General features: G+C 29.2%; 470 protein-coding genes, 4 pseudogenes, 9 riboswitches and 5 other annotated features (2 of these 488 running past the window's edge). Of the genes and pseudogenes, 392 read left to right on the top strand and 82 right to left on the bottom strand.

The annotated features are described in order from the left end of the window. Positions 1-184 carry the final stretch of an isoleucine--tRNA ligase gene (gene ileS / locus BS62_RS00270; protein ID WP_496489232.1) on the top strand. 2,927 nt of this gene lie to the left of the window's left edge, so only the last 184 of its 3,111 coding nucleotides appear in the window; its start codon lies off the left edge, out of view; it ends in the stop codon at positions 182-184. A 106-nt stretch (positions 185-290) separates the two neighbouring features. Continuing rightward, positions 291-989 (top strand): 5'-methylthioadenosine/adenosylhomocysteine nucleosidase, encoded by a 699-nt coding sequence (locus BS62_RS00275; RefSeq protein ID WP_496489233.1) that lies wholly within the window; start codon positions 291-293, stop codon positions 987-989. 36 nt (positions 990-1,025) lie between these two features. On the opposite strand, the gene BS62_RS00280 is transcribed toward BS62_RS00275, so the two are convergent. Continuing rightward, positions 1,026-1,550: a VanZ family protein gene (locus tag BS62_RS00280; protein WP_496489234.1), complete on the bottom strand. Its 525-nt coding sequence runs from the start codon at positions 1,548-1,550 to the stop codon at positions 1,026-1,028. A gap of 151 nt (positions 1,551-1,701) precedes the next feature. Here BS62_RS00280 and trpS point away from each other — a divergent pair, with 151 nt between their 5' ends. From trpS to BS62_RS00315, 7 genes are all read left to right on the top strand, one after another. Continuing rightward, on the top strand, positions 1,702-2,706 hold the full coding sequence (gene trpS, locus BS62_RS00285; RefSeq protein WP_496489235.1) for a tryptophan--tRNA ligase: 1,005 nt from the start codon (positions 1,702-1,704) through the stop codon (positions 2,704-2,706). Positions 2,707-2,813: 107 nt separating this feature from the next. After that, a complete protein-coding gene (locus BS62_RS00290) occupies positions 2,814-3,224 on the top strand; it encodes a DUF5665 domain-containing protein (protein WP_496489236.1) in 411 nt (136 codons plus the stop codon). A 13-nt stretch (positions 3,225-3,237) separates the two neighbouring features. Next, on the top strand, positions 3,238-3,765 hold the full coding sequence (locus BS62_RS00295) for a TraR/DksA C4-type zinc finger protein (RefSeq protein ID WP_496489237.1): 528 nt from the start codon (positions 3,238-3,240) through the stop codon (positions 3,763-3,765). Between the two features lie 79 nt (positions 3,766-3,844). Then, positions 3,845-4,291, top strand: coding sequence for a signal peptidase II (gene lspA / locus BS62_RS00300; protein WP_496489238.1), 447 nt, complete (start codon positions 3,845-3,847; stop codon positions 4,289-4,291). A gap of 7 nt (positions 4,292-4,298) precedes the next feature. Beyond that, complete coding sequence (locus BS62_RS00305) at positions 4,299-5,210, top strand: RluA family pseudouridine synthase (protein ID WP_496489239.1); 912 nt, start codon at positions 4,299-4,301, stop codon at positions 5,208-5,210. A gap of 183 nt (positions 5,211-5,393) precedes the next feature. Then, the gene (gene pyrR / locus BS62_RS00310) at positions 5,394-5,936 is read left to right on the top strand and encodes a bifunctional pyr operon transcriptional regulator/uracil phosphoribosyltransferase PyrR (RefSeq protein WP_496489240.1); all 543 of its coding nucleotides are present in this window, start codon (positions 5,394-5,396) and stop codon (positions 5,934-5,936) included. An 83-nt stretch (positions 5,937-6,019) separates the two neighbouring features. Beyond that, positions 6,020-7,255 (top strand): uracil-xanthine permease family protein, encoded by a 1,236-nt coding sequence (locus tag BS62_RS00315; protein WP_496489241.1) that lies wholly within the window; start codon positions 6,020-6,022, stop codon positions 7,253-7,255. A gap of 119 nt (positions 7,256-7,374) precedes the next feature. Here the strand turns inward: BS62_RS00315 and BS62_RS00320 are convergent, their stop codons facing one another. Then, a complete protein-coding gene (locus BS62_RS00320) occupies positions 7,375-9,162 on the bottom strand; it encodes an Rqc2 family fibronectin-binding protein (RefSeq protein WP_496489242.1) in 1,788 nt (595 codons plus the stop codon). Positions 9,163-9,356: 194 nt separating this feature from the next. On the opposite strand from BS62_RS00320, the gene dapF reads away from it, so the two are divergent. From dapF to BS62_RS00410, 18 genes are all read left to right on the top strand, one after another. Continuing rightward, positions 9,357-10,190, top strand: a complete 834-nt coding sequence (gene dapF, locus BS62_RS00325) for a diaminopimelate epimerase (RefSeq protein ID WP_496489243.1) — start codon at positions 9,357-9,359, stop codon at positions 10,188-10,190. A 2-nt stretch (positions 10,191-10,192) separates the two neighbouring features. After that, positions 10,193-11,074: a YicC/YloC family endoribonuclease gene (locus BS62_RS00330; RefSeq protein WP_496489244.1), complete on the top strand. Its 882-nt coding sequence runs from the start codon at positions 10,193-10,195 to the stop codon at positions 11,072-11,074. 13 nt (positions 11,075-11,087) lie between these two features. Next, entirely contained in the window at positions 11,088-11,351 is a 264-nt protein-coding gene (remA, locus tag BS62_RS00335) for an extracellular matrix/biofilm regulator RemA (protein ID WP_496489245.1), read from the top strand. A gap of 14 nt (positions 11,352-11,365) precedes the next feature. Beyond that, the gene (gmk, locus tag BS62_RS00340) at positions 11,366-11,980 is read left to right on the top strand and encodes a guanylate kinase (RefSeq protein WP_496489246.1); all 615 of its coding nucleotides are present in this window, start codon (positions 11,366-11,368) and stop codon (positions 11,978-11,980) included. Position 11,981: 1 nt separating this feature from the next. Further along, positions 11,982-12,260 (top strand): DNA-directed RNA polymerase subunit omega, encoded by a 279-nt coding sequence (gene rpoZ / locus BS62_RS00345; RefSeq protein ID WP_496489247.1) that lies wholly within the window; start codon positions 11,982-11,984, stop codon positions 12,258-12,260. A gap of 1 nt (position 12,261) precedes the next feature. After that, positions 12,262-13,461, top strand: a complete 1,200-nt coding sequence (gene coaBC, locus BS62_RS00350) for a bifunctional phosphopantothenoylcysteine decarboxylase/phosphopantothenate--cysteine ligase CoaBC (protein WP_496489248.1) — start codon at positions 12,262-12,264, stop codon at positions 13,459-13,461. A gap of 54 nt (positions 13,462-13,515) precedes the next feature. Beyond that, complete coding sequence (gene priA / locus BS62_RS00355) at positions 13,516-15,984, top strand: primosomal protein N' (RefSeq protein WP_496489249.1); 2,469 nt, start codon at positions 13,516-13,518, stop codon at positions 15,982-15,984. A gap of 15 nt (positions 15,985-15,999) precedes the next feature. Further along, positions 16,000-16,443, top strand: coding sequence for a peptide deformylase (def, locus tag BS62_RS00360; protein WP_496489250.1), 444 nt, complete (start codon positions 16,000-16,002; stop codon positions 16,441-16,443). Positions 16,444-16,534: 91 nt separating this feature from the next. Next, positions 16,535-17,467 (top strand): methionyl-tRNA formyltransferase, encoded by a 933-nt coding sequence (gene fmt / locus BS62_RS00365; protein WP_496489251.1) that lies wholly within the window; start codon positions 16,535-16,537, stop codon positions 17,465-17,467. 2 nt (positions 17,468-17,469) lie between these two features. After that, positions 17,470-18,207, top strand: a complete 738-nt coding sequence (locus BS62_RS00370; protein WP_496489252.1) for a DUF116 domain-containing protein — start codon at positions 17,470-17,472, stop codon at positions 18,205-18,207. Positions 18,208-18,209: 2 nt separating this feature from the next. After that, on the top strand, positions 18,210-18,908 hold the full coding sequence (locus BS62_RS00375; protein ID WP_496489253.1) for a zinc metallopeptidase: 699 nt from the start codon (positions 18,210-18,212) through the stop codon (positions 18,906-18,908). A 56-nt stretch (positions 18,909-18,964) separates the two neighbouring features. Continuing rightward, complete coding sequence (gene rsmB, locus BS62_RS00380) at positions 18,965-20,290, top strand: 16S rRNA (cytosine(967)-C(5))-methyltransferase RsmB (RefSeq protein ID WP_496489254.1); 1,326 nt, start codon at positions 18,965-18,967, stop codon at positions 20,288-20,290. A gap of 8 nt (positions 20,291-20,298) precedes the next feature. Beyond that, a complete protein-coding gene (rlmN, locus tag BS62_RS00385) occupies positions 20,299-21,339 on the top strand; it encodes a dual-specificity RNA methyltransferase RlmN (protein ID WP_496489255.1) in 1,041 nt (346 codons plus the stop codon). Between the two features lie 20 nt (positions 21,340-21,359). Beyond that, the gene (locus BS62_RS00390) at positions 21,360-22,106 is read left to right on the top strand and encodes a Stp1/IreP family PP2C-type Ser/Thr phosphatase (RefSeq protein ID WP_496489256.1); all 747 of its coding nucleotides are present in this window, start codon (positions 21,360-21,362) and stop codon (positions 22,104-22,106) included. A gap of 16 nt (positions 22,107-22,122) precedes the next feature. Beyond that, positions 22,123-23,907, top strand: a complete 1,785-nt coding sequence (gene pknB, locus BS62_RS00395) for a Stk1 family PASTA domain-containing Ser/Thr kinase (RefSeq protein WP_496489257.1) — start codon at positions 22,123-22,125, stop codon at positions 23,905-23,907. A 110-nt stretch (positions 23,908-24,017) separates the two neighbouring features. Further along, on the top strand, positions 24,018-24,905 hold the full coding sequence (rsgA, locus tag BS62_RS00400; protein ID WP_496489258.1) for a ribosome small subunit-dependent GTPase A: 888 nt from the start codon (positions 24,018-24,020) through the stop codon (positions 24,903-24,905). 3 nt (positions 24,906-24,908) lie between these two features. Further along, on the top strand, positions 24,909-25,562 hold the full coding sequence (gene rpe / locus BS62_RS00405) for a ribulose-phosphate 3-epimerase (protein WP_496489259.1): 654 nt from the start codon (positions 24,909-24,911) through the stop codon (positions 25,560-25,562). Between the two features lie 12 nt (positions 25,563-25,574). Continuing rightward, positions 25,575-26,222 carry a thiamine diphosphokinase gene (locus BS62_RS00410; protein WP_496489260.1) on the top strand — a complete coding sequence of 216 codons (648 nt, stop codon included), beginning with the start codon at positions 25,575-25,577 and terminating at the stop codon, positions 26,220-26,222. 504 nt (positions 26,223-26,726) lie between these two features. Here the strand turns inward: BS62_RS00410 and rpmB are convergent. After that, a complete protein-coding gene (gene rpmB, locus BS62_RS00415) occupies positions 26,727-26,915 on the bottom strand; it encodes a 50S ribosomal protein L28 (protein WP_490140213.1) in 189 nt (62 codons plus the stop codon). Positions 26,916-27,106: 191 nt separating this feature from the next. Here rpmB and BS62_RS00420 point away from each other — a divergent pair, with 191 nt between their 5' ends. From BS62_RS00420 to BS62_RS00445, 6 genes are all read left to right on the top strand, one after another. Then, a complete protein-coding gene (locus BS62_RS00420; RefSeq protein ID WP_496489261.1) occupies positions 27,107-27,463 on the top strand; it encodes an Asp23/Gls24 family envelope stress response protein in 357 nt (118 codons plus the stop codon). 13 nt (positions 27,464-27,476) lie between these two features. Then, positions 27,477-29,078: a DAK2 domain-containing protein gene (locus tag BS62_RS00425; protein WP_496489262.1), complete on the top strand. Its 1,602-nt coding sequence runs from the start codon at positions 27,477-27,479 to the stop codon at positions 29,076-29,078. A 183-nt stretch (positions 29,079-29,261) separates the two neighbouring features. Next, positions 29,262-31,319 (top strand): ATP-dependent DNA helicase RecG, encoded by a 2,058-nt coding sequence (gene recG / locus BS62_RS00430; protein WP_496489263.1) that lies wholly within the window; start codon positions 29,262-29,264, stop codon positions 31,317-31,319. Between the two features lie 41 nt (positions 31,320-31,360). Further along, a complete protein-coding gene (gene rsmD, locus BS62_RS00435) occupies positions 31,361-31,915 on the top strand; it encodes a 16S rRNA (guanine(966)-N(2))-methyltransferase RsmD (protein WP_496489264.1) in 555 nt (184 codons plus the stop codon). 2 nt (positions 31,916-31,917) lie between these two features. Further along, on the top strand, positions 31,918-32,418 hold the full coding sequence (coaD, locus tag BS62_RS00440) for a pantetheine-phosphate adenylyltransferase (protein ID WP_496489265.1): 501 nt from the start codon (positions 31,918-31,920) through the stop codon (positions 32,416-32,418). A 3-nt stretch (positions 32,419-32,421) separates the two neighbouring features. After that, positions 32,422-32,943, top strand: a complete 522-nt coding sequence (locus BS62_RS00445) for a hypothetical protein (protein ID WP_496489266.1) — start codon at positions 32,422-32,424, stop codon at positions 32,941-32,943. Here the strand turns inward: BS62_RS00445 and ylbJ are convergent, their stop codons facing one another. Continuing rightward, positions 32,944-34,134, bottom strand: a complete 1,191-nt coding sequence (gene ylbJ, locus BS62_RS00450) for a sporulation integral membrane protein YlbJ (RefSeq protein WP_496489267.1) — start codon at positions 34,132-34,134, stop codon at positions 32,944-32,946. Between the two features lie 125 nt (positions 34,135-34,259). On the opposite strand from ylbJ, the gene BS62_RS00455 reads away from it, so the two are divergent. From BS62_RS00455 to BS62_RS00475, 5 genes are all read left to right on the top strand, one after another. Continuing rightward, entirely contained in the window at positions 34,260-34,964 is a 705-nt protein-coding gene (locus tag BS62_RS00455) for a FadR/GntR family transcriptional regulator (RefSeq protein WP_496489268.1), read from the top strand. A gap of 365 nt (positions 34,965-35,329) precedes the next feature. Beyond that, positions 35,330-36,895 carry an L-lactate permease gene (locus BS62_RS00460; RefSeq protein ID WP_496489269.1) on the top strand — a complete coding sequence of 522 codons (1,566 nt, stop codon included), beginning with the start codon at positions 35,330-35,332 and terminating at the stop codon, positions 36,893-36,895. Positions 36,896-36,907: 12 nt separating this feature from the next. Next, positions 36,908-37,696 (top strand): electron transfer flavoprotein subunit beta/FixA family protein, encoded by a 789-nt coding sequence (locus BS62_RS00465; protein WP_496489270.1) that lies wholly within the window; start codon positions 36,908-36,910, stop codon positions 37,694-37,696. 12 nt (positions 37,697-37,708) lie between these two features. Further along, entirely contained in the window at positions 37,709-38,917 is a 1,209-nt protein-coding gene (locus BS62_RS00470) for an electron transfer flavoprotein subunit alpha/FixB family protein (RefSeq protein WP_496489271.1), read from the top strand. Positions 38,918-38,928: 11 nt separating this feature from the next. Next, entirely contained in the window at positions 38,929-40,320 is a 1,392-nt protein-coding gene (locus BS62_RS00475; protein WP_496489272.1) for an FAD-binding oxidoreductase, read from the top strand. A 56-nt stretch (positions 40,321-40,376) separates the two neighbouring features. On the opposite strand, the gene BS62_RS00480 is transcribed toward BS62_RS00475, so the two are convergent. Beyond that, on the bottom strand, positions 40,377-41,645 hold the full coding sequence (locus BS62_RS00480; protein ID WP_496489273.1) for a nucleotidyltransferase: 1,269 nt from the start codon (positions 41,643-41,645) through the stop codon (positions 40,377-40,379). A 274-nt stretch (positions 41,646-41,919) separates the two neighbouring features. Here BS62_RS00480 and BS62_RS00485 point away from each other — a divergent pair, with 274 nt between their 5' ends. From BS62_RS00485 to fabF, 11 genes are all read left to right on the top strand, one after another. Next, entirely contained in the window at positions 41,920-43,119 is a 1,200-nt protein-coding gene (locus BS62_RS00485) for an acetate/propionate family kinase (RefSeq protein WP_496489274.1), read from the top strand. A gap of 145 nt (positions 43,120-43,264) precedes the next feature. Further along, positions 43,265-43,792: a YceD family protein gene (locus tag BS62_RS00490; RefSeq protein WP_496489275.1), complete on the top strand. Its 528-nt coding sequence runs from the start codon at positions 43,265-43,267 to the stop codon at positions 43,790-43,792. A gap of 13 nt (positions 43,793-43,805) precedes the next feature. After that, positions 43,806-43,982, top strand: coding sequence for a 50S ribosomal protein L32 (gene rpmF, locus BS62_RS00495; RefSeq protein ID WP_490140196.1), 177 nt, complete (start codon positions 43,806-43,808; stop codon positions 43,980-43,982). Positions 43,983-44,196: 214 nt separating this feature from the next. Continuing rightward, positions 44,197-44,754: a transcription factor FapR gene (gene fapR, locus BS62_RS00500; protein ID WP_496489276.1), complete on the top strand. Its 558-nt coding sequence runs from the start codon at positions 44,197-44,199 to the stop codon at positions 44,752-44,754. 11 nt (positions 44,755-44,765) lie between these two features. Then, the gene (plsX, locus tag BS62_RS00505; protein ID WP_496489277.1) at positions 44,766-45,770 is read left to right on the top strand and encodes a phosphate acyltransferase PlsX; all 1,005 of its coding nucleotides are present in this window, start codon (positions 44,766-44,768) and stop codon (positions 45,768-45,770) included. A gap of 56 nt (positions 45,771-45,826) precedes the next feature. After that, the gene (locus tag BS62_RS00510; RefSeq protein WP_496489278.1) at positions 45,827-46,810 is read left to right on the top strand and encodes a beta-ketoacyl-ACP synthase III; all 984 of its coding nucleotides are present in this window, start codon (positions 45,827-45,829) and stop codon (positions 46,808-46,810) included. A 13-nt stretch (positions 46,811-46,823) separates the two neighbouring features. Then, positions 46,824-47,756, top strand: coding sequence for an enoyl-[acyl-carrier-protein] reductase FabK (fabK, locus tag BS62_RS00515; RefSeq protein ID WP_496489279.1), 933 nt, complete (start codon positions 46,824-46,826; stop codon positions 47,754-47,756). A 14-nt stretch (positions 47,757-47,770) separates the two neighbouring features. After that, the gene (gene fabD / locus BS62_RS00520) at positions 47,771-48,727 is read left to right on the top strand and encodes an ACP S-malonyltransferase (protein WP_496489280.1); all 957 of its coding nucleotides are present in this window, start codon (positions 47,771-47,773) and stop codon (positions 48,725-48,727) included. 1 nt (position 48,728) lies between these two features. Next, positions 48,729-49,472: a 3-oxoacyl-[acyl-carrier-protein] reductase gene (fabG, locus tag BS62_RS00525; protein WP_496489281.1), complete on the top strand. Its 744-nt coding sequence runs from the start codon at positions 48,729-48,731 to the stop codon at positions 49,470-49,472. A gap of 71 nt (positions 49,473-49,543) precedes the next feature. Next, positions 49,544-49,771, top strand: a complete 228-nt coding sequence (gene acpP, locus BS62_RS00530) for an acyl carrier protein (RefSeq protein ID WP_496489791.1) — start codon at positions 49,544-49,546, stop codon at positions 49,769-49,771. Between the two features lie 23 nt (positions 49,772-49,794). Then, entirely contained in the window at positions 49,795-51,036 is a 1,242-nt protein-coding gene (fabF, locus tag BS62_RS00535; protein ID WP_496489282.1) for a beta-ketoacyl-ACP synthase II, read from the top strand. Positions 51,037-51,073: 37 nt separating this feature from the next. Here fabF and BS62_RS00540 read toward each other — a convergent pair whose 3' ends face one another. After that, entirely contained in the window at positions 51,074-51,523 is a 450-nt protein-coding gene (locus tag BS62_RS00540) for a DUF5348 domain-containing protein (RefSeq protein ID WP_496489283.1), read from the bottom strand. A gap of 160 nt (positions 51,524-51,683) precedes the next feature. On the opposite strand from BS62_RS00540, the gene spoIIIAA reads away from it, so the two are divergent. The 71 genes from spoIIIAA (at position 51,684) to BS62_RS00895 (ending at position 121,182) form a co-directional block, all read left to right on the top strand. Then, positions 51,684-52,652 (top strand): stage III sporulation protein AA, encoded by a 969-nt coding sequence (gene spoIIIAA, locus BS62_RS00545; protein ID WP_496489284.1) that lies wholly within the window; start codon positions 51,684-51,686, stop codon positions 52,650-52,652. Further along, the gene (locus tag BS62_RS00550; RefSeq protein ID WP_496489285.1) at positions 52,642-53,163 is read left to right on the top strand and encodes a stage III sporulation protein AB; all 522 of its coding nucleotides are present in this window, start codon (positions 52,642-52,644) and stop codon (positions 53,161-53,163) included. The genes spoIIIAA and BS62_RS00550 overlap by 11 nt, the downstream gene beginning before the upstream one ends. An 11-nt stretch (positions 53,164-53,174) precedes the next feature. Continuing rightward, positions 53,175-53,372: a stage III sporulation protein AC gene (gene spoIIIAC / locus BS62_RS00555; RefSeq protein WP_490140185.1), complete on the top strand. Its 198-nt coding sequence runs from the start codon at positions 53,175-53,177 to the stop codon at positions 53,370-53,372. A 24-nt stretch (positions 53,373-53,396) separates the two neighbouring features. Next, on the top strand, positions 53,397-53,774 hold the full coding sequence (gene spoIIIAD / locus BS62_RS00560) for a stage III sporulation protein AD (protein ID WP_496489792.1): 378 nt from the start codon (positions 53,397-53,399) through the stop codon (positions 53,772-53,774). A gap of 15 nt (positions 53,775-53,789) precedes the next feature. Continuing rightward, positions 53,790-54,959: a stage III sporulation protein AE gene (gene spoIIIAE, locus BS62_RS00565; protein WP_496489286.1), complete on the top strand. Its 1,170-nt coding sequence runs from the start codon at positions 53,790-53,792 to the stop codon at positions 54,957-54,959. Positions 54,960-54,972: 13 nt separating this feature from the next. Next, positions 54,973-55,533, top strand: coding sequence for a stage III sporulation protein AF (locus tag BS62_RS00570; RefSeq protein ID WP_496489287.1), 561 nt, complete (start codon positions 54,973-54,975; stop codon positions 55,531-55,533). A 14-nt stretch (positions 55,534-55,547) separates the two neighbouring features. Then, entirely contained in the window at positions 55,548-56,096 is a 549-nt protein-coding gene (locus BS62_RS00575) for a SpoIIIAG-related protein (RefSeq protein ID WP_496489288.1), read from the top strand. Between the two features lie 106 nt (positions 56,097-56,202). Continuing rightward, complete coding sequence (locus tag BS62_RS00580; RefSeq protein WP_496489289.1) at positions 56,203-56,868, top strand: SpoIIIAH-like family protein; 666 nt, start codon at positions 56,203-56,205, stop codon at positions 56,866-56,868. A gap of 124 nt (positions 56,869-56,992) precedes the next feature. Beyond that, complete coding sequence (locus tag BS62_RS00585) at positions 56,993-57,340, top strand: Asp23/Gls24 family envelope stress response protein (protein ID WP_490140417.1); 348 nt, start codon at positions 56,993-56,995, stop codon at positions 57,338-57,340. A gap of 85 nt (positions 57,341-57,425) precedes the next feature. Beyond that, complete coding sequence (gene nusB / locus BS62_RS00590; RefSeq protein WP_496489290.1) at positions 57,426-57,947, top strand: transcription antitermination factor NusB; 522 nt, start codon at positions 57,426-57,428, stop codon at positions 57,945-57,947. Next, entirely contained in the window at positions 57,925-58,893 is a 969-nt protein-coding gene (locus tag BS62_RS00595) for an O-sialoglycoprotein endopeptidase (protein ID WP_496489291.1), read from the top strand. The genes nusB and BS62_RS00595 overlap by 23 nt, the downstream gene beginning before the upstream one ends. A gap of 2 nt (positions 58,894-58,895) precedes the next feature. Further along, entirely contained in the window at positions 58,896-60,101 is a 1,206-nt protein-coding gene (xseA, locus tag BS62_RS00600; protein ID WP_496489292.1) for an exodeoxyribonuclease VII large subunit, read from the top strand. Between the two features lie 4 nt (positions 60,102-60,105). After that, complete coding sequence (xseB, locus tag BS62_RS00605; protein WP_496489293.1) at positions 60,106-60,321, top strand: exodeoxyribonuclease VII small subunit; 216 nt, start codon at positions 60,106-60,108, stop codon at positions 60,319-60,321. Between the two features lie 2 nt (positions 60,322-60,323). Then, positions 60,324-61,211 carry a polyprenyl synthetase family protein gene (locus BS62_RS00610; RefSeq protein WP_496489294.1) on the top strand — a complete coding sequence of 296 codons (888 nt, stop codon included), beginning with the start codon at positions 60,324-60,326 and terminating at the stop codon, positions 61,209-61,211. 8 nt (positions 61,212-61,219) lie between these two features. Beyond that, positions 61,220-61,663 carry a divergent PAP2 family protein gene (locus BS62_RS00615; protein ID WP_496489295.1) on the top strand — a complete coding sequence of 148 codons (444 nt, stop codon included), beginning with the start codon at positions 61,220-61,222 and terminating at the stop codon, positions 61,661-61,663. A 141-nt stretch (positions 61,664-61,804) separates the two neighbouring features. After that, positions 61,805-63,667 (top strand): 1-deoxy-D-xylulose-5-phosphate synthase, encoded by a 1,863-nt coding sequence (dxs, locus tag BS62_RS00620; RefSeq protein ID WP_496489296.1) that lies wholly within the window; start codon positions 61,805-61,807, stop codon positions 63,665-63,667. A gap of 14 nt (positions 63,668-63,681) precedes the next feature. Beyond that, the gene (locus BS62_RS00625; RefSeq protein WP_496489297.1) at positions 63,682-64,491 is read left to right on the top strand and encodes a TlyA family RNA methyltransferase; all 810 of its coding nucleotides are present in this window, start codon (positions 63,682-63,684) and stop codon (positions 64,489-64,491) included. A 17-nt stretch (positions 64,492-64,508) separates the two neighbouring features. Beyond that, positions 64,509-66,194 (top strand): DNA repair protein RecN, encoded by a 1,686-nt coding sequence (recN, locus tag BS62_RS00630; protein WP_496489298.1) that lies wholly within the window; start codon positions 64,509-64,511, stop codon positions 66,192-66,194. A 161-nt stretch (positions 66,195-66,355) separates the two neighbouring features. Next, positions 66,356-67,372: a SpoIVB peptidase gene (gene spoIVB, locus BS62_RS00635; protein WP_496489299.1), complete on the top strand. Its 1,017-nt coding sequence runs from the start codon at positions 66,356-66,358 to the stop codon at positions 67,370-67,372. Between the two features lie 141 nt (positions 67,373-67,513). After that, a complete protein-coding gene (spo0A, locus tag BS62_RS00640; RefSeq protein ID WP_496489300.1) occupies positions 67,514-68,326 on the top strand; it encodes a sporulation transcription factor Spo0A in 813 nt (270 codons plus the stop codon). 97 nt (positions 68,327-68,423) lie between these two features. Then, positions 68,424-69,644: a CCA tRNA nucleotidyltransferase gene (locus BS62_RS00645; protein WP_496489301.1), complete on the top strand. Its 1,221-nt coding sequence runs from the start codon at positions 68,424-68,426 to the stop codon at positions 69,642-69,644. A 117-nt stretch (positions 69,645-69,761) separates the two neighbouring features. Continuing rightward, entirely contained in the window at positions 69,762-70,880 is a 1,119-nt protein-coding gene (gene steA, locus BS62_RS00650; RefSeq protein WP_496489302.1) for a putative cytokinetic ring protein SteA, read from the top strand. A gap of 14 nt (positions 70,881-70,894) precedes the next feature. After that, positions 70,895-71,764 carry a copper transporter gene (locus BS62_RS00655; RefSeq protein ID WP_496489303.1) on the top strand — a complete coding sequence of 290 codons (870 nt, stop codon included), beginning with the start codon at positions 70,895-70,897 and terminating at the stop codon, positions 71,762-71,764. 14 nt (positions 71,765-71,778) lie between these two features. Next, on the top strand, positions 71,779-72,471 hold the full coding sequence (locus BS62_RS00660; RefSeq protein WP_496489304.1) for a glycosyltransferase family 2 protein: 693 nt from the start codon (positions 71,779-71,781) through the stop codon (positions 72,469-72,471). Between the two features lie 63 nt (positions 72,472-72,534). Beyond that, entirely contained in the window at positions 72,535-73,299 is a 765-nt protein-coding gene (locus BS62_RS00665) for a glycosyl transferase (protein ID WP_496489793.1), read from the top strand. A 4-nt stretch (positions 73,300-73,303) separates the two neighbouring features. After that, positions 73,304-74,371: a DUF3866 family protein gene (locus BS62_RS00670; protein WP_496489305.1), complete on the top strand. Its 1,068-nt coding sequence runs from the start codon at positions 73,304-73,306 to the stop codon at positions 74,369-74,371. Between the two features lies 1 nt (position 74,372). Continuing rightward, positions 74,373-74,903, top strand: coding sequence for an NUDIX hydrolase (locus BS62_RS00675; protein ID WP_496489306.1), 531 nt, complete (start codon positions 74,373-74,375; stop codon positions 74,901-74,903). Positions 74,904-74,968: 65 nt separating this feature from the next. Continuing rightward, the gene (locus BS62_RS00680) at positions 74,969-75,571 is read left to right on the top strand and encodes a stage II sporulation protein M (protein WP_496489307.1); all 603 of its coding nucleotides are present in this window, start codon (positions 74,969-74,971) and stop codon (positions 75,569-75,571) included. A gap of 14 nt (positions 75,572-75,585) precedes the next feature. After that, complete coding sequence (locus BS62_RS00685) at positions 75,586-76,464, top strand: tyrosine-type recombinase/integrase (protein ID WP_496489308.1); 879 nt, start codon at positions 75,586-75,588, stop codon at positions 76,462-76,464. Between the two features lie 22 nt (positions 76,465-76,486). After that, on the top strand, positions 76,487-77,659 hold the full coding sequence (locus BS62_RS00690) for a phosphopentomutase (protein ID WP_496489309.1): 1,173 nt from the start codon (positions 76,487-76,489) through the stop codon (positions 77,657-77,659). A 13-nt stretch (positions 77,660-77,672) separates the two neighbouring features. Continuing rightward, complete coding sequence (locus BS62_RS00695; protein WP_496489310.1) at positions 77,673-78,494, top strand: purine-nucleoside phosphorylase; 822 nt, start codon at positions 77,673-77,675, stop codon at positions 78,492-78,494. Between the two features lie 66 nt (positions 78,495-78,560). Continuing rightward, on the top strand, positions 78,561-79,385 hold the full coding sequence (locus tag BS62_RS00700) for a purine-nucleoside phosphorylase (protein WP_496489311.1): 825 nt from the start codon (positions 78,561-78,563) through the stop codon (positions 79,383-79,385). 2 nt (positions 79,386-79,387) lie between these two features. Further along, a complete protein-coding gene (locus BS62_RS00705; RefSeq protein ID WP_496489312.1) occupies positions 79,388-80,713 on the top strand; it encodes a pyrimidine-nucleoside phosphorylase in 1,326 nt (441 codons plus the stop codon). Between the two features lie 202 nt (positions 80,714-80,915). After that, positions 80,916-81,959 carry an endolytic transglycosylase MltG gene (gene mltG, locus BS62_RS00710; protein WP_496489313.1) on the top strand — a complete coding sequence of 348 codons (1,044 nt, stop codon included), beginning with the start codon at positions 80,916-80,918 and terminating at the stop codon, positions 81,957-81,959. A 62-nt stretch (positions 81,960-82,021) separates the two neighbouring features. Next, complete coding sequence (locus BS62_RS00715; protein ID WP_496489314.1) at positions 82,022-82,690, top strand: O-methyltransferase; 669 nt, start codon at positions 82,022-82,024, stop codon at positions 82,688-82,690. Continuing rightward, the gene (locus tag BS62_RS00720; protein WP_496489315.1) at positions 82,683-83,918 is read left to right on the top strand and encodes a peptidase U32 family protein; all 1,236 of its coding nucleotides are present in this window, start codon (positions 82,683-82,685) and stop codon (positions 83,916-83,918) included. Before BS62_RS00715 ends, BS62_RS00720 begins: the two co-directional genes overlap by 8 nt. Continuing rightward, on the top strand, positions 83,908-84,543 hold the full coding sequence (udk, locus tag BS62_RS00725) for a uridine kinase (protein WP_496489316.1): 636 nt from the start codon (positions 83,908-83,910) through the stop codon (positions 84,541-84,543). Before BS62_RS00720 ends, udk begins: the two co-directional genes overlap by 11 nt. A 62-nt stretch (positions 84,544-84,605) precedes the next feature. Beyond that, complete coding sequence (locus tag BS62_RS00730) at positions 84,606-86,243, top strand: peptidoglycan D,D-transpeptidase FtsI family protein (protein ID WP_496489317.1); 1,638 nt, start codon at positions 84,606-84,608, stop codon at positions 86,241-86,243. 81 nt (positions 86,244-86,324) lie between these two features. Further along, positions 86,325-86,984: an RNA polymerase sporulation sigma factor SigK gene (gene sigK, locus BS62_RS00735; RefSeq protein WP_496489318.1), complete on the top strand. Its 660-nt coding sequence runs from the start codon at positions 86,325-86,327 to the stop codon at positions 86,982-86,984. Positions 86,985-87,106: 122 nt separating this feature from the next. Further along, positions 87,107-89,920 (top strand): ATP-binding protein, encoded by a 2,814-nt coding sequence (locus tag BS62_RS00740; protein ID WP_496489319.1) that lies wholly within the window; start codon positions 87,107-87,109, stop codon positions 89,918-89,920. A gap of 18 nt (positions 89,921-89,938) precedes the next feature. Continuing rightward, complete coding sequence (locus tag BS62_RS00745; RefSeq protein ID WP_496489320.1) at positions 89,939-92,662, top strand: ATP-binding protein; 2,724 nt, start codon at positions 89,939-89,941, stop codon at positions 92,660-92,662. Positions 92,663-92,687: 25 nt separating this feature from the next. Continuing rightward, positions 92,688-95,279 (top strand): sensor histidine kinase, encoded by a 2,592-nt coding sequence (locus BS62_RS00750; protein WP_496489321.1) that lies wholly within the window; start codon positions 92,688-92,690, stop codon positions 95,277-95,279. A 12-nt stretch (positions 95,280-95,291) separates the two neighbouring features. Next, positions 95,292-95,933: a nitroreductase family protein gene (locus BS62_RS00755; protein ID WP_496489322.1), complete on the top strand. Its 642-nt coding sequence runs from the start codon at positions 95,292-95,294 to the stop codon at positions 95,931-95,933. A 149-nt stretch (positions 95,934-96,082) separates the two neighbouring features. Next, a complete protein-coding gene (gene aroE / locus BS62_RS00760) occupies positions 96,083-96,928 on the top strand; it encodes a shikimate dehydrogenase (RefSeq protein ID WP_496489323.1) in 846 nt (281 codons plus the stop codon). Between the two features lie 4 nt (positions 96,929-96,932). Beyond that, positions 96,933-97,280, top strand: a complete 348-nt coding sequence (locus BS62_RS00765; protein ID WP_496489324.1) for a hypothetical protein — start codon at positions 96,933-96,935, stop codon at positions 97,278-97,280. Continuing rightward, on the top strand, positions 97,277-97,771 hold the full coding sequence (locus BS62_RS00770; RefSeq protein WP_496489325.1) for a hypothetical protein: 495 nt from the start codon (positions 97,277-97,279) through the stop codon (positions 97,769-97,771). Before BS62_RS00765 ends, BS62_RS00770 begins: the two co-directional genes overlap by 4 nt. Before the next feature lie 20 nt (positions 97,772-97,791). Continuing rightward, entirely contained in the window at positions 97,792-98,211 is a 420-nt protein-coding gene (locus tag BS62_RS00775; RefSeq protein ID WP_496489326.1) for a hypothetical protein, read from the top strand. Further along, a complete protein-coding gene (locus tag BS62_RS00780) occupies positions 98,204-98,710 on the top strand; it encodes a hypothetical protein (RefSeq protein WP_496489327.1) in 507 nt (168 codons plus the stop codon). The genes BS62_RS00775 and BS62_RS00780 overlap by 8 nt, the downstream gene beginning before the upstream one ends. 4 nt (positions 98,711-98,714) lie before the next feature. Then, positions 98,715-99,224, top strand: a complete 510-nt coding sequence (locus BS62_RS00785; protein WP_496489328.1) for a shikimate kinase — start codon at positions 98,715-98,717, stop codon at positions 99,222-99,224. Between the two features lie 68 nt (positions 99,225-99,292). Next, a complete protein-coding gene (locus tag BS62_RS00790) occupies positions 99,293-100,363 on the top strand; it encodes a M24 family metallopeptidase (protein WP_496489329.1) in 1,071 nt (356 codons plus the stop codon). Positions 100,364-100,405: 42 nt separating this feature from the next. Beyond that, positions 100,406-100,963, top strand: a complete 558-nt coding sequence (gene efp, locus BS62_RS00795) for an elongation factor P (RefSeq protein WP_496489330.1) — start codon at positions 100,406-100,408, stop codon at positions 100,961-100,963. 113 nt (positions 100,964-101,076) lie between these two features. Continuing rightward, positions 101,077-101,484 carry a CD1247 N-terminal domain-containing protein gene (locus BS62_RS00800; RefSeq protein WP_496489331.1) on the top strand — a complete coding sequence of 136 codons (408 nt, stop codon included), beginning with the start codon at positions 101,077-101,079 and terminating at the stop codon, positions 101,482-101,484. A gap of 139 nt (positions 101,485-101,623) precedes the next feature. Next, positions 101,624-102,325, top strand: a complete 702-nt coding sequence (gene rnc, locus BS62_RS00805) for a ribonuclease III (RefSeq protein ID WP_496489332.1) — start codon at positions 101,624-101,626, stop codon at positions 102,323-102,325. 1 nt (position 102,326) lies between these two features. Next, entirely contained in the window at positions 102,327-103,397 is a 1,071-nt protein-coding gene (locus BS62_RS00810) for an elongator complex protein 3 (protein ID WP_496489333.1), read from the top strand. 26 nt (positions 103,398-103,423) lie between these two features. Then, on the top strand, positions 103,424-106,981 hold the full coding sequence (gene smc / locus BS62_RS00815; protein WP_496489334.1) for a chromosome segregation protein SMC: 3,558 nt from the start codon (positions 103,424-103,426) through the stop codon (positions 106,979-106,981). An 11-nt stretch (positions 106,982-106,992) separates the two neighbouring features. Then, entirely contained in the window at positions 106,993-108,189 is a 1,197-nt protein-coding gene (gene ftsY / locus BS62_RS00820; RefSeq protein ID WP_496489335.1) for a signal recognition particle-docking protein FtsY, read from the top strand. A gap of 104 nt (positions 108,190-108,293) precedes the next feature. After that, positions 108,294-108,662, top strand: coding sequence for a YlxM family DNA-binding protein (gene ylxM, locus BS62_RS00825; protein WP_496489336.1), 369 nt, complete (start codon positions 108,294-108,296; stop codon positions 108,660-108,662). Continuing rightward, positions 108,659-110,008 (top strand): signal recognition particle protein, encoded by a 1,350-nt coding sequence (ffh, locus tag BS62_RS00830; protein ID WP_496489337.1) that lies wholly within the window; start codon positions 108,659-108,661, stop codon positions 110,006-110,008. The genes ylxM and ffh overlap by 4 nt, the downstream gene beginning before the upstream one ends. A 31-nt stretch (positions 110,009-110,039) precedes the next feature. Next, on the top strand, positions 110,040-110,312 hold the full coding sequence (rpsP, locus tag BS62_RS00835) for a 30S ribosomal protein S16 (protein ID WP_496489338.1): 273 nt from the start codon (positions 110,040-110,042) through the stop codon (positions 110,310-110,312). 22 nt (positions 110,313-110,334) lie between these two features. Further along, positions 110,335-110,562, top strand: a complete 228-nt coding sequence (locus BS62_RS00840) for a KH domain-containing protein (protein ID WP_496489339.1) — start codon at positions 110,335-110,337, stop codon at positions 110,560-110,562. A gap of 90 nt (positions 110,563-110,652) precedes the next feature. Next, on the top strand, positions 110,653-111,168 hold the full coding sequence (rimM, locus tag BS62_RS00845; RefSeq protein WP_496489340.1) for a ribosome maturation factor RimM: 516 nt from the start codon (positions 110,653-110,655) through the stop codon (positions 111,166-111,168). 22 nt (positions 111,169-111,190) lie between these two features. Then, positions 111,191-111,925: a tRNA (guanosine(37)-N1)-methyltransferase TrmD gene (gene trmD, locus BS62_RS00850; RefSeq protein WP_496489341.1), complete on the top strand. Its 735-nt coding sequence runs from the start codon at positions 111,191-111,193 to the stop codon at positions 111,923-111,925. Positions 111,926-112,021: 96 nt separating this feature from the next. Further along, positions 112,022-112,366 carry a 50S ribosomal protein L19 gene (gene rplS, locus BS62_RS00855; RefSeq protein ID WP_496489342.1) on the top strand — a complete coding sequence of 115 codons (345 nt, stop codon included), beginning with the start codon at positions 112,022-112,024 and terminating at the stop codon, positions 112,364-112,366. A 164-nt stretch (positions 112,367-112,530) separates the two neighbouring features. Further along, positions 112,531-113,442: a ribosome biogenesis GTPase YlqF gene (gene ylqF / locus BS62_RS00860; RefSeq protein WP_496489343.1), complete on the top strand. Its 912-nt coding sequence runs from the start codon at positions 112,531-112,533 to the stop codon at positions 113,440-113,442. Between the two features lie 138 nt (positions 113,443-113,580). Further along, a complete protein-coding gene (locus BS62_RS00865) occupies positions 113,581-113,772 on the top strand; it encodes a hypothetical protein (protein WP_496489344.1) in 192 nt (63 codons plus the stop codon). 205 nt (positions 113,773-113,977) lie between these two features. Continuing rightward, positions 113,978-115,255, top strand: coding sequence for a branched-chain amino acid transport system II carrier protein (gene brnQ, locus BS62_RS00870; RefSeq protein ID WP_496489345.1), 1,278 nt, complete (start codon positions 113,978-113,980; stop codon positions 115,253-115,255). Between the two features lie 178 nt (positions 115,256-115,433). Beyond that, positions 115,434-116,711 carry a branched-chain amino acid transport system II carrier protein gene (gene brnQ, locus BS62_RS00875; RefSeq protein WP_496489346.1) on the top strand — a complete coding sequence of 426 codons (1,278 nt, stop codon included), beginning with the start codon at positions 115,434-115,436 and terminating at the stop codon, positions 116,709-116,711. 257 nt (positions 116,712-116,968) lie between these two features. Next, positions 116,969-118,261, top strand: coding sequence for a branched-chain amino acid transport system II carrier protein (gene brnQ / locus BS62_RS00880; RefSeq protein ID WP_496489347.1), 1,293 nt, complete (start codon positions 116,969-116,971; stop codon positions 118,259-118,261). A gap of 113 nt (positions 118,262-118,374) precedes the next feature. Continuing rightward, a complete protein-coding gene (locus BS62_RS00885) occupies positions 118,375-120,501 on the top strand; it encodes an adenosylcobalamin-dependent ribonucleoside-diphosphate reductase (RefSeq protein WP_496489348.1) in 2,127 nt (708 codons plus the stop codon). Between the two features lie 76 nt (positions 120,502-120,577). Next, on the top strand, positions 120,578-120,796 hold the full coding sequence (locus tag BS62_RS00890) for a DUF1413 domain-containing protein (protein ID WP_496489349.1): 219 nt from the start codon (positions 120,578-120,580) through the stop codon (positions 120,794-120,796). A 221-nt stretch (positions 120,797-121,017) separates the two neighbouring features. Further along, entirely contained in the window at positions 121,018-121,182 is a 165-nt protein-coding gene (locus tag BS62_RS00895) for a hypothetical protein (RefSeq protein WP_496489350.1), read from the top strand. A gap of 77 nt (positions 121,183-121,259) precedes the next feature. On the opposite strand, the gene lplA is transcribed toward BS62_RS00895, so the two are convergent. After that, positions 121,260-122,240, bottom strand: coding sequence for a lipoate--protein ligase (lplA, locus tag BS62_RS00900; RefSeq protein ID WP_496489351.1), 981 nt, complete (start codon positions 122,238-122,240; stop codon positions 121,260-121,262). 201 nt (positions 122,241-122,441) lie between these two features. Continuing rightward, positions 122,442-122,540, top strand: a riboswitch (glycine riboswitch). Between the two features lie 3 nt (positions 122,541-122,543). Then, a riboswitch (glycine riboswitch) is annotated at positions 122,544-122,624 on the top strand. Positions 122,625-122,687: 63 nt separating this feature from the next. Between lplA and gcvT the strand changes: the two genes are divergently transcribed. Genes gcvT through gcvPB form a run of 4 tightly spaced genes read left to right on the top strand, consistent with a single transcriptional unit; the run spans position 122,688 to position 127,024 of the window. Continuing rightward, positions 122,688-123,794: a glycine cleavage system aminomethyltransferase GcvT gene (gene gcvT / locus BS62_RS00905; RefSeq protein WP_496489352.1), complete on the top strand. Its 1,107-nt coding sequence runs from the start codon at positions 122,688-122,690 to the stop codon at positions 123,792-123,794. Positions 123,795-123,850: 56 nt separating this feature from the next. Continuing rightward, a complete protein-coding gene (gene gcvH, locus BS62_RS00910; protein WP_496489353.1) occupies positions 123,851-124,234 on the top strand; it encodes a glycine cleavage system protein GcvH in 384 nt (127 codons plus the stop codon). Position 124,235: 1 nt separating this feature from the next. Continuing rightward, positions 124,236-125,579: an aminomethyl-transferring glycine dehydrogenase subunit GcvPA gene (gcvPA, locus tag BS62_RS00915; protein ID WP_496489354.1), complete on the top strand. Its 1,344-nt coding sequence runs from the start codon at positions 124,236-124,238 to the stop codon at positions 125,577-125,579. Next, positions 125,576-127,024, top strand: coding sequence for an aminomethyl-transferring glycine dehydrogenase subunit GcvPB (gene gcvPB, locus BS62_RS00920; protein WP_496489355.1), 1,449 nt, complete (start codon positions 125,576-125,578; stop codon positions 127,022-127,024). Before gcvPA ends, gcvPB begins: the two co-directional genes overlap by 4 nt. Before the next feature lie 43 nt (positions 127,025-127,067). Here the strand turns inward: gcvPB and BS62_RS00925 are convergent, their stop codons facing one another. Beyond that, complete coding sequence (locus tag BS62_RS00925; RefSeq protein WP_496489356.1) at positions 127,068-127,691, bottom strand: TetR/AcrR family transcriptional regulator; 624 nt, start codon at positions 127,689-127,691, stop codon at positions 127,068-127,070. Between the two features lie 315 nt (positions 127,692-128,006). Here BS62_RS00925 and BS62_RS00930 point away from each other — a divergent pair, with 315 nt between their 5' ends. From BS62_RS00930 to BS62_RS01015, 18 genes are all read left to right on the top strand, one after another. Next, on the top strand, positions 128,007-132,284 hold the full coding sequence (locus tag BS62_RS00930; RefSeq protein WP_496489794.1) for an acyl-CoA dehydratase activase-related protein: 4,278 nt from the start codon (positions 128,007-128,009) through the stop codon (positions 132,282-132,284). A 169-nt stretch (positions 132,285-132,453) separates the two neighbouring features. Then, positions 132,454-132,765: a hypothetical protein gene (locus tag BS62_RS00935; RefSeq protein ID WP_496489357.1), complete on the top strand. Its 312-nt coding sequence runs from the start codon at positions 132,454-132,456 to the stop codon at positions 132,763-132,765. Between the two features lie 86 nt (positions 132,766-132,851). Next, positions 132,852-133,622 carry a ribonuclease HII gene (gene rnhB, locus BS62_RS00940; RefSeq protein ID WP_496489358.1) on the top strand — a complete coding sequence of 257 codons (771 nt, stop codon included), beginning with the start codon at positions 132,852-132,854 and terminating at the stop codon, positions 133,620-133,622. 219 nt (positions 133,623-133,841) lie between these two features. Further along, positions 133,842-134,195 (top strand): YraN family protein, encoded by a 354-nt coding sequence (locus BS62_RS00945; protein WP_496489359.1) that lies wholly within the window; start codon positions 133,842-133,844, stop codon positions 134,193-134,195. Positions 134,196-134,204: 9 nt separating this feature from the next. Further along, a complete protein-coding gene (locus tag BS62_RS00950) occupies positions 134,205-135,731 on the top strand; it encodes a YifB family Mg chelatase-like AAA ATPase (protein WP_496489360.1) in 1,527 nt (508 codons plus the stop codon). Positions 135,732-135,807: 76 nt separating this feature from the next. After that, the gene (locus BS62_RS00955; RefSeq protein ID WP_496489361.1) at positions 135,808-136,833 is read left to right on the top strand and encodes a polysaccharide deacetylase family protein; all 1,026 of its coding nucleotides are present in this window, start codon (positions 135,808-135,810) and stop codon (positions 136,831-136,833) included. A gap of 129 nt (positions 136,834-136,962) precedes the next feature. Continuing rightward, positions 136,963-138,060 (top strand): DNA-processing protein DprA, encoded by a 1,098-nt coding sequence (dprA, locus tag BS62_RS00960; protein WP_496489362.1) that lies wholly within the window; start codon positions 136,963-136,965, stop codon positions 138,058-138,060. Positions 138,061-138,093: 33 nt separating this feature from the next. Continuing rightward, a complete protein-coding gene (gene topA / locus BS62_RS00965) occupies positions 138,094-140,172 on the top strand; it encodes a type I DNA topoisomerase (protein WP_496489363.1) in 2,079 nt (692 codons plus the stop codon). Between the two features lie 151 nt (positions 140,173-140,323). Further along, positions 140,324-141,109 (top strand): GTP-sensing pleiotropic transcriptional regulator CodY, encoded by a 786-nt coding sequence (gene codY, locus BS62_RS00970; protein WP_496489364.1) that lies wholly within the window; start codon positions 140,324-140,326, stop codon positions 141,107-141,109. Positions 141,110-141,205: 96 nt separating this feature from the next. Beyond that, positions 141,206-142,468, top strand: a complete 1,263-nt coding sequence (locus tag BS62_RS00975; RefSeq protein WP_496489365.1) for a replication-associated recombination protein A — start codon at positions 141,206-141,208, stop codon at positions 142,466-142,468. 107 nt (positions 142,469-142,575) lie between these two features. Further along, on the top strand, positions 142,576-143,346 hold the full coding sequence (locus tag BS62_RS00980; RefSeq protein WP_496489366.1) for a GNAT family N-acetyltransferase: 771 nt from the start codon (positions 142,576-142,578) through the stop codon (positions 143,344-143,346). 100 nt (positions 143,347-143,446) lie between these two features. After that, positions 143,447-143,584, top strand: a complete 138-nt coding sequence (locus BS62_RS00985; RefSeq protein WP_496489367.1) for a hypothetical protein — start codon at positions 143,447-143,449, stop codon at positions 143,582-143,584. Then, positions 143,574-144,392 carry an ROK family protein gene (locus tag BS62_RS00990; protein ID WP_496489368.1) on the top strand — a complete coding sequence of 273 codons (819 nt, stop codon included), beginning with the start codon at positions 143,574-143,576 and terminating at the stop codon, positions 144,390-144,392. The genes BS62_RS00985 and BS62_RS00990 overlap by 11 nt, the downstream gene beginning before the upstream one ends. 155 nt (positions 144,393-144,547) lie before the next feature. After that, entirely contained in the window at positions 144,548-144,991 is a 444-nt protein-coding gene (locus BS62_RS00995) for an RrF2 family transcriptional regulator (protein WP_496489369.1), read from the top strand. 21 nt (positions 144,992-145,012) lie between these two features. Then, the gene (gene nifS / locus BS62_RS01000; RefSeq protein ID WP_496489370.1) at positions 145,013-146,200 is read left to right on the top strand and encodes a cysteine desulfurase NifS; all 1,188 of its coding nucleotides are present in this window, start codon (positions 145,013-145,015) and stop codon (positions 146,198-146,200) included. Positions 146,201-146,215: 15 nt separating this feature from the next. Next, a complete protein-coding gene (gene nifU, locus BS62_RS01005; RefSeq protein WP_496489371.1) occupies positions 146,216-146,662 on the top strand; it encodes a Fe-S cluster assembly scaffold protein NifU in 447 nt (148 codons plus the stop codon). A 49-nt stretch (positions 146,663-146,711) separates the two neighbouring features. Beyond that, a complete protein-coding gene (gene mnmA / locus BS62_RS01010; protein WP_496489372.1) occupies positions 146,712-147,797 on the top strand; it encodes a tRNA 2-thiouridine(34) synthase MnmA in 1,086 nt (361 codons plus the stop codon). A gap of 77 nt (positions 147,798-147,874) precedes the next feature. Beyond that, the gene (locus BS62_RS01015; RefSeq protein ID WP_496489373.1) at positions 147,875-148,009 is read left to right on the top strand and encodes a hypothetical protein; all 135 of its coding nucleotides are present in this window, start codon (positions 147,875-147,877) and stop codon (positions 148,007-148,009) included. 94 nt (positions 148,010-148,103) lie between these two features. Here BS62_RS01015 and BS62_RS01020 read toward each other — a convergent pair whose 3' ends face one another. Beyond that, complete coding sequence (locus BS62_RS01020; RefSeq protein ID WP_496489374.1) at positions 148,104-148,523, bottom strand: hypothetical protein; 420 nt, start codon at positions 148,521-148,523, stop codon at positions 148,104-148,106. Between the two features lie 153 nt (positions 148,524-148,676). Further along, positions 148,677-148,898: a binding site (T-box leader), on the top strand. A gap of 74 nt (positions 148,899-148,972) precedes the next feature. Between BS62_RS01020 and alaS the strand changes: the two genes are divergently transcribed. The 8 genes from alaS to BS62_RS01060 all read left to right on the top strand — a co-directional run bounded on the left by alaS (position 148,973) and on the right by BS62_RS01060 (position 157,750). Then, positions 148,973-151,618, top strand: coding sequence for an alanine--tRNA ligase (alaS, locus tag BS62_RS01025; RefSeq protein WP_496489375.1), 2,646 nt, complete (start codon positions 148,973-148,975; stop codon positions 151,616-151,618). Between the two features lie 52 nt (positions 151,619-151,670). Next, positions 151,671-151,928: an IreB family regulatory phosphoprotein gene (locus tag BS62_RS01030; protein ID WP_496489376.1), complete on the top strand. Its 258-nt coding sequence runs from the start codon at positions 151,671-151,673 to the stop codon at positions 151,926-151,928. Between the two features lie 10 nt (positions 151,929-151,938). Then, complete coding sequence (locus tag BS62_RS01035) at positions 151,939-154,104, top strand: hypothetical protein (RefSeq protein ID WP_496489377.1); 2,166 nt, start codon at positions 151,939-151,941, stop codon at positions 154,102-154,104. Positions 154,105-154,176: 72 nt separating this feature from the next. After that, the gene (locus tag BS62_RS01040; protein ID WP_496489378.1) at positions 154,177-155,127 is read left to right on the top strand and encodes an aldo/keto reductase; all 951 of its coding nucleotides are present in this window, start codon (positions 154,177-154,179) and stop codon (positions 155,125-155,127) included. 9 nt (positions 155,128-155,136) lie between these two features. Beyond that, positions 155,137-155,562: a Holliday junction resolvase RuvX gene (gene ruvX, locus BS62_RS01045; RefSeq protein WP_496489795.1), complete on the top strand. Its 426-nt coding sequence runs from the start codon at positions 155,137-155,139 to the stop codon at positions 155,560-155,562. Positions 155,563-155,689: 127 nt separating this feature from the next. Then, positions 155,690-155,971: a DUF1292 domain-containing protein gene (locus BS62_RS01050; protein WP_496489379.1), complete on the top strand. Its 282-nt coding sequence runs from the start codon at positions 155,690-155,692 to the stop codon at positions 155,969-155,971. 140 nt (positions 155,972-156,111) lie between these two features. After that, complete coding sequence (locus BS62_RS01055) at positions 156,112-157,200, top strand: LCP family protein (RefSeq protein ID WP_496489380.1); 1,089 nt, start codon at positions 156,112-156,114, stop codon at positions 157,198-157,200. 106 nt (positions 157,201-157,306) lie between these two features. Further along, the gene (locus BS62_RS01060) at positions 157,307-157,750 is read left to right on the top strand and encodes a Fur family transcriptional regulator (RefSeq protein WP_496489381.1); all 444 of its coding nucleotides are present in this window, start codon (positions 157,307-157,309) and stop codon (positions 157,748-157,750) included. Between the two features lie 41 nt (positions 157,751-157,791). On the opposite strand, the gene BS62_RS01065 is transcribed toward BS62_RS01060, so the two are convergent. Next, positions 157,792-158,532 carry a metal-dependent hydrolase gene (locus BS62_RS01065; RefSeq protein ID WP_496489382.1) on the bottom strand — a complete coding sequence of 247 codons (741 nt, stop codon included), beginning with the start codon at positions 158,530-158,532 and terminating at the stop codon, positions 157,792-157,794. Positions 158,533-158,739: 207 nt separating this feature from the next. Here BS62_RS01065 and BS62_RS01070 point away from each other — a divergent pair, with 207 nt between their 5' ends. The 8 genes from BS62_RS01070 (at position 158,740) to scpB (ending at position 165,964) form a co-directional block, all read left to right on the top strand. Continuing rightward, complete coding sequence (locus tag BS62_RS01070; RefSeq protein ID WP_496489383.1) at positions 158,740-160,416, top strand: ribonuclease J; 1,677 nt, start codon at positions 158,740-158,742, stop codon at positions 160,414-160,416. 96 nt (positions 160,417-160,512) lie between these two features. Continuing rightward, positions 160,513-160,848, top strand: coding sequence for a YlbF/YmcA family competence regulator (locus BS62_RS01075; RefSeq protein WP_496489384.1), 336 nt, complete (start codon positions 160,513-160,515; stop codon positions 160,846-160,848). A 26-nt stretch (positions 160,849-160,874) separates the two neighbouring features. Continuing rightward, entirely contained in the window at positions 160,875-161,360 is a 486-nt protein-coding gene (locus BS62_RS01080) for a QueT transporter family protein (protein ID WP_496489385.1), read from the top strand. Positions 161,361-161,478: 118 nt separating this feature from the next. Next, the gene (locus tag BS62_RS01085; RefSeq protein WP_496489386.1) at positions 161,479-162,660 is read left to right on the top strand and encodes a CapA family protein; all 1,182 of its coding nucleotides are present in this window, start codon (positions 161,479-161,481) and stop codon (positions 162,658-162,660) included. Between the two features lie 75 nt (positions 162,661-162,735). Continuing rightward, positions 162,736-163,884, top strand: coding sequence for a D-alanyl-D-alanine carboxypeptidase family protein (locus BS62_RS01090; protein ID WP_496489387.1), 1,149 nt, complete (start codon positions 162,736-162,738; stop codon positions 163,882-163,884). 177 nt (positions 163,885-164,061) lie between these two features. Further along, positions 164,062-164,661, top strand: a complete 600-nt coding sequence (locus BS62_RS01095; protein WP_496489388.1) for a site-2 protease family protein — start codon at positions 164,062-164,064, stop codon at positions 164,659-164,661. Between the two features lie 23 nt (positions 164,662-164,684). After that, positions 164,685-165,401 carry a segregation and condensation protein A gene (locus BS62_RS01100; RefSeq protein WP_496489389.1) on the top strand — a complete coding sequence of 239 codons (717 nt, stop codon included), beginning with the start codon at positions 164,685-164,687 and terminating at the stop codon, positions 165,399-165,401. Positions 165,402-165,406: 5 nt separating this feature from the next. After that, positions 165,407-165,964: an SMC-Scp complex subunit ScpB gene (gene scpB / locus BS62_RS01105; protein ID WP_496489390.1), complete on the top strand. Its 558-nt coding sequence runs from the start codon at positions 165,407-165,409 to the stop codon at positions 165,962-165,964. A gap of 16 nt (positions 165,965-165,980) precedes the next feature. Here the strand turns inward: scpB and BS62_RS01110 are convergent, their stop codons facing one another. Continuing rightward, positions 165,981-166,520, bottom strand: coding sequence for a helix-turn-helix domain-containing protein (locus tag BS62_RS01110; RefSeq protein ID WP_496489391.1), 540 nt, complete (start codon positions 166,518-166,520; stop codon positions 165,981-165,983). Between the two features lie 190 nt (positions 166,521-166,710). On the opposite strand from BS62_RS01110, the gene BS62_RS01115 reads away from it, so the two are divergent. The 8 genes from BS62_RS01115 to BS62_RS01150 all read left to right on the top strand — a co-directional run bounded on the left by BS62_RS01115 (position 166,711) and on the right by BS62_RS01150 (position 173,631). Beyond that, entirely contained in the window at positions 166,711-167,370 is a 660-nt protein-coding gene (locus BS62_RS01115) for a hypothetical protein (protein ID WP_496489392.1), read from the top strand. Continuing rightward, complete coding sequence (gene ytfJ, locus BS62_RS01120) at positions 167,321-167,782, top strand: GerW family sporulation protein (RefSeq protein ID WP_496489393.1); 462 nt, start codon at positions 167,321-167,323, stop codon at positions 167,780-167,782. Before BS62_RS01115 ends, ytfJ begins: the two co-directional genes overlap by 50 nt. A 173-nt stretch (positions 167,783-167,955) precedes the next feature. Further along, positions 167,956-168,402: a MarR family winged helix-turn-helix transcriptional regulator gene (locus BS62_RS01125; protein ID WP_496489394.1), complete on the top strand. Its 447-nt coding sequence runs from the start codon at positions 167,956-167,958 to the stop codon at positions 168,400-168,402. A gap of 86 nt (positions 168,403-168,488) precedes the next feature. Continuing rightward, positions 168,489-169,850 (top strand): MATE family efflux transporter, encoded by a 1,362-nt coding sequence (locus BS62_RS01130; RefSeq protein ID WP_496489395.1) that lies wholly within the window; start codon positions 168,489-168,491, stop codon positions 169,848-169,850. A 131-nt stretch (positions 169,851-169,981) separates the two neighbouring features. Further along, the gene (locus BS62_RS01135) at positions 169,982-171,454 is read left to right on the top strand and encodes a leucyl aminopeptidase (protein ID WP_496489396.1); all 1,473 of its coding nucleotides are present in this window, start codon (positions 169,982-169,984) and stop codon (positions 171,452-171,454) included. Between the two features lie 111 nt (positions 171,455-171,565). After that, positions 171,566-172,249: a TIGR04282 family arsenosugar biosynthesis glycosyltransferase gene (locus BS62_RS01140; RefSeq protein ID WP_496489397.1), complete on the top strand. Its 684-nt coding sequence runs from the start codon at positions 171,566-171,568 to the stop codon at positions 172,247-172,249. A 64-nt stretch (positions 172,250-172,313) separates the two neighbouring features. Continuing rightward, entirely contained in the window at positions 172,314-172,967 is a 654-nt protein-coding gene (locus BS62_RS01145) for a hypothetical protein (protein WP_496489398.1), read from the top strand. Between the two features lie 19 nt (positions 172,968-172,986). Next, on the top strand, positions 172,987-173,631 hold the full coding sequence (locus tag BS62_RS01150; protein ID WP_496489399.1) for a hypothetical protein: 645 nt from the start codon (positions 172,987-172,989) through the stop codon (positions 173,629-173,631). A gap of 23 nt (positions 173,632-173,654) precedes the next feature. On the opposite strand, the gene BS62_RS01155 is transcribed toward BS62_RS01150, so the two are convergent. Then, positions 173,655-174,359 (bottom strand): TMEM164-related integral membrane acyltransferase, encoded by a 705-nt coding sequence (locus BS62_RS01155; protein WP_496489400.1) that lies wholly within the window; start codon positions 174,357-174,359, stop codon positions 173,655-173,657. A gap of 213 nt (positions 174,360-174,572) precedes the next feature. Between BS62_RS01155 and BS62_RS01160 the strand changes: the two genes are divergently transcribed. The 7 genes from BS62_RS01160 (at position 174,573) to eam (ending at position 181,973) form a co-directional block, all read left to right on the top strand. After that, on the top strand, positions 174,573-174,869 hold the full coding sequence (locus tag BS62_RS01160) for a hypothetical protein (RefSeq protein WP_496489401.1): 297 nt from the start codon (positions 174,573-174,575) through the stop codon (positions 174,867-174,869). A 256-nt stretch (positions 174,870-175,125) separates the two neighbouring features. Continuing rightward, on the top strand, positions 175,126-176,085 hold the full coding sequence (locus BS62_RS01165; RefSeq protein ID WP_496489402.1) for a sulfide/dihydroorotate dehydrogenase-like FAD/NAD-binding protein: 960 nt from the start codon (positions 175,126-175,128) through the stop codon (positions 176,083-176,085). Beyond that, complete coding sequence (locus BS62_RS01170) at positions 176,085-177,368, top strand: FAD-dependent oxidoreductase (RefSeq protein WP_496489403.1); 1,284 nt, start codon at positions 176,085-176,087, stop codon at positions 177,366-177,368. Before BS62_RS01165 ends, BS62_RS01170 begins: the two co-directional genes overlap by 1 nt. A gap of 223 nt (positions 177,369-177,591) precedes the next feature. Further along, positions 177,592-178,983, top strand: a complete 1,392-nt coding sequence (locus BS62_RS01175; protein WP_496489404.1) for a [FeFe] hydrogenase, group A — start codon at positions 177,592-177,594, stop codon at positions 178,981-178,983. A gap of 251 nt (positions 178,984-179,234) precedes the next feature. Further along, a complete protein-coding gene (locus tag BS62_RS01180) occupies positions 179,235-179,699 on the top strand; it encodes an acyl-CoA thioesterase (protein WP_496489405.1) in 465 nt (154 codons plus the stop codon). A gap of 5 nt (positions 179,700-179,704) precedes the next feature. Next, positions 179,705-180,568 (top strand): pentapeptide repeat-containing protein, encoded by an 864-nt coding sequence (locus BS62_RS01185; protein ID WP_496489406.1) that lies wholly within the window; start codon positions 179,705-179,707, stop codon positions 180,566-180,568. 190 nt (positions 180,569-180,758) lie between these two features. After that, entirely contained in the window at positions 180,759-181,973 is a 1,215-nt protein-coding gene (gene eam, locus BS62_RS01190; RefSeq protein ID WP_496489407.1) for a glutamate 2,3-aminomutase, read from the top strand. A gap of 65 nt (positions 181,974-182,038) precedes the next feature. Here eam and BS62_RS01195 read toward each other — a convergent pair whose 3' ends face one another. Continuing rightward, positions 182,039-183,364: a nucleobase:cation symporter-2 family protein gene (locus BS62_RS01195; RefSeq protein WP_496489408.1), complete on the bottom strand. Its 1,326-nt coding sequence runs from the start codon at positions 183,362-183,364 to the stop codon at positions 182,039-182,041. Between the two features lie 140 nt (positions 183,365-183,504). Continuing rightward, complete coding sequence (locus tag BS62_RS01200; RefSeq protein ID WP_496489409.1) at positions 183,505-184,197, bottom strand: cyclase family protein; 693 nt, start codon at positions 184,195-184,197, stop codon at positions 183,505-183,507. A 269-nt stretch (positions 184,198-184,466) separates the two neighbouring features. On the opposite strand from BS62_RS01200, the gene ftcD reads away from it, so the two are divergent. From ftcD to BS62_RS01310, 22 genes are all read left to right on the top strand, one after another. After that, positions 184,467-185,414, top strand: a complete 948-nt coding sequence (gene ftcD, locus BS62_RS01205) for a glutamate formimidoyltransferase (RefSeq protein WP_496489410.1) — start codon at positions 184,467-184,469, stop codon at positions 185,412-185,414. A 19-nt stretch (positions 185,415-185,433) separates the two neighbouring features. Next, positions 185,434-186,981, top strand: a complete 1,548-nt coding sequence (gene allB / locus BS62_RS01210; protein WP_496489411.1) for an allantoinase AllB — start codon at positions 185,434-185,436, stop codon at positions 186,979-186,981. A gap of 36 nt (positions 186,982-187,017) precedes the next feature. After that, entirely contained in the window at positions 187,018-187,629 is a 612-nt protein-coding gene (locus tag BS62_RS01215) for a cysteine hydrolase family protein (protein WP_496489412.1), read from the top strand. 79 nt (positions 187,630-187,708) lie between these two features. Then, complete coding sequence (locus BS62_RS01220) at positions 187,709-188,263, top strand: UbiX family flavin prenyltransferase (protein ID WP_496489413.1); 555 nt, start codon at positions 187,709-187,711, stop codon at positions 188,261-188,263. Positions 188,264-188,268: 5 nt separating this feature from the next. Next, positions 188,269-189,615 (top strand): UbiD family decarboxylase, encoded by a 1,347-nt coding sequence (locus tag BS62_RS01225; RefSeq protein WP_496489414.1) that lies wholly within the window; start codon positions 188,269-188,271, stop codon positions 189,613-189,615. A 14-nt stretch (positions 189,616-189,629) separates the two neighbouring features. Further along, positions 189,630-189,893, top strand: coding sequence for a BMC domain-containing protein (locus tag BS62_RS01230; RefSeq protein ID WP_496489415.1), 264 nt, complete (start codon positions 189,630-189,632; stop codon positions 189,891-189,893). Between the two features lie 20 nt (positions 189,894-189,913). Further along, positions 189,914-190,222 (top strand): hypothetical protein, encoded by a 309-nt coding sequence (locus BS62_RS01235; RefSeq protein WP_496489416.1) that lies wholly within the window; start codon positions 189,914-189,916, stop codon positions 190,220-190,222. An 11-nt stretch (positions 190,223-190,233) separates the two neighbouring features. Further along, positions 190,234-190,590: a BMC domain-containing protein gene (locus BS62_RS01240; protein ID WP_496489417.1), complete on the top strand. Its 357-nt coding sequence runs from the start codon at positions 190,234-190,236 to the stop codon at positions 190,588-190,590. Position 190,591: 1 nt separating this feature from the next. After that, positions 190,592-190,870: a BMC domain-containing protein gene (locus BS62_RS01245; protein ID WP_490140413.1), complete on the top strand. Its 279-nt coding sequence runs from the start codon at positions 190,592-190,594 to the stop codon at positions 190,868-190,870. A 21-nt stretch (positions 190,871-190,891) separates the two neighbouring features. Next, the gene (locus BS62_RS01250) at positions 190,892-191,290 is read left to right on the top strand and encodes a hypothetical protein (RefSeq protein WP_496489418.1); all 399 of its coding nucleotides are present in this window, start codon (positions 190,892-190,894) and stop codon (positions 191,288-191,290) included. A 12-nt stretch (positions 191,291-191,302) separates the two neighbouring features. Next, positions 191,303-191,575 carry a EutN/CcmL family microcompartment protein gene (locus BS62_RS01255; protein ID WP_496489419.1) on the top strand — a complete coding sequence of 91 codons (273 nt, stop codon included), beginning with the start codon at positions 191,303-191,305 and terminating at the stop codon, positions 191,573-191,575. 2 nt (positions 191,576-191,577) lie between these two features. Continuing rightward, entirely contained in the window at positions 191,578-193,392 is a 1,815-nt protein-coding gene (gene ade / locus BS62_RS01260) for an adenine deaminase (protein ID WP_496489420.1), read from the top strand. 47 nt (positions 193,393-193,439) lie between these two features. Then, on the top strand, positions 193,440-193,907 hold the full coding sequence (locus tag BS62_RS01265) for a nucleoside deaminase (protein ID WP_496489421.1): 468 nt from the start codon (positions 193,440-193,442) through the stop codon (positions 193,905-193,907). Between the two features lie 353 nt (positions 193,908-194,260). Beyond that, complete coding sequence (locus BS62_RS01270; protein WP_496489422.1) at positions 194,261-195,595, top strand: APC family permease; 1,335 nt, start codon at positions 194,261-194,263, stop codon at positions 195,593-195,595. Positions 195,596-195,879: 284 nt separating this feature from the next. Beyond that, positions 195,880-197,253 (top strand): APC family permease, encoded by a 1,374-nt coding sequence (locus BS62_RS01275; RefSeq protein WP_496489423.1) that lies wholly within the window; start codon positions 195,880-195,882, stop codon positions 197,251-197,253. A 178-nt stretch (positions 197,254-197,431) separates the two neighbouring features. Next, positions 197,432-198,265, top strand: a complete 834-nt coding sequence (locus tag BS62_RS01280; RefSeq protein WP_496489424.1) for a thermonuclease family protein — start codon at positions 197,432-197,434, stop codon at positions 198,263-198,265. Between the two features lie 234 nt (positions 198,266-198,499). Continuing rightward, positions 198,500-198,748: a MafI family immunity protein gene (locus BS62_RS01285; RefSeq protein ID WP_496489425.1), complete on the top strand. Its 249-nt coding sequence runs from the start codon at positions 198,500-198,502 to the stop codon at positions 198,746-198,748. Between the two features lie 141 nt (positions 198,749-198,889). Then, entirely contained in the window at positions 198,890-200,656 is a 1,767-nt protein-coding gene (locus BS62_RS01290) for a DUF4153 domain-containing protein (protein ID WP_496489426.1), read from the top strand. A gap of 326 nt (positions 200,657-200,982) precedes the next feature. Beyond that, positions 200,983-201,084: riboswitch (purine riboswitch) on the top strand. Positions 201,085-201,282: 198 nt separating this feature from the next. Beyond that, positions 201,283-202,614, top strand: coding sequence for a uracil-xanthine permease family protein (locus BS62_RS01295; protein ID WP_496489427.1), 1,332 nt, complete (start codon positions 201,283-201,285; stop codon positions 202,612-202,614). A gap of 30 nt (positions 202,615-202,644) precedes the next feature. Beyond that, positions 202,645-203,442, top strand: coding sequence for an FAD binding domain-containing protein (locus BS62_RS01300; RefSeq protein ID WP_496489428.1), 798 nt, complete (start codon positions 202,645-202,647; stop codon positions 203,440-203,442). Continuing rightward, entirely contained in the window at positions 203,433-203,882 is a 450-nt protein-coding gene (locus BS62_RS01305) for a (2Fe-2S)-binding protein (RefSeq protein WP_496489429.1), read from the top strand. The genes BS62_RS01300 and BS62_RS01305 overlap by 10 nt, the downstream gene beginning before the upstream one ends. Positions 203,883-203,884: 2 nt before the next feature. After that, on the top strand, positions 203,885-206,197 hold the full coding sequence (locus tag BS62_RS01310) for a xanthine dehydrogenase family protein molybdopterin-binding subunit (protein WP_496489430.1): 2,313 nt from the start codon (positions 203,885-203,887) through the stop codon (positions 206,195-206,197). 50 nt (positions 206,198-206,247) lie between these two features. Here the strand turns inward: BS62_RS01310 and BS62_RS01315 are convergent, their stop codons facing one another. Both BS62_RS01315 and BS62_RS01320 read right to left on the bottom strand, forming a co-directional pair. Continuing rightward, positions 206,248-207,318: a peptidoglycan-binding protein gene (locus BS62_RS01315; RefSeq protein ID WP_496489431.1), complete on the bottom strand. Its 1,071-nt coding sequence runs from the start codon at positions 207,316-207,318 to the stop codon at positions 206,248-206,250. A 214-nt stretch (positions 207,319-207,532) separates the two neighbouring features. Further along, positions 207,533-207,703, bottom strand: coding sequence for a hypothetical protein (locus tag BS62_RS01320; RefSeq protein WP_496489432.1), 171 nt, complete (start codon positions 207,701-207,703; stop codon positions 207,533-207,535). Positions 207,704-207,895: 192 nt separating this feature from the next. Between BS62_RS01320 and BS62_RS01325 the strand changes: the two are divergent. Together BS62_RS01325 and BS62_RS01330 are read left to right on the top strand one after the other, a co-directional pair. Next, positions 207,896-210,373: pseudogene (locus tag BS62_RS01325) on the top strand (heavy metal translocating P-type ATPase). Between the two features lie 17 nt (positions 210,374-210,390). After that, complete coding sequence (locus tag BS62_RS01330; RefSeq protein ID WP_496489433.1) at positions 210,391-211,035, top strand: hypothetical protein; 645 nt, start codon at positions 210,391-210,393, stop codon at positions 211,033-211,035. A 39-nt stretch (positions 211,036-211,074) separates the two neighbouring features. Here BS62_RS01330 and BS62_RS01335 read toward each other — a convergent pair whose 3' ends face one another. Beyond that, a complete protein-coding gene (locus BS62_RS01335) occupies positions 211,075-211,437 on the bottom strand; it encodes a hypothetical protein (RefSeq protein ID WP_496489434.1) in 363 nt (120 codons plus the stop codon). Between the two features lie 55 nt (positions 211,438-211,492). Here BS62_RS01335 and BS62_RS01340 point away from each other — a divergent pair, with 55 nt between their 5' ends. The 4 genes from BS62_RS01340 (at position 211,493) to BS62_RS01355 (ending at position 215,267) form a co-directional block, all read left to right on the top strand. Further along, complete coding sequence (locus BS62_RS01340) at positions 211,493-211,879, top strand: (deoxy)nucleoside triphosphate pyrophosphohydrolase (protein WP_496489435.1); 387 nt, start codon at positions 211,493-211,495, stop codon at positions 211,877-211,879. 167 nt (positions 211,880-212,046) lie between these two features. Further along, positions 212,047-212,748, top strand: coding sequence for an ATP-binding cassette domain-containing protein (locus BS62_RS01345; RefSeq protein WP_496489436.1), 702 nt, complete (start codon positions 212,047-212,049; stop codon positions 212,746-212,748). Positions 212,749-212,897: 149 nt separating this feature from the next. Next, on the top strand, positions 212,898-213,614 hold the full coding sequence (locus BS62_RS01350; RefSeq protein WP_496489437.1) for a DUF434 domain-containing protein: 717 nt from the start codon (positions 212,898-212,900) through the stop codon (positions 213,612-213,614). A 102-nt stretch (positions 213,615-213,716) separates the two neighbouring features. Then, positions 213,717-213,828, top strand: a riboswitch (SAM riboswitch). A gap of 107 nt (positions 213,829-213,935) precedes the next feature. After that, on the top strand, positions 213,936-215,267 hold the full coding sequence (locus BS62_RS01355) for a Na+/H+ antiporter NhaC family protein (protein WP_496489438.1): 1,332 nt from the start codon (positions 213,936-213,938) through the stop codon (positions 215,265-215,267). Between the two features lie 120 nt (positions 215,268-215,387). Here BS62_RS01355 and BS62_RS01360 read toward each other — a convergent pair whose 3' ends face one another. Then, positions 215,388-215,858: a hypothetical protein gene (locus BS62_RS01360; protein WP_496489439.1), complete on the bottom strand. Its 471-nt coding sequence runs from the start codon at positions 215,856-215,858 to the stop codon at positions 215,388-215,390. A 179-nt stretch (positions 215,859-216,037) separates the two neighbouring features. Between BS62_RS01360 and BS62_RS01365 the strand changes: the two genes are divergently transcribed. Next, positions 216,038-216,409: a NifB/NifX family molybdenum-iron cluster-binding protein gene (locus BS62_RS01365; protein WP_496489440.1), complete on the top strand. Its 372-nt coding sequence runs from the start codon at positions 216,038-216,040 to the stop codon at positions 216,407-216,409. A 107-nt stretch (positions 216,410-216,516) separates the two neighbouring features. On the opposite strand, the gene BS62_RS01370 is transcribed toward BS62_RS01365, so the two are convergent. After that, positions 216,517-216,975, bottom strand: a complete 459-nt coding sequence (locus BS62_RS01370; protein ID WP_496489441.1) for a hypothetical protein — start codon at positions 216,973-216,975, stop codon at positions 216,517-216,519. 150 nt (positions 216,976-217,125) lie between these two features. Continuing rightward, positions 217,126-217,317 carry a hypothetical protein gene (locus tag BS62_RS01375; RefSeq protein WP_496489442.1) on the bottom strand — a complete coding sequence of 64 codons (192 nt, stop codon included), beginning with the start codon at positions 217,315-217,317 and terminating at the stop codon, positions 217,126-217,128. 134 nt (positions 217,318-217,451) lie between these two features. Then, positions 217,452-217,712, top strand: a binding site (T-box leader). A 58-nt stretch (positions 217,713-217,770) separates the two neighbouring features. Between BS62_RS01375 and hisS the strand changes: the two genes are divergently transcribed. The 3 genes from hisS (at position 217,771) to BS62_RS01390 (ending at position 219,871) form a co-directional block, all read left to right on the top strand. Further along, complete coding sequence (hisS, locus tag BS62_RS01380; RefSeq protein WP_496489443.1) at positions 217,771-219,087, top strand: histidine--tRNA ligase; 1,317 nt, start codon at positions 217,771-217,773, stop codon at positions 219,085-219,087. A gap of 66 nt (positions 219,088-219,153) precedes the next feature. Then, entirely contained in the window at positions 219,154-219,462 is a 309-nt protein-coding gene (locus tag BS62_RS01385; protein WP_496489444.1) for a hypothetical protein, read from the top strand. Between the two features lie 106 nt (positions 219,463-219,568). Next, the gene (locus BS62_RS01390) at positions 219,569-219,871 is read left to right on the top strand and encodes a hypothetical protein (protein ID WP_496489445.1); all 303 of its coding nucleotides are present in this window, start codon (positions 219,569-219,571) and stop codon (positions 219,869-219,871) included. 54 nt (positions 219,872-219,925) lie between these two features. Here the strand turns inward: BS62_RS01390 and BS62_RS01395 are convergent, their stop codons facing one another. Continuing rightward, positions 219,926-220,669, bottom strand: coding sequence for a hypothetical protein (locus BS62_RS01395; protein ID WP_496489446.1), 744 nt, complete (start codon positions 220,667-220,669; stop codon positions 219,926-219,928). Position 220,670: 1 nt separating this feature from the next. After that, entirely contained in the window at positions 220,671-221,192 is a 522-nt protein-coding gene (locus BS62_RS01400; RefSeq protein WP_496489447.1) for an RNA polymerase sigma factor, read from the bottom strand. Positions 221,193-221,420: 228 nt separating this feature from the next. Here BS62_RS01400 and BS62_RS01405 point away from each other — a divergent pair, with 228 nt between their 5' ends. The 4 genes from BS62_RS01405 to BS62_RS01420 all read left to right on the top strand — a co-directional run bounded on the left by BS62_RS01405 (position 221,421) and on the right by BS62_RS01420 (position 226,097). Next, on the top strand, positions 221,421-222,119 hold the full coding sequence (locus BS62_RS01405) for a response regulator transcription factor (RefSeq protein ID WP_496489448.1): 699 nt from the start codon (positions 221,421-221,423) through the stop codon (positions 222,117-222,119). Continuing rightward, positions 222,091-224,265 (top strand): HAMP domain-containing sensor histidine kinase, encoded by a 2,175-nt coding sequence (locus BS62_RS01410; RefSeq protein WP_496489449.1) that lies wholly within the window; start codon positions 222,091-222,093, stop codon positions 224,263-224,265. Before BS62_RS01405 ends, BS62_RS01410 begins: the two co-directional genes overlap by 29 nt. 22 nt (positions 224,266-224,287) lie before the next feature. Next, positions 224,288-225,448 carry a M20 family metallopeptidase gene (locus tag BS62_RS01415; protein WP_496489450.1) on the top strand — a complete coding sequence of 387 codons (1,161 nt, stop codon included), beginning with the start codon at positions 224,288-224,290 and terminating at the stop codon, positions 225,446-225,448. A 217-nt stretch (positions 225,449-225,665) separates the two neighbouring features. Further along, positions 225,666-226,097, top strand: a complete 432-nt coding sequence (locus BS62_RS01420) for an OsmC family protein (protein WP_496489451.1) — start codon at positions 225,666-225,668, stop codon at positions 226,095-226,097. A gap of 68 nt (positions 226,098-226,165) precedes the next feature. Here the strand turns inward: BS62_RS01420 and BS62_RS01425 are convergent, their stop codons facing one another. Beyond that, the gene (locus BS62_RS01425) at positions 226,166-227,035 is read right to left on the bottom strand and encodes a DMT family transporter (protein WP_496489452.1); all 870 of its coding nucleotides are present in this window, start codon (positions 227,033-227,035) and stop codon (positions 226,166-226,168) included. 159 nt (positions 227,036-227,194) lie between these two features. Between BS62_RS01425 and BS62_RS01430 the strand changes: the two genes are divergently transcribed. The 7 genes from BS62_RS01430 to BS62_RS01460 all read left to right on the top strand — a co-directional run bounded on the left by BS62_RS01430 (position 227,195) and on the right by BS62_RS01460 (position 237,891). Next, positions 227,195-228,868, top strand: coding sequence for a MutS-related protein (locus tag BS62_RS01430; RefSeq protein WP_496489453.1), 1,674 nt, complete (start codon positions 227,195-227,197; stop codon positions 228,866-228,868). A gap of 150 nt (positions 228,869-229,018) precedes the next feature. Then, entirely contained in the window at positions 229,019-231,163 is a 2,145-nt protein-coding gene (gene recQ, locus BS62_RS01435; RefSeq protein WP_496489454.1) for a DNA helicase RecQ, read from the top strand. Positions 231,164-231,513: 350 nt separating this feature from the next. Beyond that, positions 231,514-232,275 (top strand): DeoR/GlpR family DNA-binding transcription regulator, encoded by a 762-nt coding sequence (locus BS62_RS01440; RefSeq protein WP_496489455.1) that lies wholly within the window; start codon positions 231,514-231,516, stop codon positions 232,273-232,275. Positions 232,276-232,290: 15 nt separating this feature from the next. Next, positions 232,291-233,607, top strand: coding sequence for a four-carbon acid sugar kinase family protein (locus BS62_RS01445; protein WP_496489456.1), 1,317 nt, complete (start codon positions 232,291-232,293; stop codon positions 233,605-233,607). 28 nt (positions 233,608-233,635) lie between these two features. Next, positions 233,636-234,643 (top strand): 4-hydroxythreonine-4-phosphate dehydrogenase PdxA, encoded by a 1,008-nt coding sequence (gene pdxA / locus BS62_RS01450; RefSeq protein ID WP_496489457.1) that lies wholly within the window; start codon positions 233,636-233,638, stop codon positions 234,641-234,643. A gap of 22 nt (positions 234,644-234,665) precedes the next feature. Continuing rightward, positions 234,666-236,048 carry a GntP family permease gene (locus tag BS62_RS01455; protein ID WP_496489458.1) on the top strand — a complete coding sequence of 461 codons (1,383 nt, stop codon included), beginning with the start codon at positions 234,666-234,668 and terminating at the stop codon, positions 236,046-236,048. A gap of 151 nt (positions 236,049-236,199) precedes the next feature. Then, entirely contained in the window at positions 236,200-237,891 is a 1,692-nt protein-coding gene (locus BS62_RS01460; protein WP_496489459.1) for an EAL domain-containing protein, read from the top strand. A 38-nt stretch (positions 237,892-237,929) separates the two neighbouring features. On the opposite strand, the gene BS62_RS01465 is transcribed toward BS62_RS01460, so the two are convergent. Further along, positions 237,930-238,787, bottom strand: coding sequence for a L,D-transpeptidase family protein (locus tag BS62_RS01465; protein WP_496489460.1), 858 nt, complete (start codon positions 238,785-238,787; stop codon positions 237,930-237,932). 219 nt (positions 238,788-239,006) lie between these two features. Between BS62_RS01465 and zupT the strand changes: the two genes are divergently transcribed. The 4 genes from zupT (at position 239,007) to BS62_RS01485 (ending at position 242,295) form a co-directional block, all read left to right on the top strand. After that, a complete protein-coding gene (gene zupT / locus BS62_RS01470) occupies positions 239,007-239,828 on the top strand; it encodes a zinc transporter ZupT (protein ID WP_496489461.1) in 822 nt (273 codons plus the stop codon). Positions 239,829-239,916: 88 nt separating this feature from the next. Continuing rightward, on the top strand, positions 239,917-240,231 hold the full coding sequence (trxA, locus tag BS62_RS01475; protein ID WP_496489462.1) for a thioredoxin: 315 nt from the start codon (positions 239,917-239,919) through the stop codon (positions 240,229-240,231). A gap of 142 nt (positions 240,232-240,373) precedes the next feature. Beyond that, positions 240,374-240,829 carry a DUF441 domain-containing protein gene (locus tag BS62_RS01480; protein WP_496489463.1) on the top strand — a complete coding sequence of 152 codons (456 nt, stop codon included), beginning with the start codon at positions 240,374-240,376 and terminating at the stop codon, positions 240,827-240,829. A 131-nt stretch (positions 240,830-240,960) separates the two neighbouring features. Next, on the top strand, positions 240,961-242,295 hold the full coding sequence (locus BS62_RS01485; RefSeq protein WP_496489464.1) for a CoA-disulfide reductase: 1,335 nt from the start codon (positions 240,961-240,963) through the stop codon (positions 242,293-242,295). A 19-nt stretch (positions 242,296-242,314) separates the two neighbouring features. On the opposite strand, the gene BS62_RS01490 is transcribed toward BS62_RS01485, so the two are convergent. Continuing rightward, positions 242,315-243,508, bottom strand: a complete 1,194-nt coding sequence (locus tag BS62_RS01490; RefSeq protein ID WP_496489465.1) for a Na+/H+ antiporter NhaC family protein — start codon at positions 243,506-243,508, stop codon at positions 242,315-242,317. Between the two features lie 301 nt (positions 243,509-243,809). Here BS62_RS01490 and BS62_RS01495 point away from each other — a divergent pair, with 301 nt between their 5' ends. After that, positions 243,810-244,001: a hypothetical protein gene (locus BS62_RS01495; protein ID WP_496489466.1), complete on the top strand. Its 192-nt coding sequence runs from the start codon at positions 243,810-243,812 to the stop codon at positions 243,999-244,001. Between the two features lie 62 nt (positions 244,002-244,063). On the opposite strand, the gene BS62_RS01500 is transcribed toward BS62_RS01495, so the two are convergent. The 4 genes from BS62_RS01500 to BS62_RS01515 form a co-directional block, all read right to left on the bottom strand. Then, positions 244,064-244,930 (bottom strand): YitT family protein, encoded by an 867-nt coding sequence (locus tag BS62_RS01500; RefSeq protein WP_496489467.1) that lies wholly within the window; start codon positions 244,928-244,930, stop codon positions 244,064-244,066. Positions 244,931-245,079: 149 nt separating this feature from the next. Next, positions 245,080-246,255 (bottom strand): sensor histidine kinase, encoded by a 1,176-nt coding sequence (locus BS62_RS01505; RefSeq protein WP_496489468.1) that lies wholly within the window; start codon positions 246,253-246,255, stop codon positions 245,080-245,082. Further along, positions 246,248-246,928 (bottom strand): response regulator transcription factor, encoded by a 681-nt coding sequence (locus tag BS62_RS01510; protein WP_496489469.1) that lies wholly within the window; start codon positions 246,926-246,928, stop codon positions 246,248-246,250. Before BS62_RS01510 ends, BS62_RS01505 begins: the two co-directional genes overlap by 8 nt. Before the next feature lie 115 nt (positions 246,929-247,043). Continuing rightward, the gene (locus BS62_RS01515; RefSeq protein ID WP_496489470.1) at positions 247,044-247,502 is read right to left on the bottom strand and encodes a DUF4342 domain-containing protein; all 459 of its coding nucleotides are present in this window, start codon (positions 247,500-247,502) and stop codon (positions 247,044-247,046) included. Between the two features lie 171 nt (positions 247,503-247,673). Here BS62_RS01515 and BS62_RS01520 point away from each other — a divergent pair, with 171 nt between their 5' ends. Further along, positions 247,674-248,219: a phosphatase PAP2 family protein gene (locus tag BS62_RS01520; protein ID WP_496489471.1), complete on the top strand. Its 546-nt coding sequence runs from the start codon at positions 247,674-247,676 to the stop codon at positions 248,217-248,219. A 129-nt stretch (positions 248,220-248,348) separates the two neighbouring features. On the opposite strand, the gene BS62_RS01525 is transcribed toward BS62_RS01520, so the two are convergent. Both BS62_RS01525 and BS62_RS01530 read right to left on the bottom strand, forming a co-directional pair. After that, entirely contained in the window at positions 248,349-249,026 is a 678-nt protein-coding gene (locus BS62_RS01525) for a manganese catalase family protein (RefSeq protein ID WP_496489472.1), read from the bottom strand. 85 nt (positions 249,027-249,111) lie between these two features. Continuing rightward, a complete protein-coding gene (locus tag BS62_RS01530; protein WP_496489473.1) occupies positions 249,112-249,951 on the bottom strand; it encodes a CvfB family protein in 840 nt (279 codons plus the stop codon). 133 nt (positions 249,952-250,084) lie between these two features. On the opposite strand from BS62_RS01530, the gene BS62_RS01535 reads away from it, so the two are divergent. Continuing rightward, positions 250,085-251,590: a sodium-dependent transporter gene (locus BS62_RS01535; RefSeq protein ID WP_496489474.1), complete on the top strand. Its 1,506-nt coding sequence runs from the start codon at positions 250,085-250,087 to the stop codon at positions 251,588-251,590. A 1-nt stretch (position 251,591) separates the two neighbouring features. Further along, positions 251,592-251,711, top strand: a complete 120-nt coding sequence (locus BS62_RS01540) for a MetS family NSS transporter small subunit (protein ID WP_496489475.1) — start codon at positions 251,592-251,594, stop codon at positions 251,709-251,711. A 53-nt stretch (positions 251,712-251,764) separates the two neighbouring features. On the opposite strand, the gene BS62_RS01545 is transcribed toward BS62_RS01540, so the two are convergent. After that, a complete protein-coding gene (locus BS62_RS01545; protein WP_496489476.1) occupies positions 251,765-252,223 on the bottom strand; it encodes a hypothetical protein in 459 nt (152 codons plus the stop codon). Between the two features lie 152 nt (positions 252,224-252,375). Between BS62_RS01545 and BS62_RS01550 the strand changes: the two genes are divergently transcribed. Then, complete coding sequence (locus tag BS62_RS01550; RefSeq protein ID WP_496489477.1) at positions 252,376-253,077, top strand: YczE/YyaS/YitT family protein; 702 nt, start codon at positions 252,376-252,378, stop codon at positions 253,075-253,077. 31 nt (positions 253,078-253,108) lie between these two features. Here the strand turns inward: BS62_RS01550 and BS62_RS01555 are convergent, their stop codons facing one another. Beyond that, complete coding sequence (locus tag BS62_RS01555; RefSeq protein ID WP_496489478.1) at positions 253,109-253,993, bottom strand: AraC family transcriptional regulator; 885 nt, start codon at positions 253,991-253,993, stop codon at positions 253,109-253,111. A gap of 85 nt (positions 253,994-254,078) precedes the next feature. After that, positions 254,079-254,918, bottom strand: coding sequence for a L,D-transpeptidase family protein (locus BS62_RS01560; protein WP_496489479.1), 840 nt, complete (start codon positions 254,916-254,918; stop codon positions 254,079-254,081). 255 nt (positions 254,919-255,173) lie between these two features. On the opposite strand from BS62_RS01560, the gene BS62_RS01565 reads away from it, so the two are divergent. The 3 genes from BS62_RS01565 to BS62_RS01575 all read left to right on the top strand — a co-directional run bounded on the left by BS62_RS01565 (position 255,174) and on the right by BS62_RS01575 (position 258,441). Continuing rightward, complete coding sequence (locus BS62_RS01565; protein WP_496489480.1) at positions 255,174-256,433, top strand: dicarboxylate/amino acid:cation symporter; 1,260 nt, start codon at positions 255,174-255,176, stop codon at positions 256,431-256,433. Between the two features lie 157 nt (positions 256,434-256,590). After that, positions 256,591-257,046, top strand: a complete 456-nt coding sequence (locus BS62_RS01570) for a hypothetical protein (RefSeq protein ID WP_496489481.1) — start codon at positions 256,591-256,593, stop codon at positions 257,044-257,046. 177 nt (positions 257,047-257,223) lie between these two features. After that, entirely contained in the window at positions 257,224-258,441 is a 1,218-nt protein-coding gene (locus BS62_RS01575) for an MFS transporter (protein WP_496489482.1), read from the top strand. 27 nt (positions 258,442-258,468) lie between these two features. On the opposite strand, the gene BS62_RS01580 is transcribed toward BS62_RS01575, so the two are convergent. The 5 genes from BS62_RS01580 to thrC form a co-directional block, all read right to left on the bottom strand. Continuing rightward, entirely contained in the window at positions 258,469-259,161 is a 693-nt protein-coding gene (locus BS62_RS01580) for a FadR/GntR family transcriptional regulator (protein WP_496489483.1), read from the bottom strand. A 212-nt stretch (positions 259,162-259,373) separates the two neighbouring features. Continuing rightward, positions 259,374-260,015 (bottom strand): PAQR family membrane homeostasis protein TrhA, encoded by a 642-nt coding sequence (gene trhA / locus BS62_RS01585; RefSeq protein WP_496489796.1) that lies wholly within the window; start codon positions 260,013-260,015, stop codon positions 259,374-259,376. 134 nt (positions 260,016-260,149) lie between these two features. Continuing rightward, the gene (locus BS62_RS01590) at positions 260,150-261,334 is read right to left on the bottom strand and encodes a DEAD/DEAH box helicase (protein WP_496489484.1); all 1,185 of its coding nucleotides are present in this window, start codon (positions 261,332-261,334) and stop codon (positions 260,150-260,152) included. Positions 261,335-261,533: 199 nt separating this feature from the next. Further along, on the bottom strand, positions 261,534-262,421 hold the full coding sequence (thrB, locus tag BS62_RS01595) for a homoserine kinase (protein ID WP_496489485.1): 888 nt from the start codon (positions 262,419-262,421) through the stop codon (positions 261,534-261,536). Positions 262,422-262,430: 9 nt separating this feature from the next. After that, positions 262,431-263,909, bottom strand: a complete 1,479-nt coding sequence (gene thrC, locus BS62_RS01600) for a threonine synthase (RefSeq protein ID WP_496489486.1) — start codon at positions 263,907-263,909, stop codon at positions 262,431-262,433. Between the two features lie 41 nt (positions 263,910-263,950). Then, positions 263,951-264,160: a binding site (T-box leader), on the bottom strand. Positions 264,161-264,414: 254 nt separating this feature from the next. Next, positions 264,415-264,661 (top strand) — a binding site (T-box leader). Between the two features lie 146 nt (positions 264,662-264,807). After that, positions 264,808-265,056: a binding site (T-box leader), on the top strand. A 153-nt stretch (positions 265,057-265,209) separates the two neighbouring features. On the opposite strand from thrC, the gene BS62_RS01605 reads away from it, so the two are divergent. The 23 genes from BS62_RS01605 (at position 265,210) to BS62_RS01715 (ending at position 291,533) form a co-directional block, all read left to right on the top strand. Continuing rightward, positions 265,210-265,437 (top strand): ACT domain-containing protein, encoded by a 228-nt coding sequence (locus BS62_RS01605; RefSeq protein ID WP_496489487.1) that lies wholly within the window; start codon positions 265,210-265,212, stop codon positions 265,435-265,437. A 29-nt stretch (positions 265,438-265,466) separates the two neighbouring features. After that, the gene (gene ilvC, locus BS62_RS01610; protein ID WP_496489488.1) at positions 265,467-266,459 is read left to right on the top strand and encodes a ketol-acid reductoisomerase; all 993 of its coding nucleotides are present in this window, start codon (positions 265,467-265,469) and stop codon (positions 266,457-266,459) included. Between the two features lie 10 nt (positions 266,460-266,469). Beyond that, on the top strand, positions 266,470-268,119 hold the full coding sequence (gene ilvD / locus BS62_RS01615; RefSeq protein ID WP_496489489.1) for a dihydroxy-acid dehydratase: 1,650 nt from the start codon (positions 266,470-266,472) through the stop codon (positions 268,117-268,119). 18 nt (positions 268,120-268,137) lie between these two features. After that, positions 268,138-269,790 (top strand): biosynthetic-type acetolactate synthase large subunit, encoded by a 1,653-nt coding sequence (gene ilvB / locus BS62_RS01620; protein WP_496489490.1) that lies wholly within the window; start codon positions 268,138-268,140, stop codon positions 269,788-269,790. 3 nt (positions 269,791-269,793) lie between these two features. Further along, positions 269,794-270,705, top strand: coding sequence for a branched-chain amino acid transaminase (locus tag BS62_RS01625; RefSeq protein WP_496489491.1), 912 nt, complete (start codon positions 269,794-269,796; stop codon positions 270,703-270,705). A gap of 164 nt (positions 270,706-270,869) precedes the next feature. Beyond that, on the top strand, positions 270,870-271,856 hold the full coding sequence (locus BS62_RS01630; protein WP_496489492.1) for an alanine racemase: 987 nt from the start codon (positions 270,870-270,872) through the stop codon (positions 271,854-271,856). A gap of 115 nt (positions 271,857-271,971) precedes the next feature. Continuing rightward, positions 271,972-272,688, top strand: coding sequence for a selenium cofactor biosynthesis protein YqeC (gene yqeC, locus BS62_RS01635; protein ID WP_496489493.1), 717 nt, complete (start codon positions 271,972-271,974; stop codon positions 272,686-272,688). Continuing rightward, positions 272,685-273,263, top strand: a complete 579-nt coding sequence (locus BS62_RS01640; protein WP_496489494.1) for a nucleotidyltransferase family protein — start codon at positions 272,685-272,687, stop codon at positions 273,261-273,263. Before yqeC ends, BS62_RS01640 begins: the two co-directional genes overlap by 4 nt. Then, complete coding sequence (yqeB, locus tag BS62_RS01645; protein ID WP_496489495.1) at positions 273,260-274,081, top strand: selenium-dependent molybdenum cofactor biosynthesis protein YqeB; 822 nt, start codon at positions 273,260-273,262, stop codon at positions 274,079-274,081. Before BS62_RS01640 ends, yqeB begins: the two co-directional genes overlap by 4 nt. 70 nt (positions 274,082-274,151) lie before the next feature. Further along, positions 274,152-274,916 (top strand): molybdate ABC transporter substrate-binding protein, encoded by a 765-nt coding sequence (gene modA, locus BS62_RS01650; protein WP_496489496.1) that lies wholly within the window; start codon positions 274,152-274,154, stop codon positions 274,914-274,916. A gap of 3 nt (positions 274,917-274,919) precedes the next feature. After that, the gene (gene modB, locus BS62_RS01655) at positions 274,920-275,573 is read left to right on the top strand and encodes a molybdate ABC transporter permease subunit (RefSeq protein ID WP_496489497.1); all 654 of its coding nucleotides are present in this window, start codon (positions 274,920-274,922) and stop codon (positions 275,571-275,573) included. 14 nt (positions 275,574-275,587) lie between these two features. Beyond that, a complete protein-coding gene (locus BS62_RS01660) occupies positions 275,588-276,607 on the top strand; it encodes a molybdopterin-binding protein (protein ID WP_496489498.1) in 1,020 nt (339 codons plus the stop codon). Further along, on the top strand, positions 276,608-277,576 hold the full coding sequence (gene moaA / locus BS62_RS01665) for a GTP 3',8-cyclase MoaA (RefSeq protein WP_496489499.1): 969 nt from the start codon (positions 276,608-276,610) through the stop codon (positions 277,574-277,576). Between the two features lie 3 nt (positions 277,577-277,579). After that, a complete protein-coding gene (locus BS62_RS01670; RefSeq protein ID WP_496489500.1) occupies positions 277,580-278,008 on the top strand; it encodes an MOSC domain-containing protein in 429 nt (142 codons plus the stop codon). Between the two features lie 23 nt (positions 278,009-278,031). Continuing rightward, the gene (locus BS62_RS01675) at positions 278,032-279,819 is read left to right on the top strand and encodes a sigma-54-dependent Fis family transcriptional regulator (protein ID WP_496489501.1); all 1,788 of its coding nucleotides are present in this window, start codon (positions 278,032-278,034) and stop codon (positions 279,817-279,819) included. Positions 279,820-280,299: 480 nt separating this feature from the next. After that, a complete protein-coding gene (gene dpaL, locus BS62_RS01680; protein ID WP_496489502.1) occupies positions 280,300-281,514 on the top strand; it encodes a diaminopropionate ammonia-lyase in 1,215 nt (404 codons plus the stop codon). A 25-nt stretch (positions 281,515-281,539) separates the two neighbouring features. After that, on the top strand, positions 281,540-282,757 hold the full coding sequence (locus BS62_RS01685; RefSeq protein ID WP_496489503.1) for a YgeY family selenium metabolism-linked hydrolase: 1,218 nt from the start codon (positions 281,540-281,542) through the stop codon (positions 282,755-282,757). 33 nt (positions 282,758-282,790) lie between these two features. Beyond that, positions 282,791-284,383 carry an N-acyl-D-amino-acid deacylase family protein gene (locus BS62_RS01690; RefSeq protein WP_496489504.1) on the top strand — a complete coding sequence of 531 codons (1,593 nt, stop codon included), beginning with the start codon at positions 282,791-282,793 and terminating at the stop codon, positions 284,381-284,383. 11 nt (positions 284,384-284,394) lie between these two features. Beyond that, positions 284,395-285,723, top strand: coding sequence for a putative aminohydrolase SsnA (ssnA, locus tag BS62_RS01695; protein ID WP_496489505.1), 1,329 nt, complete (start codon positions 284,395-284,397; stop codon positions 285,721-285,723). Positions 285,724-285,743: 20 nt separating this feature from the next. Continuing rightward, positions 285,744-287,120 carry a nucleobase:cation symporter-2 family protein gene (locus tag BS62_RS01700; protein WP_496489506.1) on the top strand — a complete coding sequence of 459 codons (1,377 nt, stop codon included), beginning with the start codon at positions 285,744-285,746 and terminating at the stop codon, positions 287,118-287,120. Between the two features lie 48 nt (positions 287,121-287,168). After that, on the top strand, positions 287,169-288,572 hold the full coding sequence (gene hydA / locus BS62_RS01705) for a dihydropyrimidinase (RefSeq protein WP_496489507.1): 1,404 nt from the start codon (positions 287,169-287,171) through the stop codon (positions 288,570-288,572). Further along, positions 288,565-291,144, top strand: coding sequence for a selenium-dependent xanthine dehydrogenase (gene xdh / locus BS62_RS01710; RefSeq protein ID WP_496489508.1), 2,580 nt, complete (start codon positions 288,565-288,567; stop codon positions 291,142-291,144). Before hydA ends, xdh begins: the two co-directional genes overlap by 8 nt. Positions 291,145-291,155: 11 nt before the next feature. Beyond that, positions 291,156-291,533, top strand: coding sequence for a RidA family protein (locus tag BS62_RS01715; RefSeq protein ID WP_496489509.1), 378 nt, complete (start codon positions 291,156-291,158; stop codon positions 291,531-291,533). Positions 291,534-291,589: 56 nt separating this feature from the next. Here BS62_RS01715 and BS62_RS01720 read toward each other — a convergent pair whose 3' ends face one another. Beyond that, complete coding sequence (locus BS62_RS01720) at positions 291,590-292,678, bottom strand: GerMN domain-containing protein (protein ID WP_496489510.1); 1,089 nt, start codon at positions 292,676-292,678, stop codon at positions 291,590-291,592. 407 nt (positions 292,679-293,085) lie between these two features. Here BS62_RS01720 and cysS point away from each other — a divergent pair, with 407 nt between their 5' ends. Both cysS and BS62_RS01730 read left to right on the top strand, forming a co-directional pair. Continuing rightward, positions 293,086-294,492 (top strand): cysteine--tRNA ligase, encoded by a 1,407-nt coding sequence (gene cysS / locus BS62_RS01725; RefSeq protein WP_496489511.1) that lies wholly within the window; start codon positions 293,086-293,088, stop codon positions 294,490-294,492. Between the two features lie 21 nt (positions 294,493-294,513). Then, a complete protein-coding gene (locus BS62_RS01730; protein WP_496489512.1) occupies positions 294,514-295,374 on the top strand; it encodes a nitroreductase family protein in 861 nt (286 codons plus the stop codon). Positions 295,375-295,441: 67 nt separating this feature from the next. Here the strand turns inward: BS62_RS01730 and BS62_RS01735 are convergent, their stop codons facing one another. Next, positions 295,442-296,386 carry an NAD(P)H-dependent flavin oxidoreductase gene (locus tag BS62_RS01735; RefSeq protein WP_496489513.1) on the bottom strand — a complete coding sequence of 315 codons (945 nt, stop codon included), beginning with the start codon at positions 296,384-296,386 and terminating at the stop codon, positions 295,442-295,444. A 266-nt stretch (positions 296,387-296,652) separates the two neighbouring features. On the opposite strand from BS62_RS01735, the gene BS62_RS01740 reads away from it, so the two are divergent. The 8 genes from BS62_RS01740 (at position 296,653) to BS62_RS01775 (ending at position 306,579) form a co-directional block, all read left to right on the top strand. After that, positions 296,653-298,833 carry a DNA topoisomerase III gene (locus BS62_RS01740; protein ID WP_496489514.1) on the top strand — a complete coding sequence of 727 codons (2,181 nt, stop codon included), beginning with the start codon at positions 296,653-296,655 and terminating at the stop codon, positions 298,831-298,833. Between the two features lie 150 nt (positions 298,834-298,983). Then, positions 298,984-299,973, top strand: a complete 990-nt coding sequence (locus tag BS62_RS01745; protein ID WP_496489515.1) for a YARHG domain-containing protein — start codon at positions 298,984-298,986, stop codon at positions 299,971-299,973. A gap of 18 nt (positions 299,974-299,991) precedes the next feature. Further along, positions 299,992-300,774, top strand: coding sequence for an N-acetylmuramoyl-L-alanine amidase (locus tag BS62_RS01750; protein ID WP_496489516.1), 783 nt, complete (start codon positions 299,992-299,994; stop codon positions 300,772-300,774). 167 nt (positions 300,775-300,941) lie between these two features. Next, the gene (locus tag BS62_RS01755; RefSeq protein WP_496489517.1) at positions 300,942-302,393 is read left to right on the top strand and encodes a DEAD/DEAH box helicase; all 1,452 of its coding nucleotides are present in this window, start codon (positions 300,942-300,944) and stop codon (positions 302,391-302,393) included. Between the two features lie 159 nt (positions 302,394-302,552). Next, on the top strand, positions 302,553-302,798 hold the full coding sequence (locus BS62_RS01760; RefSeq protein ID WP_496489518.1) for a (2Fe-2S) ferredoxin domain-containing protein: 246 nt from the start codon (positions 302,553-302,555) through the stop codon (positions 302,796-302,798). Positions 302,799-302,800: 2 nt separating this feature from the next. Then, positions 302,801-304,516 (top strand): [Fe-Fe] hydrogenase large subunit C-terminal domain-containing protein, encoded by a 1,716-nt coding sequence (locus BS62_RS01765; protein ID WP_496489519.1) that lies wholly within the window; start codon positions 302,801-302,803, stop codon positions 304,514-304,516. Continuing rightward, complete coding sequence (locus BS62_RS01770) at positions 304,513-305,673, top strand: SpoIIE family protein phosphatase (protein ID WP_496489520.1); 1,161 nt, start codon at positions 304,513-304,515, stop codon at positions 305,671-305,673. The genes BS62_RS01765 and BS62_RS01770 overlap by 4 nt, the downstream gene beginning before the upstream one ends. Before the next feature lie 78 nt (positions 305,674-305,751). Then, a complete protein-coding gene (locus BS62_RS01775) occupies positions 305,752-306,579 on the top strand; it encodes a thymidylate synthase (RefSeq protein WP_496489521.1) in 828 nt (275 codons plus the stop codon). A gap of 28 nt (positions 306,580-306,607) precedes the next feature. Here the strand turns inward: BS62_RS01775 and BS62_RS01780 are convergent, their stop codons facing one another. The 3 genes from BS62_RS01780 to BS62_RS01790 all read right to left on the bottom strand — a co-directional run bounded on the left by BS62_RS01780 (position 306,608) and on the right by BS62_RS01790 (position 307,708). Continuing rightward, positions 306,608-306,811 carry a cold shock domain-containing protein gene (locus tag BS62_RS01780; protein WP_490139916.1) on the bottom strand — a complete coding sequence of 68 codons (204 nt, stop codon included), beginning with the start codon at positions 306,809-306,811 and terminating at the stop codon, positions 306,608-306,610. A gap of 141 nt (positions 306,812-306,952) precedes the next feature. Beyond that, a complete protein-coding gene (locus tag BS62_RS01785; RefSeq protein WP_496489522.1) occupies positions 306,953-307,417 on the bottom strand; it encodes a hypothetical protein in 465 nt (154 codons plus the stop codon). A 90-nt stretch (positions 307,418-307,507) separates the two neighbouring features. Continuing rightward, positions 307,508-307,708: a cold shock domain-containing protein gene (locus BS62_RS01790; protein ID WP_490139914.1), complete on the bottom strand. Its 201-nt coding sequence runs from the start codon at positions 307,706-307,708 to the stop codon at positions 307,508-307,510. Between the two features lie 279 nt (positions 307,709-307,987). Here BS62_RS01790 and BS62_RS01795 point away from each other — a divergent pair, with 279 nt between their 5' ends. From BS62_RS01795 to BS62_RS01810, 4 genes are all read left to right on the top strand, one after another. Continuing rightward, a complete protein-coding gene (locus BS62_RS01795; protein WP_496489523.1) occupies positions 307,988-308,410 on the top strand; it encodes a DMT family transporter in 423 nt (140 codons plus the stop codon). 11 nt (positions 308,411-308,421) lie between these two features. Beyond that, on the top strand, positions 308,422-308,865 hold the full coding sequence (locus BS62_RS01800; RefSeq protein ID WP_496489524.1) for a DMT family transporter: 444 nt from the start codon (positions 308,422-308,424) through the stop codon (positions 308,863-308,865). Between the two features lie 296 nt (positions 308,866-309,161). Continuing rightward, a complete protein-coding gene (locus tag BS62_RS01805) occupies positions 309,162-309,701 on the top strand; it encodes a DUF5698 domain-containing protein (protein ID WP_496489525.1) in 540 nt (179 codons plus the stop codon). Positions 309,702-309,854: 153 nt separating this feature from the next. Further along, on the top strand, positions 309,855-310,496 hold the full coding sequence (locus BS62_RS01810; RefSeq protein ID WP_496489526.1) for an acetate uptake transporter: 642 nt from the start codon (positions 309,855-309,857) through the stop codon (positions 310,494-310,496). Positions 310,497-310,546: 50 nt separating this feature from the next. On the opposite strand, the gene BS62_RS01815 is transcribed toward BS62_RS01810, so the two are convergent. Next, positions 310,547-311,041 (bottom strand): superoxide dismutase family protein, encoded by a 495-nt coding sequence (locus tag BS62_RS01815; protein WP_496489527.1) that lies wholly within the window; start codon positions 311,039-311,041, stop codon positions 310,547-310,549. A gap of 206 nt (positions 311,042-311,247) precedes the next feature. Continuing rightward, the gene (locus BS62_RS01820) at positions 311,248-311,706 is read right to left on the bottom strand and encodes a spore coat protein (RefSeq protein ID WP_496489528.1); all 459 of its coding nucleotides are present in this window, start codon (positions 311,704-311,706) and stop codon (positions 311,248-311,250) included. A gap of 141 nt (positions 311,707-311,847) precedes the next feature. Then, positions 311,848-311,958, top strand: a riboswitch (TPP riboswitch). Between the two features lie 85 nt (positions 311,959-312,043). Here BS62_RS01820 and thiW point away from each other — a divergent pair. The 3 genes from thiW (at position 312,044) to hutG (ending at position 314,006) form a co-directional block, all read left to right on the top strand. After that, the gene (thiW, locus tag BS62_RS01825) at positions 312,044-312,544 is read left to right on the top strand and encodes an energy coupling factor transporter S component ThiW (protein WP_496489529.1); all 501 of its coding nucleotides are present in this window, start codon (positions 312,044-312,046) and stop codon (positions 312,542-312,544) included. 76 nt (positions 312,545-312,620) lie between these two features. After that, positions 312,621-312,854: a DUF3892 domain-containing protein gene (locus tag BS62_RS01830; protein ID WP_496489530.1), complete on the top strand. Its 234-nt coding sequence runs from the start codon at positions 312,621-312,623 to the stop codon at positions 312,852-312,854. A 141-nt stretch (positions 312,855-312,995) separates the two neighbouring features. Further along, positions 312,996-314,006, top strand: a complete 1,011-nt coding sequence (hutG, locus tag BS62_RS01835; RefSeq protein ID WP_496489531.1) for a formimidoylglutamase — start codon at positions 312,996-312,998, stop codon at positions 314,004-314,006. Between the two features lie 132 nt (positions 314,007-314,138). On the opposite strand, the gene BS62_RS01840 is transcribed toward hutG, so the two are convergent. The 3 genes from BS62_RS01840 to BS62_RS01850 are packed head-to-tail and all read right to left on the bottom strand — an operon-like array spanning position 314,139 to position 316,966. Further along, positions 314,139-314,942, bottom strand: a complete 804-nt coding sequence (locus BS62_RS01840; RefSeq protein WP_496489532.1) for an ABC transporter ATP-binding protein — start codon at positions 314,940-314,942, stop codon at positions 314,139-314,141. Continuing rightward, positions 314,943-315,995 (bottom strand): FecCD family ABC transporter permease, encoded by a 1,053-nt coding sequence (locus tag BS62_RS01845; RefSeq protein ID WP_496489533.1) that lies wholly within the window; start codon positions 315,993-315,995, stop codon positions 314,943-314,945. Positions 315,996-316,018: 23 nt separating this feature from the next. Further along, positions 316,019-316,966: an ABC transporter substrate-binding protein gene (locus tag BS62_RS01850; protein WP_496489534.1), complete on the bottom strand. Its 948-nt coding sequence runs from the start codon at positions 316,964-316,966 to the stop codon at positions 316,019-316,021. A 131-nt stretch (positions 316,967-317,097) separates the two neighbouring features. Beyond that, positions 317,098-317,273: riboswitch (cobalamin riboswitch) on the bottom strand. Positions 317,274-317,435: 162 nt separating this feature from the next. On the opposite strand from BS62_RS01850, the gene nhaA reads away from it, so the two are divergent. The 5 genes from nhaA to ribH all read left to right on the top strand — a co-directional run bounded on the left by nhaA (position 317,436) and on the right by ribH (position 322,429). Beyond that, positions 317,436-318,560, top strand: coding sequence for a Na+/H+ antiporter NhaA (gene nhaA, locus BS62_RS01855; RefSeq protein ID WP_496489535.1), 1,125 nt, complete (start codon positions 317,436-317,438; stop codon positions 318,558-318,560). 81 nt (positions 318,561-318,641) lie between these two features. Next, positions 318,642-318,755: riboswitch (FMN riboswitch) on the top strand. Between the two features lie 224 nt (positions 318,756-318,979). Next, positions 318,980-320,077: a bifunctional diaminohydroxyphosphoribosylaminopyrimidine deaminase/5-amino-6-(5-phosphoribosylamino)uracil reductase RibD gene (ribD, locus tag BS62_RS01860; RefSeq protein WP_496489536.1), complete on the top strand. Its 1,098-nt coding sequence runs from the start codon at positions 318,980-318,982 to the stop codon at positions 320,075-320,077. Positions 320,078-320,080: 3 nt separating this feature from the next. Beyond that, a complete protein-coding gene (locus tag BS62_RS01865) occupies positions 320,081-320,731 on the top strand; it encodes a riboflavin synthase (RefSeq protein WP_496489537.1) in 651 nt (216 codons plus the stop codon). A gap of 14 nt (positions 320,732-320,745) precedes the next feature. Beyond that, positions 320,746-321,966, top strand: a complete 1,221-nt coding sequence (locus BS62_RS01870) for a bifunctional 3,4-dihydroxy-2-butanone-4-phosphate synthase/GTP cyclohydrolase II (RefSeq protein WP_496489538.1) — start codon at positions 320,746-320,748, stop codon at positions 321,964-321,966. Between the two features lies 1 nt (position 321,967). Then, the gene (gene ribH / locus BS62_RS01875) at positions 321,968-322,429 is read left to right on the top strand and encodes a 6,7-dimethyl-8-ribityllumazine synthase (RefSeq protein ID WP_496489539.1); all 462 of its coding nucleotides are present in this window, start codon (positions 321,968-321,970) and stop codon (positions 322,427-322,429) included. Positions 322,430-322,486: 57 nt separating this feature from the next. Here the strand turns inward: ribH and BS62_RS01880 are convergent. Further along, positions 322,487-322,705 (bottom strand): annotated as a pseudogene (locus tag BS62_RS01880) (ABC transporter permease); the annotation flags it as partial. A 207-nt stretch (positions 322,706-322,912) separates the two neighbouring features. Here BS62_RS01880 and BS62_RS01885 point away from each other — a divergent pair. The 4 genes from BS62_RS01885 to BS62_RS01900 all read left to right on the top strand — a co-directional run bounded on the left by BS62_RS01885 (position 322,913) and on the right by BS62_RS01900 (position 325,775). After that, the gene (locus BS62_RS01885) at positions 322,913-323,416 is read left to right on the top strand and encodes a GNAT family N-acetyltransferase (protein WP_496489540.1); all 504 of its coding nucleotides are present in this window, start codon (positions 322,913-322,915) and stop codon (positions 323,414-323,416) included. A gap of 131 nt (positions 323,417-323,547) precedes the next feature. Continuing rightward, entirely contained in the window at positions 323,548-324,438 is an 891-nt protein-coding gene (locus BS62_RS01890) for a sulfite exporter TauE/SafE family protein (protein ID WP_496489541.1), read from the top strand. Between the two features lie 87 nt (positions 324,439-324,525). After that, positions 324,526-324,999 carry a DUF6241 domain-containing protein gene (locus BS62_RS01895; protein WP_496489542.1) on the top strand — a complete coding sequence of 158 codons (474 nt, stop codon included), beginning with the start codon at positions 324,526-324,528 and terminating at the stop codon, positions 324,997-324,999. A 65-nt stretch (positions 325,000-325,064) separates the two neighbouring features. Then, positions 325,065-325,775, top strand: coding sequence for a hypothetical protein (locus BS62_RS01900; protein WP_496489543.1), 711 nt, complete (start codon positions 325,065-325,067; stop codon positions 325,773-325,775). Between the two features lie 63 nt (positions 325,776-325,838). Here BS62_RS01900 and BS62_RS01905 read toward each other — a convergent pair whose 3' ends face one another. Together BS62_RS01905 and BS62_RS01910 are read right to left on the bottom strand one after the other, a co-directional pair. Next, on the bottom strand, positions 325,839-326,957 hold the full coding sequence (locus tag BS62_RS01905; protein ID WP_496489544.1) for an alanine racemase: 1,119 nt from the start codon (positions 326,955-326,957) through the stop codon (positions 325,839-325,841). 84 nt (positions 326,958-327,041) lie between these two features. Continuing rightward, entirely contained in the window at positions 327,042-327,917 is an 876-nt protein-coding gene (locus BS62_RS01910) for a YitT family protein (RefSeq protein WP_496489545.1), read from the bottom strand. A 362-nt stretch (positions 327,918-328,279) separates the two neighbouring features. On the opposite strand from BS62_RS01910, the gene BS62_RS01915 reads away from it, so the two are divergent. Next, positions 328,280-329,788, top strand: coding sequence for a DUF1846 domain-containing protein (locus tag BS62_RS01915; protein ID WP_496489546.1), 1,509 nt, complete (start codon positions 328,280-328,282; stop codon positions 329,786-329,788). A gap of 112 nt (positions 329,789-329,900) precedes the next feature. On the opposite strand, the gene BS62_RS01920 is transcribed toward BS62_RS01915, so the two are convergent. Further along, positions 329,901-330,344 carry a MarR family winged helix-turn-helix transcriptional regulator gene (locus BS62_RS01920; protein ID WP_496489547.1) on the bottom strand — a complete coding sequence of 148 codons (444 nt, stop codon included), beginning with the start codon at positions 330,342-330,344 and terminating at the stop codon, positions 329,901-329,903. A 254-nt stretch (positions 330,345-330,598) separates the two neighbouring features. On the opposite strand from BS62_RS01920, the gene BS62_RS01925 reads away from it, so the two are divergent. Together BS62_RS01925 and BS62_RS01930 are read left to right on the top strand one after the other, a co-directional pair. Next, complete coding sequence (locus tag BS62_RS01925; RefSeq protein WP_496489548.1) at positions 330,599-332,803, top strand: ABC transporter ATP-binding protein; 2,205 nt, start codon at positions 330,599-330,601, stop codon at positions 332,801-332,803. Continuing rightward, positions 332,803-334,662: an ABC transporter ATP-binding protein gene (locus tag BS62_RS01930; RefSeq protein ID WP_496489549.1), complete on the top strand. Its 1,860-nt coding sequence runs from the start codon at positions 332,803-332,805 to the stop codon at positions 334,660-334,662. The genes BS62_RS01925 and BS62_RS01930 overlap by 1 nt, the downstream gene beginning before the upstream one ends. Positions 334,663-334,713: 51 nt before the next feature. Here BS62_RS01930 and BS62_RS01935 read toward each other — a convergent pair whose 3' ends face one another. Beyond that, entirely contained in the window at positions 334,714-334,881 is a 168-nt protein-coding gene (locus BS62_RS01935) for a hypothetical protein (protein ID WP_496489550.1), read from the bottom strand. 109 nt (positions 334,882-334,990) lie between these two features. Next, positions 334,991-335,539: a GNAT family N-acetyltransferase gene (locus BS62_RS01940; RefSeq protein ID WP_496489551.1), complete on the bottom strand. Its 549-nt coding sequence runs from the start codon at positions 335,537-335,539 to the stop codon at positions 334,991-334,993. Between the two features lie 140 nt (positions 335,540-335,679). Here BS62_RS01940 and BS62_RS01945 point away from each other — a divergent pair, with 140 nt between their 5' ends. The 7 genes from BS62_RS01945 (at position 335,680) to buk (ending at position 343,014) form a co-directional block, all read left to right on the top strand. Continuing rightward, a complete protein-coding gene (locus BS62_RS01945; RefSeq protein ID WP_496489552.1) occupies positions 335,680-336,189 on the top strand; it encodes a GNAT family N-acetyltransferase in 510 nt (169 codons plus the stop codon). 119 nt (positions 336,190-336,308) lie between these two features. Further along, positions 336,309-336,491, top strand: coding sequence for a DUF6954 family protein (locus BS62_RS01950; protein ID WP_496489553.1), 183 nt, complete (start codon positions 336,309-336,311; stop codon positions 336,489-336,491). 163 nt (positions 336,492-336,654) lie between these two features. Then, entirely contained in the window at positions 336,655-337,257 is a 603-nt protein-coding gene (locus tag BS62_RS01955) for a DUF2238 domain-containing protein (protein ID WP_496489554.1), read from the top strand. 148 nt (positions 337,258-337,405) lie between these two features. Continuing rightward, on the top strand, positions 337,406-339,307 hold the full coding sequence (locus tag BS62_RS01960) for a sigma 54-interacting transcriptional regulator (RefSeq protein ID WP_496489555.1): 1,902 nt from the start codon (positions 337,406-337,408) through the stop codon (positions 339,305-339,307). Positions 339,308-339,470: 163 nt separating this feature from the next. After that, a complete protein-coding gene (gene iorA, locus BS62_RS01965) occupies positions 339,471-341,255 on the top strand; it encodes an indolepyruvate ferredoxin oxidoreductase subunit alpha (RefSeq protein WP_496489556.1) in 1,785 nt (594 codons plus the stop codon). 1 nt (position 341,256) lies between these two features. Beyond that, a complete protein-coding gene (locus tag BS62_RS01970; protein WP_496489557.1) occupies positions 341,257-341,838 on the top strand; it encodes an indolepyruvate oxidoreductase subunit beta in 582 nt (193 codons plus the stop codon). 90 nt (positions 341,839-341,928) lie between these two features. Further along, a complete protein-coding gene (buk, locus tag BS62_RS01975) occupies positions 341,929-343,014 on the top strand; it encodes a butyrate kinase (protein WP_496489558.1) in 1,086 nt (361 codons plus the stop codon). 39 nt (positions 343,015-343,053) lie between these two features. Here buk and nudC read toward each other — a convergent pair whose 3' ends face one another. Further along, on the bottom strand, positions 343,054-343,833 hold the full coding sequence (gene nudC, locus BS62_RS01980; RefSeq protein WP_496489559.1) for an NAD(+) diphosphatase: 780 nt from the start codon (positions 343,831-343,833) through the stop codon (positions 343,054-343,056). A 184-nt stretch (positions 343,834-344,017) separates the two neighbouring features. Here nudC and BS62_RS01985 point away from each other — a divergent pair, with 184 nt between their 5' ends. Continuing rightward, positions 344,018-344,545 (top strand): DUF2284 domain-containing protein, encoded by a 528-nt coding sequence (locus BS62_RS01985; protein ID WP_496489560.1) that lies wholly within the window; start codon positions 344,018-344,020, stop codon positions 344,543-344,545. Positions 344,546-344,691: 146 nt separating this feature from the next. Then, complete coding sequence (locus tag BS62_RS01990; protein ID WP_496489561.1) at positions 344,692-345,654, top strand: D-2-hydroxyacid dehydrogenase; 963 nt, start codon at positions 344,692-344,694, stop codon at positions 345,652-345,654. Positions 345,655-345,702: 48 nt separating this feature from the next. Here the strand turns inward: BS62_RS01990 and BS62_RS01995 are convergent, their stop codons facing one another. Then, positions 345,703-346,164, bottom strand: a complete 462-nt coding sequence (locus tag BS62_RS01995; protein WP_496489562.1) for a redoxin domain-containing protein — start codon at positions 346,162-346,164, stop codon at positions 345,703-345,705. 254 nt (positions 346,165-346,418) lie between these two features. On the opposite strand from BS62_RS01995, the gene cls reads away from it, so the two are divergent. From cls to BS62_RS02020, 5 genes are all read left to right on the top strand, one after another. After that, the gene (gene cls, locus BS62_RS02000) at positions 346,419-347,954 is read left to right on the top strand and encodes a cardiolipin synthase (RefSeq protein WP_496489563.1); all 1,536 of its coding nucleotides are present in this window, start codon (positions 346,419-346,421) and stop codon (positions 347,952-347,954) included. Positions 347,955-347,992: 38 nt separating this feature from the next. Then, on the top strand, positions 347,993-348,985 hold the full coding sequence (locus BS62_RS02005; protein ID WP_496489564.1) for an oxidoreductase: 993 nt from the start codon (positions 347,993-347,995) through the stop codon (positions 348,983-348,985). Positions 348,986-349,362: 377 nt separating this feature from the next. Next, positions 349,363-349,947, top strand: a complete 585-nt coding sequence (locus tag BS62_RS02010; protein WP_496489565.1) for a hypothetical protein — start codon at positions 349,363-349,365, stop codon at positions 349,945-349,947. 101 nt (positions 349,948-350,048) lie between these two features. Beyond that, the gene (locus BS62_RS02015) at positions 350,049-351,059 is read left to right on the top strand and encodes an SPL family radical SAM protein (RefSeq protein ID WP_496489566.1); all 1,011 of its coding nucleotides are present in this window, start codon (positions 350,049-350,051) and stop codon (positions 351,057-351,059) included. 44 nt (positions 351,060-351,103) lie between these two features. Further along, a complete protein-coding gene (locus tag BS62_RS02020) occupies positions 351,104-351,526 on the top strand; it encodes a PPC domain-containing DNA-binding protein (protein ID WP_496489567.1) in 423 nt (140 codons plus the stop codon). 73 nt (positions 351,527-351,599) lie between these two features. Here the strand turns inward: BS62_RS02020 and BS62_RS02025 are convergent, their stop codons facing one another. Next, positions 351,600-352,556, bottom strand: a complete 957-nt coding sequence (locus tag BS62_RS02025) for an ornithine cyclodeaminase family protein (protein ID WP_496489568.1) — start codon at positions 352,554-352,556, stop codon at positions 351,600-351,602. A 536-nt stretch (positions 352,557-353,092) separates the two neighbouring features. Between BS62_RS02025 and BS62_RS02030 the strand changes: the two genes are divergently transcribed. From BS62_RS02030 to BS62_RS02060, 7 genes are all read left to right on the top strand, one after another. Beyond that, positions 353,093-353,974, top strand: coding sequence for a sulfide/dihydroorotate dehydrogenase-like FAD/NAD-binding protein (locus BS62_RS02030; protein ID WP_496489569.1), 882 nt, complete (start codon positions 353,093-353,095; stop codon positions 353,972-353,974). 18 nt (positions 353,975-353,992) lie between these two features. Beyond that, positions 353,993-355,420, top strand: a complete 1,428-nt coding sequence (gene gltA, locus BS62_RS02035) for an NADPH-dependent glutamate synthase (protein ID WP_496489570.1) — start codon at positions 353,993-353,995, stop codon at positions 355,418-355,420. Positions 355,421-355,573: 153 nt separating this feature from the next. Next, the gene (locus BS62_RS02040) at positions 355,574-356,212 is read left to right on the top strand and encodes a GntR family transcriptional regulator (RefSeq protein ID WP_496489571.1); all 639 of its coding nucleotides are present in this window, start codon (positions 355,574-355,576) and stop codon (positions 356,210-356,212) included. Positions 356,213-356,485: 273 nt separating this feature from the next. Next, complete coding sequence (locus BS62_RS02045) at positions 356,486-356,881, top strand: GrdX family protein (RefSeq protein WP_496489572.1); 396 nt, start codon at positions 356,486-356,488, stop codon at positions 356,879-356,881. A gap of 56 nt (positions 356,882-356,937) precedes the next feature. Continuing rightward, positions 356,938-358,224, top strand: a complete 1,287-nt coding sequence (gene grdG / locus BS62_RS02050; protein ID WP_496489573.1) for a sarcosine reductase complex component B subunit alpha — start codon at positions 356,938-356,940, stop codon at positions 358,222-358,224. Between the two features lie 26 nt (positions 358,225-358,250). Next, positions 358,251-359,558 carry a sarcosine reductase complex component B subunit beta gene (gene grdF / locus BS62_RS02055; RefSeq protein WP_496489574.1) on the top strand — a complete coding sequence of 436 codons (1,308 nt, stop codon included), beginning with the start codon at positions 358,251-358,253 and terminating at the stop codon, positions 359,556-359,558. 82 nt (positions 359,559-359,640) lie between these two features. After that, positions 359,641-360,753, top strand: a complete 1,113-nt coding sequence (locus BS62_RS02060; RefSeq protein ID WP_496489575.1) for a YkvI family membrane protein — start codon at positions 359,641-359,643, stop codon at positions 360,751-360,753. Between the two features lie 97 nt (positions 360,754-360,850). Here BS62_RS02060 and BS62_RS02065 read toward each other — a convergent pair. Then, positions 360,851-361,669: pseudogene (locus tag BS62_RS02065) on the bottom strand (alpha/beta fold hydrolase); the annotation flags it as partial. 80 nt (positions 361,670-361,749) lie between these two features. Next, the gene (locus BS62_RS02070) at positions 361,750-362,244 is read right to left on the bottom strand and encodes a TetR/AcrR family transcriptional regulator (RefSeq protein ID WP_496489576.1); all 495 of its coding nucleotides are present in this window, start codon (positions 362,242-362,244) and stop codon (positions 361,750-361,752) included. Between the two features lie 288 nt (positions 362,245-362,532). Between BS62_RS02070 and BS62_RS02075 the strand changes: the two genes are divergently transcribed. The 5 genes from BS62_RS02075 (at position 362,533) to BS62_RS02095 (ending at position 367,889) form a co-directional block, all read left to right on the top strand. Then, positions 362,533-364,635, top strand: a complete 2,103-nt coding sequence (locus BS62_RS02075; RefSeq protein WP_496489577.1) for a YhgE/Pip family protein — start codon at positions 362,533-362,535, stop codon at positions 364,633-364,635. A gap of 208 nt (positions 364,636-364,843) precedes the next feature. Beyond that, positions 364,844-365,590, top strand: a complete 747-nt coding sequence (locus tag BS62_RS02080; protein ID WP_496489578.1) for a SagB/ThcOx family dehydrogenase — start codon at positions 364,844-364,846, stop codon at positions 365,588-365,590. Positions 365,591-365,654: 64 nt separating this feature from the next. After that, complete coding sequence (gene ybaK / locus BS62_RS02085) at positions 365,655-366,131, top strand: Cys-tRNA(Pro) deacylase (protein ID WP_496489579.1); 477 nt, start codon at positions 365,655-365,657, stop codon at positions 366,129-366,131. A 38-nt stretch (positions 366,132-366,169) separates the two neighbouring features. Further along, entirely contained in the window at positions 366,170-367,507 is a 1,338-nt protein-coding gene (locus BS62_RS02090; RefSeq protein ID WP_496489580.1) for a metallophosphoesterase, read from the top strand. Positions 367,508-367,691: 184 nt separating this feature from the next. Next, positions 367,692-367,889, top strand: coding sequence for a PspC domain-containing protein (locus BS62_RS02095; RefSeq protein ID WP_496489581.1), 198 nt, complete (start codon positions 367,692-367,694; stop codon positions 367,887-367,889). 46 nt (positions 367,890-367,935) lie between these two features. Here BS62_RS02095 and BS62_RS02100 read toward each other — a convergent pair whose 3' ends face one another. From BS62_RS02100 to BS62_RS02115, 4 genes are all read right to left on the bottom strand, one after another. Next, positions 367,936-369,840, bottom strand: a complete 1,905-nt coding sequence (locus BS62_RS02100; protein WP_496489582.1) for an FtsX-like permease family protein — start codon at positions 369,838-369,840, stop codon at positions 367,936-367,938. Then, positions 369,830-370,585 (bottom strand): ABC transporter ATP-binding protein, encoded by a 756-nt coding sequence (locus tag BS62_RS02105; RefSeq protein WP_496489583.1) that lies wholly within the window; start codon positions 370,583-370,585, stop codon positions 369,830-369,832. Before BS62_RS02105 ends, BS62_RS02100 begins: the two co-directional genes overlap by 11 nt. 109 nt (positions 370,586-370,694) lie before the next feature. Continuing rightward, complete coding sequence (locus BS62_RS02110) at positions 370,695-371,669, bottom strand: sensor histidine kinase (protein ID WP_496489584.1); 975 nt, start codon at positions 371,667-371,669, stop codon at positions 370,695-370,697. Between the two features lie 8 nt (positions 371,670-371,677). Then, positions 371,678-372,367, bottom strand: coding sequence for a response regulator (locus BS62_RS02115; RefSeq protein WP_496489585.1), 690 nt, complete (start codon positions 372,365-372,367; stop codon positions 371,678-371,680). Between the two features lie 171 nt (positions 372,368-372,538). Between BS62_RS02115 and BS62_RS02120 the strand changes: the two genes are divergently transcribed. From BS62_RS02120 to BS62_RS02135, 4 genes are all read left to right on the top strand, one after another. Further along, positions 372,539-373,534, top strand: a complete 996-nt coding sequence (locus BS62_RS02120) for an NADH:flavin oxidoreductase (protein ID WP_496489586.1) — start codon at positions 372,539-372,541, stop codon at positions 373,532-373,534. Positions 373,535-373,678: 144 nt separating this feature from the next. Next, complete coding sequence (locus BS62_RS02125; RefSeq protein ID WP_496489587.1) at positions 373,679-374,374, top strand: cyclic nucleotide-binding domain-containing protein; 696 nt, start codon at positions 373,679-373,681, stop codon at positions 374,372-374,374. A gap of 52 nt (positions 374,375-374,426) precedes the next feature. Beyond that, on the top strand, positions 374,427-375,251 hold the full coding sequence (locus tag BS62_RS02130) for a sugar nucleotide-binding protein (RefSeq protein WP_496489588.1): 825 nt from the start codon (positions 374,427-374,429) through the stop codon (positions 375,249-375,251). 12 nt (positions 375,252-375,263) lie between these two features. Continuing rightward, positions 375,264-375,503: a DUF2164 domain-containing protein gene (locus BS62_RS02135; RefSeq protein WP_496489589.1), complete on the top strand. Its 240-nt coding sequence runs from the start codon at positions 375,264-375,266 to the stop codon at positions 375,501-375,503. Between the two features lie 16 nt (positions 375,504-375,519). On the opposite strand, the gene BS62_RS02140 is transcribed toward BS62_RS02135, so the two are convergent. Beyond that, positions 375,520-376,182 carry a rhomboid family intramembrane serine protease gene (locus BS62_RS02140; protein WP_496489590.1) on the bottom strand — a complete coding sequence of 221 codons (663 nt, stop codon included), beginning with the start codon at positions 376,180-376,182 and terminating at the stop codon, positions 375,520-375,522. A gap of 249 nt (positions 376,183-376,431) precedes the next feature. Between BS62_RS02140 and rocF (BS62_RS02145) the strand changes: the two genes are divergently transcribed. The 20 genes from rocF (BS62_RS02145) (at position 376,432) to BS62_RS02240 (ending at position 393,022) form a co-directional block, all read left to right on the top strand. Continuing rightward, a complete protein-coding gene (rocF, locus tag BS62_RS02145) occupies positions 376,432-377,328 on the top strand; it encodes an arginase (RefSeq protein ID WP_496489591.1) in 897 nt (298 codons plus the stop codon). A 112-nt stretch (positions 377,329-377,440) separates the two neighbouring features. Next, a complete protein-coding gene (gene rocF / locus BS62_RS02150) occupies positions 377,441-378,337 on the top strand; it encodes an arginase (RefSeq protein ID WP_496489592.1) in 897 nt (298 codons plus the stop codon). Between the two features lie 269 nt (positions 378,338-378,606). Continuing rightward, the gene (locus BS62_RS02155; protein WP_496489593.1) at positions 378,607-380,265 is read left to right on the top strand and encodes a sensor histidine kinase; all 1,659 of its coding nucleotides are present in this window, start codon (positions 378,607-378,609) and stop codon (positions 380,263-380,265) included. Then, positions 380,258-381,361: a response regulator transcription factor gene (locus BS62_RS02160; RefSeq protein WP_496489594.1), complete on the top strand. Its 1,104-nt coding sequence runs from the start codon at positions 380,258-380,260 to the stop codon at positions 381,359-381,361. The genes BS62_RS02155 and BS62_RS02160 overlap by 8 nt, the downstream gene beginning before the upstream one ends. Positions 381,362-381,535: 174 nt before the next feature. Further along, on the top strand, positions 381,536-382,453 hold the full coding sequence (locus BS62_RS02165) for an FMN-binding protein (protein ID WP_496489595.1): 918 nt from the start codon (positions 381,536-381,538) through the stop codon (positions 382,451-382,453). Positions 382,454-382,601: 148 nt separating this feature from the next. Further along, positions 382,602-383,426 carry a MerR family DNA-binding transcriptional regulator gene (locus BS62_RS02170; protein ID WP_496489596.1) on the top strand — a complete coding sequence of 275 codons (825 nt, stop codon included), beginning with the start codon at positions 382,602-382,604 and terminating at the stop codon, positions 383,424-383,426. 304 nt (positions 383,427-383,730) lie between these two features. After that, positions 383,731-384,069, top strand: a complete 339-nt coding sequence (locus BS62_RS02175; RefSeq protein WP_490141800.1) for a cupin domain-containing protein — start codon at positions 383,731-383,733, stop codon at positions 384,067-384,069. Positions 384,070-384,071: 2 nt separating this feature from the next. Further along, the gene (locus BS62_RS02180) at positions 384,072-384,407 is read left to right on the top strand and encodes a cupin domain-containing protein (RefSeq protein WP_496489597.1); all 336 of its coding nucleotides are present in this window, start codon (positions 384,072-384,074) and stop codon (positions 384,405-384,407) included. 18 nt (positions 384,408-384,425) lie between these two features. Next, a complete protein-coding gene (locus BS62_RS02185) occupies positions 384,426-385,118 on the top strand; it encodes a Crp/Fnr family transcriptional regulator (protein ID WP_496489598.1) in 693 nt (230 codons plus the stop codon). A 143-nt stretch (positions 385,119-385,261) separates the two neighbouring features. Next, positions 385,262-385,624 carry a VOC family protein gene (locus BS62_RS02190; RefSeq protein ID WP_496489599.1) on the top strand — a complete coding sequence of 121 codons (363 nt, stop codon included), beginning with the start codon at positions 385,262-385,264 and terminating at the stop codon, positions 385,622-385,624. 246 nt (positions 385,625-385,870) lie between these two features. Then, positions 385,871-386,200 (top strand): PadR family transcriptional regulator, encoded by a 330-nt coding sequence (locus BS62_RS02195; protein WP_496489600.1) that lies wholly within the window; start codon positions 385,871-385,873, stop codon positions 386,198-386,200. Further along, the gene (locus tag BS62_RS02200) at positions 386,201-387,175 is read left to right on the top strand and encodes a permease prefix domain 1-containing protein (protein ID WP_496489601.1); all 975 of its coding nucleotides are present in this window, start codon (positions 386,201-386,203) and stop codon (positions 387,173-387,175) included. A gap of 182 nt (positions 387,176-387,357) precedes the next feature. Further along, positions 387,358-387,705, top strand: coding sequence for a GIY-YIG nuclease family protein (locus tag BS62_RS02205; protein ID WP_496489602.1), 348 nt, complete (start codon positions 387,358-387,360; stop codon positions 387,703-387,705). Between the two features lie 72 nt (positions 387,706-387,777). Beyond that, complete coding sequence (locus BS62_RS02210; protein ID WP_496489603.1) at positions 387,778-388,878, top strand: AAA family ATPase; 1,101 nt, start codon at positions 387,778-387,780, stop codon at positions 388,876-388,878. Between the two features lie 140 nt (positions 388,879-389,018). After that, positions 389,019-389,987 carry a vWA domain-containing protein gene (locus BS62_RS02215; protein ID WP_496489604.1) on the top strand — a complete coding sequence of 323 codons (969 nt, stop codon included), beginning with the start codon at positions 389,019-389,021 and terminating at the stop codon, positions 389,985-389,987. Positions 389,988-390,022: 35 nt separating this feature from the next. Further along, entirely contained in the window at positions 390,023-390,574 is a 552-nt protein-coding gene (locus BS62_RS02220) for a DinB family protein (protein ID WP_496489605.1), read from the top strand. 51 nt (positions 390,575-390,625) lie between these two features. After that, positions 390,626-391,204 (top strand): nitroreductase family protein, encoded by a 579-nt coding sequence (locus BS62_RS02225; RefSeq protein WP_496489606.1) that lies wholly within the window; start codon positions 390,626-390,628, stop codon positions 391,202-391,204. A gap of 108 nt (positions 391,205-391,312) precedes the next feature. After that, on the top strand, positions 391,313-391,759 hold the full coding sequence (locus tag BS62_RS02230) for a DUF5946 family protein (protein WP_496489607.1): 447 nt from the start codon (positions 391,313-391,315) through the stop codon (positions 391,757-391,759). A 103-nt stretch (positions 391,760-391,862) separates the two neighbouring features. Beyond that, positions 391,863-392,564: a 4Fe-4S binding protein gene (locus tag BS62_RS02235; protein ID WP_496489608.1), complete on the top strand. Its 702-nt coding sequence runs from the start codon at positions 391,863-391,865 to the stop codon at positions 392,562-392,564. A 113-nt stretch (positions 392,565-392,677) separates the two neighbouring features. Beyond that, the gene (locus BS62_RS02240; RefSeq protein WP_496489609.1) at positions 392,678-393,022 is read left to right on the top strand and encodes a zinc ribbon domain-containing protein YjdM; all 345 of its coding nucleotides are present in this window, start codon (positions 392,678-392,680) and stop codon (positions 393,020-393,022) included. A 44-nt stretch (positions 393,023-393,066) separates the two neighbouring features. On the opposite strand, the gene BS62_RS02245 is transcribed toward BS62_RS02240, so the two are convergent. Further along, entirely contained in the window at positions 393,067-393,765 is a 699-nt protein-coding gene (locus BS62_RS02245; protein ID WP_496489610.1) for a Type 1 glutamine amidotransferase-like domain-containing protein, read from the bottom strand. Positions 393,766-393,970: 205 nt separating this feature from the next. On the opposite strand from BS62_RS02245, the gene BS62_RS02250 reads away from it, so the two are divergent. From BS62_RS02250 to BS62_RS02265, 4 genes are all read left to right on the top strand, one after another. Beyond that, on the top strand, positions 393,971-394,672 hold the full coding sequence (locus BS62_RS02250) for a pseudouridine synthase (RefSeq protein ID WP_496489611.1): 702 nt from the start codon (positions 393,971-393,973) through the stop codon (positions 394,670-394,672). A gap of 136 nt (positions 394,673-394,808) precedes the next feature. Beyond that, the gene (locus BS62_RS02255) at positions 394,809-395,723 is read left to right on the top strand and encodes an ABC transporter ATP-binding protein (protein WP_496489797.1); all 915 of its coding nucleotides are present in this window, start codon (positions 394,809-394,811) and stop codon (positions 395,721-395,723) included. A 4-nt stretch (positions 395,724-395,727) separates the two neighbouring features. Continuing rightward, a complete protein-coding gene (locus BS62_RS02260; protein WP_496489612.1) occupies positions 395,728-396,564 on the top strand; it encodes an ABC transporter permease in 837 nt (278 codons plus the stop codon). Positions 396,565-396,771: 207 nt separating this feature from the next. Continuing rightward, a complete protein-coding gene (locus BS62_RS02265; protein ID WP_496489613.1) occupies positions 396,772-398,118 on the top strand; it encodes an aspartate aminotransferase family protein in 1,347 nt (448 codons plus the stop codon). Positions 398,119-398,193: 75 nt separating this feature from the next. On the opposite strand, the gene BS62_RS02270 is transcribed toward BS62_RS02265, so the two are convergent. Both BS62_RS02270 and BS62_RS02275 read right to left on the bottom strand, forming a co-directional pair. After that, on the bottom strand, positions 398,194-398,949 hold the full coding sequence (locus tag BS62_RS02270; protein WP_496489614.1) for a CAP domain-containing protein: 756 nt from the start codon (positions 398,947-398,949) through the stop codon (positions 398,194-398,196). 244 nt (positions 398,950-399,193) lie between these two features. Then, positions 399,194-399,865, bottom strand: a complete 672-nt coding sequence (locus BS62_RS02275) for a CAP domain-containing protein (RefSeq protein ID WP_496489615.1) — start codon at positions 399,863-399,865, stop codon at positions 399,194-399,196. 345 nt (positions 399,866-400,210) lie between these two features. Between BS62_RS02275 and BS62_RS02280 the strand changes: the two genes are divergently transcribed. The 8 genes from BS62_RS02280 (at position 400,211) to BS62_RS02315 (ending at position 410,088) form a co-directional block, all read left to right on the top strand. Beyond that, complete coding sequence (locus BS62_RS02280; RefSeq protein WP_496489616.1) at positions 400,211-401,551, top strand: N-acetylglucosaminidase; 1,341 nt, start codon at positions 400,211-400,213, stop codon at positions 401,549-401,551. Between the two features lie 163 nt (positions 401,552-401,714). After that, positions 401,715-402,386 (top strand): response regulator transcription factor, encoded by a 672-nt coding sequence (locus BS62_RS02285; RefSeq protein WP_496489617.1) that lies wholly within the window; start codon positions 401,715-401,717, stop codon positions 402,384-402,386. Next, on the top strand, positions 402,383-403,399 hold the full coding sequence (locus BS62_RS02290; RefSeq protein ID WP_496489618.1) for a sensor histidine kinase: 1,017 nt from the start codon (positions 402,383-402,385) through the stop codon (positions 403,397-403,399). Before BS62_RS02285 ends, BS62_RS02290 begins: the two co-directional genes overlap by 4 nt. 131 nt (positions 403,400-403,530) lie before the next feature. Beyond that, entirely contained in the window at positions 403,531-404,298 is a 768-nt protein-coding gene (locus BS62_RS02295; protein WP_496489619.1) for an ABC transporter ATP-binding protein, read from the top strand. Then, positions 404,288-406,288 carry an ABC transporter permease gene (locus BS62_RS02300; RefSeq protein WP_496489620.1) on the top strand — a complete coding sequence of 667 codons (2,001 nt, stop codon included), beginning with the start codon at positions 404,288-404,290 and terminating at the stop codon, positions 406,286-406,288. The genes BS62_RS02295 and BS62_RS02300 overlap by 11 nt, the downstream gene beginning before the upstream one ends. 141 nt (positions 406,289-406,429) lie before the next feature. After that, the gene (locus tag BS62_RS02305) at positions 406,430-407,146 is read left to right on the top strand and encodes an EcsC family protein (RefSeq protein ID WP_496489621.1); all 717 of its coding nucleotides are present in this window, start codon (positions 406,430-406,432) and stop codon (positions 407,144-407,146) included. Positions 407,147-407,464: 318 nt separating this feature from the next. Next, the gene (abc-f, locus tag BS62_RS02310) at positions 407,465-409,111 is read left to right on the top strand and encodes a ribosomal protection-like ABC-F family protein (RefSeq protein ID WP_496489622.1); all 1,647 of its coding nucleotides are present in this window, start codon (positions 407,465-407,467) and stop codon (positions 409,109-409,111) included. Positions 409,112-409,233: 122 nt separating this feature from the next. Then, positions 409,234-410,088, top strand: a complete 855-nt coding sequence (locus BS62_RS02315) for a RelA/SpoT domain-containing protein (protein WP_496489623.1) — start codon at positions 409,234-409,236, stop codon at positions 410,086-410,088. Between the two features lie 50 nt (positions 410,089-410,138). Here the strand turns inward: BS62_RS02315 and BS62_RS02320 are convergent, their stop codons facing one another. Next, a complete protein-coding gene (locus BS62_RS02320; protein WP_496489624.1) occupies positions 410,139-410,507 on the bottom strand; it encodes an HsmA family protein in 369 nt (122 codons plus the stop codon). Positions 410,508-410,612: 105 nt separating this feature from the next. After that, positions 410,613-411,161, bottom strand: a complete 549-nt coding sequence (locus BS62_RS02325) for a TetR/AcrR family transcriptional regulator (RefSeq protein ID WP_496489625.1) — start codon at positions 411,159-411,161, stop codon at positions 410,613-410,615. 190 nt (positions 411,162-411,351) lie between these two features. Between BS62_RS02325 and BS62_RS02330 the strand changes: the two genes are divergently transcribed. The 6 genes from BS62_RS02330 to BS62_RS02355 all read left to right on the top strand — a co-directional run bounded on the left by BS62_RS02330 (position 411,352) and on the right by BS62_RS02355 (position 415,212). Further along, positions 411,352-412,389 (top strand): S66 family peptidase, encoded by a 1,038-nt coding sequence (locus BS62_RS02330; protein WP_496489626.1) that lies wholly within the window; start codon positions 411,352-411,354, stop codon positions 412,387-412,389. Positions 412,390-412,416: 27 nt separating this feature from the next. Further along, on the top strand, positions 412,417-413,067 hold the full coding sequence (locus BS62_RS02335; RefSeq protein ID WP_496489627.1) for a DUF3786 domain-containing protein: 651 nt from the start codon (positions 412,417-412,419) through the stop codon (positions 413,065-413,067). Positions 413,068-413,095: 28 nt separating this feature from the next. Next, positions 413,096-413,590, top strand: coding sequence for a GNAT family N-acetyltransferase (locus BS62_RS02340; protein ID WP_496489628.1), 495 nt, complete (start codon positions 413,096-413,098; stop codon positions 413,588-413,590). 27 nt (positions 413,591-413,617) lie between these two features. Continuing rightward, the gene (locus tag BS62_RS02345; RefSeq protein WP_496489629.1) at positions 413,618-414,043 is read left to right on the top strand and encodes a CGGC domain-containing protein; all 426 of its coding nucleotides are present in this window, start codon (positions 413,618-413,620) and stop codon (positions 414,041-414,043) included. 126 nt (positions 414,044-414,169) lie between these two features. Then, a complete protein-coding gene (locus BS62_RS02350) occupies positions 414,170-414,685 on the top strand; it encodes an N-acetylmuramoyl-L-alanine amidase (protein ID WP_496489630.1) in 516 nt (171 codons plus the stop codon). A gap of 74 nt (positions 414,686-414,759) precedes the next feature. After that, on the top strand, positions 414,760-415,212 hold the full coding sequence (locus tag BS62_RS02355; RefSeq protein WP_496489631.1) for a hypothetical protein: 453 nt from the start codon (positions 414,760-414,762) through the stop codon (positions 415,210-415,212). 109 nt (positions 415,213-415,321) lie between these two features. Here the strand turns inward: BS62_RS02355 and BS62_RS02360 are convergent, their stop codons facing one another. Then, positions 415,322-416,335, bottom strand: coding sequence for a threonine aldolase family protein (locus BS62_RS02360; RefSeq protein WP_496489632.1), 1,014 nt, complete (start codon positions 416,333-416,335; stop codon positions 415,322-415,324). A 183-nt stretch (positions 416,336-416,518) separates the two neighbouring features. On the opposite strand from BS62_RS02360, the gene BS62_RS02365 reads away from it, so the two are divergent. From BS62_RS02365 to BS62_RS02375, 3 genes are all read left to right on the top strand, one after another. Next, positions 416,519-418,021, top strand: a complete 1,503-nt coding sequence (locus tag BS62_RS02365; RefSeq protein WP_496489633.1) for a carbohydrate-binding domain-containing protein — start codon at positions 416,519-416,521, stop codon at positions 418,019-418,021. Positions 418,022-418,041: 20 nt separating this feature from the next. Further along, positions 418,042-418,518 (top strand): hypothetical protein, encoded by a 477-nt coding sequence (locus BS62_RS02370; RefSeq protein ID WP_496489634.1) that lies wholly within the window; start codon positions 418,042-418,044, stop codon positions 418,516-418,518. 132 nt (positions 418,519-418,650) lie between these two features. Beyond that, positions 418,651-419,160, top strand: a complete 510-nt coding sequence (locus BS62_RS02375; protein WP_496489635.1) for a TDE2712 family protein — start codon at positions 418,651-418,653, stop codon at positions 419,158-419,160. A 71-nt stretch (positions 419,161-419,231) separates the two neighbouring features. Here BS62_RS02375 and BS62_RS02380 read toward each other — a convergent pair whose 3' ends face one another. Both BS62_RS02380 and BS62_RS02385 read right to left on the bottom strand, forming a co-directional pair. After that, positions 419,232-420,455 (bottom strand): sensor histidine kinase, encoded by a 1,224-nt coding sequence (locus BS62_RS02380; protein WP_496489636.1) that lies wholly within the window; start codon positions 420,453-420,455, stop codon positions 419,232-419,234. Next, positions 420,456-421,133 (bottom strand): response regulator transcription factor, encoded by a 678-nt coding sequence (locus tag BS62_RS02385; protein ID WP_496489637.1) that lies wholly within the window; start codon positions 421,131-421,133, stop codon positions 420,456-420,458. A gap of 212 nt (positions 421,134-421,345) precedes the next feature. Between BS62_RS02385 and BS62_RS02390 the strand changes: the two genes are divergently transcribed. From BS62_RS02390 to BS62_RS02425, 8 genes are all read left to right on the top strand, one after another. Then, on the top strand, positions 421,346-422,134 hold the full coding sequence (locus BS62_RS02390) for a polyphosphate polymerase domain-containing protein (RefSeq protein WP_496489638.1): 789 nt from the start codon (positions 421,346-421,348) through the stop codon (positions 422,132-422,134). Continuing rightward, positions 422,083-422,769, top strand: coding sequence for a DUF4956 domain-containing protein (locus BS62_RS02395; protein WP_496489639.1), 687 nt, complete (start codon positions 422,083-422,085; stop codon positions 422,767-422,769). The genes BS62_RS02390 and BS62_RS02395 overlap by 52 nt, the downstream gene beginning before the upstream one ends. A gap of 14 nt (positions 422,770-422,783) precedes the next feature. After that, on the top strand, positions 422,784-424,238 hold the full coding sequence (locus tag BS62_RS02400; protein WP_496489640.1) for a CotH kinase family protein: 1,455 nt from the start codon (positions 422,784-422,786) through the stop codon (positions 424,236-424,238). Positions 424,239-424,292: 54 nt separating this feature from the next. Continuing rightward, positions 424,293-424,880, top strand: a complete 588-nt coding sequence (locus BS62_RS02405) for a SurA N-terminal domain-containing protein (RefSeq protein ID WP_496489641.1) — start codon at positions 424,293-424,295, stop codon at positions 424,878-424,880. A 159-nt stretch (positions 424,881-425,039) separates the two neighbouring features. Further along, positions 425,040-425,255: a FeoA family protein gene (locus tag BS62_RS02410; protein ID WP_496489642.1), complete on the top strand. Its 216-nt coding sequence runs from the start codon at positions 425,040-425,042 to the stop codon at positions 425,253-425,255. A 106-nt stretch (positions 425,256-425,361) separates the two neighbouring features. Further along, on the top strand, positions 425,362-427,308 hold the full coding sequence (gene feoB / locus BS62_RS02415) for a ferrous iron transporter B (protein WP_496489643.1): 1,947 nt from the start codon (positions 425,362-425,364) through the stop codon (positions 427,306-427,308). Further along, a complete protein-coding gene (locus tag BS62_RS02420; protein ID WP_496489644.1) occupies positions 427,308-427,451 on the top strand; it encodes a FeoB-associated Cys-rich membrane protein in 144 nt (47 codons plus the stop codon). Before feoB ends, BS62_RS02420 begins: the two co-directional genes overlap by 1 nt. A gap of 115 nt (positions 427,452-427,566) precedes the next feature. After that, positions 427,567-428,784 carry an MFS transporter gene (locus BS62_RS02425; protein WP_496489798.1) on the top strand — a complete coding sequence of 406 codons (1,218 nt, stop codon included), beginning with the start codon at positions 427,567-427,569 and terminating at the stop codon, positions 428,782-428,784. A 73-nt stretch (positions 428,785-428,857) separates the two neighbouring features. Here BS62_RS02425 and BS62_RS02430 read toward each other — a convergent pair whose 3' ends face one another. After that, on the bottom strand, positions 428,858-429,307 hold the full coding sequence (locus BS62_RS02430; RefSeq protein ID WP_496489645.1) for an Lrp/AsnC family transcriptional regulator: 450 nt from the start codon (positions 429,305-429,307) through the stop codon (positions 428,858-428,860). A 134-nt stretch (positions 429,308-429,441) separates the two neighbouring features. On the opposite strand from BS62_RS02430, the gene BS62_RS02435 reads away from it, so the two are divergent. The 3 genes and pseudogenes from BS62_RS02435 to BS62_RS02445 form a co-directional block, all read left to right on the top strand. Further along, entirely contained in the window at positions 429,442-429,855 is a 414-nt protein-coding gene (locus tag BS62_RS02435; RefSeq protein WP_496489646.1) for a carboxymuconolactone decarboxylase family protein, read from the top strand. 149 nt (positions 429,856-430,004) lie between these two features. Further along, positions 430,005-430,331, top strand: coding sequence for a (2Fe-2S)-binding protein (locus tag BS62_RS02440; RefSeq protein WP_496489647.1), 327 nt, complete (start codon positions 430,005-430,007; stop codon positions 430,329-430,331). Between the two features lie 515 nt (positions 430,332-430,846). Next, positions 430,847-430,966: pseudogene (locus BS62_RS02445) on the top strand (ATP-binding protein); the annotation flags it as partial. A gap of 86 nt (positions 430,967-431,052) precedes the next feature. Here BS62_RS02445 and BS62_RS02450 read toward each other — a convergent pair. Beyond that, positions 431,053-431,379, bottom strand: a complete 327-nt coding sequence (locus tag BS62_RS02450; RefSeq protein WP_496489648.1) for a rhodanese-like domain-containing protein — start codon at positions 431,377-431,379, stop codon at positions 431,053-431,055. A gap of 212 nt (positions 431,380-431,591) precedes the next feature. Here BS62_RS02450 and BS62_RS02455 point away from each other — a divergent pair, with 212 nt between their 5' ends. From BS62_RS02455 to hypE, 11 genes are all read left to right on the top strand, one after another. Further along, complete coding sequence (locus BS62_RS02455) at positions 431,592-431,717, top strand: hypothetical protein (protein WP_496489649.1); 126 nt, start codon at positions 431,592-431,594, stop codon at positions 431,715-431,717. A gap of 144 nt (positions 431,718-431,861) precedes the next feature. Next, positions 431,862-432,728 (top strand): hydrogenase small subunit, encoded by an 867-nt coding sequence (locus BS62_RS02460; protein ID WP_496489650.1) that lies wholly within the window; start codon positions 431,862-431,864, stop codon positions 432,726-432,728. Between the two features lie 10 nt (positions 432,729-432,738). Then, positions 432,739-434,118, top strand: coding sequence for a nickel-dependent hydrogenase large subunit (locus tag BS62_RS02465; RefSeq protein WP_496489651.1), 1,380 nt, complete (start codon positions 432,739-432,741; stop codon positions 434,116-434,118). 1 nt (position 434,119) lies between these two features. Beyond that, on the top strand, positions 434,120-434,569 hold the full coding sequence (locus BS62_RS02470; RefSeq protein ID WP_496489652.1) for a hydrogenase maturation protease: 450 nt from the start codon (positions 434,120-434,122) through the stop codon (positions 434,567-434,569). A 53-nt stretch (positions 434,570-434,622) separates the two neighbouring features. Continuing rightward, positions 434,623-434,967 carry a cytochrome b5 domain-containing protein gene (locus BS62_RS02475; RefSeq protein ID WP_496489653.1) on the top strand — a complete coding sequence of 115 codons (345 nt, stop codon included), beginning with the start codon at positions 434,623-434,625 and terminating at the stop codon, positions 434,965-434,967. Further along, the gene (gene hypA / locus BS62_RS02480) at positions 434,967-435,329 is read left to right on the top strand and encodes a hydrogenase maturation nickel metallochaperone HypA (protein ID WP_496489654.1); all 363 of its coding nucleotides are present in this window, start codon (positions 434,967-434,969) and stop codon (positions 435,327-435,329) included. The genes BS62_RS02475 and hypA overlap by 1 nt, the downstream gene beginning before the upstream one ends. Further along, entirely contained in the window at positions 435,310-435,993 is a 684-nt protein-coding gene (gene hypB, locus BS62_RS02485; protein WP_496489655.1) for a hydrogenase nickel incorporation protein HypB, read from the top strand. The genes hypA and hypB overlap by 20 nt, the downstream gene beginning before the upstream one ends. Beyond that, positions 435,980-438,226 (top strand): carbamoyltransferase HypF, encoded by a 2,247-nt coding sequence (hypF, locus tag BS62_RS02490; protein WP_496489656.1) that lies wholly within the window; start codon positions 435,980-435,982, stop codon positions 438,224-438,226. The genes hypB and hypF overlap by 14 nt, the downstream gene beginning before the upstream one ends. 9 nt (positions 438,227-438,235) lie before the next feature. After that, positions 438,236-438,457 carry a HypC/HybG/HupF family hydrogenase formation chaperone gene (locus tag BS62_RS02495; protein WP_496489657.1) on the top strand — a complete coding sequence of 74 codons (222 nt, stop codon included), beginning with the start codon at positions 438,236-438,238 and terminating at the stop codon, positions 438,455-438,457. Continuing rightward, positions 438,454-439,533: a hydrogenase formation protein HypD gene (hypD, locus tag BS62_RS02500; protein ID WP_496489658.1), complete on the top strand. Its 1,080-nt coding sequence runs from the start codon at positions 438,454-438,456 to the stop codon at positions 439,531-439,533. The genes BS62_RS02495 and hypD overlap by 4 nt, the downstream gene beginning before the upstream one ends. A gap of 4 nt (positions 439,534-439,537) precedes the next feature. Continuing rightward, a complete protein-coding gene (gene hypE, locus BS62_RS02505) occupies positions 439,538-440,542 on the top strand; it encodes a hydrogenase expression/formation protein HypE (RefSeq protein ID WP_496489659.1) in 1,005 nt (334 codons plus the stop codon). Between the two features lie 55 nt (positions 440,543-440,597). Here the strand turns inward: hypE and BS62_RS02510 are convergent, their stop codons facing one another. Both BS62_RS02510 and BS62_RS02515 read right to left on the bottom strand, forming a co-directional pair. After that, the gene (locus BS62_RS02510; RefSeq protein WP_496489660.1) at positions 440,598-441,911 is read right to left on the bottom strand and encodes a HAMP domain-containing sensor histidine kinase; all 1,314 of its coding nucleotides are present in this window, start codon (positions 441,909-441,911) and stop codon (positions 440,598-440,600) included. Between the two features lie 37 nt (positions 441,912-441,948). Then, entirely contained in the window at positions 441,949-442,611 is a 663-nt protein-coding gene (locus BS62_RS02515; protein ID WP_496489661.1) for a response regulator transcription factor, read from the bottom strand. Positions 442,612-442,828: 217 nt separating this feature from the next. Here BS62_RS02515 and BS62_RS02520 point away from each other — a divergent pair, with 217 nt between their 5' ends. Further along, on the top strand, positions 442,829-443,311 hold the full coding sequence (locus BS62_RS02520) for a hypothetical protein (protein WP_496489662.1): 483 nt from the start codon (positions 442,829-442,831) through the stop codon (positions 443,309-443,311). A gap of 186 nt (positions 443,312-443,497) precedes the next feature. Here the strand turns inward: BS62_RS02520 and BS62_RS02525 are convergent, their stop codons facing one another. Beyond that, positions 443,498-444,370, bottom strand: coding sequence for a cation diffusion facilitator family transporter (locus tag BS62_RS02525; protein ID WP_496489663.1), 873 nt, complete (start codon positions 444,368-444,370; stop codon positions 443,498-443,500). A 245-nt stretch (positions 444,371-444,615) separates the two neighbouring features. Here BS62_RS02525 and BS62_RS02530 point away from each other — a divergent pair, with 245 nt between their 5' ends. From BS62_RS02530 to BS62_RS02545, 4 genes are all read left to right on the top strand, one after another. After that, positions 444,616-445,368, top strand: coding sequence for a hypothetical protein (locus tag BS62_RS02530; protein WP_496489664.1), 753 nt, complete (start codon positions 444,616-444,618; stop codon positions 445,366-445,368). Positions 445,369-445,419: 51 nt separating this feature from the next. Next, on the top strand, positions 445,420-446,235 hold the full coding sequence (locus BS62_RS02535) for a polysaccharide deacetylase family protein (protein ID WP_496489665.1): 816 nt from the start codon (positions 445,420-445,422) through the stop codon (positions 446,233-446,235). A gap of 90 nt (positions 446,236-446,325) precedes the next feature. Beyond that, entirely contained in the window at positions 446,326-446,700 is a 375-nt protein-coding gene (locus BS62_RS02540; RefSeq protein ID WP_496489666.1) for a DUF4363 family protein, read from the top strand. 12 nt (positions 446,701-446,712) lie between these two features. Beyond that, positions 446,713-447,399, top strand: a complete 687-nt coding sequence (locus BS62_RS02545; protein WP_496489667.1) for a DUF421 domain-containing protein — start codon at positions 446,713-446,715, stop codon at positions 447,397-447,399. On the opposite strand, the gene BS62_RS02550 is transcribed toward BS62_RS02545, so the two are convergent. After that, positions 447,396-447,812, bottom strand: a complete 417-nt coding sequence (locus BS62_RS02550) for an EamA family transporter (protein WP_496489668.1) — start codon at positions 447,810-447,812, stop codon at positions 447,396-447,398. The two genes, BS62_RS02545 and BS62_RS02550, sit on opposite strands and share 4 nt — an antisense overlap. Positions 447,813-447,940: 128 nt before the next feature. Between BS62_RS02550 and BS62_RS02555 the strand changes: the two genes are divergently transcribed. Together BS62_RS02555 and BS62_RS02560 are read left to right on the top strand one after the other, a co-directional pair. Continuing rightward, entirely contained in the window at positions 447,941-448,813 is an 873-nt protein-coding gene (locus tag BS62_RS02555; RefSeq protein ID WP_496489669.1) for a VanW family protein, read from the top strand. 128 nt (positions 448,814-448,941) lie between these two features. Next, positions 448,942-449,418 carry a ferritin-like domain-containing protein gene (locus BS62_RS02560; protein WP_496489799.1) on the top strand — a complete coding sequence of 159 codons (477 nt, stop codon included), beginning with the start codon at positions 448,942-448,944 and terminating at the stop codon, positions 449,416-449,418. A 49-nt stretch (positions 449,419-449,467) separates the two neighbouring features. Here the strand turns inward: BS62_RS02560 and BS62_RS02565 are convergent, their stop codons facing one another. Next, positions 449,468-450,475: a YeiH family protein gene (locus BS62_RS02565; RefSeq protein ID WP_496489670.1), complete on the bottom strand. Its 1,008-nt coding sequence runs from the start codon at positions 450,473-450,475 to the stop codon at positions 449,468-449,470. A 175-nt stretch (positions 450,476-450,650) separates the two neighbouring features. Here BS62_RS02565 and BS62_RS02570 point away from each other — a divergent pair, with 175 nt between their 5' ends. From BS62_RS02570 to BS62_RS02610, 9 genes are all read left to right on the top strand, one after another. Then, entirely contained in the window at positions 450,651-451,535 is an 885-nt protein-coding gene (locus tag BS62_RS02570; protein WP_496489671.1) for a LysR family transcriptional regulator, read from the top strand. Between the two features lie 19 nt (positions 451,536-451,554). Continuing rightward, positions 451,555-452,079: a hypothetical protein gene (locus tag BS62_RS02575; protein ID WP_496489672.1), complete on the top strand. Its 525-nt coding sequence runs from the start codon at positions 451,555-451,557 to the stop codon at positions 452,077-452,079. A gap of 143 nt (positions 452,080-452,222) precedes the next feature. Next, a complete protein-coding gene (locus BS62_RS02580; protein WP_496489673.1) occupies positions 452,223-453,515 on the top strand; it encodes a PAS domain-containing sensor histidine kinase in 1,293 nt (430 codons plus the stop codon). A gap of 123 nt (positions 453,516-453,638) precedes the next feature. Next, positions 453,639-454,028: a CGGC domain-containing protein gene (locus BS62_RS02585; RefSeq protein ID WP_496489674.1), complete on the top strand. Its 390-nt coding sequence runs from the start codon at positions 453,639-453,641 to the stop codon at positions 454,026-454,028. A 114-nt stretch (positions 454,029-454,142) separates the two neighbouring features. Next, on the top strand, positions 454,143-455,837 hold the full coding sequence (locus BS62_RS02590) for a M3 family oligoendopeptidase (RefSeq protein ID WP_496489675.1): 1,695 nt from the start codon (positions 454,143-454,145) through the stop codon (positions 455,835-455,837). Positions 455,838-455,910: 73 nt separating this feature from the next. Further along, the gene (locus BS62_RS02595) at positions 455,911-456,549 is read left to right on the top strand and encodes a phosphoribosyltransferase (protein ID WP_496489676.1); all 639 of its coding nucleotides are present in this window, start codon (positions 455,911-455,913) and stop codon (positions 456,547-456,549) included. A 44-nt stretch (positions 456,550-456,593) separates the two neighbouring features. Continuing rightward, positions 456,594-456,974 carry a VOC family protein gene (locus tag BS62_RS02600; protein ID WP_496489677.1) on the top strand — a complete coding sequence of 127 codons (381 nt, stop codon included), beginning with the start codon at positions 456,594-456,596 and terminating at the stop codon, positions 456,972-456,974. Between the two features lie 8 nt (positions 456,975-456,982). Beyond that, complete coding sequence (locus BS62_RS02605; protein ID WP_496489678.1) at positions 456,983-457,945, top strand: aromatic acid exporter family protein; 963 nt, start codon at positions 456,983-456,985, stop codon at positions 457,943-457,945. Between the two features lie 284 nt (positions 457,946-458,229). Next, positions 458,230-458,775, top strand: a complete 546-nt coding sequence (locus BS62_RS02610) for a biotin transporter BioY (protein WP_496489679.1) — start codon at positions 458,230-458,232, stop codon at positions 458,773-458,775. A 98-nt stretch (positions 458,776-458,873) separates the two neighbouring features. Here the strand turns inward: BS62_RS02610 and BS62_RS02615 are convergent, their stop codons facing one another. Further along, positions 458,874-459,191: a DMT family transporter gene (locus BS62_RS02615; protein ID WP_496489680.1), complete on the bottom strand. Its 318-nt coding sequence runs from the start codon at positions 459,189-459,191 to the stop codon at positions 458,874-458,876. Position 459,192: 1 nt separating this feature from the next. After that, positions 459,193-459,549, bottom strand: a complete 357-nt coding sequence (locus BS62_RS02620; RefSeq protein ID WP_496489681.1) for a DMT family transporter — start codon at positions 459,547-459,549, stop codon at positions 459,193-459,195. Positions 459,550-459,621: 72 nt separating this feature from the next. After that, positions 459,622-459,716, bottom strand: a riboswitch (guanidine-I (ykkC/yxkD leader). A 148-nt stretch (positions 459,717-459,864) separates the two neighbouring features. On the opposite strand from BS62_RS02620, the gene BS62_RS02625 reads away from it, so the two are divergent. The 3 genes from BS62_RS02625 to BS62_RS02635 all read left to right on the top strand — a co-directional run. Next, positions 459,865-460,365 (top strand): ferritin-like domain-containing protein, encoded by a 501-nt coding sequence (locus BS62_RS02625; protein ID WP_496489682.1) that lies wholly within the window; start codon positions 459,865-459,867, stop codon positions 460,363-460,365. A 37-nt stretch (positions 460,366-460,402) separates the two neighbouring features. Then, positions 460,403-460,504, top strand: a riboswitch (purine riboswitch). Positions 460,505-460,637: 133 nt separating this feature from the next. Further along, entirely contained in the window at positions 460,638-461,210 is a 573-nt protein-coding gene (locus BS62_RS02630) for a xanthine phosphoribosyltransferase (RefSeq protein WP_496489683.1), read from the top strand. Positions 461,211-461,293: 83 nt separating this feature from the next. Further along, positions 461,294-461,373 carry the start of a cysteine hydrolase family protein gene (locus tag BS62_RS02635; RefSeq protein ID WP_496489684.1) on the top strand. The gene runs 532 nt beyond the window's last position, so the window shows 80 of its 612 coding nt (coding positions 1-80); its start codon is at positions 461,294-461,296; its stop codon lies beyond the right edge, outside the window.

The following is a 461,373-nucleotide window of genomic DNA, read 5'->3' on the forward strand; positions in this document are numbered from 1 at the left end:
ATTAGATAATATAAAAATATACTTCAATGGAGACGATGAAATATCTAATGCTGTTGAAAAGCACAAAGATTATATAATGAGTGAAACTTTAGCACTTGATATAAACAAAGTAGATGATGAAACTTTAGAACAACATAATTTAAATGATCATATGACAGGATTAAAAGTAGAAAAAGCTAACTAATTATAAAGGTCCCTAATTTAGGGACCTTTTGTTTTGGAATATTTTGTGGTAAAATAGTTGAAGTTTGGAAATAATAAGTATATTGATTATATGTAGGAGGAAAATTATGATTAAAATAGGTATAATAGGTGCTATGGATGAAGAAGTTGATATACTAAAAGAAATAATGGATATACAAGAAACTGTACAAAAAGGCGGCCTAAAGTTTTACATAGGAAGATTAGAAAATAAAGATGTTGTATTAGTAAGATGTGGTATAGGAAAGGTAAATGCTGCACTTTGTACTCAAATATTATTAAGTGAATTTAATGTTAATTCTGTTGTCAACACTGGTGTTGCAGGGGCTTTACATAGTGATTTAGGTGTTTATGATATAGTTATATCAAGTGATGCAATGTATCATGATTTTGATACTACTGTATTTGGGAATAAAATAGGTGAAATACCTAGAATGGATACATCTATATTTAAAGCTGATGAAAAATTAATAAATGCAGCTTATGAATCTACTAAAGAAGAAGTTAGAAGCCATAAAGTTGTAAAAGGTAGAGTAGTAACGGGAGATATATTTATAAGCAGTAAGGAGTTAAAAGATAAGTTAGTAAATGAACTTGGAGCATACTGTGGTGAAATGGAAGGTGCAGCTATAGCTCATGTTTGTCACGTTAATGAAGTTCCATTTGTTGTTATAAGAGCTATGTCTGATAAAGCAGATGGAAGTGCTGATGTAACATATGAAGAGTTTGTACAAGAAGCTGCTCATAACTCAAAGGATATAGTATTAAGTATGTTAAGACATATATAGTTACATTCAAAAGCTTAGGGGTATCATTTGATAACCCTAAGCTTTTTTGTATCTATTCTTATTAAATAAACCTAAAAATTCAACAATTGCTATTAAAATAGCTCCCATAAATACTATTCCGAAGAATGCCCCTATGGAGTCTATGCCAACATCTTTTAGAGAGCCAGCTCTTCCTAATACATCAAGTTGATGCATTTCGTCGTAGTAAGCATATATAACCGATGTCATAAATCCGAATAACCCGGATAATGTTATACTTTTAGTAAAAACATACCCACATAGCATAAGTACAGAACTTAGACCAAAGTATAATGAAAAGTGAGCTATTTTTCTTACTATATATTCTTTGCTATATTGTTTCATAAGTCCTAGGTCATCCCTAAAGAACTTTATTCCCTTATCTATATATTTATTTTCACTTATATTAAATCTATTGTCTATAATTTTTAGATAGTGTAAAGCTGAATTAGATTGATTTGATGAGATTTCTCCTGTTTGTGATGAGAACCAAAATATCATAGCCATCCATATTATACAAAATATAAATAATATTTTTTTCATTTAATCACCCCTTTATCGTAAAGTACATTATAACATAATAATATTGTATTTTAAATATTATATCCTATGATGGTTAATCTAATATTAGGTTTACCTATATAAAAATATGATATAATAAAAATATTAAAATTACATAAATTAGGAGGGTAAAATGAGCGATAAAAAAATTATATTTAGTGGAGCTCAGCCATCTGGTAAGTTGACACTTGGGAATTATTTAGGGGCTATACAAAATTGGGTTAAACTTCAAGATGAATACGATTGTCATTATTGTGTTGTAGATTTACATGCTATAACTGTTCCACAAGAAGCTAAAAATTTAAGAGCAAATGCTATGGAAGTACTATCACTATACCTAGCTAGTGGTTTAGATCCAGATAAAAATACTATATTTATACAATCTCATGTAAGTGCACATACTGAACTAGCTTGGGTACTTAATACTATGACTTATATGGGTGAGTTAAATAGAATGACTCAATATAAAGAAAAATCTCAAAGAAGCGAGGCAAACTTAAATGCTGGATTATTTACTTATCCTGTATTAATGGCTGCAGATATATTATTATATCAAACTGACTTAGTTCCAGTTGGGGAAGATCAAAAGCAACACTTAGAATTAGCTAGGGATTTAGCAAGTAGATTTAACAATAGATATAGCGATACTTTTAAAATACCAGAACCATACATACCAAAAGTTGCATCTAGAATAATGAGTTTACAAGAGCCAACTAAGAAAATGTCTAAATCAGATGCAAATGAAAATGCATATATATTAATTGCCGACGATCCTGATACAATAAAAAGAAAAATTAAACGTTGTGTTACAGATTCTGTAGGCATAGTTAGGAATAGCGATGAACAACCTGGAATAAAAAATCTTCTTGGAATATATTCAAAACTTGACAACAAATCTATTGATGAAATAGAAGCTATGTACGAAGGAAAAGGATATGGAGATTTTAAAAATGATATAGCTGAAGTTATAGTAGAAAATTTAAGACCTATTAGAGAAAAATACGAATATTTATTGAAAAATAAAGATTATTTAGAAACAGTTTATGCACAAGGTGCATCAAAAGCAGAAAAAAATGCTAGAAAGACACTTAGAAAAGTCTATAAAAAAGTTGGTTTTATAGAAAAGAAATTTATATAGTATCTTTGCAATAAAAAAGTCCTGATTTTCAGGACTTTTTGTATTTTATAAGACTATTTTTCACATACTAAATCTATAAAATTGGGTATAGTATGGGATGTGAAAATTTGGAAAAACATTATAAGGATGGAAAAGAATATTTAAATGGGAAATTAGACAATGTTGAAATGAGAAATATGAAGGATATAGATGCAAAGTTCAAATATCAAAATGAAAAAATTAAAGGTGAAAGTGAATATTTACAGCATTTACATGTTGTTGAAAGTAAGTTAGACAATCTTATATTTATGATAGACCATAGTAGAATAAGAGATTATATGGCGCTTTTGGAGAGTCCTAGAAGGCTATTAGTTCTAAATGCTATAGCAGGACTTGCAAGAGGTTTAGGTCAAGCCATAGGACTTACAGTACTGGCAGCTATGGTTATGTACTGGATATCTACGTGGATGGATATGCCGATAATAGGGAAATATATAGCAGAGATAATGGATATAGTTGATAAATATAGATCTAGATAAAGGAGATGTTATTATGAATAATATAGAGATGAATAACTACAAAGAAAAACTTTTAAAAGAAAAAGAAAGAGTGACAAATTTAATAGATGAGTTACAAGACGATACACCTTTTGGAGACCATAAACATCCTACTAGTCAAAGATATGCAACTGGAGAGTTATCAGCATATGACAACCATCCTGGAGATATGGGCACAGAGGTGTTTATGCAAGAAATGCAGATGAATCTTGCCAATCAACATAAGTACAGAGCAGATGTTATAGATAGAGCTTTAGATAAAATAAGCTTGGGAAGTTATGGCATTTGTGATGTATGCGGCAAAAACATAGAAAATGAAAGACTAGAAATACTACCAGAAACTACATTATGTGCCCACTGTTCAAATGAACAGCCTCAAAACTATATGAATGAATATAGACCTGTAGAAGAAGAATTATTAGACAAAGATGACTATTTTTATTCAGACTTAAATGAATATTTAGCTGATACAAATAGACCTATAGAACATGATACAGTTGATAGGGAAATGAGAAAATTTTAATTAAAATTAAGATAGCTTTTAGCTATCTTAATTTTTTGTGGTATAATCTGTCTATATGTTATAAAGGGAGGTTGTGGAGTTGCTTTATATAGGCATAATAATATCTTTAATAATTTTAGATCAGTTATCTAAATATTTTGCTCTTAATTATTTAACACATGTAGGAAGTATACCTATAATAGAAAATATATTTCATCTTACATATGTAGAAAATAGGGGAGCAGCTTTTGGAATGTTACAAAATAACCAAATAATATTTGTAATAGTTGCGTCTATTGCTACAATAGGAGGACTTTATTATTTGTATACTAATAAAGACTTAAAATTTATAGCTAAGGCTTCTATAGTGCTTATAATATCTGGAGCTATAGGTAATCTTATAGATAGATTAAGATTAGGATTTGTGGTAGATTATTTTGACTTTAGAATATTTTGGGAGTATGTATTTAATGTAGCAGATGTATATGTAGTAATTGGGACAATATTATTATGTATATACGTTATATTCTTTGAAGATAGAAAGTAGGGATTATATGGAAAATATAAAAGAATTTTTAGTTTTGGAAGAAAATGAAGGAGATAGGTTAGATGTATACTTATCAACTGAACTTGGAGATATGTCTAGAAGTTATATTCAAAAACTTATAAAAGAAGAAAGAGTAGTTGTAAATAATAAAATTGAAAAAGCAAAATATGTAGTAAAAGAAGATGATAATATAAAAATAGATATACCAGAGCCAAAGCTTTTAGAAGTTGAAGCTGAAAACATACCTTTGGAAATTGTTTATGAAGATAGTGATGTTTTAGTAGTAAATAAACCACAAGGGATGGTAGTACATCCTGCACCTGGGAATTATAATGGAACTCTTGTAAATGCAATACTTTATCATTGTAAAGATAAGTTATCTTCTATAAATGGAGTAATAAGACCTGGAATTGTTCATAGAATAGATAAGGACACATCAGGACTTTTAATGATAGCAAAAAATAATAATGCCCATAACTTTTTAGCAGAGCAACTTAAAGAACATAGCATAACTAGAAAATATGAGTTTATATGCCATAGTATTATTAAAGAAGATACTAAAACTGTAAATGCTCCTATAGGACGTAACCCTAAAGACAGATTGAAGATGGGGGTTGTATCTGGAGGAAGAAATGCAATAACTCATTTCACAGTGTTAGAAAGACTGACAAATTATACTCATGTTCAAGCACAACTTGAAACTGGAAGAACACATCAAATAAGGGTTCATAGTGCATATATAAAACATCCTATTTTAGGAGATCCACTTTATGGCCCTAAAAATACTAAGTTTAAATTAGAAGGTCAAGCACTACACGCAAAAACATTAGGATTTATACACCCTACTACTAAAGAGTACATGGAGTTTACATCTGATACTCCAGAGTATTTTAAAAAATTATTAAAAATCCTTGTATAACTGTAAACATTATTATATAATATGAATAGAATATAAATGTATAAATAACTTCCTTAAAGTAGTACAGAGAGGCTACAAGGCAAGTGTACATAGAGATATAATATCTCTAATCACCTATGTGAGTACAGCTTCTTGTCTTGAACGAGAAGCTTTTTTTATATCCTAAATACGGAGGAATAAATTATGATAGAAAAAGCAAAACTTATGGATGACAAAGCCATGGCAAGAGCTATAACTAGAATAAGCCATGAAATAATAGAAAGAAACAAAGGAATAGAAGATGTTGTTTTAGTAGGAATAAAAACTAGAGGAGTTCCTATAGCAGATAGAATAGCCAAAAAAATAGAAAATATAGAAGGAAAAAAAGTAAATACAGGAGAAGTTGATATAACTTTATACAGAGATGATTTAAATAAGGTAGATGTTGATCCTGTTTTAAATGGCTCTAACATAAAATTTGATATAAATGATAAAGTAGTAGTTTTGGTAGATGATGTTTTATACACTGGAAGAACTGTTAGAGCAGCTCTTGACGCTATAATGGATATAGGTAGACCTGATGTTATACAACTAGCAGTATTAGTAGATAGAGGTCATAGAGAACTACCTATAAGAGCTGATTATGTAGGAAAAAATGTTCCAACATCAAAAGATGAAATAATTAAAGTAAGTTTATTAGAAGTAGACGAAGTAGATTCAGTGACAATTAATCTACAGTCAAAATAAGGTTAATAACCTTTTAATTCAGTACAGAGATACTGAAAAAGGGAGAATTATTTCTCCCTAATAAAAAAATGGGAGGTATTTGTATGAAAAAAACAATTTTATCACTTCAACACTTATTAGCAATGTTTGGTGCAACTGTATTAGTTCCAATCTTAACAGGTTTTGACCCATCTTTGGCCATTATAAGTGCAGGTATAGGTACTTTAGTATTTCACTTATGTACTAAAGGAAAGGTACCAGCCTTTCTAGGTTCAAGTTTCGCATTTATTCCCTTAATATTAGCTGTTAAAGAAGCATACAATGGAGACATAACATATGCCCAAGGTGGTATAGTAGTAGCAGGATTATTATATGTAGCTATGTCTTTCTTAGTTAAGAAAATAGGAGTAGATAAGATAAAATCGTATTTTCCATCACAAGTTACAGGATCTATGATAGTAGTAATAGGTCTTAACTTAATACCTACAGCCTTTAACATGGCATCACAACATGCAATAATAGCAGCACTAACTTTAACAACAGCATTATGTGTAACTAAGTTTGCAAAAGGATTTTCAAAGCAGTTATCAATACTTATAGCAGTAGTAGTAGGATATAGCGCATCTTTATTAATAGGATTAGTTGATACTAGTGTAATAACTAACTCTCCAATAATTGCAATGCCTAACTTTACACTACCTAAGTTTAGTCTAGAAGCAATAGTAATAGTAGCACCTGTAGTACTTGCAGTATTCATGGAACATATAGGAGATATAACTACTAATGGTACTATAGTTGGGAAAGACTTTATAAAAGACCCAGGACTAAATAGAACATTGTTAGGAGATGGATTGGCTACTCTTATAGCAGGTTTTATAGGAGGACCAGCGAATACTACTTATGGAGAAAATACAGCAGTATTAGCTTTAACTAAGAACTATGACCCATCAATATTAAGACGTGCGGCAATGTTTGCAATATTACTAGGATGCATAAGTAAAGTCGGAGGATTCTTACAAAGTATACCAACAGCAGTTATGGGTGGAATAAGCTTAATGTTATTCTCTATGATAGCTTATGTAGGAGCTAAAAATGTAAAAGATAGCAGTGAATTAAAAGTATCTAATATAATTGTTATAGCATCTATATTAATAATAGGCCTTGGAACTAGCTACTTACAAGGTAAAGGAATAGTTATAGGAATACCGGTAACTGAGACTGTTAAAATAACAGGTTTAAGTTTAGCAGCTATAATAGGTGTTGCACTAAATAGATTATTAAATAATAAGGACTTTAAAGATAAAGAACCTCAAGTTAAATTAGATCCAACAACAATATAGTAAATAACATAATAATAAAAGCACATGATATTCATGTGCTTTTACTTTTTTGAACAACGTTCCTATTTATCTAATTTTGAGCAACGGACCTGCTTTTCGAGGTCGTTGGCGACATGAGCTTAGCGAATTTTAAGTTTTACAACTTCTTCTTCGCTAGGATTTACATATATAGTACTGTTAGTTTCATAAATTACCATGCCAGGCTTTGCCCCATTTGGCTTTTTTATGTTTTTTCTTATGGTATAATCCACTGGAACCTTAGAAGACATTCTAGCTTTGCTATAATATGCAGATAATATAGCGCCTTCTTTTATAGTGTTTTCTGGAATTTCTTTTCCTTCGCTTTTTATAATAACATGTGATCCTGGGATATTTTTAGTGTGCATCCATATATCATCATTTGATGCCATTTTCAATGTTAAATAGTCGTTTTGTTTATTGTTTTTACCTACAAAAATTTTGAATCCATCTGAAGATATAAATTCATAAGGTTTTGTAGTAGATACATTACTATCTTTTTTATCCTTTTTATCTTTTTTATTTTTAACTTTAGATTTTATATATCCAGTTTTTATAAGTTCATCTCTTATTTCTTGTATTTCTGCTAGATTTTCGCAGTTTTCTATACTAAGCAATATGTTTTCTAAGTAATTTACTTCTTCATTAGTTATATCCATTTGTATTGTTATTTCTTTTTTTGCATGTTTAAGTTTGTTGTATTTTTTAAAATATCTTTGTGCATTTTCTGATGGAGTTAAATTTTTGTTTAAACTTATTTTTATAGTTCCACCTTCTGGATCATAAAAATTTACTACATCAACGAACTCCATACCCTTATTTATCATGTATATATATGAAGTTATAAGCTCGCCTTTTATTTTATAAATATGTGCATTTTCTGATTCATTTAATTCTTCTTGTTGTTTTTTGAGTTTGTTGTAAAGTCTATCAAGTTTTGTAGATATACTTTTTCTTAAGTTTTGAGTACGTTGATTTATTCTCTCTCGTGCATCTTTACTTAAATAGTAGTTTTCAAGTATATTAGATATACTCTCATTTTCTATATATGAGTACTCGTTATACATAGTAAGTTTAATAGAGCTAAAGTCTATTATTTTGTCTATTTTTTTGTTTATAACTATACATGGACTGTATATATTGTTATTTATCTGATTAAAGGTTCTTATAAATACATTATAAAAGTTTTCAAGTTGAGAAGCATTTAAATCATTTATATTTATAGATTCATCTAAGTTTGATCTATAACATATTTCTTTAGCTATAACAGGGCTTATGCCTAAAAATGATGTATATATAGATTTATGTAGTGTAGAGTTGGTACTAGTTATAGTGTTTATAAATGTTTCTTTAGTTATATTGTTAAGTGGATTTAACTTGTTTTGTGAAGGTGGATAATTATAATCTTGACCTGGCAAAACTTGTCTTTGTCTACTTATACTAATTGGCACTCTTTTTATAGAATCTATTATTTTATTAGTTTCATTATGAACTACTATTATATTACTGTGTCTACCCATTATCTCTATTATAATGTCTTTTGTAGCCTTAATTTTTAGTTCATCAAGTGATTCTACAGTTATTTTTATTATTCTTTCAAATTCAGGTTGAGATATATTTAGTATTTTTCCATTAAGTAAGTATTTTCTAAGTATCATACAAAACATAGGAGCACTCATTGGATTTTCTTTTTTATATTTTTGAGTTATGTATATTCTTGGATTTGATGCACTTGCACTTAATAATAATTTATAATTTTCTTTGTTACTTCTTATAGAAAGTAATATTTCATCTTCTTCAGGTTGGTATATTTTATCTATTTTACCTCCAATAAGTTTGGTTGATAGTTCATCTACTAACGAATGTATAACTAAGCCATCTAAAGCCATAATGAATTCAGTCCTTTCAAAACATATTAATATTTCAATTATTGCACATATATTATATATTGTGAATATATTTTTATTCTTATAACTCAAATAATAATTACTTATTTGCGCAAAATATTGTATAATAGTAAGTTGATGATTTAATGTAAAATTTTAACTTGAATAAAGCAATTTTAGGAGGGGGATATCTGTAAATGGTAAAATTTTGGAAATTACACGGTGCAGGTAATGATTTTATAGCTATAGATGGAAGATTAGAAAATATGAATTCTGATTACTATTCTAATTTTGCAAAAAAAGTTTGCCATAGGCATTTTGGAATAGGAGCAGATGGATTATTAGTAGTTAAAGACTCAAATATAGCAGATATTGAAATGATGTATTACAATGCTGATGGAAGTTTGGCTTCTATGTGTGGAAATGGAATTAGATGCTTTTGTAAATACATATATGATAACAAAATTGTAGATAATGATAAATTCACAGTAAGTACATTAGACGGTATTAAATATATAGAGTTAAATATTGAAAATGATAATATAAAAAGTGTAAAAGTAAATATGGGAAAACCAAATTTTAATCCAATTGACATACCGGTATCCACTCTTAAAGATAAATTCATTAATGAAAAAATAGAAATTTTGGATAAAACATTTGAAATCAGTACAATTCTTATAGGAGTTCCTCACACTGTAATATATGTAGATGAACTTGATAAAGAGGAAATACTTAAATATGGGCCAAAAATAGAATTACATAATATATTCCCCGAAAAAACTAATGTAAACTTTGTTAAAATAATAGATGAAAATAATATAATTGTTTATACTTGGGAAAGAGGCTGTGGATATACACTTGCATGTGGTACAGGAATAACAGCATCTGTAATACTTTCTCATTATCTTGGAAAAACATCTAATATAGTAAACGTAACTTCTGAAGGTGGAGAGTTAACTATAGAAATATTAGAAGATGTATATATGATAGGACCAGCAGTTAAAATATGCGAAGGAAAAGTGGAGGTATAAATATGGCTATAAGTATGACTGGATTTGGAAGAGGAGAATACAAAGACGAAAGTTTAAGTTTTGTTGTAGAATGCAAAACTATAAATCATAAATATACAGATATAAATATAAGACTTCCAAGAAAAATTTCTTTTTTAGAAGATAAAATAAGAAATTTTGTAAAAGATTATGTTAAAAGAGGTAGAGTAGATTTATACATAAAACTTGAATCATTAAATAATAATGACTCAACTTTAAAATTTGATGAAGGATTAGCAAATCAGTATTATAATATACTTAATGATATAAAAAATAAGTTTAATTTATCAGATGATATAACTGTTATGAATATAGCTAAATTTCCTGATATAGTTAAAATAGAAGAAAAAGAAGAAGACGAAAGTATAATATGGAACTCTTTAAGTAAGGCTTTGGTAGACTGTTTGACAAAACTTAAAGACATGCGTGAAGAAGAAGGTGCAAAACTATCGTCTGATATAAAAATGAGATGTGATTTATTAAAAAATTATGTTGAAGAAATTGAAAAGTACTCATATAATGTTGTTATTGACTATAAAGAAAAACTAAGAAATAGAATAAATGAATTGTTAGAAGGAACTATAGAAATAGATGAAAATAGATTGGTTCAAGAAGTTGCTATATATGCAGATAAAAGTAGTATAACAGAAGAAACAGTTAGATTTAAAAGTCATATAGTACAACTTAAAAAGACAATAGACAAAAAGGACTCTATAGGAAGAAAAATAGATTTCTTAATACAAGAAATGAACAGAGAAATAAACACTATGGGTTCTAAATCTTCAGATCTAAATATAACAAATTTAGTTGTTGAAGTAAAAAGTGAATTAGAAAAAATAAGAGAACAAATACAAAATATAGAATAGTGGAGGACAAATCGTGAGTGTAAGTCTTATAAATGTAGGATATGGAAATGTGGTTGTAGCAAATAAGGTTGTAGCCATAGTAAGTCCAGAATCAGCACCTATAAAAAGGTTAATTCAAGATAGCAGAGATAAAGGTATGTTAATAGATGCTACTTATGGGAGAAAAACTAGAGCTGTTATAATAACTGATAGTCAGTATATAGTATTATCATCAGTACAACCGGAAACTGTAGCACACAGATTTTATGACCATAAAGATGAACATTTAGATGATTAGAAAGGAAGATATTAATGGAAAAAAAAGGTCTATTAATAGTAGTTTCAGGACCATCTGGAGCAGGAAAAGGAACAATATGTAAAGAATTCTTAAATAATAACGACTCTGTTAAAATTTCTGTTTCAGCTACAACTAGAAAACCTAGAGGTGGGGAAGTTAATGGAGTAAATTACTTCTTCATATCTAAAGAAGAATTTAAAACTATGATTGACGATAATGAATTTTTAGAATATGCTCAGGTATACGATAATTTCTATGGTACTCCTAAATCTGCTGTTTTAGAAAGTTTAGAAAAAGGAGAAGATGTATTATTAGAAATTGATATTCAAGGAGCTAAGCAAATAAAAGAGGTTTATCCAGAAGGTGTATTTGTATTTATATTACCTCCTTCACTTGAAGAATTAAAATGTAGAATAGTTGGAAGAGGAACAGAGACAATAGAAGATATAGAGAAAAGATTTGGGTCGGCATTTAAGGAAATACAGCAAATAGAACATTATAATTATTTTATAATGAATAATGATGTAAAAACTTCATCTAGAGAATTGTCAAATATAATAAGTGCTGAAAAAGACAAGGTAGAAAGATACAAAGAATATATAATACAAATGTTTAAGGAGGAATTATAATATGTTAAATCCATCAATAAATGACGTTTTAAATAAGATAGACAATAGATATTATTTAGTTGTTACAGTTGCTAAGAGGGCTAGAGAAATAATAGAAGGTGCTCCTGTTTATGTAAGTACAAAAGCTGATGATTCAAAACCTGTTACTTTAGCTTCAAAAGAAATTACACATGACAAAATAACTTATAGACATTTAACTCAAGAAGAAATAAATATAAATGATTTAAAAGAAAAAGAAGCAGCCTTAGAACAAAGACAGGCAAATGCCGAGGAGCAATAAAATGTTAAAAGAAAAAACAGTTGTAATAGGTGTTAGTGGCGGTATAGCTGTTTACAAAATATGTGATGTTGTAAGTAGATTAAAAAAATTGGGTTTAAATGTACATGTTATAATGACTAAGTCTTCAACAGAATTTGTAGCACCGCTTACATTTCAAACTCTAAGTCAAAATTACGTTGTTACTGATATGTTTGAAAATCCAAAAACATGGGATGTAGAACATATATCTTTAGCAAAAAAAGCGGATTTGTTTTTAGTAGCCCCTGCTACAGCAAATGTTATAGGTAAAATATCAAACGGTATAGCTGATGATATGCTTACTACAACTATAATGGCTACTAAGGCAAAAATACTTTTTGCTTCAGCTATGAACACAAATATGTACGAAAACCCTATAGTTCAAAAAAATATAAAAACATTAAGGGACTTAGGATATAATTTTGTAGAACCTGAAAGCGGAAGACTTGCTTGTGGAGATATTGGTAGTGGAAAACTTGCATCCCCAGAAGTTATAGTAAATGAAATAGTTAATTTATTAAATGTAGAAAAAGACCTAGAAGGCAAAAATATAGTTATAACGGCAGGACCAACTGTTGAAAGAATAGATCCAGTTAGGTATATAACTAATAGGTCTACAGGTAAAATGGGATATGCTATAGCTAAATCTGCAGTAGAAAGAGGAGCTAATGTTACATTAATATCTGGACCAACTAAACTTAATCCACCAGTAGGACTTAAGAAATTCATACAAATTGAATCGGCAAATGATATGTATGAAGCTGTTGCAAATAACATGGATGAAAGTGATGTAATAATAAAGTCTGCTGCTGTTGCAGATTATAAACCAAAAAATGTAGCTGATAAAAAACTAAAGAAAAAAGACGAAGATTTATTTATTGAATTAAGTAGAAACAAAGATATCGCACAAGAAATAGGAAAAATTAAAAATGATAAAGTATTGGTTGGATTTGCAGCCGAAACTAATGATCTTATAGAAAATGCAAAGGGTAAGGTTCAAAAGAAAAATTTAGATTTCATAGTTGCCAACGACTTAACACAAGACGGTGCAGGTTTTGGAGTAGATACAAATATAGTTAAGATAATAGATAAAGAAGGAAAAATAGACCAATATCCTAAGATGAGTAAAGATGAAGTTGCAAATGTTATATTAGATAAAGTAAAAACTATATTGAAAAAATAAGCATCTATATAATGTAGATGCTTATTTTTTCATAAATTTCCTAGGAGCTGTAGTATGAAAATTTATGCAAAATTAATAGTTAGCAATAACTCAAAATACACAGATGATTTGTTCACCTATGGAGTTCCTGATTATTTACAAGAATTCGTAAAAGTAGGCCATAGAGTATTAGTTCCTTTTGGAAGGGGAAATAAACCATTAGAAGGATTTATATTTGAATTTACAAATGATGTAGAAGACAATATGGAAAATAAGATAAAGTTTATAATTGACATACTAGACGAAGAGCCTCTTCTCCGTGATGTAGATATAGATCTTATAAAATGGATGAGAAATAGATATATATGTACTTACATGGATGCAATAAACTGTATATATCCAAAAGGGTACAAGCTAGAAAATTATAAAGTAGCACAAGTACAAACTCAAGATTTTAGTGGACTTGATGATAAGGAATTATATATAATTCATCAGCTTATGAACCACAAAGGCAAGATGAAGATACAAAATATTAAAGATAAAAAAGACGTAAATATAAATAGAGTATTAAGCAACCTTAAAAATAAGGGAATTATAAGTATAAGTTGGGAGTATAAAAGCAATAAAAATGAAAAAAAAATGTATATTGTCTCTCTTAATATAGATAATGATGAAACTGATGATATAATAAACAATCTTATAAGAAAAAGAGCTCATAAACAAGCTAGAATAATACAGTTTTTAAGTAATAATGAAGAATCTGAAATAAATGATTTAATAGAAATATTAGATACTAACAAACAAAGTATAACAGCTTTGCATAAAAAAAATATAATAAATATAGAAGAGAAAAATTATTATAGAAAACCTAAGAGTTTATATAATTTAGAAAACAAAAATATAAAATTAAATGATGAACAAGAAGATGCTTTAAAAATACTGCAAGATAATATGTTTAACATAGATAAAAAGCCATATTTAATTCACGGTGTTACAGGAAGTGGAAAAACTGAAGTTTATTTAAATATAATACAAAAGGCATTAGATGAAGGTCTAGACAGTATAGTATTAGTTCCTGAGATATCCTTAACTCCGCAGACAATATCTAGGTTTAAAAATAGATTTGGAGATATTGTAGGAGTGTTTCATAGTCAATTGTCTAATGGGGAAAGACATGATGTATATAGATTGGTTAAAGAAGGTAAGGTAAGGATAATAGTAGGGGCAAGATCGGCATTGTTTATTCCATGTAATAACCTAGGAGTTATAATTATAGATGAGTTCCACGAAGGCGCTTATAAATCAGAAAAAAATCCAAAGTATAACACAATAGAAGTTGCAAAATATATATCTAAGTCTCAAAACCCACTTTTGATATTAGGGTCAGCAACTCCACCTATTGAAGAATATTATAAAGCTAAAAATAATGAGTATGAGTTATTAGAACTTACAAAAAGAGCAAATAATAATGAAATGCCAAGTATTTATATTTCGGATATGAAAGAAGAGTTATCAAATGGAAATAAAAGTATATTTAGCAGAAGATTACAGTATGAAATGGAAAATACTTTAAATAAAAATAATCAAATAATACTTTTCTTAAATAGAAGAGGATATGCAAGCTTTGTTTCATGTAGAAATTGTGGATTTGTATTTAGCTGTGACAATTGCGATATATCATTAACGTATCATAAGTACAAAAAAAGCGGTAGATGTCACTATTGTGGATATGAAGCAATTATCCCAAAAGAATGTCCAGAGTGTTCAAGCCCTTATATAAAAGAATTTGGAATAGGAACTGAAAGAATAGAAGAAGAAGTAAAAGTAATGTTTCCAAATGCCAAAATTATTAGAATGGATAAGGACACAACTTCTAAAAAGGGATCTATTGAAGAAATATTAAATAAATTTAAAAATAAAGAAGCTGACATACTAATAGGAACGCAAATGATAAGTAAAGGTCATGACTTTCCGAATGTAACATTAGTAGGTATACTGTCAGCAGATATGATACTTAAGTTTCCAGATTTTAGAAGTTCAGAAAATACTTTTCAACTTATAACTCAAGTTGCAGGACGTGCAGGGCGTGCAGATTTAGATGGGAAGGTAATATTACAAACATATGATGTAGATCACTATTCTATAAAACATGCCGTAAATTATGATTATAAGGGATTTTATGAAGATGAAATTAAAATAAGAAATGTATTTAGTTATGCTCCTTTTAACAATATGATAAGCGTGGTAATATCTAATAATAATGAACAAAAGGTAATTAAAAATATAAAGAATTTGCATGAATCTATAGTATATCTTCTATCAAAAAGAGGATACAAAAACTTTGATTTTATGTTAGGGCCAAATCCTTGCCCAATTGCTAAGATAAATCAAAACCATAGATGGCAGATTTTATTTAAAGATGTCGATATTGAAATTAATTTATTAAAGAGTATAATAAAATATATATGTATAACTAAAAGAGATGCGGTATTTGATGAAGATGTGAATATAAGCGTAGACATCAATCCATATAGCATATTATAAATAGGAGGAATAAAAATGGCATTAAGACAAATAGTTCAAGTAGGAGATCCTGTTTTAAGAAAAAAATCTAAAATAGTAGAAAAAATAGATGAAAGAATAATACAGTTACTTGAAGATATGGTAGAAACAATGTATGAAGCAGATGGCGTAGGACTTGCTGCACCACAAGTAGGAATATTAAAAAGAGTAGTTGTAATAGATATAGGAGAAGGAGTTATAGAACTTATAAATCCTGAGATAATTGAAGCAAGAGGAGAACAATTAGATGAAGAAGGATGCTTAAGTGTAATAGGCGAATCAGGGCTTGTTAGAAGACCTAATTATGTTAAGGTTAAGGCGTTAAATAGATATGGAAAAGAGATAATATTAGAAGGTACAGAATTATTGGCAAGAGCCCTTTGTCATGAAATAGACCATTTAGAAGGCGTTTTATTTACAGATAAAATAGAAAAAAAGTAAAAACGCACAAAAGAAAAAGGGTTCCAAAACACGTTAAGAATAAACTTAATAACCTTAGCAGAGGATATAGATTTCTTTAGGAGTGATATAGATGAAAGTAGTATTTATGGGAACACCAGATTTTTCAGTTCCTTGTCTTCAAGCTATAATAGATGAAGGACATGAAGTCGTGGCAGTTATAACTCAACCAGATAAACCAAAGGGAAGAGGCAAGAAGATGTCTATGCCTCCCGTTAAAGAATTAGCTCTAAAATACGATATAGAAGTATATCAACCTCAAAGAGTTAAAACACAAGAATTTGTAGATATATTAAAGGATATAAATCCAGATGTAATAATAGTAGTTGCATTTGGCCAAATATTATCTAAAGATATACTAGATATACCAAAGTACGGGTGTATAAACGTCCATGCATCATTACTTCCAAAATATAGAGGAGCAGCTCCTATAAATTGGGTGATAATAAATGGAGAAAAAACCACTGGCGTAACTACAATGTATATGGATGTAGGTCTTGATACTGGGGATATGATATTAAAAAAAGAAATGAATATAGGAATTGAAGAAACTGCAGGAGAACTTCACGACAAGATGATGTATGTAGGAGCAGATGTATTAAAAGATACCTTAAGACTTATAGAAAATAATAATGCTCCTCGTGAAAAACAAAATGATGATGAATCTTCATATGCTCCTATAATGGATAAAAATCTTGGAAATATAAATTGGTCTAAAAAGTGTGAAGAAATATACAACCTTATTAGGGGTACTAACCCTTGGCCAAGTGCTTATACAAAGTACAATGGTGAAACTATGAAAATTTGGAAATCTGAGATATTAGATAAAGAATCTAACAATAACCCTGGAACTATATTAAAAGTAGATAAAGAAGGAGTACAAGTAGCTACAGGAGATAAAATAATATTATTAAAAGAAATACAAATGCCAGGCAAAAGAAGAATGAGCATTGAGGATTATATAAAGGGAAATGATATAAATACTAACTCAACATTAGGTGAATAAATATGAATGACATAAAAAGATTTTTGATTACAATGGGGGCTTTAGTTGCCTCCCTTGTAATTATACTTGTAGGAATAAATTTAACTACAGATAATTTATTGTTTGTAGGTATTTTCCTAGCAGATATAATAATAACAATATTTATATGTATAATATTATTTGCAATGGCTATTACATATAATATACTAAAGGACAAAAAAGTAAATAATAGTGTAATGAGACTAAATTTCAGAATAGTAGGTATTTTATATCCTATTATAATAAATATAGCAAAATTATTTGGGATATCAAAAAATGAAATAAGAAAGGTATATGTTAAGTTAAATAATACATATATATATTCTAATGAGTATAAATTAAATCCAAAAGATATACTTGTACTACTTCCACACTGTATTCAAAAAAGTTTATGTAAAGTTAAGATAACTAATGATATAAACAACTGCAAACAATGTGGTATGTGTAACGTAGGTGAATTAATAGAAGTACATAAAAAATACAACGTTAAGGTGTTTATTGCAACTGGAGGAACTTTGGCTAGAAAAGTTATAATGGATAACAAGCCAAAAGCAGTAATTGCAGTTGCATGTGAAAGAGATTTAACATCTGGAATACAAGATGTTATCAAAATACCAGTCCTTGGAGTATTTAATAAAAGGCCTAATGGACCTTGTATAGATACATCTTTGGATATGGAAAAGTTAGAAGAAGCTGTTAAATTCTTTTTAGGAGAGTGTTAAATATGCCTTATCCATATGGTTTTGGTTTTGATTCTACAATGATTTTGTTAATACCAGCTATATTATTTACTTTATATGCTCAATTTAAAGTAAAGTCTGCAACAAGTCATTATTTAAAAGTTCCAACTGTAAGAGGATATACTGGATCACAAACGGCTAGATATATATTAGATAGCAATGGACTTCACGATGTAAATGTTCAATTGACAAGAGGTCATCTTTCAGATCACTATGACCCTAGAAAAAGAGTTGTAAGGTTATCTGAGGATGTTTATTATGGAAACTCAATAGGATCAGTTGCCATAGCTGCCCATGAATGTGGTCATGCAATACAACATGCTAATAGATATGCGCCACTTCAATTTAGAAGTAGCTTAGTACCTATAGTTAATTTCTCAAGTAATTTATCTTGGATATTTATAATGGCTGGATTGGTACTTGGTGGTGGAGGATCACTACTTTATATAGGTATAACATTATTCACATTTGTAGTTTTATTTCAGGTTATAACTCTACCAGTTGAGTTTAATGCTTCTAGTAGAGCAGTAGTTCAACTTGTAGATATGGGGATAATAAATAGTGATGAAGTAGGAAGTAGCAAAAAGGTACTTTCAGCTGCTGCACTGACTTATGTTGCCGCTGCACTAAGTGCTGTATTACAGTTAGTAAGACTTATACTTATAGCTAGAAGTGATGATTAGAGGAGATGAGTCCTAGTATATCTAGGGCTTTTTGCGTGTAAAAATAGGAGGATAATATGAATTCAAGAGAAGTAGCACTAAAAGCACTATACGATATAGAAAAAAATAAGAGTTATTCAAACATGGCAGTAAATAAATATTTAAAAAATAGTGATCTAAAAGATATAGATAGAGGGTTTGCTACAGAGATTATGTATGGGGTTATAGAAAATAAATATTATTTAGATTATATTATAGATAAATTTTCTAAGATTAAATCCAAAAAAATGTCAGTTTATGTTAGAATATTGCTATGGATTGGAATTTATCAAATAATGTTTTTAAACAGTGTATCAGACTATGCTGCTGTAAATGAAACTGTTAATTTAGCTAAGAAATACGATAAAAGATCATCGGGATTTATAAATGCAATACTTAGAAACGTTATAAGAAACAAGGAGGATATAAAAGAAGTAGATAAAAAAGATACTGTAGAGTACCTATCTACAAAATACTCTTATAATCCATGGATTATAAAAAATTGGACTAAAAATTTTGGAAAAGAATTTACAGAAGAGCTACTAGAATCGAATTCAGAAAGACCGAGCATTTACTTAAGGACTAATACTTTAAAAATAACTAGAGATGAACTTATAAAAAAATTAAAAGAACAAGAATTAAAATGTAGTGAAGTAAATCTTATTCCAGAAGCTATAAAAGTAGAAAACCTTAAAAATATAGAAAATAACGATTTATTTAGAAAAGGTTATTTTACAATACAAGATATAAGTTCAATGATTGTAGGACATGTCCTAAATCCAAAGGATAATTCCCTTATTTTAGATGTATGTAGTGCTCCAGGAGGAAAAACTACCCATGTAGCAACTCTTATGAATAACACTGGAAAAGTTGTATCTAGAGATATATTTTCTCATAAGTTAAAGCTTATAAATCAAACTGTAGATAGACTAGGTCTTACTAATGTAGAAATACAAGAGTTTGATGCTTCAAAATTAGATGAGAAAAGTATAGATAAATTTGACTATGTAGTTGCAGATGTTCCTTGTTCAGGTCTGGGCATAATAAGAAGAAAGCCAGAGATAAAGTATAAAGAAAAGGATGAATTAATATCTTTACCTAGTATACAAAATGTTATTTTAGAAAATGCATCTAAATATGTTAAGATAGGCGGAACTTTGGTTTATAGTACTTGTACTATAGAAGATAGGGAAAATATAGATATAGTAAAAGACTTTTTGAAAAATAATAATAATTTTGAATTAGAACCTATAGAAAATATAAAAATAGATTTAGACAATCAAGAAGAAGGTTATATAAAAATATACCCTAATATACATGGAATGGACGGATTTTTTATAGCTAAATTAAAAAGGACAAGGTAGTGATAACTATGAATAAAGTATATTTGAAAAATTTCACTGAAGAACAAATGAAAGAATATATGAAAACTATAGATGAAAAATCTTTTAGAGGAGTTCAAGTATTTGGATGGTTATATAAAGGAGCTAAATCCTTTGAAGATATGAAAAATATATCTAATGACTTAAGAAAAAAATTAGATGAATCATCTTTTATTGGCAATTTGAATATATATAAAAAGTTCGAGTCTAAAATAGATGGAACTATAAAATATTTATTTTTACTTCCTGATAACAATATTGTAGAAAGTGTAATGATGAAATATGAACATGGTATAAGTGTATGTATATCTACTCAAGTTGGATGTAGAATGGGATGTAATTTTTGTGCATCAACTATAGATGGCTTAGTTAGAAATTTAGAACCATGGGAAATGTTAGACCAAATAATGAAGATACAAGAAGATGTTGGTGAAAGAGTTTCAAATGTAGTTATGATGGGAAGTGGTGAACCACTTGACAACTTTGAAAATGTGTCTCAGTTTTTAAAGTTGGTAAATGAAAAAAATGGGTTAAATATAGGATATAGACATATAACATTATCTACATGTGGTGTAGTTCCTAAAATCCATGAACTAGCAGATATGGGTGTACCTATAAATCTAGCATTATCTCTACATTCTCCTTATGATAAAAATAGACAAGAGATAATGCCTATAGCAAAAGCATATTCTATAAAAGAAGTTATAGATGCTTGTAAATACTATATAGAAAAGACTAATAGAAGGGTGACTTTTGAATATTCTCTTATAAAGGGTGTAAATGACTCAGAACAGGATGCACAGGCATTAGTAAAGCTTTTAAGAGGTATTTTATGCCATGTAAATATTATACCAATAAACAAAATAGAAGAAAGAGAATATGAAAAGCCGGATAAAAATTATGTTTATATATTTAGAGATATGTTAGTTAAAAATAAAATAGCAGCTACAGTAAGAAGAGAGATGGGTTCTGATATAAGTGGAGCTTGTGGTCAACTAAGAAGAAAGCATACTGAAACAGAAGAAAAATAATTGGTGATAGGGGGAGTATTATGAAATACAGCATGGCCTCCGATGTAGGGAAAGTTAGAAAAAACAATGAGGACTACTGCAAGGGAGAGATAATAACAACAAAAGATGGCGAAATTGGGATATTTGCCATCGCTGATGGAATGGGTGGTCATAAAAAAGGAGAAGTTGCTAGTAAGTTAGCAGTAGAAAATATAATAGACTTTTTAAAAGATAACCTTATTCAACATGACAATGTTAAGATAGCTTATATAACTGATATACTAAAGCAAGCTTATAACGATGTTAATACAATAATATATAGTAGGTCAAAAACCGATAGTGAATGTGAAGGAATGGGAACTACATTAACTACAGCTATTTTATATAAAAATACAATGTATATAGGAAATGTAGGAGACAGTAGATGTTATATATACAAAGAAAATAACATTGAACAAATTACTAAAGACCATTCTTTAGTAGAAGAGCTAGTAGAAAAAAATATGATAACAAAAGAAGAAGCTAGAAAACATCCACAACGAAATGTAATAACTAGAGCTCTTGGAACTGATAAAATAGTTATAGTTGACATATTTGAAAAAAACATAGAAAATGAAAATAAAATTCTTTTAACTACTGATGGATTGACTAATTACATTACAAATGATCAAATGAAAGAAATAGTAGATAATAATGAAAATGTAAAAAATGCTTGTGAAAATTTAATCAAAAAAGCAAATGATACAGCAGGAAGAGACAATATATCAGTTATATATATAACAATATAGGTAGGATGGTGATAAAGTGGGAGATGCAGTTTTAGGAAATAGGTATGAAATACTAGAAAAAATAGGCGATGGCGGTATGGCTTTTGTATATAGAGCTAAGGACAAATCTTTAAATAGAGAAGTTGCTGTTAAGGTTTTAAGACCTGAATTCGTAGATGATGAAGAATTTTTAATAAAGTTTAAAAGAGAAGCAGAAGCTGTTGCAAGTCTTTCGCATCCAAATATAGTTAATGTGTATGATGTTGGAGAAGATGGAAAAGTCCATTATATAGTTATGGAGTATGTAGATGGCCGTAACTTAAAGGACATAGTAAAAAACGAGGGAAAACTAGATTTATATACTTCTCTTGATATAACTAAACAAATAGCTTTAGGTCTTGGTGCAGCACACAGAAAAAGAATAATACACAGAGATATAAAACCTCATAATATACTTATATCTAATGAGGGGGTAGTTAAAGTTGCTGACTTTGGAATAGCTAAGGCTGCTAGTAATTCAACAATAACTAACATAGGAAGTATAATAGGTTCTGTTCATTATTTTTCACCAGAACAAGCAAAAGGGAAATATGTAAATAATACTACTGATTTATATTCACTTGGAATAGTGCTATATGAAATGTTACTTGGCAAAATACCTTTTAAAGGAGATAGCCCAGTATCAATAGCTCTTCAACATATAAATGAAGTAATTGACTTTTCTCAAGAAGAAAAGTTAGAAATACCTCAAAGTGTTAGAAGTATAATAAGAAAATTAACAGCAAAATCATCATCAGATAGATATCAAAGTGCTGATGAGCTTATAGAAGATATAGAGTACATAGAAAAAAATATAGACTTGGATTTTATTAAGGAATATGACAACTATGCAACTCAAAAGTTAGATACTAATGTTATAAATGAAATAAACTCAAAATCTAAAATTTATAAACCTATAGAAAATGTTCCAAAAGAAAATATTAAAGAATCAATTAACGACAATATATATGGAGATCCAGACGAATTAATAGAGGATGATATGACAAAAGAAAATAAACGAAGTAGAAGAAGAGATAAAAAGAAAAAAAATGAAAAAGAAGACCCTAAAAAGAAAAAGTGGCTTATAACAGCAGCGGTTATTTTAAGTTTAATATTGATTGTTGAAGTCTTTGCAATGGGTAAATTTTTACTTGGAGGAAATACTGGAAATGAACCAATAACTGCTCCAGACTTTAAAAATATGAGCTTAGAAGATGCACAAAAGCAAGCAGATAAACTTGGAATAACAGTAGAAATGAGAAGAGACGAATACAATCCAGATTTTCCAAAAGATCACATAATATCTCAAACTCCAATGCCAGGAACTACGGTTAAAAAAGGAGATGTTATAAAGGTAGTTGTAAGTCGTGGAGGAAAACAAGTAGACGTACCTAATGTAGAAGGAATGACCTTAGATGAAGCTGAAAAAGCATTAAAAGATAGTGGTTTAGAGTTGGGCAATATAAAATATCAAGAAAGTCAAAGATACAAAGAAAATGTAGTTATATCGCAATCAACTTCAGGCACTACTGATCAAGGAAGTAAGGTTGATTTAGTAGTAAGCAAAAGATCAAAAATAGAGGAAGAGCCAGAAGAAGATGATGAGATAGAAGTGCCAGAAGTGCCGACGAATCCAGGAACTACGCCAACAAACCCTGGAACGACACCGACAAACCCTGGAACGACGCCGACAAACCCTGGAACGACACCGACAAACCCTGGAACGACGCCGACAAACCCTGGAACAACACCTACAGACCCAGGAACAACGCCTGCCCCATAAATATATATGAATAATTGGTAGGATATTAACAATAATAAGAATGTCAAAAGTCCAATATTGCTTTTAAGCTTTACTTGGACTTTTATCTTATATATAAAAAGGAGGATATTATGCTTGCAGGAAGGATATTAAAAGGCATAGGTGGATTTTATTATATAGATACTAATGATGCAATATATGAATGCAAGGCTAGAGGTATATTTAGAAAAGACAAAGTAACTCCTTTAGTTGGAGACAAAGTAAAAATAAATATATTAGACGAAGAAAATAAAAAAGGTGTTATTGAAGAAATAGAAGAAAGACAAACAGAACTTGGAAGACCACCTATAGCAAATGTAAATAAAGCATTAATAGTTTTTGCAATAAAAAATCCAGATCCACATCTTTCCTTATTAGATAGATTTATAATCTTAGCACAGAAATCAGGATTAGAAATAGTAATAGTTATAACAAAAATAGATTTAGATAGTGACAATAAATTAGATGAGTTAAAAGATATATACAAACATGCCGGATATAAGATTATTCCAGTAAGTATTAAACAAAATATAAATATAGATGAAGTAAAAAAAGAGCTAAAGGATAGTATAGTTGTCTTTGCAGGACCTTCAGGAGTAGGGAAATCTAGTTTGTTAAACTCTATAGATTCTAACTTAAAGCTTGAAACAGGAGAAGTTAGTGATAAAATAAAAAGAGGAAAACATACTACAAGACATGCAGAACTTTTAAAGCCTGAATTTGGAGGAATGGTTGCAGATACTCCAGGGTTTAGTTCATTGACTTTAGATGATATAGAAGAATATGAGTTAAAAGAATATTTCGTTGAATTTGAAGCTTATGAAGACTATTGTAAGTTTGGAGGCAATTGTCTTCATGAAAATGAACCTAAATGTAAGGTAAAAGAAGCTGTAGAAAATGGCAAGGTATCAAAGGTTAGACATGAAAGTTATTTACAATTATTAAATGAAATTAGAGAAATTAACAGCAGGAGGTATTAACTTATGATTAAATTAGCACCATCTATATTATCAGCAGACTTTGCAAGACTTTTAGAAGATGTAAAAAAGGTAGAAAATGCAGGATGTGAATATCTACATATAGATGTTATGGACGGTCATTTTGTTCCTAACATAACATTAGGACCAGGAATTGTTAAATCTTTAAGAAAAGATGTAAATATGGTATTTGATGCACATTTAATGATAGAAAATCCAGATGCATATATAAAAGATTTTGTAGATGCAGGAGCAGACTTAATAACAGTACATCAAGAAGCTTGTATACATTTACATAGAACAATACAAAATATAAAATCGTACAATATAAAAGCAGGAGTTGCCATAAATCCAGCTACTTCTATAGAATCTATTAAGCATGTATTACCTTTAGTAGATATGGTGCTTATAATGACTGTAAACCCTGGATTTGGAGGTCAATCATTTATAGAAAGTATGATAGTTAAAATAAAAGAACTAAAAGATATAATAAATAAACAAAATTTAAATATAGATATTCAAGTTGACGGTGGAGTAAAGCCTGATAATATAAAAAAGGTAGTACAAGCTGGTGCAAATATAATTGTTGCAGGTTCTGCTATATTTAACAGCGACGATATAGAATCTACAGTTAAGTTACTTAGAGAAAATGCCAAATAGAAGGTGAAAATATTGAAAATAGCTATAATAGTAAACGGTATTATAAACGATTATAATTATCATAAAAGTCTAATAAATGACTGTGATTTAGTTATATGTGGCGATGGAGGAGCTAATCACGCATATAAAATGGATATAATACCACATTATATATTGGGAGATTTAGATTCTATAGATGATAAAATAAAATGTTATTATGAAAGTAAAAACGTAGAGTTTATAAAATTCCCATCTAAAAAAGATAAAACAGATACTGAAATATGTATAGATTATGCATATGATCTTAAAGCAACTGAAGTAGTCTTACTAGGGGCTTTAGGTGGAAGAATGGACCATGCTATGGCAAATGTGAACCTACTGTATTATATTCTAAAAAAGAGAATAAAGGGAAGTATAGTAAATGAAACTGATTCAATATTTATATGTGATAAAGAATTAACTATAAAAGGAAATAAAGGGGAAAATATATCTTTAATACCTTTATATGGAGATGTAATTGGAGTAACTTTGGAAAATCTAGAATATCCATTAAATGACTTTACTATAGAAAAAGGAAGTTCTAGAGGTATATCTAATGTTATGATAGATGATAACTGTAGAATAAGTATAAAAAGTGGATATCTATTAATATGTAAGTCAAAAGACAGTAAGGGCCATTAGGTCCTTTTTTTGAGCAACAAACCATCATCTCAAGGTTGTTGGCGACATGAGCAAAGCGATTTTTTGTTGTATCAAATATCATCAACATGAATATTATGTTATATGAAGAAATATTGGAGGGGGTATTATGAAAAGGGGTACAAGAAATATTCTGGGACTCATATGCATAGCCACAGGTGTAACTGTTATCTTAGCTCTCATATTGCCACATTGGATATGGATGGTATGTTTGGCACTAATACTTATAGGCACAGGTATAACATGTTTTAGATAGATGGTTTGCATCAAATAAGTATAAATAATATGTATTAATAATATTTATATATAAAGGGGGAATATATATGAGAATCGTAACTATTAAGCTTCCAAAATTTTTATCGAGAATAGTATCTGTATTTATTAGAAAGAAAAAGTAGATAGAAATCATATATTGTATATATCATAAATCTAAATAGAAAATTAAAAAGCCTACGTATAGTAGGCTTTTGTATTAAAATTAATATATTAAGCTCTTGTAACCTTACCAGAACGTAAGCATCTTGTACAAACTTTTACTCTTTTTGCAGTTCCATCAACTATTGCTCTTACGTTTCTTAAGTTAGCAGACCAAGTTCTTCTGCTGTGTCTGTTTGAGTGGCTGACTTGATTTCCTGAAACCTTACCTTTACCACATACGTCACATACTCTTGCCATTACATGTACACCTCCTTATAAAGATAACTATTGCGCTAAAAACATATTTATATTAACATAGAAAATAAAGTTTTGCAATAGTAATTATATTGTTTACAGATATTGAAGAATTTTTCATTATACTATAAAATTATATATATATTTTGCTATAAAGTAAAGACTAAAAACAAATAAACTTAGGGGGGCTTATCATGAGTATTCAATTAACTAATCAATTTGGGACAATAACTTACGACAAACAAGTACTTGCTCAAGTAGCATATCAAGCAGCTATGGAGTGTTATGGACTAGTTGGAATAGGGTATAAATCTAAGGTGAATGGAATTGTTGAACTTTTAAAAGGTGAAAATGTAACTAAAGGCGTTAAAACTGAAGAAATGGAAGATGGAAAAGTTTACATAGAACTTTATGTAATTATGCAATACGGAACAAATATATCAACTGTTGCAAATAATGTCATAGATAGGGTAAAATATACAGTTGAAAAAATAACATCTTTAGACGTTGGAAAAATAGATATAAACGTACAAGGAATTAGAGTTAAATAGTGGGAGGAAGAAGATGATACAGTATATAGATGGTAAGTTGCTTAAAGATATGTTCATATCTGGAGCAAATAATCTCCAAAATAATAAGAATTTAGTTGATAAACTAAATGTATTCCCTGTACCAGATGGTGATACTGGTACTAATATGTCTTTAACTATATCTTATGCAATTAAGGAACTATCTAAAGTTAATAATGATAATATAGCTGATATAGGTAAGGCTATGTCTAAAGGGTCTTTAATGGGCGCTAGAGGTAACTCCGGAGTTATATTATCTCAGATAATAAGAGGGTTTGCTAAATCTGTAGAAGGAAAGGATACCCTAACTTCAATGGATTTAGCAATGGCTTTTAAAGAAGGATCTGATACTGCTTATAAAGCTGTTATAAAGCCAATAGAGGGAACTATTCTTACAGTTGTAAGAGAAAGTTCTGATTATGGAGTTAAAATAGCTAAAAAAGAAAAAGACATACAAAGATTCCTAGAATCGTTTATAAAAGAAGCTAATGCTTCATTAAAAAGAACACCAGATCTTTTAATAAATTTAAAAGAAGCAGGTGTTGTTGACTCTGGTGGTAAAGGATTAGTATGTGTATATGAAGGTATGTACTCTGCGTTATTAGGTAATATTATTGAACTTAAAGAAGTCGATGATACTATAACTACACAACAAGAATATAAATTAGACTCACATGAAAATATAAACTTTGCTTATTGTACAGAATTTATATTAGAAAGTGATAAATTAGATTATGAAGGTATGAGAGAAATAATAGAAAAGTATGGTGATAGCTTAGTTGTAGTTGGAGATGAAGGAATAATAAAAGTTCATATACACACTAATGATCCAGGATTGGTTTTACAAGAAGGATTAAAATATGGACAATTAGTAACTATAAAAATAGAAAATATGAAGATACAGCATGAAAATATAATAGCAGAAGACACTAAACCACCTAAAAAATATGGACTTATAGCTACTTCTATGGGTGAAGGTCTTGCTAAAATATTTAAGGATTTCGGTGTTGACCAAATAATAGAAGGTGGTCAAACAATGAATCCAAGTACAGAAGACTTTATGAAGGCAATAAATGACGTAAATGCTGAAAATGTATTTATATTGCCAAATAATAGCAATATAATAATGGCTGCTAATCAAGCAAAAGCATTAAGCGATAAAAATATAGTAGTTTTACCTACAAAAACTACTCCTCAAGGATTTGCAGCATTATTAGGATTTAATTTAGACTCAAGTGTAGAAGAAAATGAAGAAACTATGTTAGAGTGTTTACAAAATGTAAAATCAGGGCAAGTTACTTATGCTGTAAGAGATACTGTAATGAACGATATAGATATAAAAGAAGGAGACATAATAGGTATAGGCGAAAGCAAAATGTTAACTTCTGGAAAAGAAAAATCTAATGTTACAATTTCACTTATAGATAAGTTAATAGATGAAGATAGCGCAATAATAACTTTATTATATGGTGAAGAAATAAGTGAAGAAGAGGCAAATGATTTAAAAGATATGGTAGAAGAAAAATATCCTGATTTAGAAATTGAACTTTATTATGGAGGTCAGCCAGTATACTATTATTTAGTATCAGTTGAATAATGTTTGTAAATTCCTATATAATTTTGCTATTATATAATATAGCTAAGTTATATAGGAATTTTTTTATTATAAAGAAAATTTTAATTTTCAACATATAAATTTGAGCAACGGATCTGCTTCTCAAGATCGTTGGCGACATGAGCGAAGCGATTTTTATTAAAGAAACTATAAAAAGGTGATATTATGAATTTAAATCAAGAGATACAATATATAAAAGGAATTGGACCAAAGAGAAGTCAAAAATTAAATAAATTAGGTATATACACTTTAAAAGACCTTTTGTACTATTTTCCAAGAAATTACGAGGATAGAAGTAACTTTAAAAAGATATTTAATGTAATGGATGGCGATAGATTATCTGTAAAAGGTATTATATACGATACTGAAGTTAAAAAGCCTAAAAAAGGTATGAGTATAACAAAAATTATTATAAGAGATGAAACAGGTTTTTTGAGTCTTGTATTTTTTAATCAAGAGTATTTATTAAACACATATAAAAAAGGGGATACTATAATAGCTTTTGGTAAAATTAAGAAAGAATTTCAAAAAATAGAGATGCACAATTGTGAAATAGAACTATATACAAATAATCCAAAATCTGTTGGTGGAATAGTTCCTGTATATCCACTTACTTATGGAATTACTAATAAAGAGTTGTCTACAATTATAAAAAATGTAATAAAAAATAATGATTTAAGTATAGATGAATATTTACCTATAGATACTATAAAAAGAAACAAGCTATGTGATATAAATTACTCTATAAAAAATATTCACAATCCAAAGGACAAAGAAAGTCTTAAAATAGCTTTGTACAGATTGGTATTTGAAGAATTTTTGATGTTACAATTAGGCCTTTTATTTTTCAAAAGTGGAATAAGCGAAAAGGTTGGGATCAAATTTAACATCCATGATAAATTTGATGATGTAATTAAGTCGCTACCTTTTAAATTAACAAAGGCTCAACAAAGGTCTTTAAATGAAATATTAGATGATATGAATAGTACTAAAGTTATGAATAGACTTGTTCAAGGGGATGTAGGTAGTGGTAAGACAGTGGTAGCTCTTTTAAGTATCGCCAATGCGGTATTCAATGGATATCAAGGAGCTTTAATGGCACCTACAGAAATACTAGCAGAGCAACATTACCATTCATTAACTGAAATATTATCTAAATTTGATATAAAAATAGAACTATTAGTTGGAAGTGTTAGAAAAAAGAAAAAAGAAGATATTTTACAAAGAGCAAAAAATGGGGAAGTGGATATATTAATAGGTACTCATGCGCTTATAGAAGACACTGTAGAGTTTAAAAAACTAGGTATTGTAATAACCGATGAACAACATAGATTTGGTGTTAGACAAAGAAATAAACTTTCTGAAAAAGGATCAAATCCTGATATAGTAGTTATGACTGCAACACCTATACCTAGAACATTAGCTTTAATATTATACGGTGACTTGGATATATCTATAATAGACGAGCTACCTCCTGGAAGACAGCCTATAGAGACAATGGCCATCAAAAAGGATAAGAGAGATAGAGCATATAGAAATTTAGTAAGAAAAGAAGTTGAAAAGGGAAGACAAGTATATGTAGTATGTCCTTTAGTTGAAGAATCAGAATCTATAGAAGCTAAATCAGCTACAGAACTTTTGGAAGAATTACAATATGAATATTTTAGTGACTTGAGATTAGGTCTTTTACATGGTAAGATGAAACCTAGTGAAAAAGAAGATATAATGAAAAAGTTTAAAAATAAAGAAATAGATATATTGGTTTCTACAACTGTTATAGAGGTTGGAGTAAATGTACCTAATGCCACCCTTATGATAATAGAAAATGCAGAAAGATTTGGACTTGCACAGCTTCACCAATTAAGAGGAAGGGTTGGAAGAGGAATTCATAAGTCTTATTGTATACTTATATATTCATCAGAAAATGAAGTGTGTAAAGAAAGAATGAGTATAATGGAAGAAACTAATGATGGATTTAAAATTTCTGAAAAAGATTTAGAAATAAGAGGTCCAGGAGAGTTTTTTGGAACAAGACAACACGGGTTGCCAGAACTTAAAATAGCAAATATATTTAAACATATGAAAATATTAAAAGTTGCTCAACAAGAGGCAAGATATATTATAGGAGAAGATGAAAAATTAAATTTTTCTAAAAATAAATATTTAAAAAATGAGATAGCTAATAAATTTGAAAAGAAGTTAGAAGAAATTTCTCTGAATTAGTCTTAATTTGTGATAAAATATAAAAAGGAGGCACTATACTTATGAGAGTTATTTCAGGAAGTGCTAGAGGTTTAAAGTTAAAAACTCCTACAAACGAAGATATAAGACCGACTACAGATAGAGTTAAAGAATCTTTATTCAATATAATAAATAATTACATAATAGATAGTAATGTTTTAGATTTATTTTCAGGTACGGGATCTCTTGGCATAGAGTCTTTATCTAGAGGAGCTAAAAAATGCTTTTTTGTAGACCTTAGTAAAGATAGTATGTCTATAATAAAAGATAATATAGAAAAGGCAAGAGTAAATGATAAAAGTGAAACTATGCTTACAGATTATATAGGAGCTATAAATAAATTGTCACTCCGAAATGAAAGCTTTGATGTTATATTCATGGATCCTCCTTATTATAAAAACTTTTTCATTCCAGCACTTGAAAAAATAAGTTCTGCAAAAATTCTAAAAGAAGATGGGATAATAGTCGTAGAGCATGATTCTAAAGATACATTACCTGATAATGTAGAAAATTTAGTAAAAGATAGAGAAAAAAGATATGGAAAAACTACACTGTCTTTTTATATTCTGGAGGATTAATAATGGAAAGAAATTTTTTTAGAAAAGGAATATATCCAGGAAGTTTTGACCCTTTGACTAATGGTCATTTAGATTTAATAATAAGAGGATCTAAGTTATTTGATGAATTACAAGTTGGAGTATTAAACAATCCTAATAAAAATTCTTTATTTACTTTTGATGAGAGAGTTAATATTATAAAAGAATGTACAAAAAATTTAGATAATGTTAAGGTAGTGAGCTTTGATGGCTTACTTGCAAAATATTGTCATGAAAATAATATAAATGCTATAGTTAGAGGGCTTAGAGCTACATCTGATTTTGAGTATGAGTTTCAAATGGCTCATATGAATAGAGAGTTAGCACCCGATGTAGAAACTGTTATGTTAACAACTGTAACAGAGTATTCTTATATTAGTTCATCACTAGTTAAAGAAGTATTTAAATTTAATGGAGATGTATCAAGACTTGTTCCGGGATTTGTTTTAGAAGAATTGATTAGAAAATCACATAGGGGGAAATAGTTGATGGAGAGCATAAGACTACTAGAGGAATTAGAAAATATAATAAATAGTGGTTCTTCTATACCTTTTAGTCAGAAAACTGGTATAGATAAAAATAAAGCATTAGAAATTATAAAAGATATAATGTTTAATTTACCTGATGAAGTAAAACAAGCTGAGTGGATAAATAGAGAAAGACAAAAGATATTAGCTGATGCTAGACATGATTCAGAAAAGATAAAAGAACAAGCGTTTGAAGAATCAGAAAGAATAAAAATACAGGCATATGAAGATGTGGAAAATATGAAAAGAAGCTCGGAAGATATGCTTAGAGATTACATAGATTCAAGTGAGCTTGTTGTCAAAGCTCAAGAACAAGCTAAAGATATAATAGCTAAAGCTGAGCACACAGCAAAAGAAATAAAAGTAGGAGCTAGAGAATATGCTGATGATATATTACAAAGCATACATTACAATTTGCAAGGCTTAATGGACGAAGTTGATCAAAACAGAAGGGAATTAAATCCAAATAGAAAAAGCCGTTAGTTAATCTACGGCTTTTTCTCTCTTTATAATATATACTGTGCTAAAAATATATATTATAAAAAGTATAGGTAAAATTATTTTATAATGGTTTATATATGTAAGCCATAAGTCACTTCTATATATAGTTTCATATATAGAAAATGTAGGTGTAGAAAAATTATGTCTAAATAAAGGATATAAAATTAGGCAATAAATGAAGCCAAATATGCCATGCAAAAACTTACTAAATGTGTAAATATGAACATTTATATCAGTTTTAGCTAAAAAGTTATTACATTGGGCAAGTATAGATAAACCGCTAAATGATATAACAAATGTAGCTAGAGCTAACTTTATAACTAAAGGAGAATTAGTTACAGCTGCAATATTATTACATCCTATGGTAATTTCGAATAAGCCACTAATAAATGCATAAGTTAAATCTTTAGAAACGCCAAACAATGATAATGGCAAATAAATAATATTAGCTATTGCTGAAATTATTCCTAGTAAGGTAAAAATTTTAAATACGACGGAAAATACTATGACAAAACCGCCAACCATTAGTATTGTATTTAGTCCACTATAAACGGCTTCTCCAAATATAGTATAAAATCCGTCTTTGTCATTAACTTTTGATCTTACTATTTTTTTGATTTCATTGCTCATATTTAGTTTTTGTGAAAGAGATTGTTCGTTCCCGTATTTTCTAAATAATATGCCTACAGTTATAGCTCCAAGGTAGTGGCAAAGTGCTATAAAATATCCGATGTTACTATTGTTAAACATACCAATAGCAACAGCACCTATCATAAATAAGGGTCCTGATGTAGAACAAAATGATGCTAGTCTTTGGGCTTCATATTTTGTTAACTCTCCCTTTTCTCTGAGTTCGGATGCTAGCTTTGCGCCTACAGGGTAACCTGAAACTGTAGACATAGCAAATACTAATGAGCCTTTACCTGAAACGTTAAAGATTTTTTGCGTTATAGGATTTATAAATAATCCAATAATATCTACGACTTTTAGATTTACAAGTAGGCTAGCTCCAATAATAAATGGTAGTAGTGATGGTATAAGAACGTTAACCCATATAGATAAGCCATCTTGAGCAGCAGATATGGAATCTTGTGGGTATAATATAAGGCCGATTATTAGAGAAAGAACTATTATTGATGGAATTAAAAACTTTAAAATTATATTTTTTTTCATTGCGCATCCCCCTACTGCTACATAAGTAATTTCTTAAATAGTATATTATTAAAATATTAAGTGTATGAAGAAAAACTCAATCTAAATTTATATATAATAATTATATGACATTGAAGGAGAAAAAAATGTTTAATAGTGTTACAAATAAAAAAGTATATGAACATGTAATAGAGCAAATTCAAAATATGATACTAAATGGGTCATTGCAAAATGGAGATAAACTGCCATCTGAAAGAGACTTATCAGAAAAGATGGAAGTAAGTAGAACTTCTATAAGAGAGGCTATAAGAGTATTAGAAACTATGGGGGTTATTGAAAGTAGGCAAGGAGAAGGTAATTTTGTGTGTTCTAATATAAATGCATCATTTATAGAACCTTTATCTATGATATTTATGTTAAGTAATGGGGAGCCAAGTGACATTTTAGAATTGAGAAAAGCTATTGAATTAGTAACGGTAAGATTTGCTGCACAAAGAGGTAGTGAGGAAGATTTTGAAGAACTAAAAGATATGATGTATAAACTTAAAACATCAGATACTGAAAGTGAAAGAGTATTAATAGATACAAAAATACATCAAAAAATAGCAACCATGAGTGGTAATTATCTTATAGAGAGTGTATTTATTACTGCGTCGACTTTATTTGAAAGATTTGTAAAAAATGCAAGAGAAAGTATACTATACTCTAATGATAGGATAGACATACTGATGATACAACATGAAGATATAGTAAATGCAATAATAGAAAGAAATGATGACAAGGCTTTTAGTGCTATGAAAGAACATCTAGATTTCATAGATGATTATATAAATAAAATTGAATTTAAGTAGACTTCTTTAATTACAAGGATATTATAATTTATAATATCCAACTGATAAACTTGAGCAACGGACCTGTTTTTCAAGGTCGTTGGCGACATGAGCGTAGCGAATTTTTGTAAAATAGACTTAGTTATAAAAATAACTAAGTCTATTTTTATTTTCATAAAGTAAAATTTTTATAGAACATGTACATATTATACAATATAGTTATTTCAATATTCTGTATAAAAAAACAATCTCTTGAATTAGTTAATAAAAAGATAAATGTTTTAATTTTCAGAACATTATAATATTATTAATTAAGATGGTAAAAATACTTAAACACAACTGGTAATACCATAATACCATAACACCAATATTCAAGGGGGAGTACTATGAATACCTATCTATTGTTTTTTCTAGCCATAATACCTATTCTATGGCTAATAGTATCTTTAGGGGTGCTCAAGTTACCAGCTCATAAAACATGCTTTATGACTATGGTGGCAACATTTATTTTAGCAATAGTATTTTGGAAAATTAGATTTATTGATGCTTTGAGTGCAACAGCAGAAGGAGCAGCAATAGGGTTATGGCCAATAATGATAGTTATAATAGCTGCATTATTTACATATAACCTAGCAGTTGAAACAAAGACAATGGACACTATTAAGAGAATGCTATCTAGTATAACAAAAGATGATAGAATTCAAGTACTTATATTGGCATGGGGATTTGGAGGGTTTTTAGAGGCAGTGGCAGGATATGGAACTGCAGTTGCGATACCAGCTAGTATACTAGCATCACTTGGATTTAACCCAGTATTTGCAGCTATAATATGTCTTATAGCCAACACGGTGCCAACTGCATTTGGAGCTGTAGGAATACCGGTATCAACTTTAGCTACAGTTACAGGGCTTGATGTATTACAACTTAGTTATAATATAGGAATTCAATTAGTAGGATTTATAGTTATAATACCGTTTCTTCTTGTAATGATGACAAGAAAAAGTATAAAAGGTATAAAAGGAGTATTTTTTATAACTTTAGTATCAGGGGTTGCCTTTGCTATACCACAACTTGTAATAGCAAAATATTTGGGAGCAGAACTTCCAGCATTAATAGGAAGCTTATGTAGTATGGGAGCGACTATATTAGTTGCAAAATTTATGTATAAAGAAGAAGTATCAGAAGAAACATCAGATGAATTATCACATGATGGTTCATTAGGGCAAAGTGTTGTATATGAGGAAAAGGTTTCCATGAAAGAAGGGGTATTAGCTTGGATGCCTTATGTACTACTTTGTATATTAATAGTTTTAACTAGCCCGCTATTCCCAGGCATAAATAAATCTTTAGCTTATTTTTCAAACAAAATAATAATATATACAGGAGAACATGCAAAAGCAGCTAGTTTTTCTTGGATAAATACACCAGGTGTAATAATAATTGTATCAACATTTATAGCAGGTAAAATGCAAGGAATTAGTATATCAAAAATAGTAAGTGTACTTGGAAAAACAGTTAAACAACTTACAAAGTCAATAATAACTGTTTTATCTATAGTGGCTATATCAAAGATAATGGGGTATAGCGGAATGATAAATGATATAGCTGTTGTATTAGTTCAAGTTACTGGCAGTTATTATCCTCTAATATCTCCAGCACTTGGCGCTCTTGGAACATTTGTTACAGGAAGTGATACATCTGCAAATATATTATTTGGGGCATTGCAAGGTGAAGTTGCAACATCTATAGGGGTTGACCCTTATTGGTTAGCATCTGCTAATACTTCAGGAGCAACTGCTGGAAAAATGATTTCGCCACAAAGTATAGCTATAGCTACTTCAGCAACAGGTCTTATAGGTCAAGAAGGAAAGATATTTGGAGCTACACTTAAGTTTTGTGTAATTTATGTAGCGATTTTAGGAGTATTAGTATACTTAGGAACGATTATTTAGGAGGGATTAATTATGGAAATATTAGTTTGTATTAAACAAGTTCCAGGAACTTCAGAAGTCGAAGTTGATGAAAAAACAGGAGTTCTTAAAAGAGACGGAGTAGATTCTAAGATGAATCCATATGATTTGTATGCTCTTGAGACAGCTTTAAAAATTAAACAAGAAACAGGAGCTACAATTTCTGTTATAAGTATGGGGCCACCACAAGCAAAGCAAGTAATAGAAGAAGCTTATATGATGGGAGCAGACAAAGGAGCGTTATTATCTGACAGAAGGTTTGCTGGTGCTGATGTTTTAGCTACATCATATACATTATCTCAAGGTGTTAGAAAGTTAGGAAATCCTGATTTAATAATATGTGGTAAGCAAACTACAGATGGAGACACAGCTCAAGTAGGTCCAGAAATGGCAGAATTTTTAGGAATGCCTCATGTTGCAAATGTAAAAAAAATAGTAGATATAAAGGAAAGTTCTATAGTTATTGAAATGGATATGCCAGATACAGTAGAAGTCTGTGAAATTAATTATCCTTGCTTACTAACTGTGGAAAAAGATATATTCCAACCGAGATTACCATCTTTTAAATTAAAGTTATCTAGTAAAGATAAAGAAGTTCCATTTTATGGTTTGAATGATTTTGAAGATAAAGATGAAAAAAGATATGGACTTAATGGTTCTCCAACACAGGTTCTTCGTATATTCCCACCAAGCTCTAATAATGACAAGGAAGTATGGAGAGGAGATGCCGAGGAATTAAGTGATAAATTAACTCAAAAACTAAGAGAACTTAAGGTATTTTAGGGGGGATAAATAATGGCAAAGATAATTATAAATCAAAGTAAATCTTTTGATATAGAAGAAGTTTTAGGATTATGTCCATTTAATTCTATAGAATATAACAATGAAAAGTTAGAAATAAATTCAGGTTGTAAAATGTGTAAAATTTGCGTTAAAAAAGGACCAGAAGGCCTATTTGAATTTGTGGAAGAAAAGGTGCATTCTATAAACAAAGATGAATGGAAGGGCATAGCAGTTTATGTAGATCATGTTGATGGAGATATACATCCAGTTACATTTGAGCTTATAGGTAAAGCGAGAGAAATGGCAGAAAAAATTAATCACCCAGTTTACTGTGTATTTATGGGAAGTAACATAGAAGATAAAACTGAAGAATTATTAAGCTATGGAGTAGATGAAGTATTTGTATACGACAATGAAGAGTTAAAGCACTTTAGAATAGAGCCTTATACTGCAGTAGTAGAAGACTTTATAAACAATATAAAACCTACAATAGTATTAGTTGGAGGAACAACTGTTGGAAGATCACTAGCTCCAAGACTTGCAGCTAGATTTAGAACAGGGCTTACTGCTGACTGTACAATACTTGATGTTTCTGAGAATACTGATTTAGATCAAATAAGACCTGCATTTGGTGGAAATATAATGGCTCATATACATACTCCAAACCATAGACCACAATTTGCAACAGTTAGATATAAAATATTCAATGCTCCAGAAAAAATAGAAGATCCTAATGGTAAGATTACATTGTGTAATATTGATAATGAAAAATTAAGCTCTAATATAAGTGTATTAGAAGTTAAACATAAAGCTATTGAAGTAGGACTTGAAGAAGCTGAAGTTATAATAGTTGCAGGTAGAGCTATAAAGAAACAAGAAGATATGGAAATGATAAATAAACTGGCAGATTTATTAGGAGCTAGTGTAGCAGGTACTAGACCTTTAGTTGAATCTGGATGGGTAGATGCTAAAAAACAAATTGGCTTAAGTGGTAGGACGGTCAAACCTAAACTTATAATAACTTGTGGTGTTTCAGGTGCTATACAGTTTGTAGCGGGGATGAATGGATCAGAATGTATAGTTGCTATAAATAAAGATGAAAATGCTTCTATATTTAATACTGCACATTATGCAATAGTTGGAGATGTTTATGATATAGTTCCTAAGTTAATAGAAAAACTAGAAAATGAAAAATCTCAATTAGCAATAACTATAGAATAGGGGTGAAGAATATGTATAAATCTATAGATAAGAATGATATTAAATTTTTAATAGATGTTTGTGGTAATGATAATATATTTGTTGGTGAAGATATTAATGAAGATTATTCACATGATGAACTAGGTGGAATAGAGAAATATCCAGAAGTATTGGTAAATGTACACAACACTGATGAAGTATCTAAAATAATGAAGTATGCTTATGAAAACAGTATACCTGTTACTCCTAGAGGTCAAGGTACAGGGCTTGTTGGTGCTTCTGTTGCTATACATGGTGGAATAATGCTTAATTTAAGCCAAATGAATAAAATATTAGAACTAGATGAAGAAAATTTAACATTAACATTAGAACCTGGAGTATTATTAATGGAAATAGGTAAATATGTTCAAGAAAAAGATTTATTTTATCCACCAGATCCAGGTGAAAAAAGTGCAACAATAGGTGGTAATATAAACACTAATGCAGGTGGAATGAGAGCTGTTAAATATGGTGTTACAAGGGATTATGTAAGAGGCCTTGAGGTAGTACTTCCAAATGGTGAGATTATAGAAGTTGGTGGGAAGGTAGTAAAAAACAGTTCAGGATATAGTATAAAGGATTTAATCGTAGGTTCTGAAGGAACATTAGGTATTATAACTAAAGCAACATTAAAACTTCTTCCATTACCTAAAAAAGCTATAAGTTTACTTATACCATTCCCAGAGTTAGGTACAGCAATAGAAACTGTTCCTAAAATAATAAAATCAAAATCTATACCAACAGCTATAGAATTTATGGAAAGAGATGTAATCCTTGCATCTGAAGAATTTCTAGGTAAAAAATTCCCAGATAATACTTCTGATGCATATCTTTTACTTACTTTTGATGGAAATAGTAAGGAAGATATAGAAAAAGAATATGAAAAAGTAGCTCATATATGTTTAGAAAATGGAGCATACGATGTATTTATATCAGATACTCAAGAAAGAAATGATTCAATATGGTCAGCAAGGGGAGCATTCCTAGAAGCAATAAAAGCTAGTACAACTGAAATGGATGAGTGTGATGTTGTTGTTCCAAGAGATAAAGTTGCTGAGTTTGTAAGGTATACAAATGAACTACAAGAAAAGTTAAATGTAAGAATAAAGAGTTTTGGCCATGCTGGAGATGGAAACTTACACATCTATGTGTTAAAAGACGATATGGATGAGTATGCTTGGAATAAAAAATTAAACGAAACATTTGACCATATGTATTCTAGGGCAAAAGAACTAGGAGGCCAAGTATCGGGAGAACATGGAATAGGATATGCAAAAAGAGGGTATTTACAAAAGTCTAAAAATGGAGAATATATGAGTTTATTAAAAAATATTAAATTAGCCTTTGATCACAAAAATATATTAAATCCAGGAAAAGTATTTTAATAATTACTTCCTTATATAATAAAGCTCTACGTTTTTAAAACGTAGAGCTTTGTTAGTTATTCTCTTATATATTTAGGTGATATATAGTAGTCCATAGGGCCTTTTAAAAGGGTTTTGTTGTTTCTATAGTATATTAGATTATATAAGTTTGTAGCTTTTATATCATAAGTTAGCATAAGGTTTGTTATTTCATTTGTAGATGTATCTGCCTTTGCTAATTTATTTATAATAGTTATATCAGAGTTAGTTTTAATTTTTTTTAATATTTCTCTTCCTTTAGTATTAAATGCTAATACTCTTATATAAGGAATATTATTTATAGATTTAATAATAGACATTTCATCTTTTTTTATTCCTAGCATTATATTATTTAATGTTCTTTTTATTTTAGTTAAAGTATATCTTTTGGATTTGACATTCATTTGAAGGTCGTATAAAGATGTAGATTTAAACAAACTTCCAATTATTTTATTTTCAATACCTTCGTTTACTTCAAAATAACTATCTAATATATTTTCATCTCTAAGTATAATACCAGACAATATATTATAAAAATCTTCATCATATATAGGATAAAAATTATTTACTATCTTATCATTTATAGCTTTGTATGTATTATTGGGAACTACATTTTCTATATTATATATATTTGAATTGCTTTTAAGGCTTTCTCTTATAGCAGTTGCTGAACATATATCACTGTTTATTTCTTTTGAATTATAATCAGACTTAACTCTAGTTATAGTATATGGTTTTATATTGCTATTTAATTTTAGAATACTTTTAATGTACTCAATTCCTAATATATTATTAGGTGAGTTTAATATATTGAATATTTCATCTTCTGATATGTTGATTACATTATATTTATTTATATATTGAAATAAGGCCTTAGATCTAGCTTTAGGAAATAACATTCCTTCACTTAAGTAATTTTTCAAGATTACTTTAAATTCAAGGGGTTCATTTACTAGTAGTTCACCTATTTTATATAAAATATCTATATTTCCAACTTCACTCCCAAAGCAAACGCAGTCTATTGCATTTGTAGAATTTAATGTAGATATTGCACCAAAACTAAAAATTTCTGCACTTTGAGATGAAAATAGAGTTGGAAGTTCTATAACTAAATCTACACCATTACTTACGGCCATTTGAGCTCTAGTATATTTATCAAATAATGAAGGCTCGCCTCTTTGTAAAAAATGACCGCTCATTATAGCAACAGTGTGTGTAGCATTAGTTATTTCTTTTGATTTATTTAAGTGATACAAATGTCCATTGTGAAATGGATTGTATTCAACTATTAATCCTAATGTTTTCATAAGATCCTCCGTTATAGTTATATATTATAAATTATATAATAAAATAGGAAAATTATACAAATTTTGCTATAATAAAAAAAGGAATATTGGTAATACCTATAGAATTATAAAAAGTGGGTATTATAAAAATTTATGTATATGTATATAATAAAACAGTGTCAGAGTATGTACTTTTAATAAAAAAGGTGATATATTATTCAGTGGAAAAATTTGAAACGTATATGCAGTACATAAAGTGATTTTTAATAATTTACGTACAGGAGGTATACTCAAGATGAAAGTATTGGTAATGAACTGTGGAAGTTCTTCATTAAAGTATCAATTAATAGACATGGAAAATGAATCAGTATTAGCTATAGGTTTAGTAGAAAGAATAGGTATAGAAGGTTCTATATTAAAGCACGAAAAAGAAGGCAGAGATGATAAGTATGTTGTAGAACAACCTATGAAAGATCATCAAGATGCTATAAAGTTAGTATTAGATGCAATAGTTGACCCTGAATTTGGTGCAATAAAAGATATGAGCGAAATAGATGCAGTAGGACATAGAGTTGTTCATGCTGGTGAAAAATTTGCAAGCTCAGTAGTTATAAATGATGATGTTATGAATGCTTTAAATGAATGTATAGAGTTAGCACCTCTTCATAACCCAGCTAACATAATGGGAATAGAAGCTTGTAAGGCTATACTTCCAAATGTACCAATGGTAGGAGTGTTTGACACTGCATTCCATCAAACAATGCCTAAATCTTCATATTTATATGGAATACCATATGAAATGTATGAAAAGCATGGAGTAAGAAGATATGGATTCCACGGAACTTCTCACTTATATGTATCTAGAAAAGCAGCTGAGATGTTAGGTAAAAATATAGAGGATTTAAAAATAGTAACTTGCCACTTAGGAAATGGTGCTTCTATAGCAGCAGTAGATGGTGGAAAGTGTGTAGATACTTCTATGGGATTCACTCCACTTGAAGGATTAATAATGGGTACTAGATGTGGTGATATGGACCCTGCTATAGTTCCATTCTTAATGGAAAAAGAAAACTTAGATATAAATGGTATAAATAACTTAATGAACAAGCAATCAGGTGTATATGGTATGACTGGAATATCAAGTGACTTTAGAGATATAGAAGACGCTGCAGCAAAAGGTGATGAAAAAGCTCAAGTAGCTCTAGATTCATATGTTAAGAGAGTTAAAAAATATATAGGTTCTTATGCAGCTGAAATGAACGGATTAGACGCTGTAGTTTTCACTGCTGGTGTTGGTGAAAATGCTATAGAAATGAGAGCAAATATATGTAAAGATATGTGTTTCTTAGGAATGAAGTTAGATGAAGTAGCTAATAAAGTAAGAGGAAAAGAAAGAGTAATATCTACAGAAGATTCAAAAACTAAGATATTATTAATACCAACTAATGAAGAATTAACAATAGCTAGAGATACAGTTATGTTAGTAGGAAAATAATAATTGGGTAAAATAACAAGGTAGGTTAAGGCCTACCTTGAGTTTTGTCCATTATTAAGCCAAGTTTATTCTATCAAGTAAAAATACTTGACAAAGTAAAGTATGATTTGTATAATAAACTAGGCAATGTATCGAGGTGATAGACATGAAAATAAATTTAGAGAAGTTATTAAGTAGAGAAATAGATAATTTAGACTTGAATTTTTGCGAAAAAATTGATAGTATTAATTATTGTGATAATAGTTATAAGTTGACTACTCCTATGTGTGTAGAAGGCAAAATAAGAAATACTAGTGATGGTATATACTTAGATTGCGAAGTACAATATTCGATAGCAGATAATTGTGGAAGATGCTTAGATGACGTAGAAGTAGAGTTACAATATCCTGTACAAGGATTCATAGTAAAAGAAGAAATAGACGAAGACAAGATAGAAGAACATGATGTATATGTATATACTGACGAAACAATAGATCTTCTACCTATGATAGAGGATTCTTTATCATTTAACATGCCACAAAGAACATTGTGCAATGAAGAATGTAAAGGTCTTTGTCAAAACTGTGGAGCGAACCTAAATAAAGGTGAATGCTCTTGTGATACAGACGCCAATGACGAGGAGTCAATAGATCCCCGTTTAGCTAAATTACAAAACTTTTTCAAAAAAGACTAAGGAGGTGGCATAAATGGCAGTACCAAAGCGTAAAACATCTAAATCGAAAACAAAAATGAGAAGAGCAGCTAACTCAAAAATGGTTGCAACTGGGTTTGTAAGTTGCCCACAATGTCATGAGCCAAAATTACCACACAGAGTATGTCCAGATTGTGGATACTATAAAGGTAAAGAAGTTGTATCTAAATAGTTTCGTAAAAAGCATGTAGAGCAATCTACATGTTTTTTTATATTCAAGTAAAATATAAATTAAAGTAAAGTCCAGCAAATCCAATATTTTAGAGCATAAGTAGTTTCTTGGGGATATATAAATAAAATGAATTAGCATATTGATAAATATTAACACATATTATATACTAGTATTAGTAGTTGGTACTAATTCCAGCTATAAGAACGGAGGTATTATGAAAAAGGTATCAAAAGCGGAGAGACAATCTCGACTTATAGAAATGCTAAATGATGATCCATTTTACACAGATGAAGAGTTATCTTCTATTTTTGAAGTCAGTATACAGACTATAAGATTAGATAGATTAAAACTAGGTATTCCTGAGTTAAGAGAAAGAATAAAAGAAATGGCAGAAAGCCAAACATCAAAGATAAAAACTCTAGGGGTAAAAGAAATAACTGGTGAAATAATAGATTTATCAGTAGGCAAAATAGGTATATCCATGCTTGAAACTACTAATGATATGACATACTCTAAGACAAGTATAGTTAAAGATACATACATATTTGGGTTAACAGAATCTTTAGCTATGGCTGTTATAGACGCTCCTAAAGTTATTATGAGATTTGCTAATGTAAAAAACCTAAAGCCTGTACAGGAAAATGACAGGTTAATAGCGAAAGCAGAAATATATAAAGTAAAAGATAAAAAACATTACGTAAAAGCTATAGTAAATAGTAAAACTCATAATCAAATTTTCAGAGGAAAGTTTATATTTGAAGAAATAGAGTAGGAGGAAGACATATGAAAATAGTAGTTGATGGCATGGGTGGAGACAATGCACCTTTTTCAACAGTCCAAGGTATTACAAATGCTATTAATGAATATAAAGTAGACATAATAGTAACTGGAGATAAAGAATCATTAGAAAAAGAATTTAATAAATATAACTTTGACAAAAGCAAATTAGAGATAGTAAATACTACTCAGATTATAGAAAATGAAGATAAACCAGTAAAAGCTATAAGATCAAAAAAAGACTCATCAATGGTAGTTGCACTTAATATGGTAAAAGAAAAAAAAGCTGATGCTATAGTATCGGCTGGAAACACAGGTGCATTACTTGCTGGAGGATTGTTCATAGTAGGAAGAATAGAAGGAATAGATAGACCTTGTTTATGCCCTGCAATTCCAAATATGAAAGGATCTATGAGCCTTATAGTTGATGGTGGTGCAAATACAGACTGTAAACCTAGAAATTTAGTTGAATTCGGAGTTATGGGTTCAATATATTCAAATAAGGTTTTAGATATAGAGAATCCTAAAATAGCACTTGCTAATGTAGGAATAGAAGAAGGAAAAGGAAATGATTTAGTCAAAAAATCTTATGAAGAATTAAAAAAGGTAGATTTAAACTTTATAGGAAATGTAGAATCTAGAGATGTTATAAGTGGATATACGGACGTTATAGTTTGTGACGGATTTACAGGAAACATATTATTAAAGTCTGTAGAAGGAGTAGCTATATCTATGTTTGGATTACTTAAGGAAACTTTTTTGAGTAATATTAAAACAAAAATAGGGGCTATATTACTTAAAGATGACTTTAAGAAGATGAAAAATAGATTAGATTATACAGAATACGGCGGTGCTCCATTACTTGGCGTTAATGGTGGAGTTATAAAAGCGCATGGTAGTTCTGATAGCAATGCTATAAAAAATGCTATAAATCAGGCAATAAAATTTGTAGATGGAAATGTAGTAGACGATATAAAGGAAAAAATAAAAGAAATTAATGTAAGTGAATAAAATAGAAATCTGATTATTAATAAAAAAATTAGATTATTTGGAGGTCGATTGGACTCATGAAAAGTGTAGGGATATTAGGAACTGGTAGCTTTGTTCCAGAGAAAAAATTAACTAATTTTGACTTAGAAAAAATTATGGATACATCAGATGAGTGGATAAAGACAAGAACTGGTGTAAGTGAAAGAAGAATTACTGATGAAAATACAGCTACTTCAGATTTAGCAACACAAGCAGCTTTAAATGCTATAAAAAGTGCAAATTTATCACCTGAAGATATAGATTTAATAATAGTTGCAACTGTAACTCCTGACATGTCATTTCCGTCTACAGCTTGTATAGTTCAAGCTAATATAGGTGCAAAAAATGCAGCTGCATTTGATTTAGAAGCTGCATGTACTGGATTTATATACGGACTTACCATAGGAAGATCATTAATACAAAGTAATATGCATAAACACGTATTAGTAATAGGGGCCGAGACATTAAGTAAGGTCATAGACTATACAGATAGAGGAACAGCTATATTATTTGGAGATGGAGCTGGAGCAGCAGTTTTAGGAGAGGTTGAAGATGGCGGTATATTATCAACATACCTAGGCGCAGATGGAGCTAGTGGTAGTTACTTAACTTTACCTGCAGGTGGATCTAGAAAGCCAGCTAGTATAGAAACAGTAAATGATAGACTTCACTATGTAAAAATGGCAGGAAGTGATGTGTTTAAATTTGCTGTTAGGATTATGGGAGACTCATCTTCAAAAGCAGTAGATATTGCAGGTCTTAAATTAGAAGATGTAGACTATCTTATACCTCATCAAGCCAATATAAGAATAATAGAAGCTTCTGCCAAGAGGCTGAAATTACCAATGGATAAAGTTTATGTAAATATAGATAAATATGGAAACATGTCTGCTGCGTCAATCCCAGTTGCTCTTGATGAAGCTTATAGAAATAATAAAATTAAAAAAGGTGATAATATAGTTGTTGTAGGATTTGGTGGAGGATTAACTTGGGGTTCTTCGCTTATCAAATGGAGCATATAGGAGGGGCAATTTGATGAATAGATTATGTCAGTTATTAGGGATAAAATACCCTATAATACAAGGGGGTATGGCATGGGTGGCTACAGCTGAATTAGCAGCTGCAGTATCTAATGCTGGAGGGCTCGGGCTAATAGCTGCTGGGAGTGCACCGAAAGAAATAATAAAAGCACAAATAATAAAATGTAGAGAATTAACAGATAAACCATTTGGTTTAAATATAATGCTAATGTCTCCATTTGCTGATGACATAATGGACTTAGTGGTGGAAGAAAAAATTCCAGTTATTACTACTGGTGCTGGTAATCCTGGAAAGTATATTCAAAAGTTAAAGTCAGTTAAGACAAAAATTATTCCTGTAGTACCTACTCTAGCATTAGCGCAAAGAATGGAAAGCTTAGGAGCAGATGCTGTAATAGTAGAAGGAACAGAAGCTGGTGGTCATATAGGTGAGTTAACAACTATGGTATTAACTCCGCAAGTGGCAGATGTTGTATCTATACCAGTTATAGCGGCAGGAGGTATAGCAGATGGAAGAGGTATGGCTGCTGTATTTGCATTAGGCGCTGAAGGTGTTCAAATAGGTACTAGATTTATATGTAGTGATGAATGTATAGTACATGAAAACTACAAACAAATGGTTTTAAAAGCTAGAGATAGAGATGCTATAGTAACAGGTAGAATTACAGGTCATCCTGTAAGAACACTAAAAAATAGATTAGCAAAAGATTTATTGAGTATGGAAAAAAATGGTATAGATCCATCTGAAATAGATAAAAAAGGTGTAGGTTCTTTAAGAATAGCAGTTTTAGAAGGCGATATGGAACAAGGCTCTTTTATGGCAGGTCAAACTGCTTCTATGGTCAAAGAAATAAAATCTTGTAGTGAAATAATAGAAGAGATAGTTTTAAAAGCTAAAGAAGTTATGCCTAATATAAATATAGGTTAGTAGGAGGGGTAAATATGGGGAAAATAGCATTGGTGTTTCCCGGGCAAGGCTCACAATATGTAGGAATGGGTAAGGAACTATATGAAAATAATGAAGTAGCAAAAAAAGTTATGGATAAGGCTAATGATGCTCTACATATGGATTTATTAGATATAATGTTCAATGGCCCAGATAGTGAGTTAACAAAAACTGAAAATACTCAACCATCTATAGTTACTTTAAGTATAGCTTTACTTGAAGCTCTAAAGTCAGAAATCGATTTTGATTATGATGGATGTGCCGGATTGTCATTAGGAGAATACGCAGCACTAGTTGCAGCAAATTCAATGGAATTTGAAGATGCTGTAAAACTAGTTAAAAAAAGAGGGAAATATATGCAAGAAGCTGTACCAGTAGGAACTGGAGGTATGGCAGCAATTCTTGGTTTTGATAGAGAGTCATTAAGTGAAGTTGTTAAAGATGCATCTACTGAAAATGAAGTAGTAGAGGTTGCTAACTTTAATTCTCCTGGTCAAATAGTTATATCTGGAGAGTTAAATGCAGTACAAAGGGCTGTAGAACTTTGTAAAGAAAGAGGAGCAAAAAAATCAGTTATGCTAAACGTAAGTGCGCCTTTTCATTCATCTATGTTAAAACCTGCTGGAATTAAATTAGGTAATGAACTTGAAGGTGTTAGGTTTAATTCTTTAAAAGTTCCTGTAATTGCAAATGCAAATGCAGGTTATTATGAAGGAGATTTTAAAGACTTATTAATTAAACAAGTAAGTTCTTCTGTATTATGGGAAGACTCTATAGAAAAACTAATAGAAGATGGATACGATACTTTTGTTGAAATAGGTCCAGGAAAAACATTAAAAGGTTTTATAAAGAAAATATCATCTACTAAAAAGGTTGATGTAAAAATACACAATATAGAAGATAGTAAATCACTTAATGAGTTCGTAAAATTAGCGAAAGAAGGTGAAATATAGCATGAATTTTTCAAATAAAGTTGCTATAGTTACTGGAGGTTCTAGGGGAATAGGAAAGGCAATAGCTAAAAAACTTGCAAGTTTCAACTCTAATGTAGTTATAAATTACACTTCAAGTGAAACTGAAGCATTAAAAGTAAAAGAAGAAATAGAATCTTTAGGTGTAGAGTGCATGGCTTTAAAATGTGATGTATCTAAATCAGAAGATGTAAATAATATGATAAATGAGGTCATGAATAAGTTTGGCAAAATAGATATACTTATAAATAATGCAGGTATAACTAAAGATTCACTAATTATGAAAATGAAAGAAGAAGACTTTGATAAGGTTATAGATGTAAATTTAAAAGGTGTATTTAATTGTACAAAAGCTGTTACTAAACCTATGATGAAACAAAGAAATGGTAAAATAGTAAACATGTCTTCTGTAGTAGGTGTTATGGGTAATCCTGGTCAAGCAAATTATTGTGCATCTAAAGCAGGTGTTATAGGATTTACAAAAGCTACAGCAAAAGAACTTGCTTCAAGAAATATAAATATAAATGCTGTTGCTCCAGGTTTTATAGAAACAGATATGACAGATGTATTAAAAGATGATGTAAAAGAAGGTATGTTATCTGTAATACCTATGAAAAAATTTGGAACTCCTGAAGATATTGCAAATTTAGTAATATTCTTATGTAGTGATATGAGTACTTATATAACAGGTCAAGTAATACATGTTGACGGTGGAATGGTTATGTAATTTTATGTAATTATAAATTACTATAAAATATTTAATAAATAATTTAAATTTATATGGAGGTAATTAATATGATATTCGAAAAAGTTAAAGTAATAATAGCAGACCAATTAGGTGTAGGAGAAGACACTACTATAGGGATGGAAACTTCTTTAATGAAAGATTTAGAAGCAGATTCTTTAGATGCTGTTGAAATAATGATGGCTTTAGAAGATGAATTTAGCATAGAAATACCTGATTCAGAAGCTGAAAAATTTGCTAACATTGGTGATATAGTAAAATATATAGAAGCTAACAAATAAGTTAGTTCGTGGAGGTAAAACTCATGAAAAATAGAGTTGTAATAACAGGTTTAGGATGTGTAACTCCTATAGGAATAGGTAAAGAAGAGTTTTGGAATTCTTTAAAAAATGGAGTTGTTGGAATAGATAAAATAACAAAATTTGATGCATCAGAATATCCAACTCAAATAGCTGCAGAAGTTAAAAACTTCAACCCAGAAGAATATATAAATAAAAAAGATGCAAAGAGAATGGATGAATTTACTCAATATGCAGTTGCGTCTTCCAAAATGGCAATGGATGATTCTGGCTTAGATTTAGATAAAATAAACAAACAGAGATTTGGAGTTATAATAGGCTCTGGTATAGGTGGAGTAGGTACACTAGAAGCACAACACAAAGTATTATTGGAAAAAGGACCTAAAAGAATTAGTCCGTTCTTTATTCCTATGATGATAGGAAATATGGCATCAGGGCAAGTTTCTATAATGTTTGGTGCTCAGGGACCAAATACTACTGTTGTAACAGCTTGTGCGTCAGGTACTCACTCTATAGGAGATGCTTTTAAAATAATACAAAGAGGCGACGCTGATGTAATGATAAGTGGAGGTAGTGAACACGGTATAACTCCATTATCAATGGCTGGATTCTGTAATATGAAGGCTATGTCAACTAGAAATGATGATCCAAAAACTGCATCTCGTCCATTTGACAAAGACAGAGATGGATTTGTAATGGGAGAAGGAGCGGGTGTAGTAATACTTGAAGAATTAGAACATGCATTAAATAGAGGTGCACATATATATGCTGAAGTTGTAGGATATGGATTAACTGCTGATGCATACCATATGACTACTCCTGCTGAAGGCGGAGAAGGTGCAGCTAGATCTATGGCAATGGCTTTAAAAGATGGAAATATACCATTAGATGAAGTAGATTATATAAATGCACATGGTACTTCTACTCCATACAATGATAGATTAGAAACACAAGCTATAAAAAGCGTATTTGGAGACGATGCATATAAACTATGTGTATCTTCAACTAAGTCTATGACAGGTCACTTACTTGGGGCAGCTGGTGCTGTAGAAGCTATAGCTTGTGCTATGGCAATAGAAGAAAGTTTTATACCACCAACTGTAAATGTTAAAGAACAAGATCCTGATCTAGATTTAGATTATGTATTACACAAAGGAAAAGAAAGAGAAGTAAGATACGCACTTTCAAACTCATTAGGGTTTGGAGGACATAATGGAACATTAGCATTTAAGAAGTTTGAGAAATAATAAGAAGGGCTATGATAAATAGCCCTTTTTTAATTGCCTATTGTACATATTTAATTCTTATTTTCATATTATTTTTTAATTCTTTGGGGCAAGTATCAAAACTTAAAAAATAGTATCCATTGTAATTCTTAGAATATTCTATTTTTCCTGGTTCCCATTCATCAATCTCTTCATTGAAAATTTCAACTAATTGCCCGCTAAATATATTTTTATTTTCATTTTTCAATTTAAAAGTATTTTTGAATTTGTTATATACTAAGGTGTCTTCCTTAGATGGAGAAGAATATGACTTTAAATCATACAATATTGAATCTATATCCGATAAAAACTTTTCTAGTCTATCGTGCATAGCTGACTCTTCGTAATAACTTTCAGTATTATCATCTGTTAACTCTGGATAATCGTCTATAATACCGTTTAAAAAGGTCTTAATATTATACAACTCGTGTTGAACTACTTTGTTTATAATAACAGCTCTGTTGTTCATAGTTTCATCTCCTTTATAACTTTAAACATAATTATATAAATAGTATTTGACTTTTGATACATATATATAAGTGAAAAAATTTAGCAGTTTGTACAATAAAACATGCATATTTTTTTGTTAAACATAATATTATTTTATAAATAGGAAGGAGGACAAGACGATGAATAGACTTCCAGAAGAAATTATAAATTCGTTAGCACCAAATTTAAGAGAAAAAATCTTGAGTATTGACCTATCAATGTTACACATAGAAGAAATAAGACTTAGGGCAAATAAACCGCTTATGATTTGCGCAAATAATAAAGATTATTTCTACAATACAAAAAATAAAAATTTAGATACGAATACAAATAATCTATACATAGTAAGTAAGGAAGACATAGAACAAACATTTCAACTAATATGTAAATACTCTATACATTCCTTTATAGATGATATAAAAAAGGGATTTATAACACTAAGAGGTGGACATAGAGTTGGACTAGTAGGAAAAGCAATAATAGAAGATGGAGAGATAAAAAATATAAAGCATATATCATCTCTTAATATAAGGATTTCAAGGCAGGTATTAGGATGTTCTAATAAGGTTTTAAGACATATATTAAAAGGCTCTAATCAAGTTCACAATACATTAATAATATCACCACCCCAGTGTGGTAAGACAACACTACTTAGGGATATAGTAAAAAATATAAGTGATGGGAATGAAAGGTTAGGTTTTAAGGGGTTAAAGGTTGCAGTAATAGATGAAAGAAATGAAATATCAGGTTCATATTTAGGAGTAGCGCAAATGGATATAGGAATAAGAACAGACATAATAGAAACATGTCCAAAGGATATAGGAATAATCATGTTACTTAGATCTATGTCTCCAAATGTTATAGTAACAGATGAAATAGGAAGTAGTAAGGAAATAAAGGCACTATATACAGCTCTTCATGGAGGGGTAAATTTGATAACTACTGTACATGGTGATGGTATAGAGGATATTCAAAGTAGAAAAGAATTAAATCAACTTCTTGATAAAGAATTATTTAAGAAAGTAATTATACTATCATCTAAAAATGGACCAGGCACAGTAGAGAAGATATACGATTTAGAAGAAAAGAGGTGGTATCTTGGAGATTAAAATAATATTAATATTTATGTTAGTTGGATGTAGTTTTTTATTAGGTGAATATATATACAATACATACAATAAAAGACATAAAGAACTCTGCGACCTCATAAGAATATTAGAGATACTACATATGGAGTTGTCATTTGGGCTTTATACATTAGAAGAAGTTTTTCGTAAATTAGGAGATAAAAAAGAATATTCATTTAGTAAGTTTTTTAGCAAAATGGGTGAAGATTTATCCCAAAATCAAAGTAATACCTTGGAACAAATATTGGAAGAAAATATAAAAATACTTCAAAGTGAAACATATCTAGCCAAAAGAGAGGAGGATGAACTAAAAAGTCTTATATTAAGTCTTGGTAAAAGTGACATATATTCACAGGAAAGAATAATAAATTTGACAGTTGAAAATCTAAAAAAACTTACAGACACAACTCAAGATGACATAAACACAAAGGGTTTGGTTTATAGGAAGGTAACAACTATAGTTGGTTTAGTAGTAGGAATTATATTAGTGTAAGGGGGATCTATATGAACATAGCTTTAATATTAAAAATAGCGGGGATAGGATTATTAATATCTATATTAAATATGTTACTTGAAAAAACAGATAGAAAAGATTGGACTACAATGACTACTTTAGCGGGAATAATAGTAGTTTTAGGTATGGTATTAAATGAGATGAATGACTTATTTAATACAGTGAGAACTATGTTTCAACTTTACTAAAGAGGAGGAATTATATTGGAAGTTATGAAGTTAGTAGCACTGGCTATAATGTCCACTGTTCTTTGCCTTCTGCTAAAAAAAGAAAGGCCAGAAATGGCAATGTTTATAGCTTTAGCAACAGGGGTTATTATTTTCTTAGGAGCTACTTATAAACTAAACTACATAATAGAAAGCATACAACAGCTAGCCAATAAAGCTAATATACCAACTATGTATATATCACTTATTATAAAGCTAATAGGTATTGCTTACCTAATGGAATTTGCTATACAAATATGTAAAGACTGTGGCGAAAAAAATATTGCTTCTAAACTTGAATTTGGTGGGAAAATAATAGTTATGGCAATGTCTTTTCCAATATTATTTACCATAGTAGAAGTAATAATAAATATAATCCCATAGGGGTGGGGGATACTTATGAAAAGAATATTAATTAGTACTATACTTATGTTAACTGTGGTTTTAGGGTTAGGTAGTGTATCTTTTGCAAACGAAAACAATAATACAGGTATTAATGTAGATAAATATATAGAAGAGCAGTTAGGAAAAATGAAAGTAGATGACATCCAAAGTTATATAGACGAAGAAGATATGCTTAAAAAGGTAGACCTAAAAACATATATGAAAGAAGTAATGACAGGAAAAAAAAATATACTTGATTTATTTGATAAAGAAGGAATAAAAATGTTTTTATTCAAAGAATTAAAGTCTAGCTTAAAGATATTTGCTATTATATTAGTTTTAGCATTATTGTCATCTATATTAAAGAGTCTAGACAATTCTTTTTCATCTGGAGCAATAACTCAAATAACCACCTATGTAGTATTTATTAGTATGGTATCTCTCACCTTGGTAGGATTTAAAGATGTATTAAATATATGTTATACCACAATAGATACAATGATAAATTTAATGCAAATAGTTATACCTATATTAATAGCGTTCTTAGTGGTTATGGGTTTTCCTATAACATCCACTGCATTAAATCCAATATTTTTAGGTGGAATAACATTTATAAATATAATATTCAAAAACTTCTTATTTGCATCAATAGCTGTAGCATTTTCAGTTTTAGTTATAAATAATTTATCTAAAAACATAAAACTTAAAAAATTCTCATCTTTTATTAAGCAAATTAACATAGTTACAATAGGAGCAATGTTCACTATATACTTGGCTCTTGTATCTATTCAAGGGTTATATGTAACAACCTTTGATAAGTTTACTGTAAAAACTGCAAAGTTTGCAGTTGGAAATTTTATACCTATAGTAGGCGGATTTGTATCAGACTCAGTTGAATTATTATTATCATCCTCACAGCTTATAAAAAGTGTATTTGGGGTAGTTGGGCTAATAATTTTAATAGGTATATGTGCTATACCTGTTATAAAGATAATATCAATAATTTTAGTATATAAAGTGTCCGCTATAGCAATAGAACCAATAGGGGAAGATGGTATTTGCAATTTTTTAAATGAAATAGGGAACCTAATGACTATAATGTTAGCCTCTATGATAGCTATAACAATAATGTTTTTCGTAACTATTGCAATACTCACATCAATAGGTACAGTATCAGGTATATAAGGAGGGGGAAGTTATGTTAATTGCTATAAAAGAATGGTTAGTAAGTGTATTAATAGCGGCATTTATTATTAATATAGTAGATTTGATTCTCCCTTCAGGAAAAATAAAGCCATATATAAACTTAGTAATGAACTTTATATTTGTATTTATAATAGTTACTCCAATAATAAATATGTTTCAAGGGGAAATTACACTACAAGATAGGATACTTAAATCATACAATGAGTCCAATCAAAAATATGAACAAAGTATGAATGATTTATCCAGCAAAACTGGGGCTCAAAGTCTAGCATCAAATTATGAGGATTATTTGAAGGAATCAATAAATATAAAACTCTCAGAAAGTGGATATGAGCTCGAAGATATAGAATTTAGTGGATCTTCTATAGAAAGTATAAAAATAAAAGAAAAAAATAAAAATAATAGTGATAATTTGGACAAAGAAGGAATAGAATTTAATAAAGATGGTTCAAAGCAAGTTTTTAAAGACAAGCAGTCAATAAATACAAAAGATTTAAAAGAAGACTTAAATAATGTATTAGACATATCGATTAAAAAAATAGAAATAAATTAATAGGGGTTGAGGGTATGTTTAAAAATTTAAACGAAAAAGACAAAAAGAAGATTTATAGCTTGCTGGCTATAATAACAGGGTGTGTAGTATTAATTATAGCATTATCAAGCATGCCTGGTACAAGTAAACCTAGCTCTAAAGCTAATAAAACAGAAGCTGCAACTGAACAAAAATCAGCATTAAGTGAAGAACAAGAGCTAGAAGCTAGACTAGAAAGTATATTAACTAATATTTCAGGGGTTGGGAACGTAGATGTTTTAATAACATTTGAAACTAGCGAACAAATAGAACCAGCTTTTAACTCAAACTCAACAACTGAAAAAACTGAAGAAAAAGATTCTCAAGGAGGGGTGAGAGCAGTAACTACAGAAAGTGTAAACAAAACTATGGTAACATCAAACAGCGAAAGTCCAATAGTTATAAAAACTACAGACCCTAAGATAAAAGGTGTTTTAGTTGTAGCTGAAGGAGCTAGCGATCCTACAGTTAAAGATAGTTTATACAAAGCAGTTCAAGTTTCGCTTCAAATACCAGGACATCAAGTTGAGGTATACTCAAAATAAATTAATTTTTAAAATATGAATATTTTAAAAAGCTAGTACGTATAAATGTAACATACATAAAAGTTTAGAGGAAAATATTAATTAAAAATTTGGGGGGTATTAAAATATGAAATTTAATGGAAAGTTTTTAAAAAGCAGAGGGTTTATAGTGATGTCTTTAACTTTAATGTTAGTGTTAGTTGGAACTATAAACTACAACTTAAGTAAACAATCTTTACTTGAAACTTCTCAAGAGCTACAACAATATGAAGAGGCTTTAAATATAGGTGAAGAAGACAAAAAAGATACTAAGAAAGAAGAAGCAAAGAAAGAAGATACTAAAGTTGTTGATAGCAAAGTAACTAAGGTTGATGAAAAAGTTAAGGAAACTAGTGCAGCAATAGAAAAACAAATAACTTCTAAAAAGAATTTGAAAAAAGCTTCTTATATAGTAGATATGAAAATGAATAGAGAAAAGCAAAGAGCTGAGTTAGTAGCATCATTAAATGAAATAGTAAACAATCCTTCTACAAACGATAATACTAGAGAACAGGCTTCAACTATGAAATTACAGTTAGTAAAAGATCAAGAACTTGAATTAAAAATAGAAGATTTATTAAGTGCAAAAGGATTTAGTGAGCCACTTGTATATATAAGCAATGGAACAGCTAATGTAGTTGTTAACGAAGAAAAATTAGAAAAAGCAGATGCTGCTAAAGTGTTCGATTTAGTAGCTGCAGAAGCAAAAATGGAATATGACAACATAAAATTAATGAACAATAACGCTAAATAGTAGAAATAAACCTCAAGTAAATAGCTTGAGGTTTTATTTTTCTTGCAAACTATAGTACTATTTGGTAAAATTGTTTTATTAAGAAATATATACAATTTCTTTTATGGGGGGAACTTATATGATGATGGAAAATCATAATTTTGGTGAAGTGAAAATATCAGCTGATGTTATAGCCACAATAGCAGGATTAGCTGCTGTAGAAATAGAAGGGGTTGTAACTACAACTTCATTAACAGATAAGTTATTAAAAAACAATGGAGTAAAGGTTGTTTTAGAAGAAGATGAAGTAACCTTAGACATTATGATGATAGTAGATTATGGAGTATCTATACCAGATGTAGCTTTTAAAGTTCAGGAAAATATAAAAAACACTGTAGAGACAATGACTGGGTTGAAAGTTTCTCAAGTTAATATACACGTTCAAGGAATCAGCATCAAAAAAGAAAAAGCTGATAAAGTGAACAACCAATAAAGTTAATATGAACCCTCTGAAAAATCAGAGGGTTTTTTTAAGTCTAGATAGTAAATAATAAAGACTATAGAGGAGGAATCAGCGGATGGATAAGATAAAAAGAATGGTAAGTAGAGAATACATAATGAAACTGTTTTACCAATTAGACATGACAAAGGAAATAAAAGAAGAGGTATTAGCAGAAGATTTATTAATTGAATTTATTTTAAATCACGAAGAAGAAATGATAGCTAGATACGACGAAATAAAATTACAAAGTTCAGATGATCCAGAAATTGAAATACTAGGTGAAGAAACTACTTTTGAGATGGTTACTGATAAAGATTATATGAAAAACTTATTAAATAAGTTTTTTGAAAATCAAGAAGTTGTAGATGGACTAATAAACAAATACGCTAAGAATTGGACAGTGGACAGACTTGCAAAGGTGGACTTAAGTATAATTAGAGTATCTATAACAGAACTTTTATATTTTGGCGATGTACCTAAAAAAGTATCTATAAATGAAGCTATAGAATTAGCTAAAAGATATTGTGATGAAAAATCTCCAAGTTTTATTAATGGTATATTAGGAAGTGTTGTAAGTGAATGCAAAGAGCAAGAATAATATAATATTAGGAATAGATACCAGCTGCTATACTACATCTATAGCAGCTATATCTTTAAATAAAAATATAATACTAAATGAAAAAACTTTGCTTAAAGTTAAAGAAAACACAAAGGGAATAAGGCAAAGTGAAGGAGTATTTCAACATATAAATAATTTAGGATATAATTTTGAAAAAATAAAAGATATACTTTCTAATTATAATATATCTGCTGTATGTGTATCTACAAAACCAAGACCTGTAAAAGATTCGTATATGCCTGTATTTTTAGCTGGATATAACTATGCAAAAACTATATCTTCAGTTTTGAATATACCTTTATATGAAACAACACATCAGGAAAATCATATAGAGGCTTCACTTTATAATACTTATATACCTAAAAAAGAATTTATATCTGTTCATATGTCAGGTGGAACTACGGAAATCCTAAAAGTAAATAAGAATGATTGTAAATATAATATAGAGATAATAGGTGGAAGTAAGGATATAAGCTTCGGTCAGCTTATAGATAGAATAGGTGTTAGTTTAGGCTATAACTTCCCCTGTGGAAAGTTCGTAGATGAATATGCAATTAACTGTATAGAAACAATAAAAGAAGGCCTTAAAACATCTGTAAAGGATGGATATATGAATATATCTGGTCTTGAAAATCAAATAGATAAAGCTATGAATAATTTTGATGATGGTTATATATGTAAACTAACATTAGATTCTATAGTTAGAATAATGTATAAATCACTTATTTACGTATGTGATAAGTATTGTATGCATGATGTTGTGTTTGCTGGTGGAGTATCGGCTAGTAAATATATAAAAAACAATTTGACTTTCAAACTAAAAAAACATAATATAAATTGTTATTTTACTGAACCAGATTATGCAACGGATAATGCCTTAGGTTGTTCATTAATAGGACTACAAATGTATTTGGGAGATGAATAATTATGAAGTTAAGAGCAATTACAATAAGTGAAGCCAACTCATATATAAAGCGAATACTTACAAATGATCCTATACTTTATAATTTAAAGGTTAAGGGAGAAATATCAAATTTCAAGGTACATAGTAGCAAAAATGTTTATTTTTCACTTAAAGATGAACATTCTAAAATAAATTGTGTAATGTTTAAAAATAACTATAATCCAACTCTTAAATTAGAAGATGGAGTAAAAGTAACAGCTAACGGATATATTTCTGTTTATGAAAGAGATGGATCTTACCAATTATATGTAAACTCTATAGAAGTAGACGGTATTGGTAATTTATATATAGAATTTAATAAGCTAAAAGAAAAGTTAGAAAAAGAAGGTTTATTTGATAGAAAATATAAAAAAAACATTCCATATATGCCACAAAATATAGGAGTAATAACATCCCCAACTGGAGCAGTTATTAAAGATATAATAAACGTAATAACTAGAAGATATCCAAAGGTAAATATAAAATTATATCCAGTATTAGTTCAAGGTCCTAAATCAGCAAAGAGTATATGTGAAGGTATAAACTTCTTCAATGATAATAATAATGTAGATGTTATTATTTTGGGAAGAGGTGGAGGGTCAATAGAAGAACTATGGTCTTTTAATGAAGAAGTAGTTGCAAGGACTATATTTGAATCTAATATACCGATAATATCAGCAGTAGGCCATGAAACTGACTTTACAATATCAGACTTTGTATCTGATATGAGGGCACCAACACCATCGGCGGCAGCAGAAATAGCTACTCCATCTCTCAAAGATATTTTGTATAAATTAGAAAATATAAAAACTCGTATAAATAAATCAACAAAGAATACTATAGATAAAGATAGATATAAATTAGAAAATATAAAGAACAATATAGTAAATAAATTTTCGAATTATGTTGTAAAAGATAAAATTATACAACTTGATAAGATATATGATAAAATAAATAGTAGCATTGATAGCAAATTGAAAATTGAAAGAGAAAAGTTAAATAATACAGGAAGTTTGCTACATAACTTAAGCCCATTATCTACTATGACTAGGGGGTATTGTATAACCCAAAAAGACGGAATAGTCATAAAAAATGCAAATGATTTAAATAAAGATGATAGTATAGATGTTGTCTTTAATGATGGTCAAATAAGTTGTAATGTAGAAAAAATAAATATTAATGAGGGATAATGTTATGAATATTAAATACGAAGAAGCCTATAAAAGACTGGAAGATATATTGAGCAAACTAGAAGATGGAACTACAACATTAGATGAATCTTTAAAGCTGTACGAAGAAGGAATAAAGCTTTATAGACATTGTAATAACCTTTTAGAAGGTGCACAGCTAAAAATAACTAAATTTGATGAAAATAGTATAGAGGGAGAGTTTAACATAGGGGAGGATTAAAAGTGGATTTTAAAGTAGAAATTAAAAAAAGAGTATTAGAATTTGAAGATATATTAAAAAAATATATGCCAAAAGAAGAAGGGTACCAAAAGACTGTTTTAGAAGCTATGAATTACAGCTTAAGTGCAGGTGGAAAAAGATTAAGACCTTTAATTACACTAGAAGCATGTAAAATTGTAGGTGGAAATGAAGAAGATGCAATACCTTTTGCTGTAGCTATTGAAATGATACACACTTACTCTTTGGTACACGATGATTTACCAGCCCTTGATAATGATGACTTAAGAAGAGGTAGACCTACTAATCATAAGGTCTATGGTGAATCTACGGCTATACTTGCAGGAGATGCACTTTTAAACTATGCATTTGAAACTATGTTATCTAACTCTATAAATAAAAAAGATTCTAATAGATATTTAAAAGCAATAAATGAAATAGCCAAATCTTCTGGAATTTATGGAATGATAGGCGGTCAAGTAGTTGATATAGAAAGTGAAAATAAAATAATAAATAAAGATAAATTAGATTTTATACATATGAATAAAACTGCAGCTATTATAATTGGATGTATGAGAGCTGGGGCTATAATAGGCGGAGCAAATGATAATGAACTTGAGGACATAACTAAATATGCAAGGAACATTGGATTAGGATTTCAAATAGTGGATGATATATTAGATATAGTTGGAGATGAGACAAAATTAGGTAAAAATATCGGTAGTGATGTAGAAAATAATAAGTCTACTTATCCATCTTTATTTGGGCTACAAAAATCAAAATCACTAGCTAAGGAATTAATAGAAGAAGCAAAGGATTGTGTATCTAAATTTGACGGAAGAGATGAATTTTTAAAAGGTCTTGCAGATTATATAGTTGATAGAGATTATTAGGAGGAAGTATGAGCTTTTTTGAGGGAGTTTTGAGTAATGAAGCTTTAGGTATAAGCTTATTTGCATGTTTTTTAGCCCAATTTTTTAAGATATTTAATAGAAAAGATAGAAAAGTTGATTTTACAAGAATAGTAAGTTCAGGTGGGATGCCTAGTTCTCATAGTTCATTTGTAACAAGTTTAGCAACAATAGTTGGATTTGAAAGAGGATTTGAATCTATAGAATTTGCTATGATTACAGTTTTTGCTTTAATAGTAATGTATGATGCTTCAGGAGTTAGAAGAGCAGTAGGAAAGCAAGCAGCTATACTTAATACAATTTTAGATGATTGGCATCATAAAAAACCAATAGAGCAAAAAAGATTAAAGGAACTTGTAGGTCATACTCCAAAAGAGGTATATGCAGGAGCATTACTAGGCATAATTGTTGCTGTTGTTTTATGGAAAGCTTAAAATAATTTTTTGGGATATATAAATTTATGATATAATAACTATGTTTTATAATTTGTTATAAAATGAATATATCTTAGTCAATACTAAGATATATTCATTTTTTTTGGAATATACATACTTATGAAAAAAGGTGAGACATATATGTACAATTATTTAGATAGTATAAATTCTCCAGAAGATATAAAAAAACTAAACTACAAACAATTAGATATTCTATCAAATGATATAAGAAAATTCTTAGTAAGATCTGTTTCAAATACAGGGGGCCATTTGGCCTCAAACTTAGGAGTTGTAGAACTTACTTTGGCTCTACACTATGTATTTGATAGTCCTAAAGACAAATTTGTATGGGATGTCGGTCATCAATCTTATGTACATAAAATATTAACTGGTAGAAAAGATAAATTTCCTACACTAAGACAATATAATGGATTAAGTGGATTTCCTAAAAATAATGAAAGTGAACATGATATATTTGATACAGGGCACAGTAGTACGTCTATATCAGTTGGAGTAGGTCTTGCATGTGCTAGGGATATAAAAAAAGAAAATCATTCTGTAGTTTCTGTAATAGGAGATGGTGCACTTACTGGTGGAATGGCTATGGAAGCCCTAAATCACCTAGGAGATATAAAAACAGATATGATAGTCATACTTAATGATAACGAAATGTCAATAGATAAAAATGTAGGCGGTATGTCTAAGTATTTTTCAAAGCTTAGAACAAATAATGCAATAAATAAAGTAAAAGATGAATTTGAAAAAATATTAAGTTATGCTCCTGGTGGAAATTTAATATCTAAAACAGCAAGTAAAGTAAAAGATGGAATATTGTATTCATTTATAGCTGAAGATGGGGCATTTTTTGAAGAAATAGGTATAAAATATTTTGGTCCTGTAAATGGACATAACATACAAGAACTAACAGAAGCTTTGAAAATGGTTAAGAATCAAAAAGGTCCCGTATTAGTTCATGTTATAACTAAAAAAGGTAAGGGATATAAATTTGCAGAAGAGCAACCTGATAAATACCATGGAGTAAGCTCATTTGACATGAGAAGTGGAGTAACTTCAAGTACAAAACAAAGTATATCATCATTAGTTGGAGAAAAACTTGTAGCTATGGCAAATAAAGATTCTAGGGTAGCTGCAATAACTGCTGCTATGCCTTCTGGAACAGGTCTTGATAAATTTAGAGATGTCCATCCAAGTAGATATTTTGATGTAGGTATAGCGGAACAACATGCAATAACCTTTGCAAGTGGACTAGCTGCAAATGGAATGAAACCTTATTTTGCTGTATACTCATCATTTTTACAAAGAGGATATGATCAAATAATACACGACTTATCTATAACTAAAAAGCCTGTTACATTACTTATAGATAGAGCAGGACTTGTTGGAAATGATGGAGAGACACATCATGGTATGTTTGACCTTAGCTTTTTAAGCAGCATTCCAAACATTACAGTTATGGCACCAAAAGATAGTGAAGAACTTAAAAATATGTTAGAGGCTACATTATATATAGATGGACCTATAGCTATAAGGTATCCAAGAGGGAATAGTTATTTCTTAAATGAAGGAAATTATGAAAAAATAGAATTAGGGAAATGGGAAATTATTAATGACGGTGTTGATATAGCTATAATAGCAATTGGAAATATGGTAAAGCATGCTATAGAGGCAAGAGATTTATTAATAAAAAAAGGTTTAAATCCAGGCGTTATAAATGCTAGATTTTTAAAACCTATGGATAAAGATATTTTACTTCAAATATCAAAGAAATATAAATATATATTTACTATAGAAGATAATGTTGTTACAGGCGGATTTGGAAGTATGGTAAACTCAAATATAATGAACTTAGGAAATAATAATAGTGTTACAAATATAGCTCTTCCTGAAGAATTTATACCACATGGAGATATAAATATTTTATATGAAGAATGTGGACTATCACCTGAAAAAATTAAAGAAAAAATAGTAAGTATTACAAAGTAGGAAGGTAGTTTTTTATGAAAAAAAGAATTGATTTATTATTAGTTGAAAAAGGATATTTTGAAAGTAGAGAAAGAGCAAAAAAGGCGATAATGGCAGGCCTTGTATTTGTCGACAATCAAAGATGTGATAAAGCAGGAACTGATATAGATGAAAACTCAAAAATAGAAGTAAAAGGAAATCCAATACCATATGTAAGTAGAGGCGGACTTAAACTTGAAAAAGCTGTTAAAAACTTTGGAGTAGAGCTTAAAGATAAAGTTTGTATGGATATAGGATCATCAACTGGAGGATTTACAGATTGTATGCTTCAAAATGGAGCTACAAAAGTTTATTCTATAGATGTTGGATATGGACAACTTGCTTGGAAGTTAAGACAAGATGAAAGAGTTGTATCTATGGAGAGAACCAATATAAGAAATGTTACCCTTGAAGATTTAGGACAACAAGCAGACTTTGCATCTATAGACGTATCATTTATATCACTTAGACTTGTGTTACCTAAAGCTAAAGAATTAGTTAAAGAAAATGGGCATATAATTGCTCTTATAAAACCACAGTTTGAGGCTGGTAGAGAAAAAGTAGGCAAAAAAGGTGTAGTTAGGGAAAAATCAACACATATTGAAGTTATAGAAACAATAAGTAATTTTGTTTTAGACAACGGTTTCGATATACTAGCACTAGACTATTCACCTATAAAAGGACCTGAAGGAAATATAGAATATCTTATATACCTTAAAAATATCAATGAAAATAAAGAATTCAATAGAGAATTATTAAAAAATACTATAATAAATGTTGTAAATGATTCTCATAATTTAATGTAGCCAAAGAGGGGGATAAAATGATCCTTGAGTTATACATGAAAAACTGTGCTCTTATAGATGAATTAAGATTAAGTTTAGAAGAAGGACTTAATATATTAACGGGAGAAACAGGTTCAGGTAAATCTATAATAATAGATTCGCTAAATTTGTGTTTAGGAGATAAATACGATAGAACATTTTTAAGAAGAGGTACAAAAAAGGGTTTAGTAGAAGCTGTATTTTGTATAGAAAACAATTTTTTAAAAGAAAAGCTAAATGAATACGGTATAGATATAGAAGAAGACAATCAAATAATAATATCTAGGGAAATGTTTGCAGACGGAAAAAGTATAGCTAGAATAAACGGAAGAAATGTAAAATTATCATTGCTCAAAGAAATAAGTTATCATCTTATAGATATACATGGACAACATCAAAATCAAGTGTTATTTCGTAAGGAAACACATATTGAGTTTTTAGATTCATTTGGAGAAAAAAACTTAAAACATGTTAAAGAAGATTATACAGACGTTTATAAAGAATACAATGACTTAAAAAAAGAATTAAATAAACTAAATGAAAATAAAGATGATATGCAAATTCAAAGAGAAATAGATTTAATTAAATTTCAAATAAATGAAATAGAAAGTGCAAATTTAAATCCAATTGAATATGAAGAACTTTTAAAACAAAGAGATATATATAGAAATGGAGAAAAAATATACAATAACTTAAATGATTGCTACTCAAATCTCTATGATGGAGGAATGAATGCAGTTGATTTTATATCAAAAGCCGCTAAAGAACTAGGTTCTATAAGTCAGTACGATGATAAATTAAAAGACTACTATGAAGTTATAGAACGTATAATGTATGAAATCCAAGATATATCTAGAGATTTAAGAAACTATAGAGAAAATATTGATTTTTCTCCACATCAATTAGAGCAAATAGAACAGAGAGTAGATGAAATAAATAGCTTAAGAAGAAAGTATGGAGAAACAATAGAAGATATACTAAAATACAAAGATAAAATAAATAGCAGATTAGAAGAAATACTAAATAGAGATGAAAAAGTTGAAAAACTTAAATTTGAGATAGATAAAATAAAAGACTTATTGTCAATTAAGTCAAATAACTTATCTAGTTCTAGAAAAAAAGTAGCAGATTTATTAGAAGTTAAAATTCTCAAAGAGTTAAAATCACTTAATATGAAAAATGTATCATTTAAGGTTTGCTTTAAAGATTTAAATGATTTCACTATTAACGGAAAAGATGATATAGAGTTTATGATTTCATTTAACTTAGGGGAAAGCTTAAAGCCTATATACAAGGTAGCATCTGGAGGAGAAATGTCTAGATTTATGCTTGCATTTAAGACTATACTTTCAGATATAGATAAAATAAATACACTTGTATTTGATGAAATAGATACTGGAATAAGTGGTATAGCTGCTCAAATAGTAGGTGAAAAGCTAAAAGATATATCATATAAAAAGCAGATAATATGTATAACACATTTACCACAAATAGCAGCAAATGCAGATATTCATTTTTCAATAGAAAAGATAACATCAAAAGATAGAACCTATACTACTATACAAAAACTAGGATATGACAATCGAATAAATGAAATAGCAAGACTTATTGCTGGAAGTAATATAACTGAAAAAACTATAGAACATGCAAAAGAGATAATACAATTATCCAAAACGGGCGCTTAAAAAAGCGCCTTTTTTTGAGCAACGGAAACCAATAGGTTTCGTTGGCGACATGAGCATAGCGAATTTTGTATTGTAAAATATTGCATTGGATATAATTTTGCCTTTCAAGGAAAATTATTATTATTATAAAAATCTTTAGTCAAAATAAGGATGTGATTTATATGGCTAAATTTAATAAAAAAATAATTATATTTTTAATATTGTCTTTATTTATACTATCTGTTTCATTTCTTAGCTTTAATCTGTATATAAAAGAAGCTTATTCTCAACCTAAAATAGAAAAAACATATTTGGTTCCTTTAGGCGGTATAAGTGGTATGACGGCGACAACTGAAGGAGTTTTAATAATAGGAATAGAAGAAGAAGCTAAATCAAATCTAGGTAGTATACAAGTAGGAGACGTAATAACTTCAATAGAAGGTATTAAAGTAAATAATGAATCAGACATATCAAAGATATTAAAAGATAATAAAAAAGATGTAATAAGTATTACAATAAAAAGAAATGAAAAATATAAAAATATAGACTTTGAGTTATTTAAAGATAAGAAAGATTACAAAATGGGACTATGGGTTAGAGATAAAATATCTGGTATAGGAACATTAACCTATTATAATCCTGTTACGAAGGAATTTGCAGCATTAGGCCATGGAATAGCTGATATTGATAGCAAAACATTAATAGAAGTAAATGAAGGGAATTTGTATTTACCTACAAAAATAAATATAATTAAAGGAAATATGAATAATACCGGAGAAGTTATTGGTGAATTTGATACAGAATATTCTATAGGCAAATTCAAGCATAATGACACTTTTGGAATAAGAGGAACATTAAATGATGTATCAAAGTTTAATTTACCTAAAGCATTAGAAGTAGGTCATTATTATGAGGTGAAAACAGGACCTGCCCAAATATTATTTCAAGATAAAAATGGAGATATAAATTACTATGATATAAAAATAGACAAGATATATAAACATAATACTCCTCAGGCTAAAAGTATGGTAATAGAAATTGTAGATAAAGATTTAATAAATTATACCGGCGGAATAGTTCAGGGAATGAGTGGATCACCGATTATACAAAATAATAAAATAATAGGTGCAGTTACTCATGTATTTATAGACAACCCAAAAAAAGGATATGGTATTTTCATAGACTGGATGATAAAATAAAAATATAGTAAAATATTATGATATTATGTTTTACTATATATTAAAAAATTAAAATTAATAGAAGGAAACTTATTCAAAATGTCGAATTTAATTTAATATGATAATAAATAAAAATGTTTTGTTAATTGGGGGGAATTTTAAGTGAAAGAAAAGATCAAAATAGTGTTAGCTGACGATAATAGAGACTTTTGTCAGGTTTTAAAAGAATATTTATCAAATGAGGATGATATAGAAATATTAGGTGTTGCTAAAGACGGATTAGAAGCTTTAGAATTAGTACAAGAAAAACAACCAGATTTACTTGTTTTAGATATTATAATGCCTCATTTAGATGGTTTAGGGGTTATAGAAAAATTAAATTCTATGAACATAGATAAGATGCCTAAAATAATAATTTTATCAGCTGTTGGTCAAGACAAAATAACTCAAAGAGCAATAGGCTTAGGTGCGGATTATTATATAGTAAAACCGTTTGATTTCGTTATATTTATAAATAGAATAAGAGAATTAGTTCAAAATAAATCAATGGCTTTCCAAGAAAAAAGTAAACCTATGGTTGAATTTAGAACTCAAAAAACTGATTTCGTTAAGAATACAGGAAATATAGAAACTGAAATAACTAATATTATTCATGAGATAGGAGTTCCAGCTCATATAAAAGGTTATTTATACTTAAGAGAAGCTATAAAAATGGTTATAGAAAATGTAGAATTATTAAGTGCTGTAACTAAGGAATTATATCCAAGTATAGCTAAAAAATTCAATACTACTCCAAGTAGAGTTGAAAGAGCTATAAGACATGCTATAGAAGTTGCTTGGAGCAGAGGAAAAGTAGATACTATAAATCAACTATTTGGATATACTGTTCACAACACTAAAGGCAAACCTACAAATTCAGAATTTATAGCTATGATATCAGATAAATTAAGATTAGAACATAGAATGGTTAAATAATTAAAATACCTCTTTATAGGGGTATTTTTTTATTTTTTGCATTATATAGATGAGAAAATGGAAAAAATAAGTTAAAATATTTTTTAGAGGTGTTTTTATGAAATTATATATTCCAGAAAATGTACAAAACATAATAGATATATTTTATAGTAATGGCTATGAAGCATTTATAGTAGGGGGTTGTGTTAGAGATAGTATATTAAATAAGGAACCAAATGATTATGACATAACAACTAATGCAAATCCAGAAGAAGTAATAAAAATATTTAGTGAATATAAAACTATACCTACAGGAATAAAACATGGAACTGTAACTCTTATGATAGATAAGGAAAGTTATGAAATAACTACATATAGAATAGAAGGTAAGTATTCCGATAATAGAAGACCAGACAGTGTAGAGTATACAGGATCTCTCGTAGAAGATTTAAAAAGACGAGATTTCACAGTAAATTCCATGGCCTATAACCATAAGGTAGGATTAATTGATGAATTTAGTGGAATTGATGATATGAACAATAAAATAATAAGGTGTGTTGGAAATCCATCTACAAGATTTCAAGAAGATGCTCTTAGAATGATAAGAGCTATTAGATTTAGTGCAAGACTAAATTTCACTATAGAAGATAATACTATTAAATCAATATATGAAAACTCAAATCTTATAGTAAATGTAAGTAAAGAAAGAATAAAAGATGAAATAGACAAGATAATATTATCTGATAATCCCCAAAAACTACATATCCTTTATGATACGAAACTTTTTAAATATATGGGAATTAATGTACCTTTAATAAAAGAAGAAAATATAAATATATTAAATATATGCAAAAAAGATATTTCATTAAGGTTAACACTTTACTTAAATTATTTTGATAACGTAGAAAATTCTATAGATATTTTAAAAACATTAAAATACGATAATAAGACTATAAGAAAATGTCAAATTTTCTTAGATAATATAAATGAAGATATATTAGATAATAAGAAAAATATAAAAATATATTTAAATAAAATTGGAAAGGATAATTTATATGATTTAATATATCTTAAAAAAATATACTATAATTATTTTAAATTAAAAGAAATGTACAATCATATTAATTCTGTAGAAAAAATATTAAATGAAATCATAGATGAAAATGAATGTTATGAAATAAGATCATTAAAAATAGATGGAAATGATTTGAAAAATTTAGGATATAAAGGCCCTATAGTTGGAGAAATATTAAATAAACTGCTTTATGCTGTAATAGAAGACCCTTTTATTAATGAAAAACAAAAGTTGTTAAGATATTTACAAAAAATCAATTTATAAGCAGGATAAGCCTGCTTATTTTCCTATATGTTAAATCTTTGATATTTAAATCATTTGTATTTAGTGATATAATGAAATGTGTTTTGAAAAATATGTAAAATTCGGAGGTTTTTAGTAATGAGGATAGAGGCTCCTATCAGAGTAGACAGGAAAACCAAAAGGTTGGCAAAAAGACTAACTGGAGGAGAAATAGCTGTAATAAATCATATAGACATAGATGAAGTAGCTGCAAATTCTTTGGTAGAAGGTAAAATAAAGGCAGTTATAAATGTAGCAGAGTCTATAAGCGGTAGATATCCAAACAAAGGACCGGGAATACTTGCTGAAAAAAATATACCTATAATAGATAATGTAGGTCAAGAAGTATTTGATAATCTACAAGAAGGTCAAATAATACAAATAATAGACGGAAAAGTTTATAAGGACGGAGAAATAATAGGGCAAGGAGAAATTCTAGATAAGAAAAAAGTACAAGAAAAAATAAAATTAGCTTATGAAAATTTATCTGTAGAGCTAGACAGGTTTATAGATAATACAATAGAGTATGCAAAAAAAGAAAAGGGGTTTATTCTTGGAGAAGTGGAAATTCCTCATGTAAAAACTGATTATAAAAATAAACATGTTTTAATAGTTGTTAGAGGCCAAGATTATAAACAAGATTTAAGCACAATAATATCTTATATAGAAGAAGTTCACCCTATACTTGTTGGAGTTGATGGTGGAGCGGATGCACTTTTAGAGTTCGGATATACTCCAGATGTAATAGTAGGAGATATGGATAGTGTAAGTGATGAATCTTTAAAAAAGGCAAGAGAAATAGTGGTACATGCTTATCCTGATGGTAGAGCACCTGGTTTAAAGAGAGTTGAAGACCTAGGTCTTGAAGCTATAGTATTCCCTGCTCCTGGAACTAGTGAAGATATAGCTATGCTTACAGCATATGAATATGGAGCAGAATTAATAGTTGCACTTGGAACTCATTCTAATATGATAGATTTTCTAGAAAAGGGAAGAAAGGGAATGTCTAGTACTTTCTTAGTAAGACTTAAAATAGGATCAAAACTTATAGATGCAAAGGGAGTTAACTTGTTGTATAGAAGTAAATTAAAAGTAAAATATATATGGGCTTTAATTATCGCAGCACTTTTCCCCGTTTTAATTATAGCTTCATTATCTCCAAGTGTACAACAATTTGTACAGTTATTACAGCTTAAATTTAGATTATTATTACAATAGGGAGGACAAGGTTCATGCATATAAACATGAAGTACTATATAGTATCTATAGGCGCTATATTTATAGCTTTAGGTATAGGTATATTAGTTGGATTTAACTTAAACTATGACGAGGCTTTAAGTAAACAACAAACAGATATAATAAAAAACTTAGACCAAGAATTTACAAATTTAAAATCAAAAAATGACTCTTTACAAGATTCATTAGATACTACTCAAGAGAATTATAATGACTTAGTTACTTATATAGATAATAACTATGTATATTTAATACAAAATCAACTAGAGGGAAAGAATATAGGATTAATAAGTACTACACAAGATTATGACTATAAAATAGATGTCAACGATAGTGTAACTTATGCAGGAGGAAATATTGCATTTGATATAATAATAAAAAATGAGGTATTAGATAAAAATAAATTAGAAGAAGTATCAAAAGAGTTTGACACAGAAGTTAAAAATACTGTACAACTTGCAAATTACATAGGTGAGCTTTTGAAAGACAATAAAAATAAAGTTGCATTATTAAAATTAGAAGAACTTGGCATAATAAAAATAAATAAATTTGACGATAATTATAAAACTTTAGATTCTTTAGTATTAGCTGGAGGAAATAATAATTCAAAGGATAATAATAAACTTAAAGATGTAGATATACCTTTAATAAAATACTTTAAGCAAAATAAAATATATACACTTGGAGTTGAACAATTAGAAGTTGAACATTCTTATATAAGTTCATATATAGAAAATAAGATACCGACTATAGATAACATAAATCAAGGAACAGGGAAGCTTTCTTTAGTTTTAAGCTTACAAAAAAAGCTAGGTGGACATTATGGAGTAACTGAAAGTGCACAAAGTTTAATTCCTGTTAAATAATAAGGAGTGATAAAATGACTCACTATATAAGTATTATAATACCAGCTTATAATGAAGAAAATAAAATAAAAGACACGCTAACTGGAGTACTAAGTATACCAGAAATAGATGAGATAATAGTAGTTGACGATGGCTCAAGTGATTCAACTTATAATATAGCTTCATCAATGAATAATGTTAAAATAAAAACCTTTAAATTAGATCAAAATAGAGGCAAAGGATATGCCTTAAATTATGGACTTAAGATTGCAATGAAAAAAGCAAATATAATCGGATTTGTAGATGCTGACTTAGGGTCTACATCTTCCGATGTTGGAAAACTTTTGACTCCAATATTAAACGATCAAGCAGATGTTACAATAGCTAAATTTCCACCTGCTAAGAAAAAGGGCGGAATGGGATTTGTAAAAAGATTAGCAAAAGAATCAGTAAAGGAAATGACAGGAGTAGAACTTGATTCAACATTATCAGGACAAAGAATATTTAAGAAAAATGTATTAGAATATTTTAATGAAATTCCCTTTGGCTATGGAGTCGAAGTAGGTATGACAATAGATATATTAAAAAAAGGATTTAAAGTGCAAGAAGTGTTGGTAGATATGACTCATAATGAAACGGGAAGAAATCTAAAAGGATTTATACATAGAGGTAAACAATACTACCATATCAAGAAGGTTTTAAAAGAAAAGAAAAGAGAATGGAGGTAGAACTCCTTGGAGCTAATATTGCAGGCATCGTTGTTTTTACTTGGAATTATAGGAACGTATACAATGATTCCTTATTTCAAAAGCTTATTGATAGATAGCAATGTTGTAAGACCTAACTATAAGAAAGATATGATACCTGTAAGTATGGGCATACTATTTTTACCTATGTTAGTTATAAATGGTATTGTGCTTGGGTATTTTACAAAATCTAGTACAAATCTAGTTTATTTATACTTATACTTATTTGGAAGTATATCCATGTCATTTGCAGGCATACTAGATGATTTAATAGGAAACAGAGATGTATCAGGACTTAAGGGTCACTTTAAAAGTTTATTTAATGGAAAACTTACAACTGGAGGATTCAAGGCTTTATTTGGGGGATTTGTAGGACTGTGTATATCAGTTGGAATATCAAAAGATATAGCTGATATAGTTATAAATACCTTGATAATAGCACTATCTACAAACCTAATGAACCTTTTGGACTTAAGACCGGGTCGAGCTATAAAAGGATATTTATTTATAACTATAATAGTATTTTTTACAACTATAACATACCCTAAATTATTAATATTGTTATTATTACCTAGTGTTTTAGCTTATTTTAACTATGACCTAAAAGCAAAATCAATGATGGGTGATGCTGGATCAAATGTACTTGGAATATCTATAGGAATAATAATTGTTTTAAGTTATTCATCAAGTATTAGGCTTTCATGGCTTGTATTTGTGGTACTTATACATTTAATAACAGAAAAATACTCATTAACTAAGATAATAGAAAACAATAGATTCTTAAATTATATAGATAAATTAGGAAGGTAATATTATGATAAGCAAAAAAATAGGAGTTGTTGACTCGATTATAAGTAAAAATCAACATTTAGAAGAAATTAGAGTTAAAATAAATGATAATATAGAAAAAGCTTATAACTACCCAGATATAAATGGAATTATTAATATAGGCGACAATGTTGTTTTAAATACCACTGCTGTAGAACTAAGTCTTGGAACAGGTGGATATCACTTTGTTATAGCAAATCTAGACAACTTAGAAGCAAACTTAACTGGTGAAGGACACATAATGAAGCTTAGATACACTCCACTTCAAATAAAGTGTATGACAGTAGAAGAACAAGATAGTAAGTATCATGATAAAATAGAAAATTTTAAATCTCTTAATAACTTACCAGTAGTTGTAGGAACGCTACACAGTATGTTGACTCCATTTGTTGCAGCGTATAAGAAAAATAATCCAAATAAAAAAATTGTATACATAATGACCGATGGAGCGGCTTTACCTATTTACTTAAGTAAAAATGTAGAAACTTTAAAAGAAAAAAATCTTATAGAAAATACTATTACAATAGGAAATGCATTTGGCGGAGATCATGAATGTGTTAATATATATACAGCACTTATAACTGCAAAAGAAGTGTTAAGTGCAGATGTAGTATTTGTGAGTATGGGTCCAGGGATAGTTGGAACTGGAACTAAATATGGTTTTACTGGAATAGAACAAGGATATATATTAGATGCTGTATGCAAGTTAGGTGGACGTGCTATAGCCATCCCTAGAATAAGTTTTGGAGATAAAAGAGATAGACATAAAGGCATAAGTCATCATAGTATAACAGTACTTAAAGAAATAGTTAGCAATAAAGTAGATATAGTTATTAATGTATGTGATAATAAAAATAAAGATATAGTAATAAACCAAATAGAGAAAAATAGTTTAGATAAACTACACAATATAATATATATAAACAATAGTAACACAGAAGAAGATTTAAAATACTTTGGATTAAAAGTTAAGAGTATGGGAAGAAATTACGAACAAGATAGGGAATTCTTTGACAGTGCTAGTGGTGCAGCATATTATTTAACGGAGGAATGATATGATAGTAGAAGAAAAAACTATAAGTAGTGATAGAATATACACAGGTAAAATAGTAAGTTTAAGGGTAGATACAGTAGAACTTCCTGATCATAAATATCAAAAAAGAGAAATAGTAGAACATGGAGGCGCTGTAGGTATAGTTGCAGTAAATGATAAAAATGAAATATTATTAGTTAAGCAATTTAGAAAACCTATAGAAAATGTATTATGGGAAATACCAGCTGGAAGATTAGAAAAGGGAGAAAATCCTAAAGATTGTGCAATTAGAGAGTTAAAAGAAGAAACAGGTTATAGTGCTCAAAGCATAAAACTTATACATCAGTTTTATACATCTGCTGGATTTTCCAATGAAAAATTATATATATATTTAGCAACTAACTTATCTGAAGGAGATATGAAACTAGATGAAGGCGAATATTTAGATGTTCATACAGTAACATTAGATGAAGCTTTTAATATGGTTTTAAATAATGAGATAAAAGATGCTAAGACGAGTATAGGAATTTTGATGTGTAGAGAATTACTATAAGTTGTCATAACCCCCTTATTTTTAACATAAAATTATGTAAAGTTAAAAACAAGGGGGTTGTACATTTGAGAAGAATATATAGAAAAACACAGTTTGAAAAATCAACTAAACTAATAATGTCATTTATGATTATATTGACTTTATCAATTACTTTTGGCGTATATTTAAACAAGCTATACCCACAAGCACAACAATCTATGGCAGAAAATATAAATTCTACAGTAGATTTTTATAATAATAATATAAATATAAGCAGTGTTTTACTTTCAAATTTTAAAAGTGATTTGATATTTACATCATCTATATATTTATCCACCGTATTTTTAGTTACGTTTCCTATAGCTTTTATAGCTGTGATATTAAAAGGAATATCAATCGGGTATACTATTAATACATTTATATTAGCATTTCAATTTGATGCAAGTAAAATCGTTTCATTGACTTTATTTAAAAATATAATATTAATCCCTGGAAGTTTTGTATTACTTTTATTCTCATTAAATTATTTAATGGAAGCATTAGAAATATATAAAAGTAATAACAAGGAAAAGATGAAGTTTATAACTAAAAAATATACATTAAGTAGCATAATGTTGATAGCAGCAATAATTATAGTACAAGCCCTAGTAAATGCAATATCAATAGGAGCTATGCAAATACTACTTTAATAGGGGAGCTTACTATGCAGACAATAGATATGTATGTTGAGTACATAAAAGGACAAAAAAATTTATCTCAAAACACTATAACATCGTATTATCTTGATTTAAAAAAGTATAAAGAGTATATAGAAAAAAATAATATGATAATAGAGGATTTAAACGAAGGCGATATAATAAATTATTTAATATATTTAGAAAAGCAAAATATATCTACATCTAGTATATCTAGGACAATATCGTCTATAAAGTCATTTCACGATTTTTTGTTTTCAAATAGAATATCGCAAAATAATCCTGCTAAAAATATAAAGAAGCCTAAAATAGAGAAAAATACTATAGACATACTTACAGAAGATGAAATAGAAACTTTATTAAATTCTCCAGATTTAGATGGTTCAATGGGATTAAGAGATAAGGCTATATTTGAGACACTATATGGTACAGGAATCAAGGTTTCAGAATTAGTAAAAATGGATTTACAGGATTTAAATATAGATATGGAGTATATAGATTGTAAATATAGCAAGTATGGAAGAATAATACCATTGTCTAATACAAACAAAAAGTATTTAATTATGTATTTAAATAAATCAAGAGATATACTTATAAAAGGCAATGGTGAAGAAGCTTTGTTTGTAAATTCCAACGGACATAGATTTACAAGACAAGGACTATGGAAAGTAATAAAAAAATATGCACTTAAATGTAATATAGATAAAAGCATAAACCCTACTATGTTAAGACATTCATTTGCTATACATTTATTAAATGGAGGGGCAAATATAAGCGTTGTAAGTAAAATATTAGGAAACTCAAATTTGGCTAGTTTACAATGCTATTTAAACCATATAAATCAAAATGTAAGAAAAGAAATTAAAGAAAAGCACCCTAGAAAGTAAGTTTATATAAGGAGCTGGTAATATGAATAATAGAGTAATATGGATTGTAATAGATAGCGTAGGTATAGGTGCTCTTCCTGACTCTGAAAAGTTTGGAGATATAGGGGTAGATACTTTAGGAAATATAATAAAGGAAAGTAACGGAATAAATATTCCTAATATGATGAAATTAGGAATAGGAAATATAGATGGAATAAATATGATAGATGGTATAGAAAATCCTATAGGAGTATATGGAAAAGCAGCAGAAGTTTCTCAAGGTAAAGATACGACAACAGGTCATTGGGAAATGTCTGGATTATTTGTAGAAGAACCTTTTAAAACTTATGAAAATGGATTTTCAAAAGAAATACTTGATGAATTTGAAAAAAGAACAGGAAGAAAAGCTATAGGTAATAAGCCTGCTTCAGGTACAGCTATACTTGATGAATTAGGGGAAGAACACATGAAAACTGGTGATGTTATAGTATATACTTCAGCAGACAGTGTATTTCAAATAGCTGCACACGAAGAAATAGTGACCCTAGATGAATTATATAGTATGTGTAAAATAGCTAGAGAAATAATGATGGGAGAGAATGCAGTTGCAAGGGTAATAGCAAGACCATTTGTAGGTAATCCTGGTAACTTTGAAAGAACTTCAAATAGACGAGATTATTCACTAGATCCATTTGAAAATACTGTACTTGATAATATAAAGAATGCAGGACTTGATGTTATAGGTGTTGGAAAAATAGAAGACATATTCAACGGAAAAGGTATAACAGAAGCTGTACATACCAAAGATAATATGGATGGTGTAAATGAAACTATAAAATATATGAAAAAAGATAATAAAGGACTTATATTTACTAATTTAGTAGATTTTGACTCAAAATATGGCCATAGAAGAGATGTAGCAGGATACAAAAATGCTATAGAAGAGTTTGATAAAAGAATACCTGAAATAATAGAAAACATGAAAGATGAAGACATACTTATTATAAATTCAGATCATGGAAATGATCCAACGTACAAAGGAACAGACCATACAAGGGAATATATACCTATATTAATATATGGAAAAAATATAAAAGAAGGTTATAACCTAGGAATTAGAAATACTTTTGCAGATATAGGAGCTACAATCTCAGATGTATTAAATGTCGAATCTCCAAAGTACGGAAAAAGCTTTAAAAGTGAAATAACGAAATAACAGGAGGACTAATATGAATAACTTATATGAAAAAATACAAGAAAGTGCAAAATATATAGGGTCAAAAATAAATATTAAACCAAAAATAGGATTAATATTAGGATCTGGTCTTGGAGTACTTGGAGATGAAGTAGAAAATCCTACTATTATAAAATATAATGAAGTACCTAATTTCCCAGTATCAACAGTTGAAGGTCATGCAGGTCAACTTGTTATAGGAAAATTAGAAGGAAAAGATGTAGTAGTAATGCAAGGAAGATTCCATTTTTACGAAGGGTATCCTATGCAAGAGGTAACATTTCCAGTAAGAGTTATGAAGGCTTTAGGAGTAGATACTATAATAGTTACTAATGCTGCAGGTGGTTCAAATGAATCATTTACACCTGGAGATTTAATGATAATAACTGACCATATAAATTTTGGTGGAAACAATCCACTAATAGGACCAAATGACAATAGATTAGGTGTTAGATTCCCTGATATGTCTAAAGCGTATACACCAGAACTAATAGAAATTGCAAGAAATACAGCAAATGAATTAGGGATAAATGTTAAAGAAGGAGTTTATATGTTTTTAACAGGACCAACATATGAAACTCCAGCTGAAATAAAAATGGCTCAAAAATTAGGAGCTGATGCTGTTGGTATGTCAACAGTACCTGAAGTTATAGTTGCATCTCATTCACAGCTTAAAGTACTTGGTATATCTTGTATAACAAATATGGCAGCTGGAATACTTGATCAACCTTTAAATCATGAAGAAGTTATAGAGACTACTCAAAAAGTTCAAAAGGAGTTCTTAAGTTTAGTTAAAACTACAATAAAAAATATGTAAATAAATTAAATAATATAGACCTGATTATATCAGGTCTATATGTGTTGAATAAGGAAAGGTGATAACATGTATAATATTAATCATATAAAAGAAGCTTCTTCTTACATAAAAGATAAAATAAATAATATAAGTCCTAAAATAGGATTAATATTAGGGTCTGGCCTTGGAGTACTAGGCGATGAAGTTGAAAATTCAATAATAATAAAATACAATGAAATACCTCATTTTCCTATATCAACTGTAGAGGGACATAAAGGACAATTAGTTATAGGAAAATTAGAAGGAAAAGATGTAATAGTAATGCAAGGTAGATTTCATTATTATGAAGGTTACTCAATGCAAGATGTAACGTTTCCTGTAAGGGTTATGAAGTTTCTAGGGGTTGATGATTTAATAGTAACAAATGCTTGTGGTGGAATGAATGAAACACTTTATCCAGGAGCACTTATGTTAATAAAGGACCATATTAATTTTTCAGGAAGTAATCCTTTAATAGGTAAAAATTTAGATGAGTTTGGACCTAGATTTCCTGATATGACAAATGTATACGATAAAGAACTTATAAAACTTGGAAAAAATGTAGCAAATAACTTGCAAATAGAGATATTTGAAGGGTCATATGGGATAATAAGTGGTCCTAGTTATTTTTCAAAAGCAGAATTAAATATGTTTATGGTATTAGGACCAGATACTATAGGGATGTCTACAGTTCCAGAAAGTATAGTTGCTAGACATAGTAAAATGAGAGTCCTTGGAATATCATGTATAACTGATATGGCTATACCTAATGATGAACTGCCTGTTTTAACTCACGAAGATGTTATGAGAGTGGCAGATAAGGCTAGGCCTAAATTTATTGAATTAGTAAAAGGTATAATAAAGGAGATGTAGTTATGAGAATGTACGATATAATAAAGAAAAAAAGAGATAACAATCCTTTAAATAAAGAAGAAATTAACTTTTTCATAAAGAAATATTCCAATGGAGAAATACCAGATTATCAGGCATCGGCATTATTAATGGCTATATTTATAAATAAAATGAATAAAGAAGAGACGGTTTATTTAACAGAAGCTATGATGAATTCTGGAGAAGTAATGAACCTTTCAGGCATTAATGGTATAAAAGTTGATAAACACAGCACAGGTGGAGTTGGAGATAAAACTACAATAGCTTTAGCTCCTCTTGTTGCAGCATGTGGTGCACCACTTGCAAAAATGTCAGGAAGAGGTCTTGGTCATACTGGTGGAACATTAGATAAATTAGAATCTATACCTGGATTTTCTATAGAAATGAATCCAGATAAATTTGCAGATTCAGTTAATAAACATAATATTGCAGTATGCGGTCAAACTGCAACATTAGCAGTTGCAGATAAGAAGATGTATGCACTAAGGGATGTTACTGCTACTGTTGATAATATATCATTAATAGCAAGTAGTATAATGTGTAAAAAACTTGCCTCAGGTGCTGATGCTATAGTTTTAGATGTAAAAACTGGAGATGGAGCATTTATGAAAACTTTAGATGATTCATTTGAATTAGCTAAAGAAATGGTAGATATAGGTTGTGGTATGAATAGAGACACAATAGCGTTAGTTACTGATATGGATGAACCTTTGGGATTTGCTATAGGTAATTCACTTGAGGTTATAGAGGCTATTGAAACGTTAAAGGGAAGAGGGCCTAAGGATTTTATAGAATTATGTACAGCACTTGGAGCATACATGCTAGTTCTTGCAAAGGAAGCTAATTCATATGAAGATGGAGTAAGTAAAATAAACAATGCTATAAGTTCAGGAAGTGCTCTTGATAAATTAAGAGAATTTATAGAAAATCAAGGTGGAAACAAAGATGTAGTAGATAACTATGATTTACTTCCAAAGGCATCTAATATTATAGAGATAAAGTCACCTAAGTCTGGATATGTAACAAAAATAGAAGCTGAAGAAGTGGGAATATCAGCAATGATATTAGGTGCAGGTAGAGAAACTAAAGAAGATGAACTTGACCTAGCTGCTGGCATAGTTTTATATAAAAAGGTTGGAGATTATGTAAATGAGCAAGATACAATAGCATATATGCATGTAAATGAAATGAAAAAATTCGAAGAAGCAAAGAAAAAACTTATAGATGCATATACTATATGCGAAGAAAAAATAGCTGATAAAAAACTTATATATGGTGTTGTAACCAAAGATAAAGTACAAAGATTTTAATATATTATGATTATAAAAGGCCTAACGTGTTAAAAATAACGTTAGGCCTTTTTGAGTGAGAGCCTTATTTTTCAAGGTCATTGGCGAAATAAATGAATCAAATTTTCTTATTGGATGTGTTTATTTCGACAATTTCATTGAAATTTTTCAATCTTAGTTTTATAATAAAGAATATATTATTATATGAGGAGTAGGTACATAGATGAAGAATAAAACGAAAAAAATGGTTTTGATAAGTTCCATAATAGTAGTTTTCATTATATTAATAACATCTATTTATATATTTAGTGAAATAGGTCCTTATGATACAAAGAATAATAAGGAAATAACTGTAGAAATACCTAAAGGATCTACTTTAAACAAAACATCTGATATATTATACAAAAGTAAAGTAATAAAAAATAAGATGTTATTTAAAATACTAGGTAAAATTACTGAAGAGGGTTCTAAAATCAAAGCTGGTACCTATGTAATTGATCAAAAACTTTCAAATAAAGAGGTTTTAGACTTACTGTCATCTGGCAAAGGACAAGATATAGGAATAAAAGTAACAATACCTGAAGGATACACAACAAAAGAAATAGTTACTTTGTTAGTATCTAAAAATTTAGGAAATAAAGAAGTTTATGAAAAGCTAATAAAAGATCCGTCAGAATTTAGCAATGAATTTAACTTCTTAAAAAATTTAAAATCATTGGAAGGATATTTGTATCCTGAAACTTATTATTTTGAAAATGATTTAAGTGAAAAAGAAATACTAACAAAAATGATTAAAAGATTTGACAAAATATATACAGAAAAATTTGAAGAAAGACAAAAAGAACTTGGAGTTGACCTAGATTATATAATAACATTAGCATCTATAGTTGAAAAAGAAGCAGTTTTAGATAAAGATAGACCTATTATAGCAAGTGTATTTTATAATAGACTTAAAATTGATATGGCTCTACAATCAGATGCAACGCTACAATACGCATTTCCAGAAAGAAAAGGAAGAGTTATGTATAAAGATTTAGAAATTGACTCGCCATACAATAGTTATAAAAATAAAGGTCTTCCACCTACCCCTATTGCATGCCCAGGGGTAAAGTCTATAGAATCTACGTTATATCCTGATAATACCAACTATCTTTACTTTGTAGCTAATGTAGATAAAAGTAATGACTATAGTAGTACCTACGAAGAACATCTGAAACATGATGCAGAAAACAAAAAAGAAAGAGAAAGTATGAGAAATAACCAATAATATTATAAAAGTTTTCCTAAGGGAAGACTTTTTTAGCTTTACCACCTTAAAGGAGTGAAATAATGAGTAATATAGTAGATAACTTAGTGGAACAATATATTAGAAAAACTTTAGTTAAAAGTACAGATCTTTTAGAAGAACTAGAAAATTATGCTAGTGAAAATAATGTTCCTATAGTTCATAAAGAAGTAGCAGAACTGCTTAAAGTTATGTTAAAAATACAAAAGCCAAAAAGAATATTAGAAGTAGGGTGTGCTATAGGATACTCTTCTATACTTTTTGCAAAATCTCTTGATGAAAATTGTGAAATAATTACAATTGAGAGAAATGAAGATATGATAAAAACTGCAAAAGAAAATATAAAAAGAGCAGGACTTGAAAATGTAATAACTATATTAGAAGGTGATGCTGTGGAGAAATTGAAAGAAGTAGAAGGACCTTTTGATATGATATTTTTAGATGCAGCAAAGGGACAATACAAATTGTTCTACGATATGATTATTGATAAGTTAAAAATAGATGGTGTTCTTATATCTGATAACATACTATACAAAGGAATGGTAGCTTCTGATGAATACGTTATAAGAAGAAAAAAAACTATAGTAAAAAGAATGAGAACCTATTTAGATTATATATGTAGTTGTAGTTACTTAGATACATCTCTTATTCCAATGGGAGATGGAGTAGCAATAAGTTATAAAAAAAATAAAGAGGTGAAAGTTAATGAATAAAATAGAGTTATTAGCTCCAGCAGGAGATTTAGAAAGATTAAAAATAGCAATAACATACGGTGCAGATGCAGTTTATATAGGTGGAGAATTCTTGGGAATGAGAGCTGCTGCAAAAAACTTTTCTAAAGAAGATATGGCAGAAGGTGTAAAGTTCGCACATGAAAGAGGAAAGAAGGTTTTTGTTACAGTTAATGTAATACCACATAATGAAGATTTTGAAGGTATAGAAGAATATTTACTAGGATTAGAAGAAGTAGGAATAGATGCAGTTATAGTTTCTGATCCAGGAGTACTTAGTGTAGTTAAAGAAGTAATACCTAATATGGAAATACATCTAAGCACTCAAGCTAATAATACAAACTACTTAAGTGCCAAATTTTGGTACAAGCAAGGTGTAAAAAGAGTAGTTATGGCAAGAGAACTTTCTTTTGAAGAAATAAAAGAAATAAGAAAAAATGTTCCAGATGATATGGATATAGAAGCATTTGTTCATGGTGCTATGTGTATGTCTTATTCCGGAAGATGTTTGATAAGTAATTATATGACTGGAAGAGATGCAAATAGAGGAGCCTGTGCTCAGCCATGTAGATGGAAATACAATTTAGTTGAAGAAACTAGACCAGGAGAGTATTTCCCTGTTTATGAAGATGAACAAGGAACATTTTTCTTTAACTCAAAGGATTTATGTATGATAGAGTATGTACCTCAGCTAGTAGACTGTGGTATAACTAGTTTTAAAATAGAAGGTAGAATGAAGACTGCTTACTACGTAGCTACTGTTATAAGAGCTTATAGAGCTGCTATAGATGCTTACTATGAAGATCCAGAGAACTGGAAGTTCAATCCTATTTGGTTGGAAGAACTTAAAAAAGGAAGTCATAGACATTATACAACAGGATTTTATGAAAGCAAACCTGATAGTGAAGATCAAAATTATGCTTCAAGTTCATATATAAGAAATTATGATTTTGTAGGTATAGTTAGAGGTTATGATGAAAATACTGGACTTGCTACTGTAGAACAAAGAAATAAAATGGTAGTAGGAGATGAGATAGAAGTAATAGGTCCATTTGTTAAAACAATGAATGCTAAAATAGAAAAAATATACAATGAAGATGGTGAAGAAATAGAGTCTGCACCTCATCCGAGACAAATAGTAAAATTAAAATTAGATATAAAAGTTGAAGAGAACTATATGTTAAGGAGGGAAATTGAGAGTGGGAACTAAAAAACCTCTTATAATAGGAATAACTGGAGGGACTGGATCTGGCAAAAGTACAGTTTGTAAAGCTATAATAGAAAGTACACCTGAAGAAAATATAGCAATACTTGAACAAGATGCATATTATAAAGATCAAATTCACTTATTGTTTGAAGAGCGACTTAAGACAAACTATGATCATCCACTAGCTTTTGATAATGATTTATTAATAAAACATATAAAAGAATTATGTAATAGAAAAGTTATCCAAAAGCCAATTTATGATTATGAACTGCATACGAGAAAACAAAATGAAACTGTAACCATAATGCCAAAAGATATAGTAGTAGTTGAAGGAATAATGATATTAGAAGATGAAGGTCTAAGAGATCTATTAGATATAAAAATATATGTAGATACTGAAGATGATTTAAGAATATTAAGAAGAATACAAAGGGATATAAATGAAAGAGGTAGAACTGTGGATTCAGTTATAGAACAATATTTAACAACAGTAAAGCCAGCACATGATCAGTTTATAGAACCATATAAAAAATATGCTGATATAATAATACCAGAAGGTGGTAAAAATGAAGTTGCTATAGATATAGTTATAGCAAAGATAAAATCAGAATTACAAGAAAGACAATAATAATTTATGCATAAGCCCCTTAATATTTGTCAAGAATGACAAGTAGTAAGGGGTGATTTATTATGAGAAATAAAAAAAATGTTATATCAATAAGAATAAAAAGAAGAGCAGCATGGATGTTTACTATTATCCTAGCTATATTTATAGGATTATTAGGTAGATTAACCTATATACAAGTTATAGAAGATGAGTTTTATCGTAAAAAGGCCTATGATCAAAGTGAAGTACAAGTACAACTAAGTAGCAATAGGGGTATTATATATGATAGAAATAATAAGCCTTTAACAGATACAAAAAAAGAAACTATAATGATAATTAGAAAGATAAGGTTTAAACTTAATGAAGAAGAAATAACTATGTTAAAGAGCATAACTAAGATGAAAGATGAAGAAATATTAGCAGCTTTTCAAGATAGCAAACATGTAATAGAATTACCTGTAAATTATATGAATAGTACATATGAAAATATATTGAAAGAAAAAGATGTATTAATAAAAGAAAAAACTTATAGATATTCTGATGAAAATTTACTTACACACATAATAGGATATATAAATAAAGATGAAAATAAAGGTGTAAGTGGCATAGAAAAATCAAAGGATGATTTTTTAAAAAATAAAAATACAGAATATGTTCAAGCTTTTATAGGTAGAACTATAGGTTTAGTTCAAGGAAGCGTAAAAACTGAAAAAAGTGATGATGATAAAAATCTAAAATTAACAATAGACTATGATATTCAAAAAATAGTAGAAAAAGCACTGGATTCTCAAGATAAACCATCAGCTGTAGTGATATCAGATGTAGATAGTGGTGAATTATTGTCAATTTCATCACGTCCTAATTTTGATCCAGATGAAATTGAAAAATACGTAAAGAGTAAAGATGGAGAACTTGTAAATAGAGCAGTTCAAGCAACATATCCTCCAGGATCTGTATTTAAAATAGTAGTAGCATACGCTGCATTAGAATATAAAGTTGTAAAAGAGGGAGAAATATTTAATTGTACAGGAGAAATAGATGCAGGAGGTCATATAATAAGATGTCCTAAAGAAGGAGGACATGGAAGTCAGACATTTGAGCAGGCATTTGCTAACTCTTGCAACACAACATTTGTTAAAGTTGCACAAAGATTAGGAACACAAAAAATATTACTAGCAGCAAAAAAACTTCATTTAGAAGAAAAAATAGGAATAGGTTTAGACGATGAGGTATCAAAAGAGTTACCTGAAGATATAGATATTGGGAATTTATCTATAGGACAAGGTGAATTAGAATTTACTCCATTACAAATAAACCAACTTACTCAAATTGTTGCAAACAATGGTTTGTATAGGCCTCTTTATTTATATGATAGTATTTTAGATAAAAATATGAATGAAATAAAAAATTTAAAATCAAGTAAAGATAAAGATATAATATCACCATATATAATAGGAAATATAAAAAATATGATGAAATTAGTTAATACAATTGGAACTGGAGATGATTTAAAGGATTTAAAAGGACAATCAGGAGGAAAAACAGGTTCTGCCGAGAGTTATGGAGATGGTAAAAAGTTGACACATGGCTGGTTTACTGGGTTTTATCCAGCAAACAAACCTAAGTATGCTATAACTGTATTTGTTTATGATGGGAAGTCAGGAGCCGGGTCTGCAGTCCCTATATTTAAGCAAATATGTGAAGATATAAACAAAATTTAATAAGTACAAGTTAATTAAATTCTGTACAGGCAATTTTATAAGGCCACCCTCATATAATTTACAATGATACATCAAATGGGGGTGGCTAATTTGACGACTTCAAAATCTTTTGATAAACCCTTAACCCCTGAAGAAGAAGTAAAATATCTAACAAGATTTAAAAAACAGGGAGATACGTTAGCAAAGTCAGTATTAATTGAAAGAAACATGAGACTGGTAGCACATATAGCAAAGAAGTACAATGGGGCAGCTGAAGAACAAGACGATTTAATATCGATAGGAACTATAGGGTTAATAAAAGCTATAGATACTTATGATGTTGACAAAGGTACTAGACTGGCTACGTATGCTTCAAAATGTATTGAAAATGAAATACTAATGAATATAAGAACTAACAAAAAAACCAAGTCACAAGTTTCGCTCCAAGATCCAATAGGAACGGATAAAGAAGGAAATGAAATATCTCTAATAGATATACTAGGAACAGAAGTTGATTATATATTGGATCAAGTGGAACTGAAAATCCAGATAAGTAAACTATATGAAAAACTAGAGAAAACATTAAGCCAAAGGGAAAAAGAAATAGTGCAATTAAGATATGGATTGACTCCTTGCGGCTATAAAACTCAGAGGGAAATTGCACAAAAATTGAAGATATCTAGATCATATGTATCTAGAATAGAAAAAAGAGCGCTAAAAAAATTAAAAAAAGAACTTAAACATGAAAAGAGCCTTATATAAGGGCTCTTTTTTACTATATTTTTTTCATAACCTACAATAAATGACAAAAAAAATAAAAAACCTATGATAATATATAAATTATAATAACATATTTTGTAATTCGATAATTGAGAGGTATATATATGGTGAATAATGTTGCAATTTCTCAGCAATCTAATATATTTAAAACTTTAGCATATACATTTTGTTTATTTTGTTTATCAATAATTGGATATTATAATTATACCATTTATCATTCTTTGACTATTTTAATAAAAACAGCTGTAAGTTTTTTAATGGCAATAATAGCATTAAATGAATACTATGAAGAGCAAGATAATTATTTTATATTTTTAGGTCTAGGGTGTATGTTTTCAAATGTATTTGATATAGTCCATGGTTATAGTCTAGTACAAAGCTATGAGCTATTTATAGCATCACATATTACATCTGTCTTTATACAAAATATATCTTTTTACTTAGTGTTTAAGTTTATTGATAAAGAAAAGGTTAATTACAAAATTATAGTTTTTATATATGTTATTTCAACTATAATTCTTATTTTTATATTATTTAAATTTTCACATTTAGTAGATTTTGTTGAATACGGAAAGCCTACTATATATTATTTAGCAATTACTGTTATAAATATTTTAATAGTAATTAAAGGCTTAGTTATATTTAAAAGCAAAAAATATTTTATAGAGCCAGAAACTTATAAATATATAAATATAGCATTCTTACTTAATATTGCATATATGATATTGGCTATATGTATTACAACATTTTACTCACATAATATAACACTAAAAATAATAGCTCATAATATGCTAATTATATATATTTATTATATATACAAATCTATAGTTAAAGAAAATTTAATATTACCTTATACTGATATTGTTAATTTAAATCAAGAGTTAAATAATAAATCAGATTTATTGGTAAATACCAATATGCATCTTGAAAAAATAAACTTTATGAGAAATAAAATGAAAGAAAATCTTATAAAGAGAGAAGCTTTATTAAATTCGATATTAAATACAACTACTAATGGATGGATAATATTTAATAAAGAAAATGAAGTAGAATATATGAATAAGGCTGCTAAAGAATATTTTGGAGATATAAGTTTTTTTCAAAACAATTCAACAAACATATTTGAAAATTATAATAAGTTTATAAAAAATATTAATACTGTTTATAAAACTGAAGAAGGTATAGAGCAAGATGTGTATTGTAATAATGGCAAAACATTTAAATGTATATATTCTCTGTTGACATATGGTGAAGATAATAGTGAATGTCTATGTATATTTATTGATATAACCGAAGAAAAAAAAATTGAAAAAATGTTAATAAAAACAAATAAATCATATAAAAACTTAATAAAAAATATCAATGCTCCAGTTGTTATATTTGATGGTAAATATATTGTAGAAATAAATGATGCATTTAAAAAATTGTTTAAATATAGTAAAGATGAAACTGTAGGAAGAGAATACGTAAAATTCGCAAGAAAATTTATAGCTAAAGAAGACTTAAAATATGTTAATTATGTTCTAAGTTCAAATTTAAATATTAATAATAATGAGTTAAATCCAAATGGAATATTTAAATTTAGAGCTGTAACTAAAGATGGCAAAATATTAGTTATTGAATCGCATATTACAAATTACTATTACAAAGGGAAAAAATATTATTTAATAACTCATAAAGACATAACAGAATTTGAAAAAGCACAGGGAAAGCTTAAAAAATCAGAAGAAATATATATAAATTTATTGGAAAGTATGCCTGAAGGTATATTCCTAGAAAATCTAGAAAATGGAAAACTTCTCTATATTAATAAAAAATTAAGAAACATGGTGAAGTTAGATTATTTGGATGAAAATTATATAGATAATAGTATAAATAATTATATAAAAATACATGAAGAATATAAAGAAATTGTAGAAAAAAGATACATAGATTTAAAAAATGGTGAAGTTGCTCCATTTATACAAATGAAACTCATAGATAGATTTAATAATACATTAGATGTAGAAATAGCTAGTATTCCATTTAACTTAGAAGATAAAATGTGGAAGTTAACCATAATAAGAAATTTAGAAGAAATAAAAAAAGCAAATTCTACAAAAAAGCAGCTATTACAGCGAATTCAATACGATAAGATGAAAACAGAATTTTTTGCTAATATTTCACATGAGCTTAAAACTCCACTTAATCTTATATTTAGTTCAAATCAATTAATAGATATGCTTTATAAATCTGAAAAAATAAAAGATGATATGGATATTTTAGGTAGACATACAAAACTTTTAAGACAAAATGGTTATAGGCTTTTAAAACTTATAAACAACGTTATAGATGTGACTAAAATGGATTCTGGATTTTATAAGGTGTGTTTAGAAAATTGTAATATAGTAGATATAGTAGAAAATATATCGCTATCTGTAATTTCATATGCAAATGATAAGGGAATAGAATTAATATTTGATACAGATATAGAAGAAATGATAATGGCAATAGATCCAAATATAATTGAAAGAATAATATTAAATTTATTATCTAATTCAATTAAGTTTACAAACCCAGGGGGAAAAATATACATAAACTTATATGATAAAGAAGATGGAATAGATATAGAAATACGTGATACTGGAATAGGTATACCTCAAGATAAGTTAGATTTAATATTTGAAAGATTTGGACAAGTAGACAAGACGCTATATAGAAATATAGAAGGTAGTGGTATAGGATTATCCCTTGTAAAATCATTGGTAGACCTTTTAGATGGAAGTATAAGTGTAGAAAGTGAATACAATATAGGTACTAAATTTAATATAAAATTACCTGTGAAAGTAATAGAAACAGATAAACAAATTCAACCAACTTTTAAGCATAACTATAATGTTGAGAGAATACATGTTGAATTCTCTGATATATATTTTTAATTATAGGGGGGATGCTGTTTGGAAAGCCAGGCTATATCAAAACATAAATATAATAAACACAATATATATATAAAATATATAACATATATGGTTATAGGAATTTTAGCTTATAAATTGGCTTTTGGTAATGATGACTATCTTTCAAATGCCTCTATATCAATAATAAAGACGGTTGTTTTTGTAAGTATATTTATATTGTCTTTTAATATATATAAGCTTACAAAGAATAAAAATCTATACTATTTATTTATTATATATTTTTATATATCTTTACTAAGTACAACAGGTGTTTACTTTATATATACAGATTTACAAAACAACTATAACAGCCTAGTTTATATAAACATTATAGTTTCTTTAATGCAGCTATTTGGAGTATTTATAATGTATACAAGTATAAAAGAAAGTAGTATTATTTATTCTATATATTTAGTGCCTTTATTTATAGCTATTACTTTGTGTGCTGAGTTATATATCAATAATAATATTGATTATTTAAATTATATATTAATTTTTATAGGTGTTGTTGGAAGCATAGTGTGTTTTATAAAGTTAAATAAAGATTTAAATAAAAATATAGACTATAAGTTAATTGGTTTTCTAGTATTAAATAGTTTATCACTTTTAACATTATATTTTAATACTGATATATATCTATATCTAAGTCTTTTGTCTACATTATGTATATATAAATCCAGTGTAGGCCAGGATATAAAAAATTTTTATGTATCATTAAATAATAATCAAAGAAAATTAAATTCAAAGTTAAAGAATATAGAAAAAAATAACTACAATATAACAAAAGAAATATTACTTCAAGAAAAGATAAGAGAAGAAATAAGCTTATTAAATAATGATATTGAAAAATCTATAAAGGAAGTATCTACACCTATATTTTTAATCGATAATGAAAATAAAATAACATATATAAATGAATCTTTTTATAGAGTATTTGGACAAGAATATAAAATAGATAATGATATAAATGTAATGGACTTCATGAAAAATGTGTTTTATAATGTAGATTTATTTATAGAGTCTCTAAGTAGTATAAAAATAAACGATGAGAATAATTACCATAATTTATATTCTAAAGATGGAAAAATATTTAAATGTACATACTTATTAGATAAAAACGAAAATAACTTAAATTATACAGTTTGTATATTAAATGATATAACTCAAAGTATAACACTTGAAAGAAAGTTAAAAGAAAGTGAACAACAATATAAAAATCTTATGGATACTTTAAATGATGCTGTTTTCATACATGATTTTGAAAAAAGCCATTATATAAATAAAGTAGCAAAACAACTATTTGATGCAGACAATAATGCTAAATTAGAAGTTCTATTAAATAATGTTCTTCCTGTTTACAGAGAAAACTTACTAAATAATATGAAAGATATATATTTGAAAAAGAAAGATAAATCTAAATTAATAATAAAAACAAATAGTAATAACTACATGGAAATAATAACAACTTCTTTAAATATAAACAATCAGGAATTATTTATTACTATAGTTACTGATATTACTAAACGGGAAAAGGCAAAATTAGAGATAGAAGAAAATGAAAAAACATATAGGTATTTAATTGAAACTTTGCCAGAGGGAATTTTTATATTAGAAAAAAGCACTTTAAAATGCACATATATTAATAAAGTTATGGCTGAAATGTTAAGTTTAGAAAGTTTGGAAGATATATATATTGAAGAAAACCAAGAAGAAATAAAAAAAATTGCTAAGGAATATTTAGACTATAATGGACGTGGTAAGTTTATAAAATGCAAGTTAAATGCCTTAGATAAAATAACTGATATATCAATGGCATTGATAACCTTTGATGACTATAATGGAAGTAACTTAGTTGGAATAGTGAGAAATTTAGAAAAAGAAAACAAAACAAAAGAGGTACAATTAAAGTTCAATAAAATTTTAGAACATGACAAAATAAAGACAGAATTTTTGGCTAATATATCCCAAGAATTAAAAAGACCGCTAAATTTAGTTTTCGCAGTTAATCAGCTATTAGAGTCAAAAAATAGTTATATATATAACTCTAATCATATAGAAAACTATAATAGATTAGTAAAACAAAACTGTTATAGATTAATAAGACTTATAAACAATATAAATGATATTACTCAAATGGAAAATGGATTTTATAAAATTAACCTTAGAAATCACAATATAATTAGCTTAGTAGAGGATATTGTTTTTTCAGTAAATGATTATATAAGAAATAAGGGGTTAGAAGTAATATTTGATACAGAAGTAGAAGAAAAGATAATATCTATAGATCCTGAGAAAATAGAACGTATAATATTAAATTTATTATCAAATGCAATAAAATTTACTAATTTAGGTGGGAAAATATATGTAAATATATATATGAAAAATAAAGAAATTCATATATCTATAAAAGACACAGGGGTAGGCATACCTAAAGATAAGTTGAATTTAATATTTGAAAGGTTTGGTCAAGTAGATAAAACACTGTCTAGGAATGCTGAAGGTAGCGGAATAGGATTATCTTTAGTTAGATACTTAGTTGAACTTCATTTAGGTAGAATAGAAGTTTATAGTGAAGAAGGAAAAGGAAGTGAATTCATTATAATATTACCTGATACAATTGTAGATGAAGCTAAATATGATGTAGAAGATAATAACTATATATCAAACAACGTAGAAAAGATGCATATAGAATTTGCTGATATTTATTTTAATACTAAAGTATAGCTAGTGTCTTAGGGGGCGATACAATATGTTTTATATAGGGTTAGAAATAGCAAGTATCTCTATTTGTATAATAATAGGTTTAATATGTATAAATAAGTCTAAAACAACAGTTATAGTAGGAATTTCTTATTTTACAATAGCTATACTAAGTTTAATAAGTGTTGTTTATATAAAGGATAGTATAATATTTAATAGCCTAATATATATACCTTATAGTTTGTTTAGTTTGCCATTGTTTTTAATTAGTGAAACTTATAAAAAACAGAGTAATAAGATGGTATACTCCATGCTGTCTTATTACATATTTATAATTATATACTTCATAGGTATATGCTTTATTAGCAATATATCTAATTATTATATTTTGGTAAATAAAGCTATTATATTGATAAGTTTATATTTTGTATATAAATCATTTGAAATTATTAAAACTTTATATAAATATAAGCAAATAAAATATATATATATACTTTATGCAATTTCACAATTATTATTGCTATTTACACAGGATACTAACTCTATATTGTTTATAATTGCTGAAATATTAAGATTAGCATGTTATTATTTTATATATAATATGATTATAAAGTATAATTTAATAAATTCTTATTCTGATATGAAAGATATAGATTATGAGCTAAGTTATAAATCGGAAGAATTAAAAGAAAACTCTAATCTTTTAGATATAGAAAGAACAAAGACAAATAAACTAGAAAATATAACAAATAATAAGAAATTTATATTAGAAACTATATTAAACGAAAGCCCTATGTGTGTTTTATTAGTAGATAAAAATGGATATATAACTAACGACGACAAGGGATTTATAAAAATATGGGATGAATATAAAGATATTAAGTATAGAATAAGAATGCGCGACTTTCTTCATAATCACATACAAAACTTTAATGAATCTCTCTTGGATATACAAAAAGTATATGCAACAAAAAGGGAAGTCTATGGAGATCTTGTAGGAAATGATGGAAGGTATTTTGAATGTATATATGCTCCATTTATGATAAAAACGGAAATACTAGGAGTTGTATGTGCTATTACTGATGTAACCAAAAAAAGAAAATCTGAAATAAAAATATTAGAGAATAACGCTAAATATAAAAAAATCGTAGAAACTATACCTTATGCTATATTAGTACATAATAACGAAAATATTATTTATGCAAATAAGGCTTGTGAAGATATTTTTGAAATAGAAAATTATAAAGACATATTAAATAAAGGATTATCATACAAAGCTCAAAAAATGTTAAGTAATAGTATTCAATATGATGAATACGAATATATATATCAATCTAATAAAAATAATAAGAAATATTTATTTATCAATAGAATAGAATACTTTGAAAATAATAAAAAATTAACTTTATCAATAATTAATGATATAAGTGATTATAAAGACCTTGTAAATAAAGTTCAAAAAAGTAAGAGAAAATATAACACACTTATAAATACAATACCAGAAGCAATATATATAACAGATGCAAATAAAGGCACATGTACTTATGCAAATGATGCCACATTAAATCTCTTGGGATTAAATAATACTAATGAAGTTATAGGAAATAGAGTGAGAAATTTTTTGAATTTAACACCAGATGATATGAAATCATGTGATGATAGAACAGAAGAACTAAAAATAAAAAAAGATATGCCATTTAAAAGATACGAAGCAATTAGATATAATGGAGAAAAAATGTATATAGAATCAGCAGGTACTTCTATAGATATAAATAATCAAATAAAAATTATTGGTATAATTAGAGATGTTACAGAGCAAGTTATGGCAGAGCAATTAGAAGAAGAGATAAAACAAAGGTTATTACAAGATAAACTTAAAACAGAATTTTTCGTAAATATGTCTCACGAACTAAAGACGCCATTAAACGTTATATTTGCATCTAATCAATTATTACAATCTATATTTAAAGAAGAAATACAACAAAACCCAAATGGAGATATAGCAAATACAGTTAAGTTAGTAAAAAGATATAGCTATATACTTCTTAGACTTGTAAATAATATAATGGCTTTAACTAGACTAGAATCAAATTTTTATAAACCTAAAATTGATTTTTATAACATAGTAAATATAATAGAAGATACTGTAATAGAATTTAGTAAATATGTTGAAAATAGAAACATACAAATAATATTTGATACAGAGATAGAAGAAAAAGTTATGGAAATAGATCCAGAGGATATAGAAAAGATTATACTGAACGTATTATCTAATTCTATAAAATCTATTGGTGAGCATGGTAATATATATGTTAATATATATGATAGAGGAAATTATATCCAAATTAATGTATGTGATGATGGATGCGGTATAGAAAAAGAAAAGTTAGAATTAATATTTGAGACATACAGCAATGTTTTCCAAGGAGGTATGTCTGGTGCTAATATGGGACTGCCTTTGGTTAAATCACTAGTAGAATTATATAAAGGAACTGTATATATAAAAACAGTTAAAAATAAAGGTACAGAGTTAATAATAGACCTCCCTGTTGGCGAGGATCGTTTAGATATAGAACAAAAAGATAGAAATATAAATACTGAGAATGTATATGCAGAATATGCTAGTGCTGTATGTGAATAAGGAGGGTTTAAAATGAATCATAATTTAGATTTTATTTACAACAGAGTAAGTGTTAGAAAGTTTAAAGATATAGAAGTGTCACAAGAAGATATAAAAGAAATGATAAAAGCTGCAACTCATGCACCATCAGGTAAAAATCTTCAGAACTGGCATTTCGTAGTACTTAGAAATAAAGATATTATAGACAAAATGGCTGATACAGTAGAAAAAAGACATATAGAAATAGCGAACATGGCTAAGGATGACAAAACAAAAGATAGATTTATGAAGTTTTTAAAATATCACACTGCATTTAAAAATGCTCCTGTAGTTATATTAGTTTATTGTACGCCATACCCATACTTAGAGTATAATATACTAAAAGAAAGCGGTGCTAGTGAGGTCACATTAAAAATGTTAAGTGAACCTGCTCCTCATATTCAAAATGTAAGTGCAGCTATGGAAAACTTATTATTAGCGGCTTCAAACATGGGATATGGAGGTTGTTGGATGACAGGTCCAAATTATTCAATACCTGAGATAGAAGAAATTATAGGATTTAAAAAAGAAGGATATGATTTAATAGCTATGACACCTATAGGTGTACCAGAGGAAAATAAATTCCCTCAACCACCTAGAAAACCTGTTGAAGAAGTAATAACATTTATAGATTAATTAAAAAATTTGCTACGCTCATGTCGCCAACGACCTTGGAAAACAGGTCCGTTGCTCAAGTTTAATGGTTGGAAATTAAAAAATGCCCTTTTGGGCATTTTTTGTATATATATATTAAATTATGACAATAAACTATAGGGGGTATTTATATGGAAATAAATGGATCAACTCGACTTATATGTTTAATAGGACATCCAGTTGAACATAGTTTTTCTCCTATTATACATAATTATCTTTTCGAGAAGCATAATTTGAATTTAAAGTACCTTTGTTTTGATATAAAAGATGAATGCTTAGAAGATTCTATAAAGGGAATGAAATCTTTTAATATATTAGGTGCTAATGTTACAATACCATACAAAGTAGATATAATGAAATATTTAGACTATATAGACAAAAATGCAAAGTTAATAGGAGCAGTAAATACAATAAAAAATGAAAATGGTAAGCTAAAGGGATACAATACAGATGGATTGGGGTTCGTTAAGTCTATATTAGACTCTGGGTATAATATAAAAAATAAAAATGTAATGATATTAGGGGCAGGAGGTGGATGTAGAAGTATAGCTGTTGAAATTGCATCGAATAGAGCAAATAGTATAACTATTAGAAATAGAAGTGTTGATAAAGCTAAAAATATAAGTGATATGCTAACTGATAATTTCAACATAAAAACATATTATGATGATATTAATATAAAAATAGAAGATTTAAATGATATAGATATACTTATAAATACAACATCATTAGGGATGGCTCCTAATATAAATACAATGCCTATAGATGAAAATATAAAAATTAATAAAAAGATGTTAGTATGCGATATAGTTTACAATCCAAATGAAACTAAATTCATAAAATGGGCAAAAAATAACAACTTAGATATTGTATATGGAATAGATATGCTAATAAATCAAGGGCTCAATTCTTTTAATATATGGACAGGAAATGAAGCTTTAGAAAGCGTGGAAATAAAAAATTTATTTAAAAGGTGATAAATTGAGAAAAAATGGTTTTATGCTTTTAGAGAGTGTAATAAGCATAGCAATTATAGGGATAATATCTCTTACGATGTTATCTAGTATGATAAATAGCTATAGATATACAAAACTAGGTGAAGATAAAATATATATGACGAGTATAGCCGGGGAGTATATAGAAAAAATAAAAAATAGTAACATAGAAAATCTTATGAATTACAAAGAAAAAAGTTTTACTATTAATGGATATAATATAAACACTGATATTATAAACATAGATAATTTAAATAATTGTATTAAAATAAAAGTAAAAGTTACAAAAGACAAAAATCAAATATTAGTTGAAAGTTATAAGGTGATAAATTGAGAAAAAAAGGTTCATCGCTTTTAATGACAATTATGTGTTTTGGCATGTGTAGTTTAATAATAACTACTGCTATTGCCTTAAGTACCACAAATTATAGCATACAAAATTTAGACTATCTATCTACTAAAAATTTTTATAAGGCAGACGGTGGAATTGACATAGCATATGGTCAGGTTATATATGAAGTTGAAAATGCTATACAATCTTGTAGTGAATCAAATGAAGAATTTTATGGTTATTTCCTTGGAAATAACAAACAAAACTTTATAAAATCAATAGAAAACATAAATATTGACAGCATCAGACTAGATATTACAGGTAATGATATTTATTTAGAAGAAAGTAATATTAAATTCAAAGTTTCTTCTTCTTATAAAGAAGGTATAATTGAAAAAAATATTTCTGTAAATTTTAATATAGCTACACCTAATGGTATAGATTCTAATTCAAAAGATTTAGTAAAAATAACTGATTATATGGAGTTGAAATAAAATATGAAAAGAGAAGGAATGTGACTTTAATAGAGCTTATAATAACTCTAGGAATAATTACTATGATATCTTCTATAGTGCTATCAAACTTCTACATAGATAAATATAAAGTAAATTCATTTACAAAGCAATTGTGTTCAGACATAAGGTACGTAAGAGCTAGAAATATGAGCTCTGATTTTTCTACATATATATATTATAAAAATACAAACAATGTAATATCTTATATTTTGCGTGAAGGGGGCAATGATATAAAGGAAGTTTCCCTACCTAAAAACACTATCATATCCAATAAAATAAGTAAAATTATATTTAGACAAGATGGGGCTATAGGTGAAAATGGAGAGACTATAACTGTAACATATAAAGGTGAAAAAACAGAAATAACTATAGTTCCATTTAGCGGAAGAGTATTATTAAAAGAAGGTATATATGAGTAAAAAAAGAGGGTTTTTATTGTTAGAGAGTATAATGTATCTAGCTATTCTTAGTTTGATAATAGGAATGGTATATAATTTAGTGTTTTTTAATTTAAATTCGTTAAATATAATTCAAAACAATATAGAAATTCAACAACAAGGTTATACTATTAAAAATCATATAAGATCTAGGTTAATAAGAGCTTCTAATATAATAAGTGTAAAAACTATAAATAATAAAACAATTAACATAGATAATTTAGCTAAAGAAAAAGTCACTTCTATAAAATACAATATAGATAAAAGAAGTGATGAATTTTATTTAAATCCATACACTAAAAAGTTATTTTATAGAAAGAACTGTATATCACCTGGATATGAATTAGGAGATTATATAGATAATATAGAAATAGAAAATCTAAATAATGGAAGTTTTGTTAAAATAAGATTGTATTTATCCAAAAAAAATAATAATATAGAAAATGAGTTTGTAGTTAACTTAAAAAACTATGGGGGTTAAGATTGTGAAAAACATAGTAATGATAGGATTTATGGCTACTGGGAAAACTACAATAGGTAAAGAGTTATCCAAAAAATTAGATTTTGAGTTCATAGATACTGATATAGAAATAGAAAAAAATGAAAAAATGAAAATAAGCGATATGTTTGAAAAAAAGGGAGAAGATTATTTTCGCGATTTGGAGACAAACATATTAAAAAATACTATAAATAAAAAAAATATAATATTATCTACAGGTGGTGGGATAATAGTAAGAAAAGAAAATATACCTATATTAAAGAAAATAGGTACAATAATATGGCTAAATGGAGATAAAAATACTATAATAAAACATATAAAATCTAGCAATATAGATAGACCGCTACTCAGAGATTATAACAATTTAGAAACAAAAATAGATGAAATTTTAAGCAAAAGATATGATGTATATAAACAAATTTGCGATATAGAAATAAATATAAATGATAAAAATATACAAAAAGTAACAAGTGAAATACTATCCAAGTTAAGTTAGATATGGTATTATATTAATAAAATGGTAAAAAAATCAAATTATTAACAATTATTTAAGGGGGTTAACTCGTGAATAAGAGAATAAATAAACTTAAACAAGAAATGGAAAAGATTAATTTAGATGCTGTCTTAATAGAAAATCCTCAAAATAGAAGATACATATCCGGATTTACTGGAACTGCTGGAATAGTTTTAATAACAAAAGAAAAAAATATATTCTTTACTGATTTTAGATATATTCAACAAGTAAAAGAGCAATGCATAGGCTTTGAAATACTAGAAATATCTAGAACAAATCCTGTAACTAATTATTTAAAAGATATGGATATAAAAAATATGGGATTTGAAGATGATTATATGAGCTTTTCATCTTATTCAAATTACAACTCAACTTTAGAAAATATAAAGTTTGTACCTTTAAAAGGTCTTATAACTAATATAAGAGCAGTTAAAGATTCTGAGGAAATAGAAAAAATAGCCCAAGCTTCTCAAATAGCAGATGAGGCTTTTGAACATATACTAGGATTTATAAAACCAGGTGTTAAAGAAAAAGATGTAGCATTAGAGCTTGAATTTTTCATGAGAAAAAAAGGTGCAACTGGTGCTTCATTTGATTTTATAGTTGCATCAGGACTTAGATCTTCTATGCCTCATGGAGTTGCATCTGATAAAGTTATAGAAGAAGGTGACTTTGTAACCCTTGATTACGGTTGTATATACAATGGATATTGTTCAGATATGACGAGAACAATAGTTGTAGGAAAAGCATCAGACGAACAAAAGAAAATATACAACGTTGTATTAGAAGCACAAAAGAAAGTTATAGAAGTAGCTAAAGCAGGTATGACAGGCGCTGAACTTGACAAAGTAGCTAGAGATATTATAACTGAGTCTGGTTATGGCGATAAATTCGGACATGGATTAGGTCATGGTATAGGACTTGAAGTACATGAAATGCCAAATGTAAATTCTTTAGGTGTAAATACATTAGAAAATGGAATGGTAACAAGTGACGAGCCAGGTATATACATAGAAGGATTTGGCGGAGTAAGAATAGAAGACTTAATAGTTATAACAGAAGAAGGTTGTAAAGTTTTAAATAAGTCTCCAAAAGAATTAATAGAATTACAAGTTAAATAGTTTAAATTTAAAATTAAATAACATAATGATGGAGGGAACAAGATGGTATCAGCAAGTGAGTTTAGAAAAGGAGTTACTTTTGAAAAGGATAATTACCCATGTTTAATAGTTGATTTTCAACACGTTAAACCTGGAAAAGGTGCTGCTTTCGTAAGAACTAAATATAGAAACTTAAAAACTGGAGCTATAAGAGAAGAAGCTTTTAACCCAAGTGATAAATTCCCAAAAGCTAATATAGAAACTAAGCAAATGCAGTTCTTATATAATGATGGTGACTTATATTACTTCATGGACAACGAAACATATGATCAAGTGCCTTTAAACTATGATCAAGTTGAAGATGCTATAAAATTCTTAAAAGAAAACGAATCTGCTACTATTAGATTCTATCAAGGACACGCTTTCCAAGTTGAAGCTCCAAACTTTGTAGAATTAGAAGTAACAGAAACTGAACCAGGAATAAAAGGCGATACTGCTAGTAACGTAACTAAATCTGCTACCGTTGAAACAGGTGCTGTAGTACATGTTCCATTATTTATAAATACTGGAGATAAAATTAAAATAGATACAAGAACTGGCGATTATTTATCAAGAGTTTAATAATTAATGTATAGAAAAGCTTATATGTCTCAATAATAGATATATAAGCTTTTTATTATAAAACTAAATCAAAGCTAATTTTAGTCTTTGATATTTACACGGGAGGTAGTAATATGCAACATTTATATGAAAAAGTAGCTTACCTAAGAGGGTTAGCTGAGGGGTTAGATATAAGCAACGAAAGTAAAGAAGGCAAAATGATAAATAGAATAGTAGAAGTTTTAGATGACTTTGCTGATGCTATAGTTGAGCTAGATGAAGAACAAGCTGAATTAATGGAGTATGCTGAATCAATTGACGAAGATTTAGCAGATGTTGAAGATGATTTATATGAAGATGAAGACGAAGATTATGATGATGAAGAATTCGAATATTTAGAAATGGAATGCCCTAACTGTGGAGAAACTGTAGAGATAGATGAAGATTTATTATACGATGACGACGTAGATGTAGTTTGTCCAAGCTGCAAAGGAATAATATTAACTTCAGATGAAATAGATGATGCAGATTTAGGTGAATAATAGGGTATTAATAAAATAATATTTAAAATGGCTGCTATATGCAGCCATTTTTCAATTGAAAAACATTATAAAACTTTGCAATAATACCTGAAAAATAGTAAACTATAAGTTAGGAATTATTTCTTCGGAGGTAAAATATATGAGAAATTATGATGATATATTCAGAAATGTATCGGAGTTTGAAAATATAATAAAGTATGATTTTAACAAGAAAGAATACATAATAGAAGCATTAACCCATAGTTCATACTCAAATGAACATAAAAACTTTTCTTTTAATGAAAGACTGGAATTTCTAGGAGACTCTGTACTTGGAATAATAATAAGTGATTACTTATTTAACAATGAAAAAGATCTCCCAGAAGGCGAATTGACTAAGTTAAGAGCAAATATAGTATGTGAAGAGTCACTTAATGAAGCGGCAAAAAATATTAACTTAGGAAACTATATGCTATTTGGAAAAGGCGAAGAAGCAACTGGCGGAAGAGAACGTGTATCTATACTTGCAGATGCATTTGAAGCTATTATAGCAGCTATATATTTAGATGGAGGAATTGAAAAATCAAGAGAATTTGTTCTTAGCTTCATGAAAAATATAATAGATGATTCTATAAGAGGAAAAATATTTAGAGACTATAAGACTCACTTACAAGAAGTATTACAAAGTAAGGGACAAGTTAATATAGCTTATGAAATAATAGATGAAAAAGGACCAGATCACAATAAAACTTTTATCATGCAGGTAATATCAAATAAAAACATATTAGGTATTGGTGAAGGTAAAAGTAAAAAAGAAGCAGAACAAGCTGCAGCAAAACAAGCTATAAGAAGGATGATTTAATATGAAAAGAAGGATAATACCTATATTTGTGCCACATAAAGGGTGCCCTCACGACTGTATATTTTGTAATCAAAAAAAGATAACTGGTGTATCTACAGATGTAACTAGTACTGATGTAGAAAATACTATTAGGGAATATCTAAAAACTATAGATGAAGATACTCATATAGAAGTAGCTTTCTTTGGTGGGAGTTTTACAGCTATAGATACAAATATTCAAAAAGAGTTATTATCTGTTGCAAAAGGTTATTTTGAAAAAGGGATCATAAAGGATATTAGATTATCTACTAGACCAGACTGTATAGATGATGAAATATTAACTATGCTAAAGGAACATAAAGTTACAATAATAGAACTAGGTGTTCAGTCTTTAGATGAGACCGTCTTAATAGATAGTATAAGAGGTCATAGTGATACTGATGTTGAGTATAGTGCTAATTTAATTAAAAAATACGGATTTAAACTAGGTCTTCAGATGATGATAGGACTACCTTCGGATACTGAAGAAAAAAGTCTTTATACTGCTAGAAAATTTATAAATCTAAGTCCTGATTTTGTTAGAATATATCCAACATTAGTAGTTAGGGATACCGGACTTGAAATACTACTTAAAAACAACAAATACAAACCCTTAAATATAGAACAAACTATAGATTTAGCAAAAAAATTATTAGTTTTATTTTATATAAATAAAATAAATGTTATAAGAGTAGGACTTCAGCCTACTGAAGATATAAGGCTAGGCAAAGAAGTAATAGAAGGGCCTTATCACCCAGCTCTTAGGGAACTTATTGAAAGTAGAATGTATAGAGATTATTTAGAAACTATAATAAATCAAAATAATGCATGTAAAAATATAATAATCAAGCTTAATAAAAAAAATATATCTAAGATTATCGGAAATAAAAAATCAAATAACTTATATCTAAAGGAAAAATACAATGTTACTTTAAAAACATTAGAAAGTGATTTTACTTTAGATCAATTAGAAATTATAGTAGATGACAGAAAAAGTATTTTATTAACTGTAGATTTTATATATAAAGAGTTATTCAGTATGTATAATCTATAGTTTTGACATGAATGGAGTGAGTATGTTTGTATTTAAAAAAACTAGAACTCAAAGGATTTAAATCTTTCCCAAATAAGACTGATGTATTATTTAAAAATGGTATAACGTCTATAGTTGGACCTAATGGAAGTGGAAAAAGTAATATATCAGATGCAGTTAGATGGGTACTAGGAGAACAAAGTATAAAGAGCTTAAGGGGCGATAAGCTAGAAGACGTTATATTTGCGGGATCTGAAACTAGAAAACACATGAACTACTGTGAAGTAGAACTTACAATAGATAATAAAGATAATATACTAAACATAGATTTTAGTGAAGTTACAATTAAAAGAAAAGCTTATAAAAGTGGAGAAAGTGAGTTTTTCTTAAACAATAAACAATGTAGGCTAAAGGATATAAGAGAATTACTTCTAGATACTGGTATAGGAAAAGATGGATACTCTATTATAGAGCAAGGAAAAGTTGACGAAATATTAAGCAATAGCCCACACAATAGAAGAAAAATATTTGATGAAGCTTGCGGAATATCAAAATATAGATATAAAAAACAAGAAGCAGAAAGAAATCTAAAAAATACTAAAGAAAATCTAGATAGAATAAATGATATATATTTGGAAATAGAAAATCAACTAAAGCCAGTAGAGAATCAAAGAAATAAGGCTTTAAAATATATAGAGTTACAAGAAGACTTAAAGGTATTACAAGTAAATAATTATATAAAAGAAATTGAAGATATCGATAGACAATCAAAAGAAGTAAACAGTCATAATGAAGTATTGCAAGAGCAACTAAATTCTTTAGAGCAAGATAAGAATATTAGGGAAGAAGCAATAAACAATATACAAGAAAATATAGATAAAATAGAAGAAAATATAAATAACTCAAGTGAACATATAAATAAAATAAAATCTTCTATAGATAAAAAAGATGCAGACATGATTTTGTTAAATGAAAAAATAAACAATATAGAAAATGATAAATTGAGAAAAGAAAGTGATATACAAAATATAAATAAAACCATAGAAGAAAATAAAAAGAACTTAGAAAATATTAAGGTTGCTAAATTAGAATTAAGCAAAACTATAAAAGAACTTACTGATGAAAGGGATAGTGTAGCTATTTCTAATAATGATTGTAAAATTAACTTACATGATATAAATACAAAAGTAGAAAATTTAAAAGATGAAGTAATAGAATTATTAAACAAAAAACATAAGTTAAGTAATAAACTGTCTGGGTTTAATGCAAATTTAGATAATATAAATAATAGAGATAAAAATATACAGGAAGAACTAAAGTATTTACAAAAGAAAATAGAAGATAAAGAATTAGAATTAAAAAATTATATTAACTTAAAGACTGAAAATAGTGATGAAATTAAAAAATTAAATTTTAATAAGAATAATGAAATAAAAAATTCGGATAATATAAAAAATAATATAAAAGATATTGAAAACAAAATAAACAATACTAGATTAAAAATAAACGAATATAACTCAAAGTTAAATATATACGTTGAAATGGAAAATCAGTATGAAGGTTTTAATAAAGGTGTAAAAGAAATACTCAAAAATACAAAGCTAGAAGGTATTTATGGTGCGCTTGGTCAGTTAATAAAAGTTTCAAAACAATACGAAAAGGCAATAGAAGTTGCACTTGGAGGTTCTGTCCAAAATATAATAACTGAAAATGAAAATACAGCAAAGTCTGCAATTGAATACTTAAAGAAAAACAACTTAGGAAGAATAACTTTTTTGCCTATTAATATAATAAAAGAAAACAAAATAGATGAAAAGGACTTGAAAAATATAGACGGATACTTAAGTCTTGCATGTGAAGTTGTTCAAGTAGATAATAAGTATAAAAATATAATTGAAAATATTCTAGGAAGAACAATATTAGTAAAAGATATAGATATCGCTATTAAGTTAGGGAAATCTACTAATCATAAATACAAAATAGTTACATTAGATGGAGAAGTATTTAATCCAGGGGGCTCTCTTACAGGAGGGAGTACAAAGAATACTAGTAATATACTGTCTAGAAAGAGATTAATAGAAGAGTATGAAATTAATATAAAAAATGAACAAGTTGAATTGATTAATCTAGAAAAACAAGAAAAAGAACTACAAAAAGAGCTAGATAATAACCTAGATGTTATAAATGAAATACAAGATAAGTTAAATAAATGCGAAAAATATAGTGCAACGCTTGGTGCTAATATAGTTAATGGCGAAGAAGAAATAAAATTATTACAAGAGAGTAGATTAAAGTTTGAAAAGGAAAATAAGGGATTAAATGAAAACTTAGCTTATACAATAGAAGGTATAGATAAGTTGCAAATAGAAATATCTAACTTAGAAACACAACATAGCCAAAAACAAGGTGAAATTAAAAAATTAACAATGCAAAGCGAAAAATATAAAGTTATATATGAACAAGACAAAGAAAAACTTTATTTATTAAATTTAGAATTAGCTAGAAATAACCAGGTTTATGAAAATCAAGTAAAAGATGAAAGTAGAATAATAAAGGAATTAGAAGTATTAAATTACAATTTAGAAAGTTATAAAAATCAAATTAGTTATGACATGAGCAATAAAGATACTTTAGGTGAAGAGTTGATTTTGGCAAAAGTAGAAAAAGAAAATCTTATACAACAAATAAAAGACATACAAGAAAAATTTGAAGAAATGAAACTTCAAAGAAGTAGTTTAAGAAATGATTTAGGTTCTATTCAATTAGAATTAAGACATATAGATAGACAGTATATGGAATTAAAAGAAAGTATGTTCAAAATACAAAACAGAATAGAAAGAATTAAATCAAATAAAGAAAGCTATTATAATAAGTTATGGGAAGATTATGAAATAACTTTTGATGAAGCTTTAAAAATAAAAGATGACAATGTTATTATTGATAAAAAGAAAATAGAAAGTCTAAAAAATAGTATAAAAAAATTAGGAAATGTAAATATAGAATCAATAGAAAAATACGAAGAAATAAAAGAAAGATATGATTTTTATAATGAACAAAAAATAGATCTAGAAAAGTCTATAAAAATCATAGAGACATTAATACAAGATTTAGAAGAAAATATGAAAGCGGAATTTGCAATAAATTTCGATATAATAAATAATAATTTTAAAGTTGTATATTCAAAGTTATTTGGAGGTGGTTACGGAGAATTAAGATTAAGTAATCCACACAATATATTAGAAAGTGATATAGAGATAACAGCACAACCTCCAGGTAAGAAAATGAAAAACATAAACTTACTGTCAGGAGGAGAAAAGGCATTAACAGCCATAAGTATATTATTTGCAATTATTATAGCCAAACCTACTCCGTTTTGCATTTTAGATGAAATAGAAGCACCTTTAGATGATGCAAACATACATAGATTTGGAGAATTTCTAAGAGAACTATCTAGTGATACTCAATTTATAATAGTAACTCACAGAAGAGGGACTATGGAAGCTTCAGATTATATATATGGAGTTACTATGGAAGAAAAGGCAATATCTAAAGTTGTAAGTTTAAAACTTGAACAAGCAAGAGAACTAACAGAAGATGCTGTATAGGAGGGATTTTATTGCTTAAGAAAATATTTGGATTTGGAAAGAAAAAAGAAGAAATAAAAGAAGAATTAGATAGTAACTTAGAAGCAATTATAGAAGAAAATAATGAAGATGCAAAAGAAACAGAAATCGAAGAGGTAGTAGATAACGAAGAAATAAAAGAAGAAGCAGAAAACAATCTAGAAGCAATTATAAAAGAAAATGAAGAAGATATAAAAGAAGAAATAGAAGAAACTGTAGATAATGAAGAGCTAATAGAAGAGGTAGTAGAAGATAGCTTAGAAGAAGAGTCTACAAAAACAAGCTGGTTTAACAGATTAAAAGAAGGTTTGTCTAAAACTAAGCAGGGAATTACAGGTAAAATAGACGATGTATTAAAGTCTTACACTAAAGTAGATGAAGAATTACTTGAGGAATTAGAAGAAGTTCTAATAACTGCTGATGTAGGTGTTAATACTACTATGAAAATAATAGAGGAATTAAGAGATGTAATAAAAACTAAAAAAATAAGTGATGTATCAGATGTAAGAGGAGAATTAAAAATAATAGTTTCTAATATATTAGATGATGAAGATAGCAAACTAAATATAGAACCTTCACCATCTATAATACTTATGGTAGGAGTAAATGGAGTTGGAAAAACAACTACAATAGGAAAACTTGCTAGCAGATTTAAAAAAGAAGGAAAGAGTGTTTTAGTAGCAGCAGGGGATACATTTAGAGCTGCAGCTATAGAACAATTAGAAGTGTGGGCAGATAGAAGTGGTGTAGATATAATAAAGCATCAAGAAGGAGCTGACCCAGGTGCTGTTATATTTGATGCTGTAAAGGCAGCTAAAGCTAGAAATATAGATATATTACTTTGTGATACAGCTGGAAGACTTCATAATAAAACAAATTTAATGAATGAGCTTGGAAAAGTATTTAAAATAGTAGATAGAGAATATCCACAAGCTACAAAAGAAATATTATTAGTTGTAGATGCTACAACTGGTCAAAATGCTGTACAACAAGCAAAGACATTTAAAGAAGTTGCTAATATAAGTGGTATAGTACTTACCAAACTAGATGGTACAGCTAAAGGTGGAGTGGTACTTGCTGTTAAATCGGAAGTTGATGTTCCTGTAAAATTAATAGGTGTTGGAGAAAAGGTAGAAGATTTACAAGATTTTAATTCTAAAGCTTTTGCAGATGCATTATTTGGAGAATAATTAGCATTTTATAAATATATGTTGACAAGTTATTATATATAATATAAAATACAATAGTGTAAAGGAAATAACCTTTACAGTATAGTTAAATAGGAAGTGTTAAGATGGATTTAAATAAGGTTGTAGAAATTGGAATATTATTTGAAACTTATAAAGAGCTATTAACACAAAAACAAAGAGAAATAGTTAGTTTATACTATGATGAAGATCATTCTTTAGGTGAAATAAGTGAAAATTTAGGGGTATCTAGACAAGGAATATATGACACTCTAAAAAGATCTGAAAAAATACTTAAAGACTATGAAAGTAAATTAGGGTTAGTAGCTAAGCTAAATGAAAAAGATAAATTCATCGAAGAAATATATGATAAAATTGTTGACATTAAACAATACTTATTGCAAAATAAAGATTGTGCTAATTTGATCCCTAATATAGAAAATATAGAAGAAATATGTAGGGAGATGTTAAAATGATATTTGAAGGATTAGCAGATAAGCTTCAAGGAGCACTTGGAAAGCTTAAATCAAAAGGTAAACTTAATGAAAAAGATGTAAAAGATGCTATGAGAGAAGTAAAATTGGCTCTTTTAGAAGCTGATGTTAACTTCAAAGTAGTTAAAGATTTTATAAAAAAAGTACAAGATAGAGCTGTTGGGCAAGAAGTAATGCAAAGTTTAACTCCTGCACAACATGTTATAAAAATAGTAAATGAAGAACTTACAAGTTTAATGGGAGATGTTCAAAGTAAAGTTATGATATCTTCTAAACCTCCAACAGTTATAATGATGGTAGGTCTTCAAGGGGCAGGTAAAACTACTGCATCTGGTAAACTTGGAAGATATTTTAAGAAACAAGGCAAAAAGCCATTACTTGTGGCTTGTGATATATATAGACCTGCAGCCATAAAGCAATTACAAGTTGTAGGTGAAAAAATAGAAGTTCCTGTATTTAGTATGGGAGACAAAGAAAGTCCAGTAAATATTGCTAAAGCTGCATTATCACATGCACAAAAAAATAACAACGATTTAGTTATAATAGATACAGCGGGTAGACTTCATATAGATGAAGCTTTGATGGGTGAACTTAAAGATGTAAAATCTGAAGTTAGACCACATGAAATACTATTAGTTGTAGATGCAATGACTGGTCAAGATGCAGTAAATGTAGCAGAAAGCTTCAATGATGCACTTGGCATAGATGGTGTTATTTTAACTAAGCTAGATGGAGATACTAGAGGTGGAGCTGCTTTATCTATAAGATCTGTAACTCAAAAACCTATAAAGTTTGCAGGTATGGGTGAAAAATTAGATGATTTAGAACCGTTCCATCCAGATAGAATGGCATCTAGAATATTAGGTATGGGTGATGTATTAAGTTTAATAGAAAAAGCTCAAGAGTCAATAGACTTAGATAAAGCAAAAGAGCTTGAACAAAAATTCAAAAAACAAGAATTTGACTTTGAAGATTTCTTAGATCAAATGGAGCAATTAAAAAAGCTTGGACCACTTAACAAAATACTTGAAATGATACCAGGTATGGGTGGTATGAAGGAAGCTCAAGATTTAGATTTTAACAATAAAGAAATAGTTAAAGTAAAAGCGATAATTCAGTCTATGACTAGAGAAGAAAGAAGAAATCCAGGAGTATTAAATGCATCTAGAAAGAAAAGAATTGCAAGAGGTAGTGCAACTACTGTACAAGATGTAAATAGGCTTGTAAAGCAATTTGAAGAAATGAGAAAGATGATGAAAAAATTCTCAGGGATGGAAAAAAGTATGAAGAAGAGGGGAAGTACTGGTGGTTTCCCTTTCTTTAGATAATAGATATCAAAATTTCAGGAGGTATATGACAATGGCAGTAAAAATAAGATTAAAAAGAATGGGATCTAATAAAAAACCTTTCTATAGAATAGTTGTTGCAGACTCTCGTTCTCCAAGAGATGGTAAGTTCATAGAGGAAATAGGATTCTACAATCCAGTTTCTCAACCAAAGCAAATAAAAATAAATGATGAAAAGGCTGTTAAATGGTTAGCAGTAGGCGCTCAACCAACTGACACTGTTAAGTCTTTATTCTCTAAAAATGGTATAATAGAGAAATTCGAAGCTTCTAAGAAAGCTGAGTAGTTCTCGTTAGGAGTTGAATATTATGAAAGAGCTAGTTTTAAATATAGCTAGAGCTTTAGTAGATAACCCAGATGCTGTTTCTGTTGAAGAAATAGAAAATAATAATGAGATAATTCTTAAACTAAGAGTTGATCAAGAAGACATGGGTAAAGTAATAGGCAAACAAGGCAGAATAGCAAAGGCTATAAGAACTGTAGTTAGATCTGCTGCTAACAGAGAACAAAAAAGAGTTACTGTTGAAATAATATAAGGATTAGGTATATACCTAATCCTTTTTGCTGTATAATAATGGTATATATATGGACAAAATATTAAATATAAAATATAAGTAGGTGATAATATGGAAGAAAAAATAGAATATTTTAAAGTAGGCCAAATAGTAAGTACACAAGGATTAAAAGGAGATATGAGGGTATATACATTAACTGACTATCCTGAAAGATTTGAAGAATTAGACTGGGTTTATATGGAAGGTGATTTCCATACTAAACATGAAATAGAAAAGGTAAGATTCAAAGGTCAACTAGCAATAATAAAGATAAAAGGTATAGATAATGCAGATGATGTAGAAAAACTAAGATCTAAGTATTTATATGTACCTCGTGAAAATGCTAGAGAATTAGATGAAGATGAATTTTTCATATCAGATATGATAGGAATGGATGTATATACAGTTGAAGATGAATACATTGGAACTCTTAAAGAGGTATTACAATATAGTGCAAATGATGTATATGTTGTAAAAAATGAAGAAGGAAAAGAATATTTAATACCTGCAGTTATGGAATTTGTTCCAACTATAGATATAGAAAATAAAAAAATGATAATAAATCCTATAAAGGGCATGTTAGATTAGCATAATGTAAAGGATGGTTTAAATGAGATTTCATATAATGACGCTATTTCCAGATATATTTAAATCCTATATAAATGAAAGTATAATGAAAAGGGCTGTAGAAAAAAACATAATAGAAGTTAATATTTATAATATAAGGGATTTTTCTGAAAATAAGCATAAAAAAGCAGATGACTATCCTTTTGGTGGAGGAGCTGGGATGGTAATGACTCCACAGCCAATATACGATACTTATAAACATATAATTAACAAATTTAGTATACAAGATCCTAAGGTCATATACTTAACACCAAAAGGGAAAGTACATAACCAAACTATTGCAAGTGAAATGAGTAAATCTGAAGATATTATATTACTATGTGGACATTACGAAGGAATAGATCAAAGGATAATAGATTTAATAGTTACAGATGAAATATCTGTAGGTGATTATGTTTTAACAGGTGGTGAATTACCTGCACTTATACTTATAGATTCAATATCAAGGCTAATAACAGGGGTTTTAAATAAAGATGAATCCTTTGAAGAAGAGTCATTTAAAGATAATTTATTAGAATATCCCCATTATACTAGACCTAGGGAATTTATGAATATGGAAGTGCCTGATATATTATTGTCAGGAAATCATAAGAAAATAGATGAGTGGAGACGTAGTGAGTCAATACATATAACAGCAGAAAGAAGACCTGATTTAATTAAAAAAGCTAATCTAACTGAAAAAGAAAAAAAATACATCAAAAACATTGTAACTAAGTAGCATATGTAGTATAATTATGCTTGTTGGAAAAACGGACGTTCCTCTTCTTACACTGGTCGAGTAATTAAGAACGTCTATGACATAGGAGGAAAAAAAATGAACGAAATATTAAGATCATTAGAGCAAGCTCAATTAAAAAGCGATGTTCCTAACTTTGGACCTGGGGACACTGTAAAAGTACACGTAAGAATAGTTGAAGGTAAAAGAGAAAGAATCCAAATATTCGAAGGTACTGTATTAAAGAGACAAGGTGGAGGGGCAAGAGAAACTTTCACAGTTAGAAAAATGTCTTTCAACGTAGGTGTAGAAAGAACATTCCCTGTACACTCACCAAAATTAGAAAGAATAGAAGTAACTAGAAAAGGTAAGGTAAGAAGAGCTAAACTTAACTACTTAAGAGGTAGAGTAGGTAAAGCTGCTAAAATTAAACAAGCTAAATAATTTACTTTGCTATAAAGAGGGGACTGGTAAAATCAGTCCTCTTTTATTTTTAAGTAAATCATAATTTTAAACAGATAAACTTGAGTATAATACTATTAACTTATTTTAAAAATATATAATGTTGGAAATTATATATAAAAATATAAATGAAAGAAGTGATTAATATGGATGAAAATTATTTAATGAACGATAAGATGATTATAAATTGGTATCCTGGTCATATGAAAAAGACAAAGGAGCTAGTGAGAGACAATTTAAAATTAGTAGATGTAGTTGTAGAGCTTTTGGATGCGAGAATACCTTTTAGCAGTAGAAATCCCGATATCGATTCATTAACAGCTGGGAAGCCAAGAGTCGTAGTTTTGAATAAGTCTGATATGGCAGACAAGGAAAAACTAAAAAAGTGGGTAGAATATTATAGCAAATTAAATATTAAAGCTATTCCAGTAGACACCATAAACGGATTAGGAGTAAATAAAATAATAGAAGAATGTAAAAATGTGACAAGAGAAAAAATGCAGGCATTAATGGATAAGGGGAGAAGAGAAAGACCTATAAGATTAATGATAGTTGGAGTTCCAAATGTAGGTAAATCTTCGTTAATAAATAAGTTAACTGGTAGAAAAAGTACACAAACAGGTGATAAACCTGGTGTTACTAAAGGTAAGCAATGGGTTAAACTTAAAGGAAATTTAGAGCTTCTTGACACTCCAGGTATATTATGGCCTAAATTTGAAGATCAAGATGTAGCTCTAAATTTAGCTTTTAGTAGAGCTATAAAGGACGAAGTTCTAGATGTAGAAACATTAGCTCTAAAGCTTATAGAAAAACTTATGGTAATAGAACCTGAAAAGCTAAGAATAAGATATAAGTTAGAAAAATTAGGAGAAACACCTATTGAAACTATGGATATGATAGGTAAAAAAAGAGGTTTTTATTTAGGTGGACGTGAGTTAGACTATACAAGAATAGCTACAACTGTTTTAAATGAATTTAGAGAAGGCAAAATAGGAAATATGACTTTAGAGGTACCTCAAGATATAAAAGAAGAATTAAACAACAATGACAATAAATAAAAGCTGCTATTAATAGCAGCTTTTATTTATTTAACATATATTTAACGTAAATTTTACATAATCAATATGAAATGTATGTAATTTAATAATTCATTCAGCATAGATTATATAAATAAAAAAATTAAGGGGGGCTTTCATATGCTAGATAGATTTTTCGACCTTTTGGTAGCAAAATTGGATCTTGTTATGACTTTTGTAGGAGTATCTATTTTTTATCAATTTGCAGGAACAGATTTATTTGCTGCATTTTTATACCCAACAGTTTTAATGATGGGTGCATATGCAATATCTAGTGTAGATGAGTTAAAACAGGAATTATCAAAATCTTAAAGATATCTGGTATAGAATAGACATATATATGAAAGACTAAATTCTAGAATGAATTTAGTCTTTTTTCTATATATAAATAATTTTGAGAATATAAATACTATTCGGGATTTTTCTGTATGTATTGACAAATTTCGCGAAAACTTTAAAATAGTATTATAACAATCAATATTTAGAAAATTGTAATTTTAAAGAAAGAGGTGTACTTATGAACAAAAGAACTATGGATGTTATCACTGTAGGATTTGCATTATTTGCAATGTTCTTTGGAGCAGGTAACTTAATATTCCCACCATTCCTTGGTCTTACAGCAGGAACTCAATGGATGACAGGATTTACAGGGTTTGTAATTGCAGATGTTGGGTTAGCACTAATAACTGTATTTGCAGCAGCTAAAGCAGGAGGGTCTATGAGTGCTATATTAGACCTTGGAGGAAAGCGTCTAGGAGCATTCTTTGGAGCAGCTATAATGATATGTATAGGGCCACTATTAGCAATACCTAGAACAGGAGCAACAACATTTGAAATGGGTATAGCACCTGTAATGCCAGGATTTAGCCCAATATTATTCTCAGTAATATTCTTTGGATTAACATTAGTATTAACAATAAAGCCATCAAAGGTTATAGATATCATAGGACAATTTTTAACACCAGCACTTTTAATTGCATTAGCAGTTCTTATAATAAAAGGTATAATATCACCAATTGGTGAAATAAGTCCAGAACCAATGATAGATAATATATTCTCAAATGGTATAGCACAAGGATATCAAACAATGGATGCATTAGCTGCAGCAGCTTTTGCAGCAGTTATAATAACATCACTTGTTAATAAAGGCTATACAGGAGAAAAAGAAAAATTAAAATTAACGTTAGCGTCATCAGGAGTTGCTGCAATAGGATTAATACTTGTATATGGTGGTTTAGCATACTTAGGAGCAACTGTATCTACTATGTATGGAACTGATATATCACAAGCAGCTTTGGTTGTTACAATAACAGAACATATATTAGGAGGACCAGGTAAAGTAATACTTGGGATTATAGTTGCATTAGCATGTTTAACAACTTCTATAGGATTAACAGCTGCAGTTTCAGATTACTTTACAACTGTAACTAATGGAAAACTAAAATACGAACATTTAGTTATAGGAATATGCGTATTTAGTGCTATAGTATCTAACTTTGGAGTTAATGTTATAATACAATTTGCAGCTCCAATATTAACTATAGTTTACCCAGTAACAATGGTTCTTGTAATAATGAGTATATTCTCAAATGTAATAAAAAACAGTGCTATTGTTAAAGGTGCAACTTATATAACATTGTTTGTATCTATATTAACTACTGCACAAGGATTTGGAATGACAGTTCCATTTATAAATAGTTTACCACTAGCATCACTTGGATTTAACTGGATAGTTCCAGCTATAGTAGGTGGTATAGTAGGATCTTTCTTCGGTAAAAATAAGCAATCTATATAATGAAAAAAGAGTCCCATTTTGGGGCTTTTTTTTATTATATATAATAAATATTTATCATATTAAAAAAATTTTATATTTTTCAAAATTTTATATTGACTGAATATACTAAAACATTTAAAATATCAATAAGAGGCATAATATTTAGAAAATTGTTGAATTTTAGAAGGGGAGTGTATTTATGAACAAAAAGACTATGGATGTTATAGTTGTAGGATTTGCATTATTTGCAATGTTCTTCGGAGCAGGGAACTTAATATTCCCACCATTCTTAGGACTTACATCAGGAGATCAATGGGGAACAGGATTTATTGGATTTATAATTGCAGACGTAGGACTTGCACTAATAACAGTTTTAGCAGCAGCTAAAGCAGGTGGATCTATGAGTGCCATAATGAATATGGGAGGAAAACGTTTAGGTGCAATTTTCGGGGCAGCTATAATGATATGTGTAGGGCCACTACTAGCAATACCTAGAACAGGAGCAACAACATTTGAAATGGGTATATTACCTACAATGCCAGGATTTAGCCCAATACTATTCTCTGTAATATTCTTTGCATTAACATTAGTATTAACAATAAAACCATCAAAGGTTATAGATATCATAGGACAATTTTTAACACCAGCACTTTTAATAGCATTAGCAGTTCTTGTAATAAAAGGTATAGTAACACCTATAGGTGAAATAAGTACAGAACCAATGATAGCTAATGTTTTCTCAAATGGTATATCACAAGGATATCAAACACTGGATGCATTAGGAGCAGCAGCTTTTGCAGCTGTAATAATAACATCGCTTGTTAATAAAGGATATACTTCAGAATCAGATAAGATAAAATTAACTTTAATGTCATCATTAGTAGCAGGAGTAGGATTAATTCTTGTTTACGGAGGATTAACATACTTAGGTGCAACTGTATCTACTATGTACCCTCAAGATATATCACAAGCAACTTTAGTTGTTATAATAACAGAACATATACTAGGCGGACCAGGTAAGATAATACTTGCAGTTATAGTTGGCCTTGCATGTTTAACAACTTCTATAGGATTAACAGCTGCAGTTGCAGATTACTTCTCAACTGCAACTAATGGAAAACTTAAGTATGAACATTTAGTTATAGGAATATGTGTATTCAGTGCTGTAGTAGCTAACTTTGGAGTTAACTCAATAATAAAAGTTTCAGCACCAATACTTGTAGTACTTTATCCTGTACTAATAGTTCTTGTAGTAATGAGTATATTCGCAAATGTAATTAATAATGACGCTGTTTACAAAGGATCAGTATATGTAACTTTAGCTGTAAGTGTATTAACAGTAGCACAAGGATTTGGAGTAAATGTTCCATTTATAAATAGCTTACCACTAGCATCGCTTGGATTTAACTGGATAGTTCCAGCAATAGTAGGTGGTATAGCAGGATCATTCTTTGGTAAGAAAAAACAAGTTGTATAGTATATAAATAGAATATTAAACAATAAAAAGAATCTCAACTTTGAGATTCTTTTTGTTGTTTAAATTTATATTTATTAATTTGATAAAATTATATATATTATTGTGATTGTTGATAATTTTGCAATAGTTAATATTTTTGGAAAATTATAAATAAATTATATTTTCTGCGTTTTATATAATTCATTGACAATTTTTTAATTATTAGATAAACTGTTGTAAAATTATAAAAATTAAAAATGATGGGAGTTTTGGGAATTATGGAAATTAGGGGGAAGAAAAAGGTAATTGATATTATTGTTGTGGGATTTGCATTATTTGCAACATTTTTTGGAGCTGGTAATCTAATATTTCCGCCGTACATAGGTCTTACATCAGGATCACAGTGGATGACTGGTCTTACCGCATTTATAATTGCAGATGTAGGACTAGCATTACTAACTGTATTGGCAGCTGCAAAATCAGGGGGATCATTAAATGGCATTATAGAAAGATCTGGAAAGAAGTTTAGTTTAGTACTAGGTATCGCTATGGTAATATGTCTTGGTCCATTATTAGTAATACCAAGAACAGGAGCAACAACATTTGAAATGGGTATATTACCTAATATGCCAGGATTTAATCCGATATTATTTTCAGTAATATACTTTGGACTAACTATAATATTAGCAATAAAACCATCAAAGGTTGTTGATATAATAGGACAATTTTTAACACCAGCACTTTTAATTGCAATAGCATTTCTTATAATAAAAGGTATAATGACACCTTCTTTAGGTGAGATAAATCCAAATCCAACGATAGATAATGTTTTCTCAACTTCAATTGGACATGGATATCAAACAGCAGATGCGTTAATAGCAGCAGCTCTAGCATCTGTAATTTTAGCTTCACTTGTTAGTAGAGGATATACTGAAGAAAAAGAAAAAATAAAATTAACTATGTTAGCAGGACTTGTAGCTTCAATAGGATTAATTCTTGTATATGCAGGATTAACATATTTAGGAGCAAAAGTATCCACTCAATACGGCATGGATATATCTCAAACAGCTTTAGTTGTCGCAATAACTGAAAGCATATTAGGAGGTCCAGGTAAGATATTACTTGGAATTATTGTTACACTTGCATGTTTAACTACAGCTATAGGTTTGACAGCTGCAACAGCAGATTACTTTACAGATATTACTAATGGAAAACTTAAGTACTCAACAGTTGTTATAGCCGTAAGTATATTTAGTTGTGTAATTTCTAACTTTGGAGTTAATAAAATAATACAATTTGCAAATCCGGTAGTTTCAATAGTTTATCCTGTAACAGTAGTTCTTGTAATAACGAGTATATTCTCAAATGTAATAAAAAGCGACAATGTTGTTAAGGGGGCTGCTTATACAACATTAGTTATAGCTATATTAACTGTCTTACAAGACTTTGGAATATCAATTCCGTTTGTAAATAGTTTACCACTAGCATCACTTGGATTTAACTGGTTAGTACCAGCAATAGTAGGTGGTATAGTAGGGTCATTCTTCGTAAAGAAAAAACAAACTGCATAATTACATAATAAGGGAGTCTCGACTTGAGGCTCTTTTATTTTGCAAAAAATTTATATTTAAATACAAATAATTGGGTATATAAATATAGATAGCAAAAACTAAGGAGTGAGTATATGAAATATATAACTAAAAGAGACGGAAGTTTAGAAAAATTTAACCATATAAAAATATACGATGCTGTATATAAATCTACTTTATCTAATGAAAAAGGACCTGATGAAAAACTGGCTGCATATATATCTGAATATGTAAAAGATATAGTAGTAAATGATAATAGGACATACAGTGTGGAGGAAATACAAGACTTAGTAGAAGTTGTACTAATGGAATCTAATAGAAAAGATGTAGCAAAATACTATATATTGTATAGAGAAAAAAGATCAGCCATGAGAAATAAGCCTTGGGATATGAATGATCTACAAAAGTCTATATGGAGCAATAAATACAGATATAATAATGAAGCTTTTGACGAGTGGATAAATCGTGTCTCAGGAGGAAATACCCGTATAGAAAAATTAATAAGACAGAAAAAGTTTTTATTTGCAGGTAGAATACTTGCAAATAGGGGTCTTTATAAAGACGACATAAAGGTAACCTATTCTAATTGCTATGTATTAAGTCCACCAGAGGACAATATTGAAAGTATATTTGATACTGCTAAAAGTTTGGCTAGAACATTTAGTTATGGTGGGGGAGCTGGGCTTGATATATCAAAGCTAAGACCTAAAGGTGCTAAGGTAAATAACGCAGCTAGAACTACTACAGGATCAGTATCCTTTATGGATTTATATAGTATGGTCACAGGACTTATAGGGCAAAAAGGCCGTAGAGGTGCTTTGATGTTAAGTATGGATGTAAGTCATCCTGATATAGAGGAATTTATAGATATAAAAAATGACTTGAATAAAGTAACAAAAGCAAATATATCTGTAAAAATAACTGATGAATTTATGAAGTGTGTTAAGAATAGAGAAGAACATAGTTGTACATTTATAGTTGAATCAACAAAAGAAAAAATAATTAAAAAAGTTGATGCATATAATTTATTTATTAAGCTTACTAAAAATAATTGGAATTTTGCAGAACCAGGTATATTGTTTTGGGATAAAATAAATAATTGGCATTTAATGAGTGAAGATAAGGAGTTTTATTATGCAGGTGTTAATCCATGTGCTGAAGAGCCTCTGCCACCAGGAGGTAGCTGTTTATTAGGGTCTATAAATTTATCACAATTTATAGTACAACCATATACAAAAAGCGCAAGTTTTGATTTTAATAAATTTAAATCTTGTGTAAAAGAATGTGTAATAGCTTTAAATGAAGTTTTAGATGAGGGATTATCTCTACATCCATTAGAAGAACAAAGGATAAGTGTATCAAAGTATAGACAAATAGGCCTTGGGGTTATGGGAATAGCGGACATGCTTATAAAACTAAATATGAGATATGGATCTGATGAATCTATAAAACTTTGCGAAGAGATAGCTAATACTATGTTAAATAATGCCATTAAGCAATCTGCATTACTTGCAAAAGATTTCGGTCCTTTTGAAAAATACAATGAAGAAGCTATATTTAACTCCCCATTTTTTATTCGAAACATAGATCCAAAAGTAAAAGCTTTAGTAAAAAGATATGGAATCAGAAACTCACAGCTACTTACTATACCACCTACAGGATCTATATCTACTATGTTAGGTATAAGTGGAGGAATAGAGCCTATTTTTAATTTATCGTATATAAGAAAAACTGAGAGCTTGCATGATGAAGAAGTTTATTACAAAGTTTATACCCCTATAGTTAAAGAATATATGGATTTTAATGGGATTAATGATGAAAATGAATTACCTAATGTATTTGCAACAGCTATGAATTTGGATTATAAAGATAGAATAAAAATGCAAAATGCTTGGCAAAAATATATAGATGCATCTATATCATCTACAATAAATATTCCTTATGAATTCCCTATTGAAAGTGTATATGATATATATATGAATGCATGGGAAAGCGGATTAAAGGGAGTTACTATATATAGAGATGGTTGCCAGAGAAGCGGAGTTCTTATAAATGAAAAAACTAAAAAAGAAATTATTGAAGAAAAAGTCGAAGAGTTAACTATGACAGCCGATAATAACGAAAAAATACCATTTAAGTGTCCAGAATGTGGATTTGAAGGTATAACTGCTACAGGTGGATGTACATTATGCCCAGAATGTGGTTATAGTGGTTGTAATTAGTATTATATTCCTAGCAAATAATAATTATTTATATGGTGATAATAATTTATGAATAATACAAAAGGAGGAAATAAAAATGCAAGATAAAAGCCATATAGATAAAAGTAAATTAGACAAAGTTCCATCAGGACATCCATTTGAGTATAGAGATATTGTAAGTGAAGATTTACCAATGAGTGAACATACTATAGATGGCCGTAGATTTAAAAATGAAGTGCAAAATGGAGAATATGAAAATGTTAAAATTGATGACGAAAATCCAGGTAATAGAATATTGTATAGAAAACTAAAATAAAGTTTAAAAAGCCTTGTTAACAAAATTTACAAGGCTTTTTTGAGCAACGGTCCTGCTTCTCAAGGCCGTTGGCGACATGAGCAAAGCGAATTTTTGTTTAAAATGAGAGAGAAATGTCGTAAATAAATTTTAAATTTATGTATAACATAATGCTATATAGTCATATAATAACTTAAACCAAAAATGGTAACAAACTAAAAAATTAAAAAGGAGTGATAACTATGCCATTTGTAAACAGCATAGCAAAATCTGAAACAAGAGGTTCAAAATGTTCTTTATGTGGTAATGAGGTTAAGGAAAATGAATTTTCAGTAGCTTATGATAAGGAAAATTCAAATCTAGTATGTCTTTGTAAAGAATGTGAAGAGGTACCAAAATGGAAATAGACATTAGCGATATTAAAAGATTAGATATTACTTAAAAAGAGCCCTACATTATATAAATGAAGGCTCTTTTTTAATTTTTATATTAATCCATTAACAATGTCTTCTATTGTAGCGCCAGCCATATAATCGTCAATGTCAATATTTGATAATATAGATTTTATTTCTTCCTCATTATGTTTTGTTCCTATTAGTAAAGTTTCAATATCAGAGACATTAGACTTTCCGAAAAAGTCTCCGCATACTTTAATATCAGTTATTATTCCCTTTTCAACATTTAAATAAAATTCTATATTTCCACCTGCATACTTTAATTCATTCATTAGGGTGTATTTAGGTGAGTTTCCAAAATTCCACTCCCAAGTATTGTATTTTTCATCGTATAACTTTTTTATGTTATTTAAATCATCTTCTGAGAATTTATAAATTTTATAATCAGTATTTGTTTGGGATATATGTTTCATAATCATATCTTTAAATTCTAATATGGTTAAAGGGCTTTTTAGATGTTCACTAATATTTGTTACCCTACTTGCTACTGACTTTACGCCTTTTCCTTCAAATTTAGATGGCTTTACCTTTAGAGCAGAAGAGATATCTGTTATTACTGAAGTAAATAATAAAGTACCATGATGCATAACTTTGTTTTTATAATTGCATTGAGCATTTCCTGAGAATTTCTTGCCTGATATGGTTAAGTCGTTTCTTCCAGAAAATTCAGCGTCTACAGATAATTCTTTTAGTATATCTATAATAGGCTGGGTAAACTTTCTAAAATTATTAAAGCTTTTAGCATCATCTGTTGATATAAAAGTAAAGTTTAAATTTCCTAAGTCGTGAAATACGGCTCCTCCCCCTGTTAACCTTCTAACTACAGGTATAGACTTTTCTTTAACATAGTCATAATTTATTTCTGACAATGTATTTTGATTTTTACCCACAATAATTGAAGGATCATTTCTCCATAACATAAAAACATCTTCATTAAAGTTTTTTAATATGTATTCCTCCGCTGCTAAATTAAAATTAGGATTTGTGAGATTATTATCAATAAATAGCATATTTATCCCCCTTGATTATTTATTTTATTAAATACTATCAGATATATTATTAGAATTCAACAGTATATTATTATCTTAAAAGATAGCATCTATAAGTAGCTAATATTACACTTGTTAAGATATTAATTAAGGTACTTTTTTGTAAATACTATAGTATAATAACAACATAAAGGAAAATTTTAGAAAATTTAATATTATCAGACGATATTAGCGGGAGATATCCATTAGGGTAGCCGAAGAAGCAATAAATTAATGCCGATTAATTTAGAATCTTTCAGGCAAAGGGACTGTTAATTGATGATACTCTGGAAAGTCCCGTTAGGGCGCCGAAGAAGAAAGGTAAGTTTAAAAGTTTTACCAAAGCTTTCAGGTAAATATACAGAGATATGAAGGCGTATATTACTTATGCTTTCATATCTCTTTTTAATTTATAAAGGGGGTGTATTAATGGATAATGTAAAAAAAACTACACTATATGATGCACATAATAAGTATGGGGGAAAGATTATAGAATTTGCTGGATGGCTTATGCCGGTACAGTATGAGGGCATAATTGAAGAACATGAAGCAGTGAGAAACAATGCTGGGTTATTCGATGTATCACATATGGGAGAGGTAGAAGTAAAGGGTAGAGATGCATTTAAATATGTTCAAAACTTAGTTACAAATGACATAGGTTTGCTTGTAGACAACCAGGTAATATATACATTTATGTGTTATGAAGATGGTGGAATAGTTGATGATCTTTTGGTTTATAAATTTGATGAAGATCATTACTATTTAGTTATTAACGCTGGAAATATAGAAAAAGATTTTGAATGGATGATCAATAATAAAGAAAGTTATGAAGTTGAAGTTGTAAATATTTCTAGTGAAGTTTCTGAAGTTGCAATTCAAGGACCAAAAGCTCAAGAAATACTTCAAAATTTAACAGATTTTAATTTAGATGAAATAAAGTTTTTTTACTGCAAAAGAGATGTATTAATTGATGGAGTCAAATGCCTTGTTTCAAGAACAGGTTATACAGGGGAAGATGGATTTGAAATTTATACTGAAAATCAGTACATTGAAAAAATTTGGGATAGTATATTAGAGACAGGAAAGCCTTATGGCATTAAGCCAGCGGGATTAGGTTGTAGAGATACATTGAGATTTGAAGTAGCTCTGCCTTTATATGGAAATGAGATATCAAAAGATATAACGCCATTAGAAGCAGGATTAGGATATTTTGTAAAACTAAATAAAGAGAGCTTTATAGGTAGAGAGGCTCTTATAAAACAAAAGAATGACGGGTTAAATAGAAAGCTTGTTGGTTTTGAATTAAAGGGAAGAGGAATTCCAAGACATGGTTACTCAGTTGAATTTAATGGTGAGAATATTGGAGTTGTAACTACTGGTTATTTTTCACCAACTCTTAAAAAAAATATAGGTCTAGCTCTTATAGATTCTAAGTATGCTGATTTAGGAACTGAAATAGATATTTTAATTAGAAATAAACCTGTAAAAGCTGAAGTTATTAATAAGAAATTCTACAAAAAAAATTATAAAGAATAAAGCAAGTTACAAATTAATAAATTTTTTATTAAGAATAAACTATAGGGGGATTAATTATGAAAATTTTAGAAGGATTACTTTATAGCAAGGACCACGAATGGGTAAAGGTAGATGGAGATAAAGCTTATATTGGAATTACTGATTTTGCTCAACATGCTCTGGGAAGTATTGTTTATGTTGAATTACCTGAACTAGATACAGAATTAAGTGCTAATGATACATTTGGTGCTGTAGAGTCAGTTAAGGCAGCTTCTGATTTATTTATTCCAATTGATGGTGTAGTAGTTGAAGTAAACGAAGCTTTAGAAGATAATCCTGAGCTGGTAAATGAAGATGCTTTTAAAAATTGGATGATTGTTGTTGAAATATCAGACAAATCTCAGCTAGAGGATTTATTATCAGCAAATGATTACGAAGAGTTTTGTAGCAAGGAGGCATAATATGTTTCCTTATATACCTAATACTGATTTAGAACGAAAAAAGATGCTTGAAAGTATTGGAATAAATAATGTTGAAGAATTGTTTATTGATATTCCTGAAAATGTAAAATTAAACAGAAGACTAGATATTAATGGGCCAATGTCAGAACTTGAAGTAAGCAAGGAAATAAAAGATATTTCAAATAAAAATCTAAATAATGAAGATTTAGTTTGTTTTCTTGGAGCAGGTTCATATGACCATTATATACCTTCAGTTGTAAGGCATATTACATCGCGATCAGAATTTTACACTGCTTATACTCCTTACCAACCAGAAATAAGCCAAGGTACCCTTCAAGTAATTTTTGAATATCAGACAATGATTGCAGAACTTACAGGAATGGATGTATCAAACGCTTCTATGTACGATGGAGCTACGGCATGTGCTGAAGCAGCTATGGTTTCTATGGCAAGTACAAAGAGAAAAAATGTAGTAGTTTCTAAAACTGTAAATCCTGAAACTAGAAAAGTATTAGAAACATACATGAGATTCCATGGTGGAGAAGTTATAGAAGTAGATTTTAGAGATGGAGAAACAGATATAGAAAGCCTAAATAAATCAGTAGATAAAAATACTGCTTGTGTTATTGTTCAAAATCCAAACTTTTTTGGAGTAGTAGAGGATTTAACTGAAGTTGAAAAAATAACACATGCAAATAAGGCATTGTTAGTAATGAATGTTGATCCAATATCATTAGGTGTTTTAAAAACTCCGGGAGAAATCGGGGCAGATATTGCTGTAGGGGAAGGGCAATCTTTAGGAAATGCTATGAATTTTGGAGGTCCATATTTAGGATTTATGGCTTCATCTTCAAAGCTTATGAGAAAATTACCAGGAAGAATGATAGGGCAAACAGAGGATTTAGATGGAAATAGAGCCTTTGTCTTGACTCTTCAAGCTAGAGAACAACACATAAGAAGAGAAAAGGCAACATCAAATATATGTTCAAATCAAGCATTAAATGCCCTTGCAGCTACTGTTTATATGTCTGTTATGGGTAAAGATGGTATTAGAGAAGTAGCTAAGCAGTGCATGCAAAAATCTCACTATGCTTATAACGAGTTAATAAAATCAGGAAAATGTAAATCTGTTTTTAACAAACCATTTTTTAAAGAGTTTGCAGTAGAAGCTATGGAAGATACAAATAAGGTTAATGATAAGCTTTTAAAGGAAGGTATTTTAGGTGGATATTCCTTAGAAAAAGACTATCCTCAATTAAAGAATTCTATTTTATTCTGTGTAACGGAAAAGAGAAGTAAAGAAGAAATAGATAAGTTAGTTAAATTGATGGAGGGGATAGTATGAAGGAATATAATAAATTAATATTTGAAATATCAAAAGAAGGAAGAACTGCCTATAGGCTTCCAAAGTGCGATGTACCTGAGTACAATGAAGAATTAATTCCAGAGCATTTACTTAGAAATAAAACCTTGGAACTACCAGAGGTTAGTGAAGTAGATGTTGTAAGACATTATACTTTATTATCAAATAAAAATTATGGTTTAGATGCTGGTTTTTATCCACTTGGCTCTTGTACTATGAAATATAATCCCAAAATTAATGAAGATATGGCTTCACTTCCTAAATTTACAGGTGTTCATCCATACCAACCAGAAGATACTGCTCAAGGATGTCTTGAACTTATGTACAATTTAGAAGAAAAGCTTTCAGAAATAGTTGGAATGGACGGATTTTCATTACAACCAGCAGCAGGATCACATGGTGAGCTTGCAGGGCTTATGATAATAAAAGCTTATCATGAAAGTAGAGGAGACTATAATAGAAAGAAAATAATAGTTCCAGATTCTGCCCATGGTACTAACCCTGCCAGTGCTTCTGTTGCAGGATTTGACATTATTGAAATAAAATCTGACGAATATGGAAATGTTGATTTAGAAAATCTAAAAGCTGTTTTAGGTGAAGATATTGCCGGACTTATGCTTACTAATCCAAGTACTCTTGGTTTATTTGAAACTAACATAAGTGAAATAGCAGGCCTTGTTCACGGAGCAGGGGGACTTCTATATTATGATGGAGCTAACACAAATGCCATAATGGGAATAACAAGACCAGGAGATATGGGATTTGATGTTGTTCACTTAAACCTTCATAAAACATTTTCTACTCCACATGGTGGGGGAGGTCCAGGAAGTGGTCCTGTAGGAGTAAAAAAAGCGTTGATACCATATCTTCCTGTACCTATTATAGAAAAGGTTGACAATGAGTACTTATTAAACTACGATAAACCTAAATCAATAGGAAAAATAAAAAATTTCTATGGAAACTTTGGAGTACTTGTAAGGGCTTATACTTATATTCTTACTATGGGTGCAGAAGGTCTTAAGAAGACAAGTGAAACTGCAGTTTTAAATGCTAATTATATGAAGGAAAAGCTTAAAGACTATTATATGACAGCAGATGGAGTATGTAAGCATGAGTTTGTTTTAGCTGGACTAAAAAATCGCGGTGATAACGTTACAACATTAGATGTGGCAAAGAGAATTATAGACTATGGATATCATCCTCCTACTATATACTTCCCATTAATTGTTGATAGTGCGATCATGATAGAGCCTACTGAAACCGAGAATATTGAAACTCTTGATGCTTTTGTAGAGGCTATGATAAATATCGCAAAAGAAGCTTTTGAAAGTCCAGAACTACTGAAAAATGCACCACATAATACTTTAGTAAGAAGAGTAGATGATGTAAAGGCTGCAAGAAATCCAGTATTAAGATGGACTAAATAATCTTAAATTTGAATATTTTAACACTCTAAAATTTAAATTGATTTTAGGGTGTTTTTTTATTGTTTTTTAATCCTATTACTCCAAATGGGCCAAGTAAAAAGAGTTTTGTTAAAATAGATGCCATATCCTTTGGAGATTTTTTCATACCGCTTTCAACCCATTGTTGAACTACCCCTAAGTGTGCAGAAAGTACATAAGAAATAAAATATTCCTCTGGTACCAACATGTTTTCTTTGTTAAAAGTTTTAGACAATCCCTTTTCAAATAAATTAGTTTCTATAAACTTTTTAATTTTACTATGAAATATAGGATCACCTTTTGGACCTAAAATAGCCTTCATAAAATTAGAGTTCTCTTTAAAATATTCAAAGAGTTTTATCATAAAAGGGAGGGGTTCGTTTAGAGCGTCTATATTCAATAAATTTATAGAATCAATATCCTTTGTCTGTTCTTGGATTTCTTGTATGACTTCATTTTCAACTTTTTCTAATAAGTCATATTTATCAGTATAATGTAGATAAAAAGTTCCTCTATTTATATCTGCCCTTTTAGTTAAGTCAGTAACTGAAATATCGTTAAATCCCTTTTCTTCAATTAACTCTGATAAGGCATTTCTTATCATTTTTTTTGTTCGTATTGTTCTTCTATCATTAATTACCTTTGCCATTTTTATTTCCCCATTTTCTAATTATATTTACAAATTTTAATAGACAGTTTTATCTAAATTGTTGAATACTAAACGTTTTAAAAATTAATGTTCATTGCATCAAATCATATATTTATTATAATATACATATAAATAATTAATCAACAAAGTGTTTATAAAGTAAAATTTATTTTTATACATAGAAAATTATTATTTCCATCTGACAAACTAGAGCAAGGTCTCGCTTCTTAAGGTACTTGATGACATTAGAAAGGGGAATTTTTTTAAAAAATTAAAAACTAGGGAGGAGAGCACGGCGTATTTGCTGTGGAATTTATGAACAATTTATTTCATGTTGGCATTGATATTGGATCTACCACAGTTAAGGTAGTGATTTTAGACAGTAAAAAAGAGATAATTTACAGTAAATATGAGAGGCATTATTCAGATATTAAGAAAAAGCTTCAGCAAATACTTCGAGATGCATATAAAATTCTAGAGGATGCTCAGTTAACTATAATGATTACTGGTTCTGGCGGAATGAATATTGCAAATAGTATTGGAGCTTCTTTTACACAAGAGGTTGTTGCAGCTACAAAAGCAATAAAGACTTACTACCCTAAAACTGATGTAGCAATTGAACTTGGAGGAGAAGACGCAAAGATTACTTATTTCAAAGATGGAGTAGAGCAGAGAATGAATGGTACTTGTGCAGGGGGTACAGGATCATTCATAGACCAAATGGCGTCCTTACTTAAGGTAGACGCTATTGGATTAAATGAATTAGCTAAAAATTATAGTGTTATTTATCCTATAGCAGCAAGATGCGGAGTTTTTGCAAAAACTGATGTTCAACCTCTTTTAAATGAAGGTGTTGCAAAGGAAGATATTGCCGTATCTGTACTTCAAGCTATTGTAATTCAAACGGTAAGTGGATTAGCTTGCGGAAGACCTATCAAAGGGAATGTAGCATTCTTAGGAGGACCTTTGTTCTTTCTTTCTGAATTAAGAAAAAGATTTATTGAGGTATTAAAACTAGAAGAAAATCAAATAATTTTTCCGAAAAATTCACAACTATATGTAGCAATTGGAGCTGCATTGTCTTCTGTAGACGAAAAAACATTAATATTTAATTCCTTAATAAGTAAAATTGAAGAATTTGGAAATACAACTGAGGCTGAATCAAGTAGATTAGAGCCGCTTTTTAATAATAATGAAGAATATGAAGAATTTATATCAAGACACAATAGAAATTCAGTAAAAAGAAGAGATTTATCCACTTTTGATGGAGACTGTTTTTTAGGTATTGATGCAGGTTCTACTACTACAAAAGCAGCCCTAGTAGATAGTGAGGGGTCTCTCCTATATACATATTATGGAAGTAATGAAGGGAGCCCTATTAATTCTACTATTAAGATACTAAAAGAATTGTATAATAATTTACCATCAAAAGCAAAAATAGTGAATTCAACTGTTACAGGATACGGCGAAGGTTTATTAAAGTCAGCATTAAATATAGATATAGGTGAAATAGAAACAGTAGCTCATTACAAAGCAGCGGATTTCTTTTGTCCTGGAGTTGATTTTATACTAGATATTGGTGGGCAAGATATGAAATGCCTAAAAATAAAAGATGGTGTTATAGAAAGTATACTTTTAAATGAGGCGTGTTCTGCAGGGTGTGGTTCGTTTTTAGATACTTTTGCAAGTTCACTTAGTATGAGTATAGGAGACTTTGCTTTAAAAGTATTAGATTCTAAAAAACCAGTTGACCTTGGATCAAGGTGTACTGTTTTTATGAACTCAAGGGTTAAACAGTCACAAAAAGAAGGTGCAACAGTAGGTGATATTTCTGCAGGATTATCATATTCAGTAATAAAGAATGCACTTTTTAAAGTAATTAAAGTGAAAAACCCTAAAGAATTAGGAGAGAAGGTTGTTGTTCAAGGTGGTACCTTCTATAATGATGCAGTACTTAGAAGTTTTGAAATACTATCTGAAAGAGAAGCTATAAGACCAGATATTGCTGGAATAATGGGAGCTTTTGGAGCGGCGTTAATAGCAAGGGAAAGATACGGAGAAGGTTATAAAACAAAATTATTAAACGAAAATCAGTTAAATGAATTTGAAATTAAAACTAATATTTCAAGATGTAAATTATGTTCTAATAATTGTTTGTTAACAATAAATAAGTTTGGGAATGGTGAAAGATTTATCTCAGGGAACAGATGTGAAAGAGGCACGGGTAAACAAAGAGGACATAATTCTTTACCGAATCTATTTGACTATAAATATGAAAGAGTTTTTAAATATGAACCTTTATCAAAGATAGAATCAAAAAGGGGAACTGTAGGTATGCCAAGGGTTTTAAATATTTATGAAAACTATCCTTTTTGGTTTACTTTTTTTACAGAGTTAGGGTTTAGGGTAGAACTATCGGATAGATCTTCAAGTAAGTTGTATGAAAAGGGAATTGAAACAATTCCTTCAGAGTCAGTATGTTATCCTGGAAAGTTAGTTCATGGCCATGTTATGGACCTTGTAGACAAAGGAGTAGAATTTATTTTCTATCCTTGTATTACCCATGAACAAAAAGAACAAAAAGAAGCTGATAATCATTTTAATTGCCCTATAGTTGTTTCATATCCTGAGGTTATAAAAAATAATATGGATGTTTTAAGAGAAAAAAATATATTATATATGAAGCCATTTTTACCATTTGATAATAAAAATAAGATGATAAAGAGATTGTATGAAGAATTAAAATTATTTAATATTGATGAAAACGAAATAAAACAAAGTGTAAATAAAGCATATGAAGAACAAGAAAAATTTAAGAGAGACATTCAAAAATCTGGAGAAGATACACTGAAGTTTATAAGGGAGAATGGTCTTAATGGTATAGTTCTTGCTGGAAGGCCATATCATATAGACCCACAGATAAACCACGGTATACCAGAGATGATAAATTCACTTGGCATGGCAGTGTTGACAGAAGATTCAATATCTCATTTAGGAGAAATTGAAAGACCAATTAGGGTAGTAGATCAATGGGCATACCATTCAAGACTTTATGCTGCGGCTAGTTTTGTATCAAAGAAAAATGATTTAGAACTAGTACAATTAAACTCATTTGGATGTGGGTTAGATGCTGTTACAACAGATCAAGTACAGGAAATACTAAATGGAAATTCAAAGGTCTATACAACACTAAAAATAGATGAGGGTAATAATTTAGGGGCAGCGAGAATAAGACTTCGTTCTTTAAAGGCTACGATTTTAGAAAGGGAAAAAAATGGATTTAAACTTAAGAAGGTAGATAATAAATATAAAAAAATACAGTTTACAAAGGAAATGAAAAAAAATCATACTATTTTAGCACCAGAAATGTCTCCAATACATTTTCAATTCGTAGAGGAAGCATTTAGACAATCGGGATACAATTTAGTAATTCTTCCATCAGTAGATAATAAAGCTACAGACATAGGATTAAAATATGTAAATAATGATGCTTGTTATCCTGCAATAATTGTTATAGGCCAGCTTATAGAAGCTTTACAATCTGGTAAATATGATTTAAATAATACTTCAGTTATAATATCACAAACTGGAGGAGGATGTAGAGCTACAAATTATATAGGATTTTTAAGAAAAGCACTAAAGGATGCTGGATTTGAAAATATTCCTGTAATATCGTTAAATGCTAATGGTATGGAGAAAAATCCTGGCTTTAAATTTTCTTTGAAATTTTTAAACAAAGTTATGATGGCTTTGATTTATGGTGATCTACTTATGAATGTATTGTACAGAGTTAGACCATACGAAAAAATAAAAGGTTCTGCTAACGAGTTATATGAAAGATGGGCTAAAATTTGTAAAGACTCTTTAAAATTTGCTAATAAAAATAATTTTAAGGAGAATATTAGAAACATAGTAAAAGATTTTGATGAGTTAGAAATAACTGATGAAGTTAAACCAAAGGTTGGATTAGTTGGAGAAATACTTGTTAAATTTCATCCAACAGCAAATAATAGTGTTGTAAATATAGTAGAAGCAGAGGGAGCAGAAGCAGTAATGCCTGACCTTACAGATTTTTTACTATATTGTGCTTATAATACTGATTATAGACATAAACATTTATCAGGAAGTAAGAAATCTCAAATACTAGGTAAAGTTGCTATTAATATTATTGAAATGTATAGAATTACCTATAAAGAGGCGTTGAGTAATAGCAATAGATTTCATCCTCCAAAGTCAATTAAAGATATAGCAAAAGGAGCATCAACGGTTGTAGACTTAGGCCATCAAACTGGAGAAGGTTGGTTTTTAACTGGTGAGATGGTTGAGCTTATTGAAAATGGAGCAAAAAATATTATTTGTATGCAACCCTTTGCATGTTTACCAAATCATGTAACTGGGAAAGGAATGATAAAGGAATTAAAAAGAGTTTATCCAGATACTAACATAGTAGCTATAGACTATGACCCAGGTGCAAGTGAAGTAAATCAGTTAAATAGAATAAAGCTTATGATTTCCACAGCTTTTGAAAATATTAAAGAAGCTGAAAAACGCGAAGTAATTGAAGAATATAATATTAAGTCATATAGCTTTTAGTTAATAAACATTTGAGGATACATACAATAGATTTTAAAATCTATTGTATGTATCCTCTTTAATATTTATAATTAATTATTATTAAGAAGTAACTAGGAATTGATATTTTTTTAACTATGTATTATAATATAAATAATATGAGCATATTTGATTAGAAAGGGGAACTGTTATGAATCACGAAAATAGTGGTAAGTTAGGTATAGGAAGTTTATCACCTTTAATATCAGTACTTACATTATTTTGTCTAATTCAATATAGAGGAAAAATAAGCATATTAGATATAATAGTAAATTATATAGGTCTACCTACATACTCAGCAAGTGGGATATACTACACAATGTTTTATGCACTAATACCTATGGTAATAGCTTATCATATAGCAATAAAATATCCTTGGAGCTTTGAAGCTTTATTTGGCAAGCAAGTATCACAATGGTTTATTATTGTATCTGGGGTATATGGAATAAATGTTATTATATAAAAAGTCAGAGAGTATACTCTCTGACTTTTATTGTTATTGAAATAAATATATTAAGGGTGTTATTATTAGTTGAAGGAGATGATCATATGTTTGAAAATAAAAGTGTCAAAGAAATAAATGAAATAATATCAAATATTAAAGAAGATGAGTATTTGAGATATATAGAAGTATTGAAAAATGATAATAGAAAGTCAGTTCAAAATATTGCTATGAAACTTGCAAAAAAATTAGATGCTATAAGAAAAGAAGAACAAAGGCTAGAATTAATTACATATTTTGAAAAAGAAGGATATGAAAAAGGGTATTTGTATATAGGTGGTATAGATGAAGCTGGAAGAGGTCCACTTGCAGGACCGGTTGTTGCAGCAGTCGTTGTATTTGATAAAGATACAAAAATAGAAGGTATAAATGATTCAAAAAAACTCAGTGAGAAAAAAAGAGATGAATTATTTGAACTAATAAAAGAACAAGCCTTAGACTATGGAATAGGCATAGTAAATAATGAAGAAATAGATGAGTATAATATATTAAATGCAACGTACATGGCTATGAAAAAGGCTTTAAATTGTCTTAAAAAATCACCAGATTATTTACTTATAGATGCAACCACAATACCTAATGTAGAGACACCTCAAAATCCTATAATAAAAGGTGATTCCAAATCAATTAGCATAGCAGCAGCAAGTATATTAGCGAAGGTTACAAGAGATAGTATATTGTATGAATATGATAAAATATATCCTGAATATGGATTTGCAAAGCATAAAGGATATGGAACATCTGATCATTACAAGGTTATAGATGAGTATGGAATAACTCCTATACATAGAAAGAGTTTCTTAAAAAATATTTTATAAAAACTAGGTAGCTACAAATTGTAGCTGCCTTTTTAATTACAAGGATATTATAATTTATCCGATCTATAGATAAATTATAATATCCAACTGATAAACTTGAGCAAGGTTCCTATTTTCAAGATCGTTGGCGGCATGAGCAAAGCGAATTTTTTTATGTATAAATATATATTTTATTAGGAATAATTCAAACTGTAAGATTTATTACAAAGGAGAAGAAATATGAATAATAGACAGATAGGGGCTATGGGTGAAGATATAGCCAAGAATTATTTAATTGAAAATGAATTTACTATATTAGAACAAAATTATAGAAATAAAATAGGAGAAATAGACTTAATAGCAAAAAAAGATAATGAAATAGTTTTTGTAGAAGTAAAATCAAGGAATAACTTAAATTATGGATATCCATCAGAAGCCGTAAATATGAAAAAACAGTATAAAATATTAAATACTTCTAAAGTATATATATCATCTAATAAGTTAAATAACAGTAGGTTAAGATATGACGTAATAGAAGTATACTTAAAAAATAATAACATAAATCACATAGAAAATGCATTTTGGAGTAACTAAGGAGGAAAAATGCTAAGTATAATTAAAAGTAGTGGAATAGTAGGAATAGATGGGTTTGTTATAGATACAGAAGTAGATATATCAAATGGCATACCTACATTTAACATAGTAGGACTTCCAGATGCATCAATAAGAGAATCAAAGGAAAGAGTAAAATCAGCTATATTAAATAGTGGATTTAATTTTCCAAACTCTAGAATAATAGTAAACTTATCTCCAGCTGATATAAAGAAGGAAGGGTCCTATTTTGATTTAGCAATAGCAGTAGGGATATTGAAAAATACTATGCTAATAGATGACACGTATATAAATGAAAGTTTGTTTATAGGCGAGCTATCATTAGATGGAAAACTTAAAAAGGTAAAAGGGGTACTTCCAATTATAATAAATGCTAAAAATAGCAATATAAAAAGAGTATTTTTACCATATGAAAATGCAAAAGAAGCTTCATATATAAAAGGAATAGATATATACCCACTAAACAATCTAAGAGAGTGTATAAAGCATCTTAGTAAAGATATAAATATACCTTTATATATAAATGATAACAAAAATATAAAAATAGATAGTTTTAAGGATGATTTCTCAGATGTTAAAGGAAATTATTTTGTTAAAAGAGGAGCTGAAATAGCTGCAGCTGGAAATCATAATATTATTATGATAGGTCCCCCGGGTTCTGGGAAAACAATGATTGCAAAAAGGGTAGTATCTATACTTCCAGATTTAGAAGAAGATGAAATAATAGAAGTAAGCAAAATATATAGTTCGTCAGGTCTTATAGATGGTAGTATAGGTATTATAAATCAAAGGCCGTTTAGATCTCCGCACCATACTACTACAAAGACATCTCTCATTGGTGGTGGTGCAGATGCCAAGCCAGGAGAAGTTGTATTAGCTCATAGAGGAGTTCTTTTTTTAGATGAAATAGCTGAGTTTAATAGAAATATACTTGAAACACTTAGACAACCTATAGAAGATAGATATATAAATATATCAAGGCTTAGAATGAATTTAAAATACCCTTGTAGCGTTTTACTTATAGCATCTATGAATCCATGTCCTTGCGGATTTTACCTTTCAGATAAGGAATGTAAATGCAGAACTCATGAGATAAATAGGTATTTAAACAAAATATCAGGACCATTATTAGATAGATTTGATATATTTACAGAAGTAAATCCAATAAGCTTTGATGAGTTTGAATCTAAGACTAAACCTGAAACTTCAACTAATATAAAACAAAGAGTAAAAAATGCACGTGATATACAAATAAAAAGATTTGAAAAAGATGGTATATATACAAATAGCGAAATAAAAGCTTCACAAATTGAAAAATATTGTATTATAACTAATGAAGCTAAAAGTTTTGTAAAAAGTGCATTTAATAAATATAACTTTAGTTCTAGAAGTTATTACAAACTTTTGAAAACATCCAGAACAATAGCAGATTTGGAAAATAGTGATTATATAGATATAAATCATATATCAGAGGCTTTGTCATTTAGAAAAGCATATTATAATTATTTTAATAACTAAGAAAAATTCGGTCTTTTTAACAAAAGAGCGAATTTTTTTTATTTACCTAAATAGGATATAATAGGGGGGATGTAAAATGGAAAAAGTTATAATGATAATAAAGGACCTTGATGTTAGAAGTGGACCAGGAGATAATTATGATATAGTGAGAAGTATTCCTAAATTTTCTAAATGGTATGTTAAAGATTATATAAATGGATGGGTAAAATTAGGATCAAAAGAATGGATATGTACAGAGAATACAAAAATATCTGGTATATTAAAAACTGTTGTAACTACAGCCAAATTTTTAAATGTTAGAAAAGAAGGTACTCATAAAGCTCATATAGGTAAAGTGCTAAAACACAACTCGATAGTAGATGTATTAGAAGAAGATAATGGATGGTACAAAATAGGAAATAATGAATGGATAAATGGTTATTATACAAAAATATTCACTTCACACTGTGCTGTAAATAATACACCTTATTCTTGGTATTATATAGAGGGATATGATAATATAGAGCCTGAGATAAAAACACCAATAGATATAGAAGATTATAATGTGTATTATGTTGGAAATACCTACAAAAAAGTTATATATCTAACTTTTGATCTAACAAATGAAGACGGACAGACAGATACAATATTAGAAACTTTAAATGAAAATAATATTAAAGCTACTTTTTTTGCAACTGGATCATATATAAATGAAAATACAGATGTAATAAACAAAATATTAGAAGAAGGTCATATAATTGGAAGTTATTCAAAATCATATAAACCACTTACAGATATGATGGGTAATTTGCTAGAATTTTACGAAGAACTTACAGAAGTTGAAGAAGACTTCAAAAAATTAACTAACAAAAGATTAAGTAAGTTAATAAGACCTCCTTATGGCATGTATAGTGAAAGAATGTTGTGTTTAATAAAACAAATGGGATATAAAACAATATTTTGGAGTTTAGCATATAAACATGATGATATAGATAAAATAAAATCTTCAATTCATAATGGAGCTATTATAAGATTAAATACAGTATGTAGTAAAAATACATTACAAAATATTATAGATATAATAAATAAAGATGGATATAAATTGGATATTTTGGATATATAAAAAATAGAGGTTAAGGCCTCTATTTTTTTCTTGTTTTAAAAAAGGTTTTGAATATTCTCAAGTGTAATGTATAATCTAATTTAAAACAGGTATATAATTAGTTTGAAAATAAATTAAGGAGAAATAATAATGAAAAAAGACGATATATACTTGTTACTATGGTCTATAAATGGAGTTGGAAGCAAAACCATAAGTAAAATAGAAGAACATATTGGAAATATAGAATATTTTTTAGATGTTTCAGAGAAAGATATATATAATATAAAAAATATAAATTCAAATACAAAGGAAAATATAGTAAAATATAAAAGTTGTAATTATATAGAAGAAATAAAAGAAAGGCTAAATAAAAACAACATTAAATACATAACGATAGATAGTGAAAGTTATCCAACTAAGTTAAAGAACATTCACAATCCACCTCATGTGTTGTTTTATAAAGGAAATATAGATATACTAAATGATATGTCTATAGCTGTAGTAGGGTCTAGAAAGCCTACTCCTTATGGCGTATGGGCATCTAAAAACTTAAGTGAACAGCTATCTAATGCAAATATAAATATAGTTAGTGGACTTGCGCTAGGAGTAGATTATTACTCCCATGTAGGTTGCATAAAGGGAAAATCAAAGACAATAGCAGTGCTTGGCTCTAGTGTTGACAAACCTTATCCAAAACAGAATGAGCATTTGGCTAAGTATATATTAGATGACGGTGGGCTAATAATATCAGAATATAATATAGATACTCAGGTTTCTCCTGGGAACTTCCCTATGAGAAATAGAATAATAAGCGGTATTAGCGATGGAGTATTAGTTATTGAAGCTGGAGAAAAAAGTGGATCACTTATAACTGTAGATTTTGCCCTAGAACAAGGAAAAAATGTATTTGCTCTCCCAGGAAATATAAATTCTGCCATGAGCAAAGGTTGTCACAAAATTATAAAAGAAGGAGCTAAATTAATAGACAATATAGAAGACATAATTAATGAATATAATTTAGTATATAATTCAAAACTAGCAAAGAAAAAGATAGAAAATGTTGACTTATCTTCAGAAGAAAGCATAATAGTAGACACATTAACCAAATATGGAAACGTTCACATAGATCAAATTTGTGATTATACAAATTTTAACATAAAGAATGTATGTGGAATTTTGAATATTCTAGAAATTAAAGGAATAGTTACTGAATTTAAAAATAAAATATATAGTATGAACTTGCAATAACATTTTGGATAAATTAGTGGGGGTGTAGTTTTAATGGCGAAAAATCTAGTCATCGTTGAGTCACCTGCTAAAGCTAAGACAATAGAGAAATTTCTTGGAAAGAATCACTATACAGTAAAAGCTTCAGTAGGACATATAAGAGATTTACCTAAAAGTAAATTAGGTGTTGATATAGAAAATAACTTTGAACCTCAATATATAAATATAAGAGGTAAAGGTGATGTTATAAAAGAACTAAAAAAAGAAGCAAAAAAAGCAAAAAGAGTATATTTAGCAACTGACCCTGATAGAGAAGGCGAAGCTATATCTTGGCACTTAGCACATATATTATCTTTAGACGGAAGTGATGAATGTAGAATAGAATTTAATGAGATAACAAAAGATGCTATAAAAAAAGCTATAAAAAAACCAAGATCTATAGATCAAGACTTAGTAGATGCTCAACAAGCTAGAAGAGTTTTGGACAGACTATTAGGCTATCAAATTAGCCCTATACTTTGGCAAAAAATAAGAAAAGGTCTTAGTGCAGGAAGGGTACAATCTGTTACTACAAAGTTAATATGTGAAAGAGAAAAAGAAATAAGCGAATTTGTTCCACAGGAATATTGGACAATAAACCTTATTGCTAAAACTGAAAAGAATAAAAAAATAGAGTTTAAATTTTATGGAACAAAGGATCAAAAACTAGATTTAGAAAATGAGGAACAAGTAAATAAAATAATAGACTATATAAAAGATAAAAATATAGTTATAGATAATATAGAAACTAAAAATAGAAAGAAATCTCCTCCTCAACCTTTTAAGACTAGTGTATTACAACAGGAAGCTGCCAATAGACTAGGTTTTACAACAAAGAAAACTATGAAAATAGCACAAGAGTTATATGAAGGTATAGATATTAAAGGAGAAGGTAGCGTCGGTCTTATATCTTATATAAGAACTGACTCACAAAGGATATCAGATGAAGCTACAGAAAAATTAAAAGAATATATATTAACTGAAATAGGGGATAATTATTACAAAAAACATGATGACAAAAAATCTAAACCATCTAATAAAAAGGTACAAGATGCACATGAGGCAATAAGACCTACTTCTGTAGATAAAACCCCTGACTCTATAAAAGACTCACTTACAAAAGATCAATATAAGTTATATAACCTTATATGGAGAAGATTTGTAGCAAGTCAAATGGAAGATGCTGTGTTTGATGTATTAAATGTATCTTGTTTGATAGGTGATTACTTATTTAAAGCTACAGGTTCTAAACTTAAATTTGATGGATATATGAAAATATACAATTTAACAGAAAGGGAAGATAAAATACTTCCAGACATAAATAAAGAAAGTAGCTTAAATGTGGAAGATATTTTGCCAGACCAACACTTCACACAACCGCCAGCTAGGTATACAGAAGCTAGTTTGGTCAAAACATTAGAAGAGTTAGGAATAGGTAGACCTAGTACCTATGCTCCAACTATAGGTACAGTACTTGCAAGAGAATATGTAGTTAAAGAAGGAAGCAGTTTATCGCCAACTGAACTTGGAATAATAGTAACTGATATATTAGAAAATAACTTTCAAGAGCTAGTAGACGTAGATTTTACTGCTCAAATGGAAAATATGCTAGATGATGTAGAAGAAGGAAAAACCCAGTGGAAAGAAGTTATTTCAGAGGTTTATAATCCTGTGAAAGAAAAAATAGAAATAGCTTTAAAAACAATAGAAAAAATAGATATAGAAGAAGAAACTGATGAAGTTTGTGAAAATTGTGGCTCACCAATGGTTATAAAATATGGAAGATTTGGAAAGTTCATGGCTTGTAAAAACTATCCGGAATGTAAAAATACAAAACCGCTAGTAAATAAAACTGGCGTAACATGTCCTAAGTGTGAAACTGGAGATATAATAGTTAGAAAGTCTAAAAAAGGCAGAGTATTTTATGGATGCTCTAACTACCCACAATGCGACTTTATTTCTTGGGATAAACCAAGTGGAGATATATGCACAGAATGTAGTTCATATATGGTAGAAAAGAACAATAAAAGTGAAACTAAAATAATTTGCTCAAACAAGGAATGTAAAAATGAGAAAAAAGTCGAAAAAAGTTAAAAAATGTTTGAGTTTTACGTGTTTTGCTATTGAATATTCTTCGCAATTGTGGTAATATTTCAAATGTATCTAAATGTATAGACAAATGAAAAAATTTTATTTAACTATGTAATAAAAATTTCATATAAATATTATTAGGAGATGATTAACGGTGGCAAGTCAAATATTAGAAAGAACAAGAACGATAAATAGGGCACTACAAGCTATTGGAGGTACCAATGTATCTTTTAACCAATTAGCGAATGTATTAGGAGACGTATTAAATTCTAATATATATATATTAAGTGCTAAAGGTAAAGTATTAGGACTTTATTTATTCCATGAAAAAAGTAGTGCACTTGTAGCAGATCCGGAAACTCATGAAAAGAAGTTTCCATTAGAATACACAGCAAATGCCATGAAATCAAATGAAACTTTAGATAATTTAAGAGGAGAAGAATTATTAAAAGTTTTCCCAAATGATTTATCAGGATATGATAAATATACTACTATAATACCTATAGTAGGTAGTGGACAAAGATTAGGTACATTAGTACTAGCTAGATTTGATGAAAAATTCAGCGATGAAGATTTAGTACTAGCAGAATATAGTGCTACAATTGTAGGTCTTGAAATATTAAGAGCTAAAGGTGAAGAATTAGAAGATGAAATGAGAAAGAAAGCTGTTGTTCAAATGGCAATAGGTACATTATCTTATTCAGAACTTGAAGCAGTTGAACATATATTTGAAGAGTTAAACGGAAAAGAAGGATTATTAGTTGCAAGTAAAATAGCTGATAGAGTAGGTATAACAAGATCAGTTATAGTAAATGCATTAAGAAAATTCGAAAGTGCAGGAGTTATAGAGTCAAGATCTCTAGGAATGAAAGGAACTCACATCAGGGTATTAAATGATAAACTAATGGATGAGTTAAAGAAATTAAAAAATAACAGATAGTTAATTAGAAGGTATCTATAAAAAATATAGATACCTTTTAAATTACTAAGAAACTATAATATTGAGCATAGCGAATTTTTTGATTGGGGGGATTTTATGCCATTAGCAGATAAAATAAGACCTGGTAATATAGATGAAGTAATAGGTCAATCTCATATACTAGGTCCTAATAAAATATTAACGAGAATTATAAAAGCAAATCATATTAGTAATATGATATTTTTTGGGCCTCCTGGAATAGGAAAAACAACAATAGCTACTATTATAGCTAAAATTAGTAATATGAAATTCTATGAGATAAATGCTACAAACTCGTCCTTAGAAGATATTAAAAAGGTGATATCTAAGCTTGATTCTATAGAACATATAAATGGAACCCTTTTATATATAGACGAAATTCAAAGTTTTAATAAAAAACAACAACAATCAATATTAGAATTTATGGAAAATGGAAAGATAACCCTAATAGCAAGTACAACAGAAAACCCTTACCATTATATATACAAAGCTATTTTAAGTAGATCTTTAGTTTTTGAATTTAAACCATTACAAAAAGAAGATATAATAAAAGGGTTAAAACGTGCAATTGAAATAGTAAGAAATGATAGCTATATGAATATTGATTATACTAACAAAGCCCTTGAAAATATTTCTGACTCCTGTGATGGAGATATGAGAAGAGCTCTTAATATATTAGAATTAGCTATATATTCTACAAAGCCAGATAGTAATAATATTGTATCAATAAATGAAGAAGTAATAAAAGATTGTACATTAAATAAGACATTAAACTATGACAAAAACGGAGAAAGTCATTATGATATACTAAGCGCTTTTCAAAAGTCCATAAGGGGCAGTGATCCAGATGCTTCTATTCACTATTTGGCAAGACTTATTAAAAGTGAGGACTTAATAAGTATATGTAGAAGACTTTTGGTTATAGCGTGTGAAGACATTGGACTGGCATATCCAAATGCTATAACTATAGTAAAATCATGTGTAGATAGCGCTATGCAACTAGGCTTTCCAGAGGCTAAAATACCTCTTGCACAGGCTACTATACTTTTGGCAACATCTCCAAAATCAAATTCAGCATGTTTAGCTATAATTAAAGCATTAGATAACCTAGAAAATAATTATATCTCAGATATACCTACACATATTAAAGATAATCATTACTATGGTGCGGATAACTTAAAAAGAGGAGTTTCATATAAATATCCTCATAATTATAAAAATAATTATATAAAGCAACAATATATGCCTGATAGTATAAAAGATGAAATATACTATAACCCAGGAGATAATAAAATGGAGCAAAATATAAAAAAATATCTTGAGTTTTTAAAAGAAATCTAAAGGTCCTAAATTTAGGACCTTTTTGTTTTTGAAAAATTATAGAATTTATGTTTAGACTAGTACATAAAATTTATTAATATACTTAAAGCACTCAAGGGGGATTTCTAGTGATAATTAAATTAGATCAAAGCCATCATGAAAAATTAATGGGATATATAAAAAAAGAACCTGAAATAAATTTATTCATAATAGGAGATATTGAAAATTATGGATATGATAATTATTTTTTAAATGTATGGGGTGAAATTGACAAAAAAGGAAATATAATAGGGGTATTTTTGAAATATTTTAACCAGGTTATATTTTATTCAAGAGATAAGTATGATTTAAAAGGTTTTTATAATATTATGAAAGAGCTAGAAATTGATGAAATAAGCGGAGAAAAAAGTATAGTTGAGCCATTTAAAAATTTATTTAGATTTAAAAAAACTAGAGATGCATTTTTTTGTAAGTTAGATAATAACAGTAATCTAAATAACTTTGAAAGAGATAAAAATGTAAAAAAAATAAAATTTAAAAACTTACATAAAATATCAAATTTATATAGCGAGATTGATGAATTTGATAATATGAGTATTGAAGCAATAAAGACAGGGCTAACAAGTGGAAGAGGGTATTGTATGGAAGAACATGGAAAGATAGTTGCTATGGCTAAAAGTACAGCAGAAAACAGTTGTTCTGCCATGATAGTAGGAGTAGGAACTCATCCGGAATATAGAAACAAAGGATATGCAACGTCTTGTATGGCTGCTTTATGCAGAGAACTTCTAAATGAAAATAAAACACTATGTTTATTTTACGACAATCCTAAAGCTGGAAGCATATATAAGAAATTAGGATTTAAAGATATTGGAATATGGAGAATGTATAGTTTATAGGTCGCAAAAAGCGGCCTATTTTTATTGACAAAAATATACACATATGTGAAAATTTTATAATAAGATAAAACCATCAAATGATAAAGGGAGAGATATTACAGTGTATCGTATAGGCATAGATGTAGGTGGCACAGGAATAAAAGTTGGAATAGTAGATTATAATGGAAACATAATTGGAAAAGGTGAATGTAGGTCAAATATAGAAGTCGGATTTGATAATATGATAAATGATAAATGATATAGCAAATTTGGTAAAAAGAATAATTATAGAAAATAGTCTAATTTTACAAGATATTATGTCTATTGGTCTTGGGATACCAGGGACTGTAAATAAAAAAGGAGAGGCTACCTGCGTAAATCTTAATTGGAGTAATGTTCCTCTTATAAGTAAGTTAAAAGAACTTATACCTAACATACCAGTATATGCCCAAAATGATGCAACAGTTGCAGCTCTTGCTGAAGCTAAATATGGAAGCATGAAGGATAATAATACAGGAATAATGCTAACTTTGGGAACTGGAGTAGGGGGAGGAATAATAATAAATGAAAAAATATTTTCTGGAGCCCACGGTATAGGATCTGAGTTTGGTCATATGATAATAGGTGAGAATTTCTATAATTGTAATTGTGGAAATAATGGTTGCTTTGAAACCTTTTGTTCTGCAACGGCAATAATAAAATATGCTCAAAAACTTATAAATGAAGGTAGGGAAAGTATAATATTAGAAAAAGCTAATAATAATATAAATTATATAGACGCAAAAATGGTGTTTGATTCTTATAGAGAAAATGATAAGGTGGCAATTGAAACCATAGAAAGATTTAAAAATTACTTAGCAATAGGTATATCAAATTTAATACATTCCTTTGACCCAGAGGTTATATCATTAGGAGGAGGAGTATCAAAAGCACAGGATATAATATTAGATGGATTAGAAGAGTTAGTAAAAAAACATATTATTTTTAAAGATGTCCAAATAGCAAATATAGTAATAGCTAAGTTTGGAAATGATGCAGGAATAGTAGGATCTTCTGTATTAAGCTAAAAGATAGTATAAAGTAGAAAATTGTTGTTTTAAATAAAAAACACTTGTTATTATTATTTTTAATGTTGACAACATTGGTAGGATATAATATACTTTATTTTGTAAAGCATACTAAATCGGTCAAGATTTAATAAATTGATGAAGAAGGTGGTCAAATGAGGCTATCAACAAAAGGAAGATACGGCCTTAAAGCAATGTTTGAACTAGCTCTAAATGAAAGTAATGGGCCAGTTCCACTTAAACATATAGCTCAAAAACGAAATATATCAGAGCAGTACTTAGAACAAATATTTGCATCTTTAAGAAAAGCAGGATTAGTAAAAAGTATAAGAGGTGCTCAAGGTGGTTACTTATTAGGACGAACTCCTGATGAAATAACTGTTGGAGATATAATAGTTGTCCTAGAAGGGCCTGTTGCTCCATCTGAATGTGTACTTGACTCTGAAAACTGCGAGAATTCAGAAGAATGCGTAACTAAAATAGTATGGGAAAAAATTAAAACTAGTATCGAAGAAGTTATAGACTCTATAACTTTGCAAGATATGATAGATGATCATATGAAAAATCAAAATAATAATAATTACAACTATATTATATAAATAGCTAAGGGGATGAATTTAATGGAACAAAAAAGATTATATATGGATTATTCTGCAACAACTCCTATGAAAAAAGATGTATTAGATGCTATGATGCCTTATTTAACAGAAACTTTTGGTAATCCATCAAGTTTTCATTCATTTGGTAGAGATGCAAAAAATGCAATAGATAAAGGTAGAGAGCAAGTAGCAAATCTTATAAATGCAGATCAATCAGAAATAATATTTACAGCTGGTGGTACAGAATCAGATAACTGGGCAATTAAAGGTGTAGCTTTTGCTCATAAAGATAAAGGAAACCACATAATAACAACTACAATAGAACACCATGCTGTTCTTCATACTTGTGATTACTTAGAAAAATATCATGGATTTGAAGTAACATATTTAGATGTTGATTCAAAAGGAATGATAGACTTAAAACAATTAGAAGAAGCAATAACTGATAAAACTATATTAATAACTATAATGTACGCTAACAATGAAATAGGTACTATACAACCTATAAAGGAAATAGGAGAAATTGCTAAAAAGAATAATATAATATTCCATACAGATGCTGTTCAAGCTGCTGGAAGTGTAAACATAGATGTTAGAGAATTAAATGTAGACTTAATGAGTATGTCATCTCATAAAATATATGGCCCTAAAGGTATAGGAGCTATGTATATAAGAAAGGGAACTAAACTTCAACAATTTGTACATGGTGGTTCTCAAGAAAGAAAAAGAAGAGCAGGAACAGAAAATGTAGCAGCTATAGTTGGATATGGTAAGGCTGCAGAAATAGCTAAAGAACATATGGACGAACATATAGAAAGATTAACTAAACTTAGAACTAAGTTAATGAATGGAATACTTGAAAAAATACCTTATACAAGAATAAACGGTAGTTTAGAATCTAGATTACCTGGAAATGTAAACTTTGCATTTGAATTTATTGAAGGTGAAGGAATACTATTAATGCTAGATATGTTAGGTATAGCAGCATCAAGTGGATCTGCTTGTACATCTGGATCATTAGATCCATCACACGTATTAATGGCAATAGGATTACCACATGAAATAGCTCATGGTTCACTAAGACTTTCAATTGGAGATTTCACAACTGAAGAAGATATAGATTTTATAATAGAAAATCTTCCACCAATAATAGAGAGATTAAGAAGTATGTCACCATTATATGAAAAAGCAATTAAAGAAAATAAATAGTAAGGGGTGCTGAATATGCAATATAGTCAAAAAGTTATGGACCACTTTATGAACCCTAGAAATGTAGGCGAAATAGAAAATGCAAGTGGTATAGGTGAAGTAGGAAACGCTAAATGCGGTGATATAATGAGAGTTTATTTACAAATAGAAGACAATGTTATATCTGATGTTAAGTTCAAAACATTCGGATGTGGTTCAGCTATAGCAACTTCAAGTATGGCAACTGAAATGATAAAAGGAAAAACTGTAGAAGAGGCTTTAAAATTAACTAATAAAGCTGTTGCTGATGCACTTGATGGTCTTCCACCAGTGAAAATGCACTGTTCAGTTCTTGCAGAACAAGCTGTTAAAGCTGCATTAATAGATTATGCTAAAAATCACAATGTAAATATAGAAGGATTAGAAGATGTAGTTATAGATGATGATCATGATCATCACCATGATATTGAAGAAGAAGAATAGATTTATTACCCGGGGGAAATCCCGGGTTTTGTTTTTGGAGGTGTGAGTTATGAAAAAAAGAGTTATGATAGGAATGAGCGGTGGAGTTGATAGTTCTGTAGCAGCTTATTTATTAAAAGAACAAGGATATGACGTTATTGGAGTAACTATGAAATTGTGGGAAGACGATGACGATGATATTATAGAAAACGAAGGTGGATGTTGTTCACTTGCAGCTGCAGAAGATGCAAGAAGGGTTGCAGAAAAAATAGGAATACCATTTTACGTTTTAAACTTTAGAGAGCAATTCAAAGATAAGGTTATAAGTAATTTTATAGATGAGTATTTAAAAGGAAGAACTCCTAATCCATGTATAGCATGTAACAAATACATAAAATTTGATGAGTTTTTTAAAAAAGCACGTCAAATAGGGTGCGATTATGTCGCTACAGGCCATTATGCAAAAGTAGAATATGACGAAAGTATAGATAGATATTCACTTAAAAAATCTGTAACTATTGCTAAAGATCAAACCTATGCTTTGTATAATCTAAATCAAGAACAATTAAAACATACTTTACTTCCACTTGGATATTATAATAAGGATCAAACAAGGGAAATAGCTAGAAAAATAGGTATAATAGTTGCTGATAAGCCTGACAGTCAAGAAATATGTTTTGTTAAAGATAACGATTATGCAAACTATGTTAGAAGAAATACAAATAAAAAAATAGAAGAAGGTTATTTTGTAGATACTAAGGGAAACTTACTTGGAAAACATAAAGGTATAGTAAATTATACTATAGGTCAAAGAAAAGGTCTTGGAATAACATTTGGGAAACCTATGTTTGTAGTAGATATAAATTCAGCTAAAAATACTGTTGTATTAGGTGACCATGAAGAAGTATTTAGTAGTGAGCTTATAGCTAAAGATGTGAATTTTATACCTTTTGATGAAATAAATGAGCCTATAAAAGTTCAAGCTAAAGTTAGATATTCAGCAAAGGTATCAAATGCTACAGTTTATAAAGAAGATAAAGACAAAATAAGAGTTGTATTTGATGAACCTCAAAGGGCTATAACTCCAGGACAATCTGTAGTTATGTATCAAGATGATATTGTAGTAGGCGGAGGAATAATAGAAAAAAGTTTGTAAAATATGAAAATTTTGTGCAGTATATATAAGTCCATCCTACAAACAATAAAAGTAATATCTTGAGAGGAGGGCAACTTATGCGTAAAATGATTGCAAGTGCAGTAATTGGCGCTGCTACATATGGTTTTTTGATGTCGGCAGCAACTACTAAAGGAAATACTAAGAAAAATATGTTTTCAAGAGGGGCAAAAAGAAGAAGACCTATTATATAAAAAAAGGAGTGGAATTTCCACTCCTTTTTAGTTGCGAATTTTGAGCAACGGGCCTGATCTTCAAGGCCGTTGGGGACATGAGCGTAGCGAATTTTTATACTACTCTAGTGTTTGCCCTATGCAAATTTACTTCTTTTACTCCAAAACAATTTATAAATAATAATTTTTCTTTTTCAAATACTCTAGTTGATATTTTATAAAATGGAAATAAACTAAAGTCGGTAATTTTATTATTTTTAGTTTTAAAATTATTTTTAACTTTAATTATTTCTTTATATATACTTAAATCTATTAAAGTACTCAAAAGTTCATATGCAATATAAATTAAAATCATATAAATATTATATTTTTTTGTAGCTATTATCTCAGTCAATAATAATATGTAGCTTGTACATAAAGCCAACAATGGAATGAAAATTTTTATTCTATTATTTTTACTATTAAAAGATATTAATCCATAAAAAAATATTCTAGATAATGCACTACATAAAATAAGACTTATAAAAAGACCCACTAAGTCACCTCCAGTAAATTAAAGCTTTTATACCAATTCAATTATACACTTCTTTATAAAAAAATAAAATAAAATAGAGTGATTTACTGGTATACTATTGATTAATTATGCAAAATCTAGTAATATAACTAATATAAAATTACAATTTTTGAGAGAAATGCTATGAAAAGGAATAGTAAATTATCTGATATCTTACAGAGAGAAGACTCTTGGCTGAAAAGTCTTTAGAATAGGGTATTTGAAGCAGCCTTAGAGCAGCAACTTTGAAATGAGTAGAAGTTGCCGGTAGTTCCGTTATAACGAAGGTTTTGTACCAGAGATACTGCATTTTGCAGTAAGTAGGGTGGTACCGCGAGATACAAACTCGCCCCTATATTTTATAGAGGCGAGTTTTTTTGTTTTTGTCAAAAAAATAATATAAATATTAACTATGAATGGGAGGAAGTAAAATGAAAAAGATGGGCTTAAATGAAATAAGAAGTAAATTCTTAAACTTCTTTGAATCTAAAAATCATTTAGCTGTTGGAAGTTATCCACTAGTGCCTCAAAATGATAAGAGTTTATTACTTGTAAATGCAGGAATGGCACCTCTTAAGCCTTATTTTATGGGAAAAGAAGAGCCGCAAAATAAAAGGATGGCAACTTGCCAAAAATGTATAAGAACTGGCGATATAGAAAATGTAGGTAAAACAGCAAGACATGGTACTTTCTTTGAAATGTTAGGAAATTTCTCATTTGGAGATTACTTCAAAAGAGAATCTATAGAGTGGGGATGGGAATTTATAACTGAACATCTTAATATGCCACAAGATAAAATCTGGGTTTCTGTATATCAAGATGATGATGAAGCATTTGATATATGGACAAAAGAAATAGGGGTACCAGTTGAGCGTATGGTTAGACTTGGAAAAGAAGATAACTTCTGGGAAATAGGAGTAGGTCCTTGTGGTCCATGTTCTGAGTTATACTTTGATAGAGGAGAAAAATATGGATGTGGTAGCCCTGATTGCAAGCCAGGATGCGACTGTGATAGATTCTTAGAGTTTTGGAATCACGTATTTACTCAATTTGATAAAGATGAAGAAGGTAATTATAACAGATTACCAAAGCCTAATATAGATACTGGAATGGGTCTTGAGAGAATAGGTTGTATAATGCAAGATGTTGACTCTATATTTGAAGTAGATACTATAAAACATATATTAAATAGTATAGAAAAAGTAGCAAATAAAAAGTACGGAGAAGACAAAAAGACAGATATATCTATAAGAATAATAACAGACCATATAAGAGCAGTAAGCTTCTTAGTTGCAGACGGAGTATTACCATCTAATGAAGGTAGAGGGTATGTTCTAAGAAGATTACTTAGAAGAGCATCAAGACATGGAAAGTTATTAGGAGTTAAAGAACCGTTTTTATATGAATTAGTAGATGAAGTAATAAAAGTAAGTGGAGAAGCTTATTCTGAGTTAATAGAAAAGCAAGACTACGTTAAAAAAGTTATAAAAATAGAAGAAGAAAAATTTAATGAAACTATAGACCAAGGAAGCGAAATACTAAATACTTATATAAATGAACTAAAAGAAAATAAAAATAATACTTTAAGTGGGGAAAATGCATTTAAATTATACGATACTTATGGATTCCCTATAGATTTAACTAGAGAAATATTAGAAGAAGAAAACCTTTTAATAGATGAAAATGGATTTAATGAAGAAATGCAAAAGCAAAGAGAAAGAGCTAGAAATGCTAGACAAAATAACGATATTGAAGGTTGGAAGGAAGATACACTTTCAAAGCTGGATAAAAGCATAAAAAGTGAATTTGAAGGATATAATAATTTCCATACTTTAGGAACAATAAAAGCTATAATTAAAGATAATGAAATAGTAGATAGTGCTAAAGTAGGAGATGAAGTTATAGTAATACTAGATAAAACTACTTTATATCCAGAAGGTGGGGGTCAAGTAGGTGATACTGGACTTCTTGTAAATGAAAATGAAGATATAGTTGTAGAAATAAATGAAACTAAAAAAGGACCAAATGGTGTTATACAACATGTTGGTATAGTTAGATCTGGAATTATAAACACACTAGAAACATTAAATACAAAAGTAAATGAAACTAATAGAATGGCTAGCGCTAGAAGCCACTCAGCGACACATATACTACACAAAGCACTTAAAGAGGTATTAGGAGATCATATCCAACAAGCGGGGTCTCTAGTTACTCCAGAAAGGCTTAGATTTGACTTTACTCATTTTGAGGCTATATCTAAAGAAGAATTACACATGATAGAATCCAAAGTAAATGAAGTAGTTATGAAAGGGATTGATATATCTTCAGAAAACATGACTATAGAAGAAGCTAAGAAAAAAGGAGCTACTGCACTATTTGGTGAAAAGTATGGAGATAATGTAAGAGTTGTAACAATGGGAGATTACTCTATGGAATTATGTGGAGGAACTCACTTAAAAAATACGGCTCAAGTTGGATTATTCAAAATACTATCTGAAAATGGTGTAGCAGCAGGAGTTAGAAGAATAGAAGCTATAACAGGAATGGGTGTATATAACTATCTAAGTGAAAAAGAATCAACTATAAATGAAATATGCAACCTTCTTAAAACTAAAGAAGATAATATGCTAAATAGAGCAAAATCTTTAGTTGATGAAAATAAAGAATTAAATAAAGAATTAAATGAAATAAAAACAAAAATGAGTTTACAATCAGCAGGAGATTTACTTGATAAAAAAATAGTAGTTAAAGGAGTAAATCTATTATCTACAAAGTTTGAAGGAATGGATATTGATACTCTTAGAACTACAGCAGACAATATAAGAGACAAAATGAATTCAGGTGTTGTAGTGCTTGCAAATATATCTGATGATAAAGTGAGTTTTGTAGCTACAGCAACTAAAGATGTATTAGATAAAGGGGTTCACTGTGGAAATATAGTTAAAGCAATTGCTCAAATAGCTGGCGGAAAAGGTGGAGGTAGACCTAATATGGCACAAGCTGGAGCTTCAGATGTATCTAAAGTAGACGAAGCTCTAAGTCACGCAACATCAGTACTTGAAAGCCAAGTTAAGTAATTTGAGGAGCGTTTATACGCTCCTTTTAATAATAAAATAAGGAGTGGTAATTATGGATAATAATATGGATTATACTATGAAATTTGAAGCTGTAAATCCAGAAAAGATTACAGTTGAAGAAGTTATACAATTGGTTCATGAAGCATTAGTGGAAAAAGGATATAATCCTATAAATCAAATTATAGGGTATATATTATCAGGAGACTCTAGTTATATAACAAGTCACAATAATGCTAGATCTATAATCAAGAAGTTTGAAAGAGATGAGATATTAGAGGTTATATTACAGGAATATCTTGACAGAAGGTAGGTTAAAGTTTATGAAGAAAAAGCTTCTAGCAGTACTTATAACATTATTTACGTTATTAAACACAACAACTAATTTAGTATATGCTGAGCCTAAAGAAAAAGTTATAGTAATAAGTATGAATAGGACTAGCCTTACACAATTTATGGAAATACCTTATTTAAATAAGGAGTTGTCAGAGCGTGGATATGTAGGTCTTATGAATATAAGAGGAGACAAAGGAACTAGTGATAGAAGAGCTTATGCTACAATAGGAGCAGGCTCTCGTACTAATATGAAAGATGATGAAATTATAGATTTTGAAACTGCTAATGATGATAATAAAGCTTTATACGAAAGTAGCGTTGGACAAAGGCCAGGACATATAAACAATATAAGTATAAATAGAGAAATAAAATCAAATGTTGAAGAAGGAGAATATTCATCAACTTTAGGTTCTCTTGGCCAAGCATTAAAAGAAAATAAATTAAGTGCAGCAGTTATAGGAAATGCTGATATAGGAACTAAAAAAGAAGAATTAAATAGAGATATAGCTTTAATGGCTATGGATAACTTTGGTAGAGTTCAAAAAGGAAATATAGACAATATAAATGTAAAAGATAACACCATGCCATTTGGCATAAGAACTGATTATCAAAAGCTAGCCTTAGAAACTAAAAAATACTATGATAATAGCGATGTTGTATTTGTTGAACTAGGAGATACTTATAGATTAGACTTATATAGAGATTATTTAAATAAAAAAACTTATGCTAAAACTCAACAAGAAGTATACAAAAACATAAGTGATTATTTAAATGAAGTATCTAATATTATAAATCAAAATGACAAGGTTTATATACTAAGTTCATTTCCAGGAGATTTAGATTATAAAAACAAAAGAAGATTGTCTCCAGTATTGTTATTTGATGGTCAACAAAAAGGATTACTAAAATCTGCTACTACAAGAAGAGACGGTATAATTGGAAATGTAGATATAGGAGTAGATATATTAAACAACTTTGACGTAAAATCAGATAAGATGATTGGTAGAAGTCTTGAAAAGATAAATAAAGATGACAATATAGATTACTTAGATTCAGAGTATGAAAAAATAGTATCAATAGCAAATATAAGAATGTATATAATAAATACATTTATAGGTTGCGTTGCTTTAACTTGGTTAATTGCCATAGCTGCTATGTTTATTAGAAAGAAAATACCTAATAACAAAATTATATTTAAACCACTAAGAGAGATAATTAAGTTTGGATTAATAATGCCACTTGTATTTTTAATATCTCCAATATATAACTTTAAAACACCTTTAACTATAACCTTAGGTATAATAATAACTACAGCTGTTTTATATTTAATAGGTATAAAATTATTTAAAAATGATATAAAACAAATGTGTTTATTCTCGCTTTTAGCAATACTAGCCATATTAATAGATGCAGCAACGGGATCTTATTTAATGCAAAATGGCATAATGTCATATGATGCAATAGTTGGCGCTAGATATTATGGTGTAGGAAATGAATACGAAGGGATAACTATAGGAGCTACTATATTTACATTGGCTGTCTTATTAAATTATAAAAAGATACCTAAATGGGCAGTAATGGTATTTTCACTTATAATTTTATTTATAAGTGGATATCCTGGTATGGGAGCAAATGTAGGAGGATCTATATCTAACACTGTTGCCTTTTTATTCTTTATACTTTTAATATATGATATAAAACTAGATTTCAAAAAAATAATATTATTAGGAATAATGGCAATGGTAGCAGTTGGAATATTTGCTGTAATAGATATAGTTGCAGGAACTCAGTCTCACTTATCAGTATTTGTAAATCAAATATTAGTTGAAGGGCCAGGTGCTATAGTTCAGACCTTTGCTAGAAAAATATCAATGAACGTAAAAATAGCTCAAACTAGTGCATGGAGCAATATACTATTTTTATCTATAATTATAATTGTAGTAATGATGTTTAGACCACCTACTCATCTTAAAAATTTAGCTAATAAATACCCATATATATTTAAGGGATGGATAGCATCATTGGTTGGATGTATAGTGACTTTATTAGTAAATGACTCAGGAATAGTAGCAGCTGCAACAGCAATAATATATGTACTAATTCCATTACTAGTAATTACAATAGACACATCTGTTTTAAACAAAAATGATTAGTCAGGAAATTTCCTGACTAATTTTAATTAATAGGATATTGAGTGTAGCAAATTTTTTATGGAGGAGGTTGTTATGGATTACAAAATACTTGGAAAAACTAATTTTAAGGTATCTAAAATGTGTTTTGGAGCTCTTACAATAGGACCACTACAAAGAAATATGAGTAATAAAGATGGAGCTAAAATAATATTAGAAGCTTTAAATAATGGAGTTAATCTTATGGATACAGCTGAGTTATATGAAACGTATGGACATATAAATGAAGCATTAAAAAGCTTTGATAGAAGTAAAGTACATATAATAACTAAATCATATGCATATGACATTAAAACGGCAGAGGAAAGTTTATCAAAGGCCTTAAAAGAAATGAATACAGATTATGTAGATGGATTTTTACTTCATGAGCAAGAAAGCGAACACACTTTAAGAGGTCATTATGAAGCCTTTGAGTATTTTATGAAAATGAAGGATAAAGGATATATAAGATCAATTGGTATATCAACTCATAATGTTGCTGCAGTAAAAGCAGCATCTAAAATACCAGAAGTGGATATAATTCATCCAATAGTAAATAAAGTAGGGATAGGGATACACGATGGAAATATAGATGATATGTTAGATGCTATAAAATTTGCAAAATCTAAAGATATAGGTATATACGCTATGAAACCTTTAGGTGGAGGTAATCTTATAAAATCATATGATGAAGCATTGGATTTTGTGTTAAACTTAGAGTGCATAGATTCAATAGCTATAGGTATGCAGTCTATAGAAGAAGTACATGCAAATATATTTAAATTTAACAATAAGAAAATACCAGATAATATAAAAGAAAAGTTAAATAACCAAACTAGAGAGTTACAAATACAAGATTATTGTTTAGGTTGCGGTGAGTGTGTTAAAAATTGTAGTCATAAAGCTCTTACAATAGTAGATAATAAAGCAGTAGTAGATAAAGAAAAATGTGTACTATGTAGCTATTGTTCTAAATATTGTAAGGATTTTTGCATAAAAGTTATTTAAGGAGAAAATATTATGATAGGACGTATAATGGGTCTTGATGTTGGAGACAAAACTATAGGCGTTGCAGTTAGCGATTTATTGGGATTTACTGCACAAGGTATAAAAACTGTAAGAAGAGAAAGTATAAAAAAAGATATGGAAGAACTTAAAAAAATTATAAAAGAAAAAGAAGTTACTAAAATTGTTTCAGGAATGCCAAAGAATATGAATGGAACTTTAGGACCTCAAGGTGAAAAAGTAATTAAGTTTTGCGAAAAGCTAAAAGAAGAAACAAATTTAGAAATAGAATTTTGGGATGAAAGACTTACAACAGTGGCAGCACAACGTTCTTTAATTGAAGCTGATGTAAGTAGACAAAAAAGAAAAAAAGTTATTGATATGCTTGCAGCAGTTTTAATATTACAAGGATATTTGGATAGACAAAGTAATTATTAAAAAATATATTTGAATAGGTAATTATTAAATTCCACATAATAATTATAAACATTTTTCTAAAAACTATATAAAATTTTAATACAATGGTATATAATGGATTTAAATATTTTGATATGAGGTGAATATAATGGATGAGAACATAGTAAAATTAATAGATGAAGAAGGAAAAGAGCATGAATTTGAAGTTATAATGACTTTGGAAGCAGAAGATCAAGAATATGCTATACTTATGCCTTTAAATGAAGATGAATCAGAAGGCGCTTTAATATTTAGAATAGAAAGCGACGAAGAAGGAGATCTTTTAGTTCCAATAGAAAGTGATGAAGAATACGATACTGTTATAGCAGTGTATGAAACATTAATGGAAGAAGAAGGATTAAACTTCGATGAAGATGAACACGAACACTAATAATTATATATTATTACATAAAAAAGACTAACAAGTTGTTAGTCTTTTTTTGTACAATAATAATTTTAACCTTTGTTATAAATTTCTAAATTTAGGTTAGAATAACTACTATAAAAATTGACAAAAAGGTAGTGATATTATTGAGTAAATTTAAACGTATATGTATAATCATGAGTATCGTAGTTATTATAGTACCTGTTGTTACATATGCTTATACCTTTCATAAAGTAAAATCATTTAATAATGAAAATACAAAACAAACATATTTAAATAAAGAATTAGTAAAAAAAGATAATAATAATAACAATAAAGTTGAAGAAGTTGAAAAAATAGAAAATGTAAGTGCAGATCAAAAAGAAGCTCTGAATATAAAAAAAGAAGAAAATTTAAAAACTTATAAAGATGTCGATGGAATAACTAATATACTTCTTATTGGTATTGATGCGAGAAATAAAAATGAAAAAAGTAGATCAGATACAATGATGATTTTAACAATAGATAATTTGCATAAAACTTTAAAATTAACGTCACTAGCTAGAGACACACTAGTAAACATACCTGGGCGTGGCTATGAAAAATTAACTCATTCATATGTTTATGGAGGAGAAAAACTACTACTTGATACTATAAACAAAAACTTTAAACTAAATATAAAAAACTATGCAGTTGTAAACTTTCAATCATTTATAGATATAATAGATACTCTAGGTGGTGTAGAAGTAAATGTTGAACATACAGAAATAGACCATTTAAATAAAGTAATATCAGTTTGCTATGATTTTAGCAACAAAGTAATAGAAGAAGAGCCTATAGAATATATAACTAGTACTGGAATTCAAAATTTAAATGGATATCAAGCATTGGCTTATGCAAGAATAAGATATAATGATAGTGCATTTAAAAGAGATGAAAGACAAAGGGAAGTTTTACAAAATTTAACTAAGAAGATATCACAAACATCTATAACAAACTATCCGCAACTTATAAAAGATGTATTAACTCATGTTAAAGTTAACATTTCTCCTGGAGAAATAATGAAATTGGCTTTAATAGCTCATAAAATGGGAAACTATGATATGCAGCAGCTTCAATTTCCACTTGCAGAGTATAGAAGCGATGCTAAAGTGAAATTTAAGGAAAATGATATTTTAGTAATAAAATGGGACAAAGTAAAAAATATAAATAAACTTCATAATTTTATATATAAAGAAGGCCAATATTTTGAATAAAAGATGCGTGTTAAACGCATCTTTTTTAATATGTATTGACATTTTATCAAATTTTTATTAAAATACAATTAATAAAGATTATCAATTGAAAATGTAGGTGAAGATTATGAGCGCTATTGATATATTAAAAGAAAGACTTCAAAAGACTGGGTTTAAAATAACTCCTCAAAGAAGAGCTGTAGTTGAGATTTTACTTCAAAACAAAGATAATCACCTTAGTAGTGAGGAAATATACGACTTAGTTAGAAAAGATTGTCCAGAAATAGGACTTGCTACTGTATATAGAACTATGCAGTTATTAGACGAAATAGGAGTAATTTCAAAACTAAATTTAGATGATGGTTGTATAAGATATGAGATAAGTTTAGATAAAGAAGATACTCATAATCACCATCACTTAATATGTAGAGGTTGTTCTAAAATAATGGAAGTAAAAGATGACTTGCTAGAGTCTATAGAAAGTAAAATTGAAGAGACTTATGGATTTAATATAATAGACCACGACGTTAAATTTTATGGATTATGTCCAAGTTGCAAAGATAAAAAATAAAGCTCTCCTATGAAGGAGGGCTTTTTTGATTTTAGCGACTTTTATACATAAATTTTAAATGTATAAAAAACTATTAATAATAAAAATATTACATAAACTACTTCTAATATATTGCTAAAAAATTTTCCAACTTTTAAAAAACCTAAAGATATTTTTTTGTTAGATAATGGATAGAATATAGGTATACCCATTTTAGTAAATATATCACCTAAAAATAGATGGGACATATACCCGATAAATCCGAAAAAAGCAAGATTTTCTATATAAGTTATTAATTCTATTTGTTTTAGCAGTGTATATGTAAGAATAACGGCAACAATACTGTGTGAGATTCCTCTATGTTTTAGCCATGGGAATAGAGCTAATATAACAGATAGCAAAATAAATGCAATAGGTAGCTTCACTATGTATAATACATATCCCATTGCTAAACATAGTGATGATAATAATATTTTTCTTAAAAAATCATGTTTTAGTTTTAAATCTACAATTACTATTGCTATAAACGTTATAAGTAAGCTAAAAAATAAATTTTTATTTATTGACATAACTACAAAAAAAATAAATAAATTTATAGCATATAGAAAACAACGATATATAAACTTAGATGTTTTATGATTTAGTATAGCATTAGAGATAGTTGAATTAGAACTATCCATATCAGGTATTAATGAACATACAACAGCGACTGCAAATGTCAAAAAATTAAGAGGTCTTTGTGAAAGTACAGACGCTTCAATTGTAGTTAATATTCCTATAGTTAGATGGGTTGTACCACGCATGATATCCTCCTTAATTAGTATAACTTGAGAATATCAAAATTAAAAATATTTGTCAAAATATATAATTGTCAGATTAGCTCTATTTATGTAATTTGAATAATATTAAAGTATCTTATTATTTATGATAAAATTGTAAATAACTGGAAGAGGGTACGTGATGTATGTATATTAGTAGTTTAGTCGGAATGTATTTATAAAAAGGAGATGATGACATTGTTTAAAAAAAGCACCAACAAAATCAAAGTTATGGCTTTAGGCGGTTTAAATGAAATAGGTAAAAACATGACTTTAATCGAGTATAAGGATGAAATAATAGTTATTGACTGTGGACTAAGTTTCCCAGAAGATGAAATGTTAGGTATAGACATTGTTATACCTGATGTAAACTATCTAATAAAAAACAGAGATAAGATAAAAGGTATATTTATAACTCATGGACATGAAGATCATATTGGAGCTCTTCCTTATGTATTAAAAAAATTAGATATTCCTATATACGGATCAAAACTAACTTTAGGTTTGGTTCAAGTTAAATTAAAAGAGCATAGACTAAATAATGTTAATTTAAATATAGTTAGCCCTAGGGATAAAGTAAGCTTCCAAAATCTAAAAGTAGAATTTTTAAGAGCTACTCATAGTGTACCTGATGCATTTTCCTTAGCTATACACACAGACCAAGGTATAATATTCCATACTGGTGACTTCAAAGTAGATTTAACTCCAATAGGTGGAGAAGTTATGGATTTCCATAGAATATGTGAATTAAGTAAAGAAGGAATATTGCTTTTATTAGCTGACAGTACAAATGTTGAAAGACCAGGGTCGACTTTGTCAGAAAGAACAGTAGGAGCGACACTAGATGAAGTATTTAGAAAAGCTGGATCAAGTAGAATAATAGTTGCTACATTTGCATCAAATGTACACAGAGTACAACAAGTAGTAAACTCTGCTCAGAAATTTAATAGAAAAGTAGCAGTATCAGGAAGATCAATGGTAAACGTTGTAAATGTTGGTATAGAGCTAGGTTATTTAAATATGCCTGAAGAAATGTTAGTAGACTTAAACGACATAAACAGATATGACGATAGTGAAGTAGTTATAATAACTACAGGATCTCAAGGAGAACCTATGGCAGCACTTTCAAGAATGGCCGCAGGTGAACATAAAAAAATAGAAATAAAACAAGGTGATTTGATAATTCTATCATCAAGTCCAATACCAGGCAATGAAAAATCAGTATCAAAGGTTATAAACTCATTGTTTGAAAAAGGTGCTGAGGTTGTATACGATGACATGGCAGATATTCACGTTTCAGGTCATGCTTGCCAAGAGGAATTAAAATTAATCCATAGATTAACCAACCCTAAGTTCTTTGTTCCAGTTCATGGTGAATATAGACATCTAAAAAAACATGCTGAACTTGCTGAAGAGTTAGGAATGCCAAGTCAAAATATGTTTATATTAAATAATGGAGATGTATTTGAACTTGATAGAAATTCAGCAAAAGTATCAGGACATATACCTACTGGAAATATATTAGTAGATGGACTTGGAGTTGGAGATGTTGGTAATATAGTTTTAAGAGATAGAAAGCACTTATCAGAAGATGGCCTTATGATAGTAGTAGTTACAATATCTAGAGAAGATGGAAGAATACTTTCAGGACCAGATATTATATCAAGAGGATTTGTATATGTTAGAGAATCTGAGGATTTGATGGATAATGCAAAGAACGTTGTAAAAGCCGTTTTAAGTGACTGCCAGTCTAAAAATATAAAAGAGTGGGCATATCTTAAAAATAGTATGAAAGATCACTTAAGAGATTATCTATATCAAAAAACTAAGAGAAATCCAATGATATTACCTATAATAATGGAAGTTTAAACATAGTATATAAAAGAGTGAATATAATATAATTGTATTCGCTCTTTTTATATACAAAGAATTATATAGGTTTAAAATTTCGCTTGGAGGGATAATATGAATATATACGATAGTGCACACCAATTGGCAAGGACTATAAAAAATAGCAATGAATATAAGGAATTTAAAAAACATATGCAAGAAGTAAAAAAAGACAGAAATGCATCAAAACTTTTGGAGGATTTAAGAAATAGACAATTAGACTTACAAAGATCTCAAGCGCTAGGTGAAAAAATAGACCAAAATAAAATAATCAAATTAGAAGAATTATATAAAACAGCTTCTTTAAATCCAAAACTTTCCAGTTATCTTCAATCCGAATTAAAGTTTATGCAGACTATGGAAGATATAAATAAAATATTAGCAAAGGCAGTAGAGATTGATTATAAATAATAAAGCTAATTAAAAGGAGACTTTATATGGATAAACAAATGATAGATAGTAGGTACATAGCAAAAGCTGGAATAATAGCAGCATTGTATATAGTTTTTACGTTAATATTTGCACCTATTAGTTATGGGCCTGTTCAAATAAGGTTTGCAGAAGGTCTTATATTACTTGCATTAATAGAACCAGCAGCTATACCGGCGATATTTATAGGTTGTATTTTTTCTAATCTTTCAAGTCCATTTGGAATAGCAGATGTATTTTTAGGCTCGTTTATATCTTTAATAGCAGCATATTTAACAAGTAATGCCCCTAATAGATGGATAGGAGTTCTACCACCAGTTATACTTAATGGATTTTTAACTTCAGCATATTTAGTTGTATTGTCCCCTACTGTCTTAGGAGAAAGATGGGCTTACTGGCCTATGGTAGGGTCTATAATGATAGGAGAACTAATATCGGTAGGAATAGTTGGCAATATAGTTTTAGAGGCCTATAAACGAATAATAAAAGAATGATATTTATAGTCTGGCATATATTGCTAGACTTTTTATATTATGGGGAATATTATAATTTATCTGGTCTTTGGATAAGTTATAATATACAACTTTAAAATAAATATTATAGGAGGCAGATGTGAGGGTAATTGTACTAACTATAATACTCTTCTTTTTAAATTGTAATTTAGTGCTAGCAATAGATAAACCTACAAAAGAAGATAATGAAATTTTAATAGATATAAGTGCTGTTGGAGATATAATGGTACACAGTAGTCAGCTAAATGCCCAACATGATATAAACTCTAATAAATATAATTTTTACAATAACTTTAAGTATATAAGTGACGATATAAAAAAATCTGATTTATCAATAGCAAATTTAGAAACCACTTTATCAGGAGAAGAAAATGGGTATTCAGGTTATCCAAGATTTAATTCTCCAGACTCACTAGCACATGCATTAAAAAAATCTGGATTTGATTTTATATCAATTGTAAATAATCATACATTAGACTATGGTATACAAGGTCTTGAAAGGACTATAGGAGTATTAGAAAAAAATAAATTAAATCCTTTAGGTGTTAAAAAATATTTAAATGATAAAAGATACGAAATAAGAGATATAAAAGGAGTCAAAGTAGGAATTATTGCTTATACATATGAAACTCCACCAATAAATGGTTCTAAAACTATAAATAACATAAAAATTCCAGATGAAATTAAAGATTCAATAAATACTTTTAACTCAGATAATCTTACCTATGAAGTACCGAAGATTCAAAGAGAAATACAAAATATGAGAAAAGATGGAGCTGAACTTATTATATTTGTAACTCACTGGGGAAATGAATATAATTTAATGCCAAATTATAGTCAAAAGGTTTTGGCCAAATCTCTTGCAAATAGTGGTGTAGATATAATATTAGGTTCTCATCCACATGTTATACAACCTATAGATGTAATAAAATCTAATAATAGTAGCCATAAAACATTAGTAGTTTACTCAATGGGAAATTTTTTGTCTAATCAAAGATTTGAAATGACTGGAAGTACATATACAGAAAATGGAGTTATATTGAATATAGAAGTGAAAAAAGATTTAACTACAAAAAAAGTTAATATAAATAAAGTCAGTTACAAACCCACATGGGTACACAAATATTATAATAACGATAAAGATAAAATTGTATATGAAATAATACCTGTGTTAGAATGCCTAAAGAATTATGGAAAGTTTAAAATATATGACCCAGAAACCCAAACTAGAATACAAAAATCTTTTAAAAATACAAATAGAGCAATAAATTCAAATTATTAAAATGTTCCAGTTCGTATAAAATTTGAACAAAAGTGTAAAAATATTCTTAAATACAAATAGCGAGAGGTGAAAAGCATGAAAAAAATAATGAGTATGATTGTGGCATTTGCAATTGTACTATCTTGTACTACTGTGACATTTGCAAAAGATCAGGCAACTATAAACTTAGCATCTAAATCAGCAGTACTAATGGACGTAGGAAGTGGTCAAATATTATTTGAAAAAAATTCTCATGAAAAGCTTCCACCAGCTAGTGTTACAAAGGTAATGACATTATTATTAATTTCAGAAGCTTTGGACAGTGGAAAGATAAAGCTAACTGATAAGGTTCAAATAAGTGAAAGAGCATCAGAAATGGGCGGAAGTCAAATATTCCTAGAGCCTGGAGAAGTACAAACTGTTGAAAACCTAATAAAAGGAATAGCGGTTGCCTCAGGTAATGATGCTTGCGTTGCTATGGCTGAGTATATAGGTGGAAGTGAAGAAAATTTTGTTAAGATGATGAATAACAAGGCCAAAGAATTAGGAATGAAAAACACTAACTTTGTAAATACAAATGGACTACCAGTGGAAAATCATTATACAACAGCTAACGATATAGCTTTAATGTCAAAGGAATTATTAAAACATGATTCTATGCATAAATACTTAACAACTTGGATGGATGAAGTTGTAGTAGGTAAGAAACAAGCTAAAATAGGTCTAGCAAATACAAATAAATTAATAAGACATTATCAAGGTGCTACAGGAGTTAAAACAGGATTTACTCAAGAGGCTAAATATTGTTTATCAGCTGCAGCTAAAAGAGGAGATACTCACTTAGTAGCCGCTACATTAGGAGCAGAAACATCTAAAGAAAGATTTAATGACGCTTCATCTTTACTAAACTATGGATTTGCAAATTATGAAAGTGTTAAACTTTGCTCTAAAGGAGATTTACTAGCTACATTAACAATGGATAAAGCAGAAGAAAACAAAGTTAAATTAACAGCTAAAAATGATTTAACTGCTTTAATAAAGAAAGGTGAAAAGAAAAATTTCACTAAACAAGTAACTGTAAACGAAAATCCTAAGCTACCTATAAAAAAGGGTGAGAAGTTAGGTGAAGTGAAAATTTATAAAGATAAGAAATTAGTAGGAAAAGTTGATTTAGTAACAAATAAAGAAGTTAAAAAAGCTGGCTACATTAAGATGATAGAAAGAGTATTTGATTCAATGATATAGATAAAAGGTCTAGTATTTAATACTAGACCTTTTTTTTGAGCAAGGTTCCTATTTTTCAAGGTCGTTTGCGAAATAAGCATAGCGAATTTTATTTGGTTTGACGAATTTTCTAGTTTTGCATATGTTATTTTGATATAATATAATTTATACAAAAAATGTGATACAGGAGAGATTGATATGGATATATTAATTGAATATTTAGTAATAATACCTGCTATATTAGTAGCTATATCGGTACATGAATTTGGTCATGCGGCAGTTGCCTATATGCTTGGGGATTCTACAGCAAAAGATTATGGGAGAATGACTTTAGATCCACTTAAACACATAGATCCTATAGGTTTTTTAATGCTTTTAATTGCTAGGATAGGATGGGCAAGGCCTGTACCTGTAAATCCAACAAATTTCAAAAACGAAAGAATAGGAAATATATTAGTATCTCTTGCTGGATCTTTTTTTAATATAGTAACAGCAGTATTGTTTATATATATTATAAACTACAACAATATTAATATATATGCATTAAACAAAATGTTAGATGCTATGGTAATGTATAATATAGGATTTGGTGCTTTTAACTTACTACCTATACCACCTCTTGATGGATGGGGAGTAGTGTCATCATTATTGCCTAGAAGTGCTAGTGAATTTGCATATAAATTTGAAAGTATGGGATCTATAATTCTTATACTATTAATATTTACAAATACATTTTCAATAATATTAACTCCTATATATGGAGTAATAAGCACTATAATATCTTTTGTTGTAATATAGATTTAGATAGGTGGTAGCAAATTATGAAATACAATATACATTTACAAGTTTATGAAGGTCCATTAGATTTATTATATGACCTTATAACAAAGCAAAAGATAGATATAAAGGATATATCTATCTTTGAAATAACAAATCAATATATAAATTATTTAGATACAATGGGAAAAATGGACTTAGAAATAACTAGTGATTTTATAACTATGGCATGTAAGCTTCTTGAAATAAAGTCTAAGTATTTGCTTTACAAACAAAGACAAGATGAAGTAGAAGAAGACCCTAGAAAAGAACTTATGGAAAAATTAGTTGAATATAGAAAGTTTAAAAATGCTTCACAGTTTTTAAAAGATAGAGTAGATTACAGTGTAGATATATTTTACCGTAAAAAAGAAGAAGTATTGATAGACGATAAACCTGATTTATCTAATTTAACTTTAGATAATCTAATAAATATAATTCCTAAAATTATAAAAATAGAAAGACCTCAAGAAATAAAAGATGAAAATTTAAAAAGAATATATAAAGCTCCCATTATATCAATAGAGCAAAAAATAAGCTATATTAGGTCTGTTATCAATAAAGAAGATAAAATTCCATTTAAAAATTTAGTTAAAAAAGAAAACAAAGATGAAATAATAGCAACATTTCTATCAATGTTAGAACTTATAAAAACTAAAGAAATAGAAATAGTACAAGAAAATTTCCTTGAAGATATAATACTAAAGAAAAAGAAAGAGTGATATTAATGAAAAGAGAAGATATAAAGTACATAATAGAAGCTATTATGTTTTCATATGCAGAACCAATATCAATAAAAGAACTAAGAGATATAATAAATCCAGAATTAGACGTAAGAGAAATAGAGATAATGTTAAATGATCTTATAAATGAATACATAGAAAATAATAGAGGTATACAAGTTATAAAATTAGAGGACAAATACCAAATGTGTACAAATAAGTTATACTCAGATTATATTAAAAAGGTTTTGGAGCCACAAAAGAAAAAAACAATAACCCAAGCCACACTTGAAGCTTTAACTATAATAGCTTATAAACAGCCAATAACAAAAGTGGAAGTGGATGAAATAAGAGGAGTAAAAAGTGATAAAGCTCTATCAACTCTTGTGGAATATGGTCTTATAAAAGAAGCTGGAAGACTTAATAAAATAGGGAAACCTATACTATATAAAACCACTGATGAATTTTTAAGGTTATTTAATATAGAAAAGATAGAAGATCTTCCAAAGGTAGAAGGATTTGAAGAAAATATTGAAAATAATTTAGATAATCAAAAAAGCTAGGACTAAGTCCTAGCTTTTAAAATGACGGAGGGGTAGATACCCATATTACTGATGCTACTTTATCCGTATGATTAACTATATAATGATCTTTGTCTGGTTTAAAGTAAAAACTTTCACCTTTTTTAACCTTATATTTTTTCTTATCTATTATTAAAGTAACAGCACCTTTTGTAACATATCCAAATTCCTCACCTTGATGAGGATAATCTTCTTGTGACATTCCACCTGGCTCTATTTCTATTAAAATAGGCTCCATCATATTCTTCTGAGCAGTAGGTATTAGCCAGTGAATTGTGTGCTTTAACTCCTCATTTATTGATTCGTATATATCATCTTTCTTATAAACCACTTTTTCTTCTTCTTCTTCATTAAAAAAACTTCTTAAGTCCGTACCTAAAGCTTCTAGTATATCCATTAAAGTAGCTATAGATGGAGATGTTAAGTCTCTTTCTATTTTAGATATAAAACCTTTAGTTAAATCACATCTTTGAGCAAGCTCTTCTTGTGTTAATTGATTTAACGTCCTTAATCTGTAAATTTTCTCACCTATTTTCAATCCGATCAACTCCTATTTAGGAAAAAGAATTTATTAATAGTAAACTTTATGTTTACTCACTATTGATATAATAAGTCAAATAGCCATTTGTGTCAATATGTACATGAATTTTTTGAAAATATTATAATTTAAATTGTATTGATAAGTTAATTTAAAGAATATATTTCTAATTTTAGAAAATAATATATGTATGGAAATCAATACAAGTATAAAAATAGTTTTAATAGTTATAGGTATTATAATAGGTCTAGCTGCAAGGCAACACTATGTAATATTAATAAGAACAGAAAACAACAAACATAGTGTAAAACTAATTTTCAGAGGTTTATTTAATCTATTAGAATTTCATATTCCAATATATCCAAGAAAGCGTAGAAAGGAGAAGCTTGATAAAACCTATAGATTAATATGGTGGATAGAACATAATATTGGAAAATTAGCCATAAGAACTCATTTAGATGATATAAGAGATTTAAAGAGATTAAAAAAACCAATTAAAAAATTAGACATAAATGAATTTGTATCAGATATATATTTTGCAAATGAAGAAATGGAATTGACAATTGGTGTGTTTTCAGTTGTAAATGCCCTATATGCATTTTTATACGAAAAGGTAAAAAGCAAAAAAGTAAAACTAACTGTTACACCTGGATTTGATAGAAATGAAATAAAAGGATTGATACAAATTGATTTATATTCCAGAACAATACATATACTAAGGTTAGCAATGGTTGCATCTAAAGTTTTTAACTTTAGAATAGGACTAATTAAACTAAAAGAAACAGAAGGTGGTGTTGAAGGTGAACAACGCAACAAACTCGATAAAGAGCTTAATGGACACAACGCTTGATACTATTAAAGGGGTAATAGATGCAAATACTATTGTAGGAGATCCAATAAGAAACAATAATACAATAGTAGTTCCCATATCAAAGATAACAATAGGATTTGGTATAGGTGGTGGAGAATACTCCAAAGGATATGACAAAAAAGAAGCAACTACTAACCAAGAACCAGGATTTGCAGGAGGTAGTGGAGCAGCTATATCTGTACAACCAGTAGCCTTCGTAGTTGTAGAAAATGAGGAAACTAGACTTATGAGTTTAGACCATAATATAAATATGATAGATACAGTTTTAAATATAACTCCTAAGGTTATAGAAAAACTACAAAATATGAAAAAAGGAAAGCAGACTGAAGATAATGTTCAATGTGATATACAAAATGTAGATCCAGAAGACGTAAACCATGATATTAGATAAATGATAATTTACTAAACGCCAAGGAATTGCCAACGTTGATTTAATCGTTGGCAATTTTTTGCTTTAGATATTAGTTGTATTGACAACTAAATTATTACATGATAAAATAGTTTATGAAATAAAATGTTTTAATATAAAATCATTTGAGTTTTTTAGATTATGGGAGTGAAAATATGGCTAATAATACAGAAATATCAAAAGAACTATTAGAAACCACTAGAAAATTTCATTGTATGGCTAAAACTGTAATTAATGAATATAACAAAACCATGAACCCCTTTTTAACAGATAAGCAATTTCACGCTTTAATATATATGCAAAATTCAGGAAAAATAGAGCTTAAAAATTTGAGCAAACTAATGAATGTATCTACATCAAGTTTATGTATTCTTCTGAATAAACTTGTAGATAACGGGTATGTATATAGAGAAGAAGATAAAAAAGACAGAAGAAATACATTTTATGATATAACAGATGATGGAGTTAAAACATTAGAAATTGAAAAAACAAATAGATTTAAGATACTAGATAATAAAATAAATAAATTATCAGAAGATAAAAAAGAAAAATTGTATGAAACTTTACTAAATTTAAAAGAAATAATGAATGAAATTTTTTAGACTACTTTGGTAGTCTATAATTTTGTTTAAATATAAATTATTTTGTAGTAAATAGTTTATTAAAATAAATAAGGACGGTGAAATAGATGAAGGATATGACAACTGGTAAAGAATGGAAGGTAATAGTGGGATTTGTTATTCCTATGTTAATAGGTAATGTGTTTCAACAAATGTATAATATGGTCGATAGTATAATAGTAGGTAGATATTTAGGAAAAGAAGCATTAGCCGCAGTTGGAACAAGTTTCCCTATATTATTTTTAGTTCTATCACTTATAATGGGTATAACAATGGGATCAGGGGTACTTATAGCTCAATACTACGGTGCCAAAAATATGGAACAGTTAAGAAAAACATTAGATACTACTAATATAGTAATGTCAATAGGTGCAATTATATTAACTATAATATGTCTTATATTTTCAGACAAAATATTAATGTTGTTATCAACTCCAAAAGAAGTTTTTGATATGTCAAAAGAATATTTAAACATAATATTTATAGGACTTTTTCCTGTGTTTGGTTATAATACTTTAAGTTCTATATTAAGGGGAATTGGAGACTCTAAAAGTCCGCTATACTTTCTTATTGTTGCAGTAATAGTAAATATAATATTAGATATAGTATTCATAAGATATATGGGATTAGGAGTAGCAGGAGCTGCTTGGGCAACAGTTATAGCTCAAAGTTGTTCATTTATATTTGCTATATTAAGTTTAAATAAAATGGGAGATACATTTAAAATAAGATTTAGAAATTTAAAATTTGATAAGTCTATATTAAGGTTAATATTAAAAATAGGCCTACCAACATCAATACAACAAGTTTGTGTATCTTTAGGTATGATGGCAATACAAGGACTTGTAAATGGCTTTGGGCCTGTTACAATGGCAGGATATAATGCAGCATCTAAAATAGATACATTTGCAACTATGCCTATGATGAACTTTAGTGCAGCCATATCTACATTTGTAGGCCAAAATATAGGTGCTCAAAAGATTGATAGAGTTAAAAAAGGAGCTAGTTCTACATTGATGATAAGTACAGGATTATCAATAGTAACTGCTATAATTATATACTTTGTTGCCGAACCTCTAGTATCTTTATTTACTACTGACAAGGAAGTTATACAAGCGGGAGTTCAGTATTTGAGAATAGTTCCTATATTCTACTTTGCATTTAATATATTATTCGTAACATCGGGTGCAGTAAGAGGAGCCGGATACTCTATACCACCTATGATATGTGCAATACTTGCAACACTAATTGTTAGAGTACCAGTAGCTTATTACTTTGCTGGGTCTATGGGTCCAAAAGGTATTTGGTTATCAGCAGGAGCTGGATGGTCAACAGGTGCAATACTAAACTATGCATACTATAAGTTTAAAGATTGGCATAATACTGCTCCACAAACTAATAAAGTTAAAATTAAAGAAGAAATGGCATAAAAGAGGTTATCCTAATGGATAGCCTTTTTAATTACAAAAACTTTGGTCATTTATATCTATAATAAAAGGAAATGAAATTAATATATTGAAATAATATATAATGGGAATTTTTACATAGGGGGAGGACAATAATGGAAATAAAAGTTTTAAACATAGGTGAATATAGTCAAAACGGTAATACATTGGCTATGTTAGTTTTTGAAGGGGATAATATATCTGCAAATTTAGATGAAAATACTTCTAAATTAATAACGTTATTAAAAGAAAATAAAGAGTTTACTGGTAGATATAAGCAAGTTGAAACTATAAAAATAATAGTAGATGATAAAATAAAAAATATAATATTATTAGGTCTTGGAAAAAAAGAAGAATTAAACAATGAAAAATTAAGAACAGTATCTGGTATGACTATTAAACATTCAAAAAAATTAAAAACACAAAAATTAGATTTATTAATGCCTAATCTTGAATACAATATAGAAAAATATTATTCAGCAATAACAGAAGGATTAGTTCTTGGAGAATATAAGTTTGATAAATACAAATCTGATAAAAAAGAAGAGTCTATAGAAGATGTATCACTAATAACTCATGAAAATATAGAATTTGTACAAAACGGATTAAAGGAAGGATATATACTTGGAAATAGTACTAAATTAGCTAGAAGTTTAGTTGATGAACCTGCTAATTTTATGTATCCTGAGATATTGGCAAAAGAAGCAGAAAAGATAGGGAAAGAACATGGATTTGAAGTAGAGGTATTTGATGAAGATAAAATAAAAGAGTTAGGTATGGAAGCTTTCTTAGAAGTTGCTAAGGGGTCAAAACATGCACCTAAATTTATTGTTATGAGATATTTTGGAGATAAGGAAAATGAAAAGGACATATTTGGTCTTGTAGGTAAGGGGTTAACTTATGATTCAGGTGGATACTCTATAAAGCCAACTAGTTCAATGCTTGATATGAAAACAGATATGGCTGGAGCTGCAGCTGTTATAGGAGCTATGTGTGCAGTTGCTGAAAATAAGCTAAATATAAATGTAGTTGCTGTAGTTGCAGCATGTGAAAATATGATATCTGATAAGTCATATAAACCTGGAGATATAATAAATTCTATGGGAGGCAAAACTATAGAAATACTAAATACTGATGCTGAAGGAAGATTAACTTTAGTAGATGCTGTTCATTATATAATAGAAAAAGAAAATGCTACTAAAATTATAGATATTGCAACACTTACAGGGGCTGCACTTGTAGCACTTGGAACGGTTAGTACTGCTGTTTTATCTAATAATGATGACTTCTATTCAGGACTTGAAGATGCATCTAAAATAACTGGAGAAAAAGTATGGAGATTACCTATATTTGATGAATACAAACAAGAATTAAAGGGAACATTAGGTGATTTGAAAAATACAGGTGGAAGATATGCTGGAACTATAACAGCAGGACTTTTTATAGGTGAATTTGTTCAAAATAAGCCTTGGATACATATGGATATAGCTGGAACAGCAACATCAACTAAAGACGAAGGTTATTTAACAAAAGGTGCAACTGGAGTTGGAGTTAGAACATTATATTATATGGCTAAAAATATGAAATAAATTTCCATTTAAAAGATGTCTATATTTAGTATAGACATCTTATTTTTTTTATAATATATTAATATGGAATTGCATTATAAACTAAAATATAAATCACAAAGAGGTAATATTATGAAAAATGCATTGATACTGATAAGTGAAATTCCAGTACCAAGTGAAAATAAAACAAAGTTAGTTAATTTGCTATCGAAGGAAAAGTATTCTAATCTTCATAGATGTTTTTTAAGGGATACTTTTAGTGTTATTAAGAATTTAAAAGATGAGCTCGATATATTTATTGCTTATTCCCCAGATCACGAAGTAGATACAATAAGAGGATTAATTCCAGATTATGTGCAGTTGTTTCCACAATATGGACAGACATTAGAAGAAAAATTAAAAACTTCTATGATTACCTTAATTAGTGATTATGAGAAAGTTGTTTTAATAGGAGCAAATGTTCCTCAAATACAGGTCGATACTATAAGAGAAGCTTTTGAATTATTAGATGAAAATAATCTCTGTATAGGGCCGACTTCCGATAATGGATGTTATTTAGTCGGTATGAAAGATAAGATATACGATTGTGTATTTGATAATATAGATTTTGGACAAGAAAATTTATATGAGGATACTATAAATAAATGTATCAAAAATCATCTAAAAACAGGTATTTGTCATAGATATACAGATGTTTATACTATAGAAGACTTAGAATACTTTGTAAAAGAAGTTACATGTATTGAGTGCGGATATAAAAACATACCTATAAATACATTGGATTTTATAGAAAAGAACATTATAGATAAATTATAATTGAAAATTTTGGAATTTATATATGATATAATCAATATATATATATAAATTGGGGGGATAAAATTTGGAAGTAAGTATTTTTGAAAACTTAAATGAAAAAAATAAGGATATTTACAATGATATGGTTACTTATATTAAGCTATGCAAACTAACAAAGAAAGATAAACAAAAATGTAATGAAACTATTTTAAGCGATTTTTCAGGTATACAAAATGACAATAAAACTATAGATGAATTAATAGGTACAGGTTATAAGGAATACTGTGAATCTATTATAAAAAAAGTTACACAAGATACTTCTAAAATAGATTATTATCTAGATAAAATTAAAGAATCTGCGGGATCTATAGTATTAGGAACAGGAGCTTATTATTTTGTACAAAGTTTCATGTCAATAAAAAATAATAATAATATATCTTTAAACTTACAAATAAATTCAAATATATTATTACTTATATCGCTGGTTGTAATAATGATACATATAGCAATATATGCTATAAATAAAGAAACTAAAAAAAGATGTTTTGATGTTAATAAAAATTTTATAAAAAATCAAGGAGCTATATTACTAACATCAGTAGCTTTTATTTTATATATAATATTAAGTATAATAACAAAAATAATTCCTAATATAATGATAAATATTCCCATATATATAATTATAGGACTACTATTAATTATGTATTTAATACCACATATATTAATAAGCAAAAAATAAGGTTTTAGGGGGATGGTTTATGGGGAAAGTTTCTTATAAAGAACTAAATCTAAAAAATCAAGAAATGTACATATCAATGGAAAGATATATAAGATGTAGCAATATACTAGATTCTTATAAAGAAGAATGTATAAAGAAAGTGTCTGAAATAGTATTTAAGATTAATAAGCAACATAAATATGTAGAAAATGTCATAGGCGACTCTAAAACTTATTGTGATGAAATAATAAGTCCATATAAAGAAAAAACATCTAAGTTTAGTATATGTGTTGAATATATTAAAAAGTTTTCATTAATTCTAAGCATATTTACTATGATAATATCATTATTACTTCCCTTATCTAAATTGAATTTATATAGCATCACAATTGTGAGTTTAACTATTTTGTGTTCTATAATTATAGATTATGTAAATAAAGTAGAGGCAGAAAAGATGTTATTCATAACTTTAAAATCACAAAAAATAGGATTTAATAATATAAAATATAAAGTTTTGACTACTGCAATGGTTATGGCATTGTTTATATCTGTATTTGCTACTAAAGATTCATTAGTAAATATAAAGACTATAATACCTGTTTGGAGTATATGCTTATTATCGATAGTAAGTTATGTATGTAGTAAGTTATATATAAATAAATTGACTAAAGAATCTAAATTTTAATAGACATTCAAAGAGGGTACTGACTAGTACCCTCTTTTTCTATTTGGAGTAAGGTGTTTAGATATAAGTGTAGTAAGACCTATAAATAAAGTTATGAAACTTATTGTATATAAAGGTCCTGAAATATATATAAAATCTAAAGTAGGAGTAATTAGATATCCGTAATTTGTTTTACATATTATATTTATAATTAATATTATACTAAAATACAATGAACATGCTATTAAGTTATCTTTAACTGCATGTTCATTTACTTTGAATTTTCTAACTTCAGCTAAATACAGCAAGGTATATATTATTAAACAATGATAAAATATAGAAGCTATATTTGTAAAGTGAGGAAAATTAAATTGGCTCATATCAGGAAATATAAAGCTTCCAATACATGAGATAATTCCCCAAGTAAATGCTATGTTAAACAAATGATACTGCTTAAATAAAAGTATTAATATAAATAAATATGTTACTATCCTACCTATGCCTATTGGTAAATGTAAATTTACATCGTATCTTCCTATTCCTATGAAAAAAAGTTGGCTTAATATAAGCTCTCCAATAAATATGAAAGCAATAATTTTCTCTACCATATAGACATGTGGCAATAAATTTTTAGTAAGAATAGGAACAAAATAAAAAAATACGGCTATAAATAATAGTATATATAAGTGTGTAGGAGAGAAGTAATTAAAATGGACACTTTCAATGTTACTTCTAAACAAATACTCCATAAAATCCCCCCATTATTTAAATTTAATTGTTTATATATAAATATATTCATTTAATAATAATTTGATATTATAAATTATAAATAAAATTATTTTATTCTCAATATTTTCATATATAAAACATAGTATATAATAACACCAGATAAATTTTGGACTAACATACAAATGAAAATAAGATTGTAAATATTATTAAATACTACTATTTGGGGTGATGTAGTGGCTATATATCAGAGAGAACATTTTGTAATCGTAGCTGTAGCTAATGGATTTATTGCAATTAATACTAAAAAGGAAGATTGGAAGGATTCACATACTCATCTACACTCATTTAATGCCGCTAAAACTGCTATTGACTTAGTTATTAAAAAGAAAATTCCAAAAGAAAAAAGTTTTTATTATCTTAGAAGTTTAATTAGATTATCTGACGATGAGAAATATATAGAGGAAATTAAAAGTCTTATAGAAGTAAAAAAATCAAAAGGGAAAAAACTAACTTATAACAATAAACAATAAAAAAGAGTGCAAATTTTAATTTGCACTCTTTTGCCGGGCCTATTCTAAATACTACTTAAATCAAGTTTTGTCTTTTATATATAAAAATTTAAATCCTATTAATCCTTCAACACATCACCCATAAAAATAAAATCCATAATTAAATATAAATATTTAATATCTGCAATATAGTCACATATTTAGATAATAAAAATAAATTAATAGTATATAGTGAAAAATTTGACCCTAAATTTTATATCAGGAGGAAGTGTAGTAAATGGAAAAAATGAATAGACAGATATGTGTAGACGCAGGGAGTGACTATTGTCCGTGTCACCTAGCTACTACAGGCGACTGCGTGTTATGTCCAATGATGCAAGGTAAGGAGTTTTGTGACTGCTTATGGCAAGGAGTATGTATATACAATAACTTCATACACAACAACAACATTATTAATGAGGAAAGAACAGACATACTATGCGATATATTAGACAAAAAACAAATAGGAGAAAATCTATATCAATTGGATATAAAATTACCTAAGAAATTATGCATGGACCTTATAAATCCAGGGTCGTATGTTCTTTTAAGAGCGGAAGATAAAAACGATGGCAAATTTAACACACCTATATCTGTAATGAATGTAGATACATCTAGAGATATATTAACTGTAGTAGTGAAGACTGTTGGAGTTAAAACAAAGAATATAATAAACCATGACAAAGTATGGATAAGAGGGCCTTTTAGAAATGGAGTATTTGGACTTAAATATCTTAAATTAACTAAGGATTCTAATACCGTAGTTGTATCTAAGGGTCTATCACAAGTTACTATAGTAAAAACTATAAAACAACTATTAAAAAATAATAATCATGTAGAGGTTTTTATAGACAACTATAAAAACCCAGTTGAAGACGTTGTTAAGTTAGTAGAATCAATGGGTGTAAATATTCAGTTTATAGATTTTGAAAAAGATAGTAATATGATAGAAGATTATATTAGAAGAAACGATGTTAAATTAGTAGTTTCTGCAAGTTTTAATAATTTTAATAAAAGAGTAATGGAAATTGTAGATAAAGTTGACGAAGATATAAGATTAGTTATAACTAACAATAACTTAATAAGTTGTGGGGAAGGTATATGTGGTGCATGTACAGTTAAGATAAATGGTCAAAGACTAAAGTCTTGTAAAGCACAAATAGAACCGAGGTATTTTTTAAGGGAGGTTGTTAAGTAATGGCTAAGGTTGTTGTTATTGGTGGCGGATGGGCTGGTTGCGCAGCTGCAATATCTGCAAAAAAAGCTGGAGCTGATGTTGTAATTCTAGAAAGAACGGATATGCTTTTGGGCCTTGGAAATGTTGGCGGAATAATGAGAAATAACGGAAGATATACTGCCGCTGAAGAAGTTATAGCACTAGGAGCTGGTGAATTATTTAATATTACAGATAGTTATTATACTCATAAAGATATAGATTTCCCGGGGCATAAACATGCGACAATATATGACGTTACCAAAATAGAGACACCAATTAGAAATACAATAAAAGAAATGGGAATAGAAATAAGATTTTTTTCAAGAGCGGTTAATGTAAACATTGAAAATAAAAAAATAACTTCTATAGTTTTAGAAGACGGAGATGTTATAACTGGTGATGCTTTTGTAGAAACTACAGGATCTACAGGACCTATGGGCAATTGTACAAAGTACGGAAACGGTTGTGCAATGTGTGTATTAAGATGTCCATCATTTGGAGGAAGGGTAAGTATTAGCTCAAAATGTGGTGTAGAAGATATGATAGGAAGAAGAAATACAGGTGAGTACGGAGCATTTAGTGGTTCTATAAAGTTATTAAAAGAATCATTAAGTGAAGAGATACAAAAAGAGTTAAATGAAAAAGGTTCTGCAGTTATACCGCTACCACCTGAACAAATAAATAATGAAAAGTTAGATATGAAGGTGTGCCAACAATATAATCTTCCTGAGTTTGCTGAAAATATAGTTTTAATTGATACTGGTCATGCTAAGCTTATGGCACCGTTTTATCCAATAGAAAAATTAAGAAAGATACCTGGATTTGAAAAAGTATTAATAGTTGATCCATATTCAGGTGGAAAAGGAAACTCTATAAGATATTTCTCTACATCTCCAAGAGATAATTATTTAAGAGTTAATGGAGTAGATAACTTGTTTGTTGGAGGAGAAAAAAGTGGCTTTTATGTAGGTCATACAGAAGCTATTGTAACTGGAACACTTGCAGGACATAACGCAGTTAGATCTGCTATAGGTATGTATTTACTACAACTACCAACTAATACCTTAATAGGTGACTTTATAAGTTATTCTAATTCTGAGATGAATAAATTAGATGGAGATAAGTTAAAGTTTACTTTTGCAGGAAGTGTATATTTTAATAGAATGAAGGAATTAGGTTTTTATACCACTGATAGTGATGTAGTAAGAGAAAGAGTTAAAAAGACTGGTCTTGAAAATATATTCGATAAGGTACTTGTTAAGTAGATAAATAGAGGCTGTTATTATAACGGCCTCTATTTTTATTTTTAATTACATTACAATAAAGTCCGTTTACAATTACAAAAAATGATGGTAAAATCTAAATTGAAGAAAAATGACAAAATATGATAAAAAAACGTGTAAGTTTGAAAAATGCAAACAACTAAGAAAATTTATATTGTGCATAGGAAAACGTTAACTTTATCTGAAAATAAAGGAGATATGATTCATGAAGCATTTATTCGTAGAAAAAGTTGTACCAATAGAACCAGACAATCCTGCTATAAAAATAGATTATGATAAGTGTATAAAATGCGGTCTTTGTAAGCGAGTTTGTGAAAAAGAAATTGGCGTTGCAAATCACTTTGATTTAGAAGAAACTAAAGATGTTGCAATTTGTGTATACTGTGGTCAATGTGCAGTAGCATGTCCTGTAAAAGCAATAACACAAGTAGAAGATATAGATAGAGTTAAAGAAGCCATAAATGATCCAGAAAAAATAGTTGTATTTTCAACAGCGCCAGCAGTACGCGTTGCATTAGGTGAAGAATTTTCAATGGAAGCAGGTTCATATGTTCAAGACAAGATGGTAGATGCACTTAGAAAACTTGGTGGGGATTACGTATTTGATGTTACATTTGGAGCAGATATGACAATAATGGAAGAAGCAAGTGAGTTACTTAATCGTATAGATAAAAACGAAAATATACCTCAATTTACGAGTTGTTGTCCATCTTGGGTTACCTTTGTAGAAACTTTCTATCCAGAATTGATACCAAATTTATCAACTACAAAAAGTCCAATAGCAATACAAGGAGTTACTATAAAAACTTATTTTGCTAAAAAACAAAATTTAGATCCTTCAAAAATAGTAACTGTTACGATAACACCATGTACTTCCAAAAAGTATGAAATAGATAGACCTGAGATGAATGACTCAGCAAAGTTTAACAATATAGATGAATTAAGAGATAATGACATTATAATAACTACCAAAGAACTTGCGTCTTGGATAAAAGAAGAAAACATTGACTTTGTAAATTTAGAAGGAAGTGAGTTTGATAATTTATTAGGACAAGGAAGTGGAGCAAGTATTATATTTGCAAATAGTGGTGGGGTAATGGAAGCCTCAATTAGAACTGCATATTATATAGAAACTGGAGAAAAGCCACCGAAAGAATTATTAGAATTTTCTCCAATAAGAGGTTTAGATGGGGTAAAAGAAGCAAGTGTCATAGTTAATGATAAAAAGATAAATCTAGCAGCAGTTCAAGGCACAGCTAATGTGAGAACATTAATAGAAAAAATAAAAAATAAAGAAGCTGACTATCATTTTATAGAAGTTATGACATGTAAAGGTGGATGCATAGGTGGAGCAGGTCAACCTAAAACAAAAATTAGAGTTACTGATGAAATAAGAAATAAGAGAATTGATAGTTTGTATAAAAAAGATTTTGAAGTAAAAGTAAAATCTAGTTATGAAAATCAAGAGGTTATAAAAGTATATAAAGATTTTTACGAAAATCCTATGTCTCGTACATCATATGAACTTTTACATACACAGTATTATTCAAAAGCTTATATGCTAGGTGAAAAGGAAGCGTTAGAGGATATAATATAATATATATTAAAATAATAAAGTATATATTAATAGTTGGGATTTCAAGTAAACAAGAAGTGGTTAGCAATTGATAATGTATACAATATATCGTATAAAAAATAATTATTATAAAATAAAGGCTGTTATTATAACAGCTTTTATTTTATATGAAAATAGAATAAATTAATATGATATAATGAAGCTATATTTATTAGAATCTTGTGTGCTATTTCTAGCACTTTCAAATTTCATAAAGTAAAGGAGTTATATAAATGACAAACAATATTTCTTTTTCAAGAGTTGAAACATGTATGATAATGGAGCCTATACATGCTAATCCATATGGCAATGTACACGGTGGAGAGCTTATGAAGATAATGGATAATACTGCAGGGTTAGCAGCACTTAAGCATGCAAAAGGAACTGTTGTAACTGCAAGAGTTGATGAAATTGTATTTCACAAACCAATACATATAGGTGATATTGTGACTTGCATTGGACAAGTAGCATATGTAGGTAAATCTTCGATACAAGTTATGGTGAGTATTGTAGTACATGAACCAACTGATTATTCACAACAAGAAACAGCAATGACTGCATTTTTTACTATGGTTCATCTAGTAGATAATAAGCCGGCTAAAGTACCTGAATTAGTTGTTACATCAAAAGAAGAAGAAGAGCTTTATAGACTTGGTGAGAGAAAGTATTATGAAATAAAATCAAAATATAGAGGTTAACAAATATGATTTTTCAACATGGAGATAAGCAAAATAAAGAATTATACAAAAATTTGAGAGTTGACTGTGAAAAATGTTTCGGACTTTGTTGTGTTGCACTGTATTTTTCTACTTCAGAAGGGTTCCCAAATGATAAAGAGTCTGGGGAGCCTTGTATAAATCTAAAATCAGATTTTAGTTGTTCTATTCACAAAAATCTTAGAAAACAAGGACTTAAAGGTTGTACTGCTTATGACTGCTTTGGAGCAGGCCAAAAAGTAGCTCAGGTTACATATGGTGGACAGAACTGGAGACAAGTACCAGAATCGGCAAAGCAAATGTTTGATGTTTTTTTAGTTATGAGGCAACTTCATGAAATGATATGGTATCTTACAGAAGCACTTACCTTAGAACCAGCTTCTTCTATAAAAGATGAAGTCAGTTTAATATTAGCTGAAACTGAAGGACTTACTCTTTTAAATCCAAATTCTCTCATAGAATTAGATGTATCAGCACACCGTGCTAAAGTAAATGCATTACTTTTAAAAACAAGCGAACTTGTGAGAACTAAATTTCGCCAAGGAGAGAAAATTTCTTCCAAGAATAAGAAAAAATTAGTTTCAGGATTAGATTTTATTGGTGCAGACCTTAGAAAAACTAATTTAAGAGGGGCTAACTTGAGAGGAATATTTCTTATAGCAGCAGACCTTAGGGGGACTGATTTAAGTGGTGCAGACCTCATTGGGGCTGACTTGCGAGATGCTGACATTAGAGGAGCTAACTTAACAGATAGTATATTTCTTACCCAAGCCCAAATTAACGCAGCGAAGGGTGATTCTAATACAATATTACCAATATCATTAAGTCGTCCAAACTATTGGATTAAGTAATCAATTTTAGTAACAAGGTAGATATGGCAAATATAAGCTATATCTACCTTGTTTTGTTTGAAAAAATGTCAAAATGAAAAAAATGATACTTTACTTTCAATATGAATAAAACCAACCAATTTGCAATAAATTTAGAATTGTGTTAACATTATATAAAATATACAATTTATACTGTTAGAGGGGGGCTAAGATGAATAACAAAGAGATATCAATTAAAAGAGCAGATGTATTGAAATCCCGTATAAAGGATTATACGGAAGTTAGTAAAAAAATATTAACGGGTAGAGATAGAAAAAAAGAAATTGAAAAGAATAAGAAAAAAATACTAAATTATTTTAATGCCACTTTAGAGGACTGGAATGATTGGAAGTGGCAATTATCTAATAGAATATCAGACGTAAACGTGTTGAAAGAATTTATTAACTTATCAGAAGAGGAAATAGAGGGAATTAAACAAGTCGAAACCAAATATAGATGGGCTATATCTCCTTATTATGTAAGTTTAATGGATGTAAATAACCAAAATGGTCCAATAAGGGTGCAGTCAATTCCAACTATTTGTGAATTATCAGAAACTGGGGAATCAGACCCGATGTCTGAAGAACATACATCTCCGGTGGAAAATATAACGAGAAGATATCCAGATAGATTAATAATTAAGGTTACAAATCAATGTGCAATGTTTTGTAGACACTGTCAAAGAAGAAGAAGTATAGGTGGAGTTGATTTAGCAGTATCAAGAGAAGAACTCCAAGATTGTATACAATATATAAGTGAAAACCCTGAAATAAGAGATGTTCTTATTACTGGTGGAGATACTTTAGCAATATCTGATGAGATGTTAGATTGGCTATTAGGAAGTCTTAGAGAAATTCCCCACGTGGAAATAATAAGGATAGGAACAAGAACACCGGTAACAATGCCTCAAAGAATAACCGATGAATTATGTGAAATTCTAAGTAAACATCATCCTGTTTTCCTAAACACACACTTCAATTCTCCAGCTGAAATAACAGAAGAAGTGGCAAAAGCTACTGATAAATTATGTAGGGCTGGTGTTCCTCTAGGTAATCAAGCTGTATTACTTAATGGTATAAACAATAATCCGTATATTATGAGAAAACTTAATCAAGAGCTACTTAAAGTAAGAATAAGACCATATTATATATTCCATCCCAAAAACGTCATAGGAACAAGTCATTTTAAGGTAAAAGTGGAAGAAGGTATAGAAATAATGGAGTATTTGAGAGGTTATACATCAGGATTGGCAATACCTACTTATATCATAAATGCTCCTAATGGAAAAGGAAAAACTCCTATATTACCTAATTACATAGTAGGATGGGGAAAAGATCATATTAAAATTAGAACATGGGAAGGCGAAGTATTAGATTATCCTAATTAAAATATAAGTTGAAAAAATATAAGAACCCATAGCTCATTATTAGTGAGCTATGGGTTCTTATAAAGTTATTCTTCTTCTAATAATATCATATTAAGTAAAAGTGCTGCTATAGTACCAGTACTTATACCAGATGAGAATACCATTTTTAAGCCTTCAGGAAGATATGCTAAAAATTCAGGTCTAAAAGTTACACCAAGACCTAATCCAACTGCTACAGCAACTATAAGTAAGTTTCTATTATTCATATCAACTCTACTTAAAGTTTTCATACCAGATGCAGCAACCATACCAAACATAACTATACCAGCTCCACCTAGTACAGGGTTAGGCATTACAGCTATTAAAGCACCTAGTTTAGGAAATATTCCAAGTAACATTAAAAGTATACCGGCTACCATAACTACATGTCTACTTCCTATTTTAGTTATAGGTATAAGGCCAACGTTTTGGCTAAATGTAGTATTAGGCGTAGTACCTAAAAATCCAGCCAATAAGCTTCCTGTACCATCACAAAGTATACCTGCACTTAACTGGTCATTACTTATATCTTCTTCACAAGCATCAGATACAGCTATTAAACATCCTACTGATTCTATAGTAGTTACAAGATAAGCTGCTGCAAAAGTAACAAGACCAGCAAGACTAAACTTTATTCCGTGCTCTAAAATCAAAGGGATACCAGGTAATCCTATCCATGAAGCTTCTCTAACAGAAGTAAAGTCAACCATTCCAAGTGGTATACAAACTATGTATCCTATACCCATTCCTATAAGTACAGAGGCACTACTAATTAATCCTTTAGCATATCTATTTAGCATTAGTATTATAAACATAACACCCATAGCTATTGAAATATTACGTAAGCTACCGTAATCAGGTGATCCAAATCCACCAGCGGCCCAGTCTATTGAAACTGGTACAAGAGTAAGACCTATTAATGTAACAACCGTTCCTGTTACAACTGGAGGAAAGAATTTCATCAAAGGCTTAATAAATCTACTTAAAATTATTTCTATAAAAGAACCAAGTATAGTGGCTCCAAATACACCACCAAGACCCATTGCACTTCCAACTGCAATAGAAGGTCCAACAAATGTAAAGTCAGTACCCATCATACAAGGTGTTTTAGAACCTATAATTCCTATCCCTTTAGCTTGCATAAATGTAACAAGTCCTGCTACAAATATTGTAGAACTTACCAAAAGAGCCATTGTAGTAATATCAAGCCCAAGAGCACCTCCTATTACTAATGGTGGTGCAACAATTCCACCGAAGGCTGCTATTATGTTTTGAAATCCAAGAAGAACAGAAAGTGAACCTGGTGGCTTATCCCCAATTTTGTAAAGTAGTTGTGACCTGGCTTTATCGCCAGAAGAAATGTTAGAACTCATAAATAAAATCCCCCTTTGTAAAATTTTTAATATGTATTTATTACGTATTAGTATATTAGTACTGTAAATATTGTATAAAAATTACAAAAATATAAAAATATTGAAAAAAGGACATCCTGTGTATAGGATGTCCTTATATATTATTCTTCAACTAAAGCTACAGCGCGTATAGGTGAGCCAGAACCAGCTCTGATTTTTAGTGGTAGACCAAAGTATAAGAATCTTTTATTAACAAGTTTATCTAAATTACATAAATTTTCAGAGTTAGATATATCATATTCACCGCAAATCAAATGGCCAGAAAAATCTAAATCATCAGTATGATCTATTGCTGGAGCATCAACTCCTATATTTACTACGCCTTTTTCAGCTAACCATTTAGCAGCGTTATAACTAAGTCCAGTATATTCAGTTTGCCATTTATCAGTATTAAAGTTTCTGTCATAGTGGCCAGTATACAAAAGAACTATATCTCCTTTTAGTATCTCTTGTCCTGAATCTTTTACTGCCTTTTCTAAGTCCTTTGGTTCTATGTATCTTGATGCTGGAACGTGTGATAAATCTATGCATATTGCACTTCCCCAGAAGTACTCAAGTGGCATATTTTCAATAGTAGCACCTCCTGGCTTGTACTCTGAAACAGCATCACAGTGAGTACCACCATGTTCACTTATAAGTATGTTTCTAGCTGAAAATCCTAAAGTTTTACTTCCTGTAACTTTCATATTTTCCTCATGCGACATATTAGTCATTATAAATGTTTTTTGATGCATAGGAAAAACAGACATACCTTGATATATTTCTTGTGACAAATCGATTAATTTTAACCCCATAATTTTTCTCCTCCTACAAATTAGATAAAGATTGTTTTATCCAGTAAAAAAATTTTCTTTTTATAGTTATATTCTTAAGCTTGTCAAAATATAATTTACAAATAGCAAAATTTTAAAAAAGTTTTAACATTAACAAAATATTTTTTTATAGTTATATTCTTGAGCTTGTCAAAATATAATTTACAAATAGTCAAATTACATAAAGTTTTCTGACTAAATAATTTCATTATTACATAAAAAAGTACAAGTAAGATTAGGAGGGTATGAAAATGTCAAAAAAACAATACGTATTAGCAGTACCAAACTTCAGTGAAGGAAGAAGAACTGAAATAATAGAGGCAATTGTAAATGAAGTAAAAGATTTTAAAGGTGTAAAGTTAGTAAGTTATGAGCCAGAGCATGATTTTAATAGAACTGTTGTAACTTTAATAGGAGAGCCGAAGCCCCTAAAGGAAGCTGTAGTAAATATGGCTGCTAAGGCAATAGAGCTTATAGATATGAGAGAACAAAAAGGTACTCACCCAAGAATAGGTTCACAAGATACTATACCATTATTCCCATTTAAAGATATAACTGTTGAAGAATGTGTTGAGTTAGCTAGAGAAATAGGTGAAGAATTACATAAAAAGACAGAAGTACCAGTATACTTTGCAGCAGAAAATGCAAGAAATGAAGAAAGAAAAGCACTAGCTTATATAAGAAAAGGTCAATATGAAGGTTTAAAAGATTTATTAAAAGAAACTAAAGATGATCAATTAAGAAGTGAGGAATATTGTAATAGAAAGCCGGATTTAAGTGTAGATGGATTATTAAGTGAAACTGCTGGAGCTGCAATAGTTAGTGCAGAAGCTGAAGGATTAACAGCTTATAATATATTCTTAGGAACTGAAAACTTAGAAATAGCTAAAAATATAGCTAAGGGTCTTAGAGGACCAAGCGGTGGATTTACTACTGTTAGAGCAGTAGGAATAAGATTCCCAGAAAGACAAGGAGTAGTGGTTTCAATGAACTTACTTGACTGTTCAAAAACTCCTATGTACAGAGCTTTCGAATTTGTAAAAAGAGAAGCAGAAAGATATGGAGTGGCTGTTACAGGAACTGAATTAGTAGGACCAATAAAACTAGACTATATAATAGATTCTTTTGAATACTTCTTTAGATTAGAAGGATTTAGAAAAAGCCAAATATTAGAAACACATTTAATGGATATTAATTAAAAATAAGGGGTGCAAAATTATGTATGATGTAATAGTTAAAAATGCAAGGATACCTCAAGGTGATGACACGGTACTTACAAATATATTAGTTAAAGACGAAAAAATAGCTGGATTTTTAGATTCTATAGAAGGTGTTGAGGCAAAAGAAATAATAGATGCAAACAACAATTTAACACTTCCAGGATGTATAGATTCTCATACTCACTTTATGTATCAAGGATTCCCACATAGAGAAAATTTCTTAACAGGAACAGCTGCAGCAGCAACTGGTGGGGTTACTACTGTAATAGATATGCCATGTTGTTCAGTTCCTTCAGTAAGAAGTATAGAACAATTAGAAACTAAACTTTCATTATGTGGACCACAAGCTGTAGTTGATTATGCTATGTGGGGTGGAGTTACTGGTGAGGATGTAAGAAATGGTTGGTTAGATAATGTACAAGAACAAGCAGATTATGGAGTAGTAGCATTCAAAGCATATATGACTCCATCGGTTCCAACTTTCCCAAGAGTTACAGATCCAGAAATGTATGAAGCATTTAAAGCTGTTTCAAAAACTGGACTTCCAGTAGGAATACATGCAGAAAACTTTGCAATGTGTGATTTCTATGTAAATAGATTTAAAGAAGAAGGAAGATTAGATGGTCCAGCTTGGGCTGAAGCAAGAATGGAACTTGCTGAAAAAGTAGCAATAGAATTAGGTATAAGCTTTGCTGAAGCAAGTGGAGCTAGACTACATATAGTTCATATGAGTACTGGAATAGGTGCTAAATTAGTAGGAGATGCAAAGAAAAGAGGCTTAGATGTAACTAGTGAATCTTGCCCTCACTACTTAACATTAAATTATCAAGAAGCTATGACTAAACACGGAGCTTGTGCAAAAATAGCACCACCTCTTAGAACTAAAAAAGATAATGAACTTCACTGGGAAGGGATAAACAATGGAAGCATAGACTTCATAGCTACTGACCATGCTCCATATGAAATAGAAAGTGAAAAAGCTAAAGAAGGTATGAATATATGGACTGCATTCCCAGGAATCCCTGGTGTTGAAACTATGGTACCTGTAGTTGTAAGTGAAGGATACAATAAAGGTAGAATATCATTAAGTAAATTAGTAGAAGTATTATCAACTAATGCTGCTAAGCACTACGGATTATATCCAAAGAAAGGTGCTTTAAACATAGGTTCAGATGCAGACTTTACAATAATAGATTTAGATAAAGAATGGACTATAGAAAGAGAAACTATGGTTTCTATGTGTGGATACACTCCACTTGAAGGAATGGAATTAAAAGGAAAAGTAGCTAAAACTATAGTTCGTGGAAACTTAGTATATCAAGATGAAGAATCTGGAGTACTTGGAGAATTAGAAAGTTATGACGTATTATTCAATAATCCAGAAGAATTAGAAAGTAATGAATTCAAGGTAAGTTATAGAAAACAACATCCAGAAGTAATAGTTGATCATGTTAAAAACATAAAAGGAATAATGGTTAAGCCTGGATTTGGTAACTTTGTAAAGAGACAACAAATAATGAAATTAGATAAAACTATAAAGTTCTAAAAAATATAAAAAGATAATACAAGGGGGAAATATAAAATGGCAAGACATGGAATAGTTGTTATAGATATGTTAAATGATTTTATAGGAGAAAATGCTTCTTTAAGATGTCCAGGAGGAGAAGAAATAGTTCCAAATTTACAAAAATTATTTAAATGGGTAAGAGAAAGAAATGCAAAAGGACTTGATGATATACAATTAATACACATACAAGAAGCTCATAGAAAAAATGATGCTGACTTTAGAGTAAGACCGCGTCATGCTGTTAAAGGTACTTGGGGTTCTGATTTTATACAAGAACTTTATCCAGAAGGAGAAGAATATACAATTCCAAAGAGAAGACACAGTGCTTTTGCACATACTGATTTAGATTTATATTTAAGAGAAGAAAACTTAGATACGGTAGTAGTAACTGGTGTATGGACTAATGTATGTGTAAGAAGTACTGCATCAGATGCTTTATACAATGCATACAAAGTTATAACTCTAAGCGATGGTGTACACTCTAAAAACGATGAAATGCATGAAGCCGGATTAAGAGATTTAAGTATATTTACAAAAGTTATAACTATAGATGAGTATATAGATGCATGGGAAAAAGGACTTGACCCATGGGTTGGCGGTGGAGACACTGAAAATAAGGTAGAATAATCTATCTTTATACAAAAGGAATATAATATAGAATACTGCCTCCTCTGGGAGGCAGTTACTATAAAAGGGGAAGAGATTTATGAAGATTATAGTAGGAGTATCAGGAGGAAGTGGAGCTATTTATGCAGTTGCCCTTTTGAAGGCTCTGCAAGATTTGAATATAGAAACTCACCTTGTAGTATCAAATATGGGTGAATATGTTGTAAATCATGAGTGCGGTGTAACTTTAGATGAATTAAAAAAAATGGCTACATATTATCATGAAAATCATAATTTAGCAGCATCTATAGCTAGCGGTTCCTTCAAAACAGATGGAATGATTATAGTTCCTTGTTCTATGAAGACATTAGCTTCAATATCAATGGGATTATCAGATAACTTACTAGCTAGAGCTGCGGATGTTGTTATAAAGGAAAAAAGAAAACTAATATTATTACCAAGAGAAACACCACTTAGTTCTATACACTTAGAAAATATGTTGAAACTTTCAAACTTAGGGGTAACTATAATGCCACCGTCACCAGCTTTTTATCATCATCCTCAAGATTTATCTGACATAGTGACTTCTATAGTTGGAAGAACACTAGATCACATAGGCATAGAACACAATTTATTAAATAGATGGGGAGAGTAAGATTTATGGAAACTCAAATGCTAAGATCTACTCTAAAAAAACTAGACAAACTAAATTATTTAAAAACCTGCGATAAAAAGGTAGATATAAAATTTGAATTAGGTGCCATACTAAAACATTTCGATAATGAGGTGCCTATAAATTTTAAAGATATTAAAGGATACCATATGCCGGTTGTAGGCGGTATATACGGTAATAGACAAATATTTTATGATCTTATGGGATTAAATAAAGATAATCGTATATTTGAATTTATGAATGCTATAGCTAATCCAAAGCCTATAAGAATAGTAGATAATGGTCCTATAAAAGAAAATATAATAACTAGAAATATAGATATACAAAGAATGTTTCCTATTCCTACATCACATGAAAAAGATTCATCAAGCTTTATAACAGCAGGTATGCTTATAGTGAAAGATCCTGAGAGTGGGGATACTCACATGGCTGTTAGAAGATTTCAAATAAATGATAAAAACATTATAAGTGCATTAATATCTGGAGCCTCTCCACATTTAAGAGAAGCATTTAGAAAATGTGAAGAAAAAAATAAGCCTCTAGAATGTGCAGTAGTTTTAGGTTATGATGCAGAGTATTTAATAGCTTCACAAATAAGTTCATCTAAGTATGGCCTTGATAAATATAAGGTATACAGTGCTTTAAAAGGTGAGCCATTAGAGCTAGTAAAATGTCACAGCGTTGATATAGAAGTACCAGCGTACTGTGAGATTGTATTAGAAGGAGAATTAATACCCAACAAAAGTGAAATAGAAGGACCTTTTGGAGAACTTATGGGATATTACGGAGAAATAGCTCCAAATCCTATAATGGAAGTAAAAACTGTAATGCATAGAAATAATCCAATATTCCAACATGCATTCCCTTGTAGAGAAGAACATTTAGCAAATGGACTTATAAGAGAAGTAGAAATATATAGCTCATTAACTGGAATAGTAGATGTAAAAGATGTAAATGTAACAGTTGGTGGAGGTTGTAGATTACATGCAATAGTATCAATAAATAAGAAAAATGAAGGTGATGGGAAGAGTGCCATAATATCTACCCTTGGAAGTAGTAAAGATGTAAAACATGTTGTCATAGTAGATGATGATGTAGACATATATAGTTATAAGGATGTAGAGTTTGCACTAGCATCTCGTGTCCAAGCATCTCAAGATGTAGTTATAATACCTAATGCATTAGGATCTGGACTTGAAGCCTCACATGTACATAGAGGATTAACTGACAAGATGGGAATAGATGCTACAAAACCATTAGGAGAAAAAAGTGAACTGTATGAAAGGGCTATCGTTCCTGGATATGAGCATATTGATATAGAAAAATATTTTTAAGGTGGGAATAACTCATGAAACAAGCAATCGGCATGATAGAAGTTAAAAGTATGATAGCTGCTATACAAGCTGCGGACACCATGGTTAAATCAGCTGATGTAAAACTTGTTGATATAGAATTAGTTGGTTCAGGAATTGTAGCAGCTATAGTAACAGGTGATGTAGCAGCAGTACAGGCGGCTGTAGATAATGGTGTAGAAACTGCAGGAAGACTTGCTGAAATAATTTCAACAAATGTAATAGCAAGACCTCATGATGAAGTTAGTAAAATATTATAAGCTAAATGGTGGTGAGATAAATGGCTAATCCACTAGCTACGGTAATAATGAGTAATATATCAAAGAAAGTAGTTACGGATAAAAGTTTCAAAGTTTGTGAAAGTAACTTAATAAAAATCGAAAATATTAATAAAAATGAAGAAGAATTACTAAAAAGTATATTAAATAAAAATATAAAACAAAGTATAAAACAGACTGAATGCAAGAAGCCTTTGATGAGATCTTTAGAAGATTTAAGCAAAAAAGATAATAATACAAATAAAGAAATTCCAAAGAAAAATATAAGTAAATCTAAAGCTATGGTTCGCTTAGAAGATTTAATTAAATAAGGGGGAATAACATGAGATCAGCCCTAGGTATTATAGAAGCTATAGGACTAACTACAGCAATAGCAGCGCTAGATGCTGCAAGTAAAGCTGCAGACATTACTTTGGTAGGATATGACAAAGTAATAGGTGTTGAAAAAGCAGTTAGTGTAGCTATTCATATAGCAGGAGAAGTAGCGGCAGTAAATGCAGCAGTAGAAGCTGGTGTAGCGGCTGGAAATAGAGTTGGAAGAGTAGTAGCAAGTCGTGTTATACCAAGACCACATGAAGAAGTAGATTTTTTAATAAAAGAATTTGAAAAAAACTTAAAAGAAAATCAAGATCGAAGAGAAACAAAAAAACAACAAAATGAAGATAATGGGGAGGAATAATATTATGGGTCAAGCATTAGGAATGATAGAAACTAAAGGGTTAGTAGGAGCAGTTGAAGCAGCAGACGCAATGGTAAAATCTGCAAATGTAACTTTACTAGGATATGACAAAATAGGATTTGGATTAGTTACTGTAATGGTAAGTGGGGATGTAGGTGCAGTAAAGGCTGCAACTGATGCAGGTGCAGAAGCAGCTAGAGCAGTAGGAGAACTTCACTCAGTTCATGTAATACCAAGACCGCACTCAGAAGTTGAAAGAGTAATGTTAAAAAGAGACTAATAAGGAAAGTAGATGTTAGATATGAACAAACACAATCTAACTAAAAATATACTAAATAATATATCTAATAAAATTTTAAGCAAAAATAATAACACAAATAATACAACTTCAATAAAGCCAGTTAGCATATCAAATAACCAATCACTTATAGTAATTCCAGTTAATAACGATCAAATCAATGAAGTTTTAAAATATCTACAAGATAAAGGTGTAGTGAACAATCAAACCAAAGATAACAAAGTTCAAGACATGAAAGTTCAAGATAATGAAGTATCAGAACATATACCTAAAAAAATTATAACTCAAAATGATTTAACAAAATTAAATGTAAAAGAACTTGTTATAGACGAAAATACTATTATTACTCCTTTGGCTAGGGATACGGCAAAAACGTTAGGGATAAAAATAATTAAGTATTAGGGGCGATAATTTATGAATATAGGCAGAGTTATTGGTACGGTAGTAGCGACAAGAAAAGATGATACGTTAGTAGGATGTAAACTCATGATTACACAGCCACTTACAATGAATAAAGAAGCAAAAGGTGAACCGATTATTACTGTTGATACTGTTGGAGCAGGTATAGGTGAATTGATAATTTATACTGAGGGAACTGCTGCAAGAAATGCAGCAAGAAAAAGAGAATCATCTATAGATGCAGCTATTGTAGGTATAGTTGATAATATAGATGTCTGGGAGGAATAAATTTGCTAAATGTAAAAAGTATAAAACAAGCTATGGAATATAGAGAACTTATAGATGTGCTTATGGGAGACAAAAACTTTGCAGACATTGTACTTTACGGTGGAAATGTAATAAACGTAATAACTAAAGAAATATATACTGCAGATATTGCTATTAAAGGAAGATATATACTATTAGTTGGTGATAGTGAATCTCTTATCGGGGAAGATACTGTAGTTATAGATGTACAAGGCAAATACTTATCTCCAGGGTTTATAGATTCACATATGCACTTTGAAAGTAGTATGCTTACAGTTACAGAATTTTCAAGATTATCTATACCATCAGGAACTACTACACTAATTGCAGATCCTCATGAAATAGGTAATGCATTAGGTCTTGTTGGAATGAAGGCTATGGCTGATGAAGCAAATCATGTTCCAAATCATGTTAGATTTGTTGTTCCAGCTCTTACACCTGACTGTCCAAGTTTGGAAACAGCAGGAGTAGACGTAACTTCAAAAGATATGGAAGATTTATTAAACTATCAAAACATAATAGGAATAGGAGAACTTCAAGGATTCAGTAATGCAAAACATGTATATAGAAACACACCAGAAGTTATAACTGACCTTTTAGCATCAACAACTTATGCAAAAGGTATAGGAAAAGTAGTTGATGGAAATGCACCAGAATTATTTGGAAAAGAACTTGCAGCACATATAGTTTGTACTGGTGGAAAATGCTCTTGTCATGAAACTACTACAAAGGAAGAATGTGTAGAAAAGTTAAGACAAGGTGTATATGTATTCATGAGAGAAGGTTCTACTCAAAAGAACATGGCTGAATGTATAAGAGCCGTAACAGAAGAAGGCCTTGATTCAAGAAGATGTATATTAGCAACTGATGATATGGTTGCTGAAGATTTAGAAAAATTAGGACATATGAATGAAATAGTAAAAAGAACTATCAAACAAGGTGTAAGCCCTGTTGAAGCTATACAAATGGTTACAATAAATCCAGCAACTTATTTTGGCCTTGAAGATAGAGGGGTTTTATCACCATCTAAGATGGCAGATATAGCGATAATAAATGATTTAGAAGAAATGAGTGTAGAAGGCGTATTTGTAGAAGGAAAATTAGTTGCAGCTCAAGGAAAACTTTTAGTTGACCTTCCTAAATATACATATCCAGATAGTGTTAAAAATTCAGTAAAAAGAAACTTATTAAAAGAATCAGACTTAGAAATAAGAAGTGATAAATCAAGAGTAAGAGTTAGATGTATAGAAGCTATACCAGATCAAAACTTAACTGGGTGTATAGAAGATGATGCCAAAGTATGTAGGGGTATAGTAGAAGCAGACACTCAAAAGGACTTATTATACATAGCATGTATTGAAAGATATGGAAGAAATAACAATATAGGAAAGGCTTTTGTAAAAGGCTTTGGTCTTAAAAAAGGAGCATTTGCAGAAAGTGTAGCCCATGACACACACAATATAACTGTTGTAGGAACTAATATTAAAGATATGGTTGTTGCAGTAAATAGAGTTATAGAAATGGGTGGAGGGCTTTGTGTAGTAAATAATGGTAGAGTGTTAGATGAAATGGCGCTTCCTGTAGGTGGACTTATAACAGATGAACTTACAGGTCAAGAAGTAAGTGAAAAAATTGCTTCTTTAGAAAAAACAACTGCAAATGATCTAGGATGTACTATACACGCACCATTTATGCATTTATCATTCCTAGCATTATCTACAAGTCCAAAGTGGAAAATAACAGATAAGGGATTAATAGACGTTAATAATTTTACTATATTAGATCCAGTAATAGATTAAGTAAGTTTATATCGAATTTTATTATAAAAATTTTAGGGGGTAGTAGTATGAATAAAGATTATATGAAAATGTGTATCGAGGAAGCTATAGTTGGCGTTAAAGCTGGTCATGGTGGACCATTTGGAGCACTTATAGTTAAAGATGGAGAAATAGTGTCATTAGTTCATAATACTGTATTAAGAGACAACGATCCAACTGCTCATGGTGAAGTAAATGCAATAAGAGCAGCTACTAAAAAATTAGGAAGATTTGATTTAAGTGATTGTGAATTATATACTTCAGCAGAACCATGTCCTATGTGTTTATCAGCTATAATGTGGGCTGGAATTAAAAAAGTTTATTATGGATGTACAGCACAAGATACTGAAGATATCGGTTTTGCAGATAAGTTCATATATGATTATATAAAAGGTGAAACAGAAACTAATCCAATAGAATTAGAAGAGTTACTAAGAGAAGAATGTTTAGATGCATTTAAAGAGTGGTCAGTAAAGGATGACAAAACACCATACTAGAAGGTTGTAAAAAGGCTGTTATTATAACAGTCTTTTTTTGTGTTTATAATATTACATTTAATAAAAACAAATTTGAAAATTTTGGAGGTTAAACTGGTATTGTATAATAAATAACAATGTAATAAAATCGAAATATGTCGAAGAAAAAAATGATTTAGCGAATTGTATATTGTTTGACTATTACAACAACTAAAACAAACTTTAAAATAAATAAAAATACTATTGCAGATTATATAACAACGTGATAAAATCAAAATATGTCGAAAGACATCGTTTTCTAGGATAAAATGTATAAAACGAAAATTTTATACGTGCAATCATAATTAAAATAATAACAAATAGGAGGGCTTAAAATGAGCACAAAGACAAGTACTCAAGGCTTACAAAAAACGTTAGGTTTTGCCGCAGCATTATCTACAGTTGTAGGTATGGTTATAGGTTCAGGGGTATTCTTTAAACCTTATGCTATGTATAATGCTACAGGAGGAGCACCAGGATTAGGAATGATAGCCTGGATAATAGGTGGTATTATAACAATAACTGCTGGTCTTACTGCTGCTGAAGTAGCTGCAGCAATACCAAAAACTGGCGGTATGATGACTTATTTAAAAGAAATATACGGAGAAAAATGGGGATTCTTAACAGGTTGGATGCAAACAGCTTTATTCTTCCCTGGAACAACTGCTGCTCTTGCGGTTATATTTGCAACTCAAGTAGTTACATTAGTAGGATTAGATACAAATAATATGGGATTAAAAATAGGAGTAGCTATAATAACTATACTTCTAATATCATTCTTAAATACTTTAGGTTCAAAAATGGGTGGTACTATTCAAACAATAGCTACTGCAGGTAAGTTAATACCACTTGCTTTAATAATAATATTCGGATTTATTAAAGGTACTGGTAACCCTATAATGTCTCCAATAGTTGGAGAAAGTGTTAGTGTAGGTACAGCACTTGGTTCAGCGTTAATAGCTACATTATTTGCTTATGATGGATGGATAAACGTTGGTGCTATAGCTGGAGAAATGAAAAACCCAGGTAAAGACTTACCAAAAGCTATAGTTGGTGGTTTATCATTAGTTATGGCAGTATATATACTTATAAACTTAGCTTATTTATGGGTTATGCCAGCTGATCAATTAATGATGACAGAAACTCCAGCTGCAGCTGTTGCTACAGCTATATTTGGACCAATTGGTGGTAAAATAATAGCTGTAGGTATATTAATATCAGTATTTGGTGCATTAAATGGATATTTATTAACAGGACCAAGATCTCCTTACACTTTAGCTGTTGCAAAAATGTTACCGGGAAGCAACTGGTTATCTAAGGTAAATGAAGGTGGATCTCCAGCAAACGCTACATGGTTCATAGCTATATTATCTTCAATATATGCTTTAACAGGAAAATTTGACTTATTAACAGATTTAACTGTATTTATAATATGGATATTCTATATAATGACTTTCGTAGGTGTTATAAAATTAAGAAAAGATCAACCAAACTTAGTAAGACCATATAAAATACCATTATATCCAATAACTCCAGCAATAGCTATAATAGGTGGAACATATGTAGTTATAAATACATTAATGTCTCAACCTGTAAATGCTATAGCAGGACTAGTAATAACAGCTTTAGGACTACCTGTTTACTCGTATATGAAAAAGAAAAATGCTTAATATATAATTAAAAGCCTTGGTATATACCAAGGCTTTTTTAATTGCAATTATGTTATATGCCAATATGAGAGTAGCGAATTTTTTTATGTTGTTTGACATTTATTTAACTACAACATTCAAAATTCTATATTTATAAAAAATTCTGTAAATAATCATTGCAGATTAAATCATACCGTGGTAGAATCTAAATAAATCTATGGATAACGTTTTCTTGGGAAGGGGGTATAAGAAAGCGGGGAATTATAATCGCAATTATAATTATTATAATGTCAGGGGGCTATTAAATGAGCACAAGAGCAAATACGCTAGGCGTAAAAGAAAAATTAAACACACAAACAAGTAATCAAGAGTTAAAAAAGACATTAGGGTTTGCCACTGCTATATCTACAGTTGTTGGAATGGTCATAGGTTCAGGGGTGTTTTTTAAACCTTACGCTATTTACAATGCTACAGCTGGAGCGCCGGGGGTAGGGATATTAGCTTGGATAGTTGGTGGATTTATAACGATAGCTGCTGGTCTTACCGCAGCTGAGGTATCTGCAGCAATACCAAAAACTGGCGGTATGATGGTTTATTTAAAAGAGATATACGGAGAAAAATGGGGGTTTTTAACAGGTTGGATGCAAACTGTTTTATATTTCCCTGGAATGTGTGCAGCACTTGCAGTTATATTTGGTACTCAAGCAGCTGGATTATTAGGGCTAGGCGTAGACAATATGGGTGCAAAAGTAGGAATAGCTATAGCGGCTATAGTATTATTGTCATTTTTAAATACATTAGGTTCAAAAACAGGTGGTGCTATACAAACATTAGCTACTGCAGGTAAATTAATACCACTTGCTTTAATAGCTATATTTGGATTTATTAATGGTAATGGTAACCCTGTAATGTCTCCAATGGTTGGGGATGGTGTATCTATAGGAACAGCATTAGGTCAAGCTTTAATAGCGGTATTATTTGCTTTTGAAGGTTGGATGAATGTTGGTGCTATAGCTGGTGAAATGAAAAACCCTGGCAAAGATTTACCGAGAGCTATAGTTGGAGGTTTATCATTGGTTATGGCAGTATACTTAATTGTAAATATAGCTTATTTATGGGTTATGCCAGCTAATGAATTAATGATGACACAAACTCCTGCTGCAGCAGTTGCTACTGCTATATTTGGACCAGTTGGTGGTAAAATAATAGCTGTAGGTATATTAGTATCGGTATTTGGAGCATTAAATGGATTTATATTAACAGGAGCAAGAATGCCTTATACTTTAGCTAGTGAAAAAATGTTACCAGCAAGTAATTGGTTTTCTAAATTAAATAATAATTTAGTTCCTGCTAATGCTACTTGGTTTATGGCTATATTAGCATCAGTTTACGCTTTATCAGGAAAGTTTGACTTCTTAACAGATTTAACAGTATTCGTAATATGGTTATTCTTTATAATGACTTTCTTTGGTGTTATTAAATTAAGAAAAGATCAACCAAACTTAGTTAGACCATACAAAATACCATTATATCCAATAACTCCACTAGTAGCTATAGTAGGTGGAGGGTATGTAGTTATAAACACGTTAATGACTCAACCTAAAAATGCCATATTAGGATTACTTATAACATTCTTAGGATTACCTCTTTATACATATATGAAAAGGAAAAATGCTTAATACACAAATTAGGGCCTTGGCTTATGCCAGGGCTCTTTTTCAATGGTATGTTAGGTGACTAATATTACATAAAATGGTATACTAAATATATAATATAAAGTTTTAACTAATTTATATATTTATTTATATAATATAATAACAACAATAGCAACCGTAGTATCTACAAGGGGGAAGAAACATGACATCAAAGGCAAAGGGCTTGTTGTTTTCATTAATTGTAATGTTCGGATTGAATTTAACAGCTTGTTCAAGTGATGATATATACACATACGACGAACAAGACACAGTTATTAGTAATATTACTGACGATGAAAATACAATAGAAAATGAAGAAATAGAAAAAACGGAAGAGATAGAAGAAACAACTAAAATTTTTAGTGTTCCTGAGAATAGTAGAAAAGGTACAGTTATAGATTCAATAGATGGTGACACTATAAAAGTTAAATTTGAAAATGGCGATGTAGAATCAATAAGAATACTTCTTATAAATACACCTGAAAAAAATGAAAAATTTGGACTTGAAGCTTCAAATTTTGCTTATGAAGAATTAAACAATAAAACTGTTTATATAGAGCCAGATGTAGAAGATAGAGATAAGTATAATAGACTTCTAGGGTACGTTTGGTATGAAAAAAATGGACAACTAAAGTTGTACAATAAAGAAATAATATTAGCGTCGTTATCTAAAGTCGCATATGTATATGATAGTAAAAAACACTTAGATATCTTGAAAAAGGCTGAAGAAAGTGTTAAGTACAATAAACTAAACATATGGGAAAAAGAAGGTTATGCTACTAATAAAGGCGATAAATACGATATGAGTGTATATGAAGATAGCCCTTTAAGTAGTAGTTCTAATAATGTTAAGAATTCGGTATATACAACAAAAACTGGCAGCAAGTATCACTTAGATAAAGATTGTAGAGGATTAGCTAAGGCAAGTAAAATATTTGAAAAACCAAAACAAGAAGCTATAAATTCTGGTTTGAGTTTGTGTGGATATGAAGATTAGAGTAATAAGAGAGCTATATTTAAGCTCTCTTATTGTTTTATAATATAAATATTTGTTAATTAATTGATATAGATAAATGTATTTAGAGTAAAATAATAGAAGTACAAAAAAGATTTAACTATAAAAATTTTGGGTAAAAATGATAATATCCAACTGATATATTTGGGCAAGGTTCCATCTGGTCGTTGGCGACATGAACGAAGCGAATTTTTGGTAATAAGGGAGCGTAAAAATATGGATATAGATAAAAAAATTATTAATTTATTAAGTCAGATACATATATTATCATTTGAAGATATAAGTATAGCTAAAAGATTTTTAGAATCTAAGGATTACGAATTAGCATTAAAACATTTATGTTCTAGAATAAATGAAGAGAGGGTGTTTATTTCTAAAGAAACTTATGAACTAATAAAAAGAATAGCAGAAGAACTAGATACAGAACAGTGGATATGGGACGATTTAGAATTTCTGATTATGTAATAATATAATCCAAGTTTAACTAAGGAATACATAAGGTATTAATTTTTTGAATAAGCTAGAGAATAGAAATGTTTACTTAAAAATACAACAAAGGTAGCTTCTTCCATTGTGATATAATAAATGTAGAGGGGAGTGAAAATTATGAAAATTGTTACAAAAATTAATGTTTTAGCAAACAAGTTATCCCACAGCTTTAAGCGTTTCCCTGTGACACTGTTATTTGCAACGTTAATGGTGGGGGTTCTTATTTTTATGAACCACTTAGATTTTAATCTTGAAAAATCAAGGGATATTTATACTCGTGTATCTATGGCATTAGCATTGGGTATTCCACTAAGCTTGTCTTTACATGTTTTTTTAGAAAGAAATGTTCATGTTAAGACACCAGTTAAAATTTTATCTCATATAGCAGTTATGGTAGTATTGAGTGTCTATTATTTCTTGTTCTTAAAAAATCAAGAAATGGTAACAATGACAAGATATGTTGCATATACTATTGCTCTTTATATGCTTTTTAGTATTATCCCATATTTTCGCAAAAAAACAAATTATGAACTTTATGTAATTAAATTATTTACTAGATTTGTTACAACTTATGTATATTCTATAGTTCTTTATTTAGGTATAGTTGCTATTTTAGTAACTATAAACTTACTATTTAACGCAGATATACCAGGTGAGGTTTTTGCTGATATGGCCCTTATTGTAGCGGGGATTTTTGCTCCGGCATTTTTCTTAGCTGATGTTCCAAGAAGAGAAGAAGAAGTTTTGCCTGAGAGTTATCCGAAAGTATTAAGTATTTTACTACAATTTATTATACTTCCGCTAATTTCAGTATATACGATAATTTTATATGTTTATTTCGGAAAAATTGTAATAACGAGACAGTTACCACAAGGGATTATAGGTAATTTAGTTTTATGGTATTCCATTGTAAGCACTATTGTTCTTTTTTTCATATATCCATTAAGGAAAAAAAGTCAATGGATAAAGTCATTTATTAATATTTTCCCAAAGGCTATTCTTCCATTGCTTGCAATGATGTTTGTTGCCATTGCAATAAGAATTAATGCTTATGGAATAACAGAAAACAGATATTTTGTATTGATAGTGGGGTTATGGGTAACTGGAGTCATGATTTACTATTCAGTTAAGAAAGATATTATTAATATTTTTGTAACTATATCTTTGGCTATTGTAGCTGTTTTAACTGTTACAGGTCCTTGGAGCGCTTATTCAGTTTCAAAGAGTAGTCAAAATAAACGATTTGAGGAAATAGTAAAACGATATGATATGATTGACCAATCTGGAAATATAAAAAATTCAGAGGATGAATTTTCACAAGCAGATCAAGTTCAAGTTAGTGGGATAATTTCATACTTCAACCATTACCATGACTTAGAAGATATAAAATATCTGCCAGCAGATTTTGAAATTAGCGATATGAAAAATCTATTTGGATTTGATTTAAAAGATGATGGTCTAGGATTTGATCAAAGTAGAGAGTATTTTAACTATTTCTTAGAGAGACGAGAAAGTTTAGTTGATATTAAAGATTTTGATTATTTTACAACATATGAGATATATAGCTCTGAAAGTTTCCAACAATCAAATGGAGATTATAATATTGCCTATGACCACAAAGAAAAAGAGCTTATTATTAAAAATAAAGAAAAAATTCTTTATAAAACTAACTTAGAAAAAGTTGTATCAAATATTCACAATAAAAATAAAGGAAAAGCTACAGATAAAGAAAGACTTAAAGAAGAAGAAATGGCATTCAAAGATGAAAATAAAGAAATCAAAATCCAAGTTGTTTTTAAAAACTTAAGTGGCTTTGAAAATAGATCTACTGATGAAGTAAATCTTGAATCAGCGGAGTTTTATACTTTTATAAAATTCAAATAATAAAAAGCAAGAGTACAATGTAATGTGCTCTTGCTTTTTAAATTATATAATTAACTATGTATATTTTTTACACTTTGGTAATATACTTTAATATAAAAAAGTACAAGCTAAAGGGGTGAAAATATGTATACTGTTAAAGTATCAGATATAAAAGAGCCAATAATATTCAAAGGAAAATTTTCAGAACTGAAAAAATATCTTAAAGAATTAGAAGAAAAATATAAAAATAAAAGACAGTAACCTTGCTTATGCTTTATAGGCAAGGTTATTTTTTTTACAAAGATGTTGACAAAACACGAATGTTTTGATAGATTAGTATACAAGATACATCAAAAATTATATATGCTCATATATACTCAGTGATATGGACTGAACGTTTCTACCGGTACACCGTAAATGTACTGACTATGAGCAAGATTATCATAGGAAATTGTCTATTTGACAGAATTTTAGGTTTGTTGGACTTAAAGTTTATTAAATAGATATTAAAGACCTATATAATAATTTTGCTTATAGAAAATTATTATATAGGTCTTTTTTTATGTAAATATAACTTTGAAAATACACGAACAAAAAATTAAAAAATATAGTTAATGTAAATAAAATAAACTTTTGGAGGTAATCGAATGAATGAAAAATCTCAAAACTCGGTATATAAGTTAGATGGTATACCGCCATTAAAAACAGCAATACCACTTGGAATTCAACATGTACTTGCAATGTTTGTAGGAAATGTAGCACCACTAATTATAATATCTAGTGCACTTAATTTACCAGTTGTAGAGAAAACTTTCTTGATTCAATGTGCTATGTTTGTAGCTGGAGTTGCAACATTAATTCAATGTTATCCTATAGGGCCAATAGGAGCTAGACTACCGATAGTTATGGGAACAAGTTTTGCATTTGTTCCAACAAGTTTAGTTATAGGAGCTAAATATGGTATGGAAGGAATACTTGGGGCATCGTTAGTTGCTGCAATTGTACAAATAGCAGTTGGAGTAAGCCTAAAACATCTCAAAAAATTCTTGCCGCCATTAGTTACAGGGACGGTAGTTTTATCTATAGGTTTATCACTTTTGCCAGTAGGAATTAATTATTTTGCTGGAGGGGTAGGTTCTTCTGATTTTGGATCGCCATCAAATTTATTATTAGGAACTATAGTTTTAGTCACTATAATATTTTTCAAGCAATATACAAAGGGATTAACTAGTATATCTTCAATACTTATAGGGCTTTTAGTAGGTTATATCGTTGCAATACCAATGGGTAAAATAGATTTTTCGGAAGTTATGATGGCTTCTTGGATATCTATTCCTACACCATTTAGATATGGGTTTGAATTTCATTTAGATGCGATACTTCCTATGGCATTTTTATACATAGTTTCAGCACTTGAAAGTATAGGTAATATATCAGCAATAACAAAGGGTGGAGCTGATCGAGAACCTAGTGCAAAAGAGATTTCTGGTGGAATAATAGCAGATGCAGTAGATAGTATTATAGGTGCAATATTTAATGTACCACCGAATACATGTTTTGGTCAAAATGCAGGAATTATTGCTATGACAAAGGTTATAAATAGATTTGTAGTTGCAATAGGTGGAGTATTCTTAATTTTAGCTGGTATATTTCCAAAACTCGGTACTATAGTTGCACTAATGCCTCCAAGTGTACTTGGTGGAGCTGCAGTAATGATGTTTGGTATGATATCTATAAGTGGGATAAACCTTATAATGAGCGAACCTTTAGGAGAAAGAAATAGTGTTATAGTTGCCCTGTCTTTAGGAGTAGGTGTAGGACTTAGTCAAGTACCTGGCGCACTAGAAAAAATGCCTCACATAATCCAATTAGTATTTGGCGAATCTGGAATAGTTTTAGTAGCTTTAATAGCTATAGTTCTTAACATAATATTACCAAAAGATAAAAAACAAGAACTTAAGGATGTAGCAAATTTTTAATAAATGAAAAAATACCAAGGGGGAATATAAATGTTTACAGTATTAGATATAGTCCAACCTCAAAGTATAAAAGAAGCTTATGAGATATTAATTAAAAGAAAGAGCAATACAGTAATTGGAGGGTCTGCCTATTTAAGACTGGGTTGTAAGAAAATAGGAACTGCAATTGAATTATCAAAGCTTAATTTAAATTATATAAAAGAAGATGAAAATTGTATAGAAATAGGAGCTATGACTACTTTTAGAGATATAGAAATAAGTACTATTTTAAATAGAAATTTTAATGGAGTATTATCAAAATGTGTGAGAGATATAATAGGGGTTCAATTTAGAAATGTAGTAACTGTTGGAGCTAGTGTATTTTCAAAATATGGATTTTCAGATTTATTAACGGCATTATTATCACTAGATACAGAGGTAGAACTTTATAACGGCGGTAGAATGACATTAGAAGAATTTTTAGAAAAGCCCTATGAAAAAGACATATTAACTAAAGTGTACATAAAGAAAAATAATAGAAAATCTGTATACGCCTCTATGAGGAATTCAGCAAGCGATTATGCAATATTAAATGTATCTGTTTCTAAAATAGATAGTAATTGGAAAATAGTTTTAGGGGCTCGACCAAGAAGAGCTAGTGTTGCAATTAATGCATGTGAGTTTATTTCAAGTGAAGAAATAAGTGATGAAACAATAGAAGAAACAGCTCAAATAGCATGTGAAGAATTAACCTTTGGAAGTAATATGAGAGCAAGTGAAAATTATCGCAAGGTTATATCTAAAGCCCTTATAAAAAGAGCCATTGTGGAGGTGCTACAATGCAAATAGAATTAATATTAAATAAAAAAAATATTAAATTAGAAGTTAATGGTGATGATTACCTAGTAGATGTACTCAGAAAAGAAGGTAACTTAAGTGTTAAAAGAGGGTGTGATACAGGTTGTTGTGGACTTTGTACTGTATGGATAGATAAAAAACCGACATTATCTTGTGCTACACTTGCCATAAGAGCTGATAAAAAAGAAATAACTACTATAGAAGGGTTACAAAATGAGGCTTCAGAATTTGCAGATGTTTTAGTAAAAGAAGGAGCAGAGCAATGTGGATTTTGTAGTCCAGGATTTATAATGACTGTACTTGCGATGAAAAATGAACTTATAAATCCTAATGAAGAAGATATAATTCACTATTTAAATGGGAATCTATGTAGATGTACAGGATATATGGGACAACTAAGAGCAGTGAAAAAATATCTGGGGGTAGAGTAGTTATGAATATAGTTGGTAAGAGTATATCTAAAATAGATGGAATGGCTATAGCTACAGGAAAGCCGGTATATACAGATGATTTGTCTAGTACAGATGCATTAGTTGTAAAAATTTTAAGAAGTCCTCATGCATTTGCAAAAATAAAATCTATAGATACTTCAAGGGCGGAAAAACTTGAAGGTGTTGAATGTATACTTACATATAAAGATGTTCCTAATACTAGATTTACATTGGCTGGACAAAGTTATCCAGAACCATCACCCTATGACAGATTAATATTAGATGAAATAGTTAGATATGTAGGAGATGAAGTTGCAATAATCGCAGCTATAGATGAAAAAATAGCAACTAAAGCTATGAATATGATTAAAGTGAATTATGAAATTTATGAACCTGTACTAGACTCAGATACAGCTATAGGACATAAAACAATAATTCATAGTGAAGACTTACATTGTAACTTTGATATAGGTATGGATAAAGAAAAAAATATAGTATCTACTCATAAAAGCGAAAAGGGAAATATAGAAGAAGAAATAAATAAATGTGATGTAGTAATTGAAGAAACTTATGAAACTCAAGCTCAAGCTCATTGTATGATGGAGACCTACAGAGCTTACAATTATCTAGATCATATGGGAAGATTGGTTGTAGTAAGTTCTACTCAAATACCTTTTCACGTTAGAAGGCACTTATCTCGTGCTCTTGATATACCTGCAAGTAAAATAAGGGTTATAAAACCTAGAATTGGTGGGGGGTTTGGAGGAAAACAGACTGCCTGTGTTGAAATATTTACAGCTATTGTTACACTAAAAACTGGCAAGCCTGCAAAGCTTATATATACTAGAAAAGAAACTTTTAGTTCTACCACAAGTAGGCACCCTATGAAAATAAAAGTTAAAATTGGTTCAGATAAGGAAGGTAATATAAAAGCAGTGGATATGTATGCTTTATCTGATACTGGGGCATATGGGGAACATGCATCTACAACATTTGGATTGGTTGGAGAAAAAACTCTTCCATTATACAATAAATTAAATGCCTATAAATTTATGGGTCACGTTGTTTATACTAACAAAACACCATCGGGAGCATTTAGAGGATATGGAGCAACACAAGGATGTTTTGCGGTAGAATCAGCAGTTAATAAGTTAGCATCAAAATTAGGTATTGATCCTATAAAATTAAGAGAAAAGAACCTTATAAAAGAAGGTGAAACTTCTGTTGCTTATAATAAAAATATAAATAGTTCTACATTAGATAAATGTATAAAAAGAGGAAAAGAACTTATAGGATGGGACAATAAATATCCTAGTAGAGAAGTAGCTCCAAACAAAGTTAAATCAGTGGGAATGGCTATTACTATGCAAGGGTCAGGTATAGCTGGAATAGACACAGCTTCAGCACAAATAAGATTAAATGATGATGGAACATATACATTACTTATAGGTTCTACAGATATGGGCACAGGAAGTGATACAATTCTTGCTCAAATGGCATGTGAAGTTTTAGAAACAACAATGGATAATATAACAGTTGTTGCAGCTGATACAGATATATCACCATACGATCCAGGTTCATATGCTTCAAGTACTACTTATGTTACAGGAATGGCAGTAGTAAAGGCGTGTGAAGAATTAAAGGAGAAAATTGTAGAAGCTGGAGCAAATCTATTAGAATTATCTAATAATAAAGTTGATTTTAGTGAAGGTTTAGTAATAGATATAAACAATGAAAATAGTATATCAACTAAAGAAATTGCAATAACATCTATTGTAGGACCACAAAATTCGCAGCTAGTTGGAAATGCAACCCATGGAAGTCCTGTTTCACCACCTCCATTTATTGCAGGATTTGTTGAAATTGAACTTGACAAGGAAACTGGGAAAATAGAACTAATAGATTATGTTGCTGTAATAGACTGTGGAACAGTTATAAACAAAAACTTAGCGAGAATACAAGCAGAAGGAGGGATAGTTCAAGGTATAGGAATGGCTATGTATGAAGATATTAAGTTTAATTATAAAGGTAAGTTAGATAGCGACACTTTTATGCAATATAAAATACCTTGTAGAAAAGATGTTGGAAATATAATAGTGGATTTTGAAGAGAGTTTTGAACCAACAGGCCCATTTGGTGCCAAGTCCATAGGAGAAATTGTTGTAAATACTCCACCACCAGCTATAGCACATGCTGTTTATAATGCAGTAGGAGTTAATATAAATACCTTACCAATAACACCTGAAAAGATACTTATGGCTATGAATAATCTAGAAAGCTTTAAAGAGCCAACTGAAGCTATTTATGTAATATAAAAAATTGCCACTAAATTTAGTGGCAATTTTTTATACATTAGGTATGTAAATTAACGAGAAAATATCTTCATCAATTCTTTTATATTGTTTTGATGTGCAGTGTCTTTTACCTTAGTTCCGTGCGTACGTGAATTTAGGAAATGTAAGTCAACGTGACCATCCATTCCATTTCCTTTTACAGTATCAAGATTTAATCCTGATCCATAGCCATTACTTCTATTGCTTACAGTTACATTAGCTGGCTTGTCATCTCTACCTGCATGAGGCATAGCGCTCATAGATGCTATGATCTGCTTATTATCTATATGTACAATAACTGGTCTTCTTGTCCAACTAAAGCTACCCCATACCTGTTTTATTTTTTGAGTATCTTCTTTTGTCAAAGATTCAATATCAGCATGGTTTGTTCCATAGGTTCTTTTCATATTAAAAGTTATTCCTGTTTTGTAATCTTCTACAACGAAAGTTGCTCCCCTTGGAACTTCATTTTGAGCAATTGACCAATCAATGGCAGTTACACTTTCTCTAGATACATTAGTTCCTCTATTTGGAGCGTCGTTATTTGCAGGACTAGTACCTTCAGTTACTGATATTAAGTAAGAGTTAGAAACATGTCCTTTCTTTCCGTTATATTCTACATAAGACCAATTTCCGCTTTGAGACATTACATCTACTTTACTTCCCTTAGGTATAGTAAGTATTACACTAGAGCTTGTAGTAGCGCCAGATCTCATATTCAGGTTTGCCTTAGTTTGTTTTTGTATATTTAAATCAGTAGTAGTAGTCACTTCAGTTACAGGTGCTGAATTAGTTTGAGTCGAACTTACAAATAGCTTACCTAACGTATTCTTCCCAGCTATTCCATCAGCGCTAAGTCCTGATGCCTTTTGGAATTTTATTATAGAACTTTTAGTTGCACTACCATAGTAATTAGTTGTTTTAGAGATATTTAAGTATCCATTTTCTTTTAATTTGTTTTGAATAACATTTACATCACTATGGCTCATTCCATACTTATATAAATTTAACTTGAAATCATGTGCCGATGCCATGCTTACATTAGAAAAAGTTATCATGCTCGACAGTGCTAATATGTAAAAAGTTTTTCTAGATATTTTCATAAAAAATTCTCCTCCTGTATTTGAACGGTTATGTAAATAGGCAAAAAAAATAAACCAAGAAAATTGTTGGTTTTTGTAACCCCTCTGTAACCATATTGTAACATTTGAAGAAAAAACTTTCAATAATATAAGAGTATGTATATTTTTCCAGGTTATTGATAAATAGCAAATCAATGGAAAAAGCCAGTATAAAAATACTGGCTTTTTTACGATATTAACAGTGATTGAAGGAATCGTCATCAACACATAGTAATATTAATATTAATATTAAGAATGGTATCCAATCAGATAAACATATTTCATCCAAAGTATCTTGGAATACTAAGAATAAAAAGAATAATACTATTATCCACCAACCATCGAATTCACTAAAAAAGTTTGCCATAATATACCTCCATAGATGTAAGTTTTTGAAGATTTGCTAACCTTCTAAGTTATAATATGAAGATAAATAAAAAATTGTTACTATACTTTTTCTTCATAAAAAACACATAATATAGTAATATTCTTTTAATGTAAAAAAATAGTTTACATATACCCTATAAGGGTATATTATAAATATATAGGAGGGTTGATTATGAATATAAAAGAACAAACAATAAATGTAACGGGAATGACCTGAGCAGCTTGTGCTAAAGCTGTCGAGAGGGCAGTAAGAAAACTAGAAGGAACAGTAGAAGCGAATGTTAATGCAGCTACTGAGAAATTAAATATAAAATATGATAGTACAAAAACTACTTATGAAGCTATAAAAAGTGCAATAGAAAAGGCAGGATACGGAGTTTTAGAAGAAGTTAAAGCCAAAGAAGTTATAATCCCTATTGGCGGTATGACATGTGCAGCTTGTGCTAAGGCTGTAGAAAGAGTAGTAAAAAAACTAGATGGTATAGAAAATGTATCTGTTAATATGGCAACAGAAAAAGCATCTATAGGCTATAACCCAGGTAAAGTAAGGATTTCAGAAATAAAAATGGCAATAGAAAAAGCTGGATATAAACCATTAGAAATAGAAAACAAAAGTTCTGTAGATGAAGATAAATTAAGAAAAGAAAAAGAAATAAAAACTCTATGGACTAAGTTTATAATATCGGCTATATTTGCAATACCTTTATTTTATATAGCTATGGGTCCTATGTTAAAGCCACCATTTCCAGAATTTCCAGTACCTACTATTATAGAGCCAATGATGTATCCAATGAATTTCGCATTAACACAGATATTTTTAACAATCCCTATAATTATAGCGGGAAATAAGTTTTATACAAGTGGAACAAAAGGAATATTGAATAAAAGTCCTAATATGGACTCGTTAGTGGCGATGGGTACTTCAGCAGCTGTAATATATAGCTTATACTCAGTATATAGAATATCTATTGGAGAATTTATAGCTGTTGATAATATGTATTTTGAAACAGCAGGTATAATAATAACTTTAATATTACTTGGAAAATCACTTGAGGCAGTTTCAAAGGGAAGAACAAGTGAAGCTATAAAGAAACTTATGGGTCTAGCACCTAAAACAGCAATAATAATAAAAGATGACAAAGAAATAGAAATACCTATAGAAGAAGTTGAAGTAGGAGATATAATACTAGTAAAACCAGGTACTAAGATACCTGTTGATGGTGAAGTTATAGAAGGTCACACATCAGTAGATGAATCAATGTTAACGGGAGAAAGTATACCTGTTGAAAAAAATTCAGGTGATAAGGTAATAGGTGCAAGTATAAATAAAAATGGATCTATAAAATTTAGAGCTACAAAAGTAGGAAGCGATACAGCACTTTCGCAAATTATAAAACTTGTTGAAGATGCCCAAGGATCAAAAGCACCTATAGCTCAAATGGCAGATATAGTATCAGGTTATTTTGTTCCTATAGTATTTGGGATAGCTGCTTTATCAGGTATAGCTTGGTATTTTAGCGGAGAAACTTTAGTATTTTCACTTACAATATTTATAGCAGTATTGGTTATAGCTTGTCCTTGTGCACTAGGCCTTGCAACTCCAACAGCAATAATGGTTGGTACAGGTAAAGGTGCAGAATATGGTGTTTTAATTAAAGGTGGAGAAGCACTTGAAAGTGCTCATAAAATAAACACTATAGTATTTGATAAAACAGGTACTATAACTGAAGGAAAACCTGAGGTTACAGATATAGTAGTAACTGATGTTGTAGACAAAAACACTTTATTAAAAATTGCAGCAAGCGCAGAAAAAGGATCAGAACATCCACTTGGTGAGGCAATAGTTAGAGCTGGAGAAAAAGAAAATTTACCAATTCTTAAGGTAGATAAATTTAAAGCGATACCAGGTCATGGTATAGAAGTTGAAATAGAAAATAGTGTAATATTATTAGGAAATAGAAAATTAATGTTAGATAGAGGTATATCATTAGAAGATTTAGAAAGTGATTCAGACAGATTGGCTGAAGAAGGTAAGACTCCTATGTATATAGCAGTAGACAACAGACTAGCAGGTATAATAGCGGTTGCAGATGTTGTGAAAGAAAGTAGTGCCAAAGCTATACAAAAACTACATGAAATGGGCATAGAAGTTGCTATGATAACAGGAGATAATAAAAAGACCGCAAATGCAATAGCAAAACAAGTTGGAATAGATAGAGTACTTGCAGAAGTTCTTCCACAAGATAAGGCAAATGAAGTTAAAAAGCTTCAATCAGAAGGTAAGAAAGTAGCCATGGTTGGAGATGGAATAAACGATGCGCCAGCACTTGCACAAGCTGACATTGGTATAGCAATAGGTTCTGGTACTGATGTTGCAATGGAATCAGCTGACATAGTTCTTATGAGAAGTGATTTAATGGATGTTCCGACAGCCATCAAACTAAGTAAAAGTACAATAAGAAATATAAAGCAAAATCTATTCTGGGCATTTGGATACAATGTTATAGGTATACCTATAGCAGCAGGGGTACTTCATATATTTGGAGGACCACAATTAAATCCAATATTTGCAGCAGCTGCAATGGCATTAAGTTCAGTTTCAGTTTTAACTAATGCCTTAAGACTTAGAAGTTTCAAGCCATATAAATAGGAATTTGAGGTGAGAATATGAAAATTAAGAAACTAGCATTAGGTGTATCTATATTAACTTTGGCTATAGGACTAGTTGGTTGTAAATCAACTGATGTAGTAGCTAAATATGGAGCACAGTCCTTTGATATAATGGTAGATAAAAATAATGTATACTCAAATGATAAAGACAATAGATGGGTAATAGAAGCCCCTGACAAAACAAAGTTTAATATAAGTAAAGACTTTAGTGACAATGTAGATTTTGCTATAGAAATGGACGGTAAACCATTTATAGATGGTGGATTAGATGTATCAAAACTTCCTAAGTCATATATATACAATGACAAAGAGAAAACTATAAGTATTGATTCAAATATAGGAGATACAAAATTTGAAAGTAATGATAAAAAGCCTGTAGATACACTAAATTATATAATAGATAACCATAGAGATATACTTGGATATCATCATGAACTAGATCACTATGGTTTAGACTTAGACAATGGAAACAAATTTGAGTGGGCATACCATATGGACAAAAACGATAAAGATATAGTATTTGTTTTAAATCCAGAGCTTTTTATAAAAGCAGGAGTAGATCCTAATAAAATAGACGGATGGGCATATGCTAAAGTAGGAGAGGATTACAAGTTATTAAAACCATTTGATATAGTAAAATAAAAAATTCGCGACCTGAGTGTCGCGAATTTTTTATTCAAATTATTTTAAACTAGGTAAATCATCTATAACTTCGATACTACCACCAATAATACCCATCCAACAACTATAATCTATACTTGTAACATTATTAGGAGTAAATTCTATTATATTTTCACCTTCTTGTAGCTCTTTTTCTATATTTAATGAAGGAATAATTATTGAATTATTACATCCTGATAATTGTTTTCCATCTATGATAAATCTAGTTAGTATATCCTTTTTAATATATACTAAGTTAGGAGTATATCCATAATAATCAGCAGTAATTTTAATTGTTTGAACCCCATAGTAACTTATGAAAGTTCTATAAAATATATATAAGATAAAAAGGTGAAATGTATAAAAAAAGGACTTTTGTGGCAATATAGTTTATTGTTCATATTATAATAATAACCTATGTGATAAAAGGAGACTAAATATGATAGAAGTCGTAGCTGCTATAATTATAAATAATGAAAATAAAATACTAATAGCAAAACGTAAGGTATCTCTAAAATATGGAGGCCTTTGGGAATTTCCAGGGGGTAAAGTAGAAAAAGGAGAAGCTTATGAAGACACAGCAATAAGAGAATTAAAAGAAGAAATGGGTATAGATATACAAATATTAAAATATTTTGGAGAAACAATTTCAGACCAACAAGATAAATCAATAAAACTTATAGGGTTCAAATGTATAGTAATAAATGGAGATATAACTCTAACTGACCATGATGAATATAAATGGGTAAGTAAAGATGAATTGACAAATTATGAATTAACTCCTGCAGATAAATATTTTGCATTTAAATTAATGAATGAAAATTAGTAAAATACTATTTTTAAATAATATTTTTTATTATTTAGAAATAGTATTTTTTGGATTGAATTTTCATAAATACTTGAAATATCAAGGCCAAAAGGAGATAATAGATATACAGTGTAAAATAGTATGTAATCTAATTAAAATGAAGTTCAATAGGGGGTAGTATAAAATTGAGTCATTGTATATTAGACATCGAGGGTTTATCTATTGTAGGTAGTAAATTTAATATTGAAAATATAAATTTAACTATAAATAAGGGGCAGATTCTATCGCTTTTGGGTCCAAAGGGATCTGGAAAAAGTAAAATTATAGAGTCAATACTAGGACTAGTAAAATATAATTCAGGAAAGATTTATATAGATGGTATAAATCAAAAAAAGAATAATGAACAGATTAAACAATACATAGGATATATTTCAGAAAATTTATCTATATGTAAAGATATAAAGTGCATTGATTTTTATAAAGATATAAAAAAGTCCTATGAAAATTGGGATGATATTTTATTTTCAGCTTTAATAGATGAGTTTGATTTCGATTTATCTAAGAAGATAGAAAATCTATCGAGGGTAAATCTAGTCAAATTTCAACTGATATTATCTATAAGCCATCATCCTAAACTTTTAATATTAGATAAAATACCATCGGATATTAATCCATTAGTTAAAAATCATATATTACAAAGGATAAAACTAGTTGTAAAAGAGGAAGAATGCTGCGCACTACTATTATCGGATAAAACTGATGATGTATATAAAATAGCTGATACGGTTAGTTATATACATAATGGGAAAATAGTTATGACAGGAAATAAACAGAATATATTAGATAACTATGAGAAATTGACATCTAAAGAAGAATATAATATATAACTTAACTGTTAAAAATATAACATTTTATAAAGGAAGCTAGTACTAGCTTCCTTTTTCATATTCAATAATAAATCCTATAAAAAGTTGTATATATAGTTACTAATAAGTGAAAAAATAAAGGTAATTAGAAAATGTGAGGTGAAATAAGATTGTCACAAAAAACAATAAGAAGAGGCTTTGATGCAGAGGATTACAAATGGTTTTGTAAAGAATCTATTGAAAAACTTAAGATTGCACAGCAAGAAGTTGGGTGGCTATTAGATAGAGGTTACAAAATGAGCTCAATAATAGACTTAGTAGGTGGACATTACCAATTTACTGCAAGACAGAGAACTGCACTGAAAAGGGCAACATCATCCAAACTTCAGTATGAAAAAAGAAAATCAACTATACTTTCACTTGATTCTTATAAAGATGGTTGTTTATACATAGATGGATTTAACTTGATAATAACTCTCGAAGTGGCGCTTTCTGAAAGTTTACTTATAAGGGGAAATGATGGGGTTTTAAGGGATCTAGCAGGTTTAAGAGGAACTTATAGGATTATAGATAAAACTGATGAAGCATTAAAACTTATTGGCAAAACCTTCAACAAATTTAAAGTTCCTGAGATTAAATTTTTTCTCGATGCACCCGTATCAAACTCAGGAAGGTTAAAAAGTAAGATATTAGAACACTCATATGAATGGAAAATTCCAGTTGAGGTGGAACTAGTTCCAAATGCCGACCCTATACTTTCTAAAATGGAAAGAGTTGTAACTGGAGATTCTATAATACTTGATGAGTGCAAGAGTTGGTTTAATTTATCAAGTGAAATTGTTGAAAATTATATAGATAATTCCTGGATTATAAATTTTCAAGAATAATATATAAATTAAAATATTATTTTAAAAAGTCATATAATATATTGTTGACAACATATTGATATTAATATATTATAAATCTATCGCGAAAATTAAATATTGAACTTCTTATCCAGAGAGACTGAGGGAATGGCCCTACGAAGTCTCGGCAACCATCAAACAATATGTTTGAAAAGGTGCCAATTCCAGCAGAACAATTTGTTCTGAAAGATGAGAAGAAGACTGCAGTCTCATTATGTGTGCAACTTTAAGGTCTTCTCTATTCATCTAGAGAAGGCCTTTTTTAGTATGAAAAATGATAGGTCATCAAGGAGGAACGTCAGAATGAAAAATAGCATCAAAAAAGGCAATCCATTAGCGTTATTACCGTTAGGAATATTTTTACTTTTATTTATTGGAACAGGAATTATAGCAAAGGATTTTTATAAAATGCCTGTACTTGTAGCATTTTTAATATCTGCAGCATCTGCTCTTTTATTAAATAAAAAAGTAAGTATCGCAAAGAAAATAGACATATTTTGTAAAGGTGCAGGTGAGTCAAATATAATACTTATGTGTATTATATTTATATTAGCAGGTGCATTTGGAAACGTAGCAAAAGAAATGGGTGGAGTAGATTCAACAGTAAATTTAAGTTTATCAGTATTACCTCCTAATCTTTTGATATCAGGATTATTTGCTATAGCATGTTTTATATCTTTATCAATGGGAACATCTATGGGTACAATAGTTGCTCTAGCCCCTATTGGAATTGGTATTGCAGAGAAGACTGGTATACCATTAGCTCTAGTACTAGGTGCAGTTGTCGGTGGAGGCATGTTTGGTGATAACCTATCGATGATTTCTGATACAACAATTGCGGCAGCAAGAACTCAAGGATGTGAAATGAAAGATAAGTTTAGAGTTAACTTTATAATAGTTCTTCCAGCAGCTATAATTACTGCTGTTATTCTTACAGTTATGACATCGGGATATAACGGAATTGTAGGCGGGAATTATTCTTATGATATAGTTAAGGTATTACCTTACTTAGCAGTACTAGTTGCAGCTTTAGTTGGAGTAAATGTGTTAGTATTACTTGGTGGTGGAGTTATATTTGCAGGTATTGTTGGAATAGCTTCTAAATCGTTTGATTTTTATGGTTTTTTAAGTGCGGCTTCACAAGGTATGATGGGAATGGAAGATCTAGCTTTAATAGCTATGGTTGTAGGAGGAATTGTAGAGCTTATCAAGTTTAATGGTGGAATTGACTTTTTACTTTATTTTATAACTAGTAGAATTAAAAGTAAAAAAGGAGCAGAGTTTGGAATTGCTGCTCTTGTAAGTATAATAGACCTATGTACTGCTAACAATACTATTTCTATTGTAATGGCAGGGCCTTTGGCAAAAGATATAGCAGATCAATATGATATAGATCCAAAAAGATCAGCAAGTATATTAGATATATTCTCTTCTTGCTGGCAAGGAATTATCCCTCATGGAGCACAAGTTTTAGCAGCAGCGGGCTTAGCGTCTATATCACCTATTGCAATACTACAATACTTACATTACCCTGCACTTATGGGAGTTTTTGGAATACTTGCAATAGTATTTGGCTATCCAAATTTAAAAGATAAGAAAGAAATAAGTATAAAAGCAAAGGTAGTGAATAATTAAACATAAGTTATTTTAAAGTGCAAAGAGAAATCTTTGCACTTTAATTTTTATATAAATGTTTATAATGCTATATTCAAGGGTATATTTTAAAAATAAACTAACAGATATTATTCTGTCTGCTTAATCTACTTTTTCTAATTCTTTTCTAACTTCAGCTATTTTTGTATATGATTCAAGTAGTGCGTCTTTGCCTGATTTAATTAGTTTACTATCTGAATGTAGTAAACCATCCATTAATTGGTCAACTCCATACAGACAATTGATAACAGAATCTTGTAATTTGGTATGAAGTTCTTTATATTCCTTTGGAACTAGGGTTTCATCATATATATAAGATTCTAAAACTTTTCGAACTTCTTTTAATTTAACATATTCTCTTTGAATATTATCTACATTTTGACCTACAGGCTCTATAGGACATTCATCAACAATCCTTTGGTGTTCCTTTAACCAGTTTTGTGCAAATTGTTTATAATCTACTTCTTGGTTAACTAAATTAAATGTGGTTGTAGACTTTGTATTTTGATACATAAATCCAAAGGAATATACTAATGCTATTACAATAATAGAATATATAAATTTTTTATTCATTTTCAACACCTTTACCTTATAAAATATTTATATAATTTAGTATCTCCAAAACATAAATATATAAGTACTATTTTGGTAAGTTTAATATTTGTATATTACTATTTTTACAAATTTAATGATTGGAAGTATATTATAAATAAAATTATATATCTAAAATATAACTTTAGGAGGTAACACTTATGATAGTCGCTATACCAAATAACGAAACTAGGGTTAATCAACATTTTGGAAGAAGTACAAGCTTTATTATTGCTACTATAGATAATAAAGAAATTAAAGAAATAAAAGAGGTTTCAACTGCAGAATTTACACATCAACATGGAGCATTAGCCAAAATGCTAATAAGTAATAATGTTAAAGTAGCAATAGTGGGAGGAATAGGACAAGGGGCTTTAGATGCCCTTGATAATGCAGGAATAGAAGTAATAAAAGGAGCTTCTGGAGAATATAAAAGTATTTTAAATGAATTTATAAATGGAACATTAGAATCAAAAGACATTGTATGTAACCATAATGGAGAACATCATGGAGATCATCATCACCATCATTAATAAATAAAATGAAAGGTCCCAGTTAATAGCTAACTAGGGGCCTTTTATATAGCCTATACAATTCATATTATATATTAGCAAGAGCATTGAATTAATTTTCAATGCTCTTATCTCAAAAAAACATTTTCAATTTCAATCATTGCTTTATCTGCAGTACGTAATTTTTCAAGGTTTTCACTGATTAATTTAGTATCTCCACTAGCTGTTGCCAAGAGTATACTGTTAAAAGCATCTTCATATATTGCCAGTGTTTCTTTTAACTTATTATGAGTTTCTCTGTATTTTTCAGGTACTTTATCATCAGAAAAATTAAATGTTTTTAGATATTCTAATCTTTTTTGTATGGCAATTGTATTATCTGATAAATACTTTATATCAGGCTTAAATACCACAGGGTACTGATTTCTGAGTTTGTTTAAATCAGTAATAAATTGAACTACATATCCTTTGTATTCTTGTTCGTCAGGACTCTCTACTGAATATATATTTTTATAGTTAAAGCTTATTGTAATCATAATTATTAAAATAACTAAGGCAAAATACATATATTTATTTTTAGAAATCATAAAAATTCACCTTCTCTTTAAGATTTATATATAGTTTTAGCAGTATATAAATTTTATATTAGTAAAATTTATATACAAAAAGAGGAACTATTTCATTAAAAGAAATAGTTCCTTTTTTGTATTGTAATTAGTTAAAATATACTTATATATTTACATTCCATCTTTGCATTCAAGCATTTGTAAACATTCAGATATACCTGTATCCATTTTTTGAGCACATTCAGCCACATGTTGACCACCTTTTGTAGTAGCCATTTCAGATATCTTATTTGCTGCAAATGCAGAATTAGAAGAAGATAAAAGAGCCATTCCAACTAGAGTTATAGACAATAATTTTTTCATAAGTTTACCTCCTGTATATGTTTTAATTAAATTATAGTAGTAAATTATGAAGAAATTATGTAGAAAATAAATATCACAAAAAATTATGGACAGAATAATATAAATAATATAAAATTAATAAAAAATAAAAATTATTTAAAGCGTTGATGAGAAATAGTAGAAATATATTTTCTTTTACAGAGAGTTCCCGTTTGGTGAGAGGGGCATTAGAACATATTTTGAACACATCTTTGAGCTAGGCACTGAACCCTTTTTAGGTAGTAGACTGTCTCGGATTCCTGCACCCGTTATAGTGCTAGAGTATAAACAATTATTTGTCGTACTCGAAGAGGTTGATATCGTGAGATATCAATAAATAGAGGTGGAACCACGTGAGTAATACTCCCGTCCTCTAGCTATAAGCTAGAGGCGGGAGGTTTTTTATTTATAAATTATAATATAGGAGGAATTAAAATGAAAAATCAAACTATTAAACCATCGATTTTACCAGGATTTATGGAATTATTACCAGCAGATCAGATATTATTTAATAATATGATGGATATTATAAGAAAAAATTATGAAGGTAATGGTTTTGTTCCAATGGATACACCTGTTATAGAAAAAACAGAAATATTATTAGCTAAAGGTGGCCAAGAAAGTGATAAACAAATTTATAGATTTAATAAGGGAAGTAATGATTTATCGTTAAGATTTGACTTAACAGTTCCTTTTGCTAGATATGCAGCACAATATATGCCACAGTTAACTTTTCCTTTTCGCAGATATCAAATAGGAAAGGTGTTTAGAGGTGAAAGAAATCAAAAAGGCCGTTATCGTGAATTTTATCAATGCGATATAGATATTATTACAAATGGAGATTTAAGTATAATAAATGATGCTGAAGTTCCAAGTATAATTTATTATATATTTAAAGAATTTGGACTTGAAAATTTTAAAATATGTATAAATAACAGAAAAATTTTAAATGGTTTCTTTGAGTATCTTGGAATTAGTAATTTAGGAGATGTTTTGAGAATAATTGATAAAATGGATAAGATAGGAATTGAAGTTGTTAAAAATGAGTTAGTAGAAATAGGAATAGATGATTCTAGTGTTGAAGAAATAATGGAGTTTATAGATATAACTGGAAGCAATGAAGAAATACTAAGTTCTTTAAGAGCTTTAAATGTTGAAAATAATACATTTAGTAATGGGTTAGATGAACTTTCTCAAGTTATTAAATATATGGGGTATTTTGGAGTTTCAGAAAAGAACTATATTATAGATTTAAAAATAGCTAGAGGTTTAGACTATTATACTGGAACTGTTTATGAAACAATTCTAGATGATTACCCAAATATCGGTTCAATATCTTCTGGTGGACGTTACGATGATTTAGCAGGATATTATACTAACCAAAAACTACAAGGTGTCGGTATGTCTATTGGATTAACTAGATTATTCTCTCAATTAAAAGAACTTGGTATTTTAAAGGAAGATAATTCTTCATCACTTACAAAGATTTTGGTTGTTCCAATTGATAATAATATGGAATACTCTATAGGGGTTTCTAGAAAATTAAGAGAAAGCAACATAATTTCACAGGTATACTTAGAAAATAATAAGATATCAAAAAAACTTAATTATGCAAATAAATTAGGTATTCCATATGTAATACTAATTGGAGAAGAAGAAATACAAGATAATTTATTAATTCTTAAAAATATGGAAACTGGAGAACAAAGTAAATTATCCTTAGAAGATATTATTAAATTTATTAATGAATAGAAGAATAATACTAATTAACTAAGGATAATCTAAATATGATATTTTCATTATCTGGAGGTCATATTTATGAACATAGAAAATATAACATGGGAAGACGTTCTAATAAATAAAGGTATTGATGAATCTATAGTAAAATCATTTATTGGATTTATAGCCTGGGATGAAGACGAGATATTTTCTAAATTAGGTGAAGAAATAAATGATGTTTTAAATGGATATGAAGGAAAAGTAGTAGCTTATGATGTTGAATGTAGTAAGTATAAAAGTTTTGGAATATTATTTTTTAGCACAAATATTTCAGAAGAAGACTCAAATAAGGTATTTGAAGTAATTCAAGATTACGAACATAAAGAAGTATACAATATGAAAAAGTAATGAAGACCCAATTTAGGGTCTTTATTACTTTGGTTAAAAATATAATAATTGTTTTCTTTTATTAATATAATTATTATTAGAAGGTTTATTTAAGGAGGTAAAATACATGTCCTTATGCAATGTTCCGCCAAATGTTCTTGCAACGGTAGCAACTATTATAGGGGTAGGTCTAGCTAAAAATCTAACTCCTGAAGAACAAAATTCAATAGCCGGTTTTTTACAAAGTATAGGGCAGACAATGGAAACTGTAAATTCACAAGTGGCACTAATAGAGTCCGAAAAATGTTCTGGAAACAAAGCTCAAAAACCGAATATTAATGCTATAGATGAAAGTGAAAAACTAAAAGCAAGATTGGAAGAATTAGAAGATCAAATGGCATTAATTAAAAAACAAATATATTATAAATAAATGCCTATCCATTAAAATAACCAGTTAATATATTAACTGGTTATTATTTTGTAATTAATCTACAATTTTAAATTCTTTTAGCATATGGTAAAACCTTGAACCATGCCCTTCTGAAGCTTCTACAAAGTATTTTTGTGTTACTTTAAATGTACCGCCTTTATTATTTTCTATTAGATAGTAATTAATTACTGGGTCTTTAGATTTAGATCCTGCTCTAGCGTTAATTAAAATAGCGTCTATAGGTTCATTAACTAATCCTTTATTTTCAACTGTTTCGTACTTTCCTTTAATATCTTTTTCTATTTCTGAAGCTATAACATGAGGTCTTTTATCTGCTATTTGTTCTATTGTCATAGATACTTCAGGATAGTTTGCTGCTTTATTTATAGGAGTAATTATATCTTTTCCATCAACTGATTTCATAGTATACATATCTTTGTCATAGTAAATTATATAATTCGTTGTGTTTTCACTTAACTGCATATTAGCTTTTTCGCCTGTACCTTCAATTTGCTGTTCAACAACTTTATTAGGCTCAAATATTTTCTTAATAGTATCAATTGCTGCATGGCCATATGGTGTTAAAGTTACAAAACCTACTACTAAAGCTGCAGCTATACTTATATATTTAAGAAAATTATGTTTATTTTTAGTTTTCATTTTTAAGTCAACCCTTTCGCTGTCAATTATGTTTATTTCTTTTTCAATATTGTTCCATATAGAATCTTTTAACTCTTTTATTTCATCTGTGCCTTTTAATAAAGCATCTTTTATCTTTTTGTCATCATTATTAATCATATTATTCACCCCTTTTAATATTTTCTAGTAATTTTTTAAGCTTTTGCCTCCCTTTGTACAACCTTGACTTAATTGTATTAATGTTTACTCCCATAATATTAGATATTTCAACTTCGCTAAATCCTTCAAGATACATTAACACTATAGGTATTCTATTTATATCTTCTAGGTTTTCAATTGTAGAATATAAATCTTCGTGTTTATTATCAGTAGTGACTTCTTTTTCATAATTTGTTGAAGTGAAGTCATCGATTAATATTACTTTTGGGCTTTTTTTGAGTACTCTATTACACTCATTTATTAATATATTATAAAACCAAGTTTTAAAGGGTTTATTAATATCGTAGCCATCTATATATTTGTATACTCTGATAAATGTCTCTTGTACCGCATCGGCAGCATTAGATTTATCTTTAGTAACTGCAAAAGCAACTCGTAGTGCATACTCAGAATATATATTGTAAAGTTCTTCAAATGCTTTTTTATCTTTATTTTTTACTTTTTCTAGGAGCTCCTTCTCCACAATTACACCTCCTCAGTGATAGCTATCTTTGATTTTTCTTTTCACTATATATACCTTTAATATCTTATAAAAGTTTTTTGTTTTAAAAGTTTTTTAAAATATTATTATTTTGTGCAAAATTGTAAGAAATTCTTAAGATTTATAATAATTAATTTGTAAGATTTAGATAGTATTATAAAAATATAGAAAGTCTACAGTGGTATAATACGTAGTAGGAGAGTGATGAAAATGTATAATAACATACTAGTTGTGGATGATGATAAAGAAATAGTTGAAGCTATTGAGATATATTTGAAAAATGAAGGGTTAAATATATATAAGGCTTATGATGGATTAGAAGCAATAGAAATACTAATAAAAGAAGAAATACATCTTATATTAATGGATATTATGATGCCAAAAATGGATGGATTAAGAGCAACACTTAAAATTAGAGAAGAAAAGAATATACCTATAATACTTATCTCTGCTAAGTCAGAAGATACAGATAAGATATTAGGCCTTAATATGGGAGCAGATGATTATATAACAAAACCATTTAATCCACTTGAATTAATTGCAAGGGTAAAATCTCAACTGAGAAGATACATAAATTTAGGTAATTACAAAACCAACGATAAGGATGTATTAAAAAGTGGAGGATTAGTATTAGATAAAAACACAAAGGAAATTAGTGTTGATGATGAAATTATTAAAGTTACTCCTATTGAGCTTAAAATACTAGAGCTTTTACTGTCAAACCAAGGTAGGGTGTTTTCTATTGATGAAATATACGAAAGAGTATGGAATGAGCCTAGTTATAATTCAGAAAATACAGTAGCAGTTCATATAAGGAGAATTAGAGAAAAAATAGAAATAAATCCTAAAGATCCAAAATATTTAAAGGTGGTGTGGGGAATTGGATATAAAATCGATAAAATTCAATAAATTAAAAGAAAATAAAAACTATAAAGTTATAATACTATTAATTATGTTTATTTTGACTTCAACTTCAATTATATCTATTGGAGATGTTTTAAATAAAAGAGATATTTTACTAAAAAGTTATTATGAAACTAGTATGTTTTACGATGTATTTAGTTCTATAGTCTATAATGCAACTTACTTAGGTAAAGAAGTGGATAATCAGGAAATAAATAATAAATCTGAAGAATTAAGAAATAAATTAAGTGAAGAATTAGCATATATTGATGATCAATATTATAATCAAATTGAAAATGCTAGAAGTAATAATTATACTGACTTAGAAAAAAGTATCTTGGAAGATAAAAATAAGAAAATAGAGGAAACAAAAGTTAAATACACAAAAACCGATGAAGAAATAAGAAATATTGTTATAGAAGAAATTAACAAAGAAAAGCAATCTAAAAAAGGAATATTAAGAGGAGAAAGTAACGTAAATTATATAGTTGTAAATGATAACACAAAAGAGATATATACAAACACAAGGTATAAAAGTTTAAATGAGTTTACAAATAATTTTAAGGACTACCCTTACTTTCTTCAAATTTATGGTTATAACCAAAGTAATAAATTAGAAATTAATAATAAGAGAGTTATAGATACTAACCTTTATGGAAGAATATCAGAGTCCATGTATTCAGATGGATACAAAAATGTAAATGCATACTTTGCAATACCAAACAAAATAAAATACGGAGACTCCATATACAATAGCTATAAAAATTACAATGATACAAAGATGGAATTAGTAATTGAAATTGCGGTATTTTTAATATCATTAGCTGCTTTAATACTTTTATATAGAGAGTACAAAAAAATAAATAAAGATAAAACAGAAATTGAAGAAAAATATTTTAATATATATGACAAAATCCCATTAGAAATAAATTTAATAATAATATTTACGGCTTTTGGAATTTTATTAGATGCAATAGCTAGTGATAGAAATCTAAGTATTGAAACTGTATTAGTGGGTACTGTTGGAATATTACTATTATATAGCCTTATGGTATATATTAAAGAAATTGATAACAAAAAAGATGCAATTTATAATAGTATAACATTTAAGTTATTAAATCCTGTAAGAGAGTCTTATCTTATAAAATCAATAGGTCAAAAGTGGGCCATAATATTTTGTATATTTACTTTAATTCAACTTGGAATAGTAGCTCTTTTAACGATGGTAGGGGGATTTGGACTAGAGGGTATAGTAGTAATTTTCGGATTTAGTTTTGTTTTAAATTTACTATTTTACTTATATACTACAAGAAAACTTTCTTATTTAAATAAAATAATCATTGGAACTGATAAGATTGCAAAGGGAGACACAAATTATAAAATAGAAGTCAATAATAAAAGTAATTTAGGTGAACTTGCAGAAAATATAAACAACATTAAACAAGGATTAAATGAAGCATTAGAAAATGAAATGAAAAGCGAGAGAATGAAGGCTGAGCTTATAACTAATGTATCCCATGATCTTAAGACTCCATTAACGTCTATTATAAATTATGTAAATATTTTAAAAAGCGAAGATTTAAAACCAGATCATGTTAAAGACTATGTTAATGTACTTGACAAAAAATCTCAAAGACTTAAAATTTTAATAGAAGATTTATTTGAAGCATCAAAAGCAACAAGTGGATCAATGGAATTACAAATATCAAAATTAGAGATAACCCAACTTTTGAGACAAAGTTTAGCTGAAATGGAAGAAAAAATAATAGACTCCGCCCTAGATTTCAAAGTTAATATGCCAAATGATAAAATATATATTATGGCAGATGGAAGAAAGGTTTGGAGAGTTTTTGAAAATCTAATTTCAAATATAATAAAATACTCTCTAAAAAATACAAGAGTATATATAGATGTTGTACAAAACGATGATAATATCTATATATCTATGAAAAACATATCAGCGTATGAATTAAACTTTGATCCAAGTGAAATAACGGAAAGATTTAAAAGAGGGGATGAATCTAGAAATACAGAAGGCTCAGGTTTAGGCCTAGCAATTGCTAAGAGCCTTGTAGAACTTCAAGGTGGAAAATTATTTATTGAAATAGATGGAGATTTATTTAAAGTAACATTAATTTTAAAAAGTATATAGACAGTAAGGAGTAGGTACACTTATGAAAAATATTATTTTGGAGCAACTTTCAAAAATAAAAGAAGATATGGTTAATATTAATGACTTTATGTATCACAATCCAGAACTTGGAAACAATGAGCACAAAGCAGTAGAAAAGCTTACTAATTTTTTAAGAGAGCACAATTTCAATATAGAAATAGGGGTAGCAGATATACCTACAGCATTTCGTGCTATATATGAAAGTAAAGTACCTGGTCCTTCTATAGCATATCTTTGTGAATACGATGCACTTCCACAAATAGGCCATGGTTGTGGCCACAACATGATAGGAACAATGAGTGCAGGGGCAGCAATAGCACTAAGTAAGACAATTGATAAAATAGGTGGGAAAATAGTAGTTTTAGGAACTCCTGCAGAGGAAACTGACGGTGGAAAAGTGTATATGGTAGAAAAGGGGATATTTGATGAAGTTGACGTTGCAATGATACTACATCCAGGAAGTGAATCTACTAAAAGCGGAGAATCACTTGCTATGGATGCAATTCAATTTGAATTTAGAGGAAAAGCAAGCCATGCAGCTGCTTACCCAGAAGAGGGTATAAATGCATTAGATGGAGTTATACAGACATTTAATGGAATAAATGCACTAAGACAACATATTAAGTCTGATGTTAGAATACATGGAATAGTTAAAGAAGGTGGAGTTGCAGCAAATATAGTTCCAGATTATGCTATAGCACAGTTTTATGTAAGAGCAAAGGAAAGAAAATATCTTGATGAAGTTGTAGAAAAGGTTAAAAATGTTGCAAGGGGAGCATCTCTTATGACTGGTGCAACCTTAGAAATTAGTAATTACGAAATAAGTTATGATAATTTAAAAACAAATGAAACGCTATCTAAAGCATTTACAGAAAATCTTAAAAGATCAGGGATAAATGAAATAAAAGAACCAAGATCAGGTTATGGTTCTATTGATATGGGAAATGTAAGTTTAGTTGTACCATCTATTCATCCATATATTGGACTTGATTGTCCAGATATAGCTTCGCACTCAAGAGAAATGGCAGATATGACAGTTACAGATATTGGTCATGAAAGATTAATTCAAGGTGCAGCTGCCTTGGCATTTACAGGATATGATATTATAAGTGATGAAAATTTACTTAATAGTATAAAAGAAGAATTTGAAAATAGTAAATAAGTTTATTAATAGAGACATATATGTCTCTATTTTTTTTATGTAAAGTTTTATCTATAATTCATTGGTCATGTATTAATAATTACAATAGCAAAATAGCTGTTGTAATATTGCTTATTATGTAAAATATTGTTAAACTGATAACGTAATAAAAATACTGCTATACCTATATTATCTAGCACTAATAAAATTAATATATTAAAAAATGGGGGTTTTTTATATGAATACTTTTAAAGTTGTTTCTCATCTTAAAGAAGGAGTAAAGGTTGAATCTACTGCAGGAAAATTTAAAATGTTAATAGATGAACCAGTAGAGCTAGGTGGTACTGATGAGGCTATGAATCCTGTTGAAGCTCTTTTATGTGCTTTAGGTTCTTGCCAATGTATAATGGCTAGAATGTTAGCAGGAAAAATGAGAGTTGATTTACAAGATTTCTATGTAGAATTAGAAGGTGATTTAGATCCAAGAGGTATGGGTGGCGTTGAAGGGGTTAGACCTGGATACCAAAATGTTAGAGCTAAGTTCCATATAAAATCAAATGATTCTGAACAAAAAGTTCAAAAACTAGTAGAAGCAATTGAAAAATATTGTCCTATAGGAGATACTATAGCAAATGAAGTTAATTTAACATCTGAATATATTATAGATTAATATAATTAAAAAGAAACTGTCCATGAACATTTTAAGTTGTCATGTGACAGTTCTTTTTTGTTTATTATTTAGTTCGACTGCTCTGATTTTTTTGACTTTATTGTTGAGTAAAAAACAGTACCTAAAATTATAATTCCGCCTAATAATTCTCTCAAAGTTGGTATTTCTCTTAATAAAAGAGCAGCAAGTATAATACCGTAAACCGGTTCTAGGCTGGAAATAATTCCTGCTGTTTGTACTTTAATGTTTTTCAAACTATTAATAAACATTAAATGAGAAATACCTGTAAAAACAACACCTAGTACTAGAATTAAGAATATATCATTAGATTGAAAAGTAGGTTTTTGTAAAAATAAAAATGGAATTAATACAATTGAAACTACAAATTGTTCATAAAAAGCAATAGTGGTGCTTGAATATTCTTGTACATACTTTCTATTAAGCATTGAAAGAATTGCATATGTGAAACCAGATATTAGTCCCCACAAAACCCCTTGAGTTAAAGTATTTCCTAACTCAAACTTAGGTACTACAAGTAGTACACCTAAGAAAGAAATAACTGCAGTAATAATATCTGCTTTTTCAATTGTTTCTTTGAAAAAATATGGCTCTAGAAAAGTAACGAAAACAGGAAATGTGGAAAATGTAAGTAATCCTATTGCTACTGTAGATACCTGAATAGATTGAAAAAATGTACACCAATGAATTGACAAAATTATTCCCATAGCTATTAAATAATAATAATGCTTTTTTTCTTTTAGTTTTATTTCTTTTTTAAGATAAAGCATTAAAATTAATAAAAATATACTTGAAAATATAACCCTTCCAAGAACAATTATTATAGGTGATAATGAAAGAAACTTTCCAAATAACCCAGATAACCCAAATAAAAAAACTGCTAGATGAAGTTCTATTAAACTTTTATTTTTTACATCCATATATATCTCCTTATAATAAAATACATAATACCTATTATATATTCTACCAATGCTACAGACAATAAACAATTAATTAACACTATAAATTAGGGGGGAAACACCATTAATTATATTAACAATGATGTATAATAAAATTATATAAATACACGGAGGGTTTAAATGATTGAGATTACTGCATACATATTAGGTTCTTTATCTCTATACACTATTTTTTCTATTTATAATTACTTTAAATATCTAAAAAATGCAAAGAAAGAGATAAACGAAAACTTTGGTAAAAAAAGAAATATAAAAGAGATAAAGATAGATATGGAAAGAGTATCTAGTTATTTTAAAAATAAAAAATCAGAATATAATTTTTTTATTGATGATATTACATGGAATGATATAAACATGGATGAAATTTATCTTAATATGAATTATACTCAAAGCTCTGTTGGAGAAGAGGTTTTATATGATATTCTTAGAACTCCTATATATGATGATGCTAAACTTAAAGAAAGGGATAGTGTTATTGATTTTTTTCAAAATAATGAGAAACATAGATTTGAATTACAATATATTATGGCAAAGGTTGGGAAGATAAGCTATATAAATATTTCAGACTACTTTTATAATAAATTAGAGTACAACTCTAGTAATTTGTTATTATATAGAATTTTAGGTATAATACCAATAATAGGTTTATTAATAACAATAATAAGTAAATATGGAGTAATATTATTTATAGGATCTTTACTTTTTAATGCTTATTTAAATAACAAAATAAAGCGTAAAAGTGGATATGATATAGAAGCTTTTATGTATATGATTTCACTAGTAAACTCTGCAAAAAAGATACAAAAGATAGGTATAGAAGAAGTGAATTCACAATTCACCAAAATAAATGATAGCATCCACAAGTTAAAAGGACTTAGGAATAAATACTTTAATCCTATTTCATATGCTACTATAAATGATGCTATGATGATGAGTGAATATTTAAATATGTTTTTTCTAAAGTCAGTAATAAAGTTTGAAAAAATAAAACATATAATCATAGACAACAAAGAAGATATTAAAGTAATATATGAATTTATAGGAACTATAGATGCATATATTTCAATTGCATCATATAGAGAAAGCTTAGATTACTATGCTAAACCTAAATTAACAAATGCTAGTGAATTAAGTGATAATCATTTGGAATTTATAGATATGTATCATCCTTTTATTGCAAATCCTGTCTCTAATAGTGATAAACTTTCTAATTCTATTTTGATTACAGGGTCTAATGCTTCTGGTAAATCTACTTTCTTAAGGACATTAGCTTTAAATGCGATTACGGCACAAACTATATATACATGTTTTGCAAGAGAATATATATCACCTTATTTTAATATATATACTTCAATGGCTCTAAAAGATGATATTTTTAGCAATGAAAGTTATTATATGGTTGAGATAAGATCATTAAAGAGAATTTTAGATAATATAAACGATAATATACCATGTTTATGCTTTATAGATGAAATACTAAGGGGTACTAATACTGTGGAGAGAATAGCTTCTTCAAGTGAAGTTTTAAGCTACCTAGGCAACAGTAATTGTATTTGCATTGCCGCAACACATGATATTGAACTTACACACATACTTAAAAATACTTTTGATAATTATCATTTTCAAGAGTATATAACAGATAATGGAATTAGTTTTGATTATAAATTACATTCTGGACGTACTTTAACAAGAAATGCTATAAAACTTCTAGAGTTTATGGGATATAATAAAGATATTGTACAAAGTGCTGAAAATAAAGCAAATAATTTCTTAAACACTGGTTTATGGAATTAGATATAGTATTTACAAGAAACAGCTAAATACCTACTATATGATTTGAGTATAGGTGTTTGGCTGTTATTAATTTCAATTGTTTTCATGTATCTTTTAACTTACTAATTGGATATAATCTAAGAAGAACTTAACATAGAAAGGAAGTATTTAATGAAAGAAGCATTGTTGACATTACAAAAATATTATGGATATAGCGAATTTAGAAAATCACAAGAAAATGTAATAAAAAATATATTATCTAAAAAAGATACTGTGGCTATTATGCCAACTGGTGGAGGTAAGTCTATTTGTTATCAAGTTCCAGCGTTATTATTTGATGGAATAACAATTGTAATATCACCACTTATATCACTTATGAAAGATCAAGTTGATAACATAAAAGACCTAGGGATAAATGCAGAATATATAAATAGCTCCCTTTCTAATAACGATATATTAAATATAATAGAAAAGTTAAAATCCAAAGAAACAAAAATTTTATATGTTGCTCCAGAAAGACTAGAATCATTTGAGTTTTGCAACTTAATGAAAACAATAGATATATCTCAAATTGCAGTTGATGAGGCCCACTGCGTTTCCCAATGGGGCCATGACTTTAGGACAAGTTATAGATATATATCAAAGTTTGTTAATATGTTGCCCAAAAGACCAATAGTTACAGCATTTACAGCTACAGCAACAACCGAGGTAAGTGACGACATAGTAAGACTTATAGATCTTAACAATCCAGGAGTTTTTATATCTGGATTTGATAGAGAAAATCTTAAAATTAACTCACTAAAAGTTGGAGATAAGTTTAGACATATATCAAATTATATAGAAGAAAATAAGGAACAGTCAGGTATTATATATGCTTCTACAAGAAAAGAAGTAGATAGTATTTATGAAAAATTAATTGAAAAGAATATTTCTGTTGCAAGGTACCACGCAGGATTATCAGATAATGAAAGACAACAAAATCAAGAAGATTTTGTTTATGATAGAGTAAATGTTATGGTTGCTACCAATGCTTTTGGTATGGGAATAGATAAATCAAATGTAAGATATGTAATACATTATAATATGCCAAAGAATATTGAGGCATATTATCAAGAAATAGGTAGAGCAGGTAGAGATGGAGAATTAAGTGAATGTATGTTGATGTTTTCTCCTCAAGATGTAATCACTCAAAAGTATCTAATAGAAATGAATATACAATCAGATGAAAGAAAGATTAACGAGTATAAAAAGCTCCAACTAATAGTTGACTTTGCCCATCACAATAGTTGTTTGAGAAAGTATATATTAAACTATTTTGGAGAAGAAGTAGAATATGAGGAATGTGGAAATTGTAGCAACTGTATTAATGAAGGAGAATATGTAGATAAAACTTTGGATACTCAAAAAGTATTATCTTGTATATATAGAATGAAAAAGGACTTTGGAGTAAATATGATAGTGGATGTACTAAGAGGTTCTTCTCAGAAAAAAGTTATACAAAATAGATTTAACGAGTTATCTACTTATGGAATAATGAAGAATTACTCAAAAGAAGATCTGTCTAGTTTTATAAACACATTAATATCACATGGATACCTGGGATTAAAAGAAGGGGAGTTTCCAACTATTGAGCTAAATAATAGGTCACTAAATATTTTAAAAGGAAAAGAAACTGTTACTTTAAAAGAATTTAATAAGATTAGAAAGATAATTGTTAATAATGAATTATTTGACATACTAAAGAATTTGAGAAGAGAAATAGCTGTAAAAGAAAATGTACCTCCATATTTTATATTTAGTGATTCAACTTTAAAGGAAATGAGCAATAGATATCCTATAAATAAACAACAAATGCTAGATGTATCAGGAGTTGGAGCTGCAAAGTTTGATAAATATGGAGAAAACTTTATTGAGTTTATCTCAGATTATGTAAATGAGAATAATATAAGTAATAAATGGGAGTTCAAAGGAAAATCTAAAGTTGAAATAGATGGAGATAAACTAAAAACTCATGAAAAAACAATGAATTTACTAAAAGAGGGCATGAGTATAAAAGAAGTTGCAAATGAAAGAGAACTTACTATAGCCACAATAATAAGTCATATTACAAAATGTATAGGCGAAGGAAATCTTTTGGATTTGGATATTAATTTTGAAGAATTGTTCACTAAAGAAGAGGAAAAGCAAATTTCAGAAGCTATAGACACGGTTGGAATGCAAAAACTAGGGGCTATTAAGTCTTTACTACCTAATGAAATTACCTATGACAAAATAAATGCAGTAATATTAAACAAAAAGAGATGCCTAATCAATTAGGCATCTTTTAAATTGGGGGAAATCGTTAAATTAAATTGGGGAGTTTTGAATTTAACTTTTTTAAATTCTATTAGATATATACCCCTTGCTATATATGCTAAACAGTAAATATTAAAAAAGTTAAGGAATTATTTATATAATATATGAGAACTATAATATAAAGGTTCACGTTATGAATAATAATGTGAACCTTTTTGTGCATTCAAACATAATTGAACATAAAATCGGTTTTTGTGTTCTCACTGTTAAATAAATAATCTTCTGTAAACTACTTGATTTATGATAAACGGTGACATATAATTTAAACAAATAAGAAAGTAAAACAACATAAAGGAACATGGGTGATAAAAATGTTTCAAATAGAGAGACAAACAAAAATATATAAATACCTACTTGAAAATAAAAAAGCAACTGTAAATAGTTTGGCAGAATACTTTGATGTTACTCCAATGACCATAAGAAGAGACCTTACAAAGATGGAAGAAGATGGATTAGTAGCAAGGACATTTGGTGGGGTAATGCTTAAGTCTAGCTTAGTCACAGAACTACCTTATACTGAAAAAGAAAGTTCATATATGGAACAAAAAAAGAAAATAGCAAGTGCAGCAGCAAATCTTGTAAAAGACGGTACTAGTTTAATCTTAGATTCAGGAACAACTTGTATGGAAATTGCAAAGCTTATATGTAATAAAAAAGATATAAAAGTTGTGACAAACGATATTTTAATAGCTGCATATCTTATGAAATATGAAAATATAGACTTATATTGCACAGGAGGTAACGTACAAAGGAATATTGGATCTTGTATAGATGATACTTCAAGAAAATTCTTTGAAAATATAAATGTAGAACTTTGTTTTGTAGGAAGCAGCGCAGTACATCATAAGTACGGAGTTTCAACACCTACTTCGCAAAAATCAGGTGTAAAAAAGGCAATTTTAAATGCATCTGATTACAAGATTTTGGTATCTGATAGTTCTAAGTATATGAAAAAGGGGTTCGTCAAAATATGCGATATAGAAGAGTTTGATATGGTAATTGTTGATTCTCACTTAGATTCTCAAGTAGAACAAGCATTAATAGATAAAGACATAAATATAAAAATAGTGTAGATGGAGTGATAGCATATGAAATTATTCGTTGTAGCTGACGACTTAACAGGATCTAATGCCACAGGTGTTCTTCTTTCAAAGGACGGTTTTAAATGTGCAACATTTATGTATCCAGAGCTAATAACAGAAAAAGAAATAAATTCCTATGATGTAGTTTCTATAAGTACTGATAGTAGAGGAATAAAAAAAGAAGATGCTTACAATGCTGTTTATAAAGAAGCTAGAGAAATGAAGGACAAGACTAGATTATTTACAAAGAGAATAGATAGTACTCTAAGAGGAAATGTAGGTGCTGAAATAGATGGTATAATTGATGCTCTTGATGGAGAGAGAGTAGCTGTTGTAGTTGCATCTTACCCAGATTCTGAAAGGATATCTGTAGGAGGATTTTTATTAGTAAATTCTATACCACTTGAAAAAACCCCAGTATCTAAGGACCCTAAAGCTCCAGTAACTATGTCAAGAGTTAAAGACATTATTAAACAACAAACTAAATATCAAGTTGGAGAACTATTTTTATCCGATGTAATGAATGGAGAAGAATATTTAAAAGAAAAAATGGAAGAACTAAAAAATGATGGAAACAAAATAATAGTTATTGATGCTGCGACAGATGACGAAATAATAACTATTGCCAAGGCTTCTAAAAATTGTAGTTTTGATATTATATGTGTAGACCCAGGGCCTTTTACAAGATATATGATGACTGAAACTTATGGACCGTCACCAGTAGAACTTGGTAAAAAGGTATTCTTTGCAATAGGAAGTGTTTCAGAAATAACTAGAAAACAAATAGAAACACTATTATCTGAAAAGTCACCTAAAATAGTTCACCTAAGCTCTGAAAATTTAATTTATGAAGATAAAAGAGAAAAAGAAATAAAACATGCTATTTCAAAAATAAAAGAGTACTTAAAAGACGATAGATGTGAAGCGCTTGGAGTTATAACAACTTTAGAAGAAGATGAAGTATTAGATCTAGGAAAAATTGCTAAAGAATTAAATACAAACGAAGAAGAAATTTCCCAAAGAATAAACAAAGGTATAGCAGAAATAACAGAAATAGCCCTTGAAATATCATCTTCAGCTATTGGTGGCCTATACACTAGTGGTGGAGATGTAACAGTTGAGGTAATGAACAAACTAGGCGTAAATGGTATAGAACTTAAAGATGAAGTTATACCTTTAGCCGTTTATGGGAAATTCATTGGTGGAAAATATCCTGGTATGCCTGTAGTTACAAAGGGAGGCCTTATAGGAGACTCAAATACTTTAGTAAAATGTATAGATTATTTATTAACTAAGGTTTCTACTTTATATTATGCAAAATAAATTTAGTTTTTAAGAGGAGATGATTTATATGAATAAACCATATATAGGAGTACCTATGGGAGACCCAGCTGGAGTAGGGCCTGAAATAGTGGTTAAATCAATAGTTAAGCAAGAGGTAAATGATTGCTCAAAGCCTGTTGTAATAGGAGACAAAAAAGTACTTCAAAAAGCAATAGAAATATGCAATGTAGATTTAAACATAAAGGTTATAACTAAGGTAGAAGATGGAGAATACAATACTAAAACTTTAAATTTAATAGACTTAGATAATATAGATATTGATAAATTAGAATATGGAAAAGTTTCAGGAATGTGCGGGAAAGCTGCTTTTGAATATATAAAAAAATCAATATATATGGCAATGGCAAAAGAAGTTGAAGCTATAGCAACAACTCCGATAAATAAGGAATCATTTAAGGCAGGAGAAGTTCCATATATAGGTCATACAGAGGTTTTAGAAGACCTTACTAATACAAATAATCCACTTACAATGTTTCAAGTTCATGGGCTAAGAGTATTTTTCTTAACTAGACATGTATCTCTTAGAAAAGCTTGTGACTTAGTAACAAAAGATAGAATGTATGAATTTATAGTGCGTTCAAAAGAAGCTTTAGAAGTATTAGGTATAGAAAATCCAAAAATAGCAGTAGCTGGACTTAATCCACACTCTGGAGAACATGGATTATTTGGTGATGAAGAAGGTAGAGAAATAGAACCTGCAATAGAAAAAGCAAGAGAAGAAGGAATAAATGTAGTTGGCCCTATAGGAGCTGATTCTGTATTCTACTTTGGTTTAAAAGGAAGCTTTGATGCGGTTTTATCACTATACCATGACCAAGGACATATAGCAACGAAGATGGTAGACTTCGAAAGAACTATATCATTAACTAACAATATGCCCTTCTTAAGAACTTCAGTAGACCATGGAACAGCATTTGATATAGCGGGTAAGAACATAGCAAGTGAGGTAAGCATGGTTGAAGCTATAATACTTGCATCACGATATGCACCTAATTTTAACAGCAAAAGAAAATAATAAGACATAGGAGGAAAAGACAATGAATGAAGTTACTGTTTCAGGTTCTCAAATACTTTTAGGACTTGGTATAGGAATAACATTAATGATATTCCTAATGGTAAAAACAAAAATACATGCATTTTTAGCTCTAATTATTGCAGCAGCTACAACAGGAATTATAGGTGGGATGGCACCAGATAAGGTTTTAGCAAGTATATCAGGTGGATTTGGTGGCACATTAGGTAGTATCGGTATAATAATAGGTTTTGGTGTAATGATGGGAGAAATATTTGAAGTATCTGGTGCTGCTAAGAGAATGGCACAGGTATTTATAAAATTATTAGGAAAGAAAAGAGAAGAATGGGCACTTGCTATAACAGGGTTTATGGTATCTATACCAATATTCTGTGATTCAGGTTTCGTTATTCTTTCTCCAATAGCAAAATCAATATCAAGAGCTACTAAAAAGTCAGTTATATCTCTAGGGGTATCACTTGCAATAGGTCTTGTTATAACTCACTCACTAGTACCTCCAACTCCAGGACCTGTAGGGGTTGCAGGAATATTTCAAGTAAGTGTAGGTAGCATATTATTATTTGGTATAATAGTAGCTATACCTATGACAATAGCTGGAATTGCTTATGCGAAATATATAGGTAACAAAATATATAGAATACCATCTGAAGATGGTGAAACTAATGAAGTATATGATGACAAAGAAAAACCACAATTAACTTATTCAGATACAAGCTTTGATGAAGAAGGATTACCATCAGCGTTTATGTCTTTTGCACCAATAATGGTTCCTATATTATTAATACTTGGAAATACTGTTTCTGCACAAATGGACGTTGCAGGACCGGTAGTTGATGCTATAAAGTTTTTAGGATCTCCAGTAATAGCAGTTGCTATAGGTTTAATAATTGCGATATACGGATTAGCTGGAAATAAACCTAGAAAAGAAGTAATAGGTGTTATGGAAAACGGTATAAAATCAGCAGGTGTTATAATGTTAGTTACTGGTGGTGGTGGAGCACTAGGTATGATAATAAGAGATAGTGGAGCTGGTCAATATTTAGCTGAACTTATAGCTCAAACTCCAATGCCAGCAGTATTATTACCATTTATAGTTGCATCACTTGTTAGACTGATACAAGGTAGTGGTACAGTTGCTATGACTACTGCTGCATCTGTTACAGCTCCAATGATGTTAACTCTTGGCGTAAATCCAATATTAGGAGCACTAGCTTGTTGTATAGGTTCATTATTATTCTCTCACTTTAACGATTCTTACTTCTGGGTTGTAAATAGAACACTAGGTGTTACAGAAGCTAAAGAACAAATAAGAGTATATTCAATGGCAAGTACAGTTGTATGGGCTGTAGGTCTTGTAGAATTATTAATACTTAATATATTTATGTAATATCAAAAAAGCTTTGAGGATTTTAACTCAAGGCTTTTTTCTGTATTATTCTACAAAAAAGATGTTATATATATAATTATAGATTTAAATAATGTATAATTACAATAGTTGGAAATATGTAGTATATATGTTGTTTTGAAAGGGGATATAAATGAAGGATATTTTTTGGGGGATTAATATCTTAAATACTTTATTATTAATTATTGTAATTTTATATTATACAGTTAAATATAAAAGATTGAATAGACGATTTAAAGTATTAATTGAAAGTGATAAGAAGCATGAAATATTTGAAATTGACTTAATTAAAAAGAAATTTTATTCAAGCTCTAACTTTTATTTATTTTTTAATAAATTACTAGATGTGAAATATATGAGTGTATATAAGTTATATTCCAAATTAGGTCTTAACTTTAGAACTCATTATAATATGATAGTTGAATCAGTAGATGAGAATACTAATTCTTATGAGATAGATTATAGCTTTTATATAGATGGACAAAGGAAATGGGTTAGAGAATACGGAAAGTTATTAGATAATGCAAAAATATCAGGAGTCATATTAGACATTACAGATAAAATGCTAGAAAGAGAAAAGTTACAATATGAAGTACAAAGAGATAAGCTAACAGGTTTATATAATAGATATAGATACAGAGAAAAAATACAAGAACTTATTGATGTAAATAAAGATAAATTAGGAGTATTTATATTTATAGACTTAGATAGATTTAAGGAAGTAAATGATACATATGGACATGCTGTAGGAGATATTTTACTTAGGAAGTTTAGTGAACTATTAACAAAACTAGATGATGATAACACTGTAATTTTCAGAATTGCTGGAGATGAATTTGGGCTATTTAAAAATGGTTTTGATAATAAAGAAGACATATATGAATATATAAACAAGTTCACAGAGAATTTTGATAAATTTATACAAATAGGAAATATTGATTTGGAACTAAAGTATAGTTGTGGGGTATCTATATACAATATTCACTGTAGTGAAATTGAAAAGTTAATAGAGTATGCTGATTTTGCAATGTATCAATCTAAAGATAATTCTAGTAAAACAGTAAGCATATTTGATGAAAAAGAGTATGAAAGTTGTAAAAATATGAAATATAAAATAGGTCAAGTTCCTATTGTTATTAAAGAAAATCAATTATATCCAGTATATCAGCCTATATTTAATATACAAGATAATACGGTGTATGGATATGAGGGGTTAAGCAGGGTAACTAATGTTGCGTTTAATAATATATTGGAACTTATACAAATTGCCAAAGATCACAATAAAAACTCAGAGCTCAATCAACTTATGATTGATAATATTTTAAAAGACTTTAGGTATGATGATAAAAAATTATTTATAAATTTAGAAATGAGTAATCCTGAAGTTGTACACAAAAACTTTGAAAAATATTTGATTGAAATGAAAAATATGGGGATAAAATTAGAAGATTTAGTTGTAGAAATACCAGAAAGAACTGATACTAAAAACAATTTTGTTTTAGAAATAATTGATATATTAAGAAAGTATAATATACCAGTTGCATTAGATGATTATGGGGCTGGATATTCAAATGAATATATTTTGGTAAAGGTACATCCAGAAATAATAAAATTAGATAAAAGTGTAATTTCTGGTATAGATATTGACGAATATAAACAAAAATTTGTTAGGCAATTTGTTGCATTTGCAAAGCAAACAAATACTAAAATAGTAGCCGAGGGAATAGAGACTAAGGGAGAGCTAGATAAGCTTGTAGAATTAGGTATAGATTATGGACAAGGATATTATTTAGGTAAACCTTTTAAGTTACATGCATATGTTTAAGACCGCACAAAATAGTGCGGTCTTAATTTATATAATTACTATTTTATAATTACAGTTGTATGTTGAGGAATGTTATCGTATATCCATTTTGCTTTCTCAGTATCAAGTCTTATACAGCCATGACTATAAGCTCCTCCTAATCTACCATCTGTAACTCTAGTCCCAGCTTGATTGTATATTACAGAATGATATAAATAATTTCCTGATATTTGAGTATAGTATTTAGCTTGGAATCCGTCCTCTTGACCGAATGATAAACCTTTTATGCCTACTCTAAATTCACCTGTTATTGTAGGAGTAGAACTAGCCCCTACAGTACACTGTAAACTCTCTAAAAGTTTATAACTATCATTACTTTTCTTAAATATATAGGTCATTCTATTTTGACGAGATGTAATTAATAGATAATCAGTATAACTAATTATATCATTTTCACTTACAAATCTATTTATATCAGAATGTATGTAAGTAAAATCTATAGGTGTTTTAGTTTTATACATAGTTTCATTGGTTGGGGGAGTTTTCAATTTATCTATAGTTTCTTTGTTAGCTTCTCCGCTGAGCTCAAGGTTTGTTTTATATTGAAAATTAAGTAAAGCTTCATATGTTGCATAGCCAAATTGTCCATCAATTTCAATATCATATCCATATTTAACTAGTCTATCCTGAATGTATTCAACATCTTTTCCTTTATCCCTTAACTTAGTTTCTTGTATTATTATTTCTTTTGGCTTCTCTTTTGGTTTTTTTTGATTTTCACTATTTTGTTCTGCTTTTTTGTTTTCCTTATAATCAATATATAAATTATGCTTAAATCGATTACCCCAGCTTATCCCAATAATCATAACGAGAGATAGAGCAATAAAGCCTTCTAGTATTTCCTTTTTAATTTTCACAATAACGACCCCCTTTAATTAAAGGTATAAGAATATTCAGATATAATAAATTTATTATTAGAAAGAGTATAGTATACTGATTTTTGATTAAAAATTATTAGTGTTTTTTATTAAAAATAATGGGTAAATATTAATTACCAAATAGTAACAAATTTAATATAATAATTAAAATGTAATCAATATGAATTTTATTAAGTATCGAAAATAGGGGGACGGTCAATGGATAATTTGATTTTTGCATTCTTACTGACCTTATTTGCTGGATTATCTACCGGAATTGGAAGTGCAATAGCATTTTTTGCTAAAAAAACTAATACAAAATTCTTATCAATTAGTCTAGGATTTTCAGCAGGAGTTATGATATATGTATCAATGATAGAGATTTTTGCAAAGGCAAAAGATTCTTTAGTATCAGAACTAGGAATTAAGGGAGGTTCATGGCTTACTGTAGCTTCTTTCTTTGCAGGTATGGGTATTATTGCTATAATAGATAAACTTATACCAAGTCATGAAAATCCACATGAAGCATATAAGGTAGAAGAGATAGGGTCAACTATAGAAGAAATTAAGTCAAAGGAAAAAGAAAATAATAGACTATTGAGAACTGGAACTTTTACAGCACTTGCTATTGGGATTCATAATTTTCCAGAAGGAATTGCAACATTTATATCAGCAATGGAGAGTCCAAATATTGCTATTCCAATTGCAGTTGCAATAGCTCTACACAATATACCAGAAGGGATAGCTGTATCCGTACCAGTATATTATGCAACTGGAGATAAGAAAAAGGCATTTTTATATTCTTTACTTTCTGGAATTTCAGAGCCAGTAGGTGCTGTTGTTGGATATCTTGTTTTATATCCTTTCTTAAATGATCTTATGTTTGGCATTATATTTGCAGCAGTAGCAGGAATAATGGTATTCATATCTTTAGATGAACTTCTTCCATCTGCTCGTGAATATGGAGAAGCTCATCTATCCATGTATGGACTTGTGGCAGGTATGATAATGATGGCAGTTAGTCTATTATTATTTTTATAATTGATTTCTCTAAAAGCAGTACCAATATAGAAGGTTTTGCATAATTATAATATATCGATTAAAGAAATATTATTAGGGGGGATATATTATGATAAGAACTGTTTCTGATAATGAATTTAGAAATAAAATTAAAAATAGCAAAGGACTATTAGTAGTTGACTTTTATGCAACTTGGTGTGGGCCTTGCAAACTACTTTCACCTGTACTTGAAGATTTAAATAGCGAAATGAGAAATGTAGAATTTATAAAAGTGGATGTAGATGCAGCTTCAGAATTAGCAGATCAATATAGAATAAAAACTGTACCTACTATGATGATATTTAAAAAAGGTAAGCTAGTAGATACTATAACTGGATTTAAGCCTAAGGATAATATAAAGGAAATACTTCAAAAACACTCATAAGCGTGATGATATAAAGTCAGACAAATATGCCACGGTATTGCCGTGGTTTTTTTGCGTGTTATAACAATTTAAACTACTTATACATAATATAAAATAGAAGTTATTATTTAAATCGAATAATTAAATTTTGGAGATGATATATTTGGAATCTAATATTATATTAATGTTAATATTAGCTGCCGCAGTTCTAGGAAAAGCAAATTCAGTAGCTGTTGCAACTTGTATACTTTTAATTGTTAAACTCTTAAATTTTGACCAATTGGTTTTTCCAACTATAGAAAAAAATGGAGTGTTTTGGGGCTTAGTATTACTCATAGCAGCAATTTTAATTCCAATTGCAAATGGAAACGTGGCCTTTACCAATATTAAGAGTATTTTTACCTCTTGGATTGGAATAATAGCACTTCTTCTTTCACTTTTTACAACTTATTTAAGTGGACTTGGATTAAATTATTTGACAACTCAAGGACATGGTGATATTATGCCTGCTTTGATTTTAGGATCAATAATTGCAGCAGCCTTTTTAGGTGGAGTTCCAGTAGGTCCACTTATTACATCTGGGATTCTAGCTGTTTTTGTAAAGATATTTGGGAAATAATAAAATCCCTTTTAGTACATAATACATGCTAAAGGGGATTTGGTGTTACTTATTTAGTTTATATGGGCATAAATATATTATAGTATATAAAAATAATTAGGTATCATAGTCATTTAACAGGAGGAATCAGTATGAGAATAGTAATAATAGGTGGAGTTGCAGCTGGTATGAGTGCAGCTGCAAAAGTAAAAAGAATATCAAAAGATTACGATGTAGTAGTTTATGAAAAAACAGATGTAGTTTCTTGGGGAGCGTGTGGTCTACCTTATTACGTAGGAGATTTCTTTAGTGATTCTGAAAATATGATAGCAAGAACTGCAGATAAATTTAGAGCAAGTGGAATAGAAGTAAATATAAATCATGAAGTATTAAGTGTAGATGTAAATAATAAAACTTTGAAAATAAAAGACTTAAAAACTAATAAAGAAATTGAAGATAGTTACGATAAACTTATGATAGCGACAGGAGCAAGTTCGATTATACCACCTATAGAAAATTATAATCTACAAAATATATTTACATTAAAAGAGTTAGATGATGGGATAAAATTAAAAGAGGAAGTAAAAAAGGATGATGTTAAAGATATAGTAATTATAGGTGCTGGATTTATAGGAATAGAAATAATAGAAGCTATGAAAAATATTGGCAAAAACGTAAGAGTTATTCAACGTGGAGATAGAATTCTTGCGGCTTCATTTGACAAAGAAATTACTGATATAATGGAAACTGAGATTATAAATCATGGAGTAAATCTTCATTTAAATGAGAATGTTAAGAGCTTTGAAGGAAAAGATAAGGTAAAAGGGGTAGTTACAGATAAAGGAGTCTATAAAGCTGATTTAGTAGTAATTAGTACTGGAGTAAGACCAAATACGGAATTTCTAAAAGAAACAGGAATAAATATGCTTAAAAACGGAGCAATTGTAATTGATGAATATGGAAGAACTAATGTAGATGATATTTATGCAGCTGGTGACTGTGCTAGTGTATATCATATTGTAAGAAATGAGAATGTATATATTCCTCTTGCAACAACAGCTAATAAGATTGGAAGAATAGTTGGAGAAAATCTTGCTGGACTAGAAAATAAGTTTGAAGGAACATTAGGCAGTGCAGCGGTGAAGGTTATGGATTTAGAAGCTGGAAGAACGGGAATTTCAGAAAATGAAGCTATTAAAATGGGATTAAACTATAAAACTGTTTCTATAAAGGATAAAAATCAAACTAGCTATTATCCTGGTCAGTCTGATATTAATGTGAAGCTAATATATGATAGCGATACTAAGGTAATACTAGGAGGACAAATTATCGGGGCAAAAGGGGCAGTACTAAGAATTGACGTATTAGCAGCAGTCATATTTGGTAAAATGACTACTGACCAATTAGGATTCTTAGACTTATGTTATGCACCACCTTTTGCAAGAACTTGGGATGTACTTAACGTAGCTGGAAATGTAGCTGAGTAATACAAAAAACCTTGAGTAATTAATTACTCAAGGTTTTTTGTATTGTTTTTGTTTTTAAAAGTCTAAAATAAATAATATTACATATTGGTATAAGATATAAGTAAAAAGCATAGGGTATATATCCTATATTATTTACATCCATTGTTGTAGTAGGTACAAATGCTGCGATATTCCAAGGAATAAGAGCAGATAATACAACTGCTGTATTTTCTAAGTCTATAGCTAATTTATAATTATCGACATTTTGTTCATTATATGGTTTTTTCATAAGGCTACTAGTAAGAACGATAGCTATAGATTGATTACAACCAAAAGCCGCAGTGATTATACTTGTTATAGTTGTATATAAAAATAGTTCAAATCGATTTCTTCCTTTCATCAATATGTCTTCTATACTTTTTAGCATATTTGTTCCATCAAATATCCCAGCTAATGAACATGATATAAACACTACTAGAGATGGTTTTAACATAGAAATAATACCACCACCTTTTATTATATTTTGAAGTGGGGTAGCTGCATCTAATTTAAAACCTAAAAAAATAAATTTAATAATATCTGCTAACTTATAATGTTGAAATATAATGCTTATAACACAAGCTACTAAAATACTTATAATCATTGAAATTTTAACGTCTACTTTAAACATAGCTAAAATTATTATTGTAATAGCAGGTAATAAAACTATCCAATTAATATAAAATGTATTGAGTATTTCAGTATTTATGTTAATTGATACAAGATTAAATGGTTCTTTTAGTGAAAATATAGTATATAAAATTATAGATAAAACAAAAGGAATTGCTGATGTTTTAAACATATTTTTAAAGTTTGTATGAAAATTTGTTTCTGTTAAGTGAGCAACTAAGTTTGCGCTAGAAGACATTGGAGAACATCTATCTCCAAAATAAGCACCTGCAATAATAGCTCCAGCTACAATATTTAAATTGATGTTTCCACCTTTAGCCATTACGATCAGAGCTATACCTACAGTACTTACAGTTCCAAATGATGTACCTAATAAAAAAGATACAAAAGAACTAATTAAAAATGAATATAGAATAAAAAAGGTTGGATTCATAAATTTTATTCCATAATAAACTATTCCAGGAACAGTTCCCGATGCCATCCAAATTGCCGTAATACTTCCTATTAAAATAAATATTCTTAAAACAATAAATGCTTTTTTACCACCATTATATGACATTTTCATAATATCTTTTAATAGAAAACCTCTTTTATATGAAACGAAAATAAATATTAAAAAACATAGGACTAATGGATATCCTATAAAGATTCCTTTATAAATAGAGAAGATCAGCATAAAAAACACAAATAACATACTAAAAACAATATCCATAGTATTTCCTTCTTTCATCAAATTTGTATATTTTTATATTATCATGAAATTATATTATTAGTAAAATTTATGTATTTGAAATGAAATTAAATACAATACTAATCTTGATATATAAAATAACTTAAATAATTTGTATTAAGGGAGGTATTCTAAAATGAAAAATAGAAAAATTAGTTCACAAGAAGAAATAGGAAAAGATTTAACTAAAATGAATTTAGAAATAGCTGATGAAATAATGGATAATGTAACACTTAAGAAAGGAAAAAATGGTGATTTTGGAAACTACAGTGTTAGAGATTTAATAGCAATAGGAGAGAGACAACAAAACATGAAAAATGAAAAATAGATTTTAATTAAAATAAGCTGTCTTTTTTATGATTTTTATAATCATTTTAAGACAGCTTATTTTTATACATCAAAAGGTTCAAATCCCTTGCCTAAAACCTCATGAACATTAGATACTGTGATAAATGCATTGTTATCTATTGTTTTTACTAACTGCTTTAAAGAAACTTCCTCATTTCTGCCAACAACCACAAATAGAACATCTTTTTTTTGTTTTGTATAAGCTCCTTTTCCCTCAAATAAAGTAACTCCTCTATTTAAGGTGTTCATTATAGAAGAGCTTAATTCTTCAGACTTATCGGATATAATTAAGAATGACTTAGAGTAACTAAACCCTTCTATTATGGCATCTGCAACTCTTACTATTATATATAAAGCTAAAGCTGAGTATAGAGCTGTTTCTAAGTTTTTATTTGTTACACCTGATAATATAACAACCATTATATCTACAAACATCATTAGCTTTGGAACACTTATATTAGGGAAAAATCTATTTAACATAAGGCCTATAAGGTCTGTACCACCAGTTGATCCCTCGACTTTAAATATAAGCCCTAACGATATACCTACTAATATAGCTCCAGATATAGAAGCTAACAATACATCATCTGTAATTCTAACATTGCTTAGAGATTGAGTTAAATTTAGGAAATATGTCAAAGTAACTATCCCTAAGGCTGTTTTCAAAAGTCCTTTACTACCTAGAAGCTTAAATCCTAGCAAAAATAATGGAATATTTATTGATATAATTATTACTGATAAAGAAATACCTGTAATCTTATTAATTACAATTGAAATTCCAGTTAATCCCCCAGGAGCTATAGTGTATGGTTTTAAAAACATGTTAATAGCTATGGACATTAAGAATGTACCAATTAATATCATAGCAAATACATAAAGGTGATTTAATAATTTCTTATTGTTATCCATTAAAGCTCCTCCTTTTCAAATATTATATAACGCAAAAACACAGCGAATACTATTATACCATTACTTTACTTAATTAAAACAAGTTAATTTTAAAAATAAAAACCTATTAAGATATACTAAATTCAATCTTAATGGGTTTTTACTTTAATTTAATCATTAATGGGTAATTCAATTTTAATAGTTGTACCTACATTTAATGTACTATTAACATCAATTTTTCCGTTGTGATTATCTATAATCCACTTTGCAATGGATAGGCCAAGACCAGTTCCACCATCTTGTTTTGTTCTTGCTTTATCCACCTGATAAAACCTGTTGAATATATATTTAAGATCATCTTTAGAAATTCCAATACCTGTATCCTCAATAATAATAATTGCTTTATTATTGTTTTTATAAGAATTTAATTTTATTTTACCTCCAGTAGGAGTATACTTAATGCTATTGTCCGCAAAAATTCTAATAGCTTCTTTTATAAGGTTTTTATCACCGTTAATTATAAATTCCTCGTTTTTTTCATTTAATATATTATGATTTGAATCAATTAATTCTGTTTCTTTTAAAATTTCACTTATTAATTCATTAATTTTAAAGTTTTCTTTATGAGTATTTTGACTGTTTTTATCTCCACGAGCAAGAAATAAAAGATTTTCAATAAGAATTTTCATATTTTTAGATTCGCTTTTAATAGCTGAAATAGATTCTTCTAGTACTTGTCTATCGTCTTTTCCCCAACGATCTAGTAGATTAGCATATCCTTGTATTACTGAAATAGGAGTTCTCAGTTCATGAGATGCATCTGATACAAATTGATTTTGAAGTTCTACAGAGTTTTGAATTCTATCTAACATGTCATTAAATGTTTTGGCCAAATCTTTTAATTCATCCTTTGAACCACTTATATCAAGTCTTTTATGAAGATCGTTAATAGATATTTCTTTTACTGTTTGTGTCATATAGTATATAGGAGATAATAACCTTTTGCTAGTTCTTGAGCTTATTAAAACTATAGAAATTATACCTAGAATATTAAAAATTCCTAAAATTGTACCAAGAATGAATATATAATCCTGTGGTGAATTATTTTTGATATAATGCTCAAAACTAAATATAATACCTATACTTATTAATGAAAATATTAATGTGAATATAGATACATAAGTTGCAGTAATTTTAAACCTAATAGAAAATCTCAATCTATTAGCTATTTTTTTTACTACTTTATCAAATAAATAAAATAAAGATTTTACAATAAATCCAATAATATATAATAAAACTCTGAAGATTTGAAATATAGTTTTAAAAAATGATTTTATTTTATTCATGTTTTAGTTGATACCCCACTCCTCTAATGGTATAAATAAATTTGTTGTTGAATTTATCATCTATTTTACTTCTTAGATATCTTATATAAACATCTACTATATTAGTATCACCTACAAAATCATATCCCCAAACATCTTCTAATATAGAATCTCTTGTTAATACAATGTCTTTATTTATCATAAGATATTTTAATAAATCAAATTCTTTTTTAGTCAATTCTATAAGTTCAGAGTCATAAGTAACAGTGTATTTATCTATATCAATTTTAAGCTTATATATTTGAATTATATTTGATTTATATGAATTAGACCTTTTATGTTTAAATGCTACACGAATACGAGCGAGAAGTTCTTCAATGGCAAATGGCTTTGTAATATAATCATCAGCGCCAATATCTAACCCCATGACTTTATCCATAACACCATCCTTAGCTGTAAGCATAATAACAAGTACATTAGAAGATTGTCTTAGTCTTCTCAGTACCTCCATTCCATTAAGTGATGGAAGCATAACATCCAGTACTATTAGGTCATAATTATTACTTAAAGCTTTTTCAAAACCTAATCTGCCATCATGTACAATATCTACACTATATCCCTCATGTTCTAACTCAAGTTGAACAAATCTAGCTATTTTAGTTTCATCTTCTATAATAAGTATCTTTTCGCTCATTTATTATCCTCCATATTAAAAACTAAACATATAATCATAGTATACTCTTATAACTAGGATTTTAAAATAATAGTAAATAAACCCTGCTATATTAGATAGTAGCAGGGTCTGTTTATTATGAATTTTTTATTTCATCAGATATTTTATTTGTAAAATTATTTACACAATTAGAAACTTTATCTATTTTATTATTAATATCGTATCCTTCGCCATTTTCTTTTTCAAATTTCATTTTGCAACCTACAATTAAAGCAAGTATTATAGCTGGAATAACAAAGTGTATACCTATCATCGTTACTATTATTGCAATAGATACAGGTATATTAATTAATGTTTTGTTATTATTTGATATAATGAATCTTATTTTATTTGATTTTACTATAAGATTTTTAACCTTTTTAAAAAATGTTGAACTTGTAGTACTTATATCAGATTTTATTTTGTTTTGCTCTTCAAAATATGATAAAGCTTCAACTATATCTCCATTAAACTTTTCAAGTGCCTCTTTTGCTTCTTTATAACTTATATTAGCTCTTTTCTTCAATAAATCAACTTGCTCAATTTTAATTTCCATTTTACACCCTCCAAATTTCTAATTTATTTTATATTAATATAATAAGGGGAGATGATTAGAGTAGTATTAGCTGAAGATTAGAATTAGATTAGAAAAGGAAATTTAGTACTACTTTAAATATATTATCTATAGTAAAATTAATAAAAAGACATGAAATTAGGGGAGGAAAATATGATTCAAAAAATAGATATAGCTATACTGGAGTTTATTAATAATAACTTTCACAATCCTATTTTAGATAAACTAATGCCTATTATTACATCTCTAGGGGATAGTGGTATGATTTGGATTGTAATATCTATAATACTTATGTTTAGTAAAAAATATAGAAACGTAGGTATTTTATCTATTTTAGCATTGATACTTACCACATTTATAGGAGAAATAATATTAAAAAATATAGTACAAAGACCAAGACCTTTTTATGAACTTACAAATATTGAATTGTTAATAGAAAGACCATTGTCTTATTCTTTTCCTTCAGGACATACAGGATCATCATTTGCAGTTGCAGGTGTTATAAGTATATTAATAAAGAAATATAGAATCCCGGTTATTACTTTTGCAGTACTTATGGCTTTTTCTAGACTATATTTATTTGTTCATTATCCTACAGATATAGTAGGGGGGCTAATATTAGGATTGACTTGTTCATATATAGTAACGTATAAAATTGTCAAGAATAAAAAATCAAGTGAATCAACTTCCGTTTCTTAAACAATGCCTAGTATAATAAAAAATATCGCTAAGATAACTTAGCGATATTTTCTAATTTCCAACTGCTAAACTTGAGCAACGGACCTGATTTTCAAGGTCGTTGGCGACATGAGCGTAGCGAATTTTTTATTATTGTCTCATATCTGGCTTATTAAAGCTAGGAGCCTGAGGATTTTGTAAATCAAAATATTTACCTGGAGTTGATAAATCAAAGTATAATCTTGAATCCTCTGTTACACCCCAATCTTTTTGAGAGCCAGTATTTTCTATTTTGGTAAAAGCTTGTCTAAATAAAGTATTGTGTGCTTCCTCTCTGTTTAAAATGAAGTCTATAGTTTCTTTAACGTACTTGTCATCAATTTGTCTGTAAAGATTTTGATAAACTACCTTTGCCCTTTGTTCTGCAGCTATATTAGATAATAAATCAGCAGCTAAATCTCCAGTTACATTTACATAAGCAGCAGTCCAAAGCTGTCCAGATGCGTTAGTAAGCATAGGATTAAGTCCACTTAAAACATGAGCTTCTATATTACCTATAGTTGCATGCTCAGCATCAGGATCATGCCCATTTAATAAGTTTATAGTTTGAGCAACCATTTCCATATGACTTAATTCTTCAGCCGCAATATCTAAGAAAAGGTCTTTAATAGCAGGATCTTTTATACGAAAACTTTGAGATATGTATTGCATAGCTGCTTTTAATTCTCCCTGTGGACCACCTAATTGTTCTTGCATCATTGCTGCATAATTTGGATTAGGGCGTTCAACTTTTACTTCACTAAGAAGTTTTTTTTCGTGTTTAAACATAAAAACATCTCCTTAATATATTTAATAGTTAATGGTTACATTATCTATAATTTACATATTTAGGAGATGTTATTCTAATATATATTTACTTCAATTTAGTTCCTGTGCTATCTTGTGTTATTAAATTCTTTTTCATAAGTCCACCTAAAGCATTTTTAAAATGTTTCTTACTTACGTTAAATTGTTTAGATATTTCTTCAGGAGAACTTTTATCATTGAAAGTCATAAAGCCTTCATGAGATTTTAAATATTCTAAAATAATTTCTTGAAGATCTGTTACTGCGGCTTTAGTATGCTTTCTAGGCGATAAACCAAGTCTTCCATTTTCATAAATTTTAATTATCTTTAAATCTAAAACATCTCCATAGTTTATATCAGTGAAATACTCATTGCTTAAGATTACACCTTGATACATATTGTCTACAGCTACCATAACACTTTTGTTAGATTGGAATCCATAAACTGTTCCTGTAACACTATCTCCAATTTTATAATCGCCTTCAATTTCTAGATGAACATCTATATCAGTAGTAGCAGCTATTCTATCACTTTTATCTAAATATATATAAAATAAATAGCTTTGATTATCTTCTAATGGATATAATTTTTCTTTGAAAGGTACTAATATATCTTTAGCTAGTCCGAAGTCGATAAAAGTACCTACATCAGTAGTAGAAACTACCTTAAGATAAGCTACTTCTCCAACTTTAGCTAGAGGCTTTGTTAGTGTAGCAATTATTCTATCTTCTGAATCACGATATATAAAAGCTTCAACTTCATCACCTATATTTAATTCAGTACTTATATCACGTGATTTAGGAAGCAATATGTTTTTATCCATTTTTTTAGTATCGCTATTTAAGAAATAACCAATATTTCCTTTACCTACAATCTTTAAATTATTAAAATCACCTATTTTTATCAAGTTTATTACCTCACTTTACATTATTTCTATTTTATCCTTTATAGTATTCCTTATTTTAACATATTTTATTATTTTTGTTCTATAGATATTATATTTTAAATAAAATTTAGATATATAGAAAGGGGGGATTAACTTGGAAAAAAGGGAGCAGTGGAATTCTCGTATAGGCTTTCTGATGGGGGCTATAGGAGCAGCTATTGGTCTTGGAAACTTGTGGAGATTCCCATATCAAGCTTACTCAAATGGAGGAGGAGCATTTTTAATACCATACTTTTTTGCTCTTATTACAGCAGGAGTGCCACTTATGACCATGGAACTTGCCTTTGGAAATAAAATGAGAGGGGCGGCTCCACTTGCATTTAGAAGATTAGGAAATAAGTGGGAATTTATTGGTTGGTGGCAAGTTATGATACCTTTAGTAGTTATGACTTTTTACTGTTGCATTATAGCTTGGAGTATCAACTATTTAGCTTTTTCATTTAATATGGGATGGGGAGTAGATACTGCTAAGTTCTTTATTGGAGATTTTTTACAACTATCATCTTCGCCATGGGAAATAAAGGGATTAAGATTTAATATATTAGGTACTGTTTTATTAGTTTGGGTAGTAAATTATATTATAGTCAAAAAAGGTATTTCAGGCGGTATAGAAAAGGTATGTAAGTTTATCATGCCACTACTTATAGTTCTTATGGTAATTATGATTCTAAGAGGAGTTACATTAGAAGGGGCAAAGTATGGTCTTAACTGGTTCTTAGAACCTGATTTTAGTAAGATATTGGATCCTGAAGTATGGATATCAGCATATTCTCAAGTGTTCTTCTCAACCACTTTGGCAGTAGGGGTTATGATTGCCTATGCAAGTTACCTTCCAAAGAATTCAGATATAGCAAACAATGCTCGTATAGCTGTATTTTCAAATGCATCCTTTGACTTTTTAGCTGGATTATGTGTATTTAGTTTATTAGGATATTATTCATTTACATCAGGTATAGAGTTTGATGATATTATGCAAAGTGGTGCAGGTCTTGCCTTTATTGCATTTCCTATGGCAATAAGCAATTTACCTATGAATGATATATTTAAAGCCTTATTTGGTATAATGTTTTTCTTTGCACTTATTATTGCAGGAATATCATCTAGTGTTTCAATGGTTGAAGCATTTGCATCAGCAATTTTAGATAAATACAATATTAAAAGAGAAAAACTAGTATTATTTATATGTATATTTGGTTTTTTAGGATCAAGTTTGTTTGCTACAAGAGCTAGTATATACTTACTTGATATAGTAGACCATTTTGTTGGAAATTATGGAATTGTATTATTGGGATTAATTGAAACTATAGTTTTGGGTTATGTTTATAATGCAGAGAAGATGATGAAAGAAGTAAATGAAGTATCAGATGTAAAGATAGGTAAATGGTGGTTGTTTTGTATTAAATATTTAACACCAGTAGTTTTAGGGTTTATTTTTATTCAAAATTTAATAAATGAATTCAAAAACCCATATGAAGGTTATCCGCCAAGCGCACTAATAGCATTTGGGGCAAGTGTTGCAGTCGGTATATTTATTATAGCTATAGTATTAAGTAAAAAGCCTTGGCATAAAAATATAGAAGATAAAAAGGTGGAGGGGTAGTATGGTCGATAGTTTGTCTCCAGGGGCAGTAGTAATGCTTATATGTGGTCTAGGACTGTTATATGGGGGACTTATATACTATGTTTCAAAAGCTATTAATGGTGAAAATAAAATTGATTAAAATTAACCCTCTAATAATATTAGAGGGTTAATTTATGAAAAAAACAATATATTTTAGTTTTTGCCTTCTTTATTCATTTTTTCTCTCATTTCTTGTCTTTCATCCATTCTTTCTTTAATTTTTTGCTTTTTCTTATTAGCTTCTTCTTTTGTCATTTCTCCATTTTTTACAGCTTCATCAATTTTCTTGTATTTACGTTCTAACATATATTTTTTTAGTTCTTCAGGCTTAATATTTTTTTCTTTTAGTATATCTTTAAGGCTTTTTCCAGAATCTAACTGAGCTTGTATTTCTTTATCAGTCATTTTGTGTTTTTCTTTTAAAAAATCAACTATAAATTTTTTGTGTTTAGCTTTATGATGATGTTTATGCTTTGGACAATCTTTATCTTCATTGTGTGAGGCTGTAATCATAGTTTTAAAATCAGTTTCTAAGTCATTTGCATAAATTGCACTGGAAGATCCAAAAATAATCATTGATAAAGCTAAAGAAGTCATTATTTTTCTTTTCATATTTTTCACCTCCGTAATATTAGTAATTCCCAATACAAGTGAATTTACAATGACAATAATATGAAGAACATGTGAAGTAATAAATTTTCAAAAAAATATAATATATTATAATTTCAATTTAAGTACTATAATGATAATAGGAGGAGATTTAATTGAAAAAAATAATTTTTCGTATTTTAAGGTTATTTACGGGGCTTTTTTTGTATGCTGTTGGTATAGTTATGATTATTAATGCAAATTTAGGTCTCGCACCTTGGGAAGTGTTTCATCAGGGATTAACAAACATAATTAATATTACTATGGGTCAGGCTAATATTTTAATTGGATTTATACTCATAATAACAAATAGTATTTTTAAAGAAAAACTAGGCTGGGGAACAGTATTTAACATGATATTCATTGGAGTTTTTATGGATATTTTAATGTTAAATAATATTATTCCTGTATTTCAAGTTTTTTTACCTAGATTAATAATGATGTTATTAGGGATGTTTGTAATAGGAGTTGCAAGTTATTTATATATAGGTTCAGGGTTAGGAGCAGGACCTAGAGATGGACTTATGGTTACTTTAACTAAAAAGACTAATAGATCTGTTAGACTTGTAAGAAATTCTATTGAAACATGCGTATTGATTATAGGATATTTATTAGGTGGTTCTGTAGGTATGGGTACTTTAGTTACAGCTCTTACCACTGGACATTTTGTTCAATTTGCATTTAAGATTTTCAAATTCGATGTTAAAGAAGTTAACCATAGATTTATTGATGATGATATAAAACTTTTAAGATCAAAATTTATAAATAAAGAAAAAATAGAAAAAGAAAATTGTAGTGAAGAAAATTGTAAAGAATAAATTATAAGCCGTAATAGATAATATATACGGCTTATTCATTGGTATAAGAATCGTCAAATTGAAAAATACTTTTATAATAATTTCTAGGAGATAAACCATACATTTTTTTAAAGGCTCTGACAAAACTTGAATAATCGTTAAAACCACATTCAATACATACATCATTCATAGAAAATCCCTTTTTAATAAGGAATTTTGCAAGTATTAGTCTTTTTTGTATAATATAATTGTGAATTGAACTTCCAGTTTGAGACTTAAATCTGTGCATAAGGTAGTATTTACTCATAAAGAATTTAGAAGCTATATTGTCTATAGATAAATCTTCTTGAAGATTATTGTTTACATAATTTAAAATAGACTCTATTGTTTTATCGTATTTAATATCTTCTATTTCCTTATTTTTTTCACTTCTTAAAAACAGCCTATTAATAATAATTATAAGTTGCAAAAATAAAGCATTTTTTAGAACTTCACTTCCGAACTCCTTATTTTTATCGTTGCTTTCAAGTTGTGATATAAGATATCTGATTTTTTCAATGTATTCTATATTTAGACGAAGTAGGTTATATTCATTTTGAAGAGCAAGTTCAAAACATGTTAATAAATTACATTCATCTTCATTATATTTAGATACGAATTCAGGATTAATCCAAATAACTATACGTTCATAAAACTCACTGGAATCTATTATTGGCTTATGAATCTCATTATTGTTTACAAATAAAATATCCCATGGTCTTAAATTATATGATTTACCTTCAATTAAATAAGTTGCTTTTCCAGATATAAATATAATTATTTTATTAAAATCATGATGATGGTATTCAAACTCAATATTTTTTTTGTCTTTAATATGAAATATTTTAAAATTATCATTTAAATAACCTATTTTATTATTTATAGATGTATTTTCCATAAAATTTTACCTCTGCAAAAATATATTTTGAATTATAGTTTATTTTAGAGTATTTTTTGCAATGATTCAACTACTATAGAAAATATTACTTTACAATTACAGTTGAATGCTCAGGTATATTTTCGTATATCCACTTAGCATTTTCAGTTGAAAGTCTAATACAACCATGACTTAAGGCTTGGCCAAGTCTACCATCTGTAATCTTTATACCAGTTTTATCATATATAATTGAATGATATAAAAAATTGCCAGAAAATTGAGTGTAATACTTGGCTTGAAATCCATCCTCTTGTCCGAATGATGTCCCTCTCATACCAACTCTAAATATCCCAGTTTTCGTAGGGGTAGATGGAGCTCCTATTGTAGAGGTAAATGTATTTATAAGTTCATAGTTGTGCATGCTTCCTCTAAATACATAAGTAATTTTATTTGATAGTGAAGTAACTAAAAGGTAGTCGCTGTAACTTACTATATCATTTTCGTTTACAAATTTGGTTATATCAGAGTTAATATAAGTATAATCTATAGGTCTTTTGAAAGTATACATAGTTTCTGATGTAGGATCTTTTTTTAGTTCATCGATAGTTTCTCTATTTGCAGTTCCATTTAATTTAAGGTTAGTTTTGTGTTGAAAATCTAATATAGCGTTGTAAGTAGCCCAACCAAATTCACCATCTGCTGTTACCTCATACCCATATTCAATTAATCGATTTTGAACATATTCAACATCAGGTCCATTATCTTTTAATTTAGACTCGTTTATTATAATTTCTTTTTCTACTGCCACTACTTCCTCTACAATAGGTATAGGTTTTGACCTATCTATTGGCTTATTATCAAAAAAGTATATAAATGAAGGCAAATATATTAAAATTGCTAAAGTTGTGAATATTAAAATAGAAATCCTTTTTTTGTTAATTTTCATTTTTTTAATCCCCCTTTATTAATGTCTTTCATGTATATATACCCAAAAAAATATATAGAAGTTTTTTGATTTAAAATATTTTTTTAAAATTATTATTACTTTTTCCATTAAACTACCTATTTTAAAATACTAAATTTAATGTATAATCTAATTTAGAGCATTATTTGCAATGTTCGAAGCATTATTAACAATGGATATAGCAAAAAATTAGAGTATAATTATATTATAATAATAAAAAGAAAAGGAGCGAAATATATGAATTCATTTTTAAAAAATTATAAATCTTCATTAATCCTACTTATTTCTATAATAATAGGTGGGATAATAGGGTTGGTTATGGGACCAAAGGCAACAGTACTTCAACCCCTAGGAGATTTATTCCTAAACTTATTATTCACAATATTAGTGCCTCTAGTATTCTTTAGTGTTACATCAGCTATAGCTAATATGAGCGGAATGAAAAGGTTCGGAAAAATTATGGGAAATGTTGTTATAGTATTTTCAGCTACAGCATTAATAGCTGCCATAATAGCTCTTCTAGGAGTGTTAATTGCAAATCCTACAAAGGGTCTAGATCCTACAATATTTAATGAACTTATGGCACAAGCAACTGAAAACACAGATGCTGAAAAAGTTAGTGTATTTACTCAACTTGTAAATACTGTAACAGTAAATGACTTTGTAAATTTATTCTCTAGAAGTAATATGTTACAACTTATAATATTCTCAGTATTATTTGGAACAGCAACAGCAATGGCTGGAGAAAAAGCAAAACCTATAGCTGCATTCGTTGAAGCTGGTTCTAATGTTATGATGAAAATTGTTAATATAATAATGTATTATGCGCCAATAGGACTTGGAGCATATTTTGCAACAGTTATAGGTCAACTTGGACCTCAAATACTTGGTGGATATGTAAGAGTATTTGTTCTTTATTTAGTTATTACTGCGATATATTACTTTGGATTCTTCACTTTATATGCTTATGTAGCTTCAGGAAATGTCGGAGTAAAAACTTTCTGGAAAAATGCAATAGCTCCAACAGTTACAGCACTAGCTACTTGTTCAAGTGCTGCTTGTATACCTATAAATCTTGAATCTTCTAAAAAAATGGGTGTTCCTGAAGACATAGCAGAAACAGTTATTCCACTTGGAGCTAATACTCATAAAGATGGATCTGTAGTAGGTGGAGTATTAAAGATAACTTTCTTATTTGGAATATTTGGAAAAGATATGACGAGTATCTCGTCTATATTAGGTATAATAGTAGTATCTTTCTTAGTTGGAGCAGTTATGGGGGCTATACCTGGAGGAGGGATGCTAGGTGAAATGTTAATACTTAGTATATATGGATTCTCACCAGAAGTACTTCCTATAATAGCTGTTATAAGTACGATAATAGATGCACCTGCAACTCTTCTTAATTCTGCAGGGAATACAGTTTGCTCTATGATGGTATCAAGACTTGTAGAAGGTAAAAACTGGCTTAAAGGAAACATAGGGAAATTAGCTTAATAAAATTTTAAGAATACCCAAAAAGCAATGTTTATACATTGCTTTTTTTTTATTAAAATTCAATAAATATAATTTACTTTTAATTACAGGGATATATAAACAAACTCTAAGAAAAAATATTATAGACAATATTTTTGTAGAAAGAAGATGATGATTTATGATTTTGAAAAAAAGTAAATCTATTTTAATTATTTTAGTCTTTATAATATCTATATTAGGATTTAACCTAAAAAGTGTACACTCTATAGACAATGGAAATGAACAAGAATATGAACAATATGTATTAACTTGGATTGATGAATTTGTGAAAATACAAGAGGAAAATCCACTGATATTTAGTATTGAGACAAAATATCTCGATGCTAATAGGGAAGCTATACAATTAAGAAATAGAGTAATAAATAATTTTCAATATGAAGAAAATAGAGTTCCTGAAAAATATAAAGATGTTCACCAAGAACTCTTACAAGTATTGACTGTATATAAAGATGCTTATGATAATTTATATATAGCAATAACTACAGGTGACAGTAGATTAGTGGGAGAAAATGTAGGAAAGTTATACCAATCGGATATAGTGCTAAATCGAATTAAAAATACTTTAAGTACCTAAAAACCAGTTTTTAAAATACTGGTTTTTATTTTATGTAAAAATTAATAAACAATGTTGTATAAAAAATAGAACTCATACCAATATGTGGTTTACATTGATTTTAAAAGTTTTGTTATAATTATTTAATAAATTTGAGGTAATAATAGAGTAAAGACATGCATTAAGGAAGTGAATAATATGAAGTTTGGTATGAAGAAATTTTCCTTAAGTAAAGATATAATAGTATTATTATTTGCAGAACTTTTGACTCACCTTGGAGCTTATTTATTTATTCCAATATTTCCAGTTATATTAGGTTCTGATAAAGGAATTAATCCGACAAAAATAGGTTTGATAATAGGTATGATTTCATTAACTTCTCAGATTGGAAATATTTTAGGAGGTTTATTATCGGATAGAGTAGGAAGAAAAACAACTATTACTCTTGGCTCATTTATTGAAGCATTAGCAGTATTTGGATATGGAGTTAGTAATGAATATGTATCGTTTTTAGCATGTTCAATGATATTTGGACTAGGAAATGGCATATATTCTCCAAGTGTCAAAGCATCAATAGCATTTCTTACATCAAAATCAGCAAAAACTAGAACTACAGCATTTTCTATTAGAGGAATAGCAGCTAATTCAGGAGTAGGAATAGCAGGATTACTGATACTTATATTGGTAAATGGAAAATCATCTACAATATTTTTTATAGCAGGTTCAATATTTTTAGTGCTTGGAATAATAACAGCAATTTTATTACCTAAAGGATGTGGAGACGAAGAGTGTCCAAAAATACCACTAAATAGTTATGTGTTGATAATTAAAAATAAAGCATTTATTATCTATACATTAGTTTCTATATTGGTATGGGCTATATTTGCACAGTTAAATCTTTTAATACCTTTAAGAGCAGATGCTGTTTTAGATAACGGGAAGATGGTAGGAATTATATGGACGATAACTAGTATAATAGTAATCGTTTTTCAGGGGATAATATCTAAATATATTTTGCAGAAAATCAATCCTTTTAGTGGAATTACCATAGGAGTTTTATTTTTTGGAGTAGGTTTATTTTTAATTGGTATATCTTACAACTTTTTATTTTTAACTTTAAGTGCATCAATTTTTCTTATAGGCCAAATGTTGGTGTTTCCAACTATTGATAGTATAACCAGTCAACTTGCCCATGCAGAATTAATTGGAGCTTATTTTAGTGTAGCAAATTTAATATCTGGTATAGGAAATGCCTTTGGAAATTTTCTAGGAGGGAAGATAATAAGTATTTATGGAATTAATACTGACTTGTTTCCTTGGACAATATTTGCATTATTTGCATTAACAACATCAATAATTATGTTTATGGTTCAGAGAATACCTATAATATCTAAATCTTTAAAAAGTGATTCATAAAGAATAAGCTATACCTATAGGTATAGCTTATTCTTTATGAGATTTCTCAATAAAATCTAAATGTCTTCTCATTGCCTCAACTGCTTTAACTGAATCTTGTTCAATTATTGCATTTACAATATTTTCATGTTGTTTTAGTAAAATATAGCTATTTTCACTACAAGTTAGAATGTTTTTTCTAGTATCTTCTATAAACTTCTCAAATAAGTTAGCAGAAGTTATATACATATTTTGTATAAGGTAGTTTCCACTCATAGAAGCTATTTTATAGTGAAGTTGTTTGTCTAATAATATTTGTTCACTTTCACTATCTGATTCCCCTAATTTTATTAGAATTTCTTCTAACTCATAAAAATCATCTTGAGTACCTCTCTGTGCTGCTAAATCTGCTGTTATTAATTCTGTATACTTTCTAAGCTCTAATATATCCATGGATTTACCATTATTTAATACAAACATCATAGAAAAAGAATCCATAATAGATGAAGCTGTATTTGAACATATATAGTTACCTTCTCCATGTTTACTTTCAATAACTCCCATAGTTTCTAATACTCTAAGGCCTTCTCTTATAGAAGTTCTACTAATTTGCATTTTTTCAGCTAATTCTCTCTCTGATGGCAATTTATCTCCCTTTTCAAGTTGACCACTTAATATCATTCTTTGAATTTGTTGCATAACATATTCATAGGTTTTTTGATTTGATATAGGACTAAACATGGTATGTCCCTCCCTTAATGTCTCATATTATATAATAAAAAGCCATGAATAAAATAAATTGCTTTAGCAAGATATTAGAGTTCCATAGCTTACATATATATCAAACTATAATTTATAATTATATATTATCATATTTTTAACAATTTGAAAACGTTTTATAGAGTTATAAATTATCAAAGTGAAAAATAAAAAAGTTCGCTAAAAAGCGAACTTTATATAACGTATTTAAATACACAAAGAAAATGACTTAAACTTCCTAATAGTATAAAAACGTGAAATATTTCATGAAAACCTAGATGTTTGAATTGAAGGAACTTTGGTTTTGTAGCATATATTACAGCACCAATAGTATAAAAAATACCTCCTGTTAGAAGCCAAGAAATTCCTTCAAAACCTATGGTTTGGTAAAGCGGAGATATAATAAACATACATATCCAGCCCATAAAAATATATATTGAAGTTGAAAGCCATCTAGGGCAACTAAACCAAATCATCTTAAAGAGTATTCCACAAATAGCAATAGCCATTATAAGTGAAAACATTACCCATCCGCTCACTCCATTTAATGCTATTAAGCAAAGTGGAGTATAAGACCCTGCAATTAGTATAAATATCATTGAATGATCCAGTTTTCTTAAAAACTTAATAACTTTTTCAGAAGCTATAACCATATGATATGTAGCAGAAGCAGAATATAAAAGCATTAGGCTTATTCCAAATACTATTACTGCTAAAAGATTTATCGGTGACGGGTTTGATACTGATGTTTTAATAACCATCGCAATTAAAGCAACAAAAGATAAAATAGCACCAATTAAATGAGTCAATCCATTTATAGGTTCTCTAATATACATATTCAAAATAAAAAACCTCCTTATTTAGATTCTACAATTATATTATAACAAATAGGTATAAAATTATATACATTATAATTTTATAAAAGCTATAAATATATATTATGTTCAAATAAGGAGGAATATTAATATTATTATTTCGATTTTTTTATAGTACTGTTAGATTTTTGTCTACTAAATCCTGGGTTTATTATTTTACCTTTATATATATCTTTCATTTGAACTTTTATGTTAAAATCCTTTTCATATCTTTTTATAGACGGTAATTCTCTTTCAGTAACTATTGAAATAGCAGTACCAGTTTTTCCAGCTCTACCTGTTCTACCAACTCTATGTAGATATTCCTTTGAGTCTTCAGGTAAATCTAAGTTAATTATATGAGTTACCCCTTTTATATCTAATCCTCTAGCTGCTAAGTCTGAAGCTACTAATATTTGTATACTTCCATTTTTGAAACCGTCTAAAGCCTTTTTACGTTCTTCCTTTGAAGCTTTACCATATAGTCCATATGCTTTAATATAGTGATATTGAAGTTTTTCTGTAGTTACTTCAGTTTCCTCTGTTTTATTTATAAACACAATTGCCCTTTGAGGATTTATTGAAGCTATTAATTTTCTCAAAATTTCCATTTTGTCTCTTCTTTCACATACAAAATACATGTGATCAATATTTTCATTTACTATATTTTTATCTTCGACTTTTAGAAATTCAGGATACTTCATTAAATCTTTTGCTATATTCAATGTTTCTGAAGTTATTGTAGCAGAGAATAGCATTAATTGTCTCTCTCTCATTGTAGTTTTAATAACGTCTTTTACACCATTTAAATTATTAATATCTAATAGCTTATCGCCTTCATCTATAATGATAGTTTTTATAGTATGAGCGCTAATTTTTTTCTTTTTTATAAGTTCAAAAATTCTTCCAGTTGAACCTACAATTATATGAGGCTTTTCCTTTAACTTATCGATTTGTCTTTTTATATTAACTTCTCCTATTATAGGAGTAGAAGTTATAGGTATTCCTGAATTTTTAGATAAAAGTTGTATTTCCTTATCTATTTGTATAGATAATTCATGTGTTGGAGCTAGTATTATTGTTTGCATTTCTCTTTTAGAACTATCTATTTTTTGAAATATTGGAAGTAAATATGCTAGAGTTTTTCCTGTACCAGTTTGAGATTGACTTATTATATCTTTGTTTTGTAGTGCTAGTGGTATTGATTTTATCTGAATATCTGTAGGTTCAGTAATATTTTCCTTTTTTAATCCCTCTATTAAATTTGAATTTAATCCTAATGCACTAAATGAATTTGACATTTTGATACTCCTTATGAATTTAAATTTTAAATGCAACTACTAAACTTGAGCAACAGACCTGATTTTCAAAGTCGTTAGCGACATGAGCGTAGCGAATTTTTTATGAAAACTTATTAGATTTTATACTTAGTATACCTTTTTGTCAAATAAATTATGGCTGCATTTTAAAAACATAAAGAAAAACAAATTAATAATGTGTTTAATACCTTCTCACTATAGCACCTTCAAAATCAATTTTTAACTCTTTAACAGTCCATTTACCTTCAAAATCAGCTAAAAAATCTTCCATGTCACTATAAAAGTTATTATTTTCTTCTTTTAGAATAGCCATGATACTTGGTCCTGCTCCGCTTAAAAATACACCTAGGGAATTGGATAGCTTACTTTTTTGTATTATATCATCATAACCATTAATAAGTCGTCCTCTATAAGTTTGATGAAGTTTATCATCACAAGCAAGGTTAATTAAATCCAAATTTCCATTAATCAAAGCTGATATAATAAGAGATACTCTTCCTATATTAAACACAGCATCCTTATAAGAAACTGTATTAGGAAGAACTGATCTAGACTCTTTTGTCGATAGTGTAAAGTCAGGTATTAAGGCGCAAAACTTTAAACCATCAGATATTTTTATTTTGTCATAGTAAACCTGATTATTTTCTTGTATTGATATTGTCATTCCTCCAAACAAAGCAGGGGCAATATTATCTGGATGACCTTCTATTTCTGAGGCAATTTCTAGTATTTCATTTTTATTTAAATTAGCTTTAGCTATTTCATTTGCTGCCATAACTCCAGCTAATATACAAGATGCGCTACTTCCAAGACCTCTTGATATAGGGATATCACTTTCAAATTTTATTTTTAGACCTTTAGGCTTATAACCTATTATTTTGAAAGATTCTTTCATTGACTTATACATTAAATTAGTTTCATCACTAAAAATTTCATCACATCCATTTATCTCAAGTCCAGTTTCAGTTTCTTCCACAATAAAAGTATTATACATATTTAAAGCTATTCCTAAACAATCAAAGCCTGGGCCAAAATTTGCACTTGTAGCTGGTACCTTAATCTCTATCATATTATTCACCTACACATTCAAAAATTTTTTTATTGCATATTTAATTTTATCCTTTTTATATAAGTTATTATGAATTATTTTTTTGTTTTCGAGAGCTTTAATTGAATCAGGTATTTTTATCCCTGTGTTATTAGAAAGCTCTTTTGCTACATCAAAATCATTTAATTTATCAACTTCAATATTTAAAGATTTGCAAATGCTTCTTCCAAACTTATAAGGGCTCGCTGTTGAAGCTATAATAGTTTGTGTATAATCTTTAGTTTCTTGTTTGTATTTTTCGTATACAGAGTAGGCAACTGCTGTATGAGTATCCATAACATACCCTGATGAGTTATAAACTTTGTTTATATTATAAAGGACCTTATCTTCTAAAACATAACCTGCATAGAAGTCCTTTAATTCTTCTTTCATAGACTTTGTAATTACATATTCACCTTTAAGTTGAAGGCTTTTCATAAGTTCTTTTGTTAATTCTTTGTTTTTATTACTTATTTCATATAATAATCTTTCTAAATTACTAGATACTAAAATATCCATAGAAGGAGAAATTGTTAAGTTTAAACTTCTTTTTTTATCGTAAATTCCACTATTAAAGAAGTCATAAAGTACATTATTTTCATTTGATGCACATATAAGTTTATTAACTGGAAGACCCATTTTCTTTGCATAATATGATGCCAGTATATTTCCAAAATTTCCAGTAGGAACTACTAGATTAATTTTTTCATCAAATTTTATTTTTTTATTTTTTAACAACTCTAAATAACCATAAAAGTAATATACAATTTGAGGAATTAATCTCCCTACATTTATTGAATTTGCTGAAGAAAGCATATAATTGTCTTTATATAATATGTCGATGAAATTTTTGTCATTAAATATTTCCTTAACTCCATTTTGAGCATCGTCAAAGTTTCCATCTATACCAACAACAAATACATTATTACCTTCCTGAGTAATCATCTGCCTTTTTTGAATTTCACTTACTCCGTTTTCTGGAAAAAATACTATTATTTTTACTCCATCAATATTTGCGAAAGACTCAAGCGCAGCTTTTCCTGTATCTCCAGATGTGGCAGTGAGAATTACAATTTCCTTGTCGATCTTATTCTTTTTTATGGAAGTTTTTAATAAATGAGGAAGTATAGAAAGTGCCATATCCTTAAATGCAAGGGTAGGGCCATGATAAAGTTCCATAAAAAATAAGTCGTTTTTTTCTACTAATGGAACTATAAGTTCAGTGTCAAATTTATTATCATATGCTTTTTCAATACATGTTTTAAGGTCTATATCATCAAAGTCAGTAAAGTATTGTTTTGTAATGAAGTATGCTAATTGAGTGTAACTCATCTTCAATAAATCTTCAGTAATACTTACTCTAGGAATATCTGTTGGTACGTACAATCCTCCGTCGTCTGCAATCCCTTTTAGTATAGCTTCACTTGAACTTATGAATTCTTTGTCACTTCTAGTACTTGTATAAATCATAATATCACCCCTTTTTTAAACACAAAAAAGCCCTCATCCCTAGAAGGGACGAGAGCATAGTTCCCGCGGTTCCACCCAAATTGACATAAAATCCACTTAAAACCTTAACGCGGCAAACGTCAATTCTTACTAGATTTCAGAATTGAACTCATAGGTGGTTTTCAATATTCCATGTTAAGGAAATCTTTCAGCCAAGGATCTCCATCTCTTTTAACTGGGTTAAATTTACTCTTCCTAATCATAGCTTTTAATTTATATGTTTTTTATATTTCTAAATATATTATGTTAAATACTTTTCTATGTCAATAATTTTTCGAAAAATATTTCCATAATTTACATTAAAATAAAAAAACAATGAATATTATCGTAAGTATATAAATAAACTTAAAGTATATTAAATCTAATGAAAGTTTTTAAAAACTATATTGACAATTGAAAGATATGGTAATACAATTATATTTAATATTTCCAATTTAAAGAATATTCACAGTTATTAAAACTCAATACAAAAGCGATGATGGAGACAAAAATATTCAAGGGTTAATTACAGAGAGCCAACGTATGGTGGAAGTTGGTGTTAACTAGAATATATAATAATCACTCCTAAGCTTCTTAGGTGAAAGACTAATCGATTAACCTAAGACGTATACCAGCGTTATATGGTTAGGGTTTATAGACCTGAGGAGAGACAGTTAATTATTTATTAACTGTAAATAAGGTGGTACCGCGGAAGATAATCTTTCGTCCTTATAAGTGTAGGATTATGCTTATTTGGATGAAAGATTTTTTTATTTAAAAAAAAACGAAAAAATATATTTACAATTATAAAAAACGAGAATATAATGAATATTAAAATAATAAGTATATTTTAATTATATAAATAAATATAAAATTAATATAGCAAGCGATGATGGAGACAAAAATATTCAAGGGCTGATTACAGAGAGCCAACGTTTGGTGAGAGTTGGTGTTAGCTAGAGTATATAATAATCACTCCGAAGCTTCTTAGGTGAAAGGGCAGCCAAGTAATCTAAGACGTATACCAGCGTTATATGGTTAGGGTTATAAATGACCTGAAGAGAGACCGTTAATTACTTATTAACTGTAAATAAGGTGGTACCGCGGAAGATAATCTTTCGTCCTTATAAGTGTAGAATTATGCTTATTTGGATGGAAGATTTTTTTATATAAAAATATATACCAAAGAATTGTACATATGAAAAAATCAAAAATATAAATGTATTTTGTATTCAATATAATGTATGAAAAAATGAAAGGTAAAATAGAAAGAGGGGTTTATATGGGAAATAGAGTATGTGCAAAACTTAATAATGGAATAGATAGTTTTTTAAGAGTTACCAATACAATAAGAAGAAAAGAAATCAATGTAAAATCAATAAGCATGACATACGATGACTATGAAAATATTGACTTAGATATAGTTATAGAGGACACAAATTTTTGTGCAAATGATGTTATTAAACAGATATCAAAGCTTGTAGATGTAGAAGAAATAAGGGTATTCTAAGAAAATTAAAATATACAGGGGGAAGCATTATGAAAAAGATGTTTTATGAAATGGATGCAAATTTAGAAGATTTAAGAAATAAAAAGGTAGCAGTTTTGGGATATGGAAGCCAAGGGCATGCTCATGCACTTAATTTAAAAGAAAGTGGCATAGATGTTGTTGTTGGACTATATGAAGGAAGTAAATCATGGAATAAGGTTTTAGAAGACAATCTAGATGTTATGAATGTGGGAGATGCAGTTAAGGAAAGTGATGTAGTTATGATTTTATTACCTGATACAAAACAAAAAGAAGTATATGAAAAAAGTATAAAACCAAATATGAAAAAAGGGCAAGTGTTAGCATTTGCACATGGATTTAATATACACTTTGATCAAATAGTTCCTCCAGAGGATGTAGATGTTGTAATGGTTGCACCTAAGGGACCAGGGCATCTTGTTAGAAGTGTATATAAAGAAGGAAAAGGAGTTCCAGCATTATTTGCAGTTCATCAAGACTATAGTGGTAATAGTAAAAAGATAGCACTTGCATATGCAAAGGGGATAGGGGCAACAAAAGCAGGTGTACTTGAAACCACATTTAAGGAAGAAACAGAAACAGATTTGTTTGGAGAACAGGCGGTTCTTTGTGGAGGAGTTACAGAATTAATAAAATCAGGATTTGATACTTTAGTAAATGCTGGATATCAAAAAGAAGTTGCGTACTTTGAATGTCTTCATGAAATGAAGCTTATAGTTGACCTATTATATGAAGGTGGATTTGAAAGAATGAGATATAGCATAAGTGATACTGCAGAATATGGAGACTATGTTGTTGGAAAAAGAATAGTAAATGAAAATACAAGAGAAGAAATGAAAAAGGTACTTGAAGAAATACAAAATGGAAAGTTTGCAAAAGACTGGATAGAAGAAAATGAATTAGATAGACCAAATTTTAATAACTATAAATGTAGTGAGTTAGAACATCCAATAGTAGAGGTTGGTAAAAACTTAAGAAAAATGATGTCTTGGATAAATGAATAGGAGGATTAATATGAAAAGTGACTTAGTAAAACTAGGAATAACTAAATCTCCACATAGATCATTACTCAAAGCTTCAGGACTTACTGATGAAGAAATAAGCAAACCATTTGTTGGAATAGTAAATTCATTTAATGAAATAGTTCCAGGTCATGTAGAACTTAGACAAATAACTGAAGCAGTTAAAAGAGGTGTAATAATTGAAGGAGGAACCCCTTTGGAATTCCCATCTATTGCAGTTTGTGATGGAATTGCAATGAACCATGAGGGAATGAAATATTCACTTGTGAGTAGAGAAATAATTGCAGATAGTATAGAAATAATGGCTAAAGCCCATGGACTAGATGCACTTGTTTTAATACCAAGTTGTGATAAGGTTGTTCCTGGAATGCTTATGGCAGCAGCAAGACTTAATATACCAAGTATTATTGTAAGTGGTGGACCGATGCTTCCTGGAAAATATAAAGGTAAAAATGTTGATTTAACAACTGTATTTGAAGGCGTTGGAATGGTAAATAGGGGTAATATGAGTGAAAATGAATTAAAGGAACTAGAAGACGTTGCTTGTCCTACATGTGGATCATGTTCAGGTATGTTTACTGCAAATTCTATGAATTGTATGACAGAAGCATTAGGCATGGCACTTCAAGGTAATGCCACTATACCAGCTGTATATTCAGAGAGAAAGAGATTAGCTAAACAAACTGGAATGCAGATTATGAAACTTTTAAGAGAAAACATACTTCCAAGAGACATTATGAATGAAAAGTGTTTTGAAAATGCATTAAGAGTAGATATGGCACTTGGATGTTCTACAAATACAGTTTTGCATCTTACAGCAATATCTTATGAAGCTGGAGTTGAAATAGATTTAAATAGAATAAATGAAATTAGCAATAATACTCCAAATTTGTGTAAATTAAGTCCAGCAGGTCCATATCATATGGAAGATCTTTACTATGCTGGAGGTATTCATGGAGTTATGAATGAACTAGCAAAGAAAGGTTTCTTACATTTGGATTTAAAAACAGTATGTAGAAAAACTGTTAAAGAATTACTAAAAGAAAAAAGTGATAACAAAGTTATTGCTGATATAGAAAATCCATATAGTTTAAGTGGAGGAATAAAGGTACTAAATGGAAGTTTGGCTCCTAAAGGTGCTGTTGTTAAACAATCAGCCGTATCTGAGAATATGATGAAAGCTATAGCAACAGCAAGAGTGTTTAATAGCGAAGAAGAGGCAGTAAAAGCTATATTAGGTGGGCAAATTAAGCCAAATGACACAATAGTAATTAGGTATGAAGGTCCAAAAGGGGGGCCAGGGATGAGAGAGATGTTAACACCAACATCTGCACTTGCTGGTATGGGCCTTGATGAAAGCGTATCACTTATTACAGATGGAAGATTTTCAGGAGGAACAAGAGGAGCCGCAATAGGTCATGTATCTCCTGAAGCTTTAGAAGATGGACCCATATCTCTTGTTAGAGATGGTGATTTAATAAAAATAGATATACCTAATGGAATATTAGATTTATTAGTACATGAAAAAGAGTTAGCAGATAGAAGAAAAAATTTAAAGCATAAAGAATTGAATTTATCAGGATATTTAAACAAATATTCTAAATTAGTAACTTCAGCATGTGAAGGAGCTATTTGTAAATAAGGGTAGGGGGGTGTATATATGAATGGAGCTCAAGTGGTATTAGAGTGTTTAAAAGAACAGGGGATAGACACTATATTTGGTTATCCAGGAGGAGCAGTAATTCCTCTATATGATGCACTTTATGATTATAATAATTTTAACCATATTAGAACATCACATGAGCAAGGAGCAATACACGCAGCTGATGGATATGCAAGAAGTAGTGGTAAAGTAGGCGTTTGTTTTGCAACATCAGGTCCAGGGGCAACAAATACTATTACAGGAATAGCAACGGCATATATGGATTCGGTTCCTTTAGTTATTATTACAGGTCAGGTGGCAACACCTCTTTTAGGAAAGGATTCTTTTCAAGAAATAGATATAACAGGTATGACTGTATCTGTAACTAAACATAACTATCTTGTAAGAAAAGTTGAACAAATTCCTCAAGTAGTAAGAGAAGCTTTCGAAGTTGCAAAAGGTGGAAGACCAGGTCCTGTACTTATAGATATTCCTAAGGATATATTTTTAGCTAATGGAGTTTATGAAAAAAAAGATATTTTATTTGAAAATAAAAGATATTTAATAGAAAAAGAAAAAATATCAAAAGCTTTGGAAATGATCAATGCTTCTAAAAAACCCATTATATATGCAGGTGGAGGAGTAAAAACATCAGATGCATGTAATACTTTAGTAAATTTTGCAAAAAAAGGTGACATCCCTGTTGTAAACACTTTAATGGGACTTGGAACTATAAAAAGAGAAGATGAATTATCTTTAGGATTAGTAGGAATGCACGGACATAGAGAAAGTAACTATGCAGTTACAAATAGTGATTTAATAATTGCAGTTGGGGCTAGATTTAGCGATAGAGTTATAAGCAAAATAAGTGCATTTGCACCATCTGCAAATATAATTCATATAGATATAGATGCTTCTGAAATAGATAAAAATATATATAGCCATTTATCATTAATAGGAAATTTAGATGAGATATTAAAATTATTAACTGATGAAATAAAAGAGAAAGACAATTCTATATGGAAAGAAGAAATAAATAAATGGAGATCAGAATATAAAATAAATAATGAAGTATTTCATCCTAAAAACATACTAAATAGTTTTTGGAAAAAACTAGGTAATGATATATTTGTAGTTACTGATGTAGGTCAACATCAAATGTGGACTGCACAACACTGGAACTTTAATTTCCCGAGGAGTTTTATAACATCTGGAGGATTAGGAACTATGGGGTTTGGTCTTGGGGCAGCTATTGGAGCAAAGTATGCTAATAAAGATAACCATGTTCTTTTGGTTACGGGAGATGGAAGTTTTAGAATGAACTGTAATGAACTAGCAACTGTTTCAGGATTTAATATTCCGTTAGTAATACTTCTTATGAACAATCAAACATTGGGGATGGTAAGACAATGGCAAAAAATGTTCTCTAATAAAAGATACTCACAAACAGATATGGATGATGCTGTAGATTATGTAAAACTTGTAAATGCATATGGAATAGAAGGTTATAAAATAGAAAATATGAACGAATTAGATAGTTTATTAAATAAAATAGAATTTGGAAATAGTCCAATATTCATAGAATGTAAAATAAATAAAGACGAAAATGTATATCCGATTGTTCCGCCAGGGGAACCAATAAACAATATAATAGAAAATTGGGAGGTATAAATTATGAATAGTGTTGTATTTTATCAAGGGGAATTTATGGAAGAAAGAGATGTAAATATAAGTATAAGAAGTAAGGTTTTTAACTATGGGCTAGGATGTTTTGAAGGAATAAGAGCATACTGGGATGATAAAAATCAACAGTTATATGTGTTTAGAATGCGTGAACACTATGAAAGACTACTTCAATCATGTAAAACATTGTATATGGATTTACCATATACTGTTGATGAACTATGTGACTTTACTGTTGAACTATTAAGAAAGAATAACTTTAAAACGACTACATATATAAGACCTGTTGCATTTAAGGGATCTGAGCAACTAACTCCTACGCTATATGACAATGACAATCGTCTTTTAATGTATTGTCAACCTTTAGGAAGTTACGCAGGTAAAGACGCACTTAGAGTAGCAGTATCTTCATGGAGAAGGGTAGGAGATAATGCTATACCTGCAAGAACAAAGCCAACTGGAGGATATTTAAATTCTGCCCTAGCATCCCTTGAAGTATTACAAAATGGATATGATGAAGCTATATTTTTAACAGAGCAAGGAAATGTTTGTGAAGGACCAGGTGAGAACCTGTTTATATTTAAGAACAATAAATTAATTACACCTCCTACCTCAGATTGTATATTAGAAGGTATAACAAGAGATACTGTGATGAAACTTGCAAAAGATGAGTTAGGATTAGAGGTAGTAGAAAGAAGTATATCTAGAAGTGAACTGTACTCTGCAGATGAAGTATTCTTTAGTGGAACTGCAATGGAGGTCACATCTGTTGTAGAAGTAGATAATAGAAAAATAGGAGATGGCGTACCTGGTAAGGTATGTAATCAAGTCAAAGAATTATTCTTTGGATTAACTACAGGAAATAATCCTAAATACAGTTCTTACTGTACACCTGTTTACTAAGAGAAAATTCATGACCGTGTCTTAATTTTAAGATTCGGTCTTATTTTATATATTGAAAAAGGGAAATTGGATAGAGAAATATAATAATATATTAAAGTGATTCATAAATCAGTAGTTAAGATGTAAGTATATTATAAGTAAGTTCAATTAACGGGGGGATAAAAATGAACTATCCAAGATTGGAAATAGATATAAATAAGATAAAGTATAATACTAATAAAATGGTAGATGAATGTAAAAGTAAGGGAATCGATGTGGCTGCAGTAACAAAAGGGTTTTGTGCAAATGCAAATATAACAAAAGCTTTAATTAGCTCTGGAGTAGATATACTAGCTGATTCTAGAATTCAAAATCTAAAAAAACTTTCTGAGTTTAATATTCCTAAAATGCTTATTCGAATTCCGATGTTAAGTGAAGTAAGCGATGTTATAAAGTACTCGGATATATCTTTAGTATCTGAATTAGAAACTTCAAAAAAACTTTCAAGGGAAGCTATAAGACAAAATAAAATATACAATATAATACTTATGGTTGATTTAGGAGATTTAAGAGAAGGAATATTTTATGAAGAAGAAATATATGAAACTATAAAAGATATATTATTACTTAAAGGTGTTAAGCTATTAGGGGTAGGCACTAATTTATTATGCTATGGGGGAGTAATGCCAACTACAGAAAATTTATCAAGGTTAGTAGATATTAAGAAAAAAATTGAAAGTGATTTTAATATAAATTTAAAAGTAATATCTGGAGGTACTTCTGGAACCACTACTTTGCTAAAAAATAATGGAGTACCTGAAGAAATTAATCAATTTAGACTAGGATGCTCTCTAACTATGGGAATAGGATTAAATGATGACCCAATAGAAGGGCTTTTTACAGATGCTCTTAAATTAGTAGTAGAAATAGTTTCTATAAAAAAAGATAAAAAAGTTATATGTGCAATAGGCAAAGATGATGTAGACCCAAATTATTTAATTCCTTATGATAAATACATAAATATTATAGATGCTGATAGTGATCATCTTATATTAGATATAAATAAATGTGCAGATAATTATAAAGTTGGGGATAAAATTGAATTCAATATGAATTATGGTGGATGTTTATCTACTATGGTATCCCAATATGTTCATAAAGTTTGCATATAAAATTAAATATAATTAAATTAAAGGTCATACATGGTTTCAGGTATGACCTTTGTTTTACTAAATTATCAATATGATATACAATATAAGTATAACAATACTGTAAGGAAGTGTAAGTATGAAGCTTAGTGATTTATTAAACTTAAATAAAAGTGAAAAAATTACAATTGTAGGGGCAGGGGGAAAGACAACGTGCCTTTTTACTCTTGCTGATGAACTAAAAGAAAATAATGTTTTAGTAACTACAACTACAAAAATTTATGAACCTAACAAAAACATGTACGATAGGCTGATTTTAGAAAGTGATAATTTTGATAATATAAATTTTGAAAATGGAATTACGGTTTTTGGAAAAGAAGTAGATTCTAGTGGAAAACTTTTATCTCCAAGTAAAGTAAATATAAATAAAATATCTGATAAATTTGACTATATTCTTATAGAAGGTGATGGGTCTAAAGAAAAACCATTAAAAGGTTGGAATGATGAAGAACCTGTAGTATTAGAAGACACAACTATAACATTAGGAATATTATCAATAAAAAACATAGGGAAAAAAGTAAATGAAAAAAACATACATAGATTAAAGGAGTTTATGACTCTTACAAACTCAAAAGAAGAAGATGAAATAAACATAAAACATTTAGCAGATGTAGTAAATAATCCTGAAGGAATTTTTAAAAATTCTCAGGGGAAAAAAATATTATTAATTAATGGTGTTGAAACTAAAAAAGAAGTCGAATTGGCACGATTATTGCTAGTATATATAGGTAGAAATACCGAACTTATAATATTAGGTTCGTTAAAAGAAAAAAACTTTAAGGTGTTGAAAAAATGATAAAAGCAGTTGTATTAGCATCGGGTTTTTCGAGAAGGATGGGAGAAAACAAGTTACTACTTCCATTTAAAGATAAGCCACTTATATATTGGACATTAAAAAGAATAAAAGAAACTAATTTTAAAGAAGTAGATGTTATATATAAAGATGAAAAAGTAAAAAACATTGCAGAATCATTTGAATTTAATGCTGTATATAATATAAATGCAAATTTAGGACAAAGTGAGTCAATAAAAATAGCATTAAAAAATTATACAGGTAATGCAGTTATGTTTTTTACAGGTGACCAGCCTTTACTAAAATCTAATACAATAAAAAGTATGATTAAAGAATTTGAAATTAGCAATAAAATAGTTATTCCTTTATACAAAGGACAAAGGGGAATGCCAACGATATTTCCAAATGAGTTTTTTGATGAATTAAGAAGTTTAGAAGGCGACATGGGAGGAAGGCAAGTAATTAAAAGTCATCCAAAAAAAGTTACTTTTATAGAAATTGATGATATATTGGAAGGTTTTGATGTAGATAGTCAAAAAGAATATTTATTTCTAAAAATGAAGGAGAATGAGATATGAATGACTTAGTTATTGTAAGAGGAGCAGGTGACATTGCAACTGGTGTTATTCAAAAACTTCATAGGGCAGGATTTAATGTTGTTTCTTTGGAAGTTCCTCTACCTACAGCTATTAGAAGAAAAGTATCTCTATGTGAAGCTGTTTACGAAGGAGAATATATAGTAGAAGATATAAAAGCAAAAAAGATAGATGATATTTGTGATTTAGATTATTGTTTTAACAAAAAAATAGTTCCAATTATGATAGATCCAAACGGAAATATAATAGAAAAACTAAATCCTATATCTGTAATAGATGCTACATTATGTAAAAAAAATATAGGAACTTCAAAATCGATGGCCCCAATAACCATAGCATTAGGTCCAGGATATGAAGCTGATAAAGATGTGGATATAGTAGTTGAAACTATGAGAGGACACAATCTTGGAAGACTTATTTTCAAAGGACCAGCACAAAAGAACACAGGAATTCCAGGTAAAGTTAGAGGTTTTGATAAGGAAAGAGTAATACACAGTACTTGTGAAGGTAATGTGAAATTACTAAAAGATATTGGAAGCTTTGTAAAAAAAGGAGAATTAATTTGCAAAGTAGATGATGAAGAAATTTATGCAACTATAGAAGGATTACTAAGAGGTATAATTAGAGACGGTTCTTATGTACTAAAAGGGATGAAAATTGCAGACATAGATCCAAGAAAAGAAGAGTATGAAAATTGCTTTACTATTTCAGATAAGGCTAGAACAATTGGCGGAGCAGTACTTGAGGGATTACTTTTTTTAAAAAAAAATATGCTGGAAGTTGACATATTTCCCAAGTAATATACAAGTAATCATTAATAGTAAATTTATATAAAGATTAATAAAAACATAACCTAGGGGATGTGTAATTATGCATAAAAAGATAATGCTAACTTTAGGATTAGCATTTGCTATAACAGGAGTATTAACAGGGTGCACTCCTAAAGAAGAAAACACAGTTACAATAAGTGCAGCAGCAAGCTTAAGAGAACCATTAGATGAAATAAAAAAGGATTTTGAAAAGAAAAGTGATGTTAATGTTTATATAAACTATGGACCATCTGGAACTCTTAGAAAGCAAATAGAAGAAGGGGCAGAGGTAGATATATTTATATCTGCATCTCAAGAATTTATGGACAATCTAAAAGATAAAAAATTAGTTTCAAATAAAATTGAAGAAAACATGATTCAAAACTCCTTAGTTCTTATAAAGAGAAAAGATATAAACATAAAATCCCTTGAAGATATAACGAAAAAAGACTATAAGATAGCTATTGGTGAAGTTGAGACTGCACCAGTAGGACAATATACGAAGGAAACTTTAAAAAAATTAAATTATTGGGATAAGGTAAGTAAAAGTATTATTATGGCTAAAGATGCAGGGGCTATAGTAAGTTATTGTAGACAAGATGAAGTGGACTTAGCATTTATCTATAAAAGTGACTTTAGAAACCTCGAAAATTGGGAGATTTACAAAGAGTTTGGAGATAATTACCATACAAAAATAAATTATCCTATCGCTATACTTAAAGAAGGAGAAGAGGATAAATACACCAATGATTTTTATACCAAGTTAGTATCTGATGAAAGTAAATATATATTTTTGAAGTACAAGTTCAATGTAAAGGGTAAATAATTTATGATAAAAGATGCTCTTATTATATCTTTAAAGACAGCTACAATATCAACTCTGTTAACTACTATAATCGGAGTTATATTAGCTTATAGGTTATTAAAATACAAAGGTATAGGAAAAAATATAATAGAATCATTACTTATGTTTCCGTTATTTTTTCCACCATCAGTAATAGGGTATATTGTATTAGTTGTATTTGGAAAAAATGGAATAATAGGGTCTACCCTGAATTCATTATTTGGTTTGGAGATTATTTTCACCATAAAGGGAGCTATAATAGCTATGTTTATAGTGTCGTTGCCCATAATATATCAAAGCTCTAAGACTGCATTTATGGAAGTTCAAAAAGAGTATAAAGAAGCTGCAAAGATAGATGGGGCAAGTGACTATGATATATTTTTAAAAATTGTTTTACCTATATCAAAAAAAGGAATATTTGGAGGCATGATACTTGCTTTTGGTAGAGCTTTTGGAGAATTTGGGGCTACTATGATGGTAAGTGGAAATATACCTGGGAAAACACAAAATATTCCTATGGCTATGTATTATTTAGTAGAGGGTGGAAATTTAAAAGAGGCTAATATTATATTAATGATAGTCATTATTATAAGTACAACACTGATTTTTTTACACAATAAATTATTAAAAACAAACTAATTGGAGGGATTGACATGAAAAAAATGAAGACTATAGAGGCAGTAGGACAAGTGTTATGTCATGATATTACTCAAATAGTACCGGGAAAATTTAAGGGAGTAAAGTTTAAAAAAGGACATGTTATAAGAGAAGAAGATGTAAATGTTTTATTATCATTAGGTAAGGATAATATATACGTTTGGGAAAACTCAGAAGGCATGGTTCATGAAAATGACGGAGCTTTAATACTAAAAGAAATTGGAGCAGGAAAAAATCTAGAATTTAGCGATATAAAAGAAGGAAAAATAGATTTTTATGCATCTTGCGATGGTCTTCTAAAAGTTAACATAGATGAGCTAAAAAAATTAAATAGTTATGGTCAAATGATATTCTCAACTATCCACAACAATACTCCAGTTAAAAAAGATGATAAAGTAGGTGGAACTAGGGTAATACCTTTGATGATTGAAGAAGAAAAACTAATAAATGCTAAAAATGAAATAAAAGATAAACTTATATGGGTTGAAGAAATAAAAGGAAAAAAAGTAGGAATTATTACTACAGGGAACGAAGTATATTATAAAAGGATAAAAGATTCTTTTGGACCTGTAATAGTTAATAAAGTAGAAGAGTACGGCTGTGAAGTATTAGGTCAAGTAATACTACCTGACTCCGCAGAAGATATAAAGAATGCTATTGAAGAATGGATTGAAAAAGGGGCAGAACTTGTAATATGTACTGGAGGAATGTCAGTAGATCCTGACGATGTTACTCCAACAGCTATTATTAGCACAGGTGCAGAGCTTATAAGTTATGGAGCGCCAGTTTTACCTGGGGCAATGTTTTTACTTGCATATAAAGGAGATACACCAATACTTGGACTTCCTGGGTGTGTAATGTTTTCAAAGAGAACAATATTTGATTTAGTATTACCAAGGGTGCTTGTAGATGAAAAGCTTACTATGGATGATATAGCAGCTTATGGACACGGTGGTATGTGCTTAAGTTGTCCAGTTTGCATATTCCCTAAATGTGGGTTTGGAAAAGGAGTGTAGGTGATAAATTTGAAGGATAAATGGGGTAGATATATAGATTATCTTAGGATTTCCTTGACAGATAGATGTAACTTAAAATGTGTTTATTGTATGCCTGAAAAGGAAGCCGATTATTTTGAAAAAAACAATATGCTAACTAATGATGAAATAATTAGAACAATGAACCTTATGGCTAGTATAGGTATAAGTAAGGTGAGATTTACAGGAGGAGAGCCTCTTTTAAGAACAGGAATTAAAGATTTAATAAAAGGGGCAGGCGATATCCCTACTATAAAAAAGGTATGTATAACAACTAATGGAGTTCTTCTTAAACAAAAGGTTGTTTCATTGAAAGAAAGTGGGCTTACTCATGTTAATTTATCCCTAGATACTTTAAATAAAGATAGATATAACAAAATAACTCGTGGTGGGGATTTAGATGAAGTCATGGATGCCTTGGAGCTATCTCTAAAACTAGGCATAAAAGTAAAGATAAACTCTGTAATTATGGATGGAATAAATGAGGATGAAATAAGTGATCTTGCAAATTTAACAAGAAAGTATCCTATAGATGTTAGGTTTATTGAACTTATGCCTATTGGAGAAGGGGTTAATTTTAAAGGAGTTTCTGAAGAATATATTTTAGAAAAATTAAAAGATCAATTAGATGATAATGAACGTAAGACTAAAGAAGAAGGACCAGCACAATATATAAAACTTAAGGGTGGATTAGGAAAATTAGGTTTTATAAGTCCTATTTCAAATCACTTCTGCAAAGAATGTAATAGAATTAGATTGACTAGCGATGGTTTTTTAAAGAGATGTCTTTATTGGAGTGAAGGTGAAGACTTAAAAGATGCACTTAGAGTTGAAAAAAATGATATAGAAGTATTAGAAATAATAAAGAAAAATATTTATGAAAAACCTGAAGAACACAGTTTTGGCAAAAAAGATGGTGATGTTAGATTAATGCATCAAATAGGAGGCTAAATCATGGGGAAGATTATAGCAATTTGTAAAAGTGAAAAAAAAGGAACTGCTAAAAAACAAATAAATGAAATTAATTTAATTGAAAACTTTGGTCTTGAAGGGGATGCCCATGGTGGAAACTGGCATAGACAGGTTTCTCTTTTGGATTTATCGAAAATAGATAATTTTAATGTAAAAGGTGGAAATGTAGATTATGGAGATTTTGGAGAAAATCTAGTTATTGAAGGTATAGATTTATCAAAAATTGAAGTTGGACAAAAACTTAAAGTCGCAGAATGTGAATTAGAAATTACACAAATAGGAAAAACTTGTCACACAAAATGTGAAATATTCTATAGAGTTGGAGAATGTATAATGCCTAAAAATGGAATATTTGCAAAGGTTATAAAAGGTGGAAAAATTGCCTTAGGAGACGACGTAGTTGAGATATAGCTTTAGAGTAGAGGGTGATATAAATGAGTGAAAGTCTTTTAAAGAAAATCCAAAATGCTATAATAAAACATGCAAATATTATGGCAAGTGTATTAAAAGTAGATGTTGAAATTGTAGATGAAAATTTAATAAGAGTAGCAGGAACAGGTATTTATAATAACGATATAAATAAAAATATATCTAACAGTGGAGATGTATATAAATATGTTATTAAAACTGGAGAACAGAAAATTATTACGAATCCACGTGAAAATGAACTTTGCGTAAATTGTAAAGGTAAAAAAACTTGCAATGAGACTATGGAAGTTGGTACTCCTATAGTATATGAAGATAAAATAATAGGAGTTATAGGACTTATTTCTTTTAGTGAAGAACAAAAGAAAAACTTAGAAAATAATCTAGATTCAATGATTCAATTTATACAACAAATGAAAGAACTTATTGTATTTAAAGTACACGAATATCTAGAAACAGAAGGAGCATTGAATAATTCAAATCTTCTTAAGCAAATTATTGATTCAGTAGAAAATGGAGTTATTGTAACAAATCATGAAGGTAAAATAGCAACTTTAAATCAAAATGCTATGAAACAATTAAAGTTACTGCCATCAAACATAGGAGATAGTATTAAGATTAAGCAAACAAATGAGTTTTTTATGGGTGGAGAATCTATTACAGTAGCTGTAGGATCAGAAAAGTACGATATTATAGGTAAAATGATTCCAGTGTATCCAGTTCTTGGGGATTTTGATAAAATATTAATATTTAACCAAATACAAAAAGTTAAGTCTGATTTGTTAAAACTGACTTATGGAAGAAATACAGTAGGAATGGATGATATAGCCGGAAGTTCCAAAGAAATAAAAATGCTAAAAAGTAAAATAAAAAAAATAGCCCCTTCAAAATCAACTGTATTAATTACAGGAGAAAGTGGTACTGGTAAAGAACTTATTGCAAGAGCCATACATTCAGAAAGTGATAGATGGAATAAACCTTTTATTGCTATTAACTGTGGTGCTATACCAGATTCGCTACTTGAAAGTGAATTATTTGGATACGTAAGGGGTGCGTTTTCAGGAGCAGACCCAAATGGAAGAATAGGAAAATTCGAACTTGCAAATAAAGGAGTTATATTTTTAGATGAAATAGGAGATATGCCATTATTCCTACAGGTTAAGCTTTTAAGAGTACTTCAAGAAAGAAAACTAGTTAGAATTGGGTCAAATAAACTACTAGATTTAGATATTAGAGTTATAGCTGCAACTAACAAAGACTTAAAGAAACTTATTGATGAAGGTAAGTTTAGAGAAGATTTATATTATAGATTAAATGTTATACCTGTAGAATTACCTCCTCTTAAAAAAAGACCAGACGATATAGAAACTATAACGAAAAATTTAATTGAAAAGTACAATAATGTATTTAATAAGTATGTTCATACAATAAATCCTGATGTTATAGAAATTCTAAAAAGATATAGTTGGCCTGGAAATGTAAGAGAACTTGAAAATGTAGTTGAGTTTATGATAAATTTATCAGACGAACGAGGTATAATAACAGATGAAATGGTACCAGAACATTTACTAAAAACAGAAATGGTATCAGAAAATTTACTAAAAACAGAAATAAGCAATGATGTAGTTAATAATACATCTAGTGATACTGGATTTAGAAAACTGAAAGATATAGAGGAAGAAAATATAAAAAGAGCTTTAAAGTATTTTGGAGAGGATACAAAAGGAAAAAAAGAAGCTGCAAAGGCTTTAGGTATAGGAGTAGCCACTCTATATAGAAAAATAGCTCAAAATTAGTTATCAAAATGATAATAAACAGCTTAAAAAAATTAAAAATCGGGAATGTAAATGGATTGCACTTAATTCTCATTTTGATAATATGTTATCAAAATGAGAATTTTTTTATGGTTTTTTAATAATAATTAAATAAAAAAGTTAGTTTAATTAAAAATATAGTGCTTAATATAAAAAATGAACAATAAATATTAAATGTTATCAAATTGATAATAAAACGCTTTCATTGATATAAAATAAACGAATTGAAAGGTTTCAGGGGCATTATCGTTTTGATAATGAATTATCGATATGATAATAAAATAATAATATTTTTCTATAAAAAATATCAAAAAATTACTTTATAAGCTAATTTTACACAAAAATACTCATGAAACGCAAAAAATATGCATTGGAAAAAACTAAACATAGTTAAAAGTTTGGCACGGTACTTGCTTAATAATAAGGTGACTAAAAAAATACTGATGAAGTGAGGGAATTAGGATGAAAGAAAAGATTCTATGGAAAGAAAATACTCTTCCAAAGGGTGACAAAGAAGGTTCTATAAAATTCTTAAGCCGTAGTGAAGTTGCAAAGGCAAAAGAATTCCATGCGAGCTTTCCACAATATAAGGAAACTCCTTTAGTAGATTTAAATAACCTTGCAAATCATTTAGGTTTAGGTGGAGTATATCTAAAGGATGAATCATATAGATTTGGATTAAATGCATTTAAAGTTTTAGGCGGTTCTTTCTCAATGGCCAAACATATGGCTGAGAAGTTAAATAAAGATATATCAGAATTACCTTATGAAAGATTAATATCAGATGAAGTTAGAAATGAACTTGGAGAAATAACTTTCGTAACTGCAACAGATGGTAACCACGGAAGAGGGGTTGCATGGACTGCAAATAAATTAAAGCAAAAATCAGTTGTTTATATGCCAAAAGGTTCATCTCTTACAAGACTTGAAAATATAAGAAAAGAAGGAGCAGACGCTTCTATAACTGATATGAACTACGATGATGCTGTAAGATTAGCTAATCAGTATGCAGAAGATAACAATGGACTTATGGTTCAAGATACTGCTTGGGAAGGTTATGAAAAGATACCTGCATGGATAATGCAAGGATACGGAACTATGGCTTTAGAGTCTTTAGATCAATTAAAGAATAAAGGAATAGATAGACCTACTCATATATTCGTTCAAGCTGGTGTTGGTTCTTTAGCAGGAGCAGTTCAAGGATTCTTTGCTTCTGAATTTGGAGAAGATTGTCCAAAAACTGTAATTGTAGAATCAAACTTAGCAGATTGTTTATATAAATCAGCAGAAGCTAATGATGGTGATTTTAGAGTAGTTGGTGGAGATATGCAAACTATAATGGCTGGTCTTGCATGTGGAGAGCCAAACACAATAGGATGGGAAGTATTAAAGAACCATTCAGCTGTATTTGTATCTTGCCCAGACTGGGTTGCAGCAAAGGGTATGAGAATATTAGGAAACCCAATTAAAGGAGATGCTCATGTAATTTCAGGAGAATCAGGAGCAGTTCCAACAGGATTATTATTTGAAATAATGAACAATCCACAGTACAAAGATTTAAAAGAAGCTTTAGAACTTAACGAAAATTCAAAAGTTCTTTTATTTAGTACAGAAGGAGATACAGATCCAGATAAATACAAGAGCATAGTATGGGATGGAGAATACCCAAGTATATAATTTAAAATCTTAGGAGGACAATAAAATGTGTAGCGAAGCAATAAGCAAAGTAGAAATGTTAAATGAAGTAAGACAAGATAAACTAACTAAATTATGTCAAGAACTTTTAAGAAACCCAAGTGTTTCAGGAGAAGAAGAAAAAGTTGTAGCTGCTATAAAAAGCAACATGCTTGCATTAGGATATGATGATGTTTACATAGATGACTATGGAAACGTTATAGGTCATATAAAAGGAAGCAAACCAGGAAAGAAAATATTATTTGATGGACATATAGATACAGTGCCTGTTCCAGATGATTCAAAGTGGACTTATGCACCATTTGGTGGAGAAATACACGATGGAAAAATATATGGAAGAGGAGCTTCAGATATGAAAGGGCAAACAAGTGCAATGATCGCTGCTGCTGCTTTCTTCGCTGAAGATGTTAATAAAGATTTTGAAGGTGACATATATGTTGCTGGTGTTGTTCATGAAGAAATATTTGAAGGTATAGCTGCAAGAGCTATAAGTGATAGAGTAAACCCAGATTACGTTGTAATAGGTGAGTCTTCAGAACTTAACCTTAAAATAGGTCAAAGAGGTAGAGCTGAAATAGTAGTTGAAACTTTTGGTAAACCAGCTCACTCAGCTAACCCAGAAAAAGGTGTAAATGCTGTTTATAAAATGTCTAAAGTAATAGATAGAATACAAGAAATAGAAGCCCCAGAACATGATGTTTTAGGAAAAGGTATACTTGTATTAACAGATATAAAATCATCTCCATACCCAGGAGCTTCAGTAGTGCCAGATTATTGTAAAGCAACTTTTGATAGAAGACTTTTAACTGGAGAAACAAGAGAAGGAGTACTTGCTCCAATAGAATCTCTTTTAGAAGAACTTAGAAAAGAAGACAGTGAATTACAAGTTAAAGTATCTTATGCAATAGGTAAAGAAACTTGCTACACTGGAGAAACAATAGAAGGTGAAAGATTTTTCCCAGGTTGGTTATACGATATGGAAGATGAGTTTGTTCAAGCCGCTTATAGAGGATTAAACGAAGCTGGTATAAATCCAGAAGTTACTCAATATTCATTCTGTACTAATGGTAGCCACTATGCTGGAGAAAAAGGAATAAGAACTATAGGATTTGGTCCATCTAAAGAAAACCTTGCTCATACAATAGATGAGTATATAGAACAAGAACAATTATTCATAGGTGCAAGAGGATACTACGGTATATTAAAATCAGTTTACAGTAAGTAGGACAAAATCTGTTTACAACAAGAAGGTGATATTATGAAAATATTAATTAAGGATGGACGTATAATAGACGGAACCTTAAAGAAATCTTTTATCGGAGATTTAGTAATAGAGAACAATAAAATAGCCTTTGTTGGTAAATGTGATGAAAATGAAACTTTTGACAAAGTTATTAATGCTAAGGGGAAAGTTGTTTCCCCTGGCTTTATAGATACACATTCACATTCTGACTTAGAAATATTAATAAACCCTTATAACGAAATAAAGGTTAGACAAGGGATAACAACTGAAGTTCTTGGCCAAGATGGAATATCAATGGCGCCACTTCCAGTAGAATATATAAGCCCATGGAGAAAAAATCTTGCAGGTCTTGATGGAGATTCTGATGATATAGATTGGACATATGAAACTACTAATAACTATCTTAAAATGATGGAAGAAAATGGAGTTGGATTAAACGAAACTTATCTTGTTCCTCATGGTAATATAAGAATGGAAGTTTTAGGTCTAGATAATAGACAACCAACTGATGAAGATATTAAAAAAATGTGTGATATAACTAGAAGAGAAATGGAAGCAGGTGCTTTTGGTTTATCAACAGGATTAATATATATGCCTTGTGCATATTCACAAACAAAAGAAATAGTAGAAATGTGTAAGGTTGTCGCAGAATTCGATGGTGTATTTGTAGTTCACCAAAGAAGTGAAGCTGATACTATACTAGATTCTATGGAAGAAATCATAGAAATAGGTAGACAATCTGGAGTTAAAGTACATTTTTCTCATTTCAAAGTTTGCGGAAAACAAAACTGGAAGTATATAGATGATGTAATAAAATTATTAGATAAGGTAAAAGCAGAAGGAATAACTGTATCATTTGACCAATATCCGTATGCTGCCGGAAGTACAATGTTAGGTGTAATATTACCTCCTTGGGTACATGATGGGGGAACTGATAAGTTATTACAAAGACTTAATAATGAAGATGATAGAAAAAGAATGATTAATGATATGGAAAACGGTATCCACGGATGGGACAACTTTGTAGACTTTGCAGGTTTTGATGGAATATTCGTTACATCTGTAAAAACACAAAAAAACCAAGAGGTTGTAGGTAAAAATTTAATAGAATTAGGACAAATGAGAAACAAAGATCCGTACAACGCAACATTTGATCTTTTATTTGAAGAAGAAAATGCTGTTGGTATGTTTGATATCTATGGTCTTGATGAACATATTATAAAGTTTATGAAGTTACCTGAGCAAAATGTTTGTACTGATGGACTTTTAGCACCAGGAAAACCACATCCAAGAGCTTATGGTTCATTCCCAAGGGTACTTGGAAAATTTGTTAGAGAAGAAAAAGTAATGTCATTAGAAGAAGCCATATACAAAATGACTAAAAAAGCAGCAGATGTTTTCTCAATTCCAAATAGAGGAACATTAGAAGTAGGAAAGTATGCAGATATAGTTATATTTGATGCTGACAAGATATGCGATAAAGGAACTTTTGTAGACCCAACTCAGTATCCGAAAGGAATAGACTACGTTATAATTAATGGAAATATAGTTATAGACGACGGTGAATTCAACAAAATTAAGGCAGGTAAGGTCATAAGAAGATCTTAGGGGGATTTTAAATGTTAATAGTAGGAAATGGTAGACTTGTTACTAGAAACCAATTAGCTCCTTACTTAGAAAATGGAGCAGTAGCTATTGAAAATGGAAAAATAGTTGACTTTGGAAGTACTCAAGATATTAAAGTTAAGTATGAAGGTTCAGAGTTTATTGATGCTAAAGGTAAGGTAATAATGCCAGGGCTTATAAATACACATATGCATATATACAGTGCATTTGCTAGAGGAATGGCATTAGATGGCCCTACTTCTAAAAACTTTGGACAAATACTTGAAAACCTTTGGTGGAGATTAGACAAAAAGCTTACTCTTGAAGATACAAAATATAGTGCATATACAACATATATAGACTGTATAAAAAATGGAGTAACAACAGTTTATGACCATCATGCAAGTCCATTTGCAATAAGAGATTCTCTATTTACAATAGGTGAAGTTGCAGATGAGCTTGGAATAAGAACCTCTCTTTGTTATGAGGTTTCTGATAGAGATGGTGGAAATACAATAGAAGAAGGAATAAGAGAAAATGTTGAGTTCATAAAGCATGCATCAAAGAGAAATGATAACATGCAAACAGGGTTATTTGGACTTCACGCATCATTTACATTATCAGATGATACATTAAATAAGTGCAGAGAAGAAATGAGTGGACTTAATGCAGGGTATCATGTTCATACAGCAGAGGGAATAGACGATCTTTATGATTCACTTAAAAATCATGGAAAAAGAGTAGTTGAAAGATTACATGGTTTTGATATATTAGGTGATAAAACTATAGCTGTTCATTGTATCCATGTTAATTCAAGAGAAATGGATATATTAAAAGCTACAGATACAATGGTTGTACACAACCCAGAGTCAAATATGGGTAATGCAGTAGGATGTTCTCCTGTTTTATCAATGTTTGATAAAGGTATACTATTAGGTCTAGGTACTGATGGTTACACATCAGATATGATAGAGTCATATAAAGTAGGAAATATAATTCATAAGCACAATTTATGTGATCCATCGGTAGCTTGGGGAGAAATTCCTACAATGCTATTTGACAATAATAGACAAATTATGAACAAACATTTCAATGTAGAAGCTGGAGTAATAAAAGAAGGTGCTGTTGGAGACGTAATAATAGTAGATTACAATCCATTAACACCTATGAATGAAAACAATATAAACAGCCACGTAATGTTTGGAATGAATGGAACAGCAGTAAACACAACTATTATTAATGGAAAAGTATTAATGAAAGACAGACAACTTCTAAACGTAGACGAGGCTGAAATTTTCAGACAGTCTAGAGAAATTTCCCAAAAACTATGGGACAGAATCTAACTTAAAGGGAGTGTAGTGAAATGAAAGAAGACAAAAATTTGAAAGTGGCCCCAGTTGATGAAAAATTACCTATGGGTCAAAATCTATTATTTGCTTTTCAACACGTAATGGCAATGGTTGCAGGAGCAGTAGCTGTACCGATAATAGTAGGAAATGCAGCAGGATTAACACAGGAACAAATAATATTTCTTATAAATGCCGATTTGTTCATAGCAGGTATAGCAACACTTGTTCAATCATTAGGACTTGGAAAGCACATTGGGGCTAAAATTCCAATGGTAGAAGGTACTAGTTTCGCAACAGTAAGTGCAATGGTTGCAATAGCAAACACTTACAAGGGTGACCCTTTCACAGCAATGGCCACTATATTTGCATCAGTGTTTATTGCAGGATTGTTTTGTTTCTTAATGGCTCCAATATGGGGTAAATTAATTAGATTTTTCCCACACGTTGTTACTGGGACAGTTGTTACAGTAATAGGATTATCATTACTACCAGTAGCAGTTAGATGGTCAACTGGTAATAATCCAGCATCTCCAACATATTTAAGTGTACAAAATATAATGATGGCTTTATTTACATTAGTAACTATATTAGTTTTAAATAGATTCCTAAAAGGAAAATGGTCTAGTATGGCAATATTATTCGGTATCATTATTGGTACTGTTGCTGCAACAGCACTTGGTATGGCAGATTACACTAGAGTTACAGCTTCTGGATGGATAAATATAAATACACCATTTGAATTTGGATTCTGGAATTTTGATCCAACAGCTATAATTTCTATAGTTCTAGTTATGTTAGTTATAATGACAGAAGCAACTGGAAACATAATAGCTATGCACGAAATGGTAGGAAAAGAAATTAATGAACAGCAACTAGTTAGAGGCTTAAGAGCCGATGGACTGGCAACTATGTTAGCATCAGTTTTCAATACTTTCCCACATACAGCATTTGCACAAAACGTTGGATTGGTAAATCTAACGGGAGTAAAAAGTAGATTTGTAGTTGCAACATCTGGATGTATATTAATAATATTAGGGTTAGTTCCAAAATTAGGAGCATTAGTAGCATCAGTACCATATCCAGTATTAGGTGGAGCTGGATTTGCAATGTTTGGTATGGTTGTATCTGGTGGAATAAGTGCATTAACTAAGGTACAATTTGCTGGTACTAAAAACGGTATGATAATAGCAATAAGTATAGGTCTTTCTATGATACCTACAGCAGTTCCTGATTTTTATCACAATTTCCCACAATGGGTTAATACAATATTCCACAGTGGAATAACTACAGGAGCATTAGCTGCTATATTATTAAACTTATTTTTCAATGTCCTTGGTCAAAAGAAAGAGGCTGTTGAAGAGTCAGCGCCCAAAGAAATATTAAGTCGTTAATTATATAATAAACAAAAACTCTTTAATACCAGTAAGGAGGAATATGCTATGGGCAAAGTGCTAAAAGGCGGTTTCATAGTTACCTCTGAAAAAACGTATTGTGCAGATCTAAGAATTGAAGATCATAAAATTAAAGATATTGGTACAAATATTGAAAAACCTGGTGATGAGATAATATCCGTTAATGGATGTTATCTACTTCCTGGGGGTATAGATACTCATACACACTTTGATCTTGGAGAAGGGCCTACGAAAACAGCGGATGACTTTGGAACAGGAACTAAGGGGGCTATCGTAGGAGGAACAACTACGATATTAGATTTTGCAAATCATGTTAGAGGAGATTCCCTAAGAAAAACATTAAATATATATAAAGAAAAAACATATAAAAATTGTTATTGTGACTATGGATTCCATATGGCTATGAGTGAATGGAATGAAGAAATAGAAAAAGAAATGGAATATATGGTTGAAGAAGGAATACCATCTTTTAAAATGTATATGGCTTATAAACATTTACAAGTTGATGATGGTGCGGTTTTTAAGGCTCTAAAGAAATCGAAAGAAATTAATGGGTTAATTGGTTTCCACTGTGAAAATGGAGATTTAGCAAATGCTTTAATAGAGGATGCTAAAAAAAATAATAACTTAAAACCTGTATATCATGCATTAACTAAGCCACCAATAATAGAAGAAGAAGCAGTTGAAAGACTGTTAACTATTGCAAAAATGGCAGATGCACCTGCATATATAGTTCATTTAAGTTCTAAGGCTGGACTTAATAAAGCATTAGAAAAAAAGAAAGATGGAGCAAAGGTAGTTATTGAAACTTGCCCACAATATTTAACATTATTTAAAGATTTATATAGAGATAAAAACGACAATAGCTTTGAAGGAGCTAAATACGTTATGTCTCCACCCTTAAGAGAAAGAGAAGATGGAGAAGCACTTTGGGAAGCACTTAGAAATGGAGATATTCATACTATAGGAACTGACCATTGTCCATTTAACTTTGTGGGCCAAAAGGATATCGGTAAGGACGATTTTACTAAGATACCGAATGGGGCACCAGGGGTTGAACATAGAATGGTTGTTATTTATACAGAAGGTGTAGCAAAAAACAAAATATCAATAAACGATATGGTAAGACTTACATCTACTAATGCAGCAAAAATATTTGGACTTTACCCTAGAAAAGGGGAAATTCAAGTAGGAAGCGATGCAGATATAGTGGTTTTAAATCCAAATGGAAAATGGACTATATCAAAAGATAATCAAAATCAAAATGTAGACTACACTCCTTATGAAGGTCTTAAGTCAGAGTGTTCATTAGATAAGGTTTTCTTAAGGGGAGAATTAATGGCTGAACAAGGAAAGCTTGTTAACAATGAAAAAATAGGAATATACATAAAAAGAAAACCATTTGATGCGAGGTGGAGAGAAAATGTATAAGTTTATCTTAAACGGGGAAGAAGTTACTGCTACAGAAGACAAGAATTTACTACATTTCTTAAGAGAAGATGAAGGACTTACATCAGTTAAAAACGGGTGTGCAGAAGGTGCTTGCGGTACTTGTACAGTTTTAGTTGATGGAAGAAATATGAAGGCTTGTGTTCTTAAAACATCTAAACTAGTTGGTAAAGAAATAATAACAGTGGATGGATTATCCGAAAGAGAATTAGATGTATATGCATATTCATTTACAAGTGCTGGAGCAGTACAATGCGGGTTCTGTATACCGGGAATGGTTATAAGTGCAAAATCATTACTTGATAAAAACTTAGAACCTAGTGAAGATGATATAAGAAAAGCTATAAAAGGTAACATCTGTAGATGTACAGGTTATGTGAAAATAGTTGATGCAATAGCATTAGCTGCTAAATTATTAAGAGAAAATACTGAAGTTCCAAAAGTTGCGTGTAAGGGCTTAGTTGGAGAAAATACTCATAGAGTAGATGCTGTTCAAAAGGTCGTTGGAAGAGCTGAATATGTAGATGATATGCGTATTGAAGGTATGATATACGGATCTGCTGTTAGAACTAAGTATCCAAGAGCAAGAGTGTTAGATATAAACATAGAAAAAGCTAAAAAACATCCAGGAGTAGTTGGAGTATTTACAGCTGATGATGTTCCTGGAGATAAAAAAATAGGTCACTTAAAGAAAGACTGGCCAGTACTTATAGCTAAAGGTGAAATAACTCGTTATGTAGGAGATGCTATAGTTTTAGTAGCTGCAAAAACTAAAGAAGCTTTAGAAGAAGCAAAGAATTTAGTTGAGATAGAATACGAAGAACTAGAGCCATTAACTTCACCACTAATGGCAATGAAAGAAGATGCTCCTCATATACATGAAGGCGGAAATATATTATTTGAACAAAAACTAGTTAGAGGAGATGCTGATGAAGTAATCAGAAACTCTAAGTATGTTGTAACTAATAAATACTCTGTTCCATTTACAGAACATGCTTTTTTAGAGCCAGAAGCTGCAATAGGGATGCCTGATGGAGATGGTGTAAGATTATTTACAACTGATCAAGGTGTTTATGCATCTCAGCATGAATGTGCTGATATGTTAGGTCTTCCTCATGAAAAGGTTAGAGTTACTAACAAGTATGTTGGTGGAGGATTTGGTGGTAAGGAAGATATGAGTGTTCAACATCACGCTGCACTTATTGCATACCTTACTAAAGAAACAGTTAAAGTTCAATTGACTAGAAAAGAAAGTATAATGGTACATCCAAAAAGACATGCAATGGAAATGGAATTTACTACTGCATGTGATGAAAATGGAAAATTAACAGCTATGAAGGCTGTTTTAATATCTGATACAGGTGCATATGCATCACTTGGTGGACCGGTTCTTCAAAGAGCTTGTACACATGCTGCAGGACCATATAACTATCAAGTAATAGATATTACAGGTAAGGCAATTTACACAAACAACCCTCCAGGGGGAGCTTTTAGAGGATTTGGAGTTGCACAAAGTTGTTTTGCAACTGAATCTAATATAAATTTACTTGCTGAAAAAGTTGGCATATCTCCATGGGAGATAAGATATAGAAATGCTATAAGACCAGGACAAGTACTGCCTAACGGACAAATAGCTGATGAAAGTACAGGATTAGTTGAGACTTTAGACGCTGTTAAAGAACAATATGAAAACGCTAAGTATGCAGGTATAGCTTGTGCTATGAAAAATGCAGGACTAGGTGTTGGAGTACCTGATACTGGAAGATGTAATTTAGATATAATAGATGGAATAGTTCACGTAAGAACTAGTGCTTCATGTATAGGTCAAGGTTTGGGAACTGTTATGGTACAAAAGGTTTGTGAAGCTACAGGCTTATCTCTTGATAAGGTTGTTCATGATTTCCCTGATACTGCTACAACACCAAACTCTGGAAATACAACAGCTTCTAGACAAACAACATTTACTGGTGAAGCAACAAGAGTTGCAGCAATAAAACTTAAAAAAGCTTTAGATGGTGGTAAAACATTAGCAGATCTAGAAGGTGAATCATTTAGTGGTGAATACACATGTGTAACTGACAAAATAGGAGTTGATAAAGAAAATCCAGTAAGTCACGTATCTTATGGATTTGCAACTCAAGTTGTAATATTAGATGAAGAAGGTAAGGTTACAAAGGTTGTAGCAGCACATGATTTAGGAAAAGCAATAAATCCTGTAAATGTAGAAGGCCAAATAGAAGGTGGAGTTGTAATGGGTCTTGGTTATGGTTTAACTGAAGATTATCCACTAGAAAATGGTGTTCCAAAAGGAAAATACGGAACAATAGGATTATTTAGAGCAACTGATGCACCGCCAATTGAATCTATAATTATAGAAAAAAATAGCAAAGATGGATTGGCATTTGGAGCTAAAGGTGTAGGAGAAATAACTACAATACCTACAGCACCAGCTGTTCAAGGAGCTTATTATAAGCTTGATGGAGAGTTTAGAACTAAACTTCCACTTGAAAAAACTTACTATAGAAAACCAAAAAAAGAAGTAGCGAAAGCTTAGGAGGTAACAAAATGGCAAAAACAGTTATAAGTACAGAAAAGGCACCAGGGGCTATAGGACCATACTCTCAAGGAATAAGAACTGGAAATCTTGTATATACTTCAGGGCAACTTCCAATAAATACTGCGACAGGTGAAATGGCTACTGAAATAAAAGAAGCTACTAAATATAGCCTTGAAAATTGTAAGGCAATATTAGAAGAAGCAGGAACTAGCATGGATAAAGTAGTAAAAACTACTGTATTCTTAAAAGACTTAGCAGATTTTGCTGCAATGAATGAAGTTTATGCTACATTCTTTACATCAGAACCGCCAGCAAGAAGCTGTTTCCAAGTAGCTGCACTTCCAAAAGATGCATTAGTTGAAATAGAAGTAGTAGCAGAAATATAATAATATATAGATTTAAAAAAGACTGTACATGCTTATAAGATGTACAGTCTTTTTTTCTATTTTTTATATTCAATAGAATTTTTTGTGTTTACACTAAATGTTTCACCTTTTTGCATTAAAATATGCCCTGAGCTATATGGTTTGCCTTCAATTGTTATATAAACTTTATTAACTCCATAGTATTCACCAAGTGTGTTTGTTATACATTGAAGAATCATTAACTCATATCCTGATCCTGCATTCATTTGAGTTGTAAATTCTTTTGAAAAATCTACATAAACAATATTATCTTTATTTAAATAAAGACTGTTTATCCTTACATCTGGGCCTAATAGCTTTTCTGTTTTGTTACCTAAAGATTCTTTAAAAGCTTTTTCGAATTTAGATTTTGTAATATCATTTGTTTTAAATGATATATTTTTATATGCAAAATACATCTTATCTTCAGCTATGTTAGGATAATAAAACTTTATATTTTGAACAAAGGAAGAATTGTTCTCAATTTTAGCTAGTGAAGAAGTTACTGTAGTTTCATTTGAAGAATATACAGTTTTTACTAAACCTATATTAAGTGCATAATAATCGGTATTTTTATAATCTTTACCTTCCGTTGTTACTTCGATTGATGTATAAGTTCCTAAAGGGGTAGTTACTTTTACATCAGTATTGGATATATATCTTTTTTTACCATCAGGTAAAGTCCAAGAAGTACCTTTTATAAGAGGTTCTTTTAGTAAAATTTCATTTGTAGTCCCTTCTTTTGAAGTTAAGTTTTCTCTATAATATATTTCACCTCTAGATTCTATAACTTGAAGTTGACCATTTTTATTTTCAATGACTTTCATTAGCTGAGAGCCACCATTATCTACCCTTAACTGCATACGGCTATCTTTTAAATAATCTACAAAAGTATTATATGACGCATATTCATTACCGTTTCCTTCATATATATACTTTGTATTTGCTTCAAATGGATAGTAGTCCTTTATTTCATAAGTTACTTCATCGTCATTTGATGAAGGATCTTGTGTATCTCCTTGTTCTTTAGGAGGGTTATCATTATTGTTATTTGTTGTTGAATTATTACAGCCAGACATTAGTGTAAAGGAAAATACTAGAACAATAATAAAAATGAATTTTTTCATATCACACCACACCACCTTATCAAAATTTAGTACTTACTATATATTATATCTGAAAATTTCGATTTATAACATAAATAGTAGGAATAATAATATATATTTACTATATAGTTAAATTCTGTAAATAATGGGTATCAATTATTTTTAATATATTATATAATAAATAAAATATAATTTAGGAGGTTATAAAAGATGATGCGTTGTTGTTGCTGTTGTTTAAATAGTTTAATAAATAAAAAATTAAATAACAACAGGCCTGCGTCTTTTTAAATAACTTAAATACTAAATATAATTTGTTTTATAAAATAAAGATATAAAATATCAAACTGCAGGTTATTATCAGTAGTTTTTCTATTTAGAGAAACTACTGATATACTGCAGTTTTTTTGAATAAAAAAGGAGTGATCTAAATGAAATTTTTCATATACAATAGTTTAAATAGAAAAAAGGAAGAATTAATTACAATAGAAGAAAAAAAGGTTAAGATATACACATGCGGGCCTACAGTATACCATTTTGCCCATATAGGAAATTTAAGAACATATATATTTGAAGATATACTAAAAAAATCTTTGGATTATATAGGATACAATGTAGACCATGTAATGAATATAACAGATGTAGGTCATTTAGAGTCTGATTCAGACGAAGGTGAAGATAAAATGGCTTTAGGGGCAAGTAGAGAAAAGAAAACAGTATGGGAAATTGCAAGATTTTATGAAGAAGCTTTTCTTGATGATTGCAATAAACTTAATATAAAAAGACCAAATGTGATTTCTAGAGCTACTGAACATATAGAAGATATGATAAAGCTTATTAAAAAGTTAGAAGAAAAGGGATATACTTATATAGCTAATGGTAACGTTTATTTTTCAATTGATAAGTTTGATGATTATAATAAATTAGCAAATCTTACAATAGAAGAACTACAGGCAGGGAGTAGAATAGAAGTAGACCCATATAAGAAAAATCCATTAGATTTTGTACTTTGGTTTACGAATTCAAAATTTACAAATCAAATAATGCAGTGGCCTTCACCATGGGGAGTGGGATTTCCAGGCTGGCATATAGAATGTTCAGCAATGTCAATGAAATACTTAGGAGAAAGAATAGATATACATTGTGGAGGAGTAGATCATATTCCAGTTCACCATACAAATGAAATTGCTCAATCAGAATGTGCACTTGGTCATAAGTGGGTAAATTATTGGATGCATGGAGAGTTTTTAGTACTAAATAATGGGAAGATGTCAAAGTCTAGTGGAGATTTTTTAACTTTATCTAGACTTATAGAAGAAGGATATAGTCCACTAGATTATAGATATTTCTGTATGCAATCTAGATATAGAAAACAGCTAATGTTTAGCTTTGAAAGTTTGAATGATGCACAAAATTCGTTAAAGAAATTAAAAAATAAAGTAAAATATATCCTTGAAAATAAAAATAATGATAGTATAGAGTTAGGCAAGATAAAAGAGTATCAAAATAAGTTTAAATATCAAATAAGTGATGATTTAAATTTACCAAATGCATTTACTGTGTTATCAGAAGTTATAAAAGATGAAAATTTAAATAATAGTGAAAAAGTTTATCTTATAGAAGATTTTGATAAGGTGTTTTCATTAGATTTGTTAATACAAGATAAGAATGAAAATAATGATGTCGACATAGAATTTATAGAAAACCTTATAAAAGAAAGAAATAATGCACGAAAAGAAAAAAACTGGACAAAAGCAGATGAAATTAGAGATATACTATTGAGTCATAATGTAGAATTAATAGACTCTAGAGAAGGAACAACTTGGATATATAAATAAGATTGGGAATAGGAGAGTAAAATGAATAAAAATAACCAGTATTTTAACAAGCCAATTACAGATGTAATCAAAAACCGTACTTCAATTAGAACTTATAAAGAAGATAAATTAAGTGATGAAGTAAAGCTTAGGTTAATAAACTATGCTAAGAGCATTAAAGGTCCATTTAAACCAAACTTTCGTTTTGAAATAATAGATGGTGCTGATACAATTGAAAAAACTGGTGGAAAGATAGGCACATATGGTGTAATAAAAGGAGCGAAGTCATATATAGCAGGTATAGTAGAAAATGGAGAATATAGTATAGAGCAATTAGGATATACATTTGAAAAATTAATTCTCTATGCAACATCCTTAGATATTGGAACTTGTTGGCTAGGAGGAACATTTACAAGGAGCGGCTTTGAAAAAATTGCAGATGTAAAAGATATTGAACTTATGCCAGCGGTTACCCCTATAGGATATGTAGAAAATAAAAAGAGAATGCTTGATAGGGTAATGAGAACAATGGCAGGGTCTAATAATAGAAAAGAGTGGGGCGATTTATTCTTTAATAAAAGCTTTGATAATCCATTAATAGAACAAGTAGCTGGAAAATATTCAACAGCCTTAGAAATGGTGAGAATAGGACCTTCTGCATCTAATAAGCAACCATGGAGAATAGTAAAAGAAAATGATACATTCCACTTTTATCTAAGACATGATAAAGGATATGGAAAGGCCCTGGGCCTGGATATACAAAAGATAGATATAGGAATAGCTATGTGTCACTTTGAAATGACATTAAATGAACTAGGAATACACGGAGAATGGGTAGTAAATAAACCAAAACACATTGAATGTAATATAGATACTGAGTATATAGTTAGTTGGAAAAATTAATAAATTAAAATAAAAAGCTAAGGATATTATCCTTAGCTTTTCTTTGAGTTGAAAGTTAAATCCTATATTAAGCTTGTGATACCTCATCTAAAAGATTTTTAAAGATATCTTTAACTGGTAGTATTTCTTTTATTCTATGAACGTGTTCTCCAGCAAATATTAAAGCTTTATCATAGCTACCATCTGAACATGCATTTACAAGAGCGTCCATAATACAAAAACTACGAGAACAACGCTTCAAGCAATCTTGACAACTATTGATTTTAGCTGAATCTTCTTCAACAAGGTTGAAAAAAGGATTTCTTAGACCTTGGCCTAGAAGACCTACAGGACTATTTACATGTACGACATCTTCTTTAGTTGATTTTATGTATAAATCTTTCATTTCTTGTGAAGCGTTAGATTCTATACTAGCAGCAAATCTTGTACCCATCTGAACACCACTTGCTCCAAGTTTTATAGCTTTTGCTATATCATAGCCGTCGATTATTCCACCTGCTCCAATAACAGGTATTTTTACAACTTCACATACTTCAGGAAGTATATCCATCATTGGTCTATCTGTACCAAGATGACCTCCAGCTTCTTTACCTTCTACTATTACAGCAGATGCTCCAAGTTTTTCTGCCATTTTTGCTAATTTAGCAGAAGAAACAATAGGAACTATAGGAGTATTTGATTCTTTACCCCATCCAAACATATCTCTAGAGAACCCTGCACCTGATATAACTAAATCTATATCTTCTTTAATTGCAGCTTTTACAAGGTCAGCGAATTCTTTAACAGCAAATAAAATATTTACGCCTAAAATTCCCTTTGTCATTTGTCTAGCTTTTCTGATTTCACTTCTAAGTTCATCAACGCTCATTCCAGTTCCAGCAATTACACCTATTCCACCTTCATTTGCAACTGCAGCTGCTAGTGGAGCAGTTGATATTCTAACTGCCATACCTCCTTGAATTATAGGTATTGGCACAGTAATATTTCCTATTTTCAATTCTTTTAAGTCCATATAGTTTATCTCCTTATTATTAGTACCTGGTATAATATTCTACTATTATTATATCATATAGAGAATGATGCAACAATAAAAGATAATGGTTTATTTATTAAAAGTACTCAAATCCCTTGTACAACTATGATATAATTTATTATTAAATAATTATATATTTCATATGTATCAAAAATAGAAAAAATTCGCTAAGCTCATATCGCCAACGATCTTGAAAATCAGGTCCGTTGCTCAAGTTTAGTATTTGACTCTGAAAGGGTGTTTATATGAATAAAATATTAGTATTAGCTGAAAAGCCTTCAGTAGGAAGGGATTTAGCTAGAGTTTTAAATTGTAATAAAAAAGGTAATGGATATTTAGAAGGAGACAAGTATATAGTTACATGGGCTTTAGGTCATCTAGTAACTTTAGCAGATCCAGAGACCTATGATGAAAGATATAAAGAATGGAGAATTGAAGATTTACCAATGCTTCCAAATCAACTAAAACTTGTTGTTATAAAGCAAAGTGGTAAACAATTTAGTGTTGTTAAATCTCAAATGAATAGAAAAGATATAGATGAAATTGTTATAGCAACTGATGCTGGTCGTGAAGGAGAGTTAGTTGCAAGATGGATAATAGAAAAGGCACATGTAAATAAGCCAATTAAACGTCTATGGATAAGTTCTGTTACAGATAAAGCTATTAAAGAAGGGTTTAAGAATTTAAAAGACGGTAAGGAATATGAAAATCTTTATAAATCGGCACTTGCTCGTGCAGAAGCTGACTGGATAGTTGGAATTAATGCAACTCGTGCATTAACTACAAAATACAATGCTCAACTTTCTTGTGGAAGAGTTCAAACTCCAACTATTGCGATGATAGCAAAAAGAGAAGAAGAAATAAAAGATTTTAAGCCAAGAACATATTATGGAATTACAGCAATTTCAGACAATCTGAAACTTATATGGCAAGATGACAAAACAAAAGATACAAAGACCTTTGATAAAGAAAAATCAAATAACATAGTTATGTTAACTAAAAACAAAAATGCTGAAGTTATAGAAGTTAATAAATCTTATAAGAAGAAATATTCGTCTCAATTATACGATTTAACAGAACTACAAAGAGACGCAAATAAAATATTTGGTTATTCAGCAAAAGAAACATTGTCTATTATGCAAAGATTGTATGAAAATCACAAAGTTTTAACTTATCCAAGAACAGATTCAAGGTATATATCTAGCGATATAGTAGAAACACTAAAAGATAGAGTAAAGGCTTGTTCTGTTGGACCTTATTCAAAATGTGGTATTGTCATTTTAAGAAATCAAATAAAAGCAAACAAAAACTTTGTTGATGACAGTAAGGTTTCAGATCATCATGCTATTATACCAACAGAAGAAATTCCATTTTTAAGTTCATTAAGTGATAAGGAGAGAAAGATATACGATTTAGTTGTTAAACGATTCTTAGCTGTATTGTATCCTCCATTTGAATATGAACAGACAACAATAAAAGCTAAAATTGAAAATGAGATATTTATTGCAAAAGGTAAAATAGTAATATCTCAAGGATGGAAGGAAGTTTATAATAACAACTTTGAAGATGATGAAGAAGATATACTTGATCAAACACTACCTAATATAAATAAAGGGGATATACTAAATATTTCAAGTATTTCCCAAACTAAGGGAGAAACTAAACCACCAGCTTTATTTAATGAAGGAACTTTACTTTCAGCTATGGAAAATCCAGTAAAATATATGAATAGTAATAATAAGGATTTAATAAAAACTATCGGAGAAACTGGAGGCCTTGGGACTGTAGCAACTAGAGCTGATATAATTGAAAAATTATTTAATAGCTTTTTAATAGAAAAAAAAGGTAAAGATATATATATAACTTCTAAAGGTAAGCAGCTTCTCGACTTAGTTCCTAAAGATTTAAAATCACCTACATTAACTGGTGAGTGGGAACAAAAATTAAGTCTTATTTCTAAAGGAAATCTAAATAAAAATACTTTTATAAATGAAATGAAGACTTATGCAAAAGAGGTTGTAAAAGAAATAAAAAATAGTGAAAAAAAATTTAAACACGATAATATGACTAGAAGTAAATGTCCTGAATGTGGAAAGTTCCTTCTTGAGGTAAACGGTAAAAAAGGTAAAATGCTTGTTTGCCAAGATAGAGAATGTGGATACAAAAAAGGTGTTTCTAGAGTAACAAATTCAAGATGTCCTAACTGCCACAAAAAGCTAGAACTTCGTGGAGAAGGCGAAGGACAAGTTTTCGTATGTGTTTGTGGACACAAAGAAAAACTTTCTACTTTTAATGAAAGAAAGAAAAAAGAAAGTGACAAGGCTTCTAAAAAGGATGTTTCAAATTATCTTAAAAAACAAAACAAAGCAGAAGAGCCACTTAATAATGCATTTGCAGAAGCACTTGCAAAATTAAAACTTAAATAATATATTTCAATTAATGTATCAAGAATAAATTCATTAGTAACATGGATTTATTCTTGTTTTTTTGTATTAATAAATAAATTAATATACTAGAAATGGTTTATTTTTCCATGTAAATGTTCATATATATGTTATTATGGAGGTGGTTATTAAATGAAGTTTTGTAGTAGTTGTGGTAAAAGTATTGATGAAAATAGTAAGTTTTGTAGTACGTGTGGAGAGCCTATAGAAGATACAAAAGATGATTTAGAATTTAAGTCACTTAAGGAGATGCAAGAATATTTAAATGGACTTGAAAACGAAGATAAAAAATTAGATGACACAAAGATTGATAAAGAAGTTAAAAAAAATGAAAAAAGTTTAAAGAGTATTGGAAAAGAAAAAAAGATAGGTATTATAGTAGCAGTTACAATTGTTGTTATTTTAGCTATAGGATTTACATTTAAAGATAATATGACTTATTCATATTACATAAGTAAAGGAGATAAAGAGTCTAATCCGTCTATAAAAACAGAGTATTATATAGATGCATTAAATATTAAAAAAGATGATGTATTAATAGGAAAAATTCGAGAAGTATTAAAAAATGACTCAGAATTCGAAGATAAAATGGCAAAACTCAGTCTTATATTAGACAAAGGAAAGATAAATAAACTATACGTAAATATATATGTAGATAAAGCAAAGCAGAACTTTGATAAGTTAAATTATGAAGCTTGTCTAAGTCTTTTACAAAAAGCTGAAAATTATGGGTATGACATAAGCCAATTTGAAAATTACTCTGAGTTAAATGCTGCTTTAGAAGAAGATGGAAGTGAAGAAGAAGATAATAATGATAAAACTTATGAAGTAGTATATATTCCATACAACCAAATAAACTACGACGGATTTTTAATACCTGATAGTAGTCATAGATATCTTACTAGAAGTGAATTATCCCAATATACTTATAATACATTAGGATTTATTAGAAATGAAATTTTTGCTAGACATGGGTATATATTTAAGACTAAGGCATATCAGGATTATTTCCTTAAACAATCTTGGTATATACCAAACCCTAATTTTACAGGCAACTTTAATCAGCTAAATGATGTAGAAAAATATAATATAGAACTTATAAAGGAATTAGAAGGAAAATAAAAAATAAGGGGTTACAAAGTGAAAAAGATAGGATTATTAATAATAACTATATGTTTTTTATTGGTAGGATGTACCAAAGAATATAGTAAAATTGAAGTTAAGGATTCTACAAAGGATTCAGTAGAAAATAAAGTAGTATCAAAAGAGGTTAAAGAATCTAAAGCTATTAAAGAACCTAAGACTATAGTAATAGATCCTGGACATTCGTCCATAGGAAACTCAGACAAAGAACCTACAGCGCCAGGTTCGAATATTTTAAAAGCTAAAGATGTCCATGGGGCTACAGGTACTACAACTAAAATACCTGAATACAAAACTGTCCTTAATATATCACTACTATTAAGAAGTGAATTAGAGTCACGTGGATATAATGTAGTAATGACTAAGACAAAAATAGATGATTCTATAAGTAATATTGAAAGAGCAAATATAGGGAATAATAACAATGCAGATTTAGTTATGAGAATACATTGTGATGCATCTAATGATAGCGGTGTAAATGGAGCTTCTATGCAAATTCCAGCTAATACTAAATATACATCGCTTATATATGAAAAAAGTAAATGTTACGGGGAAACTATAATAAATACTTTTTCAAATTCTCTAGGATTAAAAAATAGAGGTGTTGTCTATAGAGAAGATTTAACTGGTTTTAACTGGTCTAATGTACCTGTTGTACTTTTAGAAACTGGATTTTTATCAAATCCAAAAGATGATAAATTTATAAGTGATGAAAATAATCATAAAATTATTGCTAAAGCTATAGCAGACGGAATTGATAAGAGTTTTTTAGAAAAATAATATAATCAATTAATAAAAGCTGTATCAAATACTGGTACAGCTTTTTTATAATTACTAAATATTTACAACTTATAATAAAATTTGTGTTACTATAGGTAATGGTGTATTTTATATTTAGATTTGTAGATTATAATAATGAATATTATATTAAATGAGGTATAAATAATATGGATAAATTAAAATTTGAAGCATTTGGAATAAATAAAGAGATATTAGAGACATTAGAAACCTTAGGCTATAAAAACCCAACAGAAGTTCAAGAGCAAGTTATACCATTAGCTCTTGAAGGCAGAGATATTATAGTAAAGTCTCAAACTGGAAGTGGAAAAACTGGTTCATTTGCAATTCCTATTTGCGAGAAAATAGACTTAGAGGAAAGAAGATCACAAGTATTAGTACTTACACCAACTAGAGAGTTGGCTATGCAGGTAAGTGAAGAAATGACTAATATTGGAAGGTATAAAAAAGTACGTTGTGCTGCCATTTTTGGAAAACAGCCTATTAATGCACAAATAATAGCTTTAAGACAAAGGATTCATGTTATAGTTGGAACTCCTGGAAGAACTCTAGATTTAATAAGCAAAGGACATATGAACGTAGACCATATAAAGTATTTAATAATAGATGAAGCTGATGAAATGCTTAATATGGGATTTATAGAACAAGTTGAGGCTATAATAGAGAAATTACCAAGTAATAGGATAACTATGTTGTTTTCAGCTACTATGCCAGATGAAATTGAATCAATATCTCAAAAATATATGATTGATCCTACAAAGGTTGAGATTACTCCTAAAAGCCTTGCGTCAGAGCGAATAGAGCAAGTTTACTATGAAGTTGAAAAAAAGGAAAAGTTTGATGCTTTAAATAAGATAATATATATTGAAAGACCAGATAGTTGCATCTTATTTTGCAGTACAAAGGAAAGTGTAGACAAACTAGTAAACAAAATGAAAGACAAAGGTTATCCATGTAGGGGACTTCATGGAGGAATGTTTCAAAAGGATAGGATAGATACAATTGAAAAGTTTAAAAGAGGCGAATTTAGTTTTTTAGTGGCCACTAACTTAGCAGCTAGGGGAATTGATATAGAAAATGTAACTCATATTATAAACTATGATATTCCTATGGAAAATGAAAATTACGTTCATAGAATAGGAAGAACAGGTAGATTAGGAAATACTGGCATGGCAATAACACTTGTATCTTCTAGTGAATATAAATATCTAGAAAAACTCGAAGAATACCTTGGTTACGAAATAATAAAAAAAGAAATACCATCTGACAATGATTTAAATAATATTGAGAAAAACATAAGTGATAAAACAAGCTTTATTTCTAAGCCAAAATTAAAAGTAAATAAGGCTGATAAATTAAATAAAGACATTATGAAAATATATATTAATGCTGGAAAAAATAAAAAGATAAGACCTGGAGATATAGTTGGTGCAATTACAAATATAAAAGGCATTAACGCTGATGATATTGGTATAATAGATATTCAAGAAAGATGCTCTTATATAGATATACACCAAGGCAAAGGAAATTTAGTTGTAAGTAATCTTAAAAATTCAACTATAAAAGGTAAAGCTATTAAAGTTCATAAAGCTAGAGATTAAATAATAAAAGCTATTAATTAAAGATATTGAGATAGATGGAACTGTAATTTTAGTTCCATCTATTTTTTAATTACTGTTAAAGTGCGTAATAGGAAAATTTGAAAAAAAAATAACAAAGTGATAATATTAGTATATAACTTATTAGTTTGGGGGTAATGTATGAAAACAGTTAAGATATGCATTGGAAGTGCTTGTCATCTAAAAGGATCTTATGATGTTATAGAAATTTTCCAATCTAAAATAAAAGAACATAAATTAGAAACTGAAATAGAATTAAATGCTGCCTTTTGCTTAGGAGAATGTGTAAAGGGTGTTTCTGTAAAAATAGATGATGAACCTATAATATCTGTTTCACCTGAAGATGCAAAAGAAATATTTGAAAGATATATATTAAGAGGTGAATAGATATGGATATTATTAATTTTTCTAAAGCAAATTGTAGTAATTGTTATAAGTGCGTAAGAGAATGTCCTGTAAAAGCTATTAAATTAAAAGATGAACAAGCTGAAATTGTAAATTCTCTATGTATTGGATGTGGAAGATGTCTTTTGGCATGTCCAAAGAATGCAAAACAAATAATGTCTGATATTGATATTGTAAAAAAACATATTAATAATGGCGATACTGTTGTTGTAAGTGTAGCTCCATCTTTTGTAGCTGCTTTTGACTTTAAATATCCAGAACAATTTGTAACAGCTCTAAAGCAAATAGGATTTTCACGTGTTGAACAAACTGCAGTAGGGGCAGGTGTAATATCACAAAGTTATAATGAATACTACAATAGAGATGATAACAAAAACTATATAACTACTAGTTGTACAGCAGCAAATTATCTTATACAACATTATTATCCAAGCCTTGTTGATGAAATGATTCCTGTTGTATCACCTATGGTATGTCATGCAAAGATGTTAAAGGAAAAATATGGACAACATATAAAAACAGTGTTCATAGGCCCTTGTCTTGCTAAGAAAATAGAAGCATTAAGAGAAGAAGCTATAGACTACATACTAACTTTTGATGAAATAATAAAATGGTTTGAAAATGAAAAAATAGTTCTTGAAGATTTAGACCCTATACCTTTTGACTTAGAAAATAAAGACGCTAGTTTGTATCCAATTATACAGGGGATTGCAAGTACTCTTGATAACTCGGATGGTAAAGATATATTTTGCGTAGATGGGATAGAAAACTGTATTGATTTATTAAAGTGTATGGACAAAGGAAAAATAAATAACACATTTATTGAAATTAGTTTATGTGATAATAGCTGTATAAATGGTCCTGCAATGCCTAGTGAAAACTCAGTTTATATAAGAAAAAATAAAGTAAAAAAATATGTTCAAAATTGCCAAAAAAGTAACGACGATTTTAAATTAAAACCAAAAGACTATGATTATAAAGATATTGATATATCTACAAAATTTAAGGATTTATCACCCATAATTAATATTCCAAGTGAAGATGAGATTAAAGAAATTTTATCTAGTACAGGAAAGTTAAAGGAATCGGATGAGCTTAATTGTGGGGCTTGTGGATACGACAGCTGTAGGGATAAGGCAATTGCAGTATACAATAAAATGGCAGAAAATAATATGTGTATGCCTTATATGAGGCAAAGGGCAGAAACTATATCTAATATAATATTTGATGTAACTCCAAATATTATATTTATTTTAAATGACGATCTAGAGATTATAGAATTTAACCCATCTTCAGAAGCTTTATTCAATGTTAAGAAGAGATTTGCAATAAATAAGCCTATAGTTATGTTTATGGACGATGAAGATTTTATCAATGTGAAAAATACAAAAAAAGATATAATTGCTAAGAAGATACACTTAAAAGAACACAATTCTTCAATGTTAAAAACTGTTTTATATGTAGAAGAATATAAGGCAATGGTCGTTATAATGACTGACATAACTGAGGATGAGGTAAAAGAAAAGAAGCTTAAAGAGTTAAAAATGAATACACTTAATATGGCACAAGAAGTTATTAATAAGCAAATGAGGGTAGCTCAGGAAATAGCAAGTCTTCTAGGGGAAACAACAGCAGAAACCAAAGTTATCTTAACTAAGCTTAAAAAAGTTGTGCAAGATAATGAGGATGATATAAGATGAATCTTTTTATAGATGTTGCATCAACAAGCTTAAATAAGTTTGGAGAAGAACTGTGTGGAGATAAAGCAGAGCATTTTAGAACTGAAGATGGAATTATAGCTGTTTTGGCTGATGGACTGGGAAGTGGGGTTAAAGCTAATATACTAGCTACCCTTACATCAAAAATAGCTATTACTATGCTTAAAGAGGGTATGGATATAGAAGAGGTAGTTGAGACAATAACTAACACACTACCAGTATGCAAAATTAGAAATTTAGCTTATTCAACATTTACAATTGTAAAGATATCAAATAATAATGAAGCTTATATAGTTGAGTTTGACAACCCTAGTATCTTTTTTATAAGAGATGGAGAAATTGCAAATTTACCTTACAAAACCGTAGATATTAACAACAGAAGAATTAAGGAAACTAGGTGTAAATTACAAGAAAATGATCTTATAGTTTTAACTAGTGATGGAGCAATTCATGCAGGGGTAGGAAAGGTTTTGAATTTAGGGTGGAAATGGGAACATGTGGCAGAATATCTTGAAAAAGCCTATAGATCATACAATTCAGCTAAATATATTGCAAATAATTTACTAAATGCATGTGAAGATCTTTATTTAAATGAACCTGGTGATGATACAACTGTATTAGCAATAAAAATGAGAAAACCACAACATACTGTATTATTTTCTGGCCCACCAGAAGATAGGGAGATGGATAAAGTAATTATTAAGGAACTAATAGAAAGTGAAGGAATGAAGGTTGTAAGTGGAGGTACTGCAGCTCATATAGTTGCAAGGGAATTAAATGAAAAGTTAAGAACTAATTTTGATATTTATGATAAAAATATACCACCTACTGCAAACATAAAAGGAATTAATTTAGTTACTGAGGGAGTACTTACATTAAATGCAGTTATTGAAAGGTTAAAAATAGCAAGAGGTTCTAGAGATTTAAGTTTTTTAGAACAGAAGGATGGAGCATCTAGATTGGCAAAGCTAATAATAGAAGACAGTACACACTTGAGGATGCTTGTTGGTAAAGCTATAAATCCAGCACATCAAAATTCAAATTTTCCTAAAGAACTAAGTATAAAGTGGACTATATTAGAGCAACTGAAGAAATCAGCAGAAGAATTAGGAAAAATAGTTAATATAGAATATTATTAACATCAAAGGGCTTCCTTTTAATTTTCTTTGCTTTCTTGTATAATTAGTTTATATAGATTTTTAGGAGGATATTAACATATGAATAAAGCAGATAAATTGTTCTTTGATGCATGTAGCGAAGTAATGAATGAAGGACAATCTACACTTGATCAAAAAGTAAGACCAGTTTATAGTGATGGAGTGCCAGCTCATACTAAGTATATAACTCATGTGTGCGAAACTTATGATATATCAAAAGGAGAATTCCCAATAATAACTTTAAGACCTGTACCTTGGAAAAGTGGTGTTAAAGAAATCCTTTGGATATATCAAGATCAAACTACTGATTTATCAGTACTTAAAGAAAAATATAATATACACTGGTGGGACTCGTGGGAGTATAAAAATAGTGGCTCAATAGGTGAGTGTTATGGTTATATAGTAAAAAAATATAATTTAATAAATAAGTTACTAGATGGACTTAAAAATAATCCACTAGATAGAGGTCATATAATAAATTTATGGCAATATATGCACTTAGATAACGGTGGCCTTAGACCCTGTGCATTTATGACTACTTGGAATGTTAGAGGAGAGTATTTAGACCTTTGCCTTCATCAAAGATCAAGTGATTATCTAGTAGCTGGACATATAAATAAAATACAATATGTAGCTCTATTAATGATGGTTGCAAAATCAGTTGGACTTACTCCAGGTAAGTTTACTCATTTTATAGATAATCTACACATATATGATAGACATTTTGATCAAGCAAAAGAAATGTTAAATAGAAAACCAAGTGAAAAACAACCTAGATTAGTATTAGACACTGATAAAACGGATTTTTATAGTTTTACAATAGATGATTTTAAGATGGAAGACTATGAGCCAGTTAAACCACAATTGTCTTTTGATTTAGGAATATAAAAAAATATGGTAAAAAGCTTATAGCTTTTTACCATATTTTTTTTACGTTAGCAGCTTGAGGTCCTTTTTGTCCTTGTTCTACTTCAAATTCAACTTCTTGGCCTTCTTCTAATGTTTTGTATCCTTCGCCAGTTATAGCAGAAAAGTGTACAAAAACATCATTTTCGCCTTCAACTTCTATGTATCCATATCCTTTTTCATTGTTGAACCATTTAACTTTTCCTTTTTTCATTGTAAATCCTCCTAAGTTGTAGTAAACTGTAAATTAAATATATAAGATTAACAATATCTAACGATAATTAGTATTTCCGTTTAATATTTTTATATTCATAATTAAAAAATAAAACCAAATTAAGAAATTCTTAATTTGATTCTACATATATTTAGACATTATATCCAAATATGATTGAGAAACTGGAGGACATACTGACAATATTTCGTCTAGTATATAGTCAATATTACTATCATCTATTATTTTTCCGGTATTACCGTCTTCAAAGGTTGTGCTTTCAGTAGCTAAAGAATTATATATAGTACTTACAACTGGAGATGGCATTACTTCGCTATTTTCCATATGGTTTTCTGAAAAATACAATACACCTTCAACAACTATAAACTGTCCAAATACATATTCTTTATTATCATGTTGGATATGCTCTACATGTTTTATATCAAGAATGTTATTTTCTTCTTTTCTTGTTAATACACATCTTACCTCAAGTTCTAAAAGTCTTTTTTTCATATGATCAGAGAAGTTTTCTCCAAGTTCAGCAATGAATTTTTTCATTGATATTGTTTTTTTCATATTATAATTTTTTTTAAGATTTTTTTTAAACATAAGTATTCTCCTTAAGATAAGTTAAAAGCCACCTTTATGAAGGTGGCCAAACATAAATATATTAATAAATTAATATATCAAAATTTAGATTTATAATTTTGTAACGTTAGTTGCTTGAGGTCCTCTTGATCCTTGTTCTACTTCGAACTGAACTCTTTGACCTTCTTCTAATGATTTGTATCCATCTCCTTGTATAGCTGAGAAGTGTACGAATACATCATTTTCTCCTTGAACTTCTATAAATCCAAATCCTTTTTCTGAGTTAAACCATTTTACTGTTCCTGTTTTCATTGTAATCCTCCTAAAATTTAAACACATTACTATTGATACTTAAAATTTTATCAACCGTGTTTTGTATCGGTTATATAAGTATAGCATAAAAGTAAATCTTTTACAAATGTTATTATCAACAAAATTAATATTTTTTATTCATTAAATAAAAAAAATTTTAAAAAGAAAAAATAAATGGAGTTTCTCATTTAATTATTGTATACAATATGACATATGTCATATATGTGTACTGCTTTATTTGATAATATAGGTTAATAATAAAAAATATGGAGGATTCATATGTATAAATTTGCTGCGGTATTTATAGGACTCTTAATTTCTATAATGGTAACATTTAATGGGACATTAGATAGTTATACAGGTAATTATTTATCGATACTAATAATTCATATAGTAGGACTTATCACTGTGATACTTACTTTAATTATAAAAAGGGAAAAAATTATATTTAATGAAAAATTACCTTTTTATATGTTTAGTGGAGGAGCGATAGGCGTTTTATTAGTACTATTAAATAATTTGTGTTTTGGAAATTTAGGAGTTTCATTAACTTTATCATTAGGGGTTTTTGGACAACTAGTATTATCTATTATTATAGATCATTTCGGATTGTGGGGAATGGATATATATAAGTTTAATAAGAAAAAATTAATAGGATTTGCCATAATGCTAATTGGTATTGTGGTAATGACAGTATATTAGGAGGTGTTGACATGATGTATATTATATTGGCCATTATAGGTGGATGTTTAACAATACTATCTATGATTGTAAATTCTCGTTTAGCAGGCAAAATAGGTGTATTGCAAAGTACATTTATAAACTATGTAGTAGGTCTATTAATTGCTCTAATTTTAGCAGTGAGTACAGGAAGTTTAAATATAGTTAAAATTAACAACTTCACTAATATACCATTATGGGCTTTTCTAGGAGGTTTTATTGGAGTAATGGTTGTAGCTAGCTCTAATATAATAATTCCTAAAATACCAATTATATATAGTACGGTTCTTATTTTTATAGGACAGATTTTCACAGGTATTATTATAGATTATGTAATGAAAGGTTCAATTTCAAAAGGTAAAATTATAGGAGGGCTATTAATTATAGCGGGAATGATTTATAACTCTAATATAGATAAAAATGAACTAAAGTCATAAAAAGGGTGGATTTTATATTCACCCTTTAAAAAAAGTTGCAAATAGTTTATATATGTGATAATATAATATGATTGGTCTATTGATCGTATATAGCTGAATAAAAGTATAAAAAATAAATTTTCATAATAATCTTATCGTTATTCCTAGAAATATTATTACAGTACTTTCCATCCTAAAAAAATTCCAATGATTAAATTAAAATTATTGTTTTATTTAAGAGATTGCTAATATATCATTAGTAGTTTTTGGCGTGTCAATTAATACATCAATGACAATTAAAAGGAGGTGTCATGGAGATGGCAACAAATATTATATATTCACTTATAGGTTTATTTTTAATAACAGCACTTACTAATGTATTAGCAACTTTAAAATCAATGCTTCAATCAAAAAGAATTATGAATCCAGTTTATGTTTTGGTATTTATAGATTCTGTGATTTTCGCAACGACAGTTAGTAAGGTTACAAGTTCGGACGGAATACATTACACAATTGCATATGCTTTAGGTAGAACGGTAGGGGTATTAATTGGTAATAAAGTTGAAAAATTATTAGCTTTGGGGATATTAGAAGTAGATTTATTTTTAAATAATAAAGAAAAAATGATTAATGTAGCAGAAAAACTTAGAGAAGCAGGTTATACTGTGAATAATTTCCTAGCTCAAGGTAATAATGGAGATATTAGATATAAAGTTGAAGTTGTAATAAAGAGAAAAGAATTCAAAATATTTGAGAGCATTTTAGATGAGTGTGGTGTTAATAATCCAACTCTAAAAATAAAAAACTTAAATAAAGTAGATGGTAAGATTACGACAACGAGTGTTAACACTATTTAAAAAATTCTAGGCTAAATAGCTTAGTTTTATTACATAAATTTATTTTTATATATTATTTTTATTATAATCAAAAATCAATTGAAAGTTGTTTGAGATTTTGTTATTCTATACGTTGGCTATAATAAAAATAAATATATTTTATGGAGGTAAGGGATGAAAGAAACAACAAATGTGAAAATTGTAACTGCTGATCCGTCTGGTCTAGGGTTATTTGGTCTGGCCATAATAACATTAGTAGCATCTTCACAAAAACTAGGATTTACAGAAGGAACGTCATTATTATTACCATGGGCCATATTTTTAGGCGCATCAGCACAGTTAGTTGCTTGTATTAATGATTTTAAACATAATAATACATTCGGAGCAACTGCATTTGGAGGCTATGCGTTTTTCTGGTTAGGAATGGCACTTACTTGGTTAATTCAAGGTGGAACATTTGGACCAATCCTTGCTCAAAATGCAGACCCTAAGCAAACAGGTGTAGTATTTGTAGGATACTTAATATTTACTATATTTATGACAATAGGGGCTATGGAAACACACAAGGTATTATTTAGTATTTTCTTCCTAATAAACTTTTTATTCTTAGGGTTAAGTATGAACTCTCTTGGTATAATGCCAGAATTCGGACATGATTTAGCAGGATACTCAGAATTTATAATATCATTATTATCTTTTTATGGTTTTGCAGCTTCTGTATTAAACAACCATTTTGGAAGAGTATTTTTACCAGTAGGTAAGCCTTTCGGAATATTTAAAAATAACACTTCACAAAACAATAGAAAATCAGCATAACATAAAACCGTAGTAGGCTAGTTTAAACTAATCTACTGCGGTTTTTTGCATTAATAATAAACTCTGTTCTGTTGTTGAGGAGGTGTGGCTCCTTCAACAATAACTCCACAAGCAAGTCTCTTACCGGCATTTCCAGCAGGTTGACTTTTGTTATCATCTGGGCTTTGATGGATAATAACAGCTTTTCCTATAACATCTTGAACCTTAAATTTATTAGTGAAGAAGCACATCATTGCAACTCCATTATTTGAATATAAAGTAGGGAAGTCTCCTGCATGATTTCCATGAAGTTGATTATTTGGATTCCAGTGACCACCAGCACTTGTGAAAGGGTCGTTAGGATCTCCTATTTCACAAGTTCCATTTTCATGAAGATGAAAACCGTGTGGTCCTATTGGAAGATCGCCATTTGTTCCAGGTTTATATTCTGGCAAACCAGTTACCCAAACGCAAACCTGAACCCCTCCTTGTACATCCATAAAATACACATTACCTTTTAGATTCGGAGCCAAAGGCCCACCATTTAAAAGAGCATAAGCTAACATAATTTATACACATCCTTTTATAAATAGTTACTCATAATAATAATATGCTTGTCATAATTATTGTGTTACTTAATTTAGGACAAATTAGAACTGGAATTATGAGTAAAAAGGAATGTAAAAATTAAAGTATATATAGCTTTGAATAATAAAAATTGGATTGTTAAATAAAAAAGGAGCCATAGACTAAACTATGGCTCCTTTTTTATTTAAGATGGATTGTAGAATCCTCTTGATTTCATTTCGTTAAATAATGTTTCTGCATGATTTTGCTCTTCTTGTTGTATATGTTGTAGTTGTTGTCTTATTTGTGCATCAACTGATTCTAAAACAGCATTATTATAAGAACCTGAAACGTGTTTTTCAGTACTTAAAGCATCATCTAGAAGTTGTGCATCTGTAATTCCTAGACTAGCTTGCATGTTTGATAAATCGCCTTGAGGGCTATTATAGCTTGCAAATATACTTTGAGGGTTTTCACCATTTGAAGTTAATATATTTGTTAGTGTAGTAGCATGTTGTTGTTCTTTTTGAGCAAGATTTTTAAATGTTTGCTTTAATTTTGGGCAAGAAGCCATTGCAGAGTATTGTTCATATTTTCTTATACATAAATACTCAGCATTTAAATTATCTAAAAGTAAACTTTTTTCTTTATTAGTAAGTGCCATACAAAAAACCTCCTATGTAAATATACTTATATATAGTATCGGCATATTATAAAAATTATATTTACTAAAATTATCAATTTATAAAGATTATATATATATTTTCTAAGATATTATGGTATAATTACTTTATAAAATTAAATAAATATAACACAGGGGTGTTGGATAGGCCAACTGAGAGTAAGAACCTTAATTCTTTGACCCTAATAACCTGAACTGGGTAATGCCAGCGTAGGAAGTTGTTGTTGATGGATATTATTATATAATGTGCTAATTTAAACACAAATCCTATGGGTTTGTGTTTTTTTATTTGAAAATTTTGAAGGGAGAGATTTAACAAATGAAAACAAAAAAATTAACTTTATCTGCACTTTTGATAGCATTAGGGGTAATAGGAAGTAATCTTATTTTTATACCTGTAGGAGCAGCTAAGTGTTTTCCTGTTCAGCATACTATAAATGTATTAAGTGCTGTAATATTAGGACCTTGGTATGGGGTTGCTATAGCATTTTGCACTTCGTTACTTAGAAATGTGTTGGGAACAGGATCTCTAATGGCTTTTCCAGGAAGTATGGTTGGAGTATTTTTAGCTGGGATACTATATGCAAAAACAAAAAAAGTGAATTTTGCTGTATTTGGAGAAATATTTGGAACAGGGATACTTGGAGGATTATTAGCATTTCCAATAGCCAAATTTGTATTAGGTAAAGAAGTCGCTGCATTATTTTTCGTAACTCCATTTTTAATAAGTACTATAGGTGGAAGTTTAATTGCTTACTTTATTATTAAATATTTTAAAATTACAAAAAGTGTTGATATAAGAGAAAACGCTAAGATTTAATATAGTTATAAAAAATAGAATAATAATAAAATATCTTCTAATACTAAATATAAATAAGTATAAGGGAGATGTTACCATGAATGATAAAACAAAGATAGTGAAAGTTAGAAAAAATAATCAAGGAGACATAACTGATGTTATGCTACAAGATGGAAATGTATATGCAATAGAGGATGCTATAATGATGGCCAAGGATCATCGTATAGAGGGTGTAAATGTAGGTAAGGCTAGAAATGGAAGAGAGTATTTAAGAAGCAATCCAAATGAAGACAAAAGCGATAATCTAGATAATATTCCAACATTTGAATAGTTATCCTAAAATACCACATTTACTCAATGTGGTATTTTTTTATTATTGAAAAATATATAAAATTAAACTACTATTAATGATAGATAATATTCATAAAAAATATACTAAGCATCTTAGCATAACATAAAACGGGAGGATACCATGTTTAGCTCAAACTATAAGATAACAGAAGATGAAGTTTGGAAAGGTAGAGTAGATAGTGAAAGTAATTTTGATGCATTTAGATGGCATCAATGGGTTAAAAATATCGACTTAAGAGAAAAGTTAATCCCATACGATGGTAAACTAGGCTTTGCATTTATAGGATTTTGCTGTGATGAAGGGGTTATGAGAAATCAAGGTAGAGTAGGAGCTGCTAATGGCCCTTTAAGTATTAGAAGGGAATTAGTTAATCTGCCTTGCTGGTTTTCAAAAGATGTTAAACTTTTTGATGCAGGAAATATATTCTGTGAAGATTGCACCTTAGAAGAAGCTCAAGAATTACTTTCAAAAGCTATAGAAAAGATTTTAAGTTTAAATCTTTTTCCAATTGTTTTAGGTGGGGGCCATGAAGTTGCCTTTGGACATTATAACGGATTATTAAATCATTTGTTAAAAACTAATGAAAAGCCTAATATAGGAATAATAAATTTTGATGCCCATTTTGATTTAAGACCATATCCAAATGGTGGAACATCAGGAACAATGTTTAGACAAATAGCAGATATATGCAAATATAAAGATATAGATTATTCTTATCTTTGCGTTGGAATACAAAAACGTGGGAATACAGTTGAGTTATTCAAAACAGCAGACAAGCTGGGAGTTAAATATATATGGGCAAAGGATATTGCAGATAGCGGACATTGGAATGTAATAGATAAAATAGATGATTTTATGAAATCAAAAGAGCATATTTATATGACAATATGTACTGATGTATTTTCATCAGCTTTTGCACCTGGTGTAAGTGCACCACAACCATTAGGCCTAGACCCAGAAAGAGTGCTAAAACTTATTAAATATATATTAAAATCTAATAAAACAATAAGTTTTGATATAGCAGAAGTATCACCGAGATTTGACCAAGACAATACTACTGCAAATTTAGCTTCGACGTTAATTTTTTCTGTAGTTAATACAATAGCTAAAATTCATAGTCTAGATATCTAATAAATAAAAAAGGTCCTAGATACAAATTGTATTCTAGGACCTTTTTTATTACAAGGAAATTATAATTTCCAACTGATAAACTTGAGCAACAAACCTGCTTTTCAGGCCGCTAAGACATGAGCGTAGCGATTTTTATAAGGATTTAAAACCTGATGAAACTGGAATTATATGAGGTTTTCCATTTAAGGGGTTTTTAATCATTATTACATCCATATTATATATTTTCTTAATATTAGTCTGTGATAAAACTACTTCAGGTTCACCAACTGAAGCTATTTTTCCTTTATCAACTAATATTAAACAATCGCTATATTGGGAAGCTATATTTAAATCGTGAAGTACAGTAATAACAGTTATATTACATTTTTTATTTAGAGATTTAATAGTATCCATTATTTCTATTTGATGGTGTATATCTAATTGTGATATAGGCTCATCTAAAAGTATAATATTACTTTCTTGAGCTAATGCCCTAGCAATAATAATTCTTTGTCTTTCTCCACCACTTAAATTTTTTATATTTTTATCTTTTAAATGCCAAGTATTAGTTAATTTCATTGATCTTTCAACAATTTCAATATCTTTTTTACTTTCATTTTCAAATCTTCTAAGATATGGAACTCTTCCCATTAATACAACATCTATAGCAGGAAAGTCAAAGTCAACACTAGTATCTTGGGGCACATAAGCAAGCTCTTTGGCAAGGTCTTTGTACTTATGTTTGACAATATCTTTGTCTTCAATATAAACAGTGTTTTTATTTGGTTCAAGTGTTCTTGAAATATTTTTTAAAAGCGTAGTTTTTCCTGAACCATTAGGTCCTAAAATACTATAAAACATACCTTTTTTTATATCTAATGAAATATCACTTAATATATTTTTATTATCTATACTATAATTTAAATTTTTTATTATAATTGAATTATTTTTTGCCATCTAAAACACCTTCTTTTTGTTTTTATAAAGAAGATAAATAAAATAAGGAGCTCCGAAAAGTGAAGTAATAGCACCTACTGGCATTTCAGTTGGAGACAATAATGTTCTTGCAAGGGTGTCTGAAATAATCATAAAACATCCACCTGCTAATGCTGAAAAAGGAATTAATACTCTATTATCAGAGCCTGTTAGTATTTTTACCGAATGAGGAATTATAAGACCTACAAATCCAATAACACCACTAACAGATACTGAAGAAGCTACTAATAAAGAAGATATAAGTAACATAATCTTTTTTAGTTTTTCAACATCAATTCCTAAGTTTTTGGCTGAGTCGTCTCCTAATAAAACGATATTTATATCTCTTGAAAAAAACATAACAAAAATAGATAGAGGTATTGTAATAAATAATAGAAAAATAACCTGAGACCAACTAGCAGCTGAAAGACTACCCATAGTCCAAAAAATTATTTTATCAATTTCATTTCTATTAAAGATCATTAATATTGATATTAAAGATGACAAGAAAAAACTAACAGCAACACCTGCTAAAAGTAAATTTATTGTAGATGCCTTATTCCCAACCCTTGCTATGTTATAAACTGAAACTGTTGTTATTATAGCTCCAATAAAAGCTGCTAAAGCTACACCGCTGATTCCTAAAAGCATTGTCTGAATGCCAAATACTATGGAAACAGCGGCACCAAGTGCAGAACCAGAGGATACACCTAGAACATATGGATCAGCCATTGGATTTTTAAATATCCCTTGGTATACAGCGCCAACCAATGAAAGATTTATACCAACAAGGGCTGCCAAAATTATCCTTGGTAATCTGATTTTTAATATAATAACACTAGAGGATAGTTTTATATCATCTATATTAACAAATTCATTAATAATAGGGATTTTAGAGGCAATAATTCTAAAAGAATCAGTAACTGAAACATCAGCAGAACCTAAAGTTATAGAAATTATAATTAAAAGCATTAAAATTCCTATACCTATAGCAAATAAACCTGTATAGTATTTTTTCTTGTCATTAAAATTCATTATAATTCCTTCTTTCAACTATTTTACTTAAATAATTCTGGGTGAATAACCTTTGCAAGTTCTTCAAGACCTTCAGCAAGTCTTGGTCCTTGTCTGTCTAGTTTACTATTATCTACTTCAAATACTTTTCCTTCTTTAACAGCTCTTAGATCTTTATATCCATTTGTTTGAACAAATTCTGATTTTAATTTTGCTGGGTTTATTGGACATATTATTATATCAGGGTCGTTTTCAACAACACTTTCAAGACTATATTTCCAACCAGTAACGTCTTTTGCAATATTTAAACCACCAGATTTATCAATAGCTGCTGATATAAAAGTTTCGCCTGTCGCAGTATAATCTCCATACTGACCATAACTTACAACATAATAAATTTTTGGATTAGTTTTTGCATCTTTAACCTTAGTTTCTACTTCGGCAATTTTGTCCTTCATTCCTTTAATTACTTTAGTTGCATCTTCATTTTTATCTATAATTTGACCAACCTTCTTTATTGAAGTATAGGCGCCATCAAAGTCTTCTTGTTCAATTATTACAATAACATTTATACCTAATTGTGCTATTTTATCTATAATTTCTCTTTTAGTAAGTGAAGATGCTAAAACAACATCTGGTTTTAATTCAACTATTTTTTCTATATTTGGCTCTGTAATATCCCCAATTGATTCAACATTTTTTACATCAGTAGGATAGTCACAATAATCAGTTCTACCAACCAATCTATCTAATGAATCAAGTGCTGCAACTGTTTCTGTCATATTTGGAGATAATGATACTATTCTTTCAGGTTTTTTGTCTAAGGTAACCTTTCTGTCATATGCATCTGTAAATTCTAGTGGATATGTAGTGTTTGTAGTATTTTCAGTTTTTTCAGTATTAGTAGTAGTACTAGTACAGCCTGTTAATAATGATGAAACCATAAAAATACTTAAAAATAATAGTGCGACTTTCTTTGAAAAACTTTTCATTTCAAATTCCCCCTAATAAAATATTTTTTCTTCCCCCGTATATTGTAAAAAGGCAATAAAAAAAAGACTTGCTCGAAGTCTTAATTTGAATGTACCTAAAAAGGCATGTACATCCATCTCTCCCTCCGAAAGATTTAGTAGTGTATTAGGCAGGTCTCCTGGCTAACGGGTCATCCTTAACTCTCCTTCCCGAAAAAATCAGTGGATAATGAGTTTCGTCACCGTATACAGTAGCGGGGGCTGCAGCGGATTCTAACCGCTTTCCCTTTTAATTCCTTAAAGGAACACCTAACACAATATATTATATTGTACACATTTATTTTAGCTCAGTGATATATTAGTGTCAATGGAATATGGAAATATTTTGAAAATAATAAACATATTTTATTTATATAGAATAGTCATAGTACATGTCTGCATAACATTATATATTAATATATATTTATTATTATTAAATGGGGGAAGTACTATGAGATGTTTGCCGGGAATATTATTAGTTGTATTTAGTTTAATAGCATTAATTGTAGCCAATAGTCCATTTGGATATATTCATAATTATTTTTTTAATGAGATAAAAATATTTAATGACTTTAATGTTCATATGATTGTTAATGATTTTTTAATGGCAATATTTTTTTTAGGAGCGTCTTTAGAAATAAAAAAAGAAGTATTATATGGTAACTTATCAAGTTTTAAAAAAGCATCATTTCCTATAATAGCTGCTATTGGAGGGGTATTAGTACCAGCAATAATATTTATTATATTTAACAATAATACCATTTATATTGAAGGGGTAGGAATACCCATAGCAACTGACATAGCATTTGCTATAGGTATATTTATGATGTTAGAAAATAGATTAAATCATAGATTGAAAATATTTTTATTATCATTAGCAGTTGTAGATGATTTGATATCAATAATGGTTATAGGTGTTTTGTATCCGTCTAACATAGATATTAAGTATGTTTTAATTGCAGCTTTAACAACAGTTATTATATATATTATGAATAAAGTATTTAAAATAAAAAAGACATATATATATATGATTTTAGGATTATTTCTTTGGTATTTTGTACATAAAAGTGGAATACATTCAACTATTAGTGGAGTATTGTTAGGATTAGTTATGCCACTTAATCGCAACTTGGAACATAATATATCAAACTTATCAAGCTTTTTTATATTGCCATTATTTGCTTTATCGAATACAGCAATAAAATTAAACACAAATATCAACTTTGTTGAAGGCAGTACTTTAATTCAAGGAATTATTTTTGGATTAGTTATAGGAAAACCATTAGGTATAATGTTATTTACTTACATAGCGACAAAACTTCATATAACACAAAAACCTAAAAATGCGAGTTGGCTATCAATATTCAACGTAGCTGTACTTGCAAGTATAGGATTTACAATGTCTATTTTTGTATCTGAAATAGCTTTTAGTAATTCAAGTGAAATTACGGATATTGCTAAAATATCAATATTAATTTCCTTAGTTATATCAATAGGTTTATCCTATATAATTACAATTGTTGTAGATTCACTAAAAAGATCGCTTAGACTGAGTTATATAACAAAAAGGTGGTAAATGAAAAATAAGTCGAATTTTATAAAAATATATAATTGACAGTATCATTTTGTGATGTTATTATAAATTTAACAAAAGTAAATAAATCTTCAGGGCGGGGTGAAATTCCCCACCGGCGGTAAAGCCCGCGAGCCGAAAGGTTGACTTGGTGAGATTCCAAGGCCGACAGTAAAGTCTGGATGGAAGAAGATTAAAATATATGTACGAATATTATTATTCCAAAGTTTGGGATAATAGTATTAGTTGTTGTCTATTTGTGCATAATAAGCCCTGAGAATTTATTCTCAGGGCTTATTTTAGTTATAAGGAAATGATAATTTCCAACATATAAACTTGAGCAACGGACCTGTTTTTTAGGTCGTTGGCGACATGAGCAAAGCGAATTTTTTGATTTAAGAAAATGAATTGGAGGGGTTATATTGGATGTTAAGTATATGAAAAGAGCTTTAGAATTAGCACAAAAAGGAACCGGATATACAAGCCCCAATCCATTAGTAGGAGCAGTAATAGTAAAAAATGGAAAAATAATTGGTGAAGGATATCATGAAATTTACGGTGGTAACCATGCTGAGATAAATGCATTTAAAAATGCAACAGAAGACGTTAAAGGAGCTACTATGTACGTTACCCTTGAACCTTGTTCGCATTATGGAAAAACACCTCCATGTGCAAATGCAATAGTAGAAAAGGGAATAAAAAAGGTAGTAATAGGTTTAAAGGATCCAAATCCATTAGTTTCAGGAAAAGGTATACAAATTCTAAAAAATAATGGAATAGAAGTAGTTAGTGGCGTGTTAGAGGAAGAAGGAAGAAAATTTAACGAGATATTTTTAAAATATATAACCACAAAACTTCCATTTTGTATTATGAAAACAGCTATGACATTAGATGGAAAAATTGCAGCACATACTGGAGACTCTAAATGGATAACAGGAGAGCTTTCAAGAAAATATGTACATAAATTAAGACATAGGGTGTCAGGTATTATGGTAGGGATAGGAACTATTCTAAAGGATGATCCATTTTTAAATACAAGATTAGAAGATGGAAAAGGGAAAGATCCAATAAGGATAATTATAGATAGTAAACTTAGGATACCACTACAATCAAATGTCTTAAATCTTAAATCAGATGCAAAAACAATTATAGCAACTACCCAAAATGCTAATTGTGACAAAATAAAAGCTTTAGAAGAAAAGGGAGCAGAAGTAATTGTTACCCCTTCTAGTGATAAAGTTGATTTAGTATTTTTAATGAAAGCTCTTGGAGAAAGAAAAATAGACAGTATTCTTTTAGAAGGTGGAAGCGAGTTGAATTATTCTGCACTTAATGAAGGAATTGTAGATAAGGTAAATTCTTTTATTGCACCTAAGATAATAGGAGGAAGTAATTCAAAAACTCCAGTAGGTGGAATAGGAAAATCATATATGAAAAATGCTATAAATCTTAAGAATATAAATATTCATGCCTTTGGTAATGACATAATGATAGAAGGCTATATAAGAAAGGAGGAATAAGGTGTGTTCACAGGGTTAGTAGAAGAAATAGGAAAAATTGAATCTATTATTAAATCTGAGAAGTCAGCGAAAATAATAATCAAAGCTAATAAAGTACTTAAAAATGTAATGTTAGGAGATAGTATAGCTACTAATGGTGTTTGCCTTACAGTAACTTCATTTGATAGTAACAAGTTTAGTGTAGATGTTATGGCAGAAACTATGAGGAGAAGTAATCTAAAAAGTATTTCTCCTGGAGATGAAGTTAACCTAGAAAGAGCTTTGAGATTAGGTGATAGACTAGGTGGACATATAGTAAGTGGCCATATTGATGGCATGGGAATTATAAGAGGCTATGAAAGAGAAGACAATGCAATATGGGTTTCAATTTCTGCATCACCTGAAATTTTAAAATATATAGTTCAAAAAGGGTCTATTGCAATAGACGGTGTAAGCCTAACTGTTGCATATGTAGATGAATCAATATTTAAGGTTTCTATAATACCACATACAAAAGATATGACTACACTTCTTAGAAAAAAAGTTGGCGATGAAGTAAATTTAGAATGCGATATGATAGGCAAGTATATTGAGAAACTTTTAGGAGCTAAAGAACAAGCTCCAGTTAAAAAAGGTATTGATTTTGATTTTTTAAGTGCAAATGGATTCGTATAGAGGAGGGTAAAAAAATGAGTAAATTTAACACTATAGAAGAAGCAATTGAAGATATAAAGCTTGGGAAGATAGTAGTTGTAGTAGATGATGAAGATAGAGAAAATGAAGGTGACTTACTTATGGCTGCAGAGAAAGTTACACCTGAGGCTATTAACTTTATGGCTAAATATGGTAGAGGACTTATCTGTATGCCTATTATAGGAGAAAGATTAAAGGAATTAGATATCTACCCTATGGTAAGTAGAAATACAGATTCTCATCAAACAGCTTTTACAGTATCAATAGATGCTATAGAAACTACAACTGGGATTTCAGCTCATGAAAGATCAGATACAATAGCAAAGGTCTTAGGAAAAGATACGACACATGAAGATTTTAAAAGACCTGGACATGTATTTCCACTTGAAGCAAAAGCTGGTGGAGTACTAAAAAGAGCAGGACACACTGAAGCAGCTGTAGACCTTGCAAGAATGGCAGGACTTTATCCAGCAGGTGTTATATGTGAAATTATGAATGAAGATGGTACTATGGCTAGAGTTCCTGATTTAATGGATTATGTAAAAGAACATGATCTTAAACTTATTACTATTGCTGATTTAATATCTTATCGTAGAGAAAAAGAAGTATATGTAAAAAGAGTAACAAAAGCAGATATGCCTACAAAGTATGGTGACTTTGAAATCGTAGGATACGAAAATATCTTAAATGGAGAACATCATGTTGCTTTGGTAAAGGGAGATATTTCAAATGGTGAGCCTGTACTTATAAGAGTTCACTCAGAATGTCTTACAGGAGATGCATTTGGATCATTAAGATGTGACTGTGGAGAACAATTTGCAGCAGCAATGAAATCAATAGAAGAAGAAGGCAGAGGAATACTTCTTTATATGAGACAAGAAGGAAGAGGAATCGGCCTTATAAATAAACTTAAAGCTTATGAACTTCAAGATAAAGGAATGGATACAGTAGAAGCAAACTTAGCTCTAGGCTTCCCTGAAGATATGAGAGATTATGGAATTGGTGCCCAAATCCTTGTAGACCTTGGAGTAGAAAAAATAAAACTTATGACTAATAATCCAAAGAAAATAGCTGGACTTACTGGATATGGAATAGAAATTGTAGATAGAGTATCAATACAAATGAATCATAATGAAAGAAATGAGCAGTATTTAAGAACTAAGCAAGAAAAAATGGGTCATATATTAAAATTTAACGAAAACAATGGAGGGAAATAATATGAAAACTTTTGAAGGAAAATTAATATCTCAAGGAAAAAAATACGGAATTATAGTTGGTAGATTTAATGAGTTTATTGGTGGTAAGCTTTTATCAGGAGCAATAGATGGGTTAAAACGTCATGGAGTAGAAGACACTGAAATTGATATAGTATGGGCTCCAGGAGCTTTTGAAATCCCACTTGTTGCAAAGAAAATGGCTAAGTCTAAAAAATATGATGCAGTCATATGTCTTGGTGCGGTAATAAGAGGAGCTACACCTCACTTTGATTATGTATCTAGTGAAGTGACAAAAGGTGTTGCAAGTGTATCTTTAGAAACTGAAGTTCCTGTAGTGTTTGGTGTATTAACTACTGATACTATTGAACAAGCAATAGAAAGAGCTGGAACAAAAGCAGGTAACAAAGGATATGATGCAGCAGTTACAGCTATAGAAATGGCAAACTTGCTTAATGAATTTTAATAATTAATATAAAAGTATTTAGTATAAAAATAGACTACACATATAGGTAGTCTATTTTTATACTTTTCTATATTTCTTTAATGCTAATATATTTAATACTAAAATATCAGATTTTATATCTCCTAAATTGTATCCTTTTAAAGCTACATTTTTTAGAGCCTCTGCTCCATAAGTCATAGGGAATAATTTTGATAGAATTTCAACCCATTTTGGAGAGTTTGATATATCAAACACACCACTAAATAATATTTGAGGAACTATTATAGCTGGTATAAATTGAAATAATTGAAATTAATTTTTAGCAAATGATGACAACAAAGTTCAAAGTGCTAGTGAACCAAGGGCTAGTAATAAATTTACTATTAATAAAGTATATTTATAACTTTAATTTCCCTGGTAATATTATTAGAAAATTGGAATTTTTGTTTGAATTATGATAATATAATTACACAAGATATTTTATTATAACAGGGGGAGTATAATATGGATAAAGTATTTGACACAAAACTAGAGGGGTTAAAGATAAGATTTGCCAGGGAAGATGATGTTAATTTAATTCTTAACTTTATTAAAGAGTTGGCTGACTATGAAAAAATGTTAAATGATGTAGTTGCAACTGAGGAAGTACTTATGGATTCCCTATTTAAACGTAAGGCAGCAGAAGTTGTTATAGGTGAATATAACAATGAACCAGTTAGTTTTGCTTTGTTTTTCCATAACTTTTCAACGTTTTTAGGGAAGCCTGGATTATACTTAGAGGATTTATATGTAAAGCCGGAATTAAGGGGCAAGGGTATAGGAAAAACAATGTTATCTTTCTTAGCAAACTTAGCTTTAGAAAGAGATTGTGGAAGATTTGAGTGGTATTGTCTTGATTGGAATGAACCATCAATTAAGTTTTACAAAAATATAGGTGCTATACCACTAGATGAGTGGACTGTGTATAGAGTACATAATGAAGCGTTAAATAACTTAGCGAAAGTATAAGCAAGAGCCTACAGGCTCTTGTTTTTATTTGTCATATTTTGAAATAATATATATAAAACTGACATAAATGATGATATAATAATAATATTCAGAATATTGACAAAAAAATAATTATCTAGGAGGTCTTTTAAATGCTTATTAAATTTGTTCTAGGAATATTATTTGTTATATCTTCATGGTTTGGAATAAATTATGTTATAGACACTATAAAAAATAAACATGAATTACAAAAAAGTTCATTTACTAAGTCTATAGGTATTGGATTTATAACTGACTTTTTTGATACTTTAGGGATAGGTTCTTTTGCCATTACAACGGCAATATTAAAAGGAGCAAAAATGTCAAAGGATCAAGTTTTACCGGGTACTTTAAATGTAAGCCATTCTATATCTATGGTATTAGAAGCATTTATATTCATGACGGCTATAACAGTTGAGCCTATAACATTATTAAGCATGATAAGTGCATCTATAATAGGAGCCTGGGTAGGCGCAGGAGTTATATCTAAATTACCTGAGAAAAAAGTTCAGTTAACAATGGGGGTAGCTTTACTTATTACTGCTATATTAATGTTGTTAGGTCAATTAAATATGATGCCTGGAGGAGGAGATGCTGTTGGTCTAACAGGTACTAAGTTAATAATAGGTGTAGCTGGTAACCTTGTATTAGGAGCATTGATGACTGCGGGAATAGGGCTATATGCACCTTGTATGGCACTTGTTTACTTCTTAGGAATGTCTCCAACTGTAGCATTCCCTATAATGATGGGATCTTGTGCATTTTTAGGACCAGTTGCATCAGTTAAGTTTATAAAAGAAGGATCATATGATAGAAAAGTTTCTTTCGGTATAACATTAGGTGGAATAGTTGGAGTTTTAATAGCTGCATTTTTAGTTAAGTCATTACCATTAAATACATTAAAATGGCTAGTTGTAGGGGTAATATTATATACTTCTATAACTATGTTAAAATCATCTTTTAACAATAAGTCAAAAGATGAAAAAATAAAATCAGCAGCATAATAGTATTGGAAAACTTAACCATAATCCCCCTTACACAAGTATAGTTAAAATGGTATAATATACTTACTAAAGGGGGTATTATATTTTATGGGAAAAGGACAGATAATTGGATTAATACTAGGATTATTTTTAATAGGTGGAGGAGTAACTTATTATGTATTAAATAATCAAACGCCGCCAAAGGAAGTTGAAAATCAAGAGTTTAAAACTGAAATTACAAAAGAAAGTAAAGAAGTAGAAAAAAAGGATACGTCTAGCAATTATGATAAGAATCAAATATTTTCTACAATGCACGAAATGTCTAATACATTAATAGTAGCCAGAGATGGACAAGTGTGGGGAGAAATACAAATAAATGAAAAAAGTATAACTGAAATAGAAGAAATGGTTGTAAGTAATAATGATTTAGATGAAAATGAAGAAAGTCGGATATTAGGAATCATAGAATCATGGAAAAAAGGCGATTTCTCAAATGGAGTTGATGAACATAACTATTTTTGGGATAAGCTAGGTGGAAATATAGGTAGAGCTAAGGACTTAAAATCGGAATATAAAAAATAAGCAACTTTTACATCACCTTTTGATTATTTATGAATAAATTTATATTAATAGAGGTGGTGTATGATATGTATTATAGTAAAAATAATAACTTATGTAACTATTATCAATTTAACTATTATTGGTGGCAACAATATATTTTGCAACAACAGTATGAACAATATAAAAACAAATTAAGTAATAGACAAAATGATATATTAAATATATCTGGTGAATGGAATACAGATGATGGAAAAGTAATGTTTAATCAAGAGGATAATAATGTTACAGGTATATACAAATTTGGGGATGCTAGAATAGAAGGAATAATAAATGGTAATATACTAGAAGGATATTGGTATGAATCACCAACTTATGAATGCCCTAATGATAAAGGAAGATTAAGATTTGAATTTGATTCAAGCGCAAACACTTTTGAAGGAAAATGGAGTTACTGTGAGAATGAGCTAAATAGAACATGGAATGGAGTACGAGAGCAAAGTGCCCTACCACTAAATATCTCTGGAGAGTGGTATACAGAATTTGGGAAAATGATACTGAAACAAGAATTTAATAGGGTAACAGGAACTTATGAATATGGCAATGGTAGAGTGGAAGGTACTATAAGTGGATATACATTAAAAGGATATTGGTCTGAAGAGAATACCTATGAGTGTCCTAGTGATAAAGGAAGATTTGAATTGAATTTCTCGACAAATGGAAATACGTTCAGAGGAGTTTGGGGATATTGTGAAGAAAAACCCAAAAACAGTTGGATTGGAATACGAATGCGACATTAATATCTAAAATAAAAATATACCCACAAGATTTAGGGGTATATTTTTTATTTTATAAAGCAATTATTATATATTTATACTAGGTTTTCTAGAATTACTTCTGATATCAACATCTATTATTTTTTCAACCTCATTATTTCTATATCCAATTATGTAGTCAGTCATATTAGCACTTGAGCAAGAGTGATTAGGTATTATTTGTATTTTATCTCCAACTTTTAAAGTTGTTTTTTCAATTATTTGAACTTTAGCCACTTCTTCAGACAATCCTATTATTAATAGTTCATCATGACCTTTAACCTTACCAAATCCATTTATAAGAGAGTTGCCGTGGGCACCTTTATCAAGTCCTAGACATTTGCTGCCTACATCTATAATAAATAAATCATCGCTAGGATTAGATATAATTGTTCCTAAAACAGTTAAAGAACAATCGTTTTCCTCACATACACCTAAAGATAATTGAATGTTATCGTAGAATGGATAATTTCCAGGTCTTAAAACATTTATAGTATTATCACTTACAACATCAAAAAAAGTAGGAGTGCTTCCCGTTGCAACAATATCTATATTAAATCCATTTTCTAATAAATTATTTTTAGCATTTTTTAAACAATTACTTTCTTGGGTAGACACGCTAGGTACTTCTTCTTTTGAAGAAACCCCATAAACATGACCTGGATGAGTACTTATTCCAATTAATTTTAAGTTTTCGTATTTAGATAAACTTTCAGCTAATTGAACTACATCATCACACTTAACTCCTAATCTGTTTAATCCACAATTTACTATAATAAAGTATTCCATAACTATATTTTCTTTTTTAAGTTCTTCATTAAAAGCCCTTGCGCCTTCGACCCCATCAAAACTTAGAATTATTCTAGCTTTTTTGGAAATGTTTATAAGTCTATGTATATTTGCATTAGAAACAACTGGATATGCAATAGTTATGTTATCTAGCCCAGCTTCTACAAAAGATTGTGCTTCATCAATAGTACCAACTAAGAACCCTTTTGCTCCATATTGCTTTTGCATTTTTGCTATAGAAGTACTTTTATGAGTTTTGGTCATAGGCCAAAGTTCTTTATTATTATCATCACAAAGTTTTTGAATGTGTTTTAAGTTGCTTTCTAAAATATCTAAGTCTAATAAAAAACTTGGAGTTTGTAATTCATAGATATTCATTTAAATTGTCCCCCTTTTAAAATTATATTTAATTATAGCTTAACAAAGTTTTCGGAATTTTCAAGAATTAATAATATAATAAGCCTATCTTTCTAAGATAGGCTTATTATATGACTTTGATTTAGTTCTTTGGAAAAAACCTTTACTCATTATACCAGATGTTTCTGTTACATAAGAAGCTTTTAAAATAGCAGTTGGATCAATTAACAATACCAGTTCTTTTATTTTTGGATATCCGAATCTATCTGTTATACAATATATAATCTTCTTTTGTTCTTTTTCATATCCGCCTTGACCGTATAAATAGGTAATACTTAAGCCTAAGTCTTTTATTAAGCTTTCTCCTATTACTTCTGGAGAATCAGATATAATCATAACTGATTTTCCCTGATTTACTCCATCTAATACAAAATCAATCATTTTAGTAACTATATAAAAAACTACTAAAGAGAACATAGCTTGTTCTAGACCAAGTACAAAACCAGCTACAGTAAATATAATAACATTTATACCAAGTAAAAAGGTCGTTATTGGTATTTTGAAGTGTTTATTAGCCCAAATAGCTAACATCTCTGTACCATCAACAGCTCCACCTGCTCTTACAACAAGTCCTACACCTAAACCTAATACGAATCCCCCATAAATTACAATTAATAACTCGGAAGATGTAATAGCAGGAATAGGCTTTAAAATAGCTAGTCCAATAGTTGTAATTATATTAGCATAAAGAGCTCTAACAAAGAACTTTTTTCCTAAATCATTTGCTGTGAAAAGAAGAATAGGACCATTTAAAGTGGCAAATATTGCAAAGGTAGGCATTTTAAAAGCTTTATTACCTATAATGGAAAGGGCAGTTGTTCCGCCATCAACCAATCCGTTGGGTGCAAGTATTAGTTCTATTGCTATAGAAACAATAAGGGCACCTACTGTAAGTAGAGCGTAATCTAAGAATTTTTTCATAAATTCCTCCTTTTTAAGTTTTATTTATTAAATATTAAAAAAATCATTGGAAGTAAAAGATAAACAAAGACTTGTTTATTTAGATATAAGATAAATAAGATTGTCCATAACGTGTTTTGAAATTAAAATATTATACAGCCAGTCGTTTAATATCTAATTATATTATAGCATAGATTATATATTATGTAAACTTACGAGGGGAATATAATGAGGTCAAAAAATAATGTCTACATATTTCTACTATAAGTTACAAAATATTTACTTTAACATAAGATTATGGCATAATATAAAGATATGAAAAAATATTTTTTAATATTTTTGGATAAGATATTAATAATAATTTTAGTAAGCGAGGCGTGAATATGAAAATAGGATTTGACCACAAAAAATACCTTGAAGAACAGTCAAAGTACATTTTAGAAAGAGTTAATAATTATGATAAGTTATATTTAGAATTCGGGGGCAAACTTTTACAAGATCTTCATGCTAAAAGAGTTTTACCTGGATTCGATGAAAATGCTAAAATCAAATTACTACACAAATTAAGAGAAAAAGCTGAAATAATTATTTGTGTATATGCAGGAGATATCGAAAGAAACAAAATCAGAGGAGATTTTGGTATAACTTACGATATGGATGTTCTAAGACTTATTGATGAATTAAGAGATTATGAACTTGACGTAAACAGTGTTGTAATAACTAGATATGAAGGACAACCATCTGTAAATGTATTTATGAATAAGCTTGAACGTAGAGGTATAAAGGTATATTTACATAGACCTACTAAAGGATACCCTACAGATGTAGATACTATTGTAAGTGATGAAGGATATGGCGCTAATCCATATATAGAAACAACAAAACCTATAGTTGTTGTAACAGCTCCAGGTGGAGGTAGTGGAAAACTTGGAACTTGCCTTAGCCAACTTTATCATGAAAATAAAAGAGGAAAAGCTGTAGGATATTCAAAATTTGAGACATTCCCAGTGTGGAATGTACCATTAAAGCATCCTTTAAATATAGCTTATGAAGCTGCAACAGTTGACCTTAAGGATGTAAATATGATAGACTCATTCCATTTTGATGCTTACAATGAAATAGCAATAAATTACAACCGTGATATAGAAGTATTTCCAGTTCTTAAAAAAATAATAGAAAAAATAACACAAAAAGAATCTGTATACAAATCTCCAACAGATATGGGAGTTAACAGAGTAGGTTATGGTATAGTTGATGATGAAGTTGTTAAAGAAGCTTCTATACAAGAAATAATAAGAAGATACTTTAAAACAAGTGTTGAATATAAAAAAGGTTATGTTGATAAAGAAACTTACGAGAGAATAAAAATTATAATGGAAGAACTTAATCTAAAGCCTGAAGATAGAAAAGTTGTTATTCCTGCAAGAGAGTATAGTACTAAGTTAAGAGAAAATGCTTGTAAAAACGACATTTGTCCAGTTATAGCACTAGAACTTAACGATGGTACAATATTAACTGGTAAAAGATCAGAATTAATGGACGCAAGCGCTGCTGTAATTTTAAATGCAGTTAAGTACTTAGCAAATATATCTGATGAAATACATCTTATTTCTCCAGTTATACTTGAGCCAATTATAAATTTAAAATCAAAAACATTAGGAAATAAAAATGTAGCATTAAGTTGCGAAGAAATATTAATGGCACTTAGTATATGTGCAGCTACAAACCCAACAGCAGAAGTAGCGATGGAAAAGTTAGCAATGTTAAAGGGATGTCAATCGCATTCAACTACAATACTAAGTGGAAATGATGAACAAACTTTCAGAAAGCTTGGTATAGACACAACATCGGATCCTGAGTATCCTTCTGCAAGCTTATATTATAACAACTAGTTATTATTAAAAAAGTCGTATCAATGGATACGACTTTTTTTAGCTATATTATGTATACTATTTAAAAAATGAATTAAATTCAAAGTACTGAACGGTGATACCGTTTGCAAAGTTACTTTAATTTAAATATAATATCTGTAATACTGACCAAATTCTGGCTAAGAGATTCTAAGTCTTTTGAATCGAGAACAGTAATTTTTTTTGCTAAATTATCTTTTATTATTTGTTCTTGTTCTTTTAAAAATTCATGGGCTTTATCTGTCAATTCAATTCTTATTACCCTTCTATCATCTGGATCATTATATCTATTAACCATACCTTCAGAAATTAATTTATCAATTATAGGAGTCATATTAGGTTTAGATATTGTAAGATGTTTAGCAGTCTCAGAAATAGAAGAAGCTCCTCTATGTTTAAGATAAATTATAACCTTAATATGTGATTGGGGCATAGACATGTTTTTCATGATCTCTTTTTGATGAAAAATTATACTATGTAAATAAAATGACAAATTATATAAATCTCCAGAGAGCTTATTAAGTTCAACGGTACTCATATTATCCTCCTTATACAAATACTGTAATTTAATAATTTCCATTATAATGTATTTATAAACATTTTACAATCAAAAGGTTATTGACATATAAATCTTATTAAAATATAATAGTTATGAAAATATAATCATTATACTGTCAAAACAAAAAGAGGTGGTTATTTGTAAATTACAATAATGAAGTATTTAGGTGTAAAATTACACTTAATATAAAATGGTACGAGGACTACAAAAATGAAGGTGAGGGATGTTTCTAAATGCTAAAAATAATAAAATACTTAAAACCATTTATTATATCTATAATTTTAATTGTAGGTCTTTTATTGGTGCAAGCATCAAGTGAACTAGCACTTCCTGACTATATGTCAAAGATTGTAAATGTTGGTATACAACAAGGGGGAGTAGAAGATGCAGTTCCTGAGGTAATTCGTAAAAGCCAACTAGATAAAATTAAACTATTTATGAGCGATGATGATATAAAAAAAGTAGAAGACAATTATATTCTTTTAGACAAAAAAGAACTTTCTGATTATCCAAAAGTTGAAAATGAACAACTTTATAAGCTTGATACAAAAGATGAAGATACAATTAATGAGCTTAATGATTTATTTGGTAAGCCAATATTAATTGTTGGAGGAATTGAAAAGGCAGGTATAAAAGAGTTAACTGCAAATATGCCAGGTGCAGCTAATATTCCAGCAAATACTGAACCATTTGATATAATTTCTAAAATGCCAAAAGAACAAATAAATGCAATGAAAGAAAGTACAGATGATAAGTTCAAAGATATGCCTGATAGTATGATTACACAGTCAGCTGTTTCATTCCTTAAGGCTGAGTATGAAAAAATAGGTATGGATACTGATAAGCTTCAATCAAGTTATATTCTTACTTCAGGAGCTAAAATGCTTGGTTTAGCCCTAGTTGGTATGGTAGCTACAGTTATAGTTTCTCTACTTTCTTCAAGAGTAGCTGCAGGGCTAGGTAGAAACCTTAGAGAAAAAGTGTTTAGAAAGGTTACAAGCTTTTCTAATTCAGAGTTTGATAAATTCTCCACAGCTTCTTTAATTACAAGAAGTACAAATGATATTCAACAAGTACAAACTCTTATGGTTATGTTACTAAGAATGGTATTTTATGCACCAATTTTAGCTATAGGTGGGGTGCTGAAAGTACTTAATACTGATACATCAATGGGATGGATTGTAATGGTTGCAGTTCTTGCTATCTTAACATTGGTAATTGTTTTATTTAGTATAGCTATTCCTAAGTTTAAGAGCGTACAAAAATTAGTAGATAAGCTAAACTTAATAACTCGTGAGTCTTTAATAGGTATGCTAGTTGTACGTGCTTTTAATACTCAAGAATATGAAGAAAATAAGTTTGAAAAAGCAAATCAAAATTTAACAAAGACAAATTTATTTATTGGTCGTTTAATGACATTAATTATGCCAATGATGATGTTAATAATGAACTTAGTTACTGTGCTTATTGTTTGGGAAGGAGCTCATCAAGTTGATGCTGGAAGTATGCAAGTTGGTGATATGATGGCATTTATGCAATATACAATGCAAATAATAATGTCATTTTTAATGATTTCTATGGTATCAATGATGCTTCCTCGTGCATCTGTATCAGCACAACGTATAGCAGAGGTTTTAAATACTGATGTTATGATTGATGATCCAAAAGAACCGAAGAAATTCTTAGCAAACAAAAGGGGATACTTAGAATTTAATAATGTTTCATTCAGATACCCAGGAGCAGAGGAAGATGTACTTTCAAATATTACATTTACTGCTAAACCTGGAGAAACTACAGCTTTCATTGGAAGTACAGGTAGCGGTAAAACAACTTTAATAAATCTAATTCCACGTTTTTATGATGCTACAAGTGGAGAAGTATTATTAGATGGTGTAAATATTAAAGATGTATCTCAAAAACAATTAAGAGATAAACTTGGTTATGTACCACAAAAGGGGATTTTATTCTCAGGTAATATAGAAAGTAATATTAAATACGGTAAAAAGGATATATCAAAAGACGATTTAGAAAAGGCAGCAAGAATAGCTCAAGCAACTGAATTTATTAGCGCTAAGCCTGAGGGGTTTGAAACAGAAATATCTCAAGGAGGTACTAATGTTTCAGGAGGTCAAAAACAAAGACTTTCTATTGCCCGTGCACTTGCTAAAAAGCCTGAAATATTCATATTTGACGATAGTTTCTCAGCTCTTGACTATAAGACAGATGTTACACTACGTAAAGCTTTAAAAAGTGAAACTTCAGAAAGTACTGTCCTAATTGTTGCACAAAGAATAAGTACAATAATAAATGCTGATAATATTATTGTTCTTGATGAAGGTAAGATAGTAGGAAGTGGTACTCATAAGGAGCTTATGGAAAACTGTGAGGTGTATAAGCAAATTGCTTTATCACAACTTTCAAAGGAGGAGCTTTCATAATGAGTGATAGAAAAACAAAGAATAATAGACCAGGTGGATTCGGTGGACCCCATGGTGGTATGGGAAAAATTGAGAAGGCAAAAAACTTCAAAGGAACTATGAAAAATTTAGGTGGGTACCTAAAACCATATAGAATAGCAATAATTATCGTAGTAATTTTTGCAATAGGTAGTGCAGCCTTTTCTATAGTAGGACCTAAACTTTTAGGGAATGCTACAACAAAACTTTTTGAAGGATTAGTAGAAAAGGTAAGTGGTGTAGAAGGGGCTACAATTGATTTTGACTATATAAAAAATATAATGCTTTGGCTTCTTGGATTATATATAACTAGTACAGTGTTTGGGATTATACAAGGTTATATAATTACAGGGGTAGCACAAAAAGTATCTTATAATTTTAGAAAAGAAATATCAGAAAAGATAAACCGTATGCCTCTTAAATACTTTGATAAGCAAACTCATGGAGAGGTATTATCAAGAGTCACTAATGACGTTGATACTGTGAGTCAGACATTAAATCAAAGTATGTCACAGATAATAACATCAATTACTACAATAATTGGGGTACTTATAATGATGTTATCAATAAGTTGGCAAATGACACTAGTAGCACTTTTGATGTTACCAGTATCCATGGTATTAATTATGTTAGTTGTAAAGAGATCACAAAAATACTTTAAGTCTCAACAAGAGTACTTAGGGCATGCTAATGGACATATAGAAGAAATATTTGGCGGCCATAATATAATGAAGGCTTTTAATAGGGAAGAAGAAGCTATTGAAAAATTTGAAGATATGAATAATAGCCTTTACAATTCTGCATGGAAGTCTCAATTTTTATCAGGAATGATGATGCCTATTATGCTTTTTATAGGTAATATAGGGTATGTAGCAGTATCAATTTTAGGAGGATGGCTTGCTATAAAGAAAACTATTGCAGTTGGTGATATTTTATCTTTCGTTCAATATGTTAGAACTTTTACTCAGCCAATAGCTCAGGTTGCTCAAACAGCTAATATACTTCAATCAACTGCAGCAGCAGCTGAAAGAGTTTTTGAATTCTTAGCAGAGGAAGAAGAAGTTGAAGAAGCAAAGAATCCAGTTAAACTAGGAGAAGTTAAAGGGGAAGTAGTATTTAATGATGTTCACTTTGGATATGATTCAGATAAGATTATTATAAATGACTTCTCAACTACTATTAAGCCAGGTCAAAGGGTAGCAATAGTAGGTCCGACAGGAGCAGGAAAAACAACTATTATTAAACTTTTAATGCGTTTTTATGATTTAAACAGTGGATCTATATTAATAGATGGTCATGATATAAAAGATTTTACAAGAGGCGATTTACGTAATATGTTTGGTATGGTTCTTCAAGATACTTGGTTATTTAACGGTCCAATAATGGAAAATATACGTTATGGTAGACTTGATGCCACTGATGAAGAGGTAATAAAAGCAGCTAAGGCAGCTCATGCTCATCACTTTGTAAAAACTCTTCCAAATGGATATAATATGGAGTTAAACGAAGAGGCAAGCAACGTATCTCAAGGACAAAAGCAGTTATTAACTATTGCTCGTGCAATATTAGCTGATCCTAAGATACTAATTCTTGATGAAGCGACAAGTTCTGTCGATACTCGTACAGAAGTTCTTATCCAAAAGGCTATGGAGAACTTAATGGAAGGAAGAACAAGCTTTATTATAGCTCACAGATTATCTACAATAAGAGATGCAGATGTAATCCTTGTAATGAAGGATGGAGATATAGTAGAACAAGGTAATCATGAAGAATTATTAAAGGCTAAAGGTTTCTATGCTTCACTTTACAATAGTCAATTTGAAAGAGCAGATGCCTCATAAATAATAAAAAGATGATTTCTATATTCAATATAGAGATCATCTTTTTTATTGTTATTGTTGTGTAGCATCATCTTTGTTAGTTGATGTCCATTGATTATCAGTAGGAGTTTTTTCTTTCTTGTTAGATAAGCCTTGGTTATCATGATCTTTAGGCGAAGATGGCCATTGATTATTTGTAGCAGATTTATTTGCCTTATTATTTTCAAAGTTTTTTTTCATATAAAAACCCTCCTTTCATAGATAATCTTATTTTTATCTAAATAGGAAATTAAATTCTAAAAATTTATAAATCAATTAGATATTATTAACTTTTAACAATAGAAAAATTTTATACATTCTCGTTTAATAAAACCATGTGGATATGGTCTTCCCATTTCCCATTTATCTTTAAATATTTATAAGCTAGACCCTCATTGTAAAACCCTAATTTTTCTACTGCCCTTAAAGATGCTTTGTTTTTAGTCATTATATTTGCTTCTATTCTATGTAGACCAAAATCATTGAATATAATATGTATTCCCTTTTGAATTGCCTCAGTTATATAGCCTTTATTGACTTCGTATTTATCTAGTTTATAACCAAGATGACAAGACAAAAAAGCACCTCTTACAATGTTACTAAATCTAACGGAACCTATTATTTTGTTTTCACTCTTCTTGAAAATCCAAAGTCTAAGGGAATTGCCATTTTCAATATTGATTAGTTCATTAGATAATTGATATTCATGATATTCTTTTTTATAAAAATCTTCACTTCTTAAAGGTTCCCATTGTTCTAGAAATGTTTTGTTTTTAGAGTAATAATCTAAAACTAATGGCGCATAGGTCTTATCTAATACTTTTAATACAAGTCTTTCAGTTTCATAAACTTTTTGCATAAAATACCCCCTTTAGGTTATAGTATAATGGAAAATTAAGATAATGATAAATAAAAAATTAGAATAGTTGGATAATTAGAACAATATTATTTATAATTATTAATAAGAATAAGTTAAGATAATATTGGGGGGATACGTATATGAATAAAAATAGTGACTTTATAGCTTCAGAAATAAAAATTAGACCATATGAAGAAAAAGATATTGAATTTGTTATAAATAGACATAGAGATTTATACGATATGGAGTATAAATTTTCATCAGAGTTCTCAGATTATGTTGAAGTATATGTAAATAAATTTAATGAAAACCATGATAAAGATAAAGAAAATATGTGGATTGTAGAATGTGAAGGAAAGTCAGTTGGTGTCATAGCTATAGTAAAAGTTGATGACTTTACTGCACAACTTCGTTGGTTTCTTATTGAGCCTAAGATGAGAGGACATAAACTAGGTCATGAACTTATGAAAACAGCAATAAATTTTTGTACAGAAAAAGGTTATAACCATGTTTTACTTTGGACTGTCGATATACTAGAAACAGCAAGACATCTTTACAGTAAATATAGATTTACTTTAACTGAATCTGTAGATAACACTACTTGGACTAATAATTTACTTAAGGAAGAACGTTGGGATGTGCACTTATAGGGGGGATATTGTAAAATATTTTGTATCACTATGATTTCTTTGGTGATAAACTAATTATAGAAAGAAAAATTTAATATGGAGTAATTAAATTTTGATTTGGATAAAGGAGACTATACATTATGAAGGTATTAGCTTATGTATTTATTGCGGTAGCATTTATTTTAGTTACCTTTTTTGGACTAGGGCCAGTTCTTCTTGCAGACGGAGGTTTTGGTGAAAGAATAATTACCCTAGCAATTGTATTAGGTTTGTATGCAGTTCTCATAATATTATTTAGAAATATAAGAAAAAAGAATAGATAACTAGAAATTAAAGGGCTAGAAATTTAGCTCTTTTTTTTATTGTGATAAACATAAGGAACTAAACTAATACCATTTAAATAGAATAATAAAAGAAGCGAATATATGATGGCGGTATTATCATATTATTTATTACACCAATTATACTTTTAGGCGGTGAAGTGTAATGAAAAGAATTGATAAGATAAAGCTTATTATCATTATTATTATATACCTATCTATGGTTTCTACTGGATTGATTGCATTTGCTGATAAGAATTGGATGTATTTAGGAATATCCATTCTTACTTTAATTGTTATGTTATTGCCAGCTATTATAGAAAAGCGATTTAGTGTAGATATTCCTGGTGGATTTGAGATAATTTTAATTTTATTTGTTTATTCAGGAGTTTACCTTGGAGAACTACGACATTTCTATGATAAGTTTTGGTGGTGGGACAAAATGCTCCATAGTTTTTCGGGACTTATTTTAGGGAATATAGGTTTTTTAATTGTTGGGTATTTGACTAATAGCAGTAAGATAAATATAAAACGAAGCCCAATTTTTGTAGCATTTTTCTCTTTTTGCTTTGCTGTTGCAATGGGAGCTATATGGGAAATCTATGAGTACTCTATGGATAAATCTCTGGGACTATTCATGCAAAGGGGTAGCCTAGATGATACTATGATAGACATAATTTTAGATACTGTAGGAGCATTAATATTTGCGATACTAGGGTATTTCAAACACAAAGATAAGCTTAGACGTATGCATAGGAAAATTCATTAAAAAATGCACCATCTATTTTTTAGATGGTGCATTTTTGTGAACTTTAGCAAAGTAATTTAGATTTGATTAAAAGGGAATTTCATATTACTATAATATTAAGGGTATTTTGACTTTAAGTTAATTAATCAAGGGGATTGAGGAGAGTTTTATGGAAAGAAAAATAGGAGTAATAGCTTCAGATTTGGAATTAAAAAATAGTATTACAGAGTTGTTTCAAGAAGATGTAGATAAAGGTGAAATTATTATAGATATATTAAGCTCTAACAATATGGAAGAGCAAGGTAAAATATTAGAAAGCAAAGGTGCTCAAGCTATAGTAGCAAGAAGTGGTGGATATATATATAATGTTGGAAAAGTAAATGTTCCTGTAGTGCATTTAAAGATTACACCAATTGATATTTTACGTGCAGTAAAAGACGCAAGTAAATATAACAAAGAAATAGTATTATTTATTTCTGTTTATGAGTACTTTGACTATGATGAATTGAAAGGTATAATTACAACTAATATTACAATTGAAAGATTTCGTATTAAGGAAGAAATAGAAGATAGGGTATATAAATATATAAATAAAAAAGAAGAAATTGTAATAATCGGGGGAGGAATTCCTTGTACTTATGCTCAAAAACTAGGGATAGATAATGTTAATATAGGAGCTAGCAAGGAGTCTATTTATGAAGCGATTACAGATGCGAAAGAATTAGTGGACAACCTATATAAACATAAATATAAAAATGAAGTTTTGCAAACCGTATTAGATGGAGTTCATGATGCTGTTATAGCGGTAGATAACGAAAGTAAAATAATACTATACAATGAAAGGGCAGAGAAATTATTAAAAAAACCTAGATGTGATGTTATAGACAAAAAACTATTAGATGTATATCCAGAGCTTGGATTTATGCTAGATGTTTTAGAAAGTAAAATAAGCCAATATAATCAAATTAAGAAATTAAAAAGAATTATAGTTACTTCAAACATATCTGTTTTGGAGGTAGATGGGCACATTAACGGAGTTTTATGCTCATTTCAGGACATTACTAAACTTCAAAGTTTGGAAAAAAAGATAAGATATGAAATAAATAAAAAAGGCCTTGTTGCAAAATATAATTTTTACGATTTTGTTGCATATGATCCTGTTACAAAGGACACAGTGGCAAAGGCGATAAAAATAGGTATGACAGATAGTACTGTAATGATTTATGGGGAAAGTGGTACTGGAAAGGAAATGATGGCCCAAAGTGTACATAACATAAGTAGTAGAAAAGAGGACCCCTTTGTGGCAGTAAACTGTGCAGCGATATCAGAAAATCTCTTGGAGAGTGAACTCTTTGGATATGAAGAGGGTGCATTTACAGGAGCAAGAAAGGGTGGAAAGCCAGGGTTATTTGAACTTGCTCATGGAGGAACAATATTTTTAGATGAGATAAATAGTATGTCACTTAATCTTCAAGCAAAGCTTCTGCGTGTTTTAGAGGAGAAAGAAGTAATGAGAATAGGTTCAGATTATGTTATTCCTCTAGATGTAAGGGTAATTGCTGCTGCCAATGAAGAATTAAAGGAAAAAGTGAAAGAAGGAAACTTTAGAAGTGACTTATTTTATAGATTAAATATTTTGAAATTAAGTATTCCACCTTTAAGACAAAGAAAAGAAGACATAGTTCCACTATTTAAACATTATATAAAGGAACTATCACAAGAAAATGATAATATAGAATTAAGTGATGAAATAAAAAATAAGATAGTAAATCATATATGGACTGGAAATGTAAGAGAGCTTAAAAACGTTGCCCAAAGGTATATGCTTTTTAATGAAATTGACTTAGATGAAGATGAAGATGAAGACAAAGATAAATTTGAAGATAAAATTATAAAAAGCGAAAAGATACTAGATATCAATGACGAAATTAGTTTGAAAGATTTGTATGAATCCTTAGAGCAAAAGGTTATAGATATACTGTCTAGTAAGGGTGTAGCCAATACAGAAATAGCAAAACATCTTGGGATAAGTAGAACAGCTTTATGGAAAAAGAAAAAAATAGAATATTAGGGAAAAAAGTGTAAACTAAGTTAACAATATGTTAACTTAGTTTACACTTTTTAATTATTCAGAAAATAAAAAACTTGTCAAAATATCGGAAAATAGCCAATATTAAAATTGGCATGAAAATTGCTTATATAATATTACAGAAAATATAAATAGGGGTGAAACTATGAAAAAATTATTAACAGCAAATGAAGCAATTGCCCGTGGAGCATGGGAAGCAGGGGTAAGATTTGCTTCGGCATATCCAGGAACACCAAGTACTGAGATATTAGAAAATGTTGGAACATATAAAGGGGATATAGTAGCAGAATGGGCAACTAATGAAAAGGTTGCAGTAGAAGCAGCAATAGGAGCATCTATCGCTGGAGCAAGATCATTAGCAGCAATGAAACATGTAGGGGTTAACGTTGCAGCAGATCCATTATTCACTTTTGCATATACAGGTGTTAATGGAGGTATGGTTTTAATAACAGCAGATGAGCCAGGACAGCATTCATCTCAAACAGAACAAGATAATCGTAACTATGCAAAGTTTGCAAAGGTTGCTATGTTTGAGCCTGCAGATAGCCAAGAAGCAAAAGATATGGTTAAAGTTGCTTATGAAGTAAGTGAAAAGTATGATACACCTGTTTTAATAAGAATGACTACAAGAGTATGTCACTCTAAGGGAATAGTTGAATGTAATGATAGAGAAGAAGTACAAATAAAAGAATATGTTAAGAACCCACAAAAATACTTAACAGTACCAGGTCATGCAAGAAAACTTAGAGTGTTAGTTGAAGATAGAATGGCTAAACTTTTAGATTTCTCAAATAGTACTGAGTTAAATTATGCTGAGTGGAATGACACTAAAATAGGGGTAATAGCATCAGGGGCTGCATTTAGTTTTGCTAAAGAAGTATTTGGAGATTCTGCTTCATACTTAAAATTAGGTTTTACTAACCCACTTCCAAATGAAAAAATAAAGGAGTTTGCTAGTAAAGTTGATACATTATATGTTATAGAAGAAAATGATCCATACATAGAAGAACAAGTTAGAATGTTAGGATTTGATTGCCTTGGGAAAAACCTTTTCCCATCATACGGAGAAATGACTCCTGATGTTATTAGACAATCAGTATATGGAGAAACTATGGAAACTATTGAATTTGATGAATCAAAAGTTGTTCCAAGACCTCCAACACTATGTTCAGGATGTCCACATAGAGGATTCTTCTATGAAATAGGAAAGAGAAAGAATGTAATGATATCTGGGGATATAGGATGTTATACTCTAGGATTTGATCAACCATATAATGCTATGGACACTGCAGTATGTATGGGTGGAAGCTTTGGTATTGGACATGGAGCACAAAAGGTTTTCAATATGAAAGAAGACAATAAGATGAGAGTTGTATCTGTTTTAGGAGATTCAACATTCTTACATACAGGTGTAAATGCACTTCTAGAGGTAGCTTATAATAAAGGAAATACAGTTAATGTAATACTAGACAATAGAATAACTGGAATGACAGGTCATCAAGAAAACCCAGGAACAGGTTATACACTTCAAGGTGAAGAAACTGTTGAAGCAGATATAGAAATGCTTGTTAGAGCATGTGGAATCAAGAATGTAGCAAAGATTGATCCAAACGATCTTAAATCAGTAAAAGAAACATTTGACTGGGCATTAAGTCTTGATGAGCCTTCAGTAGTAATAACAAGATGGCCATGTGCATTAAAGAAATTTACAAAACAAGACAATCAAGAATTCAATAATCCTTTCCAAACTAAGTGTGATGTTAACGAAGAAAAATGTGTTGGATGTAGAGCTTGTATAAGAGTTGGATGTCCTACTATATCGTTTAACAAAGCAGATAAGAAATCAATAATTGATCAAAATTCATGTGTAGGCTGTGAAGTATGTCTTCAAGTTTGCCCAGTAAAAGCTATTGGAAAGGTGGGAGCATAAAATGAATAAAAGTATTTTATTAGTAGGAGTAGGTGGGCAAGGAACAATACTTGCTAGTAAACTTTTAACATTAGGACTTATGGAAGCTGGATACGATGTTAAAATGAGTGAAATACACGGAATGTCTCAAAGAGGTGGTTCTGTATCATCTCAAGTTAGATACGGAGAAAAAGTTGAATCTCCAGTTATTGAACTTGGTGGAGCAGATATATTAGTTTCTTTTGAAAAAATGGAAGCTTTAAGATGGCTTAAATATTTAAAGAAAGATGGAAAAGTTGTAGTTAATGATTTTGAGATAAATTCTATGCCTGTTCTTTCTGGAAGAGTAGACTATCCTACAGGAATATTAGAAGAACTTAGCTCAAAGGTTCAAACAACAGTTATTGATGCTGCAAAACAAGCTACAGAACTTGGAAATCCAAAGGTTATGAACGTTATATTACTTGGAACTACAATTAAGGCAATGGGTCTTGAAGATATAGATTGGGAAAAAATCATAAAAGATAATGTAAAGCCACAATTTGTTGAACTTAACTTAAAGGCTATTGAAGTTGGAATGGGATTAGCAAGCGTAGAAGCTTAATAAAATTAAAAATATATAAAAACCTATGGTTACACTTTGTAGTCATAGGTTTTTCAGTAAAGTAAATTTTTTATAAGGGGAGAAATAATAATGAGTCATAAAATATTGGCAATAAATCCAGGTTCTACGTCAACTAAAATATCTATATATGAAAATGAGAAGGAACTACTTTGCAAAACACTAGATCATCCAGCTAGTGAAATTGAAAAGTACAATAAGGTTGCAGATCAATTCAATATGAGAAAAGATGTTATACTTTCATTTTTAAGTGAAAACGGATATGATGTTAGTGAATTATCTGCTGTTGTAGGAAGAGGTGGAATGGTTCCTTCTGTAAAGTCAGGAGCTTATTTAGTTAATGACGTTATGGTAGATAGACTATTAAATAACCCAATTATGGAACATGCTTCAAATTTAGGAGCAATTATAGCTTATGAAATAGCAAATACTGCTAATATACCAGCATACATATATGACTCTGTAAGAGTTGATGAACTTTCAGATATCGCTCGTATATCAGGTATGGCAGATATCCCAAGAACAAGTACTAGCCATGTTTTAAATTCTAGAGCTACAGCAATGAAAGTTGCCGATAAATACAATAAAAAATATTCAGATATGAACTTAATAGTTGCGCATTTAGGTGGAGGAATATCACTAAGTGTTCATGAAAAAGGACAAATAGTAGATATAGTTTCTGATGATGAAGGTCCATTTTCACCTGAAAGAGCAGGTAGAGTTCCTTGTAGAGCTCTTATAGAAGCTTGTTATTCAGGAGAATTTGACAGAAGCACTATGAGTAAAAAGTTAAGAGGAAATGGTGGTTTAAAATCATATCTTAATACAGTTGATGCTAGAGAAGTTGAAAAGATGATTGAAAATGGAGATGAAAACGCAAGAATGATTTATGAAGCTATGGCTTATCAAGTTGCTAAAGGAATAGGTGAACTTGCAACTGTAGTAGATGGTAAGGTAGATGCTATTGTAATCACTGGTGGTATAGCATATTCTAACATGATGACTTCATGGATTAAAAAAAGAGTAGAATTTATTTCAAATGTTGAAATAGTACCAGGAGAAAATGAAATGGAATCTCTTTCTTTAGGAACTTTAAGAGTTCTTAATGGACTAGAAGAAGCTAGAGAATATACTGAAGAAATAACAGCAAAGGCATAATAATAAATAAAGAACCCTTGATTTTTCAAGGGTTCTTTCCTATTTTTGACTATCAACAAACCAATCTATAAGTTTTTTAGCTATGCTGCCGCTTGAAGGAATATTTGGAAGTTCTTCTAAACTATAAAAAGAAGCATGGTCAATTTCAACGCCATCAACTTTTATTTCACCACTATCATATTCGCAGGTAAATCCTACCATTAAGGAATCAGGGAAAGGCCAAGGCTGGCTTCCAAAATACTTTATATTTTTAACTTTAATACCTACTTCTTCGAAAACTTCCCTAGCAACACAATCTTCAAATCCTTCACCAGGTTCTACAAACCCTGCAAGTACACTATACATATCTTTAGGGAAGTTAGAATTATGTGCAAGAAGTAATTTATCATCCTTAACTACAGCTGTTATAATGGCAGGAGATATTCTAGGAAAACTAATATAACCACATTCAGGACAGATTTTTGCTAATTCATCTTCTTTATCCTTTGCTAAAGTTCCACATCTACTACAGTACTTATATGTGTTATTCCACTTTATAAGATGAAGAGCTCTTGTAACTAAACTAAAAAGTGAAGCATCCATTAATACAATAAACATACGTAGGTTATAAAACTTAAATTCAGCAACTTCATTTAAAACTGTATCTATTTCACCAAAAACAAATTCATCATCATCTTTTGATGTTAAATAATCTAACATATTTAAATCTATACCTAAAGCTTTTATATCAGCTTCATCTGGTATTACTATATTATCATCTTTTATTTTAACTAGTAATTGGTCATTATTGAAAACAAAACATAATTTATTTTTATTCATAATCATACACCTGGCCTTATTTAATTCTAGATTTATAAAACGTTATAAAATTAGTATAGATATTATTCTAAATATAATCAATAGGAATATGAAGGGGAGTGCTTTTATACAGTTCTAGACATGTTATAAAAAGAATATATAAATATAGATATACTTATTTAATATATAAAAGAGGGGATATTTCATGTTAAAAGAAAGATTAATAGAAGCTTTTAAAGAAATAGGGTTTGATGAATATAAAGAAATTAAAACAAGTGATATTGTTTTTTCTCAAGATGTGTTTAACCAATGTGAAAAAAACACTTGTGGCAATTTTGGTAAAAATCATGCTTGTCCACCTAAGTCTGGAACTGTAGATGAAAGAAAAGAAAATATTTTAAAATACAAAAATGCCTTTATAATATCGAAAATTGTATCAATTAAAACAAGAAAAGAAATGATGGAGTCATTAGAACTTGTTGCAAAGGTAAACAAGGATTTGAGAAAGACTTTTGCCAACGAGAATGTGGGAATAATGGGGGCAGGCCCATGTACTAAATGCAAGGAATGTACTGCTCTTAATAATGAACCTTGTCGTTTTCCAGACAAAATAGAGTATTCAATGGAAGGCAGTGGCATAGATGTAGTTCGCATGTCTATGAATTACAAAATGACTTACAACGCTGGAGCGGGAAAAATCGGTTACTTTACATTAGTACTTTATAATAATTAGTTTTACTTGTAAAATAATCTCTATCCTCTGATGGAGGTTATTTTAATTATTTAAAGAAAATAGCATTTTATATAGAATAAGCGGAAGGAAATTCATTAGGTATATTGAATTTAGAGAGATAATAATTAGTACATTAGGAGGTGGGTATGATGAAAATTGTAGTACTTGACGGATACACAACAAATCCCGGAGATTTAACATGGGAAGGGCTAGAAAAACTCGGTACAACAACAGTTTATGATAGAACATCGGAAGATGAGATTTTGGATAGAATTAAAGATGCAGAAGTTGTCTTTACAAGTAGCGTTCCTTTATCAAAAGATACTATAGAAAACGCAAAGAATCTTAAATTCATAGGGGTACTTGCTACAGGGTATAATGATATAGATATTGATACAGCAAGAAAATTAGGGATACCTGTAACAAATATTCCTACCTACGGCACAGATTCAGTAGCTCAAATGGCATTTGCTCATCTACTTGAAATTTGCAACAATGTTGGAGTACATGACAAAACAGTTAAAAATAATGAATGGACAAATAATGCTGATTGGTGTTTTTGGAAAGAGCCCCTTATAGAACTTGCTGGTAAAACAATGGGTATAATTGGATATGGTAGAATTGGGCAAACATCAGGAAAAATTGCTCAGGCATTTGGAATGAACGTATTGGCATATGCTAATCATCCAAAAAAAGAGTTAGAATGTGAAAGTATGAAGTATGTTGAACTAGATGACCTTTTAGCTAAATCTGATGTAATTAATCTTCACTGTCCATTGGTTGAGGATACAAAGGGGATTATAAATAAAGATACCATTGCAAAGATGAAAAATGGTGTGATTATTATAAATACATCGAGAGGACAACTTATTGTAGAAGAAGATTTAGCACAAGCACTTAATCGTGGAAAGGTATATGCAGCGGGTCTTGACGTTGTAGCAACAGAACCTATTTTAGAAGATAATCCATTACTTAAAGCTAGAAATGTATTCTTAACTCCACACATAGCATGGGCACCGAAAGAGTCAAGAGCTAGGCTTATAGATATTGCAGTAGATAATCTTAAACAGTTTATGGATGCAAATCCTATAAATGTTGTTAATAGATAAAAATAAAAAGCCAATATTCTAGATTAGAAATCTAGAATATTGGCTTTTCTACATACTTGATAAAGCTTGTATAACTTCGTTTATATCAGGCAATTCATTAGAAGGATAAACCTTTACCCATTTAACTTTGCCATTTTCATCTATTATAATATTCACTCTTTTTGACACGCCATTTTTTTCGTCAAATATTCCGTAATCTTTAGCAACTTTTCCATGAGGCCAAAAGTCTGAAGGAAGACTTAAGTTCTCAATTGCAATTGATGTTGCCCATGCTTTTTTGCAAGGTGTGGGATCAACGCTAAATCCAAGAGGGATTGTATTTAGACTTTGAAATTTTTGCCAATTATTCTCTATTGATCTCATCTGATCAGTACAAACAGGTGTCCAAGCAAGTGGATGCCATGATAATAATACTTTTTTTCCTCTGTAATCTGACAAACTTATATTTTGTTCATTTTCATCCATCACAGTAAAAGGGGGTGCGTCATTACCTACCTCAATAAGTTTCACTATTATAGTCTCCTTTCTAATTATGTATTTATATAATGTCCTATATAAGTAGGTTTTATGTATCTATGAAATTTTCATAGCAAAATTTATATCACATAATATGTCATAAGATGTAAAAATATGGTAATATAGAAGATAAATTCTTAAATATAAATTTTAATTCTATGTTATATATATAGGTTATTAAATGAAAGAATTGTACAAAATATTAATTATATAAAAATCTAAAAAATAATTTAAATAGGATGATAAAAATGAAATTTATTAGAAAGTTTTTGCTTAACAGAGCCATTTTCATATCTTTTACAATACTAGTACAACTAATAGTTTTAATTGGTGTTATTTTAGTATTTAACGATTACTTTATATATTTTTATTGGATAAGCCTATTTATAAGTACAGTCTCGGTACTACTGATTATAAATAGTAAGAGTAATCCAGCATATAAAATAGCATGGATTATACCTATACTCTTATTTCCTATTTTTGGTGGATTATTTTATATTTTCTTTGGTAGAAATAAGCTAAGTAAAAAAGAAAAGAAAAGAATGAAATTTATAGAAGATAAAATGAAAGATGAATTATTACCACAAGAATTAATTTTAGATGAGATAAAAGTTCAAAATAAAGCTGCTGCTAATCAGTCAAAGTATATACAAAATTATGCCTATTCTCCGGTATATAACAATACAGAAACACAATACATACCTATTGGGGAAACTAAGTTCGAAAAATTAATGGAAGAATTAAGAAAAGCTCAGCACTATATATTTTTAGAGTACTTCATTATTAAGGAAGGCGTTATGTGGAATAGTATACTAGATATATTAGTAGAAAAAGCATCAATGGGTGTAGATGTTCGTGTTATATATGATGATATTGGGTGCTTATTAACACTGCCACATGGATATGATAAAAAGCTTGAAAAAAAGGGTATTAAGTGCTGTGTTTTTAATCCGTTAGTTCCTAAATTGTCTCCAATGTTGAATAATAGAGACCATCGTAAGATTGCAGTAATTGATGGTCATACAGGATTTACAGGAGGTATCAATCTGGCAGATGAATATATAAATGAGTTTGCAAAGCATGGCCATTGGAAAGATACTGCTATTATGCTAAAAGGAGATGCTGTGTGGAGTATGACAGTAATGTTCTTATCTATTTGGGATTATCTTAGAGGAATTGATGAAGATTTCACTCGTTTTAGGAAGGATATTCCAATTGATATTAATAAAAAAAGACAGGGATATGTTCAACCATTTACAGATAATCCATTAGATAATGAAACTGTTGGTGAAACAGTGTATTTAAATATAATTAACAAAGCCACTAAGTATGTTTATATCACAACTCCTTACTTAATTATAGGAAATGAAATGGTAACAGCATTATCGTCAGCTGCTAAAGGCGGAGTTGATGTTCGCATAATTACTCCTCATTGTGGAGATAAGTGGTTTGTTCATGAGGTTACTAGATCTTATTATAAAGTTCTTATAGAAAATGGAGTTAAAATTTATGAGTATATTCCAGGATTTATTCATGCAAAAACTTATGTAGCAGATGATGAATACGGTGTTGTTGGTACTATAAACATGGACTATAGAAGTTTATACCTGCATTTTGAATGTGGTGTTTGGATGTACAACAGCAGCAGTATCGATGATATAAAATATGATTTCTTTGAAACTTTAAGAATGTGTAGGCAGATTAATATAGAAGACGTTACAAATATAAAATTTCACAAGGCATTAACAAGGGCAGTGTTACGTATTTTTGCTCCATTAATGTAAGATTTAATCATATAATGTATAAAGGATGTGTATTAATAATGAAAAAAAGTAGTGTTTTACTAGAAGAACAAAGGGTAAAAAGTTTTACATTTCATAACCGATACGTATGTGCACCATTTGATATAGCAAAGGCAAGTGATAATGGACTTATAACAGATGAACTATTGTCAATTTATGAACAACGTAAAGGACTATCTTTAATAGTTGTTGAACAAGCGGCTATATCACCAGATGGGCAGTATAGAGAAAAACTAATTTTTGTAGATCGTGATGAATGTATAGAAGGATTATCTAAATTGGCAGATGTTATCCATAACAATAATCAGGTGGCTGTACTTCAGATAAATCATGCAGGAAGTTCCGCTGATACTTCACTTACAAAAATGGAAGCTGTTGCTCCATCTGCTGTAATACATCCTAATGTTAAAAGGTCTATGCCTAAAGAACTCACTATAGATGAAATTCAAGAGATTAAAAAAGATTTCGTTGAAGCTGCATTACGTACTATGAAAGCTGGTTTTGATGGTGTAGAGATTCACAACTGTCATGGATTTTTGTTGTCACAGTTTCTTTCTCCACTTACAAATTTAAGAACTGATGAATACGGTGGAAGTTTGGAAAATAGAAGTCGTCTTCTTATGGAGATAGTTGGTGAAGTTCGAGAAGCAATTGGAGAAAAATCTCTTCTATTAGTCAGATTAGGTATAGATGACCTTTTACCAGGTGGACTTACATTAAAAGAAGGTTGTGAAGTAGCCGAAAAATTAGAAAAAGCAGGTATCGACATTCTTGACATATCAACAGGTCTTGTTCCACCTATGGTATTACCTGGCCCTGCAATGTTAAGGGATATGCTTAGAACTGTTAAGCAACATGTTAATATTCCTGTTATTGGTGCAGGTGAGTTATCTGATATTGAAATTGCATCAGATATGGTGCAAAAGGATGAAGTAGATTTTATTGCTCTTGGAAGACCTATAATGAACCAACCAAACTTTGTTGAAGAATTAATTGAGAAGATAAAGAGCTAAACTAACTGTATCCAGTTATATAAATATTTTGCACATATATTACTAAAATATAATAATGGTATTAACATAGCCGATTAAAATTAAAATTATATTTTATCGGCTATTTTTGTGAAATTATAACTATAGGTATGGGAGAGGTCTATGAGTTCAAAGAAACTGTGATTTCATGTACTTGCCAAAAGAAGTAATTATAGGAAATGAAATATTTATTGTTGCAAGTAAAGCCCTAATAGCTTATGATATATTAACGAGAGAAACGTGCGAAAAGTATACACTAAATAAAATAAGAGCGGAATTATTAGCCGGTTAGGTGTTTAAGAATCATCTCAACGGGCTTTTGTTTTGTGTATATAACAACAAAGGGGGGAGACTTTATAATGGAAAAACATTATTTATATATAGTTCTTACAAGAACAAATACAGCAATATCAAGAGTTATACAGTTTATTAAAAATGATGAATATACTCATGCAGCTATTTCATTAGATAAAGAACTTAATAATATGTACGGTTTTGGGAGAAAGTATGCTCACAATCCTTTTTGGGGAATATTTAGAAAAGAAGAGATTAATAAAGGCGTATATAAATATCATAAAAATTTACCTGGTGCAATAATAGAAGTTGAAGTAACAAAGGATCAATATGAAGATGCCAAAAATTTATTAAATGAATTTATTAAGAATAGTGATATTTATAAATACAATTATATGGGACTTATTGACGGTATGCTTAACAATGAAGTATATTATGAAAATAGATTTTTATGTTCCGAGTTTGTTTACCATATATTAAAAGAAAGTGGAATTGTAGATTTAGAAATATCAAGAAATCTTGTAAGGCCTCAAAACTTCCTTAATATAAATGGTAATATAATTTATAGGGGTAACCTTAAAAACATAGAATTACAAGACAATAATTGCAATATTGCAGAAATAAAAAGAAGAAACTTAAGTGTTGTTTAAGACCACTCTCAAATTAGAGAGTGGTTTTTGAATTTAATAAAATTGGAATAATAACAAAGTATAAAAATATATTAAATCATTATTTGTAAGGAGCGACTAAGATGAAGCCTTTTATACCTTCGCGAGTGTATTATGAGGAAGCAGTAAAAGAATATCAACAAGGAAAAGAGTTATTAGAAAGATATGAAAAAATGGAAATTCCACTCATACCTATTGAAGCCCATCATAGAATTGAAGAGCTAAGACAGAGACCTAATAAGGAATTTACTAAGATGAAAAAATACCTAATATTAGGAAAAAGAAAAACGATTAATTTAACACAAAATGATAAAAGTGCAGATTTTATTGTTCCTTTTACTTCTAGTGGGTGTAGCGCAACTTGCCTTTATTGTTATTTAGTTTGTAATTTTAATACTAACTCTTATTTAAGGATATTTATGAATAGAGATGAAATGATAGATAAAGTGAGAAAAAAGATTAAAAAAGTAGGAGAACATAAGGTTTATGAATTAGGTTGTAATTCTGATATGGTACTTGAAAATACTATTACAGGAAACTTAAGATGGGCAATTGAAGAATTTGGAAAGTTAGAAAATGCTACTGCTACTTTTGCAACAAAATTTGATTCTATAGATGATTTGTTAAATGCTAATCATAAAGGTAATACACAAATGCGTATTTCTGTTAATCCACAGGAAATTATAAGAAAAGTAGAATTTGGAACAAGTAGCTTAAAAGATAGAATAACTGCAGCAAATAAAATGTTTGAAGCTGGATATAAAATAGGCTTAAATATTGCACCTATAATTTTAGAAGAAGGTTGGGAAGTAATGTATGAAAACATGTTTAAGGAAGTTAAAAAACTTTTATTGCCAAAACTTAAGGAGCAGCTATTCATAGAAGTAATATTTATGACTTATGGATTATCTAATTTTTATATAAATACAGAAAGCATGCCCGGGGCAATAAATTTATTAGATAAAAATAAAATGAGACCAAAGGGACCAGGGAAATATACCTATCGTAATGAATATAGAAATCCTGCTGAAAAAATTATAAGAGGATATATAGAAAAATATTTGCCTGAAGCCACTATAAGTTATATTGTATAATATATAGATAAGTTAAAAAGTTTATAATGAAAGGAAGTTATACTATGGAATTTAAAAAATTTGGGAATAAATATATTGTAAGACTCGATAAAGGAGAAGAAATTGTTCAAACTCTAAAGAATTTTTGTAAAGAGCAAAACATTAAACTAGGTTGGGTAAAAGGAATAGGAGCAGTAAATAAAGCTACAATTGGGATATACAGACCATATTATAAGAAGTATTATCCAATGGATTTAAATGGAGATTATGAAATAACAAGTCTTTTAGGCAATATTTCTACAATGAATGATGAAATATATATGCATTTACATATTAACTTATCTGATATAGATTATGAAACATTTGGAGGTCACTTAAATTCAGCGATAATAAGTGTTACAGGAGAAATTATGATAGAGGCTATAGAAGGTAATGTAGATAGAGAATTTAATGAAGAAATTGGAATTAACGTATATAAATTTGATTAATACAGAATATTAAGTGCTTAGCTTTAATATAACTAAAAAGCCTTAGTTAGCATCCCTAACTAAGGCTTTTCAGTTATCCAAGTATTGTTCCAACACCTTTATCTTTTGCTTTTTTCAAAATATAGGCTGCAACTGATGTATCAAATAATGCCATTCCTACTGATTTATAAAAAGTTGTTCCATCTGTTTTAATTTTTCCCTCTTTGATTGCATTTCCAAGTGTATGAACCTGGTCTTCTTTAATCCAACCTTCATGTAGCGGATTAACTAAATCTCCAGTTTCTTCTTTTGCAAAATCTACATCTATATACATATCATCTAAAATTTCAAATAAACTTTGTGGATATTCTTGCATTGTTGGCTTATAAGATCCTACACCAATAAAATGTTTACCTTTTAATAATTCTTTGTCATCTGGAATAACTGGACTATTTGAAGTTGTTGCAGTTATTATAATATCAGAGTTTTTAACAAGTTCATATGTATTATCGCAAACATTTACCTTGATATTTGGGATTGCTGCTTCTAAATCGCTTTTAAATTTAGTTGTTTTTTCAGGCGTTCTATTAAAAATATTTATAGTCTTAATATTTCTAATACTACATGCATATAAACTCTGATAGTAACCTTGAACTCCAGTTCCAATGATACCTATACTTTCTACATTTTCAGGAGTAGTATGTTTGATTCCTGTAGCTCCTACAGCACCTGTACGATAAGCAGTTAATGTAGAACCTTCCATTATACATTCAATTTTACCAGTTTCAATGTCATTTAGTAACATAACACCGTGTAAAGTAGGCTCGCCTTTTTTTGCATTTTCTTCATATAAAGTTAATACTTTAGTTCCCTTTACATTATCTGTAAAACATGGCATATATAAATAGGTTTCTGTACCTCTATTTACTGTTATTCTATCTGGCATTACAAAATCTCCAGTTTCATATACGTGCATAGCATTTTCTACGACTTTAATTACTTCTTCATAGTCTACTAATTTTTTTATGTCTTCACCGCTTAAATATAGCACATTTAACACACCCTTTTTTATAATATGTATTAGTAACTCTTAGTATTAATATATCAATGCTTTTTTTCTATGTCAATGTATATTGTGTAATTATTGTCAATTAAAATTTGTTGTGTAAAAACAAAATTAATTCTGTAGAATACAACATATAATACGACACAAAAGTTTATATAGTGTTACGTATATTAAGAAAAGTTCGTGCTTAGATTGAAAAAGTATGTTAAAATAGATATGTAAACAACATTATATAAATCAAAGTCCTTCATATAAATTACAATTTATACCCCTGTATATGTATAGTTCAAGGTGCTAAAATACTTAGAATTTTCTGTAAATGTTTATTTTTGATATTTTATTGACATTTTCAGGAAAAGAACTTAAAATACCGTTGCGTGGGTGTATTGTGTAGACAAGAGATAAAGTAACACAGGGAAGGTACTAGAAAGTATCAAAAGCTCTATAAAGAGAACTAAAAATCATTACAACTAACATTTATATAAGACACTATATATAAATAGTGGAATTGGAGGGATAGTATGTTCAAAATAGTAGGTAAAAAATTATTGGCGCCAAATATATATTTAATGGACATTGAAGCGCCAAGAGTAGCTAAATCAGCTAAGCCTGGTCAGTTTTTAATAGTAAAAATGCATGAAAAAGGTGAAAGAATACCTCTTACAATTTGTGATTATGATGCAGAAAAAGGGACTGTAACTATAGTTTATCAGACTATGGGAACATCAACAAAAGAAATGGCAGAGTTTGAAGTTGGTCAGTATTTCTCAGATTTTGTTGGCCCACTTGGACAACCATCTGAGTTTGTACATGAAGATCTTGAAGAATTAAAAGATAAGAAAATAATGTTTATAGCAGGGGGAGTTGGAACTGCTCCAGTTTATCCTCAAGTAAAATGGCTAAGTGAAAGAGGAATTAAAGCTGATATAATAATAGGTTCAAAAACTAAGGAAATGCTTATTCTTGAAGACGAAATGAAAGCTGTTTCTGGTAATTTATATGTTACTACAGATGATGGTTCTTACGGTTCAAAAGGGATGGTAACTGATTTACTTAAGGATTTAGTAGAAAATCAGGGAAAACGTTATGACTTAGTAGTTGCTATAGGGCCTATGATAATGATGAAGTTTGTAGCTAAGCTTACAAAGGAACTTAATATACCAACTGTAGTAAGCTTAAACCCTATTATGGTTGATGGAACTGGAATGTGCGGTGCCTGCAGAGTTACAGTAGGAGACGAAACAAAGTTTGCATGTGTTGATGGACCTGAATTTGATGGACATCTTGTTAACTTTGACGAGGCAATGAGAAGACAAGCAATGTATAAGACAGAAGAGGCAAAAGCTGAATATAGAAATAATCATGATCATTCTCATGGTGGCTGCGGCTGCTGCGAGGCATAAAAAGGAGGGGGACTTAAAATGAGTAGAATGAAGAGAGTTCCAATTTCAGAACAAGATGCTGTAGTTAGAGCAAAAAACTTTGAAGAAGTATGTTTAGGATATACAGAAGAAGAAGCAAAACAAGAGGCAGCAAGATGCCTAGATTGCAAGAAACCTTTATGTGTTACAAAATGTCCTGTAACTATAGACATACCGGCATTTATCCAACATGTAAAAAATGGAGAATTTGAAGATGCTGCTAGAATTATAGCTAAACAAAGCTCTCTTCCAGCAGTATGCGGAAGAGTATGTCCACAGGAAGTTCAATGTGAAGGAAAGTGCGTTTTAGGGATAAAGGGTGAAGCAGTTGCTATAGGAAAACTTGAAAGATTTGTAGCAGACTGGTCAAGAGAAAACAATATTGATTTAACTGAGAAACAAGAGAGTAATGGGAAGAGAGTTGCAGTTATTGGTAGTGGACCTGCAGGATTAGCTTGTGCAGGAGATTTGGCTAAGCTTGGTTATGAAGTAACTATATTTGAAGCACTTCATGAGGCAGGTGGAGTTTTAGTTTATGGAATTCCAGAATTTAGACTTCCAAAGGAAACTGTAGTAAAACATGAAGTAGAAAACCTTAAAAAGCTTGGCGTTAAGATAGAAACTAACGTAATAGTAGGAAGAACAGTAACAATTGATGATCTTCTTGAAGAGGAAGGCTATGATGCTGTATTTATAGGATCAGGAGCAGGACTTCCAAAGTTTATGGGGATACCTGGAGAAAATTTAAACGGAGTACAATCGGCAAATGAGTTCCTAACTAGAACAAACTTAATGAAAGCCTTCAAATCTGGGTATGATACTCCTATTAGAGTAGGACAAAAAGTTGCTGTAGTTGGCGGTGGAAACGTTGCTATGGATGCAGCTAGAACTGCATTAAGACTTGGTGCAGAGGTTCATGTTGTATACAGACGTTCAGAAGAAGAACTTCCAGCAAGAGTTGAAGAAGTTCATCATGCAAAAGAAGAGGGAGTTATATTTGACGTATTAACTAATCCTACTGAAATAATCGGTGACGAAAAAGGTTGGGTTAGTGGAATGAAATGCGTAAAAATGGAACTAGGTGAGCCTGATGATTCAGGAAGAAGAAAGCCAATTGAAATTCCAAACTCAGAGTATGTTATAGAAGTTGATACAGTGATAATGTCTTTAGGAACTTCTCCTAATCCACTGATTTCTTCAACTACAAAAGAACTGAGCATCAACAAGAGAAAATGTATTATGACTGAAGAGGAAACAGGACTTACTACAAAGGAAAAAGTATATGCTGGAGGAGACGCAGTTACTGGAGCGGCAACGGTTATCCTTGCCATGGGAGCTGGGAAGAAGGCAGCACGTGCTATAAATAATTATTTAGAAATGCAAGAATGGAAAGATAAAGTGGGTCATGAATTGAGTACTAATAAATAAATATACTAAAATGAAGGAACAATTACGCAATTTGCATAGGGCATTTTGCCTGATTGTTCCTTTTTTCTACTAAATATAATATTGTGTTTACTATTTCTTTGTAGATATATATAATAGTAATGTATTATTATTTTGAATGAGGGGCTTGATAGCATGGAGAGAACAATTGATACTGACGAAATATATAAAATATTGAGAAGCAGAATTATTAATTTAGAATATGAACCAGCACAAGTTTTAAATGAAGAAGACATAGCTAAAGAGTTTAATGTTAGTCGAACTCCTATAAGAAAGATTTTTCAGCAGTTAAATAATGATAAGCTGCTAAATATAATTCCAAGATTTGGTGCACAGGTAGCGCCTTTAGATTTTAAATATATGAAATCTGTATTTGAAGTTACAAGAGAGCTTGATCCTTTTGCTGCAAGACTTGCAGTAGATAGAATTTCCAAAGAGCAACTTGAGGAACTTGAGGAAATACTAGAGAGAATGAAAACTTATAAAATAAGTGAAGATTATCAAAGGGCAATTAAAGATGATGAAAGATTCCATGATATTATCTTTTTAAGTAGCGGTAATCAATGTCTTGCTGAAATCTTAGCAGGGTTACATTTACATACAGAAAGACTTTGGCACTATTGTGAGCAGTATTTTGAATCTATGGAGTTTTTTACAAATACCCTAGGCAAAATATTAGATTCTATTAAAGAAAAAAACTATGAAGCTGTAGAGAAATACTCCAGAAAGCATATAGATGATTTTGTAGAAAAAATAAGAAATCAGATGCTATAAATTTTAAAATTCAAATAAATATGAACCTTGAAATTAACTTACAACTAAGTTGATTTCAAGGTTTTTTTATTTTCATAAGAAATTGTAAACTTAAATATTATTTTAACAAAAAGAAGGATATTTCAGGTATATCAGTAATATATATTAATATAAGCACTGAAATACAAATAGTATACAAGTGATTTATTAAAGAAGTTTAGATGATTTTTTATTGATTTTAAAAAAGTATTAAGGGAGACAAGAAAAAAGGTAATTTAAAAGGAGATATAGGTTATGGAAAAAGTTATCATAACAAATAACGATAAGGTTTTTGAAAAGTACAAGGAAATGTTTGATGTTATATTTTTAGAACAGGGGAACTATATGGATGTTTTAAATATGACTAGAGATAAGGTTCACGAAGGTTGTGAAATCATTACTCACCCAATGGCAGGGAGCTTAAAGCCTAATCAAACTCCTTACAAATCAATTATTGTAAAAAACACCAATAGAAAAATTCACTATGATAGTGTGTTGCTTATAGAAAATAGCTTAGAGTCAGCTAATAAGTTTCTAAAGTTTAAGGTAACACCAAAATGGAGTGAAAAAATACTAAAGGATTTTCAAACTGTGGATTTATCTTTAATAGAAAATGTGGTTAATAACCCTATGTTCAACTTTAGTATTTAAAATTATTAATAACTCTTTTATTATGGGGGAGTTAAATATAAAAGGAGGTAATAACTTTGAGACTAGAATTAGGAAAAATTAATATTAATAATGTGGAGTTTGGTGAAAAAAACCACGTTAACCAGGGAACTCTTTATGTAAACAAGGAAGAAATAAAAAAGTTAGTACTTGAAGATGAAAGAATTTTATCTGTAGATGTACAACTTGCAAGACCTGGTGAGTCAGTACGTATAGCTCCTGTTAAGGATGTATTAGAACCAAGGGTTAAGGTATCTGGTACAGGAGGAATATTTCCAGGAACTATAAACAAGGTTAAGGAAGTTGGAAGTGGTAGAACACATGCATTAGTAGGTGCTACTGTAATTACTTGTGGAAGAATTGTAGGTTTCCAAGAAGGTCTTATTGACATGTCAGGTCCTGCAGCAGATTACACTCCATTCTCTAAAACAAACAATGTATGTATAGTTATTGAACCTGTAGAAGGATTAGAAACACACGATTATGAAGCAGCAGGAAGAATGGTAGGATTAAAGGTTGCAACATTTATTGGTGAAGCAGGAAGAGACATAGAGCCAGATGAGGTTGTTGTATATGAAACAAAGCCTGTATTTGAGCAAAGAGACCAGTATCCAGATTTACCTAAGATAGGTTATATTCATATGCTTCAATCTCAGGGGTTACTTCATGATACATATTACTATGGAGTAGATGCTAAGGTTATGGTGCCGACTTTTATGTATCCTACAGAAATTATGGATGGAGCTATAATTAGTGGTAACTGCGTTGCACCTTGTGATAAGGTTACAACATATCATCATTTAAATAACCCAGTTATTGAAGATTTATATAAAAGACATGGGAAAGATTTAAATTTTATGGGAGTTATTCTTACTAATGAAAACGTATTCCTTGCAGATAAAGAAAGATCTTCAGACATGACAGCAAAACTTTGTGAGCTTTTAGGTCTTGATGGAGTGTTAATTACAGAAGAAGGTTATGGAAACCCTGATACAGACCTTATGATGAACTGTAAAAAGGTTAGTCAAAAGGGAATAAAGGTTGTACTTATTACTGATGAATTCCCAGGAAGAGATGGTAAATCTCAATCTTTAGCAGATGCAGTAGAAGAAGCAGATGCACTTGTATCTTGTGGAAATGGTAACGTAATACTAAACTTCCCACCAATGGATAAAGTTATAGGAACTCTTGATTATGTTGAAACAATGATAGGCGGATATGAAGGAAGCTTAAAAGAAGATGGAAGCATAGAAGCAGAACTTCAAATAATAATAGCATCAACTATTGCAAATGGCTTTAATAAACTTGCTGCTAAAGGATATTAAAATTAAACAAGGAGGGGAAATAAATTATGAGTAAAAAAAGAGTTATTCATTATATAAACCAATTTTTCGCCAACATTGGAGGAGAAGAAAAAGCTGATATTAAACCTGAAATAAGAGAAGGTATGGTAGGTCCTGGACTTGCACTTCAAAAAGGACTTGGAGATGAGTATGAAGTAGTTGCAACTGTAGTATGTGGCGACAACTATTTTGGATCAAATATTGATGAAGCTAAAGAAACTATATTAAGCATGATAAAACCATATAAGCCAGATTTATTTGTAGCTGGCCCTGCTTTTAATGCTGGAAGATATGGCGTAGCTTGTGGAACTATAGCTAAAGCTGTAGAAGATGAAATGGGAATCCCAGTAATTACAGCTATGTACCCAGAAAATCCTGGAGTTGATATGTTTAGAAAAGATTTACACATCATAGAAACAGGAATTTCTGCTGCTGATATGAGAAAATCAATGGGCAAAGTTTGCAAACTTGCTGATAAAATGACTAAAAATGAAGAAGTGTTATCTCCAAAGGAAGAAGGTTATATAGAAAGAGGTATTCGTGTAAACTACTTCCATGAGAAAAGAGGATCTGAAAGAGGAGTAGAACTTCTTTTAAAGAAAATAGCAGGTGAGCCTTATGAAACAGAATATCCAATGCCAGTATTCGATAGAGTAGCGCCAAACCCAGCTGTAAAAGATGTTTCAAAGATTAAAATTGCTGTTGTAACTTCTGGAGGTATTGTTCCTCAAGGAAATCCTGACAGAATTGAATCTTCAAGTGCTACTAAGTATGGTGTTTATGACATTACAGGAATGGATAGCTTATCAAAGGATGATTTTATGACAGTTCACGGAGGATACGATAGAGCCTTTGTAACAGAAAATCCAAACCTAGTAGTTCCACTTGATGTACTTCGTGAAATGGAAAATGAAGGTGTAATTGGTGAACTTGCAAATTACTTTGTAGCTACTACAGGAACAGGAACATCTGTAGGAAATGCTAAGGGATTTGGAGAAGAATTTAGTAAAAAACTATTAGAAGACGGTGTAGGAGCAGTTATTCTAACATCTACATGAGGCACTTGTACACGTTGCGGTGCAACGATGGTAAAAGAAATTGAAAGAGTAGGAATACCAGTAGTTCACATGTGTACAGTAGTTCCAATATCATTAACTATAGGTGCAAATAGAATAATACCAGCAATAGGAATACCTTATCCACTAGGAGATCCAAATTTAGGAGAAGAAAAGAGCAAAAAATTAAGAAGAAGCTTAGTTGAAAGAGCATTAAAAGCCTTACAAACAGAGGTAGAAGAGCAAACAGTATTTGAATAAAAGATGTACAGATAAATAAAAACCAATTAATGCATAAGAAAATTCCATGCATTAATTGGTTAATTTTAAATGGGGTGTATCTATGGATAATAGCGGATTAAATAAAAAGCAAATAATCTCTTTTGCAGGAGCTTTTATAGCATTTTTAATAGGTTCTGGATTTGCCACAGGGCAAGAAATAATGCAATACTTTGTTGCCTACGGATATCTAGGTATTGCAGGGGCAGTAGTTGTACTGTGTTTGTTTTTATACGTGGGAGTAAGCTTTATCACAGTAGGATATGAGAAGAAGTTTTCAAAGGGCAGTGACATATATACCTATTATTGTGGAAAATACATCGGAAAGTTTTACGATTATTTTTCCATACTATTTATATATATGTCCTTTATTGTAATGATTGGAGGAGCAGGAGCTACTTTAAATCAGCAGTATAATTTACCAGTGGCAGTGGGAGGCATATTGATGTCAATCCTTGCTATAGGAACAGTGGTTTTTGGTCTTGGTAAAATAGTTGATGTAATAGGGGTAATCGGACCTGTTATAGTTGTATTATCCATATTATTAGGAGTATTCTCTCTCACAAGAAATTTTTCAAACCTAGGCTCAGTAAATGAGTTAATACCTACCTTGGATTTAATGAAGGCATCAAATCATTGGTTATATGCAGCAGGTTCATATGTAGGATTTTGTATGCTTTGGCTTGCATCTTTTATGTCTTCAATGGGGGCTACAGCAGATGGCAAGAGGGAAGCGGCTCTTGGAGCAATTATTGGAGCAATAGCCTTTGCAATAGCTGTAATTATTGTAGCCTTAGGTCTTATGGCAAACCTTGAAGATGTTGCAGGTTCTATGATTCCATCTTTAATTTTAGCATCAAAAATACATCCTATTGTAGCAATAGTATTTTCACTTACTGTTATAGCGGGAATATACACTACTGCAGTACCTCTTCTTTGGACAGTTTGCTCAAGGATTGCAGATGAGAAGAGCCGTAAGTTTAAGCTTATTACTGTTGTATTAGCTATAGTAGGGACATTCATTGGATTAAATGTGCCTTTTGATAGACTTGTAAATGTTATTTATGTTATAAACGGATACGTAGGAGTACTATTATTAGTTTTAATGGTGATAAAAAGCATTAGAAATATTGCCAGTAACAAGAAAGTTAATACTATAAATGATAAATCTCTTTAGTTATTTGAAATAATATCAATAATTAAATATAATTAAAAAAGGAACGATTACGCATTTTGCATGATTGTTCCTCTTTTGTATTTAAGCTATGGGTAATTTACTCTACAATAAATTTCACTAATTCCTCATTGAATTTATCCTTTTCATCATAAAATAATCCATGTCCGCTAAACTTAAATGGTATAAGTTTTGAATTTCTAATACATTGTTTTTGTATCTCAGCTAATGGGAATAAAACAACTTTATCATGAATTCCATGAAGAATTAAAGTTGGTACATTGATTTTTCCTAAGTCTGAAAATAGTCTTTCATCATCTAGCCAGGTATTTGCAATAGCTGCAGTGGCCCAACTTGCTGCTTGTATTCCTAATCCAAAGAACCATTCTGAGAAAGGCTCGGTTATATGATGATAGAAAAATATATCACCGAAATCTCGAAGCATTTTAGGGCGATCAGTAAATGTGCCCTCAATAATTTGCAGGACAGCTTCTCTATCTAAGCCATAAGGAAAGTTAGGACGTTTGATAAGACTAGGAGCTGCAGCAGCAAACAAAGCTAGTTTGGATACTCCATAACCTTTATGACGAGCCATATATCTTATGGCTATTGCTCCACCAGTAGAATGACCTGCTAGTGTAATATCATGTAGATTTAATGTTTCAATTACACGTCTAACATCATCTGACAATCTATCGTAGTCATATCCTTCATAAGGTCTATCTGAATTTCCAAAGCCCCTTGTATCTATTCCAATACATCTAAATCCTAAACTTGGAAGTACATTAAATTGATATTCAAACAGCTTATGACTTCCTGGCCATCCGTGGAGAAATACTATTGTTTTTTTTCCCAGAGGATTAAGATCTTCTACATAGCATTCTATGTTTTGTTCAACTTTAATATAGTACCCCATTTGCCACCTCCATTTATAAAATGTCTATAGTATATAGATTATTCAATAAATGGCAAATGGTGAATTATAAAAATAGTTATGGATTATTTTAAAGAATTTATTCCATTCGTTATAATCCCAGTAACAAATACAGCCATATCTTTTGGTGAGACTTTCATATCATCTTCTAACCATTGTTGTATAACACCTATGTAACCAGATATGACAAAAGGCCTGAAATAGTTTAAATCTAGGGGAGATATTTCAATACCTAAGTGTGGTTGAGATTGCTTTATAACTTTCTTAAACTTCTCTATAAAAGAATAATCGCCATCCGGTCCAAGTAATATTTTGCAAATCTCCGCATTTTCTTGAGCAAACTCAAATACAAAAGTAAAAAACGATGACATATTGTCATAAGTAGCTATGTCTTTTGAAAATTCTTCAAAGGCCACGCTAAAATCATCAAATAGTTCATTTTCTATTTGTTCAAGCATATCAAATATATCTTTATAATAAAGGTAAAAAGTCGATCTATTTACATCTGCAAGATCAGTTAGTTCTGTTACTGTGATTTGATTTATCTTTTTTTTGGACATAAGCTTTGTTAAGCTTTGAAGCAGAAGTTTTTTTGTTCTGCGTATACGCCTGTCAATTTTTATATTATTCATAAAAAACCTCCACAAAATTATTAATTATTAAAATAATAGACATATATTTAAAGTTTGTTGATTTACCGACAAAGACACAATACATTGATGGTTGAAGATATACAACACATATCCTATAATACACATGTGTAGATTAAAATACAATTGTTTTGCATATTAGAACTCAACTATATTTTATTTAATTATGAAATAATGACATCGAAGGGAGGTAAAGTTATGAACTTAAAAAATAAAAAAGATAATAAGAAAGTATTAATAACTATTATAGCTATATCGATTATTGCTGTAATGTTTGTTCCAATGTTATATTCTTCTATTTATCTTGGGTCCATATGGAATGCATATGGTAGAATTGATAAAGTACCTGTGGCTTTTGTAAACATGGATAAATCATTTACTAAAGAAGGCAAAGAATATGCCATAGGAAATGAATTAGAGAACAATCTCAAAGACAACAATAAAGTAGATTGGAAATTTGTAGGTTATGAAGAAGCCAAGAAGGGGTTAGAAGGTACTGACTATTATGCAGTTATAAAAATACCTGAAGATTTCTCTAAAAAAGTGGCAAATTCTCAAGATGGAGAGTTTGGTAACCCAGAGATAATATATATGGCTAATAAAGGAAAGAATTTTATTTTCTCTCAAATTTCTGAAAAAATTGCGAATAACATTAAGTTAGAAGTGAGCTCTAATATTCAAGAAGAAATTTCTAAAGCACTTGTAAATAGCTTATATGATGTGAAAGTTTCTATAAAAGATGCTGGTGATGGAGCAGATGAGCTTCATGCTGGTACACAAAAGCTTTTAGATGGAAGTAATAAATTAACAACTGGACTTACTTCAGCATCTGGGGGTTCAAAACAGCTTGAAGGTGGATTGAAATCACTTATGGATGGTGAAAACCAGGTAGTTAATGGGTCTATTTTATTAGTTAACGGTTTAAATGATTTCAAAAGTGGTTTAACTAAGTCTAATGATCAAATTCCTATGTTAGTAAAAGGCGCATCAGATGTCAATAATAGTGCTATGCTTATTGAAAAAGGAGCAGAACAATTAAATAATTCTCTTAACACAAATCTAAATTCATTGGCAGATGGTGTTAAGACAGCTTCAGATGGCATTAACCAGGCATCATCAATATTAAATACCCAACTAGATAACATAAACAATTCTAACTTAAGTCAAGATGATAAAGATAAATTAAAAGCTGCAATTTTGGCTGTTGATAAAGTTAATAAATCAAATATGAGTACAAATATTGAAGTGCCTTTGAGAAAGTCTGGAAATTCCGCTCAAACTCTAGTTGGTAGTATAGGACAATTAAAAGAAGGTACTAAACAAGTTTCTGAAGGTGTTAGTCAATTAGCAGATGGGTTAGCTGATAACCAAAGTATGGCACAATCTGTTTTAGATCAACTAATATACGGGGCCAATGGAATTAAAGATGGAAGTAGCAGCATACTTTCAGGGCTGAATACAGCTAATATAAAGACAGGGGAACTATCAGATGGATTAAAACAGTTAAGTGATGGTTCAACTTCTTTAAGTAGTGGATTGAATGATGCAAATGACGGAGTAGGCAAACTTAGCAGTGGGTTAAACAACGGTTATGATAGAATAAGCGATAATCTTAAGTTTAGCTCTGAAGATATGTCTAAGTTTGTTTCAGAACCAGTATCTTTAAAAAATAGCTCAATAAATGATGTTAAATATTATGGAGAAGGCTTTGGGCCATATTTTATTTCATTGTCATTATGGATAGGAATAATGCTTCTAAACATTATAATTTCTATTGAAAAATCTTTAAAATTAGTTAAGAATAAGTTTTTAAGTAGCTTTATTGGAAAGTTTATAATAGGTTGTGGTCTTGTAGTCATTCAAGCATTAATTTTAAGCTTTGTTCTTATAAAATGGCTTGGAATTAGCCCGGTAAATATAACTAGCTTTTATATAAGCAATATGTTTATTGCGATAGTATTCTTCAGTATCATGTATGGGGTATCTTATGCAATAGGTTTTTTAGGAGCACCAATTATGTTTATTGTATTATTACTACAACTGGCATCATCTGGGGGAACTTTCCCAATAGAAACAGCCCCTGTATTCTACCAAGCTATAGGGAAGTTTATACCTATGACTTACTCAGTTAATACACTTAGAATGATTATATCTGGAATTAACTCATCTTTACTAAGCCAGAATATTGTCATATTAATGATTTTTATGTTAGTATCATTAGGTGGGGGAGTTCTAATAAGGTTAATGATTGATAAAATGAAAAAGAAAGAACAAGTAATTGATAATTCACAAGTTATTTAAAAATATAGAAATCATAAAACTACTCGATTAATTGAGTAGTTTTATTTTATTTAAATATATAAAAAATAAATGATATAATTAATATATGTTTCATTGAAGTTGGATCTTCAAATAAGTTAGGTGTTAGATGCAAAGGGTATACAGGATAATATAATTTTAATATAGAACTATATATTAAAATATAAGTATAAAAATTAGGGGGATTACCATGGAGAAGTTAAAACAGTTAAGAAAATTTATGAAATCTAGTTTTTCAGAGTGGAATGATATAAAATCAGATCAAGAAAAGAAATTACCACAACCACCACTAGAAAAAACATGTGAAAATTACTTAGAAATTATAGATTTACCAAAGGCAGCAGAAAATGTACTTTTAAATACAAATGTATTTGATATTATTAATTCTAGAAAAAGTCGTAGAAAGTACAAAGAAGAAAATATTAGCTTAGAAGAACTATCATTTCTTCTTTGGTCAACACAAGGGGTAAAGGATATTAGAGGTGACAACTATGCTACAATAAGAACAGTACCTTCTGCAGGTGCTAGACATCCCTTTGAAACTTATCTAATAATAAATAAAGTTGATGGACTTAAAAAGGGGCTATATCGTTATTTAGCTTTGAATAATCAACTAGCTTTAATTTTTGAAGATGATAATCTAGAAGAAAAAATTTCTAAAATTTCACATGATCAAATATTTGTAGGCAAAAGTGCAGTAACGTTTATATGGACATGTATTCCTTATAGGGGTGAGTGGAGATATTATATATCATCTCATAAACATATGTTGTTAGATGCAGGTCATTTATGTCAAAATCTTTATATTGCTAGTGAAGCTATTAACTGTGGTACATGTGCAATAGGAGCCTATGATCAAGAAGAAATAGATAAATTAATTAATGTAGATGGAGAAAATGAATTTGTAGTTTATTTAGCACCAGTTGGCAAATATTAACTTATATACAATAACAAATGACAATAATAAAAATTCAATATAGAATAGGAGCGGGACGTATAATATGGCAAATATCAAAACTAATGCTATGCGTATCTTAGATCAAAAGAAAATAGATTATAATGTTATTACATATGAAAGTAATGATGGAAAAATTGATGGTGTTTCAGTTGCCGGGAAAATTGGAAAAGAGCCAATGTTTGTTTATAAGACATTAGTTGTTCAAGGAAACAGCAAAAACTTATATGTATTTATTGTGCCGGTTAAAGATGAATTAGACTTAAAAAAAGCTGCAAGTGCAGCAGGAGAAAAAAAGGTTGAGATGATACATGTAAAAGATATATTAAAACATACAGGTTATATAAGGGGAGGGTGCTCTCCTATAGGAATGAAGAAAAATTATAAAACATTTATTAATAGTAGTGCATTAGAGATAGATAAAATCGTTGTAAGTGCGGGGAAAATTGGAATTCAAATAGAACTAGAGACATCTAAACTTGCTGAAGCTTGCAATGCTGAATTTAAAGATTTTATACATTAAAATAAATAATATTAAAATCTATAGAAGTGGAGAATTATATGAAAATCAATAAGAGAATTTTGACATTTATAATTATATTAATAATTCTTGCATTTGGTATATTTGAATACACTAGTCCTAAAGAATCTAAAATTAAATCTGGAGAAGAAGTTACCTATTTTATAACAAGCGATACTCACTATATACCACCAAGTATAAATGATAAAGGTGAAGCATTTCAGAAGTTTGTAAATAGTGGTGATGGAAAACAATTAAATTATATAAATGAAATATTGGATGCTTTTGCAAATAATGTTAAAGAGAAAAAGCCTGATGTCCTCATTATCAGTGGAGATTTAACTAGCAATGGGGAAAAAGAAAGTCATTTAGAATTGGCAAAAAAATTAAAAGAAATTGAAAGAATAGGTACTTCAGTTTATGTTATTCCAGGAAATCATGATATACTCAATCCTTATGCAAGGGGATTTAAAGATGACAAGCAATATTTGGTAGACTATATAAATAAAAAGGATTTTAGCAAAATCTATAAAAACTTTGGATATAAAGAGGCTATTTCTAGAGATAAAACTACCTTAAGCTATCTTGCTGCACCTTCAGAAGATACATGGTTATTGATGATTGATACTGCACAATATGAAAATAATTTAAAACTTGGATATCCACAAGTAGATGGTAGAATTTCTCCAAAGACTCTTAAATGGATAAAAGAATGTGGGGATTTGGCAAAAGAAAATGGTGCAAAGCTTATTCCTGTTATGCATCATAATTTATTAGACCATAGTAAAAGGATAAATAAAGGGTTCACAATAAATAACAACGAAGATGTTATTAAGGTATTTGAACAATATGATATAAGCTTAGCTTTAAGTGGACATACACATATTCAGGATATAAAAAACAAAGATAACTCGCTTTACGATGTTGTAACTAGTTCTATTTCCGTATATCCTCAACAATATGGAGTTATAAAATATTCACCTAAAAATGGAATTGATTATAGTACAGAAAGAGTTGATGTACAAGGTTGGTCAAAAGAAAAGGGAATAGTAGATAAAAATCTTAATAATTTCAATGAAGTTGCTATGAATTTTTATGCAAATATGATGTATTCAAAGATTGTTTCTAGACTTGGAATTACTGATTTTTATACTAGTGAAGAACTTAAATTAATGGGTGGGACTTATATAGAGATACAAATAAGATATTATGAAGGTGAAAAAGAAATAGTTACAGATGAAATTAAAAATTCACCAGGTTTCAAATTATGGATGAAGTATGAAGAAGCTCCTTTTAGAGACAATTTATTAAGATTAATTGATGCAAATGCTGACGATAATAATAAACTCCACATTCCAAATGATAAAACTTCAAAGTAACAATTATGCCCCCCTACGTCACTGGCAGTGATGTAGGGGGTAATTTATATTTTATTATTCTTATAAAAGTGTTGTACATTTATTCCTTTAAATAATAATATATAATATAATTAATTTTAAGTTTGTTTGTAGGTTTTTATATAAATATGTTATTATTGAAAAGAATAATTTTTAGGAGGATTATATGAAAAATAAATTATATAAATCAAATTCAGATAAAATGGTTTCAGGAGTATGTGGTGGAATAGCTGAATATTTCAATATTGATTCTACTATTGTACGTCTAGCCTTAGTACTATTTATACTAGTAGGAGGAAGTGGACTATTAGCATATATAATTTGTGCAATAGTAATTCCACAAAATCCTAATCCTAATTACTAAAAAAATCCCCTACCTAACTTATAGTGAGGTAGGGGATTTTCTATTATTATATTAAGTTTTGTTTAATTTCCATAAAATATTTAGTTCTTATAATTAAGAAATAAAGAACTTGTACTAATAAAAAGCTACCCATAACTAAGAAAGCAGAGCCTGTTACTTTTATATTGTAGGCATTAGGTAATGAGCTAAGTGCAAAGGAAGAATGTATAACTGCAACTATATAAGGTAGTAAAAATAAAATTCCAATTTCAATAGTTATTATTTTTTTAATTTCCTTATAAGACAATCCTAATTTACTCATATCTCTATATTTCTTCTTGTCTTCAATTACGTCAGTATAAATCTTGTTATATATAAAACTTCCTGTAGTAAAGAAGAAAATAAGACCTATAAATGTAGCTGCAAATAAATATAATCCAACTGCTTTTTTAGATGTATCAATTTCTGATGCATATGAAAACATTAGATGCTCATCAGACTCAAAGCCAAATTGTTTATCAAAAGAATTCCCTATACCAAGGGTTTTATCCTGATTATTCATATAATAAGCAGCAAACATTTCTTTATTATAACCAGGGCTTATTTTATCAAATTCTTTATTATCTAGTTTTATAGTAGATTTAGAATTTACTTTATCAAATTCCTTATCGTCAAGTACAGCTACATAGGCAAATGATTCAGGTAATAAAGCTTTATTTAAAACTTCTTTTATTTTATAATTTTTATCTATTTTTAAAGAATCTTTTATAGTACCTTCTGAGAATATTAATGTTTCATTATTATTTAAGTCAATTTTATTTAAATTTTGAGACGAAGCTAACTTGTTATAATTGCTTTCACTGATTAAACCTAAATCCAAATAATCTCCGTCACTATTTACATATGCCTTTAATTCTCCTGTGACTTTATTATATTTAAAGTTTTTATCTCCAAGTTCTTTTTCAAGAAAATCTATATGTTCATTACTGGATTTTAAATCACTAAATGTAGCATAAAAAAATGTCTGAGGATAATACTTAGAAACTAAGTCTTTTGTTTGTTTCCAATAAGCATAAAATGCTCCAATTGATGAAAATGATACTGATGATGTTATTGCTATTATAAAGAACATACGTGAATTATCTTTTATTTTATAAAATAAATTTGATATCCAAATTAAATTAAGGCCTTTTCTATAAAAGTTTCTATTGCTTTTTAATAGTTTTATTGAAAAAACGCTAAATTGAGAAAATAAAAAGTAAGTAGCAATAATGACCATTGCAGTAACGGGAAGCATAATATTAGCCAAGTTATCTATAGTAGCTGTTGATGATAAATAATATCCTACTACTAGAAGAACTATAGATAGTAATGAAAGAACTACTGATAGCTTTGGTTCTTTCTTAGGACTTCTAGTTCCTTTAAGTAATTCTAATACTTCATTTTCCTTAACTATAAAAGATGTAAATCCTGATATAATAATTCCTAATAACAAGAAAGAAAGTGAGGTTAAAACTATAGATTCACTAGGAAAATAAAACTTTAATAAATCCAAATCTAATAATTTAGAAACGATGATCAAAAGAAACTTAGAAAAAACTAACCCTACAATAAGTCCCAATAGCACTGATATTACACTTATTACTATGTTTTCTATTAAAATCAATTTATTTAGTTGTTTTTTTGATATTCCAAGCATAAATAGTGTCCCAAATTCATTGTACCTACTTTTTAGAAATACACTAGCAGAGTAAAAAACAAAGAAAATTAAAAATACATAAGCTATAATTTCTACAATGAGAAACCCAGATGCAACATTTATTGAAGATATCCCTCCATTTAAGTCAGGATGAAAAATAAACATAGAAAATGAGAAAAACAGCGCTGCAGATATACTCATACTTAAGAAATATGCCAAATATGATTTTATATTTCTCATAACATTGTTAAGGGCAAATTGACTAAAATTCATTAGTATCACCACCTAATAATGATAAAACATCTATAATTTCTTGATAAAATACTCGTCTACTTTCTCCTTTGTGGATTTCATTAAATATCTTGCCGTCTTTTATAAACAGTATACGAGAGCAATAACTAGCAGCTAAAGGATCGTGTGTAACCATCATAGTAGTCACATTATTTTCTTTATTTATATACTCAAACAACTCCATAACATTTTTTGCTGATTTTGAATCTAAGTTACCTGTTGGCTCATCGGCAAGTAGAATAGAGGGCTCGTGGATAATAGCTCTAGCTATAGCTGCTCTTTGTGCTTGACCACCTGATACTTCAAAATTTCTTTTATTTAATAAACTTTGAATATCTAATATTTTTGCAACCTCATTTAGTTTTTTATCTTGTTCTTTTAAAGAATAATTATAAAGTACTAATGGAAGTACTATGTTTTCTCCAATTGTAAGAGTATCCAATAAATTAAAATCTTGAAATACAAATCCAAGTTCTTTTCTTCTAAATGAAGAAAGGTTATCTTTTTTTATCTTTAAAATATTTTTATTGTTTATAAAAACATCTCCAGATGTGGGCTTGTCTATTGTAGAAACCATATTTAAAAGAGTAGTTTTACCACTACCTGATGGACCCATTATTCCAACAAATTCCCCAGCTTCTATACTAAAACTTATATTTTTTAATACATTAAATACAACTTTATCTCCATAAACCTTACTTAAATTATTGACTTTTAACATTTCCATCATGTCATCTCCTTACATTATTTATTCTATGAGTTTATTTTATAATGTAATTGAAATACCAACTATCTATTAATATTTCATTTTTATTACATCTTTGTAAGGTTATTGACTAAAATATTATTCTAACTTTAGTTCCTTTATCTACAACAGATTCAATTTCAACTTTGTGTTCAAGATTATCACATACTTTTTTTACTATGTATAATCCAATACCAGTTGATTCTCCAAATTTTCTTCCGTTTTCTCCAGTGAAAAATGGATCAAAAACTCTTCTTATATCCTTTTGAGGAATTCCAACACCCATATCTTCAACTTCTAAAACAACGTTATTATTTATTCGGTTTGAAGATATTATCAGCTTTGAGCTATGTCCTTTAGAATACTTAACTCCATTTATTATTAATTGTTGGATTATAAAGTTTATCCATTTTGAATCACTATGAACTATTAAATTAGGATCTGTATTTATTTGAGGAAACACCTTGTTTTTTATGAAAAATCTTTTCTCATTATTTATAATCTCTAGAACAACTTTATTTAGGTTCACTTTTTCAACGTGAAAATCCTTTTGAAATGAATCTAACCTAGCAAAATACAAGGCCATAGTAAGTCCTCTATTTAGCTTTTCAACTTCTTCTTTAATATTTTGTGATAATTCATCTGAATGATTATTTTGAATATGAAGTTGTATAACAGCTAGGGGAGTTTTCATTTGGTGAATCCATAAATTTATAAACATCATGTGTTCTTCTTGAATCTTATTGTACTGTTGTATGTTTTTTTCATATAAGGTATATTGATTTCTAAGTATATTTTCAAGCCCTTTGGATAGTGGAGAATTTCCTAAGTCTTTAACATAATGATTGAAGTCATCTATTTCACTAGACAAAATATTATAAAATTTGTTATTTCTAAAATAACGATAAACTAAGAAGCAAATTAATATAAATAAATTAAAAACTAAAATGTATAAAATATCAGATGTAGCTAAAGTGTTAATAATAAAGCAGTAAAAAATAGTTAGTAAATTGCCTATTAAGTATGTTATTAAAAAAGAAATATTATCTTTTAAAAAAAATTTCATATTATCACCTATACTTTAGTTAACTTATATCCAAGACTTCTAACAGTTTCAATAACATATTCACTTGTCAGTTCTTGAAGTTTTTTTCTAAGTCTAGTAACGTTTACATTTAATGTGTTTTCTTCAACGAATGATGTGTCATCCCATAATTTTTCTAACAAATAGTCCCTTGATACTGCCTTTTGGTAATTAGTAATTAAAGATTCTAAAAGAATTCCTTCTTTCTTTGTAAGTATAATTGTTTTTTCATTAAATGTTACTTCTAGTCTTTCTGGAAAAAATTTAAGCTCATCTAATTCAACTATTCTTTCATCAGAGGAAGATGAATATTCACCATAAGACCTTCTTATATGGCTTTTTATCTTAGCCATTACTACTTCATAGTAAAAAGGTTTTGTTATATAATCATCAGCTCCATTTTCAAGTGCCATTACCTGATCCATTTGATTTTCTCTAGCTGAAATAAATATAATAGGTAAGTTTGATTCTTGTCTTATTTTTCTACACCAGTAGTAACCATCAAATTTCGGAAGGTTTATATCTAATAGAACTAAATGAGGTTTGAAAGTATTAAACTCATCCATTACATTTGCAAAATCATCTATTATTTTACAATCAAAGTTATATTTTTGAATGTGTTCTTTAAGTAAAGAACTAATAGAAGTATCATCTTCTATAATTAAAATTTTATAATCCATTTTATCACTCCTAAAAAATCCATTATTTAAATATTATAGGTTCATTTTAAGTATAGGATACTTTAATGTCAAATTAATATGAAATATAACTAAATAAAAAGCATATAATAATAAGTGGTTGACGGCTATAATATAAGGGAATAATCTTAAAAGAATAAAGGAGGTCTTTTTATGTGCAATTTACTTAAACCAATAAAAGCAGGCAATTTAGAGCTCAATAATAGGCTAGTTATGCCACCGATGGCAACTGCAAAATCACAATCTGATGGAAAAGTAAGCGAAGAGATTTTAAATTACTATAAGGAAAAATCTGAAGGTGGATACATAGGTCTTATTATAATTGAACACAGTTTTATAATGAAACAAGGAAAGGCAAGTAAAGGTCAGCTTTCTGTTGCTGATGATGATACAATTGAAGGACTTAGAAAGTTAGCACAAGTTATTCAACAAAATGGATCTAAGGCCGTTATGCAGCTAAATCATGCTGGAAGTGCCGCTGAAGAAGAAGTTATAGGAAGTATTCCAGTTGGACCATCAGCAGTTGTTAATCCTCGCAAAGGAGAACAAACTCCACATGAACTTACAAAAGAGGAAATTGATGATATTGTAAAAGCATTTAGTGATGCAGCACGTCGTTGTAAGGAAGCTGGGTTTGATGGAGTAGAGATACATTCTGCACATGGTTATCTTCTTAATCAATTCTTTTCTCCACTAAGTAATAAAAGAAATGATGAGTACGGTGGAAGTGTACATAATCGTATTAATATGCACCTTAAAGTTATTAAAGCAGTAAAAAATTCAGTCGGTGATGATTTCCCTGTTCTTTTAAGACTAGGAGCTTCAGATTATATGGACGGTGGAATTACTATTGAAGATAGTTTAGTTGTAGTTAAAGAGTTTGAGAAAGCTGGTATAGATATTCTAGATATTTCTGGTGGTTTTTGTGGTTATAATGTTCCAGGTTCTAATGAACAAGGATATTTTGCATCTTTAACAGAAGCTATTAAGAATGTAGTATCTATTCCTGTGATTTTAACTGGTGGAATTAAGGATGGAAAAGCTGCTGAAGATTTATTAGCTAATAACAAGGCAGACCTTATTGGTGTAGGTAGACCAGTATTAAAGGATTCAAGTTGGGCAAAAAATGCTATAGAAAGTCTTAAATAACTATAAAGAGAGTATAGATGAATTGATATTAAAAAATCATCTATACTTTTTTAATATCTATATTAATAATAACTAATGGATTATGACGTTTGTCATATTAAGGTATAATTAACAATATAAGCGAATTTTATATGGAGGTATTTTGTGATAAAAATAAATGACAATGAAAAATTAAACTACTATATATCTAAATACAACTTAGATGAAATATTTAGTATAGACATGAAAGAGCACATGGAACTTATGATGTTCAATAAAAATCAATATATTTGCAGGTCCCATGAAAAAATAGAGTATTTATTTTTCTTAGTAGATGGAAAGGCTAAGGTCTATACATTATTAAGTAACGGAAAGTCTTTATTACTTTGCTTTTATAAGCCTCTTAAGGTAATTGGAGATGTTGAGTTTATTGAAATTGATGTAGCTGATTCAAATATCCAAGTTATAGAAGATACTTATTGTGTAGCTATTCCATTTGAAAAGATTAGAAAGTATTGTATTGATGATCCAAAATTTTTAAGATATATGACTGTTAGATTAGGTCAAAAGCTTACAAAACTTTCAAAATACAGCTCAATAAATCTACTATATCCATTAGAAAATAGGTTAGCCAGTTATTTATTGGCTACTGCATCTCCAAGTCATAGTGAAGATAATAGTGATTTGACTAATGATTGCAATTTAACTGAGGTATCAGAATTGCTTGGGACAAGCTATAGACACTTACTTAGAACTCTAAATAAGTTATGCGATATTGGAGCCATTAAAAAGAATAAGGATTTTTATGAAATTATAGACATGGGATTATTAGAAGAACTTGCAGGCGATTTATATGAGTAAATATAGTAGTTTAGATGAAGATAAGAAAATGGGGTAGAAAGGGAGATTTTTTATGAATAAGGTTTTGGTTTTAGGGGGGAGTGGCCTTGTTGGAAGGTCAATAATTAATGAAATGAGTAAAAACAAGGAGTTTCAAATTTATTCAACATACTTTAAAAGTTCAATTAAATTGAATAAAGATAAAAGCTTTAAACTCGACATTGAAGATATATATAATATAAGTAGCATATTAGATGAGTTAAATCCTAAAATTGTAATATCCTGTTTAAGAGGAGATTATAATAAACAGTTGATTTTACATACAAAAGTTGCAAATTATTTAAAAGAAAATGGCGGTAAACTGTACTTTTTCTCAACTACAAATGTCTTTGATAATGACTTAAGTAGGCCTCATTACGAAGATGATTTGCCAAATTCATGTACTGACTATGGACAATATAAAATAGAATGTGAAAAAACAATTAAAGAAATAGTATGTGATAATGCTATTATATTAAGGCTTCCGCAAGTTTGGGGAACGGATTCTCCAAGGATGAGTCATCTATTAAAACCACTTGTAAATAAAGAAAAGGTTGTTGTATATCCAAAGTTATTTTGTAATGCCAATATAGATACTATGATAGCTAAGCAATTATGTTATATAATAGAAAATAGTTTAAAGGGAATTTTCCATCTTGTATCAGAGGACATTGTTAATCAAAAAGAGTTTTGTGGTGAATTAATAAAAGGACTAGGCTTTGAAAATGTAAAGTTTGAAGAAAACTTTGAAGAAGAAGGATACTTTGGACTTTTATCAAAGAGAGTTAATGAATTTCCTGAGTTTTTAAGACTAAATAATAAAGATATAATTAACTATTTAATTAATAATCAAAAGTAATGGAGGTATAACATGAAGAAAAAAGATAAATTTAAATTAACCAAAGAACAAAGAGCAGCTATGATTTCATCTATAAAAACTTATTTTTCAAATGAAAGAGATGAAGAGTTAGGTGATTTAGCTTCAAGTTTACTATTAGATTTTATAATAGAAGAGTTAGCAGTAGAGTTCTATAACAGAGGGGTACAAGATTCATACCAATACATGAATGAAAGAATAGAAGATCTATTATCAATCCAAAAAATAAGATAGGAACCTAATCAGGTTCCTATTTATATTTGTTGTATTTCTTCATTTCTCTTTTAAAATTTCTTCTTGTTGCACCATATCTTTTCTGATTTTTCATATAATCAATAAAATCATTTCCAAAGAAAATAAAGAAGTTAATCAATGATACTATCGTTGCAACTCTAATACCTATACTTCCAAATAATAAACTGAAAATAAAATATGCCCAGTTTAGATATGCAAGATATTTAATTTTAACTGGTATTAAGAAAAACAACAGTATTTCAACATTAGGGAATAGATATGCAAAGCCTAAGAATAAAGATAAATTCAAATAAACACTGGTTCCCATTCCTGTTATAAAAGCTGCAATAATTGTTCCTATCATACCAAATAAATAATACATATTAAATTTAAAAGCTCCCCATTCATTTTCAAGTGTTGAGCCTACCATATAATAAAAGTACATTACAAATGCAATTGTAATCATTGATGCTGAAGGTGGAATTATGATAAATGTTATTATTCTCCAAACTTGACCTTCCATAATTAGGCTTGGAACGAAAGCTAGATATTGATATATCGGTACGTTTAAAATAGTCTGAACCATATATGCAACCACTGTGGCACCTATTATATAATACATAAGATTTGAAATTGCATAGCGACCAAATTTTCTTTCAAGTTTATTTAACCAATTCATATAAAAAATCCTTTCTTGAAAAGTAATTAATAAAAATTATAGCATATCCTACCAAATAATAAAACGAAGCTATTTTGAAATGTTTACTTTATATATATATTAAATTAGGAATTATGTTGCTTAATTTATAAAAAATAAAAATAATTAAAATTTCTTATTGACTATGGAGTTACTCCAACCTTTACAATTTTATTAACGGAAAATTTTGAATTGTACATAAAAAATGAAATTTTATAGGGGGAGTAATAAATGGATATTAATATAATCGGAGTTCCAATTTTTTATGGAGCAGATAAAAAAGGACCTGAATTTGGACCTCAAAAGTTAAGAGAGAAGGATATTGCTAAAGTTTTATCTCAACATAATCATAAGGTATTTGATTTTGGAAATGTTTTTGTACCTGAAGTTAAAGATTGTGATAAATTTTGTTCTCATTCTAATATGAAGTATCTTGAGGCTATAACTCAAGTTAATACAAATCTTGCTCATGTTGTATATTCATCTATAAAGTCAGGTAGTTTTCCATTAATAGTTGGAGGAGATCATTCAGTAGGACTTGGTAGTATATCGGGTATGAGTAAAGAGCATAAAAATATTGCAGTTATATGGATGGATGCACATGGAGATATAAACACTCATGATACTAGTGGTAGTGGAAATATACATGGTATGCCTTTAGCTAAAGCTATGGGAATAGGACATGGTGACTTAACTAATCTGTATTTTGAAGGAAGAAAGGTAGACCCACAAAATGTATTTATAGTAGGTGCTAGGGATTTAGATGAAGGAGAAATTGATTTAATAAATAAAGAAAATCTTAATGTATATTCATCTGAAGAAATTAATGAAAAGGGTATAGAAAATGTCACTAGTGAAATTTTACAAAAACTTAAAGATAGAAACATTGATGCAGTTCATTTAAGTTTTGATTTAGATTTTATAGATGCTAAATTTGTACCAGGTACAGGAACTCCTGTGGATAGTGGAGTTAGTGTTGAAGACACTAAAACTATTTTAAAAATGCTAGTGCAGACAAAACTTGTAAAATCAATGGATTTTGTTGAACTAAACACAGCATTAGATAAAGATGATATTACAGCTAATTTAGCAATAGATTTATTAGATTGGACATTTAGCCATATGTAAATATAAACTTCCGCATGATTTTATTATTAAATCATGCGGTTTTTTTAATTGATTTTGTAAAAAATAAATAATGATTAAAAGGTTCTTAAAGCTTTTTTAAGGAGGAATTATTATGGATATTAATATAATTGGGGTTCCAATTTTTTATGGAGCAGATAGAAAAGGACCTGAACATGCACCTGAAAAGTTCAGAGAAAAAAATATTGCTAAGATTTTAGCTGAGCACAATCATAATGTATTTGATTTTGGAAATATTCACGTGCCTGAGGTTGAAGACTCTGATAAATTTTCTTCTCATTCTAATATGAAATATTTTGAGGCTATTGCAGAAGTTAATAAAAATATTGCTCATGCTGTTTACACATCTATAGAGGCAGGTAGTTTTCCATTGGTAGTTGGAGGAGACCATTCAGTGGGCCTTGGAAGTATATCTGGAATAAGTAAAGCATATGACAATTTTGCGGTTATATGGATGGATGCACATGGAGATATAAACACTCATGATACTAGTGGAAGTGGAAATGTACATGGAATGCCTTTAGCTAATGCTATGGGAATAGGACATCCTGAATTAACAAATCTTTACTTTGAAGGAAGAAAGGTAAATCCACAAAATGTATTTATAGTTGGTGCTAGAGATTTAGATGAAGGCGAACTTGAATTAATAAATAAAGAAAACCTTAATGTTTATTCATCTGAAGAAATTAACAAAGATGGTATAGACAAAGTTTTAAATGATATATTACAAAAACTCAAAGACAAAAATATTAATGCAGTTCATTTAAGTTTTGATTTAGATTTTATAGACTATGAATTTGTACCAGGTACAGGTACTCCCGTACATAACGGTGTTAGTGTTGAAGATACAAAAAATATTTTAAAAGCACTAGCACAAACAAAGCTTATTAAGTCTATGGACTTTGTTGAGCTAAACACATTATTAGATAAAAATGATATTACAGCTGACTTAGCAATAGACTTACTAGATTTCACATTTAAAAATATGTAAGTTTAATTAAGGCCATCAAATAAGTTAATTTAGATGGTCTTTTTATATGCATTTGATATAATAGAAATGGATGATACCTAGTGGTGGTAATGCTAATCATCCTAACAATATTAACAATGATGGTAAGAATGCTTTTTCTCTTTGTCATAAACCTATCCTTCTTTAGTAATTTGAATATCAAAATTAAGGATGATAGAATGAAAAATTCATTTTAGTTAAATAAAAGTTTATGTAGAAATGACATCTTAGTATAGATAGGAGAACAATATATGCATCCAGATTATAGTTATGTTAGCTTAAGAAGGATAAACCTTTATAAATTTGTTGTTTCAGTAATTTTAGGCTTTATTGGTTTTATTGGAACATTCTATTCAAGCAGATTTGAGTTTGATGGATTCTCTATTAACTTTGCGTGGAGTATCACTTTACCTCTATTAGTCACACTTGCATGGGGGGTTAGATATGGAATAATTAGCATAACTTTAGGTCTTGTTATACTATATCCATTTATTTTGGGGAACTATAACGGGTGGGCTTCCATAGTTCCAGCAGTTTCGTTATTATTATGGATAATTATTCATGGATATGGTGGACAAAAAAGATTACAGGAAGACAGTTTTTTTTACAATATTTATTTTCTACAGCTTATTCACATAATTATCAGAATGCTTATATATTTAACTCTATTTCCTATTCTAATTAGCTTAAATAGCTTGAGTCAACCGCCTTGGAATCTACAATCATATATAAATGTGGAAATGGAAATAATATTACTATTTATTATAAAAGGGATTATTGTTGAGTCTATACTTTTAGCCCTATGCGATGCATTGCTTCTATTGCCCTTTGTTAGAAGAATATTTAAATTAAAATGCTCAAGGGGTGCAAAATACAACACTAGAATTATGATAGCCTTGGTAGCCTTTGGGTTAAGCTTTACTCTTATTGTTCTAGAGATAAATAATTATTTAATTGATAAAACTCATCTATTAAATTGGGTTATTTATCCTAATGAAAAAACAAGAATTACATTTCTATTTGCTACTATACTGTTTTTTATAATGGGAGGAATTACGATTCGGTTTTTTCAGAGAGTGCTTGAAACACAAGAAGAATTGAAATCTCGTGAAAAGAAGCTTGATAATGCAATTAAAGAAATTAAGACTCTAAATGATGAATTGGAACAGCGTGTAGCCCATAGGACTACAGAACTTCAAAATGCAGTAAATGAGTTGGAGGGTTTTGCCTATACTATTTCTCATGATCTTAAATCTCCACTTAGAGCTATAGAGGTATACGCAAGCTTTATGCAAGAGGACTTTAGTGATTCCCTAGACAATGAAGCTTATGAGACAATAAAAAGAATACAGGAAATTTGCAGAGATATGATTGAATTGATTAGCAAATTACTAGAGTACTCAACTACTTCAAATGTTAGTCTTTCAAAGGAAAAGGTGCAAGTTAGACAGATTATTGAAATGGTATTCAATCAATTCAAAATTGTTAACACAGATAGAAAAATGGAACTAGTTTTTGAAGGAGATTTTCCGGAAATAAGTGTAGATAAGCTACTCTTTAAGCAGGTTATTACAAATATTATTTCAAACTCAGTTAAGTTTTCTAAAGGTAGGGATATTATAAAAATTACAGTAGGATGTATCAAATCCTACAATGAATATGCTTTTTATATTAAGGACAATGGCGTAGGATTTGATATGAAGTATTCAAGTAAGCTTTTTAATATATTTCAAAGATTGCATAAAAAACAGGAGTTTGAAGGTACAGGTATTGGACTTGCTACCATCAAAAAAATTATTCAAAAACATGGGGGAAGGGTGTGGATTGAGGGCATATTAGATGAAGGGGCTACTCTTTACTTTACAATACCTTCAATAGAATATATGCAAAATGAGGTGGAACATGATTAAGGTAATGATTGTAGATGACATGGAAGTAATGAGAAGACAAATCAAAAGACTTCCTTTATGGGGAGAAACTACAGGGTTTTTCATTGTTTCTGAGGCAGAAGATGGTCAGGAGGCTATTGAAAAACTTCAAGTAGAACCTGTTGACTTACTCATAACTGACATAAGTATGCCAAAGGTAAACGGGATAGAGCTTCTAAAGGAGACACAAGAAAAATGTCTGGCCTCCTGTGTTGTTTTCTTAAGTGAACACGGTGAATTTAGTTATGCTAAGGAAGCTATTCAACATGGTATATTTGATTATATTGTTAAGCCGGTTAACCAAGAAGAATTAAAAGAGCTTTTTAAGAAAGTTAAAAAACATATTGAGGAAAAAAAGAAAACTCAAACTAATATAAAAAGTTTAGAGAATAAACTAATGGAAAAAATAGATTTATATTATCCTATTAATCAAATAAATACAATTGTTAAGCATATTTCTGAAGGACACGGCGATGATATAGAATGCATACAAGCTATGGTTGATGATACCTTTGCTGCGCTAAACTATGATAGTATGAAGTCAGCTCTTGTTCTACAAAGAGCTTATAATGAAATTTATTTAAATATAAATGCAAATCATGAATGGATGAAATACTTTATAGATACAAGGACTATTGGTGATGTAAGGCTGACAGAATATGATAACGTTGACTTGATTAAAGAAAAAATAATAGAAAGAATAGAAACTTTAATCTCAATTATTAATAAATTTATATTATCCTCTAAAAAAAGCTCATTGATAAAGGAGATATGCAATTATATAGTTTATAATATAGAAACGGAAATTAACATGAGAAAAATTTCAGAGGCTCTATTTCTTAGCAAAAATTATGTAGGTGATATCTTCAAACAGGAAACAGGTATGACAGTTGGAGAATATATAACTATGGTTAAAATGGAACGTGCAAAGCAGTTAATTACACAAGAATCTCTAAAGAGTTATGAAGTTGCGCATAAATTAGACTATAACAATGTAGAATATTTCGGAAAGCTATTTAAAAAGTATACTGGACTTTCTCCTGCAGAATTTAAAAATACATTGAAATCACAAATATAAAACCCCATATTTTTCCCTGTATTTTGTAGGGGTATAATCCTTAATTATTACATTCATTTTCTCAAGTAAATTTTGTATGATAAATATATCACAAGTATGTTTTTAATTATCAAATAAAATATGGATGGGAGAAATGTTTAAATGGCTTTCAAAAAATCAAAATTAATTAAGGGATTGATTATTTCAGTTTTAGTAACTACTATGGTAGGATGTTCTCAAGAGAAGCCTGAGAATGCTGATGCCACAACACAAGCAACAAAAGATACTCAAGCATTAGCACCAGTAACAAAGCTTGATTGGAGTATTCAACCTAAACTTGGAATAACAAAGGGCGAATATTACAAAATAGAAGAACGTTTTAGACAAGGCCACCTGGGTACTTTGGAAGTTGTAAAAAATGAAGGAAAAATAGTTCACGTTGAGTTTAATGAGAGAACTCGTCCTAACTATTATCATCGTTACTATCAGGATGTTCCAAAGCGTATGTCAGAATACAACTTTAGTATGGGTGAGAAAAAAGGTGCTGCTTGGATACAGAGCGTTGTAAGTGTAGAAGAGCAAATGATGAAAAAGCAAAGTATTACTGGGGAATTTGATGTAGTTTCAGGTGCTTCTAACAGTATAACGCAATCAATGATTCCATTAGCTGAAAAATTGGCAGCTTCATTAGACAAACCATCTAATGAAAAATATTATAGTATTGCAGAAAAGCTTGATGGTGGATTAACAGGGGTTCTGAAAGTTGTAGTACGTGACAAGAAGCTAGTTTCTGTTAAATATGACGAAATTTTTGCAGATTCTCCTGATGAAATTAAGGACCCTAACCTTAAGAAATTCTATAGACAATCAAAATATGAAAGTGTTGAATACGATGAACCTTCACGTATAGGATTTAATGTTCAAATGGATGAGTTAAATAAGAAGGTTGTACAGACACAAAATATGCTTGATATATCTGAAATGCCTGCAGTTGGAGAAACAGGAAATTATGCTGCCAGCGGATATACTACTCGAAATACAGCATGGGATAATTATCTTCGTCTTGCTGAACAGTTACTAAAAGAAATGAAGAATGATGGGAATTTTCAATAGATGAAAAATTGAAAAGGTTAATATTAAAAGCACTTAATCAAATGATTAGGTGCTTTTAATATATATAAAGTAATTGGCAGGAAAATAGTGGTATCTGATATAATAGTATCTATAGTAACTGAAATAAATGGAAAGAGAGATTAAATTTATGAAAGGTAAATTTTTAATTGGAGAATTATCAAAACTTTTTAAGATAAGTACAGACACACTAAGGTATTACGATAAAATTGACCTTCTAAAGCCTGATTACGAAAAAGAAAATGGATATAGATATTATGGTGTTAGAAAGTTTTTTCAGTTAAGTAGGATACTTTTTTTCAAGCAACTGGATATTTCACTAAAAGATATTAAAAAATACATGAACAATAAAAATACAAGTAATTTGATAAATTTACTTAAAAAGAAAGAAGATGAAATTGATATAAAAATAAATAATTTAATAAATTTAAAAAAGAAGATAAACGGCAAATTAGAACTTTTAGAAAGTATAAAAGAAGATGACCTTAATGTTGTAAGGTTAAAAAGAATACCTGAGAGGAGAGGGGTTTTTTTAGACATTAATAATGTTAAAGGTGATTATGAAATAAAAGAAACATTAAAAAAGAATGAAGAATATATGAAGATGAGCTCTTGGCTCAGTGAAGGACAAGTATATACATCAGTTTTAAAAGAGAATATATTAAAGTCTGATTTTAGTAAATTTAGATATTTTGTAGAGGTAGTATCCACAAATAACATATCATGTGAAGATTTAGAATTAATTTCAGAAAATGATTATGCCTGTATTGTATTTTCAGGTCCTTATGAAGATATAGAAAAGTATTATATAATACTTATTAAATGGATTGAAGAAAATGGATATACAATAATAGGAGATTCTATTGAAAAAAACATAGTAGACTATGATTTTTCGGATTCTGAAGAAGAGTATATTTCAGAGATACAAATTCCAATACAAAAGCTAATAATTTAATAAAAGTACATATGTTAAGTAAAAGACTTCAAATTATATAATCTGAAGTCTTTTTGCTAATTAATTTGATATACTATTAAACTCAATTTAGAGATATGAATTAGTATAGAGTTTGTTGTTTTTGAGTACAATTTATTTATATAGATATAAATAATAATAATTTAATTGTAAAATTTGCCACATTACGTAACCATTGATACGTAATTTAAAAAATTTATATGTTAAAATGGATTCAAGAATTAATACTACTAGATAATATCAACATAAAAATAAAAAATATTATATATAAAAGGAGAAGATAAAAATGAATGAATTAATAAAAAATATAGAAAAAGCAAAGGCTGTAAATTTTAGGGATTTAGTAGTTCCAGAAGAAGGGCAAATACAATCAGTTACATTAACTCAAAAGAAAGGTGTTGGAATCACTGTGTTTTCATTTGGGAAAGGTGAAGGTGTAGGGCCACATGCTGCTAAAGGAGATGCTCTTATATATATAACTGAAGGTGTTGCTACAGTAAAAATAGGAGATGAGACTATGGAAGCTGTTAAAGATCAAATGGTAGTTATGCCAGCTAATATTCCTCATCAAGTAACAGCTAAAGAAAACATGTCAATGCTTCTTGTAGTAGTTAAGGAGGATTAGTTATGAAATATTTCAAAAATATTAAACCATATGAGGCAGTACCCCTAAATTCAGTAGTAAGTCATAAGGGAAATCAAATAGCTAGTAAAGCGATAATAAACAGTGAAAATATAGAAATGAGATTCTTTTCTCTTGCTAAGGGAGAAAGTATAGATAAAGAATACTACGAAATGGAAACAGTATTTATAATGATTGAAGGAAGCCTAAAGATAGTATACAAGGAAAATGATGAGGTAATTATAAATGCAGGTGATATGGTTGCATTAGAGGCAGATATAGATTATGGATTAGAGGTTTTAGAGGATTCTAAAATGTATAATATACTAGTTAAATACTAAGTTATAGGCTATATTAAAATGTTTAGTAAGTATTTAAAAGATTTAAAATCAGTATTATTATTTAAATCTATGGATGAGAAAGGTATTGAGAATGTTTTAAAGTGTTTAGATGCTAAAATTGTATCTTATAAAAAAGGTGAATATATCTATTCTCAAGGTGAAGAGTTTAGCAATATTGGAATTTTAATCGAAGGAGAAGCGGAAGTTACTAAAAGTCATATTGATGGAAATTACTCCATTATTAATACACTTAAGAAACAAGATACTTTTGGTGAAGATATTATTTGCTCTAGAACTAAATATGCTAATTTCTCTATTATAAGTACTGTAGATTCAAAGATTATATACATTGATGGAAAAAATCTTATTAGTGATGAAAGTACAGAGTGTAAATACAGAAGTCAGGTAAATCTTAATATGCTTAGAAGAATAGCTGAATATAGTATGTATGTAAATAAAAAGTTAGAATACTCAACTATTATATCACTTAAAAAAAGAGTAGCGAAATTTCTTCTTGATAACTATAAAAATAGCTGTGATAGTGCCTTTAGTATTGATATGAATAGAGAACAAATGGCAAGTTATCTCAACGGAACAAGGCCAGCTGTGTCTAAGATACTTATTAAGTACAAAAAAGATAACATAATTGATTATCATAAAAATAATTTTATAATTTACGATAAAGAAAAATTAATAAAAGAGCTTAACTAAATATTAAGTTAACACCATTATGCTATTTAAGACCATACTATAAAAATTAAATATAGTATGGTCTTATTAAATAATATCAAAGTTTAATATAAAAAATGTGGTAAAATATGTATTAAAGATTGTTGAAAAATAAGGAGGCTACTATGAAATTTTGTTGGAGTACATTAAATGTTAAAAATATGGAAGAATCATTAAAGTTTTATGAAGAAGTAGTTGGGCTTTCAGTAGATAAAAGATTTAAAGCTGGCCCAGGTACTGAAATTGTATTTTTAGGTGATGGAGAGACAAAAGTTGAGCTTATATATAATGAGAATAGTACTGATATAAACGTAGGAAAAGATATTTCATGGGGATTTGAAGTAAAATCAGTTGATGAGATGATGAATTTTGTTAAAGAAAAAGGTATAGCTATTGAAAGTGGCCCTATACAACCAAATCCACACGTAAAGTTCTTCTTCGTAAAAGACCCTAATGGATTAAAAATTCAGTTTGTAGAGAATATGTAATATATTATTAAGATCATGCTGTGAAAACAGCATGATTTTTTTAGTTACGCCAAATTACAAAAATAAGAAAGATTACTTGACTTGTCGTAGTAATTATGGCATATTTAAATTACTACGACAGATAAAGTACGACAGATGTAGTAAAAAATAATTATTTAATAATACATATAGAACTTATAATTATTAACTACATAGATTAAATTATAGGCTTGTTTATATTAAAGGACATGAAAGGAGAGAAAATATTTGATTAGTAGCGATGTTATTCGAGGATACAACGACACAATAATTCTTTATTTGCTTATAGATAATGATTCTTATGGATATGAGATATCAAAAAAGATCAAAGAACTTTCAGATGCCAAGTATATTATAAAGGAAACAACTTTATACTCTGCTTTTAATCGCCTTGAGAAAAATGGATATATTGAATCTTATTATAAGGATGAAACCTTTGGAAAAAGGCGGACATATTACAAAATTACTGAAGCTGGAATAAATTATTACAAAGAAAAATGTAATGAATGGGAACTTACGAAAGAAGTTATAAATCGATTTGTTAAGGGGGTAGAGTAAGTGGAGACAATAAAAAATTATTTAGATAATATGTTTGTAAATCTTCCAAAAACTAATGAAATACAAAAAATGAAGAATGACTTATTATTAAATATGGAAGATAAATACAATGAACTTAAAAATGAGGGGAAATCAGAAAATGAGGCCATTGGGATTGTAATTTCTGAATTTGGAAACATTGATGAATTAATAAATGAACTTGGAATTGATTATAACAACCAAGAAGAAGTACTTCCATCTCTTACAGAACAGGAAGTAAATGACTTTATCTATGCAAATAAAAAATCAGGCAAATTCATTGGTATTGGAGTTTTCTTATGTATTCTTGGAGCATCATCATTAATTTTAATTAATCAATTATTAGAGGATAACTTAATATTTGGCATTTCAGGAGAATCTGCTAGTATTATTGGGTTAATTCCATTGTTTATACTTATTGCAATAGCAGTTGGGCTATTTATATACAGTGGAACATTAGTAGAAAAATTTAAGTATTTAGAAAAGGAATTTAATATTCCAAGTCACTTAAAGCAACAAATTGAACAAAAGCATAATGAATTTACTCCAACTCATACTATATCTGTAATTGTGGGAGTAGCAATGTGTATACTATCACCAGTTGTGATTTTTATTTCATCTATATTTGGTGATAGGGCATCAGTATATGGGGTAGTTGGTTTACTAATTATGGTTGCAATTGCTGTATATATATTTATATACTTTGGAGCAATCAAAGAAGGTTATAAAAGGTTATTACGTTTGGATGAATATTCAAAGACATTAAAAGAAAAAGCAAAAGAGGATAAAATAATAGCCGCAGTAGCTGCAATTGTGTGGCCACTTGCAGTATGTATTTTTTTAATTAGTGGATTTTTATTTGATGCATGGCATATAAATTGGATTGTGTTCCCAATAACAGGGCTACTATTTGGTATGTTTAGTGGAGCTTATAAAATTATTAAAGATAAAGAATAGATAAAAATATAATGAATTTTTTATATAAATAAACTTAGAATAGAAAATAAATTTCTACTCTGAGTTTATTTTTTTGCCCAAATCCTTGACGATATATTATATAAATGATAATATTTAGTTACTTAATTAGTAAATTAGTAAATTAGTAAATTAAAATTAATATATATTTTGGAGGAATTAAAATGGATAAGCTGAAAAAAAAGAAACTATTATTAGAATATAAACATAGAAAAACAGAGATGGGTGTATTTTTATTTAAATGTATCTCTACAGGAAAAAATTATATTGGATGCGACCATGATACAAAAGGAACTATAAATTCTAATAAATTCAAACTAGGGGCAGGATTGCATCCGAACAAAGAATTACAAAATGACTGGAAGGAGCATGGGGAACCAGCTTTTTCTATTGAAGTTATAGAATTACTTCCTTACGATAAAGATGATGAATCAAAAACAGATTATACAAAAGAATTAGAAGCATTACGTGATAAATGGATTGATAATATAAAAGATTCGAAGATAATCTAATATAATAATTAAAATACACCTTCTAGTATTATCCCTTATACAAGGAATGGGGTATTAAAGGAGGAGAAATTCATGGATAATAGATATTACTTATCACCAGATAGGCAATTAAATGATGAAGAAAAAAATTTAATATGGAAAAAGCCATTATCTCACAAAACAAGTGAAGAAGAAATTCGAATATGTAATGAAGTAAAACATAATTGGAATCGTGGAGAAATGAAAATAGCTAATATACTTTTAGAAGGGGATGCTGGTTCAGGAAAAACTCAACTAGCTAAGGCATTGTCATCAGATTTCGGTCTTCCATATACTAAGGTAACTTGCTTTGCAGATATGGATAAATCAGATATTATTGGTGCTATTTTACCTGTAATTTCAAATGATAAGTTAGAAAAAATAAATGATGAAGATAAGATAACTTTAAAAGTATTATATAATAGCGATGGATTTCATAGTTCAACTGAAGTTTTAGTCGATGCACTTGGTATTTCTCAGGAGCAGGCAGCTTTAAAAATAAAACACTTAATGAAACTAGCTGAAGAATATTCAAAAGACGATGTTGTTGAATATAGATTTTATCCATCTGAAATAGTAAGGGCTTATCGCAATGGATATATTTTAGAAATACAAGAGCCCACAGTTATTAGAGATGCAGCAGTATTAATGGCCTTAAACTCTGCATTAGAACTAGATGGCAGTATAAACCTTCCAACGGAAGTTATTCATCGTCATCCTGATTTTATTGCAGTTATTACTACAAATCGTAATTATTTAGGATGTAGACCTTTAAATGAATCCTTACGTGATAGAATTCAACATACTGAAAAAATGGATTTACCGAGTAAGGAAGTTATGATAGAACGTTCAATTGCCAAAACAGGATATAGTAATTATGAGTTATTAGATATTTTAGCAAATGCAATTATTATTTTAGACAAAACTGCTAGGTCAAATGCAATTAAAGGAGTTGCTGGGATGCGTTCATTTTTTTATTGGGTTGATTCCATTGATAATGGTTCATCAATAAAAGAATCACTGTATCACAAAGTAATTTATAAGATAACAACTGACTCTGAAGAAATTAAGATATTGGAAGAATCATTAAAGACAAATAAGATTTTTGAAAAGTTAGATGAATTTGAAAGTAATATTAAAAAAAAAGACATTTAGAGATAGCTGAAATTAAAACCTGGGAAAGTAATGATGAAATAGACGATATAAAAGGTTCAGACGTTGATTCTGATGAAGAACGTGTAGCTTTAAGAAAATCTCAAGACAGTGAAGATAGCTCTCCTGAGGTTTCTGATGTAATGGGAGATAAAAAAAGCTCTGATTTAGGAGAAAATGGCACTCCTAAATATAATGAATTAAATCCAGAAGATGATTCTGAACATGCAAAAGAAGAAGAGAAAAAATTTAGGAAAAAGCTAAATAAAGAAGCAAGAAAAGTCGCATCTGACTCAATTCATAAGAATGTAAAATTAATAGTCCACAGGCCTGATTGGAATCTAGAGAATAAAGAAGAATATATAAATTTGAGCAAAGAGTTAATGCCAATTATAAGAGAGATAGCAAGAAAAACTAGTCCACTTTTAGAGCATGAGGTTTCTACAGAATTTGCAAAAAATCATTATTACGGTAGTAAGTTCCAATCAGATAGTATTGCTTATAATGATTTTAGGTATTTTTCTAAAAAGCTACCTCCAAATGAGTCTCCATCTCTTGTAGTAGGATTAAGAGTAGATGAATCAGCATCTATGACAGCTTTTGGGAGGTTAGATGCAGCAAAACGTACAGTGGTAGCAGTATATGAATTTTGTAAAATGTGCAATATACCTGTATTAATTTATGGAGATACTGCTGACGTTTCAAAATTAGAGCAAATGTCTATATTTTCATACGTAGATTTTGATAAAGAAGATTATAACAACAGGTACAGACTAATGGGAATTCGTGGTAGAGGTAATAATCGTGATGGAATGGCCCTTAGAATTATTTCAGAAAGACTATTAACTTCTAACCAACAAACAAAACTATTAATTAGCATAAGTGATGGGCAACCTAAAGCTATGGATAATTACACTGGAGCTTATGCAATAGATGATATGAAAAATACTATAGCAGAATTTGAACGAAAAGGAATTACATTTTTGGCAGCTGCAATAGGACAGGATAAGAATATAATAAGCGAAATTTATGGGGAAAATAAATTTTTAGATATTACAAACTTAGAAGATTTACCATCAAAGCTAGTTAAGATTATTTCAAGATATTTGTAAAATTCAATAGTGTATTCATTTAGGAGGAATTTATTGTGAATGATAAAGGTACTCAAAACTCAATAGATAGTGTTCGCAATGCGTTAATATTTCAATTTGATATTTCATGGCAATTATTAGAGTATCATCTTAACAATCTTGAAGATGAAGAATGTCTTTGGAAACCTAGTTCAAAGGGGCTTCATGTTGTTAACAAACAAGGAAATTGGAGTGCAGATTGGCCAGATACTGAGTCTTATGATATTGGCCCAGCAAGTATTGCATGGATAACCTGGCATATTATTTTTTGGTGGTCAATGGTTTTTGATTACTCATTTGGTAAAGGGACTTTGGAGCGAGAAGAAATACAATGGCCTGGTAGTACTGTAGCTGTCAAAGAAAAAATTATTAAACTGCGTGATGAATGGAAAACTATACTGACAACTATATCAGAGGAAGAATTTCTTTCTTGCAAAAGAACTAAGTGGCCTTTTGAAGATAAATCATTCTACGAGCTAGCTGGGTGGTTAAATCTGGAACTTATGAAGAATGCTGCTGAAATTGGTTATTGTCGTTTTCTTTATGCCTCTAGAAACAATAGGCCGTAAATCAATCGTGTATAGGAATATACAAGAGATAAGTTAAGGAGTGAATATATCATGAATGCAATATTAGAAAATATTATTACAAGAAGAAGTATAAGAAATTATAAACCGGATCAAATATCAAAAGAAGATTTAAATACAATTCTTTTAGCCGGAAGCTATGCTCCAAATGGAATGGGTACACAAAGTTGGAAGTTTACAGCGATTCAAAATCCACAAGCGATGAAAAAGGTTAATGAGTCAATACGCCAGGCGATTTTATCTATTCCTATTGTTGCTGAAACTCACCCGTATATAGTTAGTCTTATTGAAAAAGCAAAGGATAAGAACGCTAACTTTTTATATAATGCACCAACATTTGTTATTGTATCTCACTTAAAAGACAATGGAAACGCCATGCCAGACTCTGCATTAGCAATTGGTAATATGATGCTGGCTGCTCACTCTATTGGAATCGGATCATGTTGGGTAAACCAGTTGCCGGGAATGGCTCAGTTACCAACTATACAAGAACTTTTATCAGAATTAGATATACCTGAGAATCACACTGTATATGGGTCGGTTGTTTTTGGATATCCAGGGGATAAATCAAAACCTGCACAACCACGTAAAGATGTTATAAATATTATATAAATAAATTCCCTCAGACTTAAAGTTCGGGGGAATTTTTGTTGACATTTACGTTACGTCATAGGATAAACTAATGAAGTATTAGTTTTTTGATAGGAGGGTTAATATTAGATGGTTGATAATAATACAGTTATGAAGGATGGAAGATGCATAGAATGTGGATCAAAGGAGAGCGATGGGTTTTCATGCTATGAATTATTTGGCTTTCCCCTTGTTTGGGAGCACAACGACCCTAAATTATATGCTCTACATTTTTGGCTTGTTTCATGTTATATGATACAGCATCCTTCTAATTATACAGTAGAAGGCTATAAGCATATGGTTGATTTATTTATCGGTGCTTATGATAATAATTGGGATACATCATATATTCTAAAGAAAAATAGAGAGATGGTAAAAAACATAGGAAAAATAACAAATCCTATTCCAAATGATGAAAGAAAACGTGAACTTAAATTATGGTCAATGACAATTGAAGACATATATTTGGGTGGGGAAAAAAATGCAATAGAAAACATACTAAAGTGGAGAGAACAAATACGAAAAGAATTAAGATAAATTTTTTCAATAAGCGTTAATTGTGTAACAAATGAAACCGAAATAATCCAAAATCTATAGTATTATGATATTATAAGACAATTATATTGAGGGGGACTAAAAAATGAAGAGAAATGTAATTTCAATAAATCAAGAAAAATGTGTTGGATGCGGATTATGTATAAATGCTTGTCATCAGGGAGCTTTACAACTAATAGATGGAAAATCTACACTGGTATCAGAATCATATTGTGATGGACTAGGAATGTGTTTACCAAATTGCCCTACAGGTGCACTTAAAGTAATTGAAAAGGATGTAGAAGAATTCAGTAATAAAAGAGATAAAAATGTGAGCACGAAAAAAATAGCTTTAGCACCTTTTGGATGTCCTTCTACACAATCAAAAGAATTAAAGAGAAATAATGTAGATGAAGAAAATAAAGAATCACACGAAATACAATCACAGTTAAGACAATGGCCATGTCAGATAAAACTTGTTCCAGTAAATGCTCCTTATTTTGATGGCGCTAGACTATTAGTTGCAGCAGATTGTACGGCTTTTGCAAATGCAAATGTTCACAGCAAATTTATGAAAAATAAAATTACTATAATAGGCTGTCCAAAGTTAGATAGTGGAGATTACTCTGAGAAACTAACAGAAATTATTAAAAACAACGATATTAAAAGCGTTGATGTTCTTAGAATGAGTGTTCCATGTTGTGGTGGAATGGAAAATGCAGTAAAGCAAGCATTAATAAATAGTGAAAAAGATATACCTTTAAAAGTTAATGTTATTTCAACTAATGGAGAAATAATAAATAGTTAGTATTTCAAAAGACCAGCGAAGAACTCTTTGTTGGTCTTATTTGTCAATATTAAAGAAATATGATAGTATATAGGCATAAATTAGAATTAATAACAGATGGAGGAAATGAAGTTATGTCAAATTTACCAAATTGCCCAAAATGTAATTCAGAATATACTTATGAAGATGGAAGTCTTTTAGTTTGTCCAGAGTGTGCTCATGAGTGGTCTTTAGAAAGTGGAAATAGTGAAGATACAAATGTTATCAAAGATGCAAATGGAAATATCTTAAACGATGGTGATGCTGTAACAGTAATAAAAGACCTTAAGGTAAAAGGAAGTTCATCATCAATAAAGATAGGTACTAAAGTAAAAAGTATACGTTTAGTTCCTGACGCAGCTGATGGACATGATATAGAATGTAAAATAGATGGCTTCGGAGCTATGAAATTAAAATCTTCAGTTGTTAAAAAAGCATAAAAGTGTTTTATGTTCCCTCAGATTAATTTGAGGGAACATTTTGTTTAATAAGAACCTAAGTATTCTGTTACAAGTTCTATCTCTTTGACTTTTTCATCGAAATAAATCTTATATGCCTTAGAGTTAGGCCTTGAGCTTATAATCTTATAAACATCTTGATCAATATAATGAATAGCAACACCATCATCTGCTGCTATTCCAGGCTTTATTTTATTAGAAGATATAAGTTCATGATAGGAAGGCCTTCTATCAGCTTCTTCATCATAATGTGGACAATTACTACCATTTAAGAAACCTAAGCATTTCAATGGTTCAAGTTTATCACCATATGAATCAGTAACCCCTTCTTCAAACCAACAAATAGAACCTGCACTGATGCCAGCTAATAATATTCCTTGTTCCCATGCCTTTTTCATTATAATGTCTAATCCCCATTCTTTCCATAAAGCTAATAAATTCTTTGTATTTCCACCACCAACATAAATGATATTTTTATCTAATACAAATTTCTCTAAATCTTTTGTAGGTGGCTTAAATAGTGATAGGTGTGAAGGCTGACATTCTTGTTTTTCAAAGAAGTTATAAAACCATGAGATGCAAATATCAGAGTCTCCACTTGCAGTAGGAACATAACAGATTTTTGGATTTTTTTTACCACACTGTTTAAGGATATATAAATCTAACAATGGATTTTCTGGCTCCGTAGAGAACCCTCCACCTCCAAGTGCAATTATTTGTCTCACATTTCCACTTCCTTTCAAATTATATTTATAAATATAATTATTTCTATTAATTTATTATGATTCCTTGTTCCACTAATATGAATTGTTAGTTAAATAAGTAAATATTATAATTTTGTATATCTAAACTATTGGATAAAATAAATATGATATAATAAAGAGATAAATTTACGATAAAACAAATTTACGAATAAACAAGGAGAAATGTATGAGACTTAATAAATTTATTAGCTCAACGGGGATTTGCTCAAGAAGAGAAGCTGATGAACTAATTAAACAAAGAAAAGTAAAAGTTAATGGAGTAATTGAAACACTAGGAAGAGTAGTAGAGCCAGGCGATAAGGTTGAAGTAAATGGCAAACTATTAAAGCAAAAGAAAAATGATATATATATTGCATTAAATAAGCCAGTTGGTATTACTTGTACAACTGAGAGGCATATAAAAGGGAATATTATTGATTTTGTAAACCATACTGAAAGAATTTTCCCAATTGGAAGATTAGACAAAGATTCAGAAGGTTTAATACTTCTTACTAATGACGGAGATATAGTTAATGAGATTTTAAGAGAAGAAAATAATCATGAAAAAGATTATATTGTTACTGTAAATAAAAAGATTAATCATTCTTTTATAAAAGGCATGTCAGAAGGGGTAAGAATTTATAACCCGGTAAAAAAAGAATATACAAAAACAAAACCTTGTAAAGTGGTTAAGGTAAGCGACAATACCTTTAAGATTACATTATCTCAAGGGTTGAATCGTCAAATTCGTAGAATGTGTGAGCATTTTGATTATAAGGTTATAAAGTTGCAACGTGTTCGAATTATTAATATTAATTTAAAAGGATTAGCAGTTGGAAAATGGAGATATTTAACAAAAGAAGAAGTTAAAAACCTTAGATCTAAATAACGAAAATATTTCATTTACACTTATAGATATATTGCTTTCATATACTGCTCAGAAGGAAAAAAGCTAAAATAATAACTAGAAGATATGTGGTAAAGTGATAGTAAAGAAAAATAATCGATAGGAGTTTAACTAATTGATGAAAAATATTATTGAAGTACGTAACTTTATTAAAAAGTACGATAAATTCACAGCGGTTGACAATATTTCATTTGATGTTGAAGAGGGCAGTGTTTTTGCTTTTTTGGGGCCCAATGGAGCAGGAAAAAGCACAACTATTAACACTCTCTGTACTATATTTGAAAAAACATCAGGGACTCTTCTTATTGATGGAAAGGACGTCTCTAATGACAAGAACGAAGTTCGGAATGTAATTGGCGTTGTGTTTCAAGACCCGACATTAGATAATAAGATGACAATTTTGGAAAACTTGGTAATGCATTGCCGCTTTTATAATGTTCCAAAGCATGAGACTATGGAACGTATTAACTTTGTCTTAAACATTGTAGACTTGTTAGATTGGAAAAAAGCAATGGTTAGTAGTCTATCAGGCGGTATGAAACGACGAGTGGAAATTGCACGAAGTTTGCTACATTATCCCAAGGTATTGTTTTTAGATGAACCAACTACAGGGTTGGACCCGCAAACACGTGCTCACATATGGGATTATATTGTTAAACTGCAAAAGGAAAAGAACATAACGATTTTTTTAACTACTCATTACATGGATGAAGCGGAGATTTGCAATAAGGTTGCTATTATGGATAATGGGAGAATTGTTGCAATAGATACACCGTATAGCCTCAAACAGAAATATACAAAGGATAAAGCGTATATATCAACTACTAATGAGCAAGAGTTGGAGGAACTTTTAAACAAGGCAGGCTTTGTTTATTCTAAAAAAACCGGATATTATTCAGTTGAGGTTCGAAGCTTACCGGAGTTAATGGAAATATTAAGTTTACAAAAAAGTAATATTACCGACCTAGAAATTAAAAAAGGCACACTCAATGATGTGTTTTTAGAAATTACCGGAAAAAATATAAGGGAGTAGTGATATGAGTATTATAGGAGCATTATGGACAAGAAACCTTAAAATTTTCGCACGTAACCGTGTTCAGCTAATTTTCACTATTATTATGCCGTTTTTCTTTTTGTATGTATTCAGTTCAGTATTTGATACAGGCGATATACCAAATCCTGTGAACTATATGCTCGCCGGTATAGTTATTACAACTGTTTTTCAAACGGCACTCAGCATCGCATCTACAACCATTGATGATATTGTTTCAGGTTTTATGAAAGAGGTGCTTGTAAGTCCGGTTAAAAGAATACATATAGCAATAGGACAACTATTGTCGGCAGCAACAATTGCTACATTTCAAGGAATTATTATATTAATAATCGGTTACTTTATCGGGTTGAAATTTAAGTCGATAACAACACCCTTTGCCGTAATTGGAGTTATGATAGCCGTTGGTATTGTGTTTTCTGGTTTGGGGTTGTTTTTAGCTGCACTTATTAAAAACTCACAAACATTCCAAATTGTTATAGCAGCAGTTACAATGCCGTTTACATTTCTTTCCGGCGCATACATACCAATTGGATCGTTACCTGAAGCATTAAAATATGTTGCTTATTTAAATCCAATGACATATACCACCGCATTTTTCAGAACTATTATACTTGAAAAAACATCTTTAACTAACGCTGAGTTAGTTAAAGAGCAGCTCGCTTTTCAAATCGGTAATTTTGTTATTACGCCTTTGATGAGTATGATTATTACCATCGCATTCGGGGTTGTATTAGTATCTTTGTCTGCCTTTGTTTTCACCAAGGTGGATTTTTCAAGAATAAATCGTTCTAAAAGCAAAGAAGAGGATATTTGGGTATAGCATAATTTGAAGCATACCCATATTCCAATATTCCATATAAATAATTAAGCCAATCTCTAACGTAAAAGAGATTGGCTTTAATTAATTAAAGATATATTTATTTAATAATTTATTAAGAAAAATTAGAGCAATATTCATATTGTGAACAAATAGGTAATAAGATAAATAAATACTTAAATAGTTAAGTATTTGTTAGGAGGAATATATATGAATATTGATAAGTGTATTGAAATGGTAGAAAAAGATAGTAAGGTTATTGCTGGTGCATGTAGAATTCCATACTACCCTCTTGTTGTAAGTAGTGTAGATGGAGCGACTATTAAAGACATAGATGGAAACAGTTACATTGATTTGTTATCAAGTGCAGGTGTGTTAAATGTAGGGGGATCAAATCCAAAAATTAATAATGCAATAATTGAGCAGGTTAATAAATTTATACATTATACACCTGCTTACTCATACAATGGACCTATGATTGATTTAGCACAAAAGCTTACTGAGATTACACCGGGTAATCATAGTAAGAAGGTTGCATTTGGCCTTTCAGGTTCAGATGCAAATGACGGGGCTATAAAATTTGCAAGATCATATACAGGTAAAAGTAATATAATTACATTTATTGGAGCATATCATGGTTCAACATATGGATCTATGACTATGTCAGCAATTACAACAAAAATGAGAAGAAAAATAGGTCCTTTTTTACCAAATGTCTATAGTTTTAATTATCCTAATTGTTATAGATGTGACTTTGATAAAAACGAAGAGTCTTGTAATATAGAATGTATTAATCAAATATATACAGCATTTGAAATATACATACCTGCAGATGAAGTAGCTGCTATAATAATTGAACCAATACAAGGGGATAGCGGAATGATTGTTCCTCCTAAGAAATACATTAAGAAGCTTCATGAATTATGTACTCAAAATAAAATCCTATTTGTAAGTGAAGAGGTACAACAAGGTTTTGGCCGTACTGGTAAGTGGTTTGGAATTGATCACTTTGATGTTATTCCAGATGCAGTAGTTTTAGGAAAGTCTATTGCCTCAGGTATGCCCCTTAGTGCAATTGTAGGAAGAAAAGAGATAATGGAATCTCTACAATCACCTGCACATGCATTTACAAATGCTGCAAATCCTGTATGTTGTTCTGCTGCTATAAGTACTATTGATGTAATTTCTGAAGATGGATTTTTAGATCACGTTAATGAAATAGGTAATCTTACTAAAGAATATTTTAATAAAATGAAAGATAAGTATGAAATTATAGGAGATGTTAGGGGATTAGGTTTATCAATAGGAGTAGAGTTAGTAAAAGACCGTTTTAAAAAGGAGAGACATACTGAAGCTGCATCAAAGATTTGCTATAGATGCTACGAAAAAGGTGTAATAGTAATAACACTAAGTGGTAATATACTTAGAATTCAACCACCATTAAACATAAAAAAGGAAGAAATGATAAAAGCTTTAGAAATTATAGAATCATCTATTATCGATTACTTATCGGGGCAAATACCTGATGATGTACTAAGTATAATTAAGGGCTGGTAAAAGAGAATATGTAATTTAACATGAAAAAACCTAGATTTTAAAATCTAGGTTTTTTCATTTATTAAAATATTTATATTATTTACCTATAAACATTTGTGTCCAGTATAATCTACCGTTTTTGTCTTTAGCTATACCTATACCTATTTCAGTGAAGCTAGAGTTTAATATATTTTTTCTATGACCTTCTGAGTTCATCCAAGCAGTCATAACTTCTTGTGGAGTTTTTTGACCCATAGCTATGTTTTCACCAGCAGATCTGTAAGTTATACCAAATTTTTTCATCATATCAAATGGTGAACCGTAAGTTGGTGAATTATGATCAAAGTAATTTTTATCTATCATATCTTGTGATTTTATAGTAGCAACTTTAGATACTTCCATGTTTAACTTAAGAGCACTCAATCCTCTTGAAGTTCTTTCTTTATTTACTATGTTTAGTACTTCTTGTTGGTATGCACTAAATTCACCATTTGTTGGAGCTGGAGCAGGTTCTGGCTTTACAACTTCTGGTGTAGGAGTTGGGGCCGGAGCAGGTTCTGGCTTTACAACTTCTGGTGCAGGAGTTGGAGCCGGAGCAGGTGCTGGCTTTTCAACCTCTGGTGCTTGAGTTACAACTGGCTTTTGTGTACTTGTTTTATAGCCTTTTAATATTTCATTTAAACGTTGCTCTAATAACTTATTTAAATCAGCTTTTTTAGTTATAGTTACTTTATTTAAGTTTTGTAATTTTATAGTTTTAGGTGATAATGCATCGGCACCACTTACCATTGAAGCTGATAACATGGTACCTATCATAGCATATGCGAATATCTTCTTTGTTCTCTTCATCATAGTAGTATCCTCCTTGTGATTTGAACTTAGTTGATTAATTTAATATCTATAAATTAATTTTCACGAAATTTTTGTTTAATGTAATTTTGTAACTTTTTTGTAACTTTTAGTGTAAATATATTATAGCATTTGGTTTTATATTTTTAAACCCACAAATTATTCCAGTAGGTAATGTACATATAATCAAACACCTAAGGGGTAATAAAAAAGTGAGACAAAATCAAATTTCATCTCACTTTAATTATTATTTACCTATAAACATTTGTGTCCAGTATAATCTACCGTTTTTATCTTTAGCTATACCTATACCTATTTCAGTGAAGCTAGAGTTTAATATATTTTTTCTATGACCTTCAGAGTTCATCCAAGCAGTCATAACTTCTTGTGGAGTCTTCTGACCCATAGCTATGTTTTCACCAGCAGATCTATAAGTTATACCAAACTTTTTCATCATATCAAATGGTGAACCGTAAGTTGGTGAATTGTGATCAAAGTACCCTTTATCTATCATATCTTGTGATTTTATAGTAGCAACTTTAGATACTTCAGTATTGAACTTAAGAGCACTTAAACCTCTTGAAGTTCTTTCTTTATTTACTATGTTTAAAACTTCTTGTTGATATGCGCCAAAGTCGCCAGTTGGAGCAGTAGTTGTAGTGTTTGTAGTAGTAGGAGCTGTAGTAGTTGTTGTAGGGGCTGGTGCTTGAGTAGATGTAGTTGTATTAGTATTAGTAGTTGGCTGCTTTACGGTAGTTGTAGTAGGAGCTTTATAATACTTACTGAAGTATTGTTGTAAATAATTGTTGTAAGAATAAGTTGTTGTATTAGATAAAGCGTCTGCGCTATTTGCCATAGGAAGTGCTAATAACATACCTAACATTGTATATGATAATATTTTTTTCGCTCTTTTTATCATGGTTGTATCCTCCTTATGATTTTAATTTAGTTAATTAAATTCATATCTATAAATTAATTTAAGGATTTTCTGTTTTGTGGAACTTTGTAACTGTTTTGTAACTTTTGCGATGAACATAGTATATCATGCGTATTTATATTTTCAAACCCACAAATTTTTCCATTATGCAATTTACATATAACTATATACTAAACGCCTAAGGGGTAAGATTTTGTATATATTAAATTAAGGTGTCGCTTTGATGTTGAATAATAGGTAATTGTTTCAAAAAAGGCGAAAATCGTCTATTTTCTATCATTTTTTGCTATAATGGGGTTAAATCAGAACTGGTAGGGGGTAGAAAATATGCATCTGAGGAAAATGACAACCGTGGTATTATCATCGATTATTGCATTATCTATTACTACTACAAGTGCATTTGCTAATGTTACTGGTAAGGTAACTGCATCAAAGTTAAATGTCAGGAGTGGCCCAAGTGCAACTCATAAAAGTGTAGATAGTATTTCAAAAAACAGTTCTGTAACAATAATACAAGAATCAAATGGATGGTACAAAGTAAAATTAAGTAATGGAAAGACAGGTTGGGTTTCAGGAAAGTATATAAGTAAAAATTCAACTGTACAACAACCATCACCATCCCGTGGCACGCGAGCAATTGAACATAAAAAAGTAAATGCAAATGGCCTAAATATTAGAAAAGGACCAAGTACTAGCGAAGGAATAATAGGTACATTAAAAAAGGATAATATAGTAGAAGTTTTAGAAAACAATGGGAGCTGGGCCTATATAAACTTTGGTGGAAAAGCAGGGTATGTGTCTAGTAAGTATTTAGTTGATGTATCTTTACAAACCTCAGATTCAGTAAATTTAGTGCAAAATAATGCTGAATATCCACCCAACAATGATGATATAAGTTATGTTAAAGTAAGTATAAGTTTGGACTCATATATAAGTTCAGAAGTAAATCGAACAAAAAAGTCAGCAGAGGCATTAAGATCTTATATTGATCCAAAAAACTATACGATTAATAATAAAGAGACCTTTATGCAATTTTTAAAGTTAAATAAATTTAGACAAGTTGATGTTAACAAACTAAATAATTATTTAAATAATCTTAAAGTCAATTCAGGTAAAACTAATATATTCTACAATCAAGGGCAAGCATTCGTAAATACAGCCAAAAAATACAATATAGATCCTATATACTTGGTAGCACATACTTTAGTAGAAACAGGATTTGGTATGTCAGCTTTAGCACAGGGACATGAAGTTGTATTAGGGCCTGATGGACAAGCAATAAGAAATACAAATAAAGCTAAACATGTTAAATTAAAGGATTCTAGTACTGAAGCTAATGCAGATACTGTTAAAGTCTACAATCTCTTTGGTATAGGAGCAGTGGATTCAGCTGTTATTCCTGGAGGTACAACAACGGCATATGATAATAACTGGACTTCAATACCAGATGCAATAGATGGCTCTGCTAAATGGATTACAAATAAATATATATATAAAAGTGGTCATGCCCAAGATACTTTATATAAGATGAGATATAATTATGTAGACAAATGGCATCAATATGCAACTGATATAGGATGGGCTACTAAAATATCTAAGCATCTAAATAATTTATCATATTTATATGTAGGAACTAATCTAGACTTTGAAGTTCCAGTTTATAAATAAAAGCTTAAAATATTATAGTATTTTAATGGATAAGTAAAGGCCTACATAATATGTAGGTTTTTATTTATGTTATTAAACGAAAAGAGTATATTCTTTAAAATTTACCCAATTTATGGTATAAATAGGTATGTTTATCAAAACATATAACAAAGGAAGTGAAAAAATGCAAAAGATTATTATTATAGAAGATGCAGAGAGAATAAGACTAGAGTTAAGTGAATTACTTAAAAGATATGGATATGATGTAAAGTCACCTAGTAATTTTGAAAATATAGTAGATTATATAAAAGGTGAAAATCCAGACTTAATATTATTAGATATAAACTTACCTTTATACGATGGGTATTATATATGTAGAGAAATAAGAAAAACATCAGAAGTTCCTATAATAGTTGTAACTAGTAGAGATAGTGAAATGGATGAATTAATGAGTATGAACTTAGGGGCAGATGACTTTATAACGAAACCATATAACACTCAGATTTTACTTGCAAGAATAAATTCTGTTCTAAAAAGAAGTTTAAAAACTACAACATCATCAGATATTTTAATATACAAAGAACTTAAATTAAATTTATCTAACAGCAGTATAACATATAAAGAAAATACATTAGAACTTACAAAAAATGAACTTAAGATATTAGGATTTTTAATAAAGAATAAAGGAATTATAGTTTCAAGAGAAGAGCTAATGGAGTATTTATGGTCTACAGACTTTTTTGTAGATGATAATAGTTTATCTGTAAACATGACGAGACTTAGAAAAAAACTAATGGAAATAGGTATGGATAATCCAATAGAAACTAGACGTGGACAAGGATATATAATGGAATGAGTATAAAAGATTATTTAAAAGAAAAATCACTTTTTTTAGTTATTAATATAATTTTCTTTATTCCTTTAGCAATATTCTTAGCTTATGTAAATTTACACATAATATGGATTTTTGGTATATTTATAACTTGGTTTTTTCCAATAGGTACTTTCTTTATAATTGATTACACACAAAAATCTAGGTTTTATAGCTCTATTGTAGAAAGCGTAAACTCACTTGACAAAAAGTATTTATTAAGTGAAACAATAGAAGAACCAGAATTTTTAGAAGGAAAAATAATATATGAAACACTAAAAAGTGTAGAGAAAGATATGTATCATCATATAAAAAACTACGAAGACAAACAAGTTGAATATAGAGAGTATATAGAAGCTTGGATCCATGAAATAAAAACTCCTATAGCATCAACTAAGCTTATAATAGATAATAATAAAAGTGATGTTACTAAAAATATTGAAAAAGAAATTTCAAAATTAGAAAACTTTGTTGAACAAGTTCTATATTACTCAAGAAGTAATGATACAAGTAAGGACTATAGTGTAAGAGAATTAAAATTAGAAATAGCTATAAGAAATGTAATAAAAAGAAATTCTAGAGACTTTATATACAAAAAAATTAAACTTAATTTAGAAGCTATAGATAATAAGGTTTATACAGATATTAAATGGATTGAATTTATAATAAATCAAATACTAAACAATGCAATTAAATACTCTAAAAAAGAAGATGCACATATAATTATATATTCTAAAAGAAATGAAAATAATGTTGTACTTTCTATAGAAGATAATGGAATTGGAATACCTAAGGAAGACTTAAGAAGAATATTTGATAAGGGATTTACAGGAGAAAATGGAAGAAAATATGGAAAGTCCACAGGTATGGGGCTATATATTTGCAAAAAGCTTTCAACTAAGTTGGGACTAGGTTTAGAATTAACTTCAGAAGAAAACAAAGGAACAAAAGTAAATATAATATTTCCACTTGGAAAGATAACATTATTAGAGTCGTAATATTACGGCTCTTTTTAATATTTCTTTCAAAAATGAAAGATTTATGAAACTTAAATCAATATGATGAAATCTTTAATTAGGGTAAAATAATTTTAGAGAATAACATAGGGAATGATATGGAGGGAAAAATTATGAAAAATATAGTAAAAGTTGATAACATAGAAAAATATTACGGAAACAAGGGTAATGTTACAAAGGCAATAGATAATATAAGCTTTGAAGTAAATGAAGGTGAATTTGTAGGAATAATGGGTCCATCAGGAAGTGGAAAGACAACATTACTAAATTGTATATCTACAATTGACAGTATAACATCTGGAAAGTTAGTAATAAACAATACAGAAATTACAAAGTTAAAATCAAAGAAATTAGAAAAATTTAGAAGAGAAGAACTAGGATTTGTATTTCAAGATTTTAACTTATTAGATACACTTACTGCTTATGAAAACATAGCACTTGCTCTTACAATACAAAATAGAAAGCCAGAAGAAATAAAAAGTCGTATAAATACAATAGCTAATAAGTTAGAAATAAGCTCAGTATTAGATAAATTCCCATATCAAATGTCAGGTGGACAAAAACAAAGGGTAGCAGCAGCTAGGGCTATTATAACAGATCCATCACTTATACTAGCAGATGAGCCAACTGGAGCATTAGATTCAAAGTCAGCAAGACTATTATTAGATTCATTTGAAAAGTTAAATAAGGAAATGAATGCGACTATATTAATGGTTACACATGATGCTTTTACAGCAAGTTATGCAAATAGAATACTGTTTATAAAAGACGGTAAAATATTTACAGAGTTAGAAAAAGGAGATAATTCTAGAAAAGACTTTTTCAATAGAATTATTGAAGTAGTAACTTTACTTGGAGGTGACTCTAATAATGTACTCTAGTTTATCACTTAAGAATGTAAAAAGAAGTTTTAGGGATTATGCAATATACTTCTTAACTCTAACATTTGCAGTATGTATATTTTATACCTTTAACTCAATAGAAGCTCAAAAAGTAATGGTAGGTATGAGTTCAGCAAAACATGAGATATTTGACTTAATAGCTGATGTTATGGGGACATTTTCAGTATTTGTAGCCATAATACTTGGATTCTTGGTAATTTATGCAAACAACTTTTTAATAAAAAGAAGAAAAAAAGAGCTTGGAATTTACATGACTCTTGGAATGGGTAAGAATAAAATATCTCAAATTTTAGTAATAGAGACAATTATTATAGGAGTATTATCCTTAGTGGTAGGGCTACTTATTGGGATATTTGCATCTCAGGGACTATCATTAATTACAGTAAAACTATTTAAAGTTGACTTATCAGCATATGAATTTGTATTTTCAAATAGTGCATTAATTAAAACAATATTATGTTTTAGTATAATATTTGTATTTGTAATATTGTTTAACTCTTATTCCATATCAAGATATAAATTAATAGATTTAATATATGGATCTAAGAAAAACGAAAGTTTCAAAATTAGAAATAAAAATATATCTTTAATATTATTTATATTATCCTTAGTTATTTTAGGTACTGCATACTTTATGATAATTAAAAATGGAATTCTATCAAATGAAAATATAGTCTACGCATCAATTGCATTAGGGGCAATTGGAACATTGTTATTCTTTATGTCATTATCGGGATTTTTATTAGAAGTAATAAAATCTAATGATAATATATATCTTAAAAATTTAAATCTATTTGTTATAAGACAAATTGGAAGTAAGATTAATACAAACTTTATTTCAATGGCACTTATATCTTTAATGTTGTTTGTAACAATATGTGTGTTATCATCTGGTATTGGCATAAATATGGCGCTTACAAAAGACTTAGAGTCTCGATTTGCTTATGAAGGAGTAATGGGTGGATTTAAAGATGAAGATCCAATAAAAACTTTAAAAGATAATGGGATTGATATGGAAAAATATTTAAGTTCATATATAACTTACAAAAGATATGAAAGTGATTTTCCGTTTAAAAATTTTATAACTGGAGAAAATACTGATGGACTATCCAGTGATAATAAATCATTTGTTAAACACTCAAAAAATATTAATATAATAAAGCTTTCAGATTATAATAAGCTTATGAAACTGCAAAATAAAGATGAAATTAATCTTGAAAATAATGAATATGCAATATTTGCAGGTAGTGATGATATGGTAGACGCTTATAATAAGTTTTTAGAAAAAAATAATAATATAAAAATATATAACAAAGAATATAAAACAAAAAATAAAGCTATCTATGTAAATACTGATAATGGAAATTTTAGCAATAGTGGTGGAACTATAGTACTAAATGATAATGAAGTTAAAAAATTAAAGGTAGATAGCACTACACTAGTTATGGATTTTAATGATGAATTTAAAGATGAAGATGAAAAGAGAATTCAAGAAAAAGCCGTTGAAATTTATAATGAATCAAACTATGAAACCTATTATAACTTAATAACTAAAGAAAGTGGAATTGCTACTATGATAGGTACATCTATAATGATATCTTATTTAGGAACTTATATAGGTATAGTGTTTTTAATAACTAGTGGAGCAGTTTTAGCTCTTCAACAATTATCAGAAGCTGCTGATAATATAGAAAGATATAATTTGCTTAGAAAAATAGGTACAGAAAGAAGTATGATTAATAAAGCATTGTTTACCCAAATAGGTATATACTTCTTAATGCCCCTTGGGTTAGCTATAGTTCATTCTATAGTAGGACTTAAGGTATCAAACGATGTAATTAAAGAATTTGGTAACGCAAGTATGGTAGAAAATATAATAGTAGCATCTATATTCATATGTATAGTATATGGGGCATACTTCCTAGCTACATTTATGGGAGCCAAAAATATTATAAAAAATAATAGATAATACAAAAAGCTGCACTTAATTTTAGGTGCAGCTTATTTAAATTAGAATTTGATTAAAGTTAAATACTAATGCTAAAAATATGCGATAATATAGATATATAATAATATAATTAATAAGTAAATAATTTAGGTAGGTGGTATGGTGGATTTTTATAATGAAAATGCTAAAAGGGAATTAGAAAACTGGAAAAAGATAATGAGAAAAAAACCTTCATTAGTAGAAAAAGCTTCTAAAGGAATGCAAAATACATTTAATGGAATTTTACCTGAAAAATATCATGAAATAGTAACTTCAGCTATAAAAAATATGACAAAAGGAGTTTTACTTGGCTCTAAATATGTAACTAGGCCACCAAATAGAAATATATCTCTAAGAGAAAGAGAAGAATTAGTTGACCAGAAAACTAAAATATATAAAACTACTGCAATGATAGAAGGAGCAGGTACTGGTGCTGGTGGTATATTACTAGGTCTTGCTGATTTACCATTACTACTTAGTATTAAAATTAAATTTCTTTATGATCTTGCTGCTGTTTATGGATTTGATACTGAAGATTATAAAGAGAGAATTTATATACTAAACATATTTCAACTTGCTTTTTCAAGTCAAAGAAATGTAAATAAGGTATTTGCTCAAATGGAAAATTGGGAAGAGTATTCTCATACATTGCCTACAGATATAGATGCTTTTGATTGGAGAAGCTTCCAACAAGAATATAGAGACTACATTGACTTAGCAAAGTTTTTCCAACTTGTTCCTGGAATAGGAGCCTTTGTAGGAGCTTATGTTAATAACAAGTTTATGGATAAGTTAAGTGAAACTGCTGTTTATGCTTATAGAATGAGAATACTTAAATAGCTATACTGTTGACATTATTATAAGCAATATATATAATTGTATTGAAAATTAATAAATTTTACTCTAAGAAAGGGCAAGGTATTTACGGAAATGGAAATATAATTCACTTTTAACATTTATATAAAATGAAAATTAAAACAATGGCCAAATTAAAGGCTTTGTTGTTGTACATTTTATTAAAAATTGTGAGTGGATAGTGTTTTTGTAACTGTAGGTAGCTTGTTTATATTATAAATTTATGTTGTGCTAATAATTTTTGAGCACAGCAATTTTAAGTTATGAACCTATCCTCTCCAGATTACAAGGAGGGGTTTTTTTATGTTATTAATGGAGTGTAGCAATATTAAAAAGTATTTCGGTGATAGATTAATATTAGATATAGATAAATTTAAAATATATTCTAAAGATAGAATAGGTATTGTAGGTGTAAATGGAGTAGGTAAAACAACTTTTATTAATATTCTTACTCAAAGACTAGTACCTGATGAAGGATGGGTTAAGCTATATGGAAGGTACTCATATATATCTCAACTTGAAGAGCCTGAAAATAAAAGTATAGATATTGAAATTGCTTCTAAATTTGGCGTTGATAGTACTTGGAATGAGAATATGAGTGGTGGAGAAAAAACTAGATTTAAACTAGCTTATGGTGTATGCAGGAATAGTGAAATTATATTTGCAGATGAGCCAACTAGTAATTTAGATATTGATGGTATTGAGCTAATTGAAAAAAGATTTGAAGAATACAAAGGTGCATTAGTTTTAATATCCCATGATAGAAGTTTTTTAGATAAGCTATGTAATAAAATTGTTGAGATAGAAAATGGAGGTATAAAAATTTATAATGGAAATTATAGTGACTATAGTGCTCAAAAGAAAAATGAAATAGAAAGAGCTCAATTTGAGTACGATGAATATATGAAAGAAAAAAAGCGACTACAAGAAGTTGCTGTTAATACAAAACAAAAATCAAATAATATAAAAAGAACTCCTAAAAGAATGGGAAATTCAGAGGCAAGACTTCACAAAATGGGTGGACAAAAATCTAAGGCAAAACTTGATAATGCAGTTAAAAACATAGAATCAAGAATACAGCATCTTGAGGTTAAAGAAAAACCTAAGGAAAAAGAAAATATTAAATTAGATATTACAAAGGTAAATAAAATTCACAGTAAAATAATTATAGAAGGTAGAAAAATAAATAAGATATTTGATAAAAAAATTATATTTAAAGATGCTGAGTTTGAGATTTATAATAATTCTAAAATAGCACTTATAGGTCCTAATGGGTGTGGTAAAAGTACCTTGATCAAAATGATAATGAATAATGACGAATCTATAAAAATTGCTCAAGGAGCAAAGATAGGTTACTTTAGTCAAGAGATGAATATTTTAGATGAAAACAAATCTATTATAGAAAATGTTATGGAAAACAGTATATACAATGAAACATTTGCAAGAATACTATTAGCTAACTTGTTGTTTAAAAAAGATGATATTTATAAACATGTAAGTGTATTAAGTGGAGGAGAACGTGTTAAGGTTTCATTTGCAAAAATATTATTACAGGATATAAATCTTCTTATATTAGATGAACCAACTAATTATATAGATATAAACTCACTTGAGGTAATAGAGGAAGCACTTAGAGAATATGATAGAACACTATTGTTTGTATCACATGATAGAAAATTTGTAGATTTCATCGCAGACCATATAATGATCATAGAAAATAATAAAATAAAGATATTCAAAGGAACTTACAAGGAATATTTAGATAGTAAAAGTAAGCCTTTTGATAACAATAAAGATGAGATTGAAAAACAGATTATTGTACTACAAAATCGACTGTCACAAATAATAGGGAAACTATCTATGCCATCGAAAAAAGATAATGTAGCAGAATTAGACAAGAAATATTATGAATTACTAAGTGAAATAAAGAAATTAAAGGAAAGTCTTTAACTAGATAAATGAGTATAAAATTTATAAAAAACAGCTATATTTTATTAAGTGTAGCTGTTTTTTAGTATATAATAATATTGAGTTAATTTAATAGGATATTAAGAGCTATCTAGGAGGAATATATGAGACTTAATAAGGACGATTTTTTTAAAAAATATAAAATTAGTGAAGAGGATTTGATAGAGAACAATATAAATTGGGAAGACCTAAATGAAATCTATATTGATTACAATAATTATAAAACAAGTTATGAAACACAAGCAGATTTAATAGCTAATATTCTAAGAGGCAACAAACATGTACACTCAGTTAAAACTAGAGCTAAGAATCCTGAGCACTTAATAGAAAAAATTATTAGAAAAACCCAAGATAGAAGAGAAAAGTATGGAGAAGATTTTAAATTTACAGTTGATAATTATAGAGATGAAATTACTGATTTATTAGGTATAAGGGTAATACATATATTCAAAGAAGACTGGGAAAAGCTACATGATTTCATTACTAGAATGTGGCAAGTTAATGAAATTGTTGCAAATGTTAGAGAAGGTGACAATACTAAAAAGTTTGAAGAATTAGGCATAACAGTAAGGTCTAGAATATCTGGATATAGATCAGTTCACTATATAATTGAATCTTATCCTACAAGTCAAAAGATAATTGCAGAAATTCAAGTTAGAACTATATTTGAAGAAGGATATGGAGAAATTGACCATCAATTAAGATATTCTCATGATGAAATACCAGAAGTTCTTCAGTTAAACTTGTTATTATTAAATAGAATTGCAGGTAGCTCAGATGAAATGGCCTCATTGATAAATATGATTAACAAAAGTTTTGAAGATATAAAAGGTGACTATGAAGAAAAGCTAAATGACAAAGATAATCAAATCCTGAAATTAAAAGAAAAGATAAAAAGTAGTGAAGATATAAATAAAGACGACTTACTAATAACCATAGATAATATTATAAAAAAATAAAAAATAAGGTATAAATATAAAAGGCTACAGATAATCTGTAGCCTAAAATTTTACTTTGCCATACCAAACATTGCTCCAGATATATAAGGTATTAGCCAAATAAGCCATACAATAATACTGAACTTATGGAAATTAATCTTAGCTTCTTGATTGTTTTTCACTAAAACAACTGTAGCCCATACTGCATGGAAAAGCATAAGTACAATTGCTAGAAACCCAGTTATACCGTGAAAGTTAAATTCAAATCCTCCAGTTGCAATTTCACCCATTAGCAGTGTTCCTACTGTATCAAATATTAAGCCAATCCAAAATACTACTAAATGCCACTTTTTTAGCTGACCCTGTAATTTTTCACTCCATACCCCGACAGTATAGAATACAAGTGCTAAAGTAATAGAAACTATTGCATAAATTAACATAACATAACCCTCCTAATTAAAATGCTAATGAACATTGTTCATTGCGATGTATTTTTAAATCATATCTTCATAAAGTTCAAAATTTGAACATTAATAAGATATGATTTAATTAAGTAATTCCTTTAAAATAACCTCAAAGGAAGAATATTTAAAAACAGGCATTTGAATAATTGTTATAAAGTTAAGGACAATGAATTCTGCTGTTTCGTAGGAACTCAAATTGTTTTTTACTTTATTATCTTTTATAAGAATATCTTCTATGAGAAGTACGAACTTATCTATATACATAGTCTGCTTTTGTAGTCCATGTTTTACATAATCAGAGTTATCATAAAGTTCTGGTTTAAGCCATACTTCTTTAAATGTTCTTATAAAAATACTTAAGTCATCAAATATTAATTTAAGCTTATGGTAGAATTCATTATCTGAGTTAACTATATCTTGAGTTTTGTTAATGTATCCATGCCAATAATCAGTCATCATCTCAATAACTAAATCTTTTTTTGTAGGATAATAGTTATATATTGTGCCAAGAGCTATATCACAAGCTTTTGAAACATTTCTCATCGTTAACTTCATGTATCCTTCAGTATATAGAATTTCTTTAGCTTTACTTAATATAAGCTGTTGTGGGTTTTCAATTATTCTTGCCAACCAAAACGCCTCCTAAAATTACTTCAAATGAACCATGTTCATTTTATAGCATATAATAGTTTTTGTCAATACAACTTTGAAATAATACGAAGAAAGATAATATTGACATCTCAAAAACAATATAATACATTTAAAGAAATAACAGCGGTTAGATGTATATCACAATAAAATATTAAAAGGGGGATTTTTTGTGAACTTAATAAAGCCAAAAGGATTAAAAAAGGGAGATAAAGTTGTAACTGTGAGTTTATCATGGGGTGGAGCAGGAGATAGCGATATATTATGGCGTTATGAACAAGGAAAAAAACGTCTTGAAGAAGAATTTGGATTAGAAGTAGTTGAAATGCCAAATACACTAAAAGGATCAGAATACATATATAACAATCCTCAAAAAAGAGCTGAGGACTTAATGGAAGCCTTTAAAGATGAATCAATTAAGGGGATTTTTTCATGTATTGGAGGATATGAAAGTGCTAGAATATTACCTTACATAGATTTTGATGTAATTAGAAATAACCCAAAGGTTTTTATAGGTTATTCAGATACTACTGTTACACATATGATATGTCTAAAAGCTGGAATTTCTAGTTTTTATGGACCTTCAATACTAGCTGAATTTGCTGAAAATATTAATATGTTTGACTACACAAAACATTGGGTCCACAAAGCATTATTTAATGATTCACCAATAGGAGTTATTGATCCATCAGATATATGGACTAGTGAGTTTTTACCATGGGACGAAAAAAATAAAGATACAAAAAGAAAAACAAATACAAACACAGGATATGAACTATTACAAGGAAAAGGAGTAGTAATAGGTAGATTAATTGGTGGATGTATGGAAGTACTTGAAATGTTAAAGGGCACAGAGATTTGGCCAAATGAAGAAATGTGGAATAACTCAATAATATTCTTTGAAACATCTGAAGATAAACCAGATCCAAAGTATTTTGAATACTGGCTTAGAAATTATGGCTCTCAAGGTATTTTAAATAAAGCAAATGGAATTATTTTTGGAAAGCCATATGATAATATGTATTATGAAGAATATAAAAAAGCTATTTTAAAAGTAGTAAGAGATGAACTAAAACTAAGTGATCTACCTATTCTTTATAATATGAATTTTGGTCATACTGCTCCTATGATGACTATACCTTATGGAGCAATGGCTGAAATTGACTGTAACAAGCTTAATTTTAGTATTATGGAATCAGGGGTAATTTAATAAACACAAAACCAGGGGGATATTTATATGATTAAGGATGAAAAAAATAATTATAATCTGTGCTATGAAACTTTACGTACAGAATTTGAAAAATACGACCCAGAAGAGGTTGCTAGGAGAAGTGGGGCTTACTATGATTCTCAAAAAAAACAACTTACTTTAATTTATTTTAATAGAGAATATTTAATTTCCTATCCAGAGGGAACTGTAACTCTAAAGGATGCTGCTGAAGAAAGTTCTTTAAAACATGAAAATAGAAAAATAATTGATAAAACAACAATTCTAAGTTATCTTTACAGATGTACTAATAGTGGATTGAAAAATAAATGGGTGCCATTTAGAGAGTTAGATGGGGTTGGTTATGTTTATAATGGTTTTGCACTTCAGGGAATAAATAAGCTAGTAAAATTTTTTGGAAATGAAGGAGATCTTCTTTTAAAAGCTGGTATTAGACTAGGTGGAAAAGAGATACCTTTTGGAGATGTTGCCATAGAAATTAATGTACTGCCAAATGTTCCGATGAGATTTATATTGTGGTTGGCAGATGAAGAGTTTGAAGCTACTGCTTCTATTCTTTATGACAGCTCAGCTCCAAAGGAACTTCATGTAGAAGATTTAGCTGGTCTATGCTTTATGTCAGTAGATGAAATAATTGCAGCTGCCCGTAAAGAAAAATAAATCGTGATATTATTTGAAGGGGGATTTTATGGAATCGATATTTGATAACAAAAACAATTTTGTTGAGTTCAAATATATATATGATAGAAGTTTTATAGAAGAAGTTAAACTACTTTTTTTAGAATACGCCCAATCACTGAATGTAGATCTCTCTTTTCAAAACTATGAAGAAGAGTTTAAGGAACTACCAGGGAAATATGGACCACTTCAAGGAGCTTTAATATTAGTATTAGTCAATGGCAAAGGAGTAGGGTGTATAGCCCTTCGAAAGATTTCTGAAGATATATGCGAAATGAAAAGGCTATATGTTAAAGATGATTTTAAAGGCCTAGGAATTGGAATAAAACTTATTACTATGATAATTGAGGAAGCTAGGAGATTGAAGTACAGTTATATAAGACTTGATACTCTGCCAACTATGAAAAAGGCACAAGATTTATATACGTCATTAGGATTTTATGATATTGAGCCATATACGTATAATCCAATTAAAGGAACAAGATTTATGGAGTATAAATTATAAAAAATTAACCATATGGGGGTAAGGTAAATGGAAACTAAGTATGTTGTTATGATTCAATGTGATATAGCTAAGAGAAGATGTAGTGGGGCTGCATGCACAAACTCATTTTACAATAGAGAAGGTGAGTTTGAAGGATACGAAGATAGTATAAGATACATAGCATTTACTTGTGGGGGATGTTGTGGCAAAGATGTATCATCACACTTATCGCACCTTAATAGAATATTGTTATCAAAGAACAATATTAAAAAAGAAGAGGTTGTAATACATTTGTCTTCATGTATGACAACTGACAATTACCACTACGATAGATGTCCACATATAGATTATATAAAAGACATAATAAGAAAAAGAGGATTTGAAAATGTAGTAGAAGGTACATATGTAAGTGCTAGAGCAGAAGTAAAAAGGGAAGACGGCAAATATAGACAACACAAACAATCTAATTTGTAAAAATAATGTTAAATATTAAGACCCCGACGGAACGGCAAGTGACGTAGGGGTCTTTTCACACTATTTGTAAAGAAAATACATCCAAAAGAATATATAAATATAGAATATATTTCTAGGAGAGATATTATGAAAATATGTATAAATGCAGGCCATACTTTAACTGGGCCAGGTAGTGGAGCAATAGGTATTAAAAATGAAAGTATAGAAACTAGGAAGGTAGCAAGGGAAGTCATTAGGCTTTTAAAAGATAAATGTTACGAAGTAGTAGATGCAACTGTAAATTGTGCAAATACAAAAGAAGAATATCTTAGGAAAAGTGTTGAAATAGGAAATGAGTGTAATTGTGATTTGTATGTAAGTATACACTTTAATGCATTAGACAAAAAGACTTGTGGAACTGAAGTACTTGTTTATAGCATGGATTCTGAAGTTGCAAATATAGCTAACAGCATATGCGAAAATATAAGTAAATTAGGTTTTAGAAATAGGGGAGTCAAGGAAAGGCCTGGATTATATATTTTAAGAAATACAAAGATGCCATCGTTAATCATTGAGTGCTGTTTTATAGATAATTGTTATGATATGAGCATTTACAATGTATATACTATGGCATGTGCTATAGTTAAAGGAATAACTAGTTAAAAAATATAAACAACATAAATAATCTAACCTGTAAATAAACTATAATATATTATTATATATAGGGAGAAAAATATATGAGAAATTTGAACAAGTACATTGTGTTATTTTTTTTATCGTCATTAATAATTACTATGTTTATAGGTTGTACTAAAAAAGATCCAAAAGGCACTTTCGATATAGAACAGTTTACAAATGAAATGAAAGCAAAAAATTATGATTTTGAAGTTCAAGATGTAGAAAACGTAGATGATTTCCTTTCTAAAACGAAAAAGAGAATGGTAATTGGAAAAGATGCACTAGAAATTTATTTATACAATAACAATGAAAAAATGGAAGATGATGCAAAGAACATAAATATGAATGGGTTTGGGTATAGCGATGGAAATAAGTCAATGGTTATTGATTGGATTTCATATCCCCATTTTTATAAAAAAGGAAATATTATTGTTTTATATGTCGGAGAAAATGAAAAAATTATATCTGATTTAAATGATATAATGGGAGATCAGTTTATAGGAGATAAATAATAAAAGCCTAACTATATAGTTAGGCTTTTATAAATTTTCAACTACTAAACTTGAGCAACGGACCTGTTTTTCAAGGTCGTTGGCGACATGAGCGTAGCGAATTTTAGGCTTATAACTCGCTTATAAATTCAAGAACAGCTTCTTTCTTAGTAGCCCATGAAGTAATTAATCTAATAGCAGAGTGGTTATCATCAACTTTTTCCCAAACATAAAATTTAAACTTTTGTTGCAATTTTTCTATTTGCTTATTTTCTAAAATAGGGAATATTTGATTACTTGGAGAATCAACTAAGAACCTACAATTAGCTTTCTTTAAACCTTCTCTTAAAATATCTGCCATTTCATTAGCATGATTTGCTAATTCAAAGAAAAGATTATCAGTAAATAACTCTTCAAATTGTATTCCTAAAAGTCTTCCTTTAGCAAGTATTGATCCCTTTTGTTTCATATTGTATCTAAAGCAATCTCTAAGATTATCATTTTTTATTACTAATGCTTCTCCAATAAGTGCCCCATTTTTAGTTCCACCTATATAAAACGCATCTGTAAACTCACACATATCAGCTAATGTTACATCTGCTTCTTTAACACAAAGGGCAGAACCTAATCTTGCACCATCTGCAAATAATATAAGGTTATTGGCCTTACAGAATTCACTTAAGTTTTTAAGTTCATCTTTAGTATATATTGTACCTAATTCTGTTGAGTTAGAAATATACACAAGCTTTGGCTTTACAGTGTTTTCATCAACATAAGTGTTTAATACTTCTTGTACTTTCTCTATTGTTATCTTTCCATCATTTGAATTTACTGTAAGAACTTTATGCCCAGTGTTTTCAATTGCACCAGCTTCGTTAACTTCAATATGTCCTGTGTTTACAGATATACAAGCTTCATAAGGTCTTAAAAAGCCACTGATAGCTATTAAGTTTGTTTGAGTTCCTCCAGATATAAAGTGAACATCAACATTATCATTTCCTATTGCTTTTTTTATTTTAGATATTGCATTTTGAGTATGAGAGTCACTTCCATAACCTTCTTCTTGAACCATATTTGATTCTACTAAAGCATTTAAAATCCTTGGATGTGCCCCTTCACTATAATCGTTTTTAAAACTATACATTATGTAATCCCCCTTTAAAATTTAATCTATGGTAAAAGTATATAACAAATTTAGATAAAAGTGGAAAATAACCTCTAAAAAATATCTAATCATTTAAGATTTATTTAAGGTTTCATATATAAAATAGTCACATGAAAGTGATATAGAAATTTTAATTAAATGGTTAAATAAGGAGGACGTATAATGCATAAGAAATCTAGATATTTAAAGCTATTGTCAGTACTTATGTGTACTACATTATTGTCTGCCTGTAGTGAAAATTCTAAAATGCAGACTGAATTATCTACAGAGGTTGCAGCAAGTATTATTGGTAATAAATCTATAAAAGATACTATAAGTGAATTGGTACAATACGATAAGGATGACTATTATAGCAATTGGAAAAATGAAAATCCAAATTACATTACACTTAACAAAACTACTGCAAGTCTAAAGGGCTCTGGGGCAAAGATTGAAGGAAGTAAAATTACAATAGATTCAGCTGGAGTTTATGCAATAAGTGGCAAATTAGATAATGGTCAAATAATTGTAGATGTTCAAAATAAGGGAACTGTTAGACTTGTATTAAATGGGGCTGAAATAAATAGTTCAGACAATGCACCTATTTATGTAAAGAACGCAGAAAAGACAATTATTTCTCTAGAAGAAGGTACAGAAAACACAATAATAGATGGGGAAAACTATGTTTTAGATGATTCATCAAGTGATGAGCCAAATGCAGCGATTTTCAGTAAGAACAACCTAACAATAAATGGAACGGGTAAACTAACAGTTAGAGGAAATTACAATAATGGTATAACAAGTAAAGATGATTTGAAAATCACTGATGGAAACATTCAAATTTATTCAACTGATGATGGTTTATTAGGGCGAGATATAATATCAGTTAAAGTTGGTACCATAAATATCGAATCTGGTGGAGATGGATTGAAAGCAACAAATGATAGTGATGATACCAAAGGAATTGTAGCTATTGAAGATGGAAAAATTAACATAAAAGCTAAAGCAGATGGAATTCAAGGGGAAAAAGCAGTGCTTATAAATAAAGGTTCATTAAATATTACTTGTGGTGGTGGAAGTGTAAATGGAACTAAAAAAGCAGAAGCTATGAAAGGTCCATTTGGTAATAGAGATAATAATGTAAATACAGAAACTGATGCAAATACAGAAGCCACTGTAAATACAGAAGAAGAATCACAAAGCGCAAAGGCAATTGAATCATCTTTAGACATAGGAATTGGTGGAGGTACATTAAATATTGATTCTGCTGATGATTCTATACATGCTAACAACAGTGTTACAGTATTAGGTGGTAACATTAACATTACTTCTGGGGATGATGGTATTCATGCAGACTCAAATATATTAGTAAAAGGTGGAAAAATAAACATAACAAAAAGCTATGAAGGTATAGAAAGTGCTGTAGTAACAATTTCAGATGGCGAAATACATGTTATATCGAATGATGACGGAATAAATATTGCTGGAGGAGCTGATGAATCTTCAACAAATGGACGTCCAGGACAAAATAATTTTGATGCTTCTGAAAATAATAAACTTAATATAAATGGTGGATATATTTCTGATAATTCAAATGGAGATGGATTAGATTCAAATGGATCAATATATATGACTAAAGGAACGGTAGTGCAAGTGGCCCAACTTCAAATGGCAATGGTGCCCTAGACTATAATGGAGCATTTGAAATGACTGGTGGATTACTTGTATCTGCTGGAAGTGCTGGAATGGTTCAAGGACCTTCAGATACATCAACTCAATACTCAATTGTAATGAATTATCCAAATATACAATCTGCAGGAACTATTGCAAGTCTTCAAGACAGCAAAGGCAACACTATAGCAACATTTGCAACTACTAAGGATTATCAGGCTTTAGTTATTAGTTCACCAGAACTTAAAAAAGGTAATACTTATACACTTTACTCAGGAGGTAAGTCAACAGGAGCAAAAACTGATGGACTTTATACTAATGTAAAATATGAAGGTGGAACAAAAGTTGTAGATTTTACTGTTTCAAACTCAGTAACTTGGCTTAATGAATTAGGAGTAACTACTGCTAAAAGCTCTAATCAAGGACCTGGTTTTAAAGGACATCCAGAAGGGCCAAGAAATCCAGAAGATGGTCAAAGACCAGAACCAGGAGAAAAAAAAGATTTTCAATAAAGCATCTAAACAGAATCTAAAAAATATAAGCCTAACCGTTATGTTATTTTTTTCTCAAGTTTGTGTTATACTGGTAATACGTCTATAACTTCACAGACAAATAAATATTTAAAGAAAAAAGGGGGATTTAACTTGGCTAAAATTGTAATTAAAAGTGAAATCTTAGAAATGATGCTTTATATTTGGGATTCAGTACATCAAAAAGAAAAGATAGCAGATTCATTTTTTATTGGACTAGCTGATCAAACGGATATGAAATATCTATATGATGAAGATTTTACAAAGGACTCTGTAAGAAAGGTACTTTCAGCAATATCTAACAGAGAACTTCTAAATAAACCGACAAAACAAGAAAGTAGATTCTGGAATAAAAATATGTGGATGCTTGAAGATTTGGGATTTACAAATATGATGATAGAACCAGTAAAGCATCTTAATTTAGACGATATGAAAGATAAATTAAGTAAGGAAGAATATGAGGTAATATTTATTCCAGGGCATATGGATGAATATTATATTGATGAAAATAAATTAATAATCAATTTCTTTAACATTACAGTAGATATGTTTGGGGAAGGCCCAGTAACAATATCAGGTAAACCATTTAAGGAATATATAGAAGAAAAGCTTCTTAGTATATAAAGTATACATAATAAAAAAGATTACCTAAGTAGTCATAAGATTATATAGGTAATCTTTTTATTTATTATAATTTAATCTATAGGACGTAGCTCAATACTAAATGTTGTACTATCAAATACAGTACTTTTAGCTGATATTTTCCAACCGTGTTGTTCAATTATTGCCTTAGCAATTGATAGGCCTAGCCCATGCCCTCCACTATTTCTAGAACGAGACTTATCAACACGATAAAATCTGTCAAATATTTTATCTAAGTGTTCTTTAGAAATTCCCTTTCCAGTATTAGTAACTGATAAAATAATATTGTTGTTTTGTTTTTTCAAAGTAACATTTACTTTTCCATTAGAATTTGTATATTTTAGGGCATTATCTAAAAGTATCATTATTACTTGTTTAATTTGTTCCTTATTGCCATGTACTAATAAATTGGGCTCAATATCATAATCTAATAATATATTATTTTCAAATATAACAGCTTCCATTGTTAAAATTACGTTTTCAATTGTTTCACTTAAATCAAAATCAGAAAATAACATCTTTACATTCGAAGAATCAATTTGTGTAAGATAAAGTAAATCATTTGTAAGTTTTGTCATTCTTTCAACTTCAGACTTAATATAATAAAGCCATTTTGACTTATTTTCATTTAAAAGAACATCTACATTTGTATTAATAACAGCAAGAGGTGTTTTAAGTTCATGCGATGCATCTTCAATAAATTGCTTTTGTTTATCAAATGCTTCTTTAATTGGTTTTATAGCCTTATTAGCAAAGAATCTACTTATAAAGAAAATAATAATTAACATAAATAATGCTACAATTAAAAATGTATAAATTAAATTTGTAAGTATATTTTGTCTTGAAGTTATATCCAAAAATACTATCCTGTATCCATTCACATATTGTTCTTTAATAAATGCCCAGTTATAATCACCTAATTTAAATTTTCCTGTGTTACTACTTTTAGACAGTGCAATATCTTTAGCACTTTCATAAAATTCATTGTCCATATCAAATACAGAAAAAGAGCTTATTATACTACCTTCAGTATCAGTTATTAAACTAAAAGAAACTGACCTTTCTTTAGGAAAATTATTAGCGGGGCTATGTGGTAAATCCTTGGGATTTAGATTTGGCCTTTTATCAAATCCTGATAATTTATTCAATTCCATATCTATATCTCTTTGTACATTATTATATGTAATTAAATATATAGATGAAAAGGCAGCAAGCATCATCACAGAAATTATGACCAAATTAAGAATTAGAAATTTATTTCTAAGTTGTTTAAACATTTAATTTCTTACCTCCAGAATATATCCTACCCCTCGAATAGTACTTATTCCTACATTGGAGCTTAAGAACTTAAGCTTTTTTCTTAAAAAAGAAACATACACTTCTACATGGTTGTGTTCAACATCAGAATCAAATCCCCAAAGTTTTTCAATTATTAATTCTTTAGAAGTAACAATATTTTTTCTAGAAATAAGAAGTTCTAAAAGTTCACTTTCCTTTAATATTAGCTTAATATCTTTATTTTCTTTAGATAGCTTTAGAGTTGAAGTATCTAATTCAATATCCCCAAATTTTAAAGTGTTATCAGGTAATATTTCATCTTTTCTTCTTGATAAAGCTCTTATTCTTGCAAGTAATTCTTCTGTTGCAAATGGCTTTGGGAGATAGTCATCTGCACCACTATCAAGTCCGACAACTTTATCAGAAATTTCTCCTTTAGCTGTAAGCATTATAACTGGAGTTTTTATTCCTTCCTTTCTTATTTGCTTAAGTATACTTATACCGTCCAATTTAGGAAGCATAATATCCAATATTATCAAGTCATAAATATCACTTAAAGCATTATCAAGTCCAGATTCTCCATCGTTAACTGTATCAACTGTATAATTATTTTTTCTAAGTATTTGAGTTAATGCTTCTGCTAAATGAAGCTCATCTTCTACTAATAATATTCTCAAAATAAAAACCTCCAATTTATTTTAACTTCCATTTGAGCGACAGACCTGGTCTTCAATGCCGCTTAAGACATGAGCGTAGCGAATTTTATTCATTATTATACCATATCAAACCTTAAACAAACCTTAAATAAACCTTAAGTGAAAAATATAAAACTATTTAAGGTTTGTTTAAGGTTTACTTTGTAGAATTGTACTCAGAAAGGGGTGATAGTATGGCAATTGAAGTTTTTAACAGACATGAAACTAAGTTTTTAATTGATAAAGATACATATGACTCTATTCAAAATGATCTTATGAGATATATGGAGTTTGATGACTATAACAAGGAACATGGATTTTATACAATAAGCAATATTTACTTTGATACAGATGATGATTATTTAATAAGAACCTCTTTATCTAAACCAACATATAAAGAAAAACTTAGAATAAGGTCTTATGGGGTTCCAGATATTGATGACAAGGTGTATTTGGAGATAAAGAAAAAGTTCAACGGTATTGTAAACAAAAGAAGAACAAAATTAAAGCTAAATGAAGCTTACGATTTTATAAAAACAGGTACAAAACCTGATATTAAAAAGTACATGAATAAGCAGGTAATGAATGAAATTGAGTATATTTTAAAAATCTATGATCTCAGTCCTAAAGTATATTTAGCTTATGACAGAAAGGCACTGTTTTCTAAAAAAAACAAAGATCTTAGAATAACATTTGATACAAATATAAGAACAAGAAGATATGATTTAAACCTTGAAATGGGGGACTATGGAGAAAGTTTATTAGAAAGTAATAAGTACCTTATGGAAGTTAAAGCAGAAAAGAATATTCCAATATGGCTTTCAAAGCTGCTTTCAGAATACAAAATATACAAAACAAGTTTTTCAAAATACGGCAATGAATATAAAAAGATGTTATCAAGTGAAAGAAATATGAAAGGAGAAAAAACAGTATGTTACAATCAATATTCAACTCAACATCAGTTGATACAACAATATCTTTAACAAATGCAATATTAACAATGGTAATATCATTTATTTCAGGAGGGTTAATAAGTTTTACTTATATGAAAACATGTAATAAAAAAGGATATTCTCAAAACTTTTCCTTAACCCTGATTCTTATTCCTATAGTCGTTGCAATAATTGTGTTATTAATAGGAAGTAATATTGCAAGAGCATTCAGTTTAGCCGGTGCATTTTCAATAATTAAATTTAGAAGCGAGCCGGGAGATCCAAAGGATATATCCTACATTCTATTTACAATGGCAGCAGGCCTTGCTTGTGGAGTTGGAGCTTTTGGATATGCAATTTTATTTACAATGTTCCTTTGTTTATTAATGTTTACTCTAAATTTACTTAATTTTGGTTCAAAGAAAACATCACAAAAATTACTTAAAGTAACTATACCAGAAGATTTAAACTACGAAGACGCTTTTGACGATGTATTTGAAAAATTTACAAATAGTTATGACCTTATAAAGGTTAAAACTACTGATTTAGGTAGTCTTTATCAACTTGTTTATACAGTGTCAATGGATAATAATACAAGTCAAAAAGAATTTTTAGATGATCTAAGATGTAGAAATGGCAACTTAAATATTACATTATCTATGCATGCTGACAAATTAGAGTATTAATGGAGGATAATAAAATGATTGAGAATGGAAAAATGAAAAAAATATTAGCTATAGCCATTGTAGCAGTAGCCATACTAACAACAGTTATATATAAAGCTTATAATGGAAAATCAATATCTACATCTAATACAACAAATAAAACATCAGCAAATTACGAATCAATATTTAAAAAAGATAAGGTAATAGATATTAAAGTTGAAATTTCAGAAAAGGATTTAAAGGGTATACTTGAAGATCCTATGGCAGAGGAATATAAAAGTGCAAAGGTTACGGTTAATGGTGTAACTGTAGAAAATGTAGGTTTTAGAACGAAAGGAAACCTTACTCTAAAATCTGTTGCAAATACTGACTCTAATCGTTATAGCTTTAGAATCAAGTTAGATGAATATGTAGAAGGTCAAAATCTTCTTGGACTAGATGAATTTGTTGTAAACAACATGTATTCAGACCCTTCATATATGCGTGAATATTTAAGTTATGAAGCTCTTAGAGAAATAGGGGCAGATGTACCAGAAGCAGTTTATACAAATCTATATATAAATGATGAACTTTATGGATTCTACCTTTGTGTTGAAGCTGTAGATGATAGTTTCTTAGAAAGAACATTTGGCAAAAACGATGGAAATTTGTATAAGCAAGAACAAGGTAGCACACTTAAATATGTAGAAGGTAGTAACTATGATAAAAGTGAATTAAAATCAGGAGATGATGATACAAAAAAAGATATTAAGAATTTAATAAGTACTTTGAATGAAATGCCAGATGGGAAAAAGGGAGATATTGAAAGTGTTCTAGATGTAAATAGTGCATTAAAATATATTGCAGCTAATACTGTTCTTGGCAATTATGATAGCTATAGTGGAAATCTTACACAAAATTACTATTTATATAGCCAAAACGGAAAATTTACTGTTATTCCTTGGGATTACAATATGTCACTGGGAGGATTTAGTGCAGGAGGAGATGCCACAACTATACCTATAGATGAACCAGTAATGGGAGTTAATATAGAAGATGTTCCGTTAATAGATAATTTATTGGAAGTAGAAGAGTATAAAACAAAATATCATGAGTATGTACAACAGCTTAATAGCTATCTTGAAAAATTTGAACCAAGAGTCACAGAACTTGCCAATATTATAAGACCGTACGTTGAGAAAGATCCTACGAAATTTTATACAATGGAACAGTTTGAAGAAAATATAAGATATTCAGATATTAATAATACAGACGAGGTATCAAGTGCTTCACAAAATCAAAAAAATAATGAAAAGCCGGAAGGAATGCTACCAGAAGTACCAAAAGGACAATTACCACCAGGTAAGCCTAATGGAGATAAAGGCATGATGGGCAGATCCATTATTAATTATGTGAGAGATAGAGTTGAGAATATTAAAAAACAGTTATCAGGAGAACTTCCTACAACCGGAAATATAACTATGAATAACAAAATGGGATTTAGAAGATAAGTTTTTGGAACTAGGTAATAGATAGAAAAATAATATTATAAGAAAGGGAAAATTATGATGAAAATAATAAACAAAAAAGTATATATTATAGTAGCTATTTTGGCAGTTGTATTGACTATAACTTTAGGTGCATATGCAAAATCAAAAGAAAATACTGTAGGTCGTGTAGGAGATGAGGTTATTACTAAGGATGAGTTATATGCATATTTAGTTAAGGAAAATGGACAAACAGCACTGAATTCATTAGTTGCTGAGAAAGTTATTGATTTAGAAGCTAAGAAAGAAAAAATTAATATTACTGATGAAGAGATAGAGAAAAAATTAAATGAGACTATTGATGAAAATGGAGGAGAAGAAACATTTAACCAAACACTAGAGTATTACGGGTACACAATGGATGATATAAAAAAGAATATTAAGCAAGATTTAATTGTTAGAAAACTACTTGGAACTAATATAAAAATAACAGAAGATGATATGAAAACTTATTTTGAAGAAAATAAGGAAAGCTTTAATGATGCTAAATATGAAGAAACTAAAGAAAAAATTAAAGATCTTATTTTTGAGGAAAAGTTACCAACTGAATACAATACGTGGATTGAAAATAAAATTACTGAATATGAAATAAAAACATCGTTATAAAATAGGCTAGCCATTTGGTTAGCCTGTTTTTTGTTAATCATACTATTTAGTGGATAAATTGGTAATAAATAATTGACAAATCTTACTGAACATGATAATCTTTATCAGTAGAGAATAATTATAAAATAAAAAAATATATATAAAGTAAGGTGAGATATTATGTTATTATCAAAAGCTAAGATAGGTCAAACAGTTAAAATTAAAAGCGTTGAAGGTAAAGAAAAAACTAAAAATTTCCTTTTTACATTAGGATGTTTTGAAGGCGAAGAAGTTACATTAATATCAAAACTTGCAGGTAACTTTGTAATTAACATTAAAGATAGTAGATATGCTATAGATGAAGGTATGGCAAAATCTATTGTAATAGAGCAATAAGTATATTATTAATATGCTATGAATTTAGCATATTTTTATTTAAAGTTTCATTGAGAATGATTATTACTACATATTGAATTTATAAATTAATTTAGGAGGAAGTATTATGAAGATAGCTTTAGCTGGTAATCCTAACTGCGGGAAAACCACTCTGTACAATGCAATTACAGGTAAAACTGAAAACGTTGGTAACTGGGCGGGAGTTACTATAGAAAAGAAAGAATCAGATCTTAAGAAAAAGTATAATCCTAAGGGGCATAATGTTACAATAGTCGACCTTCCAGGTGCATACTCTATTTCACCATTTACTGGTGAAGAAAAAATAACTAGAGATTTTATTTTAGATGAAAAACCAGATGTAATAATAAATATTGTTGACGGAGCTAATATTAGCAGAAGTTTATTCTTTACAACTCAACTTTTAGAGTTAGGGATTCCGGTAGTTATTGCTCTTAATAAAAATGATATTATATCAAAAAGAGGAGATAAGGTAGATGGAGTTGCCTTAGGCAAAGAGCTAAACTGTAAGGTTATATCTACCACTGCTACATCAGAAGATGGTTTATTAAATTTAGTTAATGAAGCTATAAAATTAGGAAATGAAAAGAAAACTCAAATGTCTCCTATTTTTAGAGGGAATGATTCAGATATAGCAAGACAAAAATTCGTAGACGAAATTATAAAGAAGTGTCAAGTTAAGAAAAGAGATGCAAGCAAAGTTAACTTATCTGATAAAGTAGATATGATTGTAGCTCATAAATGGCTTGGACTACCAATATTTTTCCTAATAATGTGGGCAGTATTCTCATTTTCTATTAATGGTCTAGGAGGATATTTATCAGCATATTTTAATGATGTAGTATTTGGAGAAATAGTTCCTAATGCAGCAAATAGCTTCCTTGAAGGATTAGGAATTAACCCATTATTACAAGCTGTTATTGTAGACGGTGCAATAGGTGGAGTTGGAGCAGTTATAGGTTTCTTACCTTTAGTTATGGTATTATTCTTCTGTTTATCACTACTTGAAGATGGTGGATATATGGCAAGAGTTGCAGTATTAATGGATAGATTTTTCAAGAAGATTGGTCTTTCTGGTAAATCTATAATACCAATGATAGTAGGTTCTGGATGTGCAATCCCTGGGGTTATGTCAACAAGAACAATAGAAGATATAAATGAGAAGAGAATGACTACAATTCTTACTCCATTTGTACCTTGTGGTGCTAAACTTCCAATTATAGCTTTATTTACAGCGGTATTTTTCCCAGATAATGTATGGGTTGGACCTAGTGTATATATGCTTGCAATAGCAATGATTATAATTGGAGGACTTTTACTTAAAAAGTTATTTGTATGGGAGAGTACATCTCAATTTATAATGGAACTTCCTGAATATAAAATACCAAGTTTATCATATGCATTTTCTCAAATGATTGATAAAGCAAAAGGATTTATACGTAAAGCAACAACAATAATATTAGTATGTAATACTGTAATATGGTTTGCACAAGCATATAGCTGGACACTTTCTCCAGTAGAAGATCAAAGCTTAAGTATACTTGCTTCAGTTGGATCAGTTATAGCTCCAATATTAATTCCACTTGGATTTGTTGGATGGCAGCTAGCAGCTGCAGCAATAACAGGATTTATAGCTAAAGAAAATGTTGTTGCTACATTTGCAGTACTTTTAGCTGTAGCTTCAGAAGAAGCTCTACACTTACCTGGAGGAACTTTAACAGAATTCTTTACTCCAGTAACTGCATTTGCTTACCTTGCATTTAATTTATTTACACCACCATGCTTTGCAGCAATTGGAGCTATGAACTCAGAGATGGGATCTAAGAAGTGGTTATTTAGAGCTCTTGGTTTCCAATTTGGTTGTGGGTATATAGTAGCTATGTTAATAACTCAAATTGGTTCATTAATAGTATATAAAACACCAGCAGTAGGATTTGTTCCTGCAATAATAATACTTGCTATAACTGTAGTTTATATTGTTTTCACTATAAAAAAAGCGGATACTAAACTTGAAGTATTAGGAGTTGAAGTATAATGTTAGCAAATATAATAGTAGGATTAATTTTTGCAGCAATAATATTATCTGCATTAAAAAAAGTACGTAAAGACGTTAAAAACCAAACTTGCAGTGGTTGTGGTAGTAGTTGTTCTAGTAAAAGTAAATGTGGTAAAATTTAAATACTTGTATATGTATATGCAGACTATAGTCCTAGTTGGGAATTTAGTCTGCATTTTTATTATGTAAAGATATATAATTTAAATATAGATAAAATGCAAGGAGAAAATGTATATGATAGAACAAACTCCTAAATGGAAAAAGAATTTTTTTGCAATATGGACTGGGCAAGCGGTTTCACTTATTACTAGTGCAATATTACAAATGGCAATTATTTATTATCTTACAGAAAAAACTCAATCAGCAATGATATTGTCAATTGCTTCATTAGTTGGACTTCTACCATTTGCAGTCTTTGGGCCTTGGATTGGTGTGTTAGTTGATCGCCATGACAGAAAGAAGATTATGATTATCGCTGATTTAATTAATGCTATAGCAGGTTTAGCATTATTTATTATTGCCTTTTATACAGAACTTCCAATCTGGATGGTTATGGTTGTATTGTTTATCCGAAGTATAGGAACAGCGTTTCATTCTCCAGCATTAAGTGCAACAACACCTCTTTTGGTGCCAGAAGAATATTTAACAAAATGCGCTGGTTACACCCAGTCAATGCAGTCAATTAGTTATATTGTAAGTCCTGCTATTGCAGCTTTTTTATATTCAATTTGGGATTTAAATTTTATTATATTAATTGATGTATTAGGTGCTATAATTGCTTGTACAACAGTAGCCTTTATATATATTCCAAAATTAAAAATAGAGCAAAAACAATTAAAAAAGAATTTTATGAAAGAAATGAAAGATGGATTTTTTGCTTTGAAAGAAAACAAAGGTGTGTTCACTGTACTTTTAGTAGGAACCATATATATGCTTATATATATGCCAATGAATGTTCTCTTTCCACTTATAAGTACGAGTTATTTTAATGGAACGTCTGTACATGTTTCAATTGCGCAAATGTCTTTCTCCACTGGTATGCTTGTGGGGGGCATCTTATTAGGGCTAATAGGCGGACATAAGAAAAAGGTTTTTTTAATGTGTACATCAATTCTGATAGTGGGATTAAGCTTAACAATTTCGGGATTATTACCTTCAAAAGGTTTTATTGTATTCGCTATAAGTTGTGGTGTTATGGGACTTTCTGTTCCTTTTTACAGTGGTGCCCAAACAGCCCTTATTCAAGAAAAAATCAAAGTAGAATATTTAGGAAGGGTTTTTTCTCTTACAGGAGGTATAATGTCAATGGTAATTCCTATAGGCTTAATACCTTCTGGGTTTTTAGCAGACAAAATAGGTGTAAATTATTTGTTTGTTATATCAGGTATTTTAATTATAATCATTGCTATTATTTTTCCACTCATCCCGTCTATTAGAGAACTTGATCACAAATAAACTAAATAATAGACAATTAGTTACTAAAGGTCCAGTAAATATAATTTCAAATTACATTTACTGGACCTTTAATTTATAATATTAATAATTTACTAATATCATCATCTATTTCTACTGGTGAAAATGCAACAATAGTTGAAGTAAGTGCATATGAAGATATTTCACTTATAAATTCTTCAACCTCGCTTAAGTCTGAAACACATAATTTAACTAGAAAGCACCCATCTCCAGCAATTCTATAACACCATTCGCTTTTTGGATAATCTTTAATAAAGACCTTAAATTTTTCATATTCTCCATTTCTCATTGTAATTTTTATTATGCAATCAATAGGAAACCCTAATTTTTTCTTATTTATTTTTATTGTATACTTTTCAATGATTCCAATGTCTTCAAGTCTTTTTACTCTTTCCGAAACAGAAGGAGGGGAAAGATTAATGTGTTTTGATAATTCTCTTATAGATAATCGACTGTTTTTTTGTAATTCGGATAAAATCATAACATCGATTTCATCAAGTTTCATATGCAATCAACTCCTTAATATTTTATTTCATTTGAAATATTTATTATATTATTATATGTCAAACGAAATGTGATTGAGACAAAATATATAATATAATATTAATAAATAAATTAATAACAATAGAGGTGGATAATATGGCTAGAATAGCCTTGTCAAAAAAAGGGAATACACCATTTGAGCAATTGTTAGGTCATAACAGTAATGTACTTGAGAGTTGGAGTAATTTAGAGATAGAATTTTTTAAATCAAATACTTTTAGTGATGAGCTAAAAGAAGAAGTAAGGAGAACTCTTGCATTTAACAATGGGTGCCAGTATTGTATGGCAAAGGGGAAACCTTCAGAAAATATATCTGATCCAAAAACTTTAGCTGCTGTTAAATTTGCAGATATGTTTTGCAAGAATAGCGTAGATACTAAAGAATTTGAAAAACTAAAATCATTATTTAAAGACGATGAAATATCTGAACTTTGTGCATTTATATCTTTTATAAGTGCATCACAAAAATTTGGAGCTACACTAGATTTACAACCAAGTTGTCCATTATAGTAATATTTATTTAAGCTAGGTTTCCCTAGCTTTTTTTATATTTAAATACCAAAGATTAATTAAAAATGATATAATTGAATAAGCAACAGTATATTTGTACAATTTATTATTACATAAAAACAATATCAAAATGGAAGGAAGTATTTAAAATGGCAGGAAACAGAGTGATTTGTACTGAAAATAATGTTGATTACATTACTATTAGAAAGGCAATGATTGAAGGTGCAAGAACAATAGAAGAATTAGTAGAAATGACAGGAGTTTGTACTGACTGTGAAGGATGTAAAAGTGAGTTAGAAGGTATACTTTCATCTGTATGTGGTTGTATGAATGTTTCACTAAAAGCAGTAGTAGAAGCTGTAAAAAACGGTGCTAATACTGTAGAAAAAGTTGGAGAAGTAACAAAAGCAGGTACAGGAGAAGGTTGTGGAAGATGTAAAGGTCTTATACAAAATATAATCGATCTAGGAAGATAAGATAAATATAAATGTTAATTAAAAGCTTACAGTATGTTAAACACTGTAAGCTTTTTATATTGTAGTCATATAATATATGAAGACATAAGAAAGTGGAGGGGGCAATAGCATGATAAAGGCAACAAAGTTAGCAGTAGAAAAATTTAATGAGGTTATTTTAAATCAGAAAAATCCTGAAAATACTGTGCTTAGAATTATATTTGGCGGATTTGGTGGATGAGGTGGACCAAAATTTGAATTAACTCTGGATGAGTTAAAGAATCAAGACGATATTTTAGAAGAATCAAGTGGGATTAAAATCGTATATAATTCAAATATTGAAGAATATCTACGTAATGTCGTTATTGATTATTCAGATAGTTGGTATAAACGTGGATTTTTTATTACAGATGGAGAATCCTCTTGCTAAATTATATTGAAAGTTTAATAAATGATTTAAAATTAACTTATAATTTAAGTCATTCTAATGTTTCATTAAATAAAAAGGATGAAAATATAGAGGTACCAATACAGGAAAGGGGTCAGGCCTTGGAATGGCAATATCAAAGCAAATTATAGAAGGCCATGAGGATAATATTGAGGTAAAAAGTAAATTAGGAGTTGGAACAAAAGTAACTATATTATTCAAAGGATAAAATATTAAAAGTTAGTTAAGGTATATTTATACATATACCTTAACTAACTTAGTATAATGAAATTTAAATAATTAGATTTATTAGCTTTATTTCTTTAATTGATGTTTCCACGACATAAGACCGCTACTAAGATGATAAACTTGAGTAAAATTATTATTTACTAAAACCTTTACTGCTGAAGGACTTCTTCCCCCTGATGCACAGTGTACAAGAATAGGAGAATCCTTATACTTATCTAATTCTTTGACTCTAGAAGATACAGACTCTACAGGAATGTTCTTAGCTTTAGGTATATGACCTGAATCAAATTCACCTTTTGTTCTAACATCAAGGATAACCATACCTTTATTTTCATTTATTAACTTGTGAGCTTCATCAGCATTTATATTTTTTACATTCTTATTATTAAACATAAAGAACCTCTTTCTAAGCATTGTGAAGACAATGAAAGCAACTAATAGCCACCATATTGTATTTTGCAAAAATATCACCTCTTGACATGAATTAGTATATTATAATATTACGATAATATGATATCACATAATATATTAATAGTAAACCCCTAATATTTATTGGTGCTTGGTCTACAACAAAAATTCCACTACTTCTTTTCGAAGGTTCTGCAATGGGATGGAAATTTACTGGACTAAGATTTATTATAAATATATTCGGTATTGCATTTATAGCTTATGCTACTGAACGGCTGTTATCAGACAGCGAAAAAGAAACAATATATAATAATGCAATGTAAAAAAGCAGAGTTTTTTCTCTGCTTTTTTGTTTATCTAGAAATATTTTTCAAAAATTTTACAATTCCAATGATGCTACTATTGTAACAAAACTATAAAAAGATAAATAGTATATAATAGAATTTTTTTGTTTAAGGAGGTAAAAATTGAGAAAATGTCCTGTATTTAAAAATAAAAAAGTTATTCCAGACAATCTTGTAAGGCTGGCTATAGAAAAAATAAATGAAAATAAAAAAGACAAAATTAATATTATATGGCTTGAAGCAGCAGGTTGTTCTGGAAACATAATATCTTTACTTAATGCACAAGACCCAGATGTAATATATTTACTTACTCAAATGGTAAATTTAAGATACAATAACAGTCTTATGGCAGAGGAAGGCCAAGAAGCATTTGAAAAGTTTCTTCAAACATTAGAAACCGATTTTATACTTATAGTAGAAGGTGCAGTTGCTACAAAGGACAATGGACTTTACAACTGTATAGCTAGATACAATGGGAGATTAATAACTGGAATGGAAGCAGTGGCTATGGCAGGTCAAAGAGCAAAGTATGTTTTGGCTGTAGGTTCATGTGCATCATATAGAGGTCCATCAGCAGCAAATCCAAATCCATCTTTGAGTAAAAGTGTATACGACTTTTTAGATAGAGAAGTTATAAGAGTACCTGGATGTCCAAGTCATCCAAAGTGGATTATAGGAACACTGGCACATATTATATCATTTGGGAAGCCAGAGCTTGATGAGGAAAACAGACCAGTACTTTTTTATGGAGTAACTATTCACGATAGATGTGAAAGAAGATCTTATTTTGATAAAGGAATATTTGCACAAAAATTAGGAGACAAGGAATGTATGTTTAAATTAGGATGTAGAGGTCCTATTACTAAAGCACCTTGTCCAATGACAAGATGGAATAATAGTGAGAACTGGCCAGTAGGAGATAACACTCCATGTATTGGATGTGCTAGAAATGGATTTCCAGATTCTATGCAACCATTTGTAAGATATTAAGGGGGACATTATGGGAGAGAAGGTAGTTATAAATCCACTTACTAGAATAAGTGGTTTTTTGGAAATAGAGGTTGATATAGAAAACAATATAATAAAAGATGCAAGAAGTAGTGGTATGATGTTTAGAGGATTTGAAAAAATGCTAGAAGGAAGAAATCCGCTAGATTCTATATATTTTACTCAAAGAATATGTGGTATTTGTTCAACTGCTCACTCCATGTCATCAGCAATAGCACTAGAAAATGCACTAGGGGTAATACCTGATAATAACGATATATTAATTAGAAACTTTATTCATGGATGTGAGTTTTTACAAAATCACTTAAGGCATTTTTATCAATATACATTCCCTGATTTTGTAGATTTACCAGACATAAATCCTATACATAAGGATTCCTATGGAGATTATAGACTTCCAAAGGAATTAAATGAAAAACTAAGTAATCACTATTTAGAATCTATAAAACACAGTAGAGAAGCTCACAAGATGCTTGCAATTCTTGGAGGAAAGGCTCCTCACAACCACGGCGTATTTGTTGGAGGAGTTACAGTAAATATGAATGCAAAAATATATATAGAAATAACTTCAATACTAAAAGGTATTAAGGATTTTATAGAAAATATAATGATTGACGATGTTTATATAATATCTAATTGTTATAAAGACTATTTTGAAAATGGAATTGGATATGGCAACTTAATGACATATGGTGCCTTTAATGACTATCCTTATGAGGATTTAACTTATGTAAAGCCAGGAGTTTTAATAAATGGAAATAGACATGAGTTTGATGTAAATAAAATTACTGAAAGTGTACATTATTCATGGTATGAAGGAAATTTGGAACCAAATGTATACAAAAAAGATGCATATAGCTGGGTTAAATCACCAAGATATGAAGGATATGCAATGGAAGTAGGGCCTTTAGCTAGAATGTATTTAAGTAATGAATATACTAGGGGAATATCAACTATGGATAGAACTATTGCTAGAGTTTTAGAGGCGAATAAAATATGTAATATACTACAAGGGCTTTTAAGTGAAATAATACTTAAACCTGCAAATCAAAGTGTATATGAAATTCCAGATAAGGCATATGGGGTAGGTCTTGTTGGAACTACAAGGGGAGATTTAGGTCATTGGATTAATATAGAAGATAAAAAAATAAAGAATTATACAATAATAACCCCATCTGGATGGAATATATCTCCAACTGATAACAACAATGTAAAGGGAGTTGTTGAAAAGTGTTTAATTGGAACCTTTGTAAAAGATACAAAGAATCCTGTGGAAATAGGAAGAATAGTTAGATCATTTGATCCATGTGTTTCATGTGCTACTCACATTATAAGCGATAAACATTCTAGTATATCAATAAGGGTTGTTTAATATGGTAAAAATAATAGCCATAGGAAACACATTAATGGGAGACGATGCAATAGGTATAGAAGTGTTAAAAAATATTAAAGATGAGTTGATGAATTTATCAAAGGATATTGAAGTTATCATAGGCGAAACTGATTTTATATATTGTTTAAATAAAATAGATGAAGATGACTTTGCAATAATATTAGATAGCACATATTTAGGATTAAGGCCTGGGGAAATTACAGTTAATACATTTGATGAACGCATAAAAAATTTAAGTTTAAGTAATTCACATCATGATTTAAATCTTGTAAGATTAATTAATAAATATAAAAAAGATATAGATGGATTTATTATTGGAATAGAAGCTTATGATATTAGTTACAGTTTAGCTATATCAAATGAGTTAAAGTCAATATTTGATAATATATGCTTAAATGTAATAAATACAGTACGTCAAAATCTAGTTTAGATTTTGGCGTATTTTCCTTTTATAAACATATTATTAAATGAGGTGATAAAATTATGAATCAAAAAATTTTGTACTTACAACAAATGGAATTGTTTTCAGTTTGTCCTTATCAAAAATTTTATTATAATGAAATGTTAAAAAGAGAGATGAGAAAGTTAAGACAAGAAAACACAAGGGAGTTTACAATTGAAGAACTAGCAAATTACGATGGATCTAATGGAAAACCTGCTTATGTTGCTATAGACGGTATAGTTTATGATGTAAGTTTGGAAGCTACATGGGGCGGGTCAACTCATTTTGGTCTTTATGCAGGTAAAGATTTAACTAATGAATTTACATCATGCCATGGAAATATAGAAATACTACAAAATCTGCCTAAAGTTGGAGTTTTGAAATAATGCATGAGATCTCTGTTGTTAGCAATATGCTAGACATAATACATGAAAATGCCAGTGAAAACAATATAAAGACTATAACTAAAGTAGTTGTAGATATTGGAGAATTTACTTGTATAGAAGAATCATCTTTTAGATTTTCCTTTGAAACTATGAAAATAGGAACTATATGTGAAAATGCAAATCTTATAATAAATAAAATAAAACCAAGTGCCAAATGTTTTAATTGTAATGAAGTATTTAATATAACTTATACAAATAAACTATGTCCTAATTGTAATACTTTTTCAAGTAATATAATAACTGGATATGAGTTATTAGTAAATTCTATAGAGGGTGAGTTAAATGAAGGTAATAAATATTAAAAAAGATATACTAAAAAACAATAATTATATAGCAGATAAAAATAGAAAATTATTAAATAATAAAAAAGTATTCACAGTAAATTTGCTAGGGTCTCCAGGAAGTGGAAAAACATCAGTATTAGAAAAAATTATAGAAAACTTCACAGATAATATAAGTATGTCTGTTATTGAAGGAGATTTATATACTACAAAGGATGCAAAAAGGATAGAGGACAAAGGAATAGACGTTATTCAAGTAAATACAGGGGGAGCATGCCACTTAGATGCATCTATGATAGAAGAAGCTATTAATGATATAGATACAGATAATACAGATTTTTTAGTAATAGAAAATGTAGGTAACTTAGTTTGTCCTGCATCCTATGATTTAAGTGAAGATATAAAAGTTACTGTTATGAGTGTAACTGAAGGAAATGACAAGCCACTTAAATATCCTTCTATGTTTCAAAAATCTCAAGTTATAATACTTAACAAAATAGATTTAATAGACTTTACTGATTTTGATATGAATGAATTTTATAAAGATATAAAAAGCTTAAATGAAGATGCTTTAGTATTTGAGTTATCATGTAGAAATACAATAGGAATAGATAATCTTTGTAATTATCTAAAATCTAAAATAATTGAGAAAAAGTCTTGGAGTGAGGACATTGAAAATAATTAGAAAGTATATAGTTGTAAAAGGCATAGTACAAGGGGTTGGGTTTAGGCCATTTGTTTATAAAAGTGCCATTAATAACAATTTAAATGGATATGTAAACAATAGCTCAAAAGGAGTTTTTATAGATGTTCAAGGATATGAAATTGATACAAATAATTTTATAGATGATATTAAGTATAAATCTCCTATACTTTCTCAAGTAAATGAAATTATTGTAGAAGAAAGATCTATTTGTAATTACAAAAACTTTAAAATAAAAGAAAGTGAAGAAAGTAAAGATGAAATAACTCTTATATCTCCTGATATTGCAGTTTGTAATGAATGTATAAAAGATATAAGTGAAAATACAAACAAAAGATATAAATACCCTTTTACAAACTGCACAAATTGCGGTCCAAGATTTTCAATTATAAAGAAACTTCCATATGATAGACCATTTACTACTATGAATGAATTTAAAATGTGTGATGATTGTAAAAAAGAATACAAAAATCCATTAAATAGAAGATTTCATGCACAGCCTAATGGATGTAGTAAATGCGGTCCTAGTGTTTATCTTATAGATAATAATGGAAAAACAATAGGTACTAATGATCCTGTAAAAGAAGCTATAGATTTTATAAAAAAAGGAAATATACTTGGGGTAAAGGGCATTGGAGGATTTCACCTATGTTGTAACGGAAAAGATTATGACGTGATAAATAAACTTAGAATTAGAAAAAACAGGCCTACAAAACCACTTGCACTTATGATGAAGGATGTAAAAACAGTAAAAAAATACTGTTATGTAAATGAAAAAGAAGAAGAGATACTTACTGGGAATAAAAAGCCAATATTATTATTAAATAAAAAAGATAAAGGATTACCTTATAATATATCACCTCATAACAATAAGTTAGGGGTTATGCTTCCATACACTCCACTTCATCACTTATTACTTGAAGATTTAGATGTACTTGTAATGACTAGTGCAAATGTCAGCGGGCTTCCTATTATTTATAAAAATGAAGAAGCTATAAAAAAGCTAAATAATATAGTTGATTACTTGTTAATACACAATAGAGATATAAATATACCTGTAGACGACTCTGTAAGTAGAGTAGTATTAGGTGAGGAAAGAATAATTAGAAATTCTAGAGGTTACTCACCGATATCTATGAATATAGACTTAAAATCTGAAATACTATCATGTGGTTCAAATCTTAAAAATACATTTTCAATATCTAAAAATAAGAATATATTTATAAGCCAGTATATAGGAGATATAAAAAACACAGAAACATACTATAACTTTGAATATAATTTAAATCACTTCAAAGAAATATACAATATAAATCCAGAAGTTGTAGCATATGATATGCACCCTAATTATTGGAGTAATGAATTTATAAACAAGTACAATATAAAAATACCTGTTCAACATCATCATGCCCATATCATAAGTTGTATGGTTGAAAATGAGATAGACGACAATGTTATAGGATTGGCCTTTGATGGAAATGGATATGGAACTGATGGCAATATATGGGGTGGCGAGTTTTTAATTTGCGATTATAAAAACTTTAGAAGAGTGGGCCATTTAAATTATATAAACTTACCTGGGGGAGATAGTGCAATTAAAGAACCTTGGAAAACTTCCATAAGCTATTTATATAAAACATACAAAGAAGATATATATAACTATATTCCAGAAAACTTAAATGATAAAAATATAAAACCTATAATTTCAATGATAAAAAACAACATAAACTCCCCACTTACATCTAGTATTGGAAGGCTATTTGATGCTGTAAGTTCAATTATTATATACAAAGATAAAATAAGTTTTGAAGGAGAAGCTGCAATACTATTAGAGACTATAGCAAATAAAGATGAAAATGATAAGTACAACTATGGAGTAGATTATATAAATGAAAAGTATATTATAAATACTGATAAACTTATAAGAGGTATAATAAATGATTTAAAAAACAATGTAGATATAAAAAATATATCTATGAAATTTCACAATACAATAGTAGATATGTCTTTATTTCTTTGCAATAAACTACATGAAAAATACAATATAAACAAAGTTGTATTAAGTGGAGGAGTATTTCAAAATGAAATATTACTAGAAAATATATATAAAAAGCTAAAAGAAAATGGATTTGATGTTTTTATACATAAAAAAATACCTACAAATGACAGTGGTATAAGTTTAGGCCAAATTGTTATAGCAAACAACAATATATAGGAGGTTTTTATGTGTGTTGCAGTTCCAGTAGAAATTATTGAGATAATGGGGAATAAGGCAATTATAAACTACGGTGGAGTAAAAAGCAAAGTAGATATAAGTTTAGTTGAAGATTTAAATATAGGGGACTATGTTTTAATTCATGCAGGATGCGCAATAGAAAAAATAGATTGTTATGAAGCTAAAAAAACTTTAGAGTTATTAAAGTTGTTATGTGGTGAAGACATATGAATTATATAAAAGAATTAAAAGATCCTAAATTAGCTAAAAGTATTTTACAAAAAATAAATGATTGCAAAAGAGAAATAAACATAATGGAAGTTTGTGGAACTCATACAATGAATATATTTAAAAGTGGAATAAGAGATTTAATTCCAAGTAATATAAACCTTATATGTGGACCAGGATGTCCTGTATGTGTAACACCACAAAATTATATAGACAGTGCAATGGAATTATCAAAAAATGAAAATGTCATAATAGCTACATTTGGAGACTTAATAAAAGTACCTGGAAGTAAAAGTAGTTTACAAATACAAAAGTCAAATGGCAGAGACATAAGAGTAGTTTACTCACCACTACAGTCGTTAGATATAGCAAAGGAAAATAAAAATAAAGAAGTTGTATTTTTAGGAGTTGGGTTTGAAACTACAGCTCCAGTTATAGCCCTTAGTGTATACAATGCAAAAAATGAGGGTTTAAGCAACTTTAGTTTATTACATAGTATAAAAACTATGCCAAATGCTATGAAAAACTTAGTACTTGATGATGATGTAAATATAGACGGCTTTTTATGTCCGGGGAATGTAAGTGCTGTAATAGGTGTTAGGCACTACGAGTTTTTAGCAAATAATTATAAATTACCCATGGTTATAGCTGGGTTTGAAAATAGCGACATATTAGCAGGTATATATACTTTAATAGAAATGATAAACAACAATGAATACGAAATAAAAAACACATACAATAGACTTGTTAAATACGAAGGAAATAAAAAAGCTTTGAGTTTAATAAATGAAGTTTTTGAAGAATGCAGTAGTACATGGCGTGGACTTGGAAATATTGAAAATACAGGACTCAAAATAAAAGATAAATATAAAAACTATGATGCTTATTATAAATTCAATATAAATCTAAATGAGATAAATAATAACAAAGAATGTATATGTGGTCAAATATTAAAGGGAGCAAAAAAACCTATAGACTGTAAGCTATTTAAAAATACATGTAATCCTCAAAATCCAATAGGGCCTTGTATGGTATCAGAGGAAGGTACTTGTTTGGCATATTATAAATATTGTAGGTGATATTATGGATATAATTACACTTTCCCATGGGAGTGGTGGAAAATGTACTAATGAACTTATAAAAAATTTATTTTATAAGTATTTTGAAAATCCTATATTAATGCAACAAAATGATTCATCTGTAATTCCACAAATAAATGGTAAAATAGCTGTGAGTACAGACTCATTTGTAGTAAATCCAATATTTTTTCCAGGAGGAGATATAGGAAAGTTATCAATATGTGGAACTGTAAACGACTTAGCTATGAGTGGTGCAACGCCTTTATATATTACAGTTGGATTTATAATAGAAGAAGGTCTAAGTATTGAAACTTTAGAAAAAATAGTTATATCAATGGCAAATACATCAAAAAAAGCTGGTGTAAAAATAGTAGCTGGAGATACAAAGGTAGTGGATAAGGGAAGTTCTGATAAAATATATATAAATACAACTGGAATAGGTGTAATTGAAGATGATATATATTTAAGTGGAGAAAACTTAAAATCCAATGACAAAGTGATAATAAGTGGAACAATAGGAGATCATGGGGTAACTATAATGAAAAATAGAAATAATTTAGAATTTGATTTTGATATAAAAAGTGATTGTTCTTTACTAAATAATTTAATAAAAGATATATTAAAAGTTAGCAAAAATGTTAGAGTTTTAAGAGATCCTACAAGAGGAGGTCTTGCTACAACTTTAAATGAATTATGTAGTCAAAGTAACAAAAGTATGATTATATATGAAGAAGAAATTCCAGTTAAGGAAGAAGTATTAAGTATTTGTGAAATTCTTGGAATGGAACCAATATATATGGCCAATGAAGGTAAATTAGTAGTTGTAGTCGATGAAAATGATGTAGATAAAATATTAGAAGTTATGAAGAATAACCCTGTAGGGTTAGATGCTAAGTTAATAGGTGAAGTTATTGATGATAATAAAAATAATGTTTATTTAAAAACTAATATAGGTGGAACTAGAATAATAAGTATGCCAGAAGGGCAGTTATTGCCTAGGATATGTTAGATATATTAATTAAGGCATCTACTAAATGTAGATGCCTTTTTATAAATAATAAATTTTATAATTTTCGTATGCTATCTTGGTGTATAACAAAATAAAATTCAGTTCCGCCAACATCTGAGGTTTTTGCACCGTATTCAAATCCATGAAGTTTTAAAATTTCTCTACAAATTGGAAGGCCTAAGCCAATGCCACCACTTTGGGAGTTTTTATAATATTTATCCCAAATATCATCTAACAAATGTTGTTCTATACCTATCCCAAAGTCTTTTATTGATAATTTTATTGACCCATTTATATTTGTTGTATAAATTTCTATTTTATTATTTTCGAAGCTAAATTTTATAGCATTATCAATAAAATTATATAATACTCTTTGAAGATATCTTTTATCTGCATAGATCTTTATAGTATCAATAGAAATATCTATTGATATATTTCTTTTACTAAGTATAGGATTAAACTGATTAACGCATTCATGTACAAGATTAGATAAATTAATAAATTCTTTTGATAAAGAGTATACACCATCTTGAAGCTTTGACAGTTGTAGTAAATCCATAACTAGAGAATTTAATCTATCAACTTCTTTAATAATATCCTTAGCATATTTTTTAGTGTCTTTTTCATCAACTATCCCGTCTGATATTGCTTCACTATAGCTCCTTATTACACTTAAAGGAGTTTTGAAATCATGTGATACATTTGCTATAAAATCTCTTTGAAGTTGATATTTCTTTTTTAAACTAATAGCCATTTGATTAAGGCTATTAGATAATGTTTCTATTTCGTCATTAGTATTAATGGTACAATCTACATCGAAGTCACCTTTAGATATTGAAGAGGATAGTCTTTGTAATTTTAGTATAGGTCTTGTAAATTTTTTGCCTACATAAGATATTAAAGGAATTGAAAGCAAAATTGACGATATGAATATAATAAACAAAACAATATACACTACCCTTAAATAATCAGAAGAATATCTGTTGTTTTTGAAGACTACAATATCTCCAATATCAGTTTGGAGTTTGTAATATAAAAACTCTCCGCCCATATTATTTTGAAAAATACCTTTGGTTTTAAAATTGTTTTCACTTATAGAACGCATAAATGGCATCATACCCATTCTGCTATGAGTTAGAGGAGTAGCATTACTGTTATTAATAAGTATTGCAGTTATATCTGTATTAGTAATTTGCTCATTAGATTTCAATGAATTGTATATTTCCTTAGCAGAAAGCCTTAAACTATCATATTGCTGATTTAGATAAAATTTAGATAGAAAAATACTGCTAGTTATAAGGGTTATAGCAACAATTAATGTAATTATAAGCATGAAATACTTCGTAAGTTTTATTGTTATTTTATCCATAAATACTCCTTTCAATAAAAACCATTAAAACTTTTTGCTAGGGTACCAATTTATATCCAACTCCCCATACAGTTTGAAGGTGAATTGCACAAAATTCTATTTTTTCTCTTAATTTTTTTATATGAGTATCAACTGTTCTAGAGTCACCTACATAATCATAACTCCATACAGTATTTAATAACCTCTCTCTATTAAAAACCTGTCCTGTATTTTGACTTAAAAATAGTAAAAGATCAAATTCCTTAGGGGTTAGATATATAGATTCATTATTTTCAAATACTTCTCTACTTTCTTCTAATATAGTTAAATTACCAAAGTTTATAGACTTTCCTTTATTAGATTGGGTATTAATTCTTAGATTTACACGAAGAACTAGTTCTCTCATGCTCAGTGGCTTAACCATATAGTCATCTGCACCTAACTCTAAACCGAAGATTCTATCATCTTCTTCGCCCCTAGCAGTTGTCAATATTACTGGAGTATTACTATTTGATTTAATTTTTCTAAGTAGAGCCCAGCCGTCTTTACCAGGAAGCATGACGTCAAGAATGATTAAATCAAATTTATCGTCAGTAATTATATTTTCAGCTACTTTACCATCAGAAGCACAAACTACATCATAATTTTCTTTTTTTAAATATAAAGTCATTACTTCAGAGAGTTTATTTTCATCTTCAACTATAAGTATTTTTTTATTCATAATAAAACCTACCTTATTATTTAATAGTCTACTAATATTATAATTGTATTTTATATATTTGACTAAAGATTGTTTTAAATGTGATGAATTTGTGAAATTAATTTATATAACTTTTGCAATTCCATCACAATTACACCATTATTTAAACAAAATATTTGTTTATTATAGATATGTGCCAAAGAAATGGTAACTAAAATAAAGTTTGGAGGAAATGAAAATGAAAAAAAGTAATATTATTTCAGCCTTAGCACTTACTATGGCAATGGGTATTGGAGCCACTGTATATGCATCTGCAGATAGCTCAAATTTAGAGACAACAGGGCAAAGACTAGGCTTAGGAAGAATAACATCTATGAGAGGATATGATTATATATGCAATATCCTAAATGATAAGCTAGGTCTATCTGATACAGAAATTAGAAATGCTATAAATTCAGGGAAAACACCGTATGATTTAGCAGAAGAAAAAGGAATTACTCAGGATGAATTAAGAGATTCTTTACTTAAAGAAAGATCAAAATCTATTGATGATGCTGTATCTAAAGGGGCAATCACAAAGGAAGAGGGAGAAAATTTAAAAGCAAACTTAAATACAAATATTCAAAACTGTACTGGAAACTTCGGTCAAAGACAAGGTCAAGGTAGAGGAATGATGGGGAATGGTCAAGGAGGCGGTTGCTTCGGTACAATAAGTGAATAATTTAAATGTAAATTTAGTCAACAAATTAAAAACATTATCCCTAAAGGGTATTGTTTTTGGGAAATGAAAGTGATAGTAAAAAGGGAGCTAGTGTTATCACTAACCTAGCTCCCAAAAATCTTATCAACCACTACTTGAAAAACAAATATTCATATGAAGTTTACACAAATCTATTTACAGACTCGTTTATTTTTCATAATAAGGTTCTATATGAATTATAACCTGAGCACTTTTATTAATTTTTTCTCTTATGATATCTTCTATATCATGATTTAATAAATGGGAGTTTTCAACTGTTATACTAGGATCAACCAGAATATGCATATCAATATGAACATTATTTTCGGTGCCTCTACTTCTTATATTGTGAACACCCTTTATGGCTTTAAATTCTTTAAGGACTTCCCTTATTTCACTTTCATCTATTATCGCTGTATCTACTAGTATATCAATAGTTGATTCAAATATTTCATAAGATGAATGAAGTACAAAGCCTGCAACAACTAAAGATGCTATTGGATCAATAATAGCAGGAAGACCAAGCTTTACTCCTACTAATGTTATTAAAACTCCGATAGATACAAATATATCACCTTTTGTATGAAGGGAATCAGAAACAAGGATATAACTATTTAATTTCTTACCTACTCTATACTCATAAGTACATACAAATATATTAATTAATAAAGTAATAACTAAAACTATTAAACTAGCTATAGTTATGGTTGGAGTAACTGGATTTTTAAATCTCGAAATTGCTTCTATAATTATTTTCGAACCTAGAAAGAAAAGCATTCCACCAATAAAAAGACCTGCTATAACTTCAAATTTATTATGGCCATATGGATGCTCTTTATCTATCGGCTTTGATGCCAAAGCAATACCTATAAGCCCTACTATATTAGATGTTCCATCTGATATAGAATGGAATCCATCAGCAGTCATACTCGCACTTTTAATAGAAGTACCAATGATAATTTTTAATAAAGCTACTCCTAAATTTGCAAATAATATCACCCATAAAACTTGCTGCACTTTATTATATTTATTGATTTCCATAACAGCCCTCCTAAAAATGAAAAATCCATAGAAAAGTTTTTTCAACTATCCCACGGATTTATATCCATTGCTATAAAAGCCCGGCAATAAATATATTGCCTGATGATATATTATATTCTATTTTAAATATTAAGTTACAATTTATAAATGAAATTTCATAATGTAAATATATCTTAAAAAGAGAATAAATTCATAGTTTTAATATAACAATATATTTGAAATATGCATTTAAAGGAGGTAGAAATATGATAAAAAAAGCAGCTTTAGTTGGAGTAATTACAGTAAGTTTAGTTGGATGTGCCAATAAATCAGTTGACGATAACAAAAACGCAGATGTTGGACAAAATAAAAATACAACTACACAGGAACAAAATACATCTGATTTGACAAAAGATGTAGAGTATTTTTCCAAAAACACTAAAGAATTAGTAGGTAAAAACGTAAATGATTTATATAATAATTTAAAAGAACCTAATACGGTTACATATTATATAAATGCAGATGATATTAACATGATAGATATAAATACTGTTGATAGGCGAGATATAATAGAGGATGGTCCTGTTGCAAAGGAATTTGTTTACCCAAGTGTAAAAAATCCTAAAAATGCACTATATGTTTATGTAAATGGAGGTAAAATATCAGAAACAAAAGTAGGTGAATTTCCAGGAGTAGCCAATAATTACTATAAAGATACAGACTATAAGGTAAACTATTATTATAATTACAAAAATATAAATTCAGATGATTTTAACCTTAAAAAAGATAAAGTTGAATTTATAGGCAAAACTCTGGATGAATTTAATAAAAAATACAATTTAGAACACGGTAATATAGAACTATTGAAGAGAGGTACAGGAGAGAAACTAAGTATATATACACTTAATAACTCTGAGAAGGGTGTTTTAGTTCATTCTAAAGATAATATAATAAAAGAGATAAGAGAAGTTGAAAAAAAACTTACCAAAGATTTAATAGATGAATATCTTATGAAATAAACTAAACCCCTTTACACAACTGTAAAGGGGTTATATTACAGAGGTGTGAGTATGCTAAAGAAGGTATCGTTATTAGCAAGTATCCTTGCTATACTAGGTGCTATTGTATATAATTCAAATATAAAAAATTCAGTAAATATATATTTAAAAGACAATTCAAATGTTGTTGCACCTGAAGAAGTTATAATAAAAAATGGGACAAAAAATCAAAAGATTATAGTTATTACATTTGACGATGGACCTCATGAAAAATTTACTCCTCAAATTTTAGATATATTAAAGGAAAATGATGCAAAAGCCACCTTTTTTGTAATGGGTAAAAAGGTAGAGTATTATCCAGACATAGTAAAGAGAATGATAGATGAGGGACATGAAATAGGAAATCACACCTATAATCATATAAATGTATCAAAATACAGTAAGTCAAAGGTAGAAGAAGAAATATTAAAATCACAGGAAGCTATATATAATCTTACAGGTAAAAAACCATCTTTATTTAGACCACCATATAGAGGTATGAATCAAAACACGGTTAATCTAGTAAATGAGTTAAATCTTAAAATGGTTTTATGGTGCAAAACTATTGATGTTAGAGACTGGGCTAATCCAGGAGTATATAATATAACAAATCCTTTACTAACTAAGATACAAAATGGAGATATAATATTACTTCACGATTATAATAATAGATCTAAAGCTACTACTTCTCAAACTGTACAAGCTTTAAGAATTGTAATACCAGAACTTAAAAAAAGAGGGTATGAGTTTGTAACAGTGTCTGAATTAATAAAAAGAACAGAAGAAGAAAACCAAAAGACTAAGGATAACAAAAAACAAGAAAAGAAAGAGATAAATGTAAATAACTAATAAAGGGACTAATTTTAATTTAGTCTCTTTATTTATGTAAGAAGTATACAATATTAAAAATAGGTCAACTATCAGTATGAGGTGATATATATGCTTTACAAAAAAGATATTACAATGCAACTTATTATATTTACTATTTTATTATTTTTAGCAATGGTTTTTGCTTTTAATACTCTTACTAAATCTGCAAAGGCTATTGGGGATGATATAAATAAAATAGAAGAAAATTTGGTGTTGGAAAATTGGGATGAAATTGACAAGAACATAAAGGATATAGATAAGAGATGGAAGAAAAGTGAATTTATACTAAGAATAGTAAATACAACTGAAGGTGTAGATAAATTTGAAGAAAATTTAAGTCAAGTAACAATTCTCACAAAACACAAAGATAAGGATCTACTTGAGTATATAGCCCCATTAAGAGATACTACAAGATTAATAACTCAAATTATACCTAAACAATAAAGGAGTGATAAAATGACAGGGGTATTAGCTTATATATCTAAAGGAATAATTGTATTTATTTTTACCTATCTTTTTTTAAGAACCATATCTAATAAGTCTATGGTACATATGGCATCATATGAAATAGCTGGATTTATGATTTTTTCAAATGTGGCGGCACAACCTTTTCTTACAGAATCTTTACCAACAACTATTATAGGACTAGGAGTACTAATAATGTTAACAGTTGTTTTAGCTAAACTTTCATTAATAAATAAACTTACACCTATATTAGAAGATGTTCCAACTATTTTAATAAATAGTGGGCAAATAGATATGAAGTCACTTAGAAAAACTAGTTTGAGTTTAAATGAATTTTTAGGACTTTTAAGACAACAAGGATATGACAGTATAAGAGATATAGATTATGCTATTTTAGAACCACAAGGTCAACTTTCAGTTTTTTCTAAACCAGAAAAAAGGCCTGTTACAATAAAAGATATGAATTTACCTAAAGGAGTTTCTGGAATAACAGTACCTCTAATAGTAGATGGAGATATAATATATGTAAATCTAAATCATGTTAATTACAATAAAGATAGATTAATTAAGGAGTTAACAAATAAGGGAATAAAGAATATTAAAGATGTATCTTTAGCTGAGTTAGAGCCATCAGGTAATCTTGTAATATTTAAGAAAAATACCATTTCTACATATTAATAAACAGTAAGAATAATACCAAATATAACTAAAATAGAACCTATTAATTTTGTAAAAGTAATATCTTCTCCTAAAAACAATGTAGACAATAACAATGTAACTAAAGGAGAAGCAGATGTAATAATTGTTACAATTGATACTTGGCCTCTTTTAATAGCGGAGTAATATGCTAAATCACCGATTACAGTGGTAATAATAGCATCTATAGTTATAAATATAATTGCATAAAGTGAAATAGATTTAAACTTTGAAATACCTCCATTAATTCCTATCCAAGAGCTAACCATTACCATAGTCATTGTGCTTCTTAACATTAATCCAGTTAGTGGGTTTATATCTTTTAAACCAATTTTGGCAACTATAGGTCCAACTCCCCAACAAATCATTACGATAAAAGATAAAAATATAACCATAAATTTCCTCCATAGACTTAATTATTATTAATTTTAAATATTTACCTATACTTTAATAATATTATAATTTTTTTTATTTAACACAAAATATATATAACGTTGGTTAATTTTCTACTGGAGGAAAAGACATGAATAAAAAAATAATATTTAGCTTTTCATTGGTAGTTATACTTACTTTTGTTTTATTTAAATATCCTACAAATAATATAAAAACAAAATTATATAATCCTCAACTTCCAACTCAGTCAGGTATTGTAGATAAGTTACCCTGGGATGAAGATAATAGTTTTAAAAAAGCTATCAGTGAACATAATACTCCAGTACTTATGGCTGCATATTGTACAGTTTTAAAAGATCCTCTTCCTGGAGAGGAAGAAAATGTTCATCTTGCAGCAAGCTCACTTTGTGGTATAGTTGTAAATCCAGGGGAAGTCTTTGCTCAAAACAAAAAACTTGGACCATACACTGAATCAAAAGGATACAAGAAAGGACCTACATATATGGGTTCAACTCTTACTACTACAGTTGGAGGCGGAGTTTGTAAAATTGCATCTACATTATATAATGTTTCTATTTTAAGTAATTTAAAAATTGTAGAACGACATAATCACAATATGCCTGTTCCTTACGTACCTTACGGGCAAGATGCTACAGTAGCATATGGTGGAAAGGATTTTAAATTTTTAAATAATACTTCACATCCTATACTAATATGGTGTCAAGGACTAGATAATGTATTATATATGGGATTTTATGGTGTAGAATATCCACCAAAGATAACTTGGAATCATGAAATACTAAAAACAACAACTGCTCCAAAAGTGTATAAATACAACCCAAATCTTGAAAAAGGAACTGAAAAAATAATTATTGAAGGAATGGACGGAGCAACGATTAAGTCTTTTGTTACTATTTATAATGAAGATAATACAACTAACATTAAAAATCTCGGAATAAGTCATTATAGACCAATGCCTTATATTATTGAAAGAAATAATTAAGTAAAAAGGTTAGTGCTTATATTTAGTACTAATTTTTTTATTTTCACAAATATTTAAAAAAAACATAATATAAATTAAGGACGTATGTCCTAATGACTAATAAGAAGGGAGACATTTTAGTGAACTATATGCAATATCCAACACAACAGCAATTTATAGAAGCAATAAATTTAATACAACAATCTGTTGAGGGTGAAAGAGGAGATGCTCAGTTTTATCAATGGCTAATAGATAATGTTCCAAGTGAAGGGCTTACAAGAGCACAGAGAAAAGAAATAGTAGATATAATTAAATCTATAAGAGACGATGAAATGGGTCATAATATAGTATGGAAACAAATGTATAGAGAATTTACAGGAAGAGAAGCAAGACCAAAAGAAGAAGAATTTGAACCACCAGAAAGTTTTCAAGAAGGAATTAAAAAAGCTTTATTTGGAGAATCAAATGCAGTTAGAAGATATAGACAAATATTAGCAGGATTACCAAATAACTACTATAGAGATAAGGCTTTCAATATATTAACAGATGAATTAAGACATGCCGATTTATACAATTTTATTTATACAAATGTATTGAATCTCGAGGATACAGAGACTTACTGTTAAAATAAAAAATAAGTGTGTTTTTTAGTTAAAAAACACACTTATTTTTGTGTTATATTTGTCCTGTAATATTTTGAACTATAATACTTACAACTGCAACTACAAACCAAACAATTAAGCCTAGGATTATAGGTTTAACTCCAGTTTTAAGCATCTTTTTAAAATCTGAATTTAATCCGATTGCTGTAAGAGCCATTACTATCATAAATTTACCTATAGTATTAATATAGGGAATACTACTTGCTGGAAATATTCCTATTGTATTTAACAATGATGCAACTAAAAACCAAATTATAAACCAAGGGAATATTTTTTTAAAACTGTAGTTTACCTCTTGATCTTCCATTGAAGCCTTTTTCTTTTTATAAGCTATTATAAATGAGAATATTAATGATATTGGAATGATCATTGTAGTTCTTGTAAGCTTAACTATAGTAGCATAGGCACCTGCAGCATTACTATACGCATAACCAGCTGCAACTACAGAAGAGGTATCATTAATAGCAGTCCCTGCCCATAACCCAAAAGCACTATCTGAAAAACCAAGTAGATGACCTAATGGTGGAAATATTAATACAGCAATAACGTTAAATAAAAATATAGTAGAAACAGAATAGGCAATTTCCATGTCATCAGCTTCAATAATTGGAGAAATTGCAGCAATTGCAGATCCACCACATATAGCAGTACCTACCCCTATTAGCGTCTTTAAATTACTTGGTATACCCATTAGTTTACCAACACCATAGGCAGTAATAAATGCAGATAATAAAGTAAATATCATCACAGAAAATGAGCTTAGTCCTGTCTGCCATACTTGTGTTAAACTAAGTCCTGCACCTAATACAATAATAGCCCATTGAAGTATTTTTTTAGAAGTAAAGGTAACACCTTTTTCAACAATCTTAGGTTTACCTATAAAGTTATTAATAATAATTCCAATTACTATTCCAAATACTGCACCACCTATTATAGGAAAAATTGAGCCTAGCCAGTTTGCAGCAAGTGCTATAATAAATGCAAATAAAATACCTGGTGAATTTCTTTTAATAAAGTCCACGAAAATTACCTCCCCCTCTTAGATTACGAATTAATAATACTACAAAATTTACTAAAAAACAAATTAAGTATTCTTATTAAATCATAAGTAATTATTATAACTTTTTTGTTAATATAGTATTATATAATTTAGAATAGATTACTTAATAAAAGTTTATAGTTTTAGAGGTGATGTTTTGCAAGATATAAAATTGACTACATTTATTACAGTTGCAAGTATTAAGAGTTTTACTAAGGCAGCAGAAATTTTAAATATAACTCAACCTGCTGTGTCTCAACACATTAAGCATCTTGAAGAGTATTATGGAGTTAACTTAGTTAAAAAAGAAGGTAAGAAGATTAGTTTAACGGAAGAAGGGTTAATTTTATTCAAATATGCTAAAAAATTAGAACTTGTATATAGAGATTTAGAAACTGAAATAAAGAATAAAAATGGAATTCGAAAAGTATATAATGTCGGTGCATCAATGACTATAGGTGGATATGTACTTCCGTATATTTTAGCAGAGCATAAAAGAGTTCATCCCAATATAGATATAATTCTTCAAGTAGGCAATACTGAAGATATAATAGAAAAATTACTAAATAGAAAACTTGATTTGGGATTTATTGAAGGGAATTTTAATAGAAATAAGTTTAATTATAAAAAGTTTAAAGATGATGAATTGGTTCTTGCTGTATCATCTAAAAACCCTTTGTGCAAGTTTGATAAAGTTTCTATTGAAGAAGTTCTGCAAGGCAAATTAATATTACGGGAAGCTGGCTCTGGTACAAGGGAAATATTTGAAAATAAGTTGCAAGATAGAGGATACAACATGGATAGCTTTAATCCATATATGGAACTTGGTAGCATACCTGCAATTAAGTCACTAGTTGAAGCAAATTTAGGATATACTATTATTTCAAAAGAAACAATAAAAAAGGAGCTGGAACTAGGAACAATAAAAATCATTCCTATTGAAGATTTAGAAATATATAGAGAATTTAATTTTATATATCTAAAAGACAGCAACATGGATTTCGTTGAAGATTTTATTAAATTTTGTTATATAAATAATTAAACAAAGGAGAATTATAAAGATGCAATTTATAACTAAAGATAAAATATTTTTACAGGCTACAAAATTAGCACAAATACTAATAGAAAGCGATGGATATATAGATTTACATGAAATAATACAATCTAGTAGTTTTGAATATAATGACCAAAAAATATACGAAATAGCATCAGGTGGGTTTATAGATTTTAATCAACATTTATATGAGAATTTAAACGAAATGAATACTATAAGTAGTGGAATATATTTAGAAAAATCTTTAGTAACATTTCAAATAGTAATATGGGGAGCAAAAGGTCAGGGATTTGAAATATTCAAACATGTTTTACGTGGAGAAGAAATAAAAAATATAAAAAGTCTAGCAGATATAAAAGAATATATTTATCTTCATATCAATGAATTAGAGCAAGGAATAGTAAAAACATACGGAGTAGATGTTAATAAATCTTTTGAAGAGTTTGGAATATCTATAGAAAGTAGAAAACTACCACTACAAAGTATACTTCAATTTTTAAGTATAGAAAATAATATAAATGATTTAAGATAAAAGTATTGTCGTAATTACGGCAATACTTTTATTTTATTTTGTTAAAAATTTACGAAATGTGTTATAATTTAGATTATAAGATATATCCGTAAATCGCATTAATTAGGTATTGGGATTAAATAAATTAGGGGAATATAACATTTATGAGAAAACAAGAAGATGATGAATTTTTATCTTATAATATATATAAATCCATAATAGAAGGAAATCTTGCAGATTATAACCTTATAGGAGAAAAGTTAATAAAAAGCAATAAAGCATATAATAAAATAATTGAACTTTTACCTGATGCAATATGTATATTACATGAAGGAAAGTATGTTTATATAAATAATGCTATGATAAAGATTTTAAATTTATCAAGTAAAAATGAAGTAATTGGGCATAAAGGCAGTAATTTTATTAATGTAACTCCTGAATATGAACCAATAGTTAGAAATAGGAAAAAAGAGGTTTTAGAAAAAAAGAAAACAGTGCAATTTGTAGAACAACAAATTATAAGGCATGATGGAGAGATATTAGATATAGAGATTTGTTCCACTCCTTTTAATATTGAAGGAGATGGATATATTTTATCTATTATTAGGGATATTACAGAGAAGAAAAAGGCTGAAATAATAAATGAAAAATATAAAGAAATATTATATTATGATAAAATGAAGACGGAATTTTTCTCAAATATGTCACATGAACTAAAAACTCCATTAAATGTTATATACGGATCAAGTCAGCTTTTGGAAGCTCAAAATATGAATAGGAATTTAACTACAGAAGACATAGATAAACATATACATATTGTAAACCAAAACTGCTTTAGATTAATTAGATTAATTAACAACATAATTGATATAACTAAAATCGAAGGTGGTTTTTATAAAATAAATAAAGAAAATCACAATATTATAAGCATTGTAGAAGATATTACCTTATCTATTGCAGATTATTCAAAGCAAAAAGGTATAGAGGTTATATTTGATACAGAAATAGAAGATAAAGTTGTTGCAATAGATCCAGATAAAATTGAAAGAGTTGTTTTAAACTTACTTTCTAATGCTATAAAATTTACTAATCCAGAAGGAAAAATATATGTAAATATATACGATAAAATAGAGGATATAGTTATATCTATTAAAGACACTGGAGTAGGTATACCACAAGAAAAATTAAACTCTATATTTGAAAGATTTGGTCAAGTAGAAAAAACTATGAAAAGAAATAAAGAAGGAAGCGGAATAGGCCTATCTCTTGTAAAGTCTTTAGTTGAACTTCATGATGGAAATATTGAAGTTAAAAGTGAAACTGGAAATGGTAGTGAATTTATTATTACATTACCTGTTACCCAAATAGAAGAAACTTTCCATGATGATGAAAATTCAACGGTAAGAAGCAGAAACATAGAGGCTATAGATATTGAGTTTTCGGATATATACGCATAAAACATCTATTACATGATAGGTGTTTTTTAAATGTATTGTATAGTTTGGTGATAATTATCACATTAATTAGTTTTAAATAATGATATAATATACCTTATTTTGTAAAGTAAAGGAGTATATAATATGAAAAATGTTGCTATATATGTATGTGGAATAGTTTCAAAAACATGTACTGCTAATGGGTGTTTAAGAGCGTTTAATCAAAAGCAAGATTCTTTTGAGAGATATGAAGAAATTGGATGTCAGTTAGTTTCCTTTAACCACTGTAATGGTTGTAATGAAGATCCAATGGAAGGTCTTAAAGTAAAAATAGAAAAATTTCAAAAAGCAAATGTAGAAGCAATACACTTATCTTCATGTATAAGAGGTAGATGTGACCACTATGAAGAATTTATAAAAGAACTTGATAAACATTTTGATGTTGTTGGGTATTCACATGGTTCAGCACAAAAAAAAGAAAAGAAGACTATGAGTATGTCAATAGATTTGAATAAACGTATTATAAACATATAATATATTAAGTATATTAAACCCATATTTTATTAAATATGGGTTTTTTTGTGTATAATATAATAAGAATAGTGATAATACTAATTAAGTTCAAAAATGTGTAAAGGAGTGTATAACTTGAAATTTAGTGAATTTAAATATAAAAGACCTAATTATGAAGATGTTAAGAAAGAATTTAATGAAATAATATCTAAAATAGAAAATAGCCATACATATGAAGATCAATTAAGATACATAAAAGAATTAAACAAATTAAGAAACAACATAGATACTATGGGTACTATATCTTCTATAAAATACAGTATAAATACAGCTGATGAAAATAATATAAAAGAAAAAAATTACTGGGATGAAAACTCTCCATTATATGAAGAATTAAATTCTACTTTTTATAAGAGTATGGTTAACTCGAAATTTAAGAATGAGTTAACAAAAGAAATAGGAGAACAGTTCTTCAAAATTGCAGAGTTTAATCTAAAATCTTTTTCAAGTGAAATAATAGAAGAACTTAAAGAAGAAAACAAGTTAACATCTGAATATACTAAGTTACTTGCAAGTTGTAAGATAAACTTTCAAGGTGAAGAAAGAAACTTATCACAAATGAGTCCTTTTATGCAATCAAAGGATAGAAATATAAGAAAAGAAGCTTCAGATTTATATTATAAGTTTTTTGAAACAAATGAAGAAAAGTTTGATGAGTTATACGACAAACTAGTAAAAGTAAGAGATAAAATTGCAAGAAAATTAGGATTTAATAACTTTGTAGAGTTAGGTTATATAAGAATGTTTAGAACGGACTATAATGCAGGTGATGTTTCTAATTTTAGAAAACAAGTACTAGAATATATAGTTCCAGTTGCAAATAAATTATACAAAAGACAAGCAAAAAGGCTTAATATAAGTGACTTTAAATATATAGATGAGCCTTTTGAATTTGAAAGTGGAAATGCAACTCCAAAGGGAAGTCCTGAATTTATTTTACAAAATGGAATTAAAATGTACAGTGAACTTTCAGATGAAACTAAGGAATTCTTTGAGTTTATGATGGAAAATGAGCTTCTAGATGTATTAGCTAAGAAAAACAAAGGCCCTGGTGGATACTGCACTTATATACCTAATTATAAGTCTCCATTTATATTCTCAAACTTTAACTCAACCTCTGATGATATAGATGTACTTACTCATGAAGCAGGCCATGCTTTTCAAGTTTATATGTCAAGACATATAGAAATGCCAGAGTTAAACTTCCCAACATATGAAAGTTGTGAAATACATTCTATGAGTATGGAGTTTATAACTTGGCCATGGATGAACTTATTCTTTGAAGAAGATACAGAAAAATATAAGTTTGCTCATTTAGGAAGTGCTATTAAATTTATACCTTATGGTATTGTAGTAGATGAATTCCAGCATTTAATATATGAAAACCCTAATGCATCATATGATGAAAGAAAGAAAATGTGGAGAGACCTTGAGAAAAAATACCTTCCTCATAAAAACTATGAAGGATGTGATTTTTTAGAAAAGGGAACTTGGTGGTTTAAACAAGGTCATATATTCAAAAATCCTTTTTATTATATAGATTACACATTAGCTCAAATATGTGCACTTCAATTTTGGAAGAAGATGAATGACAATAGAGAAATAGGTTGGGAAGATTATATGAAGCTATGTAGTGTAGGTGGAACTAAGTCATTTTTGGAGTTAGTTAAGCTAGGAAATCTTAAGTCACCTTTTGAAGATGGTTGCGTAAATTCTGTTATAGAAAACATAGATGAATGGTTAGAACGTGTTGATGATAAAAAACTTTAATAAATTTAATAATAAATACGCCTAATTTAGCAAAAAATTATACTAGCGTAAATAGAAAGAGTGGTGTACATAAATGATTTTTAAAAATAGAAAAGATGCAGGAGAAAAAATTGCAGAAAGCCTTGAAAAATTTAAAAATGAAAATGTAATAGTTCTTGCAGTTCCAAGAGGTGGAGTTGAAGTAGCTTATGATACTATTAAAAGATATAACTTTGAGTGGGATTTAATAATTCCAAGAAAAATTGGAGCACCTGATAATAAAGAAGTAGCTGTAGGTGCAGTATCAGTTGATAGAAGTTATATTATAAATGAATATTTTGTCAAAGCACTTAAGATACCAAATAAATATTTAGCACAAGAAATAAACGATCAAATAAATGAAATTAAAAGAAGATTGAAGGAGTACAGGGGAGTTGAGACACTTCCAGATGTTAAAGATAAGACTGTAATATTAATTGATGATGGAATTGCAACTGGATTCACTTTAACTGCAGCAGTAAAATCAATTAAAAACCTTGGAGCATTAAAAATCGTTTTAGCTGTTCCTGTAGGACCAAGACATACAGTTAAGCAATTTAAGGAAATTGTAGATGAGGTAATTTGTATGTATTCACCAGATGATTTTGTTTCAGTAGGAAGATATTATGAAGATTTTTCTCAAGTTGAAGATGAAGAAGTATTTAATTTACTAGATAAATTAAGAGGAAAATAATGTATAATATTTAAGTGACAAAAATTGATGAAGGAGATATACAAATGATAAATAAAATAGGGAAAATAACATTATACGTAAATAACCAAGATGATGCTAAGAAGTTCTGGACTGAAAAGTTAAACTTTGTAGTTAAATTAGAACAACAAATGGGACCAAATATGAAATGGTTAGAAGTTGGCCCAAGTGAAAGTGAATTTACAACATTTATCTTATATGATAAAAATGCAATGAGATCTCAAAACCCATCAACTAATGTTGAACATCCATCTATATTATTAAGTACTACTGATATAGAATCTTCATATAACCAAATGAAGGAAAATGACGTTGAAGTAGGAGAACTTATGATAATGCCTTATGGAAAAATGTTCTCATTTAAAGACCAAGATGGAAACCAATATATGCTCCGTGAAGATAAATAATAATTAACATGAAATTAATTGGCTATAGAACATTAAAAACAGGCATAGGGGCTTCGATTTCAATTATTATTGCAAATGAATTAGGACTATCATTTCCAGCAGCTGCAGGGATAATTACTATTTTAAGCATTCAAAGTACAAGGAAAAAATCTGTAATTATAGCTATTCAACGTATATTTGCTTGTATTTTGGCTTTGATACTTTCAAGTATTCTTTTTAACTTCCTAGGATACAATCCTATAGTTTTTGGAGTATTTATATTAGCTTTTATTCCTTTAGCTGTAAGATTAAATATAGAAGAAGGAATAGTCGTAAGTTCCGTGATTGTGACACATTTACTAGATAAAAATTCATTCAGTTTAGATTTAATTCAAAATGAATTAAAACTTATATTTATAGGTGTAGGAATAGCATTGCTATTAAATGTCTATATGCCTAGTATAGAAAAGGAAATTAAACAAGATCAATTGTACATTGAAGAAAAGATGAAGGAAATATTAATAAAAATGGCGACTTGTTTAAAAGAAGACTATAGTCTAATAGCAGAAGACAATTTATTCAAGGATCTTGAAAAAAAGCTTTATCATGCAAGAAAGCGTGCCTATAAAAATCTAAATAATTATGTCTTATTAGATGGAAGTTATTATGTTCAATATATAGAAATGAGAATTAAACAGTTTGAAAGTATTAAAAGGATGAAAGAACATTTTCAAAAATTCTTTGTTACATATGATCAAACTATTATGATATCTGAGTTCACAGAAAAAGTAGCTTATTCCATATATGAAGATAATACAGCAGAAGGTTTACTTTTAGATTTAGATGCATTAAGAGATAATTTTAGAAAAATGCCTCTTCCATTAACAAGAGAAGAATTTGAAAATAGAGCTATGCTTTTTCAATTTATAAACGATATGGAACAATTTTTAAAAGATAAAAATGAATTTAAAAAGATGACTTCTATACATTAAGTAGGAGTCATCTTTTTTTATTATAAGGAAATTACAATTTATCTGGTCTATGGATAAGTTGTAATTTCCAACTGATAAACTTGAGCAACGGACCTGGCTTTTAAGGTCGTTGGCGACATGAGCGTAGCGAATTTTTTATTTATTCATATTTAAAAATAGTATAAAAGGAAGAAAAATTTAACCTTAAAAATTTTAGTTAACCTATAATTAAAACGTGGTTGACGCAAATCTGTATTTGATTTATAATTAACATATAAAATAAACAAAACTGGGGGAAAATTATTATGAAAACTAAGAATATGGTATATGTAGCATTGTTTGCTGCACTAATGATAGTTATGGGAATGGTACCTGCCATACCGGTAGCGCTTATACCAGCGCCAATTACAATTCAAACATTGGGGGTAATGCTTGCAGGAGCAATATTAGGTTCACGATTAGGATTTTTAAGCCAGATAATATTTTTAATGTTAATAGCAGTAGGGGTTCCAGGATTGTCTAGTGGACACGGCGGTTTTAGCGTATTTGTTGGGCCTACTGCAGGATTTTTAATTTCTTGGCCTATAGCTGCATTTGTAATTGGTTTTATACTTGAACGTGTAAAAAAGGTAAACTATGCAAATTCATTCTTAGCAAACTTTATAGGCGGAGTAATAGTTATATATGCTATTGGAATACCTGTTATGTCATTTGTGACAAATACTCCTATACTAGCTGCAATTAAAGGTTCCCTTATATTTATACCTGGAGATTTAATAAAGGTAATGATTTCAACTATATTAGCAACTCGTATTGCTAATGCAAATGTATTAAAATCTTATAATAAATAGTAAAATTCGCTGCGCTCATGTCGCCAACGACCAGATGGGACCTTGCTCAAGTTAGCGGTTGGAAATTTAAAAAGGATGATTTCTATATAAAATAGAAATCATCCTTCTATTAGTTTAAGACCAATTGCGCCTACTAAAATACATCCCATAAAAAATAGTCTTTTAAAATCCTTTGACTCTTTATAAATCATAATTCCCATAACTGCTCCACCAACTGTACCAACTCCAGTCCAAATTGAATAAGCAGTTCCCATAGGTATTTTATTTAATGCCAATGATAAAAATGAAAAACTTCCAACAAAGGTTAAAACTTGGTATAGTAGCATAAGTTTTTTTTCAGTCAAAACATATTTTTTCATAAAATAAAGTCCAAGAACTTCAAAAGAACCTGCTATTACTAAATATATCCATTCCATCTTAATTACCACCTTCATCTTGTATTTCTTCATTATTTGTTTCTTCAACTTCTTCATTTATCAGCTTAAGCCCTACAACTCCAATTACAATTAATAATACAAATGCTAGTTTTTTAATAGATAATGATTCACCAAATATAAATACATCTACTAAAATAACTCCAGCTGTTCCAAGACCAGTAAAAACAGCATAAACTGTACCAACTGGAAGAGATTTCGTAGCTTGTATAATTAAATAAAAGCTCAAAGTGATGAGACCAGCAACAAAAATCCAATCTAAAGGTGAGTCAGCAGTTTTTAAACCAGGAACCCAAATTAACTCAATAATTCCAGCTATAATAACATAAATCCAATTCATATTTTATAAATCTCCTTCCTCTGTATATTAATAAAAAACAAAATAAAAAGCCCATAAAGATAGTATATACATATCTCCCAGGCTTTTGTCCTTCCGTGAACACAAAAAAATTGTGCGCCTTCTCTTGGACCAGACCAATATATTGCGGAACCCTAGAAAGCTAATGATATTTAATTTTATCTCTGTCAATTATATATTTATTAAATATTAATGTCAACATAATCTATTAAATAGAGTAATCATTTTCATAAAGAATAATATACATACATAGTATTTAAGTAGGAGATATAATTATGCAAGGAAGGAGATACTAAAGTGGATTATAATAGACAATACCCATATCAAGAAGATGTTACAGAAGTAATACAATTGATAAATAGTTCCCTAAATTTAGAAGTATTAGGTGCAGAATATTATGACTGGTTATTAAATAATATTCCAATAGAAGGTCTTACAATACCGCAAAGAAAAGAAATAAGCGATAGATTAATATTTATAAGAGATCAGGAACTAGAGCATATTGAAACATTTAAGCAAATATATAGGGATTTTACAGGAAGAGAACCTGAAATTCAAGAAAGAGATTTTGTTACACCTCAAAGCTTTGAAGAAGGCATAAAGACAGCTTTATTTGAAGAAGTAAATTCAGTAATGCGATATAGAGAAATAAAAGCTAAAATTCCTGGAGATTATTATGAAGATATACTATTTAATTTAATTTCAGATGAATCAATACATATGAGTTTATTTAATTATATATATACAACTATTATTAATATTAATTCCACAACGGAAAGTAGATCGAGAAGAAAGTAACAAGTTGTTGATTTTAGTGAAAAATATGTTATAATGTCATATATCATACAAAAAAGCTCGTATAAAATCGGTAATATGGTCCGAAAGTTTCTACCTGCTAGCCGTAAATTAGCAGACTACGAGGTATTGTGTTTATTGTGGCTAGGTATATTTATATCTATTCTCGGGCTCAACACCTCAATTTATATTGAGGTGTTTTTTGTTGGCTATATGAGCGTAGCGAATTTTAATGATGCTTTATGTGTGATAAAAAATCTAATGAGGTGATATAAATGGAGAAGTTACATAAACGTATTTTAGAAGAAGGAAATGCATTATCAGAAAATGTATTAAAGGTAGATTCTTTTTTGAATCATCAGGTAGATCCAGATTTAATGTATGAAATGGGATCATATTTTAAAAATTACTTTGAGAAACATAAAATTACAAAGATATTTACAATTGAAAGTTCAGGAATTGCGCCTGCTGTTATGACTGCAATGCAAATGAATGTGCCAATGGTAACGTTAAAAAAGCAAAAATCAAAAACCACGAGTAATGATGTTTATCAAACGAGTGTATATTCATATACAAAAGGACTAAATTATGAACTAACCTTATCTAAAGATTATATAAATGAAGAAGATAATATATTGGTTATAGATGATTTTTTGGCAAATGGAGAAGCTGTATTAGGTACTATACGTCTAATTGAAGAAGCTAAGGCTAAAATTGGTGGTATAGGAATCGTTATAGAAAAGTCATTTCAACCTGGGCGTGAAAAACTAGAAAAAAGGGGGTACGATGTATATTCATTAGCACGTATTTCTAAATTGGACAAGGGATTAATTGAGTTCGTAAAATAAGACAGTAATTTAGAATTTTATTTGAAAAGCTCTAAAATATAGTTATAATTAATTTGTAAATAAATATTAAGGGAGTGTTACAAATGGGTAATTTACCATATACAAAAGAAAATAGTGCATTATTAATTATCGATATGCAAAATGCATTTATTCACAATGAAGG

This window comes from Sporacetigenium mesophilum DSM 16796, assembly GCF_059569055.1.

Coding starts and splice junctions, on each gene's coding strand:
- BS62_RS00275 (WP_496489233.1), top strand. CDS start 291: ATGATTAAAATAGGTATAATAGGTGCTATGGATGAAGAAGTTGATATA.
- BS62_RS00280 (WP_496489234.1), bottom strand. CDS start 1,550: ATGAAAAAAATATTATTTATATTTTGTATAATATGGATGGCTATGATA.
- trpS (WP_496489235.1), top strand. CDS start 1,702: ATGAGCGATAAAAAAATTATATTTAGTGGAGCTCAGCCATCTGGTAAG.
- BS62_RS00295 (WP_496489237.1), top strand. CDS start 3,238: ATGAATAATATAGAGATGAATAACTACAAAGAAAAACTTTTAAAAGAA.
- BS62_RS00305 (WP_496489239.1), top strand. CDS start 4,299: ATGGAAAATATAAAAGAATTTTTAGTTTTGGAAGAAAATGAAGGAGAT.
- pyrR (WP_496489240.1), top strand. CDS start 5,394: ATGATAGAAAAAGCAAAACTTATGGATGACAAAGCCATGGCAAGAGCT.
- BS62_RS00315 (WP_496489241.1), top strand. CDS start 6,020: ATGAAAAAAACAATTTTATCACTTCAACACTTATTAGCAATGTTTGGT.
- BS62_RS00320 (WP_496489242.1), bottom strand. CDS start 9,162: ATGGCTTTAGATGGCTTAGTTATACATTCGTTAGTAGATGAACTATCA.
- dapF (WP_496489243.1), top strand. CDS start 9,357: ATGGTAAAATTTTGGAAATTACACGGTGCAGGTAATGATTTTATAGCT.
- BS62_RS00330 (WP_496489244.1), top strand. CDS start 10,193: ATGGCTATAAGTATGACTGGATTTGGAAGAGGAGAATACAAAGACGAA.
- gmk (WP_496489246.1), top strand. CDS start 11,366: ATGGAAAAAAAAGGTCTATTAATAGTAGTTTCAGGACCATCTGGAGCA.
- rpoZ (WP_496489247.1), top strand. CDS start 11,982: ATGTTAAATCCATCAATAAATGACGTTTTAAATAAGATAGACAATAGA.
- coaBC (WP_496489248.1), top strand. CDS start 12,262: ATGTTAAAAGAAAAAACAGTTGTAATAGGTGTTAGTGGCGGTATAGCT.
- priA (WP_496489249.1), top strand. CDS start 13,516: ATGAAAATTTATGCAAAATTAATAGTTAGCAATAACTCAAAATACACA.
- def (WP_496489250.1), top strand. CDS start 16,000: ATGGCATTAAGACAAATAGTTCAAGTAGGAGATCCTGTTTTAAGAAAA.
- fmt (WP_496489251.1), top strand. CDS start 16,535: ATGAAAGTAGTATTTATGGGAACACCAGATTTTTCAGTTCCTTGTCTT.
- BS62_RS00370 (WP_496489252.1), top strand. CDS start 17,470: ATGAATGACATAAAAAGATTTTTGATTACAATGGGGGCTTTAGTTGCC.
- BS62_RS00375 (WP_496489253.1), top strand. CDS start 18,210: ATGCCTTATCCATATGGTTTTGGTTTTGATTCTACAATGATTTTGTTA.
- rsmB (WP_496489254.1), top strand. CDS start 18,965: ATGAATTCAAGAGAAGTAGCACTAAAAGCACTATACGATATAGAAAAA.
- rlmN (WP_496489255.1), top strand. CDS start 20,299: ATGAATAAAGTATATTTGAAAAATTTCACTGAAGAACAAATGAAAGAA.
- BS62_RS00390 (WP_496489256.1), top strand. CDS start 21,360: ATGAAATACAGCATGGCCTCCGATGTAGGGAAAGTTAGAAAAAACAAT.
- rsgA (WP_496489258.1), top strand. CDS start 24,018: ATGCTTGCAGGAAGGATATTAAAAGGCATAGGTGGATTTTATTATATA.
- rpe (WP_496489259.1), top strand. CDS start 24,909: ATGATTAAATTAGCACCATCTATATTATCAGCAGACTTTGCAAGACTT.
- rpmB (WP_490140213.1), bottom strand. CDS start 26,915: ATGGCAAGAGTATGTGACGTATGTGGTAAAGGTAAGGTTTCAGGAAAT.
- BS62_RS00420 (WP_496489261.1), top strand. CDS start 27,107: ATGAGTATTCAATTAACTAATCAATTTGGGACAATAACTTACGACAAA.
- BS62_RS00425 (WP_496489262.1), top strand. CDS start 27,477: ATGATACAGTATATAGATGGTAAGTTGCTTAAAGATATGTTCATATCT.
- recG (WP_496489263.1), top strand. CDS start 29,262: ATGAATTTAAATCAAGAGATACAATATATAAAAGGAATTGGACCAAAG.
- rsmD (WP_496489264.1), top strand. CDS start 31,361: ATGAGAGTTATTTCAGGAAGTGCTAGAGGTTTAAAGTTAAAAACTCCT.
- coaD (WP_496489265.1), top strand. CDS start 31,918: ATGGAAAGAAATTTTTTTAGAAAAGGAATATATCCAGGAAGTTTTGAC.
- BS62_RS00445 (WP_496489266.1), top strand. CDS start 32,422: ATGGAGAGCATAAGACTACTAGAGGAATTAGAAAATATAATAAATAGT.
- ylbJ (WP_496489267.1), bottom strand. CDS start 34,134: ATGAAAAAAAATATAATTTTAAAGTTTTTAATTCCATCAATAATAGTT.
- BS62_RS00455 (WP_496489268.1), top strand. CDS start 34,260: ATGTTTAATAGTGTTACAAATAAAAAAGTATATGAACATGTAATAGAG.
- BS62_RS00460 (WP_496489269.1), top strand. CDS start 35,330: ATGAATACCTATCTATTGTTTTTTCTAGCCATAATACCTATTCTATGG.
- BS62_RS00465 (WP_496489270.1), top strand. CDS start 36,908: ATGGAAATATTAGTTTGTATTAAACAAGTTCCAGGAACTTCAGAAGTC.
- BS62_RS00470 (WP_496489271.1), top strand. CDS start 37,709: ATGGCAAAGATAATTATAAATCAAAGTAAATCTTTTGATATAGAAGAA.
- BS62_RS00475 (WP_496489272.1), top strand. CDS start 38,929: ATGTATAAATCTATAGATAAGAATGATATTAAATTTTTAATAGATGTT.
- BS62_RS00480 (WP_496489273.1), bottom strand. CDS start 41,645: ATGAAAACATTAGGATTAATAGTTGAATACAATCCATTTCACAATGGA.
- BS62_RS00485 (WP_496489274.1), top strand. CDS start 41,920: ATGAAAGTATTGGTAATGAACTGTGGAAGTTCTTCATTAAAGTATCAA.
- BS62_RS00490 (WP_496489275.1), top strand. CDS start 43,265: ATGAAAATAAATTTAGAGAAGTTATTAAGTAGAGAAATAGATAATTTA.
- rpmF (WP_490140196.1), top strand. CDS start 43,806: ATGGCAGTACCAAAGCGTAAAACATCTAAATCGAAAACAAAAATGAGA.
- fapR (WP_496489276.1), top strand. CDS start 44,197: ATGAAAAAGGTATCAAAAGCGGAGAGACAATCTCGACTTATAGAAATG.
- plsX (WP_496489277.1), top strand. CDS start 44,766: ATGAAAATAGTAGTTGATGGCATGGGTGGAGACAATGCACCTTTTTCA.
- BS62_RS00510 (WP_496489278.1), top strand. CDS start 45,827: ATGAAAAGTGTAGGGATATTAGGAACTGGTAGCTTTGTTCCAGAGAAA.
- fabK (WP_496489279.1), top strand. CDS start 46,824: ATGAATAGATTATGTCAGTTATTAGGGATAAAATACCCTATAATACAA.
- fabD (WP_496489280.1), top strand. CDS start 47,771: ATGGGGAAAATAGCATTGGTGTTTCCCGGGCAAGGCTCACAATATGTA.
- fabG (WP_496489281.1), top strand. CDS start 48,729: ATGAATTTTTCAAATAAAGTTGCTATAGTTACTGGAGGTTCTAGGGGA.
- fabF (WP_496489282.1), top strand. CDS start 49,795: ATGAAAAATAGAGTTGTAATAACAGGTTTAGGATGTGTAACTCCTATA.
- BS62_RS00540 (WP_496489283.1), bottom strand. CDS start 51,523: ATGAACAACAGAGCTGTTATTATAAACAAAGTAGTTCAACACGAGTTG.
- spoIIIAA (WP_496489284.1), top strand. CDS start 51,684: ATGAATAGACTTCCAGAAGAAATTATAAATTCGTTAGCACCAAATTTA.
- spoIIIAC (WP_490140185.1), top strand. CDS start 53,175: ATGAACATAGCTTTAATATTAAAAATAGCGGGGATAGGATTATTAATA.
- spoIIIAD (WP_496489792.1), top strand. CDS start 53,397: ATGAAGTTAGTAGCACTGGCTATAATGTCCACTGTTCTTTGCCTTCTG.
- spoIIIAE (WP_496489286.1), top strand. CDS start 53,790: ATGAAAAGAATATTAATTAGTACTATACTTATGTTAACTGTGGTTTTA.
- BS62_RS00570 (WP_496489287.1), top strand. CDS start 54,973: ATGTTAATTGCTATAAAAGAATGGTTAGTAAGTGTATTAATAGCGGCA.
- BS62_RS00575 (WP_496489288.1), top strand. CDS start 55,548: ATGTTTAAAAATTTAAACGAAAAAGACAAAAAGAAGATTTATAGCTTG.
- BS62_RS00580 (WP_496489289.1), top strand. CDS start 56,203: ATGAAATTTAATGGAAAGTTTTTAAAAAGCAGAGGGTTTATAGTGATG.
- BS62_RS00585 (WP_490140417.1), top strand. CDS start 56,993: ATGGAAAATCATAATTTTGGTGAAGTGAAAATATCAGCTGATGTTATA.
- nusB (WP_496489290.1), top strand. CDS start 57,426: ATGGATAAGATAAAAAGAATGGTAAGTAGAGAATACATAATGAAACTG.
- xseA (WP_496489292.1), top strand. CDS start 58,896: ATGAAGTTAAGAGCAATTACAATAAGTGAAGCCAACTCATATATAAAG.
- xseB (WP_496489293.1), top strand. CDS start 60,106: ATGAATATTAAATACGAAGAAGCCTATAAAAGACTGGAAGATATATTG.
- BS62_RS00615 (WP_496489295.1), top strand. CDS start 61,220: ATGAGCTTTTTTGAGGGAGTTTTGAGTAATGAAGCTTTAGGTATAAGC.
- dxs (WP_496489296.1), top strand. CDS start 61,805: ATGTACAATTATTTAGATAGTATAAATTCTCCAGAAGATATAAAAAAA.
- BS62_RS00625 (WP_496489297.1), top strand. CDS start 63,682: ATGAAAAAAAGAATTGATTTATTATTAGTTGAAAAAGGATATTTTGAA.
- recN (WP_496489298.1), top strand. CDS start 64,509: ATGATCCTTGAGTTATACATGAAAAACTGTGCTCTTATAGATGAATTA.
- spoIVB (WP_496489299.1), top strand. CDS start 66,356: ATGGCTAAATTTAATAAAAAAATAATTATATTTTTAATATTGTCTTTA.
- BS62_RS00645 (WP_496489301.1), top strand. CDS start 68,424: ATGAAATTATATATTCCAGAAAATGTACAAAACATAATAGATATATTT.
- steA (WP_496489302.1), top strand. CDS start 69,762: ATGAGGATAGAGGCTCCTATCAGAGTAGACAGGAAAACCAAAAGGTTG.
- BS62_RS00655 (WP_496489303.1), top strand. CDS start 70,895: ATGCATATAAACATGAAGTACTATATAGTATCTATAGGCGCTATATTT.
- BS62_RS00660 (WP_496489304.1), top strand. CDS start 71,779: ATGACTCACTATATAAGTATTATAATACCAGCTTATAATGAAGAAAAT.
- BS62_RS00665 (WP_496489793.1), top strand. CDS start 72,535: ATGATTCCTTATTTCAAAAGCTTATTGATAGATAGCAATGTTGTAAGA.
- BS62_RS00670 (WP_496489305.1), top strand. CDS start 73,304: ATGATAAGCAAAAAAATAGGAGTTGTTGACTCGATTATAAGTAAAAAT.
- BS62_RS00675 (WP_496489306.1), top strand. CDS start 74,373: ATGATAGTAGAAGAAAAAACTATAAGTAGTGATAGAATATACACAGGT.
- BS62_RS00685 (WP_496489308.1), top strand. CDS start 75,586: ATGCAGACAATAGATATGTATGTTGAGTACATAAAAGGACAAAAAAAT.
- BS62_RS00690 (WP_496489309.1), top strand. CDS start 76,487: ATGAATAATAGAGTAATATGGATTGTAATAGATAGCGTAGGTATAGGT.
- BS62_RS00695 (WP_496489310.1), top strand. CDS start 77,673: ATGAATAACTTATATGAAAAAATACAAGAAAGTGCAAAATATATAGGG.
- BS62_RS00700 (WP_496489311.1), top strand. CDS start 78,561: ATGTATAATATTAATCATATAAAAGAAGCTTCTTCTTACATAAAAGAT.
- BS62_RS00705 (WP_496489312.1), top strand. CDS start 79,388: ATGAGAATGTACGATATAATAAAGAAAAAAAGAGATAACAATCCTTTA.
- mltG (WP_496489313.1), top strand. CDS start 80,916: ATGAAGAATAAAACGAAAAAAATGGTTTTGATAAGTTCCATAATAGTA.
- BS62_RS00715 (WP_496489314.1), top strand. CDS start 82,022: ATGAGTAATATAGTAGATAACTTAGTGGAACAATATATTAGAAAAACT.
- BS62_RS00720 (WP_496489315.1), top strand. CDS start 82,683: ATGAATAAAATAGAGTTATTAGCTCCAGCAGGAGATTTAGAAAGATTA.
- BS62_RS00730 (WP_496489317.1), top strand. CDS start 84,606: ATGAGAAATAAAAAAAATGTTATATCAATAAGAATAAAAAGAAGAGCA.
- BS62_RS00740 (WP_496489319.1), top strand. CDS start 87,107: ATGGTGAATAATGTTGCAATTTCTCAGCAATCTAATATATTTAAAACT.
- BS62_RS00750 (WP_496489321.1), top strand. CDS start 92,688: ATGTTTTATATAGGGTTAGAAATAGCAAGTATCTCTATTTGTATAATA.
- BS62_RS00755 (WP_496489322.1), top strand. CDS start 95,292: ATGAATCATAATTTAGATTTTATTTACAACAGAGTAAGTGTTAGAAAG.
- aroE (WP_496489323.1), top strand. CDS start 96,083: ATGGAAATAAATGGATCAACTCGACTTATATGTTTAATAGGACATCCA.
- BS62_RS00780 (WP_496489327.1), top strand. CDS start 98,204: ATGAGTAAAAAAAGAGGGTTTTTATTGTTAGAGAGTATAATGTATCTA.
- efp (WP_496489330.1), top strand. CDS start 100,406: ATGGTATCAGCAAGTGAGTTTAGAAAAGGAGTTACTTTTGAAAAGGAT.
- BS62_RS00800 (WP_496489331.1), top strand. CDS start 101,077: ATGCAACATTTATATGAAAAAGTAGCTTACCTAAGAGGGTTAGCTGAG.
- rnc (WP_496489332.1), top strand. CDS start 101,624: ATGAGAAATTATGATGATATATTCAGAAATGTATCGGAGTTTGAAAAT.
- BS62_RS00810 (WP_496489333.1), top strand. CDS start 102,327: ATGAAAAGAAGGATAATACCTATATTTGTGCCACATAAAGGGTGCCCT.
- ylxM (WP_496489336.1), top strand. CDS start 108,294: ATGGATTTAAATAAGGTTGTAGAAATTGGAATATTATTTGAAACTTAT.
- ffh (WP_496489337.1), top strand. CDS start 108,659: ATGATATTTGAAGGATTAGCAGATAAGCTTCAAGGAGCACTTGGAAAG.
- rpsP (WP_496489338.1), top strand. CDS start 110,040: ATGGCAGTAAAAATAAGATTAAAAAGAATGGGATCTAATAAAAAACCT.
- BS62_RS00840 (WP_496489339.1), top strand. CDS start 110,335: ATGAAAGAGCTAGTTTTAAATATAGCTAGAGCTTTAGTAGATAACCCA.
- rimM (WP_496489340.1), top strand. CDS start 110,653: ATGGAAGAAAAAATAGAATATTTTAAAGTAGGCCAAATAGTAAGTACA.
- trmD (WP_496489341.1), top strand. CDS start 111,191: ATGAGATTTCATATAATGACGCTATTTCCAGATATATTTAAATCCTAT.
- rplS (WP_496489342.1), top strand. CDS start 112,022: ATGAACGAAATATTAAGATCATTAGAGCAAGCTCAATTAAAAAGCGAT.
- ylqF (WP_496489343.1), top strand. CDS start 112,531: ATGGATGAAAATTATTTAATGAACGATAAGATGATTATAAATTGGTAT.
- BS62_RS00865 (WP_496489344.1), top strand. CDS start 113,581: ATGCTAGATAGATTTTTCGACCTTTTGGTAGCAAAATTGGATCTTGTT.
- brnQ (WP_496489345.1), top strand. CDS start 113,978: ATGAACAAAAGAACTATGGATGTTATCACTGTAGGATTTGCATTATTT.
- brnQ (WP_496489346.1), top strand. CDS start 115,434: ATGAACAAAAAGACTATGGATGTTATAGTTGTAGGATTTGCATTATTT.
- brnQ (WP_496489347.1), top strand. CDS start 116,969: ATGGAAATTAGGGGGAAGAAAAAGGTAATTGATATTATTGTTGTGGGA.
- BS62_RS00885 (WP_496489348.1), top strand. CDS start 118,375: ATGAAATATATAACTAAAAGAGACGGAAGTTTAGAAAAATTTAACCAT.
- BS62_RS00890 (WP_496489349.1), top strand. CDS start 120,578: ATGCAAGATAAAAGCCATATAGATAAAAGTAAATTAGACAAAGTTCCA.
- BS62_RS00895 (WP_496489350.1), top strand. CDS start 121,018: ATGCCATTTGTAAACAGCATAGCAAAATCTGAAACAAGAGGTTCAAAA.
- lplA (WP_496489351.1), bottom strand. CDS start 122,240: ATGCTATTTATTGATAATAATCTCACAAATCCTAATTTTAATTTAGCA.
- gcvT (WP_496489352.1), top strand. CDS start 122,688: ATGGATAATGTAAAAAAAACTACACTATATGATGCACATAATAAGTAT.
- gcvH (WP_496489353.1), top strand. CDS start 123,851: ATGAAAATTTTAGAAGGATTACTTTATAGCAAGGACCACGAATGGGTA.
- gcvPA (WP_496489354.1), top strand. CDS start 124,236: ATGTTTCCTTATATACCTAATACTGATTTAGAACGAAAAAAGATGCTT.
- gcvPB (WP_496489355.1), top strand. CDS start 125,576: ATGAAGGAATATAATAAATTAATATTTGAAATATCAAAAGAAGGAAGA.
- BS62_RS00925 (WP_496489356.1), bottom strand. CDS start 127,691: ATGGCAAAGGTAATTAATGATAGAAGAACAATACGAACAAAAAAAATG.
- BS62_RS00930 (WP_496489794.1), top strand. CDS start 128,007: ATGAACAATTTATTTCATGTTGGCATTGATATTGGATCTACCACAGTT.
- BS62_RS00935 (WP_496489357.1), top strand. CDS start 132,454: ATGAATCACGAAAATAGTGGTAAGTTAGGTATAGGAAGTTTATCACCT.
- rnhB (WP_496489358.1), top strand. CDS start 132,852: ATGTTTGAAAATAAAAGTGTCAAAGAAATAAATGAAATAATATCAAAT.
- BS62_RS00945 (WP_496489359.1), top strand. CDS start 133,842: ATGAATAATAGACAGATAGGGGCTATGGGTGAAGATATAGCCAAGAAT.
- BS62_RS00950 (WP_496489360.1), top strand. CDS start 134,205: ATGCTAAGTATAATTAAAAGTAGTGGAATAGTAGGAATAGATGGGTTT.
- BS62_RS00955 (WP_496489361.1), top strand. CDS start 135,808: ATGGAAAAAGTTATAATGATAATAAAGGACCTTGATGTTAGAAGTGGA.
- dprA (WP_496489362.1), top strand. CDS start 136,963: ATGAAAAAAGACGATATATACTTGTTACTATGGTCTATAAATGGAGTT.
- topA (WP_496489363.1), top strand. CDS start 138,094: ATGGCGAAAAATCTAGTCATCGTTGAGTCACCTGCTAAAGCTAAGACA.
- BS62_RS00975 (WP_496489365.1), top strand. CDS start 141,206: ATGCCATTAGCAGATAAAATAAGACCTGGTAATATAGATGAAGTAATA.
- BS62_RS00990 (WP_496489368.1), top strand. CDS start 143,574: ATGATAAATGATATAGCAAATTTGGTAAAAAGAATAATTATAGAAAAT.
- BS62_RS00995 (WP_496489369.1), top strand. CDS start 144,548: ATGAGGCTATCAACAAAAGGAAGATACGGCCTTAAAGCAATGTTTGAA.
- nifS (WP_496489370.1), top strand. CDS start 145,013: ATGGAACAAAAAAGATTATATATGGATTATTCTGCAACAACTCCTATG.
- nifU (WP_496489371.1), top strand. CDS start 146,216: ATGCAATATAGTCAAAAAGTTATGGACCACTTTATGAACCCTAGAAAT.
- mnmA (WP_496489372.1), top strand. CDS start 146,712: ATGAAAAAAAGAGTTATGATAGGAATGAGCGGTGGAGTTGATAGTTCT.
- BS62_RS01015 (WP_496489373.1), top strand. CDS start 147,875: ATGCGTAAAATGATTGCAAGTGCAGTAATTGGCGCTGCTACATATGGT.
- alaS (WP_496489375.1), top strand. CDS start 148,973: ATGAAAAAGATGGGCTTAAATGAAATAAGAAGTAAATTCTTAAACTTC.
- BS62_RS01030 (WP_496489376.1), top strand. CDS start 151,671: ATGGATAATAATATGGATTATACTATGAAATTTGAAGCTGTAAATCCA.
- BS62_RS01035 (WP_496489377.1), top strand. CDS start 151,939: ATGAAGAAAAAGCTTCTAGCAGTACTTATAACATTATTTACGTTATTA.
- BS62_RS01040 (WP_496489378.1), top strand. CDS start 154,177: ATGGATTACAAAATACTTGGAAAAACTAATTTTAAGGTATCTAAAATG.
- BS62_RS01050 (WP_496489379.1), top strand. CDS start 155,690: ATGGATGAGAACATAGTAAAATTAATAGATGAAGAAGGAAAAGAGCAT.
- BS62_RS01060 (WP_496489381.1), top strand. CDS start 157,307: ATGAGCGCTATTGATATATTAAAAGAAAGACTTCAAAAGACTGGGTTT.
- BS62_RS01065 (WP_496489382.1), bottom strand. CDS start 158,532: ATGCGTGGTACAACCCATCTAACTATAGGAATATTAACTACAATTGAA.
- BS62_RS01070 (WP_496489383.1), top strand. CDS start 158,740: ATGACATTGTTTAAAAAAAGCACCAACAAAATCAAAGTTATGGCTTTA.
- BS62_RS01075 (WP_496489384.1), top strand. CDS start 160,513: ATGAATATATACGATAGTGCACACCAATTGGCAAGGACTATAAAAAAT.
- BS62_RS01080 (WP_496489385.1), top strand. CDS start 160,875: ATGGATAAACAAATGATAGATAGTAGGTACATAGCAAAAGCTGGAATA.
- BS62_RS01090 (WP_496489387.1), top strand. CDS start 162,736: ATGAAAAAAATAATGAGTATGATTGTGGCATTTGCAATTGTACTATCT.
- BS62_RS01095 (WP_496489388.1), top strand. CDS start 164,062: ATGGATATATTAATTGAATATTTAGTAATAATACCTGCTATATTAGTA.
- BS62_RS01100 (WP_496489389.1), top strand. CDS start 164,685: ATGAAATACAATATACATTTACAAGTTTATGAAGGTCCATTAGATTTA.
- scpB (WP_496489390.1), top strand. CDS start 165,407: ATGAAAAGAGAAGATATAAAGTACATAATAGAAGCTATTATGTTTTCA.
- BS62_RS01115 (WP_496489392.1), top strand. CDS start 166,711: ATGGAAATCAATACAAGTATAAAAATAGTTTTAATAGTTATAGGTATT.
- BS62_RS01125 (WP_496489394.1), top strand. CDS start 167,956: ATGGCTAATAATACAGAAATATCAAAAGAACTATTAGAAACCACTAGA.
- BS62_RS01130 (WP_496489395.1), top strand. CDS start 168,489: ATGAAGGATATGACAACTGGTAAAGAATGGAAGGTAATAGTGGGATTT.
- BS62_RS01135 (WP_496489396.1), top strand. CDS start 169,982: ATGGAAATAAAAGTTTTAAACATAGGTGAATATAGTCAAAACGGTAAT.
- BS62_RS01140 (WP_496489397.1), top strand. CDS start 171,566: ATGAAAAATGCATTGATACTGATAAGTGAAATTCCAGTACCAAGTGAA.
- BS62_RS01150 (WP_496489399.1), top strand. CDS start 172,987: ATGGGGAAAGTTTCTTATAAAGAACTAAATCTAAAAAATCAAGAAATG.
- BS62_RS01155 (WP_496489400.1), bottom strand. CDS start 174,359: ATGGAGTATTTGTTTAGAAGTAACATTGAAAGTGTCCATTTTAATTAC.
- BS62_RS01165 (WP_496489402.1), top strand. CDS start 175,126: ATGGAAAAAATGAATAGACAGATATGTGTAGACGCAGGGAGTGACTAT.
- BS62_RS01170 (WP_496489403.1), top strand. CDS start 176,085: ATGGCTAAGGTTGTTGTTATTGGTGGCGGATGGGCTGGTTGCGCAGCT.
- BS62_RS01175 (WP_496489404.1), top strand. CDS start 177,592: ATGAAGCATTTATTCGTAGAAAAAGTTGTACCAATAGAACCAGACAAT.
- BS62_RS01180 (WP_496489405.1), top strand. CDS start 179,235: ATGACAAACAATATTTCTTTTTCAAGAGTTGAAACATGTATGATAATG.
- BS62_RS01185 (WP_496489406.1), top strand. CDS start 179,705: ATGATTTTTCAACATGGAGATAAGCAAAATAAAGAATTATACAAAAAT.
- eam (WP_496489407.1), top strand. CDS start 180,759: ATGAATAACAAAGAGATATCAATTAAAAGAGCAGATGTATTGAAATCC.
- BS62_RS01195 (WP_496489408.1), bottom strand. CDS start 183,364: ATGAGTTCTAACATTTCTTCTGGCGATAAAGCCAGGTCACAACTACTT.
- BS62_RS01200 (WP_496489409.1), bottom strand. CDS start 184,197: ATGGGGTTAAAATTAATCGATTTGTCACAAGAAATATATCAAGGTATG.
- ftcD (WP_496489410.1), top strand. CDS start 184,467: ATGTCAAAAAAACAATACGTATTAGCAGTACCAAACTTCAGTGAAGGA.
- allB (WP_496489411.1), top strand. CDS start 185,434: ATGTATGATGTAATAGTTAAAAATGCAAGGATACCTCAAGGTGATGAC.
- BS62_RS01215 (WP_496489412.1), top strand. CDS start 187,018: ATGGCAAGACATGGAATAGTTGTTATAGATATGTTAAATGATTTTATA.
- BS62_RS01220 (WP_496489413.1), top strand. CDS start 187,709: ATGAAGATTATAGTAGGAGTATCAGGAGGAAGTGGAGCTATTTATGCA.
- BS62_RS01225 (WP_496489414.1), top strand. CDS start 188,269: ATGGAAACTCAAATGCTAAGATCTACTCTAAAAAAACTAGACAAACTA.
- BS62_RS01230 (WP_496489415.1), top strand. CDS start 189,630: ATGAAACAAGCAATCGGCATGATAGAAGTTAAAAGTATGATAGCTGCT.
- BS62_RS01235 (WP_496489416.1), top strand. CDS start 189,914: ATGGCTAATCCACTAGCTACGGTAATAATGAGTAATATATCAAAGAAA.
- BS62_RS01240 (WP_496489417.1), top strand. CDS start 190,234: ATGAGATCAGCCCTAGGTATTATAGAAGCTATAGGACTAACTACAGCA.
- BS62_RS01250 (WP_496489418.1), top strand. CDS start 190,892: ATGAACAAACACAATCTAACTAAAAATATACTAAATAATATATCTAAT.
- BS62_RS01255 (WP_496489419.1), top strand. CDS start 191,303: ATGAATATAGGCAGAGTTATTGGTACGGTAGTAGCGACAAGAAAAGAT.
- BS62_RS01265 (WP_496489421.1), top strand. CDS start 193,440: ATGAATAAAGATTATATGAAAATGTGTATCGAGGAAGCTATAGTTGGC.
- BS62_RS01270 (WP_496489422.1), top strand. CDS start 194,261: ATGAGCACAAAGACAAGTACTCAAGGCTTACAAAAAACGTTAGGTTTT.
- BS62_RS01275 (WP_496489423.1), top strand. CDS start 195,880: ATGAGCACAAGAGCAAATACGCTAGGCGTAAAAGAAAAATTAAACACA.
- BS62_RS01280 (WP_496489424.1), top strand. CDS start 197,432: ATGACATCAAAGGCAAAGGGCTTGTTGTTTTCATTAATTGTAATGTTC.
- BS62_RS01285 (WP_496489425.1), top strand. CDS start 198,500: ATGGATATAGATAAAAAAATTATTAATTTATTAAGTCAGATACATATA.
- BS62_RS01290 (WP_496489426.1), top strand. CDS start 198,890: ATGAAAATTGTTACAAAAATTAATGTTTTAGCAAACAAGTTATCCCAC.
- BS62_RS01295 (WP_496489427.1), top strand. CDS start 201,283: ATGAATGAAAAATCTCAAAACTCGGTATATAAGTTAGATGGTATACCG.
- BS62_RS01300 (WP_496489428.1), top strand. CDS start 202,645: ATGTTTACAGTATTAGATATAGTCCAACCTCAAAGTATAAAAGAAGCT.
- BS62_RS01305 (WP_496489429.1), top strand. CDS start 203,433: ATGCAAATAGAATTAATATTAAATAAAAAAAATATTAAATTAGAAGTT.
- BS62_RS01310 (WP_496489430.1), top strand. CDS start 203,885: ATGAATATAGTTGGTAAGAGTATATCTAAAATAGATGGAATGGCTATA.
- BS62_RS01315 (WP_496489431.1), bottom strand. CDS start 207,318: ATGAAAATATCTAGAAAAACTTTTTACATATTAGCACTGTCGAGCATG.
- BS62_RS01320 (WP_496489432.1), bottom strand. CDS start 207,703: ATGGCAAACTTTTTTAGTGAATTCGATGGTTGGTGGATAATAGTATTA.
- BS62_RS01330 (WP_496489433.1), top strand. CDS start 210,391: ATGAAAATTAAGAAACTAGCATTAGGTGTATCTATATTAACTTTGGCT.
- BS62_RS01340 (WP_496489435.1), top strand. CDS start 211,493: ATGATAGAAGTCGTAGCTGCTATAATTATAAATAATGAAAATAAAATA.
- BS62_RS01355 (WP_496489438.1), top strand. CDS start 213,936: ATGAAAAATAGCATCAAAAAAGGCAATCCATTAGCGTTATTACCGTTA.
- BS62_RS01360 (WP_496489439.1), bottom strand. CDS start 215,858: ATGAATAAAAAATTTATATATTCTATTATTGTAATAGCATTAGTATAT.
- BS62_RS01365 (WP_496489440.1), top strand. CDS start 216,038: ATGATAGTCGCTATACCAAATAACGAAACTAGGGTTAATCAACATTTT.
- BS62_RS01370 (WP_496489441.1), bottom strand. CDS start 216,975: ATGATTTCTAAAAATAAATATATGTATTTTGCCTTAGTTATTTTAATA.
- BS62_RS01375 (WP_496489442.1), bottom strand. CDS start 217,317: ATGAAAAAATTATTGTCTATAACTCTAGTTGGAATGGCTCTTTTATCT.
- hisS (WP_496489443.1), top strand. CDS start 217,771: ATGAAAAATCAAACTATTAAACCATCGATTTTACCAGGATTTATGGAA.
- BS62_RS01385 (WP_496489444.1), top strand. CDS start 219,154: ATGAACATAGAAAATATAACATGGGAAGACGTTCTAATAAATAAAGGT.
- BS62_RS01390 (WP_496489445.1), top strand. CDS start 219,569: ATGTCCTTATGCAATGTTCCGCCAAATGTTCTTGCAACGGTAGCAACT.
- BS62_RS01395 (WP_496489446.1), bottom strand. CDS start 220,669: ATGATTAATAATGATGACAAAAAGATAAAAGATGCTTTATTAAAAGGC.
- BS62_RS01405 (WP_496489448.1), top strand. CDS start 221,421: ATGTATAATAACATACTAGTTGTGGATGATGATAAAGAAATAGTTGAA.
- BS62_RS01415 (WP_496489450.1), top strand. CDS start 224,288: ATGAAAAATATTATTTTGGAGCAACTTTCAAAAATAAAAGAAGATATG.
- BS62_RS01420 (WP_496489451.1), top strand. CDS start 225,666: ATGAATACTTTTAAAGTTGTTTCTCATCTTAAAGAAGGAGTAAAGGTT.
- BS62_RS01425 (WP_496489452.1), bottom strand. CDS start 227,035: ATGGATGTAAAAAATAAAAGTTTAATAGAACTTCATCTAGCAGTTTTT.
- BS62_RS01430 (WP_496489453.1), top strand. CDS start 227,195: ATGATTGAGATTACTGCATACATATTAGGTTCTTTATCTCTATACACT.
- recQ (WP_496489454.1), top strand. CDS start 229,019: ATGAAAGAAGCATTGTTGACATTACAAAAATATTATGGATATAGCGAA.
- BS62_RS01440 (WP_496489455.1), top strand. CDS start 231,514: ATGTTTCAAATAGAGAGACAAACAAAAATATATAAATACCTACTTGAA.
- BS62_RS01445 (WP_496489456.1), top strand. CDS start 232,291: ATGAAATTATTCGTTGTAGCTGACGACTTAACAGGATCTAATGCCACA.
- pdxA (WP_496489457.1), top strand. CDS start 233,636: ATGAATAAACCATATATAGGAGTACCTATGGGAGACCCAGCTGGAGTA.
- BS62_RS01455 (WP_496489458.1), top strand. CDS start 234,666: ATGAATGAAGTTACTGTTTCAGGTTCTCAAATACTTTTAGGACTTGGT.
- BS62_RS01460 (WP_496489459.1), top strand. CDS start 236,200: ATGAAGGATATTTTTTGGGGGATTAATATCTTAAATACTTTATTATTA.
- zupT (WP_496489461.1), top strand. CDS start 239,007: ATGGATAATTTGATTTTTGCATTCTTACTGACCTTATTTGCTGGATTA.
- trxA (WP_496489462.1), top strand. CDS start 239,917: ATGATAAGAACTGTTTCTGATAATGAATTTAGAAATAAAATTAAAAAT.
- BS62_RS01485 (WP_496489464.1), top strand. CDS start 240,961: ATGAGAATAGTAATAATAGGTGGAGTTGCAGCTGGTATGAGTGCAGCT.
- BS62_RS01490 (WP_496489465.1), bottom strand. CDS start 243,508: ATGAAAATGTCATATAATGGTGGTAAAAAAGCATTTATTGTTTTAAGA.
- BS62_RS01495 (WP_496489466.1), top strand. CDS start 243,810: ATGAAAAATAGAAAAATTAGTTCACAAGAAGAAATAGGAAAAGATTTA.
- BS62_RS01500 (WP_496489467.1), bottom strand. CDS start 244,930: ATGGATAACAATAAGAAATTATTAAATCACCTTTATGTATTTGCTATG.
- BS62_RS01505 (WP_496489468.1), bottom strand. CDS start 246,255: ATGAATAAAATAAAATCATTTTTTAAAACTATATTTCAAATCTTCAGA.
- BS62_RS01510 (WP_496489469.1), bottom strand. CDS start 246,928: ATGAGCGAAAAGATACTTATTATAGAAGATGAAACTAAAATAGCTAGA.
- BS62_RS01515 (WP_496489470.1), bottom strand. CDS start 247,502: ATGGAAATTAAAATTGAGCAAGTTGATTTATTGAAGAAAAGAGCTAAT.
- BS62_RS01520 (WP_496489471.1), top strand. CDS start 247,674: ATGATTCAAAAAATAGATATAGCTATACTGGAGTTTATTAATAATAAC.
- BS62_RS01525 (WP_496489472.1), bottom strand. CDS start 249,026: ATGTTTAAACACGAAAAAAAACTTCTTAGTGAAGTAAAAGTTGAACGC.
- BS62_RS01540 (WP_496489475.1), top strand. CDS start 251,592: ATGGTCGATAGTTTGTCTCCAGGGGCAGTAGTAATGCTTATATGTGGT.
- BS62_RS01545 (WP_496489476.1), bottom strand. CDS start 252,223: ATGAAAAGAAAAATAATGACTTCTTTAGCTTTATCAATGATTATTTTT.
- BS62_RS01555 (WP_496489478.1), bottom strand. CDS start 253,993: ATGGAAAATACATCTATAAATAATAAAATAGGTTATTTAAATGATAAT.
- BS62_RS01560 (WP_496489479.1), bottom strand. CDS start 254,918: ATGAAAATTAACAAAAAAAGGATTTCTATTTTAATATTCACAACTTTA.
- BS62_RS01565 (WP_496489480.1), top strand. CDS start 255,174: ATGAATTCATTTTTAAAAAATTATAAATCTTCATTAATCCTACTTATT.
- BS62_RS01570 (WP_496489481.1), top strand. CDS start 256,591: ATGATTTTGAAAAAAAGTAAATCTATTTTAATTATTTTAGTCTTTATA.
- BS62_RS01575 (WP_496489482.1), top strand. CDS start 257,224: ATGAAGTTTGGTATGAAGAAATTTTCCTTAAGTAAAGATATAATAGTA.
- BS62_RS01580 (WP_496489483.1), bottom strand. CDS start 259,161: ATGTTTAGTCCTATATCAAATCAAAAAACCTATGAATATGTTATGCAA.
- trhA (WP_496489796.1), bottom strand. CDS start 260,015: ATGTATATTAGAGAACCTATAAATGGATTGACTCATTTAATTGGTGCT.
- BS62_RS01590 (WP_496489484.1), bottom strand. CDS start 261,334: ATGTCAAATTCATTTAGTGCATTAGGATTAAATTCAAATTTAATAGAG.
- thrB (WP_496489485.1), bottom strand. CDS start 262,421: ATGATAGAGATTAAGGTACCAGCTACAAGTGCAAATTTTGGCCCAGGC.
- thrC (WP_496489486.1), bottom strand. CDS start 263,909: ATGATTTATACAAGTACTAGAAGTGACAAAGAATTCATAAGTTCAAGT.
- BS62_RS01605 (WP_496489487.1), top strand. CDS start 265,210: ATGGGAAATAGAGTATGTGCAAAACTTAATAATGGAATAGATAGTTTT.
- ilvC (WP_496489488.1), top strand. CDS start 265,467: ATGAAAAAGATGTTTTATGAAATGGATGCAAATTTAGAAGATTTAAGA.
- ilvD (WP_496489489.1), top strand. CDS start 266,470: ATGAAAAGTGACTTAGTAAAACTAGGAATAACTAAATCTCCACATAGA.
- ilvB (WP_496489490.1), top strand. CDS start 268,138: ATGAATGGAGCTCAAGTGGTATTAGAGTGTTTAAAAGAACAGGGGATA.
- BS62_RS01625 (WP_496489491.1), top strand. CDS start 269,794: ATGAATAGTGTTGTATTTTATCAAGGGGAATTTATGGAAGAAAGAGAT.
- BS62_RS01630 (WP_496489492.1), top strand. CDS start 270,870: ATGAACTATCCAAGATTGGAAATAGATATAAATAAGATAAAGTATAAT.
- yqeC (WP_496489493.1), top strand. CDS start 271,972: ATGAAGCTTAGTGATTTATTAAACTTAAATAAAAGTGAAAAAATTACA.
- BS62_RS01640 (WP_496489494.1), top strand. CDS start 272,685: ATGATAAAAGCAGTTGTATTAGCATCGGGTTTTTCGAGAAGGATGGGA.
- yqeB (WP_496489495.1), top strand. CDS start 273,260: ATGAATGACTTAGTTATTGTAAGAGGAGCAGGTGACATTGCAACTGGT.
- modA (WP_496489496.1), top strand. CDS start 274,152: ATGCATAAAAAGATAATGCTAACTTTAGGATTAGCATTTGCTATAACA.
- modB (WP_496489497.1), top strand. CDS start 274,920: ATGATAAAAGATGCTCTTATTATATCTTTAAAGACAGCTACAATATCA.
- BS62_RS01660 (WP_496489498.1), top strand. CDS start 275,588: ATGAAAAAAATGAAGACTATAGAGGCAGTAGGACAAGTGTTATGTCAT.
- BS62_RS01670 (WP_496489500.1), top strand. CDS start 277,580: ATGGGGAAGATTATAGCAATTTGTAAAAGTGAAAAAAAAGGAACTGCT.
- BS62_RS01675 (WP_496489501.1), top strand. CDS start 278,032: ATGAGTGAAAGTCTTTTAAAGAAAATCCAAAATGCTATAATAAAACAT.
- dpaL (WP_496489502.1), top strand. CDS start 280,300: ATGAAAGAAAAGATTCTATGGAAAGAAAATACTCTTCCAAAGGGTGAC.
- BS62_RS01685 (WP_496489503.1), top strand. CDS start 281,540: ATGTGTAGCGAAGCAATAAGCAAAGTAGAAATGTTAAATGAAGTAAGA.
- BS62_RS01690 (WP_496489504.1), top strand. CDS start 282,791: ATGAAAATATTAATTAAGGATGGACGTATAATAGACGGAACCTTAAAG.
- ssnA (WP_496489505.1), top strand. CDS start 284,395: ATGTTAATAGTAGGAAATGGTAGACTTGTTACTAGAAACCAATTAGCT.
- BS62_RS01700 (WP_496489506.1), top strand. CDS start 285,744: ATGAAAGAAGACAAAAATTTGAAAGTGGCCCCAGTTGATGAAAAATTA.
- hydA (WP_496489507.1), top strand. CDS start 287,169: ATGGGCAAAGTGCTAAAAGGCGGTTTCATAGTTACCTCTGAAAAAACG.
- xdh (WP_496489508.1), top strand. CDS start 288,565: ATGTATAAGTTTATCTTAAACGGGGAAGAAGTTACTGCTACAGAAGAC.
- BS62_RS01715 (WP_496489509.1), top strand. CDS start 291,156: ATGGCAAAAACAGTTATAAGTACAGAAAAGGCACCAGGGGCTATAGGA.
- BS62_RS01720 (WP_496489510.1), bottom strand. CDS start 292,678: ATGAAAAAATTCATTTTTATTATTGTTCTAGTATTTTCCTTTACACTA.
- cysS (WP_496489511.1), top strand. CDS start 293,086: ATGAAATTTTTCATATACAATAGTTTAAATAGAAAAAAGGAAGAATTA.
- BS62_RS01730 (WP_496489512.1), top strand. CDS start 294,514: ATGAATAAAAATAACCAGTATTTTAACAAGCCAATTACAGATGTAATC.
- BS62_RS01735 (WP_496489513.1), bottom strand. CDS start 296,386: ATGGACTTAAAAGAATTGAAAATAGGAAATATTACTGTGCCAATACCT.
- BS62_RS01740 (WP_496489514.1), top strand. CDS start 296,653: ATGAATAAAATATTAGTATTAGCTGAAAAGCCTTCAGTAGGAAGGGAT.
- BS62_RS01745 (WP_496489515.1), top strand. CDS start 298,984: ATGAAGTTTTGTAGTAGTTGTGGTAAAAGTATTGATGAAAATAGTAAG.
- BS62_RS01755 (WP_496489517.1), top strand. CDS start 300,942: ATGGATAAATTAAAATTTGAAGCATTTGGAATAAATAAAGAGATATTA.
- BS62_RS01760 (WP_496489518.1), top strand. CDS start 302,553: ATGAAAACAGTTAAGATATGCATTGGAAGTGCTTGTCATCTAAAAGGA.
- BS62_RS01765 (WP_496489519.1), top strand. CDS start 302,801: ATGGATATTATTAATTTTTCTAAAGCAAATTGTAGTAATTGTTATAAG.
- BS62_RS01770 (WP_496489520.1), top strand. CDS start 304,513: ATGAATCTTTTTATAGATGTTGCATCAACAAGCTTAAATAAGTTTGGA.
- BS62_RS01775 (WP_496489521.1), top strand. CDS start 305,752: ATGAATAAAGCAGATAAATTGTTCTTTGATGCATGTAGCGAAGTAATG.
- BS62_RS01780 (WP_490139916.1), bottom strand. CDS start 306,811: ATGAAAAAAGGAAAAGTTAAATGGTTCAACAATGAAAAAGGATATGGA.
- BS62_RS01785 (WP_496489522.1), bottom strand. CDS start 307,417: ATGTTTAAAAAAAATCTTAAAAAAAATTATAATATGAAAAAAACAATA.
- BS62_RS01790 (WP_490139914.1), bottom strand. CDS start 307,708: ATGAAAACAGGAACAGTAAAATGGTTTAACTCAGAAAAAGGATTTGGA.
- BS62_RS01795 (WP_496489523.1), top strand. CDS start 307,988: ATGTATAAATTTGCTGCGGTATTTATAGGACTCTTAATTTCTATAATG.
- BS62_RS01800 (WP_496489524.1), top strand. CDS start 308,422: ATGATGTATATTATATTGGCCATTATAGGTGGATGTTTAACAATACTA.
- BS62_RS01805 (WP_496489525.1), top strand. CDS start 309,162: ATGGCAACAAATATTATATATTCACTTATAGGTTTATTTTTAATAACA.
- BS62_RS01810 (WP_496489526.1), top strand. CDS start 309,855: ATGAAAGAAACAACAAATGTGAAAATTGTAACTGCTGATCCGTCTGGT.
- BS62_RS01815 (WP_496489527.1), bottom strand. CDS start 311,041: ATGTTAGCTTATGCTCTTTTAAATGGTGGGCCTTTGGCTCCGAATCTA.
- BS62_RS01820 (WP_496489528.1), bottom strand. CDS start 311,706: ATGGCACTTACTAATAAAGAAAAAAGTTTACTTTTAGATAATTTAAAT.
- thiW (WP_496489529.1), top strand. CDS start 312,044: ATGAAAACAAAAAAATTAACTTTATCTGCACTTTTGATAGCATTAGGG.
- BS62_RS01830 (WP_496489530.1), top strand. CDS start 312,621: ATGAATGATAAAACAAAGATAGTGAAAGTTAGAAAAAATAATCAAGGA.
- hutG (WP_496489531.1), top strand. CDS start 312,996: ATGTTTAGCTCAAACTATAAGATAACAGAAGATGAAGTTTGGAAAGGT.
- BS62_RS01840 (WP_496489532.1), bottom strand. CDS start 314,942: ATGGCAAAAAATAATTCAATTATAATAAAAAATTTAAATTATAGTATA.
- BS62_RS01845 (WP_496489533.1), bottom strand. CDS start 315,995: ATGAATTTTAATGACAAGAAAAAATACTATACAGGTTTATTTGCTATA.
- BS62_RS01850 (WP_496489534.1), bottom strand. CDS start 316,966: ATGAAAAGTTTTTCAAAGAAAGTCGCACTATTATTTTTAAGTATTTTT.
- nhaA (WP_496489535.1), top strand. CDS start 317,436: ATGAGATGTTTGCCGGGAATATTATTAGTTGTATTTAGTTTAATAGCA.
- BS62_RS01870 (WP_496489538.1), top strand. CDS start 320,746: ATGAGTAAATTTAACACTATAGAAGAAGCAATTGAAGATATAAAGCTT.
- ribH (WP_496489539.1), top strand. CDS start 321,968: ATGAAAACTTTTGAAGGAAAATTAATATCTCAAGGAAAAAAATACGGA.
- BS62_RS01885 (WP_496489540.1), top strand. CDS start 322,913: ATGGATAAAGTATTTGACACAAAACTAGAGGGGTTAAAGATAAGATTT.
- BS62_RS01890 (WP_496489541.1), top strand. CDS start 323,548: ATGCTTATTAAATTTGTTCTAGGAATATTATTTGTTATATCTTCATGG.
- BS62_RS01895 (WP_496489542.1), top strand. CDS start 324,526: ATGGGAAAAGGACAGATAATTGGATTAATACTAGGATTATTTTTAATA.
- BS62_RS01900 (WP_496489543.1), top strand. CDS start 325,065: ATGTATTATAGTAAAAATAATAACTTATGTAACTATTATCAATTTAAC.
- BS62_RS01905 (WP_496489544.1), bottom strand. CDS start 326,957: ATGAATATCTATGAATTACAAACTCCAAGTTTTTTATTAGACTTAGAT.
- BS62_RS01910 (WP_496489545.1), bottom strand. CDS start 327,917: ATGAAAAAATTCTTAGATTACGCTCTACTTACAGTAGGTGCCCTTATT.
- BS62_RS01915 (WP_496489546.1), top strand. CDS start 328,280: ATGAAAATAGGATTTGACCACAAAAAATACCTTGAAGAACAGTCAAAG.
- BS62_RS01920 (WP_496489547.1), bottom strand. CDS start 330,344: ATGAGTACCGTTGAACTTAATAAGCTCTCTGGAGATTTATATAATTTG.
- BS62_RS01925 (WP_496489548.1), top strand. CDS start 330,599: ATGCTAAAAATAATAAAATACTTAAAACCATTTATTATATCTATAATT.
- BS62_RS01930 (WP_496489549.1), top strand. CDS start 332,803: ATGAGTGATAGAAAAACAAAGAATAATAGACCAGGTGGATTCGGTGGA.
- BS62_RS01935 (WP_496489550.1), bottom strand. CDS start 334,881: ATGAAAAAAAACTTTGAAAATAATAAGGCAAATAAATCTGCTACAAAT.
- BS62_RS01940 (WP_496489551.1), bottom strand. CDS start 335,539: ATGCAAAAAGTTTATGAAACTGAAAGACTTGTATTAAAAGTATTAGAT.
- BS62_RS01945 (WP_496489552.1), top strand. CDS start 335,680: ATGAATAAAAATAGTGACTTTATAGCTTCAGAAATAAAAATTAGACCA.
- BS62_RS01950 (WP_496489553.1), top strand. CDS start 336,309: ATGAAGGTATTAGCTTATGTATTTATTGCGGTAGCATTTATTTTAGTT.
- BS62_RS01955 (WP_496489554.1), top strand. CDS start 336,655: ATGAAAAGAATTGATAAGATAAAGCTTATTATCATTATTATTATATAC.
- BS62_RS01960 (WP_496489555.1), top strand. CDS start 337,406: ATGGAAAGAAAAATAGGAGTAATAGCTTCAGATTTGGAATTAAAAAAT.
- iorA (WP_496489556.1), top strand. CDS start 339,471: ATGAAAAAATTATTAACAGCAAATGAAGCAATTGCCCGTGGAGCATGG.
- BS62_RS01970 (WP_496489557.1), top strand. CDS start 341,257: ATGAATAAAAGTATTTTATTAGTAGGAGTAGGTGGGCAAGGAACAATA.
- buk (WP_496489558.1), top strand. CDS start 341,929: ATGAGTCATAAAATATTGGCAATAAATCCAGGTTCTACGTCAACTAAA.
- nudC (WP_496489559.1), bottom strand. CDS start 343,833: ATGAATAAAAATAAATTATGTTTTGTTTTCAATAATGACCAATTACTA.
- BS62_RS01985 (WP_496489560.1), top strand. CDS start 344,018: ATGTTAAAAGAAAGATTAATAGAAGCTTTTAAAGAAATAGGGTTTGAT.
- BS62_RS01990 (WP_496489561.1), top strand. CDS start 344,692: ATGATGAAAATTGTAGTACTTGACGGATACACAACAAATCCCGGAGAT.
- cls (WP_496489563.1), top strand. CDS start 346,419: ATGAAATTTATTAGAAAGTTTTTGCTTAACAGAGCCATTTTCATATCT.
- BS62_RS02005 (WP_496489564.1), top strand. CDS start 347,993: ATGAAAAAAAGTAGTGTTTTACTAGAAGAACAAAGGGTAAAAAGTTTT.
- BS62_RS02010 (WP_496489565.1), top strand. CDS start 349,363: ATGGAAAAACATTATTTATATATAGTTCTTACAAGAACAAATACAGCA.
- BS62_RS02015 (WP_496489566.1), top strand. CDS start 350,049: ATGAAGCCTTTTATACCTTCGCGAGTGTATTATGAGGAAGCAGTAAAA.
- BS62_RS02020 (WP_496489567.1), top strand. CDS start 351,104: ATGGAATTTAAAAAATTTGGGAATAAATATATTGTAAGACTCGATAAA.
- BS62_RS02030 (WP_496489569.1), top strand. CDS start 353,093: ATGTTCAAAATAGTAGGTAAAAAATTATTGGCGCCAAATATATATTTA.
- gltA (WP_496489570.1), top strand. CDS start 353,993: ATGAGTAGAATGAAGAGAGTTCCAATTTCAGAACAAGATGCTGTAGTT.
- BS62_RS02040 (WP_496489571.1), top strand. CDS start 355,574: ATGGAGAGAACAATTGATACTGACGAAATATATAAAATATTGAGAAGC.
- BS62_RS02045 (WP_496489572.1), top strand. CDS start 356,486: ATGGAAAAAGTTATCATAACAAATAACGATAAGGTTTTTGAAAAGTAC.
- BS62_RS02060 (WP_496489575.1), top strand. CDS start 359,641: ATGGATAATAGCGGATTAAATAAAAAGCAAATAATCTCTTTTGCAGGA.
- BS62_RS02070 (WP_496489576.1), bottom strand. CDS start 362,244: ATGTCCAAAAAAAAGATAAATCAAATCACAGTAACAGAACTAACTGAT.
- BS62_RS02075 (WP_496489577.1), top strand. CDS start 362,533: ATGAACTTAAAAAATAAAAAAGATAATAAGAAAGTATTAATAACTATT.
- BS62_RS02080 (WP_496489578.1), top strand. CDS start 364,844: ATGGAGAAGTTAAAACAGTTAAGAAAATTTATGAAATCTAGTTTTTCA.
- ybaK (WP_496489579.1), top strand. CDS start 365,655: ATGGCAAATATCAAAACTAATGCTATGCGTATCTTAGATCAAAAGAAA.
- BS62_RS02090 (WP_496489580.1), top strand. CDS start 366,170: ATGAAAATCAATAAGAGAATTTTGACATTTATAATTATATTAATAATT.
- BS62_RS02095 (WP_496489581.1), top strand. CDS start 367,692: ATGAAAAATAAATTATATAAATCAAATTCAGATAAAATGGTTTCAGGA.
- BS62_RS02100 (WP_496489582.1), bottom strand. CDS start 369,840: ATGAATTTTAGTCAATTTGCCCTTAACAATGTTATGAGAAATATAAAA.
- BS62_RS02105 (WP_496489583.1), bottom strand. CDS start 370,585: ATGGAAATGTTAAAAGTCAATAATTTAAGTAAGGTTTATGGAGATAAA.
- BS62_RS02110 (WP_496489584.1), bottom strand. CDS start 371,669: ATGAAATTTTTTTTAAAAGATAATATTTCTTTTTTAATAACATACTTA.
- BS62_RS02115 (WP_496489585.1), bottom strand. CDS start 372,367: ATGGATTATAAAATTTTAATTATAGAAGATGATACTTCTATTAGTTCT.
- BS62_RS02120 (WP_496489586.1), top strand. CDS start 372,539: ATGTGCAATTTACTTAAACCAATAAAAGCAGGCAATTTAGAGCTCAAT.
- BS62_RS02130 (WP_496489588.1), top strand. CDS start 374,427: ATGAATAAGGTTTTGGTTTTAGGGGGGAGTGGCCTTGTTGGAAGGTCA.
- BS62_RS02135 (WP_496489589.1), top strand. CDS start 375,264: ATGAAGAAAAAAGATAAATTTAAATTAACCAAAGAACAAAGAGCAGCT.
- BS62_RS02140 (WP_496489590.1), bottom strand. CDS start 376,182: ATGAATTGGTTAAATAAACTTGAAAGAAAATTTGGTCGCTATGCAATT.
- rocF (WP_496489591.1), top strand. CDS start 376,432: ATGGATATTAATATAATCGGAGTTCCAATTTTTTATGGAGCAGATAAA.
- rocF (WP_496489592.1), top strand. CDS start 377,441: ATGGATATTAATATAATTGGGGTTCCAATTTTTTATGGAGCAGATAGA.
- BS62_RS02155 (WP_496489593.1), top strand. CDS start 378,607: ATGCATCCAGATTATAGTTATGTTAGCTTAAGAAGGATAAACCTTTAT.
- BS62_RS02160 (WP_496489594.1), top strand. CDS start 380,258: ATGATTAAGGTAATGATTGTAGATGACATGGAAGTAATGAGAAGACAA.
- BS62_RS02170 (WP_496489596.1), top strand. CDS start 382,602: ATGAAAGGTAAATTTTTAATTGGAGAATTATCAAAACTTTTTAAGATA.
- BS62_RS02175 (WP_490141800.1), top strand. CDS start 383,731: ATGAATGAATTAATAAAAAATATAGAAAAAGCAAAGGCTGTAAATTTT.
- BS62_RS02180 (WP_496489597.1), top strand. CDS start 384,072: ATGAAATATTTCAAAAATATTAAACCATATGAGGCAGTACCCCTAAAT.
- BS62_RS02185 (WP_496489598.1), top strand. CDS start 384,426: ATGTTTAGTAAGTATTTAAAAGATTTAAAATCAGTATTATTATTTAAA.
- BS62_RS02190 (WP_496489599.1), top strand. CDS start 385,262: ATGAAATTTTGTTGGAGTACATTAAATGTTAAAAATATGGAAGAATCA.
- BS62_RS02205 (WP_496489602.1), top strand. CDS start 387,358: ATGGATAAGCTGAAAAAAAAGAAACTATTATTAGAATATAAACATAGA.
- BS62_RS02210 (WP_496489603.1), top strand. CDS start 387,778: ATGGATAATAGATATTACTTATCACCAGATAGGCAATTAAATGATGAA.
- BS62_RS02215 (WP_496489604.1), top strand. CDS start 389,019: ATGGGAGATAAAAAAAGCTCTGATTTAGGAGAAAATGGCACTCCTAAA.
- BS62_RS02225 (WP_496489606.1), top strand. CDS start 390,626: ATGAATGCAATATTAGAAAATATTATTACAAGAAGAAGTATAAGAAAT.
- BS62_RS02230 (WP_496489607.1), top strand. CDS start 391,313: ATGGTTGATAATAATACAGTTATGAAGGATGGAAGATGCATAGAATGT.
- BS62_RS02235 (WP_496489608.1), top strand. CDS start 391,863: ATGAAGAGAAATGTAATTTCAATAAATCAAGAAAAATGTGTTGGATGC.
- BS62_RS02240 (WP_496489609.1), top strand. CDS start 392,678: ATGTCAAATTTACCAAATTGCCCAAAATGTAATTCAGAATATACTTAT.
- BS62_RS02250 (WP_496489611.1), top strand. CDS start 393,971: ATGAGACTTAATAAATTTATTAGCTCAACGGGGATTTGCTCAAGAAGA.
- BS62_RS02255 (WP_496489797.1), top strand. CDS start 394,809: ATGAAAAATATTATTGAAGTACGTAACTTTATTAAAAAGTACGATAAA.
- BS62_RS02260 (WP_496489612.1), top strand. CDS start 395,728: ATGAGTATTATAGGAGCATTATGGACAAGAAACCTTAAAATTTTCGCA.
- BS62_RS02265 (WP_496489613.1), top strand. CDS start 396,772: ATGAATATTGATAAGTGTATTGAAATGGTAGAAAAAGATAGTAAGGTT.
- BS62_RS02270 (WP_496489614.1), bottom strand. CDS start 398,949: ATGATGAAGAGAACAAAGAAGATATTCGCATATGCTATGATAGGTACC.
- BS62_RS02275 (WP_496489615.1), bottom strand. CDS start 399,865: ATGATAAAAAGAGCGAAAAAAATATTATCATATACAATGTTAGGTATG.
- BS62_RS02280 (WP_496489616.1), top strand. CDS start 400,211: ATGCATCTGAGGAAAATGACAACCGTGGTATTATCATCGATTATTGCA.
- BS62_RS02285 (WP_496489617.1), top strand. CDS start 401,715: ATGCAAAAGATTATTATTATAGAAGATGCAGAGAGAATAAGACTAGAG.
- BS62_RS02290 (WP_496489618.1), top strand. CDS start 402,383: ATGAGTATAAAAGATTATTTAAAAGAAAAATCACTTTTTTTAGTTATT.
- BS62_RS02295 (WP_496489619.1), top strand. CDS start 403,531: ATGAAAAATATAGTAAAAGTTGATAACATAGAAAAATATTACGGAAAC.
- BS62_RS02300 (WP_496489620.1), top strand. CDS start 404,288: ATGTACTCTAGTTTATCACTTAAGAATGTAAAAAGAAGTTTTAGGGAT.
- abc-f (WP_496489622.1), top strand. CDS start 407,465: ATGTTATTAATGGAGTGTAGCAATATTAAAAAGTATTTCGGTGATAGA.
- BS62_RS02315 (WP_496489623.1), top strand. CDS start 409,234: ATGAGACTTAATAAGGACGATTTTTTTAAAAAATATAAAATTAGTGAA.
- BS62_RS02320 (WP_496489624.1), bottom strand. CDS start 410,507: ATGTTAATTTATGCAATAGTTTCTATTACTTTAGCACTTGTATTCTAT.
- BS62_RS02335 (WP_496489627.1), top strand. CDS start 412,417: ATGATTAAGGATGAAAAAAATAATTATAATCTGTGCTATGAAACTTTA.
- BS62_RS02340 (WP_496489628.1), top strand. CDS start 413,096: ATGGAATCGATATTTGATAACAAAAACAATTTTGTTGAGTTCAAATAT.
- BS62_RS02345 (WP_496489629.1), top strand. CDS start 413,618: ATGGAAACTAAGTATGTTGTTATGATTCAATGTGATATAGCTAAGAGA.
- BS62_RS02350 (WP_496489630.1), top strand. CDS start 414,170: ATGAAAATATGTATAAATGCAGGCCATACTTTAACTGGGCCAGGTAGT.
- BS62_RS02355 (WP_496489631.1), top strand. CDS start 414,760: ATGAGAAATTTGAACAAGTACATTGTGTTATTTTTTTTATCGTCATTA.
- BS62_RS02360 (WP_496489632.1), bottom strand. CDS start 416,335: ATGTATAGTTTTAAAAACGATTATAGTGAAGGGGCACATCCAAGGATT.
- BS62_RS02365 (WP_496489633.1), top strand. CDS start 416,519: ATGCATAAGAAATCTAGATATTTAAAGCTATTGTCAGTACTTATGTGT.
- BS62_RS02370 (WP_496489634.1), top strand. CDS start 418,042: ATGACTGGTGGATTACTTGTATCTGCTGGAAGTGCTGGAATGGTTCAA.
- BS62_RS02380 (WP_496489636.1), bottom strand. CDS start 420,455: ATGTTTAAACAACTTAGAAATAAATTTCTAATTCTTAATTTGGTCATA.
- BS62_RS02390 (WP_496489638.1), top strand. CDS start 421,346: ATGGCAATTGAAGTTTTTAACAGACATGAAACTAAGTTTTTAATTGAT.
- BS62_RS02395 (WP_496489639.1), top strand. CDS start 422,083: ATGTTACAATCAATATTCAACTCAACATCAGTTGATACAACAATATCT.
- BS62_RS02400 (WP_496489640.1), top strand. CDS start 422,784: ATGATTGAGAATGGAAAAATGAAAAAAATATTAGCTATAGCCATTGTA.
- BS62_RS02405 (WP_496489641.1), top strand. CDS start 424,293: ATGATGAAAATAATAAACAAAAAAGTATATATTATAGTAGCTATTTTG.
- BS62_RS02410 (WP_496489642.1), top strand. CDS start 425,040: ATGTTATTATCAAAAGCTAAGATAGGTCAAACAGTTAAAATTAAAAGC.
- feoB (WP_496489643.1), top strand. CDS start 425,362: ATGAAGATAGCTTTAGCTGGTAATCCTAACTGCGGGAAAACCACTCTG.
- BS62_RS02420 (WP_496489644.1), top strand. CDS start 427,308: ATGTTAGCAAATATAATAGTAGGATTAATTTTTGCAGCAATAATATTA.
- BS62_RS02430 (WP_496489645.1), bottom strand. CDS start 429,307: ATGAAACTTGATGAAATCGATGTTATGATTTTATCCGAATTACAAAAA.
- BS62_RS02435 (WP_496489646.1), top strand. CDS start 429,442: ATGGCTAGAATAGCCTTGTCAAAAAAAGGGAATACACCATTTGAGCAA.
- BS62_RS02440 (WP_496489647.1), top strand. CDS start 430,005: ATGGCAGGAAACAGAGTGATTTGTACTGAAAATAATGTTGATTACATT.
- BS62_RS02450 (WP_496489648.1), bottom strand. CDS start 431,379: ATGTTTAATAATAAGAATGTAAAAAATATAAATGCTGATGAAGCTCAC.
- BS62_RS02455 (WP_496489649.1), top strand. CDS start 431,592: ATGGGATGGAAATTTACTGGACTAAGATTTATTATAAATATATTCGGT.
- BS62_RS02465 (WP_496489651.1), top strand. CDS start 432,739: ATGGGAGAGAAGGTAGTTATAAATCCACTTACTAGAATAAGTGGTTTT.
- BS62_RS02470 (WP_496489652.1), top strand. CDS start 434,120: ATGGTAAAAATAATAGCCATAGGAAACACATTAATGGGAGACGATGCA.
- BS62_RS02475 (WP_496489653.1), top strand. CDS start 434,623: ATGAATCAAAAAATTTTGTACTTACAACAAATGGAATTGTTTTCAGTT.
- hypA (WP_496489654.1), top strand. CDS start 434,967: ATGCATGAGATCTCTGTTGTTAGCAATATGCTAGACATAATACATGAA.
- hypB (WP_496489655.1), top strand. CDS start 435,310: ATGAAGGTAATAAATATTAAAAAAGATATACTAAAAAACAATAATTAT.
- BS62_RS02495 (WP_496489657.1), top strand. CDS start 438,236: ATGTGTGTTGCAGTTCCAGTAGAAATTATTGAGATAATGGGGAATAAG.
- hypD (WP_496489658.1), top strand. CDS start 438,454: ATGAATTATATAAAAGAATTAAAAGATCCTAAATTAGCTAAAAGTATT.
- hypE (WP_496489659.1), top strand. CDS start 439,538: ATGGATATAATTACACTTTCCCATGGGAGTGGTGGAAAATGTACTAAT.
- BS62_RS02510 (WP_496489660.1), bottom strand. CDS start 441,911: ATGGATAAAATAACAATAAAACTTACGAAGTATTTCATGCTTATAATT.
- BS62_RS02515 (WP_496489661.1), bottom strand. CDS start 442,611: ATGAATAAAAAAATACTTATAGTTGAAGATGAAAATAAACTCTCTGAA.
- BS62_RS02520 (WP_496489662.1), top strand. CDS start 442,829: ATGAAAAAAAGTAATATTATTTCAGCCTTAGCACTTACTATGGCAATG.
- BS62_RS02525 (WP_496489663.1), bottom strand. CDS start 444,370: ATGGAAATCAATAAATATAATAAAGTGCAGCAAGTTTTATGGGTGATA.
- BS62_RS02530 (WP_496489664.1), top strand. CDS start 444,616: ATGATAAAAAAAGCAGCTTTAGTTGGAGTAATTACAGTAAGTTTAGTT.
- BS62_RS02535 (WP_496489665.1), top strand. CDS start 445,420: ATGCTAAAGAAGGTATCGTTATTAGCAAGTATCCTTGCTATACTAGGT.
- BS62_RS02540 (WP_496489666.1), top strand. CDS start 446,326: ATGCTTTACAAAAAAGATATTACAATGCAACTTATTATATTTACTATT.
- BS62_RS02545 (WP_496489667.1), top strand. CDS start 446,713: ATGACAGGGGTATTAGCTTATATATCTAAAGGAATAATTGTATTTATT.
- BS62_RS02550 (WP_496489668.1), bottom strand. CDS start 447,812: ATGGTTATATTTTTATCTTTTATCGTAATGATTTGTTGGGGAGTTGGA.
- BS62_RS02555 (WP_496489669.1), top strand. CDS start 447,941: ATGAATAAAAAAATAATATTTAGCTTTTCATTGGTAGTTATACTTACT.
- BS62_RS02560 (WP_496489799.1), top strand. CDS start 448,942: ATGCAATATCCAACACAACAGCAATTTATAGAAGCAATAAATTTAATA.
- BS62_RS02575 (WP_496489672.1), top strand. CDS start 451,555: ATGCAATTTATAACTAAAGATAAAATATTTTTACAGGCTACAAAATTA.
- BS62_RS02580 (WP_496489673.1), top strand. CDS start 452,223: ATGAGAAAACAAGAAGATGATGAATTTTTATCTTATAATATATATAAA.
- BS62_RS02585 (WP_496489674.1), top strand. CDS start 453,639: ATGAAAAATGTTGCTATATATGTATGTGGAATAGTTTCAAAAACATGT.
- BS62_RS02595 (WP_496489676.1), top strand. CDS start 455,911: ATGATTTTTAAAAATAGAAAAGATGCAGGAGAAAAAATTGCAGAAAGC.
- BS62_RS02600 (WP_496489677.1), top strand. CDS start 456,594: ATGATAAATAAAATAGGGAAAATAACATTATACGTAAATAACCAAGAT.
- BS62_RS02605 (WP_496489678.1), top strand. CDS start 456,983: ATGAAATTAATTGGCTATAGAACATTAAAAACAGGCATAGGGGCTTCG.
- BS62_RS02610 (WP_496489679.1), top strand. CDS start 458,230: ATGAAAACTAAGAATATGGTATATGTAGCATTGTTTGCTGCACTAATG.
- BS62_RS02615 (WP_496489680.1), bottom strand. CDS start 459,191: ATGGAATGGATATATTTAGTAATAGCAGGTTCTTTTGAAGTTCTTGGA.
- BS62_RS02620 (WP_496489681.1), bottom strand. CDS start 459,549: ATGAATTGGATTTATGTTATTATAGCTGGAATTATTGAGTTAATTTGG.
- BS62_RS02630 (WP_496489683.1), top strand. CDS start 460,638: ATGGAGAAGTTACATAAACGTATTTTAGAAGAAGGAAATGCATTATCA.